Source organism: Citrobacter sp. KTE151 (assembly GCF_000398845.1).
Classification (GTDB): domain Bacteria; phylum Pseudomonadota; class Gammaproteobacteria; order Enterobacterales; family Enterobacteriaceae; genus Citrobacter; species Citrobacter braakii.
In genome coordinates this window covers 400,089-860,210 of record NZ_KB976064.1, presented here as the reverse complement: position 1 = coordinate 860,210, position 460,122 = coordinate 400,089, and the positions used below count along the sequence as shown (strand labels likewise).

Genomic DNA, 460,122 nt, shown 5'->3' with positions numbered 1-460,122 from the left:
TGTTCAGTGCTTTGCTCATAGTTGAAACCCTTGACGAGACTGATTCATCATACAATTAAACTTCAAAACGTGCTACCGATCACATCATGAATTCTAAGCATAGAAGAAATAGATATCTGGAACATCGGGCGATGGCCCTAACTGTTCACGTTAAACCTGTGCCAGGTAATACAGAAAACGATTCAGGGCGGTCGTGGGTGTTTCATTGTTGCGCCAGAACACGCCTACGCTGCCTTTTTGTTCAATCTTCGGCAGATTCAGGATAGCCAGCTGTCCCTGGGCGGCATAACGCTGCGCCAGGCGTAGAGAAAGAATAGAGATCATGTCGCTACTTTGCAGCAGGTTGGTGCTGACGTTTATCGATGCCGACTCAATGATGTTTTCCGGTAGCATGACGCCGTTATCTACCAGCGCGTTGTCAATGCTTATCCGGATGGGCGTTCCCGTCGGCCAGACAATCCAGCGCCAGTTAGCCAGATCATGCCAGGTGAGCAGGGGATATTTTGCCAGCGGATGGTCGGGGCGCGCGACGAAACAGACCGGCTCGGTATACAGCACCTGGTAATTGAGCGGCAACTGAAGCGCCCGGCCACCGACGCGTCCGACCACCACATCCACCGAACCCGCGAGCAGATCGTGCAGCAGCGGGGTCATCACCTTCTCTTCAATATTAAGATGCAAGGTCGGCAGCTCTGTGAGCAAACCCAGTATCGCCTGTGAAACGCAGTCCGTCGCCACCGGCGAGCAGCCAATCTTCAGACTCCCTACCAGGCCTCCCTGCTTAAAACGGGCGATTTCATACTGTGAACGTTCCATATCATTGATCAGGCGTTGGGCATGCTGCAGTAGCAGCTTGCCGCCTTCTGAAGGGCGTAAGCCTTTGCTATGACGTTCAAAGAGTGTGATACCCATCTCATCTTCGAGCTGTGATAACCATTTTGACAACGCTGGCTGGGTGATATTCATCATTCGGGCGACGTGAGTCAAATTCCCCTGTTCGCCCAGCGCAATAAGCGTTTGCAGGTGGTGTAACTTAAGTTTCTGCGCCCAGTTAGCCATTTGCTATAACCTCCAGGTTATGCCTCTGCATGAAAAGCCATTGTACATTTCATCTCCAAACATACAAAGTCGCAACATACCTAAAACAAAACAGACATCTACTCTACCAGCACTGAGGCATTCACTATGACTCAACAACGTGATCTACAAGCACTGATCGATTCCGCCCCCGTCGGTAAGACCCAGTGGCGCGTTATCATTTGCTGTTTTTTGGTCGTCATGCTCGACGGTTTTGATACCGCAGCTATTGGTTTTATCGCGCCCGACATTCGCACCCACTGGCAACTGACGGCCGGAGATCTGGCGCCGCTGTTTGGCGCAGGCCTGCTGGGTCTGACCGCTGGCGCACTGCTCTGCGGTCCGCTATCGGATCGTTTTGGCCGCAAACGGGTGATTGAACTCTGCGTGGCGCTGTTCGGCGCACTGAGCCTGATCTCGGCTTTTTCCCCCGATCTACAAACGCTGGTTTTTTTGCGCTTCCTTACCGGGTTAGGCCTGGGCGGCGCGATGCCAAATACTATCACTATGACCTCAGAATACCTGCCAGCGCGTCGGCGTGGCGCACTGGTCACCATGATGTTCTGCGGTTTTACCCTGGGCTCGGCGATGGGTGGGATTGTCAGCGCACAGCTGGTGCCGGTTATTGGCTGGCACGGCATCCTGGTGCTGGGAGGCGTGCTACCGCTGATGCTGTTTGTGGCTCTGCTGTTTGCGTTGCCGGAATCCCCGCGCTGGCAGGTTCGTCGTCAGTTGCCGCAAAACGTGATTGCCAGAACCGTCAGCGCCATCACCCGGGAACGTTATGACAATACCCAATTTTATCTCAACGAGGGCGCCGCGATTGCCAAAGGCAGCATTCGCCAGCTGTTCGTCGGGCAACAGTTGCCCATTACCCTGATGTTATGGGTGGTGTTCTTTATGAGCCTGCTGATTATTTATCTGCTCTCAAGCTGGATGCCAACGCTGCTTAACCATCGCGGAATTGACCTGCAGCATGCCTCATGGGTAACCGCCGCCTTTCAGATTGGCGGTACGCTCGGTGCGCTGGTGCTGGGAGTGCTGATGGATAAATACAACCCTTTCCGCGTGCTGGCAGTGAGCTATGCGCTGGGCGCGGTATGTATTGTCATGATTGGCCTGAGCGAGAACGGCCTGTGGCTAATGGCGCTGGCCATTTTTGGCACCGGCATTGGCATCAGCGGTTCGCAGGTGGGCCTGAATGCCTTAACCGCCACGCTTTATCCGACGCAGAGCCGGGCCACGGGCGTCAGCTGGTCTAATGCGATTGGCCGCTGCGGCGCGATTGTCGGCTCGCTCTCCGGCGGCGTGATGATGGCGATGAATTTCTCATTCGATAACCTGTTTTTCATTATTGCCGTTCCGGCGGCCATCAGCGCGGTGATGCTTATGCTGCTGACGGTTGTTATCCGCCAGTCGGCCTCTGTCCCTGACGCGTTGTCACGCGTAGGCATCGTGAACAAATAAGGAGAATCTCTATGTCAGAACTTAATCAGGATGTTAAGAACAGCCGTCAGCAGTTTTACCAGCATATTTCCGGGCAGAATCTGACCCCGCTGTGGGAGTCGCTGCACCGCCTGGTACCGCCAACGCCGAACGCACATTGTGCTCCTGCGTACTGGAACTATCAGGAGATCCGCCCGCTGCTGCTGGAAAGCGGCGATCTGATTGGCGCGAAAGAGGCGATTCGTCGCGTACTGGTGCTGGAAAACCCCATGCTGCGCGGACAGTCTTCAATCACCCCAACGCTGTACGCCGGATTGCAGTTAATCATGCCGGGCGAGGTTGCGCCGAGTCACCGGCATAATCAGTCTGCGCTGCGCTTTATTGTCGAAGGGAAAGGGGCATTTACTGCGGTGGATGGCGAGCGCACCCAAATGCATGAAGGCGATTTTATTCTGACGCCACAGTGGCGCTGGCACGACCACGGCAACCCAGGCAGTGAACCGGTGGTGTGGCTGGACGGTCTGGATCTGCCACTGGTGAATCTGCTGGGTTGCGGCTTTGCGGAAGATTACCCGGAGGATCAGCAACCAGTCACGCGCAAGGAAGGGGATTACTTACCACGCTACGCGGCCAATATGTTGCCGCTGCGTCATCAGAAGGGTAACTCATCGCCAATTTTCAACTATCGCTACGATCGCAGCCGTGAAGCGCTGCATGACCTGACCCGCATGGGTGACGCCGATGAGTGGGACGGTTACAAGATGCGTTACGTCAACCCGGTAACCGGTGGTTATCCCATGCCTTCAATGGGGACCTTTTTACAACTGTTGCCGAAGGGCTTTTCCTCGCGGATGGCGCGTACCACCGACAGCACTATCTATCACGTGGTGGAAGGAAGCGGGCAGGTCACCATCGACACCGAGATCTTCAATTTTTCGCCAAAAGATATCTTCGTGGTGCCAACCTGGCACGGCGTGTCATTCCAGGCCCACGAAGATGCCGTCTTATTTAGTTTTTCGGACAGACCGGTTCAGGAAGCGCTGGGGTTGTTCCGTGAAGCACGTTATTAATTTGGGAGAGAAAAAATGACGCAATACGTATTCGAACCACAAGCGCCTGTTACCGTTCCGGTCGTTGGCAGTAATGAACAGTTTCCCGTGCGTCGCGTTTACTGCGTGGGCCGCAACTATGCCGCTCATGCGCGTGAAATGGGTTTTGATCCGGATCGCGAACCGCCGTTCTTCTTCTGTAAACCTGCCGATGCGGTGGTTCCGGTGGCGGCCGGTCAAACCCTCGAGCTGCCATACCCGTCGCAGACCGATAACTATCACTATGAGATAGAGCTGGTGGTGGCGATCGGTAAAAAGGGCAGCGATATACCGCTGGAAAAAGCGCACGAATATATCTGGGGCTATGCCACTGGTCTGGATATGACCCGCCGCGACAGGCAGATGGAGATGCGCCAGATGGGGCGTCCGTGGGAAATCGGCAAAGCATTTGATCTCTCAGCCCCCATCGCGCCGCTGCATAAAGCCAGCGAAAGTGCGGATGTTAACAACGCGCCTATCTGGTTGCAGGTCAACGGCGACGATCATCAGCGTAGCGATATTCGCCACCTCATCTGGTCCGTTAATGAAACCATTAGCTATCTGTCCGGCTTTTTCGAACTACAGCCGGGTGATTTGATCTACACAGGCACGCCAGAGGGCGTGGGCGCAGTGGTGAAAGGAGATGTGATCACCGGCAATGTAGACGGTTTAACCCCCATCGCTGTGAAGATTGTCTGAGGTGGATGATGAAGCTGTACAGTTTCTTTAACAGCTCCGCGTCATATCGCGTACGCATTGCGCTGGCGCTGAAGGGGCTTGATTACCAGACGGTGGGTGTCAACATTCGCATCGGTCAGCAGAACGAGCTGACCTACCGGCGGATGAACCCGGTAGGGCTTGTACCGACGCTGGTCACTGATGAGGGAGAATCACTCGGGCAGTCGCTGGCGATAACCGACTGGCTGGATGGTCACTTTCCGCAGTCGCCGCTGCTGCCAGCCGACTTCCCGACGCGCAGCCGGGTGCTGGAAATTGTTTATGCCATCGCTTGTGATATCCATCCCGTGAATAACATGCGGGTACTGCGCTACCTGAGCGAAGAGCTAAAGGTCAGTGAAGAGGATAAAAAACGCTGGTATGCGCACTGGATCCAGCAAGGGTTAAACGCGGTTGAACAGATGCTGCGCCAGAGTCACTCGGGGACGTTCTGCGTGGGGGATGCGCCGACGCTGGCGGATTGCTGTCTGATCCCGCAGTGGGCGAACGCGTTACGTATGGGCTGCGATCTGAGCGGGTATCCGCGCTGTAAGGCGGTATATGATGCCTGTACCCAGCTTCCGGCGTTTATCGCCGCCGCGCCCGAGAATCAACAAGACAAAATTCCAGCCTGATAAGGAGAACGACAATGGCTAAAGTGACTCGCGCAATTATCGTGGGTGGCGGGATTGGCGGCGCGGCGACCGCGCTATCGCTGGCCCGTCAAGGCATTAAAGTGATGTTGCTGGAGAAAGCGCACGAGATTGGTGAGATTGGTGCGGGTATTCAGCTCGGGCCGAACGCGTTTTCTGCTCTCGACAGCCTTGGTGTGGGTGACGTCGCTCGTCAGCGCGCCGTTTTTACCGATCACATCACCATGATGGATGCGGTAAACGCGAAAGAGGTTGTACATATTGAAACCGGGCAGGCGTTCCGCGATCACTTTGGCGGTCCTTATGCGGTTATCCATCGGGTTGATATTCATGCTTCTGTCTGGGAAGCGGCACTGGTTCATCCCAACGTTGAGTATCGCACTTCAACTAACGTGGTTGATATTCGCCAGACAGAAGATGATGTGACGGTCTTTGATGAGCACGGTAACAGCTGGACAGCGGATATTTTGGTGGGCTGTGACGGTGTGAAGTCGGTTGTGCGTCAGTCTCTGATTGGCGATGCGCCACGCGTGACCGGGCACGTGGTCTATCGCGCGGTGATTGATTGCGATGATATGCCGGAAGATTTGCGCATTAACGCGCCGGTGCTGTGGGCCGGACCGCACTGCCACCTGGTGCACTATCCATTGCGTGGCGGCAAGCAGTATAACCTGGTGGTGACTTTCCACAGCCGTCAGCAGGAGGAGTGGGGGGTGAAGGATGGCAGTAAAGAGGAAGTGCTCTCCTATTTTGCCGGTATTCATGCGCGTCCGCGCCAGATGCTGGATAAGCCGACGTCATGGCGTCGCTGGTCCACCGCTGACCGCGAACCGGTAGAGAAATGGGGGACCGACCGCATTACGCTGGTGGGTGATGCTGCGCATCCGGTGGCACAATATATGGCGCAGGGCGCCTGTATGGCGCTTGAAGATGCCGTTACTCTCGGTAAGGCGTTACAGCAGTGTGACGGCGATGCGGCTGATGCCTTTGCCTTGTATGAGTCGGTGCGTATTCCGCGTACTGCGCGCATCGTCTGGTCGACGCGCGAAATGGGACGTGTGTACCACGCCGCAGGCGTCGAGCGCCAGGTGCGTAATCTGCTGTGGAAAGGCAAATCTCAGGCGGAATTTTATCGTGGTATGGAATGGCTGTACGGCTGGAAAGAAGATAACTGCCTGTTGCCGCGCTGAGCCTCTTTAATCTCCCGAACGGAGGCGCTACCATAGCGCCTCTTTTTTTGCGGGTGACGATATGCGTGTTTTACTGGCGCCGATGGAAGGCGTGCTCGACTCACTGGTGCGCGAGCTGCTGACTGAAGTGAATGATTACGATCTGTGCATCACCGAGTTTGTGCGCGTGGTGGATCAGCTCCTGCCGGCAAAAGTATTCCATCGGCTCTGCCCGGAACTGCATAACAATAGCCGGACGCCATCCGGCACGCGGGTGCGCATACAGTTGCTGGGGCAGTATCCGCAGTGGCTGGCGGAGAACGCGGCGCGCGCGGTAGAACTGGGCTCGTTTGGTGTCGATCTGAACTGTGGCTGCCCGTCGAAGCTGGTCAACGGCAGCGGCGGTGGCGCAACGTTATTAAAAGATCCTGAACTCATCTACCGGGGCGCAAAAGCCATGCGCGAGGCGGTTCCGGATCATCTCCCCGTGACGGTGAAAGTGCGTCTGGGCTGGGACAACAGCGACAGGCAGTTTGAAATTGCTGATGCCGTTCAGCAGGCGGGCGCCAGCGAGCTGGCGGTGCATGGCCGAACCAAGGAACAGGGCTATAAGGCCGAACATATCAACTGGCAGGCGATCGGTGAGATCCGCCAGCGGCTTACCATTCCGGTTATCGCAAATGGCGAAATCTGGGACTGGCAAAGCGCCCAGGATTGTATGGCTATCAGCGGATGCGATGCGGTGATGATTGGCCGTGGGGCATTAAATATTCCGAACCTGAGTCGTGTGGTGAAGTACAACGAGCCACGTATGCCGTGGCCTGATGTCGTGATGCTGTTGCAAAAATATACTCGTCTTGAAAAGCAGGGTGATACCGGGCTGTATCACGTAGCGCGAATTAAACAATGGTTAGGGTATTTGCGTAAAGAATACTCAGAGGCAACCGCGCTGTTTCAGGAAATCCGCGCATTAAACAATTCACCGGATATCGCGCGCGCGATTCAGGCCATTGATATCGCTAAATTGCATTAACACATTAATCGGCCACCGGAGTGGCCTTTTTTTCAAAAAATCATCTTAAACACGCCAGTTACCACCAATAACCCAATCAGAAAAATAACTAAAATAATCCACAGTAAGATTTTCATCAGCGTTCCTTTTTTGGTGAGTTCAGGTTAAGTATAGGAAAGCCTCTGAAAATCTTCCTGTAATGACCTTACTCCGGTTTACGTGCGCTGAGCAGAAACACCATTGGCCGCTCTTTTTCTTCATCCAGCGCCGGGTTTTCAGCAATCTGTTCAGCGGACGGTCCCCATTCATCGACACAAACGATTTCGAATCCGGCGGCTATCAGCGCATTAATCCAGGTCGCCAGCTTACGGTGCTGTTTTTTGACACCCTCCGCGAACCAGTTACTGATGCGTGTGCCTTCCTGCTGATAATGATTGACCGGCCAGGACTGTTGCCCGGTTTTATCTTTTATCCAACCCTGGTTAAGCGGTGCAGTATAAATGGGATGTTCGGCAGAGAATACCAACATGCCTCCCGGTGTTAACGACTGGTAAATCGTTACGAATAATCGCGCGATATCGCGCAAATAGTGCAGGGCAAGTGAGCTGTAAACCAGGTCAAAGGAATTTGGCGACAGGGAAAGCGTCTCGAGATCTTCACGTCGATAAACGATGCCATTACCCTGCGTCATGCTGTGCGCCTGAGTTAACATCTTTTGTGAAATATCCAGTCCCACTACGCTGGCCGCCTGGTTATCGCGCGCGTAGCGGCAAAACCAGCCATATCCGCAACCCAAATCGAGGATATTTTTTCCCTGTAGAGCGGGGAGCATCGCTTGTATTGTCGGCCATTCTGGCGCACCGTCGAGCCCTTTTACTGAACGGTCCAGTGTGGCATATCCGGCAAAGAACTCGGGATCGTCATAGATATTCTGTGACATAATGTCTCCATCCATCAATTATTAAAATTAATTAATCTAAATTATTTGTTGAGTGTATATTTTTCCGATTATATATTTTTATTGCCAAAGGTGTATTGCCACGCGTAACTAAAAAAGGAAACGCGACAAGTCGTAATCTCAGCACATCTTTTCTTACCTGTGTCTCTCCATGAATCGTAATTCTGCTTTTGTCACGACGGCATTGCTGCCGCTTTTTATTTTGATGTCAGGTTGCGCGCCGATGCATGATGACCGCCAGTCTCTGTCACAGCAGACCCCCGCTGCGAATGTCGATACCACATTGCCTGCGGCGTTAAAAAATGGCTGGCCGGACAGCCAATGGTGGAAGGCATACCATGACCCCCAGCTTAATGTGCTGATTGACAGCACGTTACGAAACTCCCCTGATATGCAGGTCGCGGAACAGCGCATTCAACTGGCGGAGGCGCAGGCTAAGGCTGTGGAGGCGCAGGATGGCCCGGAGATCGATTTCTCAGCAGATGTGGAGCGTCAGAGAATGTCAGCCGAAGGGCTGATGGGTCCGTTTGCCATTACCGATCCGGCCGCCGGGACGACCGGGCCGTGGTACACCAACGGCACCTTGGGTTTAACTGCTGGCTGGAATCTGGATCTGTGGGGTAAAAATCGGGCCGAAGTGACGGCACGTATTGGGGCCGTTAAGGCGCGTGAAGCCGAGCGCGAGCAAACGCGACAGGTGCTGGCGAGTGGTGTGGCTCGTCTTTACTGGGAATGGCAAACGCAGGCCGGGCTGAAAACCGTGTTGACGCAAATCGAAACCGAGCAGCAGAACGTCATTAACGTTGATCGTCAACTGTATCAAAATGGTCTTACTTCTTCGGTGGAAGGCGTTGAAACCGATATCGATTCCAGCAAAACAGAGCAGCAGCTGAACGATGTCAGCGGTAAAATGAAGGTAATTGAAGCGCGGTTGAGCGCGCTGACCAACTCGCAGTCCACAGCCCTGAAACTCCATTCGACCCCGCTGCCCGCGGTGGAAAGCCAGCTCCCGTCCCAGCTAGGTTATTCGCTGCTGGCCCGCCGACCGGATTTGCAGGCGGCGCACTGGTACATAGAGTCATCGCTGAGCAGCATTGATGCGGCGAAAGCGGCGTTTTATCCCGATGTAAATCTGATGGCATTTTTACAACAGGATGCGTTACATCTGAGCGACTTGTTTCGCCATTCCGCGCAGCAAATGGGCGTAACGGCCGGGCTGACGCTACCTATCTTTGATAGCGGCAGGCTGAACGCGAATCTCGACATTACTCAAGCGCAAAGCAACCTGACGGTGGCGAATTACAACAAAGCCGTGGTGGATGCGGTGAATGACGTGGCGCGTGCAGCATCGCAGGTAGAAACACTGGCGCAGAAGAATCAGCATCAGCAGCAGATTGAGCATGATGCACTGCGCGTAGTGGGTCTGGCGCAGGCGCGCTTCAATGCCGGAATTATTGCGGGCTCCCGGGTCAGTGAGGCAAAGATCCCGGCATTACGTGAACAGTGCAACGCTCTGCTTTTACAAGGGCAATGGCTGGATGCCTCAATCCAGTTGAACCGTGCGCTGGGGGGCGGCTACCACGCTTCGTAACGCACCCACCCGGTAGACATCGCGCTACCGGGCTGTACTTTTGCTGCTGCGTTTTTTTAACCACCACCGAACGCCAGGCACCAGCACAATCACCAGAGCCAGCCATATCCAGTGCTTAATATGCTGGTCGAGATTGTGTAGCCACGGCGCAATGACTTCTCCCCCCACGTAACCCAGAGTGGTAAATATCAGCGCCCACGCCAGCGCCCCCAGGATATTCAACGGCAGGAAAATTTTAGGTGGCAAATGGCTTGCGCCAATCAGCAACGGGCCGATCACGCGAAAACCATACATAAAACGGGTGCCAATCACGAACAGATAAGGACGGCGCTGTATCATTTTCTGCGCCCGGCGGATTTTGTCGCGATGTTTTGAGAAACGACGCAAAATTTTTCCACCGTAACGACGCCCAAGCAGATACAGCAATTGATCGCCAATCATCCCGCCCAGGGCCACAGAGATAACCACCAGAGGAAATTTAAGTAATCCCTGATGTGCCGCCACGCCGCCCAGCAGGGTAATGGTTTCACCTTCGGCCAAACTGCCAATGACCAATGCGGCGTAACCGTAATGTGCAATAAGACTGTTTATATCCATATGTCTGGATGACCTCCCGACGTTAAGCATACACCCTGTGAATCATCGTGGGGTTTAAAAGCGCTGAATTAGCGGTTCGTCATTTTTGTTGTTGTACAAAAATTAATCCAAAGCTGAATTATACTTGAACTGTTGAGGTCCGGAGCTGACAAGAAGGGGGCGGTATGAACCATGTCTGGGGGCTGTTTTCCCATCCCGATCGTGAAATGCATGTGATCAACAGCGAAAACGAAAGCGTTTCGCATCACTACACCCACCATGTACTGCTGATGGCGGCAATCCCGGTTGTTTGTGCGTTCATCGGTACCACACAAATCGGCTGGGATTTTGGCGATGGCAATATCCTGAAATTATCCCTGTTGACTGGATTTGCAATGGCGATTCTGTTTTACGGGGTGATGCTGGCGGGCGTTGCCGTTATGGGCCGGGTTATCTGGTGGATGGCGCGTAACTACCCGCAGCGTCCGTCGCTGGCGCATTGTATGGTGTTTGCCGGATATGTCGCGACGCCGCTGTTTTTAAGCGGGCTGGTCGCACTTTATCCGCTGGTCTGGCTGTGCGCATTAGTCGGGACTCTCGCGCTGTTTTACACCGGTTATTTACTTTATCTCGGTATTCCGACGTTCCTGAATATCACTCGTGAGGAAGGGTTGAGTTTTTCCAGTTCCACGCTGGCGATCGGTGTGCTGGTACTGGAAGTTCTGCTGGCTATTACGGTAATCCTGTGGGGTTACGGCTATCGGTTATTCTGACGGATAAACCTGTCTACGCTGCGTTGTTGACGTAAAAGTCAGCAACGCAGCATTTCGAGACGATTCTCCTGTGGCAGCAAACCTGCCGGATCGCTATGATGCCTGAGCTAGCTTGAGATAATACTTAATCTCTGGCGGTGTGCGTTGTGACGTGCGTGAACCATTATCAGAAATCTCATCATGCTGAAATTCCGAGTTTCATTATTAAGCCTTGCCCTGGTGCTGGCCGTTCCTTTTGCACCCCAAGCCGTGGCGAAAACGGCAACTACCGCAGCGGCTTCTCAACCTGAGATAGCGTCCGGTAGCGCGATGATCGTTGATCTGAATACCAACAAAGTTATCTATTCGAACCACCCGGACCTTGTGCGTCCGATTGCGTCGATTACCAAATTAATGACGGCGATGGTGGTGCTTGATGCACGACTGCCGCTGAATGAAAAGCTGAAAGTCGATATTAGCCAGACGCCGGAGATGAAAGGCATTTACTCTCGCGTACGACTGAACAGCGAAATCAGCCGTAAAGACATGTTACTGTTGGCGCTGATGTCATCAGAAAACCGTGCGGCGGCGAGTCTGGCGCATCATTACCCGGGCGGATACAACGCGTTTATCAAAGCCATGAATGCCAAAGCGAAAGCGCTCGGCATGACTCAGACACGCTTTGTGGAACCCACTGGCTTGTCGATTCATAACGTCTCGACCGCCCGTGACTTAACCAAGCTGCTGATCGCCAGCAAACAGTATCCGCTGATCGGCCAGCTAAGTACCACGCGTGAAGATATGGCGACGTTTGCCAACCCTGCGTATACGCTGCCGTTTCGTAACACCAACCATCTGGTATACCGCGATAACTGGAATATTCAGTTAACGAAAACCGGGTTTACCAATGCGGCAGGCCACTGTCTGGTGATGCGCACGGTGATTAACAACAAACCGGTGGCGCTGGTGGTGATGGATGCCTTTGGTAAATATACTCACTTTGCCGATGCCAGCCGTTTACGTACCTGGATTGAAACGGGCAAGGTGATGCCGGTTCCGGCGGCGGCGCTGAGCTATAAAAAGCAAAAAGCTGCGCAGATGGCGGCGGCAGGTTCGGCGAAGGGCGAGCAAACCGCACAGAACGATTAAATAAGATGTCTTATCCGGCCTACGCATAGCGAATGTAGCAGTAGGCCGGGCAAGCGAAGCGCCCCGGCAACATGCCCGGTAGCGCTTATCTTTTTCAGGATTACGATTCTTTCCAGAACTTCTGCTTACTCGTTTTCCCGATACCCGGATTCATACTGTTGGTGGGGTCATTCTCACGGTAAAAACGGGTCAAGGTTTCCGGCGCCTGATACAGATGCCCGACGTTATGCTCTGCCGGATACTGCGCCCCACGCTCGCGCAGGAGTTCCAGCATCTGCTCTTTGAGCGCATGCGCATCCACGCCTTTTTTCACGATGTAATCCTGATGGAAGACGTAACACATAAAGTGACCGTAATAGAGTTTGTGCACCAGTTGACTGTCGATCTCTGGGGGCAGATGCTCGTACCATTCGGTGTCGTTACGACGCAGCGCGATATCCAGCGCCAGAATATCTTCCACCTCATCCGCATGCACGGCCTGATAACGAATAGCCGCGCCAGCCGCCGCGAAGCGGTGCAAGAACGCCTTGCTGCCTTCTTCCGCCGTACAGGCAAAGAAGTCGCCTTCAGCGGTTTTGAAATACTCGCTTAGCCAGTTTTGGGCTTCAGCCACGCCGCCACCGGCCATTTTTAACAGCAGGTGATGCTCGTACTTATCGCGCCAGCTTTTCATGCGCGCCGGTAAGTGGCTGGGGAACAAATGACCAAATTTCTGCATTGCCCGGTCGGTGAAGTGAGGACGGAAAATTTTCACTTTTTCCAGCATCGCATCGGTGCGGCCTTTCAGGGTGAAGAAGAACGGCATTTTGTCGGTGCCGAGCTTGTCGATCATCAGAAACGTATCTTTGCCGTATTGCTCAGCGATGTCGTAAATATCGCGGTGCATATATTCACCGGCGACCGGCAGATGCTCGAATTTTGCCAGAATATGACGGCGGATCTCCGTCAGCACCTCTGGCTGGTTGGTGCCGATGTAAAAGACCTGTTGGTTTTTTTCGGCTTCGAAGGTGTCCAGACGCACGGCAAAGACCGCGAGCTTGCCTGCACAACCGGACGATTCAAACAAGCGATCCGGGTCGGCGTTATAGCGTGCGGGCGTGTCTGCGTCGATATCTCTGACGCGGGTAACGTAGTCGTGATCGTGCGCGTGACGCCCGTCGTGGCGAACATCGTCATCTCTAATACGCTCGTCATCCAGTTTGCTCAGGATCTGCTCCGGGGTCTGGCCCAGCTCAATACCCAGATGGTTAACCAGCTGTAATTTTCCCTGTTCGTCAATACGCGCAAACAGCGACATCTCCGTGTATGCCGGGCCGCGCTGTACCAGCGAACCGCCGGAGTTGTTGCAAATACCACCGATAACCGAAGCGCCGATACAAGAAGATCCGATTACTGAATGCGGCTCACGGCCAAACGGTTTGAGCGCTTTTTCCAGCGAATAGAGCGTGGTTCCTGGATAGGCCAGCACCTGTTCACCTTTGCCGATGACGTGCAGCTTATCAAGACGCAGGGTGCTGATAATGACAATCTCGCGGTCGTAATCATTACCGCTCGGCGTAGACCCTTCGGTCAGGCCGGTGTTAGCGGCCTGCATCAGGATAATTTTATCCGCGGCGACGCAGGCGCTCAAAACGCGCCACAGTTCTAAAAGCGACCCGGGGAACACGACGGCAAGCGCATCGCCCTGGCCGGAGCGGAATCCCTTGCGATAGCGGGCGGTTTTAGCAGGTTCTGTCAGCAGGTGTGAATGACCCACCAGACGGGTCAGTTCATTCAGGAAAGCTTTATTATCTGTTGTAATGGAAGACATTCTCCACTCCTTGTGGTGGGACTCAATATCAGGAACAAGCATAGCGCTTTGTATGACAATACGCTTTCTCATTCATATTGTCTCTGGTTCGTCTTTTACTGATTCGCGCTGGTTTCGAAAATTAGGAGAATAACCTTAGCTTTCTTTATCGCTCCCGTTTAGTCTTACGGCAAACTGCGGTTTTTGTTATATTTTCGCTGCCTCGTCGGGAAAAAATAAAGAGAGAATCAACATGAAATGGCTATGTTCTGTAGGTGTCGCGGTGAGTCTGGCATTGCAACCAGCGTTGGCGGACACTCTGTTTGGTAACCATCCACTGACGCCAGAGGCGCGGGATGCCTTCGTTACCGATTTACTCAAGCAGATGACCGTGGATGAGAAGATTGGGCAACTGCGTTTGATAAGCGTCGGGCCTGATAACCCGAAAGAAGCCATCCGCGAGATGATCAAAGACGGGCAGGTTGGGGCAATTTTTAACACCGTCACGCGCCAGGATATCCGCAAAATGCAGGATCAGGTGATGGATCTCAGCCGCCTGAAAATCCCTCTCTTTTTTGCCTACGACGTATTGCACGGTCAGCGTACCGTATTCCCGATAAGCCTCGGTCTGGCATCCTCCTTTAATCTCGATGCGGTCAGAACCGTTGGTCGAGTGTCTGCGTATGAAGCCGCCGATGATGGTCTGAATATGACCTGGGCGCCGATGGTCGATGTCTCGCGCGATCCGCGCTGGGGTCGCGCCTCGGAAGGGTTTGGCGAAGATACGTATTTGACCGCCACGATGGGCAAAACCATGGTGGAAGCGATGCAGGGTAAAAGCCCTGCCGATCGCTATTCGGTGATGACCAGCGTCAAGCACTATGCCGCCTATGGCGCGGTTGAAGGCGGCAAGGAATACAACACTGTCGATATGAGCCCGCAGCGTTTGTTCAACGACTATATGCCACCGTACAAAGCCGGACTGGACGCCGGTAGCGGTGCGGTGATGGTGGGGCTTAATTCGCTGAACGGTACGCCGGCGACTTCGGATGCATGGCTGTTAAAAGACGTCCTGCGCGATGAGTGGGGCTTTAAGGGCATTACTGTTTCCGATCACGGCGCGATTAAGGAACTGATTAAGCACGGCACTGCCGCCGATCCTGAAGATGCGGTGCGTGTGGCGATCAAGTCCGGCATCAACATGAGCATGAGCGATGAGTATTACAGCAAATACCTGCCGGGGTTGATTAAGTCAGGTAAGGTGACGATGGCGGAGCTGGACGACGCTGCGCGTCATGTGCTGAACGTGAAATATGATATGGGGCTGTTTAACGATCCGTACAGCCATCTGGGGGCCAAAGAATCTGACCCGCAGGACACCAACGCGGAAAGCCGTTTGCACCGTAAAGAGGCGCGTGAAGTGGCGCGTGAAAGCCTGGTGCTGCTGAAAAACCGTCTGGAAACATTGCCGCTGAAAAAATCCGCTACCGTAGCGGTTGTCGGCCCGCTGGCCGACAGCAAGCGTGATGTGATGGGGAGTTGGTCTGCTGCCGGGGTTGCCGATCAGTCAGTAACGGTGCTGACGGGGATTAAAAATGCCATCGGCGAGCAGGGCAAAGTGGTATACGCCAAAGGGGCGAACATCACCAACGACAAAGGCATTGTCGACTTCCTCAACCAGTATGAAGAGGCGGTGAAGGTTGACCCGCGTTCGCCGCAGGCGATGATTGATGAAGCGGTTAACGCCGCGAAGCAGTCTGACGTGGTGGTCGCGGTAGTTGGTGAAGCGCAGGGAATGGCGCATGAAGCCTCCAGCCGCACCGATATCACCATTCCGCAGAGTCAGCGTGACCTGATTACCGCGCTGAAAGCCACGGGTAAACCGCTGGTTCTGGTACTGATGAACGGTCGTCCGCTGGCGCTGGTTAAGGAAGATCAACAGGCCGATGCGATCCTCGAAACCTGGTTTGCCGGGACGGAAGGCGGTAACGCCATCGCCGATGTGCTGTTTGGCGATTACAACCCGTCAGGCAAGTTGCCGATGTCTTTCCCGCGCTCTGTCGGACAGATCCCGGTCTATTACAGCCATCTCAATACCGGTCGCCCGTATAATGCCGATAAGCCGAATAAGTACACGTCGCGCTACTTTGACGAAGCGAACGGTCCGTTGTATCCCTTTGGCTATGGCCTGAGCTACACCACATTCACGGTTTCTGATGTGAAACTCTCTTCTCCGACGATGAAGCGTGACGGGACCGTGACGGCCAGTGTGCAGGTGACCAACACCGGCAAACGCGAAGGTGCGACGGTGATTCAGATGTATTTGCAGGATGTTACCGCTTCAATGAGTCGTCCGGTAAAACAGCTGAAAGGTTTTGAGAAGGTGAATCTTAAGCCGGGTGAAACCCAAACCGTTAGCTTCCCAATTGATGTTGAAGCGCTGAAATTCTGGAACCAGCGTATGCAATACGATGCCGAACCGGGCAAGTTCAACGTCTTTATCGGCGTGGATTCTGCCAGAGTGAAGCAGGGCGAATTTGAACTGCTGTAATTGATATCATGCCTGATAGCGTGACGCTTATCAGGCCTGCGAAATCGTACCATCCGGTAAACTCACTTTGGGTTTGCCGGATTTTTTTTATTGTATTATCGCCTTACCGCGAGTTACTCGCAGTGTTACTACCCAATTGCCAGGTTAAGGCTTGATTTTTCGACTATGCTTTTTCCTCAAGTCTCTGAAAAGGGCCGTAAAAGAATGAGGAGTGCAGCATGATAATTTCAAAAGTTTGGGTGGGTTCGCTGGCGTTATTAGCCGCGATCAGCTTGCCCTTACAGGCCGCGTCACCCGTCACGGTCGGTTCAAAAATAGATACCGAAGGGGCGCTGCTCGGCAACATTATTTTGCAGGTGCTCGAAAGTCACGGCGTGAAAACCGTTAATAAAGTACAGCTGGGTACCACTCCGGTGGTGCGTGGGGCAATCACCTCTGGTGAACTGGATATTTATCCGGAATATACCGGCAATGGCGCATTCTTTTTTAAAGATGAGAATGATCCTGCATGGAAAAATGCGCAGGCTGGTTATGACAAAGTGAAAAAGCTGGACGCAGAGCAAAATAAGCTGATCTGGCTAACGCCTGCGCCCGCCAACAACACCTGGACCATTGCGGTTCGCCAGGATGTCGCGCAAAAGAATAAGCTTGAGTCCCTTGCCGATTTAGGCCGTTATCTGAAAGACGGGGGGACGTTCAAACTTGCCGCCTCTGCGGAATTTATCGAACGGGCTGACGCGCTGCCTGCCTTTGAAAAAGCCTATGATTTCAAACTGAATCAGAATCAGCTGTTGTCGCTGGCGGGGGGGGATACCGCGGTGACGATTAAAGCAGCGGCGCAGCAGACCTCTGGGGTCAATGCGGCGATGGCCTACGGTACCGATGGTCCGGTTGCGGCGCTCGGTCTGCAAACATTAAGCGATCCGCAAGGGGTCCAGCCCATTTATGCGCCAGCGCCCGTTGTGCGTGAATCGGTGCTGCAGGACTACCCGCAAATGGCAGAATGGCTACAACCGGTATTTGCCAGCCTGGATGAAAAAACGCTGCAACGGCTGAATGCCAGTATCGCCGTGGAGGGGCTGGATGCGAAAAAAGTCGCAGCAGACTACCTGAAGCAAAAAGGATGGGTGAAGTAACGGAGTTTGCAGCAGGTGGGTGTTTTGTCGAATATTTCAGTAAATCGGGTGCTGTTGCTGCTGGTGTTTCTTACCATCGCGGCGGCAGCGCTTCCTTTCATCAGCTATGCTCCCAATCGCCTGGTTTCCGGTGAAGGGCGTCAACTCTGGGATATCCAACCCGACATGGCATGGGGATTAGCGGCGGCCTGTGTGCTGCTGTTTCTTCTGTGCTTTGTACCGGGAAAATCCGGCAATATATTGACGCTTATCGTTAGCCAACTGTTGGTGATTGCGGCGCTGGTCATCGCCGGCACAACGGCAACGTATCTGGCTCAGACGGGTAGCCCGCTGGCCAGAACCAGCCTGGGCAGCGGGTTCTGGTTAGGGCTGGGATTGATGCTGCTGGCAGCCAGTGACGCCATTCGTCGCATCACCGAACGGGCGTCGTGGCGTTGGTTATTGCACGCACAAATATTCATTTTGCCGCTGGTGTTACTGCTCTCCGGTACGTTTAACGATCTTTCTCTGCTTAAAGAATATGCCAATCGCCAGGATGTCTTTAACGACGCTCTGGCGCAGCATCTGACGATTCTGTTCGCTACCGTGGTGCCCGCGCTGCTCATTGGCGTGCCGCTGGGTGTCTGGTGTACTTTTTCTGTCTCCCGTCAGGGGCCGGTATTCGCGGTACTGAACATCATCCAGACTATTCCCTCCGTCGCGCTGTTTGGCCTGTTAATTGCGCCGCTTGCCGGACTGGTGAAGCACTTTCCCTTGCTGGGTTCGCTTGGCGTAGCGGGAACCGGTCTGACGCCTGCGCTTATTGCGTTGGTGCTGTATGCGCTCTTACCGCTTGTTCGCGGCGTTGTGGCTGGATTGAATCAGGTTCCACGCGATGTACTTGAAAGCGCCCGGGCGATGGGGATGAGCGCGCGTCAGCGGTTTATCTCGGTGCAGTTTCCACTGGCGCTGCCGGTCTTCTTGCGCAGTTTGCGAGTGGTGATGGTCCAGACGGTGGGAATGGCGGTGATAGCCGCGCTGATTGGTGCAGGGGGATTTGGCGCGCTGGTCTTTCAGGGACTGCTCAGTAGCGCCGTTGATTTAGTGCTGTTGGGCGTGATCCCGGTCGTTGTGCTGGCTGTGTTGATTGATGCGCTGTTTGATTTAGGGATCGCGCTGCTAAAGGTATCGAATAATGATTGAATTTCGCCATGTCAGTAAAACCTATGGCCAGCAAAAAGCCGTCGATGACCTGAACCTCCAGTTAGGAGAGGGCAGCTTTTCGGTATTAATTGGCACGTCAGGTTCGGGCAAGTCTACCACGCTAAAGATGATCAACCGGCTGGTTGAACATGACAGCGGGCAGATCCGTTTCGCCGGGGAGGAGATCCGCAGCCTGCCGGTGCTGGAGTTACGACGGCGCATGGGGTACGCGATTCAGTCTATTGGTTTGTTTCCCCACTGGACCGTCGCGCAGAATATTGCCACCGTACCGCAGCTGCAAAAGTGGTCACGTTCACGTATTGATGACCGAACAGATGAACTAATGGCGCTGCTGGGCCTCGAGGCGAGTTTGCGTCACCGTTATCCGCATCAGCTCTCCGGTGGACAACAGCAGCGGGTTGGGGTTGCGCGTGCGTTGGCGGCAGATCCGCAGGTGCTACTGATGGATGAGCCTTTTGGCGCGCTGGACCCGGTCACCCGCGGCGCGCTGCAGCAGGAGATGACGCGTATCCACCGTTTGTTGGGACGTACCATTGTGCTGGTGACGCATGATATCGACGAGGCGCTGAGACTGGCGGAGCATCTGATTTTGATGGATGCGGGAAAAGTTGTGAAGCAAGGCACGCCGTTGTCGATGCTCACTGCGCCAGCGAATGATTTCGTGCAAACTTTTTTTGGCCGCAGTGAACTGGGCGTAAGGCTGTTGTCGCTGCGTACGGTAGGGGATTTTATCCGTCGCGGTGAACACTCAGACGGCGAGCCGCTGGTGGATGAGATGACGCTACGTGATGCATTGTCGGTGTTCGTGGCGCGTGGCTGCGATGTTTTGCCGGTCGTGACGCCGCAGGGGTTGCCCTGCGGGACGCTTCATTTTCGCGATTTGCTTTCGGAGACGCCGACCCGTGAAACGTCTTGCTGATCCATTGCTATGGCTTGTTGCGCTGTTTCTGATCCTGTTGGTTGGGTTGCCTCACAGTCAGGCCCTGTTTAGTTCGCTATTTCCGGCGCTGCCGCGTCCCGTGTATCAGCAGGAAAGTTTTACGGCGCTGGCGTTGAGTCATTTTGCGTTGGTTGGGATTTCAAGCCTTATTGCCGTCATCATTGGCACTGGAGCGGGAATAGCGGTAACCCGGCCCTGGGGCGCGGAATTCAGGCCGATGGTGGAAACGATTGCCGCCGTGGGGCAGACATTTCCTCCGGTCGCCGTGCTGGCGATCGCCGTACCGGTGATGGGGTTTGGGCTTGAACCCGCGATTATCGCACTGATTTTGTATGGCGTGTTACCAATCTTGCAGGCAACTCTGGCGGGACTCGGCGGAATTTCTTCCAGCGTGATGGATATTGCCACCGGAATGGGCATGAGTCAGGGCCAGCGGCTGCGTAAAGTGGAGTTGCCGCTGGCGGCACCGGTTATTCTGGCGGGAATTCGCACGTCGGTGATTATTAATATCGGCACCGCTACGATAGCGTCAACCGTCGGGGCGAACACGTTGGGCACGCCGATTATCATCGGCCTGAGCGGGTTCAATACCGCCTATGTGATTCAGGGGGCGCTGCTGGTCGCGCTGGCTGCGGTGATCGTTGACCGCGGGTTTGAGCGATTAGCGAGCCACCTTACCCGGCACGTAAAATGAATGTGTAGCCTGCCAGCATGACGCCGCCGATACCGCCGATGGCCATCAGCAGGAAGAGGGTAATGACACCGATTTTAGCTGCGCTCATTATGCACTCCTTATGTGAATCTAAGGATTGTACACGTTTGTTAACAGAATATTAAGAGCCGATCCTGGTTGGCTTTAAATACCGAGCGGATAAATATCGTGACCTAACGCGCGCCATTCGTTCAGTTGTTGCTGCTGAGCAGGCGTTTGGCTTTCGCCGCACCAGACCAGTAAGGTTCGCCCTTCAAACAGTTCCGGTCGCAATTGGTTTAGCGAGTGGGCGAGGACGTCAACGCGCCATCCCTGCTGGCTGGCTACCCAACCCTCCAGCCATAAGCGAGTGGTATCATGAATGTTCCAGCCGACAACCAGGGCATCTTTACCCTGTTTCTTGCGCGCCGAGGCCAGACAAATCGCGATGTAGTTGATGAGGACACCGTCGAGTATCCCCAGTAACGCCTGCAGGATCGGCTGCTGACATTGCAGGCGGCGGCGTAACGGAATGAACAAATGGGTGTTAAGCGTTTGTGCGGGATAATCCTGACCGCGCTCTTTGATCCACATCCTGAGGCTATGCAGATTATTACTTTGCAAATAGCTCAACAGCGTCTCTTGCTGTTCGCGCCAGCCGTTATGCACATCAATGTTCTCATTACTGAGCAACATTTTTACCTTACTGACCTGAACGCCGTTATTTATCCAGCGTTTTATCTCACGGATCCGGTCGATATCCGCGTCGTTAAACAGGCGATGCCCGCCGTCTGTTCGCTGCGGTTTCAGTAATCCGTAACGCCTCTGCCACGCGCGTAAAGTGACAGGGTTGATATCACAAAGCAAAGCCACTTCACCTATTGTGTAAAGCGCCATCGTCGTCTCACTTATGCTCGCGAGGTCCCAGTTTTACTTTAGACGCTCTTTTGCGAACCAGGTAGTTTTGTCTGTTTTTTGATCAACAAATGGGTGAATTTGTAGTCATGCTCGCGCTTTCGAGTGATCGTTCTCACAAATTCCTTTTTTTTTGCAACACTTCAAAGAAAGTTACGCGCAGCCCATGTATGTTACGCGCTTTTAAGTGATGTGTGGTTGGCAGGTATGTACGAGTTTAATCTGGTGTTGCTGCTGCTTCAGCAGATGTGTGTGTTTCTCGTTATCGCGTGGCTCATGAGCAAAACGCGTTTGTTTATCCCGCTGATGCAGGTCACGATCCGGCTCCCGCACAAGCTGCTTTGCTACGTTACCTTTTCCATTTTCTGTATTTTGGGCACCTATTTCGGGCTGCACATTGATGATTCTATTGCTAATACCCGTGCTATCGGCGCGGTGATGGGTGGGCTGCTTGGCGGCCCAGTGGTCGGCGGTTTGGTCGGTCTAACCGGTGGCTTACATCGTTATTCAATGGGCGGAATGACGGCGCTCAGTTGCATGATTTCGACCATTGTCGAAGGTTTGCTCGGCGGGCTGGTGCACAGCGTGCTCACCCGTCGTGGCCGTACCGATAAAGTCTTTAGTCCACTGACCGCGGGTGCCATTACTTTTGTCGCCGAACTGGTGCAGATGCTGATCATCTTGTTAATCGCCCGGCCGTTTGACGATGCGTTTCGGCTGGTCAGTAATATCGCCGCGCCGATGATGGTGACGAATACCGTGGGCGCAGCCTTATTTATGCGTATTTTGCTCGATAAACGGGCGATGTTTGAAAAATATACCTCTGCTTTTTCCGCCACTGCGCTCAAAGTTGCCGCCTCAACGGAGGGTATTTTGCGCCAGGGGTTTAACGAGGTTAACAGCATGAAGGTCGCTCAGGTGCTGTATGAAGAGCTGGATATCGGTGCTGTGGCAATTACCGACCGCGAGAAGCTGCTGGCATTTACCGGCATTGGTGACGATCACCATCTACCCGGAAAACCTATTTCGTCGTCGTACACCCAACGGGCGATAGAAACCGGAGAGGTGGTGTATGCCGATGGGAATGAAGTCCCTTACCGCTGCTCTTTGCACCCGCAATGCAAATTAGGCTCGACGCTGGTGATCCCTTTGCGGGGGGAAAACCAGCGGGTGATGGGGACCATCAAACTGTATGAAGCCAAAAACCGCCTCTTTAGCTCGATCAACCGCACGCTGGGGGAAGGGATCGCCCAACTGCTTTCGGCGCAGATTCTGGCCGGGCAGTATGAGCGGCAAAAAGCGATGCTCACGCAGTCGGAAATCAAACTCCTGCATGCACAGGTGAACCCCCATTTTTTGTTTAATGCGCTCAACACCATCAAAGCCGTGATCCGACGCGATAGCGAGCAGGCCAGCCAACTGGTGCAGTACCTGTCGACGTTCTTTCGCAAAAACTTAAAACGTCCGTCGGAGATTGTGACGCTGGCTGATGAAATTGAGCACGTTAATGCCTATCTGCAAATTGAAAAGGCGCGATTTCAGTCGCGCCTGCAGGTGACTTTGACGGTGCCAGATGCGCTTTCGTATCAGCAATTACCTGCCTTTACCCTACAACCGATTGTGGAGAATGCCATTAAACACGGTACCTCTCAGCTACTGGATACCGGCGAAGTGTCGATTACCGCCCGCCGCGAAGGGCAGTATCTGATGCTGGATATTGAAGATAACGCCGGGTTGTATCAGCCAACGTCTGAGGCCAGCGGATTGGGTATGAATCTGGTTGATAAACGACTGCGCGAGCGGTTTGGCGACGATTTTGGCATCAGCGTAGCGTGTGAACCTGACCGCTTTACCCGAATCACTTTACGACTTCCTCTGGAGGAACTGGCATGATCAAAGTGCTGATTGTCGATGACGAACCGTTAGCGCGGGAGAATCTGCGGATCCTGTTGCAGGCGCAAAGCGACATCGAGATCGTCGGCGAATGTTCGAATGCGGTGGAAGCCATCGGCGCGGTACATAAACTGCGTCCGGATGTCCTGTTCCTTGATATTCAGATGCCGCGTATCAGCGGTCTGGAAATGGTTGGCATGCTTGATCCTGAGCATCGTCCGTATATTGTTTTCCTTACTGCGTTTGATGAATATGCGGTGAAAGCTTTTGAAGAACACGCGTTTGATTATCTTCTCAAACCGATTGAAGAGGCGCGACTGGAAAAAACGCTGAGCCGTTTGCGTCAGGAGCGCACGAAGCAGGATGTATCGCTACTGCCGGAGAATCAGCAGGCGCTGAAGTTTATTCCGTGCAGCGGCCACAGCCGAATCTATCTGCTGCAAATGGATGACGTGGCGTTTATCAGCAGCCGCATGAGCGGCGTGTATGTGACCAGCAGCGATGGTAAAGAAGGTTTCACCGAACTGACGCTCAGAACGCTGGAAAGCCGTACACCTTTGCTGCGCTGCCATCGGCAGTATCTGGTGAATATGGCGCAATTGCGGGAGATCCGTCTGGAAGAAAACGGTCAGGCCGAACTGATTTTACGCAACGGGCTGACAGTTCCGGTAAGTCGCCGTTATCTTAAAAGTCTAAAAGAGGCGATTGGACTGTAAAACTGATACACTGCGCGCCATTGCATCACCGACAGTTGAAGGCTCTATGCTAAGTAACGATATTCTTCGTAGCCTGCGCTACACCCTGAAAGCGAACAATAACGACATGGTGCGTATTCTTGCGCTTGCTGACATGGAATCCACCTCCGCAGGTTTTGATACCTGGATGACAAAAGAAGATGAAGCCGGGTTTATTCGCTGCCCGGATATCATTCTCTCCGGATTTTTAAACGGTCTGATTTATCATCTGCGTGGAAAAGACGATTCTGCGCCGGAACTGGCGCTTGAGCGTCGTGTTAACAACAATACGGTGCTGAAAAAGCTGCGTATCGCCTTTTCGCTGAAAACCGATGATATTTTGGCCATTATGACCGAGCAGAAGTTTCGTGTGTCGATGCCGGAAATAACCGCCATGATGCGCGCGCCGGATCATAAGAACTATCGCGAATGCGGCGATCAGTTTTTGCGTTATTTCCTGCGGGGTTTGACGTCGCGAGTGCACAAAACGAAAGCGTAAAACGACGCTGGCGACCACGATGAATATCGGGTCGCCAGGATGTTATTTCACTTCTTTAAAACCCGCCGATTCCATTACCGTTTGCATTTGCTTCATGCTGATATTTTTATCGGCTTTCTCAGAAAGCTTCATCCCGGAAATTGCCTGTAACGCTTTTATATCGACTTTTTCCATATCGATAGTGACATTTTCCTGCGCGTAGGTCTCTGTATAGGTGAGCTTTTCTTCTACGCCTGCAATATTTTGATATTTGGCGCTTAACGCGTCGAATACTTTTGCGGCTTCCTCTTTATTGCTGGCGCCGACAGACGCATAGCTGATTTTACTTTCGGAGCTTTGTTTCAGAACTTTGTCACCTTTATAGGTGTAAGAGACGGTGATATCCGAACCGTTAAGATTGGCATTGAATGTTTTCGTCTCTTCTTTATCACCACAACCCGCCAGAGAAAAAACCACAACCGATGCCACGGCGAGAGAAACTAATTTTTGTAACGCTGTCATGTAAAACTCCATTTTATGAATATCGAAAGCTAAATAATAATTCTAATGAATATTATGGGGCCGGGCGGCCTTAATAGCAGAGCAGTATAGAATAAATTTAATAGCGATGGCTAAGCAGTCCGAAAATGGAGTGGGGGAGTGTGTTTAAGATTAAAGGTAAATCCTTCAGCAAAAAAAAAGCGCTGCAGTTGCAGCGCTCGAGATGTCTGATTTATTTCACCTGTTGGCCAGGTTTTGCGCCTTCGTCCGGGCTTAACAGGAAGATATCTTTCCCGCCAGGACCTGCCGCCATGACCATCCCTTCAGAAATGCCGAAGCGCATCTTACGAGGAGCCAGGTTAGCAACCATAATGGTCTGACGTCCAACCAGGGTCTGCGGATCCGGATAGGCAGAACGAATACCTGAGAAGACGTTACGCTTCTCGCCGCCGAGATCCAGCGTCAGACGCAGCAGTTTGTCAGAACCTTCCACAAACTCGGCGTTTTCAATCAATGCCACGCGCAGGTCAACTTTGGCGAAATCGTCAAAGGTAATGGTTTCCTGAATTGGGTCATCCGCCAGCGGGCCGGTTACCGGTGCGGCAGCGGCCTTCACTTCTTCTTTCGACGCTTCCACCAGCGCTTCAACTTGTTTCATGTCGATGCGATTGTAGAGCGCCTTAAAGGTGTTGACCTTGTGACCGAGCAGCGGTTGATTAATGGCATCCCAGCTCAGCTCGCTGTTCAGGAAAGCTTCTACACGTTCAGCAAGCGTTGGCAGAACCGGTTTCAGGTAAGTCATCAGGACGCGGAACAGGTTGATACCCATGGAGCAGATCGCCTGCAGGTCGGCATCGCGGCCTTCCTGTTTAGCAACGACCCACGGAGCCTGTTCGTCAACGTAGCGGTTTGCCACATCGGCCAGCGCCATGATTTCACGGATAGCTTTACCAAATTCACGGCTTTCCCATGCTTCGCCAATCACCGCAGCAGCGTCAGTGAAGGTTTTATACAACGCCGGGTCGGCCAGTTCAGCCGCCAGTACGCCGTCAAAACGCTTGCTGATAAAGCCTGCGTTACGTGATGCCAGGTTGACTACTTTGTTGACGATATCGGCGTTTACACGCTGAACGAAGTCTTCCAGGTTCAGGTCGATATCATCAATGCGTGAAGAAAGCTTCGCCGTGTAGTAGTAGCGCAGGCTGTCGGCGTCAAAGTGCTTCAGCCAGGTGCTGGCCTTAATGAAGGTACCGCGAGATTTGGACATCTTCGCACCGTTTACCGTCACATAACCGTGTACGAACAGGTTGGTCGGCTTACGGAAGTTGCTGCCTTCCAGCATCGCCGGCCAGAACAGGCTATGGAAGTAGACGATGTCTTTACCGATGAAGTGATACAGCTCTGCGTCGGAATCTTTCTTCCAATACTCATCAAAACTGGTCGTGTCGCCGCGCTTATCGCACAGGTTTTTGAACGAACCCATATAGCCAATTGGTGCATCAAGCCAGACATAGAAGTACTTGCCTGGCGCATCCGGGATTTCAAAACCAAAGTATGGGGCATCGCGGGAAATATCCCACTGCTGCAGGCCGGATTCGAACCATTCCTGCATTTTGTTGGCGACCTGCTCCTGCAACGCGCCGCTGCGTGTCCAGGCCTGCAGCATCTCGCTGAATGATGGCAGGTCAAAGAAGAAGTGTTCAGAGTCGCGCATTACCGGCGTCGCGCCAGAAACGACGGATTTCGGCTCGATAAGTTCGGTCGGGCTGTAGGTTGCGCCGCAAACTTCACAGTTATCGCCATACTGATCCGGAGATTTACATTTCGGGCAGGTGCCTTTAACGAAACGGTCCGGCAGGAACATGCCTTTTTCCGGATCGTAAAGCTGGGAGATAGTACGGTTCTTAATAAAACCGTTCTCCTTCAGGCGCGTGTAAATCAGCTCAGACAGCTCACGGTTCTCTTCGCTGTGCGTAGAGTGGTAGTTGTCATAGCTGATGTCAAAACCCGCAAAATCAGTCTGATGCTCCTGACTCATTTCACCGATCATCTGCTCTGGCGTGATCCCAAGCTGCTGTGCTTTCAGCATGATTGGCGTACCGTGTGCGTCGTCCGCGCAGATGAAGTTAACCTGGTGGCCGCGCATTCGCTGGTAACGGACCCAGACATCAGCCTGGATGTGCTCCAGCATATGGCCGAGGTGGATAGAGCCGTTGGCGTACGGCAGCGCGCACGTTACCAGAATTTTCTTCGCGACTTGAGTCATAGTGGGCAATTACTTCTTTTGTAGTGAAAAGGGCTTTGATAGTACCAAAATGGTAATTACTGCGCCAAGCGATAAGGGCATTTATCCGTAAATGAATAATTGTTGCGGTTGGAGTAAACTACCTGGTGACTATTGTATTTTCAGAACAACAAAAAGGAGTCGGGATGAACGCACAATCCCAGGCCAAATCACCAGAGACCCTGCGCGCGATGGTTGCCGGGACGCTGGCGAATTTTCAGCATTCAACCCTGAAGCATAATCTGACGACGCTTAAAGCGTTGCACCACGTCGCCTGGATGGATGACACGTTGCACGTTGAGCTGGTCATGCCGTTTGTCTGGCAGAGCGCGTTTGAGGACTTAAAAGAGCAATGTAGCGCCGATCTGCTGCGTATTACTGGTGCGAAAGCGATCGACTGGAAACTGTCGCATAACATTGCGACGCTGAAACGCGTGAAAAACCAGCCGGGCATTAATGGTGTAAAAAACATCATCGCCGTCAGTTCGGGAAAAGGTGGTGTGGGTAAATCCTCAACTGCCGTGAACCTGGCGCTGGCGCTGGCTGCAGAAGGGGCGAAGGTAGGGATACTGGACGCCGATATTTATGGCCCGTCAATCCCGACGATGCTCGGTGCGGAGAACCAACGTCCAACCTCACCAGACGGTACCCACATGGCGCCGATCATGTCTCACGGCCTGGCGACAAACTCTATTGGTTATCTGGTTACTGACGATAATGCGATGGTGTGGCGTGGCCCGATGGCCAGCAAAGCCCTGCTGCAGATGCTGCAAGAAACCTTATGGCCGGATCTTGATTACCTGGTACTGGATATGCCGCCAGGTACGGGTGATATCCAGTTGACGCTGGCGCAAAACATTCCGGTCACGGGTGCGGTTGTGGTGACCACTCCGCAGGACATCGCGCTGATCGATGCGAAAAAAGGCATCGTGATGTTCGAAAAAGTCGAAGTGCCAGTGCTGGGTATTGTTGAGAATATGAGTATGCATATTTGCAGCAACTGCGGTCATCACGAGCCAATCTTCGGCACCGGTGGCGCGCAGAAACTGGCTGAGCAGTATCACACCCAACTGCTGGGACAGATGCCGCTGCATATTTCTCTGCGTGAAGACCTGGATCGTGGTACGCCGACGGTCATCAGCCGTCCTGACAGCGAATTTACCGCCATTTACCGTGACCTGGCAGGACGTGTCGCTGCCCAGCTCTACTGGCAAGGGGAAGTGATCCCGGGTGAAATTGCTTTCCGCGCGGTGTAATTAATAGCGTTAAAAAGATTCACCGTATCAATAATGCATTGATGCGGTGAATATATTGGTTGAAAAATCTCACTCAATTATTTATCCGGACTGTATAATTCATGTCTTTTTCTGAATAAACACCCTCAATGCATCATTTAAATTGATCAAATTGGTCGAATTAATCTACAATCTCAATTAGTCTTAGCGAGGCAGTTAATCCATAATCTACTGGAAAGACGGCTTGTGTGCTGTTTCCCAACCGATACAGGAATAATGAACGTAATGAAAAAAAATTTATTCTTGGGAGTTATTACTTTGGCTTATGGAATGAGCGCTTCTGCTTTCGCCACAGATACTGCCACCCTGAATATCAATGGTCGGGTAACTGAACCCACCTGTAGCGCTGATGTTGTAAATAACGAAGTGCAGCAACGCTGTGGCAATGCCATTTCCTTTTCAAACGTCAGAGCGGGAGTTTCCAATCCAACAAAAGGTGCGGTAACTGAAATTGTTACTATCACCGGTGACGCTACGCGACAAATTGTGATGACGCGTTACGATTAAACGTCTTTTATCAGTCATGTATTATTATTGTGAATGATGCGTGGCTGAACATTTCTCTGAAGAATTCCATTCCGACAGTTAATCTCGTAAATTTATTAATTTAAAAGAATAAAAAAATCGACTGATTTGTTTCTATTATATTGCGCTTTGCAATTTGTTTTAAATCAATAAAACAACGCATTTACATTGCGGTAACGTTTCTGGTGTGCGAATTTAATTTCACGGGTTAAGTCCTCTTAACCAATAGAAGTTAATTCATTAAGGAATATACGATGAAACGTTCAATTATTTCCGCTGCTGTTCTGTCCGCTGTAGTTATGAGCGCTGGGGCTTTTGCTGCTGATTCTGATCAGGGTGAACTGATTATTACTGGTAAGGTAGTAGGGACCACCTGTAAATTTACAGGGGATACCACTGCGACCATTGGTATGAACCAAATTGGTGCTGACAGATTAAATGCCTTAAGTGCTGGTGGTGTTTATGAAGGATACTCAAATAAAACCACCGTGCCATTGACTGTTGAATGTACAGGAAGTAAAGCGCCAAAAATTACTTTCTCCAGTTCCCAATTTGACAGCAAAAATAAATATATTACACGAAATACCGCAGCAAATAATGGCGCTGGCTTCACCGTTTACTATGGTGATGATTTTACTAAACAGGTTAACCCCGATACAGGTATTGAGTTAACTAAAACTGCGGACAATAAATATACTCTGAACTTTAGCGCACGCTACGCGAAAATTGGTTCTGCCGATGTCTCCGCTGGTGATGTGGCCTCTTCGCTGACGATGACTGTTGTTACTGATTAAGATGACTATCCTGTTTGTCGGCGGCTCCGGCCGCCGATTATTTCCGCAGTAAGGATAATTATAATGAAAAAAATACTCGTGTTTTTACTGGCCGGTACAGTAATGCCTGCGTGGGGCGGCATATACATTTACGGCACCCGTGTCATTTATCCGGCACAGAAACAAGAAATCACCGTGCAGTTAATGAATGAAGGCAGTCGCAGCTCGCTGGTTCAATCCTGGATAGATGACGGAGATACCAGTCTGCCACCCGAAAAAATCCACGTGCCATTTGTAATGAGCCCTCCGGTGGCAAAGGTCAGCGGAGGCTCTGGTCAACAACTGAAAATTAAGCAATTGGCAAATACGCTACCGGAAGATCGTGAAAGTCTTTTTTTTCTGAATGTGTTAGATATTCCTCCTAATTCTGCGGAATCAGAAGGTAAGAACATGATTAAATTTGCTATGCAGAATCGCATCAAATTTATATATCGCCCGCAGGGTATCGCCGGTGTAGATGAAAAAAGCTTTTCTCGCTTAAGCGTCAGAGATGTCAGCGGTGGCATTAATATCAAAAATAATTCTGCCAACTGGATTACTATTCCTGAACTAGTGGGTAATTCAAAAATAAACAGCGAGACAGTGTTACTTGCTCCGTGGTCAGATAAAAAGGTCGTCACCACTGCTGTCGTTAATCATTACAAGGTTACTCTTATTGATGATCACGGAAACTACTTAAGTGAAAAAATAAAAACGGAAAGATAGTCAAGGATTGATTATGTCAACGATAAATTCTATTACACTGTCAATCCTGTCGGTTTTGGCTGCTTCATCCGTATGGGCTGAAGAAGACACGTTTGATACCCACTTTATGATCGGCGGTTTGAATGGTGAGAAAATCTCTCGCTATCAAATTGATGGCGATAAGCCAATGCCCGGTATATATGAAATGGATGTTTATCTTAATAATAAGTGGCGTGGTCGGTACGATATTGATATTAAAGACGATCCCGAACTGACATGTCTGTCCTGGGCACAATTGCAGCAAATTGGTATTCGCACCGGGAACATTAAAACGGATAAACAAGAAGGCTGCGTGCCGCTGCGTGCAGCAGTGCAGGGCGGCAGTGTTAGTTATGACATTGGGGAGTTTATTCTAAATTTAAGCGTACCTCAGGCGTATGTGATTGAATATGAACCAGGATATATGCCGCCTGAAACCTGGGATCGCGGGGTAAACGCTTTTTATACCTCTTATTACGCCAGCCAGTATTACAGTAATTATAAACACGGTGGTGATGATAAAAGCAGCTATGTGAACCTGAATAGCGGGTTGAACCTGCTGGGGTGGCAGTTGCATTCAAGTGACAACTATACGAAAGGTAACGAGGGCAACGGCAAATGGAAGAGCAACACGTTATATGTGGAACGTGGTGTGCCGTCGATTCTTGGTACATTGCGCGCCGGTGACATGTATACCGGGGCAGATATTTTTGATGCCGTACGTTTTCGTGGTGTGCGTATCTGGCGCGATATGCAAATGTTACCAAACTCAAAACAGAATTTTACCCCTGTAGTTCGTGGGATTGCCCAGAGCAACGCCCTGGTAACCATCGAACAAAATGGTTTTGTTATTTACCAGAAAGAAGTACCACCAGGCCCATTTGCTATTGATGATCTACAACTCGCTGGCGGTGGTTCGGATTTAGATGTCAGTGTGAAAGAGGCTAACGGTTCGATATCTCATTATCTGGTGCCTTTTTCATCTGTGCCAAATATGCTGCAGTCGGGCGTATCGAAATATGATTTCGCTGCAGGGCGAAGCCATATTGAAGGGGCTGGCAATCAGTATGATTTCCTGCAAGGGAGTTATCAGTATGGTCTGAACAATCTGCTAACGGTCTATGGCGGTACAATGCTGTCGCAAAACTATTCTTCATTTGTGCTTGGGACTGGCTGGAATACCCCCATTGGCGCAGTATCGGTAGACGCCACGCGATCGCATAGCGAGCAGGATAATGGTGATGTTTTTGATGGTCAGAGCTATCAGGTTGCATGGAACAAATATGTCACGCAGACCGGTACGCAGTTTGCACTTGCAGCTTATCGTTATTCCTCGCGGGATTATCGTACCTTTAATGACTACGTGTGGGCGAATAATAAAAATAACTATAATCGCGATAAAAACGATGTTTATGACATTGCGGACTACTATCAAAACGACTTTGGCCGCAAGAACAGTTTTTCACTGAATATAAATCAAGCGTTACCCGAAAACTGGGGATCCCTGGCGGTCAGTGGCCTGTGGCGCGACTATTGGCAACGCAGTGGAAACGGCAAAGATTATCAGCTTAGCTACTCTAACGCCTGGCAGCGAGTTAGCTATACCGTTGCCGTGAGCCAAACGTACGATGAGGATAACCACGAGGATAAGCGTTTTAACCTGTATATCTCCATCCCGTTCTCGTGGGGGGACGGTATTTCCACTCCTCGACGCGATCTGTTCGTCTCTAATTCCACGACGTTTGATAATGACGGCTTTCAGTCGAATAACACCAGCTTAAGCGGGGTGACGGGTCATCGCGATCAATTCAGCTATGGTGCCAACCTCAGTCAGCAACGACAGGGGAACGAGACAACGGTGGGCGTTAGCATGGTCTGGCGCGCGCCAGTGGCGACTGTAGGCAGTAGTTACAGCCAATCGAATAAGTATCAACAGGCCAGCGGCAATATTCAGGGGGGGATCGTGGTGTGGTCTGAGGGCGTGGCTTTGACTCCCCGGCTTTCAGATACATTCGCCATTGTTAAAGCGCCTGGGTTACAGGGGGCGGCTGTGCAAGGGCATCGTTACCTAACGACCAACAGTAAAGGTTACGCGGTTTACGACAGTCTGACGCCGTACCGTGAAAATATGCTGATGCTGGATCTTTCCGACACTAATAGCGATGTGGCATTACTGGGCAATCGAAAAGGTACAGTACCCTATCGCGGTGCGGTCGTGATGACGGAGTTTGAAACCGATCGGCGCAAACCCTGGTACTTTCTTGCCGAGCGTCCGGACGGCTCTCCGTTATCTTTCGGTTATGAAGTGGAAGATGATATCGGTAATAATGTGGGTCTGGTGGGGCAGGGTAGTCGGTTATTTATTCGCACCAACGACATTCCCGCGTCGGTACGTGTTGCAGTTAATAAACAGCAGGGACAGTTCTGTACAATTACCTTCGATAGGGTGATTGATGAGAATAAAGTCTATATTTGCCGATAAGGATGCAAGATATGAAAGGATACGTATTTTTGATATTTTTGCTGCTGTCATCCTTTGGTGCTGATGCCGGGTGTACATTTCAGACAAAAAATGGCGGGTTAACGACAATTAATCTGGATATGGCATCTGGAACAGCAACAAATCAAATTAATCTCAGTTCCAGTGGCAACATAGTGTGTACAGCTAACAGTGATAGCTTATATTATACAACACCGCTCAAGGATTACATTGTTGCAATTCAGGGGAGCAGCGGCAAGAAGGTTTTAATTAATATCAATCTGACCAGCAATGATTTTCCAGTAAGTATTGGTAAGAAAATGGTTAGTGCCGGCGAAGTACTGGATACCAAAAGTTTCACCATCTCAGCAAGATATGTAAATTCAGGGACTATTAAGCAGACAGTATCCGGTGATGCGTTTAGTCTGAGCGACCCGGCAGTAAGTATTACCTCTGATAATTCTTGTACTTCAAACTGGTTAGCTTATCTTTATTGCTGGGTTACCGGACGTTTATCGAGTAACTCAGCTTTTACACAGTATTTAAGCTTTACAGTAACGCATAAACCCACCACGTGTCAGTTTTCATTACCCCGCTACGAAATTAAAATGCCAGATACCACATTAAATGAGATGCTCACGGTTAATAATACCAAATCGGGTTCCACAAATCTGGTATTGAATTGCGAAAGTATATATAACGTTACCACCAATCCCGTCACTTTTAAAGTGGTGCGTGGTGACTGGGATGAAAGCGGGAAAATACTAAAAAACACGATAGCGAATGGCGCCAAAGGGGTGGGGTTCCAGATATATAATGGCACCGCGACTTCTCCCCTAAAACAGGGGGATAATCTGATGAACAGAATGACCAAACTGGAAGCAATCAGTAATCAGTACACTTTCCCTATTGCTGCGAAATATGTTCGCGTGACAGGGGAATCATTACTGCCTGGTGAAGTACAAAGTAAAGTGATATTTGCAGTATCTTATGACTAATTGATTTGCGGGTATTTCACGTACTTTCTTGCTGAAAGTACGTGTTTTTTCTATTAACGATGATAAAAAATCTCGCCGTCGTAGGCTTTAATGATCTTACCGTCAGCATCATTGATTAGGACGTACGCACCACCCATGTAGGTCCAGTGGGTACCGGCGGTAGGGGCTGGCAGGTTGCGTTGGTTCCATTGCTTAATCGCATATTCGTCAGTACGGTACAGCGGTGGGACCGTGTCACCAGGTTTAAAATGGGTAAAGTCGGCGATGAAACCGCTCAACTCATACTTATCAATTCCGGTGGGAGCAGCTGTTGCGGCCGGCGCGGCCCAGACGACGCTGCTTGCAAGCAGGAGTGCACCCAGCAACATTTTATTCTTCATACCCATCCTCTTTACCTGTTCGGGTCATCAACATCAGTCGTGTATCATTCCTGGCTTATAGGGCATCTGACAAGAACTTTTTTGTGTTCACGCCAGTCATTTCGTAAAAAGTGTAAATGAATGTACAGAATAGCTGCAACCTTACCCCGTAATTTCGTGGAGGGCCATGGTGCTGCGCTAATTTACATCATCAAGCGTAGGCAGTATTCTGTTACCGAAACTTGTGTTTCAACGACTCGGGGTGCCCTTCCTGGTGAAGGCTGAGAAATACCCGTACCACCTGATCTGGATAATGCCAGCGTAGGGAAGTCTGACACTGCTCGTGTCCCTTCTTCGCGCGGGCAGGAGCTGAACCATGCAGCCTGACCTGCACAGCCGCACACTCGCGGCTCACACCTTACACCAATTTAGAACGCTTTCCCCTCTCACACACTGCATGACCAACGAGGTCGTGCAAAGCTTTACGGCCAATACACTGCTGGCGCTGGGCGCATCACCTGCAATGGTAATCGAGCCCGAGGAAGCCAGTCAGTTCGCGTCTATTGCCAGTGCATTACTGGTTAACGTCGGCACCTTAACCCGGGAACGGGCTACGGCGATGCGCGCCGCAGTTGAGCGGGCACAACTTGCTAAAACCCCGTGGACGCTCGATCCCGTTGCCGTGGGGGCGCTGGAGTTTCGTCGTCGCTTCTGTCTGGATTTGTTGGCGCTACAGCCTGCAGCTATCCGCGGCAACGCTTCGGAAATACTGGCTCTGGCGGGTATGAACGGCGGGGGACGCGGCGTGGATACGACCGATACAGCAGCCGCTGCGCTTCCCGCAGCGCAGGCACTGGCTCGTCAGGTTAGGACCATTGTCGTGGTTACCGGCGAAATTGACTATGTCACCGATGGTCAGCGTACCGTCTGCGTGAACGGGGGTGACCCGTTGATGACGCGCGTGGTGGGCACCGGATGCGCGCTGTCGGCGGTCGTTGCGGCCAGTTGCGCCCTGCACGGTGAGCGGCTTGATAACGTCGCCTCCGCCTGTAGCTGGATGAAACAGGCCGGACAAATAGCCACTCAACAATCAACCGGACCGGGCAGTTTTGTCCCGGCATTTATCGACGCCCTCTATAACCTGAACGCGCAGGAGCAACTATGAAACGGATTAACGCATTAACGATTGCCGGAACCGATCCAAGCGGTGGTGCGGGTATTCAGGCCGATTTAAAAACGTTCTCGGCGCTTGGCGCTTACGGCTGCTCGGTTATCACGGCGTTGGTGGCGCAAAATACGCGCGGGGTGCAGTCGGTGTATCGCATTGAACCTGACTTTGTCGCCGCACAACTGGATTCGGTGTTCAGTGATGTGCGTATCGACACCACTAAAATCGGTATGCTGGCGGAAACGGATATTGTTGAAGCGGTCGCCGAACGTTTGCGTCGCCATCGGGTGCAAAATGTCGTGCTGGATACCGTGATGCTGGCGAAAAGCGGCGATCCGTTGCTGTCTCCTTCGGCGGTTGAAACGCTGCGTACCCATTTGCTACCGCAGGTTTCGATTATCACCCCAAATTTACCCGAAGCTGCGGCGCTGCTCGGGGCTCCCCATGCGCAGACTGAGCAGGAGATGTTAGAGCAGGGAAGGGCGCTGCGGGCGCTGGGTTGTGAGGCGGTGTTGATGAAAGGCGGTCATCTGGAGGATGCGCAAAGCCCCGACTGGCTCTTTACCCGTGATGGCGAGCAGCGTTTTACCGCGCCAAGGGTGATGACCAAAAATACCCACGGTACTGGCTGTACGCTATCGGCGGCACTGGCGGCGCTGCGTCCGCGCCATAACAACTGGGCACAGACAGTGCAGGAAGCTAAGTTGTGGCTTTCAGCGGCATTGGCGCAGGCCGACACCCTGGAAGTTGGTGAGGGAATTGGTCCGGTGCATCATTTCCACGCGTGGTGGTAATGAGTATACTGGCTGCAGAAACGGCTGCAGGAAAAAGATAAATGGAACAAGCGCATACCCAGCTTATCGCGCAACTGAATGAACGTATTTCCGCGGCAGATAACACGCCGCTGTATATGAAATTTGCGCAAACGGTGAAAAACGCTGTGCGCAGCGGGATTCTGGAGCATGGAAACATCCTGCCCGGCGAGCGAGATCTCAGCCAGTTGACCGGCGTTTCGCGAATTACGGTTCGTAAGGCGATGCAGGCCCTGGAAGAAGAAGGCGTCGTGACGCGCGCCCGCGGTTACGGGACGCAGATCAACAACATCTTCGAGTATTCGCTAAAAGAAGCGCGTGGTTTTTCACAGCAGGTGGTGTTGCGCGGTAAAAAACCAGATACGCTGTGGGTGAACAAGCGGATTGTGCCTTGCCCGGAAGAGGTAGCGCAGCAACTGGCTGTTGCCACGGGGAGTGACGTCTTCTTGCTCAAGCGCATTCGCTACGTAGATGAAGATGCGGTTTCTATTGAAGAGTCATGGGTTCCTGCCCATCTAATTCATGACGTGGATGCCATCGGCGTTTCACTGTATGACTATTTTCGCAGCCAGCATATTTTCCCGCAGCGCACCCGCTCACGTGTCAGTGCCCGAATGCCTGACGCAGAGTTCCAGGCGCACATTCAAATGGACAGCAAAGTGCCGGTGCTGGTGATCAAGCAGGTAGCGCTTGACCAGCAGCAACGGCCCATTGAATACAGCATCAGCTATTGTCGAAGCGATCTATACGTGTTTGTGTGCGAGGAGTAACGCCTCGCGCGTAGGGGCGCAATCGCCCCCGCGATGCCCTACCACCCAGGACGCCACGGCGTTTCCAAGCAGTACAGCGTCAGCCAGCGACCAGCCAGACGCCAGTCCTGCCAGCATGCCGCCAGCGTGGCTGTCACCTGCGCCAATAGTATCAACGACCGCTGTCGCAAATGCCGGTACGCAACCGGAAGTTTGGGTGCTGAAATACCACGCACCGTCTTTATCGTGGCGTACCACCACCGGTGTGGCAAAACGTTGCACCCATTGTGCGCCAAAACCTTCTATATCCTGGCTTAATGCAAACCGCTCGGCGGCAATTTCCGCCTCCTGCCGATTGAGCGATACCAGTGGACGGCAGGCCATAATTCTTGCCAGTAAGGGCTCGGGAATGTCGCCGATGCGTGGGCCAAAATCGATAAACGGCGTCACGTCCTCCAGCCCTTCCAGCCAATGCACCAGCAACTCACCACACGGTGAGGCTAACTGATAGCCCGAGAGATAAACCAGGCTGTGACGTGGGATCTCCAGCTGTGCCAGCCAGTCAGCGTTCCACTGATTTTCGACGCCACTAAAGGACATAAAGGTACGTTCGCCATCCGGCTCGACCAGAGCCAGACACCAGCCGTTATCGCCTGCGGCGTTATCGATCAGGCTGTGCAGTCCCTCTTTTGCCATCCGGTTGCGGATAATATCGGCCCACACCCCCTGACCCAGCGGTAAAGCATTACTGGCGTCGATATCTAACCGCTTGAGTGCTACGGCGATATTGAGCGCGCAGCCGCCAACGTTCACCCCTTGCTGTTTGAGTTCAATGTCACATCCGCGCCAGGGAAGGGCATACGCATCGGCAATGACATCAATCACCGCCGCACCCACCACCGTAACGGGTCGCTGTGTGCGTAACTGCGGGAGAAGTTGTTGCAGACGCGTGGTGCTCATAGTGCCTCCCGCTGCTCGCGCAGTCGCATCAATCCACTGGCGTAGCGGATAAAGTCCAGCTGATTTACTGCATCGAGCTCATGTTTCAATGCCGGATTAATCGCACTTACGCCGTGGAGCGCGCCACAAATGGCAGTTGCCATCGCCCCGATGGTGTCGGTATCGCCCCCGAGGTTCGCGCACAGAATGGCGCAGCGGTTAGGATCGGTCTGCGCCAGCTCAACCATAGCGATGGCGCAAGGCACGGATTCAATGGTGCTGGTTCCGGCCCCTACAACCTGATACAACTGCTCGCAGGCAGACTCAATGCCGTCAGCGTTACGGACAATTTTCAGCGCCAGTTCAAGGCGTGCAGAGAGCGATGCGCTAAAGGTAGTGATCCTTTTTTGCTGCGCATGCCGGGCAATGGCTGGCAGCGCGTCGACAATCTCTGACCATTTTCCGCCGTCGATAGCGCGTGATACCGCCCATGCGACCACCACTGCGCCAGCGATAGCCAAATCCGATTTATGCGTCGGGCTGGAGGCTAATGCCACATCATCGATAAAGACATCGAGATCGCGCGCGGGGAGCAGGCATCCCAGCGGTGAAACGCGCATTGCCGCTCCGTTGGTAACGCCGTTATTTTCCAGTTCGGCGACAGGTTTGCCGTCGCGAATGGCTTTTAGCGCAATTTTTGAGGTCGGGCCGAGCACGTTTTTATTAAAAGCATCAAAACGTTCGGCCCAGGCCAGAATATTGCGGCCAATAACGTCGGGTACAATCTCTCCGTCGCACTCAAGCAGGGCATCAGCCAGACACAGCGCCATGGAGGTGTCATCAGTGAACTCCGCCTGGTTAAAATAGCAGGCGGCATTATTCTCCGCAGGGCCGGGTAAAAAACGGTCGATCCAACCGAAATGGGCTTTAACCCGGGTTCTTGGCCACAGTTCCGACGGCATACCCATCGCATCCCCTAACGCCTGCCCATAAAGAGCACCGAGAATACGTTCTGCTTTCATTTTACTTCCCCTTGTTTCAACGCTACATCGCGATCGTCCACCTTAATGGCGGTGATTTCTTTATCTGACTCGCGAAAGAAAATCATAAACATTACGGCAATGACGGCGATCATGACCGCGCCAAATCCCCACATGCCAGCCCAGTTAAAGGTAAGACCATTCACCGGTTCCTGATAAGCAAACATTTTTTCCATCATCACGCCGCCCAGACGATAACCGAGCAGGCTACCGAATCCCTGACAGCAGAGGGTGATAAGCCCTTGCGCCGCGGTGCGCATATGTACGGGCGCTTTTTTATCGACATAAATGTAGGCTGTGACGTAGTAGAAGTCGTAACTGACGCCGTGCAGCAGAATGCCGAGAAACAGCAGAGCGTAAGTGAAATATTCTTCCGCGCCGCCGTAAACGAAAAATCCGTAGCGGATAGCCGCAGTAATAAGACCAAGCAGCAATACCTTTTTAATGCCAAAGCGTTTGGTGAAAAACGGTAGCGCCAGCATAAAGAAGATTTCAGAGAACTGGCCCAGCGTCATCCAGCCGGTGGCGTTTTTCATCCCGACTTCTGTCAGATAACCGTTGGCGAAGATGTAATAGAACGCCAGCGGCATCGCGAACAGAAAAGAGCAAAAGAAAAATACGAGGAAGTTCTTATCCCGCAGCAGGATCAGCGCATCCAGACCCAGCATGACCTTGAAATCCATTTTGCCGGTACTTTTCGGCGGTGTATCCGGTAAAAAGAACGCAAAGACGCCTAACAGAGCGGAGCTTCCGGCAGTGATAAGCAGAGGAATATTGGTAGGGGAGATGTCACTATAGCCAAGCATTTGCGGTAAGAAACCGCAGGCCAACCCAGAGGCGATCCAGCCAATGGTCCCCATCACACGGATGCGCGGGAAATCACGCTCAACGTCACTGACGTTGGCAAAAGCGATACTGTTGGTCAGCGCAATCGTCGGCATATAGGTCAACGAATAGGCCAGTAACAGCGGGAAAAATCCGCTGAAGGTGGTTTGCTGGGCGGCGAAGTACATCAAAATAGCGCCGACGAACATCAGCACCGCCAGCACTTTTTGCGCGGAGAAAAAACGGTCAGTGACAGAACCGACCAGGATGGGCGACAGGATCGCAGCAATCGCGGTACAGGCATAGGACCAGCCGATCTCCCCGGCGCTAAAGCCACTTTTACTCAGCCACAGCCACAGCGGTACAAACCAGGCGCCCCAGATAAACCACTCTACAAACATCATGAACGACAGCTTAACTGTAGTTTTCATCTTTAAATCCTTCATGACAGGTAAGGTACGCACTGATAGTACCATTCGATAATACCTTTAAAATACCTTTGAGGTCTAAATTTGACCGCCTTAACATTATTTCTTCCTGAATCGAGCCAACAGAAGTTGCTGAAAAGTGCGCTAAAGATGGAAAAAAAACGCAGTCGGTACCAGGCTTATTGCTGCCCGCAACAAAGCGGGTCAGGACAATCCACATTCCGGTTTCAAATCGGAACTTACGGGAGCATAGCTATGACTGATATTGCGCAGTTGCTTGGCAAAGATGCCGACAACCTTTTACAGCATCGTTGTATGACCATTCCTTCTGACCAACTTTACCTGCCTGGACATGATTACGTCGATCGCGTGATGGTGGATAACAACCGTCCGCCAGCGGTGCTGCGTAATATGCAAACGCTGTATAATACGGGCCGACTGGCCGGGACAGGTTATCTGTCGATTCTACCGGTGGATCAGGGCGTGGAACACTCCGCGGGGGCATCGTTCGCGGCTAACCCGCTGTACTTTGATCCGAAGAATATTGTGGAACTGGCTATCGAAGCAGGGTGTAACTGCGTGGCATCGACCTATGGCGTGCTGGCTTCCGTCTCCCGTCGCTACGCGCACCGCATTCCGTTTCTTGTAAAAATTAACCACAACGAAACGCTGAGCTACCCCAATACGTTTGATCAGACGCTGTATGCCAGCGTAGAACAGGCATTCAATATGGGGGCGGTTGCGGTAGGGGCAACCATTTATTTCGGTTCAGAGGAGTCCCGTCGCCAGATTGAAGAGATTTCTGCGGCGTTCGAGCGTGCTCATGAACTGGGGATGGTCACCGTGCTATGGGCGTATCTGCGTAACTCCGCGTTTAAAAAAGATGGCGTGGATTACCATGTTTCCGCCGATCTCACCGGGCAGGCTAACCATCTGGCAGCCACTATCGGGGCGGATATCGTTAAGCAGAAAATGGCGGAAAATAACGGCGGGTATAAAGCAGTCAACTTTGGCTACACTGACGATCGCGTTTACAGCAAGCTGACCAGCGACAACCCAATTGACCTGGTGCGTTATCAGCTGGCGAACTGCTATATGGGGCGCGCCGGATTAATTAACTCTGGCGGTGCGGCTGGCGGCGAAACCGATCTGAGCGATGCGGTACGTACGGCGGTGATTAACAAACGTGCTGGCGGCATGGGGCTGATTCTTGGACGAAAAGCATTTAAGAAAACCATGGCTGACGGCGTTAAGCTGATTAACGCCGTGCAGGATGTTTATCTGGACAGCAAAGTCACCATTGCCTGATTCCAGTTGGGGTGTCGTCGTGTTAACGCAGTAGCAGACAACCCGGCGGCAGTCTGCAACGTAGCGCTGCGGGCAGGATTTCAATATGAAATTCTTGTCCGCTAAGCGGTTCGCCATCGAGATTAAACGTAATTTCGTGCGGGGCGCGGATATCAAACCACGATGATGCGCCTTCGATGATGTTAGGGTTGTCTTCGGATTGCGTTAACGCCGAAAGCAGCCCTGGCAGCAGCTCTTCGCCGGTAAAAATACGCAGTTGCAGCAGACCATCGTTGATCAGCGCTGTCGGGCAAAGCTGTTGCCCACCACCGGCCTGACGACCATTACCGATACCAATGACCAGCGCCTTACCCTGCCAGTGAAAATCTTCCCCACGAATGTCGCAGATGTCGGGTTTGAGCGTATCCATGCGCATTAATCCGTGAATAAAGTACGATACGCCACCTAATGCAGCCTTGAGTTTTTCTGGCGTCTCAGTGGTGATGCGTGTGCCGAAGCCGCCGGTCGCCATATTGATAAAACAGGTTTTATCATTGACCTGAACCATATCGATATCAGTCGCATTTCCGGCGATAGCCAGTTTTAACGCCTTATCAAGGGCGTCGGGTATGCCTACGCTGGTTGCAAAATCATTCGCCGTTCCCAACGGTAAAATACCGAGTGCTGGGATATTGCCGCCCTGCGACTGGATCAGCGCCGTCGAGACTTCGTTAATTGTGCCGTCGCCGCCGCCGGCAATCACCGTTGCAACGCCTAACTGGCAAGCTTCATCAACGTAGCGTTGGGCGTCGCCTTTTTCCCAGGTAACGCGAACATGGATTTCCACGCCTTCATCGCGTAGCTCTGCAATGACATCACGCAGGGGGAGATTATCAGCACTTTTTCCGTTGAGGATCAGTAAACTGGCAGGGAACGCTATCATCCGTTTGCCTCACTTTTTTTTGTTTTAACAAGTGTACGCCAGGAATGGGTTTATGGCGTAAGAACTGACTGAAAGCGAAGGCGAAGAGATAAAAAAAGCCGCAGGATGCGCAATACTGTTCAGTTAAGCATTATGGGGAACATGTGATTCTTGCTCAGGGTTCCGTTCACCTCGGCGGTAGCAATTCTCTGAAGCGCAGATACCCGTGAACGTGCAAGGGAGGCTCACCGCCGCCTCCCTTGCAACCCAGGCTCCCGGCGGGAAAATCGTCGCTACGCGATTCATTCGTCTTATGCCGTCTGCCTGTCGGGTCGGGGCCGGGCCTGCGTCCCTGCAGGCCGTCCCCTCTGCCCGCATCCCTGCGGGCAGACCCGGTCAGCCGTCAACGCCTCATCGATTTTCAGCCGGACCGGGGTCATCGCTGCAACGCACTGACTTCCAGTTAACTCTGTTTTGCTATTCAGATAAAAAACGCAGGTGGTCAGGTGTGGGCTGGTCCGGCTGAAAATTGCCGACGTGTTTCCGTAAGGCCGGGAGAACCCGCAGGGATGCGGGTTCAGGGCGCGTTTTGCAGGGACGCTGCCTCGCGTCCGGCCCGGTAGCCTGGAGGAATAAACGGAGGGGACCACGAAGTGGCAATTTTCCCGCCGGGAGCCGGGATTGTAAAGGGCGTGGCGGAGAACGCCCTTTACACGTTCACAGGAATCGGTGTTTCAGAGAAACGATGCACATGAGGTGAACGGAACCCTTACCGTGAGATAGCATATCCATAACTTCTACCAACACAGGTGATGCTTTCTGAAACTGAGGCGTTAACTGAACCGCATTACGCAGAATGCGGCTTTTCAGATTGGGCAGACGTTACTGTGGGAACCACTGATCGCTGATTTTTTGGTACGTGCCGTCAGCTTTGATTGCGGCGAGCGCGCTATTCAGTTTTTCCAGCAGGGCTTTGTTATCCGGGCGAACCGCAATGCCAAGACCAGTACCGAAGTATTGTGGGTCGGTCACTTTGTCAGTGGCTACACCTAACTGCGGGTTGGTTTTCAGCCACTCGTTAACCACGGCGGTATCGCCAAATACGCCATCAATACGACCATTTTTCAGGTCGATAATCGCATTCTGATAGCTGTCGTAGGCCACGGTTTTCACTTCAGGGTGTTTGTCCTGCAGGTATTTCTGGTGCGTGGTGCCGTTTTCCATGCCAATGCGTTTCCCTTTCAGGTCGGCAAAGGTTTTATAGGTGTCTTTTTTCGCAATCACCAGCGCGGAGTTTGCATAGTAAGGCTGAGTAAATGCCACCTGCTTGCTACGCTCAGGCGTGATGTCCATTCCGGAAATCACCGCATCATATTTTTTGAATTTCAGTGCGGGAATCAAGCTATCAAAAGCATGATTGGTGAAAGTACAGTCAGCCTGCATTTGTTTGCACAGTGCCGTTGCCAGGTCGATGTCAAAACCGACAATTTTATTGCTTGCATCCAGTGACTCAAATGGCGGATAAGTTGCTGATACACCGAAACTAATTTTATCAGCAGCTGAGGCGCCAGCGGCGAAAGTAGCAAGTAATGCGGCCAGTACTAACTTTTTCATGGTGGAACTCCCGTCTGTCAATCTTATGATTATTTACCGTGTCTGCGGCGTGAATTAACAATGCCACTTAATGAATTTATATGCAATAAAAATGATTAACTATTTTTATGGATATAAAAAAAGACGGACAATTTAGGTTGTTGTCCGTCTTTTTTATTTTGGCTTTATGCATATTCACCGGAGAGTGTACAACGGAATATGAATCGTAGCCTGATAAGCGTAGCGCCACCAGACATAAAAACCGATTTAATTCCGGTGTTCAAACGCCAGAGCTTTACGTTCGATCAAGCGCATCATCAGCGTCAGCAAACCGTTGACGATCAGGTAAATCACACCCGCCGCGCCGAAAACCATGACGTCATAAGTGCGACCGTACAGCAGCTGACTATAGCCCATGACTTCCATCAGCGTGATGGTGTATGCCAGTGAGGTACTTTTAAACACCAGCACCACTTCGTTGGAATATGAGGAGAGGGCGCGTTTAAAGGCGTACGGCAACAGAATCGCCAGCGTATCCTTCTTACTCATCCCCAACGCTCCACAGGACTGCCACTGGCCTTCCGGGATTGCGCGGATAGCACCGTAGAACAGTTGAGTGGTATAAGCCGCACTATTTAACGATAGCGCAATTAAGGCGCACAGCCACGGTTCAGAGAGCAGGTGCCACAGTACCGGATACTCCTGTAGCGTCGGGAACTGCCCTGGCCCGTAGTAGATCAGGAAGATTTGCACCAGCAGCGGAGTACCGGTAAACAACGTGATATAGGCGCGAACCAACCAGACCACAATCGGCGTTTTTAGCGTCAGGATGACGGTGAAAACCAGCGCCAGCACCAGAGCAACCACGATGGAGGCGACCGTCAGCGTCAGGCTGGTATGCAGCCCTTTTAACAATTCAGGTAAATACTCAAGCATCAGCCTGGTCTCCGCTCAAATCGTGTCGCGCGCAGGTCAATGCGTTTGAGAATGTACTGACTCACCAGCGTAATCACCAGGTAAATAGCCGCCGCCACAATGTACCAGGTAAACGGCTCCTGGGTACGGGTGGCAATGCTCTTGGTTTGCAGCATCAGATCGTTCACGCTGATAAGGCTGACCAGCGCGGTATCTTTCAGCAATACCAGCCACTGGTTACCCAGTCCCGGCAGAGCGTGACGCCACATCTGCGGCATCACCAGGCGAAAGAAGATCGCGGCTTTAGACAAACCCAACGCCTGACCTGATTCCCATTGTCCGAGTGGTACGGCCTTCAGCGCGCCACGCAGCGTTTGCGACGCGTAAGCCGCATACAGCAATGACAGCGCAATTACACCGCACAGGAACGGGCTGACGTCGAAGTTTTCGATCTGCATCTGAACCGGGATTTGTACAAACCCGAGATTGATCGTAAAGCCATCGGCCAGCGTCAGCAGCAGCTGTGAAGAGCCGAAATAGATGAACAGAACCACCAGGATTTCCGGCAGACCACGCAGGATGGTGACCAGAGCTGAACCCGTCCATGCCACTGGACGCCATTTTACTGACTCCCAGACGGCAAAAAACATGGCGAGCGCGAGGCCAATAATCAGCGCACAAACGGCAAGGCCGACGGTCATCCCGGCGGCGCTTGCTAAAGGAAAAAATTCATTCATCAAGTATTACTTCTGGAACCATTTGTTGTAGATGGTCTCGTAAGTCCCATCTTTCTTCACTTTTTCCAGCGCAGCGTTAAATTTCTGCTGCAGCTCGGTATTGCCCTGGCGCACAGCGATGCCCAGACCCGTACCGAAGTAATCTTTATCCGTCACTTTGTCGCCAACTGCGGCCAGCTTTGGATTATCTTTCAGCCATTCGGTCACCACTGCGGTATCACCAAATACGCCGTCAATACGACCATTTTGCAGATCGAGTTTGGCATTCTGGTAGCTGTCATACGGTACGGTAGTCACTTCCGGATGTTTATCCATGATGAATTTCTGGTGCGTAGTACCGTTTTGTACACCGACTTTTTTGCCTTTCAGCTGGTCAATGCTGGTGTATTTACCCTGTTGGCCAACAAACAGGGCAGAGTTGTCGTAATACGGGGTGGTGAACAGAACCTGTTTTTCACGCTCTGGCGTGATGTCCATACCGGCCATCACCGCGTCAAAACGACGGAATTTCAGGCTCGGGATCAGGCTGTCGAAGGCCTGATTGGTGAAGGTACAGGTCGCGTCAATCTCTTTACACAGCGCATTCGCCAGATCAACGTCAAACCCTACGATTTTGTTATTCGCATCAATAGATTCAAACGGAGGATAAGACGCTTCGGTGGCGAAACGAATGGTTTGGGCTGCGGTAGCGGAAAGGCTAAAACCTGCGATTAGCGCGGCAATCAGAACTTTTTTCATTGTATTGTCCCGAATCTTAGTGAGAGAGATAGTTTTTAAACGCTTCGGTTTGCGGGTTGGCAAAGCAGCTCGCATCCCCAAACTCGACGATATGACCGTTTTCCATATACACCACACGGCTGGCCGTTTTACGTGCAACTTCCACTTCGTGGGTGACGATCACCTGAGTAATGTTGGTTTCCGCCAGTTCACGAATGATGCTGACGATTTGGGCAGTAATTTCCGGATCAAGCGCTGCGGTAGGTTCATCAAACAGCAGCACCTGCGGCTCCATCATCAACGCGCGGGCAATGGCCACACGCTGTTGCTGGCCACCGGAGAGATGCAGTGGGTAGCGATCGCTGTACGGCTTCAGGCGCAGACGTTCCAGTAATTTTTCGGCACGCGCCAGCGCTTGATCTTTTGTCAGACCCAGTACGCGGCAGGGCGCTTCAATCAGATTCTGCACAACCGTGAGATGCGGCCAAAGGTTGTATTGCTGGAAGACCATGCCCACGTTCTGACGCAGCTCCCGAATGGCTTTGTCTGACGGGGTCTTCGTGAAGTCGAAATGGTTACCCGCAATAGAGAGCGTGCCCGAGCGCGGCATCTCAAGCAGGTTGAGTACGCGCAGCAGCGAGCTTTTCCCGGCTCCACTTGGGCCAAGTAACACCAGTGTTTCACCCTGAGGGAAATCCAGCGTGATATCGAACAGCGCCTGATGTGCGCCGTAGAAGCAGTTAATGCCGTTTAATTGAATACTCATTGACACTCGATACTGGCAGTCTGATAGCTATTGAAGCCGCAGATACTACCTTTGACAGAATAGTTATGCAATATTTATGCGTTAAAAGTTAAATGCAAACCGCATTCTTATCTAAACATAGCACAAAATAGCGGGGCCACCAGTGGGCAAGAATAATTGTCGGCATTCTATGCAGAATGCCAGACAATTTATGGGGGTTATGATTCAGGCGGGTGAATGGGGCGGTTAGCGGTTTTCGACAGACTGGCGCAGCGTCCCGGCTGGCGCGTGTACGCTGCCGCCCAGATAGCGGACATCGTCAACTACCCAGCACTGGCCTTCGCGGATCATCAGCACTTCATCACGCCAGCTTTGGTCACCCTGTTTAAGCTCTACGCGCAGCGGAATGTTGCGTGCATCACTATTCGGAATGGTCGATGCGCTGGCGACGCTGGCACTGTCCGGTAACGTAGCGCGACTAGAGAACGGATCGCTGTTAAACAGATCGCGATGCGCGTTATCACGGCTGGCATCGTTCAGCAGTTTCGCCAGGTTGTCGCTGAGGTACGGACGAAGGGGAGTAATGTCATTGTTTCGGTGCTGAATACGGTAATCATAGAATTGTTGAGCCACGCTGTCTGGCCCGCCTTCTACGCAAGAGCCGCTACGCGTGCCGTTATCTTTGTAGGCCGGCGTTACGGTAGTACAGGCGCTGAGAAGTAGTGCACATGGAACCAGCAGAGAGAGTTTCGAGTAGCGCATAATGATTTCCTTATTAGCTTTCTACTATTAGTGTTCTACGTTGATTTACATGTCATACTTCAAGTTGCTTGTGCGTTGGCTACGTGCGTTCACCCCGGTCACATAGTTATCTATGCTCCTGGGGATTCACTCTCTTGCCGCCTTCCTGCAACTCGAATTATTTTGTGTAAAGAATATATCCTTTCAATGATAGTGGATCGGTTCGATAATGCTTTTGAGATCGTGCTCTTAGCGCAAAAAGGAGATTAACCATGCAGTTTTCGACTACCCCTACGCTGGAAGGGCAGAGCATCGTGGAATACTGCGGTGTTGTGACTGGCGAAGCCATTTTAGGCGCGAATATCTTCCGCGATTTCTTCGCTGGCATTCGCGATATCGTCGGCGGTCGCTCCGGCGCGTATGAAAAAGAGCTGCGTAAAGCGCGTGAAATTGCTTTTCAGGAGCTTGGTGAACAGGCAAAAGCGCTCGGTGCTGATGCGGTAGTCGGTATCGATATCGATTACGAAACCGTAGGCAAAGACGGTAGCATGTTGATGGTGAGCGTCAGCGGCACTGCGGTGAAAACTCGCCGATGAAGCGTCTGCTGTCTCTGCTGGCATTAACGCTGCTGCTGGTAGGATGTGCTGGCGAAAAAGGGATTGTCGACAAAGACGGGTATCAGTTAGATACCCGTCGTCAGGCGCAGGCTGCTTACCCGCGCATTAAAGTGCTGGTTATCCATTACACAGCCGATGATTTCGACTCTTCTCTGGCTACGCTGACCGATAAAAACGTCAGCTCGCACTATCTGATCCCGGCAGTGCCGCCGCTCTACCATGGCAAACCGCGTATCTGGCAACTGGTAGCGGAAAAAGATCTGGCCTGGCATGCGGGGATTAGCTTCTGGCGCGGCGCTACGCGAATTAACGATACCTCGATCGGCATTGAGCTGGAAAACCGCGGCTGGCAAAAATCGGCGGGCAGCAAGTATTTTGCGCCGTTTGAACCCGCGCAAATTCAGGCGCTAATCCCTTTGGCGAAAGATATTATTGCCCGCTATGACATAAAACCGCAGAACGTGGTGGCCCATGCGGATGTCGCACCGCAGCGTAAGGACGATCCAGGTCCGCTGTTTCCATGGGAAGAACTGGCTGCTCAGGGAATTGGCGCGTGGCCGGATGCTCAGCGGGTGGCGTTTTATCTTGCCGGACGAGCGCCCGATACACCGGTAGAAACCTCATCATTGCTCGATCTGCTGTCGCGCTATGGTTATGAGGTAAAACCTGAAATGACGCCGCGTGAACAGCGGCGGGTGATTATGGCCTTCCAGATGCACTTCCGCCCGACCTTGTGGAACGGCGTGGCGGATGCAGAAACTCAGGCGATTGCCGAAGCGTTACTGGAGAAATACGGGCAGGGTTAACGCGGCAGCTTGCCGTGGTCACGCAGCCAGGCCGCGGTACGCTCAATCCCTTCATCGAGCGTCACAACGGGCTGATAACCTAATTCTTCCTGAGCGCGGGTGGTATCCAGCGTAAAGTCAAAATTCAGCTTCGAGACGCCGTAATGCGTAAGCTTTGGCTCTTTCGCGGATTTATTGCCTAACCGCTCCATGCTGCGGGCAATCATATCCAGCATCGGGTAGGGCACGGATCGGATACGACAATCAATATTTAGCTCGTCGATGAGTTTCTGCACAATACTGCGCAGGGTGCGATGCTCGCCGTTGGTAATGTTGTACGCACGACCCGACGGCAGATTATCGCAGGCTTGCTGACTTGCCAGCCACATCGCGTGCACCGCATTCTCGTAGTAGGTCATATCCACCAGCGCACTTCCGCCGTGCGGCAACAGGATGCTGCCGTAGTGGTACATCATATGGGCCAGGCGCGGGATAAAGACTTTATCGTGTGGTCCGAACAAGCTTTGCGGACGCAATACCGTAAAACGGGTCTGCGGGTTGGCCTGTGTCAGCAACGCAATCACATCTTCGCCAGCCGCTTTACTGCGGGCGAATTCATTGGCAAAGCGTTGGGGGCGGAAGTCCTCTTTGATATCGCGATGGTGGTGATAATCAAAATAGAGCGACGGTGATGAGATATGAATGAAGTTACGAACGCCCCAGGCCACGGCCCACTCGCCCAGACGGCGGGTTGCGCGAACGTTGGCCAGATCGAAGGCTTCCTGAGTTCCCCATGGTGAGGTAAAACTGGAGCAGTGCCACAGCGTATCGATACCGGCGAGCATCACTTTTGCCTGCGAAGAGACCAGCTCGGTCAAATCGGCATGCACAAACTCTGCGCCCATTTTCTCCAGCAGCTTGCCCATCGCTTCGTTGCGACCGGTAGCTCTGACGCTGACGCCTTTGCTGCATAAAAACTCAACCGCGTTTCGGCCTAAGCCGCTGGTGGCTCCGGTAACCAGTACCTTCATATCAATCCACTGTGTTTAAAAAACGTCGTGCGCATTCTTCCGTGAATTTCGTCTGTATGCAATGGGAAACATGAAAGAATACAGGCTCTTTTTATCATGAGTCTGTGATTTGTTCTGCAAGTTTAGCAATACGCTTCGCCATCCCTCTGAAAATGAACAGATGCGCCGGGATCATCAGCAGCCAATAGAAGAGGCCTGGCATGCCGTGCGGATGCCACCAGGCGCGGACATCAATGCGTCGCTGGTCGCCTTTATCTTCCAGCGTGAAGCTCAGACGACCCAATCCTGGTGCTTTCATCCCAAACAGCAGCGTCAGCTGTTTTTCTGGCTCAACGATGATCACTTTCCAGCTATCAACGGTATCGCCAACCTGCAACAGAGAGTGTTGCGGTCTGCCTTTCGCCAGCTTATGGCCGACCAGCAGGTCCAACGCCGCGCGCGTTTTCCATAAAATATTGCCAAAGAAATAGCCTTCTTTGCCGCCGAGGCGATTCACCACCTGCCACAGCGCCTGCCGACTGGCGGAGGTTTCAACGCTAAAGCCAGCTTGTTTAGCGAAATAGCCATATTCGGGACGCCAGCGGGCAAATGCTTGCGCGTCGTAACCCCAGTCGCTGGAATTGACCAGCTTCTCTTCTTCTTTCAACGTGCTGCGCACCGCGTCATCAAAGGCAATCAGCTTTTGCGGGATCAGGGTGCGTAATTCGGTGTCATCGGCCAGCAGGTCGTGTTTTAACCCCTGTATCAGCGCTTTTGCCGTGGTCGGCGGCACTGACGTTATGACGTTCAAAAACCAGACCGAAATCCAGCGGGTAGGAAAGGGGACCGGGATGAGCAGGCGATGTTTACCGCTGACCGCCATAAAATGCTCGAACTGCTCCTGATAGCTCAATACCTGCGGCCCGGCGGCTTCGAGTACGCGGTGTTGGCGTGTAGGATGATCCAACAACGCCACCAGGTAGTACATTAAATTCTCCAGCGCGATAGGCGTGGTACGCGAGCGCACCCAGCGCGGAGGGGTGAGTACCGGCAGGTTGTAGACCATGTCGCGCATCACTTCAAAGGCGGCAGAACCTGCCCCTACGATAATACCAGCGCGTAATTCGGTCATTGGCACGCCTGATTCGCGCAGGGTGTCCGCGGTTATCTGTCGCGCACGCAGATGATCGGATTGTTCATGCCGGGGAGCCTGTAATGAGCTCAGGAAAATAAGCTGTTTGACTGGCGTATCACGTAGCGCATCGCGCACGTTCATTGCTACCTGGCGCTCATGGGCGATAAAATCACCGCCTTCTCCCATGCCATGGACCAGGTAATAGACCGTATCAACGCCGGTCAGCAGCGGCGTTAGGTTATCTGGCCAATTCAAATCGACCTTATGGCAACTGACGTTGGCCAACTGCTGCTTTTCCAGTCGCTCGATGCGGCGTGCCGCAGCCAGCACCTGATGCCCTTGCTGACTGAGCGCCTGTACCAGATGCTGACCAATGTAGCCACTGGCGCCAAGAACCAAAATCCGTTGCGGCACGCCTATCTCCTTAGCGGGTTAAAAAAGCGCGCCAGTGGGCGACGACTTCAGCAAGCTGTTCACGCGATACGTCCAGATGCATCACCAGACGCACAATCGGCGAGGCGTTAATCAGCACGCCTTGCGCTTTCATGTACTCGCCCAGTGCCGCAGCGTGTTCTTCGCCAACGCGGACAAACAGCATGTTGGTGTCGTGGCGCATGACGTCCGCTCCTGCTTCGCGCAGTTGTTCCGCCATCCAGGCGGCGTTGTCATGGTCTTCTTGTAAGCGCGACACGTTATTTTTCAGCGCATACAGTCCCGCCGCCGCCAGAATACCGGCCTGACGCATTCCGCCACCGGTCATTTTACGCCAGCGAATGGCGCGCTTGATGTACTCGTGGCTGCCGACCAGCAGTGAGCCTACCGGCGTTCCTAAACCTTTGGAGAGACAAATGGTGAACGAATCGCAGTATTGCGTGACATCTTTTAACTCACAGCCATAGGCGACGATGGCGTTAAAAATACGCGCGCCGTCGACATGCAGCGCAAGATTGCGCTCACGGGTAAATTCCCAGGCCTCTTTCAGATACTCGCGTGGTAGCACTTTGCCGTTGTGGGTGTTTTCCAGGCTGAGCAGACGCGTGCGGGCAAAATGGATATCGTCCGCTTTGATTTTTGCCGCCACTTTGTCCAGCGGCAAAGAGCCATCCGGCATGGCGTCGATAGGTTGCGGTTGAATGCTGCCGAGCACCGCTGCGCCACCCGCTTCGTAGAGATAGTTATGCGCGCCCTGACCGGCGATATACTCTTCCCCGCGCTGACAATGGCTGAGGAGAGCCACCAGGTTCGCCTGAGTGCCTGTGGGTAAGAAAATTGCGGCTTCTTTGCCAGCAAGCTCGGCTGCGTATTGCTGGAGGGCATTAACGGTAGGGTCATCACCGTAGACGTCGTCCCCGACCGGGGCGGCCATCATCTCTTCGAGCATGGCGCGACTTGGTCGGGTAACGGTATCACTGCGTAAATCAATCACGGGCATTCCTTTTTAAGTGAGGTAATGCCCTCTGTTTTACCTGAGCCAGTTAGTTTTCGCCAGTTCGATCACTTCATCACCGCGCCCGCTGATGATTGCGCGCAGCATATACAGGCTAAAACCTTTAGCTTGTTCGAGTTTGATCTGCGGCGGGATCGCCAGTTCTTCTTTCGCGACGACCACATCGACCAGCACCGGACCGTCAATCGACATCGCCCTTTGCAGCGCTTCATCAACCTCTGAGGATTTCTCCACGCGAATGCCCGTGATGCCGCAAGCCTCGGCAATCCGAGCGAAATTTGTATCGTGCAGTTCGGTGCCGTCGGTCAGATAACCGCCAGCTTTCATCTCCATCGCCACAAACCCCAACACGCTGTTGTTGAAGACAATAATCTTCACCGGCAGCTTCATTTGCACAACCGACAGAAAGTCGCCCATCAGCATGCTAAAACCGCCGTCACCGCACATTGCGACAACCTGACGTCCCGGTTCGGTCGCTTGCGCGCCGAGCGCCTGGGGCATGGCATTGGCCATCGACCCGTGGTTAAACGAACCGATCAGACGGCGTTTACCGTTCATTTTCAGATAACGTGCTGCCCACACCGTTGGCGTGCCAACGTCGCAGGTGAAGATGGCGTCGTCAGCGGCAAAGTGGCTGATCTGCTGCGCCAGATACTGCGGATGAATGGCTTTATCGCTGGGTTTGGCTAAATCATCCAGCCCTTTACGCGCCTCACGATAGTGTTCCAGCGCTTTATCCAGGAACTGCCGATCGGTTTTTTCTTCCATCAGCGGCAGCAGGGTGCGGAGTGTGGATTTAATATCGCCTACCAGCGCCATATCAACTTTACTGTGCGCGCCAATGCTTGCCGGATTGATATCGATCTGAATAATCTTGGCGTCGGTGGGGTAGAACGGGCGATAGGGGAACTGGGTACCGAGCAGGATCAGCGTGTCGGCATTCATCATGGTATGGAAGCCGGATGAAAAGCCGATCAGCCCGGTCATGCCCACGTCGTAAGGGTTGTCGTACTCAACATGCTCTTTACCACGCAGGGCGTGCACAATCGGCGCTTTTATTTTAGCAGCAAACTCAACCAGTTCTTTATGCGCACCGGCGCAGCCACTGCCGCACATCAGGGCGATATTACTGGAGTAGCGTAGCAGTTGCGCTAGTTTTCTGAGCTCTTCTTCTTCCGGAGTGACCACCGGGAGCGGCGCATGATACCAGTGAGTGCTGGCGCTTTCTGGTGCTGGCTTCAGCGCAACGTCGCCGGGTAATACCACCACGGAGACGCCGCGGTTGAGTACCGCTTTACGCATGGCAATTGCCAGCACCTGTGGGATCTGCTCAGGGCTGGAAACCAGCTCGCAATAGTGGCTACATTCGCGAAACAACTCTTGCGGGTGGGTCTCCTGAAAATAACCGCTGCCTATCTCACTGGATGGAATGTGTGCAGCAATTGCCAGCACTGGGACGTGGTTGCGGTGGCAATCAAACAGGCCGTTAATCAGGTGCAGGTTGCCTGGTCCACACGAGCCTGCGCAGACGGCCAGTTCTCCCGTCAACTGCGCTTCAGCTCCCGCGGCGAAGGCCGCAACCTCTTCATGACGGGTTGGCATCCAGTCAATCGTTCCCATACGATTCAGACTGTCACTAAGGCCATTTAGCGAGTCACCCGTCACACCCCAAATGCGTTTAACGCCAGCTTGTTCGAGTGTTTTAGCAATAAAAGCGGCAACCGTTTGTTTCATGGTTTTCCTTCTCCTTTAATGTGATACCGGTTACAAGTTTAGATGAAGATAATAGTTATGCTTATCATTACCTCTTATTTCCGGCAGGTTTCATTAAGCCTGTATTAAGCGTAGTTTGTTATTGGATATGGTGAAACAAGGAATAAATTCAAATGGTTATAAAAATATTAAATACAGTTAACCGGGTACTGACTCATGAAGATTTTGGCAAGTTTTTGTTACGTATTGCCGTGGGGGGATTAATGCTGTTTCATGGGCTGCATAAACTGTTCGCGGGTATTGATGGCATCAGTGGCATGCTGATAGCGAAAGGTTTCCCTGGCTTTATTGCGTATGGCGTTCTGCTGGGAGAGGTTGTGGCACCGTGTCTGATTATTCTTGGGATCCTGACGCGTCCGGCGGCGTTGGGGTTGGCGTTTACGATGGTGGTGGCATGGCTGATGGTCGGGATGGGTGAAACCTGGTCACTGGATAAAACCGGCGCATGGGCAATTGAAAGTCTGGTGTATTTCTTCATCGGCTCTCTGGCCGTGGCATTTTTGGGTGCGGGGCGTTTCTCCGTTGCCGGAAACTCGGCCTGGCGATAGTTTGCCATCCGAGAATCAAGACAGAGGCGGGAATGCGTTAACCTATCTCCGCCTCGCCATTAAATCTGGCCGCTAATCCATCTCGTCACTGCTCCACAGTTTGTGCCGACGTCTCAGTGCACGTTGCGTCAATGCCTTTGCCATCGCGGCGCCTATTTCAGCGCTAACCACCAGCCCCTGAATAAAGGGACGGTCGTGCATCAACCACGGCAGTCCGCCAAAGGCGATGCGGTTGCGGGCGTTTTCCGGCGCTTGCAGCGTGTAATCTTCGCCGATATCCGGGATCTCATCGCCACAGGCCAGCAGTTGATCGCGTAGCGTTGGGAACGGAATATCTTTGCTCTGCAATGCCCGTTGTCCTCGGGCGTCAATAAATACATCAAATTCACTGCGTTGACCGTGGTGGTAAATGACCGTCCTTTCCTGCTCATTCGTACGCTCATAATCTTTGCCGAGTGCGAGGATCTCAATCAGCCCGGCATCGTGCAGAGCCAGCAATCGGCGGATAGATTCAGACGGGATTGCCGCATAGTTATCAATAAAGACGCGCGCCAGTCCGTGCCTGAAACGTTTTTCGTCGCGAGCATCAAGATGAGGAACGATCTCTTCAATAACCTCATGGAGGCGCAATAAGGTATAGCGCCAGGCGACGGTATGTTGTTCCTGCTTGTTGCGCTCAACCTCCACCAGGTTACGCCTCGCCCAGTCAAAAGGGTCATGCTTGAGCCTGTCGGCAAAATAGACCTCGGGGAATGTGTCGGCGTTAAGCGTTGCAAGTGCAACCTGTTGGCACCACCCTGGGGCCGCGTCTTGCAGTTGTTGCACAATAAGCCGGAAGATGCGGTCCAGTAATCCGTTTTGGCCCTCGGCAATGGCGTTTTCAATCGCTTCTTTCGTCACGATATTCAGCGGTTCATAGGGAAGAGGGCAGTAAAAATCCGCTTCAGGCAGCACACCGCTGCGCGACATCAGGGTCAGCTTCAGGTTTTGGCTGTCGGGTTTACGCGTGAACTGCAGTGAATGGTCGGTATTGGTGGTGAAGTTACCATGCTGACTGACCACGGCCATCGCCGCGTCGATAGCGCTTAGCGAGGTGCCCAGAATACCCACCCTGCAAGCGCTAATCTGCGCCTCCATCAGGCCGGTCCACGGACTGGGGAAAAACTTGCGTGCCTGAGCATCAGTTTCTGGCCACAGATGACCGCTGGCGATAGCGGCGAAATCCACTTCGACGGGCTGTGACGCGTGATTGATCCACAGGGAGACCCCAGTCGGGTTTGCTTGCAGGTCGGTGACTTTACTTGATTCATATACGCGAATTGTGAACCCGGATCTTTGCGCTTTATCGACGATGGCTAAAAAACGATCGCGATAATAGTCGCCGAGGATCACCCGGGGCAAAAATTGCCGCTCATGCAAAGATGTACGTTCAAGCCGAAACTGCGCCAGGTATTCATCGCTTTGATTCTGTAGCCACGTCAGATAACTGATATAAATCGGCGGGATCTCAATGCTGGCTATATTGGCCAGCATGTGGTCTGCGTTGTTGTCGCTGTTATAAGGCATGCCTACGCCAGCTTCCTCAGCTTGCTCATAAAGCTGTATCTCCAGCGGTTCACCGCGCTCAACGAGGGCATGAAACGTATAAATTCCGGTGGGACCTACGCCGACGATGGCCACTTTTTTCATGGGGATCCTTTGTAGAAAGTTCGACGTGGTAGTCGGGGTTTTGCTTAACCTGTGCCAGGTAAGTGTGGTCGATAATTCGCGAGAGGAAGACGGTATTTTGCCTGGGAGGGGGAAAAAATAGGAATTTTGCAGCGTCTGACAGCATAAAAAAAGGCCACCCGATATAACCGGGTAGCCTTTTGTACATCAGATATCGGCCAATTACGCCAGCACTAAATCACCCTGCGGATGACAGGAGCAAGCCAGCACATAACCTTCAGCAATTTCTGCGTCGGTCAGCGTCATGGTGCTGCTGACCGTGTAGTTACCGTCAACCACTTTGGTTTTGCAGCAGCCGCAAACGCCCGCACGGCATGCGGCGACAACCGGCACTTTATTGCTTTCCAGCGCTTCCAGCAGCGTACTGCCTACCGGCGCATAAAACTCTTTTGCCGGCTGCAGTTTGGTGAACTTCAGACCGCTGGTGGCGGCTTCAGCTACCGGGGTGAAGAACTGCTCTTTAAAGAAGCGTGTCACGCCCAGCGCGTTGACTTCTTTCTCGACCAGATCCATATACGGAGCCGGGCCGCAGGTCATCACGGTGCGCGAAGCCAGGTCCGGTACGCTTTGCAGCAGTTCGGTGGTCAGTCGGCCGGAAACAAAACCGTCAGTGGCATTGTTTTCAGCAACTAAGGTCACCGGATACTCGCGCCATTCGTCGGCAAAAATGACATCTTGCGGTGAACGGACGTTAAAGATCACCTGCACATCTGCCTGTGGGCGGTATTTTGCCAACCAGCGACGCATTGACATGATTGGCGTGACGCCACAGCCAGCGGCCAGCATCAGGAACCTGTCTTCCGCTTTATCTTCACAGGTGAATTCACCCATTGCATCGGACAGCCAGATATAGTCGCCGCGCTTCACGTCGCGGGTTAACCACTGTGAGCCTGCGCCATCGTCAATGCGGCGGATGGTCAGCGTGATGTATTCGCTAACGCCCGGCGTTGAAGAGAGGGTGTAAGCACGCAGCGTGTCCGCTGAATTACGTACGCTGACCAGTGCATACTGCCCGGCGCGGTACGGATAATAGTCGTGGCACAGCAACGAAATTGTCCATACATCCGGCGTTTCCTGATGGATGTGATGAACCTGCATCCGCCATGGGCACTGATGAGTTGGCATTGTCATTCTTTACTCCTTACGCGCTCAGCAGTTGCTTCATGTCTTCTTCAACGGTGGTCACGGAACGAAGACCGAACTTCTCGTTGAGAACTGCCAGCAGGTCCGGCGTGAAGAAGCCAGGCGCAGTCGGGCCAGTGACGATGTTTTTCACGCCCAGAGACAGCAGGGTCAGCAGAATGACAATCGCTTTCTGTTCGAACCAGGAGAGCACCAGAGACAGCGGCAGATCGTTCACGCCACAGCCCAGTTTCTCAGCCAGGGTTACCGCCAGGATGATGGCAGAGTATGCATCGTTACACTGTCCTGCATCGACCAGACGCGGCAGACCTTCGATATCGCCGAACTCCAGTTTGTTGAAACGGTATTTACCGCACGCCAGGGTCAGGATCAGGCAGTCGTCCGGCACGCTGGTGGCGAAGTCGGTGAAGTAGTTACGTTCGCCACGCGCGCCATCACAACCGCCAACCAGGAAGATGTGACGCAGTTTTTCGCGGCTTACCAGGTCGATCAGGGTATCAGCCGCGCCCAGCAGAGTCTGACGACCGAAACCAACGGTGATCAGGTGCGGAATTTCGCTGTACGGGAAGCCCGCCATCTGCTGAGCCTGAGCAATTACCGGAGCGAAGTTGTCGCCTTCGAGGTGGCTTACACCCGGCCAACCGACGATGCTACGAGTCCAGATACGGTCATCGTAGGCGCCAACGGTTGGGTCGATGATGCAGTTAGAGGTCATTACGATTGGGCCCGGGAAGCGGGCAAATTCAACCTGCTGATTCTGCCAGCCGCTGCCGTAGTTACCGATCAGGTGTTTGAACTTACGCAGTTCCGGGTAGCCGTGCGCCGGCAGCATTTCACCGTGGGTATAGACGTTAACGCCGGTACCTTCGGTCTGCTCCAGCAGGTTGTACAGATCTTTCAGGTCGTGACCGGAGATCAGGATGCACTTACCTTCGGTTGCTTTGACGTTGACCTGAGTTGGCGTCGGGTGGCCGTATTTAGTGGTTTCGCCAGCATCCAGAATGCTCATCACTTTGAAGTTCATCTGGCCGATTTCCATTGAGCACTCCAGCAGAGCGTTCATATCGGAAGGCCAGGTTCCCAGCCATGCCATGATTTTGTGGTACTGAGCGTAGATGTCGTTGTCGTACTGACCGAGAACGTGCGCGTGCTCCATGTAAGCTGCCGCACCTTTCAGGCCGTACAGGCACAGCAGACGCAGGCCGAGAATGTTCTCGCCGATGGCTGCTTTGTCTTTGTTCGGGGTAAATTCAGCGGCCTGACGTTGCAGGTCGCCCAGATCGTCGCTGACCAGTTGCAGATCGGCCATCGGGTTAGCGACCGCTGCGTTCGCGTCGATGTTCAGGCATTGCGCTTTCAGGGCGTCGCGCATGGCGATAGCTTCACGGGCATAGCCAACAATACGCGGAGAATCGAAGTTAACGTTGGTCAGCGTGGAGAAGAATGCACGCGGCGCAAAGTTATCAACCTCATGGTCGATGATGCCGTATTCACGTGCCTTAACAGCCCATGCAGACAGACCTTGTAGGGAAGCAATCAGCAGATCCTGCAAATCGGAGGTTTCAGCCGTTTTACCGCACATACCCTGCGCGTAAGAGCAGCCGTTTCCTGCCGGAGTACGGATGGTTTGTTCACATTGCACACAAAACATGGTCACACCTTTTAAAGTTATATTTAATATACATGTTTAAGGTTATGCCTGTGCGCGAAGGGATAAAAGGGATTTCTGCTACAACTTGCAGGGAGATTGATTTAGCGCAATTTTGGCGGTAGATGACTACCGCCAGAGAGGTATTTGTCCTGACTTCAGGCGGAGAAAAACGCCATCAGCAAAGGCACTAACAGACTCAGAATAAAGCCGTGGACGATGGCTGCCGGAACCATCTCCAGACCGCCGCTGCGTTGGAGCACCGGTAAGGTGAAATCCATTGATGTCGCGCCACATAGCCCCAGCGCGGTTGAGCGACTGCGGCCCACCATTCCAGGAATCAACATAATGGCAATCAGTTCGCGGGCCAGGTCATTAAAGAAGGCGGCGCTACCAATCACCGGCCCGAACGATTCGGTTAACAGAATACCGGACAGGGAATACCAGCCAAAACCTGATGCCATCGCCAGCGCGGTTTTCAGCGGCAGGCCGAGGATCAACGCATTGATAACCCCCGCCAGCATCGAACTGGCGACGACGACCACCGCAACAATCATCCCCCGGCGATTCAGCACAATTTGCTTTAAGGTCATACCGCTGTTGCGCAGTTGAATCCCGACCAGGAACAGTAAAAAGATTAACGTATATTCGCTGGCTTCGGTGGCGTGCTGCAGAATAGGAAGACCGGTGAGGCCGAGCAGAAAACCCACGACGACGACGCCACAAAGCTGGAGCGACTCAAGCGCCATCGCAATTCGCGAGGGTAGCTTTTCTTGCTTGTGGTTATGTCGCCAGGGCAGTGAACGCTCCAGCCAGAACAGCGCCGCGATATTACACAGCAAAATGACCGTCACGCTGACCGCAGAATAATGAAGAATGGCTAACAGGTTGCTGGCGAGATTATCCAGAAACGCCAGGCTGATACCCATAAAAAAGAGAATAAGGTAGACGATCCAGCTCAACAGGCGATTGATGAGTTTTAATGCAGCCCTGTGCCGAAGTGGAATAAGGTAGCCCACAATAAGGGGAACCAGAATGATTAACAGCCCTGAAAACATGAAAACCAGATCCTTGCTGAGAGTAAGACGAAATGCGCCAGCACACACTACTCAATGCAAAGAAGGGAGTAAAGTTGCAAATAAAAGGAAATATAGCGGGGAAAAAAAGACCTGACTTGCGCCAGGCCTTTTTTGTTATCGATTAATCGCGTTTTTCCAGCAGAGTGCGGTAAATAAGACCGCCGAGGACCCCACCGATAATCGGCATAACCCAGAAGAACCACAATTGCTGCAATGCCCAGCCGCCCTGGAAGATGGCTACAGCAGTACTACGTGCCGGGTTAACGGAGGTGTTGGTAACCGGAATACTGATCAAGTGGATCAAGGTTAACGCCAGACCAATCGCAATGGGTGCAAAACCAGCCGGAGCATGTTTATCGGTCGCGCCGTGGATCACTAATAAGAAACCAGCGGTCAAAATAATTTCAATTACGACGGCAGAAAGCATTGAATAGCCGCCAGGAGAATGTTCACCAAAGCCGTTCGAGGCAAAACCACTGGCAGTTGCGTCAAAACCAGCTTTACCGCTGGCAATAAGATACAGTGCCGCTGCTGCAACAATACCGCCCACAACCTGAGCGATAACATAACCGATAACGTCTTTTGCCGGGAAGCGACCGCCCGCCCATAAACCGAAGGTCACCGCCGGGTTAAAGTGTCCGCCGGAAATATGACCTACGGCGAATGCCATGGTTAATACGGTCAAACCAAATGCCAGCGCGACACCGGCAAATCCAATACCCAACTCCGGGAATGCTGCGGCCAGAACTGCGCTACCGCACCCACCAAAGACGAGCCAAAACGTACCGAAGAATTCGGCTGCTAATTTCCTGAACATAACCACCTCAATTAAAAGTTCCGGGTTCGTGTTCCTTACCCGGTAATTCATCGCTAAAAGGGACGATGATGAAAGAGCCGGTATTTTAGAAAAAAACATCATCCCTTCGCCAGTTAAATTGATGAAAAAATTTGATTTAAGGCAATATGTTGTGATTCCTTTTTGAATATTGGATGAATGAAGCATAGTTCAATTAGCAAAACGGCGATGATTGAGTTCTGAAATAATATTCCGGGGAAAACATAAGAAGAATATTCTTATATTTTTTGATTTCTGCGACTAACCTCCTGATCATATCGGGTGTCTTGAGCGCCCGCTTGCCGTTATACTCCTGATAACTTGAAGGAAAAAGTTAGCATTTCCGGAGGCTATATGATTCTCGAACGCGTTGAGATTGTTGGATTTCGTGGTATTAACCGTCTGTCGTTGATGCTGGAGCAAAGCAACGTGCTGATTGGGGAGAACGCGTGGGGTAAGTCCAGTCTGCTGGATGCTTTAACCCTGTTGCTGTCGCCGGAAACTGATTTGTACCACTTTGACCGCGAAGATTTCTGGTTCCCGCCGGGCGATATTCAAGGCCGGGAACATCATCTGCATATCATCCTGACGTTTCGTGAGTCTCAACCGGGTCGCCACCGCGTGCGCAGGTATCGTCCTCTGGAAGCCAGCTGGACGCTGTGTCAGGATGGCTATCACCGTATTTTCTATCGGCTGGAAGGTGAATGTGCGGACGACGGTAGCGTTCTGACGTTACGCAGTTTTCTGGATGGCGAGGGCCATCAGCTTCCCCTCGACGACATTAACGATCAGGCGCGGCACCTCGTGCGTTTGATGCCAGTACTGCGCCTGCGCGACGCGCGTTTTATGCGACGGATCCGTAACGGTACGGTGCCGGATTCGGCGGATGTCGAAGTGACCGCGCGGCAACTGGATTTTCTGGCACGTGAACTGGCTACCCGACCGCAAAACCTGACAGATGGGCAGATACGTCAGGGGTTATCGGCCATGGTACAGCTATTGGAACACTATTTTTCTGAGCAGGGTTCCAGTCAGTCCCGCTATCGTCTGATGCGTCGACGTTCCAATAATGAACAACGTAGCTGGCGCTATCTGGATATTATCAACCGTATGATTGATAGACCGGGCGGACGCACGCACCGCGTGATCCTGTTGGGACTGTTTTCGACGCTGTTACAGGCCAAAGGTACGCTGAGGCTGGATAAAGACGCCCGGCCGTTACTGTTGGTAGAAGATCCTGAAACGCGTTTACATCCGATTATGCTGTCGGTTGCCTGGCACCTGCTGAATTTGCTTCCACTGCAACGGGTGGCGACCACCAACTCAGGTGAGTTACTGTCCCTCACCCCCGTGGAACATGTTGTCCGCCTGGTGCGTGAGTCCTCCCGCGTCGCCGCCTGGCGGCTTGGGCCAGGTGGGATCAGCGCAGAAGATGGTCGGCGTATTGCCTTTCATATTCGTTTTAACCGTGCATCGTCGTTGTTTGCCCGCTGTTGGCTGCTGGTGGAAGGCGAAACGGAAACCTGGGTCATTAACGAACTGGCCCGCCAGTGTGGGCACCACTTTGATGCGGAAGGTATCAAAGTCATTGAGTTTGCCCAGTCCGGCCTTAAGCCGCTGGTTAAGTTCGCCCGCCGGATGGGTATCGAGTGGCATGTTCTGGTTGATGGTGATGAAGCCGGGAAAAAGTATGCCGCTACGGTGCGGAGTTTGTTGAATAACGACAGAGAAGAAGAGCGCGATCATTTAACCATGCTTCCCGCGCTGGACATGGAACACTTTATGTATCGCCAGGGGTTCGCTGACGTATTCCACAGGGTGGCGCAAATCCCCGAAAACGTGCCCATGAATATGCGCAAAATTATCTCGAAGGCGATTCACCGGTCGTCAAAACCAGATTTAGCCATTGAGGTGGCGATGGAAGCCGGGCGGCGCGGCGTTGACGCGGTGCCAACGCTGCTGCGAAAAATGTTTTCCCGCGTGCTGTGGTTGGCACGCGGCAGAGCGGATTAGTTGCGAAACATCGACGACAGCTGCGAGTGGATGCTGTCCAGTAACTGGTAGCGACGGCGGTATTCCGCGCGTTTTTTGCTGGCAATGTCCGCTTCGCTTTTTCGCGCCATTGTGCGTGGGATATGGTAATAGCCGTGACTGTCGCACTCACCGCCAACCGACTCCCAAAATGCGTTGTAGTCGGAAAGTATCACCTTGTTTTTATCGTGGTAACGCGGGCTGCGAAAGATATGCTGTTCATTGCTGACAGCCAGAATTTGTTTGATATTCAATTGTTCTGCAAAACAGCAAATGACTTCCATCACAATACGTTTAGGGAAAATCCCATAGCATGATTTGGTCGCTTTTTGAATTTCTTCATGTGGCAGTAATCGACTGCCTCCCTGTAATCCGCCAATAAACAGTGTGCTGCTTCCTTGATAATTGCACAGCGTAAACGTCATTTCCGCTAAAGTCTCGCCAGCGCTATTGCGTACCAGAATGGTACTTTCACCTTCTTTATCCAGTGAGATAAATGAGCCCAGTATTACGCTAAATATTTCGCTATTTTTGCCTTCAATTTGTGCCAGTTGTAATCCATCCGCACTTAAATAAGCTTTATATTCCGTGGCTGAAAAAGAGCTGCGGATAGCATTGTAATGAAAACGCACAGCATCCAGTTTCATTTTCCGATCAAGGTTTTGTGCGAGATAGGCGCGATGTAGGCGAACCGGCAGACGAGGCTGGCGTGCCAGTACGCTATCGAGATCAGGCCATTGCGCCAGTTCAGTCATCCATTCATGCATTAATCGTGGCATAAGCGCTGAGCGCAACAAAAACTTACGACGGAAGCTACGCTGATGCCAAAATTTTCCAGGGCGCCAATGTCCGGTCATCAGGCTACAAAAGAGGCTAAAACTTGTGGCGGGTTTTGAAGAATGAAAAGTGCTGTCAGTTAGCTGGCTCATAATAACAATCCGATGGATACTCTGGTACTAATTTCAACACAGCGGATCTTAACCATTCATCAATAACTCTGTTATTCTTGCGTTTTTCAACGGCTATTTATTTAACGTTGATGTTTACCACTCCACTCTGGTGGACGTATTGGGGGAAATTGGGACATTTATGAAGCTCAAGGGAAAAATCAAAAAGCGCTATTTTCTCTTCGCCATCATCATTATTGTGGCGATAATTGCACTTTGGCGAACGCTTAATGCGCCTTTACCTCAGTATCAAACGTTAATTGTTCGTCCGGGCGATCTGCAGCAAAGCGTACTGGCAACCGGCAAACTGGATGCGTTGCGTAAAGTTGACGTCGGGGCGCAGGTAAGCGGGCAATTAAAAACGCTGTCGGTCGCGATTGGCGACAAAGTAAAAAAAGATCAACTGCTTGGCGTTATCGATCCTGAACAGGCGCAAAACCAGATTAAAGAGGTTGAAGCGACGCTGATGGAATTACGCGCTCAGCGTTTACAGGCTGAAGCAGAGTGGAAGCTGGCGCGGGTAACGCTTTCCCGTCAGCAACAGCTGGCGAAAACCCTGGCTGTCTCGCAGCAGGATCTCGACACGGCGGCTACTCAGATGGCGGTCAAACAGGCGCAAATCGGCACAATTGATGCGCAAATTAAGCGTAATCAGGCCTCTCTCGATACGGCAAAAACCAACCTTGATTACACCCGCATCGTCGCGCCAATGGCAGGCGAAGTCACGCAAATTACTACCCTTCAGGGGCAAACCGTTATTGCTGCCCAGCAGGCGCCTAACATTCTGACATTGGCAGATATGAGCACCATGCTGGTGAAAGCGCAGGTTTCCGAGGCGGATGTGATTCACCTGCATCCCGGGCAAAAGGCCTGGTTTACCGTACTGGGCGATCCTCAGACGCGCTACGAAGGTAAGCTCAAAGATGTTCTTCCGACGCCAGAGAAAGTGAATGATGCGATTTTCTACTATGCTCGCTTCGAAGTTCCCAACCCGAAAGGGATCCTGCGTCTGGATATGACCGCGCAGGTCCATATCCAGCTCACGGATGTGAAAAATGTCCTGACGATCCCGCTGTCGGCGCTGGGCGATCCTATTGGCAACAATCGTTATAACGTCAGGCTGCTGCGTAACGGCGAAACCCGTGAACGCGAAGTGGTTATCGGCGCGCGTAATGACACCGATGTGGAGATCGTGAAAGGGCTGGAAGAGGGGGATGAAGTCATCACCGGTGAGGGCAACGCTGGAGCGCCAAAATGACGGCATTGCTTGAACTGAGCAATATCCGCCGCAGCTATCCGTCAGGCGAAGGTCAGGTCGAGGTATTGAAGGACGTATCCTTGAGCATTCAGGCCGGGGAAATGGTAGCGATTGTCGGGGCGTCTGGCTCGGGTAAATCGACGCTCATGAATATTCTCGGCTGTCTGGATAAACCCACCAGCGGTACATATCGGGTTGCCGGGCGCGATGTCTCCACGCTGGATAGCGATGCGTTAGCCCAGCTGCGTCGCGAACATTTCGGTTTTATCTTCCAGCGTTATCATTTGTTGTCGCATTTAACCGCCGCGCAAAACGTTGAGGTGCCTGCGGTCTACGCTGGCACCGAACGTAAGCAGCGCCTGGCCCGTGCGCAAGAACTCCTGCAGCGACTGGGTCTGGGCGACAGAGTTGACTATCAGCCTTCCCAGCTTTCCGGTGGTCAGCAGCAGCGGGTCAGTATTGCGCGTGCGCTGATGAACGGGGGACAGGTTATCCTCGCCGACGAACCCACCGGCGCGCTGGACAGCCATTCAGGCGAAGAGGTGATGGCGATTTTGCATCAGCTGCGCGATCGCGGGCATACGGTGATTATCGTCACTCACGACAGCCAGGTTGCCGCACAGGCCGAACGTGTCATTGAAATTCGTGACGGCGAGATTGTGCGAAATCCGCCGTCGCACAAACCCTCTACCGGGCGCGATATCGCGGAGCCGACGGTGAAAACGGCGTCCGGCTGGGGGCAGTTTGTCAGCGGTTTTCGCGAAGCGCTCACTATGGCCTGGCTAGCAATGGCTGCGAATAAAATGCGAACGCTTCTGACCATGCTTGGGATCATCATCGGTATTGCTTCGGTGGTGTCGATTGTGGTGGTAGGCGATGCGGCTAAACAGCTGGTGCTGGCAGATATTCGCGCTATTGGCACCAATACCATCGATATCTATCCTGGCAAAGATTTCGGCGACGACGACCCACAATATCAACAGGCGCTGAAGTATGACGATTTAACGGCGTTACAGAAGCAGCCCTGGGTCAGTTCGGTGACGCCTGCGGTGTCGAAAAACCTGCGGCTACGCTATGGCAATATCGACGTGGCAGCCAGTGCTAATGGCGTTAGCGGCGACTATTTCAACGTCTATGGCATGACGTTTAGCGAAGGGACCACTTTTAACGCTGAACAACTGGCGGGTCGCGCTCAGGTGGTGGTGCTCGACAGCAATACCCGTCGTCAATTGTTCCCCAACAAAGCGAAAGTTGTCGGCGAAGTCGTGCTGGTGGGGAATATGCCTGCCACGGTAATTGGTGTTGCAGAAGAGAAACAGTCGATGTTTGGCAGTAGCAAGATCCTGCGGGTCTGGCTGCCTTACAGCACCATGTCCGGGCGAATTATGGGGCAGTCGTGGCTGAACTCGATCACCGTGCGGGTGAAAGACGGTTTTGATAGTGCCCAGGCCGAGCAGCAGCTCACCCGACTACTGACGTTACGCCACGGTAAGAAGGATTTCTTCACCTGGAATATGGACGGTGTCTTGAAAACCGCCGAAAAGACCACACGTACATTACAACTCTTCCTGACGCTGGTGGCCGTGATTTCGCTGGTGGTCGGTGGAATTGGTGTGATGAATATTATGCTGGTTTCGGTAACCGAACGAACGCGCGAGATTGGTATTCGTATGGCGGTTGGCGCCCGCGCCAGTGACGTACTGCAGCAGTTCTTAATCGAAGCGGTGCTGGTGTGTCTGGTTGGCGGCGCGTTGGGCATTAGCTTGTCGATGCTGATCGCCTTTACGCTTCAGCTATTCCTGCCTGGCTGGGAAATAGGTTTCTCACCCGTAGCCTTATTGACGGCGTTTCTGTGTTCGACTGCGACCGGGATTTTGTTTGGCTGGCTACCGGCGCGAAATGCGGCGCGGCTGGATCCGGTAGATGCTCTGGCGCGGGAATAATACTATCGAGATAAAAATGCCAGCCGCAAAGGCTGGCATTTTGACTGCGGGATGTACACAATGAAACAGAAGAGCTATGCGACAGCTTCTGCTTCAATGACAGGCACGATGACACTGGCATGATTGCCTTTTGGCCCCTGGTGGACATCAAACTGGACAGACTGTCCGGCTTTTAGCGTTCTGTAACCATCCATCTGAATGGTGGAGTAATGGGCGAAAATATCTTCGCCGCCGCCTTCGGGGCAGATGAAACCAAACCCTTTGGCGTTGTTGAACCACTTAACAGTACCCGTTTCCATGCTTCGACATCCTTCGTAAATCTTATATAAGTAAGATGGAATGAACCGGTGGCGGAGTGGGGGCTGTTCAAAACCTCGCCAACTCTCGAAACTACAATTTAGAGAAATCAGGCGAGGCGTCAAGCGCCAGGCTGACGGAATAGGGTAAAAATGCATCAAAATTTGAAGCAGTTAACGCTATTGTCGGTTATGTGACAGATGTCGCGGATGGCACTAATAGATGATAGTTATCTAATACTTGAGGTAGATTGATTGTGCGCATAGGCTGCTTGTCAGCGGCAAGATTTTCTGCCGGAAACCGTAACTGAAGATGACGACTGACAATGGGTAAGACTAACGACTGGCTGGATTTCGATCTGCTGGCGGAAGATAAATTGCGCGACGCGCTAAAACCGCCATCTATGTATAAAGTGATATTAGTCAATGATGATTACACTCCGATGGAGTTTGTTATTGACGTGTTACAAAAATTCTTTTCTTATGATGTAGAACGTGCAACGCAACTGATGCTTGCCGTTCACTATCAAGGTAAAGCGATTTGCGGCGTATTCACTGCCGAAGTGGCTGAAACCAAAGTTGCGATGGTGAACAAGTATGCGAGGGAGAACGAGCATCCGTTGCTGTGTACGCTAGAAAAAGCCTAAATGCAGGCATAAATATTGGGGGAGGTGCCTATGCTCAATCAAGAACTGGAGCTCAGTTTAAACATGGCTTTCGCCAGAGCGCGCGAGCACCGACATGAGTTTATGACCGTCGAGCACTTGCTACTGGCATTGCTCAGTAACCCATCGGCCCGCGAAGCGCTGGAAGCGTGTTCTGTGGATCTGGTGGCGCTGCGTCAGGAACTCGAAGCCTTCATTGAACAAACCACACCCGTATTGCCTGCCAGTGAAGAAGAGCGCGACACGCAGCCAACGTTGAGTTTTCAGCGTGTGTTGCAACGCGCGGTCTTTCATGTTCAGTCCTCCGGGCGCAATGAAGTTACCGGTGCTAATGTGCTGGTCGCCATCTTCAGCGAGCAGGAATCTCAGGCGGCTTATCTGCTGCGTAAGCATGAAGTGAGCCGCCTTGATGTGGTGAATTTTATTTCTCATGGCACGCGCAAAGACGAACCAAGTCAGTCCTCTGACTCTGGTAATCAGCCGAATAACGAAGAGCAAGCTGGCGGGGAGGACCGTATGGAGAACTTCACGACTAACCTTAACCAGCTTGCCCGTGTGGGCGGAATTGATCCGCTCATTGGCCGGGACAAAGAGCTGGAACGCGCCATTCAGGTACTGTGCCGTCGTCGAAAAAACAACCCGCTGCTGGTGGGTGAGTCTGGCGTCGGTAAAACAGCTATTGCGGAAGGCCTCGCCTGGCGTATTGTCCAGGGCGACGTGCCGGAAGTGATGGCTGATTGTACCCTTTACTCTCTGGATATCGGCTCGCTGCTGGCGGGTACCAAATACCGTGGCGATTTTGAAAAACGCTTTAAGGCGCTGCTGAAACAACTGGAACAGGATACTAACAGCATTCTGTTTATCGATGAGATCCACACCATTATCGGCGCGGGTGCGGCATCGGGCGGCCAGGTAGATGCGGCTAACCTGATCAAACCGTTGCTCTCCAGCGGTAAAATCCGTGTGATAGGCTCCACAACCTATCAGGAATTCAGCAATATCTTTGAAAAGGACCGCGCGCTAGCACGCCGTTTCCAGAAAATCGATATCACTGAGCCGTCGGTTGAAGAGACCGTGCAGATCATCAATGGTCTGAAGCCGAAATACGAAGCGCACCATGACGTTCGCTACACCGCCAAAGCGGTGCGTGCAGCGGTCGAACTGGCGGTGAAATACATTAACGATCGTCATCTGCCGGACAAAGCGATTGACGTGATCGATGAGGCGGGCGCGCGGGCACGTCTGATGCCGGTCAGCAAGCGCAAGAAAACCGTCAACGTGGCGGATATCGAGTCCGTCGTGGCCCGCATTGCGCGGATCCCGGAGAAGAGCGTTTCGCAGAGCGATCGCGATACGCTGAAAAACCTGGGCAACCGTCTGAAAATGCTGGTATTCGGACAGGATAAAGCCATTGAGGCGCTGACTGAAGCGATCAAAATGAGCCGTGCTGGTCTGGGACACGAGCATAAACCTGTCGGTTCGTTCCTGTTTGCCGGACCGACTGGCGTTGGTAAGACCGAAGTCACGGTGCAGTTGTCCAAAGCGCTGGGTATTGAGCTGCTGCGGTTTGATATGTCCGAGTATATGGAACGTCACACCGTCAGCCGCCTGATTGGTGCACCTCCGGGATATGTCGGTTTCGACCAGGGCGGTTTGCTGACGGATGCTGTCATTAAGCATCCGCATGCGGTACTGCTGCTGGATGAAATCGAAAAAGCGCATCCGGATGTCTTTAACCTGCTGCTGCAGGTGATGGATAACGGTACGCTGACCGACAATAACGGGCGTAAAGCGGATTTCCGCAACGTGGTGCTGGTCATGACCACCAACGCCGGCGTGCGTGAAACCGAGCGTAAATCGATTGGGCTGATTCATCAGGACAACAGTACTGATGCGATGGGCGAAATCAAAAAAGTGTTTACGCCGGAATTCCGTAACCGTCTCGACAACATTATCTGGTTCGATCATCTCTCTACTGAGGTGATTCATCAGGTTGTTGATAAGTTTATCGTCGAACTTCAGGTTCAGTTGGATCAAAAAGGTGTCTCTCTGGAAGTGAGTCAGGAAGCCCGTGACTGGCTGGCTGAGAAGGGCTATGACCGCGCAATGGGCGCACGCCCGATGACGCGCGTTGTCCAGGATAACCTGAAAAAACCATTGGCTAACGAACTGCTGTTCGGCTCGCTTGTGGATGGCGGTCAGGTGACCGTTGCGCTGGATAAAGAGAAAAATGAGCTGACCTATGGTTTCCAGAGTGCGCAAAAGCACAAGCCAGAAGCAGCACATTAATATCTAACCACCTAATGAACCGGGCGTAATGCCCGGTTTTTTTTCGCCTGAAAGTCGTGATTTGAATAGGGGGGTAAACGGCAGGCAAAAAATAAGCCTGCGTAAGGGCGTTTTTCAGGGTAGGTAGCATGGGCTTTCAGCGGTGCAATGCGGGTTTGCGCGGCACGCAAGACCACTGAAAGCCATAATAAACTACCCTACTGTGGACACAGTGTGGACACTCTGGGTGTCAACACCACCACGTAGCGGATTGAGTGAAACAGCATCCTGAAGGTACTCTGGGGCAAAGTGCGCATAGACCATTGTCTGCTCTATCCGTGAATGTCCCAGTATTCTCTGCAAGGTGATGATACTCCCGCCGTTAATCATAAAGTGGGTAGCAAAACTGTGACGCAATGCGTGAGTTGCTTGCCCGTCCGGTAGATCCGGTTTTACATCTTTCATTGTTCGCCTGAATTTCGGGTATGAGGCATCAGGGAACAGATAACCCTTACCCGCAATCATTACAGCTACTTCCTCAGAGATGGGGACAGTGCGCGGTTTGTTCGTCTTTGTTTTAACGAACGTCACCCGATTCTGTATTACGTTCTCAGCTTTCAGTTTCGCAGCTTCACCCCATCGAGCGCCGGTACTTAAACAGAGAATCGCGATTTTCTTGTTGTCCCCGTCAAGATTGGCAAGCAACAATGTTATTTCTTCCTGCGTCAGATATCCGGTTTCTGGTTTCTGCTCCTTGAGCTTTTTCATCCCTCTGAAAGGGTGTTCGCCAAAAAACAACTCAGCATCAATTAGCGCAGTAAACATACCACTCAGACAGGTAAGGTCGCGGTTAATACTGGCTGGTTTTATGCCTTGTCCTCTGCGAGTCATACTGTACTGGCTAATAAGCGCTTTGGTTATCTGGAACGCGCAAGGGTCATCAGTAATCCGAGTAAAGATTTCAATCTTACCCAAATTGGATTTTCCGTGTTCTTCATGCTTACCTTTCAGATCCCACCAGACTTTTGTTAATTCAGACAGATGCCGCTTATCTGTCGGTTTAGCCAACCAATCTTTGTTGTGATGGTTGTATAGCGTATGTTTTTCAAAAGCGATAGCTTCACTTTTCTTATCGAACTTCCTGCGGATGCGCTTTCCGTTGCGCCCTGCAGGTCTGACGTCCACTTCATATCGACCATCATCGAGCTTTTTAACAGACATAAAGCCTCCCGATGATGTTACTGCGTACTTCAATTTCCTGATTTAAATAACAAAAACTCACTGCGCATTTACTGCACAAAAAAGCGCCGTAAATTGTTAGCCAGTTTTCTGGTCTGAGTGGGGTGACGTTGTTGTCGGCTGCCCAAAGTGCGCGAGAGCCGGTGCAACTTGCCCAGCTTCAGGTGCTATTTGGTCAGTCATAAACCACATCGTGTACTTCGTGAAACGAGGGTGTTGGAGAATTTTCATGATGGATTCTACACCTGCATTTTTTGAACGGCTCTCATAGCTTGAAAGTGAGCTGTAAGGTACGCCAGTTAACTCGCTGACTTCTTTACGGTTTAGTCTTTCTGACTCCCGCATAAGCTTTAGCTTCTCTGAAACGTCTATTGACATAATTACTCCTATTGCGTAATTTTGCGTGTATCGTAGTTTGTGTTTCACATTCGTAGTCTCATTAAAGGCAATTATAAGCCATTAAGAGCAATTAAAACGCTAACGGAGAAGTGTACCAGATGAAGAAGTCATTAGAGAGCGCCACTGACGCAGTTCCTTATCAAGAGTTTGCACGCCTGATAGGTAAAAGCCCTGCAGCTGTTAAGGGGATGATTGAGAAGGGCAAATTACCCATCGTTGAGATGACCGATCCACAGTCTGCAACTGGTAGAGCTGGAGAATATTGGGTTTATCTTCCTGCATGGAACAACGGCATGAAAATGGCGTATGAGAGCCGCCCGAAAGAAATTCGTGAAGGTTGGCTCATGTGGCTTGGTTTGGGTGGGCGGGCATAAAGGAGGAAAGTTAAATGAAAGAGCCTCGCTGTATCGCTCAATTACTGCGTAATGAAAGCCCACGCCCTATGACGTTCAAGATTACTCATGGTAAAGGGCGTAAAGGCATCATCATCTGCACCCGTAAGCCGGGATTTTTTGCCATGGCTAAACGCTTCATAAAATCCAGAGGGGTATCGTTATGACGGTTATGACCCTTGCCATTGTGGACAAACAGCCAGAAGGATTGCGTAGTCTGATTGGTAAATATCTTGCAGCGCCCCGCTGGCAGGATAGCTGTGATTTTTACAATCAAATGATGGAACGTGAACGGCTGACTGTTTGCTTCCACGCACAGTTAAAACAGCGTCACGCAACGATGCGTCTCGAAGAAATGAATGACGTAGACCGGGAGCGTCTGGTATGTGCTATCGATGAATTGCGTGCTGCATTTTCTAAACGTCGTCAGGTTGGCTCAAGTGAGTCTGCATATATTAGTTTTCTAACGGTTAGCCAACGGCGGTCTTTGTTTTTACATGCAGGATTGAGTGAGGTCGAGTTTAATCAACCTTACTGGCGTGTTAATGAAGAGTCTTGTTATTGGCGTGAAAAGTTATTTCGTGCTTTACGTGAATTATTTGGCCTGTTTGAGTATGCGCCGACGATATTAACATCGGTAAAGCCTGAGCAATATTTGCATTAATTAAATAATCTAAATTTTAAACGCACTTGATTGTGCGGGACTTCTTTTTGTCTGGAGAAAGGCATGCTTACAGGAACGGAAAAACAAAGCAGCAATTTTTCTTTATTGCTTCAGCAGGCTAGAGCAGAAGCGCAGGCCGACGCGGCGGCTATATTCTCATCTCATCTGGATAAACTGATTCAACATATCGTTACGCAGGAGTTGGGGCGTGTTGAGATTGTCGAGTTACTCAGCCAGGAATCAACGGTACTTCATAACGCAGGTCTCGCCCGTGGGGAGGCTGTTTAATGTCTGTGCTGAAATCTGTGATTCTCAATGGCTGGTTAAAAGTTGCCGTTCTCAAAAATGGTGATTTATCTCTGTCTGACCTCAAAAGTGATAAAGAGTCTGGCTTGATGGTTGGGTCAGTTATCGCTATTTATTCGAATGAGTTAAATCTGTTTTCTGATGTTGTCGACCTAATTGTCAAACGTGCTATTTATCGCAAGAAAATAACCACGGCGGATGAATTAATAAAATTCATGGCTGAACAATCTACATATTGCGCGTGTGAGCTAAAAAAATTAAATCGGAAAGGTGGTAAATAATGCCAATTTATATTGAGGTGGGCGACCGTTTCGTCGTCACTAGTGACAAGTTTCAATTTATTTTGCAGGAAAAGAAAACCGCAAAATCAGGAAAGAGCGCCGGTAAAGAGTGGCTCGGTGTTATTGGTTATTATCCAACAATTTCCAAGCTCGTATCTGGTCTGTTATTACACGGCATCCTGACAGGTGACGCGCGCTGCTTTGCAGATTTAAACGTGCAAGTTGAGCAATTGGGTCAGCAGTGTCTCGATGCTTTCATGGCTGGCGGTGCAAACCAGTGACAGCTTATTACAACGAATATGACCCTTTTGCTGTGCAATGGCTTCGCAATCTTATCGATGCGGGGTTAATTGCGCATGGAATCGTTGATGACAGGAGTATTACCGATGTTACCCCATCAGACCTTAAAGGATTTAAGCAGTGCCATTTCTTCGCCGGAATCGGCGGATGGTCATACGCTTTGCGCCTCGCTGGTGTGCCAGACACTTTCCATTGCTGGACCGGAAGCCCACCTTGTCAGCCATTCAGCACAGCCGGAAAACAACTCGCTCAAAACGACCCCCGACACCTCTCGCCGACTTTCGCCCGGCTCATCATTGAGTGTCGTCCTCCAGTCTTGTTTGGAGAGCAAGTTAGAGCGGCAATTAACAAATTCTGGCTCGATGATTTATTCGTTGAGCTGGAAAAAGAAAACTACGCCTGCGCAGCGGCAGTTTTGCCTGCTGCAATCGACGGCGCGTACCACAAAAGAGAGCGAATTTGCTTTGGTGCGACCCTGGGCGACTGTAACAGCACGAGCTGGCAAGGATACAGGGAATCTGAGCAAGTCTTTTTACAGAAAGGATGGAAGGATGAGAAACGACACTCTTTATCGCCAGATGTGGCTTCACACTTTTGGTCTGAATGGAGACCCGACGAAGGAGCAGATGGTCAAGTTAGAATGCTACCTGCCGGTTATGGCGAGACTCTTGATGGGTTATCCGCAAGGGTGGAGCGACTGCGCGGTTTTGGTAACGCAATAGTCCCGCAAGCTGCAGCTAAATTTGTAGAAGCGTTTCTTGATGCTGCTTCAGAGTGTTGTTTAATTAATACGGGGTGCGAGTCATGACGATTATGACTCGTGGCCGCGTAGCTCCTTCACCACCCCCGCCAATTTCTAAGAGCACCGGTGATAGTTTTGTCGGTGCTTATCCGTGGAATAAATCCCGCGAGGCTGTTGGCCGCGACAGACCCCTTACACGTGCCGAACTCCGTCAGGTGCAAGGTGTTTTAAACCGGATTGATCGCCTGCCGTTTTTCCTGCAAACGCTGTTTACCTCGCGTTATAACTTCATCCGCCGCACAAAGAGCCCTTTGGGTGGGCTGTATTTCCTCAAAAACACGTTTGAGCGCAAGCTGCTGCCGCGTCTTGAGCGTGTTAATGAAATGTGCGGGATGAATGAATCCGCCTCAGTTGGTTTTTTGTCCGAGCGTGACGAGTATGCACGCCTGCCGGATATGAATGACAAAGAGCTAAGAAAATTTGCGGCCAGAATTGCTTCCCAACTCTGGAGCAAATACGAAGAGTTAAGCGACGCATGGGAGGAGGCGCACGGCGGGAAAGAAACTTTATTCACCGATGAGGCGCAGGCGCATTTATACGGTCAGGTGGCCGGTATTGCTCGCGCTTTTAACTTCACCCCGATGTACTGGAAAAAATACTGTAAGGGTCAGATGACGATCCGCATGGCATTTTCTGCTATTTCCCGTCTGATAAAAGATGAGTGGTGGGTCAGCCAGCTCAAGGCGCAGCGGATGCGCTGGCGCGAGGCGCTGCTCATCGCGGCTGGTGAGGTCAACAAAGACCGCTCACCTTACGCAAGCAAAATGGCGATCCGCGATGTGCACGCGCGTCGCCAGGCTAATCTCGAATACCTAAAATCCTGCGAGTTGGAAAACAAAGTCACCGGCGAACGTATCGACCTCATCAGTAAGGTCATGGGGAGTATTTCTAACCCTGAAATACGGCGTATGGAACTGATGAACACTATCGCTGGGATTGAGCGCTACGCGGCCAGCGTTGGTGACGTGGGGATGTTTATCACGCTGACCACGCCATCGAAGTATCACCCGACCCGACAGGTCGGCAAAGGTGAAAACAAAACTGTGCAGCTCAATCACGGCTGGAATGAAACCGCATTTACCCCCAAAGACGGCCAGCGCTATCTCTGCCGAATCTGGAGCCTGATCCGCACCGCTTTCAAAGATAACGATTTAGAGGTTTACGGGATGCGTGTCGTCGAACCGCACCACGACGGGACGCCACACTGGCACATGATGCTGTTTTGCAAACCCAGTCAACGTAAAGCCATTAACGAAATTATGCGTCGTTATGCCCTCAAAGAGGACGGGCACGAAAAGGGCGCGGCAAAGCAGCGCTTTGAGTCACGTCATCTTAATCAGGGCGGTGCGGCGGGTTATATTGCTAAATACATTGCCAAAAATATCGACGGCTACGCACTCGACGGCCAGCTTGACCACGACACCGGCAAGCCTCTGAAAGATACGGCTGCAGCTGTGACTGCATGGGCGTCTACATGGCGCATCCCGCAGTTTAAACCAATTGGCCTGCCGACAATGGGCGCTTACCGTGAACTGCGCAAGCTGCCACGCGGCGTGAGTATCGCCAGTGAATTTGACGACCGGGTCGAGGCTGTCCGGGCTGCTGCTGATGAAGGCGAATTTGACCTGTATATCATCGCGCAGGGTGGGGCAAACATGCCGCGTGATGCGCAGGCCGTCAGGGTCGCCCGTAAGGTGACTGATGAAGTCAACGAATATGAGGAAGATATCGAGAGAGTGGTCGGCATTTATGCCCCTCACCTCGGCACTGGTCATATCCGTGTAACGCGATCCGAAGAGTGGCGCATTGTTCCAAAGGTTTTGGCCGTTGAGCCTTTGACCTTAAAAAGCGGCTCTGCCGCGCCTCGGAGTCCTGTCAATAACTGTGGAAAGCTTACAGAAGGCGGTGAACCAGTTATGGCATCTACACCGTCTGAGCAAGCCGCAGCGGTGTTAAATCTGATTGATGAAGGTGTTATTGCATGGAATGACCCCGAAGTTGTGACGGTGCTTAGGAAAGCGTTAAAGGTGGGGGCTAAACCGCAGAGCTGGCAACAAAGAAATGGGATATCGCTAAAACAGGATGAATTAGCACCATCAGGACGCCTGACCAAATCACAACGGGACCAAATGCAACGCATCAGGTTTGACCTCGCACACCATGGTATTGCGCCGGAACGATGGGAGATCGAGGTATTAGCCCGTGGGGCAACAATAAACTATGGAGGACTGATATATTCTTACCATACTCATGAGTCTTGGCCCGATTTTTTAGGAGAATATCAAAAATGATATAGTCATAATGTGGTAATGTTATTCTGTAAACATTAAACATCTTTATCATAAATGTGGTGAATCTCAACCGTAAAAATTTTTCTGTATTTGATTTTTGTTTGCGGTTTGGTATTGTTTAATGTAATTGTTGTTCATTGAGTGTTTTAAGGATGAAGGATGAGCGAGTTTGAGGTTTTTTCAATTTCAGCAGATGATTTTGAGAAAAGTGAATACAATAGTATTTTGACTCCTCCTAGGAGTCATTCTCATTTTGAAATGGAGTCTTATTTTATTCAATTGTTGCCGGTTTATAAGTCGGTGAATGATATAAGTTCTTGGAGGCTTTGTTATTTTTTGCGGTCATTGTTCAATTTTAGCTTTTCAAGAACGGGTGATATTATTGGTTTTGAGCCCAAAATAATCCTCTATCCTAAGCGAGGTTATAGACCTTCTGATTATAAGGAGGAGTTTTCAACCATATTGGCTTGTATTAAAGAGTATACTGACAACTATTACGTTATATCAAGGGTGTGTGATGTTTTATGGATGAATAACCGTAAGGATATAGACTCCGCTAATAAAGCAGTTGAGGCATATTCTCAAATGGTCAATGATGCCTGTGATGTATTTTTGGAAAAAAAAGAATCAGAAGCTATCCATATTTTTGATGTTATCGACAACTTGGAAAGAGGCATGTCAATAGCGCGCATGCTCATTAGCAGGAAAAAACAACTTCAAGGAATGATAGTTGAATCTGCACTTAGGTTATATAATGCACTGATAGACTCTGGTATTTTCACCGGTGTGTTAAGGATTTCTGAGATTCTTTATAAAAATAAGTTGTTAAGTGATTTGCAATTGGCTGAGAATGCAGAACATATAGCAGATGAGCATTGTGATGCTTCTTACTTTGATGCTGTTAAAAAATTGTTTTATTTTGCGGCTGAGTTATATATTAAAAATGATGTGGCAGAGCAAGGAAGAATATGTAAAATTAAAGCATCAGAAGTAACGTTGACTCAATTTAAACAGGCTTCATCTTCCATGTTGAAGGCGCATTGGTTAAGAGTTGCTCTTGGTGAGTTTAGGGCAATCGGTGGAATGAGTGAAAAGGTTAAAGAAATTAGAATGGAATTAGATTCCATTCGAGACCTAATTAATGATGAAATGCATGCCTTTACAGCGCCAATGGATCTCAGTGATGTTGTCGCGGAGGTAGAACATATTTATAGAAAATCAAATCTCTCTGCAACAATTAGAATTTTAATCGCTAGATTTAAGATTGTTAGTGCAAGTGAAATTATAGAGAGAGCTCGTTCTGATGCTAAAAGATATGTTTCTTTTAGTTTGGCTGGAACAAGTATTTATGATGAAAGGGGACGTGTTGTAGCAAGGCGCCCTCCTTTAGATCCAGTAGGAGATATAACTTTAGATGATGCCTGTGCACATTATTTGAGAACTAGTCATATTGAGCATCAGGTGTATGTTCATGGTGAGTTTGAAGTTGTTAGGAGAAGTGTATTATCTAGATACTCATTAAATGAAAATACATTTGACCCAATATCACATCAGAGTTGCTTTATTCCGCCTGGATATGCGGAAATATTTTCTTTGGGTTTTTATAAACTTTGGCAGGGTGATTATATGTCTGCCTGTTATTTATTATTGCCTCAGTTGGAAAACTCAGTGAGGTGGGTTTTAGAATCAAGGAATAAAGAAACAACGAAAATAGATCCGATGCTTCTTGAGGAAGCTACGAGTCTTTCTCAAATGCTTACAAATTCTAGAAAAGAAATGGAAGATGTTTTTGGAGCGGATCGTGTTTTGGTTATGGACTTATTGTTTAATATGAAAGGTGGAGTTTCAATTAGGCACCTGATGGCTCACGGTAGGTATACTATAAACCATTGCTACCTACCAACATCAATTTTTGCCTGCCTATTTATCTTTCATTTAACTTGTTTGCCTTTATTTAGTGTGTGGGAGGATAAAGTTGAACCTTATCTAACTGATTAATGAAAGCTAATTAAGGTATTTTGACTTTTATCTTTTCACATGCAGTGGTCGCCTTATTTTGCATGTGTCGGATATACTTTTTTTATCCTAACGCCGCCAGTGATGGCGCGGATTCGTAGTGACCATGCAACTGCATTAAAAGCGATATGTTAAGCGGGCAGGCGAGGCGGGGATAGCACTGCGCGCCAGACATGGTGACAGCATTTAATTTTATGCGTCCGTGGGCGTCGTGACGGCACAACCGGCTTGCTTGTCGGTTAGTTGGTGCTAAGTTGTGAGCATGGGGTTACAACGCATCAGGTGCGTCATGGTGGTGGATACGAATAAGCCGCCCGGATGGCGGCTTGATTGACGGATTATCCTTTAAAGTCAACAAATTGTTCGCAGCTTAAACCATCCCATTGTTGCTTTAGTACTGCAACCCAAGCATAGTCTTCCTCCAGATTGCTGCTTTTAACTTCTTGTTGCATTCCTGCAGCGTGATCCTGCGTCGACTCTTGGAAAAAGTACGCATAGTCTTCAGCGAGTATTTCAGGAGTGTATTGGTAGCCATCATAATCATGTGAGTTGCGGTATTTGATGTAAGCCGTAACATTGTTTTTTGCAATGACATCAAATTTTTTTGGATCGCCATTTACTCCTAAGCGATTCAGAACACTTGCGCAAATCGCCTGAGTACGTACTGGCGCCAGATTGTATTCTGCATGAGCCTCAGAAACAGAAGCACAAAAAATTAAACACAGCATGGGAAATTTCAATTTGTCAGCCTTAATCACTTTGTATGTTTAGCCTGTAGAATCCACTGATAGTAATTGGTTATCAGTTATCAAGAATAGACGATCATGATAAACAAGCCGCCAAGGTGGCGACTTGATTGTAATCATTCAGGGGTGTCGAGAGCGTACTCTTTGAATTTGATCACCTCCATCCCGAGCCAGTCGTTAATCTCTTTAAAGCGCTCCTGCAGTGGGGTCAGCTCATTACGTACAAACACCCGTGCCACCTTCTCAACATCTCCCATTGAACCAATATTTTCCGGCTTGCCGCCCATGAGCTGGAACGGTACGCGGTGCGCATCGAGCAGGTCAGCGGCGCTCACCTTTTTGATATTGAAAAAGTCATCTTTCGTGGCGACCTCACTCAGCGGCACTATCTTGATGCCATCCGGTTTCCCGTTGGGCGCATAGAAAAACAGGTTTTTAAAATTCCCGAGTCCCTTTGAATCGCGCATTGCAGAACGCAGCGACTCGACGTCGGTGCTGCTTTGTGCCGCGTCGGTGACGTACATGATGTAACCCGCGTGCGCGCCATTCTGGTAATACTTGCGACGAAATAGGGTGGCGGATTCATTCAGCCAGGCGGAATTGAGTGCGCTCAGGTATTCCGGCATGCCGTACAGCTCCTGATTGATGTCAGGCTCCAGCAGGTGAAATACCGAGCCGGGCGCGAACGGGTGAGGGTTGTTAAAGCTCGATATGTACCAGTAAACACCTTCCTCGACACCCCGGCGGGTGTATTTTGCCGGTGATGTTTCCAGTTTTAAAAGCTGGCCGGTAACGCTCATGCGCTTCTCAAGATAGCCGTTGGCAAAGACCAGATAATCCAGCACGAGGCGGCTGAAATCCTGACGCGACAGGAGCGGGTGTGGGATGTAGGTGCTCGTCAGAATATTTCGTTTCACGTAAATCGGCGAGCTGTGATGCACGGCGGCGCGCAGGCTTTTTGCCAGACCTGAGAAGTTGACCGGCGGCTCGTACCACTTCCCGTTATTGATGCACTCGACATAATCGAGGATATCGCGGCGATCCAGTACGGCGGAAGGTTCACCAAAGGTGAACGCCTCCATTTTTTGCGGTGCGCTGGCGGTCGTTGTGGCGGGTTTCTTCTGATGTTTTTTCATGTCAGTTAATATCCAGAATTGACGTTGAATGCATGCCGCTACCGGCGGAAAGTGGCTCGTTTAACAGGGCGTGCATGGTGGCCCATGCGATATCCGCGTGGCTGGCCTCTTCGCTGCGGCTGGCCTCATAGGTGGAGCTGCGCCCGCTGCTGGTCATGGTTTTACGGATAGCCATAAATGACTGTGTGATGTCAGTTGCCCCGGCGTCGTATTCCAGACACCCGCGTCTGATGGTGTCTTTCGCTTTCAGTACCATCGCGGTTTTCATTTCCGGCGTGTAGCGAATGGCGCGCGCCGCCGGGAAGAACGAGCGCACGAGCTGGTAAACGCCCTGGCCGATGCCGGTCGCATCGATGCCGATATACTCGACGCAGTATTTTTCGGTCAGCTCGCGGATGGCCTCGGCCTGTGTCGCAAAATCCATGCCTTTCCACTGGTGACGCTCAAGGATGCGGAACTTGCCACCGGCAACCAGTGGTGGAGCCAGTACTGCACAGCCTGCGCTGTCGCCGGTGTGTGACGGGTCATAGCCAATCCACACCGGACGCCAGTTAAACGGACGGTCAGAAAACGGCTCAAAGTCCTCCCATTCTTCCATCGCATCGACCATGCAGCGCTGCAGCTCCTCGAACGGGAATACCGATGCCTTGTCGTCGACAAACTCACACATGAAGAGGTTGCGGAAATCGTCGGCGCTGTTTTCCTGTTTCAGTTGATCCAGATTAAACAGCGTGCATCCCCCGGCGAGCGCGTCCTCGATGGTAACAATCTGCCGCCACTGGCCGTCCGGGCACAGCACGCCCCCGGCCAGCGCCTTATGACTGATATCGATGTCGACACGCTCGGCGGCGCTGCCGCGTCCCCGGTTAAACAGCTCACCTGACCAGAATGGATATGCGCCATGTGCCAGCGTCGAGGGCGTTGAAAAGTAGGTGGTGCGCAGGTGGGACTGTGACGCCATCCCTGAGGCGACTTTACGCAGTCTCTGAAAGTTGGGGATCCAGAAGATTTCATCGACATACAGGTCGCCGTTATGACTCTGCGCCGTGTTGGAATTGGTCCCGAGAAAAATCAGCTCTGCGCCGTTGTTGCCGATGACAATCGGGTCGCCTGACAGGTCGACCTCGACCATGCGCGCAAAGGCGATGATGTACTTTCGGAACACGTAAGCCTGCGTCTTACTGGCCGACAAAAATATCTGGTTTTGCCCGGTTTTCAGGGCGCGCAGCAATGACTCGCGGGCAAAGTAAAACGTGGCGCCAATCTGGCGCGATTTGAGGATGTGGCGAATACGGTGCTCGATACCGGCTTTGTGCCAGTGGCGCTGATAGTCGAATGACTGCCTGAAGAAAATCTCTTCGAGTTTTTCGATAGCCTCATCGCTGAAAAAATTCCGTTTTGGCTTGCGGCGTTCACCCTTGTTGCGGCTGGCAATGTTGGGATTTAAATCTGCCTCGTTTCCGGTCTGGCCGTAGCGGCTGACGCGCGCGAGCCGTTCCATCTGGCGTGACAGAAAGTCAGCGACTTTGAAGTCATGCGGCGTGAGGTCAGGCTTTGCATAAAGCTGAATCAGGCGCGCTTCAAGCGTGGATTCCACGCGGTTAAGCGGGGCGGTTTCCTCCCACCCGTCACGCTGTTTCCAGCTCTGCACGGTCGGGCGCTTGACCTGCAGCGTGTCGGCGATTTGTGGCACGGAAAACCCCTGCCAGAACAGCAGGCGCGCCTGTCGTCGTGGGTCGTGCAAAAGGGAGAGGTCAGTCGAAATGGTCATGGTTGCCTCGTGTCAGTGAATACGGGGCAAGGCTAAGGAAATAGCGGGGCATTATCGCTAACCCCCTGTTGTATCAGGGATCTCACGTCTGCAAGCGGTGGCTGATGCGGGGCGGAGTCGGGAAACTACACCCGAACCGAAAACCCAACATCAGGACACCTGAACAATGGCAAAGAAAGTTTCTAAATGGTTTCGCATCGGCGTCGAGGGTGACACCTGCGATGGCCGTGTCATTAACGGCGATGACATTCAGGACATGGCGGATACCTTTGACCCGCGCGTCTACGGTTGCCGTATTAACCTCGAACACATCAAAAGCCTCTGGCCTGACAGTCCGTTTAAACGCTATGGCGACGTGACCGAAGTGAAAGCGGAAATCATCAGTGATGACTCTGCGCTGAACGGCAAAAAAGCGCTGTTTGGCAAGATTGCACCGCTTGATGAACTGATGAGCATGGTGCGTGCCGGTCAGAAGGTTTACACCTCGATGGAAATTCGCCCGAATTTCTCCAACACCGGTAAATGTTATCTCGTTGGCCTTGCTGTAACCGATGACCCGGCAAGCCTCGGTACGGAATATCTCGAATTCTGCAGCCGTGCTGCGCAGAACCCGCTCGCCGGTAAAAAAGACCAGCCGGGCGACCTCTTCTCGGTGGCCTCCCTTGCTGAGCTGGAATTCGAGGATGTTCCCGACTCCATGCTCAACAGCCTGACCGATAAGGTCAAATCGATTTTCAGCCGCAAACAGGTCAGCGATGACGCCCGTCTTGCTGATGTGCATGAAGCGGTGACCGCCGTCTCTGAGCAGGTACAGACCAACCTGACCGCCACCGAAACGCGCGTCACTGAGCTGGAAACCGCCTTTGCACAGCTAAAGCAGGACGTGACCAGCCAGACCACGCAAAGCGCGCAGGCGCTTAACGCCCTGAAAAGCTCCCTCGATAACACCGAAAGCTATCGCCAGCCGCGCCGCGAGAAATCGAAAGGCGGGGCGGGTGACGAGCTGCTGACCAACTGCTGACAGACCTGCCGGGTGCGTGTCGCTCGGCCTGATGCCCCTTTTTAGAAAAACAGGAATAACAATGCGTAAAGATACCCGCTTTAAATTCAATGCTTACCTGTCCCGCGTGGCGGAGCTGAACGGCGTCGACACCGACGACGTGGCAAAAAAATTCACCGTTGAGCCGTCCGTGACGCAGACCCTGATGACCACCTTGCAGGCGTCATCCGCGTTTCTGACCAAAATTAATATCGTGCCGGTCGACGAGCTGAAAGGCGAAAAGGTAGGGGTTGGCGTCAACGGCACGATTGCGAGCACCACGGACACCGCCGCCGATGACGAGCGTAAGACTGCTGATTTCACTGCGCTCGAATCCAACAAATACGAATGCGCGCAAATCAACTTTGATTTCCATATTCGTTACAAACAGCTCGACCTGTGGGCGCGTTTCCAGGACTTTCAGACCCGTATCCGTGACGCGATTATCAAGCGTCAGTCGCTCGATTTCATCATGGCCGGTTTCAACGGTATCACCCGCGCGGAGACCTCCAACCGCAAAACGAACCCGATGCTGCAGGATGTCGCGGTGGGCTGGCTGCAGAAATACCGCAATGAAGCTGCAGCGCGTGTGATGTCGAAAGTCACTGATGATGAGGGTAATGTTATTTCCGATGTGATCCGCGTGGGTAAAAACGGTGACTATGAAAACCTCGATGCGCTGGTGATGGATTCGACCACCAACCTGATTGATGAGATTTATCAGGATGACCCGGAGCTCGTCGTTATCACTGGCCGTAAGCTGATGGCGGATAAATATTTCCCGCTGGTTAACAAGGCGCAGGAAAACAGCGAAACGCTGGCCGCTGACATCATCATCAGCCAGAAGCGTATCGGCAACTTGCCTGCTGTGCGCGTGCCGTACTTCCCGGCGAATGCCCTGATGGTGACTCGCCTCGATAACCTGTCGATTTACTTCATGGATGATGCACACCGCCGCGCCATCATCGAGGAGCCGAAAAAGGACCGTGTCGAAAACTACGAGTCAATGAATATTGACTATGTGGTCGAGGCTTACGCCGCCGGTTGCCTGATTGAAAACATCAACCTCGGTGACTTCACTGCACCTGCCGCACCGGAAAGCGGGGAATAAGCCATGACGAGTCCCGCAGCGCGTCACATGATGCGGGTCTCGGCCTCTGAGACTGCGCGGCGGGCTGCTGCTCCGCTGCGCAATGCAACTGCCTATGAGCAGATGCTCGTCAAGTTGGCCGCAGACTGTCGCACGTTAAAACAAATCCGCTCCAATGAACGCAAGGCAGACAAAAAGCGTGAACTGCTGCCGTTCTATATGCCGTGGGTGTCGGGTGTCCTCAGCGCCGGAAAAGGGGCGCAGGATGACATTGTCATGACCGTCATGCTGTGGCGCCTCGATGCGGATGATATCGCCGGTGCGCTGGAGATTGCCCGCTATGCGATGACCTATGGCCTGACCATGCCGACCGGCGGCCACCGGCGCACCACGCCGTATTTACTGGCCGAAGAGGTCGCCCTGTCAGCGCAGCGCCTGCTCGATGCGAAACAGCCTGTCGGGCTGTCGCTCCTGCTCGACACCATCGCACTGACCGAACGTGCAGACATGCCGGATATCGTGCGCGCGAAGCTGCACAAAATTACCGGCTACGTGCTGCGTGAGGCTGGCCGTCTGACTGACGCGCTGGCGCACCTGCAGCGTGCGATCCAGTTAGAGCGAACTGTCGGTGTGAAAAAGGATATTGAACAGCTCGAGCGCGCGCTGAAACCCAAAGCAGAACCCGCACCAAAACAGAATAAACCGCGCACGTGCAAACCTGCCGCCAAACCGGCGGCAGGGCGCGGGCGTCCTCCGAAAGCGGCAAAAACCGCAGGTTAAAAGAGCGCTCCCCGAGCCGGGCGGCACGCTGGTCAATGCGGGTATTGATTGCCCTTACTGCGACCGGCGTCCACCGCCCACCCATTACCCGAGGTTGTCATGACGACAGTGATTATTGAGCCAAAAAAAGAGCCGCAGGATGTGCCGGGCGTGGTGATACCACCACCGGACGTGAGCGAGTCGGTAATAAAAAACACTTTCTTTTTCCCTGATGTGGATCCGAAGCGTGTGCGCGAGCTGATGCGTCTGGAGCAGACCGTTTCCGCGCTGCGCCTGAATGATGCGATTAAAGCCGGTATGGCTGAAACCAATGCGGAGCTTGCTCTGTGGCGGGTTGAGCAGATGGCCGCAGGGCATGAAACGCTGGCTGATGTGCCTGCCGATGATATCGATGGCGAAAGCGTGCGCTGTTTCCACTATTTCCGCGCCGTCTGCGCCATGACCTGCGCCACGCTGTTTGAGCGTTATCGCGGCATCGATGCGACGGCGAAAGGCGACCGCAAAGCGGAAAGCACCGAGGCGGTTATCGATGAGCTGTGGCGGGATATGCGCTGGTCTGTGGCGCGTATTCAGGACAAGCCGCGCTGTATTGTCGGCCAAATCTGATGAAGGTCAGGGCGATGCAGGGTGACACCCTCGATGCGATTTGCGCCAGGTATTACGGGCGCACTGAGGGCGTCGTTGAAACGGTGCTGCAGGCGAATCCGGGTCTGTCAGAGCTGGGCGTTATTCTGCCGCACGGCATGGCAATCGAACTGCCCGAAACCGACAGCGCCCCGAAAACCGAAACGGTGAATTTATGGGACTGAGTGTGGAAAAAATCACGACGTTTATCGCTTACTGGCTGGCCGTGGGGCTGGCGTATTTCGGGGCAATGTCCCCTGAAAAGCTGGCGCTCTATGTGGGGAGTGCCTGCGCCATTTTTACCGCGCTGACGAATTACTGGTTTAAGCGTAAAACCTACCGCTACCTGACCTCACTCGGACTCGATAAGGAGGCTGCCCGTGAGCTCAATCATTAAACGCTGCAGTGTGGCCGCCGTGCTGGTGCTGGCGGCACTGGTGCCTGATTTTCGTCTGCTTAACACCTCGCCCGAGGGGCTGGCACTGATTGCCGACCTCGAAGGATGTCGCCTGACACCTTACCAGTGCAGCGCGGGAGTGTGGACGTCGGGCATCGGCCACACTGCCGGTGTGGTCCCGAAAGGGGATCTCACAGAGCGACAGGCGGCGGAGAATCTCGTTGCAGATGTGCTCAACGTCGAGCAACGGCTCGCGGTCTGTGTGCCGGTGGATATGCCACCGCGCGTCTATGACTCGCTGGTCAGTTTTGCGTTTAACGTCGGAACCGGTGCGGCCTGTCGGTCGACGCTGGTCTCGTTTATCAAACGTTACCAGTGGTGGCAGGCGTGCAACCAGCTCACCCGCTGGGTGTATGTCAACGGCACAAAAAATAAAGGGCTGGAGAACCGCCGCGCGCGGGAGCTGGCGTATTGCATGAAAGGAGTTACTCAATGAAACAGCACATTACCTCACTGATTTTTGATTTCCTGCTGACGCTGATGCTGTTTATGGGGCTGACGAACCCGCAGAGCGTGGCGGTCAATTTCGTTGCCGTATGGGCGCTGTTTGGCTGTGTGGTCTGCATTGCTGCCAGCCTCGCCGGTGTGGTTGCCTATGAGCACTGGCAGGGAAACCGGCAAAAGGGTATCCCGCTGAATGATGCGTTAATGAAGATTTTCCGTTTTGTGTTTTGTCGTAAACCTTCCCCGCTGCGCCGCTTCTGGTCGCTGCTTATTTTTGCTGGCGTTTTTTCCTGTCTGGTCGGCGCGCGATGGGTGTTTACAGCGCTGCTGTATCTGATTTGTGTTCTGGTGCTTAACGCTGTGCGCACTGCTTACCGTCAGCGCATCGAGGGGGAGGGGATGTGTCCAGATTCATTGTGATCCTTCTGGTTGCTGCGCTGGCCGGGTTGCTGTGGCAGCGACATGAAAATGAAAACTTATCCCGGTCATTTGAGAAAGCGAATCGCGTCGCCAGTGCGCAAAAGACGACGATTGGCATGCTGAAAAATCAGCTTGCCGTATCGCAGCGAATCGCCAGGGCGAATGAGGATGCGCAGGTCAGACTCGGAGATGAGCTGGCCGTTGCCGGTGAGCAGGCGGCAAGACGGGAAGAAACCATAACGAGGCTGATGAATGAAAACGAGACGTTACGCCGCTGGTACAGCGATAAGCTGCCTGATGCTGTGCGCCGGTTGCACATCCGAACAGGCTGCGCCTCGGCCGCCCGTTGTTTACAACGCCTGCCCGAAGGTGAGCTTCTGCCCGATGCCGGGAAGCGACCCCGTCAATAACGGTGATCTGAGTGCCGATATTCGCAGGCTGGAGCACGCGCTCACCGCCTGTGCGATTAAGGTCGAAACCATCAAAGACTGTCAGGATAAAATCGATGCAGAAAATGAAAAGCCTGCGCAAAGCGCTGAATGACGCCGTCCCGCAGCTCCTGAATAACCCCGAGATGATGCGTATCTTTGCCGATGAGGGGAATATCGATGCGCGTCTCGCGGCTTCGCTGTCCCATGAAAAGAAATACACGCTAAATGTGATCGTGTGTGACTTTGTCGGCGACCCAGACTTGATTTTTGTGCCGGTGGCGGCGTGGCTGCGAGAAAACCAGCCGGATATCTGCACGCTCGATGAGGGGCGCAAAAAGGGCTATCGATTCCAGATGGATTTAAACGACGGGGATAATGTCGATATCAGTATCAGCCTGCAACTGACTGAGCGCACCCTTGTCCGGGAGGAAAACGGCGCATTACACGTCAGCTATGCCCCGGAGCCACCCCTGCCGGAGCCTGTCCCCCGTCCGACCGAGCTCTATATCAATGGTGAGCTGGTGAGTAAGTGGAATGAGTGAATTAACGCCTTTTGATAACCAAGTGGCAGGGCTTATCGGAGCATTAGCACCGGTGTCTCGTCGTAAGCTGGCCGCTGAAATTGCGAAGGAGCTGCGCAGATCGCAACAGCAACGTATCAAACAACAAAAAGCACCTGATGGCACGCCGTATCAGGCGCGAAAGCGTCAGCCGCTCAGGGCAAAAAAAGGGCGAATAAAACGGGCGATGTTTCAGAAGCTGCGAACGAGTCGCTACATGAAAGCCAGTGGCCGCAATGATGCTGCTGTGGTGGAGTTTACAGGCAAGGTGCAACGTATTGCGCAGATTCATCAGCTCGGACTCAAAGATCGGCCTAACCTTCATGTTCAGGACGTGCAATACCCGGAACGTCAGTTACTTGGGTTTAGTCAGGACGATAAACAGTTCGTTGAGGAACTGGTCATTAAGCATTTAAATGGAGTCTCTATGGATTGATATGAGTTACAAGTAATTATTTATTTTTAAATGTCTAATTTTAAAAGACTAGGTAAACTTAGATGTGTTTACCTAGTCTTTTGCTGATTGTATTTTCTATTTTAATCTTCTTCCCCAAATGTCTTTTATTAATAAAATGTGTTCACGCGCTGCCTCTTTTAAATTTTTACCACGAAGCCCCTCTTTTTTTAGTTTTTTTATTACCATTTTTTCAAAAATCTCATCCCATTTTTCGAAAGTGGTCTTTGCAGGGATTTCAACTAGAATTTTAGGTGCATTAATATCATCGCTAACTCTGTCTCCGGGTTTGCCAGGTTGTATATAAACAGCTTTAGATATACGTATCCCTTCAATGATGGGGGAGTGTTTCAATGATTGAAGTGAAATGGCTACTTTGAACTCCATAGGGGTTTTGAAAAACAAAACTAAGTTCACTTGTTCATGATTAAAACGTGTTATAGACCAGATGGAACTGACATCGCCGGTATCTATTTGTTCGTGCATTTTAACTAAATATTCAAGTTGTTTTTTCTCTCTTGTATCTAATATTATAACGGGTATTAGTCTTCCATCGGCTGTCTTGGCGTTTGCGATGGCACCATCTCCAACAAGGTTCAAGTAATCATCTCTTCTTATTGCGATTTTGTTTTTCATTCTAAACCTCATTGATGATGTGCGTTTCGATGGATATCGTTTTTTTATCAATCGATTCCGCTATAACTCGATATAAATCTATCGTCAGCTCATTTGTTATTAATTCTGGTAGCTTAAATGTGATCCATCCGGATTTAGCAGATTTCTCGGAAAGATTTAGTGGTTGCTTGATAATGTCGGTGTGATTTTTTAAATTAATTGGAGTCACTAATGTGTTGGGTTCGATCTTCACTTTCCCAGTTGCATTCTTCTTATCCCGGAATTCAATATGCAACTCTATCTTTGAAATGGTATCATTTAGAGTGCTCAGGTTAGTAAACCTCAAAGCGAAGGAAATGTAAGTCTCTCTGTCTTTTTTCCATTTGTAAGCATCGATGTAATATAAATTTATACCTAAGCTTCTTTGGTCGTGTTGAATCGCTGCTATGTTTAGTGACTTTTTGGCCACAAAGAAACTTTTAAGTGAAATAATCAATGCAAAGAAAGAAACTATTGCACCAATGCTTGCAATAATGTCGCTATCCTTCATGTTGTCCCTCGTTTTAAATGGGGCTTGCTTTTATGAAAGACGTTATATTTATTTCTTGCTGATAAATCAAGGGGTTCATTGGATCTTTTTGTTGACTATGCACTTATAGGCGCCGCATGAAAGTATCATGAATGGTACTGGTGGCGCTTATTTTTCAAAATGTCATAGTCAAACACGACCACTGTTAAACTCATCTAATGTTCAGACTAACTGTTAACGTTTGTTGTTTCACCCACGACAAAACCCAGCCTGATTGCCGCTGGCCTTGCCCGGCGGCATCCTTTCCCCATGAATACTTTAAATTCCATTCAGGATATCGCCCGCGCTATCCGAAACCTTATCCGCACCGGCATTGTGACTGCAGTCAATCCCGATGAGGGGCTCTGCCGTGTCCAGACCGGTGGGATGCAAACCACCTGGTTAAACTGGCTGAGCTGCCGCGCCGGTCGCTCGCGCGTCTGGTGGGCTCCCTCGGTTGGCGAGCAGGTGCTGATTCTTGCCATTGGCGGCGAGCTCGACACCGCCTTTGTGCTGCCCGGCATTTTCTCTGATGACCATCCCGCGCCGTCGGCCTCGCCTGATGCTTTTCACGTTTCCTTTCCTGACGGAGCGGTTATTGAGTATGAGCCTGAAAGTGGGTCACTCACGGTGAGTGGTATCAAAACCGCTGACGTCACCGCGTCGGACGCCATTACCGCAACTGTGCCGCTGGTACTGGTCAAAGCGTCCACCCGCATCACGCTCGATACCCCCGAGGTGGTCTGTACCAACAAACTGACCACGGCCACGCTTGAGGTGCAAAAGGGCGGGAAGATGAGCGGCGACATCGAGCACGACGGCGGTACGTTTAAATCAAACGGCGTGCAGGTGGATGACCATGACCACGGCGGCGTGAAACGGGGCGATGACAGAACGGTGGGGACAAAATGACGACGAGCTATCTGGGAATGAACCGTCATACCGGGCTCAGTATTTCTGAGGTTGAGCATATCAGGCAGAGCGTGCGCGACATTCTGGTCACGCCGGTTGGCTCGCGTGTGATGCGTCGTGAATACGGCTCGCTGCTGTCGGCGCTTATTGACCAGCCGCAGACCCCGGCGCTACGCCTGCAGATTATGGCCGCGTGCTATTCCGCGATCCAGAAGTGGGAGCCGCGTGTCAGCCTGACGACCATCACCTTTGAACGCGGGGAGAATGACGGCGCGATGTATGTCGATATCACCGGCACGCGGTCGGTGTCAGGCCAGCCTTTTTCTATCACCATTCCACTGAGTTAAACACTATGGCTATTGTTGACCTGAGCCTGCTCGCTGCGCCTGATGTGGTGGATGAGTTGGACTATGAAACCATTCTGGCAGAACGAAAAGCGACGCTTGTCTCACTGTACCCGGAGGAACAGCAGGAGGCGGTTGCGCGCACGCTGACGCTTGAATCGGAGCCGATTGTTAAGTTACTGCAGGAGAACGCTTACCGGGAGGTTATCTGGCGTCAGCGCGTGAATGAATCGGCGCGCGCGGTCATGCTGGCGTATGCCGCCGGTAATGACCTCGATAATATCGGCGCAAATTTCAGCGTCGGGCGTCTTGTTATCACGCCTGCCGATGAGACCACGCTGCCGCCCACACCTGCCGTTATGGAGTCGGACACCGATTACCGCCTGCGCGTTCAGCAGGCATTTGAAGGAATGAGCGTGGCCGGGTCTGTCGGCGCTTATCAGTTCCATGGTCGCAGTGCTGACGGGCGGGTCGCAGATATCTCAGTAACCAGCCCGTCACCCGCCTGTGTGACGATTTCTGTGCTGTCGCGTGAAAACAACGGCGTCGCCTCTGATGAGCTGCTCGCCGTGGTACGTAACGCACTTAACGCCGAAGATGTCAGGCCGGTCGCAGACCGTGTGACGGTGCAGTCAGCCGACATTGTTGACTACCAGATAACCGCCTCGCTTTATCTCTATCCCGGTCCGGAAAGCGAACCCATTCGCGCCGCTGCCGTGAAAAAGCTGGAGGGCTATATCAGTGCGCAGCACCGTCTCGGGCGTGACATTCGCCTGTCTGCCATTTATGCCGCGCTGCATGTCGAGGGTGTCCAGCGCGTCGAGCTGGCCGCGCCGGTGGCTGACCTTGTGCTCAGTAGTGCGCAGGCGTCATTTTGCACTGATTACAGCATTGTGATCGGGGGCTCAGATGAGTGATACCCGTCTGCTGCCGGTGGGCTCGTCACCGCTTGAGGTGGCGGCGGCGCGTGCCTGCGCGGATATCGAAAACACCCCCGTCCCGTTGCGTCGTCTGTGGAGTCCTGACACCTGCCCGGCTAATTTGCTGCCGTGGCTGGCGTGGGCGTTTTCTGTCGACCGCTGGGATGAGAACTGGCCGGAGGAAACGAAGCGCGCCGTCATCCGTGATGCGTACTTTATTCACTGCCACAAAGGCACTATCGGTGCTGTTCGTCGGGTGGTGGAGCCGCTCGGCTATGTCATCAACGTTACGGAGTGGTGGGAGACCCGCGACCCGCCCGGCACATTCCGGCTTGATATCGGTGTGCTGGAAAGCGGTATTTCTGAGGAAATGTATTTTGAAATGGAGCGCCTGATTGCGGATGCGAAACCTGCCAGCCGTCACCTGATTGGCCTGAATATTATCCAGGACATTCCCGGTCATATGTATGTCGGTGGTGTGGTGTATGACGGCGACATTATTACGGTTTATCCCGGATGAGTGAGGAATAATGAGCACGAAATTTAAAACAATTATTACCACCGCCGGAGCTACAAAACTGGCGGCGGCCACGGTGCCGGGTGGTAAAAAGGTGAACTTTACCGCGATGGCCGTCGGGGATGGCGGTGGCGTACTGCCGGAGCCGAACGTCGGGCAGGTAAAGCTCATCAATGAAGTCTGGCGTCATGCGCTGAATAAAATCAGCCAGGACAACAAAAATAAAAACTATATCGTGGCTGAGCTGGTCATTCCTCCCGAGGTGGGCGGCTTCTGGATGCGTGAGCTGGGTCTGTATGATGATGCGGGCACGCTGATAGCCGTTGCCAATATGGCGGAGAGCTACAAGCCTGAACTGGCGGAGGGCTCGGGGCGTGCTCAGACCTGTCGCATGGTGATTATTGTCAACAATATCGCCTCGGTGGAGCTGTCCATTGACGCGACAACGGTGATGGCGACACAGGATTATGTCGACGATAAACTGGCAGAGCATGCGTTGTCCCGCAATCATCCTGACGCCACGCTGAAAGAAAAAGGCTTTGTGCAACTCAGTAGCGCGACCGACAGCACGTCTGAGGCACTCGCCGCGACGCCGAAAGCGGTTAAGGCGGCTCATGACCTTGCCAGTGGTAAATATACGGCTCAGGACGCGAGCACGGCGCAGAAAGGTCTGGTGAAACTCAGCAACGCCACCGACAGCGTGTCTGAGACCCTATCCGCGACCCCGAAAGCGGTTAAGGTGGCGTATGACCTTGCCAGTGAGAAATATACGGCTCAGGACGCGAGTACAACGCGAAAAGGTCTTGTGAAGCTGAGTAATGAGGCTGACAGCGTCAACGAAGAACTGGCCGCCACGCCGAAAGCGGTCAAAATCGCAATGGATAATGCCAGTGCACGACTTTCCAGAGACCGTAATGGTTCAGATATTCCGAATCCATCGTTGTTTGTCCAGAATATTGGTTTAAAGCCCACGGTTGATAAAGCCACTAATTCGGTCGATAAAAATGGTGACATGATGACGGGAACACTGACGTTGTCTGAGTCTGGTGTAACCATTAAAACGACAAATGGCGACAGTCCACAATATTCTATTCAGAACATTGCATCGGGTGCTGAGTTTAACACAGACCTCCTGGGCGCAGAGGTCCGTATCTTTGGCAAAGGTTCCGGCGCCGGGCAAACGCGTATTGCGTCATTCAATCTCAATAACGGTGACTGGTCTGTACCTGGTTATCTGAGGGCCGGTACAGCCGCATTTACTCCTGATGGTAGTATTTATGGTACCCGGTGGAGTGGCTGGTTACATGACTGGCTTAGTACGAATTTTTCTTCACGAGATAACAACATTAATACCCGTGCAACGTGGGACTGGGTTAACCAGAACTTTGTGTCGAATGTCAGATTCGGTGCTGTTGAAACTGCGTTGGTTCAGACTGTTCCGTTTGGTGGATTTAATGATCAGGCAGGGTATGTGCTGACAGGGTTAACCCAGAACGATGGGGATCGTGTCCCTGATAATGTTTACCGTCGCACATTACAGATTTGTTTCCCGTCGCGGGGCTGGTTTGTCGTTGGGCAATAGCAGGAGGAATAACGCATGCAGCAAAATATTAAAAATTTCAGCCGTGGTGAACCCGTCACCGTTGAACAAATTGAACTCGCAAAGCATAACGTCTTATTTTTATTTTCTGAAGATGGTCAGGATTGGTATGAGAGCCAAAAGCTATTTTCAGCAGATTCGATTAAATTTACATACGATAATGATCGCGTCATCCGTAGTATCAGCAAAGACGTATCGATGTTGTGGCCTGAAAATCTCAGTGTTGCCGAAGTTCCTGATACCACAGCTAATCGCCGGGCGGATATTCGTGGAGAGTGGATATTTGATGGGAATAAGATAACGCCCCGAATTTACACTGTCGAAGAGTTAAAAAAACAAACAGAGGCAAAAAAACAAACGTTGCTTGCTGACGCCGAAACCGTAATTGCCCCGCTTGAACGTGCGGTCAGGTTAGAGATGGCCACTGAAGAAGAAATCAGACGACTCGACGCGTGGGAACGATACAGCGTACTGTTAAACCGTACGGATGAGTCCACACGAGAGTGGCCACCCAGACCGGAATAACTCAGGCGGGCGGTTGCCCGCGCTTTCCTGCTCCCCGGTTGTGTCAGACCTTATCCAACCCTGACAAATAGCCCGCCATCACCACACAACAGAAAATACACGCACCCTTAACCACGGAGTTAAACGGATGAGTGATTTTCATCATGGCGTAGAGGTCATCGAGATTAACGATGGCGTGCGCACCATTTCCACCGTCTCAACGGCCATCATCGGCATGGTCTGCACGGCCAGCGATGCTGACGAAAAGACATTTCCCCTCAATGAGCCGGTGCTCATTACCAACGTGCAAAGTGCTATCGGCAAGGCGGGAAAAAAGGGGACGCTGTCGACGTCCCTGCAGGCCATCGCTGACCAGTGCAAACCGGTCATTGTGGCCGTGCGCGTGGCCGAAGGTGTCGAAGACCCGGATGACCCGGAGGCCGGGAAGAAACAAACTATTTCCAACATCATCGGCACGACCGACGAAAACGGCAAATACACCGGCCTGAAAGCGCTGCTGGCGGCGCAGACCGTCACCGGCGTGAAGCCGCGCATTCTCGGTGTGCCGGGTCTTGACCCGCAGGAAGTGGCGACGGCGCTCGCGTCCACCTGCCAGAGCCTGCGCGCGTTTGGCTATGTCAGTGCGTGGGGCTGCAAAACCATTTCTGATGCCATCAACTACCGCGAGAATTTCAGCCAGCGTGAGCTGATGGTTATCTTCCCGGATTTTCTGGGATGGGACACCACGGCGAATGAGACTGCGACAGCCTGGGCAACGGCGCGCGCGCTCGGTCTGCGTGCCAAAATTGACCAGACCGTCGGCTGGCATAAAACCCTGTCAAACGTCGGTGTGAATGGCGTCACCGGCGTCAGCGCCTCGGTGTCGTGGGATTTGCAGGAGCCCGCGACCGACGCCAGCCTGCTTAACAAAGCCGGTGTTACGACGCTTATCCGCAATGACGGTTTCAAGTTTTGGGGAAACCGCACCTGCTCAGATGACCCGCTTTTCCTGTATGAGAACTACACCCGCACCGCGCAGGTACTGGCCGACACGATGGCGGAGGCGCACGCGTGGGCGATGGATAAGCCCATCACCCCGACCCTCATTCGTGACATCGTTTCGGGCATCAATGCCAAATTCCGCGAGCTGAAAAATAACGGGTATATCGTTGACGGCTCCTGCTGGTATGACCCGGAGTCAAACGAGACTGCGACCCTGAAAGTCGGGAAGCTGTATATCGATTACGACTACACCCCCGTCCCGCCGCTGGAGAACCTGACCCTGCGCCAGCGCATCACCGACACCTATCTGGCGAATCTGTCGGATGCGGTCAATAGCTAAGGAGCTTCGAGCATGGCGTTACCCCGCAAACTTAAATATCTGAATATGTTCAACGATGGCCTCAGCTACATGGGCGTCGTTGAGTCTGTCACCCTGCCAAAGCTGACCCGCAAGCTGGAGAAATATCGCGGCGGCGGGATGCCGGGCGCGGTGTCGATTGACCTCGGCCTTGATGACGATGCGCTGTCGCTGGAGTGGACGCTCGGCGGTCTGCCTGACATTGAATTGTGGGCGCAGTACGCCTCACCGGGGGCTGACAGTGTGCCGCTGCGTTTTACTGGCTCTTATCAGCGTGATGACACCGGCGCGATTTCTGCCGTTGAGGTGGTGATGCGTGGCCGTCACAAAGAGTATGACGGCGGTGAGAACAAGCAGGGCGAAAGCGGCACGACCAAAATGTCGACTGAGTGTGCCTATTACCAGCTCACGATTGATGGCCGCGAAGTCATCGAGATTGACGTCGTTAACATGGTGCTGAAAGTCGACGGCGTCGACCGTCTGGCGGAGCACCGCAGGGCGATTGGCCTGTGATCCCTTACCCGGTCAGTGAGGCTGGCCGGTCACTTTTCCTGATGAGAATACCCATGAAAAATATCAATGAAACTGCCGTTGCTGACACTGAAACCGTCAATCCGAATGTGGTGATTTTTGATACCCCGCTGATGCGCGGTGAGCAGAAAATTGAACAGGTCACGCTAACCAAACCGAATGCCGGAACCCTGCGCGGGGTGTCGCTGGCCTCGCTGGCGAATTCTGACGTTGATGCGCTGATTAAAGTGTTGCCACGCATGACGTATCCCGCCCTGACCGAGCACGAGGTCACGCGTCTCGATGCGTCTGATCTGATTTCGCTGGCCGGGAAGGTGGTCGGTTTTTTGTCGCATGCTTCGGGTCGCTGACCTTTCCGAAAAACCTGTCGGTCGATGACCTGATGGCGGATATCGCGGTGATTTTCCACTGGCCGCCATCAGAGTTACATTCCCTGAGCGTGACCGAGCTCCTGACATGGCGCGACAAGGCGCTGCAACGAAGCGGAAACCATCATGAGCAATAACGTCAGAATCGAGGTGTTGCTGAATGCCGTCGACCGGGCAAGCCGACCGCTCAAAGCGATTCAGAACGCCAGCAAATCCCTGTCCGGTGATATCCGCACGTCACAGAAAAGCCTGCGCGAGCTGAATGCGCAGGCATCCCGTATCGACGGATTCCGAAAAGCCAGCGCACAGCTTGCCGTGACCGGTCACGCGCTTGATAAAGCGAAACAGGAAGCCGAAGCACTCGCCACGCAGTTTAAAAACACGGAGCGCCCGACGCGTGCGCAGGCGCAGGTGCTTGAATCCGCGAAGCGTGCCGCCGAAGGGCTGCAGACGAAATACAACAGCCTCACGGAGTCAGTAAAGCGCCAGCAGCGCGAGCTCGGTGCGGCGGGAATTAATACCCGTAATCTGGCAAATGATGAGCGGGGGCTTAAATCCCGCATCAGTGAAACCACCGCCCAGCTTAACCGTCAGCGCGAGGCACTGGCGAAAGTCAGTGCACAGCAGGCGAAGTTAAGCCGGGTGAAAGAACGGTATCAGGCCGGTAAATCACTGGCCGGTAACGCGGCGGCGGCGGGCGCTGCCGGTGTCGGCATTGCGACGGCGGGAACGATGGCCGGGGTTAAACTGCTGACGCCGGGCTATGAATTTGCGCAGAAGAACTCAGAGCTGCAGGCGGTGCTCGGTGTCGACAAACAGTCACCCGAAATGCAGGCGCTGCGCAAACAGGCGCGCCAGCTCGGGGACAATACGGCGGCCTCTGCCGATGATGCGGCGGGGGCGCAGATTATTATCGCCAAAAGTGGCGGGGATGCGGCGGCCATTCAGGCGGCGACGCCGGTCACGCTGAATATGGCGCTGTCCAACAAGCGCACGATGGAAAAGAACGCCGCGCTGCTGACCGGGATGAAATCAGCGTTTCAGCTCTCAAATGACAAGGTCGCGCATATTGGTGATGTTCTCTCGATGACGATGAACAAAACCGCCGCCGATTTTGACGGGATGAGCGATGCGCTGACCTATGCCGCGCCGGTGGCGAAAAATGCCGGGGTGAGTATCGAGGAAACCGCCGCGATGGTGGGGGCGCTGCACGATTCAAAAATCACCGGCTCGATGGCGGGAACGGGAAGCCGTGCGGTCATGAGTCGCCTGCAGGCACCGACCGGCAAAGCCTATGACGCCATCAAAGAACTCGGGGTGAAAACCTCCGACAGCAAGGGCAACACGCGTCCGATATTTTCCATCCTGAAAGAAATGCAGCGCAGTTTTGAGAAAAACAATCTCGGGACGGGTCAGCGCGCCGAATACATGAAAACCATTTTCGGGGAGGAGGCCAGCTCGGCGGCCGCCGTGCTGATGACGGCGGCCTCAACCGGCAAGCTCGATAAGCTCACTGCCGCATTTAAAGCCTCGGACGGCAAGACTGAGGAGCTGGTTAAGGTTATGCAGGATAACCTCGGCGGCGACTTCAAAGAATTTCAGTCAGCCTATGAGGCGGTCGGGACCGACCTGTTTGACCAGCAGGAGGGCTCTCTGCGTAAGCTGACGCAGACGGCCACGCAGTATGTGCTCAGGCTTGACAGCTGGATCCAGAAAAATAAGGGGCTGGCGACCACCCTCGGCGTGGTGGTCGGGGGCGCGCTGGCGCTAATCGGGGTGATGGGCGGGATTGGCCTTATTGCCTGGCCGGTGGTAATGGGGATAAATGCCATCATTGCGGCTGCTGGCGTGCTTGGTGTGGTTTTCAGTACGGTCGGCGGCGCGATTGTCACGGCCATTGGCGCAATCACCCTGCCGGTGCTGGCGGTCGCCGGGGCGGTGGTGGCCGGTGCGCTGCTCATCCGTAAATACTGGGAGCCGATTGGTGCATTCTTCTCGGGGGTGGTGGAGGGGATGAAAGCTGCCTTTGCCCCGGTGGGGACGATGTTCACTCCGCTCGCGCCGGTGTTTGATGCTATTGCGAAAAAGCTGGGCGTTGTCTGCCAGTGGTTTAAAGACCTGCTTGCGCCGGTGAAAGCCACGCAGGACACGCTCGACAGTTGCAAAAATGTCGGCGTCGCGTTTGGTCAGGCGCTGGCTGATGCGCTGATGACGCCGCTCAACCTGTTTAACAGCCTGAGCGGCAAGGTTGGCTGGCTGCTGGAGAAACTCGGCGTTCTCAAAAAAGAATCGACCGACCTCGACCAGACTGCAGCGAAAGCGGATAAGGCTTCACCGGGTGGCGGGTATATCCCTGCGACAGCGAGTTATGGCGGGTATCAGGCGTATCAGCCGGTCACTGCGCCTGCAGGTCGCTCTTATATAGACCAGAGCAAAAGCGAATACAACATCACCCTGCAGGGTGGCGTTGCGCCAGGTGGTGACCTTGACCGCCAGCTCCGTGACGCCGTCGACAAACTTGACCGTGAAAAGCGTGCGCGTCAGCGATCCAACATGAGACTCGACTGAGAGAGGGGGCAAAATGTTAATGGTGCTGGGATTTTTTGTGTTTGAACGGCGCACCCTGCCGCATCAGTCAATGCAGTATTCGAAGGACTACCGGTGGGTGTCCAATGACCGTATCGGCAAACGACCGGCTTATCAGTTTCTCGGGGAGGGGGAAACCTCACGCACCCTGTCGGGGACGCTGTACCCTGAAATCACCGGCGGGCGTCTGTCGCTGCTGGCGATTGAGCTGATGGCCGACGAGGGGCGTGCATGGCCGCTGATTGACGGAACCGGCATGATCCACGGGATGTACGTTATCGATAAAGTGACCCACAACCACACCGAGCTTTTCAGCGACGGCGCAGCGAGAAAAATCGAGTTCACTCTGTCCCTGAAACGCGTCGACGAGTCGCTCGCGGCCATGTATGGCGACCTGAAAACGCAGGCGGATAATCTGGTCACGTCTGCCGGTGAATGGGCGGGAGGGCTGGCAGGATGATAACAGGAATGAATATTCAGGCCGGGGCGCGTGTTGCCCCTGCGTATATGCTCACGCTGGACGGGGCGGATATCACGCAGAATTTCAGCGACCGGCTTATCGGTCTGACCATGACCGACAATCGCGGGTTCGAGGCTGACCAGCTCGATATCGCGCTTGATGATACTGACGGGCTGGTCGAGCTGCCGCCGCGCGGGGCATCACTGACGCTGTGGCTGGGCTGGCAGGGCTCCGCGCTGGTCAACAAGGGGAGTTTCACGGTTGATGAAATCGAGCACCGGGGCGCGCCTGATACGCTGACCATCCGGGGACGTAGTGCAGATTTTCGCGGCTCGTTAAACTCGCGGCGCGAGCAGTCATGGCACGACACCACGCTCGGGGTGATTGTTGAGACCATCGCGCAGCGTAATAAGCTGACGGCCAGTGTTGCTGACTCCCTGAAAGCTATCGCCATTCCTCATATCGACCAGACGCAGGAATCCGACGCGGCGTTTTTGTCCCGCCTTGCTGAGCGTAACGGTGCATCCGTGTCGGTGAAAGCCGGGAAATTATTGTTCCTGAAAGCCGGTAGTGCGATGACGGCCAGTGGTAAGCCGATCCCACAAATGACCGTCGAGCGTGGCGACGGCGACCGCCATCAGTTCGCCATTGCAGACCGGGAGGCTTACACCGGCGTGACGGCGAAATGGCTACACACCAGAGACCCGAAACCACAAAAGCAAAAGGTAAAGCTCAAACGTAAACCCAAAGAGCAGCACCTGCGCGCGCTGCAGCACCCGAAAGCCGCTAAAACATCGACAAAGGCTAAGAATAAAAAGGCGCAGGAAGCGCGGGAAGGTGAGTACATGGCCGGAGAGTCGGACAACGTTCTTGAGCTCACGACCATCTATGCCACAAAGGCGCAGGCCATGCGCGCGGCTCAGGCAAAGTGGGACAAGATACAGCGGGGCGTGGCGGAGTTTTCCATTACGCTTGCCACTGGCCGGGCTGATTTATTTCCTGAAATGCCGGTGTCCGTGAAAGGCTTTAAGCGCGTGATAGACGAGCGGGCGTGGATAATCAGCCGTGCGGTGCACAGTCTTAACGGGAGCGGCTTCACGACGGGCTTAGAGCTTGAGGTTAAGGTTTCTGATGTGGAGTATGAGAGCGAAGAAATAGCGCAGTAATATAATATATGTATTTGTTTTATAAGGTTAAAATGAGTAAAATCACTGTATTGAAAACGCTCAGAGGTGCTCATCATGTTTCATTGCCCGAAATGCCATTACGCCGCTCACGCCCGCACGAGTCGCTATTTTTCTGATACCACAAAAGAGCGGTATCATCAGTGCACAAACATCAACTGCAGTTGTACTTTTGTCACGACTGAAACCGTTGAGCGTTTCATTGTTTCACCGGGGGAAGTCGTACCAGCTCCACCGCACCCGACGATAACCGGTCAGCATCAAATGCCCTGGCTGTGAGCCAAAAGGAAACCCCGCAAATGCGGGGGTTTTTTATCGATGTGGTCAATGTGTGGACATTGGAAGAAATAAATCCATTTATTTCAGTATATTACGTGCAAAAAATAAGCCTGCGTAAGGGAGATTACGCAGGCTAAGGAGGTGGTTCCTGGTACAGCTAGCATTTATGGGTTATGTTTTTCAGCGGATGGGATAATACCCTTAATGAACGAAGCGGTATGTGATCGATTTCTAAGAATCTTCCGAACGCTGAAAAATAACCGTAATTAACTACTTAGCATGTGGGTTGCGCGTGGACTCACCGGTAAAATTACGCATCAACAATGCATAATTCAGATCGATATCCTCCGGTACAGGCATCCACACGGTGTAACCATCGCCCGGCGCAACCGGCATCGCTTCGCCTTTCGCGTTTTCCATCTGTTCGAGGGTAAAGTTGATGTTGCCCTGTGGGGTCATCAGCTCCAGGCTGTCGCCGACGGTGAATTTATTTTTCACCAGCACAGCCGCCAGTTCACCTTTACGTTCGCCAGTGAATTCGCCGACAAACTGCTGACGCTCGGAAATAGAGAAGCCGTATTCGTAGTTCTGATAGTCGTCATGCGTATGGCGGCGCAGGAACCCCTCGGTGTAACCGCGATGCGCCAGACCTTCCAGCGTTTCCAGCAGTTGCGGGTCGAACGGTTTCCCGGCAGCGGCATCATCAATGGCCTTGCGATAAACCTGCGCGGTACGTGCACAGTAATAGTATGATTTAGTACGGCCTTCAATTTTCAGCGAATGCACGCCCATCTGAGTCAGGCGCTCAACGTGGGCAATGGCACGCAAATCCTTCGAGTTCATGATGTAAGTGCCGTGTTCGTCTTCAAACGCGGTCATGTACTCACCCGGACGCTGGGCTTCTTCGATCATAAAGACTTTGTCAGTCGGCGCGCCAATACCCAGCGTTGGCTCAACATTTTGTACCGGGATAGGCTCGTACTTATGCACGATATTGCCCACCACGTCTTCTTTGCCTTCCTGCACGTTGTATTCCCAGCGGCAGGCATTGGTACAGGTACCCTGATTTGGGTCACGCTTGTTGATGTAGCCAGAGAGCAGGCAGCGGCCGGAGTAAGCCATGCACAGCGCGCCGTGAACAAAGATCTCAATTTCCATATCCGGCACCTGGGTGCGGATCTCTTCAATTTCTTCCAACGACAGTTCGCGGGACAGGATCACACGGGTCAATCCCATCTGCTTCCAGAATTTCACCGTCGCCCAGTTTACGGCGTTAGCCTGTACTGAAAGGTGAATGTCCATGTCAGGGAAGTTTTCGCGCACCAGCATAATCAGACCGGGGTCGGACATGATCAGTGCATCCGGTCCCATTTCCACCACCGGTTTCAGGTCACGAATGAAGGTCTTCAGCTTGGCGTTATGCGGGGCAATATTAACCACCACATAGAATTTTTTACCCAGTTCATGGGCTTCATTAATGCCTAGCTGCAGGTTTTCGTGATTGAATTCGTTGTTGCGTACGCGCAGTGAGTAACGCGGTTGGCCCGCATATACAGCGTCTGCGCCATAGGCGAAAGCGTAACGCATGTTTTTCAGCGTTCCCGCCGGGGAAAGGAGTTCCGGTTTAAACATAATTTTCTCGTTCTGATGACAGGTCAGACTCGCCTCACTCAACGAGGCGGTTAGGGGAGTGCCCCCATATTAAGGGCGGGCATTGTAGCGCTGTGGGGAAGACAGGTAAAGAAAAACGCCGGGCGACAGCGTGGCGTTACCCGGCTGAGCGAGTCATTATCAGGTTTTATCTTTTATCGTCTGACTTACACCATTGGTCTTAACTGAAGCAATACCGGTCTCGCGCGACTGTTCATTCGCATACAGTTGACTGCTACCAATAATCTGGTGGTTTGCTGCTTTCAGATTGAAATGCAATTTGCCATTAGCTGCCGTTTTTTTCTCATAACGCTCGGCCAGAGGGCTGTTAGCCTGGACAGATGCGATCCCTTTTTCTGCCGCGCCTTTTGTCGTGTAAAGCTCACTGGTAAGGATAGTTTCCCCGTTTCCAGCCTTAAGAACAAAGCGGTACTGATCATCGCTACTCTTGCTTAATTCAAACCAACCAGCCATATGAACTCCTTGATTAAAGTTTTATATCAAACAGTTATTGACGACAGTGTTGCCACAAAGAGTATGAGCGATATTTGGAGAGTTGCTAGTCAACAGGACTCCACGAAGCCGCGGAGTCCTGACGGGAGTGTTTACGCAATCCGACAGGCGTCGGCTTCCCAGCGATACCCTACGCCATAGACCGCGCGGATAAACGACTGCTCCGCATCCAGCGATTCCAGCTTGCGTCGCAGGTTCTTAATATGGCTGTCGATGGTTCGGTCGGTAACGACACGGTAATCGTCATAGAGATGATTGAGCAACTGTTCACGGGAGAACACTTTTCCCGGTTCATGCGACAGCGTTTTGAGTAAGCGAAATTCAGCAGGCGTTAAGTCGAGCATTTTCCCACGCCAGGACGCCTGAAAACGACCTTCATCGACGATCAACGGGCTGTCAGCATCCATCTGTTGCAGTTCGCGCTGCGGCTTGCAACGGCGCAGAATCGTCTTCACGCGAGCAACAACTTCACGCGGGCTGTAGGGTTTGCAAATATAATCATCCGCACCGATCTCCAGCCCCAGCAGGCGATCAATTTCTTCTATCTTGGCGGTTACCATCATGATGGGGACTTCAGAGAATCGGCGGATTTCCCGGCACAGAGTCAGGCCGTCGGTACCAGGCAGCATCAGATCCAACAAGATCAGGTCGGGCAGCGTCTGACGCACGTAAGGAAGAACCAGATCGCCGTGGCTGATGAGCGTAGGAGCGTAGCTTGCCGCGCGCAGATAGTCGATAAGCAGTTGCCCCAGCTTGGGCTCGTCTTCCACGATCAGAATACGCGGCGTGTTTTTATCAATGGGTAACTCAGTCATACATCTCTCTGTAAATCGCGTTCCAGCGGTAATGTTACTGTAATGCTAACCCCGCCAAAAGGCGAATGGGCGGCGCGAATCAGACCATTATGCGCCTGTACGATATTGACGCAAATTGCCAGCCCCAGCCCGGAACCACCGCTGGCACGGTTACGCGAGCCTTCGGTGCGATAAAAGCGTTCAAACAGCTTCTGTAACTGGTCGTCACTCACGCCGGGAGCGGAATCAGCGAAGGTTAATAAAACCATACGCTCGCGTTGTTCGGCGCTGATGTGCAGCCCGCCGCCGCTGTCGGTGTAGCGCAGACTGTTTTCCAGCAGATTGTTGAACAACTGCATCAAACGATCCCTGTCGCCAAATACCGTCATGCTGTCCGGGAGTGAAAGCTGTATCGTCAGTCCACGGCTGGCAAAGCGTTCACGAAATGCGCCACTTGCCACTTCCAACAGGGGGATGAGATCCAGCGATGTTTTCTGGTAGGCCAGCGCGCCTTCATCGGACATGGAGAGCTGATGCAGATCGTCCACCAGCTTGGTGAGCGTACCGACTTCAGCTTGCAAAGAGGCAACGGAGTCAGGGGTGAACTGGCGTACGCCATCCTGAATGGCCTCCAGTTCACCGCGCAACACCGCTAACGGCGTACGCAGTTCGTGAGAAATATCGGCCATAAAGTCACGACGCATCTGCTGGTTTTTTTCCAGCGTACTGGCAAGCTGGTTGAAGTCCTGCGCCAGCTTGCCCAGCTCATCCGTACTGGTCGGCGCAACGCGAGTGGTGAAATCGCCAGCCGCCAGTTTGTGCGTGCCTTCCACTAACCGCTTGACCGGGGCCAGCAGGCTGCGCGCCAGCGTAAACGTTGCCAGCGCCGCCAGGATCGTGGAAAGCGCGACGATGAGCCAACTGGAACGCCTTTGCTGCATGTCGAAATTGATATCCGTATTGCGCGTTAAGCGTTCCACGGGAGAGGCAATCACGGCACCGACTTCGCTACCGTTGACGCGGATCGGATGGCGCATACCGTCACGGGGGACCGGAGCACGCGGACCGACCAGCACGCGGGCATTTTGGTCGACAACCCAAAACTGCGTACGCCAGCCGTGCGGCGGCATGCCGGGGCCGGGTTTATCATCGTCGTTGTCGTGTTCAAAAGAGCGCAGGATCTGAAAAACAAACCGATCGTTATTGCGTAAGAATCGCCAGTTGCCGTGCTGTTCATACTGCTCGCTTAATGCGTCGCTGAGCATTTGCAGCCGCTGTTCGTTACCGTGCTTGATATAGTCAATAAAACCGCGTTCGAAGCTTATGCGTACGGCCCAGTGCATGCTGATCAGCAACACGATGCAGGTGGCGAAAATCGCCAGAAACAGTTTGCCGGTGATACCGGGCCGCCAGAACTTCATCAAGTGCTCCTTTTGCGCCGTGAAATCACCGCGTTGGTTTGCGTGTCGTTCGGCACGCGGGCAAAAATAATGGCAGGCAGCGCGATAATGAATGCGATGCACAGCCAGGTATACATAAAGACGGTATGCGTACTTCCGCTGTCGATGACGCTATGCTGCTGACCGAACATACCTAGCAGCAGTCCCGCGATGGTCACCCCGATACTCATCGACAGCTGCATGATCATTGACAGCAGGCTGTTACCACTGCTGGCGAGATCGTCAGGCAGGTCTTTTAACGTCAGGGTGTTCATGGATGAAAAGCGCGTTGAGTTGACCATTCCCTGTAAGAACAGTACGAAGGGCAGGGCGTAATACCAGCCGAGCAGCGCGGTGGTCATCAGCAGCAGACTGACCAGCGACAGGCCAAGCGTTGTAGCGACCAGTACGCGACGGTAGCCAAAGCGGTTAACGACCTGCACCACAATGCGCTTCATGCCCATACTGCCGAGCACCATCGGGATCATCATCAGCCCGGCATGAAAGGGAGAAAAACCGAGGCCTATTTGTAAAAACACCGGCGTCATAAACGGCAGCATACCGCTACCGATGCGTCCGGCAAAACTGCCGAAAAGACCCAGCGAGAAGGTCGGTGTGCGAAACAGATTCAGGCTGAACAGCGCGCGTGGATTACGATGGGCGTGTTTCAGATACAGCGCAATAGCCAGCACTCCGCAGATAACCAACGCTGCCAGCGAGATACTGGAGATGCCGGTTCCTTTACTGCCATCAAGTGCCAGCGTCAGTACCGCCATGCCGACTGCCAGCATCGCAAATCCGGAGAGATCGAAGCGTCGGGTTTGCATGGTGTAGTTGGGCATCAGCATTAACGTCGCTATCGCGCCGACAATACCAACCGGAATGTTAATCAAAAATATCCAGTGCCAGGAGGCGTACTCAACCAGAATACCGCCTAATGCCGGTCCCAGTAGCGGGCCAATCTGACCGGGCAATGTGACAAACGTCATCGCCGCCATATATTGCTCACGCGGGACGATTTTCATCACCGTTAGCCTGCCGACCGGCACCATCATCGCACCGCCAACGCCTTGTAAGACGCGCGCCATCACCAGCTCGTTGAGTGTGCTGGACCCGGCGCAAAACAGCGAGCCAAGCGTAAACAGGATGATGGCGGTGAAGAAGATATTACGCACGCCAACTTTGTCCGCCAGCCATCCGCTGGCGGGCAGCATCACGGCAACGGTTAAAACATATGACACAATGACCATATGCATGTGTAACGGGCTTTCCCCGAGGCTTGCCGCCATCGAGGGAAGCGCAGTATTCACGATGGTGGTATCCAGCGACTGCATAAAAAAGCCGAATGCCACAATCCAAAGCTGCCAGCGGGTGCTGTCGGGAAGTTCTGTCATAACTCTGCTACCGGTTTGCTGTTTTTACGCGAAAAACGCAGACGCAGACGGTCGAAAAAGAGATAGACCACGGGCGTGGTGTACAGCGTCAGGAGTTGACTCACGACCAGCCCGCCGACAATGGTTATCCCCAAAGGTTGACGTAGTTCGGAGCCGTCCCCGGCGGATAACACCAGCGGCAGCGCGCCAAATAACGCCGCCAGCGTGGTCATCATGATTGGGCGAAAGCGCAGCAGGCAGGCCTGGAAAATGGCTTCTTCTGGCTGCAGCTTGCCGTTTCTCTGCGCTTCCAGCGCAAAATCGACCATCATGATGGCATTTTTCTTCACAATGCCAATTAATAGCATTATCCCTATCAGGGCGATTAGGCTGAACGGGGCATTGAACAGCTCCAGCGCCAGCAAAGCCCCGACGCCAGCTGAAGGTAGCGTGGAGAGAATGGTCAGGGGATGAACATAGCTTTCATACAGCATCCCCAGAACGATGTAGACCGTGGCAATGGCGGCGATAATCAGGATCACCTGTGAGTTCATGGTGTCCTGAAATACCTGTGCCGTGCCGGCAAAGCTACCGCGAACTGTGGAGGGGACGCCGAGCTGGGTCATGGTTCTGTTGATAGCCTCTGTCGCCTCAGACAGTGAAGAACCTGTTGGCAGGTTAAACGACACGGTTGAGGCAGCGGACAAGCCCTGATGGTTTACCGACAGCGGGGCATTCGCCGGTTGCCATTTGGCAAAGTACGATAGCGGGATTGCCTTACCGTCATTGTTGATGACGAACATTTTATCCAGCGCGCTGATGTCCTGGGTGTAACGTCGATCGACCTCCATCACCACTTTGTACTGGTTCATCGGTTGATAAATAGTTGAAATTTGCCGTTGTCCAAAAGCGTTGTTCAACAGGCTGTTAGCGGCTGCAACGTCGATCCCCAGACGAGACATGGTGTCGCGATCGTAGACCAGGTTCATTTCCGCGCCATTGTCCTGCTGATCTGAGTTGACATCCGCCAGTTGGGGCAGGGCGGCAAGCGCCTTACGGATCTTCGGTTCCCACTCGCGCAACGCCGCCAGATCGTCGGAAAGCAATGTGTATTGATAGCTGGCATTGGCCTGGCGACCGCCGACGCGAATATCCTGCACCGCCATCAGAAACAGATTCGCGCCAGGCTCTTTTGCAAGCGCGACGCGCAGGCGGTCGATCACCTGCTGAGCGGTTTCACCGCGCTCATCGCGTGGCTTGAGGGTGATAAACATCATCCCGCTGTTAACCCGGGAACCGCCGGTAAAACCGGTGACGTTATTCACCGCCGGGTCGTCGCGGATGATCTTCATAAAGTCCTGCAGTTTGCCGCGCATCGCCTGGAAAGAGATGCTTTGGTCGGCCTGAATCCCCCCCATCAACACACCCGTATCTTGCTCCGGGAAGAAGGTTTTGGGGATGGAAATATAAAGCCAGATATTCAGCGCAATGGTGCCAAGTAACACCACGCCCACCAGTCGCGTATGGCGCAGCACCCATTTAAGCGAAGTGCCGTAACTCTGTTGCAGTGCCACCAGCACACGACCAAAACCTCGTTTACGAGACTGTTCACGCGGGGCGCTGGATTTGAGCATCCAGCCACACATCATTGGCGTCAATGTCAGCGACACCAGCAGCGAGATACCGATAGCAACTGACAGCGTGACGGCAAATTCGCGCAGCAAGCGCCCAGGCAATCCGCCCATTAACAGCAGCGGGAGGAACACCGCCACCAGCGACAGGCTCATTGAGAGCACCGTGAATCCCACTTCGCGCGTACCCTGTAGCGCCGCCTGCAGTGGCTTCATTCCCGCTTCCAGGTGGCGGGCAATATTTTCCAGCACCACGATCGCGTCATCAACGACAAATCCCGTGGCAATGGTCAACGCCATTAATGACAGGTTGTTCAGGCTGAATCCGCACAGATACATGGCGGCAAAGGTACCGATCAGCGAGACCGGAACCGCTACCGCAGGGATCAGGGTCGCGCGCCCGGAGCGCAGGAAAACAAAGACCACCAGAATAACCAGCGCAACGGAGATAATCAGCGTTTGTTCGACTTCCTCCAGCGAGGCGCGAATGGTCGGTGAACGGTCCTGGGCAATTTGCAGATCGATGGCGGCCGGGACCAGCGTTTGTAACTCCGGTAATTTGGCCCGAATGCTGTCTACCGTCTGAATAATATTGGCTTCTGGCAGCTTGCGGATCATCAGCAGGATAGCCGGTTTTGCGTTGGTCATCCCCGCGTTACGTACGTCCTGCACCGAGTCGCTCACAGACGCAACATCGCCCAGCCGCACCGCAGCGCCGTTATTGTAGTGGATGATAATCGGCTGGTACTCGGCGGCGGTTTTCAGCTCATCGTTGGTTTGTACCTGCCAGCGGTGGGTATCATTCTCGATAGCTCCCTGCGGCTTACGCACATTGGCGTTAGCAATCGCGCTACGCACGTCGTCCAGCGACACGCCCTGATTAAACAGCGCTTGCGGATTAAGCCCTACGCGCACGGCAGGCAGAGAGCTGCCCCCAACGTCGACGTCACCCACGCCGTCGATTTGCGCGATGGTCTGTGCTAATTGGGTTGATGCGAAATCGTACAGTTCACCCTGCGAGTAGGTGTCCGACGTGAGCGTCAGGATCATGATTGGCGCATCGGAAGGGTTGGCTTTGCGGTACGTGGGGCGGCTTGGCATGCCGCTGGGTAGCAGGCTTTGCGCTGCGTTAATCGCGGCCTGAACATCCCGCGCCGCGCCATTGATGTCACGGTCGAATTTGAATTCAAGAATAATGCGCGTACTGCCAAGGGAACTGCTCGAGGTCATTTCGTTCACCCCTGCGATGCGCCCCAGTGAGCGCTCCAGCGGGGTGGCTACCGAAGACGCCATCGTTTCAGGGGAAGCGCCGGGTAATGATGCGCTGACCATGATCACCGGGAAATCCACCTGCGGCAGCGGAGCTACCGGCAGCAGACGAAAGCCCAGTATCCCGCACAGGGTGATGGCCACCGAAATGAGAATGGTCGCCACCGGACGATGAATGAAAAGCGCGAAAAATTTCATTTACGCTTCCTCTTCCTGGCGCGGGAAGCGGCTTTTCACGTACAGCGACAGACGGTCAAACAGCAGATAAATCACCGGGGTGGTAAACAGGGTTAATACCTGGCTTACCAGCAGACCGCCGACCATACCAATTCCTAATGGACGACGTAATTCGGCCCCCACGCCGGTACTTAACATCAGCGGCAACGCGCCGAGCAGTGCCGCCAGCGTAGTCATCAGAATCGGGCGAAAACGCAGCAGACAGGCCTGGAAAATAGCGTCGCGTGGGGTCATGCCCTGTTCGCGCTCCGCGGCAAGGGCGAAGTCGATCATCATGATGGCGTTTTTCTTGACGATACCGATGAGCAAAATAATGCCGATAATCGCGATGACGTCCAGTTCACTGCCGGCAATCATTAACGCCAGGAGGGCGCCGACGCCCGCCGTGGGTAGCGTGGAGAGAATGGTAATCGGGTGAATAAAGCTCTCATACAGCACGCCGAGGACGATATACATCGCGACAACCGCAGCCACAATCAACCAGATGGTATTACCCAGCGCGGCCTGGAAAGCGAGCGTACTGCCCTGGAACTGGGTGGTAATATTTGCTGGCAGATTGAGCGTTTTTTCAGCATCCAGAATTGCCTGCACCGCATCGCCCAGCGAATGACCGTCCGGTACGTTGAACGAGATGGTGGTGACCGGGAACTGATCGAGGTGGTTAATCGACAGCGGAGCGAAACGCTGTTCAATGCTGGCGATTGCGCTGAGCGGAACCACGCCGCCGTCGCTGCTGGTCAGACGGATAGTGTCCAGTGCAGCAAGCCCCGGCGTACTATTGGTGTCATGTTCCAACACGACGCGATACTGGTTGGCCTGGGTGTAGATGGTTGAAATCAGTCGCTGGCCGAAGGCGTTGTACAGGGCGTTATCGACATCCGCCATGCTGATGCCTAAACGGCTGGCGCTGTCGCGATTGACGTTCACATACGCCACCAGCCCTTTGTCCTGCCAGTCGCTACTGACATCGGACAGTTGCGGTAGCTGGTGTAGTTTTTCTAACAGCTGTGGAACCCAGGTGCTGAGGGCATCAAGGGACGTTGCTTGCAGCGTAAACTGATATTGCGTCCGGCTGACCTGGGTATCAATCGTCAGGTCCTGGGTGGGCTGAAGATAGAGATCAACGCCGGGTACTCTGTCAACCGCGTCCTGTAGGCGTGCGATCACTTTCTGCACGCGATCGTCGCGATCGTCCAGCGGCTTAAGGTTGATTTGCAGACGCGCGCTGTTCAATGCCGGATTAGTACCATCCACGCCGACAAAAGCGGTCAGGCTCTCTACCGCCGGATCTTGAAGGATGACATCGGAAACCTGGCGCTGGCGCTGGGCCATGCTGGCAAATGAACTGGACTGCGGCGCCTGCAGCGTACCCTGGATGATGCCGTTGTCCTGGATCGGGAAGAACCCTTTGGGGATAAAGACCCATAACATAACGCTCAGTGCCAGCGTGCCGAGCGCCACGCCCAACGTGAGCCACGGATGGTTCAGCACTTTTGCCAGCCAGTGACCGTACCCGGCAATGACGCGATCGAACATACGCTCCGAGGCACGGGAGAAGCGGTTTTGCTTGCGCAACGAGGCCTGATTAAGCATGCGCGCGCACATCATCGGCGTGAGGGTGAGCGAGACGACGGCGGAAATCAGAATTGCCACGGCCAGCGTAACGGCAAACTCGCGGAATAATCGGCCAACGATATCACCCATAAACAACAGCGGGATCAGCACGGCAATTAGCGAAAATGTCAGAGAGATGATGGTAAAACCAATCTCACCAGCCCCCTTCAGGGCGGCAGTCAGCGGTTTTTCGCCTTTTTCGATATAGCGAGAAATATTCTCGATAACCACGATAGCGTCATCCACTACGAATCCTGTCGCGATGGTTAGCGCCATTAGGGTCAGGTTATTGATGGAGAAATCAAGAAATACCATCACCGCGAAAGTACCGATGAGCGACAATGGAACGGCGACCGCAGGAATAATCGTCGCCGGAATATTGCGCAGGAACAGGTAGATGATCATCACCACCAGCGCAATCGCCAGCATTAGCTCAAACTGGGTGTCTGCAACGGAGGCACGAATATTGGTCGTACGATCCGAAAGCACGCTGACCTTAACTGATTTGGGCAGGCTTTCGGTGAGCTGCGGCAGCATTTGACGGATACTGTCTGCCGTGGAGATGATGTTCGCCCCAGGCTGGCGCTGAACATTCATCACAATGGCTTGTTGCTTATTGGCCCATGCGCCCAGCCAGCTATTTTCTGCCCCTTGTTCGACGGTGGCGACATCGCCCAGACGAACCGGCGCACCGTTTTTATAGGCCACGATGAGCTGGCGATATTCGTCTGCGGACTGCATCTGGTCGTTGGCGGAAAGGGTGACAGCACGCGTTGGGCCATCAAGACTCCCTTTTGCCGAATTGACGTTAGCCCCGGTAATGGCTGTACGGATGGTTTCGCTGGTCAGACCGAGTGCGGCAATAGCCTGTGCGTTAAGCTTCACGCGGACCGCCGGTCGTTGCCCGCCGGAAAGTGTTACCAGACCGACACCGGAAACCTGAGAGATTTTCTGCGCGACGCGGGTTTCGACCATATCTTCCACCTGCGTCATCGGCATGGCGCTGGACGTGACCGCCAGCGTCATGATCGGTGGATCTGCCGGGTTTACCTTGCTGTAGACCGGCGGATTGGGCAGATCGCCCGGTAATAAATTGGTGGCGGCGTTAATCGCCGCCTGAACTTCCTGCTCGGCAACATCCAGCGGCAGCGTCAGTTGAAACTGCAACGTGACGACCGATGCGCCGCCGGAACTTTGCGAGGACATCTGTTTTAAGCCGGACATCTGTCCGAACTGACGCTCAAGCGGCGCGGTTACCGCCGAGGTCATGACGTCCGGGCTGGCGCCCGGGTACAGCGTAACGACCTGAATCGTGGGGTAATCGACTTCCGGTAAGGCGGCGATCGGCAGGAAACGATAACCGATAATACCGGCAAGCAAAATCGCGACCATCAGCAGCGTGGTGGCGACAGGTCGCAGAATAAACAGGCGTGATGGCCCGCCTGTGTTGTGCGGAGGTAACACCTGCATCAGGAGTTAGCTCCTTTTTTGCCGTATCCGCGGGGCGCAGTTTTCTCATCCTGAGCAGAGGCGTCATGCGCCTCTACGACTTCTACTTTTGCGCCTTCCGTCAGGCGGTCAATACCGTCGGTTATGACCCGATCGCCTGCGGACAACCCGGCGGCGATCACTACTTTTTGGCTATCCTGAATACCTGGTTTAACCAGATGTTTGCTCACTTTATTCTCGCTGTTCAGCACCCAGACAAAATGGCCCTCATTGCCCATCTGCAGGGCGGCCGTTGGGATCACCACGGCGTTTTGTTCCGTGTCGACCAGCATGCGGGCGTTAACGAACTGGTTAGGGAATAAAGCATCATCCTGATTGTTAAAACGGGCTTTAACTTTGATGGTTCCGGTCGTGGCATCAATCTGATTGTCGAGACTGAGCAGGACGCCTTCGCTCAGTTTTTGCGAATTGGTTCGGTCCCAGGCTTCGACCTTTAACGGAGTCCCCGATTTTTGCGCCCGCAACACGGTGGCAATGTCGTTTTCAGGCAAGGTGAATATCAGGTCGATAGGATGGGTTTGCGTAATGACGACGATTCCGGTGGTATCGCCGCTGGAAATTTGGTTACCGACGTCGACCTGCTTCAGACCGACACGCCCCTCTACAGGCGCGGTTATCCGACTCCAGTCAAGCTGCAATTGGGCGCTGGCGACGCTGGCTTCATCGGCTTTGATTGTCCCTAATGTTTCATTTACCAGCGCCTGCTGGGCATCCAGCTCCTGGCGGGAGACCAGATTAGTTTTCACCAGCTGTTGATAGCGGGCAAGATCGCGACGGGCATTTGCCAGCGTGGCTTTATCTTTTGCCAGTTGGCCCTGCGCCTGAGCCAGAGCAACTTTGAACTGGCTGGGATCTATCTCTGCCAGCAGGTCGCCGGCTTTTACCTGCTGTCCTTCCTCGAAGTGTAAGGCAATGAGCTGACCATCCACCCGGCTACGTACCGTGGCGGTATTTGCGGCAGTAATGGTACCCAGTCCTGTCAGGTAACGCGGAACGGCTTCCATGGCGGCGGTGGCAGCCTGAACGGGAGCCAACGGCCCGGAGCGCATTCCACGCCGTCCCGAACCTGGCGTGTGCTGCGCTGGTTTGGTCGCGCCCGGTGCGTTTTCCTGGGCGTCGTTACGGCTTTGCCAGAACCAGATGGCGGCGACGGTGGCCACAACGATCGCGATTGCTATCACCCAGCGGGATTTTTTACTGCCTTTCATTGTTATAAGTTTCTCATCCTGAAACGATTCGCGGAATGATACTAGTTTAGCCAGCGAACAAGGGAGAAAAATGGAGGAATTATGAAACACTGTCGGGATTCGTCTGAATGCTGATGCGGCTTTGCGAAGCGTTACGCAACAATCGGTGGTGAAGATAGCGAATACGTGATTGTGCGTTAGAGTGCTGACAAGGCAAAAAGGAGGAAAGCCAAAGATTTCAGCGGGACGCTGGAACGGAAAAGCCCCTCCCGAGGAAGGGGCCAAAATAGGGAAAGGGTTATGATGAAGCAGGTCATCATCCTGGTGATACTCTTAGTGATTAGCTTACCGGCTTACTAAGACACCAGGGGGAGGAGAAGCCCTCCCTAACCCTCATTCCTGTAAATAAGCCACAGCAATGGTGATGTCAATACGCGTACTTTTCAGCATGCGAGCCGCTTAGCGGAAAACAACGTCAGCCCAGCGGGCCAGTCCGGCAGTAACGGAACCGAAATCATCGCCCCCCGCGATCGGAATCCCGGGAAGTTGCTGGGTGAGGGCTTTTTTAATCAGCGGCGAACGCGCGCTACCGCCGGTCAGGTAAATCACGTCCGGTTTTTCCTGCGCGTTTTCAAGCGCCAGTTGAACCTGCTCCAGAATGCGCGCCAGGGGCTGATTGAGCGCAGCTTCCAGCCCGTGTTGACTGATATCGGTTGCCAGCGTGTTGCTGATAAACGGTATCGCCGCCGTCACAATGGTCTGATCGGAAAGCGCGATTTTGCTCTCTTCTGCGCTGCGCACCAGGCGATAGCTCAGACGCTCGCGCCAGACTTTAAGCAGTAGGGCGACTTTATCGGCTTCTTTCGCGTCACGGACAAGATCGTTGAGCAAGCGACCGTTGGCGCTACTGTAGAAGTCACTTTGCGCGGGAACATCGTTGATCGCGACCGCGTTCCACCAGGGCAGAATAGGTAAGGCGATCCCTTTTTCCGTTTCTCCCCCCATACCGAGCAGCGGCATCAGATGTTTAAACGCCAGCGCAATATCCAGATCGTTCCCGCCAACGCGGCAGCCGCTATGCCCCAGCAGGCTGTTTTCGCGATCGGAGCGCTGATGCCATTGCGGCCCCATCAGCAGCAGTGAACAGTCGGTTGTACCCCCGCCAATATCCACCACCAGCACGCGTTTTTCTTCCTGCAGCGTGGCTTCGTAATCCAGACCCGCCGCTACCGGCTCGTACTGGAAGACGACATCCTGAAAACCGGCGCGTTTGGCCGCACGTTCAAGAATACCCTGCGCCTGGGCGTTGGCATCATCGCCCCCTAACCCCTGGAAGTTGATGGGACGACCAATAACGGCCTGGGTGATGGCTTCCGGCAACTGATTTTGTGCCTGGTTGCGGATGTGCAACATCATCGCGCAGACCAGATCTTCAAACAGCGCAACCTGCTGCGGCTTCAGACCGCTGGCACCCAAAAATGATTTTGGCGATTTAACGAAGTACACCTCTTCCGGGTCTTCAATATATTGACCCAGCGATGCCAGACCGAACTGCACGCTGTTGGCGTTAACGTCAATGTCTTCTTCGCGGTTATAGCGCATCGCGCGGCGAAGCAGCGCCTGCGTTTCGTCGTCCGTGGTTGGGATGTCGTGATGGCGATACAGCCACTCGCTGACCGCTTCGCGCGTTGGCGCGCACAGCATTGAAGGCAGAAGCGTGCTGTTATTTTCCATTTTGAGCAGGTGAGGCTGCCCGTCACGCATAACGGCCACTGAACAGTTTGCCGTACCGTAGTCAAAACCAATAAACACCGTAAAAATCCCCATGCCAGTGAAGAAGGGGCGTGACTTTAACGAAATGTTGACGCTCCGACAACTGGAATATGAAAGCAAGGCGCATCGATTGAATACCGTTTATGCTGTAGGTTTGCATAAAAAGGAAAACTGAATGTTCACGCTGAGCTGGCAACCGCCTTATGACTGGCCCTGGATGCTGGGATTTCTTGCCGCCCGTGCGGTTGACGGTGTCGAAACGGTGGAGGAACTGAGTTATACCAGAAGCCTGTCCGTAGGGGAGCATCGGGGTCTGGTGCGCGTCGTACCGGATTTGCACGCCAATGTGCTACACGTGACGTTAAGTTCGGGATTACAACCCGCCGGCCCCGAGTGCCTGGCGAAAATAACCCGTTTGTTTGATCTTACTTGTTGCCCGCAGCAAATTGTCAGCGCGCTGGGATGCCTTGGTGCGGCGCGTCCGGGACTGCGCCTGCCGGGATGTGTCGATGCTTTTGAGCAAGGGGTACGGGCGATTTTAGGGCAGTTAGTCAGCGTGGCTATGGCGGCAAAACTGACGGCGAAAGTCGCCCATGCTTATGGCGACACGCTGGAGGATGCGCCAGGGTATGTTTCTTTTCCCACGCCTGAAGCGCTTGCTGACGCCGAACCGTTGCACCTGAAAGCGTTAGGGATGCCGCTCAAACGCGCTGAAGCGTTGATTCACCTGGCGCGTGCAACGCTTGAAGGAACGCTTGCGACAGTAGCGCCTGACGATATTGAGCAAGGCGTTAAGCAACTACAAACGTTTCCCGGAATAGGGCGCTGGACCGCCAACTATTTTGCGCTGCGTGGTTGGCAGGCGAAGGATGTTTTTCTGCCGGATGATTATCTGATTAAACAGCGTTTTCCCGGCATGACGCCAGCCCAGATCCGGCGCTATGCAGAGCGTTGGAAACCCTGGCGCTCCTATGCACTCTTGCATATCTGGTACACGGATGGCTGGCTTCCGTCAGTTGATGGCGAAATTACTGGTATTCAGTAGCAGATCCAGCGGTTGGGCGTTGGCAATAATGTCGCCATAAATCATGTCAATACCGATGCCAGAAAGCGCATCCATGATAAGCGGCAACTGCACCGGACCGGCGATGCTTTTAATGTCCAGACGCTGGGCATGGCCCTGGATAATGGACACCCACATCTCGTCAATCAGGTCTCCGTGAGCGCTGGCGCTTAGCTCGCTGTCAAGCAACAGGTAATCGACAATGTGGTATTTCAGATTGTCAAAAAGCTCTAAATCACGACCGACCTGACTTAACACAATTCGACAACCGAACTGACGTAGCCGATGCAGGGCGGATATCGCCTGCGTTGGATTCGTTTTGATGACGCTGGCCGGAACGGTCAGATGCAGCAGGCGTGGCGGTAACGGGCTATGTTGCAATTGTTCCAGCAGCTCATCAACAAGTTCTGAATTGAGCAGCCCGGCGGCGGAAAGGGGGAGCGCAACACTGAGGCCCTTGCTGGCGACTGCCGGGGCCGCATTCTGGAAGAATTCGCTGAATACCCGACGGTCGAGCGCTTGATTCAATGTGGGATCGACCAGCCCGGTACGGAATGTTTGCTCTTCAATCACTTCGCCTTCAGCAGTCCCTAAGCGTAGCGATATAAGCCAGAAGCTAAACGTCTCAGGTATACGTGGAGAAGCCACGCCTCTGGCGATCATCAGCATGGGGCTGTGCATAATGGTATGCTTTTGTTCGTCCAATGACAGTTGGCTACGCGCGGCATGCGCCTGGCTTTGCTGGGGTTCATAGACGCAGACACGCCCACGTCCGCTGTTTTTCGCCGCGTAGCAGGCGATATCCGCCTGAGACATGACGTCAGTCGCGATATGGTTTTTGTCATCAATCAGCGTAATTCCCGCACTGGCGCCAATGCGGTGCAAGCGGCCATCCCACATGAAGTGGTAATCGTTAATAGCACTGATGATGCGACCTGAGATGAAGCGGGCGCTTTCGATATTACAATCCGGCAGCAACAGACCAAACTCGTCGCCGCCAAGGCGCGCCAGCATATCGCTGGACCGCAGCATGCTTAGCATCAGTGAAGAGAGTTCGCGCAGCAGGGCATCGCCTGCAGCATGACCTGCGCTATCGTTCACCGCTTTAAAACGATCAAGATCGATAAAAACCAGCACATGACTCTGGTGCGCGTCGTGCACCGTATGCAGCAACTGTTTGAGATGGTTTTCAAAGCTGACCCGATTGGCCAACTGCGTCAGGTCGTCATGCGAAGCGCTGTAGCTAAGCTGGCGCAGCATCTTACGTGACTCGGTGACATCCTGAATGACCAGCACCGAGCCAATGCTGCCGCCATCAAGGGTGCTGAGGGGCGTGATGCTGTACTGAATGTCATAACTGTTGCCGTTGCGACAATGCAGGACGACTTCTTGTTCCATTGCCTTACGCGACATGTCGGCACTGTAGATATTTTCCATCAGCGGACCGTTATCGCCGAAAGTAATACGCAGTACCGTCAGGAGCGGAATGCCAATTGCGTTTTCCTGCTGCCAGCCGCTCATTTTCTCAGCGACCGGATTCATAAAGGTCACATTCATGTCGACATCAATACAAATCACCGCCTCGCCGATGGAGTCCAGCGTAATATGCAAACGCTCTTTTTCTTGAAACAGCGCTTCGTTGAGCTGCTTCACCTCGGTCATATCCATATTGATGCCAAGTAAGCGTTCAACTTCACCGTCTTTATTCAGTACCCGGTTGGCCAATGAGCGGATATGCCGTATGCCACCTTTTACCGCGATACGAAACTCAAGCTTAAACGGGGCTCGTGCAGCCAGCGAATCGCGAATCACATTTTCTGCGTGTTCGCGATCTTCAGGCACAACGCATTCATACCAGACTTGCCAGCTGGGCTTGATATGTGCAGGGACTTCGTAGAGATCGAACATACGCTTATCCCAACTGATCACATCAGGCTGCAGTTCCCATTCCCAAATGCCGATCCCCCCGGCTTCATTAGCGAGCGTAATGCGCTCCATCAGCCGTTTGTTCATCCACTCGGTGTGCTTCAGATCGTTAATATCCTCAATCTGCGCAATAAAGTAGAGTGGGGTGGTGTCGCTATGGCGCACCAGCGAAACGGCCAGCAAGGCCCATACCACCTCGCCTGCGCGCGTGTAATAGCGCTTCTCCATGGAATAGCTGTTAATTTCCCCGCGCGCCAGCATGTTCAACTGTTCGAGGTCATTGTTCAAATCTTCCGGCCAGGTTAATTGCTGGAAGGTGAGCGAACGTAGCTCCTCCTGGCTATAGCCCAGAAACTGGCACAAGGCTTTATTGGCCTGTAGCCATTGCCCCTCGGTCCCGACCAGCGCCATGCCAATTGCGGAATATTCCATAGCATTGCGAAAGCGCGCTTCGCTTTCTGAGATGTGCTTGCGTTCTGCCCGAAACGCGTACATCACCATGGTCATCATATTGGCTGGCAACAGGATCATCAAAAACGGCAGCCACGGTATGCTGGTCATCATGTTCTGTTTGGGGGTGTAGAGCAGCGAAGGGTCAGCGGCCAACATCAGCGAAACCATCATCACGGTGCTGAGAAAAATTAAAAACGCCTCCATACGCGGCAGACGGACAGCGCTCCACATCAACAGGACAATAACGCAGGTAAACGGCCATGGAATGAACATCATCGACAGCCAACTGAACGTTAACGTCACCAGAAGCGTAATCAGAGTTTCAAGCAGTAATCGCGGATTGCGGTGGCGCAGCAGATAATGTGGCTTAAACAGTAAACCTAATGGTACCAGCGCCAGCGCGCCGATGGATTCTGACAGCACCCAAATGAGGAAGGTATTTAACGACGTTTCTTGCGGTAATAATAACCAGAGTAATACGCCGCCCAGCAGCGGAGGGACCACTGCGCTGCCGAATGCCAGGCGCGCCCAGTCGTTGAGATTTTGTAAAGGATTGTACCAGGGCAGCAGTTTGCGCAATAACATTGCCCCCACGACAGCCTCAATAATGTTGATGGCCGTGTAGGTAAAGCTAAGCGACTCGCCGGGGAAGAAGAGCAAAGAACCCGCGATGTTACCCAATGAGCACGCCAGTGCGATCCCCGGCCACATTTTTCCCGCATGGCGGTAAAAAGCCACCATCATGATTGAGGTCGGAAACCACAGCGGCGCCAGCTGCGCCCCGAAACGAGACAGTTCCAGCGAGAACAGCGTAAAGATGAAAGCCACCAGACCTAAACTGGCCAGGCGCAGTAGAGGATGAGGTAAGGTAACTAAAACATGTTGGGATTGTTTACTCATTACCACTCTACCCAAATAGCCGTTGTCGCCCAGTAGAGATGCCGGACGCATCACATTTAATCTGGGTTTATGCTAGTACAAATAATTTACAATTTATACGCCAGCTGCTCATAAATTAACACTCTCAAGCTATTAATTACTAAGGCTGGCGAATAAATGTAGCGCATGCTTTAAATATGACCGTTTTAATTTGCGACAGGGAAGGCATTGGTGCAGCCTGGGCTGGCGTCGCGCCGCTGAAATCCCTATAATTGCCGCGTTTGGCGTTTCGGCGCCGCCCTTCCTAACATCCAGGTTAATCAGGTCGCTAAATTTATGACTGATCAGTCCCATCAGTGCGTCATTATCGGCATTGCCGGCGCATCGGCTTCCGGCAAGAGTCTTATTGCCAGTACTCTTTATCGCGAATTGCGTGAACAAGTCGGTGACGAACATATTGGCGTTATTCCCGAAGACAGCTATTACAAAGATCAAAGCCATCTATCGATGGAAGAGCGTGTAAAAACCAACTACGACCATCCGAACGCGATGGATCACAGCCTGCTGTTCCAACATCTGCAAACGCTGAAACGCGGTAGTGCCATTGAGCTGCCAGTGTACAGCTACGTTGAGCACACGCGCACGCAAGACACTATTCATATCGAACCCAAGAAAGTCATCATCCTGGAAGGCATTTTGCTGCTGACGGATGCGCGTTTGCGTGATGAGATGAACTTCTCTATTTTTGTTGATACCCCGCTGGATATTTGCCTGATGCGCCGTATCAAGCGCGATGTGAACGAACGTGGTCGTTCAATGGATTCAGTGATGGCGCAATATCAGAAAACCGTCCGTCCAATGTTCCTGCAATTTATTGAGCCTTCAAAACAGTACGCCGACATCATTGTGCCGCGCGGGGGTAAAAACCGCATCGCCATCGATATTCTGAAGGCTAAAATCAGTCAGTTCTTTGAATAAGTTCAGCGAATTGTGTACCGTTCAGTGATAACCTGGTTCACCCTTAATGCACCTGGCATTAAGGGGTTGAAGCACGAAAGGAGAAAGTGCCATGCGTTTATGTGACCGAGATATTGAAGCCTGGTTGGATCAAGGTCGTCTGTCGATCAATCCACGCCCTCCTGTCGAGCGAATCAACGGTGCCACGGTAGATGTGCGCCTTGGCAACAAATTCCGTACGTTCCGCGGGCATACGGCGGCGTATATCGATCTGAGCGGACCGAAAGATGAAGTCAGCGCCGCGCTGGATCGCGTGATGAGTGATGAAATCGTCCTCAAAGACGGCGAGGCATTTTTCCTGCATCCGGGCGAACTGGCGCTGGCAGTGACGTTCGAATCCGTGACGCTGCCTTCCGATCTTGTGGGTTGGTTAGATGGCCGTTCTTCGCTGGCGCGTCTGGGACTGATGGTACACGTCACCGCACACCGTATCGATCCGGGTTGGTCTGGCTGTATCGTACTGGAGTTTTACAACTCCGGAAAACTACCGCTGGCCCTGCGTCCTGGCATGCCGATTGGCGCATTAAGCTTCGAACCGCTTTCCGGTCCGGCGGCGCGACCTTACAACCGTCGTCAGGATGCAAAGTATCGCGATCAGCAGGGCGCCGTTGCCAGCCGGATCGATAAAGACTGAGTATTTTCAGTCCATTGGGGATAGCATGAGACGATTTCTGACGACGCTGATGATTCTACTGGTCGTGCTGGTGGCCGGTTTTTCTGCGTTAGTACTGTTGGTTAATCCGAATGATTTCCGCGCATATATGGTCAAGCAGGTTGCTGCGCGTAGCGGATATCAGCTGCAGTTGGATGGCCCTCTGCGTTGGCACGTATGGCCACAGCTGAGTATCCTCTCGGGGCGCATGGTGTTAACGGCTGAAGGCGCCAGCGAACCCCTGATTCGTGCCGACAATATGCGTCTTGACGTCGCGTTGTGGCCGCTGTTGAGTCACCAGCTCAGCGTGAAGCAGGTGATGCTCAAAGGCGCGGTGATTCAACTGACCCCGCAAACTGAAGCGGTGCGCGGCGAAGATGCGCCCGTTGCCCCAAAAGACAATACCTTGCCCGACCTGGCTGAAGACAGAGGATGGTCGTTTGATATTGCCCGCCTGCGTGTTGCCGATAGCGTTCTGGTATTCCAGCATGAAGACGATGAACAGGTCACGGTTCGCGATATTCGTCTGGACATGGAACAGGATAACCAGCACCGCGGCACGTTTGATTTCTCCGGGCGCGTTAACCGCGATCAGCGTGACCTCGCATTATCCTTCAACGGCAGCGTTGATGCCTCCGACTATCCGCATAACTTATCCGCGAATATTGAGCAGCTAAGCTGGCAACTGCAGGGGGCCGATCTACCGGCGCAGGGGATCAAAGGTCAGGGACAGTTTCAGGCGCAGTGGCTGGAAGAGAAAAAACAGCTCGCGTTTAGCCAGATTCATTTGACCGCTAACGACAGCTCTCTCGCCGGGCAAGCTCATGTGACATTGTTGGATAAACCAGAATGGGCCGTCGACCTGAAGTTTGGTCAGCTCAATCTGGACAATCTGCTCGTACAGCGTGAGGCTGTGACGACGAACGGTGAGATTCAGCAAGGTCAGAGTCAGTCAACGCTGGCGCGCCCCGTTATTGCTTCTCAAGTTGATGCCGTTTCGTATCAGGGACTGAAGGGATTTTCGGCAGACATCGCTTTGCAAGCTGACAAAGTGCTGTGGCGGAAAATGGTGTTTGACAATGTCTCGGCAAAAATTGACAACCAGTTCGGCTTATTGAACGTTACGCAGTTGCAGGGGAAAAGTGACGGTGGGCTGGTGTCGCTTCCTGGTATGCTGGATGCCAGAAAAGGACAACCGCGAGCGGTCTTCCATCCGCGCCTGGAAGGCGTAGAAATTGGTACTATTCTGAAAGCCTTCAACTACCCCATCGCCCTCACTGGTAAGCTGTCACTGGCAGGGGATTTCTCTGGCTCAGATATTGATGCCCAGGCGTTTCGTCATAGCTGGCAAGGGCAGGCCCATGTCGAAATGAGCGATACGCGAATGGAAGGAATGAACTTCCAGCAGATGATACAACAGGCCGTCGAGCGTAACGGTGGGGATGTTAAAGCTCAGCAAAACCTGGATAACGTGACCCGGTTGGATCATTTTGTAACCGATATGACGCTGGATAACGGCGAGGTTACGCTGGATAACATGGCGGGTGAGTCGGCGATGCTGGCGCTGACCGGCAAGGGAACGCTGGATCTGGTGAAGCTGAATTGCGACACGCTGTTTAACATTCGCGTGCTGGGCGGCTGGGATGGCGAAAGTAAGCTGATTAACTTCCTGAAGGCTACCCCGGTTCCTCTCAGAGTCTACGGTCAGTGGCAGGCGCTAAACTACAGTCTGCAGGTCGACCAGATTTTGCGTAAGCATTTGCAGGATGAAGCGAAACGTCGCCTTAACGACTGGGCCGATCGCAATAAAGACTCCCGCAACGGTAAAGATGTTAAAAAATTGCTGGATAAACTCTGATTCATATTGCCGGATGGCGGTTGATGCCGCCTCCGGCTCGTGATTTACACCTCGTAATCCATCTCTTCTTCATTGTGCAGCGGTATCAGTTGGACTTTTTGCACGCGATGATTTTCCACCTGCAGGGTTTTTAGTCGATAGTCGCCAACCTGAACTTCCTCCCCGGTTTTCGGGATGCGCTGCAAATACTCCATTAACAGTCCGGCAATGGTGTGATATTCACGCTTATCATCTAACGGGATAGGCACGTACTGCACCAGATCTTCCAGCGGCATGTGTCCGTTAGCGGTCCATGAACCATCCGCGTTTTTCTGAATGTCATGGCGGGCGTCAATCTCCTCTACCTCATTTGGCAGGTTACCGGCGATGGTTTCCATCACGTCACTGAGCGTTACAATCCCTTCAACTGACCCAAATTCATCGGCCACAAAAGCGAAGTGCGTCCGGGCGTTACGGAACTGCTCCAGCGCCGGAAGCAGCGGCAGAGTTTCCGGGAACACCAACGGCTGGCGAATCAAGACGCGTAAGTCGAGCGGCTCGCCGCGAAGAGATTGCTGCAGCAGGTCGATGACATGCACCACGCCCAGCAAGTCTTCCTGCTCATCTTCGCCGGTGACCACCAGACGCGTATGCTGGTTTTTTTCCAGCAAAGCGCGGATTTCTGTTTCCGGCGCATTGAGGTCGATGTGTTCAATATCATGGCGCGAGGTCATGATACTGCTGACAGTACGCTGATTAAGGTTCAGCACACGTTCAATCATCCGCCGTTCCTGAGGGGCAAAAATTTGGCCTTCATGATGGTCTGCCAGCATGGCCGCGGTTTCGGCATCCAGTTCGGCGTCTTCTTTTTGCCCGCTCAGCAGTCGCATTACCGCCTCGGCGGTGCGCTGGCGCAGGGTATGGTTGGCTGACAGGAAGCGACGGCGGTTAAAGATAGCTAACTGGTTCAATGCTTCTATCATGACCGAGAAGCCGATGGCGGCGTACAGGTAACCTTTCGGAATATGGAAACCAAACCCATCGGCGACCAGACTGAAACCAATCATCAGCAAGAAGCTCAGGCACAGAATGACGATAGTGGGATGGCTGTTGACAAAGCGCGTCAGCGACTTGCTGGCAAGCACCATCAGGCTGATGGCAATAATCACCGCAGCCATCATTACCGCCAGGTGATCGACCATACCCACGGCGGTAATGACGGAATCCAGGGAGAAGATAGCGTCCAGCACGACTATTTGCGCGACGACGCCCCAGAACTTAGCGCCTTTACGCTGGGTCGGGTTCTCGCTGTCTTTGCCTTCCAGCCGTTCGTTTAGCTCCATGGTGGCTTTAAACAGCAGGAAGAAACCGCCGAACAGCATGATCAGATCGCGCGCGCTGAAGCTCAGGCCGCGAATGCTGAACAGCGGCGTGGTCAGCGTTACCAGCCATGATATTGATGCCAACAGCAGCAGGCGCATGACCATCGCCAGCAGTAGCCCGGTAATACGCGCCTTATCCCGCTGGGCAGGAGGCAGTTTCTCCGCGAGGATGGCAATAAAAACAAGATTATCAATGCCAAGAACAAGTTTGATCCTACCCACGTAATGTGGACACGGCCCTAAGCGAGGTTCTGGTTTTCAAACTGTTCCGGGCTGAGACCGCCACACGCACTGTGACGACGCCACCGATTGTAATCACACTCGATATAATTAAACACCGTCGTCCGCATGATTTCCCGGCTGATAAAGCGTTCCCCGTGGATACATTCCACCTTCAGCGAGTGGAAGAAGCTTTCCGCGCAGGCATTGTCGTAACAACATCCTTTGGCACTCATGCTACCGTGCAGATTATGCCGCTTCAGCAGCGCCTGATAGTCCGCCGAACAGTATTGCCCGCCGCGATCTGTATGGACAATGACATTTCCCGGTCGCTTACGTCGCCAGAGTGCCATCTGTAGCGCATCGCAGGCCAGCTGCGCTGTCATCCGCGACGACATCGACCAACCGATGACAGCCCGCGACCACAGGTCAATCACCACCGCGAGGTACAGCCAGCCCTCGTCGGTGCGAAGATACGTGATGTCTCCTGCCCACTTCTGATTCGGGCCACTCGCGTAAAAATCCTGTTTCAGCAGATTTTCAGACACTGGAAGGCCATGTTCTCTGTAGCTGACCGGGCTGAACTTCCGGGCAGCCTTTGCTCGAAGTCCCTGACGTCGCAGGCTGGCGGCAATGGTTTTGACGTTGTACTCAGGCAGTTCGTCAGCGAGACGAGGTGCACCATAACGCTGTTTTGCCTCAGTGAATGCCTTACGGACAGCAGTATCACAGACGAGTCGGAACTGCTGACGTGGTGTTATCTGCTGACGACGCAGACGCCACGCATACCAGCCGCTGCGGGCGACCCGCAGTACCCGGCACATGGCTTTGACGCTGAACTCAGCCCGATGATTTTCGATGAAGACATACTTCATTTCAGGCGCTTCGCGAAGTATGTCGCGGCCTTTTGGAGGATAGCCAGCTCCTCGTCCCGTTCAGCCAGTTGGCGTTTGAGGCGGGCAATTTCAACGGACATTTCCTGCTCACGTTCGGAAGAGCTGCGGGCATTGTTAATCTTACTGCGCCATGCGTAGAGCTGGGATTCGTACAGGCTGAGTTCCCGGGCAGCGGCAGCAACACCGATACGTTCCGCAAGCTTCAGGGCTTCGTTACGGAATTCAGGCGTGTGCTGTTTGCGGGGCTTCTTATTGGTTGATGCTGATTTTGTCATGAGTCACCTCTGGTTGAGAGTTTACTCACTTAGTCGTGTGTCCACTATTCGTGGGTAGGATCAGTTCGATCACGATTAGCGTGACGAGTCCGGCCCAGATTGACGGATCGGCAATCCATTCCATAGTAAATGCTATACCCATAGTTGTATGACAATTGTCACAATTCGATCATGGGTAAAACTGGCGAAAAATGCAATGGCGAGGAGGGATTTCTCTGTAGCCTATTACAACCAGGTACGGGATATTAGCCTTAATGTAACTACAGGAAATTATATTATTAATCCAAAGCTCTTTAAGAAATATCGCAGGTGGGATATTTCTATATTAATATTGTCAATATCAATAAAATCCTAAAAATATACAAATTCAACGCTTAATATTAATCTTAAAAGCAAGTTGTCGGTAACTTGTTACCTTGCCTGATATTCGCTTAGCTGCAACAATTCCTCCGGTAATAATCAAAAGATAAATATTTCCTTATCAACCAGCGGCGCTATTCCTGATGCGTTCCCGCTATGAATATGATGAAAATAAAGGGGAAGATAAAATTTATATTAATCAGTGCATTGGTAGCTAATAAGCCAGGGGCGGTAGCGTGTCTGGTCGCCTGAGACGAGCCTAAATTATTCTGTCAAGAGACCGCAGATGAATTCATTTTTTTTAGGACAGATGCCAGTTAAATTCCTTTTCAATTAACGGCAAGGTAAATGCGTACAGGCGAAGTCGCTATTTAGATCGCACGTGATAATTACTCTGCCAAAGTGATAAATAATCAATGATGAAATCCAAACTTAAATTGATGCCTGTATTGGTATCGGTAATCTTGATAAACGGTTGTACCGTGCTTCCGGGCAGCAATATGTCTACGATGGGCAAAGATGTGATTAAACAGCAGGACGCTGATTTTGATATCGATCGTATGGTGAATGTTTATCCACTCACCCCACGACTGGTCGAACAATTACGTCCCCGACCAAATGTTGCGCAGCCTAATATGTCTCTCGACCAGGAGATTGCCGGGTATCAGTACCGGGTCGGCCCGGGCGACGTCCTGAATGTCACCGTCTGGGATCATCCTGAACTCACCACGCCGGCCGGACAGTATCGTAGCTCAAGTGATGCCGGCAACTGGGTGCAGCCTGATGGCACCATGTTTTACCCCTACATCGGCAAAGTTAGCGTGTCAGGGAAAACGTTGGCCGAAATTCGTAGTGATATTACCGGGCGCTTAGCGAAGTACATTGCTGACCCGCAGGTGGACGTTAATATCGCCGCTTTCCGTTCGCAGAAGGCCTATGTCTCCGGGCAGGTGAACAAATCCGGCCAGCAGGCCATCACCAACGTGCCGCTTACCATTCTCGATGCCATTAACGCCGCAGGCGGTCTCACCGAGGCGGCAGACTGGCGCAACGTTGTACTGACTCATAAAGGGCAGGAGCAACGTATTTCACTGCAAGCGCTAATGCAAAATGGCGACCTGAGCCAGAACCGTCTGCTCTATCCTGGCGACATCCTGTTTGTTCCGCGTAATGACGATTTGAAAGTCTTCGTAATGGGGGAAGTGAAAAAACAGAGCACCCTCAAAATGGACTTCAGCGGCATGACGCTCACCGAAGCGCTCGGCAACGCGGAAGGTATCGACCTGACCACCTCCAACGCCAGCGGCATTTTCGTTATTCGTCCATTGAAAGGCGAGGGCGGGAACAACGGCAAGATTGCCAATATCTATCAGCTTGATATGTCCGATGCGACATCGCTGGTGATGGCGACGTCATTCCGACTCCAGCCATACGATGTGGTGTACGTCACTACCGCGCCGGTTGCTCGATGGAACCGTTTGATCAATCAGTTGCTGCCGACTATTAGCGGTGTTCGCTATATGACGGACACGGCCAGCGACCTTCACAACTGGTAATCGTCATGTTTAACAAAATCTTAGTTGTCTGTGTGGGGAACATTTGCCGCTCTCCGACGGCAGAGCGCTTGTTAAGGCAATTTCACCCGGCGCTGACGGTCTCTTCTGCCGGCCTCGGGGCGTTGGTAGGCAAAGGCGCGGACCCATGCGCCATCAGCGTGGCGCAGGCGCACAACCTGTCACTGGAGAATCATTGTGCCCGGCAGATCTCGGGACGAATGTGCCGGGAGTATGACCTGATCCTGACCATGGAAAAACGCCATATCTCTGCCCTGTATGAAATGGTGCCGGAGATGCGCGGCAAAGTGATGTTGTTTGGTCACTGGGACAGCGAGCGCGAAATTCCCGATCCGTATCGTAAAAGCCGTGATGCGTTTGACGCGGTGTACGCATTACTTGAACGGTCTGCACGCCAATGGGCTCAGGCACTGAACGCAGAGCAGGGAAAACAATGACAGAAAAAGTAAAACAGTCTGCTGCGCCGGTAACGGGCAATGATGAAATCGATATTGGTCGTCTGGTGGCAACGGTGGTGGAAGCCCGCTGGTGGGTGCTTGGTATTACTGCGGCATTTGCATTATGCGCAGCGGTTTACACGCTATTTGCCACTCCCATCTACAGTGCGGACGCGCTGGTGCAAATTGAGCAAAATACCGGAAATTCACTGGTGCAGGATATTGGCTCGGCGTTGTCGAACAAACCTCCGGCCTCTGAAGCGGAAATTCAGCTCATCCAGTCACGGCTGGTATTGGGGAAAACGGTAGACGATCTCAACCTGGATATCGCGGTTACCAAAGATACGTTCCCCATTTTTGGCGCGGGTTGGGATCGGTTGATGGGTCGCCAGAACGAAACGGTTAACGTGACGACTTTCACGCTGCCAAAGGCAATGAATGAACAGACCTTAACGCTAAGCGTGCTGAATGACAAACGTTATCAGCTGGTGAGTGACGGGGGTTTTAGCGCCCAGGGGCAGGTTGGGCAGGTGCTGAAACATGACGGCGTGACGATGCTGGTCGAGGCGATCCATGCCAGCCCTGAGAGCCAATTTACCGTCAGCAAATTCTCCACGCTGGGCATGATCAACACCTTGCAAAATAATCTGATGGTGACGGAAACCGGCAAAGACACTGGCGTACTGAGCCTAACCTTTACCGGCGAAGACCGCGAGCAAATCCGCCAGATCCTTGACAGTATTACCCGCAACTACCTGCAACAAAACGTGGAGCGTAAATCTGAAGAGGCCGCCAAAAGTCTGGCGTTTCTGGCAAAGCAACTGCCCGAGGTACGTAACCGGCTGGACGTTGCCGAAAACAAGCTGAATGCCTTTCGTCAGGACAAAGACTCCGTGGATTTGCCGCTGGAAGCCAAAGCGGTGCTGGATTCCATGGTGAATATTGATGCGCAGCTTAATGAGCTGACCTTCAAAGAAGCGGAGATTTCCAAGCTGTTCACCAAAGCGCACCCTGCGTACCGCACCTTGTTGGAAAAACGCCAGGCGCTGGAAGATGAGAAAAGCAAGCTGAACGGGCGCGTAACGGCGATGCCGAAAACGCAGCAGGAAATTGTCCGTCTGACGCGTGACGTGGAGTCCGGCCAGCAGGTCTATATGCAGTTGCTGAATAAGCAGCAGGAGCTGAAGATTACCGAGGCCAGTACGGTCGGAGATGTACGCATCGTCGATCCCGCGATTGCCCAGCCAGGCGTACTGAAGCCGAAAACGACGCTGATTATTCTCGGTAGCATCATTCTTGGTTTGATGCTTTCAGTGGTGGGCGTACTGCTGCGTTCCCTGTTTAATCGCGGCATTGAAAGCCCACAGGCGCTGGAAGAGCATGGTATCAGCGTGTATGCCAGCATTCCGCTATCAGAATGGCAAAAAGCACGCGATAACGTGCAGACCATTAAAGGCGTGAAACGCTACAAGCAAAGCCAGTTGCTGGCAGTGGGGAATCCGACGGATCTTGCGATAGAAGCGGTCCGCAGCCTGCGTACCAGCCTGCACTTTGCCATGATGCAGGCGCGCAACAACGTCTTGATGCTGACCGGCGTCAGCCCGTCAATTGGTAAAACGTTTGTCTGCGCCAACCTGGCGGCGGTCGTTAGTCAGACCAACAAACGCGTGCTGTTGATCGACTGCGACATGCGCAAAGGCTATACCCACGAGCTGCTGGGGACCAATAACGTTAACGGTCTGTCTGAGATCCTCATCGGCAAGGGGGATATCTCATCCAGCGCGAAACCGACATCGATTCCACATTTCGATCTGATCCCTCGCGGACAAATTCCCCCCAACCCCTCCGAGCTGCTGATGAGTGAACGCTTTGGCGAACTGATTGCATGGGCCAGCTCGCACTATGACCTGGTGCTGATCGATACCCCGCCAATACTGGCGGTGACCGACGCGGCTATCGTGGGGCATCACGTTGGAACCACGCTGATGGTGGCGCGTTACGCGGTCAACACGCTGAAAGAGGTGGAAACCAGCCTGAGTCGCTTCGAGCAAAACGGCATTCAGGTGAAAGGGGTGATCCTGAACTCGATCTTCCGCCGCGCCAGCGGGTATCAGGATTACGGTTACTACGAATACGAGTACACCTCGGATACGAAATAGATTACGAACATTGCCGGATAGCGGCCCACAAAAACATATTTATACCCTAAATAATTCGGGTTGCAGGAAAGCCAACGCAGATGCAACTTGAAGTATGACGGGGATATCTGGGAAACGAAAATGACGACAGACAACCCGCTAATTTCAATTTATATGCCCACCTGGAACCGTCAGCAACTGGCCATCCGGGCGATTAAATCGGTACTGCGCCAGGACTATCCTCACTGGGAGATGATCATTGTGGATGATTGCTCTTCCTCGTATGAGCAACTGCAGCAATTTGTTGAAGAGCTCAACGATCCGCGTGTGTCGTATACGCGTAATCCCACTAACTCCGGAGCCTGTGCGGTGCGTAATCAGGCCATCATGCAGGCCAGTGGGCAATATATTACGGGTATTGATGATGATGATGAATGGACGCCGAACCGCCTGAGCGTATTTCTCAATTATCGCCATCATCTGGTGACGCGGGCGTTTCTGTATGCCAATGACTATGTCTGTGAAGGCGAAGTATATTCGCAGCCGACCAGTTTGCCGCTCTATCCGAAGGCCGTTTATTCACGCCGTAAATTTTATAAGCGCAATATTATTGGTAATCAGGTGTTTACCTGGGCCTGGCGGTTTAAAGCATGCCTGTTCGATACCACGCTGAAAGCGGCGCAGGATTATGACATTTTCCTGCGTATGGTGGTGGCGTATGGCAAACCGTGGAAGGTAAAAGAGGCAACGCAGATCCTGCATGTGAATCACGGTGAAATGCGTATTACCTCATCCCCGCATAAATTCTCCGGCTACTTTCAGTTCTACCGTAAGCACAAAGGCAAATTTGACCGGGCCAGCAAGAAATACCAGCTGTTTACCCTCTACCAGATCCGCAATAAACGGATGAACTGGCGCACGTTGCTGACGCTGCTTTCTGTTCGCAATAGTAAGCGCCTGGCCGACGGACTGCGAGGACGCTAAGTATGCTGGAAGATTTACGCGCGAACGGCTGGAGTCTGCGACCCTGCTGCATGGTGGCGGCCTATCGGATTGCCCATTTTTGCTCCGTCTGGCGTAAAAAAAATGTCTTGAACAACCTGTGGGCGGCGCCGGTGCTGGTGATGTATCGCCTTATCACTGAATGCGTGTTTGGCTATGAAATCCAGGCCGCTGCATCTATTGGTCGTCGTTTCACCATCCATCATGGCTATGGGGTGGTGATCAATAAACACGTGGTGGCGGGGGATGATTTCACCCTGCGCCACGGCGTCACCATCGGCAATCTTGGCGGCAACGATCTGTCCTGTCCGGTCATCGGTAACGGCGTTGAGCTGGGAGCCAATGTCACTCTGCTTGGCGGCGTTGCCATTGGCGATAACGTGACGATTGGCGCCGGGAGCGTCGTAGTGGATAGCATCCCGGACAATACGTTAGTCGTGGGCGAGAAGGCACGGGTGAAGGTAATAAAATGAAGATATTACAGTTTAATGTGCGACTCGCAGAAGGCGGGGCGGCAGGCGTGGCGTTAGATTTGCATCTGAGGGCGCTGGAGAAAGGGCTGTCATCGCGTTTTGTCTACGGCTATGGCAAAGGCGGTAAGAAAAGCGTCAGCCATGCGAATTACCCGCAGGTTATCAAACATACGCCGCGTCTGACGTCGGCGGCGAACATTGCGCTGTTTCGTTTCGCGAACCGCGACATGTTTGGCAATCTCGACAAGTTGTACCGTACGGTTACCCGCACTTCCGGCCCGCTGGTACTGCATTTTCATGTGTTGCACAGCTACTGGTTGAATCTGGAAGAGGTGGTCGCCTTTTGCCAAAAAGTAAAGGCGCATAAACCGGATATCACCTTCGTCTGGACGCTGCACGATCACTGGAGTGTGACCGGGCGCTGTGCCTTTACCGATGGCTGCGAAAGCTGGAAAACGGGCTGTCAGAAATGTCCAACACTCAGTAACTATCCGCCGGTAAAAATCGATAAAGCCCATCAACAGTTGCCTGGTAAACGGCAGATGTTTCGCGCCATGCTGGCGCTGGGCTGCCAGTTCATCTCGCCCAGTCAGCATGTGGCCGACGCATTCAACAGTCTGTATGGCGCCGGTCGTTGCCGCATTATTAACAACGGCATCGATGTGGCAACGGAAGCCATTCTTGCCGAACTTCCCGCTAAGCATGAGGAAAGCGGCAGACCGAAAATCGCCGTAGTGGCCCATGACCTGCGCTATGACGGTAAAACCAGTCAGCAACTGGTGCGAGCGATGATTGCGCTCGGAGACAAAATTGAGCTGCATACCTTCGGCAAATTTTCTCCGTTTGTCGGGGATAACGTCATCAATCACGGGTTTGAGAGCGATAAGCGCACGTTGATGAGCGCGCTTAACGAGATGGATGGGCTGGTGTTCAGCTCGCGCGTTGATAACTACCCGCTGATTCTGTGCGAAGCGCTTTCCATCGGCGTACCGGTGATTGCTACGCACAGCGATGCCGCGCAGGAAGTACTGGCGAAATCGGGCGGCAAAACGTTCAGCGAAGCGGATGTTTTGCACCTGGTGCAACTGAAAAGATCAGACATTGCGCAGGCGGTATTTGACACGTCGCTTGCCGCGTTCAGCCAGCGCAGCCGGGTGGCATACAGTGGGCAACAGATGCTGGAGGAGTATGTCTCGTTCTATCAGAATCTGTAGCTACCTGGTGCTACCGCTGCTTTATCTGCTGGTTAACGTCAAACTCGCCCAGCTTGGCGAGAGCTTCCCGATAACTATCGTCACGTTCTTGCCCGTTCTGCTGTTGCTGTTTGTCGAGCGCATCAATATTAAAAAATTAATGATTGCGCTGGGCGTGGGGGGCGGACTGACGGCGTTTAACTATCTGTTCGGACAATCACTGGATGCCAGCAAGTACGTGACGTCCGCAATGCTGTTTGTCTATACCGTGGTGATTATCGGTATGGTGTGGAGTATTCGCTTCAAAACCATTTCGCCGCATAACTACATTAAGATCTTGCGTTTTTTCTGGCTGGTTGTGGGCCTGGTGGTGGGGTTAGCTGCGGTGGAAATGGCGCAGATAATTCTTAGTGGTGGCAGCAGTTTAATGGAAGTTATTTCGAAATATCTTATTTACAGTAATAGCTATGTTCTGAACTTTATTAAGTTTGGCGGGAAGCGTACCACTGCACTCTATTTCGAACCGGCATTCTTCGCTCTGGCGTTAATCTCAATTTGGCTCAGTATCAAACAGTTTGGTATCAAAACGCCTAAGTCCGATGCTATGATTCTGGCAGGGATAATATTATCAGGATCGTTTTCAGGGGTAATGACATTTATTTTGTTTTACCTCCTGGAGTGGGCGTTCCAGTATCTGAATAAAGATGCGATAAAAAAGAAGTTGCCGCTGGCGATAATCTCATTAAGCGTGTTTGTTGTTGGTGTGATATTTGCGTTTCCGTACATCGCGACACGGCTTGGAGATTTAGGAACTGAAGGCTCATCATCGTATTATCGTATCGTGGGACCATTAGTAATGGTCGGTTATTCATTACTTAACGTTGATGGGGTAGTGAGATTCGGCTCACTTTATGAATATGTTGCGTCATTCGGAATTTTTAACGGTGCAGATGTTGGTAAAACGATAGACAATGGCTTGTATCTGCTGATTATTTATTTCTCATGGTTCGCGGTGATATTAGCCCTGTGGTACATGGGGAAAGTCATGAAGATGATGATCAATGCGTTTGGTGATAATCAGAATTATCGGGTGCAGCTTTATCTTTTTACGCCGCTGTCGCTGTTTTTTACAGGTTCAGTATTTAGTCCGGAATACGCATTTTTAATTGTATGTCCGTTTATTTTGCGCAAGGCGCTGAATATAGCGAGGTAGAACGCATGCTGCTCAGTATTATTACCGTCGCCTTTCGTAATCTGGAAGGGATCGTCAAAACTCACGCGTCGTTAGCTCATCTGGCGCAGGCGGGTGATATCAGTTTTGAGTGGATTGTTGTTGATGGCGGCTCCTCTGACGGTACCTCGGCCTTTCTTGAAGGGCTCAGTGGAGAGCACCGGTTACGGTTTGTCAGCGAGCCGGATAAGGGCATTTATGAAGCAATGAACAAAGGTATCGCTATGGCGCGCGGGCGGTTTGCGCTGTTCCTCAACTCCGGGGATATTCTGCATGCAGATGCGGCTCATTTTATCCGCCAGCTAAAAACGCAGAGCGATAAAGCGATGGTCATTGGCGATGCGTTGCTGGATTTCGGTAATGGGAACAAAATTAAGCGGCGGGCCAAGCCGGGTTGGTATATTTATCACAGCCTTCCCGCCAGCCATCAGGCAATCTTCTTTCCTCTCTCTGGACTGAATGTCTGGCGCTATGATTTGCAATATAAGATATCGTCTGATTACGCGCTGGCAGCCAAATTATACAAGTCAGGTTACGCGTTTAAAAAGCTGAGCGGGCTGGTGTCAGAGTTTTCCATGGGTGGGGTGTCAACGACGAATAATCTGGAATTGTGCCGGGATGCAAAAAAGGTACAGCGCCAGATATTACACATGCCAGGTTTTTGGACCGGGTTGTCAGAATATTTACGTCTGCGCACAACTGGTAAAACAAAAACCTTATATGGAAAAGCGTAAGGGTACATTATGCAGGATTTAAGCGGCTTCAACGTGCCGGGAGGTTTTCGCGGCGGCGGTGCCATTAAAGTGCAATTATGGTGGGCAGTGCAAGCCACATTATTTCGCTGGTCCCCACAGGTAATGTATCGCTGGCGTGCGTTTTTATTGCGAATGTTTGGCGCAAAAATAGGAAAAAACGTAGTTATTCGACCTTCAGTAAAAATTACTTATCCGTGGAAATTAACCCTGGGAGATTATTCCTGGGTGGGTGATGACGCGGTTTTATATACGCTGGGTGATATTACGATTGGTGCGCACGCGGTTATTTCGCAAAAAAGTTATTTATGCACCGGGAGTCATGATTATGCCAGTCAACATTTTGATATTAACGCCACACCAATTGTAGTTGGTGATAAATGCTGGCTGGCGACAGATGTCTTTGTCGCGCCTGGCGTGACGATTGGCGATGGCACCGTCGTCGGAGCACGCAGCAGTGTATTTAAATCGCTGCCAGCCAATGTCGTTTGTCGGGGAAATCCCGCAATAGTCACACGCGAACGCGTCGAGAAAGTTACTCCCTGAGGGGATCATTTAAGAGGTAATAACATGTCAAAAGTCGCTCTCATCACTGGCGTAACCGGGCAGGATGGTTCTTACCTGGCAGAGTTCCTGCTGGAAAAAGGGTATGAAGTACACGGTATTAAGCGCCGCGCTTCATCATTCAACACCGAACGAGTGGACCACATCTATCAGGATCCGCATTCGGGCAATCCCAAATTCCATCTGCACTATGGCGATTTGACGGACTCCTCCAACCTGACCCGTATTTTACAGGAAGTGCAACCGGATGAGGTCTATAACCTCGGCGCCATGAGTCATGTCGCGGTGTCGTTTGATTCACCGGAATACACCGCGGATGTCGATGCTATCGGCACCTTGCGTTTGCTGGAAGCTATCCGCTTCCTCGGGCTGGAAAAGAAGACCCGTTTTTATCAGGCTTCCACCTCTGAACTGTACGGCCTGGTACAGGAAATTCCGCAGAAAGAGAGCACGCCGTTCTACCCGCGCTCGCCGTATGCCGTTGCCAAGCTGTACGCCTACTGGATAACCGTCAACTACCGCGAATCTTACGGTATGTATGCCTGTAACGGCATTCTGTTTAACCACGAATCTCCGCGCCGCGGCGAAACCTTTGTCACGCGCAAAATTACGCGTGCGATCGCCAACATCGCGCAGGGGCTGGAGTCTTGCCTGTACCTGGGCAATATGGATTCGCTGCGTGACTGGGGGCATGCCAAAGATTACGTCAGGATGCAGTGGATGATGCTGCAGCAGGACAAGCCGGAAGATTTCGTGATTGCCACCGGCGTGCAGTATTCCGTGCGCCAGTTTGTGGAAATGGCCGCCGCTCAGTTGGGGATTAAATTGCGCTTTGAAGGCGAGGGCGTGAATGAGAAAGGCATTGTGGTTTCCGTAACCGGACACGACGCGCCGGGTGTGAAACCTGGGGATGTCATGATTGCCGTCGATCCGCGCTATTTCCGTCCGGCAGAGGTGGAAACGCTGCTGGGCGATCCGGCCAAAGCACATGAAAAACTGGGCTGGAAGCCGGAAATCACGTTGCGCCAGATGATCTCGGAAATGGTTGCCAACGATCTTGAAGCAGCGAAGAAGCATTCCCTGCTGAAGTCGCACGGTTACGATGTTTTTATTGCACAGGAGAGCTAATAATGATGAAAAAACGTGTTTATATTGCGGGGCATCGTGGAATGGTGGGGTCTGCTATTTATCGACAACTCGCGCAGCGTGACGATATAGAGTTGATCACCCGTAATCGTGAGCAGTTAAATTTATTAGACACAAAATCGGTTAATGATTTCTTTACCAGTGAACATATTGATCAGGTTTATCTTGCTGCAGCAAAGGTGGGTGGGATTATGGCTAATAACAATTATCCATCTGATTTTATTTATGAAAATATGATGATGGAAAGTAATATTTTGCATGCCGCCCACAACTCTAATGTTGGGAAGTTATTGTTTTTGGGGTCGTCATGCATTTATCCTAAATTTTCGCAACAGCCAATTAAAGAGAGTGAATTGCTTCAAGGTTCACTTGAGCCAACCAATGAACCTTATGCCATAGCTAAAATTGCGGGGATAAAACTATGTGAGTCATATAATCGCCAGTATCGTCGGGATTACCGCTCGGTAATGCCTACTAATCTTTATGGACCAAATGATAATTTTCATAGAGAAAACTCCCACGTTATACCCGCTTTATTACGCCGTTTTCATGAAGCCACGCTGAGAGATGAAAAATATGTTGAGGTTTGGGGGAGTGGCAGACCAATGCGAGAGTTCTTGCATGTAGATGATATGGCGGCTGCCAGTATCCATGTCATGGAGCTGGATAATGAAGTATGGCAAGAAAATACCGAACCAATGCTTTCTCATGTCAATGTAGGAACGGGTGAGGATTGTACTATTCGCGAACTCTCTCATGCAATTGCTAAGGTAGTGGGTTTTCGTGGTGATATTATTTTCGATTCCTCTAAACCAGATGGTACTCCACGTAAACTGCTTGATATTAGTCGTCTGAGAAGACTAGGGTGGCATCATGAAATTGGATTGGAACAAGGGTTAGTTAATACTTATCACTGGTTTCTTGAAAATCAGCAGTGTTATCGGGGGGAATAATGTTCCTTAGTAAAGGAGAATTCGCTAATGTGGTGCGTTCAACACCACTTATCTCACTCGACTTTATCATTGAGAATGAGTTTGGAGAGTTTTTAGTCGGAAAAAGGACTCATCGACCAGCTAAGGGGTATTGGTTTGTTCCTGGTGGTAGAGTATTAAAAGATGAAACCCTGGAACTAGCTTTTATGCGTTTAACAGAAGAGGAATTAGGACGGAAATTTTCAATTACCGATGGGCGATTTTTTGGGGTCTGGCAACATTTCTATGATGATAATTTCTCTGGTTCATCTTTTTCTACCCATTATATAGTATTGGGTTATCGACTGAGTATTAATGCCAGTACATTAGTTTTACCTTCAAAGCAGCATGATACGTGGCGATGGGAAAAACCAGATGAATTGAATGCAGATAGCAATGTACATACAAATTCTCAAGCATATTTCAATCCGTTCAGAGAAGAACAGGTGCAGGGTATATGAAAATTCTGGTGTATGGTATCAATTACTCGCCTGAATTGACCGGGATTGGGAAGTATACTGGTGAGATGGTGGAGTGGATGGTTCGTCAGGGACATGATGTCCGCGTTGTTACTGCTCCACCATATTACCCGAACTGGAAAGTGAATAAGCCTTATTCTTCTTGGCGCTATTGTCGGGAAATTGGGGAGATTACTGTCTGGCGTTGTCCATTGTATGTCCCTAAGCAACCGTCAACACTCAAACGTTTATTGCACTTATGCAGTTTCGCCTTGAGCAGCTTTTTTCCGTTGTTGGCGCAGTATCGATGGAAGCCTGAGTACATAATTGGTGTGGTACCCACATTGTTTTGTACCCCAGCGATGCGCCTACTAGCAAAACTGTCTGGTTCCCGAACAATCTTGCATATCCAGGACTTTGAAGTCGATGCTATGTTAGGGCTGGGACTCGCTTCTGAACCGCATTTAGGAATGCTGGCCCGGTTGGCAAAGGTGTTTGAGCGCGACGCTTTGTTAAATGTCGATAGTGTTTCAACCATCTCTCAATCCATGATGAAAAGAGCACAGGATAAAGGCGTTTCCTCAAAAAAACTGATCTTTTTTCCCAATTGGTCTGAAGTGGAAAGATTTAGCCAAGTGGATAGTACTGTTGTAGAGAAAATACGGCAGAAGCTCGGTTTACCCAGAGAGAAAAAAATTATCCTGTATTCAGGTAATATTGGCGAAAAACAGGGAGTGGAAAATATCGTTGAGGCTGCCGCATCGACCCAACATAAACCATGGTTATACGTTATTGTTGGTCAAGGGGGCGAGAAATTCAAGATGGAACAAATGGTTCTGCAACGTTCCTTGATGAATGTTAAATTCTATCCATTGCAATCTTATGAATTATTGCCAGCCTTATTAAGATTAGCTGATTGCCATTTAGTTATTCAAAGGCGTGGTGCTGCAGATGCAGTCCTTCCTTCGAAATTGACAAATATTTTAGCAGCGGGGGGGAATGCCGTTATTACCGCTGAGATACATACTGAACTTGGTCAATTTTGCATGAATTATCCCGGTATTGCGGTCCGGATTGAACCAGAGTCTGTTGGACTACTTGTCGATGGCATTGCTGTGGCATTAGCTATGCCTAAAAAAAATACAATAGCTCAAGCATATGCACAATCTGCGCTTGAGAAAAATAACGTCTTAAATCAGTTTATTAATAATCTTAAGGGGGTGACATATGAGTCAGAATAACATTCATCCGGTAATTATCGCAGGTGGTTCAGGAAGCCGTTTGTGGCCATTATCCAGAACATTATATCCAAAACAGTTTTTACGCCTGGATGGGGAAAGTTCGATGCTGCAATCGACTATTTGTCGATTGAATGGACTCAACTGTTTTCCACCATTAGTTATATGCAATGAAAAGCACAGATTTATTGTTGCGGAGCAGTTGCAAGATATAGGGCAGTTAACCGGTAATATCATTCTGGAACCTCTGGCACGTAATACGGCACCGGCAATTGCGCTAGCGGCAATTGCCGCGTGTAATAATAACCCAGATCAAAATCCATTGTTATTGATTTTGGCTGCAGACCATATTATTGAAGAAAATAAACATTTCCACGATGCAGTAATATCAGCGATTCCATTAGCCGAAAAAGGTAAGCTTGTTACATTTGGGATTGTTCCAGATGCTCCAGAAACAGGATATGGCTATATTCGTCGCGGGGGAGTCAGCAGTACACAGACTAAAGTTGATTCGGTTGCTTTCAACGTTGATGCCTTTGTTGAAAAACCTGATCTTGAAACTGCTGAAAGATATATCTCCGCCGGTGAGTATTACTGGAATAGCGGTATGTTTTTATTCCAGGCCCGGCGCTATCTTGAAGAGCTTGAAAAATATCGCCCGGATATTCTGCAGGCTTGCTTGTTGGCTATGGATAACGCTGAGTTAGACAATGATTTTATCCGTGTCGGCCGGGAAGATTTCCATGCTTGTCCGGAGGAGTCGATCGACTATGCCGTTATGGAGAAAACTACCGATGCTGTGGTTCTGCCTATGAACGTTGGCTGGAGCGATGTGGGTTCATGGTCATCACTTTGGGAAATTAGCAATCGTAATGAAGAAGGCAATGTTTATCATGGTGATGTCATTGACCATAATACAGAGAACAGCTATGTCTATGCAGAGTCAGGCTTGGTAGCAACCGTTGGTGTAAAAGATTTGATTGTCGTCCAAACTAAAGATGCAGTATTAATCGCAAATAAAACAGATGTACAAGATGTCAAAAAAATCGTTACACAAATTCAGGCAGATGGTCGCTCGGAACATCATATTCATCGGGAGGTTTTTAGACCTTGGGGGAAATATGACTCTATCGATGAAGGCGATCGTTATCAGGTTAAAAGAATAACCGTGAAACCCGGCCAGGGCTTTGCATTACGTATGCACCATCATCGTGCAGAACACTGGATTATTGTTGCGGGAACCGCAAAAGTTACGATCCGTGATGAAGTACAGTTATTAAGTGAAAATCAATCAATATATATTCCTCAGGGAACCTTTCATTGCCTTGAAAACCCAGGAAAAGTACCACTTGAGATGATCGAGGTTCGTTCTGGTGTCTATCTTGAGGAGGATGATATTGTGAGGTTTTCTACACATCATGAGCATATATAGAAATGAATTATTCATTTCTTTTTACTGACTTCATGTGAACTTATTATGAAATAAAAAAACAGTGTTTAGCCTTTGTCGCTAATTTATTTAGATAATCAGTTCGGGGCTAACTGCTACCTGAAGAAGGAGAGCACATGAGCCAAATAACCCGTGTTACCACTTGTGATACTCGTTACAGGGCGGTTGGTGGTGCATACCTGAACGCGCGAACGCGCACTCTTCTGGCGTTACTAAATCAGTAACGCCGGTGCTTCCTTTGCCCGCTTATGGGCAAAGGGTGACTAACAGGAACCACGATGACACATCTAAAAAAGCGCGAACGCGCCAAAACCAATGCGTCGTTAATTTCGATGGTGCAACGCTTTTCAGATATCACCATCATGTTTGGCGGGTTGTGGGTGATCTGCGAATTAAGCAGTTTGCCTTTCCTGTATATGCACCTGCTGGTGGCGCTGATCACGCTGGTCGTTTTTCAGATGCTCGGTGGCATAACGGATTTTTATCGCTCCTGGCGCGGCGTCAAAATTTCCACTGAGCTGGTGCTGTTACTACAAAACTGGACGCTGAGTCTGATTTTTAGCGCAGGTCTGATCGCCTTTAATAACGATTTCGATAACCGTCTCGCCGTCTGGCTGGCATGGTATCTGCTTTCAAGCGTCGGCCTGGTGTTGAGTCGTTCGTTTATTCGCTACGGTGCGGGGTGGCTGCGTAATCGTGGTTATAACACCCGCCGGGTGGCGGTGGCTGGCGACCTGCCCGCCGGACAAATGCTGCTGGACAGTTTTCGCCATGAACCGTGGCTGGGATTTGAAGTGGCGGGGGTCTATCACGACCCAATCCCTGGAAAAAACTCCCGCGACTGGGCCGGTAATCTGCAACAACTGGTGGACGACGCCAAAGCTTCACGCATTCATAACGTTTATATCGCCATGTCGATGAGCGATGGCGCCAGCGTAAAAAAACTGGTGCGTGAGTTGGCCGACACCACCTGCTCGGTGATCCTCATTCCTGATGTCTTTACCTTCAATATTCTGCATTCACGGATTGAAGAGATGAACGGCGTTCCGGTAGTGCCGCTGTATGACACGCCGCTTTCGGGGATTAATCGCCTGTTAAAGCGCGCGGAAGATATCGTGCTGGCTTCACTGATCCTGCTGCTTATTTCCCCGGTGCTGTGTGGTATTGCGCTGCTGGTAAAACTGACCTCCAAAGGTCCGGTGATTTTCCGCCAGACCCGCTATGGCATGGACGGGAAGCCGATCAAAGTCTGGAAATTTCGCTCGATGAAAGTGATGGAGAACGACGCGGTGGTGACGCAGGCGACGCAAAACGATCCGCGCGTTACCCCTGTGGGAAATTTCCTGCGCCGGACGTCGCTCGATGAACTGCCGCAGTTTATTAACGTCCTGACCGGAGGGATGTCTATCGTCGGCCCACGTCCGCATGCGGTGGCGCATAACGAACAGTACCGCCAACTGATCGAGGGGTACATGTTACGCCATAAGGTGAAACCGGGCATTACCGGCTGGGCGCAAATCAACGGCTGGCGCGGTGAAACCGATACGCTGGAAAAAATGGAAAAACGTGTGGAGTTTGACCTCGAATACATTCGCGAGTGGAGCGTGTGGTTCGATATCAAAATTGTTTTTCTGACGGTATTCAAAGGCTTTGTGAACAAAGCGGCGTATTAACATGAGCTTACGAGAAAAAACGCTTAATGGCGCAAAGTGGTCGGCGATTGCTACGGTGATTATTATTGGTCTGGGACTTATCCAGATGACCGTCCTGGCGCGGATTATTGATAACCACCAGTTTGGGTTGTTAACCGTGTCGCTGGTGATCATTGCGCTGGCCGATACGCTGTCGGATTTCGGTATCGCCAATTCAATTATTCAGCGCAAAGACATCGGTTATCTTGAGCTGACTACGCTGTACTGGCTCAACGTTGGGCTGGGTATGGTGGTATGTGTGGTGATGTTTCTGCTTAGCGGGACGATTGCCAGCGTGCTCAATAATCCCGAACTGGCGCCACTCATCAAAACCTTATCGCTGGCGTTTGTGGTGATACCGCACGGGCAGCAGTTTCGCGCGCTGATGCAAAAAGAGCTGGCCTTCAACAAAATTGGCATGATTGAAACCAGTTCGGTGTTGGCCGGTTTTACCTTTACCGTGGTCAGCGCCCATTTCTGGCCGCTCGCGCTGACGGCCATTCTCGGGTATCTGGTGAACAGTACGTTACGAACGCTGCTGTTCGGCTATTTTGGTCGCCGGATTTACCGTCCGGGACTGCATTTTTCGCTGGCATCCGTTTCGTCGAACCTGCGTTTTGGTGCGTGGCTGACGGCAGACAGCATTATCAATTACCTCAATACCAACCTTTCCACGCTGGTTTTAGCCAGAACGTTGGGCGCTGGCGTGGCGGGCGGATTCAATCTCGCCTGGAACGTGGCGGTTGTTCCCCCGATCAAACTGAACCCGATTATTACCCGTGTCCTGTTTCCGGCGTTTGCCAAAATTAAGGACGATAGTGAAAAGCTACGGGTGAATTTTTACAAGCTGCTGTCGGTGGTCGGGATCATCAACTTCCCGGTACTACTGGGATTGATGGTGGTGTCGAACAATGTGGTGCCGCTGGTATTTGGCGAGAAGTGGAACGGTATTATTCCCGTCTTGCAACTGCTGTGCATTGTTGGACTGCTGCGCTCTGTGGGGAATCCGATCGGTTCACTGCTGATGGCGAAAGCACGGGTCGATATCAGCTTCAAATTCAATGTGTTCAAAACCTTTCTGTTTATTCCCGCCATTTTCATCGGTGGTCATCAGGCTGGGGCGATTGGCGTGACGCTGGGCTTTTTGCTGGTCCAGGTGATTAACACGATCCTCAGTTACTTCGTGATGATCAAACCTGTTCTTGGCTCCAGCTACCGCCAGTACATGCTCAGTCTGTGGCTGCCGTTATATCTCTCTTTACCTACCCTTGTGGTGAGCTATGCGCTGGACGTAATGCTGCGCAGCCAACTGTCGCCAGGTGCGTTGCTGGGGATCCAGGTAGCGGCAGGAGCGCTGGCGTTTGCGGCGATGATTGTGGTGTCGCGCCATCCGTTAGTGGTGGAAATAAAACGCCAGCTCTGCCGCAGTGAAAAAATGAAAACCTTGCTTCGTGCAGGATAAGAACAACGCTTTAAGAGGTCATAATGAAACTATTAATTTTAGGCAACCATACCTGTGGGAACCGTGGGGATAGCGCGATTCTGCGCGGTTTGCTGGATGCCATTAACGCGTTGCGTCCTGAGACTGAAGTGGATGTTATGAGCCGTTATCCGGTGAGTTCTTCATGGTTGCTGAACCGCCCGGTGATGGGCGATCCGCTGTATTCGCAGATGAAGCAACACAATAATGCTGCGGGCGTTATGGGACGCGTGAAGAAAGTGCTGCGTCGTCGCTATCAGCATCAGGTGCTGCTCTCGCGTGTCACCGATTCCGGTAATCTGCGCAATATCGCGATCGCCCAGGGGTTTACCGATTTTGTTCGTCTGCTGTCGCGCTACGACGCCATTATCCAGGTCGGCGGATCGTTTTTTGTCGATCTGTATGGCGTACCGCAGTTTGAACATGCCCTGTGTACGTTTATGGCGAAAAAACCGCTGTACATGATTGGCCACAGTGTGGGGCCATTCCAGGATGAACAGTTTAATCAACTGGCGAACTACGTTTTTGGACACTGTAATGCATTGATTTTGCGTGAATCCGTCAGTCTGGATCTGATGAAGCGCAGTGCAATAAACACGGATAAAGTCGAAACCGGGGTAGATACCGCTTGGCTGGTAAACAACCATGATGAGGATTATGAGCCTGGTTATGCCGTGCAGCACTGGTTACACATGGCGGCAAAACAGAAGACCGTTGCCATTACTCTGCGTGAGCTGGCTCCTTTTGATAAGCGTCTGGGGACAACGCAGCAGGCCTATGAGCAAGCCTTTGCCGGGGTAGTAAACCGCATCCTTGATGAAGGTTACCAGGTGATAGCGCTGTCAACCTGTACCGGTATTGATAGTTACAACAAAGATGACCGCATGGTGGCGTTGAACCTGCGCCAGTATATTAACGACCCGGGCCGTTATCACGTGGTGATGGATGAACTCAACGACCTGGAGATGGGGAAAATTTTGGCTACATGCGATCTGACGGTGGGGACTCGTTTACACTCGGCCATCATCTCGATGAATTTTATGACGCCAGCCATCGCCATTAATTATGAGCATAAATCGGCAGGTATCATGCAACAACTGGGGTTAGCAGAGATGGCCGTCGATATTCGCCATCTGCTCGAGGGCAGCCTGGAAGGAAAGGTCGCCGATGCTCTCGGACAGCTACCTGAGCTGAACATACGTCTCGGCGATGCGGTTAGGCGTGAGCGTGAACGTGGGGTGAACATGGTGCAATCGGTTTTAACGCGTATTGAGGGGGAAAAATGAAGGTTGGCTTTTTCCTGCTTAAATTTCCGCTCTCATCCGAGACCTTTGTACTCAATCAGATTACCGCATTTATCGACATGGGCTACGACGTGGAAATTATCGCGTTGCACAAGGGCGATCTTGAAAATACCCATGCTTCATTTAATACCTACCGTCTGGGTGAAAAAACGCGCTGGTTACTGAATGAGCCGAACAGCAAACTGGCGAAGCTTAAGTATAGGGCAGTGGCGGCCCTGCGCGGTATTACCCGCTCAGCCACCTGGAAAGCGCTGAATGTTTCACGCTATGGCGATGAGGCGCGCAATCTGATTTTGGCGGCCATTTGTGGCGCGAACCCGCGGGCGTTTGAAGCGGATGTGTTTATCGCTCATTTTGGACCCGCAGGCGTAACGGCCGCCAAGCTGCGTGAGCTAGGGATGATCCGCGGCAAAATCGCCACGGTATTTCACGGCATTGATGTTTCGCATCGGGATGTGCTTGCCCACTACACCCCTGAATATCAGCAGCTGTTTGAACGTGGGGATTTGATGTTACCTATCAGCAACCTCTGGGCCGGACGTTTAAAAAACATGGGATGCCCGCCGCAAAAAATCGCGGTCTCGCGCATGGGAATCGATATGACGCGCTTTACGCCCCGCCAGTTGAAATCGCCAGCCGCACCGCTGGAGATTATCTCTGTCGCCCGGTTAACTGAGAAAAAAGGACTGCACGTCGCCATCGAAGCTTGTCGTCAGTTGAAAGAGCAGGGCGTTGCATTCCGTTATCGCATCCTTGGCATTGGCCCCTGGGAGCGTCGTCTGCGTACGCTAATTGAGCAATATCAACTTGATGATGTGATTGAGATGCCAGGCTTTAAACCCAGTCATCAGGTGAAGGAAATGCTTGAGCAGGCCGATGTTTTTGTGCTGCCCTCAATTACCGGAAGGGATGGCGATATGGAGGGGATCCCGGTGGCGCTGATGGAGGCGATGGCGGTGGGCATCCCGGTGATTTCCACCGTCCATAGTGGGATCCCTGAACTGGTCGAGTCGGGCAAGTCTGGCTGGCTGGTACCGGAAAACGATGCGCAGGCGCTGGCCGAGCGATTAGCGGCATTTAGCCTGCTCGACAGTGAGCAGGTGCAGCCGATTGTGCAGTGCGCGCGAGAAAAAATTGCAGCTGAATTTAATCAGTTAGCGATCAATAAACAGTTAGCCAGTCTGCTGCAAACGATGTAAATCGAGGTTGTATGTCAGAGAAAAAACTCTCACGCCGTACTTTTCTGGCGGCAGGTTCTGCGCTTGTCGTGCTGCATTCTCCCGTTGTTCAGGCGCTAGAATCACCGGGCAGCGTCAACATTCAGGATTACAACCCACAGGATTGGGTGGCCTCTTTCAGGCAGGCGTTCAAAGAAGGACAAACGGTCGTCGTACCAACAGGGCTGGAATGTAAGGATCTCAATACCGCCATCGTTATCCCACCAGGCAAAACGCTACTCCTGCAAGGGCGAATAAGTGGCAATGGCCGTGGGCGTTTTGTTCTGCAGGATGGATGCAAGGTGATGGGCGAGCAGGGCGGGAGCCTGAGGAACGTTACCCTCGATGTGCGGGGGTCGGACTGTGTGATAAAAGGGATTGCCATGAGCGGTTTCGGTCCGGTGACGCAAATCTATATCGGCGGTAAAACCTCGAGGCTGATGCGTAATCTGATTATCGATGATATTACCGTCACGCGTGCTAACTATGGCATTTTGCGTCAGGGTTTTCATAATCGAATGGACGGCGTAAAGATCACGAACAGCCGTTTTAGCGATTTACAGGGTGATGCTATCGAGTGGAATGTTGCGATAAACGACAGCAACATCCTCATTTCTGACCATGTCATTGAACGTATCAACTGTACTAACGGCAACGTGAACTGGGGCATTGGCATAGGTCTGGCGGGGAGTACCTATGACAATAGCTATCCCGATGAACTGGCGGTAAAAAACTTTGTGGTAGCGAACATCACCGGCACCGACTGCCGACAGTTAGTCCATGTGGAGAACGGCAAACACTTTATTATTCGTAATATTACCGCGCGAAATATCACCCCGGATTTGAGTAAGAAAGCGGGCATTGATAATGCGACGGTCGCTATTTACGGATGTGATAATTTCGTAATTGATAATATCAATATGGAGAATAGCGCAGGTATGCTCATTGGTTACGGCGTAATCAAAGGGCGTTATTTATCCATTCCACAAAACTTTAAGTTAAATAATATCCATCTGGATAACACGAAACGTGAATACAAATTGCGCGGTATTCAGATCTCCTCTGGTAATGCGACTTCATTTGTGGCGATTACCAATGTGGAGATGAAACGTGCCACGCTTGAGTTGCATAACCAACCACAGCACCTTTTTTTACGTAACATCAGGGTTATGCAGCAATCCGCGACGGGACCCGCACTTAAGATGCACTTCGATCTCCGTCAGGATGTGCGCGGCAAGTTTATGGCAAAACAGGACACATTACTCTCGCTGGCGAATGTCCATGCGGTAAACGAAACCGGGCAAAGCTCAGTTGACATCGACCGGGTAAACCATCAGGTGGTGAATGTCGAAGCGGTGAATTTTCGACTCCCGGGACGGGAGCGGTAACTTTGCGACCATTCCTGGCTAAAGTGACACTCCCTGGGATTAAGATTACTGCATTGCGAAGTTAAGCGGCGTAACATACGCTGCATCGGAGTAATGTAATTCATACTGGCTAAAACAAGCTAAAAAGCTATAATTCAGCAACAATTGAATAGGTGAATGACTTAATGATTAATTTGAAAGCAGTTATTCCGGTAGCAGGTCTGGGGATGCACATGTTGCCTGCCACGAAGGCAATCCCTAAAGAGATGCTACCGATCGTAGACAAGCCGATGATTCAATACATTGTCGACGAAATTGTAGCTGCAGGTATCAAAGAAATCGTGCTGGTGACTCATGCGTCTAAGAACGCGGTTGAGAACCACTTCGACACCTCTTACGAACTCGAATCGTTGCTTGAGCAGCGTGTTAAGCGCCAGCTATTAGCCGAGGTGCAGTCTATCTGTCCTCCTGGCGTGACTATTATGAACGTTCGTCAGGCTCAGTTACTGGGCCTGGGTCATTCAATTCTTTGTGCTCGTCCAATTGTTGGGGATAACCCTTTCGTCGTCGTATTACCTGATGTGGTTCTTGATACAGCGAGCGCGGATCCGCTGCGCTACAACCTGGCTGCCATGGTTGCTCGTTTTAATGAAACCGGGCGTTGTCAGGTGCTGGCTAAGCGTATGGAAGGCGATCTGTCTGAGTACTCTGTTATTCAGACCAAAGAGCCTTTAGATAATGAAGGCAAAGTCAGCCGTATTGTTGAATTCATTGAAAAACCAGACCAGCCGCAGACTCTGGATTCCGATCTGATGGCAGTAGGGCGCTACGTGCTTTCTGCTGATATCTGGGCAGAACTGGAGCATACCCAGCCAGGTGCCTGGGGGCGTATTCAGTTGACGGATGCTATTGCTGAGCTGGCGAAAAAACAGTCTGTTGATGCGATGCTGATGACTGGCGACAGCTACGATTGCGGTAAAAAAATGGGATATATGCAGGCGTTTGTAAAGTACGGACTGCGCAACCTGAAAGAGGGCCCGAAGTTCAGGGATCAAATTTTAAAACTGCTGAGCTAATGCCACTGCTACTTTCATTGCCTACGATTTGAACCGGGTATCGCAGTAGTATATGTAAAGAGTAATGATTTGTCTGATACCCGCAGCATGCTGCTACAACTGTTTTTTTATAAATTTCAAATACTAAAAAAGGTAGATCGGTAAGAAATTACAGGTCCGCCGTAGGACATTTTTCTTGTCTACACAGTGAATAAATAAGAGAATATTCGGTCGAGATATTCCTTAATTCGTTGAGGGTTATCAGCAATTTGTTTGCCCAACATAAAATGAGCAGTGCCCTGGTAGCTGTAGAGCCAGTGCGGTAGCGTGCCCATTTGTCATTGAGCTACGATGAAACTCTTTCGTTGGTTTAGTATAACGCATTGATATTTAAGGACCTAAGATGTTACTTCCTGTGATAATGGCCGGTGGTACCGGTAGTCGTTTATGGCCGATGTCGCGCGAGCTCTACCCAAAACAGTTTCTTCGCTTGTATGGACAGCGTTCAATGCTGCAAGAAACAGTGCTCCGCCTGGATGATGTCGATGCACGGGAACCGGTAGTCATTTGCAATCAGGAACACAGATTTCTAGTTGCCGAGCAACTAAGACAAATTAATAAGCTCTCGCATAATATCATTCTTGAACCCGTTGGCCGCAATACTGCGCCAGCAATAGCGCTGGCAGCATTAAGTGCAATAGAGAATGGTGATGATCCAATTCTTCTGGTATTAGCCGCAGATCACATAATTAACAATAAGCCGGCATTCCACCAGGCTGTAAAGTCAGCATTTAAATTTGCCATGCAGGGGCGCCTTGTCACATTTGGGATTGTACCAACTGGTGCAGAAACAGGTTATGGCTATATTCATCGCGGCCAGGAAGAAGTCCTTGGCGAGAATATCGCTTACCAGGTCAGCCGTTTCGTAGAAAAACCGAACAAAGAAACTGCGGAAAGTTATTTAGCCTCTGGAGAATATTACTGGAATAGCGGAATGTTCATGTTCCGTGCGAAGAAATATCTTGAAGAGCTGGAAAAATTCAGACCTGATATACTTGAGTCCTGCAAGGCGGCTATCCGTGGTTGCAAAGATAGCGATGAGTTTATCAAGATTGACCGTGATCTGTTTATCGCTTGTCCGGATGAGTCAGTGGATTACGCGGTCATGGAAAAAACAACAGATGCTGTCGTAGTCGGACTTGATGCTGACTGGAGTGATGTGGGTTCCTGGTCAGCATTATGGGAAGTAAGTCCTAAAGATAAAAAAGGTAATGTGCTGACGGGCGATACCTTCATGCATAATGCAAACAATTGCTATATCAACACGGATGAAAAATTGGTTGCAGCTATTGGCGTTGATAATCTGGTAATCATTAATACAAAAGATGCCGTACTGGTCGTCGATAAGGATCAGGTACAGGATGTCAAGAAAGTTGTTGAATATCTCAAAGCCAATCATCGCAGTGAGTATAAACGTCATCGAGAAATATATCGCCCATGGGGACGATGCGATGTTGTTGTACAGACCGAACGCTTCAATGTAAACCGTATTACCGTTAAACCTGGCGCGGCATTCTCAATGCAGATGCATCATCACCGGACCGAACACTGGGTTGTGCTTTCTGGCACCGGTGAAGTGACAATTAAAGATCAGAAATTCCTGTTGACTGAAAACCAATCAACCTTTATTCCCATCGGAGCACAACATCGACTGGAAAATCCGGGCAAGATTCCATTGGAACTGCTTGAGATCCAATCCGGCTCCTATTTAGGGGATGACGACATTATTCGTATTAAAGACCAGTATGGTCGTTGCTAATTTTTGAAGGTATAAAGATTTATGTCCAAGCTGACTTGTTTTAAAGCCTATGATATTCGTGGAAAATTAGGTGAAGAATTAAATGAAGACATTGCATATCGTATTGGTCGAGCCTATGGTGAATTCCTGAAACCTAAAACAATCGTGGTAGGTGGCGACGTTCGATTAACCAGTGAGAGCCTGAAACTGGCATTGGCTGATGGTCTGATGGATGCGGGTACAGATGTCCTCGATATTGGTTTAAGCGGGACGGAAGAGATCTATTTTGCAACTTTCCACCTTGGTGTAGATGGCGGCATCGAAGTTACCGCCAGCCACAATCCGATGGATTATAACGGGATGAAACTGGTTCGCGAAAATGCGAAACCTATTAGTGGCGACTCAGGATTACGCGATGTTCAGCGTTTAGCCGAAGAAAATAATTTCGCGCCTGTTGATGTCCAACTGCGCGGAAGCTACAAGAAGATTTCTATCCTTGACGCTTATGTCGATCACTTAATGGGCTACATTGATTTCGCGAACTTCACTCGTCCAATGAAGCTTGTGGTTAACTCTGGCAATGGTGCTGCAGGCCATGTCATTGACGCAATTGAAGAACGTTTTGTTGCTGCTAATGTTCCCGTTACATTTATTAAAGTTCATCACCAGCCGGATGGCACTTTCCCTAACGGGATCCCTAATCCTCTGTTACCAGAATGCCGCAAAGACACTGCCGATGCTGTTAAAGAACATGGCGCAGATTTAGGAATCGCATTTGACGGCGATTTTGACCGTTGCTTCTTGTTTGATGGGGAAGGGCAGTTTATCGAAGGCTATTATATCGTCGGTCTGTTAGCCGAAGCATTCTTACAAAAAGAACCCGGCGCGAAAATCATCCATGACCCGCGATTGACCTGGAATACTATCGATATTGTGACTAAAGCTGGCGGCACTCCGGTGATGTCTAAAACGGGGCACGCCTTCATCAAAGAGCGTATGCGTAAGGAAGATGCGATCTACGGTGGCGAGATGAGCGCACATCACTACTTCCGCGATTTTGCATATTGCGATAGTGGGATGATTCCGTGGCTACTTGTAATAGAAATGCTCTCTATAGGACAGACTAGTTTAGTGTCTGTAGTACGGGAAAGAATTAAAACATATCCTTGTAGTGGTGAGATAAATTTCAAGCTAAATAACGCTAATGACATCATAGAGATAATTAGGAATAAATACTCAGAATGTAGTGAATTTGAGCATGACATTGATGGTCTAACCCTTGAGTTTATCGATTGGCGCCTTAACATCAGAACATCAAATACAGAGCCTGTACTACGAGTAAATATAGAAAGTCGTAATTCGGATGATGTGATGAAAAAGAGAACTGCGGAGATTTTGAATTTAATTCGAGGTTTGAATTGATGTTAGGTATAATATTTTCTGCATACAGATATAAAGACTTCATTGTTAATAGCATAAAACGTGACTTTAAAAGTAGATACCAAACTAGTATGTTGGGGGCTGCATGGTTGGTCTTACAACCATTATCAATGATAATTGTATATACTGTAATATTTTCTGAAGTAATGAAAGCTAGAATGCCTAATAACTCTGGGGCTTTTGCATATAGTATTTATTTATGTGCCGGACTTCTGACATGGGGGTTGTTCTCGGAGCTGTTGAGTCGGCTAATAAATATTTTTGTAGACAATGGTAATTATTTAAAGAAAATAAACTTTCCGCGTATTTGCTTGCCAATCATTAGTATTGGAGTGGCATTTTTAAATTTCTTAATAATATTCTCATTATATATTATATTTTTAATTGTTACTGGGAATTTTCCTGGGTTTGTTATATTTTATGTAATACCATTGCTGGCATTGCAAATTGTATTTGCCTTTGGTCTGGGTCTGACTCTAGGTGTGTTAAATGTATTTTTCCGTGATGTGGGGCAGTTCATGGGAATATTGTTGCAGTTTTGGTTTTGGTTTACGCCTGTAATCTATTTGATTTCAATTATACCAGAGTGGGCGCGAAAATGGCTATATTTGAATCCAATGACAGGTTTAATAACAGGATATCAAAATATTTTTGTTTATCATACAGTTCCTGATTGGTCGGGGTTGATAATAGTAACGATATTAGCAGTAGGATTTAGTATTATTGGCTATTATCTTTATCATAAACATTCAGGTGAAATGGTTGATGAGCTCTAAAACTATTATTACTGTTGATCATATCAGCAAAACATATAAAAGTTATACAAATAAGAAACACCGTTTGCTAGAGTGGCTTGCTTTGGGTAAGCGAAAATATCACCGTGAAATAAATATTCTATCAGATATCTCATTTGATGTTAGCGAAGGAGAATCAGTTGGTATCCTTGGCATGAACGGTGCTGGGAAAAGTACGCTTTTAAAGATTATAACTGGTACAACAAAACCAACTCACGGCCACGTGAATGTAAGTGGTAGGGTGGCAGCTTTACTTGAACTTGGGATGGGCTTTCACCCTGATTTCACGGGTAAAGATAATGTTTATATGTCAGGACAGTTAATGGGTCTAAGCACCGTCCAGATTGAAGAAATGATGCCAGAAATTGAAGCGTTTGCTGAAATAGGTGATTATATTGATCAACCAGTAAGAACTTATTCATCTGGTATGCAGATCAGATTAGCATTCGCTGTTGCAACAGCAGTTCGTCCCGAGTTGCTTATTGTCGATGAGGCTCTATCGGTAGGGGACGCATATTTTCAGGCAAAATGTTTCAATCGAATTAGGAATTTCAAGAAAAAAGGTACGACTTTGCTAATCGTATCTCATGATCAGGCTGCAATTGCTAATATTTGTTCTCGGGCAATATTGTTAGATAAAGGTTGCATTGTTGCTGATGGTAAACCAGCTGATATAATGAACTTATATAATGCAAAATTATCTAAGACAGCTGAGAAAAATGAGATAAAAGTAAAAGATGGTAAATCTGAGTCAGGAAATAAAAAAGCAATAATTGATGGGTTTTACATTGAAAAAGAAGATGGCACTAAAACTGATCTGGTTGAGGTTTCAGAATCATGTTCGCTATGTTTTGCAATAACAAATTTTTCTGTATCAAAAGGTTTGACTTTGGGATTTCATATTAGAGATCGTCTAGGCAATATAATATTTGGAACAAATACATTAGCTCATGATATAGATCTGACTAATATTGGACCAAAATTAGTTAGATTCAAATTGGATATGAATATAGGCATCGGAGAATATAGCATCTCAGCAGCTCTTCACAAAGAAAGAGACCATTATGAAGAGTGTTTCCATTGGTTGGATGGGCTAGGTACCTTCAATGTGATCGCACCAGGCAAGATATTTGTGGGTAGTGCATGGCTGAAAAATGAATGTTCAGTCGATACTAAGTGAGGCCAAAATGTTTAATTTTATTAGAGAAGTAAAAAACCGATTAAATAGCGTTGCTGAATCTATATTTAACTTAGAACGTTCTGTTCTGGGCAAAATGAGTGATAGTGAAGCTAAAATTGAAGAGATAAAGGTCTTACATGAATCGCTTAACTCAAAAATCGAGAAGACCGATGATATTGTTAGAGCAGTTCAAGGGCGTATTGAATTTGTCCGTGAAGAATTATTGTTTGAAATGCGAGCAAAAGACAATTCATTCAAGGATAGAGCTGAACGAAAGATAGAAACAAAGGTTTTATCTGATAAAAAATTCACCGAAGATGGCATACGTAAGATAAATATTGGTTGTGGGCATATTCAACCGGTAGGGTATATTAATGTTGATGCTAGAGAACTTCCAGGTATAGATGTAATTTGTGATGCAAGTGAATTGCCTTTTGAGGATGGTTGCTTGGATGAAATTTTTTCGTCGCATCTTATCGAGCATTTTACTGAATTTGAGTTAATGAGGAAAATTCTGCCACACTGGAAATCGAAATTAAAAGTAGGTGGAAATATTAGAGTTGTGATGCCAGATGCCGTCAGTATGATAAATGATTATGTACATGGGAATATGTCTTTTGATGATCTGAAAAAGGTGACTTTTGGTGCTCAAGATTACGAAGGTGATTTTCACTATAATATGTTTTCGATAGAGTCATTGACAGAACTTCTAATTAAATCTGGTTTTCATGATGTTGATATAGTTGAGAGTAACAGGAAGAATGGTCTTTGCCGTGAAATGGAAGCTTTAGCAAGAAAATAGAGAAATAAAATGAATGATACCAAAATTAATGATATTAATGATAAGCTTATTACTTCCATTTATACCGCAAGAAGCGATAGGGTGTTGTTCGAAAAAGATATTGTAAATAAATTACCTGATGATTATAAATTTCTGTTCAAATATAAAAATTTTGATATTAACCAATTGATTAGTTTAAGTGAGGGTAATTATAAGCAAGTATTAACGATTCTAATTACAAAACAAACGGCAGAATCTGTTAAAGGAGGATGGTTTATTAATCGGTTTATTGATAGGCCATACTTTTATATATTAATATTATCAGTTCATCCTGAGTCAAAAGTTAAAGTTAATGGTATCGCAAAATATACCGCAGTCAAAATACTTCGGAAGAATAGATATTTATTTGATATTGCTAGAAAAATCTATAACAGAATGAGAGGCTGAGGTGTATAGTCATTTTAAAGGGCGGTTTATTCAAGTTATTGAATCTCTGGATATGTATGATGCTTGCTCTAATCATGTCGTTCACATAGATGAATATGTGAGAAAAAAAATTGGAATACAAGCAGAGATTTATGTCAAACACGTTCATCCTGATCGCAAGCATCTGGTTAAATATATTGACCATTTAGACTCATCAGATGAAGATATTGTTTTTTTTCACTTTTCTGCATTTTCTGAATATTGTGCAGAAAAGGTTATTACAGCATCTGGGTTGAAAGTTCTTCATTATCATAATATAACGCCTCACTATTTCTTTGAGAAAAATACTTTCCTTTATAATTTGTGTAAGAAAGGACGTAATCAGTTAAAGGATATAGTCAATCATTTTAGTTTTATTACGGGTGACAGTAATTACAACCTAGAAGAAATCATTACATTAGGGTTTGAAAAAAGTAAGACACAAAAACTGCCAATAATAATAAATGAGATATCTAATATAGGCACAGGCAACATTGCTAACATTGCTAACATTGATTCAGATAACATTATCTTCGTTGGGCGTATTTGTGAAAATAAATGTCAACATAAGTTGATTGAATTCTACAATGATTATATCAAAAATAATGAAATTGGAAGGTTATATCTTGTTGGTAAGTATGATACCTCTTCATCGTATTATAAAAAAATTATTAACCTTATTCGTGAATTAAAGATTGAAGATAAGGTTATTCTTACTGGCCCTGTGTCAGAAATACAGTTGTATGAGTATTATAGCAAATCAAAATGTTTTATTTCATTTAGTGAACATGAAGGTTTTGGTGTGCCACTACTTGAGGCTGCACAACATGGTATTCCAGTGCTGGCATTCAATGAGGCCGCAGTATCAGAAACATTAGAATGTTCTCCGGGAGTTTTCAGTTCAGTAGACGAATTATATAAGATGGTTGATAAAGTGTTTACTGAAAATGATTTCAGGAAAAAAATTATTAACCATCAAGAGAATGTACTAAAAAATAATAGTCTTCAGGCTTGGGGTGAAAGTGCTGATTCATTTTTTAAAAAAATTATTCCTGAAAAAGAATTATTTAAAAAAATATCAGTTGTTATTTGCACATTTAATCGATGTGATTATCTTGATAGATGTTTAGATTATTTAACTAAAAGCTACAGCAATGTCTTCGAAGTAATTGTAGTTAATGGACCATCTACAGATGAAACAGAGTTTGTTCTTAATAAATGGAAAGATAGAATTAAAATAAGGACGAACTCAGAAAGGAATTTGTCACGCTCAAGAAATATTGGTATTGAAGCGTCGTCGGGAGAACTTGTGGCATTTATTGACGATGACGCAATACCTTTTCTCGATTGGTTTGATATTATACTGAACTATTTCAACAGTACCCATAATTTTGTCGCTGGTGTCGGTGGGCCAACATATTATGCAGGCTCTCTAAAGTTTCAGGCTGAAGATATTTTTGTTGATACATTCGGCAGTAGTATTATAAATCCTGGCAAGGACGTGAAGAGCAATCCCGAGTATAGGCGTAGTTTGTTAGGGACGAATTCAGTATTTAGACGCGATTATCTTGTCGAAGTCGGTGGGTTTGACGAGGAATATGATTATTATCTTGACGAAACGGATGTCTGTTTCAGGCTAATTAGAAATGGTTACTTGATTAATCATTGTGAAGAAGCATATCTTAGACATGAGTTTGCACAAAGTGAAAATAGGGTTAACAAGTATAGCTATAACTGGCGTTCAATAGTTAAGAATATAGTTTATTTTTCACTTACGTATTCTAGTGGTGAAAAATATGAAGTTCTCAAGGAGCTTAAAGCCATTATAGAAAGAGATAGGATTGGTTATTTAAGAGATGGGCTAAGTAAGTCTGAAATATCACAATTAGAATTCAATGCTTATGTGGATGCTATATGGGACGGCTTTAATGCTGGCGTGAAAGCATTTGATGTTGAACCTAAATTATTGAGTTCCACTTTTATTGATAATTCATTCAAACAATTTAAAAACGATAAATTTAATCATACTAAGAAACACATAGTCGTTGTCAGTAAGGAATTTCCTCCCTTTACAAAATCAGGTGGAATCGGTACTTTATATTATAATTTAGTCAGTGAATTTATTTTGGCTGGACATTATGTCACGGTAATCATTCAGAGTGAAACATCTTCGACATATGAAGCTGGTCGATTTAAGTTAATTTCACTATGTCAAAACACCCACTGTGACTTTTTTGTTGCAGATTCTGCAATAGCGAACGAGATTTTAGATTGGTCTAAAAGAGTTGCAATAGAAATTGATGCACTCAATGAGATCCATCCTGTTTCTGTAGTTGATTCTTGTTTATGGGATTCTGAGGTTTATGCATTTAGCCTGATTAGTAAAGAACTAAATATCCCTCTTGTTGTCCGTTTAGTTACGCCGTTGCTTGTTGCAAATGAAATGAATAAATGGAATATGAGTTCTATTGATTTGGATTATCTAAGCTCTTTTGAAAGAACAGTGGTCGAAAGAGCCGATGCGGTTATTCCAATTAGTGATTCTATAAAGGAAACCTTCAAAGCCAAATATAAACCATCAGAAGATATTAGATACTCAAAAATAAATGCTGGTTTAGCTTATTGGCCTATGTACGATATATCTAGTGGTTATCAAAATTTTGGCGAAAAATTATCGTCTTTAAATCATAGGCTTAAAGGGAAAAAGGTTTTTCTCTTTATGGGCCGTATTGAGTTGAGAAAAGGTATCGATATATTTTTGGATGCCATAGAAAAGGTTAATAGCATTGAGGACGTCCGCAATTGTTGCTTCGTCATTGCTGGTAGTGCTGTTATTGATGTGAATAAAATGATCATAGAACGTTTTGCTGGTAACTATAATGTTGTCTACATAGGTGCCGTTAGTGATGCGGAACGAGAAAAGTTATATGCTGCTAGCGATGTTGTTGTATTCCCATCAAGATATGAATCGTTTGGGCTTGTACCTTTAGAAGCATTTGTGCATGGGAAACCTGTTATCGCAAGTAATGCCGGCGCAATCCCTGAGGTTGTGATCGATAATGAATCAGGGCTGATTTTCGACGATGGTTCGGCAGACAGTTTAGCCTCAAAAATCGAACAGCTAATTAATGATGATAAATTATATCATACATTGAGTATCGGAGCGTTGAAGCGGGTTCGCGAACTTTCCTCGTATAACTCTGCTGAGCAATCTATCCAGCTTTATAATTCCTTATGTAAATGAAGGTGTTTTACTTATGAAATCTGCAATTATTACTGGTATTACAGGACAAGACGGAGCCTATTTGGCTGAGCTGCTATTGGGCAAAGGTTATACTGTTTATGGCACCTATCGTCGCACAAGTTCGGTCAACTTTTGGCGTATTGAAGAACTAGATATCAGGAATAATCCGAATTTGCAACTTGTTGAATATGATCTGACGGATCTATCTGCAAGCATCCGCCTGTTGCAGAATACTGGCGCAACTGAAGTCTATAATCTTGCGGCACAAAGTTTCGTAGGCGTATCGTTCGAACAGCCAGTTACTACTGCAGAAATTACCGGTATTGGTCCAGTCAATCTACTTGAAGCTATCCGTATTGTTAATCCTAAGATCCGTTTCTATCAGGCCTCGACTTCCGAAATGTTTGGTCTGGTCCAGGCCGTTCCGCAGAAAGAAGATACACCGTTCTATCCCCGCAGCCCATATGGCGTAGCTAAACTGTATGCTCACTGGATGACCGTGAACTACCGTGAGAGCTATAATATTTTTGCATCAAGCGGAATCCTGTTTAACCACGAATCACCATTACGTGGTCAGGAATTTGTAACGCGAAAAATCACTGATTCTGTTGCAAAAATTAAGCTTGGTAAACTTGACGTTCTTGAACTCGGAAATATGGACGCTAAGCGTGACTGGGGTTATGCCAAAGAGTATGTAGAAGGAATGTGGCGTATTCTGCAGGCAGAAAAACCAGATACTTTCGTGCTGGCAACTAACCGTACAGAGACTGTGCGCGACTTCGTCAGTATGGCTTTCAAAGCTGCTGGATATACGCTGCGTTTTGAGGGTAAAAATGAACAAGAAGTGGGTATTGACACCGCAACTGGAAAAACGTTGGTTCGTGTAAATCCAAAATTCTTCCGTCCTGCTGAAGTCGATCTACTAATCGGCAATCCAGCTCGTGCAAAAGAAATTCTGGGGTGGGAGCCAAAAACTTCGCTGGAGCTGTTGTGCCAGTTGATGGTTGAGGCTGATTTACGTCGTAACCAGCAAGGATTTTCTTTCTGATGTTCGGCGCCGGCAAACATGCCTTGGTAACAGGGATTAATGGATTTACCGGCCGCTATGTGGCAGCGGAATTATCCGCTGCCGGATATCGGGTATTTGGTATTGGCGCAATGCCTTTTGATGGACCAGATTATTATCAGGTTGATCTAATGGACACTGCGAAGTTGCAGGATATTGTTGAGCTTATACAACCAAACGTTGTTATTCATTTGGCCGCTATCGCTTACGTCGGGCATGGTGATGCCGATGCTTTCTACAATGTTAATTTGCTTGGTACGCGCAATTTATTGCAAGCTTTGAGTGCTTGCAGCACCATCCTGGATGGTGTGCTTCTCGCCAGTAGTGCTAACATTTATGGAAATGGTACAGCAGGGCAACTGAATGAATCCGCGGCAGCAAATCCAGCGAACGATTATGCCGTCAGCAAGTTGGCCATGGAGTATATGTCTCGATTGTGGATGGATAAACTACCCGTATTCATTACGAGGCCATTTAACTATACAGGTGTTGGTCAGGCGGAAAACTTCCTTCTGCCAAAGATAGTTAAACACTTTAAATCAAAATCACCGACGATCGAGTTAGGTAACATTGATGTTTGGCGAGATTTTACGGATGTTCGTGCGCTAAGCCATGCTTATGTCAAATTATTACAGGCGAAACCAGTTGGCGAAGTTATTAACATCTGCTCTGGCCGCACGTATTCACTGAGAAAAGTTATTGAACTTTGTGAAAAAATAACCAGACATCATCTGACCATCCAAATTAATCCAGAATTTGTCCGAGCAAATGAAGTTAAGACACTTAGTGGGGATCCATCTAAACTACAATCATTTATTCCAGATTGGAATGTCCCACCACTCGAAGATACCCTGCGCTGGATGTTGGAAAACGAGTAATGAAAGTCATATTTGGAACTGATGCAATAAAATACCCATTAACAGGTATCGGTCGCTATGCATTTGAGTTGGCTAAATGTTTATCTGATGCTCCAGAAATATCTGAATTGCTTTTTTTAAATGGACATCGGCTTACTCAGCAAATGCCCGTGGCTAAAGAAAATAGCTCTTCAACGGAAGGGCTTAAAAGTTTAATAAAAAAGAGTCGATTGGCTTCGGAGGTATATCGCCTCACTGCACCATGGTTGAAGACAAATGTCTTGAGAAGTCATAAAGATGCGATTTATCATGGACCGAATTTTTATCTGCCGCCGAAGGTAGAGCGCTGCGTTGTCACGTTTCATGATCTTTCTGTTTTTACTTTACCGCAATGCCATCCTCCTGAGAGAGTTAGGTATATGCGTAAAGAGCTTTTACAAACGGTAAAGCGAGCATCAGTATTTATTACAGACTCTGATTTTACTAGGTTGGAACTGATTAATTATTTTAATATTTCTGAAAGTAGAGTATTTACTGCAAAGTTAGCATGTAGTGGTGAATTTAGGCCCCGCCGTGAAGAAGAGATAACGCCTGTTCTCGGAAAATACAAACTTGCTTTTAACAAATATTCCCTTTTTACTGGCTCGATTGAACCGAGAAAGAATATAGCGACATTGCTTGATGCCTACGAACGTCTGCCACTGTCACTGAGAAAGCAGACTCCTCTCGTTATTAGCGGATTCAAAGGGTGGAACAGTGATACTTTGCATCGTCGATTCGAACAAGGTGAACGAGAAGGATGGCTGCGCTACCTGGGTTTTACACCTTCAAGTGATTTGCCTGCACTATATGCCGGTGCTGTTAGCTTTTTGTATCCATCTCTTTATGAAGGTTTTGGGTTACCTGTCTTGGAGGCAATGGCTTCTGGGACTCCAGTTGTCTGCTCTGATAGTTCATCACTTCCAGAAGTTGCTGGTACATGTGCACTAATGAGTAATGCTATGGATACTGAAAAGCTCACTACGCATATATTAACAAGTATTCACGATAATGCATGGAGGGAGAATGCTATCCAATTAGGTTTAGAGCATGTTAAAAATTTTTCATGGTCACGCTGTGCTGATGAAACGATAACTGCCTATAAGCAAATTGAGTTGAACTAATGTTGAAAGTTCTACATATATATAAGACCTACTATCCTGATACATTCGGTGGGATAGAACAAGTTATTTATCAGCTTAGTGAAGCAGGTTATAAGAATGGAATTAAATCTACGGTTTTTTCCTTAAGTAAGCAACGCAATGTAGACAGCATGATACTGGGAAATCATGTTGTATATTATGCCAGAACGAGCTTTGAAATTGCTTCGACTCCTTTTTCTCTTTATGCGATCGATAGATTTAAGGAGCTAGCTAAGTCTGCTGATATCATTCATTATCATTTCCCATACCCATATATGGACCTTTTACATTTTATTTGTGGAGTCAAAAAACCTACTGTAGTTAGTTATCATTCTGATATAGTAAAACAAAAAACAGCATTGAAAATATACCAACCCCTCATGCATCGTTTTTTGAATTCAGTTGATCGTATAATTGCATCTTCACCAAACTATGTTAAGACGAGTTCAATCTTACAAAGATACATAGATAAAGTTACTGTGATTCCTTACGGTTTAGATCGGTCATCGTATCCTGTGCCAAGTGAAGAGAAGTTACGGTATTGGAAAGCTTTATTTAAAGATGAATTTTTCCTTTTTGTTGGTGCATTTAGGTATTACAAAGGACTGCATATATTATTGGACGCAGCGAAGAATAATGACTTTAATGTTGTCATTGTTGGTTCAGGTGATGCAGAGAATGAATTAAAATCTCTGGCTCAGAAGCTTGAATTAAAGAATGTACATTTTGTTGGTGCAGTTTCAGATGAAGATAAATCGGCACTTCTCACTCTATGTTATTGTGTGGTTTTCCCTTCTCATTTACGTTCGGAGGCATTTGGAATATCTCTTGCGGAAGGTGCCATGTATGGGAAACCACTTATTTCTGCAGAGATAGGAACTGGCACTAGCTTTATTAACATCCATAATGAAACTGGGATTGTAGTTGAAAGGAACAATCCTCAAGCATTACAAGATGCAATGTTTAAACTAATTTCCGAACCTGAGTTGGCAAAACACTATGGTAGTAATGCTTATCAAAGATATTTGGATTTTTTTACTGCCGAGCATATGATAGAAAAATACTCAGCAGTGTATCATGAGCTAATATCTGAGGCTGAATTGTGAGTCGCAGAATATATAGCAGGACCCCAGAATTTGTTAAATACTGTATTGTGGGTGGTGGAAATACATTATTAACAGCAGTGGTGATAATAACATTAACGTTTTTAGGGTTGAGTTTATTTTTATCGAATGCCATAGGATATGCGGTAGGGATAATATTTAGCTTTGTCATGAATTCAATTTTTACTTTTAAAAAGAAAGTTTGCCCTCGTAATCTACTAAGGTTTATGCTGGTTTGTTTTATATGTTACATTGTCAATGTTGTTGTGATGAAAATAGCTTTAGCCTCGGGAGTTGAAAATTATTATGTCGTGCAGTCTTTAGGTATGATCTTTTATACAATCTTAAGCTTCTTTATAAATAAAAAATGGAGTATGAAATAATGGCTGGTGTGTTATCTATAGTTGTACCGTGTTTCAATGAAGAGGCTGTTTTAAATCAATGCTTAAATGAACTGGATGAAATATTAAAATCTTTGATTTCTGAAAACGTAATCTCGTCAGAAAGTCATATTTTGTTTGTTGATGATGGTAGCTCAGATAAAACATGGGAATTAATTGATCTCTTTTCAAAATCTTCTGCAAGAGTAAGAGGTATAAAATTATCAAGAAACAAGGGCCATCAAACAGCTCTTTGGGCTGGATTAAGCGAATGTAAACAGTCTGATTTGGTAATTAGTATCGATGCAGATCTACAAGATGACACTTCAGTTATCAAATCGATGGTATATGAATATAATTCCGGTATTGATATAGTATATGGTGTTAGAAAAGATCGTGGTACAGATACTTTCTTTAAAAGAGCTACTGCTAATTTATTCTACAAATTAATGTCATCTCTCGGCGTCCATCAGGTAGAGAATCACGCTGATTTCAGACTTTTAAGCCAAAGAGCATTATTATCGTTGCTTAGCCATCAAGAAAAAAATATCTATATTCGCGGTCTAATTCCATTGTTAGGATATTCATCTGCGGAAGTATATTATTCAAGGAAAGAACGGATTGCAGGGGAGTCTAAATATCCACTTGGTAAAATGTTAGCACTGGCTCTTGAAGGTATTACATCGCTTTCTGTGGTTCCATTGAGAGTATTGACTATATTAGGTTTTTCTATTTCTGTTTTGAGCTTTTTTCTTATTTTATATTCATTTTCTCAATATGTTATTGGGCATGCTGTGCATGGTTGGACATCTGTAATACTCGTTGTGTTATTTATTGGCGGAGTGCAGATGCTTTGTATTGGTGTGCTGGGTGAATATATTGGCAAAATATATATCGAAGTAAAAAATAGACCAAGATTTTTTCTCGATAAAACGACGAAAAACTAAGATTAAAATAAAACATTTCCTTGGATTTTTAGATGAAAGTACAAAGCAAAATTTTTGTTTTTTTATTTGTGATATTAACCTCATTTTTGCTTGGGGTTGTTCATGTTAAATGGATCTATTCTATTACATTCCATGCTGACGCTGCAGCAATGCAAGTACTAGCTCAAGCAATATACGAATCACGTTCGATACTGCCCCATGATTTCTACTATGGAAACCAACTAATTCTCCTTCGGTCTGAAGTTCCAATAGCTTTAGCAATGGCGATGGGGTTTAAAGGGTATGCCGCATTTGTTATCGGCTCAGCTCTTGGCATTTCTATATGGACTGTCATTTTATTTACTTCCCTTTACTGTGTTTTTAAGAAATTTTTAGCTGCTGCATTTTATACATTTTGTCTTTTATTTCCTGTTAGCATCGGTTTTGATAATGATCTAATTTTAGGGCAGCAGTCGCATCTTGCAAATGTTGTTCTCTCATTATCTATACTAATATTCTTTACATTAAGCGTTAAAGAAAAGAATATAAAATATATCATTCCTGCTATATTTTTTATTTTTATAATGGTTGTTGAAGAGCCAATTAGAGCTGCATTTGTACTTGCAACTATAATTGTAGTTTGTTTCTTTTTTTGGGATTGTAAAAAATATAAAACCCAGCTTTTTTTTGTTTTTGTCTTTGTCTTTTTTGCATTCATGCTTAACAAGCACATCTTACATTATTATAGCCTAGGTAGAGACATTTCATCAGAAGTAAAGCTTGTTAGTTTTAGTTCTTTTTTAGATAATTTGTCAAATATTTTTAATGATTATTTATCAAATATTACTTCGCTAAATTATTTAGTGGATGTGCCTTTTTTAAACTTGGGTGTCATTAGCTATGTTTTTAATTTTGCATATGTTGTAATTTTTAGTGGCTATATTTTTGTGTCATTGATTGATGTAGTAAAAAATATCTTTATGAGACGAATTGGGAACGATGTTCTTTTTTGGCATGTTCTGAAAGCGTCTGCTTTTATTGGATTGTGTATTACTACTCTTGCAATTTGTCTTCTTAATCCTGATTCATCCAGACATGCTCTTTGGGCTTTATTTGTAATAAAATTATGTTTTTTAATGGATTTGGTAAGGTTTGTCAGAAATAGATTTTTACTAGGCAGTAATTTAAGTTTTCTCGTTGTTTTGACGTTTGTATGTCTATCCTCAACGTGGTTTTGTGTTGCTACTTTATCGTCATCACCTATAAATAATAACGTATATAAAAAACATAATTCTGATTTGCGTATATCTTTAAATGATTTATCAAAAAGATACAATGTTAAGAATGTTTTTGGAAATGATTTTTGGCATATTCTGCCGTTAAATGTCATCATTCCTGAGCTTAGTTACGGTGAGTTGCGAATGAGTAATATGGGGTATTTTTTACCTATGCAATGGCTTTCTCGTCCCTCATATTTTAATATATCCCCAACTCAAAATGTTTTTTATCTTGTTAATCGCGACGATGATAAGGATGGACAGTTAGTCGACCATATTAAATGGAATAACGGTGTGCTTCTGGACCATGTTGATGGTACTGACATTTGGATGGCAAAACCAATTTGGCCAATTTTTAATGCTGAATTTGGCAATTATACCTGGAATGGATGTCAACTACCCACACAAATCGGCACTCGTAGTAGCGACTGTACCATTACTAAGAATGTTAAGAATTCAGAGGGCTACCTCTCATTTGGTCCATATCAGATTTTACCAAATGGCAATTATAAATTTGAGGTGAGGATTTTTAGTGACTCAGCAGACACTCAGAAAATTGGTAATTTTGATGTTGTTTTGAACAACGGGGTTGTATTATTATCAGAAACGATAGTTGGTTCAAATGGTAAATATACTACATTGTCAGGGGACTTTACCATTAAAGGGGGTTCTGACAAAAATCGTTCTGTAGAGATTAGGGTTTTTGTAACGAAAAATCATAATGCGTCATTACAGGCAGTTAAGATTGAGAAAATTAAAAATATATAGTATATAATCGTCAGTAGACACGGTTTAGAATTTACTCGTTTGAATTGTAGTCAAGTTTTCGATTAGCAAACTTCGAGAGTATGATCGTCAATTAAAATGATAATGCTCTTAACACCCAGGAGTACATAATGTCTAAGCAACAAATCGGCGTCGTTGGTATGGCTGTGATGGGGCGCAACCTGGCGCTCAACATCGAAAGCCGTGGTTACACCGTGTCCGTTTTCAACCGCTCGCGTGAAAAAACGGAAGAGGTTATCGCCGAGAATCCGGGGAAAAAACTGGTTCCTTACTATACGGTAAAAGAGTTTGTTGAATCCCTTGAAACGCCTCGTCGTATCCTGTTAATGGTGAAAGCAGGCGCTGGCACTGATGCTGCTATCGACTCCCTGAAGCCATATCTGGATAAAGGTGACATCATTATTGATGGCGGTAATACGTTCTTCCAGGACACTATCCGTCGTAACCGTGAGCTCTCAGCTGAAGGATTTAACTTCATCGGTACCGGCGTCTCCGGTGGCGAAGAAGGCGCGCTGAAGGGACCATCTATTATGCCTGGTGGCCAGAAAGAAGCTTACGAGCTGGTTGCCCCAATCCTGACCAAAATCGCCGCTGTTGCAGAAGATGGTGAACCGTGTGTGACGTATATCGGTGCCGACGGTGCTGGTCACTATGTGAAGATGGTACACAACGGTATTGAGTACGGTGATATGCAACTGATTGCTGAAGCCTACTCATTATTGAAAGGTGGTTTGAACCTAAGCAACGAAGAACTGGCTAGCACCTTCACCGAGTGGAATAACGGCGAACTGAGTAGCTACCTGATCGATATCACCAAAGATATCTTCACTAAAAAAGATGAAGATGGTAAATATTTGGTGGATTTCATCCTGGATGAAGCGGCGAATAAAGGGACGGGTAAATGGACCAGCCAGAGCTCTCTGGATCTCGGTGAACCACTGTCTCTGATTACTGAGTCTGTGTTTGCACGTTACATCTCTTCACTGAAAGATCAGCGTGTTGCTGCCTCTAAAGTCCTGTCCGGTCCTAAAACTCAGCTTGCGGGTGATAAGGCAGAATTTATTGAGAAAGTGCGTCGTGCGCTGTACCTCGGTAAGATTGTGTCTTATGCTCAGGGCTTCTCACAGCTGCGTGCCGCATCTGACGAGCATAATTGGGATCTGAACTACGGCGAGATTGCAAAAATCTTCCGTGCGGGCTGCATCATCCGCGCGCAGTTCCTGCAGAAAATCACCGATGCCTATGCTAAAAACCCTGGTATCGCAAACCTGCTGCTCGACCCGTACTTCAAGAACATTGCCGATGAATACCAACAGGCGCTACGTGATGTTGTTGCGTATGCTGTGCAGAATGGTATCCCGGTACCGACATTCTCTGCTGCTGTCGCTTATTACGACAGCTACCGTGCAGAAGTGCTCCCTGCAAATCTGATTCAGGCCCAGCGTGACTACTTCGGTGCGCATACTTATAAACGTACTGATAAAGAAGGTGTTTTCCATACTGAATGGATGGAATAAGTCTTCTGACGTGCACTGGCCCGGTTTTTTGACCGGGCTTTTTTTTATCCCAAATCTTATTGATTTAAGTTGATTGCTTAATCTTTACTTAATATTTCTAGCGTACTCTGATAAAGAAAATCTGAATTGTTTTAACCTTCGTTGACACAATATTCAACAAAACGTTAAAACATTATTCTCTTATCAGGATGTACGACATCATGATTAATTATTAAGATAATACTGAGAGCATGAAATGAAAATCACCATTTCTGGTACCGGATATGTTGGCCTGTCAAATGGTCTTCTTATCGCGCAACATCATCAGGTCATTGCTCTGGACATAGTTCCTTCCCGTGTCGAGATGCTAAATAATCGGATATCTCCGATAGTTGATCATGAAATAGAACAGTATCTGCAATCAAAAGATATAACATTCAAAGCTACACTGGATAAGAACGAAGCTTATCAGAGCGCAGAATTTGTCATTATTGCTACCCCAACAGATTACGATCCCAAAACTAATTATTTCGATACTAGCAGCGTCGAGTCAGTTATACAGGATGTTATTAAAATAAATCTAGATGCAGTAATGGTAATAAAATCGACGGTTCCTGTCGGTTTTACTCAATCGATGCGTCAAAAGTATAGCTCAGACAATATCATCTTTTCCCCAGAATTCCTGCGAGAGGGTAAAGCGCTATATGACAATTTGTACCCTTCACGCATTGTAATTGGTGAACGATCTTCCCGTGCTGAAACGTTTGCTGCACTGCTACAGGAAGGGGCTCTGAAGAAAGATATTCCGACCCTATTTACAGATTCAACTGAAGCCGAAGCTATCAAGCTCTTTGCAAATACCTATCTGGCGATGCGTGTTGCCTATTTTAACGAACTTGATAGCTATGCAGAAAGCCTGGGGCTTAATGCTCGACAGATCATCGAAGGGGTTTGTCTGGACCCGCGTATTGGTAACCATTACAACAATCCCTCATTCGGTTACGGTGGATACTGTCTGCCAAAAGACACTAAGCAATTACTCGCCAACTATAAATCTGTACCAAATAATATTATTTCAGCAATCGTTGATGCTAACCGGACGCGAAAAGACTTTATTGCTGATGCAATTATTTCACGAAAGCCAAAGGTCGTCGGTATTTACCGATTGATTATGAAAAGTGGCTCAGATAATTTCCGGGCATCGTCTATCCAGGGTATTATGAAGCGTATTAAAGCGAAAGGTATCCCGGTCATAATCTATGAACCTGTATTGCCAGATGATAGTTTTTTCAATTCGCGGGTTGAGCGTGATCTGACTAAATTTAAAAGCGAGTCCGATGTTATAATCTCTAACCGGATGGCCGAAGAACTGTTGGATGTAGCCGATAAAGTCTATACCAGAGATTTATTCGGAAATGATTAAACGCTCAGTTAAATAAAGATACCGGCATAGTGCCGGTATCTGTCTATTACTGATGTCTTTTGCGTAAATTATCAATCACCGTCGTCAGGTCGAGGTCCTGATCCTGCAGCAGAACCAGCAGGTGATACATCAGATCAGAGGCTTCATTGGTCAGTTCGAAACGATCGTTCACGGTTGCGGCCAGCGCGGTCTCTACGCCTTCTTCGCCTACCTTCTGGGCAATACGTTTAGTGCCGCTGGCATACAGCTTCGCGGTGTAGGAGCTTGCCGGGTCAGCGGTTTTACGTTCGGCCAGCAGTTGCTCAAGCTGATACAGGAACAGCCACTGGTGGCTGGCATCACCAAAGCAGCTTGAGGTGCCTTTATGGCAGGTCGGGCCAATCGGGTTAACCAGCACCAGCAGGGTGTCGTTGTCGCAGTCGGGCGCGATGCTCACCACGTTCAGGAAGTGACCGGAGGTTTCACCCTTGGTCCACAGGCGCTGTTTGGTCCGCGAGAAAAAGGTCACTTTGCCGCTTTCAAGCGTTTTATCCAGTGCTTCCGGGTTCATATAACCCAGCATTAGTACCTCACCGGAAACCGCATGCTGCACGATGACTGGCATCAGTCCGTCGGTTTTTTCCCAGTCCAGCTCGCGGCATTGTTGCTTCGTTAACATATCCTGATCTCCACGCCCTGTGTTGCCAGGTACGCTTTTAATTCGCCAATATTAATAATTTGCTTGTGAAAGACGGAAGCGGCAAGCGCGCCGTCAACGTCGGCGTCCCGGAATGCTTCAAGGAAGTGTTCCATGGTGCCCGCGCCGCCGGAGGCAATCAGCGGTACGTGGCAAACGTCGCGCACTTTTTTCAGTTGCTCCAGATCGTAGCCGTTGCGTACGCCGTCCTGGTTCATCATGTTCAGGACGATTTCGCCAGCGCCGCGTTTTTGTACTTCCTGCACCCAGTCCAGCGTTTCCCACTGCGTGATGCGGGTACGGCTTTCATCCCCGGTATATTGGTTAACATGATATTTGCCGGTTTCGGCGTCATACCAGGTATCAATGCCTACCACGATACACTGCACGCCGAAGCGGTCCGCCAGGCGGGTGATAAGCTCCGGTTCGGCCAGCGCCGGGGAGTTGATAGAGATTTTATCCGCCCCGAAGGAGAGGATGCGCGCCGCATCGTCGATGGATTTAATACCACCGGCAACGCAGAACGGAATATCGATCACTTCCGCCACGCGAGATACCCAGCTTTTATCCACTACTCGGCCATCGCTGGAGGCGGTGATATCGTAGAACACCAGTTCATCTGCGCCTTCATCGGCATAGCGTTTTGCCAGCGGGACAATGTCACCAATAATCTCGTGATTGCGAAACTGGACGCCTTTTACCACCTGTCCATCACGAACGTCCAGACAAGGAATTATGCGTTTTGCCAGCATTGAATGGCCTCCTCAACGGTGAACTTACCTTCCAGCAGGGCGCGTCCGACGATCACGCCGCGTACGCCGGTTCCACGCAGGGCTGCTACGTCCTCGATCCCGCCAATGCCGCCAGATGACTGGAATGCTACCTGCGGATATTTGGCGCACACTTCTTCATAAAGCGCGACGTTTGAGCCAGCCAGCGTGCCGTCGCGGGAGATATCGGTGCACAGCACGTGTTTCAGGCCGACGGGTAAATAGGTCTCAACCAGTTCTTCCAGAGAAACCCCGGAGTCTTCCTGCCAGCCGCTAACCGCTACCTGTTTATTACCGCGCTCGTCAATACGAACGTCCAGCGCCAGTACCAGCGCGTCGGCGCCAAAACGGGCAAACCAGCTCTTGACTACCTCGGGGGATTTTACTGCCGTCGAACCTACCACCACGCGCGCCACGCCTGCGTCAAGCAGCGCCGCAACGTCCGCTTCAGTACGCACGCCACCGCCAACCTGTACCGGAACATTGACACCTGCGACCAGCGTTTTAATCAGCGGGATCTGCCGCTGCGCCGGGTCTTTCGCGCCAGTTAAATCAACCAGGTGCAGTACTTCGGCACCCTGAGCTGCGTAATCCTGTAAACGGGGGAGAGGATCGTTGCCATAATCACGTTGCGTTGCGTAATCGCCCTGATGAAGACGCACCACCGTGCCGTCGATTAAATCTAATGCCGGAATAATCATTACATCTCCAGAAAGTTTTTCAGCAACTGCGCCCCAGCCGCGCCCGAGCGTTCAGGGTGAAACTGCACGCCAAAGAAATTGTCCTTTTGTACTGCCGCGGTAAATGGTTCGCCGTAATGGCACTGGGCGATGGTCCACGGGTTCACCGGCATAGCATAGCTGTGTACAAAGTAGAAATATGCGCCATCTTCAATGCCCTGGAACAGACGATTTCCCGCCTGCGGATAGACGCGATTCCAGCCCATATGCGGCAGCGGCAGACCGAAATCGGTCATCTTCGGAACGTCCTGCTCAATAATGCCCAGCAGAGAGACACCGTTACTCTCTTCGCTGCGGCGGCCAAGTAGTTGCATGCCTAAGCAGATCCCCAGTACCGGTTGCGTACAGGCTTTAATCAGTTCAATCAGTTCACGCTCGTGCAACTGGTCCATAGCCGCCTGAGCGGTACCGACGCCCGGCAGAAACAGTTTATCGGCACGCAGCACCACGTCCGGGTCACGGCTGACAACCGGGTCGTATCCATGGCGTGCGACGGCGGATTTCACCGAGTGCAGGTTGGCGCAGCCGGTATCAAGGATCACCACGTTCATTACAGCACTCCTTTCGAGGAGGGCAGCGTATCGCCTTCTACGCGAATAGCCTGACGCAGCGTACGACCAAAGGCTTTAAACAGGCTCTCCACACGGTGGTGGTCATTTTTCCCTTTGGTTTTCAGGTGCAAGGTGACACCCATGGTGTAAGAAAGTGAACGGAAGAAGTGTTCAATCATCTCTGTGCTTAGATCGCCAACGCGTTGGTAGGTAAACTCCGCGCGGTATTCCAGGTGCGGACGCCCCGAGATATCCAGCGCGCAACGTGCCAGGCACTCGTCCATCGGCAGCACAAAACCAAAACGGTTGATACCGCGTTTATCGCCTAATGCCAGCTTTAAGGCTTCACCCAGCGCCAGACCGGTATCTTCAACGGTGTGGTGATCGTCAATATACAGATCGCCTTTGACGGCTATTTCCATGCGAAAACCGCCGTGGGTGGCGATTTGATCCAGCATGTGGTCAAAGAAGCCAACGCCGGTATTGATTTTGCTACGGCCTTCGCGGTCCAGCCAGACTTTGACGTCAATCTGCGTCTCTTTGGTATTACGCTCAACGTGCGCGTAACGGTCTCGTTTGGTCAACTGCTCGCCGATCATCGCCCAGTTCAGGGTGTCGCGATGATAGCGTAATCCGCTAATGCCCATGTTTTCTGCGAGCTGAATATCGGTCGCCCGATCACCAATGACGTAGCTGTTTGCCACATCCATGGCCTGTTCAACCAGATACTGCTCAACCAGTTTCACTTTTGGCTTACGGCAATCACACGCGTCCGCTGGCAGGTGCGGGCAGATCAGCACCTCATCAAACGCGACGCCCTGAGAGGTGAATATTTGCATCATCAGGTTATGCGGACCGTCAAAATCGGCCTGCGGGAAGCTCTGCGTACCGAGTCCATCCTGGTTAGTAATCATCACCAGCTTAAAGCCGGCTTTTTGCAGCTTCAGCAAAACGGGAACGACGTCCGGCTCGAAGGCGAGTTTGTCAAAGCGATCGACCTGAAAGTCACTTGGCGGTTCTGAAATCAGGGTTCCATCACGGTCAATAAAAAGATACTTCTGGCTCATAATTGCTCCGCACGTAAGGCGTCAATGACGCGCTGGCTCTCTTCGCGGGTTCCGACAGTAATTCGCAGGCAGCCGCTTAATGAAGGTTGTTTATTCTGATCTCGTAAGATAATGCCCTGATCCCACAAAGATTTAAATACGCTGCTTGATGCGGTGAAGCGCGCCAGAACATAGTTGGTTTCAGAGTCAAAAACCTGCTCTACACAGTGAATGGTTTTCAGGTTCTCCACCAGATACTGACGCTCTTGCAGGATCTGCTCTACGCGTTGGCGCATGGCGGAAATCCCTTGTGGCGTCAGCGCCTGGGCGGCGATATCCGCTACCGGGGTAGAAAGCGGGTAGGGGGCAATCACCTTTAACAGCAGATTGATAACCTCTTCATTCGCCAGCGTAAATCCGCAGCGTAAACCGGCGAGAGCAAATGCTTTAGACAGCGTACGTAATACTGCCAGATGCGGATACTCAGACAGCCAGCCTGCCAGCGTAGCCTGCGGACAAAACTCAATATAGGCCTCATCAGCGACCACGATGGCTTTACCCTGCGTCATTTCGAGCAGTGAACGTAGGTCCTGCGGATTTATCAACTGGCCGGTTGGGTTATTGGGGCTGCATACGTAGACCACTTTCACGCCATCAAGCTTGTCCGCGATGCCTTGTAAATCCAGCTGCCAGTTATCCAGGGTCGGGACGGTGCGGCATTCAACGCCAATCGTTTCGGCGCTGACGCTGTACATGCCGTAAGTCGGCGGACAGTAGAGAATGGCATCTTTACCGGGTTCGCAAAAAGCGCGCACCAGCAGTTCGATCCCTTCATCTGCGCCGCGGCTGACCAGCACCTGCTCTGGTTTGACGCCAGCATACTGCGCGTAATTCTCAATTACGGCTTTCGGCTGACACTCTGGATAGCGGTTCAGCGTCTGCTGGCGTAGCTGGAACTCAACGGCGGTTGGGTACTCATTCGCGTTGAGCCACACGTCCCCGTTACCGCCAAGACGACGGGCAGACTGATAGGGCGTTAACTCGCGAACATTATTACGGGCTAAATCAGTGACGCTGAGAAAGTTGTCAGTGCTCATGCTTGCTCCTTCAGGGCGTTAACGCGCAGGGTGACGGCATTTTTGTGGGCAGTCAGTCGTTCAGCAGCGGCCAGTGTTTCAATGGTGGAGGCCAGGGCAGAGAAACCTTGGGGAGTTAATTCCTGTACCGTCATCCGTTTCTGGAAATCAGCCAGCCCAAGGCTTGAGCAGGTTGCGGTATAGCCGTAGGTCGGAAGAACGTGGTTGGTGCCGGAAGCATAGTCGCCAGCCGACTCAGGAGACCAGTCACCCAGGAATACCGAACCAGCGCTGGTGATATCGTCAACCAGTTCACGCGCGTTACGGGTCTGAATAATCAGGTGCTCAGGGCCGTAGGCGTTAGAGATGGCCACGCATTGCTCAAGATCTCTGGCGACGATCAGTCGGCTGGCGGCGAGCGCCTGACGTGCGGTGTCGGCGCGGGAAAGCTCGGCGAGCTGGCGTTCAACGGCTTTGGCCACGCCTTCGGCAAGCGTAGCGTCTGGCGTCAGCAGGATAACCTGCGAGTCGGGGCCGTGTTCGGCCTGAGAAAGCAGGTCGGAAGCAACAAAGTCAGGCGTCGCGCCGCTGTCGGCGATAACCAGCACTTCAGACGGGCCCGCAGGCATGTCGATAGCCGCGCCGTCAAGACGTTGGCTGACCTGACGTTTGGCTTCGGTCACATACGCATTGCCTGGCCCGAAGATTTTATCGACCTTAGGAATAGATTCGGTACCCAGCGCCAGCGCGGCAATGGCCTGCGCGCCGCCCACGTTGAACACCTCTTTTACGCCACACAGTTGCGCGGCGTAGAGGATTTCATCGGCAATCGGCGGCGGTGAGCAGAGCACCACTTTTTTGCAGCCGGCGATACGCGCCGGGGTCGCCAGCATTAATACGGTCGAAAAGAGCGGTGCCGATCCCCCTGGAATATACAGGCCTACGGAGGCGATAGGGCGAGTAATCTGCTGGCAGCGCACGCCAGGCTGAGTTTCAATATCCACCGGCGGCAGAATTTGCGCGGTGTGGAACGCATCAATATTACGCACCGCCGCCTGCATGGCTTGTTTCAGCTCTTCGCTCAGGCGGCTACTGGCTTGCTGAATTTCTTCTTCGGTGACGCGCAGCGCGCCGACCTCGGTTTTGTCAAACTTAGCACTGTATTCACGCAGCGCCCGGTCGCCGTTATTTTTGACGTTCTCAAGAATCTCGGCCACCGTGCGGCTGATGCTTTCAGAGGCGGATATCGCCGGGCGCATCAGCAGTTCGCGCTGCTGCTCGGGGCTACGGCTATTCCAGTCGATCAGGGTATTGAAGCTCATGGCTATCACTCCATCATCTTCTCAATCGGCAGCACCAGAATGGAGCTGGCGCCGAGCGCTTTCAGTTTTTCCATCGTTTCCCAGAACAGGGTTTCGCTGCTGACCATGTGCATGGCTACGCGCTGTTGGTCACCTGCCAGTGGCAGAATGGTAGGGCGCTCAGCGCCTGGCAGCAGGGCGATGACTTCGTCCAGACGTTCGCTCGGCGCGTGCATCATGATGTATTTTGATTCACGTGCCTGAATAACCCCCTGAATACGGGTCAGCAGTTTGTCGATCAGTTGTTGCTTGGCTTCGGCCATTTCGCCGTCGCGCTGAATCAGGCAGGCTTTAGAGCGGTAAATCACTTCCACTTCACGTAGACCGTTGGCTTCAAGCGTGGCTCCGGTTGACACCAGATCGCAAATCGCATCAGCCAGACCTGCGCGGGGAGCGACTTCTACAGAGCCGTTTAACAGACAGGATTTAAACGACACTCCTTTTTGATCAAGATAACGTTTAAGCAGGTGTGGGTAAGAGGTAGCGATACGCTTACCGTTCAGCGCTGCCGGGCCATCCCAGGCTTCATCAACCGGGGTAGCCAGCGAAAGACGGCAACCGCCGAAGTCCAGACGACGCAGGGTAAAATAGCGCGGATCTTCACCCTGTGCCCGGCGGTTGAGCAGTTCCTCTTCGAGAACGTTTTCCCCGATGATGCCGAGATCAACGACGCCGTCCATCACCAGACCCGGGATATCGTCATCACGCACGCGCAGAATATCGATCGGCATATTCTCAGCCATCGCGATCAGGCGCTGGGTGTGAAGATTAATTTTAATGCCGCAACGGGCCAGCAATTCGCGTGAATCATCGCTTAAACGACCTGATTTCTGCATAGCTATGCGTAAACGGGTGTTATCTAACATTCTTTATTCCTCGTTATCCTGTCTGAATCAGTTTGGGTCACGCACAAAAAAAAGCCCCCGGAAGAAATCTTCCGGGGGCTTTCTCATACGCTCATGCACCGCTGGAAGATTTAAATGTCTCCCAGCACACATCGCCTGAAAGACTAGTCAGGATGATGGTGATGATGGTGTTTGAATTGAGCGCGTGTCATAAATTTTCTCGATGAATGTTTATTCATTTGATGTCTTTTAACCTAAACCACTTTAGCTACGGAAAGCAAGGGCTTTTTTTGATCATTAATTCATTTCATATTGATACTATGAATTGTCAGCCACTGTGGGCTAGCGTAGCCTTGCGTTATAGGCCAAAAGTCAGGAGAGAAGGCATGAAAAAGGTCGCAATTGTCGGTTTAGGTTGGTTAGGCATGCCGTTAGCTATGTCGCTGGCGGCGAGAGGCTGGCAGGTTACCGGCAGCAAAACCACATTGGATGGGGTGGAAGCGGCCCGCATGAGTGGTATAGAGAGCTACTCTCTGCGCCTGGAGCCTGAACTGGTCTGTGAGACAGACGATCTCGACGCACTGATGGGCGCCGACGCGCTGGTTATTACGCTACCTGCGCGCCGTAGCGGTCCGGGGGAGACATTTTACCTGCAGGCTATGCAGGAGCTGGTCGACAGTGCGCTGGCGTACCGTATCCCGCGGATTATTTTTACCAGTTCGACGTCGGTCTATGGCGATGCACAAGGCATCGTGAAAGAAGGGACTCCGCGTAACCCGGTCACGGCAAGTGGTCGTGTTTTGAAAGAACTTGAAGACTGGTTGCACAATTTACCCGGCACTTCGGTGGATATTTTGCGCCTGGCCGGACTTGTCGGCCCGGGAAGACATCCCGGTCGTTTTTTCGCTGGCAAGACGGCGCCAGATGGACACCATGGCGTCAATCTGGTGCATCTGGATGATGTGGTTGCCGCCATCTCTTTGCTGCTGCAAGCGCCAAAAGGGGGACACATCTATAATATATGTGCGCCTATGCATCCGGCGCGCAATGTGTTCTATCCACAGATGGCCCGCCAGTTGGGGATGGAGCCGCCGGAATTTCGTGGCAATGAGGATAACGGTAAAGGTAAAGTCATTGATGGCAACCGTATTTGTAACGAGCTTGGGTTTGAGTACCAGTATCCTGACCCGCTGGTGATGCCGATGGAGTGACAGACCAGCAGAGTGCCGCTGATACCGCCAGGGGGCGAGTATGAAACCACTGCTGGACGTTCTTATCATCCTCGATGCGTTGGAAAAAGAGGGCAGTTTCGCAGCGGCGTCGGCAAAATTGTTTAAGACGCCGTCTGCGCTTAGCTACACCGTCCATAAGCTGGAAAGCGATCTTAATATTCAGCTACTCGATCGCAGCGGACATCGGGCTAAGTTTACCCGTACCGGGCAGATGCTGCTGGAAAAGGGGCGGGAGGTGTTGCACACCGTCCGCGAACTTGAAAAGCAGGCGATTAAACTTCACGAAGGCTGGGAGAATGAACTGGTTATTGGCGTAGATGATACGTTTCCCTTTTCGCTGCTGGCCCCACTCATCGAATCTTTCTATCAACACCACAGTGTGACGCGCCTGAAATTTATCAATGGCGTGCTGGGCGGCTCCTGGGATGCCCTCACTCAGGGGCGGGCGGATATTATTGTCGGCGCCACGCATGAGCCGCCTGCCGCGAGCGAATTTGGCTTTGCGCAGCTAGGGGTTCTGGAGCAGGTGTTTGTGGTTGCGTCGCATCATCCGCTGGCGCAGGAACAGGAGCCGTTGAATCGTCGCACTATTCGGCGTTTTCGCGCGATTGTGGTGGGCGACAATGCACAGCATGCCAACGTCTCCGGCTCCCAGGTGCTTGACGATCAGGAAGCCATCACCGTTTTTGACTTCAAAACCAAGCTGGAACTGCAAATCAGTGGTCTGGGATGCGGCTATATTCCGCGCTACCTGGCACAGCGATTTCTGGAGAGTGGCGCTCTGATTGAGAAAAAGGTGGTCGCACAAATTATCTTTGAACCCGTGTGGATAGGTTGGAATGAACAGACTGCCGGGTTGGCCAGTGCCTGGTGGCGGGATGAGATTTTAGCAAATAGTGCTATTGCGGGGGTGTACGTTAAAACGGCTGCTGATAAATCAATCAGTTAAGAAAAAATATTCTTTTGTAGTAGCTTCAATCTCTTGTTATTTCTCTCCAAATTAGTGCAAAATACGCCGCTTGCAAAAAATGACATTAACCGACGTTTTAATACGCGTCGGTTATTTTTTTGCATCAAACCAATCATTCATAAAAGAGGCCGGGCTTCGTACCGGATAGATACTTACTTAAAAATCGACAGTTGTTGTCGCTGAGGATTAACAAAAAATGGGGCAATTTTTTGCTTACGCGACGGTTTTCGCCGTAATGGGGGATAACCATGTCGCATAATGCTACTCCAAACACCTCTCGCGTGGAATTACGTAAAACGCTTACGCTGGTTCCGGTTGTCATGATGGGCCTTGCCTATATGCAGCCGATGACGCTGTTCGATACATTCGGTATCGTATCAGGAATGACCGATGGTCACGTCCCGACAGCTTACGCCTTTGCACTGATCGCCATCCTCTTTACCGCACTGAGCTACGGTAAACTGGTGCGTCGCTATCCGTCTGCAGGCTCTGCCTACACTTATGCCCAGAAATCCATTAGCCCGACCGTTGGCTTTATGGTGGGTTGGTCATCACTGCTGGACTACCTGTTCGCACCGATGATCAACATTCTGTTGGCGAAAATTTATTTTGAAGCTCTGGTGCCGTCGATACCGTCATGGATATTCGTGGTGGCGCTGGTGGCCTTTATGACCGCCTTTAACCTGCGCAGCCTGAAATCTGTTGCGAATTTCAACACCGTTATCGTGTTGTTGCAGGTGGTGCTGATTGCAGTGATCCTCGGCATGGTCGTTTATGGCGTGTTCGAAGGGGAAGGTGCCGGTACGCTGGCGAGCAGCCGTCCGTTCTGGTCAGGTGATGCGCATGTGATCCCGATGATCACGGGAGCGACTATCCTGTGCTTCTCGTTCACCGGTTTTGACGGTATCAGCAACCTGTCTGAAGAAACCAAAGACGCTGAACGTGTGATCCCGCGAGCGATTTTCCTGACCGCGCTGATTGGTGGCCTGATCTTTATCGTCTCCACCTATCTGTTGCAGCTGTACTTCCCGGATATCTCACGCTTCAAGGATCCGGACGCTTCGCAGCCGGAAATCATGCTGTATGTCGCTGGTAAGTTCTTCCAGGTCGGCGCGCTGATTTTCTCTACCATTACCGTACTGGCGTCAGGTATGGCGGCGCATGCAGGCGTAGCGCGTCTGATGTATGTGATGGGGCGTGACGGTGTGTTCCCGAAAAGTTTCTTCGGTTATGTCCACCCGAAATGGCGTACTCCGTCCATGAACATCATTCTGGTTGGTGCGATTGCTCTGCTGGCAATTAACTTCGACCTGGTGATGGCGACGGCGCTGATTAACTTCGGTGCGCTGGTGGCGTTTACCTTCGTTAACCTGTCGGTGATTTCCCAGTTCTGGATCCGTGAGAAGCGTAACAAGACGCTGAAAGACCACTTCCAGTATCTGTTCCTGCCAATGTGCGGTGCGCTGACCGTTGGTGCGCTGTGGGTGAACCTGGAAGAGAGCTCAATGGTTCTGGGTCTGATCTGGGCCGCTATTGGTCTGATTTACCTGGCTTGCGTAACCAAAAGCTTCCGTAACCCGGTGCCACAGTACGACGAAGATATCGCGTAATAGCTGTATTTAGATAAAAAAACCGGAGACATGTTCTCCGGTTTTTTTATACGTGGGAGTTATACAATCTCTTGCGCATACTGCCAGAGTGACTTCAGCAGCATCAGTTTCTCTTTGTTATCTGCATATTGCTGGCTCAGCATCTGCAATTCATTGGCGTAATTTTGCAAAAACTCCGGCGTGAATATTTGACGACGATGGTCCAGCCAGCGCTGCTGTTCGGCTTCATCCAGCGTTCCGGGGAAGTTACGTGCGCGGTAGTTAAACAGCAGCTTTTCAATGCGCTTATCGACAAAGGAGATATCCAGCGCCGGTAAATTGCGCGGCTCAGTTTCCAGGACGATTTTCATTGCGGCACGGTCGGCATCGCTAAAAAAACCATTGTACAACTGTGCGTCTACGTTATCTGATGGCGTAAAGGGTTCCGCATCGGCGAAGATGGCCACCACTTTGTCGCGAACCTGCGGGTTTTCGCGCAGTATTTTGAGATTATCCAGACAATGCTGGCGGTTAATGCCAAGGCGATCGGCATCTTCCGGGCGCAAGGTATTCGCCTGTGCCAGTACCGGGCATTTGTTGATGTGCACCAGTTTAACCGGCACGGCTGGGTTATCTCCCAGATCAGCCTTAGCAGTGTAGAGCCGCTCACGCAGCGCGTCGCTGTCCAGTTCCAGCAGCGGTGAAATATCACCGGCTAAGTCGACCATAATCACCGCGTTGCGATTCTCAGGATGCCAGGCTAATGGCGCCACCCAACTGGTGTTGCCGCGCCATGCGCCGAACATCCCCGAAACATGGACCAGCGGCTTCATTTGCGGGACATCAATCAGTGCGGCCAGCTTGTGCTTATTGCGATGGCTGTAGAGATAATCAAACAGGCGCGGCTGGCGCGACTTCACTAATTGCGCCATGGCAATTGTGGCGTATACATCGGCCATCGCATCGTGGGCATTGGCATGTTCAATACCGTTGGCTTTGGTCAAATGCTCCAGGCGAAAGCTGGGTAAGCCGTCGTCGTTTTCCGGCCAGTTAATTCCTTCGGGACGCAGGGCATAACAGGCGCGCATCACATCCAGCAGATCCCAGCGTGAATTATCGTTCTGCCAGCTCCAGGCGTAGGGATCGTAGAAATTGCGATACAGGATGTTGCGCGTCACTTCATCATCGAAGCGCACGTTGTTATAGCCCAGGATACAGGTTTTCGGCACGGTGAACAGGGCGTGGATGCGCGCAGCAAAGGCGGCTTCATTTTCTCCTTTTTCACGCGCTTCCTGCGGTGTGATACCGGTTATCAGCACCGCCTCAGGCTGCGGCAGATAGTCGTCTGCGGGTTTGCAATAAAAGACTTCAGGTTCACCGATAATGTTGAAATCGCTATCCGTGCGGATAGCCGCAAATTGCGCGGGTCTGTCCAGCGCCGGATGGGTACCAAAGGTCTCGTAATCGTGAAAGAGAAAACCAGGTTGCTGCTTGCCGTCATTCATTGTTCAGTTATGTCCGGGATCAATTTAGCGCTCGTCCAAGAATACCAAAAAATAGCGAGGTAATCAGCAAAGCGATTATCAATGCTGAATGATGTACGCAATAAAATTGAGATGAACAGGCTTTAATAGAATTGATTAATAAATTTTGCACTGTTAAGGGAAATTACTGGAATAAATTTTCTGAAATCTATGAGCTGATAAATAATATAAATGAGAACCATTATTGTTATTTAGTGCTGATTTGTTGTGTTCTGGAAATTTTAAAATTCTTTTATAAACAATGGGTTTTTATTTTTGTGGTTAGCTGCTCTATATTCTAATGAAATGTGAGTGAGGTTAAAAATTAATAATTTAAACACCATATAATAATTGGATATATCTAATAACAGGAGGTTATATGAGCATTAGTCGGCGTAATTTTTTGCGAGGAGTGGGTATCGGTTGCTCGGCCTGCGCGATAGGCAGTTTTCCGCCTGGCGCACTGGCGCGAAATTCTCCAGAGAGCATTAAGGGGAAAACATCCCTGACGCCAAGCTTGTGCGAAATGTGTTCTTATCGTTGCCCAATACAGGCACAGGTAATTAATAACAAGACGGTTTTTATTCAGGGGAACCCTAATGCGACTCAACAGGGCACGCGTGTCTGCGCACGCGGAGGCAGTGGTGTTAGCCTGGTCAACGACCCGCACCGTATTGTTAAACCCATGAAACGCACAGGGCCTCGTGGCAGCGGAGAATGGCAGGTTATTAGTTGGGAACAGGCTTACAAAGAAATTGCCGAAAAAATGACGGCAATAAAAGCGCAGCATGGTCCTCAGGGGGTCGTATTCTCTTCCAAATCCGGTTCGCTTTCGGGTCATTTATTTCAGCTGGCAACGGCGTTTGGATCGCCAAACACCTTTACGCATGCGTCGACATGCCCTGCCGGAAAATCGATTGCCGCCAAAGTGATGATGGGCGGCGATTTGGCTATGGATATCGCCAATACCCGTTATATGGTCTCTTTTGGCCACAATCTCTATGAAGGTATTGAGGTTGCCGAAACGCATGAACTGATGACCGCGCAGGAAAAGGGCGCAAAAATGGTCAGCTTCGATCCCCGTTTGTCAGTCTTCTCCAGCAAGGCGGATGAATGGCATGCGCTCAAGCCGGGCGGCGACTTGCCGGTGTTAATGGCCATGTGTCACGTCATGATTAATGAACATCTGTATGACGCGGACTTCGTAGCGCGCTACACCACAGGGTTTGACCAACTGGCCGAAGCGGTACAAGAGACCACGCCGGAATGGGCGCAAAATCAAGCTGACGTGCCTGCTGATGTTATTGTTCGGGTCACCCGCGAAATGGCCGCCTGTGCGCCTCATGCTATCGTCAGCCCTGGCCATCGCGCGACGTTTTCGCAAGAAGAAATTGATATGCGGCGTATGATTTTCACCCTCAATGCGCTGCTGGGAAATATTGAGCGTGAAGGCGGCTTGTACCAGAAAAAAGCCGCGGCAACCTACAATAAGCTGGCCGGAGAGAAGGTCGCTCCGGTGCTGGCAAAACCTGATGCCAAATTGCCCAAGCCAACGGCGCAGCGCATCGATTTGGTTGCCCCACAATTCAAGTACATCGCGGCGGGCGGCGGCGTGGTGCAAAGCATCATCGATGCCGTGTTAAACCAGACGCCGTATCCGGTGAAGGGATGGATTATGTCCCGCCACAATCCTTTCCAAACCGTGACCTGTCGGCCTGATCTGGTCAAAACCGTCGAACAACTCGATCTGGTGGTCAGTTGCGATGTCTATTTAAGCGAAAGCGCGGCATATGCCGATTATCTGTTACCCGAATGCACCTACCTTGAACGCGATGAAGAAGTCTCTGACATGTCGGGCCTGAATCCGGCCTATGCCCTGCGCCAGCAGGTTGTAGAGCCGATTGGGGATGCGCGTCCGAGCTGGCAAATCTGGAAAGAGCTGGCCGTGCAGTTAGGCCTTGGGCAGTTCTACCCCTGGCAGGATATGCAGACGCGGCAGCTGTACCAGCTTAATGGCGATCATGCGCTTTCCGCTGAACTGCGTCAGAAAGGATATCGGGAGTGGGGTGTTCCGCTGCTGCTGCGGGAACCTGAAGCAGTGCGTCAGTTTGTGGCGCGTTATCCGGGCGCGGTGGCGGTTGACGGCGACGGTACCTATGGCGAGCAACTGCGCTTTAAATCCCCGTCTGGAAAAATTGAACTCTACTCTGAAGAGCTGGAAGCACTTTTGCCTGGCTACGGTATTCCGCGCGCCCGCAATTTTGCCCTCAAAGGCGACAATGAACTCTATTTTATTCAGGGAAAAGTTGCGGTGCATACCAACGGCGCGACGCAATATGTACCACTGCTGAGTGAGCTGATGTGGGATAACGCGGTGTGGATCCACCCGCAAACGGCCCGTGAAAAAGGCATCAAAAACGGCGATGAGATTTGGCTGGAAAATGCGACAGGTAAGGAAAAAGGCAAAGCGCTGGTTACTGCCGGAATACGACCCGATACGCTGTTCGTTTATATGGGATTTGGCGCCAAGGCTGGAGCCAAAACAGCGGCGACGACGCACGGTATTCACTGCGGTAATTTGCTTCCGCATGTTACCAGTCCGGTTTCCGGTACGGTGGTGCACACCGCTGGCGTCACGCTTCGTCGGGCATGAGAAAGGAGAACATCATGAATCAATCAACAAACCCTTATGTCATGCTGCATGACGAGAAACGCTGTATTGGCTGTCAGGCGTGTACGGTTGCCTGCAAGGTATTGAATGACGTGCCGGAGGGATTTAGTCGCCTACAAGTGCAGATCCGTTCACCCGAACATGAACCCGAGGTGCTGTCCCACTTCCAGTTTGTTCGCGTTTCCTGTCAGCATTGTGAAGATGCGCCGTGCGTCAGCGTCTGTCCTACCGGCGCTTCATTTCGTGACGAAAATGGCATTGTGCAAGTGGATAAGTCTCGCTGTATTGGCTGTGACTACTGCGTTGCCGCTTGCCCGTTCCATGTCCGCTACCTCAACCCACAAACGGGGATTGCCGACAAATGTAACTTCTGCGCCGATACTCGCCTGGAGGTCGGACAATCGCCAGCCTGCGTTTCCGTTTGTCCGACGGATGCGCTGAAATTTGGTCGTCGCGATGACCCGGAAATTCAGCACTGGATTAATCAAAAAGAGGTTTATCGCCAGCAAGATACGCGTAGCGGCCCGGTAAGTGTCTATCGGCGTAAAGAGATCCATCAGGAGGGTAATGTATGAATTCTATCTGGGGAGCAGAGCTTCACTATGCGCCGGACTACTGGCCACTGTGGCTCATTTATGCAGGCGTCGTTATTGTGCTGATGATTGCGGGTCTGGTCACGCACGCGCTGTTACGTCGGATGCTGGCGCCCAAAACGGCAACCGGCGAAGAGCATCGGGACTACCTTTATTCGCTGGCGGTCCGCCGCTGGCACTGGGGTAATGCGCTGCTCTTTATCCTGCTTCTGCTGAGCGGCCTGTTTGGCCACTTTTCTGTCGGACCGGTGGCCTTAATGGTGCAGGTACATACCTGGTGTGGCTTCGCATTGCTGGCCTTCTGGATTGGCTTTGTGTTAATAAACGCAACCAGCGGCAACGGCTGCCATTATCGCGTGAAATTTAGCGGGTTGATATCACGCTGCCTGCTGCAAACACGCTTTTATCTGTATGGCATTATGAAAGGTGAGCCGCACCCGTTTGCCGCAACGGCAGAGGACAAATTTAACCCGCTGCAACAGCTGGCCTACCTGGCCATCATGTACGCACTGGTTCCACTACTGATCATCACCGGGTTGCTATGTCTCTACCCGCAGGTGGTAGGAGCGGGGCCGGTGATGCTGGTGCTGCATATGGCATTAGCGATTGTGGGCTTACTGTTCATCTGCGCGCATATTTACCTGTGCACGCTGGGTGACACACCGGGGCAAATTTTTCGCAGTATGATCGATGGTTATCACCGCCATCGCAGTCATCACGCAGAGACCGCGCCGCGTAAAGGGTAGTTCCGGCGAGATTTGTCTCTGAACCCCTTTCCTGATAGCAAGAAAATGTGCCTTATGTCACATTTTCTTGCAATTTATCCATGTTTGTTCGACAGAACTTCCGTAAAAAGAACGGCTATTTCTCCCTTTCCTGAGGACATGCTGTTGAAACGCCGTTTGTTTATTGCCGCTTCACTATTAACGATGAGTTTTTCGCCCGCCTACGCGAGCGATGCCGTGAGCTTCGCCCCACAACCTCCTTCGATTACTGCCGGGGCATGGGTGTTAATGGATTACACCACGGGTCAAATCCTGACAGCCGGTAATGAACACCAGCAGCGCAATCCTGCCAGCCTGACGAAACTGATGACTGGCTATGTTGTCGATCGCGCAATTGACAGCAAGCGTATTAGTCCGACAGATATTGTGACCGTCGGGCGCGATGCATGGGCAAAAGATAATCCGGTATTTGTCGGTTCATCCTTGATGTTCCTGAAAGAAGGGGATCGCGTTTCGGTACGCGACCTCAGCCGTGGGTTAATTGTTGATTCCGGTAATGATGCCTGCGTGGCACTGGCGGATTACATCGCCGGAGGGCAGCCGCAGTTTGTCGCGATGATGAACAACTATGCGCAAAAACTGAACCTGCAGGACACCCATTTTGAAACGGTACATGGTCTGGATGCGCCGGGTCAGCATAGCTCCGCGTACGACCTGGCCGTGCTGTCCCGCGCTATCATCCACGGAGAACCGGATTTCTACCATATGTACAGTGAGAAAAGCCTTACCTGGAACGGCATCACACAGCAAAACCGTAACGGTTTGTTGTGGGATAAAACCATGAACGTAGATGGCCTGAAGACAGGACATACGTCTGGTGCCGGATTTAACCTGATTGCTTCCGCCGTCGATGGTCAGCGCCGCCTGATTGCGGTGGTGATGGGCGCGGAGAGTGCGAAAGGGCGCGAAGATCAGGCGCGTAAACTGCTGCAATGGGGGCAACACAACTTCGATACAGTGCAGGTTTTGCGTAGCGGTAAGCAGGTTGGCACTGAACGGATCTGGTATGGCGATAAAGAAAAAATCAGCCTCGGAACCGAGCAGGATTTCTGGATGGCCCTGCCTAAAGCAGAAGTCCCTAACATCAAAGCAAAATATGTCCTTGATAAGAAAGAGCTGGTTGCTCCCATCGCTGCGCATCAACGTGTGGGGGAAATTGAACTCTACGATCGGGATAAGCTGGTGGCGCATTGGCCTCTGGTTACGCTGGAATCCGTCGGCGAAGGCGGCGTTTTTTCGCGCCTGAGCGATTATTTCCACCACAAGGCGTAGTTTTTCCTGATGTGTCTGACTGGCAAGAGTGCGAATCTGCTCACATAATAATCACTATTTCCTTGTGGCCGACATAGCCAGAAATTACACTGTATATAAATACAGTGTAACAGTGGAGGTTGTATGGAGTACGAGATAAAGCTGGTCGAAAAACGCATGATTGCCGGTTTCCATATGGTTGGACCGTGGGAACAAACGGTGAAGCAGGGGTTTGAGCAATTAATGAAGTGGGTCGACGGTAAACAGATTGTGCCGTTGGAATGGATTGCTGTTTATTACGACAACCCTGATGTTGTTCCTGCGGAAAAATTGCGCTGTGATACCGTGGTTTCTGTGCCTGAAGGTTTTGAAATCCCGGAAAACAGCGAAGGGGTGATCCTCACCGAACTGGCGGGTGGCGACTATGCTGTCGCCGTTGCGCGCGTTGAGAATCACGATTTTGCGACGCCTTGGTATCAGTTCTTCGAGCGCCTGTTGCAGGATACGACTTATGCGATAGCCGCTAAACCCTGCTTTGAAGTTTATATGAACAATGGCATGGAGGACGGTTACTGGGACATTGAAATGTACGTGCCAGTGCAGACGAAGTAACTGTTTGGGGTGTAAATCAGGATGATGTTTTCACGCTAAAAACAGGTACAATTCGCTTCTTTGCTATTCCCTGACGGAGTGCATGAGTGCGTGCAGACAAATCGCTGAGTCCTTTTGAAATTCGTTTGTATCGTCATTATCGTGTGGTGCATGGTATTCGCATTGCGCTGGCGTTTCTCCTTACTTTTCTGTTGGTACGCCTGTTAAACATTCCCGAAGGTACATGGCCTCTGATCACGCTGGTGGTGATTATGGGGCCAATATCTTTTTGGGGTAACGTTGTTCCCAGGGCCTTTGAACGTATAGGCGGCACGATCCTGGGCTCGGTCCTGGGACTGGTTGCCCTGCGTCTGGAACTCTTCTCGCTGCCGTTAATGATGATATGGTGCGCGGTAGCGATGTTTCTCTGCGGCTGGCTGGCGCTGGGGAAAAGGCCGTACCAGGCGCTGCTGATTGGCATAACGCTTGCCGTGGTCGTGGGTGCGCCTGCCGGAGATATGAATACCGCGTTATGGCGCGGTGGTGATGTTATTCTGGGGTCGTTACTGGCGATGCTGTTTACCGGCATCTGGCCGCAGCGGGCATTTATACACTGGCGTATCCAACTGGCGCATTGCGTCACGGGGTACAATCGGGTGTATCAGGCCGCGCTATCCCCCAATCTGCTCGAGCAACCGCGGCTGGAAAAGCATTTACAACAACTGTTGAGCGACGTTGTCAAAATGCGTGGGCTCATCGCTCCTGCCAGCAAGGAAACCCGCATTCAAAAGTCGATCTTTGAGGCTATTCAGACGGTGAATCGCAATCTGGTCTGCATGCTCGAGCTGCAAATTAATGCGCTGTGGGCCAGCCGTACCAGCCACTTTGTCATGTTGAATGCGCATACTCTGCGTGAAACTCAGCTCAGGACCCAGCAGGCACTACTGACAATAACCCACGCCTTGTATGAAGGTAATCCGCAGCCGGTGCTTGCCAATACGGAAAAGCTCAATGACACCGTGGCAGAGCTGCGTCAGCTTATTGCTGAGCATAAAGGCGATAATGTCGCAGAAACGCCCATTCACGGCTACGTTTGGTTGAACATGGAGATGGCTCGACAACTGGAGTTACTCTCACATTTAATCTGTCGCGCACTGCGCAAATAAAGAGCAGATGAGGGGATTGGTTCTACTGCTGCTTCGATTCAGCAAAGATTAGAGGTATGATACTGAAAAAGGCTAAAACCATTGGTAACTGCAATGGCTTTACCCTCGATAACTCAGGTTTCAACCATGCATTGTCGATGCAGATGCAACTTGAAGTATGGCGGGCATGAAAGTAATGTTGACCCACTTTAGCCGTTGTTTTAACGAATCCGAATCTCACATTATCAGGGGTGTAAAAATGGAAACTACCAAGCCTTCTTTCCAGGACGTGCTGGAATTTGTTCGTCTGTTCCGTCGTAAAAACAAACTGCAACGTGAAATCCAGGACGTTGAGAAAAAGATCCGTGACAACCAGAAACGCGTTCTGCTGTTGGACAACCTGAGCGACTACATCAAGCCTGGTATGAGCGTGGAGGCGATTCAGGGCATCATTGCCAGCATGAAAAGCGATTATGAAGATCGTGTTGATGACTACATCATCAAAAACGCCGAGATCTCTAAAGAACGCCGCGATATCTCTAAAAAGCTGAAAGCCATGGGCGAAGTGAAAAACGGCGAAGCGAAAGCCGAGTAACGATTTTATGCTTGTCCGGGTCGCTGCCGTGCGGCGACCCTTATTGTAGTTCGACCCCGCCCGTCACCATGCGTAACAAATGCTGTTCTGGCCAGTGAATCGTAAGTTTTTTCTGCGTCAGCATCCATTTAATGTAATCCACATCATGACGATTTCTGTCCAGCATCAGTCCGACTACGCTGCCGCTGTGCGCGACGTTGACGCCGTATAAATCACATTCTTCCACCAGTGCTAATAGTGAATCAAAATCCGGCTTTGGTAACAGCAATTGGCTGGCGATTGCGCTAAGCGTAGCCGCTTCTCCCAACCGGTAAGGATTTTGACTAATACAGGCTTCCTGTACTTTTTCCCATGCCCGTTTGAGGGCCGCAGCTCCCGCCTGCAAGCCGGAATGACGTGGAATACGGTGATAATCCGCGGTACGCAATGTTTCAGGGCTTTCGAGAACCAGCAGGTCGAGTTGAGGCTGAGCTTCACAACCAATTTGCGTGGAGGCGTTGTTATGATCGAAAAGAGTAAGCTTACGAAAAACGGTGCTGTCGGTTGGCTCCAGAGAAACGCAAAGCTGTGCCAGTGTTGGCTCGTCCAGTTGATGACCCAGATAATGCGCTGCGGCGATGGCCGTGGCGGCAATATCCGCAGTGCTGCTGGCCATTCCTTTCGCGATGGGAATGGTTGACTGAACATCTATCCGGATATCCTGACTGAGATGCGCCGGGTACTGCCAGTGCTGTAATAACCTGTCAACCATTGCCCGAGAAAGTGGACGTTCATCTGTCAGCGGTGAACCTGAAGTGACCTCAACGGTGCTATACCATTCGACCGGGCAGGAGACCAGTTTCTCACTGCCCAGAATCCAGCCCTGGATAAGTTCTCCGCACGATGCGGGACATTGCGCAACAGCCACGTCTTCACCTTTGTGTTCAGCAATCCTCGGCGCATAGTGTCATGGCGATCGCGCTATTACCATGATTTGCCGCAATTTGCGGTGCGGCAATATCAGGCGGGAATGCCCAATGTCACAGTTTCTGATATCGCTAAACGCATAACGTCCTGGGCTATCATCAGCTCTTCATTGGTATTAATCACCGCCACTTTAACTACCGCATTTTCCGTCTGAATAAAGGTGGCGTTACGCTGATTTTTTTCTTCATCAACGGCCAGACCTAAGAAATTCAGGTTGTGGCAAATCGCGGCGCGAGCACGCGCTGAATTTTCACCAATTCCCCCGGTAAACACCAGCGCATCCAGACCACCCATCTGCATAATATAACTGCCAATAGTGGCGCGAATCCGCTCGGCAAAAAGCGTCAATGCCAGTGCAGCCTGGTGATTGCCCGTATCTGCGGCATGTTCAACATCCCGGTAGTCGGGTGAAACACCAGAAACTCCGAGTAATCCGGACTCATTGTTGAGCAATTGGTTGAGCTGCTGCGGGGTTTTGCCTTCACGCAGGGCAATCCACGGTAGAATGGATGGATCAATATCGCCACTTCGCGTGCCCATCATTACGCCAGACTGCGGCGTAAAACCCATGGAGGTATTCACCGAGTGTCCGCCTTTGATAGCGCAGATGCTGCTGCCGTTGCCCAGATGACAACAAACAACCCGCAGGGCGCTGAGCGGCACGCCCAGCTTTTCAGCAAGCTGAGCGCTGACATATTTGTGGCTGGTACCATGAAAACCATAACGACGAATACCGAGCTCTGAGTAGTAGCGCCAGGGCAGGGGATAGATGAAAGAAGGCTCATCAAGGGTCTGATGAAAAGCCGTGTCAAAAACCGCAACGGCTGGCGTTTTCGGCATTAGCTGGCGAAATATCGCAATCCCCAAGGCATTAACCGGGTTATGAAGCGGTGCCAGTTCCGCAAGGCGTTCGATTTCCGCCAGTGTATCATCGGTTACCCGTGCGGAATCTTTGAAGGATTCTCCACCGTGTGCGACGCGATGGCCTACGCCGTCGATCTCTTCCAGACTGCTGATAATATTGTGGCTGAGCAGTTTTTCCAGTAGCAGCGTTACTGCTTCACGGTGATCGGCTACGGGCAAAGTCTCCTGCCATTTTTGCGCTGGTGCTTTTAGGGTGACCTGCGCATCAGACATACCGATACGCTCGATCAGTCCCTGGCAAATCATTTCACCCTGCGGCATCGCCAGAAGCTGAAACTTAAGCGAGGAACTGCCTGCATTAATGGCCATTATTTTGTGAGACATGAAGGTTCCTTTGCATTCAGAAAAATGAACATCTCATCGACCCCGGTATTCTCCAGCGCGCTGGTGACAAATACTTTTTGCGCGCCAGCCTGAACTAACCAACTCTCCACGAGAGAAATACGCTGCGGGCTGGCTAAATCGGCTTTGGTGACGAGGCCGATAACGGGTCGGTTCATCGGGCCAGTAAAACCTGGAGAAAAAGGTGACCACAGCGCGTCAGCATTGAGAACCAGCGCGATGATGTCTGCTTCACAGGCGCTGGCCAGCAGCGCGCTGTACAGGCAGCGGTTTTCGAGATATTCACCCGGTGTGTCTATCGTTGTGGGAGACCAGACAATGGCCTGGGTCTTCTGATAGTGAAGCGCCTCTCCCCGCATGCACTGCGTGAGTGACGTTTTACCGCACTGGCTGGGGCCAATTAGCATTATGCGTTTCATGAGATTATGTCCGGGTGATAGGACAGGCGGTAAAACGCATCATTTCGCCCAGCGTCCGGGTTACCTGTTTCAGCGCGTACTCAACGGCGGAAACATCGCCCGTCAGTACCACGGCGCCGGTAAAACGGTCGAGAAAACCAATCTCTACCGCCCCGGATTTCGTGGCGATATCACAGGCGATGATTGAGGCTTCGCTGGGGGTAATCGTCAGAATACCGATTGCGGAAACCGACTCTGGTAATCCCAGTTTCTTGAACAAATCCTTACCCGGATTAGCGATAAGATGCGCCAGCGTAACCTGCTTGCCAGGAACATATTCCTGAACCATACGATCCGTGGTGGGTTGTCTTTCCATTATCCCTCCACCATCTGTCGCCACATGCTTTCATGCGGACGAGGGATGACCGAACGGTAAACCAACAGGCCTTTTTCACCCGCACTTTCACTGGCAACTGTCACTGCGTTATTCACATCAGACACATCGCCAGCGACAACCATGTAGCACTTGCCACCGATACCAAATGCCATATGGACGCGTACCAGCGTGACATTGGAGGCTTTAACCGCACGGTCGGCGGCACAGATGCAGGCCGCAACGCTCCATGTTTCAACAATGCCCACGGCCTGACGCTTATCCACGCTGTTAAGTCCACTGATCGCAGGAAGTACGCTGGCGTGAATGTTGGGTAGTATCAGACTATCAACGAGCATATCGCCAGCAAGAGAAGTTCCGGTGGCGATCGCCTGTTGTACTGCGCCTACGTCACCACCGAGCATAAGCAGAAATTTGCCCGGGCAGATGGTCTTGCTGACCAGTAAATTCACATTCGCGCTTTTTAACATGGCATCGCCAGCTTCCATTCCTTTGGCAATGCTGGTGAGTTCTAAAATCCCTATAGCCTGAGACATGATTAACCTCTTATTACCGTGATGGATTGCTCAGTAATTTCGCTGACAATACCGTCAATACTGGCGTGGACAGGTGCGCCTAATGCACCGGACGGCACATCGGCAACGCATTGACCGCGAACAACGTGTTCGCCCTGCAGTACACATGGGATGGCGCTGGCACCAATATGCTGGCGTAGCAACAGCGTCGTTTTATCCGTGGGATAATCAGTCTCAGTCAGTGGCGCATCGTGATACCAGTCGCTAAGGCCCAGTTTGGTAATAAGGCGCTTCACCGGAATAAGCCGATACTTCGCCATTTCATCCTCAGGATTTAACGGCCCTTCATAACGATGGTTGAGCGCCCGTAGCTCGCGTTTAAGCATGCGGTTGATTCGCATCGGTGAAATCCCAACCGGACAGGCTACGCTTTCACATACATTGCATTCTGAACAGGTCAGGGCTGTGAGCAGTAACTGCGGTGTGGCCGTCTGCTGATAATTAACCGCGCGAACCAGCAGGTGCGGCGATAATTCATGGCCGATCAAATGTCTTGGGCACAAATCCGTACACAGACGACACTGCTCGCAAACGGTTTTTGCGACGGAAAGCACGGTGCGTTCATCCTGCATCCGCCGCTGAATCAACGCATGAGACTTTGGTAAAACCAGCAGTCCCCCGGTGGTCTTGCTGACAGGGGTATCCAGTGAGGTAATCAGGCCGCCCATCATCGGACCACCGTTAATAAAACCGGGATCGTCAACGGTAGCACCACCTGCCAACGCCAGAACCTCACGTAAAGACATTCCGATAGGGACGGTCATAGTGATTGGTCTGGCGACCGCGCCGTTAACGGTCAGGGTACGACGCGTAACCGGGTATTGCTGCTCAACGGCTCTGGCGATGTTGAGTACAGTCTGGACGTTATTGACCACCACGCCGACGCTGACCGGCAGCGCGGCAGGCGGAACTCTCCGGCCCGTTGCCATCCAGATGGTCAAAACCTCGTCACCAGCCGGGTAGACATCAGGCAAAATATGTAAGCGGATCCCGGCAGGCAGAAGGGGCGTTAACGCATTGATAGCCTTTTGATATTTCTCTTTGAGCGCAATAATACCGGCCCTGGCCCCGGTAGCCGTCATGGCATATTGAACGCCACGGATAAGTCGCTCAGCCTGAACGGCCATCAATTGCTGGTCAACTTTCAGCATCGGTTCACATTCAGCCGCATTGACCAGAAACGTATCGACCTGCGCCTGTAATTTTACGTGAGCAGGAAAGCCTGCGCCTCCGGCCCCGACAACACCCGCTGCGCGAACGCGTTCGCGAATTGTCTGCGCATCATAAAGCGTGGACTCTGCCGTCATGGCTGTCTTCATAATAATTCCTCAAGCAGTTCCTGCATGGCGCTGGCGTCGGCAACACGAGGATTGGTTTGCAGCGTGACATCAGCCAGCGCGGCCTGAACCATCGACGGTATACGTTGTGACCAGGCTTGCTTTCCGTCTTTAAGCGCGTCAGCAAAAGAAGGTAACGCACACTGTTTTTTGAGTAGCTCTGTATGACGAATTAGCGCATTCAGTGCCGCCGTATCGTTCGCGTTATCCGGGCATAGGTGGCAGGCTTTAGCGAAACGGGCATAGCGCTTCGCAGCCCGCGGATCGCGGGCATTAAAATGAATGACATGGGTCAGCAGCAGCGCATTGGCAAGTCCGTGGGGCAGATGAAACTGGCCGCCCAACTGATGGGCAATCGCATGATTGATACCCAGACCAGCCTGACTGAATGCCATTCCCGCGAGTGTTGACGCGTTGTGCATTTTTCCTCTGGTTGCCAGGCAGTCGCCTTTGCTGACGGCGACAGGCAGGTACTGGAAGACGATTTGTGCCGCTTTTTCAGCCAGCGCATCGGTGAAGTCGCTGGCCTTCGTGGATACGTAAGCCTCCAGCGCATGCGTTAATACGTCCATGCCGGTATTCGCGGTTATGGCTGGTGGAACGCTGACGACCAGCGTCGGATCAAGGATGGCCATGTCCGGATAAAGCGCATTATTAAATAATGGATACTTAATGCCTTTATCCGGATCGCTAATCACGCAGGCGCTGGTCACCTCCGATCCCGTGCCGCTGGTGGTGGGAATTGCAACGCAGGTTTCAATCTCAATACCGAACTGTCGGCTGAACCAGACGATGGCTTTTGCGGCGTCCAGTGCAGATCCACCGCCAAAACCAATGACGACGTCCGGTCGTAGGGACTGCATTTGCGCAATCCCTTGTACTACCGTGCTAATGGTGGGATCGGGGGTGATATCGCTGAAAATGCTGATGCGGTTATCCGCTGGCAGCGCGTCGCGCAGCTTTTCAATCAGGGGAGAACGCGCGAGAAAACCATCGCAGATAATCCAGATATGCTTATTCGTGAAGCGCTTAAGCACATCCAGGCTTCCCTGGCCGCTGTACAATCGAGTTTGCAGTGAAAAGCTTTTCATAACGGCCCCATTAGCGAATAGAAAAACCGTTTGTCAGCACGCAACGACGAGAGCGTGCGAAAGTGCGTGCAGATGTCGTTCCTTCACCGGTCGGCGTTGCGATGGTGAAGGTGGTAAAGCCTTCACCACTAACGCCAATCCCAGCATAAGAGGGGCCATTTTTCACAAAAATGGAGGTCTGAAGCGTGCGCGCGGCAAGGTTCAGACGTGACACATTTTGCGAATGCATAATGGCGGTGTGATGCAATCCCTCTTCAACCTTCAGGGCCAACGTTAACGCGCTGTCAAAATCGCTCACCGTTACGATGGGGAGCATTGGCATCAGTTGCTCGCTGGTAACCCATGGGTCGTCAGCCTTGACGATACCTATCAGTAATCGAGGTGCTTTTGCCGGAACCGGTATTCCCGCGGCTTCCAGTAAGGTTGCCGGGCTTTTCCCTACCAGTTGTTTATTGGCTATTCCTTCTGGCAGACAAACTGCGCGCAGTTTGTCTATCTCTTCGCTATTGAGTCGCATCGCGCCAAAAGACTGCATTTGTTGAACCAGTCGTTCGGCAACGGCATCAACAACAATCAGACTCTTCTCAGCAATGCAGGGGAGGTTGTAATCAAAGGATGCGCCATTGATGATATCTTCCGCCGCCTTAACCAGGTCGGCTGTTTCATCAACAATGCAGGGAGGATTGCCTGCGCCTGCGCCAATGACTTTTTTCCCGCTTTTCATGCCCATAGCAACAATGCCTGGACCACCGGTAATCGCCAGAACTGCGATTTTAGGGTGCGCCATCATCTGCTGGGTAGCCTCAAAAGTGGGTTCTGTGACCGTGACGACAAGATTCCGAATCCCGCAGCAGCGAAAAGCAATATCTTCAATCATGGTAATCAGCTTCAGTGAGACCGCTTTTGCACCTGGATGTGGGCTAAAATAAACGCTATTTCCCGCAGCCAGCATACTGATGCTGTTGTTAATAATGGTTTCCGTCGGGTTGGTGCTGGGGGCGACGGAACCAATCACGCCAAAGGGTGAATACTCGAATAACACCATGCCGCCGTCGCCGGTAAGCGCCGTGGTGGTGAGATCTTCGATACCCGGGGTATTGTCCAACGCAGCTTTATTTTTAAGGAACTTATCCTCTTTGTTGCCCATTCCCGTTTCGGCAGCGCTTTCAGCAGCCAATGAAGCAAGGTGAGGCGTCAGCTCTTCTCGCAGGGCGTTAATGATGGCGCTGCGGGTTTTCAATGGACATTGCTGATAACGCAGAAAAGCCTGATGAGCGGCATCGATCGCTTCGCTAACGGACGGAAAAATTCCATTACCCTTAACTTCTGCTTTTGCCGGGGCAAGTTGCTCACTCAAAATGTTACGAATAAGGGTTTCAAGTTCTGAAGTGTTCATTGATGTGTTCTCACGTTAATTGCCGCAATGGCCGTTTCTGCAATGTCCATATCCTGCTCAACGCTTCCCCCGCTGATGCCAAGACCCCCAAGGAGTAACCCCTCACGCCATAATGCGTACCCGCCACCGAAGGTGACGACTTTTCCCTGCATATGGCTTTCCAGACCGTAAAGCGCGGCGCCTGGCTGCACTGCCGATGTCAGCTCATGCGTGGCGGTTTTCATTGCCACGGCGGTCCAGGCTTTTTTCGGTGCCAGTTCGCTACTGACGAGTAATGCGTCAGGCATGCGCCAGGTCACCGTTTGGGTCCCATTCGCATCAACAATGCTGATGACGACCGGAACCTGAAGTTCTTCTGCTCTCGTTACCGCAGCGCGAGTGAGTTGGTGGAGTTCCTGAAAAGACAGAGACATAGCCGGCTCCCTGGTGGCTGATGTACGGATGGCTGCGAGATAACGCTCCGCCACTTTCTGAATAATGTTGTTTTGATGGGCGTCATGATCTTCTGCTCGTGCAAGCGCATATAAGCAGTCGGAGAGGCGATTGATATAACGCATCAGCACGTGTCTGACGGAAATCTCGGTGGAGAGTTCGACCAGTCGCCTCTCTGCGCGGCGGGCCAGCGTGCGGGCAAAGTGCAGACGGCTGGCGGCTTCGCTGCGGCCAGGTAAAATAAAGCTGCGTAGGGGGGGCACTCTCCCCATCGCGGTATCAATGGCGGCCTCCAGCGCGGCAATTTCTTCTGAGCTGATGTAGCGCTGCTCTGGCGCTGGCTGTTCGCTTTCGCTTGCCAGCTCGGCGCTGAACCAAAAAAGCTGCAGTTGAATGTTTTCGAGTAACTGGCGGTGCTGCGGGTTTTTCGCTGCGCAAACACACAGGCTAAGCGCCGCATTAAGTTCGTCCAGCGTACCGTAAGCCTCGACGCGCGGGTGCGTTTTGCTCACGCGTTGCCCGGTAAAGAGGGCCGTTGTGCCGGCATCGCCAGTGCGGGTATAAATCGCCATAGTTCCTCCTAACGAGAAAGCGTGTCGACAATGCCGACGATAGCCAGATCGATGGCCTCATTAGGGCCGGAAAAAACGTGTCTGGCGCTAGAGCCACTGCTGAGTAATACCAGTTCTCCAGTTCCAGCGCCGACAGAATCAACCGCGACTTCATCTCCACTCACAGGGGACGCGGGAAGTTCTCCGTCCGCACTCACCCGACGTACCAGCAACAGTTTCTTCCCCACCAGTGATGGGGATTTTTGCGTGGAAACCACAACGCCTGTAACCCGTGCCAGATGCATAGCTCACTCCTGCATAATTAATTGGACATTTCGCGTACCGACGGCGTCCTGAGCCAGAGCCGTCACGACACATCGACGACGTAGCACCAGAACGCCCCCCTTCAGTTGGGCGACGTCGGCATAGCTGAGAAGTTTGTCAGGATGCAAAACGATGATTCGCCCCAGCTCGTCACTGAACTCCAGAGGCAGACGCGCAAGTTTTCTAACGGGGATTGCGGGTAACAATCGGTGTTGTAGTGAAATTTTCACGCGGACTCCGCATGCCAGCGCTTCGTGGATCGTTACCACCGACATGTTGTCCGCGCAGCCCTCGGCAATTTGCTCCAGCAATGGCAGGTCCGCCTGCAGGAGGTGGAGCGACGAGTACTGGCAGCACAATGTCCGTGGTTCGATTTCCCGTAACTGCGCGACGCTAAGCGAGAGCGTGCTTTCCGCGCGTTTTTTTAATCGGGAAACAACCTCCTCGATAATGCGTTGCAGCAGTTCGTTGTTCATCGTGGGCTCACCAGTGTGGCAAATGCCTGCGGATTATCAGCGCCCGCAGCATTGGCTTCGTCGGTATCGATATGCATCTCAAGGCGCATATCCGGCGAAACGCGTACGGCGACGTTATCGAAAATCAGTCGACGTTCATCGCCATTAATGGCAACAGAGACTTTATCGCCATGGGAAACGCGCAGGATTAGGGCATCGAGCGGCGACATATGGATATGGCGTTGGGCGACGATTACCCCGGATGCTAAGTCCAGTTCAGCAAATGGACTGATAAGGCGAACGCCTGGCGTGCCCTCGATACTGCCTGACATCCGTAGTGGAGCAGCAATTCCCAACGTACGAGCGTCGGTACGAGAAATTTCGACCTGACTGGTGCTACGCAGTGGGCCGAGTAAGCGCACATTTTTTAACTGACCTTTTGGTCCCACCAGTGTGACGGTCTGGTCTGCTGCATATTGTCCGGGCTGCAGCAGCTCTTTTTTCTCACTAATAGGGTGATTGGGAAACAAGCGGTCGTAATCTTCAGCGCATAGATGAATATGACGATTAGAGATCCCTAGCGGAATAGGGCGCTCACGCATTTCATCCAAAACTTTGGTGACCGTTGTCTCCAGTTGCTGTTTATCCATCACGCTTCACCTCGTTTGCCTGAGTGCAGACAAAGAGAGCGCGGCTCGCCCTTTTGACGGGGGCAGGCAGGGTCAAGACACAGATTGCAGCTAATCAACTCTGCATCTTGTGGCGCTTCGGGCGCTGCATGGTCCTCAGTCATCTCTTCATGTGGTACGACCGGTGTCGGGGCGGGCGTTGGCTCAGACTCCGGGGTGACGCTATGTGACAGAATGCCATCCCCTGGTCTGGATATGACTTTGTGAGCCACCAGTCCATCTCGCTGGTCAGCGAAACTGACACCGGTGGAAATGGCCGCCTGGACGGAGGCCACATCCCCGATTATCTTGATCACCATCCAGCCTGAACCGTTGGTTTTTTCGAGGCCCACCAGCGTGATGGAGGCGGCTTTCGCCATGACGTCCGCGCAACTGATGGCTAATGCCAGACCACTAACTTCAAGTAATCCCAGTGATTGCTTCACGCTGTGCTCCTTGGTTGCAACGACTTATGCGGATTTAGGTAAAATGGCTTCAACGTCGCTGTGCGGACGCGGGATAACGTGGCAGGATTTCACCTCGCCAACGGCGCTTGCTGCAGCGCTTCCTGCATCTACGGCAGCTTTCACTGCGCCGACATCGCCGCGAACCATAACGGTGATAAGGCCTGAGCCGATTTTTTCGTAACCAACCAACTGCACGTTTGCGGATTTCACCATGGCATCAGCGGCTTCAATAGCGCCGACGAGCCCTTTTGTTTCAACCAGTCCCAGTGCGTTATTCATACTGCTTTTCTCCTGTGGGTTATGAGTGGCATTCCCGAAATGGAATGCCTTTAACCAGCCGCGCAGCGTTATTACCAATGCTGCGTCGGGCGTGGTTATCTTGTTGATACGTCAGCGTAAATAGTGGCGCTGATGTGGGTAAGTTTTTATAGTGCACGACCAGTTTTTCGCGATTGCAGCCAATGCCAACCATCAGCGGCGATTGGCAAGCCGCCAGCCATGCGTTGTGGATAACGTCAGTTGACGGGCTCTCCTGAATCAGAAAGGGGATCCCTTCTTCTTCAATACCCAGCAGCACATCACTCCAGACGTCAGTGCATCCAGCAGTGGCGAAGATAACGATGGCTGGTGTGGTGAGATTACTTTCCATGAGCGAATGCCTTGTACCAGGAGAGAATCAGCCCTGTCGCGACCGCGTTGCGCGGACCTTCGGTGCCTCGAATGTTGCCGCGCCCGGCAACCAGGCGATAGTGTGCCAGCGCATCGGTGACCAGTTGCGGAACTTCAAAGTCCAGGGATGAGCCGCCAACCAGAACCACAAAGGGAATATCCCGAATGTTCCCGGTCGGACTCACCTGACGTAGCGCTCTGAGTGCGTTGGTGACGAAAACGCGTTCCTTAGCGCTGCGGCGAATGGCCCGGACTTTCTCCAGCGCCAGTTCGCCTGGCAGTGGCACCAGTTCATCGGGTTTTACTACGCATACGCGGGCAAAAACCGTTGGTGGGAGAGGTGTAGGGAAGAACTGGACGCTGCCATCTTCGTGGCGAAGATGGAACAAGCTCTCGACTTTAGCCAGCGGGTACTTTTTGATCTCTTCAGCGAGATAACGGTCTTCCAGACCCAGTTCACGGGCAATAATCATCGTGACCATATCGCCCGCACCCGCCAGGTGCGTGGCGATAATTTCGCCTTTCGGGTTGATGATGGAGGCGTCGGTCGATCCTGCACCGAGATCCAGAATAGCCAGTGGCCGCGTCGTGCCGGGGGTGGTTAAGGCCCCCAGAATGGCAGCTTCGGCTTCGGCGCCGCCAACCTGGACGTCAATGTTGAGCTTTTGCGTGATTTCCTGAGCAATCATCGCCATTTGCAGGCGGTCTGATTTCACCATGGAAGCAATACCGACAGCCTGTTCCAGCGAGAACTCACCGGCTAGCCCGCCGGTCACGCTGACGGGAACCGAGGTATCGACTGCCAGCAGGTCCTGAATAAAAATTTCGTGGCTGGGTTTGTTGGTTAATTCAGCCATTGTCTGGCGCACATGCTCCAGCATGCCGCCAATATTGGTGCCAGCCTCTCCGGTGACGTTATCCAGTTTCGGGCATTCACCAACCGCTTTCATAATCGCTTCAGCGCCAGCTGCAACGTCGACCCGTACGGTACGACCCTGTGACTGTAGCTCCAGATTTCCGGCAGGAATGGCTCGTGCTTTCACATCACCTGACGGTGTTTTCACAACCACGGCAGAACGGTTGCCAATCAGCGCCCGCGCCATCGGGACAATGTTTTTAGTCTCGTCGGCGTTGAGGCCAAAAACGGTCGCAATCCCGTAAGGGTTAGAAAGCGTTTCAATGACTTTTCCTGGAATTGCGACCTCAATGGCAGCCAGCATACCTAACGGGATGCGGTCGATATGAAGGACTTCATCGACGATAGGCAAGGGATGAGTCAGACGATTACTGACCAATACGCCATCGTCCTGCTGCAAAATAACGCCAGTTAACTTGTATCCGGCGCGGACGGAGGCATTAATCATCGTGGCGACATCGGCGAAATCAAATGCCGATGACACCACCAGAATATAGGGCGTATCCGCCGGACGGCTGAGCAGGTCTTCCGGCGTAATAGTGACGCCAACGCCTAATCCGACGCCGCCCGGCGTTTTAGGGTTATGGCCGATCATGGTGGATTCAGTGATGATGGTTTCGGTTATCGTTTCCATCGCGACGTCACCAATGACCGGGGTGGCTTCATTGATACGGATGAGCGAAATATCGCTGACATTGATACCGGCGTTTTTTGCTGCCAGCGAAAGTGCCTCCTGAATACCAAACACATTACGTAATGTGCCTTTAATTCCGGTGGTTTCTGCCAGCGCGCTGCCGGTGATGCTCAGTGCGCCAGACTCATCGAGGGTAGCCAGAGCGACTTCCGTTGATGAGTTGCCTATGTCAATGCCAGCTATATATCGCATGATCCTGTCCCTGAGTTAGTCGTCGCCTTTGAGTTTTTTACGCTCAACGTACAGCGCTGCCGCTTCACGAACGAAAGCTGCACAGATCTTTGCCTGATAACGATTTTCGAGATCGTCAGCGATAGCCATCAGCTCGTCTTTCGTTGAGCGGTATGGGCGCAGCGCGTTGTAGATCTCAAGAATGCGATCGTCAGGTACAGCGGTTAGCTCAGCTGCACGCTCGAAGTTCATCGCCAGTCTGTCACGTCCGGCATCTTTGGCGATTTCCGCCTGAAGGCGCAGCGTTTCAGGGGTGATGCGCATGTCCTGCGCCGTCACTTTGTTGCTCAGAACATTTTCGAGCGTGAAGTCATCCAGAGTTTTGTTGGTTGCGGTTTTTACCCACTCAGGATGTTTATTCGCGAGAGGGTAATCCGTGACTTTCGCGGTATGTGCTGATGAACTCGCCGCGACCGGCGTCGCGGACTCGCCTTGCAGGCTGTTCATCCGGCTTAGCACATCCCGAACCATCGATTCAATTGCGTCGGTATTCATGGAGTTATCCTTTATCAAAGCGCCACGCGCAGTTCCTGCGGGTTTTTGCCCGTCACGACGTATTTGGTCTCTTTAATGTGCAGAATGGCCGATTTCGCCTGGTACTTAGGACGAGCCATCTGGTCATTCAGAGTAGGGACCGGTTGCGGAGATTCACGCTTGGCATAACGCGCGGCGTTTTTACCGATCTGACGATAGGTTTCCAGCGTCAGAAGTGGTGCCTGAGGGAACAGCTCCAGGTTAGAAAGCGGCGGTAACCCCTGCTGGTGGATTACCGTGGTGCCTTTTGACTGGATGCCGATAGAGATCCCGGAACCGCTCAGACGGTTACCTTCCACGGCGACAAATGCCACATCGGAGGATTTAAAGCAGCGGATAACGCGCGCTTTAATGCCTTCTTCTTCAATACCCGCAATCACTTCGCGCAAGATGTTCTTATGCGGGATCCCTACGATATTGACGGTTTGCGACAGTCCAAACGCGGGACCTACGGCAATAATCACTTCGTCCTGCTGCTGGCCTTGTTTGGCTTCGCCAATCTCGGTCAGAAAGCTGTCGCCCTGCGCCGCTGCAGCCTGTGGCGCGCTAGCCGCTGTCGATGCGCGGAATGAGACGGGTTTGTCGCTGGTTTGCATTTCAGACAGTACGTCTTCAATTATCTGGCGCAGCAGCTTTTCATTGATTTCCATTTTTCACCCCTTAGCCAAGTTCGTTGGGATCAAGTGCGCCAGGGATGTTTTTGATCTCTTCCCAGCGTTCGCCTTGTAGGCGATAACCTGTTGCCGGACCGGCATAGTCATTGACGTCATTTACTGCGGATAGCACCTGTCCGTCGCCAACGATAATGGCGGAGGTATGCAGATAATCCCCGGTTAACTTGGCTTTCTGGATGTTGAGCATGTCCTGAGCGACATCGGTAAACCCGCCCTGAGCAAGGGCTTTCACCACTTCCAGACCGTTACGGTTTTTATTGATGATCTCTTGCGCAAACTTGATATCTTCAACGATGTTTCGCTCCGGCATATCTTTCGAACCGTGGGCGTAAGTCGCCGCTTCCACTTCTTCATCAGTGATTGGCGGTAATCCCATCCCGGCAAAGACGGCCTGCAGTGCACGTGCCGCTTTATTACGAATGGCGATAACGTCTTCTTCACGAACCGGACGCAGACCCCCATCTACCTTGAGGTCTCGCTGGAGGACGTTGTAGTCGTCAAAATCTTCGGCATCCTCGTTCGAACCCGCAAACATGTTGTCGTAGTTCGGCACAGCGGAATAACCGGAAGAAATGAAGTCAGTACCCGGCAGGAACTGCATCAGCAGGCGGGCAGTACGACGCATATCCGAGTGAGTAAAGGTTTGGTCGTTGCTGGAGGCACACTCCAGATCCAGGGAGGAACAGATCAGGTTTTCAGCTAACACCGCACGAATGCCTGACGGCACAGCGGAAGGCACGCCGATGCAGCTTACTGAGCCATTTTGTAAACCCTGTACGCCAGCGGCTTTGGTGATGTAAATACAGCGGGCTTCGAGGTAAAGCATCGATTTACCTTCGGCGTAACCCATCTGAACTTCTGAGCCAGAACCGGAGGTAAAGCGCATTTTCAGACCGCGTGAGGCGTAGGAAGAGGCGAGGAAGCCTTTCGACCATGGCGTGTCATCGCCGTCGGTAAAGACGGGTTCAGTACCATAGACGGAGATAGTTTCCGCGTAACAGGTGTGGCCTAACATACCGAGTTTAAGTTCGGTCGCCTCTTCCAGCGAGCACTGGGTTAATACGCCAGGGCGCCCAACCTGTGAGCCGACTAACAGCGCAATGGCGTTAAAGGGTGCATAACGCGCAACGGCAACCGTCGTTTCCTGTTCGTCAAATCCGCGCCAGGCGCCTTCAGCCGCATCAGCGGCAATCTGCACCGGATTATCTTTAACGTTAGTGACGTGCGCCTGCTGAGACGGTGTACGACGAGCACGCATTTTCTGCATGGCCATCATCATCTCAACGACGTTCATATGGGACACCACTTCGACAATTTTTGCAGGGGTCATTGCGGTGGTCAGCGGCACAATGTCTTTGCGCTTCACGTTAGGATCGCAAAGCATATTGGCAAGTTTTACTGAGTCCATCGCCATGACTTCTTCAGCGCGCGCCAGGTTAATGCCATAGCGGGCAATGAAATGGTCAATTAAGTCAAATTCACTGGCGGATTTTCCGTCCAGTTCAGTGACTGTACCGTTGACGATTTTAATCGACGGTTTAGGGTCGTTCGGGCTTTCCATCGCAATGAAGCCTTCTTCGATCCACTCCTTAACGAAGCCATCCTGATTCACAGGGCGCTTCGCCAGTGCTTCAAATCTTTTCGATCTCATGAATCAGCCTCACTGATATCAGATGTAGGACGGACGATCGTTTTTCGGTTCTGAGCCGAGGGTCCCGAGTACGGTTTTACCGATTTCGCGGGCGGAGATAACGGCCTGACGTACAGCGCCGGAATCGCCTGAAATGACCAGAATGGCTTCGTTACTGAAGCTGGTGCCATGGGCAGGGGAGCTGTAGGCCACAACTTCCACGTTGGCGGATTTCAGCGCAGTATCAGCCATCAGGACACCAACGGATGCCGGGGCGCCGACGATCACGCCACAGGCACGGCCAATCGGTGCACCAAAGGCTTTTTCCAGCGCGTAGCTGGCGCGTGCGGTGTATTGCATTTCGATGTGACCGGCTTCGTTGGCATAAACATCGCCAAAGGTGCGATCTAGTTCTTTCAGCGCAACCTCAATTCCGCGTTTCACGTCAGAAACATCGTTGCCGCCGAGAATAATCAGCGAACCGTGACCCGCGCCGCCTTTGGTATCACGTGGCAACTCAATACTGACGACTTCAGTATTGGTGGCTTTTACCGCTTCATCTGCGGCCATGATGTGCGGGCCTGCACCAGTACGCGCGCCAAGGATGCCAATGGAGCGATACCGTTTTTCAAGTTTCATTGCGTCCAGTAGGGCGCTGTCCACGTTGGCGATTACCAGACCGACGGTGTCGCCAATCGCAGTACCGACAAACTCCGTTAAACTGCAGCTTTTCTCTGCCATAGCCGTTTCTCGTGTTGGAGGATTATTTTCAGGGATAGCCTGCTGTTCCGGCGTTGCCACGCGAGCAATCACCTGCGCCATGATCTGATCAACCAGCTCATTGCTGCTCATTAGCTAATTCCCTTCGGTAAGATTTTTTCTACATCGGTGTGAGGGCGTGGGATGACGTGTACGGCTTTCACTTCTCCCACATTACGTGCTGCGGCGGCACCTGCATCTGTTGCTGCTTTGACTGCGCCAACATCGCCGCGGACAATGACTGTTACCAGCCCCGAACCAATTTTTTCGTAGCCGACCAGCATTACATTGGCTGACTTCACCATTGCATCTGCGGCCTCTATGGCTGCAGTCAAGCCTTTGGTTTCTACCATTCCTAACGCTTCTTGTTGCATAAAGACCTCGCCTGGGTTGTCCCGATGTTCATGACTATAAAAAGAAGCGAGGAAAAAGAATGGCTGACTTGAAATTGAGAGTGAAAAAATAATAGAGGTAAGGTGATATAAAATTGCTATTAATTATTTTAACTTGTTGTTTTTAATGGTTATATTTAATCTCATTGATATGATTATTTAGTTATGTCAGTTCCACATTTACACTTTTTCTGGTGACATTATAAATATCATTTGCTATGCGAAAAAAAAGAAATTGTGATGGTGGTTTGAAAACGGATTTCTGCTAATAGCAATATTTTATTGTTTTGAAAATGTCCGTGTAATACGCGTAATCCCGATTGTCTCTAATGTTTTAATAAAGTGCGTAGCAAGAATTTGCTATTGCACCACGATTTTAAAGGGCAAGCTATCCGCAGAATGCCAACAATTTGCTGATACGGCCTTTTATAGTAAGCCTCGAAGTATTCTACTTGCCAGTAAGGAGTCCGCTGGTAAAGACACGAACTCTGCTTAGAAGGTGTCACAATGAACGATTCACTAAAAGCGCAATGCATTGCTGAGTTTTTGGGTACCGGGCTATTTTTGTTTTTTGGTATTGGCTGCCTGAGCGCTCTGAAAGTCGCAGGTGCCAGCCTGGGATTGTGGGAAATCTGCATCATTTGGGGTCTGGGGATCTCGCTTGCAGTCTACCTGACAGCCGGGATCTCTGGCGCGCATCTCAACCCTGCTATCACCATCGCACTGTGGCTGTTTGCCTGTTTTCCGGGGCGCAAAGTTTTACCTTACACTGTGGCGCAGGTCGCGGGGGCCTTTGGTGGCGCTTTGCTGGCTTATTTGCTCTACGGCAGTCTGTTTACCGAGTATGAGTCGGCCCACCAGATGGTGCGCGGCAGTCTGGAAAGCCTGCACCTTGCCAGTATTTTTAGTACTTATCCTGCGGCGGCGCTCAGCGTCTGGCAGGCAGCGTTGGTCGAAGTGGTGATTACCTCCATTCTTATGGGGATGATCATGGCGCTGACTGACGACGGTAACGGCGTTCCTAAAGGTCCGTTGGCGCCATTGCTGATTGGTATTCTGGTTGCTGTTATCGGCGCATCCACCGGTCCGCTCACCGGATTTGCGATGAATCCGGCGCGTGATTTTGGTCCTAAATTGTTTGCCTGGATGGCCGGGTGGGGAGATGTTGCAATGACCGGCGGGCGTGATATCCCTTATTTCATTGTACCGATTGTGGCCCCTATCATCGGCGCGTGCGCGGGTGCAGCAATTTATCGTTATTTGATTGGCAAAAATTTACCCTGTAATACGTGTAAGCTGGACGAAAATGAGAGCTAGCTTCACAGAAGAAGTTTATTTTTGAAAAGTAAAAACTGTTTTCGTGATCCGGTATCCTGAACTGCCCAAAAAGTCTCCCAAGAATGGGAGACTTTTGTTATGTTCAATTACGACTTTCATCAATGCTCAGGATGGCAGGGTGAAAATGAATGTGAATAATATGTTTTATTTATAACAATAAATTAACTGAGAGGTTTTATCATGATTTCTGCGAGTGCCCTGAACTCAGAACTCATTAATAAAATCGCACAGGATTTTGCGCAGGCCACCAGTCTGGCCGTTGTGGTTGTCAATATTCACGGTGATGAAATTTCTGAGCTTTTTAATTTCACCCCTTTTTGCCAGTTGATGCGTCAGCATCCTCAGCACAGTACCCGTTGTCGTATGAGCGATCGCTGTGGAGGGCTGGAAGCCTCTAAATCCGATCAACCCTGCATCTATCGCTGTCACGCCGGACTTACCGATTTCTCAATTCCGCTGGTCATTGCGGGGCACCTGGTAGGGTTTGTGCTTTGTGGCCAGGTACGCTTAAGTAACGATGTCGGTTTGGTTGATATTCTGAATGTAGATGACCGCTGGCAAGCCGATCCCGAACTGGTCAACGAGTTTCGTAATGTACCGGAAATGGACTATTCGCGAGTCATCGCCTCAGCGGATCTGCTGAAGCTCATCGTAGAAAATTGCCTTAAGAAACAACTTAATTTTGTGGTTATCAAAGATAACCCGCAGCAGTCAGAGCCGGTACGCGCTAACCGCAGCACCAATCCTCATGACAGCAAAATGAAAAAAGCACTGCGCTATATTGATGCGCATTTATCAGACGAATTGCGTCTGGAGGATGTCGCCTCTCATGTTTACCTTAGCCCTTACTATTTCAGCAAATTGTTCAAAAAATATCATGGTATCGGTTTTAACGCATGGGTAAACCAGCAGCGAATGGCCAGTGCAAAAGAGCTGCTTTGCCACAGTGACTGGAGCATAGCCAGCATTGCGCGTAATTTAGGATTTTCGCAAACCAGTTATTTTTGCAAAGTTTTTCGTCAAACGTATCAGGTCACGCCGCAGGCATTTCGCCAGCAAATAAATGTCATTTCACGTGGCGAGTCCGCTTAAATAGCAATATTTTGCTATTGCCGATTTTTGATATAGGGCGCTATGCCAGTCATTATAAAATGAAAAGTAGCGACAGCAGTCAATAAATTGTCATAGCGCAACAAAATAATAGTATTAGAGGGATAAACTGCACCAGTTTTTATTTTTGTGATGAGATACAGTGTCTCTGTGAATGACTTTCTTTATTCTTTGTTGGCGCTTTCATTCAGAATGCGAGCATATGAATAAGTGAGTTTAGGCCAGGTAATTGGTTGAATGAACCCGGCAAGATATTAAATTGAATTATTGTCATGAGGTCGTGAATTTACCTCATAACAGAGAGCATAATTAATCAGGCTCTTGAACTGACAGGTTTGCCACATTTGTGGTAGGGAAGGGGGTGAGAATCCCCCGCAGCCCCCGCTGCTGTGATGCTGACGACCCCGTATTGACCACTGATCGCAAGATTGGGAAGGACGGGTGAGGATGACGCTAAGCCAGAAGACCTGCCTGTCAGTGACTACCAACAACTTCGGTGGGAAGTGGGTGGTTCAGATGCATACAGTCGAGAGACTGGGTATCTTTACACCCCTACCACCCTGAACAGGATCAGGGTATGGCGGCCAATTTTCACGCTTTTGTTCTTGCAGGTACCGGAAGCGGCTGTGGTAAAACCACGGTGACGCTGGGCTTGTTGAGCTTGTTGAAAAAACGCGGTTTACGCGTCCAGCCTTGCAAAGTAGGCCCCGATTACCTTGATACCGGCTGGCATACCGCGGTATGCGGCACTGCTTCCCGCAATCTTGATAGCTTCATGCTTCCCGTCCCCACCCTGAATGCTTTATTTCGCGAGCACATGCAACATGCGGATATCGCCGTTATTGAAGGCGTTATGGGGTTGTATGACGGATACGGCACCGACCCAAACTACTGCAGCACCGCCGCGATGGCCAAACAGTTAGGCTGTCCGGTTATCCTACTGGTTGATGGCAAAGCCGTTTCCACCTCGATCGCCGCGACGGTAATGGGGTTTCAGCATTTTGATCCAACCCTGAATATTGCCGGCGTTATTGTTAACCGGGTTAACAGCGAAACGCATTACCAGCTCCTGAAAGTGGCGATTGAGCGTTACTGCGCTGTACCCGTCTTAGGCTACGTTCCCCGTATGGAAGGCGTTGCGCTTCCCGAGCGTCATCTGGGTTTGGTTACCGCGCGTGAGTCGGTTATCAACCCGCAGCCGTGGCAGGCGTTTGCCGCGACGCTGGAGCAAACCCTTGATATCGACGCGCTGCTGAGATTAAGCCAGTTAGATACGCTTCCTGCTGGTGAATGGCCAGCGCTGCCCGCCGCAGACGCCGGGGCAGGGCTAACGCTTGCCATCGCCGATGACGAAGCGTTCAATTTCTACTACCCGGACAACATTACGCTTCTGGAGCGCACGGGGCTTAAGATTGTCCGTTTTAGCCCGTTGCACGACACCTGTTTACCCGACTGTCAGATGATCTGGCTGGGGGGTGGCTATCCTGAGTTACATGCTGCGGCGTTGGCCCGTAATATTGCAATGCTTAACCAACTGCGGGCGGCGCACCAGCAGGGTGTCGCGATTTATGCCGAGTGCGGGGGGCTGATGTATCTCGGCAGTTCGCTGGAAGACAGCCAGGGTGATACCTGGTTGATGGCGGATATCATTCCCGGTCACAGCAAAATGGGAAAACGTCTGACCCGATTTGGCTACTGCGAAGCGCAGGCCGCGCAGCAGACGTTGTTAGCTGCAGAAGGCGAAGTGCTGCGCGGACATGAATTCCACTACTCCGATTTTACCCCTGAAACCCCCGCGGTGATGAACTGTCGCAAAGTGCGCGATGGCAAAACGCTGCAAGCCTGGTCCGGCGGCTGGCAGGTGGGAAATACCTTTGCCAGCTATCTACACGTTCATTTTGCTCAACGTCCGCAGATGCTTAACCACTGGCTGGCAGCCGCGAGGAGCGCACTATGACCATCCTCGCGTGGTGTGTTGCCTGGCTGCTTGATTTTATCATCGGCGATCCGCAGAACTGGCCGCATCCGGTGCGCTGGATTGGCAATCTGATTTCTGCAGTGCAGCGAGTTGTTCGGCGTTACTGCCATAGCGACCGTGCGCTACGCATCGGTGGCGCGGTGATGTGGATTGTGGTGGTTGGGCTGACCTGGGCTGTGTCCTGGGGAGTACTGGCGCTGGCGCACTCTATTCATCCCTGGCTTGGTTGGGGGGTTGAGGTCTGGATGATCTTTACCGTGCTGGCCGGGCGCTGCCTGGCAAATGCCGCGCAGGATGTCGAGCGTCCGCTACGTGCCGGTAACCTTGCTGCAAGTAGGGAAAAGCTGTCATGGATTGTGGGACGCGATACCTCGCAATTACAGCCACAGCAGATCAATCGCGGCGTAGTGGAAACCGTGGCTGAGAACACCGTTGATGGCATTATCGCGCCGCTGTTCTTCTTGCTCCTCGGCGGTGCGCCTCTGGCGATGGCCTACAAAGCGGTAAACACCCTTGACTCCATGGTGGGCTACAAACATGAAAAATACCGCGCTATCGGTATGGTCAGCGCTCGTCTGGACGATGTCGCAAATTATATTCCCGCGAGACTAAGTTGGCTGCTGCTGGGCGCAGCGGCATTTTTATGTCGCCAGGACGGCGCGCGTGCTTTGCAGATTGGCTGGCGCGATCGCTACAACCACAGCAGCCCCAACTGCGCGTGGTCAGAAGCGTCCGTTGCCGGGGCATTAGGAATTCGTCTGGGTGGTCCTAATGACTACTTTGGCGAGCGCGTTGAGAAACCGTGGATCGGTGATGCACAACGCGACATTTCGGTAGACGACATTTCCCATACGATTCGATTGATGTGGGTGGCATCGATGCTGGCACTGGCGCTGTTTATTGCGCTGCGGTGGCTGCTGGTCGGTGTAGCCTGAGGACAACACAATGCAATATATCCAGCAACCCCAGGCGATTGAGGCCAAAAGTTTCGACATTATTGGCGAGATCATCCGTGAAACCCGCCCTGACTATCAGTTTGCCAGCCCGTTACATGAAGCCATTATCAAGCGGGTCATTCACACGACAGCGGATTTCGACTGGCTGGACATTCTGTGGTTTTCCAGTGATGTGCTGGAGCAGTTCTGTGCGGCGCTTAGCCGTTCGAGCGTGATTTATACCGATACCACTATGGCCCTTTCCGGGATTAATAAAACGCTGCTGGCAAAATTCGGTGGCGAATGCCGCTGCTACATCAGCGACCCGCGGGTCGTGCGGACGGCAAAAGAGCAGGGCATTACCCGGTCAATGGCGGCCGTTGACATTGCGGTGAAGGAAGAGGGTGAAAAGCTGTTTGTGTTTGGCAACGCGCCGACAGCGCTGTTCCGCCTGCTTGAGCATGATGTGGCCGTCAGTGGTGTCGTTGGCGTACCGGTTGGGTTCGTCGGTGCCGAAGAGTCGAAAGATGCACTGACCCAAAGCAATCTGCCCGCCATTGCTGCGTTAGGTCGTAAAGGGGGAAGTAACGTCGCCGCCGCGATCGTCAACGCCATGCTTTATCACATGCAGGGGGCGCGATGAGCGAGTCCTTCGATACGCCTGTGTGGCACAACGGTAAAGCGCTGCGTAAAGGATATACCACGGGATCGTGCGCGACGGCGGCGGCAAAAGTGGCGGCGCTGATGGTATTGCGCCAGCACCTGATCCATCAGGTTTCTATCGTGACGCCATCAGGTGTGACGCTGTGTCTGAACGTAGAGTCACCGCATATCGAAGGACAGCAGGCGATAGCCGCCATCCGCAAAGACGGTGGCGATGATGTGGATGCCACCCACGGCATGCTGATTTTTGCCCGCGTGACGTTAAACGATAGCAAAGAGATAACCCTTCAGGGCGGGGAAGGCGTCGGCACGGTAACCCGCAAAGGGATCGGCCTGCCGGTGGGCAGTTCGGCGATTAATCGCACACCTCGCCAGACCATTGAGTCTGCGGTTCGTGAGGCGATTGGTCCGAATCGTGGGGCGCAAATTGAAATTTTCGCGCCGGAAGGCGAAGAGCGGGCACAAAAAACCTACAACTCCCGCCTTGGCATTCTGGGCGGCATTTCGATCATTGGTACGACTGGGATCGTCACGCCGATGTCAGAAGAAAGCTGGAAACGTTCACTGTCGCTGGAGCTGGAAATTAAGCGAGCGGCGGGGCTGGAGCGTGTCGTACTGGTACCAGGAAACCACGGCGAACGTTTTGTGCGTGAGCAGATGGGGATCGACACCCAGGTTGTGGTCACTATGAGCAATTTTGTCGGCTACATGATTGAAGAAGCCGTACGTCTGGGGTTCCGACAAATTGTGCTGGTGGGACACCCTGGTAAGCTCGTCAAAATTGCGGCGGGGATCTTTCATACCCACAGCCATATTGCCGATGCTCGCATGGAAACGCTGGTGGCCCACCTCGCGTTACTGGGTGCGCCGCTGGAACTGCTCACGCTGGTCAGCGACTGCGATACCACCGAGGCGGCGATGGAACACATAGAAGCATACGGTTTTCAGCACATTTACAACCATCTGGCTAAGCGCATCTGTATGCGCGTCCTGCAAACGTTGCGCTTTACCAAAAATCCCCCGACCTGTGACGCCATCATGTTCTCTTTTGATAATCAGGTGCTTGGAAGTAATCGCCCGGTCGCAGAGATTGCTGAGGAGATGCAATGTTAACCGTTGTAGGGATGGGACCAGCCGGTTTGCATTTGATGACGCCTGCGGCACGTGAAGCGGTCGCAACGGCTGATGTTCTGGTAGGTGGAAAGCGACATTTGCAGCAATTCCCGGATTTTACCGGTGAACAGTTTGTTCTCGGCGCCAATATTCTCGAACTCTTGAACTGGATTTGCGCGCACCAGGAACAACGCGTTGTGGTGCTGGCATCTGGCGATCCGCTGTTTTACGGCATCGGGACGCGCATGGTGGCGCATTTCGGTATTGAAAATGTGTGCATTATTCCCGGTATAAGCGCGGTGCAGTACCTGTGTGCGCAGTCCGGTATTGATATGAACGATATGTGGCTGACCAGTAGCCATGGTCGCAGCGTCTGTTTCGATGAACTGGCGCGACATAACAAGGTGGCGATGGTGACAGATGCGCAGTGCGGCCCGCGTGAAATTGCGCAGCAGCTCATTGCACGAGGCAAGGGACATCGCTGGATGGTGATTGGCGAAAACCTGGCAATGGAAAACGAACGGATCCATTTCCTGCCTGTGAACGAAGTTAACGCCGACTATGACATGAATGCAGTGGTGATCCTTGATGAAAGATGAGCTGTTTTTACGTGGAGAGAAAGTGCCGATGACCAAAGAAGCGGTACGTGCACTTGCCCTCTCAAAACTTGAATTACACCGCGCCAGTCACCTGATTGATATTGGCGCGGGAACCGGCAGCGTGTCGATAGAAGCCGCGCTGCAATACCCTGGATTGCGCGTGACGGCAATCGAGCGTAACCCGGCGGCGCTCAGGTTATTGGATGAAAACCGCCAGCATTTTGCCTGTGCAAACATCGACATTTTTCCCGGTGTTGCGCCGATGACCATCGCTGAAAAAGCCGATGCTATTTTCATGGGCGGCAGCGGTGGCCATTTGACTGAACTGATTGACTGGTCAATGCGTCAATTGCATCCCGCAGGGCGGCTGGTGATGACATTCATCCTCCAGGAAAACCTCAACACCGCGCTGGCACATCTGGACCATCTTGGCGTACCGGGAGTGGATTGCCTGCAGCTACAGGTTTCCTCGCTTACCACGCTTGGCAGTGGTCACTATTTCAAACCGAATAACCCCGTATTTGTTATCGCCTGTCAGAAGGAAGGAAACCATGTCTGAGATTTTTGATCCCCGTAGCGTGTGGTTTGTTGGCGCAGGTCCTGGCGATCGCGAGCTGATTACCCTCAAAGGTTACCGGTTGCTACAGCAGGCGCAGGTTGTTATCTACGCCGGATCGCTGATTAACACCGAACTGCTGGAATATTGTCCTGCTGGTGCTGAATGCCACGACAGCGCTGAACTGCATCTGGAGCAGATCCTTGATCTGATGGAAGCCGGAGTGAAAGCGGGTAAGACCGTGGTGCGTCTGCAAACCGGCGATGTTTCGCTGTACGGTTCCGTGCGCGAGCAGGGCGAGGAACTGACCAAACGCGGGATTGACTGGCAGGTGGTGCCCGGCGTCAGCGCATTCCTTGGCGCGGCGGCGGAGTTGGGCGTTGAGTATACCGTGCCTGAGGTCTCACAGAGCCTGATCATTACCCGCCTGGAAGGACGCACGCCGGTGCCGGAGCGCGAACAGCTGGAGTCATTTGCCAGTCACCAGACATCTATGGCGATTTATCTGTCCGTTCAGCGTATTCATCGTGTGGCCGAGCGTTTGATTGAAGGCGGTTATCCGGCGACCACGCCCGTGGCGGTGATCTACAAGGCAACCTGGCCGGAAAGCCAGACTGTGCGCGGTACCCTGGCGGATATTGGCGACAAGGTTCGTGATGCGGGCATCCGTAAAACGGCCCTTATTCTGGTCGGTAATTTCCTGGGCTCGGAGTATCACTACTCCAAACTCTATGCGGCGGACTTTAGCCATGAATACCGTAAAGCCTGAGTCAATTGCGCTTTTTTGCCTGACCCCGGGAGGCGTTACGCTGGCAAAACGTCTGGCGGCCATGCTGCCGGTCACCTGTTTTACCAGTGAAAAGCTGCTGGAGGAGGGATTCATTCCTTTCGAAAACGGCTTTGCGAATACCGCCCGCGAAGCGTTTGCGAATTACTCGGCGCTGATTTTTATCGGTGCGACCGGCATTGCGGTGCGCGTGCTGGCCCCGCTGGTCAACGACAAATTTTGCGATCCGGCGGTGGTGGTCATTGATGAACGCGCCCAGCATGTCATTAGCCTGCTCTCCGGTCACGCGGGCGGTGCCAATGCGCTGGCGCGGTATCTGGCGGGCATGTTGGGCGCCGATCCGGTGATCACCACTGCGACGGATGTCAACGATATGGCGGCACTGGATACGCTGGCATTTCAACTGAATGCCCGGATGAGTGATTTCCGTTCGGCGGTGAAGATCGTTAATCAGATGCTGGTCAGTAATAAGCGGGTGGGGCTGTGGTGGGATGATGAACTGACGCAGGATGTCAGTCATTGCGACCGGCGCGGTTTTATCACGGTAACCGATCTCAATCAGCTTCCTGAACTGGATGCGCTGGTGTGTATCACCTTACGCACCAACTTACCCGATCTGCCTGTTCCGCACTGGAAGCTGGTGCCACAACGTGTTGTGGCCGGAATTGGTTGTCGTCGTGACACGCCGTTCCCGTTGCTGGCCGCGCTGCTTGCCAGGCAACTCGAAGCCCAGCAGCTCGATCCGCTGGCGCTTAAAGCGATTGGCAGTATCACGCTGAAAAAAGATGAACAGGGACTTATCCAACTGGCTTCGTGCTGTCGCGTTCCTTTCGAAACCTTTACTGCTGACGCGCTGCGTGAGCATGAACACCGTTTTCCGGCCTCATCGTTTGTTCGCAAAACGGTGGGTACAGGAAGCGTTTCCGGTCCTGCAGCCTGGCTGCTGAGCCACGGAAAACTGTTAGGCGAGACCCTGCGAGAACAGGGCGTCACTATCACTTTGGGAGTTTCACACTGATGTTAAGCGTAATTGGAATTGGCCCTGGCTCGCAGGCAATGATGACCATGGAAGCCGTTGAAGCATTGCAGGCAGCGGAAATCATCGTTGGCTATAAAACCTACACCCACCTGGTAAAAGCGTTCACTGGCGACAAGCAGGTGATCAAAACCGGGATGTGCAAAGAGATTGAACGCTGCCAGGCGGCGATCGAACTGGCGCAGGCAGGTCACAATGTGGCGCTGATCAGCAGCGGTGATGCAGGGATTTACGGTATGGCTGGGCTGGTGCTTGAGCTGGTCAGCAAGCAAAAGCTGGACGTTGAGGTCAGGCTGATCCCAGGAATGACGGCCAGCATTGCCGCCGCCTCTTTGCTGGGCGCGCCGTTGATGCACGACTTCTGCCACATCAGCTTAAGCGATCTGTTAACACCGTGGCCAGTTATCGAAAAACGCATAGTGGCTGCCGGCGAAGCAGACTTTGTAATCTGTTTCTACAACCCGCGCAGTCGGGGTCGCGAAGGTCATCTGGCGCGCGCATTTGAGCTGCTTTCTGCCAGTAAGAGCGCGCAAACGCCGGTGGGTATTGTGAAGTCAGCCGGACGTAAAAAACAGGAAAAATGGTTGACCACCCTGGGTGAAATGGACTTTGAACCGGTTGATATGACCAGCCTTGTGATCGTTGGCAACAAAACAACCTATGTTCAGGACGGCCTGATGATCACGCCACGAGGTTATGTGCTGTGAATTACGGTGATGTGTTGGTCATGGGCGGTACCAGCGATGCGCGCATGCTGTGCCAGCAACTGGACGCAGCCAATGTGGCCTACACCCTGTCAGTTGCGACCCCAACGGGGAAGCAGCTGGCGGGAGATATCAAAGGTCAGGTGCGCTGCGGGCGTCTGGAGCGCGAACAAATGATTGCCTGGCTACAGGAAAATCGGACGCGCTGGGTGATAGACGCCTCGCATCCGTATGCCGAGGTGGTGAGCCGCAACATCATGAGCGCCTGCGAAGCGGCGGGGGTACTGCTGAGCCGCTATCAACGTCCTGAGCAGTTGAGCGGTTTAGCCCACCCGCAGCTTTATACCGTACAGAGTATTCAGCAAGCCTGCGAGGTTGCGCGCCGCTTCGGTGACCGTGTGCTGCTGACGACCGGCAGTAAAGATCTGGCTATCTGGCGCGAAGGGTTGCCTGAAAAAACGCTGCTGGCGCGCGTCCTGCCTGTACCCGAGGTTATTCAGCAATGCGCGGACCTGGGATTTGGCGTCGGTGAGATTTTTGCATTGTGCGGGCCGTTTAGCGCCGAGTTCAACGCTGCGTTTTATCGCCAATGTCAGGCTGATGTGGTGATCACTAAGGCATCCGGTGCGGAAGGTGGTTATCAGGAAAAAGTTCAACCCTGTCTGGATGCTGGTATCCCCTGCATCGTGATTACACGTCCGGCACCGTTGGTGACGGGAGAAGAGTTACTGGAAAGTCAGGCCGCCTTTGGGGCGCGTTTAACGCGCTGGCTGGCCGCTGCTTAAGGAGTTAGAGATGAAAAAGGCGCTTCTGGTGGTCAGCTTTGGCACCAGCTATCACGACACCTGTGAGAAAAATATTGTGGCTTGTGAGCGCGATCTCGCAGCCAGTTGCCCTGACCGCGACCTGTTTCGGGCGTTTACCTCCGGGATGATTATCCGCAAGCTCAAGCAGCGCGACGGCATTGAGATCGACACGCCGCTGCAGGCGCTGCAAAAGCTGGCGGATCAGGGGTATCAGGACGTGGCTATTCAGTCGTTGCACATTATCAACGGTGATGAATACGAAAAAATTGTCCGCGAAGTGCAAAGCATGCGCCCGCTTTTTTCTCGCCTGACGCTGGGTGTTCCGCTGCTGAGCAGCCATGACGATTACGCCCAGCTGATGCTGGCGCTGCAACAGCAAATGCCGGTGCTTGGCGAAAATGAAAAAGTGGTGTTTATGGGACACGGTGCCAGCCATCATGCCTTTGCCGCCTATGCCTGCCTCGACCATATGATGACGGCACAGCGCTACCCGGCGCGGGTTGGAGCGGTGGAAAGCTACCCGGAAGTCGATGTGCTGATTGAAAGTTTGTCTCAGGAAGGGGTGACGGCGGTGCATCTGATGCCGCTGATGTTAGTTGCTGGCGATCATGCCATCAACGATATGGCCTCTGACGAAGAGGATTCGTGGAAAACATTGTTCAATGCGGCCGGGATACCGGCTACGCCATGGCTCAGTGGCCTGGGTGAGAATCCTGCGGTTCGCGCTATGTTCGTGGCGCATTTACAACAGGCGCTTAATGTGGCGCTGGAGGAAGCGGCATGAGCGGAAAACTGTACGCATTAAGCACCGGGCCTGGCGCTTCCGATCTTATCACCGTGCGGGCCGCACGCACGCTGGGTACGCTGGATATTCTCTATGCGCCCGCCGGACGTAAAGGTGGCGACAGTCTGGCGCTGTCGATCGTACGTGAATATATCGGCGAGCAGACCGAAGTTCGCTGCTGCCATTTTCCTATGAGTGCTGACAGCGCCGAAAAAGAGGCGGTATGGGATGACGTTGCGGCCGCGCTGGTTCAGGAAGTCGAAGCGGGTAAGCAGGTGGGCTTTATTACACTCGGCGACGCCATGCTGTTCAGCACCTGGGTTTTTTTACTCCAGCGTATTGGCTGTCCTGACTGGTTAGAAATCGTCCCGGGCGTGACCTCTTTCGCTGCGATTGCCGCGCGGTCAAAAACGCCGCTCGCCATGGAGCAACAGTCACTGGCCGTGGTCTCCTGTACCGCGCCGCAAGCGGAAATCCAGCAGGCGTTAAAGCAGCATGACAGTCTGGTGCTGATGAAGGTATACGGTCGTTTTGCGCGCATCAAAGCGCTGCTGCAACAAGAGGGTTTGTTGGGCTGTGCATTGATGATGTCTGAAGCCACGCTGCCGGGTGAACAGTGCTGGCGTCATCTCGATGAGGTGAGCGACGATCAGCCGCTGCCTTATTTCTCGACCATTCTGGTCAATAAACAGTGGGAGTATGCACAATGAAGCTTGAACAACAGCTAAAACAGCTGTCTTTCAGCGGGTTGGCTGCGGCGCTATTACTGATGGTTGTTCCTGAACAAGCGTTCGCCATGCACATAATGGAAGGTTTCTTGCCGCCGATGTGGGCGCTGGCCTGGTGGCTGCTGTTTTTGCCGTGCCTGTGGTACGGGCTGGTGCGGCTGCGCCAAATCGTGCAGGAAGATAGTCACCAAAAAGTGTTACTGGCTCTGTGCGGCGCGTTTATTTTTGTGCTGTCGGCGCTGAAAATTCCTTCTGTTACCGGAAGTTGCTCGCACCCTACCGGGGTAGGCCTGGCGGTTATCCTGTTTGGACCGGGCGTGGTGGCAATCCTCGGGGCAATCGTCCTGCTGTTCCAGGCGCTGTTATTGGCGCACGGTGGTTTGACAACGCTTGGCGCTAACGGCATGTCGATGGCGGTGATTGGCCCGGTGGTGGGTTACATGGTGTGGAAAATGGCCTGCCGTGCGGGGTTGCGTCGTGATGTTTGCGTCTTCCTGTGCGCGATGCTGGCGGATCTCGTCACCTATTTCGTGACCTCGGTGCAACTGGGCGTGGCGTTCCCGGACCCATCCGCCGGTGCTACGGGTTCAATCATCAAGTTCATGGGGATTTTCTGCCTGACGCAGATCCCAATTGCGATAGCGGAAGGTCTGCTCACCGTAATGATTTATGACCAGTTAACCAAACGGCAGTTGATTACCGCTCAAGGACATTAACGATGAAAAAGACGCTGATTTTGTTAGGGATGGTAGTGGCGCTGGTGATTCTGCCGTTCTTTATCAACCATGGTGGAGAGTACGGTGGCTCAGACGGTGAGGCGGAGAGTCAGATTCAGGCAATTGCCCCACATTATGAGCCGTGGTTCCAGCCGTTGTATGAACCGGCAAGCGGTGAGATTGAAAGCCTGCTGTTTACGCTCCAGGGATCGCTGGGCGCAGCCGTGATTTTCTACATTCTGGGTTACACCAAGGGCAGGCAGCGCCGTGATGACCGGGCTTGACAGGCTTAGCTATCAAAGCCGCTGGTTTCATGTCTCACCCGTGCGGAAATTTCTGCTCTGGCTGATGATGATGATTCTGGCGTTTACTCTGCCCCCGTTGGGGCAGGGTATTGAGCTGTTACTGATTGCCGCGCTGAGCTGCTGGCTGCTGCGTATTTCCTTCTGGCGCTGGTGTCGCTGGATGGCATTACCGTTTGGTTTTCTGACGGTCGGCGTCGTGACCATTCTGTTTAGTTTTAGCCGCGATCCGCAGACGCTGCTGGCCAGCATCCCCGTTGGAAGCTATTGGTTAGGCGTTAGCGAGCCAGGGCTTGTCACCGCCAATGAAACCTTCTGGCGCAGCCTGGCTGCGCTGGCGGCGACGTTCTGGCTGGTCCTGAATCTGCCGTTTCCGCAATTGATTATCTTACTCAAACGCGCGCACGTTCCTCGCCTGCTCACTGAGCAGATCCTGCTAACCTGGCGCTTTATTTTTATCCTGTTAGACGAGGCGCTGGCTATTCATCGCGCACAAACGCTACGTTTTGGTTATCGTAGCTTGCCGTTGGGCTATCGCTCGCTGGCGATGCTGGTGGGATTGCTGTTTACCCGCGTGTTGATCCGCTACCAGCAAATGACCACCACACTGGATATCAAACTGTATCAGGGTGATTTTCACCTGTAAGGAAAAGTATGCTTGCCACTTCAGCGCTTTGGTTTCGCTATCAGGATGACCCGATCCTCAAAGGGCTAACGCTGGACTTTTCAACGCATGCCGTCACCGGGCTGGTCGGTGCTAATGGCTGCGGGAAATCCACGCTGTTTATGAACCTGAGTGGTTTACTGCGCCCGCAGGAAGGCGCGGTGATGTGGCAAGGCAAACCGCTGGATTACAGCAAGCGCGGCCTGCTGGCGCTGCGTCAGCAGGTGGCAACCGTATTTCAGGATCCCGATCAGCAAATTTTTTATACCGATATCGACAGCGATATTGCCTTCAGCCTGCGCAACCTTGGGGTAGATGAGACTGAAATCTCCCGCCGGGTGGATGATGCGCTCACGCTGGTAGATGCCCAGCATTTTCGCCATCAACCAATTCAGTGTTTAAGTCACGGGCAGAAAAAACGTGTGGCGATTGCCGGGGCGTTGGTGTTGCAAGCGCAGTATTTGCTACTGGATGAACCTACTGCGGGCCTTGACCCATCAGGTCGCACGCAGATGATTGAGATAATCAAACGCATCGTAGCGCAAGGAAACCACGTGGTTATCTCCAGCCATGATATCGATCTTATCTATGAAGTCAGCGATGCAGTGTACGTTTTACGCCGGGGTGAAGTGCTAACGCACGGCTCGCCGGGTGATGTGTTTGCCCGGACGGATCTTATTGAACAAGCGGGATTAACTCAGCCCTGGCTGGTGAAGCTGCATACCGAGCTGGGCTTCCCGCTGTGTAAAACAGAGGCTGAATTTTTTAGCTGTATGCGAGAGAACGCACTGAAGGAGGCGTCATGACGCAGGCAATAATGTTGCAGGGAACGGCATCTGATGTAGGTAAAAGCGTGTTGGTCGCCGGTCTGTGTCGAATTTTTTATCAGGATGGACTGCGTACCGCACCGTTCAAATCGCAGAACATGGCGCTGAACTCTGGCATTACGCCAGAGGGCAAAGAGATGGGCCGCGCGCAAATTTTTCAGGCTGAGGCCGCCGGTATTACGCCAGATGTGCGTATGAATCCGGTGCTGCTTAAGCCGACCAGCGATCGTAAAGCGCAGGTTGTGCTGATGGGCAAAGTGGCTACCGATATGGATGCGGTGAGCTACCACGAGTACAAACCGAAACTACGGGATCAAATCCTGTCTGTTTATAACAGTCTGGCGCAGGAGTTCGATGTGCTGGTACTGGAAGGGGCGGGAAGCCCGGCTGAGATTAACCTGCGCGATCGCGATATCGTCAATATGGGTATGGCTGAAATGGCGCAGTGCCCTGTCGTTCTGGTGGCGGATATCGACCGCGGCGGGGTGTTTGCCTCCATTTACGGCACGCTGGCGCTACTGCACGACCATGAACGCGCCAGGGTAAAAGGGGTGATCATCAATAAGTTTCGCGGTGATGTGGCGTTGCTGTATTCCGGGATTGAGCAAATTGAAGCGCTGACCGGCGTTCCGGTCCTGGGCGTCATGCCATGGCTGGACGTTGATCTGGAAGATGAAGATGGCGTTGCGCTGCAAAAGGGCAAATATTTGCGCACAGACAAACGCGACATCGATATCGCCGTTGTTCAGATACCACACATTTCTAACTTTACTGATTTCAATGCGCTTGCCGCACAGCCGGATGTGCGCGTGCGCTATGTTCGCCAGCCTGAAGAGTTGGCGGGGGCCGATCTGGTGATTCTGCCCGGCAGCAAAAACACCCTGGGCGATCTGGTGTGGCTGCGTGAAAGCGGGATGGCGCATGGCGTGGTGCAATTACATCGTAATCACGTACCCGTGGTGGGGATTTGCGGTGGCTATCAAATGCTCGGCGAAACCATCATTGATGAAGTTGAGTCAGGACTCGGTACGTTGCCGGGTCTGGGCTTGCTCAATACCGTAACGCATTTTGCCCAGCACAAAACCACGACCCTGGTTGAGGGACAAATGTCCTCCTCGCTGCCGGACTGGCTGGCGGGTACCGCGGGATTATCCGTTCGCGGTTATGAAATTCATATGGGCGAAACGGCATTAACCGAGGAATGCCGGTCGGTGATGACGCTGCGTAAAGACGGTGGCAACGTGGCTGATGGCGCGGTCACTGCCGATGGCCTGGCGTTCGGCACCTATCTTCACGGTCTGTTCGACAGCGATGAATTTACCCGTGCGCTGGTTAATGGCCTGCGAGAACGTAAAGGGTTAGCGCCGCTGGATTCCACCTTCCATTACGCGCAATATAAATCGCAGCAGTTTGATCTGCTGGCGGATGCGATGCGGCAACACATCGATATTGAGAAAATTTATACCATCATGCAGCAACACCGGGAGCCAGTATGATGATTCTGGTGACTGGCGGCGCGCGAAGCGGCAAGAGTCGGCATGCGGAAGCGCTGATCGCAGACTCTCCAAACGTTTTGTATATCGCGACTTCGCAGATTTTTGATGAGGAGATGGCTGCGCGAATTCAGCATCATCGTGACGGACGTCCTGCGCACTGGCGGACAGCCGAACGCTGGCAACATCTCGATGAACTGATTACGGCAGCAAACGATCCACAAGAAGCCATTCTGCTGGAGTGCATCACCACGATGGTGACTAACCTGCTGTTTGCGCTGGGCGGTGACAGCGACCCGGATAGCTGGGATTACGCGGCGATGGAGCAATCTATTGAGGATGAAATTCGTTCGCTGATTGCGGCCTGTCAGCGCTGTCCGGCCAGGGTTGTGCTGGTCACTAACGAAGTCGGAATGGGGATTGTTCCGGAGAACCGTCTGGCACGGCATTTTCGCGATATTGCAGGACGTGTGAACCAGCGACTGGCGGCGGCTGCTGATGAGGTCTGGCTGGTGGTATCAGGAATTGGAGTCAAAATTAAATGAGTAAGTTGTTCTGGGCAATGCTCTCTTTTATTAGTCGCTTGCCCGTTCCTGCTCGCTGGTCGCAAGGACTGGATTTCGAGCACTATTCACGTGGCATTGTGATGTTCCCGCTAATTGGCGTGGTGCTGGGAGGGCTGACGGGGCTGGTCTTTATGGCGCTGCAGCCCTGGTGTGGGGTGCCGTTGGCGGCCCTGTTTGCAGTCCTCACGCTGGCGTTATTGACCGGGGGATTTCATCTCGACGGTCTGGCGGATACCTGTGACGGTATTTTTTCGGCCCGTCGACGCGAGCGGATGCTGGAAATCATGCGTGACAGCCGCCTGGGGACTCACGGTGGACTGGCGTTAATTTTCGTGTTGCTGGCAAAAGTGCTGGTGGTGAGCGAACTGGCTTTGCGGGGCACGCCGATGCTGGCGGCGCTTGCAGCCGCTTGTGTCGCCGGGCGGGGTACCGCGGTTTTGCTGATGTATCGACATCGCTACGCCCGCGAAGAAGGGCTGGGCAACGTCTTTATCGGTAAAGTCACCGGGCGTCAAACCTGCGTCACGTTGGGATTCGCGGCGATCCTGGCTGCCGTGCTTCTTCCTGGCATGCGCGGCGTGGCGGCGCTGGTTGTTACGATGGTGGCGATTTTTATTCTTGGGCAGTTATTAAAACGCACGTTGGGTGGTCAGACCGGCGATACGCTGGGCGCAGCCATTGAACTTGGCGAGTTGATTTTCCTGCTGGCTCTGCTCTGAGTCAGCCAACATACTGGAACCCTTATGCAGACTTTAACCTCTTTACTCCACGCAATCCCTTCACCTGATAGTGCTGCGATGCTGCGTGCACAGCAGCATGTCGATGGCTTGCTTAAACCGCCGGGAAGTCTTGGTCGGCTTGAGTCGCTCGCCGTGCAACTGGCCGGAATGCCGGGTCTGAAGGGCGTACCGCATGTGAGTGGCAAAGCGATGCTGGTGATGTGCGCCGATCACGGTGTATGGGATGAAGGGGTTGCTGTTTCGCCTAAAATCGTCACGGCTATTCAGGCTGCTAATATGACGCGTGGGACGACAGGCGTTTGTGTGCTGGCCGCTCAGGCGGGGGCAAAGGTACATGTGATTGATGTCGGCATCGATGCTGAGCTTATCCCTGGCGTGGTGAATATGCGCGTGGCGCGCGGCTGCGGCAATATTGCACAAGGCCCGGCAATGCGTCGTTCGCAGGCCGAGGAGCTGCTGCTGGAGGTTATCCGCTATACCCATGAGCTGGCCAAAGATGGCGTAACGCTGTTTGGCGTCGGTGAACTTGGTATGGCAAATACGACACCAGCGGCGGCAATCGTCAGCGTGCTGACCGGCAGCGATGCCGAGGATGTGGTGGGTATCGGCGCTAACTTGCCGCTTTCAAGAGTAGGCAATAAAGTCGATGTTGTGCGGCGAGCAATTGCCGTCAATCAACCGGATCGCAATGACGGTATTGATGTGCTGGCTAAGGTAGGCGGGTTTGATCTGGTCGGCATGGCGGGGGTGATGTTGGGGGCGGCCTCCTGCGGCCTGCCGGTCGTGCTGGACGGTTTTCTCTCTTATTCCGCTGCGCTGGCTGCCTGCCAGATTGCGCCGCAGATTAAACCTTACCTGATCCCGTCACATTTCTCCGCCGAGAAGGGGGCTCGCACCGCGCTGGCGCATCTTGAACTGGAGCCGTATCTCAATATGGGGATGCGTTTGGGCGAAGGCAGCGGGGCCGCGCTGGCGATGCCGATTGTTGAAGCCGCCTGTGCAATGTACAACAACATGGGGCAGCTTGCCGCCAGTAACATTGTGCTTCCGGATGGTAAGGAAGCATAGTTACGTGAGTTCCTGATCCCGCCTTATGGCGGGTTTTTTTATGCGGATTTTAGGCGTAACCCACTAAAACAGATAATAAAAGCTATAATTAACGGATATCTGCTGCGGCGAAGGAAAGGAAAAAGATGCGTCGTGTAAAACTGCTTTGTTCACTCATTATGCTGCTCGTGAGTCAGAGCGCGCAGGCGGTGAGTTATCCGCTCCCGCCTGAAGGCAGTCGCCTGGTGGGGAGTCCTTTGACCATTACGGTACCTTCAGGAAACACTCAGCCGTTGGAAGCTTTTGCCGCGCAGTACGGACAGGGGTTGAGCAATATGCTGGAGGCCAATCCCGGCGTGGATGTTTTTCTGCCTAAGTCTGGCTCTACGCTGGTTGTGCCACAGCAACTGATATTACCGGATACTGTACGCGAGGGGATCGTAATCAACGTCGCAGAAATGCGCCTTTACTATTATCCCGCTGGCAGCAATACGGTTGAGGTTTTACCCATTGGCATTGGCCAGGCGGGCAGAGAAACGCCGCGTAACTGGGTGACGGCGGTAGAACGTAAGCAGGAAGCACCAAGCTGGACGCCTACGCCGAATACCCGGCGCGAATACGCAGCACGTGGGGAAAGCCTGCCGGCGTTTGTTCCTGCCGGGCCTGATAACCCGATGGGACTGTATGCGATTTATATCGGCAGGCTTTATGCCATTCATGGCACAAATGCGAATTTCGGTATTGGTCTGCGGGTAAGTCAGGGGTGCATCCGTTTACGTAATGACGACATTAAATATCTGTTTGATACCGTACCGGTAGGGACGCGTGTGCAACTGATAGACCGACCGGTGAAATACAGCGTAGAGCCGGACGGTAGTCGCTGGGTGGAAGTGCATGAACCACTGTCACGAAACCGGTCGGAATACGAGTCTGACAGAAAAGTTCCCTTGCCAGTCACCCCCGCGCTGCGCACTTTCATCAGCGGGAATGACGTGGATATGAGTCGCGGAAATCAGGCACTGGAAAGACGCTCCGGCATGCCGGTGAATATCAGTCTGATTCAGACCCATTACTAATTTTCAAGGCGACCCTGTAACCTTTAGTCTGGGTGGGTCGCTTTTTTAATTTGATATTGTCCCTTTTTTACCACGCCAATATGGTCTGCCATTAGCTGCGCCTCGTGTTCGCTGTGTGTAACCAGCAGTGCCGTTTGCCCGGCGGCACGCAAAATATCCCGCACCTCGTTGCCAAGACGCTCACGCGTGCGCTTATCAAGGCTGGAGAAAGGCTCATCGAGCAGCAGGATTTCCGGATGCGGCGCCAGCGCGCGCGCAAGAGCGATACGCTGCTGTTGACCGCCGGACAGTTCATGCGGATAACGGCTGGCATGACTGTGCAACTCCACCATTTTTAACAGCTCCGCCACCCGGACCTGCTGCTGCTCACGCGGCATACGTCGTAACCCAAAGGCCACGTTTTGTTGCGCGGTCAGGTGAGGGAATAACGCATATTCCTGAAAGACCATGCCGACATGCCGTTTTTCCGGCGGTAGATGAACACCGGAACCGGCAACGCGGCGCTGCGACACATAGATCTCTCCGCTTCGCAGCCGTTCAAATCCGGCAACTGCGCGTAACACGGTGGTTTTTCCGCAACCTGAAGCGCCCAGTAGACAGGCGATCTCTCCTTTACGTACCGACATTGAAAACCCGCTCAGCACCGATTGCTGGCTGTTGCCGTAGGCAACGTGCACATCCTGGAGTCGTAATGCAATTTCTGACATTGTTACTCTCTTAACCACGGCGAGTCATCTGGTGACGCACCAACAAAATAACCGGTAGCGTGCCAGCTAAAACAATCATTAGCGCGGCGATAGCACCTTCTTCATAGGTTCCACGGGCGGCTTCTGCATACAGCAACGTTGCCAGCGTTTCGAAGTTTACCGGGCGCAACAGCAACGTTGTTGGCAGTTCTTTCATGGCATCGGCAAAAACCAGCAGGGCGCTACTCACTAACGCCGGGCGCAGCAATGGGAAATGAACCCGTGCAAATGTGCCCGCACCATTCTCACCCAACAGACGAGAAGCCTGCTCCAGCGAAGGCGGAATGCGGCCCAGGCCGGAATCCAGTGCGCCGATAGCAATCGCCTGGAAACGCATGGCACAACAAATTACCAGCAGGATCCCCGCAGACATCAGCGGCAGGCCGCGAACATCCAGTAAATCTGCCAGCCAGCGGTCGACTGCCATGGCGGGGGTTAAAAAACCAATCGCCAGAATTGTACCGGGAACCGCGTAGCCTAAAGAAGCCAGACGCATTACACCACGGCGAAATCCTGGCATCGCGTTGTCTGCGGCGCTATGCCGCGCGCTCCAGGCTACCAACATACTGACGCAAACCACCACCAACGTGGTTCCCGCGGCCAGTGATAACGTATTTTGTAATGCAGACAGTAACGAGGAGGATATAGGGCTCTCGTCACCTATACGTTTGGCGCTTTCCCAGATTAAAAACAGCACCGGGGCCAGAAAGCCCAGCACAACTGGCAGCGAAATAACGACACCGAGTAGCCAGCCACGCCAGCCTTGCACGTGGGTGGGTTGAATTTCCCGCAGGCTACGACTGCTGAATCCCTGTTTTCTGCGGCCATAAAATTCCAGCGTCAGAATAAAGAATATAAACATCAGCATCATGCAGGCGATTTGCGCTGCGGCAGATAAATCAGAGCGAGAGATCCATGTAGTGTATACGGTAACGGTTAACGTTTGTACCCCGAGAAATTCCGACGCGCCAATATCGTTAAGCGTCTCCAGCAGCGCCAGACTGATCCCGACGGCCAGTGCCGGGCGTGCCATGGGGAGTGCAACACGAAAAAAGGTCCCGGTTACGCTGCATCCCAGCGTACGCGCTGCTTCCAACAGATGGGCCGGCTGGCTGATAAACATGGCGCGGGTTGTCAGGTACACGTAAGGATAAAGTACTAATCCGAGCAGGATTATTGCGCCGGAAAGGGAACGTAAATCGGGCAGGCGGAACTGTCGCGGGCTGTCAAAGCCCAGTATGAAACGGATAAAGGTTTGCAGGGGGCCAATCGGATGCAGCAGATCGAGCCATGCAAAGGCAACGATGTAGGTCGGCATTGCCAGCGGCAACAGCAGCGCCCAACTGAGAATTTTTCGCCCAGGGAAATCCCATGCCGTTACCGCCCATGCGCTGCCTACGCCAATGACGCCAACCATTATCGCGACACCCGCTAGTAACAGCACGGTGTTTTTTAGCGCTGAAGGCAGTACATATGTCATAAGATTATCCCAGTGGGATAAATCAGCCTGGGTGGCCTGCCAGATCAGCGCAACGATGGGGGTCAGGACGCCAAGCGCGACGCACAACGCGCCAAGATGCAACGGCGTTAATAATGACTGCGGCCCGGAAACCAGGCCGCGTAACGTCGGAAACTGCAGCGGTTTATTGATCGAATCCAACTTTATCTACCAGCAAACTAGCTTGTTTACGATACTTCACGATCTCGGTGAGCGGCGTTTTATCGACGTCGATTTCACCGATTGTGGCGCTAATGACCGGGTCAAGCGTTACGCCTTTCAGTACCGGATATTCGAAGTTCGCTTTCGCATACTGCTGCTGGGCAGGCGCGGAAACCAGATATTCCATCAGCTTAACGGCATCGGCTTTATTTGGTGCATAGCGGGCAACGGCAGCACCGCTGATGTTGACGTGCGTACCGCCATTTTCAAAGGTTGGTTTAACGACTTTAATGGCATCGCCCCACTGACGAGCATCGCTGCCTTCTTTGGCGTTTTTCATATGGCCGACATAATAGGAGTTGGCCAGACCAATATCACAAATTCCACCGAGGATATCGCGGGCAACATCGCGATCGCCGCCGGTGGCTTTACGCGCCAGGTTAGCCTTCACGCCGCGCAGCCATTCTTCGGTTTTGGCTTCACCATGGTGGGCAATCATCGCGGCGATCAGCGCCGTGTTGTAGGGGTGCTGACCGGAACGAATACAAACTTTACCTTTGTATTCTGGGCTGGCGAGCTGTTCGTAATGCCAGTTATCGATTGGCAGCGACTTCTCGGCATACAGTACGCGGGCGCGCATAGAAAGCGCAAACCACTGATTATCCGCGCCGCGCAGATTCGCCGGAATGGCGGCTTTCAGCGCTTCTGACTCTACCGGCTGGGTGACGCCAGCTTCAACCAAATCGATGAGATTTCCGGCATCGACGGTCATCAGCAGGTCGGCAGGGGAGTTTTTGCCTTCAGCCTTAACACGCTCAAGCATACCGTCTTTGATATAGACCGTACTTACTTTGATACCGCTGGTTTTAGTCCAGCTATCAAGTAAAGGCTGGATCAGGCCCGGTTCACGGGTGGTGTAAAGCGTTAACGTTTCCTGAGCGAAAGCCGGCAGGCTGACAGAGAAGAAGAGGGCAGAGGCAAGCGTGATACGGCGCAATCCGGTGCGAGTTAGAGCATTCATCGTTTTTATCCCAGAGTAATTGGAACATACAGTGAACCGAGTCAGGGCTCGTTTTTTTGGTTCGCGTACAATAAATGATAATCACTAGCACTTACAATAATTGCAAAGTTTAAACGATTTACATTTACACAACTTTAATCAACGATGTGATGCGGCATGGAATGGGGAGTTATGGCAGACTGAGCGCTTATAGAGGCAGCTTTTACACAGACGTGAAAAGCAAAAAGCTCGCTTAAGTTTCCTTAAGCGAGCTTCTTAAATTTGGCTCCTCTGACTGGACTCGAACCAGTGACATACGGATTAACAGTCCGCCGTTCTACCGACTGAACTACAGAGGAATCGTGTGAACGAGGCGCATATTACTGACCTCATCATGAGGTGTCAACAGTAAAATTAGCGCGTCATTTCAATTGGTTAATTAATCTTCAAATTCAGTGTTAATGCGTGTTTGGTGAGCGATAATCGTCGTCTCCCCTAACCGCTCCATGGGGTTCTGGCGATAAAACTGGATGAAACGCTGCCATAAGGCAGGAAAACGCGGAGCAAATAATTCAGGAGCACTGAAAAAATACTCGGATAGCACGGCAAAGCATTCAGCAGGATCGGTCGCTGCGTAGGCATCTATACTGCACGCAGTTTCTCCAACCAGATCGATCTCATCCTGAATATTGTTCATTGCAGCATGCAGGTCGTGTTCCCAACCGGCGATATCGCGCAGGGGAATCGCCGGAATACCGCTGGCACGATCGCCATTACGCATATCAAGCTTGTGCGCCACTTCATGGATGATCAGATTAAAGCCGGAGGCATCAAAGGAATCCTGAATATCAAGCCAGTTGAGGATTATCGGGCCTTGTTGCCAACTCTGCCCGGACTGTACCACGCGTTGATTATGCACCAGCCCAATATCGTCTTCCCATTCATCGTCTACGACAAATGGGGCAGGGTAGATGAGAACTTCATGAAACCCGTCGAGCCACTCAATCCCCATTTCCAGAACAGGTAAACAGAATAGCAGAGCAATGCGCGCACTTTTTAGCGGGTCCAGCTCAAACCCCTGAAGAGCGACTAATCTTTTTTGTTGTAAAAAGCGCTCGGCCAGAGCAATAAGTCTGGCTTGTTCTTGTTCGGTGAGATTCACCAAAAGGGGAATAGCCAGGGCGTCGTCCCACGGCCAATCGTCACTCCGGGTTGCTTCTTGTTCTTTCCAGGGCCACTTAATCATCGTTTTGCTCGCAAACTCGTCACTTGAACGAAATTGACGGAACTGGGTCTGTTAAAATGCCAAATTACCTGGCATCATGGCAACCGCCAAAACGGAGAGATGCCAGAGCGGCTGAATGGACCGGTCTCGAAAACCGGAGTAGGGGTAACTCTACCGGGGGTTCAAATCCCCCTCTCTCCGCCACTATTCAAGCACTTGCACGCCTTGCTTTCAACGACAGTTCTCATGGATGTCTTTTTCTTTGAGTATCCTCACAAGTTTATCGTTGTAATACCCGTGTGATAAAAAATACGCTTCGTATAAAGAAAAAGCCCGCTTTATAAAAAGCGGGCTTGCCTGTTTGGGCATCAATTAGAACTGATAGACTAAACCAACGGCAACGATGTCATCTGTCGCAATACCATTGCTTTCATAGAAGTTGTCGTCTTCGTCCAGCAGGTTGATTTTATAATCAACATAGGTGGACATGTTTTTATTGAAGTAGTAAGTCATCCCCACATCAACATATTTAACCAGATCTTTGTCGGTGTAGCGTGGATTGCCATTGCCGTCGTATTCCCAGCCACCTAAATCAACGCCTTTAGACATCAGGAAAGAAACTGCTGGGCGCAGACCAAAATCAAACTGATATTGAGCAGTCGCTTCAAAGTTTTGCGTTTTGTTAGCGATACCGCCAGCAAGTCCATCACCTGAACCGTAATAGGTCATATTACGAGTTTCAGAATACATGGCTGCCAGGTAAACGTTGTAGGCATCATATTTAGCGCCAACGGTCCAGGCATCTGCTGTTTCACCGCCAGCGTAGCTATTGACATGAGTACTATCGCCACGGCCACGGGAAACCTGGTCATTGGTACGGTCAGAGCTGGAGTATGCGGCACCCAAGCTCAAACCGAAGTCGAAGTCATAGGAGGTAGACATACCGAAACCGTCGCCATTTTCTTTCGCCAGTTTTCTACCTTTACTATTACCAGAACCTTCTTGATTTGCGCTGCTACCTTCGTTGTTACCCTGGTACTGCAAGGCAAAGTTCAGACCATCAACCTGACCAAAGAAGCCTTTATTACGGTAGGTAGCAACACCGTTGGTACGACCGGTCATATACACGTCGGTCTGGGCATAAGTATCACCCCCAAATTCCGGCAGCATATCGGTCCAGGCTTCTACGTCATAGACGACGCCATAGTTACGACCGTAATCAAAGGTACCGTTCTCACCAAATCCAAAGCCCGCGAAAGCCAGACGAGTCCATGAATCGCCTTTGTCACCATCGGTGCCGTTGGCTTGAATGTTATATTCCCACTGACCATAGCCAGTTAGGATATCGTTGATTTGCGTTTCGCCTTTGAAACCCAGACGTGCATAGGTCTGATCGCCGTCGCTGCCTGCGTCGTCAGAGAAATAACGCAGAGCAGCAACTTTACCGTACAGATCCAGTTTATTGCCGTTCTTATTATAAATTTCAGCCGCATCTGCTGCGCTTGCAGCTAATAAGGCAGGGAGAAGCAGTGCCAGTACTTTTCTTTTCATTATGTATTCCCTTTATATAATAATTAAAATGAATATGTAACGCTATCTGAAAGACTACATTTGAATACTATCTATGAAGTTCATTTAATTTTAAATATAACATGTAACAAATGTATTTAAGATATTTCAAAATGTTTCATTGCTGCTTTTGTATAATTAAAATCGCATGACATTTGAATTAATATTATCCATATAAATGTATTTTTATCATATAGTTATGATTTCTATTATTCTATCTTGTTGAATGTATATTATTGATATTTGTTATTTATTTTGCATGCGGGATTATAATTGATCTGCTTGTTTTGAATAATGGATTTATATATCCATTATAGTGATACTTATTGAGTGAATAATATGTATTGATGATAAAAAGCGTCGACGGTAGTCTGACATAAGAATTGTTGCTAAGGTGGTTTTCTTTCTGCGAAGAGCGAGAGTATGGAACTACAGTACTGGCAGTCGAAATTTGAAGCCTGGTTACGTGACAATCATTCCGGGCACGACGCTGCCCATGACATCTTTCATTTTCGTCGCGTCTGGATGACGTCACAAAAGTTGAGCATGGATGTGACCGTAGACTGGCTGGTGGTGCTGACGGCGTGCTACTTTCACGATCTCGTCAGTTTGCCGAAGAACCATCCCGATCGTCATCGTTCGTCGGTACTGGCAGCCCAGGAAACGCGTCGCGTTTTGATGCGCGATTTCCCTGATTTTCCACAACAACGATTACCTGCCGTGTGCCATGCTATTGAGGCGCACAGTTTCAGCGCCAAAATCGTACCAGAAACCCTTGAAGCCAAAATCGTGCAGGATGCTGACCGGCTTGAGGCGTTGGGGGCAATTGGTTTAGCACGGGTATTTGCCGTGTCCGGCGCGTTAGGCGTGGCGCTGTTTGATGCGGAAGATCCGTTTGCCCGACAGCGTAGCCTTGATGATAAACAGTACGCACTCGATCACTTCCAGACCAAATTATTGACGCTGCCGCTGACGATGCAAACTGAACACGGTCGGCATTTGGCGCAACATAATGCTGACTTCTTACTGACGTACATGGCGAAGCTGAGTGCGGAGTTAAAAGGAGAATATGAAATGCTGGATCTTGACGCGATTCAACCCTTTAAGCTGCGTTAGTCGCCAGTACAGCTGCAACGTCAACCGCACTAATTTATGTTAACCTGTCAGCTATCCATTTCGGCCGGTTAAATGTATGCAGGATAATTTTTCAGTAGCAGGTTCCATGAACCCGATGACAGATGATAACGAGGCCGCCGCACAGGTGATTTTGGCTAAGTTGCTTGAAATATATGACGTGAAAACGCTGGTTGCTCATCTGAATGGTGTTGGCGAGAACTGCTGGAGTCCGGCCATCTTCAAACGTGTGGTTGCCAATGAAACGTGGCATCGCCTCAGCGACGGTGAGTTGGCTCATCTGAACGACTTGCTGCCGAGGCCGCCTGCGCATCATCCACATTATGCTTTTCGCTTTATCGATCTTTTTGCCGGTATTGGCGGCATTCGTCGCGGCTTTGAGGCGATTGGCGGGCAGTGCGTGTTTACCAGTGAGTGGAACAAGCATGCGGTGCGCACCTACAAAGCGAATTACTACTGCGATCCTCACCAGCACCATTTTAATGAAGATATTCGCGATATCACCCTCAGTCATCATGATGGGGTGAGTGACCAGCAGGCGGCGGAACATATCCGCCAGCATGTTCCGCAGCATGACGTGCTGCTGGCGGGATTTCCTTGTCAGCCATTCTCTCTGGCCGGTGTATCAAAGAAAAACGCGTTAGGGCGGGCTCATGGCTTCGCCTGCGATACGCAAGGCACACTTTTTTTTGACGTGGTGCGCATCATCGATGCGCGTCGGCCGGCAATATTTGTGCTCGAAAACGTCAAAAACCTGAAGAGTCACGATCAGGGGAAAACGTTCCGCATCATTATGCAAACGCTGGATGAGCTGGGTTATGACGTGGCTGATGCACACGATAACGGGCCGGACGATCCGAAGATTATCGATGGGCAACATTTTTTGCCCCAGCATCGCGAACGTATTGTGCTCGTCGGCTTTCGCCGCGATCTGAATCTGAAATCAGACTTCACGCTGCGCGATATTGTCTCCCGCTATCCTCAGCGGCGTACGACGCTGGCGGAGCTACTTGAGCCGACCGTCGACGCAAAATATGTGCTCACGCCGGTGCTGTGGAAATATCTGTATCGTTATGCGAAAAAGCATCAGGCGCGGGGCAATGGATTTGGCTATGGCATGGTGTATCCCGGCAATCCCGATTGCGTAACGCGCACATTATCGGCGCGTTACTATAAAGATGGGGCGGAGATCTTGATCGACCGCGGTTGGGATATGGCGCTGGGTGAAAAGGATTTTGATGATCCGCACAATCAGCGATACCGTCCGCGCAGGCTGACGCCCAGAGAGTGCGCGCGCCTGATGGGATTTGAATCACCTCAGGGCTATCAGTTCAGGATCCCGGTGTCAGACACACAGGCTTATCGTCAGTTTGGTAATTCGGTGGTCGTCCCGGCATTTGCGGCGGTAGCCAGACTGCTGGAGCCAAAAATCAAACAGGCGGTTGCTATTCGCGAGAAAGAGAAACTGCATGGCAGACGTTCACGATAAAGCGACGCGCAGTAAAAATATGCGGGCGATAGCAACCCGCGATACCGCAATTGAAAAACGCCTTGCCAGCGTACTGGCAGAGCAGGGGGTAACGTTTCGTGTGCAGGATGCGACGTTACCCGGTCGTCCCGATTTCGTGGTGGATGATTATCGTTGTGTGATTTTTACCCACGGCTGTTTCTGGCATCATCACAACTGCTATCTATTCAAAGTCCCCGCCACACGAACAGCGTTCTGGCTGGAAAAAATAGGCAAAAATGTCCAGCGTGACGCGCGGGATTGTGAAAAATTGCAGGCTTTGGGCTGGCGCGTACTGATTGTCTGGGAGTGCGCCCTGCGTGGGCGCGAAAAGCTGGGGGATGACGCGTTGTCCGAACGCGTCATCGAGTGGATCTGCGGCGGTGGCGATAGCGCACAGATCGACACCCTCGGTATCCATTTACTGTAACGTCTTTTCCGACGGGGTCACAACGGCGTCCGCTTTAACGGGAAATAGGTATTTACCGAGTGTGACCAGTACCACCGCAAATACAATCACGCCAAGCGCCAGCCATTCGATGGGCGCCAGACTTTCTCCTCCCAGGCCGGTACCTAACAGTACGGCGACAACCGGATTAACGTAGGCATAGCTGGTGGCTAATGCCGGGCTGACGTTGCGGATCAAGTACATGTACGCGTTGATGGCAATAATAGAACCAAACACGGCCAGATAGGCGACCGCCATAAAGCCTGAAAACGTCGGCATAGTGGTCAACTTTTCCCCGGAAATCAGCGAGGCGCACATCAGCACTATACCGGCGGCTAACATTTCAATGGCTCCGGCCATCATGCCAACGGGTAACGTTATGCGCGAGCCGTACACTGAGCCAAACGCCCAGCTTATCGAACCTATCAGGATTAAAATTGCTCCCCATGGATTACCACTCAAATTACCACCGCTGTTCAGCATGATGATCCCCGCGAGTCCAATTGCGATCCCCATCCATTCAAGTTTGCGCGTTTTGATGCCAAAAAAGTGGCTAAAACACAGCGTAAACAGCGGAACGGTGGCGACCACCACGGCGGCAATACCGGAAGGCACGTTTTGATGTTCTGCGACGGTGACCAGTCCGTTACCGACAGCCAGCAGCAGGATACCGATTAACGCGGCGTTCAGGAGCACGCGCAGAGGCGGCAGCTTATGTCCGCGGATAAGTAAGAATGCTGTTAATAAAACCCCCGCAGAGAGAAAACGAACACCAGCCATCATCAACGGCGGCCAGCTTTCAACGCCAATGCGAATAACGAAGTACGTGGAACCCCAAATGATGTACAGCGCGAAAAGCGCACTGAAAAGCGGTAGCAATTGCCTGAAACGCATAATCCCTCACGGTGGAAATAAAAAGGTGCAACATAGTAAACGTCAAAACTATCTTGCTGGCGAGATTTATAATTACGTGCCGATGTTAAAAATTTGTTGACCAGAAAGGTCAGTTTCAGCATTGCGTGTTTTACTTCATACTTATGACTGCAAAAAAATAATATTGAGGGTAAAAATTTTGGCAGGAAGTAGCTTATTGACCTTACTCGATGATATCGCCACTTTGCTGGATGATATCTCTGTCATGGGAAAACTGGCCGCGAAAAAAACCGCGGGTGTGCTGGGCGATGATCTGTCGCTTAACGCGCAGCAGGTGTCGGGTGTGCGGGCGAATCGCGAACTCCCGGTGGTCTGGAGCGTCACGAAAGGATCGTTTGTTAACAAAGTTATCCTTGTGCCGTTGGCGCTATTGATAAGCGCCTTCATTCCCTGGGCGATCACCCCCTTATTAATGGTAGGCGGGGCGTTCCTCTGTTTTGAAGGTGTAGAAAAAGTTCTCCATACCCTGGAAGCGCGTAAGCACAAAGAAACCCCGCAAGAGCGCCAGCAGCGTCTGACATCTTTGGCAGCACAGGATCCGCTCACCTTTGAGAAAGATAAAATCAAAGGGGCGATACGTACCGACTTTATTTTATCTGCTGAGATTGTCGCGATTACGCTGGGGATCGTAGCGGATGCGCCATTGTTGAATCAGGTGTTGGTGTTATCTGGCATCGCGTTAGTGGTGACTGTGGGCGTCTACGGCCTGGTCGGGATTATCGTTAAGCTCGATGATATCGGATACTGGTTGGCAGAAAAGCGCAGTACGCTGGCCCAGTCGCTGGGTAAAGGATTGCTGGTCGTTGCCCCCTGGCTTATGAAAACACTTTCCGTGGTCGGCACGCTGGCGATGTTTTTGGTTGGCGGCGGAATTGTGGTGCACGGAATAACACCGCTGCATCATGCGATTGAACATTTTGCCCAACAGCAAAGTGCATTGATTGCGCTGATGCTTCCGACCCTGCTGAATCTGGTGCTCGGTTTTATCATTGGCGCAATAGTGGTGCTGCTGGTGAAAGGTGTCGCCAGAGTGCGCGGAGTTTCGCACTAATTGTCGCAGGGTTGATTACGCAAAACCCTTCTTTGTCGTCTAAGGTGTAAAGGTTTCTCTTGATACAGGAGGCAGGTATGGTCTTTTCTGTCAGTGAGGAAGTCACCTCCAAAGAGGGTGGCCCACGTATGATCGTTACCGGGTATGCCAGCGGAATGGTGGAGTGTCGCTGGTACGACGGCTTTGGCGTCAAACGGGAAGCATTCCGTGAAGATGAACTGGTGCCGGGCGAGCGAAGAAAACTCTGCCAGGATGCCTGAACACCTGGGGTGCGCGTAACCGGGTGATCTTTCAATCATTAGTTATATTTATCATTTTAGTGAGAATTATTTACTTGTCAGGCAAAAAAATTGCAGATAAGGTTTGTTTCACATCAGATTTCCTGGTGTAACGAATTTTCAAGTGCTTCTTGCATAAGCAAGCTTGATCCCGACCCGATAAGGGCCGGGATTTTTTTCGCCCTCAGTCAGCGATTGATCTCCGACACGCTAAAATCATGGATATCCAGCTCGAACGCGTCGGCCAGTTCATGCCACGTGTGGTAATCACGTCCGTCGACGCTGACGCGTTCCGGGTCATCCTGACTGCGATGAATTTCACTCTCGCAGATTTCGTTGATTGCCTTCAGTAGCGCGTCCACATCGACGCTGACTTCACGTTTGGCCGTATCGCTGTACTCTTTCGCGGTTTTCATCCTCATACCTCTCAACCGTTAAGGATACCGGGGGAGCGCATCCAAACATCAGATACGCACAACTTAAGTATAGACCGTCGATAAAACCCGCAATCGCGCGAGGCGGGCGCTGCCAGAAAAAGGAAATTGTTCTACACTGGCACAAAGCCACAGGAGGAAAACTATGAAGGTGAATGATCGGGTCACAGTCAAAACGGACGGCGGTCCTCGTCGACCGGGTGTGGTACTGGCTATCGAAGAGTTTAGTGAAGGCACCATGTACCTGGTTTCGCTGGAAGACTACCCGCTCGGTATCTGGTTCTTTAATGAGTCAGGTCATCAGGATGGTATCTTCGTGGAAAAAGTAGAATAAGGTGAGTTTTGCTGCATGATCCTGACTGGTGGATTCGCCACCAGTCAGAACGTGTTAGCGCGTATTCACAAAGATACCATTGGTAACGTTATCGGTGAGTCTCACAACGTGATAGATAACTTGCTTATTATGCGTCTTTATCTTTCGTTTTATATTCCCCTTATGGGATGACACGGTCTTGGCCTTGATATTCATTTGGTCGGATATCTGTATTGTTCCCTGACCCTCCATCCACATGCGTAGCATGCTGGACTCGGTACGGCTCAATGATAATGTCGGCAGATTCACATCAATGACAAAATCTACTTCTTTTTTCAGAATATCGCCAAGGAGTTCATCCAGTGAATCTGGTTTAATCGACTTAGAACTAATCAATAAATTTTTTCTGACTAATAGATACTCATCAAAATGCACGTTGGCAATTGCCATAAACACAATAAATAATGTGCCGGGATGCTGATTAATGATTTGCTTTATTTGCTGGCTATTAGCAGGATCGTGGATAAAGCAGTCCTCATTAATAAACACCACAGCGGGCTGTTGAGAGACACAGGCGAGACTGAGCTCCTCAACGTTGGAAATGTTGTTGATTTCCCTTTTCTTCACCCCCCGACTTACCAGATATCCGGTCAACCCTAGCCGGGTGTAACTGCACAAATCCATAATAATCGTTGACATGGCATACCCTCACTCAATGCGTAACGATAATTCCCCTTACCTGATTATTTTCATCACAACTAAACGGAATAATAACGACCCAAGATGACGCTTTCGCTGTTTTTCAGGCGAAATTACTATCCCGTAAAGTTGCGTATAATTTGCCAGGAAACATCTTAAAGTAAAGTAAATGTTGCGTTATGTGAGTGAGTCAATAATAAATAAACCGCGACAGAGATATCCTGGTGGATGTTGTCACTTTTTAAATTTAGGACAATCCTTAGTAAAACAGGATAAAAATTAAGGGTTATTATTTTCCTGGCATTTCGCTGACAATATCAGCCAACAAATTAAAAATTTCGCTGAATAATCGCTCGCAGAATGGCGCAATTAATGGCATCAGGGCTGCCATTAATGAAATACCCACGGCGAGGGTGAGTGGAAAACCGATGACGAAAATCGACAGTTGAGGAGCCATGCGATTCAACAGACCGAGTGCGAGGTTTAGGGTGAGTAGCAGCGTCATTATCGGCAGGGCCAACATTAGCCCGTTGAGGAAAATCAGGCTACCCGCCCGCGCCAGCGCGAGAAACGCATTGCTGTTCACCGGATTGCCGCCGATTGGCAAGGTATGAAATGTATCCACCAACAGCGAAATAAGCCACAAATGGCCGTTAAAAGTCAGGAATAACAGCATGGCGAGCATGTCGATCAGTCTCGCCAGTACCGGCATATTCAGACGGCTGCCGGGATCAAAGAAGGTTGCGAAGGAGAGACCCATTTGCAGACCAATTAATTCCCCGGCGGTACGTACTGCCGCGAAGGCAAACTGCATAGTGAAGCCCAGAGCGATGCCGATCAGGATTTGTTGCATTGCCTGCCATAGCGCCACGATAGAAAAGATAGGGACGTCTACCGGGGGAATCGACGGAGCGATAACGACGGTTATCATTAACCCCAGCCCCAGTTTTACTCGTTTGGGGATCGCGCGCTCGCTGAGAATTGGAGCCGTTGAGATGAGCGCCAGGATGCGCAGCAAAGGCCAGAAGTAAAGATTCAGCCAGTGGAGCCACTCAACGCTGGTCACCTGCAGCATAATGTCATCTACCCGATGATGTAGGGGATATTGCTGAACAGCGTACGTACGTAGTCGAGCAGCAGGTTAAGCATCCACGGGCCGGCAACAATGATGGCAATAAAAACCGCGACAATTTTGGGAATGAAGGACAGCGTCATTTCGTTTATCTGGGTCGCCGCCTGCAAAATACTGATGATAAGACCTGTGACGAGGGCGACCAACAGCAAAGGCGCGGCAAGGGCCAGGGCGACTTTCATCGCCTCTGTGCCCATCATCATGACCGATTCAGGTGTCATTTCGCGCCTCTAACTGTAAAAGCTTTGAGCTAGCGAGCCGACAAGCAACTGCCAACCGTCTACCAACACAAACAGCATCAGCTTGAACGGTAGCGCGATCGTGGCCGGGGGGACCATCATCATCCCGAGCGCCATCAGCACGCTGGCGATGACCAGGTCGATAATCAGAAACGGAATAAAAATGGTAAAGCCTATCTGGAATGCCGTCTTCAGCTCGCTGGTGACATAGGCTGGAAGCAAAATCCGCATCGGTACGGCTTCTGGTCCCTGTAGGGGACCGCTGTTTGCTAAGCGCGCGAAGAGTGCCAGATCGGCTTCACGGGTCTGGCGCAACATAAACTCGCGCAGCGGCTGTGCGCCTTTCTCCATGGCTTCCTGCATAGAGATTTTCTCTTCGCTGAACGGCTGATATGCGTCGACGTAGATTTTGTCGATTACCGGCGACATGATGAAAAAGGTCAAAAATAGCGCCAGGCCCAGTAGCACCTGGTTCGGGGGGGCCGAAGGGGTTCCCAGCGCATTTCGTAACAGACCGAAAACGATGATGATGCGGGTGAAGCTGGTCATCATCAATAAAATGGCGGGCAGGAACGTCAGCGAGGTGATAAACACCAGCGTTTGCACGGGTAAAGACCAGCTATGTCCGCCGCCAGGCAGCGGCTGGCTAACCAGACCCGGGAGCTGAGCGAGGGCTACTGGGCTGAAAAGCCATAAGCCTGCCAGCGTGATGGATAACAAACGGCGCATCAGGATCTCCCGGGACGCTTAAGCAAACTCTTCATCATGGCCTGGAAATCCGCGGGGGAGGCCGGTTTTTCTTCTGCATCAGCAGGCGCCGGGGGCAGGGTGTGCAGCACGTTAATTTGCGAGGCCGTGACGCCCAGTACCAGGCGCGCATCTTCAACCTCAACAATCACCACGCGCTCACGTGGACCCAGTGAGGTACTTGCCGCAACTTTCAGTCCGCGCGTACCGGCGCTTTTGGGGGCAAACCCCATACGCTTAATCACCCAGGCTGCAGCCAGGATCAATACGATGATCCCAAGCAGCGCGCCGCTTACCTGAACCAGCGGTGAGCTGGGTACGGCGGCTGGCTGAGAAACTGTAGCCTGGGTATTCATGATTAACGGCTCAGACGGCGCATGCGTTCAGATGGGGTAATAATGTCGGTGATACGTACGCCGTATTTGTCTGCGACAACCACCACTTCACCCTGGGCAATCAGGTAACCGTTGATCAGGATATCCAGCGGCTCGCCCGCCAGCCCATCCAACGCGACGACCGAACCCTGCGTCAGACGCAGCAGTTCTTTGATGGTCATGCGGGTTCGGCCCAATTCGACGGTCAGTTTGACCGGAATGTCCATGATCAGGTCGATGTCCTGCAAGGCACCGCTGACGTCGCCGCCACCTAACTGCTGGAATACCGCATCGGCCGCACTTTTGGTGGGCGTGGTTTTTTGCTCGTTTAACGCGTCAGCCCACAGATCGTCCAATGCACCAGTGTTCTCATCGGACGGATTATTCATATCACTCATTTGGGCTGTTCCTCATTCAGCGAATTCAAAATCGGGTTTATCAGATGTTCTACGCGTAACGCATACTGACCGTTCACCGTGCCATACTGGCTGGTCAGTACAGGCACGCCGTCCACATGAGCAATAATGCGGTCGGGTTTTTCAATCGGCAGTACATCGCCGGGTTTCAGTTTTAAAATCTGGGATAGCCGCAGCGGAATGTCAGCAAAGTTTGCCACCAGCTCCAGCTCAGAATGCTGAACCTGACGCACCAGATTATTGCGCCAGTTCTGATCTTCATTACGCGAGTTTTCCAGCGGCGGGTTCACCAGCAGCTCACGCAACGGTTCAATCATGCTGAATGGCAGACAGATGTTAAATTCACCGGTCAGGTTGCCAATTTCAACGTGGAATGGGGTATTGACCACGATGTCGTTAGGAGACGTGGTGATATTGGTAAATTTCACCTGCATCTCGGAACGAACGTATTCCACTTCCAGCGGATTGATGGCCTTCCACGCGTCGCTGTAGCTTTCCAGCGCCAGCTTCAGCATGCGGTTGATAACGCGCTGTTCGGTATGGGTAAATTCACGGCCTTCCACTTTCGTCGGGAAGCGGCCATCACCGCCGAAGAGGTTATCGACGGCGATAAATACCAGACTCGGTGAGAACACCACCAGACCCGTACCGCGCAGCGGCTTCAGGTGGATTAAGTTCAGGTTGGTCGGAACCGGTAAGTTGCGTGCAAACTCGTGGTATGGCTGGATACGGATCGCACCCACGGTAATATCCGGGCTACGGCGCAACAGGTTAAATAACCCCATACGGAACTGGCGCGCGAAGCGTTCGTTAATGATCTCCAGCGCCTGTAAACGCTCACGTACCACGCGGCGCTGGGTGTTGGGATCGTAAGGACGAATATCGCTTTCTTTTGCGATACCGGAAATGGGTTCGTCTTTAGTTTCGCTATCGCCATTAAGCAATGCGTCGATTTCAGCCTGAGAAAGAATACTGTCGCCCATGTCTTTACCGCAGAATAAAAGCTGTATAAAGAACGTCGGTGACAACCTGTTTGGGTTGCCCAACAACGAGCGGAGTCGCGAGCGTCTCTTTGATGGCGGCAATGAGCTGTTGCTTACCTTCTTCGGTGGCGAGCGTAGCCGCGTTCTGACGAGAGAACAGCAGCAGCAAGCGGCTGCGCACTTCCGGCAGATATTCGTTAAGACGTGAACGCGTTGCCTCGTCTTTCATGCGCAGCGTGATACCGATATACAGTACACGGTCCGCATCACCCAGATTGACGGTAAAGGTATCCAGCGCAAAGAATACCGGGGCTGGCGGTGGAGCCGGTTCCGCTTTGACGCTGGCGGACGGCTGCTGCTGCATACGCCAGTAGCTATAACCCGCAGTTGCGCAGGCGGCGAGGGTAATCAATACCAGCAGAGGGATCCAAATAGCGCGTTTACTTTTTTTGTTAATCGCGGAGTCAGTCATCAGATACGGGCTTCCTGTTTCGGTACAGCTTATGGGCTGATTATCCCGTGTCCTGTCCACGACAAAGCGTGGAAAAGACGCGGATAATCATGCTACCTCTGGCGTTAGGCGAAGATGTCTACTGCTCCATCACCGCGTGCTGCGGCTTGCAGTGAGGCGGGCGCTGCCAGTACGGCGTCATCTTCAGCGGCAAAAATGTCTTGTCCCTGGGCGCGACCCGCCTGCTGTTGCTGCCCGGAAGACTGCTGATTACCGGCAAAGCTTTCACTACTGATACTGCTTTGCCCAAGCTGGATCCCGCTTTCAGCCAACTGCGTACGCAGCATCGGTAACGCAGCTTCCAGCGCAGCGCGCACGTGACTGTGTGGCGATACCATTTGCAACTGCGCGAGATTGTCATCCAGCTTGAGGGAAATGTGCACCTGGCCCAGATCCTGTGGATGCAGACGCAGTTCTGCGCTTTGCTGGCCCTGGCGAGTAAACAGAGTGACGTGCTGGCTTAGTGATTGCTGCCATTCCTGGCTACCCAATGGTGCGCTTAGCACAGGTGCGGCGGTCGGTAACGGCTGAGCGTGGGACTGCGGGCCACTTAACGGCGCTGTCGTCATGCCAATGCTGGTCGGCGAAGGGGAGCTTTCAATTTCCGCTCTGGTCGTCGCCGCTGCCGTCAACGGGGTTAATGTCGGATTGTTTGTCTGATCTACGCTGCTGGCAGGCGTTGCAATATCCGCTTTGCCTTTTTTGGCATCACCTGGCAGCAATTCGCCAGCATTATCGGCGATAGCGCTGTGTACCGAGCCTCGTGACAACGCCGAAAGCGTTGCATCAACGGGGGCTGGCGCGCTGTCGACGGCAGGCGTGGTCTGCGGTTGTCCTGGCAGCATGGCGAACAACGCGCTCAGGTTGGCGAGATCCTCATCGCTCAGTGCGGTGTTTTTTTCATCCTGCTGAGCGACTTTGCCCAGAGTCGTCAGGGCATTAACTTTCAGTGAGGGCGTGAGGGCAGACAACAGTTGCTGGGCGTCTGTCATGTCGACAAGAGAAGCATCAGTGTGCATCTCTTTTTGCGCCAGTAGTTCGGTCAACTTGAGCGACGGTGCTGAATCGCCATTTTTTTGCAATAACCCTTTTTGTAGTTTGCTACCGGCCGCCTGTAAGTCGGCAAACGACAGCGGGGCGTCTTTACCCTGCGCGTTGTCCGCACCTAATGCACCCGCCAGCAGCGCTAAAAAATCCTCGGGTGAATCAACCGCTTTGCCTGACTGAAGACCTGCGGCTACGTCGGTGTCGGTGGTAATCAGTTGGGGTAAAGTAATCATTCGGGTTTCCTCATAGCTGCACGCTGAGCAAATTCATCCATTTTTTTCTGATCCAGGCGGTTTTCGGCCAGTAACGCCGCCGAGGTTTGTCTGTCCTGCAGAGTCTGCCACGCCTGTAAACGTTGTTTTTTGTCGCGCCAACTGTTCAATGCCTGGTCTACTTTCTGCGTCCACTGATTGAGCTGTTGGCGGTGTTGCTCAATCGCTTTTTCCAGCGTCTGAATAAATTGTTGGTAATTGATCCAGCGATTACTGGTAATACCCTGACCCATGTCACTGTTCAGATTGTTGCGGTACTCATGCTGATAATCGATCAGCATTTTCAACTGCTCTTCCGCCTGCTGACAGCCACGACGCATCTCTCCCAATAAGACAGCGGCGTCATCTACCTCTTTTTCAGCCAGGTCTTTCAGTGTGGCTAATGCACCATGTTGTGCCATGACCTATGCTCTCCTGCTTACTCACACACCAGGGAAAATCAGTTCTAACGCGTGCAGAGAATCTTCCCAGTCCGCCCGTTCAAAAATGCCTTGCTGTAAGAATGCTTCCAGTTGTGGCCATAGGGCGATGGCTTTATCCAGCATGGGATCGCTGCCTTTGGCATACGCCCCCACGCTGACCAGATCGCGGTTGCGCTGGAAGCTGGATAGCAGCTGTTTAAAGTTACGTACCCGCGCATAGTGTTGTTCACTAATAAGCGCGGTCATGGCGCGGCTGATCGAGGCTTCAATATCGATGGCCGGATAGTGACCCGCTTCGGCCAGATGACGGGACAGCACAATGTGGCCGTCCAGAATCGCGCGCGCGGAATCCGCAATGGGGTCCTGCTGGTCGTCACCTTCGGTCAGTACCGTGTAAAACGCGGTAACGGAACCGCCGCCGTGAATACCGTTCCCGGCACGTTCGACCAGTGCCGGTAATTTGGCGAATACTGAGGGGGGATAACCTTTCGTTGCCGGCGGCTCTCCGATCGCCAGCGCGATCTCACGTTGCGCCATCGCATAGCGGGTGAGGGAATCCATAATCAGCAATACGTGCTGTCCACGATCGCGAAAATCTTCGGCGATACGCGTGGCATAGGCCGCGCCTTGCATACGTAACAGCGGCGAGACATCTGCGGGAGCGGCAATCACCACCGAGCGCGCACGACCGTCGGTACCGAGAATATTTTCAATAAAATCTTTAACTTCGCGACCACGTTCGCCAATCAGACCGACGACGATAACATCGGCCTGGGTATAGCGCGCCATCATGCCGAGCAGAACGCTTTTACCGACACCGGAACCCGCGAAAAGTCCCATACGCTGACCGCGACCGACGGTTAACAACGCGTTGATGGGGCGTACGCCGGTATCCAGGACGTGTTCAATCGCGGTGCGTTGTAGCGGGTTAAACGGCGGCGTAATCAGCGCCCCGGTTTCGGTGGTATCCGGGGCGGGCAGACCGTCGAGCGGTTTGCCGCTCCCGTCCAGCACCCGACCCAGCAATGCAGGGCCAAGCGGTAATTGCTTCCCGCTTTGCAGGCCTTCTCCGGCAATGTTTTTTGCGTACACGCGTGCGCCGGGCAGAACGCCTTCAACCTCTTCGAGGGGCATCAGAAACAGACGCTGACCGTTAAAGCCCACGACTTCACTTTCGACCTCCTGGGTTTCGTTGCCGTCCTGGCGTTCAATAACGCAGGTGGCGCCCAGCGGCAACTGTAATCCAGTGGCCTCCAGCACCAGCCCAGTGGCGCGGGTCAGGCGACCGTAACGGCGCACCGCAGGCAGTAGCGACATTTTCTCTTCGAAGCTGTCCAGCGTGTTGAGCCAGCGAGTCAGGCGAGTGGTCATTACACGACTCCCGGCGCTGCCAGACGGCAGAGTTCTTGCCAGCGCGTGGCGACGCTGGCATCCAGATCGCCTTCATCGGCTGAGACTTTACAGCCGCCGTGATGCAGCGTCGGATCGCCGCGCAGCCGCCAGCCGTGCAGGCTGAGGGTCGCACCGAGCATTTCTTCTACACGCTGGAGATCGTCCGGATGTACGCGTAGCTGCGGTTTACCGCTAAACAGCGGTTCTTGCTGCAACAGCTGTTGGATTTGTTTAATCAGCGCAGCGTTATCCACAATAGGCGTCTGACCTATAACCTGACGCGCAGCTTCCAGCGCCATTTGCATCAGACGCGAGGCAATGACGCTGTCCAGTGCGTCCAGCGTATTCTGAAACTCGCTCACCAGTTGCTGCATGCGGGCATGGATCGGCGCATGCTGAGCGCGCGCCTGGTTCTGGCCTTGCTCCAGCCCCTGACTCAGGCCTTCCTGATAACCTTGTTCGTGGCCTTTTTGTCGACCTTCCGCCAGACCCGCGTTATAACCTTGCTCATGGGCCTGCAGTTGCAGCTGTGCGAGCTGCTGTTCAAGCTGTTGCTCTGCGGAAAGCTCTGGTTCTGCTGTTTCTTCTGACAGCGGGGTTTCGCTGTGGTCAGCCAGTACGAACTCCGCCATCGGTGGGGCGAGGTCGTCCGGGGTCCAGACTTTCCACGGCAGTTCGTTAGACATAGGTATCCTCGCCGCTGCCTATCACCATCTCGCCGGTTTCCGCCAGACGACGCACAATAAGCAGAATGGCTTTCTGTTCGTTTTCCACCTGCGACAAACGCACCGGACCGCGGTTGGCGAGGTCGTCGCGCAGAATATCGGCAGCACGTTGCGACATGTTGCGCAGGAACTTCTCGCGCAGCGGCTGTTCGGCACCTTTCAGGGCAATCAGCAACGATTCGGAATCTACTTCCTGCAGCAGGCGCTGGATACTGCGATCGTCGACATCCACCAGGTTCTCGAACAGGAACATCTCGTCGATAATTTTCTGCGCCAGCTCGCCGTCGAATTCGCGTACGGCGGTAATAACCGCTTCTTCCTGCTGGGTTTTCATCAGGTTGATAATTTCTGCCGCCGTTCTCACGCCGCCCATTTTGCTGCGCTTGAGGTTCTGGCCATCGAGCAGGCCGTTGAGAACCTCGGTCAGTTCTGCCAGTGCGGCAGGCTGTACGCCGCCAAAAGTGGCGATACGCAGCATCACGTCGTGACGTAAACGCTCGTCGAACAGCGCCAGTATATCGGCAGCCTGGCCCCGCTTGAGGTGCACCAGAATGGTGGCGATAATCTGCGGATGCTCGTCGCGGATAAGGTCGGCGGCGCTTTGCGGCTCCATAAAGTTAAGCGTTTCAATGCCGCTGGTGGTATCGCGGGTTTCCAGAATATCTTCCAGCAGACTGGAGGCACGTTCTTCGCCCAGCGCTTTCACCAGCACGGAGCGCAGATATTCGTTGGCGTTGATATTCAGCGCGGCAAACTGTTCGGCTTCTTGTTCAAATTCGGCCAGCACTTCCGTCAACTGCTTGTTGGAAATCTGGCGTACATTCGCCATCGCCGTACTGAGCGCCTGAACTTCGCGCGTGGAAAGGTGCTTAAACACCTCCGCCGCGCGATCTTCGCCAATGGTCATCAGCAGGATGACGCTTTTATCGGTACCGGTAAGATTACTCATGATCGTTGCTCATCCACTGGCGAATGACCAGCGCCACGACGCGCGGATCGTTATCTGACATTTCACGAATACGCTGACTCATGACTTCTGCTCCCAGACGCTGATTAGTACGACGCTGCTGGGTTTGTTCGTCTTTGCTGAGGCGAACTTCTACCGCTTCTTCGGTTTCCTGACGGACACGCGTTTGTTCTTGTACGGCTTTCGCTTCTTCGCTGCGACGGACCAACTGCGGACGAACGGCTTTCCGCCACAGGATCCACGCCACCAGCAGAACCAGCAACCAACGACCTGCGGACATTAACTGGTCAATAAAGAACGGCTGTTTCCAGAACGGTAGCTCGCCCATGGAATCGTCGGTCGCCGTGAAGGGAGAGTTCACCACGTTCAGGGTATCGCCACGTTTGTCGGAGAATCCCATCGCTTCGCGGGTCAGATCCTCAATCTGTTTCATCTGCTCGGCGGTTAACGGCAACGGTTTGCCGTCTGGTAACGTTTTGTAGTTGACCACGACAGCCACCGAGAGACGCTGCACATCGCCAACGTTCATTTTGGTATGGCGAATGGTGCGGTCAACTTCATAGTTGCTGGTTTCATTGCGCTGAGTATTGCGCGGGGCGGCATTATTACTGTTATTCGCCGTCTGTGCGTTTTGCGTATTTTGCGCGTTTTGCTGATTAGCGGGTGGGTTGGCGATTGGCGCAGTATTTGCCGGAGCGGGCTGATTTGACAACGCGCCCGGGACGCCGCCTGGTGCTCCGCTACCGACCTGCTCACTGACGTTCAACTGACGAGAACGCAGCACGGCCTGGGACTCATCACCGTTTGGACGGTACTGTTCTTCGGTTTGCTCTTTGTTGGCAAAATCCAGCTGCGCGGTGACCTGCGCATGTACGTTACCGTTGCCGACAATTGGCGACAGAATCGATTCGATACGACGCTGAACGCGGCCTTCGACGTCGCTGGCGTATTTCAGCTGCGCATCGTTAAGATCGCGGCTACTGGTATTTGACTGGGTTAACAGATGACCCGCCTGGTCGACCAGCGTAACGTTGCCCGGCGGCAAGCCTGCAACAGCGCTGGAAACCAGATGCGTGACCGCACTGATCTGACCTTCATCCAGCGCGCGACCCGGCTCCAGGTTGACGGTGACGGAGGCTGAAGGCGCTTTTTGCTCACGCACAAACAGCGACGGTTTCGGCATAGCCAGATGCACGCGGGCGCGTTTTACCGGTCCCAACGTTTCAATCGTACGGGCTAATTCACCTTCCAGCGCGCGCTGGTAGTTGACCTGCTCGCTAAACTGGCTGATACCAAACTTTTCCTGATCCAGCAGTTCAAAACCCACCGCGCCGCCTTTGGGCAGACCTTGCTGCGCCAGACGTAAACGCAGTTCGTGGACTTTATCGGCAGGAACTTCAATGGCGCCGCTTCCCTCAGTAAAACGATAGGGAACGTTCATCTGCGTCAGTTGGGTGACGATCGCGCCACCATCCTGATCGGAAAGATTGCTGAACAGCGTGCGGTAGTCAGGCGCTTTGGCCCACAGGACCATCGCCACGATGATCGCGACGGCAGCGGCTCCCGCCACAATCAGAGGAATTCTGGGATTCGCGCGCAGGCGGTTTAACCACTCGAGAGGTTTAAGCTGGGTTGCAGTCGATGCTGTCGCACTCATCTCGCACCTCGTGGCTTATCGTGGACGGCGTTTTTTGCAAAGTGGAACAAGACTCACTCCCGGGTCAGCAAACTCGAAAAATTGACGGTCTCATTATTTGCGGTTTCGAATTTTTCTATGCGTTAAAAACCGTGGTTTTTTATCGTTATTTAACGCCTTTATCTTATTGACTAACTGGTAATCTCAACTACGTAAAAAATTATCCAGGGGATCAGAATGTCGGCAATACAGGGGATTGAAGGGGTCATCAGCCAGCTACAGACCACGGCGATGTCAGCAAAAATGCAGGATATGCAGCCACAACCGACCGTGAGCTTTGCCGGTCAACTGCATGCGGCGTTAGACAGGATCAGCGATGTACAAACCGCGTCCCGTGTGCAGGCTGAGAAATTTACCCTCGGTGAACCGGGTATTGCGCTGAACGATGTGATGACCGATATGCAAAAAGCGTCGGTATCGATGCAGATGGGGATCCAGGTGCGCAACAAACTGGTGTCGGCGTATCAGGAAGTGATGTCGATGCAGGTGTAGCAAGCCGAACATTCTCCCGCTGCGTCGGGCAACGGGAGAATCGCATTACTTCTGAATTAAATAACGAATCGTTGGACCATCCTGCTGAATATCCAGCACCGTGTAGCCGTGATTACGCGCATCCAGTGGAATATTGTTGATTGACTGCGGGCAATCGCTCACCACTTCCAGAATCTCACCTTTCTTCAATTGCGGCATCGCTTCCAGTGTGGCGACAGCCGGATACGGGCACGGCTCGCCGACCATATCGAGGCGATAATCAGGCACGATATTTTTCATACAGACTCCTTGGCAGGCGTCAGCCCAGCGCGACGGAAGAAGCGTTTTTCCCAGCCGATGATGAGCATCAGCGCGGTAAATAACAGCAGATAGGTTACCAGCAGGCCACCGAGCGGGCCGAAGGTGTTGAGCAGATTCACTTTGTCCCAACTGGTGGCAAGCGCGGGAGCAAAAGCATCCCAGTAGTAGGCCAGAATGGTCGAGCCAATAACGTTGCCCAGACCCACCCACCAGTAATGCACCTGGCCTTCAACGGCGCGGTACATCCAGCCCGTTTCACACCCGCCCGCCAGAACAATGCCGAAGCCGAACAGCAAGCCGCCGATCACCGCATTCGGACCTGCCCACATGATTTTAGGCTCGACGCCCAGTTGTACGTAGCTAAAGATACCGATGGCGCTGACCGCCATCCCGAAGATGATCGCTTTCGCCATATGGGTGCGACCGGAAATCCACAGGTCGCGGAAGGCGGAGGTGAAGCAGATTTGCGCCCGCTCAATCAGCAGCCCGAACCCGACGCCGAACAGCATGGCCAAACCAAGTTTGGGCTTATCCATCGCAGTGAGTAGCGCCCAGCCGATCATGGCGATAAACACCAGCATGCCGAGGCGGAAACGGCGACGGGCCTGATCTGGCTTTTGCGTTAACGGAGAAGCGGCGGAGACTTTCTGCATTTTGACCGGAATACGAAACATTGGCAGCAGGGTAAAGCGTGCGCCAAACCATGAGCCAATAGCCGTTGCCAGGGCGAAAAACCAGGCGTGTAGCGAGAACTGTGGAATACCGGTGAAGAATGCGGCCAGGTTACAGCCCATTGCCAGCCGGGCGCCGAATCCGGCAATCATTCCGCCGACTATCGCCTGCATAATGCGCACCCGACTGCGCGGCATGCGTAATTTGACGTTGTTTGCCCACAATGCGGCAGCAAAACATCCACCGAACATACCGAGGATCATCATGCCGTCAATGCGGGTCAGGGGTGAGCCTTCGAGATGGATCAGCTTGTAGTATCCCCATTCTTCGGCGTGAACGCCAAACAGTTGCAGGATTTGACCACCCCAGCGAGTGAATTCGCCGGTAACGGCCCAGAAGGTTCCCGTAATGCCGAAATAATAAGTAGAGAGAATACCCGCTGCGATGACCGCAGGGGCGGGGGCCCAAAATTTAATTAACCAGGCCTGTTTGAAGTGTTGCCATGACATGCGTTGTGCCTCTGAACTCAGAAGGTATGTAACAAGAAGTGTGGATACTACACCGATCAGAATTTTTGACTATGAGTAATAAGAGGTAACACCGTCTGGATCAATCTTTCTCGACGCTGCCGAAAGGCTGGCGACATCAGGCCTTTAATGCCACAATCCCATTTTCTTCGCATGCAGGATGAATGATGAAAAAATTAGCAATCGTTGCTGTATTTCTGGCGCTTACCGGATGCGCCGAAGTAGAAAATTATAACGACGTGGTGAAAACGCCAGCGCCAGCCGGTCTGGAAGGATACTGGCAGTCAAAAGGTCCGCAACGCAGTCTGGTGAGCCCGGAAGCGATTGCCAGCCTGGTGGTAACAAAAGAGGGCGACACGCTGGATTGTCGCCAGTGGCAGCGAGTGATCGCGCTGCCGGGGAAACTGACGATGATCTCTGGCGATCTCACCAACGTGACGGTGAAACGCGAGCTGTATGAGATTGAGCGTGAAGGCAATACGCTGGAATATGACGGTATGACGCTGCAGCGGGTTGACCGTCCGACACAGGAATGTGCTGATGCGCTAAAGAAAACGCCGCTGGCAACGCCATTGCCATAAGCTATACGCCCCGGTAGCCAACGGCCACCGGGGTTGAGCTTTATAACACGTCTTCAATCACCCACACGCTGACGCTCCCGCCGTTACAATAAAACGTCGCTTCACCGTTTTCATCGGTGACCACGCTTTCTTCGCGATTTCCCAGATAGTCGCGCCAGGTTTTATTCCCGTAATTCGCACCGAGATTGATGGTCTTTTCCCCGTCATCGCCGTTAGACAGAACAACCACACAGCCGGGATCCTCGTCCGTTCCGCTGCGGCTAAAAGCGATACAGTTAGGGTGATCGAAAAAGAGCGTCTGTACGCCGTGCGCGAAGCGCTGGCGCGCGAGGATCAGTTCATCAAGCTGTTCAATGATCGGCATGTCGATAGGATAGGTTTCGCCATCTCCGCCAGTATCTTCGTAATGTGCCCCGTAGAGGTCAGGATAAAACACCGACGGTACGCCGTTTTCGCGCAACAGGATCAGCGCATAGGCCAGCGGCTTAAACCACGGTTCGACAGGGGCTTCCAGCGCCTGCAAGGGCTGAGTGTCGTGATTAGCCACCAGCGTGACGGCATGAAACGGGTCGGCTTCCACCAGGGTGTCGGTGAAAATCTGACTCATGTCGTAATCGCGTCCCTGACGGGAGGCTTCGTGGAATTTCATCTGTAAAGGGGCGTCGAATAGCATAGTTTTCCCCTCCACCTGATTAATGTAGGTTTGCAGCTTGTCGACTTCATGCGACCAGTATTCCGCGACGATAAACAGCGGCTTGGGGGCGACTTCCTGCACATGCTCAATCCACTCTTTATAAAACCATGCCGGAATATGTTTCACGGCATCTAAACGAAAGCCGTCACACTGGGTTTGCTCCATCACCCAACGCGCCCAGTATTTGATCTCCTCAGTTACGGCGTGATTGCGAAAATCGATGTTTTCGCCCATCAGATAATCAAAATTACCCAACTCATCATCAACCTGATCGTTCCAGCCTTCGCCGGTGTAGTCGTTCACGATTTTAAAAATGCCGTCTTCGGTTGGGTTTTCGATATGGTCAATACCGCTGAAGCATTTAAAGTCCCAAATGAATTGCGAGTACTTGCCTGCGCGGGCAGGGAAGGTGTAGCGCGTCCAGCCTTCGCATTCGACGATCTCATCGTCTATTTGCGTGCGATCCTCGGCGTTAACCCGCTGGACACGAATATTCTCTTTTTCATCTGCGCCCATTTTGTGGTTAACCACCACGTCGAGCAGTACGGCAATATCATTGTGTTTTAGCGCGTCTATCGCCGCCAGCAGCTGGTTTTTATCGCCATATTTGGTAGCGATGGTTCCCTTTTGGTCGAATTCGCCCAGATCAAACAGATCGTAGGAGTCGTAGCCAACGGAATAGCCGCCGGATGCGCCTTTATAAGAGGGAGGTAACCACACCATATTGATGCCGATGTCATTGAGTCCACCTGCGCGTTCGGCAAGTTCGGGCCAGAGTTGACCGCCCTCGGGGTAATACCAGTGAAAATACTGCAATAACGTGGGATTTTTCATCTTCCGTGCTCCAGAAGTCGTTTGGCCGACCTCTGGAGTATGGAAGATTATTCAGACGAGACGGGAAATTATTGTGGGGCAGTGGGGGCGTCGGGAACTAACAGCATGCCGGAAAGACGGCCATAAGCGTTATTTAGCGTCTTTTGGCGCGTCGACTGACCGATGAGATTGCTGAGTTCATCCAGACGCTGCTGCAACAATGTTTTGAGCAGTTGTTCGTTATCCAGCGTCTGTTTAATGTACCCGGCCACTAAATCCTGAATACTTCGCGTAATGCCTGGTGGAGTTTGCTCTTCCATGACCACTTCAATACTTTGCAGATAGGTAACTTCCTGTTCCAGTAAAAGGTCCCATTCACCGCGCTGCGCCAGTTCCAGCAGTGAGTGACTGAGCAGCGCGATGCGCTGCCAACGGTTGATAAACTCCACGGCTGAGGTCATTAACGAGACTCCTGGGAAGATGCTTTCGGTGAGATCTGTTTCCAGGCATCTGCAATGTTGCCGAGTAACCCTTCGACTTCTTCAATGGCCTGACAATCATTACGCAAGTTAGCTTGCAGTAAACGGCGAATCATATAGTCGTACAGTGAAGACAGACTGGTGGCGATTTCGCCGCCATTCTCTTGATCAAGTCCTGCCTTCAGGCCATTGTCGATAATATTAATGGCTTTACTTAACGCTTCACCTTTGGCGACGATATCACCCTGTTGCATAAACAGGCGAGCGCGCACCAGGGCGCTGTTCGCGCCATCAAACAACATTTCAATCAGCTGATGCGGATTTGCGCTCATCACGCCACTCTCTATGCTGACCTGTGCATAAGCTTTGGTACCGCTCGCGGTATACATACTTACCTCGTGTTATCAGGAATTACTCATCGCCGTAAATTGTTGGCTCAGATAGGTACTGGTGTTATTCAGTTTGCTCATCATGGTATCAAGTTGGGTAAACTGAGCCGTATAACGTGCAACCGTGTCTTCAATACTGGCACTTACTGATAAATACTGCTTAGTCAGTTTTTTCAGCGTGGCGTTAATATTATCTTGTGCGCTGTCGATAACGCCGTCATCGGCCAGATATCCTTTCACTTCAGTAGCAATTTTAGTGGTAATACCGGTTTCTTTACCGTCGCCAACCAATAGCTCACGTACTGAGGCGGTGTTTTCGTCCAGAGCTTTTTTTAGTTTAGTATCATCAATCTTGAGCTTGCCTGTCGTACCGTCTGAAGTAATACCGATTTCATTCAGGGTTTTAAAAACGCCTTCACTATTTGTGTTGGCAAACTGCGCACGGATACCTGTTTGAATCGTACGAACAACGCTATCGCCGACCAGTGCGCCGTTATTTTTATCTTGTGCCTCTGCGCCAGGATCGACTTCAGTATATTTGGTTAGGGTGTTAAAGGTATCAATGAGGGAGTTATAGGCGTCTACCCAACCTTTAATCGCTTCGGTAGCTTTTTCATCGCTTTTGGTGACCGTTACCCGTGCGTCGGTGACTTCTTTGGTCAGTTCAAGCGTCACCCCCTGTGGCGCATCGGTAATTTTATTGCTCTGACGCTCAATTTTGATGCCATTCATTGTTAATTGAGCGTTCTCTGCACCAACTAATTGCTCCAACTTGCCATTGCCTGTCTTGCTGTCATATGCCAGCAGGTCATTCAGCTTGCTATCACCGTCAACGGAAATGGACATTTTACTTTCCGTACCTTCAGCAGCAGTCAGAACTAAGCGATATTCATCGTCTTTTACCTTCACGACACTGGCTGAGATTCCGCTGTCCGCATCGTTAATCGCTTTACTGATATCGTCGAGGGAGGTTTGGTTGCTTTTAAGCTTAATCTCCAGCGGTTCTTTACGACCTGGTTGCTCAATTTTAATAGTGCGTGTTTCCGCGGAGGTATCACCCAGGGCATCTTTGGTCGATTTTATATCTGCGGTGGTACTCAATGATTGCGCTTTCGCCAGTTGCGTTACGCTAATAGTGTAAATTCCTGGTGCAGCGCCCGCTTCTGTCGATACTTTTAGGTCTTCTGTACTGCTGGTAACGTTTGTACTTCTAAATAGTTCTGGTTTATTTAATGCAGTGTTAGCTGTCTGAAATTTTTCCAGCGCACTTTTTAAGGTGCCGTAGGCGGTCAGACGTGCCGTATTAGCGCTTTGCTGTTGAGTAATTGGGTTTAAGCGCTTTTTTTCAGCGGTCGTCAGGTTTGTCAGCAATGTATCCAGCGGTAAGTTTGAGCCAACGCCCAGTGATGTAAATGAAGGCATGCCTAATTCCTTGTGATTGCAAACAGTAGTTAAGCGGGTTATCGGCAATCTGCGCGCAAAGTTTAATAATAGTTTTGCAAAAATAATGCGCAGAATAGTGGGGCATATTGCGGGTATTTCTGGGGCTAAGAAAAAAGAGGGCGGAAAGTAAAAATTTTCTAAAGTTCGAAATTAAGGTGCCGATACATGGGTTACGGTGAGAAACCGTGGGCAACAGCCCAATAACATCAAGTTGTAATTGATAAGGAAAAGATCATGGCACAAGTCATCAATACAAACAGCCTGTCGCTGTTGACCCAGAACAACCTGAACAAATCTCAGTCTTCTCTGAGTTCCGCTATCGAACGTCTGTCCTCTGGTCTGCGCATCAACAGCGCGAAAGACGATGCCGCTGGTCAGGCGATTGCTAACCGTTTCACCTCTAACATCAAAGGTCTGACTCAGGCTTCCCGTAACGCCAACGACGGTATTTCTGTTGCACAGACTACAGAAGGAGCGTTGAACGAAATCAACAACAACCTGCAGCGTGTACGTGAACTGTCCGTTCAGGCAACTAACGGTACCAACTCTGACAGCGATCTGTCTTCGATTCAGGCTGAAATTACTCAACGTCTGGAAGAAATTGATCGTGTTTCAGATCAGACTCAGTTCAACGGCGTGAAAGTGCTGGCTGAGAATAACGAGATGAAAATCCAGGTAGGCGCTAACGATGGTGAAACTATCACGATTAATTTGGCAAAAATTGATGCTAAAACACTTGGATTAGATGGTTTCAATATTAATGGAGCTACAAAAGCAACCGCTAGTGATTTAGTTTCTAAATTCAAAGCTACCGGTACTGACAACTATGATGTTGCTGGTGACACTTATACAGTTAACATTGAAAGTGGTGCTGTTCAGGATAACACCGGTAATTCGATGTACATTAGCGCAGTAGATGGGTCACTGACTACTTCAAGCGATACTAAAGTCTCGGGTCCAGGCGTTGATGCTACAGCATTAGCCGCTGCTGGTCAGGGTAAAGCTCAGAACGCAACTTTCACCCTCAAAGGTATTGAATATAAGGTAACAAGTGCTACTACCACGAACGGTAATGGTACATATGAAGCTACAATCAATAATGAAAAAGTAGAATTTACTATCTCAGGTAGTACGGCTGCTGCAGGGACAGCCGCAAGTTTGGCTACAGATAAACCTATCTATAAAACAGCGGCTGGAACGCTTACTACGGAACAAGTAAGTAATAAAGCTGCAACGGTTTCTGACCTTGACATCAAAAATGGCAAGAAAACCGGTAGTTCTTTAGTCGTTGATGGACAAGACTACAACGTAAGCAAGGACGGAGTGGTAACAAATGCTGTTGATAATAAAGTTATGTATGTAGGTAAGTCGCAAGGTGGTAGCCCAATTCTTGTCAATGCCGATGCAGCTAAAACGATGCAATCAACTGAAAAACCGCTGGAAACCATCGATAAAGCATTAGCAAAAGTTGATGCCCTGCGTTCTGACCTCGGTGCGGTACAGAACCGTTTCGATTCTGCTATCACCAACCTGGGTAACACCGTCAACAACCTGTCTTCTGCACGTAGCCGTATCGAAGATGCTGACTACGCGACCGAAGTGTCCAACATGTCACGTGCGCAGATCCTGCAACAGGCAGGTACCTCTGTACTGGCACAGGCCAACCAGGTTCCGCAGAACGTTCTGTCTCTGCTGCGTTAATTTACACTTATCGCGCAAACCCCGCTCTGGCGGGGTTTTTACATTCAGCTTTACCCGTAACCCCCAAATAACCCCTCATTTCACCCACTATTCACCCGATTAAAACCCCTGCAGAAACGGATAATCATGCCGATAACTCATTTAACGCAGGGCTGTTTATCGTGAATTCACTGTATACCGCTGAAGGTGTAATGGATAAACACTCGCTGTGGCAGCGTTATGTACCGTTGGTGCGTCACGAAGCATTGCGCCTTCAGGTGCGTTTGCCGGCGAGCGTAGAACTGGATGACCTGCTACAAGCGGGCGGCATCGGGTTATTGAATGCAGTCGACCGATATGACGCTTTGCAAGGAACGGCATTTACCACTTACGCAGTGCAGCGTATTCGTGGAGCGATGCTGGACGAACTACGTAGCCGGGATTGGGTGCCGCGTAGCGTTCGGCGCAATGCTCGCGAAGTGGCACAGGCGATGGGGCAACTGGAGCAGGAATTAGGGCGTAACGCGACGGAAACCGAAGTGGCGGAGCGTCTGGCTATTCCTGTGCAAGAATATCGTCAGATGTTGCTTGATACCAATAATAGCCAACTCTTCTCCTACGACGAGTGGCGGGAAGAGCATGGCGATAGTATTGAGCTGGTGACGGAAGAGCATCAGCAGGAAAACCCGTTACAGCAGCTACTTGAGGGTAACCTCCGCCAGCGCGTGATGGACGCGATCGAAGCGTTGCCGGAACGCGAAAAGCTGGTGTTAACGCTGTACTACCAGGAAGAGCTGAATCTGAAAGAGATTGGCGCGGTACTGGAAGTGGGGGAGTCACGGGTTAGCCAGTTGCACAGTCAGGCCATCAAACGTCTACGCACCAAGCTGGGTAAGCTATAGGGGTACATCATTACCCCTGAACAATGCCGCATTACGAATTGACTACCAGGAGTTCTCATGACGGTGCAGCAATCAAAAAGACGGCCTCTAAGCCGCTACCTCAAAGATTTCAAACACAGCCAGACGCATTGCGCCCATTGCTTTAAGTTGCTCGACAGGATCACGCTGGTTCGCCGCGGGCAAATTGTGAATAAAATCGCCATCGCCCGACTGGACACGTTGCTGAATGAAGCAGAGTGGGAACAGGAGAAAAAAGAGTGGGTGGCGCTGTGTCGTTTTTGTGGTGATTTGCACTGCAAAGAGCAGAGCGACTTTTTTGACATTATCGGCTTCAAGCAATTTTTATTCGAGCAGACCGAAATGAGTCACGGCACGGTACGCGAATACGTTGTGCGCCTGCGTCGCCTCGGGAATCATCTGACCGAACAAAATATCTCTCACGATCTGCTGCAGGAAGGGTTTCTCGACGAAAACCTTGCCCCGTGGCTACCGGAAACCAGCACCAACAATTACCGCATCGCCTTGCGTAAGTATGAGCAGTTTAAAGCCCATACGCATATGGGACATATGCAGAAATCCTCCTGGACAGCCAGTTCTGATATATATTAAAAACGAATAAGGTGTAACAGAGTCGTGTTTGTGGATCACGGCAAACGCTTTACACTGTAGTCATAAATGATAGTCACTAATGACAATATTCGGGGTAACTATGAAATTAGCACTTCTGGGACGTCAGGCTCTGATGGGTGTAATGGCTGTTGCACTAGTCGCCGGAATGAGCGTGAAGACTTATGCAGATGAAGGTCTGTTAAATAAAGTTAAAGAGCGCGGCACGCTGCTGGTGGGCCTGGAAGGGACCTATCCCCCGTTTAGTTTTCAGGGCGATGACGGCAAGCTGACCGGTTTCGAAGTGGAGTTTGCCGAGGAACTGGCCAAGCATCTCGGAGTGAAAGCCACTCTGAAGCCGACCAAATGGGACGGTATGCTGGCTTCTCTTGATTCCAAACGCATTGACGTGGTCATCAACCAGGTGACTATCTCTGAAGATCGTAAGAAAAAATACGATTTCTCTACCCCGTATACGGTCTCTGGTATCCAGGCGCTGGTGAAGAAAGGCAATGAAGGCGTTATTAAGACTGCTGCCGACCTGAAAGGTAAAAAAGTTGGCGTGGGTCTGGGAACCAACTATGAAGAGTGGCTGCGCCAGAACGTGCAGGGCGTGGATATTCGTACCTATGATGATGACCCGACCAAATATCAGGATCTGCGCGTAGGTCGTATCGACGCCATCCTGGTTGACCGTCTGGCCGCGCTGGATCTGGTGAAAAAAACCAAGGATACGCTGGCCGTTACCGGTGAAGCATTCTCCCGCCAGGAGTCCGGCGTGGCGCTGCGTAAAGGCAATGAAGATCTGCTGAAAGCGGTGGATGCAGCCATTGCTGAAATGCAGAAAGACGGTTCACTGAAAGCTCTGTCTGAAAAATGGTTTGGAGCAGATGTGACGAAATAATCGTCATCTGATGAAAAAAGGCGCCTTTAACAGCGCCTTTTTTTATTTCATTGCGCCTGAACGTGCATAATAAAAGAACATCACAACAACGAATACCGGAGGCTGTATGCCGCTGCATAATTTAACGCGCTTTCCACGTCTGGAATTTATTGGCGCGCCAACGCCACTCGAATATCTTCCGCGCCTCTCAGATTATCTCGGGCGCGATATTTTCATTAAACGCGATGACGTCACGCCGATGGCTATGGGCGGCAATAAGCTGCGTAAGCTGGAGTTTCTGGCCGCAGACGCGCTGCGTGAAGGCGCGGATACGCTGATAACCGCGGGTGCGATTCAGTCTAACCACGTTCGCCAGACGGCGGCGGTCGCCGCTAAGCTTGGCCTGCACTGCGTGGCGCTGTTGGAAAATCCGATAGGCACCACTGCCGAAAACTATCTCACCAATGGCAACCGTCTGCTGCTGGACTTGTTTAATACGCAAATTGAAATGTGCGATGCGCTGACCGACCCGAATGCACAGCTGCAGGCGCTGGCGACGCGGATTGAAGCGCAAGGGTTCCGCCCGTATGTGATCCCGGTTGGGGGCTCCAATGCACTGGGTGCGCTGGGCTATGTGGAAAGTGCGCTGGAAATTGCCCAACAGTGTGAAGGGGCCGTTTCGCTCTCTTCCGTAGTGGTGGCCTCGGGCAGTGCGGGAACGCATGCCGGACTGGCCGTGGGCCTGGAGCAATTGATGCCAGACGTCGAACTCATCGGCGTGACCGTCTCACGCAGCGTGGCGGATCAAAAGCCCAAAGTTGTTGCACTGCAGCAGGATATTGCCCGGGAGCTGGAACTGACGGCCTCAGCGGAAATCCTGTTATGGGACGATTATTATGCGCCGGGCTACGGTACGCCAAACGAAGAGGGCATGGAGGCGGTAAAACTGCTGGCGCGTCTGGAAGGCATTTTGTTGGATCCGGTGTATACCGGCAAGGCGATGGCGGGTCTGATTGATGGCATCAGCCAGAAACGCTTCAAGGATGAAGGGCCAATTCTCTTTATTCATACTGGTGGGGCGCCTGCGCTGTTTGCCTACCATCCTCACGTGTAACGACCAGGTAGAAAAACGCTAATGCATGAAAGTATCCAACTGGTGATTGATTCTCTGCCGTATCTGCTCAAGGGTGCAGTGTTTACGCTGCAACTGAGTATCGGTGGGATGTTCTTTGGCCTCGTGCTGGGTTTTATCCTGGCGCTGATGCGTCTGTCGCCGCTGCTGCCTGTGCGCTGGCTGGCGCGCTTTTATATCTCTATCTTTCGCGGAACGCCGTTGATTGCTCAGCTGTTCATGATCTATTACGGTCTGCCGCAGTTTGGTATTGAGCTTGATCCTATTCCGGCGGCGATGATTGGCTTATCGCTTAATACGGCGGCCTACGCTGCGGAAACGCTGCGTGCGGCAATCTCCTCCATCGACAAAGGGCAGTGGGAAGCGGGTGCCAGTATTGGTATGACGCGGTGGCAAACCATGCGCCGGGCAATACTGCCGCAGGCTGCGCGGGTTGCGCTCCCACCGCTGAGTAACAGCTTTATCAGTCTGGTGAAAGACACCTCTCTGGCCGCGACTATTCAGGTACCGGAACTGTTCCGTCAGGCGCAGTTGATTACCTCGCGTACGCTGGAGGTATTCACGATGTATCTGGCAGCCTCGTTGATTTATTGGGTGATGGCGACGGTGCTTTCTGCACTGCAAAACTATTTTGAAGAGCAACTGAATCGCCAGGAGAGAGAGCCGAAATGAGTGCTATCGAAGTCAGAAACCTGGTCAAAAAATTCCATGGGCAAACGGTGCTGCATGGGATCGATCTTGACGTCAAACCCGGTGAAGTTGTGGCGATTATCGGGCCGAGCGGTTCGGGCAAAACGACGCTGCTGCGCAGCATTAATTTGCTGGAGCAACCGGAGGCGGGCACCATTAAGGTGGGTGAGATTACCATTGATACCGCGCGTTCGTTAACTCAGCAGAAAGGTCTGATTCGTCAGTTGCGCCAGCACGTGGGCTTTGTGTTCCAGAACTTTAATTTGTTCCCGCACCGCACGGTGCTGGAAAACATTATTGAAGGTCCGGTGATTGTTAAAGGCGAACCGAAAGCCGAAGCGACAGCCCGTGCGCGCGAACTGCTGGCGAAAGTCGGGTTAGCTGGTAAAGAAACCAGCTATCCGCGGCGTTTGTCCGGCGGGCAGCAGCAGCGCGTGGCTATTGCCCGGGCGTTGGCGATGCGCCCCGAGGTGATTCTGTTTGATGAACCGACCTCCGCGCTTGATCCTGAACTGGTTGGTGAGGTACTTAATACCATCCGCCAGCTGGCGCAGGAAAAACGCACCATGGTGATAGTGACGCATGAAATGAGCTTTGCGCGCGACGTTGCCGATCGGGCGATATTTATGGATCAAGGAAGGATAGTGGAGCAGGGGCCCGCTAAATCCTTATTCACGCATCCGCAGCAACCGCGAACCCGTCAGTTTCTTGAAAAGTTTCTGATGCAATAAATAGTGCATGCAGCACTCGTCGAAATTGTTTTTTGGCGAGTGCTGTTCGCATAACTATTTATAATTATTGCTTTATTATTAACTCCCAATACTTTTACTTCCTGCTGTTGTTGAGTAATGCTCAAGTAATTGACCATTTGTCCGATAATTTGCATATATAAAATACATTTATGTGTTAGCTTGTTTCATATGTTTGGATGATTATCAATCTCAGGGGTATTACCACTTAGTATGCAGGGTCATGATTTCTTCACCTGGCGACGGAGTATGCTGTTACGCTTTCAGGAAATGGCGACGGCAGAGGATGTCTATAATGAATTACAACAACAGACGCAGCATTTAGAGTTCGATTTTTACGCGCTCTGTGTTCGTCATCCCGTACCTTTTACCCGACCTAAAACGTCGCTTCACACGACCTATCCCAAAGCATGGGTGGCGCATTATCAGTCCGAGAATTATTTCGCTATTGATCCGGTGCTGAAGCCTGAAAACTTCAGTCAGGGGCATTTACCCTGGAACGATACCTTATTTCGCGATGCACAGCCCCTGTGGGATGCCGCGCGCAATCACGGTTTACGTAAAGGGATGACGCAATGCTTAATGTTGCCTAATCGGGCGTTGGGTTTTTTATCGGTATCGCGTGCGAGTGTCCGTAATAGTCGCTTTGCAAACGATGAGGTAGAGCTCAGGATGCAACTACTTGTGCGGGAAAGCTTGTCGGTACTGACGCGGCTGCAAGATGACATGGTCATGGCGCCAGAGATGCGCTTTAGCAAGCGGGAAAAAGAGATATTGAAATGGACGGCAGAGGGGAAAACCTCTTCAGAGATAGCGATAATTCTGTCGATTTCTGAAAATACCGTTAACTTTCACCAGAAAAATATGCAAAAGAAATTTAATGCACCAAACAAAACGCAGATCGCCTGTTATGCCGCGGCAACCGGGCTGATCTGAGTAAATCATCGTTCTGAGTGTCAGACGCAAACCCGGCTGAGAGCATCGCTGTCAGCCGGGTTCTTATTACTGGCGGTAGGCCTGTTTAATTTGCTTAACAGTGCTGGAAAATACCGCAGCCTGTGATTGATCTTCAATCAGCGCGATCTGTTTTTCCATTTTAAGAATCACGCGCCCTGCATCGGCTTGGCCCATTGCCTGCAGCATCAGCGTTAACATGGCTTTCAGGCAGGTGACTTCGTTGGCCAGTTCCTGGTTATTCTCAGCAGTGGAAAAGTCAGGCGTACTCATTTATTTTCCTCGTTATGTTTCAATGAAAAAGTGCGATGTCAAATCTTAAGGCGCCGGAGTATACCATAAGCGAGGCTAAAAATATCAGCGGTTGTTTTCTGCGCAAACATAAGCCGCGGACATTAAAATAAACAACATGTTGCACTGCATATATTTTCTCCATCTGTTGTTTATTTCGAGTATTTTACTCGTTAATTATTGTTACAACTTTAGCTGCCTATTTTGCATTCAACGGACGAATATGAATTTTTTGTCACTATTCTGAAACAGCTATGCAGATATAACCGTGGCAAAAGGTTGCCATAACAGAAAGTTTCCACTCGTCGTACCTTCTAATTTCCAAAAACGAGAGCAAAATCGAAAGACGGCGATTTTTACATTTCAAAGTTGAGATAAAACCCGTTAACATAGGACCGATTAACTATCGGTAGCGTTATCCCTATTCTGGAGATATTCCTTTGATCAACGTTTTTCTTGTTGATGACCACGAACTGGTGCGCGCAGGGATACGACGCATTCTTGAAGATATAAAAGGCATTAAAGTTGTCGGCGAGGCGTGCTGCGGTGAAGATGCGGTAAAATGGTGCCGCTCAAATTCCGTTGACGTTGTGCTGATGGACATGAATATGCCCGGTATTGGTGGCCTTGAGGCAACGCGTAAAATTGCGCGTTCAACGGCTGACATTAAAGTGATCATGCTGACTGTCCATACCGAAAACCCGTTACCTGCAAAAGTCATGCAGGCGGGAGCCGCGGGCTATCTCAGTAAGGGGGCTGCGCCCCAGGAGGTCGTGAGTGCGATTCGTTCGGTTTATTCTGGCCAACGTTATATTGCCTCCGATATCGCTCAGCAGATGGCGCTTAGCCAGATTGAGCCTGAGAAAACGGAAACCCCGTTTGCCAGTTTGTCTGAACGTGAGTTGCAGATTATGCTGATGATCACCAAAGGTCAGAAGGTCAATGAGATCTCAGAGCAACTGAATCTTAGTCCTAAAACGGTGAACAGCTATCGCTATCGAATGTTCAGTAAATTAAACATTCACGGCGATGTTGAGCTGACTCACCTGGCAATTCGCCATGGCCTGTGTAATGCGGAGACATTAACAAGCCAGTGACCGATCAGTTTGATGCCAAAGCGTTCCTGAAAACCGTGACCAGTCAGCCCGGCGTTTATCGTATGTATGATGACGCCGGGACGGTCATCTACGTCGGGAAAGCGAAAGACCTGAAAAAAAGGCTTTCCAGCTACTTCCGTAGCAACCTCGCATCGCGTAAGACCGAAGCACTGGTCGCGCAAATACAGCAGATTGATGTCACGGTAACGCACACCGAAACCGAGGCGTTATTGCTTGAGCACAACTACATCAAGCTGTATCAGCCGCGTTATAACGTTTTGCTGCGCGACGATAAATCCTATCCTTTTATTTTCCTCAGCGGCGATACCCATCCTCGCCTGGCAATGCATCGCGGGGCCAAGCATGCCAAAGGCGAGTACTTTGGACCGTTTCCTAACGGCTACGCTGTACGCGAAACGCTGGCGTTGCTGCAGAAAATCTTCCCTATTCGTCAGTGCGAAAATAGTGTTTATCGCAATCGCTCGCGGCCCTGTCTGCAATATCAGATTGGCCGCTGCCTCGGTCCGTGTGTGGCGGGCCTGGTGAGTGAGGAAGAGTATGCGCAGCAGGTTGATTACGTTCGTCTGTTCCTGTCCGGGAAAGACGATCAGGTATTAACGCAGCTGATCGCCCGGATGGAAAAGGCCAGCCAGAATCTCGAGTTTGAAGAGGCTGCCCGCATTCGTGACCAAATTCAGGCCGTACGCCGCGTGACCGAAAAACAGTTTGTCTCTAATACCGGAGACGATCTGGACGTCATCGGCGTGGCGTTTGACGCCGGCATGGCCTGTGTGCACGTGCTGTTTATTCGCCAGGGTAAAGTGTTAGGTAGTCGTAGCTATTTCCCGAAAGTACCAGGTGGAACAGAACTCGGCGAGGTCGTTGAAACCTTTGTCGGACAGTTTTATCTGCAGGGAAGTCAGATGCGCACCTTACCCGGTGAGATCCTGCTCGATTTTAATCTTAGCGATAAAACCCTGCTGGCAGACTCTTTGTCTGAGCTGGCCGGGCGGAAGATCAACGTTCAGACGAAACCGCGAGGCGATCGCGCGCGGTATCTGAAGCTGGCGCGTACCAACGCGGCGGTGGCGTTAACCACAAAACTTTCCCAGCAGTCGACCATTACCCAACGCCTGACGGCGCTGGCATCAGTACTCAAGTTACCCGCAGTGAAACGCATGGAGTGCTTTGATATCAGCCACACGATGGGCGAGCAGACGGTAGCCTCCTGCGTGGTATTCGATGCCAATGGACCACTGCGCGCCGAGTATCGCCGCTATAACATCACGGGTATTACGCCGGGTGATGATTATGCGGCAATGAATCAGGTTCTCCGTCGGCGCTACGGTAAGGCGATTGAAGAAAGTAAGATTCCGGACGTCATATTGATCGACGGCGGGAAAGGTCAATTGGGGCAGGCGAAAGCCGTTTTTGCTGAGCTGGACGTTCCCTGGGACAAGCAGCACCCGCTTTTGTTGGGCGTGGCAAAAGGGGCCGATCGTAAAGCCGGCCTGGAAACGCTGTTCTTTGAGCCGGAAGGTGAGGGCTTTAGCCTACCGCCGGATTCGCCTGCATTGCACGTTATCCAGCATATCCGCGATGAATCTCACGATCATGCAATTAGCGGGCACCGTAAAAAACGGGCGAAGGTGAAAAGTACCAGCACGCTGGAGACTATTGAAGGTGTCGGGCCGAAGCGTCGGCAGATGTTGTTGAAATATATGGGCGGTTTGCAAGGGCTTCGTAACGCGAGTATTGAAGAAATTGCAAAAGTGCCGGGTATTTCGCAAGCTCTGGCAGAAAAGATCTTCTACTCGTTGAAACATTAGGCCCTCTGTAGCAACATAGGGGTAATTTTACTGACAACAGATAGTTATCCGTCATATGCAATTTAATATCCCTACGTTGCTCACGCTGTTTCGCGTCATCCTGATCCCATTCTTTGTATTGGCTTTTTATCTGCCATTCACCTGGGCTCCCTTCGTTTGTGCGCTGATCTTCTGTATTGCGGCGGTCACCGACTGGTTTGACGGCTATCTGGCGCGTCGCTGGAACCAAAGCACGCGTTTTGGCGCCTTCCTCGATCCGGTGGCTGATAAGGTACTGGTGGCTATCGCGATGGTGCTGGTGACCGAGCACTATCACAGCTGGTGGGTAACGCTTCCTGCCGCCACGATGATCGCGCGTGAAATTATTATCTCTGCGCTGCGTGAGTGGATGGCTGAACTGGGTAAACGTAGCAGTGTGGCGGTGTCCTGGATCGGCAAAGTGAAAACTACTTCGCAAATGGCCGCGCTCGCATGGCTGCTGTGGCGTCCAAATATTTGGGTAGAGTACGCCGGGATCGCACTTTTCTTCGTCGCCGCGATACTGACGTTGTGGTCAATGTTCCAGTATTTGAGCGCTGCGTGGGGAGATTTGCTTGAACAGTGATCGTTTCGGCGCAAATTTCAGCAAACGATCGTCAGTGGTGAAAAATATCGTTGACTCATTGCGTCAGGTAAGTAGAATGCAACGCATCGAACGGCAGCACTGATTGCCAGACGATAACAAAATCAAGTGATTAACAAAGTTACTTGGTGATGCGGGAATAGCTCAGTTGGTAGAGCACGACCTTGCCAAGGTCGGGGTCGCGAGTTCGAGTCTCGTTTCCCGCTCCAAATTAAAGACATCGGCAATAGCGGATGTCGGCTGAAAAGCCAGAAGATTTCGGCGCGTTAGCAAAGCGGTTATGTAGCGGATTGCAAATCCGTCTAGTCCGGTTCGACTCCGGAACGCGCCTCCAATTTCTTCCCGAGCCCGGATGGTGGAATCGGTAGACACAAGGGATTTAAAATCCCTCGGCGTTCGCGCTGTGTGGGTTCAAGTCCCACTCCGGGTACCATGGGAAAGAAAAGAATAATCAAAGCAATAAGCAGTGTCGTGAAACCACCTACGGGTGGTTTTTTTGTGCCTGAAATTTCCCGCTTCTCGCTCAGCGAACCTTCAGGATCAGAAATCCCCTGGCTTTCATCCTATGTGCATCACAGGCTTTTGGGGTGTAACGCAAGCATATCACCCTGACGGGCTCAACACAGATACGCCAACGCTATTGCAACTCTTACCGGTCTTGAACTAACAGGTTAGATGAAAACAAGCAGAGTTACTATCAGCGTGCAGCATGAGCTCTTAAGGCCCGTCAGCCAGTCGTTGAGATAGATTTTCTGATACATATGAAACTCTCCCTGTTTTGAAATTCTCTTTTATGATTCCAGAAGTCAGCAGGGGCGGCTACAGGTCATGAGAGATAAACGTTCGCAGCCGAGGGGCCTCGAAGACCATTTATTCGACAAAACTCAACGCGTAATCCGGGGATGAGTACTTCTGAGTCACGGAGACTTAAGGCTGAAATGTGAAGCTGTACATCTTTGCGACCATCGGAGGGGGAGATAAGGCCTTTACCGCTCTTGCAGTCAAAGGCTTTGACAATTCCTGTCATTTTACGAGACAAAAAAATTCCTTAAAGCTAATAACGTGTTGCACTATACACATACCCCTGGATAATGCCAGAAATATTTTTCAGCAATCGTGAGATCTGGATAGCTAAAATAAACATTGATTATTATATACGCCCGTGCGTTAATGGTCGCGTCGGTTTGAAGAACAGACAAAATACAAAGTAGTTTACTAAAGCAGTTCTCATTTCAGGTGTTTTATATTTATCCCTTCTTTGAGTCTCCCCACTAAGCACTAAGTAGTTTCTGTAATAAAACCATGTTCGCCGGAAGGCCAAATTAAGGAATACAAAATGTCAAAAAAGATGAATGGTTTAGTAAAATGGTTTAATGCCGATAAGGGATTCGGTTTTATTTCTCCTGTTGACGGTAGTAAAGATTTATTTGTACATTTTTCTGCTATCCAGAGCGATAATTTCCGCACCTTGTTTGAAGGGCAAAAAGTCTCTTACTCCATTGAGAATGGTACTAAAGGTCCGGTTGCTGGCAATGTAGTTATTACAGAGTAAATCCTTTTTTGTCTGTATGCGATAACGAAGAAGGCTAAAGCCTGAGTAGACATACTGACAGAAGCAATGGATGTATTGTTGGGTCAGTAGAGATGAAATGTTACTGATCCGGCATTCAGGGCAACGGTCAGCATATTTCATCTCTCTTTTGCATGAGAAAGTATGCTGACCATTGTGAGTACGTGTAGGTTCGCTGCACGAAAAGTCTAACCGCTTGCTTTGCACGGCAACGTACGCAAGGGGATAGCTTTTCCCAGATATCACCATATTTTTTATTTTTAAATATGAAAATACTAAACCCGCAGCCAGCGGGTTTTCTATTATCTGTAGCTTGATAAATCTTAAAATACAGATGTGGTGATTCTGTTCCAGAAATAGAGTCTAAAACGGATTCAGGCTGCTTCTTTTTGGTTTGTCTGGAATACTTTATTGCAATGAGGACAGATTAAAAGAGAACCTTTTTGTACTCTTGAAAAACTGTGTTCAGATTGTTGGGTACAGTTTGGGCAGGTGCATTTGACAAGATAGTTGCGGCGTGATTTAGAGTCTTTACGTTCTGACATAGGCTTTTCCTTGAGTGGATGAACTTCAACCATACCCTAATTTGTCCAAAAAATCTTAACTTTATGATGTTTTGGATATGTAAATATAAAGAAAAGGTATCGCAAAGAGCCTGATGATAAGGGCGGCTTCCCAAATTTATTTCTGTAATCCTCAATCTCCCTGGCTGCGTGGTTCTAATGAAAATACGAACAGATTGCTCAGACAGTATTTCCCAAAAGGATCTGGCTTATCGTTTCGCAGCCAGCAAAGAATTAACATTGTTGCATCCAGCGGCTGAACGCCCAGCAAAAAGCGGACGTTTTTGAGCTCAGTAAAAAAGGACGTTATATTTTCGCCTGATTGACGCGGGATGAAAGCTCCTGATGGCTCTCTTTTCGTTCGCTGTAGCGATCGGCAAGGTAATCGGTTTGCCCCTTGAGCAGCAGCGTGATTTTAAACAACTCCTCGGCGACATCGACGATACGATCATACCAGGACGAAGGTTTCATTCGCCCGTTCTCATCGAATTCTTGCCAGGCTTTGGCTACTGAGGACTGGTTAGGGATCGTGAACATCCTCATCCAGCGCCCAAGGATACGCATCTGGTTCACGGCGTTAAAAGACTGCGACCCGCCGCAGACCTGCATCACCGCCAGTGTTTTTCCCTGTGAAGGGCGAACGGCCCCTTCGCTTAAGGGTATCCAGTCGATCTGTGCCTTCATCACCGCACTCATTGCCCCATGCCGCTCCGGGGAACTCCACACCATCCCATCACACCATCTGACCAGCTCGCGCAGCTCGGTGACTTTTGGGTGCGTATCTGGGGCATCATCCGGCAGGGGTAAACCTGAGGGGTTAAACAGTCTTACTTCCGCTCCCATCGCCGTCAGCAGGCGTCCCGCTTCTTCTGCGGCAAAGCGACTGTAAGAACGCTCTCTTACCGAGCCATACAGGATCAGTATGCGTGGCGGCTCCTGGAGCTGCAGGCGTTCAGCAATCTGCTGATCGAAGCAATCAGCATTCAGTGCAGGAAAGTGTTCCATTTTTTACTCCTCCGGGAGGTTCTGTGATTTCAAATTCAACACATATGATTTATCATATATGTATTTTAAAGGGAACGGAGTAAAAAATGCTACAGCCTGTTCAGCTTTTTAAAATCCTGTCGGATGAAACCCGTCTCGCCATTGTTATGCTTCTCCGGGAATCCGGCGAACTGTGCGTGTGCGATATATGCGCGGCGACCTCTGAATCACAGCCTAAAATTTCTCGCCACATGGCTATTCTGCGAGAAGCGGAGCTGGTGCTTGACCGCCGGGAAGGCAAATGGATTCACTACCGTCTGTCTCCCCACATGCCAGCGTGGGCCGCTGAGACGATCACGACGTCCTGGCAGTGTCTGAGGAAAGATGTGGGTGAATGGCTGAAAAAATCAGCCTGCACATCCTGTTGAGATAGTTTCTCACATACGCATAATCATATGTAAAGGAATCTAAAATGCTTTTGGCAGGGAGTATTTTTATACTGACGCTGGTCCTGGTCATCTGGCAGCCCAGAGGTCTCAGCATTGGCTGGAGCGCAAGTATCGGAGCCTTACTGGCACTGGGGACGGGGGTCATCCACATTGATGATATTCCCGTAGTCTGGAATATCGTCTGGAACGCAACAGCGGCATTCATCGCGGTGATTATCATCAGCCTGCTGCTTGATGAGTCCGGTTTCTTTGAATGGGCCGCGCTGCATGTCTCCCGCTGGGGTAACGGGCGTGGTCGCCTGCTGTTTACCTGGATAATACTGCTTGGCGCTGCTGTTGCTGCGCTGTTTGCTAACGACGGTGCTGCACTGATACTGACGCCGATTGTGATTGCGATGCTGCTCGCCCTGGGGTTCAGCCAGGCGACGACGCTGGCCTTTGTCATGGCTGCAGGGTTTATCGCAGATACTGCCAGCCTGCCGCTGATTGTCTCTAACCTGGTCAATATTGTCTCGGCGGATTTCTTCGGCCTGGGCTTTACACAGTATGCCTCCGTGATGGTCCCTGTGAACCTGGCGGCCATAGCTGCCACGCTGGTCATGCTCCATCTCTTCTTCCGCCGCGATATCCCGGCCAGTTATGACGTTTCACTGCTCAAGATGCCTGCCAGTGCGATTAAAGATCCGGCGACGTTCAGGGCGGGCTGGATTGTTCTGCTGTTCCTGCTGGTCGGTTTCTTTCTTCTGGAGCCGCTGGGGATCCCTGTAAGCGCGATAGCAGCAGTTGGGGCTGCGGTGCTGTTCGTGGTAGCCAAGCGTGGCCACGCCATTAATACCGGGAAAGTGCTGCGCGGGGCGCCCTGGCAGATCGTGATTTTCTCGCTGGGTATGTATATGGTCGTCTACGGCCTGCGTAATGCAGGACTCACCGAGTATCTTTCTGCTGTACTCAATATGCTGGCAGACAAAGGTTTATGGGCTGCCACGTTCGGTACCGGCTTCCTGACTGCCTTCTTGTCGTCTGTGATGAACAATATGCCGACGGTGCTGATTGGTGCATTGTCCATTGACGGGAGTGCTGCGACCGGCGTCGTCAAAGAGGCGATGATTTATGCCAATGTGATTGGCTGCGATTTAGGGCCTAAAATCACCCCGATAGGCAGTCTGGCAACTCTGCTGTGGCTTCATGTGTTGGCACAGAAAAATATGACCATCACCTGGGGATATTACTTCCGCACCGGCATTATCATGACTCTGCCCGTGCTGTTCGTCACTCTGGCCGCGCTGGCGTGGCGGCTCTCTGTCACTTTGTAATGAGATACTGATATGAGCAACATTACCATCTATCACAACCCGGCCTGTGGCACCTCACGTAACACGCTGGAGATGATCCGTAACAGCGGTAACGAACCAACTATTATTTATTATCTCGATACGCCCCCGACTCGTGATGAACTGACCAAACTGATTTCAGATATGGGCATTTCAGTACGCGCATTGCTGCGGAAGAACGTTGAACCTTATGAGCAGCTGGGTCTTGATGAAGATAAGTTTTCTGATGAGCAGTTGATCGATTTTATGATTCAGCATCCGATCCTGATTAATCGGCCGATTGTAGTGACGCCGCTTGGCACGCGTCTTTGTCGTCCCTCAGAAATTGTGTTGGATATTTTACCTGAAGCTCAGAAAGGCTCTTTTACCAAAGAGGATGGCGAAAAGGTCATTGACGAAACGGGGAAACGGGTTAAGTAATCTTTCCGCTTAATATTATCGGGAGTCTGTTTACTTCATAGCGGGGGCTGCTCTTGGCTGATAATCCTCGTTTACGACTGGAGAAGCTTATTTGCGGGGGTATCAAAACAGGTTCATTAGCCAGCCCACTTGCCAGAAGAGGCATTTGCCTCACTCCGAATGCGTTTCGTTTATCAATTATTGAAATAAATATATACATAATAGTTTTTGATTAGCAGAACTTACCGATGCAGGTCAGTTGAGGCAATTTCATTTCCCTTAGGGTAAGAGTCAAAAACTATCATGAAACAAGAGCTTGTATTGACAGATGAAGACTTACTTGCCAGAGGTAACGATCGTTACGTCTTTCAGCATCCACAGGATAGTAACCTGCTGATCAAAATCGTTATTTCAGATATTGCGAACTATAAAAGCAAGTTACGGGAAGTCTTCCGGGACCTCAAAGAATGCAAGCCTGGTCATCAAACAGACTCTCTTTATATGCAAAAGATCGAAGGTCTTGTTGAAACAAATAAAGGTCTAGGGCAGATCACTGTGAAGGAGTGCGATGAGCATGGCAACATTGCTCAAACTCTTTATCAGCTTGCTCTGAAAAAAGAACTCGATGACAGCAAAATGCAGAAGTTGAATGCTTTTTTAGCATGGTTTGTCAGCACCAAAGTCATTATTAACTCCTTGCATTGTAAAAACATTGTTTATGCCTGGGATAGCGAGCGTCAGGATTATCGCTTCAAAGTCATTGATGGTTTTGGTGACAAAACGTTTTTTCAACTCAGTAAGCTTTCGCAATCAGTTCGCGATAAGAATAAAATCAAATGTCTCAAGCGGATGCTTAACGATTTGAACGGTCTGCAACAAGCTTAACCACGCAGGTTAAAAATAATCGAATCACCAGTTTTCTGTTGCCGGACTTCCGATCCCGCATACCTGATTAACAAAGGTGTTTACACAGAAGCGAGTTACATATTAACTTCTTGAAAATATCCTGAACTGCTCGGCGTTCGTGCTGTGTGGGGTCAAATCCTACACCGGGTACCATGGGAAAGAATAGAACAATCAAAGCAATAAGCAGTGTCGCGAAACCACCTACCGGTGGTTTTTTTGTGCCGGCTTTTGACGAACCATAGATATTTTGCGTCAAGTAAGCCTGCCAGATACGTTAAGCCGCCCGCTACACACTCCCCATTGCCAATCATTCTATCGACGAATCGGTGCATTAAACATAAACCTTCCACGGGCTGGGTTGTTGATAAAGCCATCCCGGGCGGGATTATAGTTGTGGTCCTGAAAACCATTCATCATGATGGGATCGCCTATGCCATCCTGAATCGCCAAATGTCTGTGGATTCGGTTACGTGTCCTGAATGTGAAAGCGAAATCATCCGTCCCGCCAATGATGATGACGCCATTTCCTGCAAGAAGTGCCGCGCTTAACTCTTGCTCTCTTGCGGCCTGGTTTTGTAACGCGCTGGCTGCGGCAGACGATGACGCCAGCAGCAATACGAGGACGGCGCATGAAAATACCGATGGCAGTTTCATGATTAATACCCATTAAAAGTATGGTTATTAAAGTATAGTCTTATGTTGTCATCTCATCTGAATAGAAAATGAACAATTTAAGCCTGTTGCCTGTACGGAGTCTGAGGGGGCGGGAGAAGAGTGGCGCACAATAAGAACTATAATAAAAACAGTCGACAGCTGATGACTCCAGTTTACAGATAGTACCGATACAGGGGGCGGTTATGCGCGTCTCATTTTCTCCGCGAATTGCGTTCACCGCTACGACATCTGGCTGGATAATAATCACGGACTCCCTGCCAAAGTGATCAGCTATGCGCCAGATGGGCAGCGATTAGAAACTGTTCTTCTGGATGCTATGGTTATCAACACCCGTTTCCCCGTCAATTTTTTCACGCCTTGAGGGAGCCTGCACTATGGCTGACTATCAGTTTTCCACAGTCTGGCGGGTTGAGGCTTCAATTCAGGAGGTATGGGATGTTTTTTCCCATCCGGATAGCTGGCCTGAATGGTGGGGAAGTCTGGAACGTATCGTTGAGATAAGGAAAGGGGATTTACGGGGTATTGGGGCGTTGCATCGTTATACCTGGAAAGGGGCGCTTCCTTATCGCTTAACCTTTGATATCAATGTGTTGAAAATACGGCCTTACACATTGCTTGAAGGACAAGCCAGCGGCGCGGTGGAAGGGCGAGGGGTATGGTCTTTTACTGCCAATGGTACAGCGACTATTGTCAGATATGACTGGAATGTGCGTACCACGATCCGCTGGATGAATTATCTCGCCCCGCTGGCAGCACCTGTATTTCGCTGGAATCACAATACGGTCATGTGCGAGGGGGCAAGAGGGTTAGCCCGCAAACTGGCAACGACTGTGTATATAGTCTGAACGTATCTCCGCTGCTGTACTTTTTTGGCTGTAAATGGCTTAATAGCGACCTTGCAGTTTCTCACTTCATTCACAGTTAACAGGTCTGTTATTGATGAATAATCTCCATCGACTCGCCTTTTTATGCCAGCCTCTGTCTGCTGTGATGATCGCTTACGGTTTCCCCTTTAGCCGTAGCTCAACTCTTACAACCTGGACAGACAGCAATGCAACGTCGTCAGTTTCTCAAAAATAGCGTTCTCCTTTCCGCCGCCGGATTAGTCGGCCCTGCAGTCATTAGCCAGACGGTACGTGCCGCTGAGCCATCCGTTGCGCCAATAGCTCGTCGACGCTTTGTCTTATCTCAAACGTATAAACTTAATCCTCCTAAGGGATCGAGCGGCGTGGTGAAACTGTGGATCCCGCTACCGGTGGATACCGCGTTTCAACAAATGACGGCGCTTGCCTTTAGCGGAAACTATAAGCTGGCGTACGTCACCACCAATAATACCTATGGCGCGAAAACGCTGTTTGCCACCTGGGCTGACTCGCAGGGTGAATTGTTGGTTAACGTTGATATCGACATTGAAACCGCCGACTGGGAACCGCTGAAGCAGGACGCGCTGAAAAACTGGCAGGCACCTGAGCAGATTATTTATCCGCTGGATGTAAAACCGTATCTGTTGCCGACGGCACATACCCCAGTTGATGGACTGGTCCTGGAAACCGCGCGTAAAATCACCGGTAATGAGCAGGATCCGCTAAAAAAAGCGCGCCTGATTTACGAATGGGTCAGCAGCCATATGGAGCGTGACAACGACGTTATTGGCTGCGGCACGGGGGATGTGGCGGAGATATTAAAAAGCGGTAAGCTCAAAGGAAAATGCACCGACATGAGCTCCGTTTTTGTTGCTCTGGCGCGGGCCAGCGGTATTCCGGCGCGCGAACTGTTTGGCATCCGTCTGGGCAAGGCCAATAAGCTCGAACGTTACTCGAAAAGTGCTTTTGGCACAGCCGACAGTGCAGGCGTTGCCAATGTGAGCGGCGGACAACACTGCCGCGCTGAGTTCTATCTGGCAGGTTACGGTTGGTTACCGTGCGATCCTGCTGACGTGACCAAAATGCGTCTGGCAGAGAAAAAAACGCATCAGGATGCCGATGTCCAGGCGGTTAACGCTTACCTGTTTGGTAACTGGGAAATGAACTGGGTTGGATTCAACTACGGACGTGATTTCGAGTTGTATCCGGCAACGGAGCAGGGGGCCATGAATAACTTTGGTTATCCTTACGCTGAAGTCGATGGTGACCCGATCAATTTTTATGATCCTAAAGCGTTCTCCTACAGCTATGTCGCCACAGAACAACGCTAAAGGTGCGGGGCTTACCCTGTTGACGGCTGCTGCGGCCGCCGTCACCGCTGGCTTATGCTGTGTTGGACCGCTACTTTACCTGCTGTTTGGTATTTCGGCGGCGAGCTTCGCCGTTTTCACCCGGTTTGAGTTTTTGCGAACTCCTCTGGTACTGCTGTCCCTGGGATTATTACTGCGTGTCTTCTGGCGGCTCTATTTTTCCAAACGGTTGTGGTGCTCCGGGTGGTTAACTCTGAAGCAAGCGCGCGTTCTCTACTGGTGCGCGCTGGCATTGATTTTGCCGGTGCTATTTTACCCAACGCTTGTTGCCTGGTTTTATGAGGTGTTTGAATGAAGATCTTCGCGTTAGTTGCATGCTTGCTGTTGCCGCTGTGGGCTCAGGCGGCCAATCAAAAAGTGGTGCTGGATATACAAAATATGACCTGCTCGTTATGCGTTATTTCGGTCAATCAGGCGCTACGTGAAACTGACGGCGTGATTAAAGCAAAATCCTCTCTCAAAACCCGGCAGGCAGAAGCCATCGTGCCAGAAGGTTTCCCAACCGATACTCTACTTAACGCAGTAGCGAAAACGGGCTATACCGCAACGCTCAACCGTATTGAACAACAGTAAACCACCTGCGGGTGGTTTTATTGTGTTTTCCCGGTATGATGCCCGGCGGCTTAGTGTTCTCTTTTGTGCGTTAACTACCGGAATTCCCCTCTTTTCCTGTTAACCTGAACAGGCGGCTGCTGTAAGCCGCAAATGCCCATTTATATCTGTTATCCCTCCAGCCATGTAGGATGATCACAGGCAAGATTTTTTGACTAAGGAAAAGCGTTATGAAAACGGGACCATTAAACGAGAGCGAACTGGAATGGCTGGATGATGTACTGACTAAGTACAATACAGATAAGGCTATTCTGGATGTGTCAGAACTGGATGGTTTACTGACGGCGGTACTGAGTTCACCGTATGAAATTGAACCGGAGCAGTGGCTGGTCGCTATTTGGGGCGGCGCGCAGTATGTTCCTCGCTGGTCCTCCGAAAAAGAAATGACGCGTTTCATGAACCTGGCGTTTCAACATATGGCGGATACGGCCGATCGCCTGGATGAATATCCTGAGCAGTTTGAGCCGCTGTTTGGTTTGCGTGAAATTGACGAGCATGAACTGACCATCGTTGAAGAGTGGTGTTTTGGTTATATGCGCGGCGTCGCGCTGTCGGACTGGTCCGCGTTACCAGACTCGTTAAAACCGGCGCTCGAGGCTATTGCGCTGCACGGTACGGAAGAAAACTTTGCGGTCGTTGAGAAAATGACGCCAGAAGCGTTCGAAGAGAGCGTGGATGCCATCCGCCTGGCGGCGCTGGATCTGCATGCTTACTGGATGGCGCATCCTCAGGAAACGCCGATTAAAGTACCGGTCAAAGTGGATGCCAAGGTAGGGCGCAATGACCCTTGTCCGTGCGGTAGCGGTAAAAAATATAAGCAGTGTTGTTTGCATTAAGAAAAAGGGGCGTTAAGCCCCTTTTGTTTTAACCCACTTCCGGTAGTAATCCTGCTGCAATAGAAAACTGTACGGCTATCACCACAATGCCGCACAAAAATACCAGCGCCAGCGCCGGAGCACCCCCCGCCACGCGGTAGTTAGCCTGTGGATTCTGTTTTCTGCTCTGCCATGCCAGCATCGAGGGAATGAGCAACGCCAGCACCGCCAGGGCAACGCCCGCATACCCCAGGGCCATGACGAAACCTCGCGGATAGAACAGCGCGAATGCCAGCGGCGGCAGGAAGGTCACCACGCCGGTTTGCATTCTTCCTGCTACGGTATTGCGGCGCTGGAAGAGGTCGGCCAGGTAGTCAAATAATCCCAATGCGACGCCGAGGAAAGAGGTTGCCAGCGCAAGGTCGGCAAACAGATGCACCGCCAGTTCGACGTGCGGCGAAGCCACGACTTCACGTAATGCTTGTAATAAACCGTTTAAACCAGCGTGGTTGGCTAACAGCCCCATGAACGTTGAGGAGTTAATACTGCCAAGCGTGGCCAGTTGCCAGAAGATATAGGCGACCAGCGGAATGGCGCTACCGGTGATAAACACCCAACGCAGTTTACGGATGTTACCGTTCATATAGCTGACGATACTGGGGACGCTGCCGTGAAAACCGAACGAAGTGAAGATAACCGGGATTGCAGAAAGTGCCAGCCCCTGCTGAAGTGGCAACGTAAGCAGGTTTACTTTATGGATATGCGGCATTAACAGGGCCAGCATCACCACCAGGAAGATTATCTTGGCACTGAACAACAGACGGTTGAACAGATCGACCAAAGATGTGCCAACGCAAACCACGCCACCGGCAACAAAGGTGAACAGCAGTACGCCTGTTGTCGGAGAGAGCGTTGTCCCGGTCCAGTCGCTGATGCTGGAAGCCAGCAACTCACCAGCGCCACTGATATACGCCGCCGTCAGCGCGTACATTAAAAACATCATACTAAAGCCCGTTACCCATTGTCCGTAACGACCAAGATAACGTTTTGCCAGCGTACCCAACCCTGTGTCTGCCGGTACGTGTTGATACACTTCAAGCAGCAACAGCGCGGTGTAGCACATTAGCGCCCAAAGACTCACTAACAATACCAGCGTGACGCTAAACCCCACGCCTGCCGCGGCCAGCGGCATTGCCAACATACCGGCACCAATCGTGGTTCCCGCCACGATAAAAATACTACCCAGGGTTCTGTTTTTCACGCTTTCCTCTGTCCCAGAGATAATCAACGGTTATATCTGCGGCGCAGGTTAAGGCAAAACGCTATTTTCGTCAAATCACCGTTACAATGAATGTACATTAATCTTTACGATGTTTGGCGCGTTAAGATGTATCACAAATGATATTTATCTGCGGGTAAACCTGCGTTAGCGCAAAGCAAGGTCGTGCCGTTCACATTAGGCTACGGACTTTATTGAGGAGGTAGTATGGAATCTATTCACGGTCACGAAGTGCTCAACATGATGATTGAATCTGGCGAGCAGTATTCAAATGCCAGCCTTGAAGCGGCGATTACGGCACGGTTTGGCGAGCAGGCTCGTTTTCACACCTGTTCTGCGGCGGATATGTCGGCAGCCGAGCTGGTGGCGTTTTTAGCGGCGAAGGGAAAGTTTATTGCAAAAGAAGACGGCTTCTCTACGCACGAAAGCAAGATCTGCCGTCACTGATTTTAGCGGGTAATGATGGCGGGTTGCCTTCATTACCCCACAACATTAATTCTGTGTATCAAGCGTAGCCAGTTCTTTATCGATGAAATAAAGACCTTCGCCACTTTTCCCTGCCAGCGATAACTTATCAATGACAGATTTAAATAATTTCTCTTCTTCATGCTGCTCGGCAACATACCATTGCAGGAAATTAAACGTCGGATAATCCTGGTGGGTCATTGCCGCGTGTGCCAGCTCATTAATTTTCTGGGTGATCAACTGCTCGTGTTCGTAAGTAACACGGAACAGTTCGTCCAGAGACGCATATTCAGCAAAGGGGGAAGGGACGGTGTTAATACACGGCAAGCTGCCGGTATCGGTCAGGTAGTCAAACAGACGCTGCATATGCGTCATCTCTTCCTGGGCGTGACGGCGCAGGAACGCGGCGGCGCCTTCAAAGCTGTGATAGCTGCACCACGCGCTCATTTGTTGGTAGAGCAGAGATGAATATAATTCAAGGTTCATTTGCTCATTCAGTTGGTCGATCATTTCTGTTTTCAGCATGGCTGTGCTCCACAAACGTTATTATATATTAGCGTGGCGTCACTATAATTTGTTATTTAATTATTTGCAAAAGGTAAAATAATAAATTTATTTATTAAAAATGCGAATGGGAATAAAACGCATTAACGCTATTAAGCGGAGAATATAAATAATGAAAAGGCAGAAGACCAGCAATAATGTGCTGGTCGAAAATATTAATAATTGAAGGCAGGCGACTGGGATACCGCAACGCCGTGACACTGCCAGGCGAGCGTGATTTTGGTATTTAAGCACAGAGAACCGGCATATACGCTACAGGTTGATACCGGCTGACCAAACGCCATTGCGTTGGCATAACCCAGGCGCTGACACTCTTTGGTGGCTGTACCTTGGGTCACGTAATCATCGGTACGCGCCGTTTGTAGCATGGCCTGGTTGTAGGTCAGGCGAACGACGCCGGTGATGGCACTGGCTTCGCTGACCTGCGCCTGTTTAGTAATAGTGCATCCTGTCAGCACGAGCGGCAAAAGGGCAAGGATAAAGGTCTTCATATGATCGCTCTGAAAGTTCGGAGATAGGCTATCATGGCATATGTGGTGGCGCATCAATGGCTTGAATAGCCTGAAGATCACCTGCGATTAATCGCAACGACGTCATTTTATTGAGGCTATTCTGAGCTGTCTCAGGAAAAATGTGAGCACCTCATTATTTTATAAAACAAAATTTCATTAAATTTGAAAGTGAGTTTGCAAAATAGTAATGTGGCCTGAATGTTATGACTTTCAGCGGGCCTCCGCAGCGCATTCAGGAGATTACAGAATGAAAATTGCATTGATGATGGAAAACAGCCAGGCAAGCAAAAATGCCATCATTCATAACGAGCTTAAAGCCGTTGCGGATGAGAAAGGTTTTCCAGTGTATAACGTCGGGATGAGCGACGAAAATGACCATCATCTGACCTACATCCATTTAGGGATTATGGCCAGCATCCTGCTCAATTCCAAAGCCGTGGATTTTGTGGTTACGGGTTGCGGTACGGGTCAGGGGGCAATGATGTCACTGAATATACATCCGGGCGTGGTGTGCGGTTACTGTCTCGATCCGGCAGACGCATTCTTGTTCTCTCAGATCAACAACGGGAATGCGCTTTCTCTGGCATTCGCCAAAGGTTTTGGCTGGGGTGCTGAGCTGAATGTGCGCTATATGTTTGAAAAAGCATTCACTGGTCGTAACGGCGAAGGGTATCCACCAGAGCGTAAAGAGCCGCAGGTGCGTAACGCGGGGATCCTGAACCAGGTGAAAGCGGCGGTGGTAAAAGAAAACTATCTGGACACTCTGCGCGCTATCGATCCTGAACTGGTAAAAACCGCCGTATCTGGTCCGCGCTTCCAGCAGTGCTTCTTTGAAAACTGCCAGGACAAAGCGATCGAAGCGTTTGTACGCGAGATAGTTGGCTAAATCCTGTTGGCCCGGCGGTGTTCGCCTGCCGGGCTATTTGTTCTTGTTAGAAACCGCGCTTCCAGCATCATGGGCAAGCCGCAGCGTATCAACCATACCTACCAGACAAATAATCGCAATAGCGACAAAGGCCAGCCGGAAACTGATCCCCGGAATATTGCCTAGCGCCAGCCATTCACTCACCTCATCACCGATACGGATCCCGATAGCGGCCAACGAAATGCCCAGGCCTACCGCTAATTGTGTTGCCGTACTGAACAGCGTATTGGCGTAGCTCATTTGTGGTCCGGGGACGTCCGCAAAGGCAAGCGTGCTGATACCGGTAAACTGAATTGAGCGGAACACGCCGCCCAGATACAACACCAACAAAATAACCCACACCGGGGTCTGCGGCGTAATTAATGCACAGGCCAACAGCGCCAGGACGTTTAACGCACCGTTGATTAACAGCAGTTTCTTAAAGCCCAGCCAGCGTATCAACGGCGTGGTGGCAGGTTTTATCGTCAGATTGCCCACAAACACCGCCAGAACCAGCGAACCCGCGTGAAAAGCGTTCATGCCAAAACCTACCTGGAACATTAGCGGCAGCAGAAATGGCACAGCGCTGATAGAGGCTCGAAATAGCGACCCGCCGTACAGGGTGACGCGAAAAGTAGGGACGCTCATGGCATCAAGACGAATCATCGGCCAGGTAGTGCGACGAAAATGATGCAGGGCAAACAGAAAGGTCGCGGTTCCTAGCGCCAGCAGCCCGGCGGTTAGCCAGCCCTGCGGCTGCTGGGTTCCCAGTAACTCCATGGCATACACCAGGCTAACCATCGCAACAGAGGTCGCGATAAAACCCGCTATATCAAATGGACGGCGCTCGTCGTCATGAATATCCGGGATGAAACGTAGCGCCAGCGCGATCGCCAAAACTCCCAGCGGTACGTTAATAAAGAAGATCCAACGCCAGTTAGCATAGCTGGTAATGAATCCTCCAAGCGGTGGTCCGATGATAGGCGCGACTAACGCGGGCCAGGTCAGGGTCGCTATGGCGGTGATCAACTGATGTTTAGGCGTGGTGCGCAGTACCGCGAGACGGCCAACAGGAACCATTAGCGCGCCACCCACACCCTGTAAAATTCGCATTGCTACAAAGCTCTCAAGGCTTTCGGACAAACCGCATAAAACCGAAGCGAGAGTAAAAATCGCCAGCGCCAGGGTAAACACTTTTCGGGCGCCGAAGCGATCCGCAATCCAGCCGCTGGCGGGGATAAGCACCGCGAGGGTGATCAAGTAGGCGCTGATACCAATGTTCAGGTCTACCGCCTGTACGCCAAAGCTTTTGGCCATGTCGGGTAGGGCTGTGGCAATCACCGTGCCGTCAATAAATTCCATAAAGAAAGCCCCGGCAACAAGTAATGCTGCCGGGGAAAGACCGCGTTGGTTCTCAACCGCTAACTGTTCACTCATGTTGTGCTTGCCATCTCAAAAGAAACTGACTGGACCTTTTTTATTTTCAGCGCATTTGTAATGTGTGCGCGGCTATCGTTTCGATCGCTGAATAGGTACTATGACGACCTTTCTATAAGGAGCTCACTATGTCCCAAACATTGAATGCCGATCAGGAACTGCTCTCGGACGTTGTTGCCTGTCAGCTGGTTATCAAGCAAATTCTGGATGTTCTTGATGTTATTGCCCCGGTAGAAGTTCGGGAAAAAATGTCCAGCCAACTGAAAAACATCGATTTTTCCAGCCATCCTGCAGGGGCCGATCCGGTCACTATGCGCGCAATACAAAAAGCGGTTGCCTTGATCGAGTTGAAATTCACGCCGCAGAACGAATCCCACTAAAATAAACCGTTGTTTCAGGTTTTAGAAAGGTTTTTTTGCGCCTCGCAGAATGGGAGGCGCGTGCCAGGGAAAATCAGAGGTTGACCGGATAAGGTGCGCAGCATCGCTATCCGGCATTAACGCGATGAAAACTGAAGATTAGTGATGCTGGTAGTTAACGACGTTGAGCAAGTGCTTATCGGTTTGCGCCATGCACAACCCCGCGCGTTTGGCGCTGCGGACTTCATCAAGAATCGTCTGTAACAGCACGCCATCCTGCTGCTGCTCTTTTTCCAGATCGTGAAGAAAATCAATGGTTGGCGCATCGTTTAATGCTTCAGCTTCATTGGTTAAACGCGAGAGCTTGCTCGAGCGCTGTTGATATTCATCCAACGTTTTCTGAAACAATTCTTCAAGGGAACTCAGTTCATCACCCGGCACATCCATGGCCTTGACGATGGGATTAGCCCCGGCACTTTTCATAAAATTGAACATACGCATCATTTGAGTCACGTTACCTTGCGCCTGCGTGCGTAGAAACGTGGCTGTACCTGTCAGGCTATGCTCGTAGCACCATTCGCTGAGATGCAGGTAAAGATTCGAGGCGTAGAACTCGAGATTCATTTGTGTATTGAGTTTATGAACAATTCCAACTGCAGCCATATCAATATCCTTATTTCCAGAAAGGGGGATGTACGTTACTCACGCCAGTACAGCGGGCTGCCGCTGCACTTCACCTCTACGTACAATTAAAACTGTTAGCAGAATAAATCCGTTCCGCCGGTCCTTTAGTGATCACGAATTATATTCGCTCCGATCGAGATTCAGCATAACGCTTGCCCTGGTATAAGAAAATCCTTAAATCTGCGTATTTATGTTTTTTTACATATTGTCATAACAATATTCATGCTACTGCTGTTTTGGCATATAGATGACATGAATGTAAGGGGTTGAAATTTCTGTCATTAAATGGTTTTCATGATAATGAAATGGTGTTTCATATCACAAAATTAAATTCCACAATAAGGTATTGTCTGGCATCTGATGATTATCTGTCCAAGTAGAATGGCAATTTCACGATTGGGATGGATTAGTACAAATTATCTGATGGCTAATTTTTTGCGCCAGATCAGTTTTAATCAAATTGAGAAATTTAACAGTCTGCACTGGTCGTCATTAATTGTTTCGTTTATGTGGATTAAGCAAGGAGTTACATATGAAGAAGGTTGCGGTGCTGCTGGCACCCGCTTTTGAAGAGGCGGAGGCGATTGTTACCCTTGATATTCTGCGTCGCCTGAATATCGAAGTCGAAACCCTGGCCTGCGCAGAGTCACGTGCGGTGGTGAGTTATCATGACGTACCGATGGTGATGGATAGCACGCTGGCCGCGCGCCAGACATATCTCTACGATGCCGTCGTATTGCCAGGCGGGCCGCAGGGCAGCGTTAATCTTGCCGCCAGTGATGCGGTCATCCAGTTTGTATCTCGTCATGATCAGGCAGGAAAGCTCATTTGCCCGGTATGTTCTGCGGCCGCGCGCGTGTTGGGCGGCAACGGTCTGCTGAAGGGGCGTCGCTATGTTTGCTCAGGAGATCTGTGGCAAAACGTCACGGACGGGGAATATATCGATGCGCCGGTTGTTGAAGATGGCAATCTGATTAGCGGCAAAGGATTAGGGCATATTTTCGATTTTGCGTTGACGCTTGCGGCGCGCCTGCTGGGAGATGACATTCCGGTTCGCGATCACGCTGACCACATTTATTACCGATGGTAATCATGTTCCCGAATGCTTCGGTATTCGGGAACAAGGATTCGTTGGCTGATGTTATGGATTAATCTGCTATCCCTCTTTTTTCCCGTCGACAAAACCGCGTTTTTTTATGTCATTTCCCGCTGAATTTATGTACGCAATTACTGTAATTCTGTGGTGTGATGCCGCTCTCTTATGGAGAATCAATTTCCCGCTAAAACTACTCTCAGCACTGGCATTGATCTTATCACTAAAAGGTAATGCCTTGTTTTACGTCCGAATTACAAAAAATCGTCTGATTTTACCCTACATAAAAGAACGTTAAAGCTGGAGTTAACCATGCACAAATTCACTAAAGCGCTGGCTGCCATCGGTCTGGCTGCCATTATGTCACAATCCGCTATCGCTGAATCCATGAAGCTCGGTTTCCTGGTCAAACAACCGGAAGAACCGTGGTTCCAGACTGAATGGAAATTTGCCGATAAAGCCGGTAAAGACCTTGGCTTTGAGGTGATTAAAATTGCCGTCCCGGATGGTGAGAAGACCCTTAACGCCATCGACAGCCTGGCTGCAAGTGGCGCAAAAGGGTTTGTGATTTGTACGCCGGATCCCAAACTCGGGCCTGCCATTATGGCCAAGGCGCGTGGCTACGATATGAAAGTCATTGCCGTCGACGACCAGTTTGCTAACGCCAAAGGTAAGCCGATGGATACCGTGCCGCTGGTGATGATGGCTGCAACCAAAATTGGTGAGCGCCAGGGCCAGGAGCTGTATAAGGAGATGCAAAAGCGCGGTTGGGATGTGAAATCCACAGCCGTAATGGCCATTACCGCGAATGAACTCGATACCGCGCGTCGCCGTACATCGGGTTCAATGGAAGCGCTTAAAGCCGCAGGCTTCCCGGAAAAACAGATCTACCAGGTCCCCACAAAATCGAATGACATCCCCGGGGCATTCGATGCCGCTAACTCCATGCTGGTTCAGCACCCTGAAGTCAAACACTGGCTGATTGTCGGCATGAACGACAACACCGTGCTGGGCGGCGTACGTGCGACCGAAGGGCAAGGCTTCAAAGCGCCGAATGTGATTGGTATCGGCATCAACGGCGTTGATGCCGTGAGCGAACTCTCCAAAGGCGAAGCGACCGGGTTCTACGGTTCACTCCTGCCAAGCCCGGACGTTCACGGCTACAAATCAAGTGAGATGCTCTACAACTGGGTAACGAAAGGTGCAGAGCCACCGGCGTTTACTGAAGTGACGGATGTGGTGCTGATTACCCGCGATAACTTTAAAGAAGAACTGGCGAAGAAAGGCTTAGGCGGTAAATAACACAAATGCCGGATGCGACGCCAACGCGTCTTATCCGGCCTACGAATTGCGTACTCAGTAGGCCGGATAAGGCAAAGCCGCTATCCGGCATAAAGATCTGACTCACGGAGACGTTATGCAACAGTCTACCCCGTATCTCTCATTTCGCGGCATTAGCAAAACGTTCCCCGGCGTTAAAGCGCTCACGGATATCAGTTTCGACTGCTATGCCGGTCAGGTGCATGCGCTGATGGGCGAAAATGGCGCCGGGAAATCAACACTATTAAAAATTCTCAGCGGCAACTATGCGCCAACGACGGGATCTTTGGCGATCCGTGGACAAGAGGTTTCGTTTGCGGACACCAATGCCGCGCTGAACGCCGGTGTTGCCATTATTTACCAGGAGCTGCATCTCGTCCCGGAAATGACCGTTGCCGAGAATATTTATTTAGGGCAGATGCCGCACAAAGGCGGGATTGTGAACCGCTCGCTGCTGAACTATGAAGCGGGGCTTCAGCTCAAGCATCTGGGCATGGATATCGATCCCGATACGCCGTTGAAATACCTCTCCATTGGTCAATGGCAGATGGTGGAGATTGCGAAAGCGCTGGCGCGCAACGCCAAAATTATCGCGTTTGATGAACCCACCAGCTCCCTTTCAGCGCGCGAGATTGAGAATCTGTTTCGCGTCATCCGTGAGCTACGCAACGAAGGGCGCATCATCCTGTACGTTTCGCACCGTATGGAGGAGATCTTTGCCCTTAGCGATGCCATCACCGTGTTTAAAGATGGTCATTACGTCAAAACGTTCACGGATATGCAGCAGGTCGATCACGACGCGCTGGTGCAGGCGATGGTCGGGCGCGACCTCGGTGATATTTATGGCTGGAAATCCAGACCTTATGGTGCAGAGCGCCTGCGTTTGCATGAAGTCAAAGCCCCAGGCGTGCGTACCCCGATCAGTTTATCAGTGCGCAGTGGTGAAATTGTCGGATTGTTTGGACTGGTGGGCGCCGGACGTAGCGAATTAATGAAAGGTCTGTTTGGCGGCACGCGTATCACGGCAGGCCAGGTGTTTATCGATGAACAGCCTATTGATATCCGTAAACCGAGCCACGCCATTGAAGCGGGGATGATGCTGTGCCCAGAAGATCGCAAGGCTGAAGGGATCATTCCGGTCCATTCGGTGCGTAACAACATCAACATCAGTGCCCGTCGTAAACATGTTCTGGGCGGATGCGTGATCAACAACGGCTGGGAAGAGACCAATGCTGATCACCATATTCGCTCACTCAATATTAAAACGCCGGGCGCGGAGCAACTGATTATGAACCTCTCCGGCGGTAATCAACAGAAGGCTATTCTCGGCCGTTGGTTATCGGAAGAGATGAAAGTGATTTTGCTGGACGAACCTACACGCGGTATTGATGTGGGCGCCAAGCATGAAATTTATAACGTGATTTATGCCCTCGCGGCGCGCGGCGTGGCCGTGCTGTTTGCTTCCAGCGATCTGCCAGAAGTGCTCGGTGTCGCCGACCGTATCGTGGTGATGAGAGAAGGCGAAATTGCCGGTGAGTTACTTCATGAACAGGCGGATGAGCGCCAGGCGTTAAGCCTTGCTATGCCAAAAGTTAGCCAGGCTGTAGCCTGAATAAGGAGAGAATGATGTCTTCCGTTTCAACATCGGGTTCAGGTGCTGCAAAGTCGGCGCTAAATCTTGGGCGCATTTGGGATCAATACGGGATGCTGGTCGTGTTCGCCGCGCTGTTCCTGGTTTGTTCCCTCTTTGTGCCTAACTTTGCCACTTTCATCAACATGAAGGGGCTGGGGCTGGCGGTATCGATGTCGGGTATGGTCGCGTGTGGGATGCTGTTTTGCCTGGCATCCGGTGACTTCGACCTGTCTGTTGCCTCCGTGATTGCCTGCGCCGGGGTCACTACAGCCGTGGTCATTAATATGACCGAAAGCCTGTGGATTGGCGTGGCTGCCGGGCTACTGCTCGGTATTCTATGTGGTCTGGTGAATGGGTTCGTGATTGCGCGGCTGAAAATTAACGCCCTAATCACGACCCTTGCGACGATGCAGATTGTGCGTGGTCTGGCCTACATTATTTCCGACGGTAAGGCGGTAGGGATTGAAGACGAGCGCTTCTTCACTCTCGGCTACGCCAACTGGTTTGGTCTGCCGGCACCTATCTGGATCACGGTCGTCTGTTTCATCGTTTTTGGCTTACTGCTCAATAAAACCACGTTTGGTCGTAACACGCTGGCCATTGGGGGGAATGAAGAGGCGGCACGTCTGGCTGGGGTTCCGGTCGTTCGTACCAAAATTATTATCTTTATTCTGTCCGGGCTGGTATCCGCCATCGCCGGGATTATCCTCGCATCTCGTATGACCAGCGGCCAGCCAATGACCTCAATCGGCTATGAGCTGATCGTGATTTCCGCGTGCGTGTTAGGGGGCGTTTCGCTTAAAGGCGGCATCGGAAAAATCTCATATGTGGTAGCCGGGGTGTTGATTCTGGGAACGGTTGAGAATGCAATGAACCTGCTGAACATCTCTCCGTTCGCACAGTATGTCGTACGTGGTCTGATCCTGCTGGCGGCGGTGATCTTCGACCGTTACAAGCAAAAAGCGAAGCGTACTGTTTGATGATTTTAACCCCAACTTTTTAGTCTAGCTTTAGCTCATCGCCAGCCGCTACCCGGCTGGCGATTGTTTTTCCAAATGGCGAGCATGGTCACACTGTCTATACTTATATCCGTCATACATCATATATACGGCGCGATCCGCGCGGCGTACAGACCATGATGAGGAGGATAACCGGGTGACAGCATCACTGATCATACCCCCTGAACAATCTGCAAGCTGTGCTTATTTTTTTGATCTCGATGGGACACTGGCTGAGATCAAACCTTATCCAGACCAGGTCGTTGTCCCTCAGACAATCCTGCAGTTATTACATCAGTTGGCGACGCATAATGCGGGTGCGCTGGCATTGATTTCAGGGCGCTCGATGGTTGAGCTTGACGCGCTTACCACTCCCTTTCGTTTTCCGCTCGCCGGAGTGCATGGGGCAGAGCGCCGTGACATCAATGGTCAAACTCATATAGTGCGCCTGGCTGCGGCAATAGAGCGCGAAGCAGGAGAGCTATTAAGTACCGCCTTGGCGACGATGCCGGGTACAACGCTTGAAGCAAAAGGGATGGCGTTCGCACTGCACTATCGCCAGGCCCCGGAACATGAAGCGGCGCTAATTAATCTGGCTGAGCGCATCACGCACAGATGGCCGCAGTTGGCTTTACAGCACGGAAAATGCGTTGTGGAGATAAAACCAAAGGGTACGAACAAAGGTGACGCAATTGCCGCATTTATGCAGGAAGCACCTTTTGCCGGACGGATCCCCGTTTTTTTTGGTGACGATTTGACGGACGAAACAGGATTTGGCGTGGTTAATCGCGCTGGGGGCATTTCCGTGAAGGTGGGGAATGGAGCGACGCAGGCGACATGGCGTCTGGATGGCGTGAGTGATGTCTGGCACTGGCTGGAACAAATTAACTCTTCGCAGCAAGAATCGAAAGCAACGAATAACAGAAGAGGTGGCTATGAGTCGTTTAGTCGTAGTATCTAATCGTATCGCCTCACCCGATGACAAAGGGAGCGCAGGTGGGCTTGCCGTCGGTGTGCTGGGCGCGTTGAAGGCTGCTGGTGGCCTATGGTTTGGCTGGAGTGGGGACACGGGTAATGAGGACAAACCATTAAAAAAAGTCACGCGTGGCAACATTACCTGGGCTTCGTTTAATTTGAGTGAACAGGATTACGAAGAGTATTACTGCCAGTTTTCCAATGCGGTTTTATGGCCTGCATTTCATTATCGCCTAGATTTGGTGCAGTTTCAGCGTCCTGCATGGGAGGGCTATCAGCGGGTGAATGCCTTGCTGGTAGATAAACTGCTGCCGCTGCTCAACGATGACGACATAATCTGGGTTCATGATTACCATCTGTTGCCGTTTGCCAGCGAACTGCGTAAACGCGGCGTGAATAACCGTATCGGTTTTTTCCTGCACATCCCTTTTCCGACACCGGAAATCTTTAATGCCTTACCCCCACATCAGACGCTACTTGAGCAGATGTGTGATTTTGATTTACTCGGTTTCCAGACCGAGAACGATCGTCAGGCTTTTCTGGATTGCCTGGCAGCCCAGACTCAGGTATCCACTCAGAGCGAGCAGCACCACCGCGCATGGGGAAAAGCGTTTCGTACCCAGGTCTATCCCATCGGTATTGAGCCGGATGAGATCGCCCGCCAGGCTTCCGGACCTTTGCCGCCGAAGCTGGCGCAACTGAAAGCAGAACTCAAAAATGTGCAGAATATCTTCTCCGTTGAGCGTCTGGATTATTCTAAAGGTTTGCCGGAGCGCTTTCAGGCCTATGAGGCTCTGCTGGAACACTATCCGCAGCACCACGGTAAAATTCGCTACACCCAGATAGCGCCAACTTCGCGTGAAGAGGTGCAGGCCTACCAGGATATTCGGCACCAACTGGAGACTGAAGCGGGGAGGATTAACGGTAAATATGGGCAGTTGGGCTGGACGCCGCTCTATTATTTGAACCAGTACTTTGATCGTAAATTGCTGATGAAAATCTTCCGCTACTCTGATGTAGGGCTGGTGACGCCGCTGCGAGATGGTATGAACCTGGTCGCGAAAGAATTCGTGGCCGCGCAGGATCCTGCCAACCCCGGCGTGCTGGTGTTATCACAATTTGCCGGGGCCGCGAATGAGCTAACTGCCGCGCTTATTGTTAATCCTTATGACCGCGACGAAGTGGCTGGCGCATTAAACCAGGCTCTGACGATGCCGCTTGCTGAGCGTATCTCCCGCCACGCTGAGATGCTCGAAACTATCATTAAAAACGATATCGATAACTGGCAGGCGAGGTTCATTTGCGATCTGGAAAAAGTTATCCAACGTCAGAGTAAACAGCCATTGCCAGACAACGTTTCTCCCTGCACTAAACTGGCGTAACGCTCAGAAAACGCAGGTCAATCTCCAGCCAGTGGAACCAGCAGAACATCCACGTGGCTGGCACCGATTACGCTTTTTGCTGAGCAGGAAGCGCGCGAAAAGAAGCTGTGGTTATGGTTGCCATAAATGACCAGATCGACCGCGTGTTTACGGCATACATCCAGAATATGTTCATTCAGTGCCCCATAGGTAATAAAGGTATGCTCAATGGGGTACTGTGCCTCTTTGCTGAGCTTGTCGATAAAATCCTGAGTCTCCTCTTGCATCACTTCACGCAGGTCCTCCAGCATAGGTGCTGCAAACTGATTATACAGTTCAGGGTCTGAGACCAGGGTTATCAGGCTAATACGAGCGTTGACAGGGCGAGCGATTGAAACCGCCTTGGCTAACAACTGCTGGCTTTCAGGGGTGGCGGCAACGGCCACAAGAATGTGTGTATAGCTCATAACTCGCTCCTTTTTTCAAGAATTATGAGAGGGTTTCTCAGCATTGCTCAGCTTACTCCATACTGCAACGTTTCCTTCCTGGATAGTGTGAATGTCATCATGGTTATTCATTAATTATTCTTATAAATAGAATAATTGCGTCATATAAGTTGTAAATACGTTCAGCTTACTTAAGTAAAACTCACCGCTAATGAAAACAATGTGTTAATTAAAAATTAACATAAGTTAACATTTAACGGGTTATCACTACCCGGTATTAATTAATCACCCTTAATATTTAAGTAATTGTTTATAAAGGATTTAATTAAAATAGTGTTTTACATTAAATATGTGATCAAGCTCGCTATTTCACAAGGTGATATTAACGTTTGTGAACAAAATACTATTCGCTTTTATTGCAAGAATATTCGTATGTCAGGAATTGAAATGGCGAACTTGAGATTAAAAAATAAGCAAAGTAAAAGCTGTGCTGATGGATTTATGTTAAGTGTTTAGCTGGTTTATGTGATCTATGTCACATATTCTTCAAATTCGCAGCATAGCTACGTTGTATGTGTAACGGGCGGCGGGTAGAGTTGCGTCGAATTAGGAAAAATCTTAGACATTTGTAAGAATTGATGTGAGCTTGTAAGGGGCGCGGCTTTCTGAAAAGGGAATGTTTAGACAACGCGTAAGTGCCGTCACGCTGCTATGTATTTGACCTTTTGCTTTTTTTTACCGGGCCTTCCCGGCGACATCACGGGGTGCGGTTTCACCGCATGAAAACAATGTTGGTTATTATGGATGCAAATAATGCATACATCCGAGTTGCTGAAACACATCTATGACATCAATTTGTCATATTTATTGCTTGCACAGCGTTTGATCGTTCAGGACAAAGCATCTGCGATGTTTCGCCTTGGTATCAGCGAAGAAATGGCGGACACGTTGGCAACATTAACACTTCCACAAATGGTCAAACTGGCTGAAACAAACCAACTGGTCTGTCATTTCCGTTTCGACGATCACCAGACCGTTACTCGCCTGACGCAAGACTCCCGCGTTGACGATCTTCAGCAAATTCATACCGGTATCATGCTTTCAACGCGACTGTTAAGTGACATCGATGAAGCAGCGCGCAAGAAAAGGGCTTGATGATGAGCGAAAAAAGCATTGTTCAGGAAGCGCGTGATATCCAGCTAGCAATGGAATTAATCACATTGGGCGCCCGTTTGCAAATGCTGGAAAGCGAAACGCAATTAAGCCGTGGCCGACTTATCAAGCTGTATAAAGAATTACGCGGCAGCCCTCCGCCAAAAGGGATGCTGCCTTTCTCCACCGACTGGTTTATGACGTGGGAACAAAACATTCATGCTTCGATGTTTTGCAACGCATGGCAATTCCTGCTCAAAACTGGTTTGTGCAGCGGCGTGGATGCCGTGATCAAAGCGTATCGTTTATACCTTGAGCAGTGCCCGCAGCCAGAAGAAGGGCCACTGCTGGCGTTAACTCGCGCATGGACGTTGGTGCGTTTTGTCGACAGCGGATTGCTGGAGTTGTCCCGATGCAATTGCTGCGGTGGGAATTTTATTACCCACGCTCACCAACCCGCAGGCAGCTTTGCCTGCAGTTTATGCCAACCGCCATCACGCGCCGTAAAAAGACGTAAACTTTCCCAGAATGCTGCCGATATTATTCCACAACTGCTGGATGAACAGATCGAACAGGCTGTTTAACTGATACGGTGTGGACAAACACTCCAGCAGCGGTAAGCGATTACCGCTGCTTTTTTTTGTCCTGACCTCGAGTTAACTGCCCGACTGCGCATCCTGTCATAGTCAATTGCGAAAGGATGATGTCGTGCTTATCTTATTAGGTTACCTGGTTGTTATTGGTACAGTTTTCGGCGGTTACATGATGACCGGCGGACACCTTGGGGCACTCTATCAACCGGCTGAGCTGGTGATTATCGGTGGCGCGGGTATTGGGGCATTCATCGTCGGCAATAACGGGAAAGCCATTAAGGGGACGATGAAAGCCATCCCGATGCTTTTTCGTCGATCAAAATACACCAAAGCGATGTATATGGATCTGCTGGCGCTGTTGTATCGCCTGATGGCCAAGTCACGTCAGCAGGGCATGTTCTCGCTTGAACGCGATATCGAAAACCCCAAAGAGAGTGAAATTTTCGCCAGCTATCCGCGCATTCTTGCTGATGCCGTGATGCTTGATTTCATTGTCGATTATCTGCGTCTGATCATCAGCGGCAACATGAACACGTTTGAAATTGAAGCGCTGATGGATGAAGAGATTGAGACTCACGAAAGTGAGGCCGAAGTCCCGGCCAACAGTCTGGCGATGGTGGGGGATTCATTACCGGCGTTCGGGATCGTGGCGGCGGTCATGGGGGTTGTCCATGCGCTGGCTTCTGCCGATCGTCCGGCGGCTGAACTGGGTTCGCTGATTGCACATGCCATGGTAGGGACATTCCTCGGTATTTTACTGGCCTATGGATTTATTTCTCCGCTTGCCAGCGTTCTGCGCCAGAAAAGCGCTGAAACCACCAAAATGATGCAGTGTGTGAAGATAACTCTGCTCTCCAATCTGAATGGTTACGCGCCGCCAATTGCCGTCGAATTTGGTCGTAAGACTCTGTATTCCAGCGAACGTCCATCGTTTATCGAACTGGAAGAGCATGTTCGTGCGGTGAGAAATCCAACTGCGCAGCAGACGACCGAGGACGCATGAAAAATCAGGCCCATCCCATTATCGTTGTAAAGCGACGCAAGCATAAAGGTCACGGTGGTGGGGCGCATGGTTCGTGGAAAATCGCCTACGCCGATTTTATGACCGCGATGATGGCCTTCTTTCTGGTGATGTGGCTCATTTCCATCTCTAGCCCTAAAGAATTGATCCAGATTGCCGAATATTTCCGTACGCCGCTGGCTACTGCGGTAACCGGGGGAAATCGTATTTCGAATAGCCAAAGTCCCATTCCAGGCGGCGGGGATGATTACACCCAGCAGCAGGGAGAGGTGAACAAGCAGCCGAATATCGATGATCTGAGAAAACGCATGGAACAAAGCCGCTTGAGCAAACTTCGCGGCGATCTCGATCAGTTGATTGAATCTGACCCCAAACTGCGTGCGCTGCGCCCGCATTTGAAAATTGATTTAGTTCAGGAAGGGCTGCGGATACAGATTATCGACAGTCAGAATCGCCCGATGTTTAAAACCGGTAGCGCTGAGGTGGAACCGTATATGCGCGATATCCTGCGAGCCATAGCGCCAGTGCTTAACGGCATTCCTAATCGAATCAGCCTTTCCGGCCATACGGATGATTACCCTTACGCCAATGGTGAAAAAGGGTATAGCAACTGGGAGTTGTCCGCCGATCGCGCTAACGCGTCGCGTCGCGAACTGGTTAGCGGCGGTCTGGATGATGGAAAAGTATTACGTGTGGTAGGTATGGCCGCCACGATGCGTCTGAGCGATCGCGGTCCTGAAGACGCTATCAACCGCCGTATTAGCCTGCTGGTTCTCAATAAGCAGGCGGAAGAGGCCATTTTGCATGAAAACGCTGAAAGCCAGAATGAGCCGGTAAGTGTCTTACAACAGCCAGCGGAACTCCCGCCGGCAAGCGTTCCCACATCGCCACCAGCCAATCCGAGGTGATAGCGTGAGCATGGATATAAGCGATTTTTATCAAACATTTTTTGATGAAGCTGACGAACTGTTGGCTGACATGGAGCAACACCTGCTTGATTTGGTTCCTGAAGCCCCGGATTCCGAACAGCTGAATGCAATTTTTCGTGCTGCGCACTCGATAAAAGGCGGGGCGGGCACCTTCGGCTTTACCATTTTGCAGGAAACGACCCATCTGATGGAAAACCTGCTGGATGAAGCGCGGCGTGGCGAGATGCAGCTCAATGCCGACATTATCAACCTGTTTTTGGAAACGAAAGATATTATGCAGGAACAGCTCGACGCCTATAAAAACTCAGAGGAGCCGGATGCCGCCAGCTTTGAGTACATTTGTAATGCGTTACGACAGCTAGCGCTCGAAGCGAAAGGTGAAACCGCACCGGCAGTCGTCAACACCGCAAAACTGAGCGTTGTTGACAGCGCTGCAATGCAGGAAGAGGCGGTTGCACAGCCTGAGTCTGCAAGTGAAGAGAGCAAGAAACGCATTATTCTCACGCGCCTGAAAGCCAATGAAGTGGATTTACTGGAAGAGGAGCTGGGGAACCTGGCGACCTTAACCGATGTGGTGAAAGGGAGCGACACGTTGTCAGCAACGCTTGATGGCAACCTCGCAGAAGATGACATCATCGCAGTGCTGTGCTTTGTGATTGAAGCTGATCAGATTGAATTCGAAACCGTCAGCGCAGCGCCCGTAGCCGTTGAAACTGAAGCTGAAGCAGAAACGGTAGCCGTTGTCGCGAAGCCGCAGCCGGTTGCCGTTGCGCCAGCGGCGAAAGCCGCCGCCAGCGAAGCGCCAAACGGACGCGCGGAACGCGACAAACCCGCCCGTGCCAGCGAGTCAACCAGCATCCGCGTAGCGGTTGAGAAGGTCGATCAGCTCATTAACCTGGTCGGTGAGTTGGTCATCACCCAGTCTATGCTGGCACAACGTTCTAACGAACTGGATCCCGTCAATCATGGCGATCTCATCACCAGTATGGGTCAGTTACAACGTAACGCCCGCGACTTGCAAGAGTCGGTGATGTCGATTCGTATGATGCCCATGGAGTATGTGTTCAGCCGTTTTCCGCGTCTGGTGCGTGACCTGGCCGGTAAGCTGGGTAAACAGGTCGAACTGACACAGGTGGGAAGCTCAACCGAACTCGACAAGAGCCTGATTGAACGCATCATCGATCCGTTGACGCACCTGGTGCGTAACAGCCTCGATCACGGAATTGAACTGCCAGAAAAACGCCTTGAAGCCGGGAAAAGCCCAATCGGTAATCTGACGCTTTCCGCGGAGCACCAGGGCGGGAATATCTGTATTGAAGTCACCGATGATGGCGCCGGTCTGAACCGTGAACGAATCCTCGCCAAAGCTATCTCCCAGGGGATGCCGATCCACGAAAACATGAGCGATGACGAAGTCGGTATGCTGATCTTCGCTCCGGGCTTCTCGACTGCTGAACAGGTGACGGATGTCTCTGGCCGCGGCGTGGGTATGGATGTGGTGAAGCGAAATATCCAGGAAATGGGGGGCCATGTTGAGATCCAGTCCAAACAGGGACAGGGGACGACTATCCGAATTCTGCTGCCGCTGACGCTGGCGATCCTCGACGGCATGTCCGTGCGCGTGGCCGACGAAGTCTTTATTCTGCCGCTGAATGCCGTTATGGAATCACTGCAACCGCGCGAAGAAGATCTCCATCCGCTGGCCGGAGGAGAGCGCGTGCTGGAAGTGCGTGGCGAATATTTACCGCTGGTTGAGCTGTGGAAAGTCTTTGAGGTTGAAGGCGCAAAAACCGAAGCGACTCAAGGCATTGTGGTGATTTTGCAAAGTGCAGGGCGTCGCTACGCGCTGCTGGTCGATCAGTTAATTGGTCAACACCAGGTGGTCGTCAAAAACCTGGAAAGCAACTACCGCAAAGTGCCAGGTATTTCTGCAGCAACGATCCTCGGCGACGGCAGCGTCGCGCTGATTGTCGATGTCTCTGCATTGCAGGGATTAAACCGCGAACAACGTGTGGCGATCACAGCCGCCTGATTGAGTGAGAAGGGAATAATATGACCGGTATGAGTAATGTAACTAAACTGGCCGGCGAACCGTCAGGTCAGGAATTCCTCGTGTTTACGCTGGGGGATGAAGAGTACGGTATCGATATCCTGAAAGTGCAGGAAATCCGAGGGTACGATCAGGTGACGCGTATTGCTAACACGCCTGCGTTTATCAAAGGTGTCACCAATCTGCGCGGTGTGATTGTGCCGATTGTTGACCTGCGCGTGAAGTTTAGCCAGAGCGATGTGGATTACAACGAAAACACCGTGGTGATTGTGCTGAATCTGGGCCAGCGGGTGGTCGGAATTGTGGTCGATGGCGTCTCGGATGTGCTGTCGCTGACAACGGATCAAATCCGTCCGGCACCGGAATTTGCCGTAACGCTGTCGACGGAATACTTGACGGGACTGGGGGCGCTGGGTGACCGGATGCTGATTCTGGTTAACATTGAGAAGCTGCTCAATAGCGAAGAAATGGCGCTGCTGGATATTGCCGCCAGCCACGTCGCGTAACCGCTATACCATATCCGGCCTACAATCATTGCTGTTGTAGGCCGGATACGCGTAGCGCATCCGGCAGATTTCCCTTTACGCTTCCCGCTCAACCAGCTCCGGTTCTTCTTCCAGTAAACCTTCATCTTGTGCCAGCATCGCCGTTGCAATCCCGTTACCTAATACGTTGATTGCTGAACGTCCCATATCCAGGAAGTGGTCAATACCCATCAGTAACAGAATCCCGGCAACCGGAATATTAAAGCTCGGAATGGTTGCTGCCAGCACCACCAGCGCAGAACGCGGCACGCCGGCAATCCCTTTTGACGCCAGCATCAGCGTCAGCATCAGGACGGTGATTTCTGCAAAGGAGAGGTGAATGTTATAGGCCTGCGCGATAAACATCGAGGCAAATGAACAGTAAACCATCGAGCCGACCAGGTTAAATGAATAACCGATAGGCAATACAAATGACACGATGTTGGGCGAGCAACCAAATTTGGTTAATTGCTCCAGCGTTTTCGGATAGGCGGCTTCCGAGCTGCTGGTAGTAAATGCGACCAGAACCGGATCTTTCAGCATGCTTACCAGACGAAAAACCTCTTTTTTCAGCATGACATAACCGACCGCCAGCAGAACCAGGCAGGTCAGCAAAATAGCCACATAGTAGCCGCCGATGAACGACGCATAGTTAAGCAGGATCCCCAGACCCTGGGTGGAGATAACGGAGGAAATGGCGGCGAAAATGGCCAGCGGCGCAACGTACATCACGTAGCCAGTCACCTTAAGCATAATGTGGGAGACCACATCCAGCGCGGCAACCAGCGGGGCATTGAACTTCTCACCAAGGGATGCGCCACCAATACCGAAGAACATCGAGAACACCACAATTTGCAGGATCTCATTGTTGGCCATCGCCTCGGCTATGCTGGTTGGGATGGTGTGAGTCAGGAAACCTTTCAGGCTCATGCCGCTCACGGCCAGGCCGGTATCAGTGGCTTCCAGCGGGATCGCCAGGTTCAGCCCGCTGCCGGGTTGCTCAAGAGAAACCACAAACAGACCGACCAGAATAGACAATATGGAAGAGCTGATAAACCAGATCATCGCTTTGCCGCCTACGCGCCCGATGGTGGACGTTTCCCCCAGGCGCATAATACCGACGGTCAGGGTGCTGAATACTAAAGGTGCGATCACCATTTTAATCAGGCGCAAAAAGATGTCGGTGAGAAGCGTAATATTATCGGCCCAGGCGGTCACTACGCCGGGGGCGGCATAAGAGTGGATCACCGCCCCTGACAGGATCCCCGCCAACATGAAGATCACGATAAACAACGTGAGTTTGTTTGCATTTGCCACTAAAAAGCCCTCAGTAAGGATTTAACATTTATTGTTCGGTTACTCATTTTTTATATTTATTAATTGGTAACTAAGTATTCATCATATAAATTGAATTAAAGCGCCAGCTGATACAACTTTTTTTAATTTTTTATCCATTTTGTTGTGGTGCAGAGGATATGTATTTGTGATCCTGGTCACGAAATAATGACTATTTCATCCAATATGACCGCGCCCACAGATAAATTTGAATGTTATTCACATGATAATTGTGACGTTTTTATGTGAATGATTTGTGGTTGCCGTACACCCGTCTTCCCCTCCTTCCGCGAGGCTTCACGTCCCTTCAGGATTTCCTTTTCGCAAACGTAAAGTTATCTCAGCGACTGCCGATAACGTTGATAACTCGTTTTCAGGAAGGTGCCTTATGTTTAACCGTATCCGCGTTGTCACAATGCTGATGATGGTGCTGGGGGTTTTCGCACTGCTACAGCTTGTTTCCGGTGGTCTGTTGTTTTCTTCATTGCAGCAGAATCAGCAAAGTTTTGTTATTTCTAACGATCTTCGACAGCAGCAAAGTGAACTCACTTCAACATGGGATCTGATGCTGCAAACACGTATCAATTTAAGCCGTTCTTCTGCACGCATGATGATGGACGCGTCCAACCAGCAAAGCAGCGCGAAAAACGATCTGCTGAAGAATGCGAAAGCATCGTTGGCGCAGGCCGAAAAACATTACGCAAAATTTAAAAACATCACACCGTTACCGGAGATGGCAGAAGCCAGCGGTAACGTTGAGGAGAAATATCAGCAGTACCATGCGGCCTTAACAGAACTGGTTCAGTTTCTGGAGAACGGCAATATGGATGCCTATTTCGCGCAACCGACTCAGGGAATGCAAAACGCGCTTGGTGAGGCGCTGGGCAAGTACGCCAGCGTTAGCGAAAAGCTTTACGCTCAGGCATTCGATAAAAGCGCGCGGGATTACCATTTCGCCCAATGGCAGCTTGGCGTGCTGGCCGTAGTGCTGGTGCTGATTCTGGTGGTGGTGTGGTACGGCATCCGCCATACCCTGCTTAATCCTCTGTCTCGCGTCATTGCCCATATTCGGGAAATCGCCAGCGGTAACCTGACCGCGACCCTGGCCGTCAGCGGTCGTAATGAAATCGGCGAGCTGGCCAGTACGGTTGATCATATGCAGCGCTCGCTGACGGAAACCGTCACCCTGGTGCGTGAAGGTTCTGATGCGATTTATTCCGGGACCAGCGAAATTGCCAGCGGGAACACCGACCTTTCATCTCGTACTGAACAGCAGGCCTCTGCGCTGGAAGAGACCGCAGCCAGCATGGAACAGTTGACCGCAACCGTGAAGCAAAATGCGGACAACGCGCGTCAGGCCTCGCAACTGGCGAAAAGCGCCTCCGATACCGCACAGCATGGCGGCAAAGTGGTTGATAGCGTGGTGAACACCATGCACGAAATCGCCGATAGCTCGAAGAAAATCGCCGACATCATCAGCGTTATTGATGGTATTGCTTTCCAGACCAACATTCTCGCGCTGAACGCGGCGGTTGAAGCGGCGCGTGCCGGTGAACAAGGCCGTGGCTTTGCTGTGGTTGCGGGCGAAGTGCGTAATCTGGCAAGTCGCAGTGCGCAGGCGGCGAAAGAGATCAAAGCGTTGATTGAGGATTCGGTTTCCCGAGTGGATACCGGGTCCGTATTGGTAGAAAGCGCAGGCGAAACGATGAACGACATCGTAAATGCCGTAACGCGGGTGACCGACATTATGGGCGAGATTGCCTCGGCCTCCGACGAGCAAAGCCGGGGGATTGATCAGGTGGCGCTCGCGGTATCCGAGATGGATCGCGTTACGCAGCAGAACGCCTCATTGGTACAGGAATCGGCTGCCGCTGCCGCTGCTCTTGAAGAACAGGCCAGCCGCCTGACGCAGTCGGTGTCGACTTTCCGCCTTGCGTCACGTCCGGCGTCGGCTAAGCCGCGCGATACACGATTACCTGCAACGGCGGCCGCATCCTATCCGCGCCAGAACAATGAACAAGATACGAATTGGGAAACATTTTGACTGATAGTTAAACCGCGGCCAGTGCCGCCCAATGGGAGCGTTGATGTTTAATCGTATTCGAATTTCGACCACGCTGTTTTTGATTTTAATCCTCTGCGGTGTTTTGCAGATTGGCAGTAATGGCTTGTCCTTCTGGGCATTTCGGGACGGTTTTCAGAACCTGAATCAGGTCGAACGAAGTAATCAGCAACGCGCTGCGCTGGCCCAAACCCGCGCTGTGTTATTACAGGCCAGTACGGCCCTTAATAAGGCAGGGACGCTGACCGCCCTGAGCTATCCGCCAGAGGATATCAACACGCTGATGACCCTCGCACGTGATAGCTTGGCGCAGTCTGAATTGATGTTTAAACGCTTTATGGCGACATCGGATACGACGGCACAAGGGAAGGCGCTGTTTGGCGCAACGGAGAAAAGCTTCAGCCAATGGCACAGCGCTCTTGCGCATCAGGCCACCTGGCTTGAAAACAATCAGTTGTCAGATTTTCTGACCGCGCCGGTGCAGGCTGCTCAGGATGCTTTTGATGCAAATGTGAATGCGTGGCAGAGCAACATCGATCGCGTGCTGCAAACGGCAGGAGAGCAGAGCCAGCGAAATTACCATATGTCGGGGGTGATTTTCGCCACCATGGTGGTACTGGCGGCACTGCTCACCAGCGGTGCGCTGTACTGGTCGCGCAAGATGATTGTCCAGCCGCTGGCGATCGTGGGCAGTCATTTCGACAGCATTGCCGCGGGTAATCTGGCCCGGCCGGTAGCGGTTTATGGGCGCAATGAGATCTCAGCCATTTTTGCCAGTCTGAAGAAAATGCAGCAGGCACTGCGTGAAACGGTAAGCGAAGTACGCCAGGGCAGCTCAGCCATGCATAGCGGCATTTCAGAAATCGCGATGGGTAATAACGATTTGTCTTCGCGCACTGAACAGCAGGCGGCCGCGCTGGCGCAAACGGCAGCCAGCATGGAACAACTGACCGCCACCGTAGGACAGAATGCGGATAACGCGCGCCAGGCGTCAGGAATTGCCAAAGGTGCGGCAGATACAGCGCATAAAGGCGGCGAACAGACGTCCCGGGTCGCCAGCACCATGCATGAGATTTCCGCGAGCTCGCAGAAAATTGGCGACATCATCGGCGTGATTGACAGCATTGCCTTTCAGACCAATATCCTCGCGCTGAATGCTGCGGTTGAGGCCGCTCGCGCGGGTGAGCAGGGGCGTGGTTTTGCCGTGGTTGCGGGCGAAGTGCGCAATCTGGCAAGCCGTAGCGCACAGGCGGCGAAAGAAATTAAGGGGCTCATTGAGGAGTCTGTCACCCGAGTGCATCAGGGCTCGCAGTTGGTTGATATGGCAGCGCGCACCATGACGGAAATTGTCAGCTCGGTTACCCGGGTTAACGACATCATGGGCGAGATTGCCTCTGCGTCTGATGAACAGCGCAAAGGCATCGAGCAGGTGGCGCAGGCCGTCAGCCAGATGGACTCCGTGACGCAGCAAAACGCCGGGCTGGTGGAAGAAGCCGCATCCGCCACCGGACAACTTGCCATGCAGGCCGATAATCTTTCTGCCTGTGTCGCATTTTTTAAGCTTGAAGAGCAAACCGTAGCAAAACAAGAATTGGCGCAGCCGCAGGTTGTGCCCGTTGTATCCTGAATGTGATTGAGAAGGCGCTATGACATCATCTCTGCCCCCTGGGCAAACGTCATTATTGTTACAGATGACACAGCGCCTCGCGCTGTCTGACGCGCATTTTCGTCGGATATGTCAATTAATCTACCAGCGTGCGGGGATCGTACTGGCCGACCATAAGCGGGACATGGTTTATAACCGCCTGGTCCGCCGTCTGCGAACCCTGGGACTGGATGACTTTGGTCGCTATCTCAGCATGCTGGAAGCTAACCAGAACAGTGCTGAGTGGCAGGCTTTTATTAACTCCCTGACTACCAATCTGACCGCGTTTTTTCGCGAAGGGCATCATTTTCCAGTGCTGTCAGATCATGCTCGTCGGCGCAGCGGTGAATACCGTGTCTGGAGCGCGGCGGCGTCAACCGGAGAAGAGCCGTACAGCATTGCGATTACGCTCGCTGATACCTTAGGTATGGCTCCGGGCCGCTGGCGTGTTTTTGCCAGCGACATTGATACCGAAGTGCTGGAAAAAGCCAGAAGTGGCATCTACCGCCTTGATGAGCTAAAGACGCTGTCACCGCAGCAGCTACAGCGTTATTTCATGCGTGGCACCGGACCGCATGAAGGACTGGTACGCGTTCGGCAGGAACTGGCGGGGCATGTTGAATTTTCCAGCGTGAATTTACTGGATAAGCAGTACAACGTGCCAGGCCCCTTCGATGCCATATTTTGCCGTAACGTGATGATCTATTTTGATAAAACGACGCAGCAGGACATTTTGCACCGTTTTGTTCCACTTCTTAAACCAGATGGGCTGCTGTTTGCAGGTCATTCAGAAAACTTTAGCAACCTCGTGCGCGAGTTTAGCTTGCGTGGACAGACGGTGTATGCGCATGCGCCAGGTAAGGATAAAGCATGAGTAAAATCAGGGTTTTATCGGTTGATGATTCTGCACTGATGCGTCAAATCATGACCGAAATTATTAACAGCCACAGTGATATGGAAATGGTGGCGACGGCGCCGGATCCGTTGGTTGCCCGGGATTTAATCAAAAAATTCAATCCCGACGTCCTGACGCTGGATGTGGAAATGCCGCGCATGGACGGCCTCGACTTTCTTGAGAAACTGATGCGTCTGCGTCCGATGCCAGTGGTTATGGTCTCTTCGCTGACCGGTAAAGGTTCTGAGGTCACGCTGCGGGCGCTGGAGTTGGGAGCGATTGATTTTGTCACCAAACCACAGTTGGGGATCCGTGAAGGGATGTTGGCCTACAGCGAAATGATCGCTGAGAAGATCCGCACCGCGTCGCGGGCAAAACTGGCGGCCCACAAACCCATGACGGCACAGGTGACCTTGAAAGCGGGGCCGTTACTCAGTTCTGAAAAACTGCTGGCGATTGGCGCCTCAACCGGAGGAACAGAGGCAATTCGCCATGTACTCCAGCCATTGCCGCTTTCAAGTCCCGGTATTCTTATTACCCAGCATATGCCGCCAGGATTTACCCGCTCATTTGCCGAGCGTCTGAACAAACTGTGTCAGATCACCGTGAAAGAGGCTGAGGACGGGGAGCGCGTGCTTCCAGGGCATGCGTATATCGCCCCTGGTGACAAGCATATGGAACTGGCGCGCAGCGGGGCGAACTACCAGATCAAAATTCATGATGGTCCACCGGTTAACCGGCATCGACCTTCAGTGGATGTGCTGTTCCATTCGGTGGCAAAACATGCGGGGCGTAATGCTGTGGGAGTGATCCTGACGGGTATGGGCAACGATGGCGCCGCCGGAATGTTAGCGATGAACCAGGCGGGTGCCTGGACCATTGCGCAAAACGAAGCAAGTTGTGTGGTGTTCGGCATGCCGCGCGAGGCCATCAATATGGGTGGCGTCAGCGAAGTGGTCGATCTTAGCCAGGTAAGCCAGCAAATGCTGGCGAAAATCAGTGCCGGACAGGCAATACGTATTTGAATCAGGAGTTTATTTTTTATGGCGGATAAAGAGCTTAAGTTTTTGGTTGTGGATGACTTTTCCACCATGCGTCGCATCGTGCGTAACCTTCTCAAAGAACTGGGTTTCAACAATGTTGAAGAGGCCGAAGACGGCGTGGACGCGCTGAATAAGCTGCAGGCTGGGGGATTTGGTTTTGTCATTTCCGACTGGAATATGCCGAACATGGATGGCCTGGAACTGCTGAAAACCATTCGTGCTGATGGCGGAATGTCCGCCCTGCCGGTGCTGATGGTTACGGCGGAAGCGAAGAAAGAGAATATCATTGCGGCGGCACAGGCTGGCGCCAGTGGTTATGTCGTGAAACCGTTCACGGCGGCGACGCTAGAAGAGAAACTCAATAAAATCTTTGAGAAACTGGGCATGTGAGGGTGTGATAATGATGATGCAACCACAAATTAAACCTGCTGACGAACATTCAGCCGGGGACATCATCGCGCGCATCGGCAGTTTGACCCGAATGCTGCGCGACAGCCTGCGTGAACTGGGGCTGGATCAGGCCATTGCCGAAGCGGCAGAAGCGATTCCCGATGCCCGCGATCGTCTCGATTACGTTGTGCAGATGACCGCACAGGCGGCAGAGCGTGCGCTGAACAGTGTGGAAGCTTCGCAGCCGCACCAGGACGCGATGGAAAAAGGGGCCAAAGACCTGACCAAACGCTGGGATGAATGGTTCGAAAATCCGATCGAGCTGTCTGACGCCCGTGAACTGGTCACCGATACCCGCCAGTTCCTGGGTGATGTGCCAGGGCATACCAGCTTTACTAACGCTCAACTGCTGGACATCATGATGGCGCAGGATTTCCAGGACCTCACCGGTCAGGTCATCAAGCGCATGATGGATGTTATCCAGGAGATTGAGCGTCAGCTGCTGATGGTTCTGCTGGAAAACATTCCAGAGCAGGGCGCTCGTCCAAAACGTGAAAACGAAAGCTTGCTTAACGGCCCGCAGGTTGACACCTCAAAAGCCGGCGTGGTGGCAAGTCAGGATCAGGTTGACGACCTGCTGGATAGCCTCGGGTTCTGATCCGTAGCGTTTTTATTTGCTGGCCCGGCAGGCGCTCGCCGCCGGGCATTCTAACCGATAACGGCTTGCGCGTTATCCGGCCTACAGATACCTATCGTTCTCTTTATTTACTATCCATTTTACGGTGACGTTGCCAGAACGGGTTCGAACGCTGCATACCGAGCGCGGCGCTTCTGTGGATCCCGCAGGGTTATTGGGCCGCCAGTCGGCACAATGTGCCCTGCACTATGATTCGTACACGGTTGAATGCCTGGATGACGTGGGTTCATCTGCACGGCGTATATCCTCTTTTTTATGCCATAACTTGGCGGTTATTTGCCGAAATGATGCTGAGGTCACAGCAGGTTACGCCTGAGTGACAGTGCGATATATAGACTTGTCATAATAATTGCAGTTAAATGGTTATCGGTGCAAGGCAATATATTATGTCAGTAGGTTATTTATCGATATCCCGAGTGTTTTTACTCGAATAGCGGCGGGGGAGATATGCGAATTTTACGTGAGAATGATTTTTTTCATTCAGAGCAACATGCGTTTTGTCTTTTTTCGATGAATAACCAATTAATGGAAGGTGTGCACGGGCATGATTTTGATGAACTGGTGATTGTCCGTAGCGGTAGCGGGTTTCATATTATTAATGACCTGGTTCGTTTTATCTGCCAGGGTGACTTTTTTTTAGTGACCGCTAACGATACCCATAGTTATGTTTCAACTAATAATCTGTCGGTTATTAATATATTGATTCGTCGCCCGCGCAGTTTTCATTTTTTACAGCACATTGATAATTTGCTCGATTGTATAAAAGAAAAACTTCTACAGCCTACCGCGCTGGCGCTAACTCAGGGAGCGCTGGCGCGTATTGAGGTATTGAGCCAGGAGATAATCTCACGTAACGAGAGTAACTATGACGTGCTCTATTTTTCATTGTGTGAAGTCGCTTTGCTGAACATCATCAACACGCTTTGCCAGTGCGACCGCCAAACTGAGGCGCTTAGCCCTGATGAGCGAGGGCGAGCCAACCTGATCCGTATGCTCAAGACCAGTAGCTTGCGTCATTTGGACTGGAATGTGTTGAGTGATGATAACGGTGTCGCCAGGCGTACGATGTATCGCTTAATTAAGCGAGTGACCGGTTATACTCCGGTTAAATTCCAGATGTTGTATCGTGTATTAAAAGCTCAAGAATTACTGCGCACTACGGATAAAACCATCAGTGAAATTGCGGCACGTTGTGGTTTTATGAATGCGATCAGGTTGACTGAATCGTACCGACGGTATTTTCATTATCCTCCAAGCCATGAACGTGAACTTCATTCACGAGTTTTAATAGCGATTTAATTGTTAGGTTAATAACAATAAAAAATTATTACTACCATCCATCGTGACGGGGGTAGGCCATACGCTTATTTCTCGCCTTACTATCTGTAAATTTAAGGGAATCGTTATGTCAAAAAATAAAACACCTAACCCCTGGTATATTGGGGTGGTGTCTGGAATGGCATCATATATTGATTCGGCGGCTATTGTTTCCAGTGGTACAGCCTTAGTCATTTATCAAAAAACAATGGGTATTACTGCACTACAAATTGGCATTTTATCTGGATTATTAACGCTGAGTATTGCCGCTGGGGCTTTTGGTGGCGGTCGTCTTGGAGACCGTATTGGTCGTCGTAATGTTTTTATTATTACGATGGCGATGATTTTTATCGGCACGCTGGCGCTGGCCTTTGGTTTGAACTTCCCGTTCCTGGTGCTGGGCACACTCTTGGTGGGGCTGGCGACAGGGGCTGATTTACCCGTCTCTCTGGCGACTATCTCCGAAGCGGCGAACGATGAAAACCGCGGCAAGATTATCGGCTTGTCCAATTTACTCTGGCTGGTGGGAATTGGCGCCACGATGGGGATCTCCGCTATCGTCGGCGACTGGGGGCTGATTGGCGCGCAAATCATGTATATGCACGTTGGGCTGGTGGCGGTTGTGCTGATGATCCTGCGTTGGTCTATCCCTGAGTCGCCGCTGTGGTTGGCGGCAAAGGATGAACTGCGTCGTGGCATCGCCACCGTGCGGGCGCAGAAAACCGGCTGGCGCGATCTGCTCGAAGGCAAATACCTGTGGCCGTTTATCTCGCTGTGCATCTTTTATACCTTCACCAATCTGGCGGCCAATACCGGCGGGCAGTTTGGGGCTTATGTAGCGGTAAATGTGGTGGGCATTTCGGTCAGCACGCACTCGCTGTGGGGGCTGTTGATTCTGCCAGTGAGCGTGGCGTCTGGGTTGATGTTTATGCGCGTCGTTGATACCTCAAAACGGGTTCCATTCTTTATTTTTGGCGCGGTGATGATGTCCGGTGGTTATTTCGTGCCGGTACTGTTTAATTTCTCGCCGCTCTCCTGGTTCTGCTGCCTGCTGTTTACCAATATCGGCACAGGATTTGCCTTCGAAGGCATCATGAAAGTGTGGGCGCAAGAGTCATTCCCCACCATGCTACGCGCCACCGCGCAAGGAGTGATTGTCGGTGTCGCCCGTCTGACCTGCGGCTTGTTGGCGTTCGTCACTCCTGTGCTGTTGAGCGCGGGGCCAGTGGTTCTTTATTGCCTGCTGACGGCGATTGTGGCGATAGGCATGGTTATCGGATGGCTGTGCTTCCACGGCAAGCAACGTAATGAATTTAATGCAGAAACAGAAATGGTGGTGACGCCTGATAACGGACAGGCGTCGCACGATACTTTGCGGGCCAAAGCCTGAATATGAGCCACTGAGGGAAAAATTATGTTGGCAGTAGAAAAGATTACGCTCAACTATGAAACCACGCTGACGGGCTGCGAAACGCTGCCGGTTTTCGGCTGGATAATCACCAGTACCTTGCGCGATGTACAGCAGCGTAGCTGGCGTTTGCAGCTGTCGGCGCAAGAAGATTTTGCCCAATGCCTGTTTGACAGCGGCGAAATGCACGATGACCGCTCCAGTAATATCGAATTGCCCGACGTCGCCTGCCAGCACTCGACGCGCTATTTTGTGCGGGTGCATATTACCGACAACCACGGTGAAGAGAGCGGCTGGAGCCCGGCGGCAACGTTTATTACCGGCCTGCCAGCGCAAGCGTGGCAAGGGGTGTTTATCTCGGCTGAAACGCCGCAGGATAAAGACAACTCAAAAGGCACGTTGTTGCGCCATGCGTTCAGTTTGCCCGACGGTGATGACATTGTTTCGGCGGTGGTACATGCCAGCGCGCTGGGGCTGTATCAACTGTGGATCAACGGCGAAAAAGTCGGGCGTGATGAGTTATCGCCCGGCTGGACGAGCTACCACCACCATCTGTTGTATCAAACCTGGGATGTGACCGAGCACCTGCGAGAAGGCGAAAACGTGATTGGCGCGATGGTGGGAGCGGGTTGGTATAAAGGGGATATGAGCTTCAACCGCTATCGCAACTATTACGGCCAGCAGACGGGGTTTATTTGCCATATGGTGGTGACGCTCCGCGATGGTAGCCAGCGGATAATCGCCACGGATGCACACTGGCAGGGCTGCGATGACGCTATTTTGTTTGCTGAAATTTATGATGGCGAAGTGTATGACGCACGTCGGGAGCAGCGCGGCTGGAGCGAGCCTGCGTTTAGCGCCGGGCATTGGCGCGCGGTGACGACGCTTGCGGCAGAGACGTCGGTGCTGCAACCGCAAACGGCCTGCCCGGTACAAGAAATAGAACGGCTTGCGCCGTGCTCAATCATCACGACGCCAAAAGGCGAGACGGTGCTTGATTTTGGCCAGAACCTCAGCGGCTGGGTGGAGTTTCGGGTGCGCGGTGCGGCAGGTGAGCGCGTGGTGCTGCGCCATTTTGAAGTGCTGGATGCCGAAGGCAATGTTTATCTGGCGAACCTGCGCACCGCCAAACAGTGCATTGATTACACCTTACGCGGCGAGGGTGAAGAATGTTTTCACCCGCATTTTACCTTTCAGGGTTTCCGTTATGTGCTGATTGAACGTTGGCCTGGCACGCCGACGCGGGATGATTTTGTCGCGGTCGTGCTGCATTCCGCGATGACGCCGACGGGTCACATTGAAACCTCAAACGCGGATCTCAACCAACTACATCACAACATCATGTGGGGGCTTAAGGGCAATTTCGTCGATATCCCAACCGACTGCCCGCAGCGCGATGAACGTCTGGGATGGACGGGCGATGCGCAAATTTTCTGCCGCACCGCGAGTTATCTGATGCAGACGCGCACTTTTTTTGCCAAATGGCTGACCGATCTTCAGCATGACCAAACGCCGGAGGGCGGTGTGCCGCACGTCATCCCCGATATCCTCACCGGCAAATGCGACAACGACCGCTTTTTATCCCACGGGCGCACCCATTCCGCCGCCGCCTGGGCCGATGCGGCGGTGATTAACCCATGGACGCTGTACCTGATGTACGGCGATAAACAGACGCTGGCCCGCCAGTACGACAGCATGAAAGCCTGGGTGGAGTTTATGCATGACAACGCTGTTGAGAACCAGTGGTCGTGGAAACTGCAGTTTGGCGATTGGGTTGCGCTGGATGCCAAAGAGGGCAGCTATTTTGGCGCAACGCCGAATGAACTGACCTGCATGGCCTACTATGCGTTGTCCACGCTGCTGCTGGCGAAATCAGCCAAAGCACTGGGAAATGACGTTGATCACACCCATTATCAGGCGCTGCATACCGCGATTGTCGAAAGCTTCCGCAATGAGTTTTTTACCGCCACCGGGCGGCTGGCGGCGCGCACGCAAACGGCGCATATTCTGGCGCTTTACTTCCAGTTAGTGCCGGACGCGCACCGCGAGCGCACCGTGCAAACGCTGCTGGAACTGCTGGCGGAAAATGACGGTCATCTGGTGACGGGGTTTGTCGGCACACCCTATTTCTGTCACGCATTGAGCGAAAACGGGCAGGCCGACGCGGCGTGGCAATTGCTGATGAAAGAGGACTTCCCAAGCTGGTTGTATCAGGTAAAGGCCGGGGCGACGACGATTTGGGAACACTGGGATGGCGTGAAACCGGACGGCACAATGTGGAGCCCGGACATGAACTCCTTCAACCATTATGCCTACGGGGCGATCGGTGAATGGCTGTATCGCGTGGCGGCGGGAATAAATACCGAAGAACACGCGCCGGGCTTTAAATCTTCGGTACTGCGGCCTATTCCGGGCGGTGGCCTGACATGGCTGAAAGCGCGATACGGCTCGGTATATGGTGATATTGCCGTCCACTGGACGCAGGAACCGGCGCGCGATGGCTTACAGTCCATCACCCTTGAGGTAGATATTCCGCCGAATACTCACTCAATGGTGATCCTTGATGGCGCACAAACGCTGCTCGATACCGATGGCCTCGACTTCGCGCCAGTAGACGGCGGCTATAGCGCGCAGGTGGGATCGGGCCATTATCGCGTTATCTGGCAGCGCTAACCGCGTGGTTGTCACGGCAGCGTTCGCGCTGTCGTGGCAAACGAACGCTCGAATTCCTCTGTTTTCGTTTCGCTATTCGACGCATTGGCAATGGTTGCGGTCGCGATAATACTCGTGACCGTGACGACGAGAGTAATGCCGTGGCAGAAGAAAGCGACGACGACAAAACAGAAGCCCCCACACCCCACCGACTTGAAAAAGCACGGGAAGAAGGGCAAGTCCCCCGATCCAAAGAACTGACCTCACTGCTTATTTTGCTGGTGGGCGTGTGCATTATCTGGATTGGCGGGGAGTCGCTTGCCCGCAGACTGGCCGGTATGCTGTCGGCCGGATTACGTTTTGACCACAGTATGGTCAATGACCCTAACCTGATCCTCAGCCAAATCATCCTGCTGATTAAAGACGCGATGATTGCGCTGTTACCGTTGATTACCGGCGTCGTTCTGGTGGCATTAATCTCCCCGGTGATGCTTGGCGGCTTGATTTTCAGCGGTAAATCTCTGCAGCCCAAGTTCTCTAAGCTGAATCCGTTGCCGGGCATTAAACGCATGTTTTCAGCGCAAACCGGAGCGGAACTGCTCAAAGCGATACTGAAGTCCACGCTGGTGGGGAGCGTGGCCGGATTTTATCTCTGGCATAACTGGCCGGCGATGATGCGTTTGATGGCGGAATCGCCGATTACGGCGATGGGCAACGCTCTGGATTTAGTTGGCATGTGCGCGCTGTTGGTGGTGCTTGGCGTTATTCCGATGGTGGGGTTCGACGTTTTTTTCCAGATTTACAGCCATCTGAAAAAGCTGCGCATGTCGCGTCAGGATATTCGTGACGAATTTAAGCAAAGCGAAGGCGACCCGCACGTTAAGGGCAAAATACGCCAAATGCAGCGCGCGGCCGCGCAGCGTCGCATGATGGCGGATGTGCCGAAAGCGGACGTGATTGTTACCAACCCCACGCACTATTCGGTGGCGTTGAAGTATGACGAGAACAAAATGAGCGCGCCGAAAGTTGTTGCCAAAGGCGCGGGGCTGGTGGCGCTGCGCATTCGTGAGATTGGAGCTGAACATCGAGTCCCTACGTTAGAAGCGCCGCCGCTGGCGCGTGCGCTATACCGTCATGCTGAGATTGGTCAACAAATACCGGGTCAATTATATGCCGCCGTTGCCGAAGTGCTGGCATGGGTATGGCAGCTAAAACGCTGGCGTCTCGCCGGCGGCAAGCGTCCACCACAACCTGAAAACCTTCCGGTGCCTGAAGCACTGGATTTCATGAACGAGAAGAATACTGATGGCTAATCTGGTCGCGATGTTGCGTTTGCCCAGCAACCTGAAATCCACGCAACTGCAAATCCTTGCCGGACCGATCCTTATCCTGCTGATCCTGTCGATGATGGTGTTGCCGTTGCCGGCTTTCGTCCTCGATTTGCTGTTCACGTTTAACATTGCACTGTCAATCATGGTGCTGCTGGTGGCGATGTTCACCCAGCGTACGCTGGAGTTTGCCGCATTCCCGACGATTTTGCTGTTTACCACATTATTACGCCTCGCCCTGAACGTTGCGTCGACGCGTATCATTTTAATGGAAGGGCATACCGGCGCGGCGGCGGCGGGAAAGGTGGTTGAAGCTTTTGGTCACTTCCTGGTGGGCGGTAACTTTGCGATCGGTATCGTGGTCTTCGTTATTCTCGTCATTATCAACTTTATGGTTATCACCAAAGGTGCCGGACGTATCGCCGAGGTTGGCGCGCGCTTTGTGCTGGATGGTATGCCCGGCAAGCAGATGGCGATTGATGCGGATTTGAATGCGGGTCTGATTGGCGAAGATGAAGCCAAAAAACGACGCTCGGAGGTGACGCAGGAAGCGGATTTCTACGGCTCTATGGACGGTGCGAGTAAATTCGTACGTGGAGATGCCATCGCCGGTATTTTGATCATGGTGATCAACGTGGTCGGCGGTCTGTTAGTCGGGGTGTTGCAGCATGGTATGAGCATGGGTAGCGCAGCGGAAAGTTATACCCTGCTGACCATCGGTGACGGGCTGGTGGCGCAAATTCCTGCGCTGGTAATCTCCACCGCGGCGGGGGTTATCGTGACCCGCGTGAGTACCGACCAGGATGTAGGCGAACAGATGGTGACCCAACTGTTCAGTAATCCTAGTGTCATGCTGCTTAGTGCGGCGGTGCTTGGTCTTTTGGGTCTGGTTCCGGGCATGCCGAACCTGGTGTTTTTGATGTTTACCGCCGCGTTACTGGGTCTGGCCTGGTGGATGCGTGGTCGTGAGCAAAAAGCTCCCGATGAGCCGCAGCCGGTGAAAATGCCGGAAAACAACTCCGTGGTGGAAGCAACATGGAATGATGTACAGCTGGAGGATTCACTGGGGATGGAGGTAGGCTACCGCCTGATCCCAATGGTGGACTTTCAGCAAGATGGCGAGTTGCTGGGACGAATCCGCAGTATTCGTAAGAAATTTGCCCAGGATATGGGTTTTCTGCCGCCAGTGGTACATATTCGCGACAATATGGATCTGCAGCCGGCCCGCTATCGTATTTTGATGAAAGGGGTGGAAATTGGCAGCGGTGACGCCTATCCGGGACGCTGGCTGGCCATTAACCCTGGTACTGCCGCCGGGTCACTGCCGGGCGAGAAAACGGTCGATCCGGCTTTCGGTCTGGACGCTATCTGGATTGAAAGCGCATTGAAGGAACAGGCGCAGATTCAGGGCTTTACGGTTGTTGAAGCCAGTACCGTTGTCGCCACGCACCTTAATCACCTGATTGGGCAGTTCGCTGCTGAGCTGTTTGGCCGTCAGGAGGCGCAACAGCTACTGGACCGCGTCTCGCAGGAGATGCCAAAACTGACAGAAGACCTGGTTCCGGGCGTCGTGACGCTCACTACGCTGCATAAAGTGCTGCAGAACTTACTGGATGAGAAAGTACCGATTCGCGATATGCGCACCATTCTCGAAACGCTGGCTGAACATGCACCGCTGCAAAACGATCCACATGAGCTTACCGCGGTGGTACGTGTTGCGTTGGGGCGCGCCATCACTCAGCAGTGGTTCCCGGGTAATGAAGAGGTTCAGGTTATCGGCCTTGATACCCCGCTCGAACGTTTGCTTCTGCAGGCGCTGCAGGGCGGCGGCGGTCTGGAGCCAGGTCTTGCAGACCGACTGCTGGCCCAGACTCAGGAAGCGCTGTCCCGTCAGGAAATGTTGGGTGCGCCGCCGGTCTTGCTGGTCAACCACGCGTTGCGTCCGTTACTGGCACGCTTTTTACGTCGCAGCATTCCGCAACTGGTGGTGTTATCGAACATGGAGCTGTCTGACAACCGCCATATCCGTATGACGGCGACTATTGGAGGTAAGTAATGCGTAAATTACTGTGGTTGTTGTTTTTTCCTCTGGTAGCGCAGGCTGCCGGAGAAGGCGCCTGGCAGGCCAGCGGCATGGGGATTACTTTAAATCACCGCGGCCAGTCAGCCTCGTCTTCACCTCTGACGCCCAGCCAGCCGGTCTCGGGGTTGATGACGCTGGTGGCCTGGCGCTATGAGCTCAATGGCCCAACGCCTGCGGGTTTACGGGTGCGTTTATGTTCTCAGTCCCGCTGTGTTGAGCTGGACGGGCAAAGCGGGACCACCAACGGATTCAATAATGTTCCCGCCATCGAACCGATGCATTTTGTCTGGGAAGTACCCGGTGGCGGTCGCCTGATCCCCGCCTTGCAAGTTCAGAGCAATCAGGTGATTGTGAACTATCGTTAACGCCTCCCTTCATTCCGGCCAGCAGCAGAAACTGCTGGCTGCTTCGCAATTCTAGTCCGCCTCTTTGATTAAATAGAAACGCTGTTTTATAAAATAGGTGACATACGTTGCCGGACTCTTTGTGCTGTTGCCATTTCACGAATACCCCTGGCAAAAATAGAAAGGTTTCACTTGCTGTTAGCTTTTACTGTGGCCCTGTAAGGAGGCCCAATGTCAAAGCGAGGATTGCGGGGCCTCCCAATAATGTGCAGGGGTAACGGCAATGAATACACGTAAAATTGGGTTGGTTAACTATTTTGCCTACGGTTCGGGGGATTTTTTAGGCGCAGGCACCACGGCGTTAACCGCGGCCTGGCTACTCTATTTTTACACGACGTTCTGTGGCCTGACGCCAATCGAAGCAACCTTTATCTTCGCTACCGCCAGGGTGTTGGATGCCGTTGTTAGCCCATTAATGGGTTTTTTAACCGATAACTTTGGCTCCACCTGGCTCGGCAAACGCTTTGGGCGACGCAAGTTTTTTATTCTGTTGGGGATACCCTGTGTCTTTAGCTACTCACTAATGTGGGTGGGTGATATGGGGTTCTGGTACTACCTGCTCACCTATCTGATTTTTGACGTGGTCTACACCATGATTCTGGTGCCATACGAAACGTTGGTACCCGAAATGACCGATGACTTTAAACAGAAAACCAAATTCTCCGGCGCGCGCATTTCGATGGCGCAAATGTCTGCCATTCTGGCCTCATTCTTACCTGGCGTTCTGCTGACGCTGTTTGGCAAGGACAACCCCGTCTCTTTTTTCTACGCCAGCCTGGTGTTTTCTGTGCTGTGTGCACTGATGCTGACCTTCGTCTGGTTCTTTACCTGGGAACGCCCACGGGAAGAGTGGACTGAGGCGGCGCTGCGAGCCGAAGAAGAGAAGAAAAGCCTGACCTTGAGTCAGAGTATGAACCGTTTATTTGTGGAACTGAGTTCAACACTGCGCATCCGTATCTTTCGCCAGCATTTAGGAATGTATCTTGGCGGCTATATTGCCCAGGACGTCTTTAACGCCGTCTTTACTTACTATGTGGTGTTTGTGCTGATGCAGGAAGCATCGATGGCGTCAAACCTGCTGGGTACGATGGCTATCTTCCAGTTTATTGCCGTTATCGCCATGATCCCATTGTGCATCCGTTTCGGGCCTGCGCCGTCTTATCGCATGGTGGTCGTCCTGTTTGGCCTCAGTTCACTCTCCTATGCGGGGCTGTATTACGCCGGATTAAGCGATGTTTATTCTCTGTTGCTATTGGTTTCCGCCGTTGCGGGCTTGGGACGCGGTGGTATCAACTACGTTCCCTGGAATATCTACACCTATATTGCCGACGTTGACGAAGTGATCACCGGTCAGCGTCGGGAAGGGATCTTCGCCGGCATTATGACGTTAACGCGTAAAGCGTCGCAGGCGGGAGCGGTGATGCTGGTGGGGATTGTGATGCAGTTGTCTGGTTTTGTCTCCGGTCAGAGCGCACAACCCGCGGCGGTCAGCCATACCATCCTGTTAATTCTGAGCTGCGGAACGCTGATTGTTCTGGCGCTGGGTTTCCTGGTTTCCTTGCGCTTCAAACTGAACCTGCAAACGCACAGCACCCTGCGCGAAGAGACAGCAAAAATGCGTGAGTCCGGGCAACCCGTGTTGGAAGGACTTTCTGCTAAAGGACGCGCGACCGTAGAGATGCTATCGGGCATGCCTTATGAATCACTTTGGGGTAACAACAATATTGGTTACCTGAATCGTAATAAACCAGCGGCACCAAAACTGGAAAAGGGTGCTGTATTGAATTCGACATTGACAGAGGTTAAGTAAATGATTGTTTATCCGGTTAAAAACAGTCCATTGTTGCGCCAGCCAGAACATTTTATTGCCAGGGATGAATTAAAAGCGTTGATCAAAAAGGTGACGCATAACCTGGTCAATATTCATGACGAGACCGGCGAGTTCTTGCTACGTCTGGATGACGGACGCGTTATTGATACCAAAGGCTGGGCGGGATGGGAGTGGACGCACGGCATCGGCTTGTACGGGATGTATCAGTATTATCAGCAAACCGGCGATGCCACGATGCGCGATATTATCGACAACTGGTTTGCCGATCGCTTTGCGGAAGGTGCAACGACCAAAAACGTTAACACCATGGCGCCGTTTTTAACGCTGGCATATCGCTATGAAGAGACGCGTAATCCCGCGTATCTGCCGTGGCTCGACAGCTGGGCTGAGTGGGCAATGCATGATATGCCGCGTACCCAATTCGGCGGTATGCAGCACATTACGCTGGCGGAAGAAAATCACCAGCAGATGTGGGATGACACGTTGATGATGACGGTCTTACCGCTGGCGAAGATTGGCAAGTTGCTCAACCTCCCCGAGTATATTGAAGAGGCAACCTATCAGTTCCTGCTGCACGTGCAAAACCTGATGGATAAAGAAACGGGGCTGTGGTTCCACGGCTGGAGCTATGAAGGACAGCATAACTTCGCCAACGCTCGCTGGGCGCGTGGCAACAGCTGGTTAACTATAGTCATCCCGGATTTCCTCGAATTACTTGATTTGCCGGAAAACAATGCAGTGCACCGCTATCTGGTGCAGGTTTTGAACGCGCAAATCGCGGCGCTGGCGAAGTGCCAGGATGAAAGCGGACTGTGGCACACCTTGCTGGACGACCCGCAGTCGTATCTGGAAGCTTCGGCAACCGCCGGATTTGCCTATGGGATCCTCAAAGCGGTACGTAAACGCTATGTCGGACAAGACTATGCGGCTGTAGCCGAAAAAGCCATCAGAGGCATTGTGCAACATATTTCGCCGGAAGGTGAATTGCTGCATACCTCGTTTGGTACCGGGATGGGCCACAATCTCGATTTCTACCGCAACATCCCTCGGACCTCCATGCCTTACGGTCAGGCGATGGCGATGCTGTGCCTTACCGAATACTTGCGTAAGTATTTTTGATATCGGTGTCCGATGGCGTTGCGGCTATCGGACCCGCTTGTGCGTCGTCGTCCTGCGCAGCAAACAGATGATCCATGATTTGACGCATGACTGGTGCGGCGGTGACGCCATCGCTGCCGCCGTTTTCCAGAATTAACGCTATGGCGACTTTTGGGTTCTTATATGGCGCAAATGCGGTATAGAACACGTGGTCGCGCAGACGCACGGGGATCATTTTCGCATCGTAGGTCTGATTTTCTTTCAGGCTAAAGACTTGTGATGTGCCACTTTTCGCTGCAATGCCGTAAGGCGCGGTGTGAAAGAACTTATAACCGGTACCGTTTGGCTCATTCGCCATGCCGAACATCGCTTGACGCACCAGCCCCCAGTAGGGGGACGAAGCAGAGGCAATTTGTGACGGTGCTTCGGGAGCCTGATACGGCGTGATGACTTTTCCGCTCTCTTCATCACGTAGCAGGTGAGGGGCGATAACCTTGCCGTTGTTAATCAGCGCGACCATGGCTTTAACCATCTGGATCGGCGTGGCAATCCAGTAGCCCTGGCCGATGCCAACCGAAATGGTATCTCCCTGATACCAGGCTTTTTTATGCACTTTCTGCTTCCATTCGCGGCTCGGGAGCAGGCCGTTATACTCCTCACCAAGATCGATGCCGGTCGGCTTGCCATAGCCAAACTGGCTGAGCATGTTGTTAATACGGTCGATCCCCATCATATATGCCACCTGATAAAAGAACGTGTCGGCGGATTCTTCAATTGCTTTGGTGACATCCAGCATACCGTGGCCCGTTTTTTTCCAGTCACGGTAATGTCGCTCCGTGCCGGGGAGCGTCCAGGTGGGGGCGCCGAAGAAACGGGTCTGCGGCGTGATCACGCCGTCCAGTAACGCTGACATCGCCATATACGGTTTGACCGTGGAGGCGGGAGGATACAACCCCTGCGTGACGCGGTTGATTAACGGCAGGTCCTTATCCTGAAGCAGCTTGTTATAGTCCTGATAGCTGATACCTTTGACAAACGGGTTGGGGTCATAGCTGGGGTTCGAAACCATTGCCAGCACGGAACCGTCATGCGGATCCTCAACCAAAACGGCGGCCCGCTGGCCCACCAACAGACTCTCAATATATTGCTGTAAATGGAGGTCCAGCGTCAGGTGGATATCTTTTCCGGCAACGGGCGGCACATCTTTGATCAGGCGAACGATGCGTCCGTGGTTATCAACTTCGACCTCCTGATAACCGGTTTTCCCATGCAGTTCATTTTCATAGTAGTGCTCAATACCCTGCTTACCGATGTTGTGATCGGCGGCGTAGTTCTCTGTCAGGCCTTTTTGATCCAGCGCTTTCAGGTCGTTGTCATTGATTTTTGACACATAGCCAAGGACATGTGCCAGCGCTGCGCCATAAGGGTACTGGCGGTCTTCATAGCTATTGATATTGACGCCGCTGAAATGAAACTGGTTAACCGAGAAGCGGGCGATTTCCACATCGGTCAGCGCATTTTTTAGCACGACCGGGCGATAGCGGCTGCTGGCTTTCAGCGCATGGCGAAACTGGTCAATGTCATCAGGAGTGAGGTCAATGATAGGCGTGAGCTGCCTGATCAGGGCATTCATATCACTGATTTTATAAGGCGTAACGGAAATGTCGTACCAGGTTACGTTGCGCACCAGCGGGATGCCGTTGCGATCGTAAATCATGCCGCGCGTCGGGGCCACGGGCAGCATTTTGATGTCGTTTGCATTCGAGCGGGTGGTGTAATACTGGTGCTGACAGATTTGTAAGTTGTAGAGATTGTAAATCAGGATGCCAAAGCAGATGACCACCAGGCCAAAGGCCACCAATACACGCCGCTGGAAGAGTTTTTCCTCCGCCTCAAAATCTCTGAATGTCATTGACCCGTACCCGATTAATTCGCCGCCTCATGATACGGAGGCTTAAACGGGATGACAGGCAAAAAATGTTCCATATCTCTACGGAAATGTGTCATTCCTTGTGAGTTGTTACAGATGGCCTGTTACAGAAATAAAAAAGGCCTGAGTCCGAATTTCGGAGTCAGGCCCGATAGGTGAGCTGATTTACATACGTTCTACGGTTTCGATACCCAGCGTATCCAGACCCAGCTTCAGGGTTTTCGCCGTCAACTGTGCCAGTTTCAGGCGGCTGTTACGAATCTCTTCGTTTTCAGCGCTAAGGATTGGGCAGTGCTCGTAGAAGCCGGAGAACAGACCGGCAACGTCGTACAGGTAAGCACACATCACGTGCGGCGTACCTTCACGTGCAACAACGGTCAACGTTTCTTCAAACTGCAGCAGACGCGCAGCCAGCTGAGCCTCGCGATCTTCACTGATAATCACCTGCGCATTTGCCAGCGCGCTTTCGTCGATATCCGCTTTACGGAACACGGACAGTACGCGGGTGTAAGCGTACTGCATATACGGCGCAGTGTTCCCTTCGAACGCCAGCATATTGTCCCAGTCGAAGATGTAGTCGGTGGTACGGTTTTTGGACAGATCGGCATATTTCACCGCGCCGATACCGACCGCATTCGCCAGTTTTTCCAGCTCGTCGGCAGGCATGTCCGGGTTCTTCTCCGCTACCAGACGGCGTGCGCGTTCCAGCGCTTCATCCAGCAGATCGGCCAGTTTAACCGTGCCGCCTGCGCGGGTTTTGAACGGCTTGCCGTCTTTACCCAGCATCATACCGAACATGTGGTGTTCCAGCGGCACAGAGTCCGGCACATAACCGGCTTTACGCACGATGGTCCAGGCCTGCATTAAGTGCTGATGCTGACGGGAGTCGATGTAATAAAGTACGCGGTCGGCATGCAGCGTTTCATAACGGTACTTGGCGCAGGCGATGTCGGTCGTGGTGTAGAGATAGCCGCCATCTTTCTTCTGAATGATTACGCCCATCGGTTCACCTTCCTTGTTCTTATACTCATCAAGGAATACGACGGTAGCGCCTTCGCTTTCAACAGCCAGGCCTTTAGCTTTGAGATCGGCCACGATGCCAGGCAGCATCGGGTTGTACAGGCTTTCACCCATGACGTCGTCACGGGTCAGGGTGACGTTCAGGCGATCGTAGGTTAACTGGTTTTGCGACATGGTGATGTCGACCAGTTTGCGCCACATCTCACGGAAGTACTCGTCGCCGCCTTGCAGCTTCACGACATAACTCCGGGCACGTTCCGCGAAGGCTTCATCTTCGTCGTAATGTTTTTTCGCATCACGGTAGAAACCTTCAAGGTCAGCCAGCGCCATCTCGCCAGCATTTTCCTGCTGCTGTTTTTCCAGCCATGCGATGAGCATACCGAACTGAGTACCCCAGTCGCCGACGTGGTTGGCGCGGATAACATTGTGACCGAGGAACTCCAGCGTACGCACCGCAGCGTCACCGATGATGGTGGAACGCAGGTGACCAACGTGCATCTCTTTCGCTACGTTAGGTGCGGAGTAATCAACCACAACGGTTTGTTTAGCCGGTTGGGTGACGCCCAGACGATCGGAAGCCAGTGCCTGCTGAACGTGCTGCGCCAGAAATGCCGGATCGAGAAAAATATTAATAAAGCCCGGGCCTGCAATTTCAACTTTGCTGGCGATCCCGTTGAGATCCAAATGAGTCAGCACCTGCTCAGCCAGTTGTCGCGGCGCCATACCCAGTTTTTTAGCGACAGCCATCATGCCGTTAGCCTGATAGTCGCCGAACTGTACTTTTGCTGACTGACGAACCTGCGGTTCGCAATCTGCAGGCGCGCCTGCAGCAATCATGGCCTGACTGACTTTTTCTGAGAGAAGAGCCTGAATATTCACCGGAATACCTTACATTTATGAAGCGGCTTAAAATGCACCGCACCAGTTTAAGAATTAAGGGCGGGAGTATACTGCAAATGCCCGTTGCCGTCAGCATTGCTGAGTATCGCCAGCAGCCTGAAATATAAACATTGTCATTACGTATAATTATTCATATTGCGCTTAAGAAAATCAGCAGTTGGTTGGGGCTGCGCAACAGGGTAAATTAGCGGCTTTGAATATGGATATGAGCTTTCATTATGGCGAACTGGCAAACAGTTGCAGAACTGCATGATATTTCCGCAGATTTACCGCATTTCATTCAGGCGTTAACGGATCTTTCCACTCGCCTTGGGCTGGATATCTCATCGCTTGAAGCCGATCACATTTCTCTGCGTTGTCATCAAAATACCACCGCAGAGCGCTGGCGTCGTGGGTTTGAACAGTGCGGCGAATTGCTGTCAGAAAATATCATCAATGGCCGACCGATTTGCTTGTTCAAACTCGATGAGCCAGTTTGTGTGCAACACTGGCAATTTACTATCGTAGAACTGCCGTGGCCGGGCGAAAAGCGTTATCCGCATGAAGGTTGGGAGCATGTTGAAATTGTTCTGCCGGGTGAGGTGGAGACGCTGAATGCACGAGCGCTGGCACTGCTTTCAGATCACGGGCTGAGCCAGCCGGGCATATTTGTAAAAACCAGTTCGCCAAAAGGCGAGCGCGAACGTTTACCGAATCCAACGCTGGCGGTCAGCGATGGCAGTGTGACGATAAAATTCCATCCGTGGTCGATTGAAGCCATTGTGGCAAGCGAACGTCAGGAGTGAGTATGGCATTACTGGAAATCTGCTGTTACAGCATGGAGTGCGCGCGCACGGCGCAGCAAAACGGCGCGGATCGCATTGAGCTTTGCTCGGCGCCCAAAGAGGGGGGCTTAACGCCGTCCCTGGGCGTCTTGCGTTCGGTTCGCCAGCATATCTCGATTCCGGTCAATCCCATTATTCGCCCGCGCGGGGGTGACTTTTGTTACACCGACGGTGAATTCGCTGCAATGCTGGATGATATTGCGATGGTAAGAGATCTGGGGTTCTCAGGGTTGGTAACCGGCATTTTAGATGCAGATGGTGATGTCGATATGCCGCGCATGGAGAAAATAATGATCGCGGCGGGACCCCTGCACGTCACTTTTCATCGGGCCTTTGACATGTGCGCTAACCCACTCAATGCGCTAAAAAAATTAGCTGATTTGGGCATCGCCAGAGTGCTGACTTCCGGGCAAAAATCAGATGCGGCGCAAGGTTTAACAAAAATTATGGAACTTATTGCGCAGGTGAATGCTCCAATCATTATGGCCGGAGCGGGGGTTCGCGCCTCGAATTTGTCCCTGTTCCTTGATGCTGGAGTGCAGGAAGTCCACAGTTCTGCCGGAGTATGGCTGGCTTCCCCCATGCGTTATCGCAATTCGGGGTTGTCGATGTCTTCGGATGCACAGGCGGATGAGTATTCACGCTATGCGGTAGACGGGGCGGCGGTTGCGGAAATGAAAGCAATCATTGCACACCACCAGGCCAGCTGATTTTACCGTTGCATCATGTCGCCCAATATGATGCTTGCTCGTACCAGGCCCCTGCAATTTCAACAGGGGCCTTTTTTTATCCTGCATATTTCAAGCCGCAGCGGAGTTGTCTGCCTTGCTGCAAGTTGAACTATTTTGCAGAAAGAGTGCTATCTGGCAAAAATGATTACGGCTTACGTGCAATCAATACCGCGCGTAATGGGGCCGGGTAGCCTTCCACCGTTTTGCTGTGATCGTTCGGGTCGAGGAAGTCGGCCAGGGATTCGGTTATCATCCACTCGGTGCGGCGCTGCTCTTCGGTGGTGGTGACGCAGACATCAGCGATGCGCACATCAACAAACCCACATTTTTCCAGCCAGTTTTTTAACGCCAACGCAGAAGGAATAAAGTAAACGTTACGCATCTGCGCGTAGCGATCGCCCGGTACCAGTACGGTATTTTCATCACCTTCGACGACCAGCGTTTCCAGTACCAGTTCGCCATCTTTCACCAACTGATCCTTCAACTGCCACAGGTGTTCCAGCGGTGAACGGCGGTGATAAAGCACTCCCATGGAGAATACGGTATCAAAGGCGTTGAGCGCCGGAAGCTGCTCAATACCCAGCGGCAGCAGGTGAGCGCGCTGGTCATTGCCCAGCAGTTTACGTACTGCCTCAAACTGGCACAGAAACAGCTGGGTAGGATCGATGCCAACCGCCAGATGCGCCCCCGCGCCAATCATGCGCCACATGTGATATCCACTCCCGCAGCCGACATCAAGAATGGTGCGCCCAGTGAGGTCAGACAAGTGCGGCAGAACGCGATCCCATTTCCAGTCCGAGCGCCACTCGGTATCTATATTGACGCCGTACAACGAGTACGGCCCTTTACGCCATGGCATCAGGTTACGCATCAGGGTGTCGATACGTTTGAGCTGACCGTCGCTGAGCGGCTCATCGCTTTCGGCGGTAACGCTATGCAGTAAGTCCAGGCGATGCGGCGTCAGCTCGGGCAGAAACTCGACCGCATTTGACCATTGCTTAAACAAGCCGTGCTGATCGCGCTGCCAGGTCGCGATTTGTGCCGGGAGCGTTTCCAGCCAATGGGAAAGGTGATTTTTGGCAATCAGTTGATAAAAGTTACCAAAGTCGATCATGCGCTAACCTCAGCTTTCAGTGCCACCAGAGAACCAAAGTTAAAGCACTGGAACCACAATTCGCTGTGTTCAAAGCCCGCCTGATGCAGTCTCGCTTTGTGCGTTTCGACCGAGTCGGTCAGCATCACGTTCTCCAGCATGCTGCGCTTTTGGCTGATTTCCAGCTCGCTATAGCCATTTGCCCGTTTGAAATCGTGGTGCATGTTGAACAGCAGCTCGCCAACGTTAGCGTCTTCGAAACTGAATTTTTCAGACAGTACCAGCGCGCCGCCGGGGTTCAGCCCCTGATAAATCTTATCCAACAATGCCTGGCGCTCAGGTGGCTCAAGGAATTGCAGGGTAAAATTCAGCACCACCATCGAGGCGTTTTCGATAGTAATGTTGCGAATATCGCCTTCGACAACGTCAACCGGTGTCGGCGCTTTATAGGCGTCAATATGACGGCGGCAGCGCTCAACCATAGCCGGGGAGTTATCAACGGCAATAATTTTGCAATTCTCGTGATGAATATTGCGACGCACCGAGAGCGTCGCCGCGCCCAGAGAACAGCCCAGATCGTAGACCTGTGTGTTGGGTTGTACGAAACGTTCGGCCAACATCCCAATCATAGAAATGATATTGGAATAGCCAGGAACGGATCGCTGGATCATATCCGGGAAGACTTCAGCTACCCGTTCATCAAAGGTCCAGTCACCCAGACTGGCGATAGGCGCAGAAAAAAGCGTGTCGCGGTGAGACATAACGTAAAAATCCGGGAAAAATAAAGTGGCGTATTGTGCGCTAATGCAGGGAGAAAACCAACTCCCAGGGCATATACCAAAGATTCGCCAGCACCATTAGCAACAGCGAACACCAGGTCGCGCTCATGCCTGAACGGCGCCAGCGGAAAAGCCGGTGGTGGAATCCGTAATAATGCATCAGTCGTCCGGCAATCAAAATCAGCCCGCAAATATGCACCATCCACGTTTCAGCGCCGTTCATTTCCATAAATAACAGCAGCACCAATGCGACGGGAATATATTCCACCGCATTACCGTGAATGCGGATAGCGCTTTGTAGTTCGCTAAAACCTCCGTCACCATATGCAACGCGGTATTGCATGCGCAGGCGAACGACGTCAAAGGAGAACTTAATTAACAATAACGCACCCAATACGGCATAAAGCGCGCTTACCATACAAACTCCCTTTTAAAATGGCTGATGGCATTGACTATGATAGGTGGCATTTTCAGAAAAGAGAAGATTGCTGTGGAATAGACGGCGCTGATCCGATCTCTGGCAGGGCGCTGCGTAAATTTGCCCATAGCGTATCGACAAGCTCCGGGGCCTGCGCGATATCCGGGGTATGTAAAAACAGATACGGCGTTGTGGTTTGTTGCCATTGCGACAGCTTGGTCAGCCAGACGGCAAAAAGCGCGCTGTTTTGTGCCATATTATCGCTGCCGATAAAGCGTACCATCGGATGGTTTGCCGTCACCACTGCATGCACCGGAACCTTTGGCTTCTTGCGCTGGGCGTCACGTATCGCTTCAGTATGTGGTATTGCGGCATGTACCGGTCGACTGTCCAGAATCACCCGATTTACCCCGCGCTCATGTAGGCCACGATTGAATAGCTGCTCTGTTTCGCCTTTGGCAAAGAAGTCCGGATGGCGAACTTCCACACCGTAGGTAAAGGATTTGGGGAGCGCATCAAGAAACTGCCACAAGGCAGGCAGGTCGTGCGGGCCAAAAGTTGCGGGTAATTGCAGCCAGTATTGCCCAATGCGTGATTCAAGTGGCGACATGCGCGTGAAAAACTCATGCACCAGGTCATCGCAATTACGCAGCGCGGCCTGATGCGAAATGGTGGCCGGAAACTTAAAACAAAATCGAAACGCATCGGTAGTCTGCGCATGCCAGCGGGCCACAATGTCGGCTTTTGGCAGCGCGTACAGCGTGGTATTACCCTCCACACAGTTAAAATGGCGGGCATACTCTTCAAGGCTGGTGATCCCCAGACGCACCCATTTGGGATGCGCCCACTGGGGTAAACCGATATAAATCATAGCGCTTGCAGGATCTCGTCCACGCTGCGTACGCGTGCGATACGCGGGAAAATATGCGTCATGCTGCCCTGATGTTGCTCAGCGCTGGCGGCGCTACAGGCGTTTTCTGCAACGATCAGATTAAAACCCAGCTCCCACGCATTTCGCGCCGTTGACTCCACGCCAATATTTGTGGAAATGCCGCACAGGACGATGGTCTCGATGCCCCGACGACGCAGTTGTAATTCCAGATCGGTGCCGTAGAAAGCTCCCCACTGGCGTTTGGTCACTTCGAGGTCGCTGGCGCATTTACCCAGAGCGCCCGGGTAATTCCACCAGTTTTCGGGTAACGCTTTGGCCGGAGCGTGAGCATCAACTGGCTGTTTCAGCGCTTCGGCATAATCGTCAGACCAGCCGACGCGCACCATTACCACCGGGGAACCGTGGGCACGGAATTTTTCCGCCAACTGCGCGGCGCGGGCAACCACGTCGTTTGCCGAGTATGGGCCGCCAGCGAAAGGCAGGATACCTTCCTGTAGATCAATAACAACAAGAGCGGTTGTTTTTGCGTTCAGTTCCAGCATGATCACTCCAGTAAAAAAAGAATTCCGTTACACCTTAATCGCGAATCAGTGTGAAAGGGACGACAATTTTTGTTATTTTTTGTGAGATTACGCAATGCCCGTCCAGGAAACAGGCGTACAGTCAGTACCGGACTTATCGTGCGGCAGAATTTCCAGTATAATAGCCGCCTTTTTTCATTCAGTTGTGACATTCAGCTAAAGCTGCGACTTCGTCACCTGCGAGACAGGTGACAATCCGCCTGCGGCAAAGTTAAGGGATATCTCATGCGTACAGAATATTGCGGACAGCTACGTCTGTCCCACGAGGGGCAGCAGGTGACTCTGTGTGGTTGGGTCAACCGTCGTCGTGATCTTGGTAGCCTGATCTTTATCGATATGCGCGACCGCGAAGGTATCGTGCAGGTATTTTTCGATCCGGACCGTGCGGATGCGTTAAAGCTGGCCTCCGAACTGCGTAATGAGTTCTGTATCCAGGTTACGGGCACCGTGCGTGCGCGTGACGCGAAAAACGTCAACGCCGATATGGCGACTGGCGAAATTGAAGTGCTGGCCTCCGATCTGACCATCATCAACCGTTCAGACTCGCTGCCGCTGGACTCTAACCACGTAAACACCGAAGAAGCGCGACTGAAGTATCGCTACCTGGATCTGCGTCGCCCTGAAATGGCGCAGCGCCTGAAAACGCGCGCCAAAATTACCAGCCTGGTGCGTCGTTTTATGGACGATCACGGCTTCCTCGACATCGAAACTCCGATGCTGACCAAAGCTACGCCGGAAGGCGCGCGCGATTACTTGGTTCCTTCTCGTGTTCATAAAGGTAAGTTCTACGCGCTGCCGCAGTCTCCTCAGCTGTTTAAACAGCTGCTGATGATGTCCGGTTTTGACCGCTACTATCAGATCGTAAAATGCTTCCGTGATGAAGACTTACGTGCTGACCGTCAGCCTGAATTTACTCAGATCGACGTTGAGACTTCCTTCATGACCGCGCCGCAGGTGCGTGAAGTGATGGAAGCGCTGGTGCGTAACCTGTGGCTGGAAGTTAAAGGTGTGGATCTGGGTGATTTCCCGATCATGACCTTTGCCGAAGCCGAGCGTCGTTACGGTTCTGATAAACCAGACCTGCGTAACCCGATGGAACTGGTTGACGTTGCCGATCTGGTGAAAGGCGTTGAGTTCGCCGTGTTCTCTGGTCCGGCGAACGACGCGAAAGGCCGCGTAGCTGCCCTGCGTGTACCGGGCGGTGCGAGCTTAAGCCGTAAGCAGATCGACGATTACGGTAACTTTATTAAGATTTACGGCGCGAAAGGTCTGGCTTACATCAAAGTCACCGAGCGTGCGAAAGGCCTGGAAGGCATCACCAGCCCGGTTGCTAAGTTCCTGAACGCAGAAATCGTAGACGCGATTCTAGAGCGTACTGGTGCGCAAGACGGCGACATGATTTTCTTCGGTGCCGACAACAAGAAAGTGGTTGCCGACGCGATGGGCGCGCTGCGTCTGAAACTGGGCAAAGACCTGAACATTACCGACGAAGCCAAATGGGCGCCGCTGTGGGTTATCGACTTCCCGATGTTTGAAGACGATGGTGAAGGCGGGCTGACCGCGATGCACCACCCGTTCACCGCGCCAAAAGACATGACTGCCGCTGAGCTGAAAGCTGCGCCGGAAGACGCGGTTGCCAACGCGTACGATATGGTCATCAACGGCTATGAAGTGGGCGGTGGTTCCGTGCGTATTCACAACGGTGATATGCAGCAGACCGTATTCGGCATTCTGGGCATTAACGAGCAAGAACAGCGCGAGAAGTTCGGCTTCCTGCTGGATGCGCTAAAATACGGTACACCGCCGCATGCGGGCCTGGCGTTTGGTCTGGATCGCTTGACTATGCTGCTGACCGGTACTGACAACATTCGTGACGTTATTGCCTTCCCGAAAACCACCGCTGCAGCGTGTCTGATGACTGAAGCGCCAAGCTTTGCCAACGAAGCTGCGCTGGCGGAACTGAGCATTCAGGTTGTTAAGAAGGCCGAGAATAACTGATATGAGATACAAACAGCCTGTCTCGGTGTTAGTCGTGATTTATGCAAAGGACACCGGGAGAGTGCTGATGTTACAGCGACGCGACGATCCTGATTTCTGGCAGTCGGTCACCGGCAGCCTTGAAGAGGGTGAAACCGCGTCGCAAGCCGCGATGCGCGAAGTAAAGGAAGAGGTCGCCATTGATGTTGCGACTGAGCAACTGACCTTAATTGACTGTCAGCGCACGGTGGAATTTGAGATTTTTAGCCATTTACGTCATCGCTATGCGCCGGGAATTGAGCGTAATACTGAATCCTGGTTTTGCCTGGCACTTCCCTCTGAACGAGAGATCGTGTTCACCGAACATCTGACCTACCGTTGGGTTAATGCGCACGAAGCCGCGCAGTTAACCAAGTCGTGGAGTAACCGGCAGGCGATTGAAGAGTTTGTAATTAACGTCGCCTGAAAAGGCGCGCTTTTTGGAGAGATTATTTATGGCAGGTCATAGTAAATGGGCCAACACCAGACATCGTAAAGCAGCGCAGGATGCTAAACGCGGTAAAATTTTCACCAAAATCATTCGTGAGCTGGTGACGGCAGCCAAACTGGGCGGCGGCGATCCGGATGCTAACCCACGTCTGCGCGCCGCGGTTGATAAAGCGCTGGCAAATAACATGACCCGTGACACCCTGAACCGTGCAATCGCGCGTGGTGTTGGTGGCGACGATGATGCGAACATGGAAACCATCATCTATGAAGGTTACGGTCCTGGCGGAACAGCCGTTATGATTGAGTGTCTGTCTGACAACCGTAACCGTACCGTTGCGGAAGTGCGTCACGCATTCACTAAAACGGGCGGCAACCTAGGTACCGACGGTTCCGTAGCTTACCTGTTCAGCAAAAAAGGCGTGATCTCTTTTGAACAAGGCGACGAAGACGCCATTATGGAAGCGGCACTGGAAGCGGGCGCTGAAGACGTTGTGACCTTCGACGACGGCGCGATTGACGTTTACACCGCGTGGGAAGAGATGGGCAAAGTGCGTGATGCGCTGGAAGCGGCTGGTCTGAAAGCGGACGCGGCTGAAGTGTCTATGATCCCCTCCACCAAAGCGGATATGGATGCAGAAACGGCACCGAAGCTGATGCGTCTGATCGATATGCTGGAAGACTGCGACGACGTGCAGGAAGTTTACCACAACGGCGAAATCTCCGATGAGGTTGCTGCAACGCTCGAATGATGTGGTTAAGCCATAAACTAACAGGAGATGCGTGATGTCTATCATTCTCGGCATTGACCCGGGGTCGCGCATCACCGGTTATGGCGTAATCCGTCAGGTCGGCAGACAGCTGACCTACCTCGGTAGCGGCTGCATTCGCACCAAAGTCGACGATCTTCCATCACGTCTGAAGTTGATTTATGCGGGCGTGACGGAAATCATCACCCAGTTCCAGCCCGACTATTTTGCCATTGAGCAGGTCTTTATGGCGAAGAATGCCGACTCGGCGCTAAAGCTGGGGCAGGCGCGCGGCGTGGCAATCGTTGCGGCTACCAATCAGGATCTTCCGGTCTTTGAATACGCGGCCCGCCAGGTAAAACAGACCGTGGTGGGTATCGGTAGCGCGGAAAAAAGCCAGGTTCAGCATATGGTACGCACGCTGCTAAAACTCCCGGCAAATCCGCAGGCGGATGCCGCGGATGCGCTGGCGATTGCTATTACCCATTGCCACGTCAGCCAGAACGCCATGCAAATGAGCGAGTCGCGGCTGAATCTGGCGCGAGGTCGGTTACGTTAGTGACAAATGAGGCTGGATATCTATCCAGCCTTTTTTTATGATAGCGCATTACCTTTTAGCCCTTAACGCAGGAGCGTCACGTGATAGGCAGACTCAGAGGCATCATTCTTGAAAAACAACCCCCGCTGGTCCTTCTGGAAACCGGCGGAGTAGGCTATGAAGTCCATATGCCGATGACCTGTTTCTACGAGTTGCCGGAAGCTGGGCAGGAAGCGATTATCTTCACCCATTTTGTGGTGCGTGAAGACGCTCAACTGCTATATGGTTTTAACAACAAACAAGAACGCACGCTGTTTAAAGAGTTAATCAAAACCAATGGCGTCGGGCCGAAGCTGGCGCTGGCGATCCTCTCCGGTATGTCTGCACAGCAGTTCGTTAATGCCGTTGAGCGCGAAGAGCTTGGCGCGCTGGTGAAATTACCGGGCATAGGTAAGAAAACCGCAGAGCGTTTGATTGTGGAAATGAAAGACCGCTTTAAAGGCCTGCATGGCGATCTCTTCACGCCGGCGGCGGATCTGGTCCTGACCTCTCCGGCCAGTCCTGCAACGGATGACGCCGAGCAGGAAGCGGTTGCTGCGCTGGTGGCGTTAGGCTATAAACCACAGGAAGCCAGCCGCATGGTGAGCAAAATTGCTCGCCCTGATGCCAGCAGTGAAACCCTGATTCGTGAAGCGCTTCGCGCGGCATTGTGAGGTAAAGGATGATTGAAGCAGATCGCCTGATTTCGGCTGTCAGCACGACCCCTGAAGATCTGGTGGATCGCGCGATCCGCCCCAAATTGCTGGAAGAGTATATTGGCCAGCCTCAGGTGCGTTCGCAAATGGAGATTTTTATCCAGGCGGCGAAGCTGCGCGGTGAAGCCCTCGATCACCTGCTGATTTTCGGTCCTCCAGGTCTCGGTAAAACCACGCTTGCCAATATTGTTGCCAATGAAATGGGCGTTAATTTGCGCACCACTTCCGGTCCGGTACTGGAAAAAGCGGGCGATCTGGCGGCAATGCTCACCAACCTTGAACCGCACGATGTGCTGTTTATCGATGAAATCCATCGCCTGTCACCGGTGGTGGAAGAGGTGCTGTATCCGGCGATGGAAGATTATCAGCTGGATATCATGATTGGCGAAGGACCAGCCGCACGTTCGATTAAGATCGATCTGCCGCCGTTTACCCTGATCGGGGCGACGACGCGCGCCGGTTCGTTAACGTCTCCGCTGCGTGACCGCTTCGGTATTGTACAGCGCCTGGAATTCTATCAGGTGGCAGACCTGCAGCACATTGTTGGACGCAGCGCCCGCTTTATGGGACTGGAAATGAGCGATGAAGGCGCATTGGAAGTGGCACGCCGCGCCCGTGGTACGCCGCGTATCGCCAACCGTTTATTACGCCGGGTACGCGACTTCTCCGAAGTGAAGCATGACGGCACAATTTCAGCAGATATTGCCGCTCAGGCACTGGATATGCTCAATGTGGATGCGGAAGGATTCGATTATATGGACCGTAAGCTGCTGCTGGCGGTTATCGATAAGTTCTTCGGTGGACCGGTAGGACTGGATAACCTGGCGGCGGCGATTGGGGAAGAGCGTGAAACCATTGAGGACGTGCTGGAGCCGTATCTGATTCAGCAAGGTTTTCTGCAGCGAACTCCGCGCGGACGTATGGCAACGGTGCGGGCGTGGAACCACTTTGGCATTACACCGCCGGAAATGCCATAAGACTCAATAATCCCTGATGGCGCTACGCCTGGCAGGCCTACGATATGATGCAGGTCTGACAGGCGTAAAACAGATTACTTCAGTTCATCAACCATGGTGACGGCGCGACCAATGTAATTGGCCGGCGTCATTGCTTTCAGGCGTGTTTTCTCGTCTTCAGGCAGCGCCAGACCGTCGATAAACTGCTTCATACCTTCGGCGTCAACGCGTTTGCCGCGGGTCAGCTCCTTCAGCTTCTCGTATGGTTTTTCAATGCCATAGCGACGCATCACGGTCTGGATCGGCTCTGCCAGCACTTCCCAGTTATGATCCAGTTCATCCAGCAGATGATCGCGGTTCACTTCCAGTTTGCTCACACCTTTCAGCGTGGACTGATAAGCGATCAGTGCATAGCCAATCCCCACGCCCAGGTTACGCAGAACGGTAGAGTCCGTCAGATCGCGCTGCCAGCGGGAGACCGGCAGTTTGCTCGCCAGATGCTGCAGAACCGCGTTAGACAGGCCCAGGTTACCCTCGGAGTTCTCGAAATCGATTGGGTTCACCTTGTGCGGCATGGTGGAGGAACCAATTTCACCCGCGATGGTTTTCTGTTTGAAATGGTTCAGCGCCACGTAACCCCAGACATCGCGGTCGAAGTCGATCAGGATAGTGTTGAAACGGGCGATGCAATCAAACAGCTCGGCAATGTAGTCGTGCGGCTCAATCTGCGTGGTGTACGGGTTCCACTGGATGCCCAGCGAGGTGACAAATTCTTCGCTGAACTGATGCCAGTCCACTTCCGGATAAGCGGCGATGTGGGCGTTATAGTTACCGACTGCACCGTTGATTTTGCCGAGAATTTCGACCTGATTGAGCTGGCGGTACTGACGCTCCATACGGTAAGCCACGTTTGCCATTTCTTTGCCCAGCGTAGACGGGGTGGCTGGCTGACCGTGGGTACGGGAGAGCAGAGGAATATCGCGATACTGTACGGACAAATCTTTAACCGCGTCGATAAGTTTGCGCCAGTACGGCAGAACCACTTCGTCACGGGCGGTTTTCAGCATCAGCGCGTGAGACAGGTTGTTGATGTCTTCTGAGGTACACGCGAAGTGGATGAACTCGGAAACAGCGTGCAGTTCCGGGATATCCGCCACTTTCTCTTTCAGGAAATACTCAACTGCCTTCACGTCATGGTTGGTCGTACGCTCAATGGTTTTGATACGCGCAGCATCTTCTTCATTGAAGTTAGCGACAATCGCATCAAGGAAACCGATTGCGTCGGCAGCAAAAGCAGGAACTTCCTTGATCGCTGCGTGCGCGGCCAGTTTTTGCAGCCAGCGTACTTCAACTTGTACACGGAATTTCAGCAAACCGTATTCGCTGAAAATCCCGCGCAGCGCGCTGACTTTATCGCCGTAGCGTCCATCGACAGGGGAAACGGCGGTCAGTGAGGATAATTCCATAGATCACAACTCCGGGGTTAAATGAGCAAGAATTTGTTTAGCCTGAGTCGTCAGGCGATTACGAGAAAACATGAGTTGCAGACGGCCTCCACCAACCTGATGCCAGAGCACGGCAGCGCGAATGCCAGCCAGCAGGGAAGCGCGTACTTTAGCCTGAACCTGTGGGCTCTGAAGGATGGCCGGGGAGCCCGTAACCTGAATACGTGGGCCGAGTGGGCTGATGACATCAACATAAATGCCTGCCATCGCACTCATCAACGTTTCTGACTGCAAATCAAAATGGTCCAGTTGGCGCTGCAAGCCGTTGATGCGGTCTCCCAGCGTGTCCATAGCGCCTTTAGCGGCTGACAGCTTACGCTCCAGCACCATCAGGCTTAACGTGTAGCGGGTGAGTTCCGCGTTCAGCCCCTGACGACTGCTGGCGTTGAGCACGCCGAGCATCGTTTCCAGACCTAAACGCAGGTTGGCCTCGCTACCGCCAAACACACCCAGCGTAGAGCTGGGATTCATGTCGATGACACTGTTCAGTGAAACGTGTAATGCATCGGCATCACAATGCCCCTGGTGCGCCAGTTCCTGCACCAGGCGTGCCGACTGACAAATGCCTGCCAGAGCGAGGGTGATGTCATAATAATTCTTTGCCACGTTCACTGCTTCCTTGTATTAGATGTGTAAGTAATTATACCGGCAGAGGCAATCGTTGTTCGATAATGCCGCCGCCGAGGCACACTTCGCCATTGTAAAAGACAGCCGACTGACCCGGCGTTACCGCCGCGACTGGCTCGTCGAAAATGACTTCAATACGTTCAGCATCCAGCGCCTTAACGGTGCACGGAATGTCGGTCTGACGATAGCGGGTTTTCACCGTGCAGCGCATTGTGCCGGTGAACGGTTCGCGATCGACCCAGTGCAGCTGTTGCGCCACCAGGCCAACGGACATCAGACGCGGGTGTTCATGACCCTGAGCAACAACCAGAATGTTGTTCTCGACATCTTTATCCACCACGTACCACGGATCTTCCGTGCCTTCTTTCGTCCCGCCAATGCCCAGACCTTTACGCTGACCCAGCGTGTGGTACATCAGCCCCTGATGCTGGCCAATCTCTTCGTCATCAACGGTGATGATTTTGCCTGGCTGAGCCGGCAGGTAACGACCGAGAAACTCGCGGAACTTACGTTCGCCGATGAAGCAGATACCGGTTGAGTCTTTTTTCTTGGCCGTAATCAGACCGAGATCTTCGGCAATTTTACGCACCTGCGGTTTTTCCAGTTCGCCTACCGGGAACAGGCTTTGCGCGATTTGTTCATGACCGAGCGTGTAGAGGAAATAGCTCTGGTCTTTATTGCCATCAAGTCCACGCAGCAGGCGGCTTTTGCCGTCGACGTCGGCGCGGCGCACGTAGTGACCGGTGGCGATATAATCGGCACCTAAATCTTCGGCGGCAAACTCGAGGAAGGCTTTAAACTTGATTTCTTTATTGCACAGAATATCGGGGTTTGGCGTACGGCCCGCTTTGTACTCTTCAAGGAACAGTTCAAAGACGTTGTCCCAGTATTCTGCAGCAAAGTTGACGGTATGCAGTTCAATGCCGAGTTTGTCACAGACAGCCTGCGCATCTGCAAGATCGGCGGCCGCTGTGCAATATTCCTCGCCATCGTCCTCTTCCCAGTTCTTCATGAACAGGCCTTCTACCTGATAACCCTGTTGTTGCAACAGCCAGGCAGAAACGGAGGAATCGACACCGCCGGACATGCCGACGATCACTTTTTTTGGGCTTTCAGACATAGGAATACTCACGACATTGAACTTCAAGGCGGCATATTCTAGCACGCAGCCCCTTACTTGACACCCTCTGTAAACGGCCAGTTAAATTCGCCGATCATCGCCAGCGGGTAGCGCTGTCCGCTCTGATAGCAACGAATACTCTCCGCAACCAACGGCGAACGCAGATTTGGCGCTGAGAGAACCTCTTCTGCGCTGACCCAGCGACAGCAATCTATATCGCTGTCATGAGGTTCAGTAGCGCACATATTGGCAAGCTCGATAGAAAACAGAAAACGTAAAAATGGCGTTTTGTCCGGCGCAATCCATTGATGCATCCGGATGAAGTGTTGCGGCTGCGCTTTGATGCCCGTCTCTTCCCACAGTTCGCGAGCGGCGGCTTGCACCAGGGTTTCATCCGCTTCCAGATGTCCTGCAGGTTGATTCCACAGGGCTTTGCCATTGATTGTTTCCTCAACGACTAAGAACTTATCTTCTGCATGCACAATGCAGGCGACCGTGACGTGCGGTTTGAACATACCTGTTCCTTATTCAGTTAGTTGCATCCCGCCATTGACCGTTGGCGAGATTTTCCAGCGTGTAATCTCCCATGGCATAGCGGATGAGGCGCAGCGTCGGGAATCCAACATGCGCTGTCATACGACGAACCTGGCGGTTACGGCCTTCATATAAAGTAACTTTCAGCCAACTGGTGGGGATATTTTTCCGTTCCCGAATAGGCGGGTTTCTCGGCCACAGCCAGGTGGGTTCCTCTACTATTTCAATACCTGCGGGCAGCGTGGGACCATCATTGAGCGTCACCCCGGTACGCAGCGCATCCAGCGCTTCTGCTGTCGGCTCGCCTTCGACCTGGACGTAATAGATTTTCCCCGTGCGCTTGCCAGGTTGCGTTAACCGCGCCTGCAGCGCGCCGTCATTGGTCAGCACCAAAAGTCCTTCGCTATCCCGGTCGAGTCGGCCCGCAGCATAGATTCCCGGCACGGGAATAAAATCTTTTAACGTGCTTCTGCCCGCCTCGTCAGTAAATTGTGGCAAAACATCGTAGGGTTTATTGAACAAAACCACGCGTTTTGGCTGGTTTTCTTTACGCTGTTTGGTGACTTGTCGTGAGCTGAATCGCTCAACCCGGTGATTTCTAAAAGAAGTTTTTTGCATGGTATTTTCAGATTATATCAATTGCCGCATTATAGCCTAAGAACGAGTGTCTTTCATGGCGACGAACATTAGGGTAGTATTGACATGCTCATTACAAAACATTAACAAAAAATTGCTCTAACGCATTCGTGCAGCAGGACGCAAACGCACATGCAGCGCGATGACAGACGAGCAGAACCAGAAGCGCTCGAAGGAGAGGTGAATGGAAAGCAAAGTAGTTGTTCCGGCGGAAGGTAAGAAGATCACCCTGCAAAACGGCAAACTCAACGTTCCTGAAAATCCGATTATCCCGTTCATTGAAGGCGACGGTATCGGCGTTGATGTAACCCCACCGATGATCAAAGTTGTCGATGCTGCTGTCGAGAAAGCCTATAAAGGCGAGCGTAAAATCTCCTGGATGGAAATCTACACCGGCGAGAAATCCACTCAGGTTTATGGCCAGGACGTCTGGCTGCCTGCTGAAACCCTTGATCTGATTCGTGAATATCGTGTTGCCATCAAAGGCCCACTGACCACCCCAGTTGGCGGCGGTATTCGCTCTCTGAACGTTGCCCTGCGTCAGGAACTTGACCTGTATGTCTGCCTGCGCCCGGTGCGTTATTACCAGGGCACGCCTAGCCCGGTTAAGCACCCTGAACTGACCGACATGGTCATCTTCCGTGAAAACTCCGAAGATATCTACGCAGGTATCGAATGGAAAGCGGACTCTGCAGATGCCGAGAAAGTGATTAAATTCCTGCGCGAAGAGATGGGCGTGAAGAAAATCCGCTTCCCGGAGCATTGCGGTATTGGTATCAAACCGTGTTCTGAAGAAGGGACTAAACGTCTGGTTCGTGCGGCGATCGAATACGCCATCGCTAACGATCGTGATTCTGTTACCCTGGTACACAAAGGTAACATCATGAAATTCACCGAAGGCGCGTTCAAAGACTGGGGTTACCAGTTAGCGCGTGAAGAATTCGGTGGTGAACTGATCGACGGCGGTCCGTGGGTGAAAATCAAGAACCCGAAAACCGGCAAAGAGATCGTGGTTAAGGATGTTATCGCCGATGCGTTCCTGCAACAGATCCTGCTGCGTCCGGCTGAATATGATGTGATTGCCTGTATGAACCTTAACGGCGACTACATCTCCGATGCGCTGGCCGCACAGGTTGGTGGTATTGGTATCGCGCCGGGCGCGAACATCGGTGACGAATGTGCGCTGTTCGAAGCAACCCACGGTACTGCACCGAAGTATGCAGGTCAGGATAAAGTGAACCCAGGTTCCATTATTCTGTCCGCTGAAATGATGCTGCGCCACATGGGTTGGGTCGAAGCGGCTGACCTGATCGTTAAAGGTATGGAAGGCGCGATCAACGCGAAAACCGTAACCTATGACTTCGAACGTCTGATGGACGGCGCTAAGCTGCTGAAATGTTCAGAGTTTGGTGACGCGATCATCGAAAACATGTAATCCAGATACTGGGTTGTGTGAAAACGGGAACCGAGAGGTTCCCGTTTTTTTATGCCTGAACTCGCGGTTGCGTAATACGTAAACCACTAACAATTGCTGCCAGCGAGGCCAGAATGCCTGCGGCTATCAGCGAGACGTGCGTTCCACTGTCGCCAAACTGGTTTAGCATCAGCGCGACCAGCGCGGCCCCGGTACTCTGACCCAGCAAGCGCGCCGTCCCCAGCATACCGCTCGCCCCACCGCTGCGTTCACGCGGCGCGGAGGTGATGATGGTGTGATTATTTGGGGACTGGAACAAGCCAAAGCCTGCGCCGCACAGAATCATCGGCCAGATGATATTAAAATCGGAGGGGGAAACGGGCAGCAGCACCAGCGAAAACAACCCGCTGGCCATCAACGCCATGCCCAGTGCGCCCAACAGCCCGGCGTGAACGCGTTCAATCAGATATCCCGCCAGCGGCGCCATCACCATGGTTGCCAGCGGCCATGGCGTCAACAGCAGGCCTGTTTCGACCTCGCTGCGTCCGAGCACCGTTTGCATAAAGAAGGGCAGGGAAACCAATGCCAGCATTTGTGCGCAGAATGAACATATCGAGGTACAAATCGAGAGTGAAAACAGTGGAATGCGTAACAGGTCAACCGGCAGTAACGGCACCTCCAGCGCGAGCTGGCGTCGGATAAAGAAAAAACCCACCACCATAAGCGCCACAAGCTCGGCACCAATCAGTTTTAGCGACTGTCCTTGTGCAAAGCCGCTGAGCGCCGTAATTAACAAGCCAAACGTTAAGGCATTCATTACCGCACTGGGCAGGTCAAAGCGTGGTTTAGTGCCGCGAGACGCATTGGCTGGCAAAAAACGCATCGCCAGCAACAGGGCAACTATTCCCAGCGGGACGTTAATCAGAAACAGCCATTTCCAGGAGGCAATAGAAAGAATTGCTGCGGCAATGGTCGGACCCGCAGCCGAGGAGACTGCGACGATAAAAGAGTTAATCCCCATCCCCCGCCCAAGCTGACGCTGGGGATAAATAAGTCGGATCAATGCCGTATTCACGCTCATTAGCGCCGCACCGCCAAAACCCTGGGCGACGCGAGCCAGCGTCAGCATGTGCAACGAATCTGACAAGGCACAAAATAGCGATGCAAGCAGGAACACGACCAGGCCACACTTATAAATGCGCCGGTAACCGAACATATCGCCTAAAAAAGAGAGGGACAGGAGCGAAACGACGATCGCGATTTGATAGGCGTTCACAATCCAGATTGAGCTGGCAGGTGAGGCCTGAAGATCGGCGGCGATAGTTGGCAGGGCCACGTTCGCTATTGCACCGTCGAGTACTGCCATAGAAATGCCAATAACAATGGTTAAAATTGCGCCATATCGCTGGGGCAATGGCAGACCATCGGCCTGAATTTTTTCCATAGAAAGTCGATATTTGTGGAATTTATGATGAGAGTAATAATTTTAGCATTGATATTCAGGTGTTAGGTCGCAGATTTGTAACTAAGTGAGCAAAGAGCGATTGCGAGGGTTGGTACGTGAAATTATAATAAAAACCGGTTCTGATTTTTATAAAACACTCGAAAGGGGTGATAAATGGCAATCGCAGATCTGGATAAGCAACCCGATTCTGTATCTTCCGTGCTGAAAGTTTTTGGCATTCTGCAGGCGCTGGGTGAAGAGCGCGAAATTGGTATTACCGAGTTGTCGCAACGCGTCATGATGTCGAAAAGCACCGTTTATCGCTTTTTGCAGACCATGAAAACGCTGGGTTATGTGGCACAGGAAGGGGAGTCTGAGAAATACTCACTGACCCTGAAATTATTCGAGCTGGGCGCGCGCGCGTTGCAAAACGTCGATCTTATCCGTAGCGCTGACATTCAGATGCGCGAACTTTCGCGCCTGACTAAAGAGACTGTACACCTCGGTGCGTTGGATGAAGACAGCATTGTCTACATTCACAAAATCGACTCTATGTACAATCTGCGCATGTATTCCCGCGTTGGTCGTCGTAATCCGCTGTACAGTACGGCTATCGGTAAAGTTCTGCTGGCATGGCGTGACCGCGATGAAGTGAAGCAGATTCTGGATGGCATTGAGTACAAACGCAGCACCGATCGTACCATTACGGATACTGATGAATTACTGCTACTGCTGGATAAAGTACGTGAGCAGGGTTACGGCGAAGATAACGAAGAACAGGAAGAAGGCCTGCGCTGCATCGGCGTACCGGTGTTTGACCGTTTCGGCGTGGTTATTGCGGGGTTGAGTATTTCATTCCCAACGCTGCGTTTCTCAGAAGAGCGTTTACACGAGTATGTGGCAATGCTGCATACGGCAGCGCGCAAGATTTCAGAACAAATGGGCTATAACGACTATCCGTTCTAATCTGACGTAATCGCGAATGTTAAAAACCCCAGGTATTTTGTACCTGGGGTTTTTATGAACAGTCATAACGTTACCTGGCGTAAATAACGTATCGAATGTAATGTTGCATTATTAGCCGTTATCGATAATGACCGTGCTTTTCCTTAACAGGGGACAATCCGACAGGCCAATGATACCGCTACTGGTGTGGACGTACTGTGCCGTGCTGGTTCCACGGGCAGTCAGATATTGGCATTGCAGACCCAGACCGGCAGCATTCTCCTTACTTCCAATCAAAATTCCATAGCCGCTCAATAATAAACCGATCCAAACCAGAGCTAACAACACAATAGCGCGGATAATCAGACGCATTACAACCTCTTATCTTTTCTCATTGTTATTAGATTAGCCTGTACACGGTATGAAACAAGTCAATCATTCCTAAAAAGATTGAATGCCTATACAGTTAACGCTGGGTTTAGGTAACGCATGATAATTTATAGACATAAGATGTGGAGTTGAAGAGTGGAGCTGGAGTGAAAAAAATTCGCTGGGTAGTGCTGATTGTTGTTGTACTGGTATGCATACTGATGTGGGCGCAGGTGTTCAACATCATGTGCGATCAGGACGTACAATTTTTCAGCGGTATTTGTGCCTTCAATAAATTTATTCCCTGGTAAGCGCATTTTCGCAACAGTTGATTACCTTCTTGTGCGGCAGTGGTAAACTACACTGTCTACATTGAGGTGGTAAAATGAACGAAGTTTTGAATTCTGGCGCGTTGAGTTTTGCGTCTTTAGCGGTATCGGTGGTGGTTCTGATTGTCGGGCTTGTTCTTTGGTTTTTTATCAATCGGGCAAGTTCGCGTACTAACGAGCAGATTGAGCTGCTTGAGGCATTGTTAGATCAGCAAAAAAGACAGAACGCTTTGTTACGTCGCCTTTGCGAAGCTAACGAACCCGAGAAAGCAGCAGAGCCTACTGCACCGCCCATTGAGGATGAAGACGATGACATCATCCGCCTGGTAGCTGAGCGGTAAAAAAGGTATGGCAGGATGAGGAAAGGCTGTTGTTGTTCTCAGTTGCTTCATCCTGTCGTCAGCGCGTCAGATTATTTTCTTCTGTCCCCGTCGTGTAATTGGCGGCCGGGCAGTCATCTATTCTCAGTATTTTCAGATGCTCCGCCTAATTAATATCTTATCCCCAGTCTGATATAAATATAATCTTCCATACGTAAAAAATATGATTATGTCATTTTTGTGATAACGATCGTTTTATTAACAGCGAAACGTTTCTCTTACTTTTTTTGTACCTTGTCATCATTCTTTCATTATTTTGGTGCAAAACCAGAAGGCGGATCTCATTTTTACGCTTGTGACATTTTATGCATTACTAAGCATAAAAAATGATATCTGGCAGAACCCGTAACAGATAACCTGGAACAACTGAAGCTATTGAGCTATGGTAGAAATATCCCGGCTATGGCGCAAGTCAGGCGGGGATAGGGGAGAGAGGCGAGAATATAATTCTACTCGACCTGGCGCATAACTGTGCAGTTGCTGTTTGATGGACGACGGGATTTGTGCGACCGATCGAGACACGTTTAAAAATGGCTTGCCATTATTAACGTTGTATGTGATAACACGTTTTGGGTTAAACGAGGTACAGTTCTGTTTATGTGTGGCATTTTCAGTAAAGAAGTCCTGAGTAAACACGTTGACGTTGAATACCGCTTCTCTGCCGAACCTTATATTAGTGCCTCAAGCAGTAATGTCTCAGTTTTATCTATGTTATGCCCGCGGGCGAAGAAAATACTCTAAGGAATTTTGCAAATGGCAAAGATTAAAGGTCAAGTTAAGTGGTTCAACGAGTCTAAAGGTTTTGGTTTCATTACTCCGGCTGATGGCAGTAAAGACGTGTTCGTACACTTCTCCGCTATCCAGGGTAACGGCTTCAAAACTCTGGCTGAAGGCCAGAACGTTGAGTTCGAAATTCAGGACGGCCAGAAAGGTCCGGCTGCTGTTAACGTAACAGCTATCTGATCGACACCACTGATTTGAAGCGCTTTTGCGCATCCATCTCAGATATAAAGCCTCGCTTATGCGGGGCTTTTTAATTCAAATTACGTCAAAATATTACTGAATGCCCATCCATTAGCGCTTTGTTGCAAAGGCGTGATGTTCGTAGCATAGTTTTCCCCGCTTTCTTGCGACATTTCCCGTTAAATCAGACACCTGAAAAACTATCTTGTTGGAGATCGGGTGAAAAAGAAAAACGACGGCGATGCGCGCAATTTTACTCCCGTACGTTTTGCCCTGCTTTGCGTGGCAATATTATTGAGCCTTGGATTGCTGCTGGGGCGGGTTGCGTGGTTGCAAATTGTCACGCCGACGAATCTGGTAAAACAGGAAGACATGCGTTCCTTACGCGAGGTGTCCATCGCTTCGCCACGCGGAATGATAACCGACAGAGAAGGGCGACCGCTGGCGGTAAGCGTTCCGGTTAACGCCGTCTGGGCCGATCCGAAGACGATTATCAGCAAGGGTGGCGTTGGCTATAACGAACGTTGGCAGGCGTTAGCGAAGACGCTGCATATTTCTCTCAGCACGCTGGCTGAACGCGTTAACAGCAATCCAGCCGGGCGGTTTATCTATCTGGCGCGCCAGATCTCTCCTCAGCAGGCAGAATGGGTCGACAAACTGGATCTGCCGGGAATCAACCTGCGTGAAGAGTCCCGCCGCTTTTATCCCGCCGGACATGTTGCGGCCAATCTGATTGGTTTCACCAACATTGACGGTCAGGGGATTGAAGGGCTGGAGAAAAGCTTCAATAGCCAGTTGATGGGCAAACCCGGCTCCCGCCTGGTACGGAAAGACAAATTTGGCCATGTCATCGAAAATATCACGGAAGTGATGCCGGTGCCGGCGCATGAATTACAGCTCAGCATTGATGAGCGCTTGCAGACGGTTACTGAAGACGCGCTGGACAATGCCGTGACATGGAATAAAGCGGAATCAGGGGCCGCAGTGCTGGTCAACATTGCCACCGGCGAAATACTCTCCATGGCAAGCTTTCCCGATTTCAATCCCAATAACCGTGATGGCGCGGTACTGGATGATTTTCGTAATCGTGCAATTAGCGATACCTTTGAACCCGGTTCAACCGTAAAACCACTGGTGATTATGACCGCTCTGCAGCAGGGGATAGTACAGCCTGACAGCGTGATTGATACTCATCCTTTTATTGTTGATGGGCATCGCATCCGCGACGTCGGATTTTACCCGGAGCTATCGCTGACCGGGATTTTGCAGAAATCGAGCGATACCGGCGTGTCACACCTTTCGCTGGCGATGCCGGTACAGAAATTACTGAATACCTATAAAAGCTTTGGTTTTGGCGATCCAACCGGACTGGGTTTAACCGGGGAAAGTCGCGGATTAATGCCTCAACGCCGCTACTGGAGCGATCTGGACCGGGCAACCTTCGCATTTGGTTATGGATTAATGGTGACGCCGCTCCAGCTGGCGCATGTATATGCCACCATCGGCAGTTTTGGTATCTATCGACCCCTTTCTATTACGCGTATCGATCCGCCGGTAATAGGTACGCGAGTGATGCCGGAGGCGTTGGTTCACCAGGTTGAACATATGATGGAAAGCGTCGCGCTACCCGGCGGCGGGGGAACCAAGGCCGCGGTCAGAGATTATCGCGTCGCGGTTAAGACTGGAACGGCAAAGAAAATTGGCGATGACGGCAAATATGTCGATAAATATGTGGCCTATACGGCGGGCGTTGCGCCAGCAAGCGACCCAAAGTTCGCGCTGGTTGTGGTTATAAATAACCCGCAAAACGGTGCTTATTATGGGGGGGCAGTCTCCGCGCCGGTATTCAGCCAGATAATGGGCGATGTCCTGCGTCTGGAAAACGTAAAGCCGGACGGTATGCCTCCCGGCTCCGATCATCTGCTGGTAATGCACGGCAGCAACGTATCCTCGCCGTCGCTGTAAGTTATTTTCCCAGGGCGCAATTCGCGTTACACTTGCGCCCTTAAGTCACCTGCCGGAGTTGTCATGTCGTTTTCCTGTCCTCTTTGCCACCAGCCTCTTACTCAAGCGAATAACAGTTTTGTCTGCCCTGGGCGGCACCAGTTTGACGTGGCGAAAGAAGGGTATGTCAACTTACTGCCGGTTCAGCACAAACGCTCGCGCGATCCGGGTGATAGCGCGGAGATGATGCAGGCGCGCCGGGCATTTCTCGATGCCGGACACTATCAGCCGCTGCGCGATGCAATTGTGGATGCGCTCACCCAGAGGTTGAGTTCAGAAGATGCGGCGATCCTGGATATTGGCTGTGGGGAAGGGTATTACACCCATGCGTTTGCCGATGCGCTGACGGGCTGTACAACCTTTGGTCTTGACGTTTCTAAAGTGGCGATTAAGGCCGCAGCCCGACGTTATCCGCAGGTGACCTTTTGCGTTGCCTCCAGCCATCGCCTGCCGTTTGCCGACGAGTCAATGGATGCCATCATCCGGATCTATGCTCCCTGTAAAGCGCCGGAGCTGGCTCGCGTGGTCAAACCGGGTGGCTGGGTTATTACCGCCACGCCGGGTCCGCGTCATTTAATGGAGCTGAAAGGGCTGATTTATGATGAGGTGCGTTTGCATGCGCCACACACTGAGCAACTGGACGGTTTTGTTCTGCAAGAGAGTCTTGCGCTGGGGTATCAGATGCAGCTCAAAGGTAGCGAGGCCGTTGCGTTACTGCAAATGACGCCGTTCGCCTGGCGGGCAAAGTCGGAAGTGTGGGAAACGTTAGCCGGAAAAACGACGTTTGGCTGCCAGACAGACTTTAGTATTCATATCTGGCAGCGCCTGAATTAACCGTGGAAGTGTGCCCAGAGGATCTGGGCGCCAATACCTATCAGTACCACCCCGCCCAAAATTTCAGCTCGCTTGCCCAGCATCGGGCCAATGAAACGACCGATCATCATGCCGAGCGTAGACATAATCAACGTGGCGCAGCCGATGGCCAGCGCTGTGGCAATAATGTTGACCTGCAGGAAAGCCAGACCCACCCCGACGGCCATTGCGTCGAGACTGGTTGCAATGGCGGTGGTGACCAGCAGCCAGAAGCCATGGCGGCGCTGTGGCTCTTCATCTTCATCCCCGTCGTCGCGAAAGCCTTCTATTATCATTCGTCCGCCTAAAAAGATCAGCAGAATGAAGGCGATCCAATGGTTCCACTCCAGTACAAATTTGCTGGCGAGCATACCCATGCCCCAGCCAATGAGCGGCGTAAGCGTTTCAACGGCGCCGAAAATAAGGCCGGTGCGCAGTGCTTCAGAAAATTTGGGTTTATGCAGGGTGGCGCCTTTGCCAATTGATGCAGCGAAAGCATCCATCGACATGCCGAAAGCAAGAAGAACAGTAGCGGTGAGATTCATAACAGCGTCCTGACCGGGGTATCCATAACACACATCACTGCCCCCAGTAACCATGCATACAGGCTGGAATCACTGTAAATACAGCGCCATTCAGGTATGCATTGCAGTTGATGTGCCTATGGTCTCGCCTGACTGAACCTGTAAGATCAGTCCGTACGCGCCACGTTTTTCAACGAGTATGTTGACACGTACATTTCCGGAGTCTGGAAATCGGCTACTCCCCAACGACGAGCGCAACCTTAACATATTTTGAGAATATAAAACAAGAAACGCAGAAATAATACTTGGCCTCTAATTGAAAACGATTTTCATTTAGATTTATTTATAAATAAAACGTTAAAATAAATAACATTATGAGCAGTGGGATATAGCCTTAGCTATGTTTATTCTTGAATGGATATATAAAAAACATAGTTCAGGCTATATTTGTAACTTACTGATTTGAAATTAAAAGTTTATATATGTTTTCGAGATCGTCTATATTACGTACGCGAATCAGTAATCTTCGATGTTCTAATTGCATCACCAGGACACCGTCTTCAGATAAATTCATCTCTTTAATCCGGTTATATTCAATCCAGACATTGGCGAAAAAAAAGCCTTTCTGTTTGAAGATGATTTTTGGCGTACGGATCCAGAACAGATACAGTCCCATCAATACCAGTGCACATAATAACCATGTAGTAAATTGCGCGCCGTGGCTGGTGATGTTGTTGTAGATAAGAATAGCAATCAAGCCAAGGAAGATAACGCTGTCGACTCTGCTACGAGGAAGCAGGGCGACAGACAGCAGAGTAGGGCCATTACGGCGGGGCATGATGAACTGATCGTAAATGGCATACGCCAGCAGCGAAAAGATAAAAAGAACCAGCACCAGGTCCGTGATAGTCATGAATCCTCAACCCTCTAAATAGAAAAACCGGGGGCAAGCCCCCGGCGGTGTACAACAGTCTTACAGGCCGAGCAGTCCGACAGCGTAGCCCGCGATACCGATGACGAAGAAGCCAACGATGATCCACAGCGGGTTCACTTTTTTACGCAGCAGCCACATACAGGCGAAAGTCAACAGCAGAGGAACCAGACCCGGCATCAGCTGGTCAAGGATAGTCTGCACGGTGGTGACGCGAGTCTGACCATCCTGACCGGTGATGGTGGAAACCACCAGCGGGATGTTTACGTGCGTCCACTTGTTAACCAATGCCCCCATGACAAACAGGCCGAGGATTGACGCCCCCTCAGTCAGTTTCTGCAGGAAGCCGCCGCCCATATCTTTAACGATATCGATACCTTTACGGTAGCCGTATGCCACACCGTAGTAACGGGTTGCCAGACGAACCAGGTTAAACAGGATGAAGAACAGCAGTGGTCCAAGCAGACTGCCGCTCATCGCGATACCTGCGCCAAGTGCGGCGAATACCGGACGTACGGTACCCCAGAAGATCGGGTCGCCCACGCCTGCAAGCGGTCCCATCAGACCAACTTTGATACCGTTGATGGCACCATCGTCAATCTCTGCGCCGTTTGCACGCTGCTCTTCCATCGCCAGCGTAACGCCCAATACGGGGGCCGCTACGTACGGATGGGTATTAAAGAATTCCAGGTGACGCTTAATAGCCTGCTTACGAGCGTCGTTGTTTTCCGGGTACAAGCGGCGGATAGCCGGCACCATGGAGAAACAGAAACCCAGCGCCTGCATACGTTCGAAGTTCCAGGAACCCTGAAACAGGTTAGAACGAAGGAACACGCCACGAATGTCACTCGGAGTGAGTTTTTTCTCGGTGGTAGTTTTAGTCATATCAACCATTTCGCTCACCTGCTAGTCCAGTTCGTTATCGAGATCGTTATTGCCAGCCGCAGCAGCAGGTGCGCCGGCTACGCGGTTATATTTCGGGCTCAGCTGAATGTAGAGGATAGCCATTACTGCGCCAATCACACCCAGAGCAACCAGGTTGAAGTTAGTAAATGCCGCGGTGACGAAGCCGAGGTAGAAGAATGGCATCAGGTAGCCTGCGCGCATCATGTTGATGACCATCGCATAACCAACCACTACGATCATACCCCCTGCGATGTTCAGACCGCCGGTCACTACTTCCGGAATGGCATTAAGCATGCTCTGAACTTCACTGGTACCAACAGAAATCGCCACGATTACCGCCGGGATAGCGATACGCATAGCCTGCAGGAACAGGGAGGATACGTGCAGCCAGGAGATCGCCGTCAGGTTACCGTTTTCTGCCGCCTTATCCGCTGCGTGCTGGAATGCTACGGTAATAGTACGAACGATGATGGTCAGTACCTGGCCTGCTGCTGCCAGTGGGATAGCCAGCGCGATACCTGCACCAATGCTTTGGTGACCCGCGATAACCAGAACGGTAGAGATAATTGAGGCCAGTGCAGCATCAGGTGCAACCGCAGCACCGATGTTCATCCAGCCCAGGGCGATCATTTCCAGGGTACCACCGATGATGATACCGGTTTTCATATCACCGAGAACGGCACCAATCAGCGTACAGGCCACCAACGGACGGTGGAACTGAAATTCATCGAGTACCGACTCCATACCCGCGATACATGCGACGATGAACACCAGCACAATCTGAAGAGTGGTAATCTCCATTGTACTTCTCCTATTGCTATACAGACTTAAGTGTGAAAACTAAGTAAATGCCAGGGCGTTATTTCACCTTGGCAATCAAATCCATCATTTTCAGTTTCTGATCGGTAGAAACCTTACGAGCCTCGAGCTCAATACCGCGTTCGTTGAGTTTCTTGAAGGCTTCGATGTCTTTTTCATCGACAGAAATTGCGTTGTTTACCTGCGTTTTACCCTGACGGAAAGCCATACCGCCAATGTTTACAGAGGTAATTTTCACACCACCTTCAACGATACGTTCTACGTCGGTCGGGTTGGTAAACAACAGCATCACACGCTCACCTGCATATTTCGGGTTGTTGTAGACGCGGATCATTTTCGCGACATCAACCACATGCGCCGTCACACCCGGAGGTGCAACCTGGGTCAGCAGCGTTTTACGCACGGTATCGGCGGCAACTTCATCACTGACGACGATAATGCGTGTTACGTTGGTTTCTTTGGTCCAGCGAGTTGCCACCTGACCATGGATTAAGCGGTCATCAATACGCGCCAGGCCGATCTGCATATAATCGTTCGGACCCATCGGTTTGGCGGGAGCTGCTGCTTTTGGTGCCGCGACTGGGGCTGGAGCGGCTTTCTCCACCGGTTTTGCTTTCAGCGCTTTCACGCCTTCGCTACCGGTTTCAACGGCCAGTGCTACTAATTCATCGAAGCTGGGGTTGTCATCACGCGCCATGAAGGTTTCAACCAGCATGGGAATGTTCACACCGGCGATGACTTCGTAATGCTCTTTATCGACGACAATGCGGCTCGCAGCGTTAAACGGGCTGCCTCCCCATGTGTCAACGAGAAACAGCACGCCTTTACTGGTATCGAGTTTTGCCAACTGAGCGTTGTACTTTTCAATCAGCGTTTCGGCATTTTCGCCTGGAACGAAATCGATCCAGCCGACGTTTTCCTGCTCGCCTAACAGCATTTCTGCTGTCTTAAGTAACTGCTCTGCAGCCCAACCATGTGTGCCTATTACAATAGCAATGGTCACTTGCTACCTCCTTTATTATCGTTAACACATCAACGTGAAGATGTATTTGAATCGTCGTCCGCAATCGAATCGATTCAGATAAGGGTTACAAAGAAAAACCTATGATTTTCGTGAATTATTTTAGATATCGAAAAAAATATTTTATGTGATGAAGATCCGTAATTTAACTTCCGATAAAAAGAAATTTCGAAGGGTAAAATATCTCCGAAACAACTTATTGCAAAGGAAGGTAAATCTTTGCTAAAAAACGGTTGTCTCTGTTATGTTTAGCATCGGTTTAATTACTCAGGAGTATAGGGCAGTAGCTCACCATATGGATCGTCACCGACGTCATTTCACTATCAGGCCGTATCAAGCCTGTCAGATTGGCACTTTTTGCCACAAATTTTCTCTGCATATCGCTTCAACGCCTGAGATCCTCAGCGCGCAGTTTGGTCATTCCTTAAGCAGGAGCTTGTCATGGAATTATTAATGGACCCGCAGATTTGGGTGGGTTTGCTCACGCTTGTCGTTCTCGAAATTGTTCTGGGTATTGATAACCTGGTCTTCATTGCGATCCTGGCTGATAAGCTGCCGCCAAAACAGCGAGATAAAGCGCGTTTAATCGGTTTGTCACTGGCACTGGTTATGCGCCTGGGCTTGTTGTCCGTGATTTCGTGGATGGTGACGCTAACTAAGCCGCTATTTACGGTAATGGACTACTCGTTCTCGGGGCGCGATCTGATCATGCTGCTGGGGGGGATTTTCCTCTTGTTCAAGGCCACGACAGAGCTGCATGAGCGGCTGGAAAACCGTGAACATGATACCGGCCAGGCAAAAGGGTATGCGAGTTTTTGGGTTGTTGTGACGCAGATTGTCATCCTCGATGCGGTGTTCTCGCTGGATGCCGTTATTACGGCGGTCGGTATGGTCAACCATCTGCCGGTGATGATGGCGGCGGTCGTGATTGCTATGGCCGTGATGCTGCTGGCTTCTAAGCCGCTGACACGATTTGTGAACCAACATCCGACGGTGGTGGTGCTGTGTCTGAGCTTCCTGTTAATGATCGGTCTGAGCCTGGTTGCCGAAGGATTTGGCTTCCATATTCCGAAAGGCTATCTGTATGCGGCGATTGGCTTCTCAATCATCATTGAGTTGTTTAACCAGATTGCCCGTCGGAACTTTATTCGCCACCAGTCGACGCTGCCGCTGCGTGCGCGCACTGCCGATGCAATCCTGCGTCTGATGGGGGGTAAAAGTCAGGCCAGCGCGCAGATGGAATCCGACAACCCGGTGCCGGTTCCCGTCCCGGAAGGCGCATTTGTGGAAGAAGAACGCTATATGATCAACGGCGTCCTTTCTCTGGCATCGCGTTCATTACGCGGCATTATGACGCCTCGTGGCGAAATTAGCTGGGTTGATGCAGACCTGAGCGTGGAGGAAATTCGCGAGCAATTGCTCTCGTCACCACACAGCCTGTTCCCGGTGTGTCGTGGCGAACTGGATGAAATCATCGGTATTGTGCGTGCTAAAGAGCTGCTGGTCGCGCTGGAAGACGGTGTGGATGTGGCAGCCATTGCCTCCGCGTCTCCGGCTATTATTGTCCCGGAAACGCTGGATCCTATCAATCTGTTAGGTGTTCTGCGACGCGCCCGCGGCAGCTTTGTTATCGTCACTAACGAGTTTGGTGTAGTCCAGGGTCTGGTCACGCCGCTGGACGTATTAGAAGCTATTGCCGGTGAATTCCCGGATGCTGATGAAACGCCTGAAATTATTGCTGATGCAGGCGGTTGGTTGGTGAAAGGTGGTACCGATCTGCATGCGTTGCAACAGGCGCTGGACGTGGATACGTTAGTGAATGAAGATGAAGACATCGCCACGGTGGCAGGTTTAGTCATTGCCGCTAACGGCCATATTCCACGCGTAGGTGATGTTATCGATGTTGCACCGTTGAGCATTACGATTGTCGAAGCCAATGACTATCGTGTGGATTTAGTTCGCATTGTTAAAGAACAACCCGCTCACGACGAAGACGAGTAAGCGGGGTTAGCGAAACGGCATAACGTGCATACTGTGTCGCCCGTTATGCCGGGCGGGCGGCGGCGTGCTGCCCGCCAGCCATTTGGGAAAATCGCGCAGCGGCATCGGCTTTGCATACAAAAAGCCTTGCAATAAATGTACGCCGTGTCGACGCAAATGCTGTGCCTGCGCCTGTGTTTCAACGCCTTCCGCCACCAGTTCTATATTCAGTTTTTTCCCCAGAGCGATAATGATGTCTGTGACGGTTGAGTTCACGGCGTCTGTCCCGATTGCTGAGGTAAATGATTTATCTATCTTCAGCACATCCGGGCGAAGCTTTTCCAGCCAGGAGAGCGAGCTGTTGCCGGTGCCGAAATCGTCAATTGCCAGCTTTACGCCAAGCCGATTTAACTCGCGCACGACCCGATAATCCACATCCAGTAACGCATCGCGCTCGGTGAGTTCGATAACCAACTGCTGAATAGGGTGCTGGCTGAACCAGTACTGGTTGAGATCTTTTAGCAGCGTACCGTTACGAAAATGGCTGGCGGCAACATTAATCCCAATATGAAACTGGCTGCTCATCGGGAATACGTGCCGTTGCTGAATGGTTTCTGCGATGACATGACGGGTAAGCGGCACAATCAGGTTGTGCTCCTCTGCGATGGGAATAAACACTTCGGGAGAGATCCAACCCTGGCGCGGGTTATTCCAGCGTAAAAGGATTTCCACTCCCATACATTGCTGGGTTTGCGCATTAAGTAGCGGCTGGCAAAACAGCTCGAATTCCCGTGCAGCAAGGGCCAGATTTATCTCCCAGGAGAAGCTCATTCTGCTGGCGGTCGCCAGCCATGCCAGGTAGCCCACTAAAAAACTTAGGATCACCGCCAGCGGCAGTTGTGTTGGCAAATGTTTTATAGCCAGTTCGCTGGCACCCGGACCGGTGACGCTGATAGTAAAGGGGAAATGTTGCGATGAGAGCTGGTAGCGTTTTTCATTATTCAGTTCAGGTAGCGTATCGACAACACCCTGTCCATATAGCAAATGGCGATTACCGACGGTTAAGCTGGCATGGGTAATTTGCGGTGGTTGGGGTTCAAGCAACATGGACGATAATAAATCAATATTCACGATTTCCAGCACGCCATCTGAGCCATCGGCAGATGCTGGATACCATTGCGTCAGAATCGGACTGCCCTTAATCAACGAGTGGTCGGTAGACAGCAGCAATTGCGGCTCCCGACTGGGTAATTCAGGCTCCAGTTGGCGAATAGGCACATTGCGATAGCCAAAAATGCTGGAACAATAAAGGATCCCGCTCTGAATCAGGCTGATGGAACGTACCGTTTGCAGTCTGGCTGCATGCTTACTCAGAGGTAAACGCGCAACTGAGCAGGGAAGCCCAATCAGCGGTAGCAGTACATCGCGTCCGGTCTGTAGGGGCAAAAGCACGTCATCCAACTCTTCAACGGCGTGGTTGGCAAAGGTAACGGTATTGCGATGATTTAAATTACGCTCCGAAATAAATCGGACAGTTAATGTGAGAATGAGCGTCAGTAGTGCACATAGTGTGCAGACGATTAAGCGATTCCGGCGATAGTTCTTGATGATCCTTTGCGCTGTTTGCATGCGGGCCGCCCGATAAGCCGTTGGTCACAGTAGCCAACAGCAACAGAGCAAGTGTAGTGGGGAAAATTACGCCAGACGAGGGAGAGGGGGCAAATTCGCCCATCCGTCGCAGATGGGCGAAAAATTAGTATTAGTCACATTGAACTTTGATTGCCAGACCACCGCGTGACGTTTCACGGTATTTGGCATTCATGTCTTTACCTGTTTCGTACATGGTCTCAATGACTTTATCCAGCGAGACGCGCGGAGCGCTGGTACGGCGCATTGCCATACGCGCAGCGTTGATCGCCTTCACTGACGCAATGGCATTACGTTCGATGCACGGAACCTGTACCTGTCCCGCCACCGGATCGCAGGTTAAGCCGAGGTTATGTTCCATGCCGATTTCAGCAGCAACACACACCTGCTCAGGGCTCGCGCCTAACAGTTCAGCCAGACCCGCGGCAGCCATGGAACAGGCTACGCCCACTTCACCCTGACAACCCACTTCTGCACCAGAGATAGACGCGTTCATTTTATACAACGCGCCAATCGCGCCGGCCGCCAGGAAATAACGAGTATAGATATCCGGGCTGACGGACTCGATGAAATGATCGTAATAGGCCAGTACCGCAGGCACGATACCGCAGGCACCGTTGGTTGGCGCAGTGACTACGCGACCACCCGCGGCGTTTTCTTCATTAACGGCCAGCGCGAACATGTTCACCCAGTCGATCACGTTCATCGGATCGTTGGACAGTTTATCGCTGGAAACCAGCATACGACGCAGGGCTGAAGCACGACGAGGAACGCGCAGCGGACCCGGCAGCACGCCTTCGGTGTTCATACCACGATCGATACAAGCCTGCATGGTTTGCCAGACGTTACCAAAGTACTCTTCAATCTCTTTTTTACTGTGCAGAGCAAGTTCGTTCTGCATCGCCATGCCAGAGAGAGACAGGCCGGTGCTGTTGCAGTATTCCAGCATTTCGGTGGCGGATTTGAACGGATAAGGCACACTGACCTCGCCCGCGGCATCCTGACCAAAATGTTCTTCATCAACGATGAATCCACCGCCGATAGAGTAGTAGGTTTTGCTGTAAATGACGGTTTCGCCACTGTACGCGTGGATCTGCATTCCGTTTTCATGCAGCGGCAGGTTGCCGTTGTGAAAACGCATTCCGTCATTCTGCGGGAAATCCACTTCGTGCTGACCCTGCGCAAGCAGCAGGCGTCCACGCGTTTCCACGTCGCGGATAAATCCGGGGATGCTGTCAATATCTACGGTAGCAGGCTCATTGCCCGCCAGACCCATAATAATGGCGATATCGGTATGGTGACCTTTACCCGTGAGCGACAGTGAACCATACACGTCGACGGCGACACGAGTAACGCTGTCCAGTAATCCTTTTTCGACCAGGTCATCGACGAACTGTTTACCCGCCTTCATAGGCCCTACGGTATGGGATGATGAGGGACCAATCCCCACCTTAAACATGTCGAATAGACTAATCACGATAATACTCCTACAGGGCGACTGGGGTTTCCAGTAACGATGTTATAACTGCGCATAGTGTAAGAGGGAACGCGGCGATCGGCTTAACTATTCACATGAATTAAACTAATAGATAACCGCGGTTTTACTAATGTTGTGACCTGAGTTTCAAGTTGTCTATGGTGTGCGTAAAGATAAGTATAGTCAGGGCTTGACGCCAATTTGCAGCGCCAGCTCACGAATTATTCCGGCGGTCATTCCCCAGACGAAATATTGCTCATACCAGGAAAGCCATACACGATGTGAATCGCCGCGACGGTAGATATCCAGCGGGTGATAACGACCTAAATGCAGGGCTTGTGCCAGCGGCATTTCAAACACGGCGGAAACTTCATCAACACTTGCGCGATACGGCAAATTTGGCGGGATAATGCCTACCACCGGCGTGACCTGGAAACCGGTCACACTGTCGACCGGCGGCAGAACGCCAATCACCTCCACGCAGGATGGTGGGATCGCCACTTCTTCCTGCGCTTCGCGAAGGGCGGCGGCAATTAACGAGGCATCGCTGCTATCCACCGCGCCGCCGGGAAAGGCGACCTGTCCGGCGTGCTTGCGCAGATGAACGGAACGCTGAGTTAACAGTAACCCCGGCTGTGCACGACGCACGACGGGGATCAGTACGGCGGCCTGACGCTGGTTTAACGCAGTATGATTAACCTGCGGGCGCAGGAGTTGAAAGCGCGATAAAAAATCATCAAGCGTCAGGCTGCTGTATTCCACGTGTCAGTTCTCCAGTTGGTGCAAAATACGATTCACTTTATCAAACGTTTCCTGATACTCCGCATCTTCCTGGCTGTCCGCCACAATGCCACCGCCAGCGGAACAATAAATGCGTCCGTTGGTGGCTGTGAGCGTGCGAATGGTGATGCTGGTATCCATATTGCCGCAAAAGCTCAGATAGCCAATGCTACCGCACCAGGCGTTGCGTCTTTGCGGTTCCAGTTCGTCAATAATTTCCATTGCCCGCACTTTTGGCGCACCGGTAATAGAGCCGCCGGGGAAGGCGGCGCGCAGCAGGTCAGTGGCGTGCAATGACTCTGGCAGACGCGCGGTAATGGTGCTGACCAAATGATGAACGGCAGGGAACGGTTCGACAACGAACAGTTCCGGAACCTGTACCGAACCGGGTTCGGCAACGCGGCCGATATCATTACGCATTAAATCGACGATCATCAGGTTTTCCGCCTGATCCTTTGGGGAGTTCGCCAGTGATTGAGCCTGTAGACGATCGGCATCGGCATCTTCAAGTCTGGGCAGCGTGCCTTTAATCGGGCGCGTCTGGATGTGCTGGTTTTCCAGCAGAATAAAACGCTCAGGTGAAAGGCTGAGAATCGCCCCTTCATCAAGACGTATAAACGCACTGAACGGGGCGCGGTTCGCATGGTTGAGACGTACAAACGCCAACCACTCATCTCCTTGATAATGCGCCTGAAAGCGCTGGGCAAGATTGACCTGATAGCAATCGCCGCTGTGCAGATAACGCTGCACCTGACGGAACTTTTCACCATACTGCGCACGTGTCATGTTGGACTGCCACGAGGATGTTAACGAAAACGGTTCGCGCACGGGTATCTGTTGATTTTCCAGCCAACGGCGTCGTGCCTGTACATCGGAGTGGCTAAGTAGCGACACCCTTTGCAACTGATGATCGACAATCAGCGCCCAATCGTAAATGCCAACCGCCATGTCCGGTAGCGTGATATCCTGTTCGGCTTCCGTTGGCAGAGATTCAAAACGACGGCCTAAGTCATAACCGAACAGACCCAATGCGCCTCCCTGGAAGGGAAAATCGGGATTATAATCGGGCTGAATAGTCAGCGATGTCAGCGCCGAACGTAAAACCGTCATCGGATCATCAACCGTTTGCATAGTGCCGTGATGGTCATGCACAACGGTCTCTTCTGCATGTGTGACCAGCGTGGTAATAGGGTCGGCGACCAGAATATCAAAGCGATTATGCGGATGGTCGGCATGGCCCGAATGCAAAAGCATTGCCCAGGGCTGGTGGCTTAATGTGGCAAAATAGTGCTCAGCGGCGTCCAGACGCCAGGGGAGTGTGATTACAGCGGGAGATAACGTCTTCATCAGTCCTGACTCGTTGCTACTTCACTGGCTATGTGCCGGGTAGCATGAAATAATTAGCGCTAATAATTTAGCAGGAGTTCACCATGATTGCAGGTTTACCTTCACTCACGCACGATCAGCAGCAACAGGCGGTTGAACGCATTCATGAACTGATATCCCAGGGGATGAGCAGTGGCGAGGCGATTACGAAAGTGGCTGCTGAATTACGCGCCAGCCATACCGGCGAGCGGATCGTGGCGCGTTTTGAAGATGAAGACGAATAACGCCGCTTATACCGCAGCGATAATCTTAATTTCAACTTTGTATTTCGGGTTCATTAACCCGGCCTGAACAGTACAACGTACCGGCGCGTGACCAGCAACAACCCATGCGTCCCAGGCTTTGTTCATGGCGGCAAAATCATTTTTGTCCGCCAGGAACAGGGTGGCATCAAGAATACGTGACTTGCTGCTGCCCTGTTTTTCCAGCACCGCATCAATTTGCGCCAGCGTATTTGCCGTTTGCTCAAAGGCGTCGGCATCCAGATTTTCCGGTACGCCGGTGTAATACAACGTGTTGTTGTGGATAACCACGTCGGACCAACGCGCTTCGGCATCAATGCGCACAATCGTCATAAATCATTCCTCATTTACGTTTTTTCATAATGGATTCGGGTTGCGCCAAGACTGCCATAATGTTGTGTCCACGTCACCTCTTCAACTGGCGAAAGAGCCGCTGGCCTGACATAATCCCTGTTCAAATGAACAGGGGGCAGTGTGACGGACGATTTTGCAGCAGACGGTCAGTTGGCTAAAGCGATACCCGGTTTTAAACCGCGTGAACCACAGCGGCAGATGGCCTTCGCCGTCAGTCATGCTATCGAAAAATCACAGCCGCTTGTTGTCGAAGCCGGAACAGGAACAGGTAAAACCTACGCTTATCTTGCCCCTGCGCTGCGTGCCGGAAAGAAAGTAATTGTCTCCACGGGCTCGAAGGCGTTGCAGGATCAGCTATACAGCCGCGATTTACCCACAGTAGCGAAGGCTCTGGAATTCACGGGTAAACTGGCGCTGCTGAAAGGGCGTTCAAACTATCTGTGTCTTGAGCGTCTCGAACAACAGGCGCTGGCGGGCGGTGACCTGCCGGTACAAACTTTAAGTGACGTCATTCTGCTACGCTCCTGGTCAAATCAAACCCTTGATGGTGACATCAGCACCTGCGTCAGCGTGGCGGAAGACTCTCAGGCCTGGCCGCTGGTGACGAGCACAAACGATAATTGCCTTGGGAGCGACTGCCCGCTGTACAAAGAGTGCTTTGTCGTTAAAGCGCGCAAGAAGGCGATGGATGCAGATGTCGTCGTGGTAAACCACCATCTGTTTCTCGCTGATATGGTGGTGAAAGAGAGTGGGTTTGGCGAGCTGATCCCGGAAGCTGAAGTGATGATCTTCGATGAAGCGCATCAGTTACCGGATATCGCCAGCCAGTATTTTGGTCAATCGCTCTCCAGTCGCCAACTGCTGGATCTGGCGAAAGACATCACCATTGCCTATCGCACCGAGCTGAAAGACACTCAGCAGCTTCAAAAATGCGCCGACCGACTGGCGCAAAGCGCGCAGGACTTCCGCCTGCAACTGGGCGAGCCGGGCTATCGAGGAAACTTGCGGGAACTGCTGGCCGACCCGCGCGTACAGCGCGCGTTTTTGTTGCTCGATGACACGCTGGAGCTGTGTTACGACGTGGCGAAACTGTCTCTCGGACGTTCCGCCTTGCTGGATGCCGCGTTTGAACGTGCCACGCTTTACCGTGCTCGTCTCAAGCGCCTGAAAGAGATCAACCAGCCAGGTTTCAGCTACTGGTATGAATGCACTTCGCGCCATTTCACCCTTGCGCTGACGCCGCTCACGGTGGCGGATAAATTCAAAGAAGTGATGGAACAGAAGCCGGGCTGCTGGATTTTTACCTCCGCGACGCTGTCGGTAAACGATGACCTTCATCATTTCACCGCGCGGCTGGGTATTGAAGATGCCGAGTCGATGCTGCTGCCAAGTCCATTTGATTACACCCGCCAGGCGCTGCTGTGCGTGCCGCGTAATCTCCCGCAAACAAACCAACCGGGAGCGGCGCGTCAGTTGGCATCCATGCTGCGTCCCATTATCGAAGCGAACAACGGACGCTGTTTTATGCTGTGTACCTCGCACGCGATGATGCGCGATCTGGCGGAACAATTCCGCGCCACCATGACCCTTCCCGTGCTGCTGCAGGGCGAAACCAGTAAAGGGCAACTGTTACAGCAGTTTGTCAGCGCAGGTAATGCGTTACTGGTTGCCACCAGCAGCTTCTGGGAAGGGGTGGACGTGCGTGGCGATACGTTGTCGCTGGTGATTATTGATAAACTGCCGTTCACCTCGCCGGACGATCCGCTGTTAAAAGCGAGGATGGAGGACTGCCGTTTGCGCGGCGGCGATCCGTTTGAAGACGTTCAGTTGCCGGATGCGGTAATCACTCTGAAACAGGGCGTGGGGCGTTTGATTCGTGACGCTGACGACCGCGGGGTGCTGGTGATTTGCGACAACCGTCTGGTGATGCGACCTTACGGTGCTACTTTCCTGGCGAGTCTTCCGCCTGCACCGCGGACGCGTGATATTGCTCGCGCTGTTCGTTTTCTTGCCATACCAACGACTGAGTAATTTGTTACGGAGTGTGGTAAGATGCGCGCCAAATTTATTGACCTGATCACAAACACCCATGCGAATTCTGGCTATCGATACCGCCACAGAGGCGTGCTCTGTTGCCCTGTGGAATGACGGTACTACCAAGGCTCATTTCGAGCTTTGCCCACGAGAACACACCCAACGAATTTTACCAATGGTCGAGGAAATCCTGGCCGCTGGCGGTCTCACGTTAACCGATATCGATGCTCTGGCGTTTGGTCGCGGTCCTGGCAGTTTCACCGGTGTGCGTATTGGGATTGGCATTGCTCAGGGGCTGGCGCTAGGCGCGAATTTACCGATGATCGGCGTCTCCACCCTGGCAACAATGGCGCAGGGAGCCTGGCGTAAGTCGGGCGCGACCCGCGTACTGGCCGCGATCGACGCGCGAATGGGCGAAGTCTATTGGGCCGAATACCTGCGTGATGAGAACGGCAACTGGCACGGTGAAGACACCGAAGCGGTGCTAACCCCCGAGCAGGTGCATGCGCGTTTACTGCAACTGTCTGGCGAGTGGGTAACGGTCGGAACGGGCTGGCCTGCCTGGCCTGAGCTCGGTAAAGACAGCGGTCTGGCGCTGAGCGATGGCGACGTTTTGCTTCCGGCGGCTGAAGATATGCTGCCTGTCGCCACGCAAATGCTGGCTGCCGGTAAGACCGTGGCGGTTGAACATGCGGAACCGGTTTATTTACGTAACACCGTGGCATGGAAGAAACTTCCCGGTAAAGAATGAATCTTAGTAGTACATCCCTGGTCAATTCGCACAGCCGTCAGTGCGCAGCATTGTGAATTGGTCGGGGCAGAAGCTAAGAAAAGGGAGTCGCAATATGGCGGTGCAAAAGCAGTTATTGAAAGGTGTGTTGGCGGGCGCATTCGCGTTAATGCTTAGCGGTTGTGTCACCATCCCGGACGCGATTAAAGGTTCGAGCCCTACGCCGCAGCAGGATCTGGTGCGGGTGATGAATGCGCCACAGCTGTATGTCGGACAGGAAGCGCGTTTCGGCGGTAAAGTGGTGGATATTCAGAACCAGCAGGGGAAATCCCGTCTGGAAATTGCCACTGTTCCTCTTGATAGCGGGGCGAGACCGGTGCTGGGCGAAGCCTCCCGCGGGCGAATTTATGCTGATGTAAATGGCTTCCTCGACCCGGTGGACTTCCGCGGTCAACTGGTTACCGTCGTCGGTCCGATTAGCGGTACTGTGGATGGAAAAATCGGTAATACGCCGTATAAATTCATGCTGATGCAGGTAACTGGCTATAAACGCTGGCATATTACTCAGCAAATTGTTATGCCGCCGCAGCCGATCGACCCCTGGTTCTACGGTGCGCGTGGCTGGCCTTACGGTGGCTACGGCGGATGGGGATGGTACAATCCCGGCCCGGCACAGGTTCAGACCATAGTAACTGAGTAACTCTTTGTTTTATGAGTAAAAGAAACAGCGGCTCGTCCGCTGTTTCTGCATTAACGTGGATATAAGAAAAATAAATAGTGACGTGCTTCGCAACCTTGTCGTTGTGTAATAAACAAACTGGTACGCTGAGTTAATATTATGTTAACAGTTTGTTTATTGCCTGGGGTTGTGATGACGACGAATACGCATTTTAGAGGTGATGTATTGAAAAAGGTTTGGCTTAACCGTTATCCCGCTGGTGTTCCTGCGGAGATCAATCCTGACCGTTATCAATCCCTGGTGGAACTCTTTGAACACTCAGTAAGACGGTATGCCGATCAGCCCGCGTTTGTAAACATGGGGGAGGTGATGACCTTCCGCAAGCTTGAAGAGCGTAGCCGGGCATTTGCGGCCTATTTGCAACAGGGACTCGGGCTGAAGAAGGGCGATCGCGTCGCATTGATGATGCCGAACCTGCTGCAATATCCGGTCGCACTGTTTGGGATTTTACGTGCCGGCATGATCGTCGTGAACGTGAACCCGCTGTACACGCCCCGCGAGCTGGAACATCAGCTCAACGACAGCGGCGCGTCGGCGATTGTCATCGTGTCTAACTTTGCCCACACGCTGGAAAAAGTCGTCGACAAAACGTCGGTGCAACACGTGATCCTGACGCGTATGGGCGATCAGCTGTCGACCGCCAAAGGGACGTTGGTTAACTTTGTCGTCAAGTATATCAAGCGTCTGGTGCCGAAATATCACCTGCCGGATGCCATCTCATTTCGTAGTGCGCTGCAAAACGGTTATCGCATGCAGTATGTGAAACCCGAAGTGGTGTCGGAAGATCTGGCGTTCCTGCAATATACCGGGGGGACTACCGGTGTCGCGAAGGGCGCGATGCTTACGCACCGTAACATGCTGGCTAACCTTGAGCAGGTTAACGCCACTTATGGTCCGTTGCTGCATCCGGGTAAAGAACTGGTGGTGACGGCCCTACCGCTGTATCACATTTTTGCGCTGACGATGAACTGCCTGCTGTTTATTGAGCTGGGCGGTCAAAACCTGCTGATTACCAACCCGCGTGATATTCCGGGACTGGTAAAAGAGCTGGCGAAGTATCCGTTCACCGCTATGACCGGCGTCAACACGCTGTTTAACGCGCTGCTGAATAACAAAGAGTTCCAACAACTGGACTTCTCGTCACTGCACCTTTCGGCAGGCGGCGGGATGCCGGTTCAACAGGCGGTAGCTGAACGATGGGTGAAGCTGACGGGTCAGTATCTGCTGGAAGGCTATGGCCTGACGGAGTGTGCCCCTCTGGTGAGCGTCAACCCTCATGATATCGACTACCACAGCGGCAGTATCGGGTTACCGGTTCCTTCCACCGAGGTCAAACTGGTGGATGACGACGATAACGAAGTGCCGCCGGGAGAACCGGGCGAACTGTGCGTGAAAGGTCCGCAAGTGATGCTGGGCTACTGGCAGCGACCAGACGCCACCGACGAAATCGTCAAAGACGGCTGGCTGCACACCGGCGATATTGCGGTGATGGATAATGAAGGCTTCCTACGTATTGTCGATCGTAAGAAAGATATGATCCTGGTGTCCGGCTTTAACGTCTATCCAAATGAAATTGAAGACGTGGTTATGCAACATCCTGGCGTACAGGAAGTGGCTGCGGTCGGCGTTCCATCGGGCAGCAGCGGTGAAGCGGTGAAAATTTTCGTGGTGAAGAAAGATGCCTCGTTAACTGATGAGGCGCTTATCACTTTCTGCCGTCGTCACCTGACGGGCTATAAAGTACCGAAGCTAGTGGAGTTTCGCGACGAGTTGCCGAAATCTAACGTCGGTAAAATTTTGCGACGAGAATTACGTGACGAAGCGCGCGCCAAAGTGGACAATAAAGGCTGAGCGTTAAGTCAGCCAGTAGAAAACGCCGGGTAATCCGGCGTTTTTTTTGGCGCAAACCTAAGAGAGCACGATTTGAATTATCAAATGATCACCACGGACGACGCGTTAGCCACGCTGTGCGAAGCCGTCCGTGAATTTCCGGCGATAGCCCTGGATACCGAATTTGTTCGCACACGTACCTATTATCCGCAGTTGGGGCTGATCCAGCTGTTTGATGGCAAACACGTTGCTCTGATTGATCCACTAGGGATCACCGACTGGTCGCCCCTGCGCGATATTCTGCGTGATACCGCCATCACCAAATTCCTGCATGCGGGAAGTGAAGACCTGGAAGTGTTTCTCAACGCTTTTGGCGAACTTCCGCAGCCGTTAATTGACACACAAATCCTGGCCGCGTTTTGCGGTCGTCCGCTGTCGTGGGGCTTCGCCTCGATGGTGGAAGAGTTTACGGGTGTGGCGCTCGACAAAAGTGAATCGCGTACCGACTGGCTGGCCAGACCGCTGACCGAGCGTCAGTGCGAATACGCGGCGGCTGACGTCTGGTATCTGTTACCGATCACCACAAAACTGATGGCTGAAACCGAAGCCAGCGGCTGGCTGCCAGCCGCGCTGGACGAATGCCGCTTAATGCAGCAGCGTCGCCAGGAGATTCTGGCGCCGGAAGACGCCTGGCGTGACATCACCAACGCATGGCAACTGCGCACCCGTCAGCTAGCCTGCCTGCAATTGCTTGCCGACTGGCGACTGCGTAAAGCACGCGAGCGCGATCTGGCGGTAAACTTCGTGGTGCGTGAAGAGCACCTGTGGGCGGTGGCGCGTTATATGCCGGGCAGCCTGGGTGAACTGGATAGCCTGGGTCTTTCCGGGAGTGAAATTCGTTTCCACGGTAAAACGCTGATCACCCTGGTAGAAAAGGCCCAGGCTTTACCGGAAGAGTCGCTGCCGCAGTCGCTGCTGAATTTGATGGATATGCCAGGGTATCGCAAGGCGTTCAAAGCCATCAAAGCGCTGGTTGCCGAGGTGAGTGCGGAACATAATCTCAGCGTCGAACTTCTTGCTTCGCGTCGCCAGATCAACCAGTTGCTCAACTGGCACTGGAAATTAAAGCCGCAGCAATCCCTGCCAGAGCTGGTTTCCGGCTGGCGTGGCGAATTGATGTCCGATCGCATCAACGCGCTGCTGCAGGAATACCCGCAGTAAGTCACCAGGCTCGCCGGGTCGCGCGTTTGCTGACCCGGCCTGCGCAACGCTACAGATCGAGCACCAGGCGCTTACCTTTGGCGCGCGAGCAGCAGATGAGCATGCTTTGCTGGCTGGCTTTTTCGTCGTCGCTGAAATACTGATCGCGGTGATCCGCTTCCCCTTCGAGAATCGTCGTTTCGCAGGTGCCGCAAACACCTTCCCGGCACAGGCACTCAACCCGGGCGGCTTTGTTATTTTCGATAACCTGCAAAATGGTCATCTCTTCCGGGACCACAAACTCGCGCCCGGTACGCGCCAGCACCAGGGTGAAGGCGTCGCCGCCTTTCTCTTCCACGGCAAATTGTTCGAAATGTAGCGTATTGCTGTCCAGCCCAAGGCGGGAAGCCGCTTCTCTGACAGCATCGTTGAGCACCGCAGGGCCACAGGTGTAGATATGCGTGCCGGGTTCAACATCTGCCAGCAGACGGGCTAAATCGAGGCGGGTGCCTGCGTTCGACAGGTGCAGATGAATGCGATCGGCGCTGGGGTGTTGCATGAGTTCGTCATGAAACGCGCAGGTCTCCTGGCTGGGAGAGCAATAGTGCAGTTGCCATTGCGTCTGAGATTGTTCCAGCTCCGGGAGTTGCGATAAAAACGGTGTGATGCCGATACCTCCGGCAATCAACAGATGTTTTTGTGCCTGAGGGGCGAGGGCGAAGAGATTATTTGGTGTGGAGATCGTGAGCGTGTCGCCGGGCTTCACGTTTTGATGCAGGTATCGTGAGCCGCCTTTGGACGCTTCCTCCAGGCGTACGGCGATTTTATAGGCGCGCGTATCGTGTGGTGAACTCATCAGCGAGTACGCATTGCTGTACAGGTTCTCGCCATCGCGCATCTGCACGATAATATGGCTGCCACCCTGAAACGCAGGCAACGGCTGGCCTGAGGTCGCCGTTAAGGTGAAGCATTTTACCTGCGCGGTAATCGTCTCAATCCGGCTGACCCGGACTTCTTGCATTTGATAATCAGACATTGCGGCCTCCCTAAAAAATCTGTCCGACGCGGCTCAGCGACGCGCCGGAACCTGTCGTAAAAGCCCCGGGTTATTCCTGAAAAACCTGGGCGACCAGATTATGGAAATGGGCAATGCCATGCTCGGAGATGCCGCTGCCGCTGGTGTCCGCCATAATGCGTCCCTGGCCGCGATACCCGCGCGATTTCAGCCCTTTTTGTACGCTTTCAACCAGACGTAAATCTTCAGGACGAAAGACGTTGCGATACCATTCGATCAGTTGTTTCTGCTCTTCGGTCAGCTCTTCGTTGGTGAAATAGATGTCATAGTTTTGCAGCGTGGTTTCCGCATCTACCGGGAATTCGTAGATAACGGTCATCATGCCTTTGATTGGCGTCACGTTGAGCATGGTGCACGGCCACAGCCAGAAACCGTGGAAAGCGGCATCAACCCCTTCTTCGAACTTAAATGACTGCTCTGAAGGTTTGGCGAAACCGTATTGCAGCGTCCAGTTGCCGTGCATGGTATGCCAGTAACGGTCAACCTGGACCGAGTCGGAAAAACCTGGATGGGCCGGACCGCAGTGGTAGCACTCCAGATAGTTATCGACAATATTCTTCCAGTTGGCTGGGGTACGAGTCGTAAAGCGCGCAGCAAGTTTCAGGTCATGCACGTCTGGGCAGGCTTCGATAACTTTGTCTGCAAGACCAGGGAGTTGTTCTTCCACGCTGCCCGCGTTCGGATCCATGTTAATAAACACGAATCCGGCATATTCTTCCAGGCGTACTGGTGTAAGGTGCGCTTTTTCGCTGTCGAAGTTGGCGACGTTTTCGCAGTTACGCGCATGCGCCAGATTGCCGTCAAGTTTGAACGCCCATGCGTGGTAAGGGCAGGTAATCACATTTTTCGCTTTCCCCTCGCCGCTCAACAACTGATGACCGCGATGCGGGCAGACGTTGTAGAAGGCCCGCAGCACGTTATCGCGCCCACGTACCAGCACGATATTCTCGCCAATCACTTCTCGGGTAACATAATCATTGGGTTTCGCCAGTTCGCTACTGTGGGCGACGCAAATCCAGCTTTTAGCGAACACCTTTTCTTGTTCGTGTTCGAAAGCCTGATGGTCGGTATAAAACCGGGCCGGGATAGTCCAGGCATCCTGCGGGTTGGCACAGAAATTTTGCGGCAGAATAAACTCAGGGCTCAGATTGCTCATTGGAATACCTTTAATTTGTGAGTAAGAGGATTTTTGTACTGGCGCTTAATTGTCGCCTTTGAGTAGTGTCCCGGCCGGTGGCGCGACCGGGACGTCAACTGGCGCTTCGGGAATATGACTTTCAATTTGATGCGCAGGAACGTGGGCATAGTCCTGCCGTACCCAGCGCAGAAAACCGCCAACCTTCACCAACAGGATGGCGAGGAATGGAAGAGCGGTCAGAACCACCGTGGTCTTCATGGTTTCCAGTGACGCGCCGGTGAACAAAATCGATAATGGGATCAGGGTGATAACCACGCACCAGAACAGACGAAGACTGCGCTGCGGATCTTCCCCTTCCTGCAGGTTGCGCGTGCTGGTGGCCGCCATGGTGTAGGCCACAGCATCCATGTGTGAGGCGAGGAATATAATCATGATCGCCAGATACGCCACCAGAAACAGTTTCCCGGCAGGCAACGACATCAACACTTGCTGTACGGCTGTCTCACCACCCAGCGTCGCCATAACCTGCGGTACGTCGATCACGCCGTTCACAAACTGGTGAATGGAGTAGCTTTCCATCACGCCAAAGAAGAACCAGCAACCAACAGTGCTACCGAGGATTAATGCCCAGATAACCTCTTTGATTTTGCGACCACGGGATACGCGAGTGACAAACATTGCCACGCCCGGCGTGTAGGAGATCCACCACAGCCAGTAGAACACCGTCCAGTTACGGGTGAACTCACCGTTGCCAAGCGGGTCGGTGAAGAGGCTCATTTGCAAAAAGTTTTGTGTCGTCAGGCCGATGGCGTTAATGATGTTGTTGGTGATGAACTCGGTCGGGCCGACGATCAGCACCAGCAGCGGCAGTAAAAACGCCCCCCAGCCGACCATTTTGCTCAGACGTTGCAAACCGTTATTGATGCCAATCCAGGAGCTCAGGCAGAAAATGCCGCCAGAGAACAGGATCACAAACGCCTGCACCGTGAAGTTATCCGGTAACCCCGTTAGGGCAGACAAACCGCGGGTAAAGGTGGCGGCGGTGACGACCAGAGAGATGGTTAACGCGCCAACTGTCGCGATCAGGAACATCAGGTCAACCAGGCGCCCCCAGACACCCTGCGGATGCACGCCGGTAATGGCGGCGATAATCCCGGACAGGCTCAGTCCTTTGTTTTTACGCACATGGAAGTGGTAGGCCATGGTTAATGAGGCCAACGTGTAGGTCGCCCATGCGCTGATCCCCCAATGGAAAAAGGAGTAAGGCAGGCTGTATTCCAGCGCTTTTTGCGAGTGCGGCGCGATATTCAGACCCGGGGTCTGGTAATAATAGGCCCACTCAGCAACGCCCCAGTAGAGCGTGGAGGAGCCTAATCCGGCGCATATAAACATAAACAGCCAGGAGAGCGTGCTGTATTCCGCTTTACCTTCTCCCAGACGGATGTTGCCGTATTTACTGGTAGCCAGCCAGACGACCAGACCCATAGCCATCAGAACGAGGATCTGCACGGCGGAACCCAGCATCCGGGTAACGCCGTTAAAAAGGGTATTTGCGACTTGTGCAGACTGCTGAGGGAAGAGACTAAGTGTGGCGGCGATGAAAAGAATAGCCACCAGGCTGATGGCTATCAGCGGCATGTCTTTTTTCTTGACGTTGCTCAACATGGGATCTCCTGGGCACAGTTGCCCGCGTATGGCATTAGCCTGTCGTTGTTATCATGCTGTAGGGGTAGAATGAGTTACTTTGTGTTTAACAATTTTATTATTTGTTCTTTACATGAATTAAACAATTGCCCGATGCGTGAAGCAATAAAACACGGAACGGAAATAATAAAAGGTGAATTAGCGCAGGTTATTGGCTCCACAAAACGCATAAAAAAGCCGCGTCAGTGACGCGGCTCATATTTCGTGGTTTGACCTCTAACGTAGTGCCTGACAGATGGCCTCACCCACCTGTTGCGTGGTGGCGCTGCCTTTCATATCCGGCGTTTTTGGGCCGCTGGCAATAACGTGCTCAATTGCCGCCAGAATACCGTCGTGGGCAGCCTTATAGTTGGCATCACCCTTGCCAAGGAAGTCCAGCATCATGGCGCCAGCCCAGATAGTGGCAATCGGGTTGGCGATGTTTTTTCCGTAAATATCGGGGGCCGAACCATGCACCGGCTCGAACAGGGATGGGAAGGTGCGTTCCGGGTTTAAGTTGGCAGAAGGCGCGATGCCAATCGTCCCGGTACAGGCCGGACCCAGATCGGAGAGGATGTCGCCGAACAGGTTGGAAGCAACCACAACGTCAAAGCGCTCCGGCTGCATCACAAAGCGGGCACACAATATATCGATATGCTGTTTATCCCAACGGATCTCAGGATAGTTAGCCGCCATTGCTTCAACACGCTCGTCCCAGTAAGGCATGCTGATGGCCAGACCATTGGATTTGGTCGCCGAGGTCAGGGTTTTGCGCGGGCGGTTTTGCGCCAGCTCGAAAGCGTAACGCAATATACGATCCACGCCGCGACGGGTGAAGACCGACTCCTGGATAACCACCTCGTGTTCCGTCCCTTCACTCACGCGTCCGCCGAGAGAAGAGTATTCTCCCTCGGTGTTCTCGCGTACGACGTAGAAATCAATGTCGCCTGGCTGCTTGCCCGCCAGTGGGCAAGGGACTCCCGGGAACAGGCGTACCGGACGTAGGTTGACGTACTGGTCGAATTCGCGGCGAAACTTAAGCAGCGAGCCCCATAAAGAGATGTGGTCCGGTACGGTATCCGGCCAGCCAACGGCGCCAAAATAGATAGCATCAAAGGATTGCAACTGCTCATGCCAGTCATCCGGCATCATTTTACCGTGATGGGTGTAGTACTCGCAGCTGGCCCATTCCATTTGCTCAAAGCTGAGCGACAACCCCCAACGCTCGGCGGCTGCCTGTAACACATGAATGCCTTCAGGCAGCACTTCTTTACCAATGCCATCTCCGGGGATAGCGGCAATACGACAGGTTTTCTTCATAGCAGCTCTCACTTGTACGCCATCAAAATTGACTTTCCCCTTATCCTATAATTGACTGATTAATAGTTAATCCCCCTAACTGGTGAAACATAAAACACAGATCATGAATAATCTGCCGCTGCTAAATGATTTACGCGTCTTTATGCTGGTTGCCCGTCGGGCAGGATTTGCCGCCGTTGCCGAGGAACTGGGTGTATCACCGGCTTTTATCAGTAAGCGAGTAGCCCTGCTGGAGCAGACGCTGAACGTGGTGCTGCTGCACCGGACAACGCGGCGTGTAACCATCACGGAAGAGGGGGAGCGGATCTACGAATGGGCGCAGCGGATCCTGCAGGATGTCGATCAGATGATGGACGAGTTGTCTGATGCCAGGCAGATCCCGCAGGGGATGCTACGCATTATTAGTAGCTTTGGCTTTGGCCGTCGGGTGGTGGCTCCGGCGCTGTCTGCGCTGGCAAAAGCGTACCCGCAGTTAGAACTGAGGTTCGATGTTGAAGACCGCCTGGTGGATATGGTGAATGAGGGCGTCGATCTTGATATTCGTATCGGGGATGATATCGCGCCAAACCTGATTGCCCGCAAGCTGGCGACTAACTACCGTATTCTGTGCGCCTCGCCGGAATTTGTGGCGCAGCACGGGACGCCGAAGCAACTCAACGATCTCTCCACTTTTCCTTGTCTGGTTATCAAAGAGCGCGACCATCCGTTTGGCATCTGGCAAATGCGTAATAAAGAGGGCGCTCACTCAATTAAAGTTACGGGGCCTCTGTCGTCTAATCATGGCGAAGTGGTACATCAGTGGTGTCTTGATGGGCAGGGAATTGCCCTGCGTTCGTGGTGGGACGTTTGCGACAACATTGCCGGTGGACATCTGGTACACGTATTACCCGAGTATTATCAACCAGCAAATATATGGGCGGTTTATGTTTCTCGGCTGGCGACGTCGGCAAAAATCCGTATTACGGTTGAGTATTTGCGCCGCTATTTTGCCGAAAACTATCCAAAGTTTACTTTGGAATAAATCCGCAACAGTTGGCAAGAAACTGAAAATAAAAAAGGCAGAATAATCTGCCTTTTTTGCAACTATAACTCACTGAGCAAAGCCGTTATTTAGACTCTTCAGCTTCAGGTAATGTCACGTTAAGTTCGAGGATAGAAATATCGCCGTCTTTTTGTTCAAGCTGTACGGTGACCATTTCGGGATCAATTTGTACATACTTGCAGATAACCTCGAGAATATCTTTCCTCAGTTGCGGTAAATAATGTGGCTCGGCGTCACTACGACGACGTTCCGCAACAATAATCTGCAGTCGCTCTTTAGCGATGTTCGCTGTGCTCTTTTTCCGCGAGAGAAAAAAATCCAGTAATGCCATAACTTATCCTCCGAACAGGCGTTTGAGGAAACCTTTCTTCTCTTCTTCAATGAAGCGGAAAGGACGTTCTTCTCCCAACAGACGGTCTACGGTATCAGCATAGGCTTTACCGGCATCAGCATTGATGTCGAGAATAACCGGCTCACCCTGGTTAGACGCGCGCAGGACTGACTGATCTTCAGGAATCACGCCAACCAGCTTGATTCGCAGAATTTCCAGTACGTCTTCCATGCTAAGCATGTCACCTTTATTTACGCGGCCAGGGTTGTAGCGCGTCAGCAACAAATGCTCTTTAATCGGATCTTCACCGTTTTCCGCACGACGAGATTTCGACGCCAGAATACCCAGAATACGGTCAGAGTCACGTACAGAGGAGACTTCCGGGTTAGTGGTGATAATCGCTTCATCGGCAAAATACAGGGCCATCAGCGCGCCGGTTTCAATACCCGCCGGGGAGTCGCAGACGATGAAATCGAATTCCATCGTTTTCAGGTCGTCCAGAACTTTCGCGACGCCTTCACGCGTCAGCGCGTCTTTATCGCGAGTCTGTGAGGCCGGAAGAATAAAGAGATTTTCGGTACGCTTATCTTTGATTAACGCCTGATTTAACGACGCATCGCCCTGAATAACGTTGACGAAGTCGTAAACGACGCGGCGTTCACAACCCATAATCAGATCGAGGTTACGCAGGCCGATATCAAAATCAATAACGACAGTTTTCTTTCCCTTCTGGGCCAAACCTGTAGCGATGGCCGCGCTGGAGGTGGTTTTGCCAACGCCCCCTTTACCCGAAGTAACAACAATAATGCGTGCCATAGAAATTCCTTGTTAAAAAGGGATCAATTCAACGGTTGAACTGTCAAAGCGTTCTCTGCTAATTGCAAACGGGCCGCTTTGCCATAAAATTCTGCTGGGATTTTATCACTCAGCCAATAAACACCTGCGATAGACACCAGTTCTGCCGTCAGATGGGTACAAAAAATTTGCGCTTCACGATCGCCGCTTGCACCTGCCAGCGCACGGCCTCTCATCATTCCATAAACATGAATATTGCCATCAGCGATAAGCTCTGCGCCCGCACTGACGTGGCTTGTAACAATCAGATCACATTGTGGAGCATAAATGCGCTGACCGGAACGAACCGGCACATTTATTAATCGTGTTTTTGTGATGGGAGTAACGTTTTGCGGCGGAGCGACGGGAGCCGGGACCTCAACAGGCGCAGGACGAATAGCTTTTTCTTTACCTTCAGTCAGTAAAGGAAGACCCATTTCGTCGATTTCTGCCTTTAGTCTGGCGTCTTTGCATCCGCTAACGCCAATAATGCGCAATCCGGTAGACGCGACCACTTTCTGCAGCGCTGACCAGTTTACCGGGCTTTCAAGACCACTCACGTTAACCACCACGGGAGCATGTTTTAAAAAAGCCGGTGCCTGCGCGATTTTGTCTTCCAACGCCTGACGAATAACCTCGGGTTCTGCTTCATGTAAATGAACCACTGATAAGGTGAAGCTACTGCCTTTAAGCTCGATTGGCGTGTTTGACATCCTGGCCTTACTCAATTTGCTATTTATCATCCCCAGCGCGGGGTGATATTCCGAAGACTATAAGGCATGTTATAGTCAGTATTATATTGAGGCAAGCCACCATTCCGTGAATTCAGAGTAAAAGATATGTTTTGTGTGATCTACCGAAGCAGCAAACGTGACCAGACCTATTTATATGTCGAAAAAAAAGACGATTTCTCGCGCGTTCCTGAAGAACTGATGAGAGGATTTGGTCAGCCGACGCTGGCAATGATGTTACCGCTTGATGGGCGTAAAAAATTAGTTAATGCCGATCTTGAAAAAGTAAAACAGGCCCTGACCGAGCAGGGCTATTATTTACAAATACCCCCGCCGCCAGAAGATTTACTTAAACAGCATCTGGCAGCGGCAAAACAAAATACACCAGACGCTAAACGTTAAACTGCATCCAGCAGCAGCACGTTCCATCGATGCAGTACCTGAAATCTATGACTACGTTAGGGGAAAGTAATGTATCAACATCACAACTGGCATGGTGCTCTGCTGGATTATCCGGTGAGTAAGGTGGTTTGCGTAGGGAGTAACTATGCCAACCATATTAAAGAGATGGGCGGAACCCCCCCGGAAGAACCGGTTCTGTTTATTAAACCGGAAACCGCGCTGTGCGATTTGCGCCAGCCGCTGGTGATCCCATCTGATATGGGGTCTGTCCACCATGAAGTTGAGCTGGCTGTGCTAATTGGCGCGACCCTGCGGCAAGCGACAGAAGATCATGTGCACAAAGCCATCGCCGGTTATGGTGTCGCGCTGGATCTGACCCTGCGCGATATTCAGGGCAAAATGAAGAAGGCGGGGCAGCCATGGGAAAAAGCGAAGGGTTTTGATAACTCTTGCCCGCTGTCTGGATTTATTCCGGTGGCGGAATTTAATGGCGACCCGCAGGATACGATGCTTGGATTAACGGTCAACGGTGAAACACGTCAGCACGGCTCCACGGCGGACATGATCCATCACATCGTTCCCTTGATTGCTTATATGAGCCGTTTCTTTACCCTCAAAGCGGGCGATGTGGTGCTAACGGGAACGCCAGCAGGCGTGGGACCTTTAAGCAGCGGCGACGAACTGGCCATCAGTTTTCACGGTCAAACGCTAACAACCCGCGTGCTGTAATCTCTGCTTGCCGCCTTTTCGGGCGGCAAAACTTGCATCAGCGTGCCAGACTGGTTATAAGGTGCAGCTTTATTGCAATAGCGGAAACCCTGATGAGCGACATACCTTTCTGGCAAAGTAAAACCCTTGATGAAATGACCGATGCCGAGTGGGAGTCATTATGTGACGGGTGCGGTCAATGCTGCCTGCATAAGCTGATGGATGAAGACACTGACGAAATCTACTTTACCAACGTCGCCTGTCGTCAGCTCAACATTAAAACCTGCCAGTGTCGTAATTACGAACGTCGATTCGAGTACGAGCCTGACTGCATCAAACTGACGCGTGATAATCTGCCGACTTTTGAATGGTTGCCGATGACCTGCGCCTATCGTCTGCTCGCAGAAGGAAAAGGGCTGCCGGAGTGGCACCCGTTGCTGACAGGATCAAAAGCGGCGATGCACGGTGAACGTATCTCAGTTCGTCATATTGCGGTGAAAGAGTCGGAAGTGCGTGACTGGCAGGATCATATCCTGAACAAACCTTCATGGGCGGACTGACCCGCCCATCGATTAGCAGGCGTTAAGGGTTAAGACTTTTTCGCCTGATACATCTCATCGGAGTGGTTGTCATCTTCCACCCAGAAGTTAATGTTGAATTGCGCATCGTCGCTTAATTCAACGCGATGCCAGTACTGCGGTGGGCTGGTCGCGAACTGACCGGCATTAATCACCACTTTCACTTCAGGTTCTTTTGCGTCTTCATTGGCAAAGCCATAATACGTTACCGTACCTTCCATTACGCAGAGCTGTCCAAACACGCCTGCTGCGGTGTTATGGTGAGAAAGAAGTGCTGCCGGGACGTTGTCTTTGGTAAAGAAGGGAGTAGAGCGTTTTACTTTCCAGTTTGCCGGGATGCGTAAATGGGACATCAGACATCTCCTTGGTGTGGCATCTATAAGATGTATTTAATATACATCTTATAGATGCCAGCAGGCAATGAATTTAAGGCAAAAAAAACGCTCCCGAAGGAGCGTCTCTGTTAGCGACCGAAGAGGTCACGTTTTTTCGGTTTAAACGGCTGTGCTATGACTACCAGCACGGCGACCACCAGGTAAGCGGCGAAGATCCCCAACAGCCACTGTGGCATTTCCAGGGTTAAAAAAGACCACTGTCGTTCAGCACAGTCACCGGATGCTAAAAACACCTGCGGCAGCCATTTGTCCAGCGGCAGCCAGCTCGGGAAGCGTGCGGCAAAATCACAGGTCATAAACGGTGATGGGTGCAACTGAATCATGGTGTGCTCATACGCTAACTGCAGTCCGCGCCAGGCACTGTAAATCCAGATAATCATCGCCACATAGCGCAGCGGCGTTTTTGGTGCGATAGCCCCCACCAGCCCCGCGCCCATCACGCCAAATAATGCGCTACGTTCGTAAATACACAACACGCAAGGTTTTAGCAGCATGACGTGCTGGAACCACAGCGCGACAAGCTCCAGCGCAAAGGCGGTTAACGCCAACAATAACCATGCACCACGACCTCGGGAGCACTGGTTTAAAAATCGCAACATAATAATTTCCCTGCAACATGCGTAGAGAGCGCAGTTTAAACCAATTCAATTTATGCGCCACTAGCAGGAATTGAAAATTTGAGTAATCGGATAATTATCATGCAAAAAGTCAAACCGGGCAGTGATTTACCCGGTAAATTGTTATGAAAGTGTAGCTAACCAGCCCGCCTGGGTCATCCACTCAGTCACCGGAACAAGCGTGAACTCGACGCATATCAGACCAACCAGCGTCAGGACGAGAGTATAAGGCAGAGCCATCCACACCATGCGGCCATAAGAGAGTCGAATTAATGGCGCCAGCGCAGAGGTCAGCAGGAACAGGAATGCCGCCTGGCCGTTTGGTGTAGCAACGGAAGGCAGGTTAGTCCCGGTATTGATCGCCACCGCTAACAGCTCAAATTGGTTAAGGCTGATGGTCCCATGTTCCAACGCGGCTTTGGCTTCGTTAATGTAGATGGTGCCGACAAACACGTTATCAGAGATAGAAGACAGCAGGCCGTTAAAGAGATAGAACAGCGTCAGTTGAGCATGTTCAGAAGACTGCAAAACAAACTGAATAATCGGTGAAAAGAGCTGTTGATCGATAATCACCGCAACGATAGAGAAGAACACGGTCAGCAGGGCGGTGAAAGGCAGCGACTCGGTAAACGCTTTACCAATCGCGTGTTCGTCAGTAACGCCGGTCAACGACGTGGCCAGGATAATGACGGACAGACCGATTAATCCGACTTCCGCCAGATGCAGGGCCAGGGCAACCACCAGCCAGATACCGATAATCGCCTGGACAATCAGTTTGATTTTTTCCTGACGAGTACGCAACTGACGGCTTTGATCGTCAAACTGTTGCAGGACATCGCGGACGGTCTCCGGCAGCGTTTCGCCATAGCCAAACCAGCGCAATTTCTCAACCAGCATGCAGGTTAACAGGCCGCAAATCAGCACCGGGACGGTAACCGGCGACATGCGCAGGAAAAAGTCACCAAAATGCCAACCAGCCGCTTTGGCGATAATCAGGTTTTGCGGTTCGCCGACCATAGTCATTACGCCGCCTAACGCCGTACCGACACCCGCATGCATCATCAGGCTGCGCAGAAAACCACGGAACTGCTCCAGTACGACCTTATTGTGCTGATCGATATGGCTATCATCGAGCATATTGTTGTCTTCCGTGCGGGAAGAGGCGAAGCGATGGTAAATACCATAAAAACCAACCGCTACGCTGATTACCACGGCAACAACGGTCAGCGCATCCAGGAATGCAGAAAGGAAGGCAGCGGCAACGCAAAATGCCAGCGACAGCAGCATCTTGGAGCGAATCGTAAGCAGTAGGCGGGTGAAAATAAACAGCAGCAACTGCTTCATAAAGTAGATGCCAGCTACCATAAACATCAGCAGCAATAGCACCTCAAGGTTAGCGGCAACCTCTTCACGCACATGTGTGGCGCTGGTCATGCCGATGATGACCGCCTCGATGGCTAGTAGCCCGCCTGGTAGCAGCGGGTAACATTTTAACGCCATCGCCAGCGTAAAAATGAACTCGGCCACCAACAGCCAGCCCGCAATAAAGGGATTGATGAAAAATATAACCGGGTTAACGACTAAGAATACGAGTAGTGCAAGTTTGTACCAGTCAGGTGATTGACCTAAAAAATTGCGCCACATAGCGCGGCCCCATGATAGCTCCATGGTGATTTCCCTACCTTTAAAAATGAAATCATGTTTTTATGTTTGACCGCAAAGCTTAGCGGGAGGAGGGAGTACAGGCAAGCTATTCACGCGACGGACAAGGCTGGCTGTGCTTCAGCGTAATCTGGAAAATGAAGCCTTGATCCACTTTTTCTTCATTGCGTCAGCTATCAGCCATGTAGCCCGTCTGGTATGATAACTGTAACTATGTTTTGCTGTGTAATGGAATTATCACTATGGTCATTAAGGCGCAAAGCCCGGCTGGGTTCGCGGAAGAGTACATCATTGAAAGTATCTGGAATAACCGCTTCCCACCTGGCACTATTTTGCCTGCTGAACGTGAACTCTCTGAACTGATTGGAGTGACACGTACCACGTTACGCGAGGTATTACAGCGTCTGGCGCGGGACGGCTGGTTGACCATTCAACACGGCAAGCCGACGAAGGTGAATAACTTCTGGGAAACCTCCGGGCTAAATATCCTTGAAACGCTGGCGCGTCTCGATCACGAGAGCGTGCCGCAGCTTATTGATAATCTGCTGTCCGTGCGTACTAACATCTCGACGATCTTTGTTCGTACCGCGTTTCGCCAGCATCCTGATAAAGCGCAGGAGGTTCTGGCAACGGCAAATCAGGTGGCCGACCATGCTGATGCGTTCGCCGATCTGGACTATAACATTTTCCGCGGTCTGGCATTTGCCTCTGGCAATCCGATTTACGGTTTGATCCTCAATGGAATGAAGGGATTATATACCCGTATTGGCCGCCATTATTTCGCCAATCCGGAAGCCCGCGCGCTGGCGCTGAGCTTTTACCGTAAGCTGTCAGAACTTTGTGATCAGGGTGCTCATGAGCAGGTATATGAAACGGTGCGTCGCTATGGTCACGACAGCGGCGAGATTTGGCATCGTATGCAGAAAAACCTGCCGGGCGATTTAGCTATTCAGGGGCGCTAATCGCACCTTATCCGGCCTACGAAATGCATTGTAGGCCGGATAAGACGTTTTCGCGTCGCCATCCGGCAATAAGATTTACAGACCGTTCATCCTCGGCGGGCAACGCTCCAGCAGTTCCACACTGCCGTCTTCATTCTGCTGCTCCAGCATCACGTCAAAACCCCAGAGCCGGTGCACATGCTTGAGCACCTCTTTGCGTCCTTTATCCAGCGGAGCGCGGTTATGCGGAATATAGCGCAAGGTGAGCGAGCGGTCGCCGCGCAGATCGACATTCCAGATTTGAATATTCGGCTCAAGGTTGCTCAGGTTATATTGCGACGACAGCCTGTTGCGGATCTCACGATATCCTTCCTCGTTGTGAATCGCGGAAATCTCCAGATAATTATGACGATCGTCATCAAGCACGGTGAACAGGCGAAAATCACGCATAACCTTCGGTGACAGAAACTGGCTGATGAAGCTCTCATCTTTGAAATCGCGCATCGCGAAATGCAGGGTTTCCAGCCAGTCAGAACCCGCTATATCCGGGAACCAGTATTTGTCCTCTTCGGTAGGCGACTGACAAATTCGTTTAATATCCTGGAACATGGCAAAACCCAGGGCATAGGGGTTTATGCCGCTATACCACGGGCTGTTGTACGGCGGCTGGAATACCACGTTGGTATGGCTATGTAAAAACTCCAGCATAAACCGTTCGGTGACTTTACCTTCGTCATAAAGGTGATTAAGGATGGTGTAATGCCAGAAAGTGGCCCACCCTTCGTTCATCACCTGCGTCTGTTTCTGCGGATAAAAATACTGGCTGACCTTGCGCACAATGCGCAGCACTTCGCGTTGCCAGGATTCCAGCAGCGGGGCGTTCTTCTCCATGAAATACAGCAGATTCTCCTGCGGTTCAGAAGGATAACGTCGGGCTTCCGCAACGGTTTTCTCTTCCTCTTTCTTCGGCAGCGTACGCCACAACATATTTACCTGGCTTTGCAGATACTCTTCACGGCTTTTCTGTCGGGCTTTCTCTTCCTGTAGGGAGATTTTTTGCGGGCGTTTGTAACGATCCACGCCGTAGTTCATCAGCGCGTGACAGGAGTCGAGGAGCTTTTCGACTTCATCCACGCCGTAACGCTCTTCACACTGGGTAATATAGTTTCGCGCGAAGATCAGGTAATCAACGATGGAGCTGGCATCCGTCCAGCTACGGAACAAATAGTTGTTTTTAAAGAAGGAGTTATGTCCGTAGCAGGCATGCGCCATCACCAACGCCTGCATGGTGATGGTGTTCTCCTCCATCAGATACGCGATACACGGATTGGAGTTGATAACAATCTCATAGGCCAGCCCCTGCTGACCATGTTTATACAAACGCTCGGTTTCAATAAATTTTTTACCAAACGACCAGTGAGGATAGTTGATTGGCATCCCGACGCTGGAGTAAGCGTCCATCATTTGTTCGGAGGTGATCACCTCGATTTGGTGCGGGTAGGTATCCAGTCTGTAGAGTTTCGCCACGCGGTCTATTTCCGCCAGATAGACATCCAGCAGATCAAACGTCCAGTCGGGTCCATCGCTTAACCGTGTGCTGTCCTTGTTCATGGAATCAATCGTAGCCATTCGCGCACCCTCATTGTTGGCGGCACTCTCTGTCTGGAGTACCTCATTTCAAGCATAGATCATGGTGTTAAAAAACGTGCTGCGGCTGAATTTTTTTCTTTGCGATTTCTTGTTAGCGAGGCGTCGAAAAACGGTATAGCCGCAAAATTTTATGCTGGATAAAAATAACGCACAGCAGGAGATACCAAAGCAGGGAGTTCCCCGCCATCACCGCCATATGTGAGATAAGTCACCATAAAAAAGCCATATGTTGAATAATATTTTCAACTGAGTTATCAAGATGTAATTAGATGATTGTTCTTTTACTGTTAACGGAGTGGCTATGCGAGTTGTCATACTGGGAAGTGGTGTCGTTGGCGTGACCAGCGCCTGGTACTTAAGTCAGGCTGGACACGATGTCACCGTCATTGATCGTGAGCCCGGTCCGGCACTGGAAACCAGTGCGGCGAACGCGGGGCAAATCTCTCCAGGTTATGCAGCACCCTGGGCGGCGCCAGGCGTACCGCTTAAAGCAATTAAATGGATGTTTCAGCGCCATGCGCCGCTGGCCGTTCGACTCGACGGGACGCAGTTCCAGTTGAAATGGATGTGGCAGATGCTACGCAACTGCGACACCAGCCATTACATGGAAAACAAGGGCCGGATGGTGCGACTGGCGGAATACAGCCGTGATTGCCTGAAAGCGCTACGCGCCTCTACCGGTATCGAGTACGAAGGACGCCAGGGTGGAACGTTGCAACTGTTCCGTACCGCTCAACAGTATGAGAACGCGACCCGCGACATCGCCGTCCTCGAAGACGCCGGCGTGCCGTATCAGCTCCTGGAAGCAAGCCGTCTGGCGGAAGTTGAACCGGCGCTGGCGGAAGTGGCACACAAGCTGACCGGCGGTCTGCGTTTACCGAATGACGAAACGGGTGACTGCCAGCTGTTTACCCAGCGTCTGGCGCTGATGGCGGAGCAGGCGGGTGTGAAATTTCGCTTTAATACTCCGGTCGATAAGCTGTTGAGCGATGGTGAGCAGATTTATGGCGTTCAGTGTGGCGAGGAGATAATCAAAGCCGATGCCTATGTGATGGCATTCGGCTCGTATTCTACGGCGATGCTGAAGGGGATCGTTGATATTCCGGTCTATCCGCTCAAAGGCTATTCATTGACCATTCCGGTGGCGCAAGATGACGGCGCGCCGGTTTCAACGATCCTTGATGAAACCTACAAAATCGCCATTACCCGCTTTGATAACCGTATTCGCGTTGGCGGCATGGCGGAGATTGTCGGCTTCAATACGGAATTGCTGCAACCCCGCCGTGAAACGCTGGAGATGGTCGTTCGCGATCTCTTCCCACGCGGTGGGCATGTGGAGCAGGCAACCTTCTGGACCGGGCTGCGTCCGATGACGCCGGACGGTACGCCAGTGATCGGGCGAACGCGCTTTAAGAATCTACTGCTTAATACCGGCCACGGCACGCTGGGCTGGACCATGGCTTGCGGTTCGGGTCAGTTGCTGAGCGACATTCTGTCTGGCCGCACACCAGCCATTCCTTACGACGATCTGAGCGTGGCGCGTTACAGCCCGGGGTTTACCCCATCTCGTCCACGGCATTTACATGGCGCACATAACTGATAAGGACGTGAGATGACTCGCCCGATACTGGCCAGCATTGACCTGCAGGCGTTGAAACAAAACCTGACCATTACCCGCCAGGCCGCGCCGGACGCCCGCGTCTGGTCGGTGGTGAAAGCCAATGCATACGGACACGGCATTGAACGTGTCTGGAATGCGCTGGGCACAACCGACGGTTTTGCCATGCTCAATCTTGAAGAAGCGATAACCCTGCGTGAGCGCGGATGGAAAGGCCCGATACTCATGCTGGAGGGATTTTTCCACGCCGAAGACCTGGTGGTGTATGACAAATATCGTTTGACCACCTGTGTACACAGTAACTGGCAATTAAAAGCGTTGCAGAATGCGCGCCTCAACGCGCCGCTGGATGTTTACCTGAAGGTGAACAGCGGTATGAACCGACTGGGTTTTTTACCGGAAAGAGTATCAACGGTCTGGCAACAGCTGCGGGCAATGCCCAACGTCGGTGAAATGACGCTGATGTCCCACTTTGCAGATGCGGAGCACCCGGAAGGTATTCAGGAAGCTATGGCGCGGATTGCACAGGCGACAGAAGGGCTGGAGTGCAGACGGTCGCTGTCCAATTCGGCCGCCACGCTGTGGCACCCTGAAGCACATTATGATTGGGTGCGCCCGGGCATTATTTTGTATGGCGCATCACCTTCGGGACAGTGGCGGGACATCGCCAATACCGGCCTGAAACCGGTCATGACCCTGAGCAGCGAGATAATCGGCATACAGACGCTGAAAGCTGGAGATCGGGTGGGCTACGGGGGACGCTATACCGCCAGCGGCGAGCAGCGTATTGGCATTGTGGCGACCGGGTATGCAGACGGTTATCCGCGCCATGCGCCAAGCGGAACGCCGGTGCTGGTGGACGGCGTACGCACTACAACGGTAGGGACGGTCTCAATGGATATGCTGGCGGTAGATCTGACACCGTGTCCGCAGGCGGGGATCGGGACGCCGGTAGAGCTGTGGGGCAAAGAGATTAAAATTGACGATGTGGCCAGCGCAGCGGGTACGGTGGGCTACGAGTTGATGTGTTCTCTGGCGCTGCGCGTGCCGATTGTGACGGTGTAACGTATATGAAGCCGGATGTCGACGCTGATGTGTTTCATCCGGCTACACCGTTTATGCGACGCAGAGCGCAGACCGGGCAAGGCGCTGCCGCCGCCCGGCAAAAAGCATCAACGCGCCTCATCCTCATCTTCAGCAACGCGAACACCGACTTTCAGCACCGCATTATCTTCTTTCTCAGCAACCGTCCAGATCATGCCAGCAAATTCAACCTGGTCACCGACGACCGGCGCGGCGCCAAGCAGATGCTGGACAATTTCACCCAGCGTTTGCTGTTTATCACGATACTCTGTGCCATCTTCCAGGCCATATATCAGTGCCACATCGGCATATTTTGCGCTGGCCTCGAGAATGAAATCACCGAAGAAGCGCTGGTCTAACGACACCGGCGGCGACTGGCTGAACAGCTTGCCGAGAGCAGGGAGATCGCGCTCGCGGCCAATGACGCACAGAACATCGCCTTCACGCAGCCGCGTACTGCCGGATGGGTGAAACAGCACGTTGTCCCGAAACAGGGCGGCAATTCGCGTCTCTTCCGGCATATGCAGGTCACGCAGCGCGGCTCCTACACACCACTTATCCGCGCTGAGCTGATAAACAAACTGCTCCCAGGGGTTTTCCGGGTGAATATCCAGACCAATGCGCGAAACGGGCCAGCCGACGGGAGGAACCACCACTTTGGCTTTTTTGGCGGCCCAGGAAAGCGACGTTCCCTGAAACAGCAGCGAGATCAGAACCACGAAGAACGCGACGTTAAAGAACAGGCGCGCATTCTCCAGACCCGCCATCATTGGGAACACGGCGAGGATGATGGGGACTGCACCGCGCAGGCCCACCCAACTGATGAAAATGCGCTCGCGCAGATTGAAGCCACGAAACGGCAGCAGTCCGGCGAAGACCGACAGCGGACGGGCAATGAATATCATCCATGCAGACAAAATCAGCGCAGGGATCGCGATAGGCAGCAGGTCGGACGGCGTAACCAGCAGTCCCAGCACCAGGAACATGGCGATTTGCGCCAGCCATGCCAGACCGTCGAAGTTTTGCAGAATGCCAAATCGGTTGCGGATGGGGCGATTACCCAGCAGGAAACCACACAGATAGACCGCCAGAATACCGCTGCCTTCCAGTGCAGTGGTCAGGGCAAAAATCAGGATCCCACCGCTTAAGGCCAATAGCGGATAAAGCCCGGCAGGCAGTGAAATGCGGTTAATCATTTGCTGAAGCAGGTAGCCCCCACCGAGACCCAGTATGATCCCTAAGCCGAACTGCTGGATAATATGCACCGCAAACATCCAGCTTAATCCAGTCTCGTGATTTTGAATCATGGCGATAAGCGTGATGGTTAAAAACACCGCCATCGGGTCATTACTCCCGGATTCAATTTCCAGCGTAGAGCCAACACGTTCGTTAAGCCCCTTGCCGCCGAGCAGGGAAAAAACCGCCGCGGCATCGGTTGAACCGACAATCGCGCCAATCAGGAGTCCTTCGATAAGATCCAGATGAAACAGCCACGCGGCCATCATGCCAGTGAGTCCGGAGGTAATCAGCACCCCGACGGTCGCCAGCGACAGCGCCGGGCCTAACGCGACACGAAATGAGCTGGCCTGGGTGCGCATCCCGCCGTCGAGCAGGATAACCGCCAGCGCCAGGTTACTCACCATATAGGCGAAAGGGTAGTTATCGAAAGGAATACCGCCCACGCCGTCGACTCCCGCTAACATACCGATAGCGAGAAATATCACCAGAATAGGGATACCAAGACGTGATGAGAATGAACTGAGTAAGATACTGCAGGTGACGAGTACGGAACCCAAAATAAAAAGGCTAATTATTGCTGCGGCATCCAACGTTCGGTTACTCCTGAATTACGCTGTTTCGTATTTATAAACCCTAACATAATAACGACAGAAACAGCGTTTTACTTAGCCCTGTTAACCGCTTTTTTTACGATTTAAGTACCGGATGCCCACTTAAGGTGAGCTGAGCGCCGTTTTTATCATTTTTCAGTACCGCTCTTGCCCCCAACGGCAAGGTGACGGTGCGTTGTTCATGACCAAAATCGAGGCCGTCGATCAACGGAACCGATAACCTGGCGCGTAGAAAATCACAAACTGAGTCAAGACTGTAACCCGCGTCGTAATCATTAGGTGCGCTGCCGCTAAAACTGCCGAGGATAATGGCGTTTTGTCGGGCCAGTATTCCTGCGTGATACAGTTGCAGCAGCATGCGTTCAATGCGAAAAGGATGCTCGTTAATGTCTTCCAGCACCAAAATGCCGTTTTCGATAGCGGGCATCCACGGCGTGCCCATCAGAGAAATGAGCATCGCCAGATTTCCGCCCCATAGCGTACCTTCGGTCGCACATGCCGGACCGTGACCTTGCCACTCGAGGGTAAATTGGGCATTGCGAACAGCCTGCCAAAAATGGTGCTCGGTAAATGCGTTCATCTCCTCGGCGCCAAAGTTAGCCGCCAGCATCGGGCCGCTGAAGCTAATCACATTCCCCTGCGCCAGTAGACCACACTGGATCGCGGTAAAATCGCTGTGTCCGCACAGCAGTAGCGGGTTGTGTTGCTGACGGACCGCCAGCGCCTGCCAGTCAATATCTGCCAGTAAACGGCTCGCGCCATAGCCGCCGCGTACTGCCATCACAATGGTATCGGGCGTGTTCAGATTTACGAGCGCGTTCACATCAGCAAGCCGTTCTGCTTCTGTACCCGCAAAACGCTGGCAGCGGCGCGCAATGACCGCTGAATTGTCGACCTGATGACCGGCCTCAGTAAGACGCGCCAGCCCGCGTAAGGCAGCCTGCTGGTTGATACAGTAGCCCGACGGGGCAATTAAGTGAAACCGGGACATGGCATTTCCTTGCTACAACTAAAACCAAATGTATATCATGCCGCGTAGGTATGTCGTTGTCACCTCAGCGACAGGTTCCGGCTATAAGGATAGATGACGTGAAATTGAGATGGTTTGCTTTTTTGGTTGTATTACTTGCGGGCTGTAGTTCAAAACAGGATTACAAAAATCCGCCGTGGAATGCTGAAGTTCCGGTTAAACGCGCAATGCAATGGATGCCGATCAGCGAAAAAGCCGGTGCGGCCTGGGGTGTCAGTCCACAATTGATTACCGCGATCATCGCCATTGAATCAGGTGGAAACCCGAATGCGGTCAGTAAGTCTAATGCGATTGGCCTGATGCAGTTAAAAGCCTCGACGTCAGGGCGTGATGTTTATCGTCGCATGGGGTGGAGTGGCGAGCCGTCGACCAGCGAGCTGAAAAATCCTGAGCGCAATATCTCGATGGGGGCCGCATACCTGAGCATTCTTGAGACCGGGCCGCTGGCCGGGATCGAAGATCCGCAGGTGATGCAATATGCGCTGGTGGTATCGTACGCCAACGGTGCGGGCGCGCTGCTGCGAACGTTCTCCTCCGACAGGAAAAAAGCCATTAATAAGATAAACGATCTCAGCCCGGATGAATTTATTGAACATGTTGCTGATAATCATCCGGCGCCGCAGGCTCCGCGCTATATCTGGAAGCTTCAACAAGCGCTGGATGTGATGTAATTCAGTTGATGCTAATCGCGAACCTTATTCGACTTTTCCCGGGCCTCGCGCTCGAGGGAAAAAATAATCCGCTGTAGGTTACGCTCCACCGCCGGGCCGACGTTGAGAAAACGAAAGCTCAGGCGGGGAGTGGTAATTGTTTCGTTTTTCCCGTCGATAACTTTGCGTTCGCTAATGGAAATTAGCTGGGCGTCAACCTGATACACTCCCCATTGCTCCATGTTCAGTTCAACCTGTGAAAAGCGCATGCCTTCTACCAGTCCCTCTGGTTTTGCCGTTTCTAACAGCCCGCCCATACCGCCAAGAGACAAATCGAATAGGCGAAAACACAGCGTGCTGTTATCCGGCATTTTTACCGTGCAGCGATAGGGGGGATGCAGTGGAGCACCGATACGAAAATATTCCCGACGCTGGACGAACCACAGAGATGGCGGCAATGATGAGATAAATGCGGGTAGCCGCTGGTATTCGCCTTTTTTCAGCTGTGGCAGGGTGAACTCCACTTTGGCTCCCTGCGTTTCGGCGATAATCGTAATTTGATTGGCCCGCTGCACGGCCTGGTTTTCATATTCCTGACTACCAAAATCCATGATCAGTTCGTCCGGGCTGACCGCCAGTATTTTGCTGATGAACTGGCCACCTGACCAGGAGATACGCAGCGGAACCTGCTGCGAATTTAAGTCCCGGAGTACGCCTAACACCGCTAACGGATTTTGCTTCAGGAACTGCTCATTGTAGTTACTCACACCTAATGACTCCTGGATGCCTGGTTTATCGTTGGATTATCGGCATCAATCAACGGAACTTAATACAAATGGATGAAATTTTTTACCAAACCCAATGAATTAAGTCTGAGGGAAAAAGCACGTAGCGATGGCTTGCCTATACTTAACGTGCTGGCGCAAGAATGTCTTGCGCGTGCGTTCACTGGAAAGAGGGCCTGGAAATGGGAATTATTACCTGGATTATTTTTGGTCTGATTGCGGGGGTTATCGCCAAACTGATTATGCCGGGGCGCGATGGCGGTGGATTTATCCTGACCTGCATTCTCGGTATTATCGGTGCTGTGGTCGGTGGATGGCTGGCTACAATGTTCGGTATCGGCGGCGATATCAGCGGGTTTAATCTCCACAGCTTCCTGGTGGCCGTGGTCGGCGCGATTGTTGTGCTGGGTGTCTTTCGGCTTGTACGACGAGATTAATAGAACGGCCCCTGACGGGGTAATGCTTGTCAGGTAACGATGAGTGGCCGTAGCGACAACGGAGAGTGGCACATTCGGAGGTAACGAATCTGTTGCCTCCGGTGTATTGCTACGTTCACCTCAGTGGCATCACTTCTCTGAGGCAATACGATCTGTGAACGTGTTAAGGGTACAATCGCCGTACCCTTAACAATCCCGGCTCCCGGCGGGAAAATTGCCGCTCCGCGGTTCCCTCCGTTTATTCCTCCAGGCTACCGGGCCGGGCGCGAGGTAGCGTCCCTGCAAAACGCGCCCTGAACCCGCATCCCTGCGGGTTCTCCCGGCCTTACGGAAACACGTCGGCAATTTTCAGCCGGACCAGCCCACACCTGACCACCTGCGTTTTTTATCTGAACAGCAAAACAGAGTTAACTGGAAGTCAGTGCACCGTGCACGTTCACGGGTATCAGCGCTTCAGAAAAGTGATACTACTGAGGTGAACGGAACCCTGAGCCGAAATCACATGTTCTCCATAATGCTTAACTGACTGGTATTTCCGAATTGGGGCCGTTTTTCTGCATTGTTAAGTCAGAACTGATACTCAATGCCCGCCCAGTAATTACGCCCCTCTTCAATAAACCCTTCACTGTAAACGTACTGCGTATCGAACAGGTTATTGACCGAAGCGTTAACGCTAAACCCGTGGCCAATGGCGTAATCAGCGCGCAAATGGGTAATGGCGAAACCAGCGGCTTTCTGCGAGCCGTCGGTATTGCTATAGCTCGACGAACGGGCCTCTTCGGACAGCGTAATGCTGAGTGGCTTCCACGGTTTCAGCGTCATCCAGGCAGTCAGGGTTTGCGTCGGCAGATCGGTAATCTTACCGATATCGCTGCGTTTGGCGTCCGCATGAATAAGGCCGTAGCTCAGCCCGACGTCCAGCATATCAAAAACTTTACCTTTAACGCCTGCATCCAGGCCGGTGTAATCCACCCGACCACTGTTCTGATTCTGGATGGTGTCGGCATCAATATTGTGCGAAAGAATCGCGTCGCTGATGCGGTTGTAATACACGCTGGCTTCGAATCCCCAGTTCTGGCTAAGTGAACCATTCCATGTCAGGTCCACGCTGCGGGCGCGCTCCGGTTTAAGCTGTGGATTGACCAGGGCCACCTGGTTATAGGCCGGTTTCGAGGTCGTGTAGCGTTCTTTTAACGTTGGGAAACGCGTTCTGTCAGAGTAAGACAGCGCTAATGTGTCTGAATTTTCAAAGTGGTATTTGGTCATCACCTGCCAGTTAAAGGCCGACTGGTTGTTGTCATCGTAGTGCGTGACGCTGCCGTTTTTCTCGTGCTTCATACCTTCCAGACTGTCTCGCCAGTCATAACTTATTCCCGCCACCACATCGACATTATCCGCCGCAGCCCACTGGTATTCACTGGCTACGGACCAGGTGCGGTCTTCGTAGCGGTCGTAAGCCGCATTCGGTGCGCCTTTCTCGCGGTGAACATCGTCCTTCCAGTTCACGGCGAAAGAGAGCAGATCGTTTTCTCGCATATCCGCAGCGAGCTGCAGGCCAGCCCCATCGCTATAGTCCGAATAATGGCTGTAGCTGCCTTTCTTATTTTTCAGATCGGCCAGCGAGTTGTACATCATTAACGTATTTTCAAAGGTGTCGCGATACAGACGGCTTTTCAGGGTAAAACGGTCTCCCAGATGCGTGGTTCCCTGATAGTAATAGCTCTCTTTATCGTATTGTGGCCATTGCCAATAGCGTGATTTCTGGCTGCTGGTTCCGGCGTACGGTGGATTATCTTTTTCGCCATCCTGATTTATATAGGTCAGCACATATTCATCATCTCCACGAGGGGTAAAGCCCAGCTTCACGATGCCACGCTTGTCATCAGCGGAAGAGTTGATCATCTTGCCGTGACTGTCCGCAACCGGGTTGTCCACGCCATGCGGTAACCCAAGAAAATCCTGCTTCAGCTGACTGCCGCTGAGCTGGATATAGCCGAGATCGTTACTGGCGCCAAATGAAGCGTGCATATCGTGGGCGTTGTCTTTGCTGCGACTCCAGCCCTGGCGATAGCCAATGCTGCCTTCAAGCGGTTTGGTCGGTTTTTTTGTAGTGATATTGATGGCACCGCCCATCTGGTTTGGCCCCTGCAACAGAGACGAGTAGCCTTTGGAGACTTCAACCGAAGCGATATCGGATGTCAGAAAACGGCCTAAATCGAGGTTGCCGTCATAGGGGATGTACACCGGCACGCCGTCAAAAAAGACGGGAACCTGACGGCTGTCAAACCCGCGCACTTTTACCTGTTGCTCGTTGCGGTTGCCTGACTTTTGCAGCACGACGCCGGGGACGACGCTCAGCGCCTGCGCCACGTTCTGTTTATCCAGCTGTTGTATCGTTTCCTGGCCGAGAACCGTGGTGGTTGCCGCGGAGACCGGACTAGACCAGACGGTCATGGTTTCGCTTTCCTGCCCAGCAAAAGCACTGTGCGCGAAAGCAAACGACAGGGCTGTGTAAAGACAACTTTTGTTGAAATTCATTATTTTTAGTCCATTTTTTGATGTTATAGGCCACGTGCGTCCGGGCTCAGGCTCACTTTGATATCCGCAGGTGGAGCGTAGTAAGGCGCGGAAGTGATAAAGAGTCTGATACCGCAGTCGAGATAACCCGCCAGCGAGGCGAGGGTAATGCCGCCGGTCAGCGCCAGCGTGCAATGGGGGGCCAGAGCAGGGGCCTGACGGGCAATTTCTGCCGCCTGCTCGGGGGTAAATTTGTCGAGTTGTAAGACATCAGGGGCGGCGCGTAGGGCGGCCAATGCCTCATCTGGCGTATCCGCTTCGACCACGATCTTTTTTTCTGGCGCATGGCTGCGTAAGCGAGCAATCGCGCCTGTCCAGTCGTTTGGGTTGGTAAGAAAACGGCGGTGATTAGCAAACAGCAGTACCGTTTCGGCGCATCCTCCCCGATGGATAATGCCCCCGGCGGCAAGTATTGCCTGAGTCGCCAGTAAACGCGTACCGGGAATGGCTTTGCGGGTGCAGGCAATCTGCCCATCGGGATAGCGTTGATGCAGCATGCTCAGCATCTCGACGAGATAACCCGATACGCCGCAGCTCCACTCCAGAACATTTTGTACCGCTTTCCAGCCCTGGTGCAGCGCCGCCGCTGGTCCGTGTGCGCGAATCAGTCGCTGTCCGGCGTTCGCCCGTTCGCCATCAGACAAAATATCGGTGACGGTTAATCCCAATGACGTCAGCATTTGTCTGGCAACAGCGGTACCGCTAACGCATCCGCCCTGGCGATGGCTAAACTCGATGACGCCTGGCTGGGCGCCGATACCCAGCGCGCGGGTGGTCAGATCGCCGCCCTGAATATCTTCCAGCAGCAGCGCGTCAGTTTGCGCCTGCGAAAAGTAGATCATCGCAGCGCCTCCCGCGGGATGCTGTCCCACCAGATAAGCGCCCAGTCACGGCTGGCGGGGGCAATAGCGTGTGGATCCTGCTGTTGATACCAGTTTTCCAGACGTTCGACCTCGTCGGTGCTCAGTTCACCCATACTCCAGCGCACGTTTTCCAGAAAACGCGTCCAGGTGCTGTTGTCCTGCTGACAGTTGGGACCGCGGATAAAATCAACGTGTGCGTGGATCCCCATCTGATACAGAACATTAAGCGCATAGATATAGTTGGGCAGTTCAATCACTTCGCGGCCCAGTGCGCGCTGAATGGTGGGAGAAACGAAAGATGAACTGACGAGGTGGGTGGTATAAACCCGCAGTCGGGCCTGATTATTCAGCTTGCTCATTGCCTGGCGCATATCGGCAACCAGCGTGGAGCGCGAGGCGACGGCGATATCGCACTGGGGTAAATCATCCCAGTGCTCTTCCCAGGCTCGTTGCACCCATTGTACGTGACGGGCGTTCATTTGTGCGGCGCGGCGGGCAGCTACGCTCAGCATTCCCTGGCTGTAATCTACGCCGTAAATTATTGGCATTTTTTTAGCCAGCGCCAGCGAGACTGTACCGGGGCCGCAACCCATATCAAACAGCGACTCTGCACCTTGCAGGTCGATTTTACCCAGCAGTTGCAGCAGATAGCTGTCGGTTAATGAAGCGCAACTCTCCGCCATTTTTTCCGCACGTTTGTCCCAGTGCTCCGGCTTTTTCTCGGTTCTGTTCGCCAGCTGTAATTGCTTACGGTAAAGATCGGCAAAATCAATGTCGTCAATGAGCATGAATATTCCTTAATTGAGTGAACCATAAAGATGGTGGGTAATTTGTGACGGTGTAACGCGATATAGCGCGGCCAGGCGGTCGGCGGCGAGCTGATGTTCAGGCAGCCCCTGCGACACCTCGCCGTTTGGTTCAACCCGTACCACGCTGTCGGCGATTGCCCGGGCGTGCAACGGATGATGGGTCGACATCAGCAGGGCCATACCGGAATTTTTCAGCGTCACCAGCGTGTCGAGCAGACGGATTTGATGCCCAAAATCAAGGCTGGATGCGGGTTCATCAAGCAATAAAAGACGCGGGTGTTGCGCCAGCGCGCGAGCGATCAACACCAGTTGCCGTTCGCCGCCGCTCAGGGTGTTCCAGCGTCGAAGTGCCAGGTGAGAAATCTCCAGCATTGCCAGTTGCTGATGCGCAATTTCACGCTCTTTAGCGCCGGGAACCGCAAATGCCGCCAGTTGCGGGGCCAGTCCCATCATCACCATGTCCAGCGCAGTGAAGGCAAACGCGCCGTCGTGCGCCTGAGGAACCCAGGCGATGGCTGCGGCGCGTTCCCGATCGCTGAGATGATTCACCGCGACGCCATCAAGCAGAATGTCACCGTGAAGCGGCGGAAGAACGCCGAGAATGGTGCGCATCAGGGTGGTTTTACCGCTGCCGTTAGCACCAATCAGACAACAGACAGAACCGGGCGAAACCTGAAAGGAGATATCACGTAACACGGGTTGTTTACTGTTGTATCCCAGCGACGCGTGGCGCACGAGTAATAGCGTCATGGGCGGTTTCCCCGCAGCAAAAGCAGCAAAAAGAACGGTGCGCCAATAAATGCAGTCAGGATCCCCAGCGGGATTTCCGTGCGGCTCAGCGTGCGGGCGAGGGTGTCGGTTAGCAGGAGTAGAATGGCGCCGATCCCCATGGACACCGGCAGTAACTGCTGGTGATTATTCCCGCTGAGGAGTCTGCCGATGTGCGGCACCACCAGTCCAATCCAGCCGATAATGCCGGCAATGGCGACGGTACAGGCGGTGACTAACGTTGCGCAGACGATCAGTCCCAGCCGAAGTCGGGAGACGTTGATCCCAAGCGATCGGGCTTCATCATCCGACAGGGTGAGCAGGTTCATGCGCCAGCGCAGCAGCAATAACGGGACCAGTCCAGCAAGGATCAGCGGTGCTGAGAACCACAGATCGTGCAGAGTAATTGTCGATAAACCGCCGAGCAGCCAGAAGGTGATCGACGGGAGTTGGGTATACGGGTCGGCCAGCGTTTTGATGAGCGAGATTCCCGCGCCGCAGACCGTACCCAGCGCAATCCCGACCAGCACCAGCGTTAACACCGGATCGTGACGCTTGACTCGCCGGGTAATCAGCCAGACACCGGCGACCACTAACAAACCGCCAGTGAACGCATACAGCTGAATAAACAGGATTGGTAGCCCCAGCAGGATTGCCGTACAGGCGCCCAAACCGGCACCGGCCGCCACGCCGAGGATATCCGGCGAAACCAGTGGGTTACGGAACATTCCCTGATAGGTGGTTCCTGCACCAGCCAGCGCTGCGCCGAGTAACAATGCAGCCAGAATGCGTGGCAGTCGGATTTGCCAGAAGACGATTTTGTCCTGCATCGGGACACCATCCCTGCCTGCAATAAGATCAATGACCTGTTGTGCATCGAGGCGATAAGCACCCGACACCGCGGCGATGCTCGCGCAAAGCACCACCGTCGTAATCATCAGAAAACCGAGGGTAGATGTTTTCATCAGACGCTCACCAGTTGTTGATACTGTGCGTCGCTTAACGTGGTGTGCCAGAACAGTTCACTGTAGCGCTGCATATCGGTTTTAAAGCCCGCTTCAACCTGTGGATCAAGCCAGGCATGCAGACGGCGTAACCCCAGCAAGCGATTGATGCCGGGAGGCGCGTCCAGCCAGCCAAACGGCAGGCCGCTGAGAAACAGAATGCGCCGATCGGCAACCGCTTTGACTCCTTGCCAGACGGGATCTTCCCGCAGGTACTGTGCCGTAATGGCATCCTGTACCAGAATAATATCGGGCTGCCAGCTCAACAGGTTTTCCATTGAAACCTGCGCCAGCCCGTGCCGCCCAGGAATTTGCGCCACATTGTGTAATCCCAGTAGCTCTGCCGCTTCGGTATGCAATGAACCTTGTAATCCTGTTTCAAGTCCGCGGGCGCCGCGCGCGGCATAAAAACGCAGCTTTGCTGCGGGAGAGTGTGAAAACGCGAGGGCTTCATCAATAAAACGCTGGGCCAGTTTGGCCTGAGTCCTGGCCCGCGTTGCGACTCCCAGCGCTTCACCTGTCGCGAGTAGCTGTTGCGGGCTGAGCCGCAGTTCGCCATTAATCAGCAGCCAGGGAATTTGCGTTTGCGCATTCACTTGTCTGGCCTGAGAAAGCCAGGTTTCATCGGCATTGCCGCAGTCAATCACCAGGTCGGGTTTAAGCGCCAGTAGCGCTTCAAGCGAGAGTGTGCTGGCGCGCCCCGCCAGCTTGCCCAGTTTCGGTAAAGCCCGAATGTCTTCGTGAAACGGGATGGCGGTCTGACGAGAAAAATCAAAGGATGAAAAACCAACCAGTTTTTCCGGCGCGACGGCTAGCAGCAGCATGTCGGCGGGTGCGCCTGCGCTGACCACGCGTTGGGTCGCCTCTGGCGCTGGGTGGCCTCCAACGGCAACGGTTAGCGGCGTTTGAGCCAAGGCGGGAAGATGGCGTAGCAGCAGTGCAGATGCCACAAGCTGGGCAAACATCCGTCTTGTCAGTGGCATAATTGTTATCCTGAAGGTGATAAAATCGCTATATATTTACATATACAGCGAATAAAAACATGTTCAGAATCAATTTCTCACGGATGAAAACCCGGAATACCCCATAAGGGCTAGATGGCGTAGAGACAACAGGAATGGCGAAATATAAGCCAGGAAAAATCCGCGACGCAGCGCGGATTCGGGGAGTAAAACGCTTCAGGTAACGGCATTAAGACGTCGGCTGAGCCTGTTTTTTAGGCTCGACTGGCGTGGTACTTGCCGGGGCCGGGCGCGATGCGGGCACGCTGTCACAGGGCTTTTCTTTGGCGCAGATCAGGTCGAGCATTTTTAGCGTTACGCCGTTGGTCCAGCCAAAACCATCCTGCAACGGATATTCGCCGCCGCCTCCGCCAGTGCCTGTGCTACTCACGTCATACTTTTCAACCAGCTTTTTCTCACGATCGTAGGTGTGCTGCACGTTGGTGAGGAATCGCCAGGTCACGTCCATGGCGACGTTATCCTGACCGTAATTCTGTAATCCGGATGCGGCGACCCACTGGAGCGGGGCCCAGCCGTTGGGAGCATCCCACTGCTGGCCGCTTTTCACCGACGTGGTGGCCAGGCCGCCGGGTTGCAGCAAATGCGCCTGGGTTGCCGCGGCCACTTTACTGGCGCGATCTTTTGCCGCTGCATTGACATACAACGGGAACAAGGCGGCGGCCGTGAGTTGGTTACGTACTTTGTGGCTCTTCAGATCGTAATCGGCATACCAGCCTTCTTTGTCGTTCCACAGGTGCTTTTCGATCCCTTTTTGTCGGGCATTAGCGAAGCCTTCATATTGTGCAGCTTTAGCATTATCCCCGGCGGCCTTGCTGGCGAGGGCGATCATCTTTTCCATTTTGTACATCAACGCATTGAGATCGACTGGAACAATGCTGGTGGTGCGTAGGGTGCCTAGTTGATTGGGGTTATCCATCCAGCGGGAACTAAAGTCCCAACCCGACGCGGCGGCAGAACGCAGGTCGCGGTAGATTTCTGTGGCTGGTCGGTTCGGATTGCTTTTCGCTGTGGCGATATCCTCCACCCAGGACTCTGGCCGCGGCGTATCGCGGTCATCCCAGTAGCGATTCAAAATGGTGCCGTCATCCAGCTTAACCACGCGCTTATTCTGCTGGCCGGGCTGGAGCGTTTCGACGCCTTCCATCCAGTAGGTGTATTCTTTGAGCATCTGCGGGAGGTATTTTTTCAGCGCGTCATCCCCGTCATGCTGCGCCAGCAGTTCCACCATAAAGGCAAAGAATGGCGGTTGAGAACGGCTCAGATAGTAGGTGCGGTTGCCGTTAGGAATGTGTCCCCAGGAATCAATCTCGTAAGCGAAGTTTGCCACCATGTCGGAGACCTTATCCCAGTGATTGCTCTCGGCAAGCCCCAGCATGGTGAAATAGCTGTCCCAATAATATATTTCGCGAAAACGCCCGCCAGGCACGACATACGGTTCCGGGAGCGGCAGCAGAGAGTCCCATTTTTCAGCGTCGGTTGTCGAACGGGTGAGTACCGGCCACAGTCCATCAATATGCTCGCGCAGCGATTGCCCGGCTGGGGGGACGTATTTCTCGCCAGCTTTCGGCAAGGTGAAATTCACTTCCACAAAATGACGTAAGTCGAATCCGGACTGATTTTTCTGCATCCGGTAATCGGCAAGGATCATTAATGGATCGCTGTTAGGAACGGCGTCAGCAAAGGTTTTCTGGTCAGGAAACAGTTTGGCCGTTTGTACATCGTTAAACAGTGGGCCAAGCAAAATATCAGGCGGCTGAGGCGTTGCGGTTGGCGCGTCCTCGGCGTTGACGGCAAAAGAGGAAAGGGCAAAAAAGGTGCTTGCGAGCGTTAGTTTTATTGCAACAGAGAGCAGGCCTGGATGGCGAGTTGCAGGCGTTATCATCGGTTAATCTCCTTAGGGTGTGCCGAAGCAGCGGCATTTACCATGAGAAAACCTTAGTTCAGGATCGACCGTTGCGCGTGATCGACGCCCCATTTTGCGAATAAACAGACATTTCCCGACGCGAATCGAAAAGATGCACACCCTTTGTCGGGAAAGGGCGTGCAACCAACATCAGCCCGCGCGGGTTATCCGCTGGGCCACGCTGTCAAGGGTCAGGGTATCACCCATCGTGATACTCTCGATGGCCTCGCCTTGCTGACATAACCAACATAACCCCATTGCACGGGCGATAATCGCCGGGTGAGACGCTTCGCTCCCGTCTCGCAGGCAGATGCCTTTGATGGTCTTCGGATCGAGTTGCAGCACCGTAGATGGATAGATGACCTCCGCGACCAAAATAGTGGGGCGGATGAACGCGGGAATTTGTGCAGTCTCTCCCGTCAAATACTGCAGTGAACGAGACAACAAATCTTCAATATCGATGTATCGCGCCTGCAGGTAAGGATCGTCGAGCTGTAAATACTGCTGGCTGAGATCGCTCAGCACCTGATGCCAGGCCCAGGCCGCGCTGCACTGCGTTTCACGCATTAGATCACAGGCCATATCGAACAGATCCGGATCGTCCAACAGCGTGTGGTGACCGGAGAAAATAGCGGCGATATCTGCGGAATATCTCTCTTCTGCAAGCGCGGTTAGCCCGCTTAAGTCGTTCAGCGTGCTTTGGATAGCGACCCGTAACCGTTGCTGCTCAATCTGGAGTGAGGCTACAGGCTGCTGGCTTACCTGTGGTGAGAACGGTGTGTAACAGAATGCCGTCCCCGTGACCTGTGAGGGAACCTTCGTCACTACGGTATCAGCATGCGCGGGCTCGAGTGATTCACCAAAATTCTCAGCCGCCAGCTGTTTGAATGCGGCCAGCGCATCCTCTGCCTGTTCGCCCTTGGCAATCAGGCGCAGCGTGTCGTTACAGCGTACCTGCAGCAGGGCAATCTGATTCAGGCTATCAGGGACGACGCATTTGCCATTTTTCTCCAGCCACATATCGGCGTTAAAGCCAGACAGCGCGGAAACCAGCCGTGAAGCCGGACGCACATGAATGCCGTTTGGGTTTTTCACCACAATGGCCACTGAATGAGCATCTGCATCGGGCGCGAATTCGGCGGATGTCGGCTTTGCTGCAGATGGCGAAGGTAAACCCAGTTGCTCACATTTGGCGTCGAGGGCGTTCATGGCATCACAGATGACCCGCTCAATGTCAGCACCTGCGGCAGCGCTAACCGTTGCGGCGAGCGTGCCTTCGACCAGCGGCGCGGCGCACAAACGTACTTTGGCGGCAATGGCCGGATCGAGCAGTTCCAGCGCGGTTTCCGCACTCAGTAGCGCACTACCGATATCCATCATCACCAGCACGTGATCCGTATCGGCCACGGACTCAATGGCTTCCATCACCTTGATAGGATCGGTGCCAATCGGATTCTCAGGATCGTCAATGCCTGCGGCAATAGCGATTTTGCAACCATCACCCATTAACATCTGCCGGGCTAGCGCGCCGACGCCTTCGCCCAACTGGGCGCTGTGAGAAACAATAACCAGGTTTACCATCGCTTTATCCTTACTCTCTGGACGCCTGAGCCAGCATTTGCATCATAAACATTACGGACGTTGCGCCGGGATCCTGATGCCCAATGCTGCGCTCACCGAGATAGCTGGCGCGGCCTTTGCGGGCCTGCATGGTGATGGTGCTTTGCGCTGCTGCTTCCGCTTGTTGGCTTGCCGCTTCCAGCGCCGCCTGCACGCTCAGCTTTTGCTCGCAGGATTGACGTAAAGATTCCACTACCGGCAGCCAGACATCGCACATGGTTTTGTCGCCAGGTTCAGCTTTACCGCGGCTAATCACACCTTCTGCGCCATCACGAATCATTTGATACAACTCCTCAAGCGTCAGGCTTTGATGAGCCTGGGTCACCTGGGCGGCACGGATAAAAAAGGTACCAAACAGTGGACCGCTGGCCCCCCCGACGCTTGAGAGCAGCACCATGCCGGTGTTTTTCAAAATAAAACCAATGTCTTTATCGGCGATGGACGGCAGCTTTTCGACGACTTTGCTAAAGCCACGGTGCATGTTCAGACCGTGGTCGGCATCACCAATTTCACGATCAAGACCGGTGAGAAAATCACTTTCGGTGGTGAAGATCTCACCGCAGCGATAGAGCCAGTTAACAATTTGTGTTCTGTTGAGGGACATCATGTATCTCCTTATTTACCCCAGTTGAGAGCAGGGGTGTGAACCGGTGCATCCCATAAGCTCAGCGTGTCGTCATCCACCTGTAACAGGGTGATTGAGAAGCCGGTCATATCCAGAGAGGTACAGTAAGAACCGATCAGGTTGCGCTCAATGACGATGCCGGCGTCCTGGCAACGGCTTTCGAGGCGGTTATACACGCCGAAGAGTTCTGACAGCGGCGTCGCACCGAGATTATTGACCAGCGCAATGACGCGATCGCCGCTTTGCAACGCGCGCTTGCTTTCTTTGCCTTCCTGCCACGCGCCCTGAACGTTGTCCCAGTGGCGGAGCGTACGGCTGTAGTTGCCGTTTTCCAGCAGGGTATCGAACATTTCATCAACGGTCTGATCGAGGGAAGTGAAGGTGCGGCGGTCAATGCCCGGTTCCCCGTGGATACCCACGCCAAACTCCATTTCGTTATCCTGCAACGTGAACGACGGTTGTCCGGCGGCCGGAACGGTACAGGCGCCAATGGCTATCCCAATGGAGTGGCCCTGGTTATTCAGTTTACGACCCAGCGCCGCACAGACTTCCAGTGAGTCACCGCGTTCGGCGGCCGCGCCGACCAGTTTTTCGATCAATACGGTATTCGCCACACCACGACGACCGGCGGTATACAGACTGTCTTTCACCGCCACGTCGTCATCCACTACCATGGTGGTGACTTTGACGCCGCTTTCATGCAACAGCTCGGTGGCGGTTTCGAAATTAAGAATATCGCCGGTGTAATTTTTGATGATCAGCAGTACGCCTTCGCCGCCATCAATTTGCATGGCGCATTCGAACATTTTATCCGGCGTGGGTGAGGTAAAAATTTCACCCGGGCAGGCACCAGAGAGCATGCCCTGACCAATATAGCCGCAGTGCATAGGCTCGTGTCCGCTGCCGCCGCCGGAAAGCAGCGCCACTTTGCCCATCACCGGCGCATCTGCGCGGGTGACATATACCGGATCCTGATGCAGGGCCAGGGAAGGATACGCTTTCGCCAGTCCGGCGAGTTGTTCAGTCAGTACGTCTTCAACACGGTTAATCAATTTTTTCATTATTTATGCTCCGCAGACAGTCCTGGATGGCTGCCAGATTCGGGCAGGCATCTGATGTAGGGTATCGGGTTATACAACGCCACGGCGACTGCTCGCTGCCGATAAGGTAATTTTGCACACGGGTTGGCAAAAGAAAATTGCTGTAATGGGCGTTTCAATACGAAACGTAGCAACATAATAATGTTCCGTATTGGAACGTCATGGTGCATAAAACAGCGAAAATGAGAGGTTGGGCCGTATTTGGCCGGGAAGCTGATTCACGGGTGTTTATGGAAAACAAACCACCTGCAGAGCAGGTGGTTTGTAGGCATGGTCGATTTCGGCGTTAGCCCGGATAAATTCCGCGATCTTTACGTGCCAGCAGAATGCGTTCGCAGGCAACAATGTAGGCTGCCGTACGCAGTGAGCAGGATTTCTCTGCCGCTTTTTCCCACACGTGTACCATCGCATCGGTCATGATTTTGTCCATGCGATTGTTTATCTCTTCTTCGCTCCAGAAGAAGCTAGCCATGTCCTGAACCCATTCGAAATAGCTGACGGTTACGCCGCCGGCGTTACAAACAACGTCTGGGACAACCACGATACCGCGGCTTGCCAGAACGTCGTCGGCGTCCGGATAGGTTGGGCCGTTAGCGCCTTCGAGTACCAGTTTACAGGTCAGCGTTTCCGCGCGGTGACGGGTGATCTGGCCTTCGAGCGCGGCCGGGATCAGAATATCCATCTCCAGGCTCCAGAAGGCTTCGCTGGCAATGGTTTCAGCGCCCGGGAAACCGGCAATCTGTTTGTGCTCCAGTTGCCAGGCAGACAACGCGGCCATGTCGATACCCGTTGAGTTAAACAGCGTTGCGGTGTGATCCTGAATCGCGACCACGCGTGCTCCTGCTGCCGCGAACAGGCGGGCGGCTTCGCTGCCGACGTTACCAAAACCTTGCACCGCTACGCGAGCGCCTTCAACGTCGATGTTGGCACGACGCGCCACTTCCAGACCGCTGACGAAAACACCACGACCGGTGGCTTTATCACGGCCTAACGAGCCGCCGAGGTGAATAGGTTTACCGGTGACCACGCTGGTCACGGTGGTGCCGTGGTTCATGGAGTAGGTATCCATCATCCAGGCCATTACCTTTCCGTTAGTCCCCACATCCGGCGCAGGAATGTCTTTCTGCGGCCCGATGATAATGCCGATTTCGCTGGTATAACGGCGGGTTAAACGCTCCAGTTCACCTTCGGAAAGCGAGAACGGATCGACGCGCACGCCACCTTTCGCACCGCCGTACGGCAGGTTCAACGCTGCGCATTTGATGGTCATCCATGCGGACAGGGCCATCACTTCATTAAGATCAACATCAGGATGATAACGCACACCGCCTTTGCCCGGCCCGCGGGAGAGGTTATGTTGCACGCGATACCCTTCAAAATGACGGATAGTACCGTCATCCATCTGCACCGGGATATCGACAATCAGCGCGCGTTTTGGGTGGCGCAGGGTATCCACCCAATGGGAAAGTTCGCCCAGGTAAGGGGCCACACGCTCGATTTGTTGCAGGTAGGTATTCCAGGCAGATGTGCTGCTATCTGAAGCGTAAGATAACTTATCCATGATAAACCTTAGTTATAAAAGTAATATGTTCTTAATTTGGCCGTGGTATACAGTGAATCACACCATATGAACCTAAATTTAACATTTATTTCATAGAATGGCCTGTCCGGCTAACACGGTTTATCGGTATGAAGCGTGTGGGCTTTAGCTGAGAAGTGAATGGTTATTCTTTGATTGTGCTTATATTTCGGTAATTTTGCTGGCTGGGTAATTTAATATGCATGATTTATAAAAATCGCAATTTGTCAGATTTATGACGCACCTCTAAAAGTAAATAATATGATAATAAAATGTATTTGCTTTATTGCGATTAAGCTGGGGTCAGTAGGTCACGGCGATGGTAACGGTATCAGCATAGTTGTCAGGCGTGTAGTTCGCGCTGGGAACGGTGGCGTAAACCGGGTAGGTGGTGGTGGTTCCCGTACCGTTGCCCGCGACAGTATTGAGCGATGAATTGCCCCAAACCGTTCCGGACGGCCCCGGCGTCGAGCTAAGCTGGTAGGGGACCTTGTCCGTATTTGACCCCGTGCCGGCCATCACGCCGCTGCCTGCCGTATTGCCGTTAGAGGGCTGAAGTCCGATGGTGTAAGGCGTGTTATTGGAACATGCTACGCCCACGGTATTTGAAGCCGTTAGGTTACGCCCGGTCGCCCCGGCGGGCGCAAAGCTAATATTGGTTGCAGAGGTGATATTGCACTGTTTGCTGACCGTCGCCGATACGGTGAAGGGAAGCCTGGCGGCAACGGTATCGCCACAGGTGGTCGGCGGGAAAAGCAATCCAGGATTGAGGGTGACAAGGGCTGTCGCCGCCGTATAGCTATCCTGATAGCTTCCGGGGACCGCTGAGGTTTGTGGCGTGACAATCTGTGCTGATACCGTGAGTGAGCCCGTCACTGGCGTCAGATTCAGCAGGTTAAGCTGTACCATTGGAAAAGTTGTTCCCGACTGATACTGACTCCCCCAGACTTTGGTGTGTCCGGCATCCTGGTAAAGCTGGTATGCCAGCGTTCTGGCAGGTGTTCCGTTTAATGACATATTTCGGGGTGTCACCTGGCCACTGACGGCTGAGGCGCCAATATTAAAACAGAGGTTGATCCCTGCCAGCGCGTCGCCAAGCTCTTTGGTGCAGGTGTAGTTGAACGTCATTGATGACGTTGCGCCTGTTGCAGACAGCGGATTGACTGAGCCCAAATTTATGGGTTGTACATTGCTCACCGAACAGGTTACGGCATGGCTAATCGCCGGACAAAAGAGTACGGCTGCGATGAGTAACAGATGCCTTAACCTCATGAGCGCACTCCTGTTAGTGTGGCCGGCAAACCAGTGGACCTATTTGCACAATCCCCTTTGCGGAAATGGGATAGTCAAATTGCACGCGACAACTGCCGGTGTCTGTCTCAACGCGTAGCGCGTTGTGCTGTTCCAGCGTGTCGAACCAGGTCATCCCATCAAAACCAACGACAGACGATTGTCCTGCTCCGCTGATGGCGTATGCCATGCTGCCTTCGGGAATGGGTTTACCCTGATTGTCGACGAGGATGACCTGCGCAGCGCGTACCGGGGTGATGCCAAAGCTAACCAATGTACCGGAACGATCGGCAGGCGTTGCATTCGTCTCAACGCGTGCGATCCGCATATTGGCGGGGAGATCCATTGGGTCAATACTGATCAGGTTTTTTTGATAACTGTTCAGCGGCGTGACCAGCAATAGCCCCTGGTCGTCGCTGCGACCAATCAGGTTATTTTGTAATTTAATCGGGACGTCAGGAACGCCGTCAGTTGATACGACGGCAAAGCCATTGTTGATTTCTCGTGCTGCAAACAGGCCGCCTCCCACGGTAACAAGCGATCCGGTGGCGCCTGCGTAGCCGTAGTGGTTATCCGGTAAACGGCTGAATCCCGCGTAAGCTTTACCATAACGCCCCAGATATCCCACTTCTCCCTGACCGCTTTGCCGGGAAGCCTGCTGACTGGCGGCCAGATTCCAGCCCCAACCGCCGTCGGCAGGAGGCGTCAGGCTGGCGTTGAGCTGGTAGCCGGTCTCATCATTGATACGTTGTAGGGTGCTGCTGGCACTGAGATTGTTATCAGTGGTCATTGTCACCATCAGATAGAGACTGCGATCGCGGTTATCGTCGATGTTTTGGTTGAATCCGGCATTCAGTGAAATGTTGTCGGTAATCGATTTGAACCAGCTGGCGTTGGCGTAGCGCACCGCATTTTCGTGCGGATAACGAAACTGCAGGTAACTCAGACTGACATTACCGGCAGCTTCCAGCGAATAGCCAATGACCGTATTGCTGTTAAGCGTCGGTGGCGGCTCGCCATAATGGGTGGCGACATCACGATAATCGCCGGAAGTGGCCGTCGTACTGGTACTGAAATTAAACCGTTCGCCGGACCAACGGTAACCAAAACTGTACAGAAAACCGTTCTTTCCTGCGTCGGTACTTGCGGCAACTGAGGTCGAAAAGGTGCCGCTGCGGGGGCCTGGGATCCAGTCGTTACTGAAGCCTGCGTTAATCAGTCCATCGCTGGTTTCGGCGTGAGTCCCGGCGGTGAACGTATTGCTAAACCCACGACGCCATGTACCGCTCAGTACCGGTGCGCTGGCATAATCAAAAGAGGAGTAACCATAGTTTTCGCGTACCGTACCCAGTTCTGCAGACCAGGCAGTTAATCCTTCCCGCAGCAGTTGCTGATCGTTGTAGAACGAGAAGTTTTGTACGCTCGTTCTGCCCAGCGCATCCGTCATCATTACCTGACCCGTTCCCGCGCCGCTGATGTTCGGCATTGTGTTGATCTGAAAGCTACCCGCGGGGACTTCTCCGTTGTAGTACCTGACGCCGTCGACGTACAGCTCAACGTTTGACGGCAACGTCGCGGAGCCAAGATATGCAGGGAGCGGGGTGGTTGGCATATAGGGCCGCAAACCAAAATCGGTTCCTATCTGAATGCCGCCGATACGCGTCGGTCGGGACCAGATAAGTGAACTGGTCAGGGTATCGCCAACGGTTACCGCCAACATCGTTTCGGGAAATGACGTACGCCAGCTGGTATCGAGTCGCTCAACGCTGTTATCCGCATTTTCCTCGGTGGAGTACTGCGTCAACTGGGTGGTGCTGAGCACGCCTGCAGCATTGAAAGCGCGGAGTTCGCTGAAGGTATTTATTGCGCTTTCATCCCCCTGTTGGGTATAGATATCGTAATTGAGCAGCGCTCCGCGTGATGTTGTCGCCGTCGGCGCGGTCTCTACGGGGGAGTTAAGCTGCGTGGTCGCAAGATCGAGTGAACTGAGTGGCGCAGTAAGCGAAAGCGTTTGCAACTGAACGTTATAGTCAATGGTTAGCTCGGGGATATCGTTCAGGCAGACGGCGTGAGTGGCGTCAGGCGCAAAGCGAAAGCCCATTTTTCGCAGGGTATCTGCCCCTGCATAGAGCTTTCCATTATCGTAACCCAAATGCACCAGCCCAACGGGATTCCCATTTAAGGTGACGTCGAGATACAAATTGACCCCCACGAGCTGCGCTGCGCCATTAATAACACCATCGTCGTTCAGGTTATTATTCAGCGTTTGTGCGCAAACCATTCCCGATATTAATACTCCATTGAGAAAGCAATATTTCACCAGAAGCCAGGATCTGTTACAGATCTTGTACTGTTTTTTGGCCATTAATTGTGACTTCAACTTTCCCGCCATCATGAGTATTACTGGCCGACGGAGAGACTATCCAGCGCATCGTTGAGCCGGGTAAAACGTAGCCTAACAGTCCGGGCGTAATAACTTTTTTAGCACCGTCAGGGCTTATAAATGTTGCAGCAGATAATTGTGCATGCCCATTTCCCTGGTTACTCACTTCAATAAATTTTTTGCCATCAAGCTGTTGTAATTTCCATTGCAATTTTGCCTGCGTTTGCGCCGCTGATGTTGGTTGAATGAAAACGGGGACGGAATAATGCAGCACAAACTGAAGCTTATTTTTTTCTACTTTTGCAGGCGGTAACTCATCTATCGATAACCGATAAGCGTCTTCAGCATGTGCCGAAGGTGGGCCGGTCCGAATAACGCGAATCAACTGACGCTCTCCGGGGGCTAATGCCAGCATCGGCGGGCTAATGACCAGCCCCTGGGAGGGGGAAAGTTTGTCGCCGTAAGCGCTCTGGCTCCAGCGAAAAACCCGAACCTGGGCATTGAGCACATTTTCACCCGCATTACTAAGCCAGATACCATCGGCATTTTGCGTCGCGAGCAAAGTTAACGTGACCGGGGCGATTTGCAGCCCGCTGGCGGCGGCAGGGTTGAGGCTCGCAACCATCCCTAACAGGCATGCGCAGGCACACTGCTGAACAGGCAGTTTTACTCTCATGTGGCTTCCTGAAGTTAGTAGTTAACGTTAACCGTTACCGTGTCGGCATAGTCGTCAGGAGTGAAGTTGGCGCTCGGTGCGGTGGCATAAACAGTAAACGTTTGCACCAGCCCGGTCCCCGTCGCCGCTACGCCGTTTCCAGGCGCGGTGTCGGTGGCGGTGTTCCCCCACACCGGGCCTGTTGCTGATGTTCGATTTAGCTGGTAGGGCACTTTATCGGTATTGGTGGCTGCGTTAGCCACGGAGGACATGGCGCCTGAGCCCGTCGTCGTCCCCCCATTGGCGGCCGACGGCGCCAGACCGATAAAATAGGGCGTGGTTTTTGAGCAATTAATCGAAATCGTGTTGCTTGCATTGGTATTTGTTGCCGTGGTATTCACCGGCCCAAGCGTGATATTTGAAGCCGAACCGGCAGTCACGGTACAGGCCTTTTGAATCGTCATCAGTACCTGAAATGTTCCGTTAACGGTTGCTGCATTTGCCACGGGAATAATGGAAAAGGCGCAGCAACAAAGAATTAAGCGTTTGTCTAAGACTAGAGCCATATCCTTTACCTTTTTCAAATAACCACATTTATTACTTTAGAAAAACAATAATGTGGTACAAGAAGACATGGTTTAACCCTAGAATAAGTATTAGGCGTGCGCCAGTTGATCTAATGAATTTTACTTAGGAAAAAGGTGATGTCGTTTGCAAAAAAATAATATCCACGGGTGAGTATATTGTTTTGTTTTTATGCTACTGCGGGTATTAAGTCAGGCGGGTAGGGAACACAGATTCATTGGATGGCATTCAAAATAACCACCCAAAAAATGAGAATTAGTAAGATTTATCTTACTCAGCTCATTACTGCGATACATGTTGGTTACGGGCTGTGAAAAATGACTTTATAACCTTGTTCGTTCCAGTGTTGTAGAAGTTCATTTTGTCTGCGGGTTGGCGTAATACCAGTCCAGACAAAAAGCGTTTGCCCGGGGAAGAGTTCAGGTCTTGGCGATTCAATGGGTTCAGCAAGCACGGCAATATGCCAGCCCGATTGCGATAAACGCCAGGCTTCGAGCCATAAACGGGTTCGGTCTTCAACATCCCAGGCCATCAGGATGGCATCTTTCCCTGATTTGCGGCGCGTTTCAGACAGCAGGGTGGCTACATATTCAATCAATGCGCCATCAAGCATACTGTTCATGATACGGGATGTATTATGGTCAAGTATCAACCGCTGACGCACAGGAAGATAAACGCGATCAATCAACGCATCTACGGGGTAGGCGCGACCGAGTGCGATAATTTTGGCTCGCAGCTTCGGGGGATACGCCATACGAAGAATGCCCATCATCTCTTCTTGCAATTGATTCCAGTCGTCGTCAGTTTCACGGGTACTGGTTTCCAGCAATGCTTTAACTTTGCCAACGGGTGTGCCACTGCTAATCCAACGTTTTATTTCTTCAATACGTTGAATATCCTCTTCATCAAAGAGTCGGTGGCCACCTTCGCTGCGTTGAGGTTTGAGTAAACCGTAACGTCGTTGCCATGCCCGAAGGGTGACAGGATTTATCCCGCAACGTTCTGCGACATCCCCAATGCTGTAATAAGCCATAATTCCCCCAGACACTCCTGATTCTCCGTCACCGATATGCGGTTCCTGCTACTTTGTACAACATGCATCAAATTGTACAAAACATACATAGGATTCTAGCAAAATTAAGATTTACTTTACTATCACGTAGGGAGTAAATGCTGAATTTTTATGTTCAGCATAAAAGAGGTGGCGGGATTATTGTGTAATAACAATACGTTAATTATTATAACGCTGAGAAATCATTTTTTCTCTGGCCACGCGACAGACGGAGTACCATTCAGACAGGCTTTTGCAAAAAGGTTACCCTGGAAGATCTCAATACCCGCGGATTCAAGCCACATCCACTCTTCGGGTTTTTCGACGCCGACCGCAGAAATCATAATCTCCAGTGAAGCGCAGCATTTGATTATGGCCTGAATGATGGCCTGCCGTGGTCCACTTTTATGCACATCAGTGATGAGTTCGCGGCTTATCTTAATTCGGTCCGGTTGAAAGCGAGACAAAAGCTGAAGCCCGGCAAAACCTGCCCCGAAATGATCTATCGCCACACATATACCCGCTGCCTTGAGTGACTTCACGGCCTGCGCGAACGTATCAAAACGCGAAATAACTTCACTTTCGGTAAACTCTACAATGATTTGTTCAGGCACCAGTCCATGCGCCGCGATTTCGTTTATAAGAAAGCTGACTGCATCGGGTCTGTTTACCAGGGTCATGGGTAACAGATTAACCGACAGCATTTTGTGATTAAGTCCCAGTGCGCTTGCCATTGCAAATGCAGTCTTTTTGCTCTGCAGATCAGCGGTATACACATCTTCAGGTTTGAATTTGTCAAAATACGTTGCGGGCGTTTCACCGTCTTTACCGCGAATAAGGGCTTCCAGCGCAATGACGCGCTGTGACATAGGATCGATAATTGGTTGAAAAGCAAAGCTGAAATCTGTATCTGACGGGAGTGTGCTTTCATCCAGGATGGTACAGGTATTGTCGGTTATAAAACTCCAGTAATCAGGCGCAGGTATTTCAAAATAGCTCGATTTTTCCGTGGCGAGGACAAATGTGCGGAAAAACAGTAATGCTCTGTCATCATACGTGAGCTGAAATTTGGACGTACCCTTATTGAGTACAGCTTGCAGGACGTCATTCCGTTCATGTTTTTGTAAATCAAATAACTCCATCCCTACATTTCCGAATCTTCTCGCAGGCGCGTAATCACACATCAGTTCAACGATATTGTGGTGCCGAGGGTCGTTACAAATACAACGATAGATCTCTTTTACCTGCTCCTCTGGGCCTTCAAGCAGTTGGAAAAAGTGATAGCCGTTAAAGAGTAAGATCCCCGTAACATCTGATCGCCTGTTTTTGATATTTGCGGCTGTCACCATATCCTCAAGCGCTTTGAGAGGGGCGTCTTCACGTAGATGGCTACGGTAAATAATGGTCGTGAGCATGGACAGTCCGGGATCAAGGAAGGAGAAGAGGTCTGGTCAGTATCAGACAAACCAGGTTACGCCCTGATTTTAATACATAATTCTAACTTTGTCTTTACAAGTAAGCGGGCTAATACAGATCAATTTCATTGATAACACAAAGTGATTTGTACAAAGAAATTGGATTTCATATAGATCTGAACTATCGTAACTACATGATTTAATTAATTTAGCATTTTTTGCTAAAAATTAGCGTGCTATGTTGTACACATTTTCGGTACAGCTTTGCTACTGTTATAAAACTTAATATTCACCAGCATTTTGTTACAGGAGCACTCCATGCAGCAGCATACCGTTCGCACTGATTCTGCAAGCGCGATTTCTCGTTACTTTGCTAAAGCGCATCTGCCAACCCAACAGGAAACGTTGGGCGAAATCGTGACTGAGATACTAAAAGATGGGCGCAATCTCAGTCGCAAATCACTGTGTACCAAACTTCTGCACCGTCTTGAAAATGCATCAGGTGAGAATGAACAGAAACATTACAATGCGTTAATCGGCCTGCTTTTCGAATAAAATAAAGCCCTACTATGATTATGGGTAAGTAGTGAAGGAGTTATGAAGAAACCTGACAGTGAACGCTTGAAACATGAAATTACAGGTTTGGCTGTGCTAGAAATTTTGCGAATGCATAAAGACGTTTCGTTAGCTGCACTGATTAAGCAATTGCGGCTTATGCATGCCAGTGAAATGGATGGTACACGTAAACAATTAATTGACAGCGTTATCAATGATTTCACAAATGTTAATCCGGGGAAGATAAGCAGAAAACCGGAAAAAACGAGAGATGAGAGTGCTTTCAGTGCCAGCAAAAACCCTAAATTACATTAAAGATAATTCTCCAGACTATACAAGCGAGGTTACCATGCTTCATGAAATTAATGTCCACAGTGTAATGACGGATAAAGCTTTATCAAGTTACTTCCATAATGCAGGTGAACTATTAGCAGATGAGTCAGTGGTATTGGGGCAGGCGGTAACAAATGTAATTCTGGCAGGTGATAATGTTAATAATAAAAACATCATTTTAAGCCTGATTAGTTCTCTGGAGTCAACAACTGACGTTGTCAAGGCAGACATTATCAGAAAAACCCTGGAAATAGTGTTACGTTATACGGCTGATGACGTCTAATGAGATAGCACATTAATATAAATACACAGCACAATTATTGTATGATGTAAGTTCTGTCGCTTCGCTGTTTGGATTAAGACTATACATAGCATCCTCTTATTTTTATGACTGCATATTATGGAGTTGATATGGCTAATTCAATTCCGGAAGATTTTATTTTCCGCTGCGCTTTGTATAAGGATATAGAGCGTAATGTCATGTTAAAACAGGGTTGTATCAGTAATGATGTTCTTGTTCAGGCATTCAGCACGCAGTTGAAGAATGAGAAGAATGTGATACTGACCGATCTCTATTCACAGATTCTGGCACATCTTCAACTCGATAAAACTTCGCAGCCCGGTGAGGTCAATGGTGATTTTTCGTTGAGGTCATAATGATGAACATCGTGCAGGAACATGCTGGAAACGCAGTTTTATGGATTGATGATATCTTTATCAGGCAAGGGTTAAGGAATATCCTTACAGATATCGTTTTTGAAGATGACAAGGCGCGACTTGTTTTCTTCACCGCTAATCACTTTGACGCGGTAAAAAAGCAAAATTACGATCTGAGTACGTATCGTCTGGTGCTGCTGATTGATGGTCATCTGTATCAGTATCTCAATGATATCTCACTTTACAGACTGCCAGTAGATAGCGATGTTGCCTCAATCAAGCAATTTATTATTGATATTACTCGTGCTGGTGGTAAGCACGAGCATCAATCGGAACTCAATATCTCCTTGACTGCGCGAGATAAATATATTTTAACGCAGCTAGGGGAGGGGCGAACTGTTTTTGAGATATCTGCCATGTTAAATCTACACTTAAAAACCATTTACCAGGCCAGGCAGAATCTGATCAAGAAACTTGGTTGCTCAGGGCTGATTGATTTTCAGGGAATACTGCAAGCGCAAATATTCCGGAACTGGCTGAAGCATGCCTGATCATCGATACGCTAAACTTACCTTCAGCGATTTGTGTACGTTTAAATCAATCGCTCGGGTTATCTCATCGATGATGTCTTCTGTTCTGAAAATAAATTAATGCGCATTATAAGAGGGCGATGATACAGCCTTATCGGGATGCTTATGATTTATTTATAGATTTCAGCAACCCCGTGCGGTTCAGCTCGTTAATAATGCACTCAGGTTCTTCACACAGAGGCATATTGTCTATATCTAAAACGCCATCATTTTTTTGTGGATCATCAGCCTGCAGGTCTGCAAACAGTGGAGTAAGATCCGGCTGTGCTTCGCCTCGTTCGGCCACCAGCTCAAACGTTTTATTTTTTGCCGCCTCGTTAGTCAGGGCACTGACCAGAACCTGGGCGATTTGCTGCCTTGATATCACACCATCTTCTGGTGTTCCTGCATGGCGACGATCCCCCTGGAGCAAAACGATTCTGTGTTCATCATCATTGTTGTAATCAAACCAGCCGGGTCTGACGATGGTATAGGGGTGACCACTCGCTCTGACCAGACGTTCGGCACGTCTTTTCCAGTCATGAACCTCAGTGCGTTGATTCCAGGTACTGAGTAGTTCAGTCACGCCAATCGTGGTCATTAAACCGATGCGTACAGGTGTATCCCTGAAGAGTCGTAAAGTGTTACGCACACCGCCGTAATCTATCGCTCTGGCGCCAATACGCCCCTGGCCATCGGAACCGAGCGTGAAGATGATGGCATCAATATCTTTCGGCAAATCGGTAAGTGTTTCAGGCATTGAAACATCGCCGTAAAAAACATCCGTTCCACGCGGAAGTAATTTTACTTTCCGTTTATTTCTGACCAGCGCCACGGGCTGATGACCCATTTCGATAGCGGTATTCACGACATGAAGACCAATACTTCCGGTCGCGCCTGCAATGAGTATTTTCATGATAAACCTTCTGATAATTCAGACTTATTTTCTCTACAGCCAGAATATCAATTATCATTATTGTCAGTAATAGGGCTAAAATGATTGTGTCTATGAACACCCTTCATGAGTGCGCGATGAAGGGAATGCCACCATAAGGAAATCGCCGATGCTCAAAGAAAACTTCAACGAACTGCAAATCTTTCTGGTGGTGGCAAGGGAGCGAAGTTTTACCAAAGCAGCGGGCAAACTGGGTGTATCTCAGTCTGCACTCAGCCATGCGATGAAGGCGCTGGAGGAAAGGCTCAATATCCGCCTTCTGACCCGTACGACCCGAAGCGTTGCCCCTACAGAGGCCGGTGAGAGAATTATTGCCTGCCTTGAACCGCGTATTGCCGATCTTGAACAGGAGCTGGAATCGCTGGTTCAACTGAACGGCACTGCCTCCGGCAATATCCGCTTATCTGCTGGGGAGCATGCCGCGCGAAGTCTGGTATGGCCAAAGTTAAAACCTTTCCTCAGGGAATATCCGGAAATTAATCTCGAACTGGTGGTTGATAACGGCTTTGTCGATATTGTTGAGGGCCGTTTTGATGCCGGGATCCGCCTGGGCGAAAGCGTGGATAAGGATATGGTTGCTGTAAGAATTGGCCCGGACATGCGCATGGCCGTGGTGGGAGCACCGTCTTACTTCGCGGCAAACCCTGCACCTGAAACGCCGCACGAGCTACAAAATCATCGGTGCATCAATATGCGCCTGCCGACTGCCGGTGGGCTTTATCACTGGGAGTTTGAGAAGGAAGGGAAACCGTTACGGGTCAGAGTGGAAGGGCAGGTAACGTTTAATCAGCAGGCAGAAAGGATTGATGCTGCTTTATCCGGTTTTGGCATTGCCTGTATGCCTGAAGACAGGGTGCAGGATTATATCAAGTCAGGAGAGCTTATTCAGGTTCTGCAGGACTGGTGTCCATCTTTTCCCGGCTATTATCTCTACTACCCGAGCCGTAAGCAGCACCCGCCCGCATTTGCGCTGATGATCGATGCACTTCGCTACGCCTAATAACGGGTCCGTAGACCCGTTCGGATATTAACGGCCTACGCGGGCCTGGTGCTCAGGAGAGTAACGTTCACCGACGATGTTAATCGTTTCCAGTGCCTGGGTTATCTGCTGCGTATCCTTCTGCGAAAGAATGATGTCGGCAGCCCCCAGGTTTTCCTCCAGCCGGTGTAGTTTGGTGGTACCAGGGATAGGAACAATCCACGGCTTTTGTGCCAGCAGCCATGCCAGCGCGATTTGCGCAGACGTCACACCTTTCTCTGCCGCCAGTTCACCCAGCAAGGTGACCAGCTTTTCATTGGCTTCAATCGCCTGCTCGGCGAAACGCGGCACGGTGCTACGATAATCATCCTTGCCAAAAGTGGTTCCTGGCTTAATCGATCCCGTCAGGAAGCCTTTGCCTAATGGGCTGAAGGGAATGAAACCAATACCCAGTTCCTCCAGTAACGGCAGGATTTCCTGCTCAGGTTCGCGCCACCACAGAGAGTATTCGCTTTGCAGCGCAGTGACCGGTTGTACGGCATGTGCACGACGAATGGTTTGTGCGCCCGCTTCGGACAGACCGAAATGTTTGACTTTGCCTTCCGCTATCAGGTCTTTCACCGTTCCCGCAACATCTTCAATCGGGACACCCGGGTCGACACGGTGTTGATACAGCAGATCAATGACATCAGTCTTAAGGCGGCGTAATGATCCTTCCACAGCTTCACGGATATGCTCTGGACGGCTGTTTAAAATCTGCTGCTTGTTGTCCGTGCCGAAGGTAAAACCAAACTTGGTGGCAATAACCACACGGTCACGAAACGGTTTTAAGGCTTCGCCTACAACCTCTTCATTAAGAAAGGGGCCATACACTTCAGCGGTATCGAAGAAGGTGACGCCACGTTCAACCGCAGCGCGAATAAGCTCGATAGCCTGACGGGTATCGGTCGCCGGACCGTAGCCGTGGCTTAAGCCCATGCAGCCGAGCCCAAGCGCGGATACTTCGAGTCGGGATTTACCCAGATAACGTTTTTGCATTGAATGAATACCTCTTTTATCGCGACTTAAACATCAAGTTTGCGGCCGGTCAGCCATTCCACCATCGCCGGGTCGCGGTGAGAGAAGAAGGCGCTGGTTGCAGTGTCGAGGGCAGCAATCTGCAGCATATCTTCAGAACTGAGTTCAAAATCGAGAATGTTAATGTTCTCTGCCATGCGTTCTTTGCGCACCGATTTCGCCAGTGAAATGATGCCTCGCTGGAAGATCCAACGCAGAACAACCTGGCCCACGCTTTTGCCGTACTTCTGACCAATTGCCGTTAACACGGGATGCTGGAACAAACCATTTTTCCCTTCAGCAAACGGAGCCCAGGCTTCCGGCTGAATGCCACGGCTTTGATTCCAGGGAACGGCATGCAGCTGCTGGTTGAAGGGGTTAACTTCAATCTGGTTTACCGCAGGGGCAACGTTGTTGAAGGCGATAAGGTCGGCCAGTCTGTCAGGATGGAAGTTGCTGACGCCAATAGCGCGAATTTTTCCTGCCTGTTGCAATTCTTCCATGGCACGCCATGCCCCATGAACATCACCGTAAGGCTGGTGAATCAGATACAGGTCAACATAATCAAGTTGCAGACGATTCAGGGAGCGTTCGAACTGGGCTTTAGCGCCTTCGTAATGAGTATCCTGCAGCCACAACTTGGTCGTAACAAAGAGTTCGTTACGGGCGATACCACTTTGTTTCAGAGCGTTCCCGACCTGGGTTTCATTCTGGTAAGACGCGGCGGTATCGATCAGGCGGTATCCCGTATCGATGGCATCAATAACGGCTCTTTCGCATTCAGCGGCATCAGACATTTGAAACACACCAAAGCCCAGCAGGGGCATTTCAATACCGTTGTTCAGTTTTACAGTTTGCATGACGTTATCCTTTGGCTGTTGTCGAGGAAAAGCATAACGCAAAGTTATTTATTCGATTAGATGGGGTAATTAGCTAGGGTTTATTAGATGTGTTCATTAATTTTGTGGCGTGCTGACGGTCAACTTTTTGTCAGAAGCGGCTGTTGCTAACTCCCCACGATAATAATCGTTGGGGTTCTTCTCAAGCACAGAGCGTTGAACTTTTTTGTTAATGCCTGAGCGATAGTGCTTTTCCCACTTCCTGGCAGGAAGCTGAGGATGATTAGCATAGTTTGGCTGTGAAATGATGAAATCCAAAAGTATTAAAACACACTACACCCTGACTTGGGGGAATTTGCGGCTCTATTACTACAAGTGATATGACAAGCGTCGAAAAGTGTTACTGCCAGCGTTACTCGTGGCGACCTCTGGGTCTGCCCGCTTAGCCGTTCTATGCCAAAATCGGATGTAGTTGGTATTGTTAATAAGTTAACAAGTTATTAATTCATCAAAAAATATACATTACCGTAACAAGGAATATATTTTTAACTGCTCAACACTCCCCTATAAATATTAAACACATGCTTGTTTGCATCTATATTTGGTTGAAAGTCATGTTGTCGTATGTTTATTTAACTCGTTACAGCTGGAGTTAGGAATATTGATTAGAAGAAAATACTGGAGGTGATAGCAAAACGGTTAATAATTGTTCTGTGAAAAGTATAAATCAGTGATAAAAATCACAAAACAATCTTAAATTCGGCTAATTGTCCTGTAATCTATATTATCTCCACTAAATGAATCGCACAAAACCTGAGCGTTTTTTAAAAAATATGACAAAGAATTGTAAACTGCCTCTATCCGAGACCATAGCTCTTGGGGGGATGACGCTGGCTCTTTTTCTTGGTGCTGGCAATATTATATTCCCGCCGCTGGTCGGCATGCAGGCGGGCGCAAACGCCTTTAATGCAGGCTTTGGCTTTATCATCACAGCGGTTCTGTTCCCGGCACTGGCGATTATTTCCCTTGCCATTAATGGCGGTGATATCGCGGAATTAACGAAACCCTTAGGCAAATGGCCGAGCCTGATTTTTATTGGCATTTGCTTTTTAACGCTGGGGGTTTTATTTGGTACGCCACGCACCGCGACGATTAGCTACGAAGTCATCACCGATGGCGCAGCTAGTTCCCTGATGCATAAGATTATATTTTCCGCCGCGTTCTTTGGCCTTGCTGGCGCGACGCTGGCTAAGCCGGGGAAAATGCTGGAAATCGTCGGTTTCTTCCTTTCGCCCATTAAAATTAGTGCCCTGATTTTTATCGGCATATGTGCCTGGTTACATCCGATTGGTGACCTCACGACCGCCACAACCGCATATCAAACTCGCGCGTTCGATACAGGGTTCGTCAACGGTTATCAGACCCTGGATGTGATCAGTGCGCTGTGCTTTGGCGCCATTATCACCCACACGCTTAAACAGCGCGGGATCCACCATCCGCGGGGCATCTTTACCCATTCCATCGCCGCAGCCTTTATCGCCGCGGCAGGTCTGGCCGTGATTTATATCTGCTATCTGTCGATGGGGTCCCACAGCCCGGTGCGGGGCGCAACGAACGGTATGCAGGTGATGAGCGCCTATGTCGAGACTGTTTTTGGCGTTTATGGCCGGGTGTTGTTGGCGGCGATCATTACCCTCGCCTGTCTGGTCACGGCCATTGGTCTGACGACCGGAACGGCGCGCTATTTCAACCAGACGACCGGTGCGTCTTATGGGCTGCTGGTGACGCTCTCCCTGATGGCGTCAGCAGCACTTGCCGTGCTGGGACTGAATTCCCTCACCGCAATGGCGGTTCCCGTGCTGTGCGCCATTTACCCGGCTGCGCTGGTCGTGGTCGCGCTGGGCATCGTTAGAAAATGGACAGACGTGCCGACGAATCTGTATCAGTTGCTTTTCTATAGCGCCCTGGCAGTGGGAATAATGAGCTTGTTTGTAAAATCCTGAATGAACGCTGCGAGTTCGGAAGTTGTCTTTTCAGTTAGCAATTGAACTTCAACTTCCGCTTTTAGCTCGCAGCGAACATACAGCCCAGTTTGATTGTCCGCTAAGTTCTGTGAGTTCAACCGATGGACGCATCACACTTATTGAACCTCTCTGCGGGTGATTCATAGTTTAGTGTTTTTCTCAACCTTTCGTTGAGCTGTCTGGCAACACTATTAAGCCTTTACTGGCTGTGAACCGATAAGTCAGTTCCTTTTGGTAAATATTGTCTGAGCAATCTATTCGTATTTTCATTTTAGCCACATTGCAGGGAGATTGAGGATCACAGAAATAAATCTGAATGTCTGTGGCTACAGTAAATCGGGTGTGGCTGGTCATTTCAGCGCCACGACCCCATGTTAATGTTTTATAAGGCTCAACAGGTAATTCACGAGCTTGTTTGATGAGTGCAGATATAACCGTTATGGTCTTGTTGTTCCTGATTTTGCTCAGCAATTGAGCCTCTTGTCCTGGATAAACAATTACTACGAGATCGCGAATATTTTTCCCTAGGCCTTGAAGTTAAGGATGAAAAATAGAAAGGCCTAACAGGCCGAAATATAACATGCCTGACATTTTGAATGCCATTTATAAAGAAAGTAAGTTTCAGTGGTAGGCGTATTATTTTAAATTCAGCATGTAAAATATAAATAAACTGATGGATATGACATCCCTGGATGATAGTTTGAATATATATTTGGCACGTTTTATGTAGGAGTGGTTAAAACGGCATCGCCAAAAACTCTTTCGCTGAATACTCTGACACTAAAACACCCAGATAACTTTGAGAAGTACTCTTAGCAGTCCTATCAAGATACGAGATCCCGCTCAGAGAGGCTCTTCATTAAATCCAGGTGTTTTATTTTAGATATCTAAAGTGAACTGTAAGCATCCTAGTAAAAAATATTCACTTTTTGACGCTAGTTCTGTTTTTCGCTGTATCTTTTAATTAGAAACATCATCTAACTTTCCCGTCACGGCGCATCGCGCATACTCGCCACGTGAACGTGCGTTATCACTACAATATTTTTGTATTTCTGGTGTAGTTTCTGGTGCTTCTTGCAAATAGCCAAAGATAGTAACCAGTCCCGCGCTTTGACACGCTTCTGCATATGCATAAGTTGCTTTTTCTTCAAAGGTTTTGCGCTGATTTGGATTTTTGAGACCATTAGAGTTGAAATCTTCCAAACGCTTTATAGCATAATTGCAGTCTGCTTGATTAATATCTGCCGCATAAACACTGCTAATCAGCGTCAGAAATAGTAAGCCCAATACACTAATATTTAATTTAAACATCATATATCCTGTTCAGCATTCTTAGTATTTATAATGACGAAAGGTTGCGGCAACTCAGTTATAAAACCTGTATTGAGAAGTATCTCGCAACGCTCCACGATTCTGTTCAGTCACTAACAAAGGGTTTAATATGTCTGGATAGCCAAAATTTATCTGTGGATGAGTTAAAAAATCCGCAACAGTTGTTGCGCTTACAACAGTGCTCACAGGCGGGGTTCCAACTATTTTTAAAGTCACTGATGCTTTGTTTACAATAAATATGAGTATCAGTATTCACAACACACAAAGGTAGATTAAAAACCCGAACATCGATACCATAAAGCTGAAATATTTCAATAGTTTCAGAAAGAATATCTTTATACTCCCATGGATCGATAAACACTGTATCACGATTAAGTTTTGCATATCCCATGTTCTCCATCCCCATCAGAGCGACGTGTTTCACGAAGAACAGGTTACGGGAAATAAATTCAGCCAGCGCAGTCAGATGTTTCACTGTGAGTTTATTCAACACGACACGCAATTCGATACTGATGCCGTGCCTGTAGCAATTTAGTAAGCCGGCCATCGTTTGCTCAAAAGCACCTTCACATTGAACCACATAATCATGTATCTCTGAGGCATGCCCAAAAAGTGGAACTCCAGCGAGTAGTTGATGATTACCCACCAAGGCCAGGCGAGCCGTATAGTGCTCATTACTCAAAAAACGACCGTTGGTTAGCAAATGAATTAACGTCTGCTGGTTTCTGCTTGAGATACCTTCAATAATGCGCAGTAATCCATCGTTAAGCATCGTGGGTTCACCGCCAGTAATACACAGTGATGCAGGGAACAGTTCATCATCAATCAGGCTCAGAGTTTGCAGAATTCTGTGCTCAATAGATCTATGGTTGACCTCTGATTCTGGTTTTGGCGGCTGAGGGCACATAATGCAAAGGTTATTGCAGACTTCAGTTACAAGGAATGCATTGTTCTGCGAGCTGGCACGGAAAAGACGATGAATGCGCCCACGTTCACTTACAGTAATGACGTCGCCATGACTGAATACTTTGTCCTTATCGACAATAATTATCGGTATCTCTTTTTGCGATTTAATAAACTCCAGGCGCGGGTCATCAAAGGTACAAATGATAGCGTAGACATTATGCAAAGGTGGTAAGGGGGCTTGCATGTGTGGTGACAAGTAAAGAATGGCATCGTCCACACTTTCATTCGAATCTGCGACAACTTTACCAAACAGTGGCGTATTCAAGTGCAATGTGCTATATGCCTGTGTAGAAAGAAAAAGCGTATCTTCTGCGTAATGTGTATTCACTTCATACCCCACTGCATCAACAAGCGGCGAGTTTCATTATCACCCTCCGTGAATCTTTTAATGACCATGTTAATAATGCCCCTGTTTTTTACACAGAATTCATCTTTTCCTGGCTGCCCAAAAGTTGACCCTGTCACCTGATATCTGCGAATAGGATCTGCACCGCAATAAGGCGCGAATGCGCAGTCAGAACATACCGGTAGGCAGTCATTTACTCCCGCAGCTGCCAGGTCTTGCATAACAGGACCAAAGAACAGTTCTTCGGGACTATTCTCAAAGATGTTCCCCATTTTGAAATGCTGATCGCCCATTTCTGCCATCATACGGCTTTCATCACTCGGGTAAATATTGCCATCATAGTTGTAGAGTGTTACGCCAAAACCTGAGCCACAAGGAGACTGAAGGTCTACAAATCCCGCAGCCCACGGGGTCATGAGCTTTTTCATGATCAGGCTGGCATAGGATTCACGGAACGTAATACCATTGCGGTTTAGGCAAATAATGTAATCGAGGCATTTCTCATAAAATGCCAGAAACTGAGCAGTGCTATAGCCGACTTTATGAAAATATTTTTGGGCAAATCCATAGGGGTTAAGTTCGCGGATGAAGATACTGCGAAACCCCTGAGCAACATATTCATCGATTATTTCATGTGGCATTTCAAGACTTTGCCTGGTAGTAGTCATCAGTGCGCTTACCCTGTCAAACCCCTTCCTCCGTTTGATTTTATCTAGAGTCGCGACTAATGCGTTCCAGGCACCATTGTTGCCATACCTGCGGTTAGCATCATGTAATTCCTGTGGGCCATCCAGTGAAGTACTAATTGAAAACTGATGTTCAAGCAGAAATTCCAGGTCGTCATCATTCAGTTCGCACAGATTGGTACAAACTACGAACTGAATATCCTTTTTCGTGCCCTTTGACTTAACCAGTGAAACTGCTTGCCGGATCAACGTCATATTTAACGTTGACTCTCCCCCTTGAAACTCCAGGGTTAACTTATCAGATGGCATAGACAGAAATAATTCAATGCTCTTTTCGAGAACGGCCGGACTCATATCATAGCGAGATTGATCAGACTGGCAGGTTTTACGTGATGCCTGACAATATACACAAGAATTATTGCACCTTACTGTTAGGACAAAGATATGCAATTGAGAGAAGTTCTCGAGAAACGCTTTTTTCGTTCTATATCGCGAAGCGAGTAGCGCTATTTGGTTATTATCAATATTCTGACAAACTATATGTTTGGCTTTCAGTTCATACCAAAGCATTGCATCTTCGATTTTTTCTTTTTTTATCAATGTAGAAAGTTGTGGCGGGTTGAGGCAAATCCACTCCCCGTAATCTGTCGAAAGGAAATAGTTTCCACTTTCAAGCAAACTAAATCGGAACGGAAGAAGTTGATATGCCTGGCGGACAAATGTTGAAGGTGCTTGGAATTTAACGCTCATTACTCATCATGTCCTGTATGCTTAACTCAAGGATATTATTGAGGAATGTGTTAATAATGAGCACGCTTTCTGGCTGGTGCTCTGCCTTTACGCTCATTTTCAGGCAAATTTCCTCGTTAGCATCAAACTCTACGCTCATATAGTCCGAAAATTGTCGGGCCATATTACAGATAGATTCTGGAGTGTAAAAATCGGGATCTAGTTTTATTAACATAAGATTACACTGCTGATACAAGAATAGTTAAATCGTCACTCTTATTCTGTACATTGATGAGTGAAGCAGCAGGAGAAAATGCTTTTTTAATGATTTCCTCATGTAAGGAAGATGTTTCCTGCAGAACAATTTGGCGCATCTGATTATCATTAAGTAATTGCAGAAAATGTTTTACAGTATTGCCAATATCATAGGTATTTTCAATTTTGTTATAAAAATAGATTCCCGTGGAATCATTTGTTAATTTTACTGCGTGAATGAAGTAATCATCTGTTAGCGCATAGCAGCTCTTCATTATTGCTTCTGGGCAGTAAAAATCTTTATTCAACGATAGCATAAAGAACTCACCCAACGCATTTCTTCCTTGCACAACATTATCCATCATCATCACCTTCTGAAAGGGCCAGCTTTTAGGCTGGCCTTGTTTATTAGCACGTTGAACCTGGTGTGCATGAGTAGTGGCTGGAATGGCTGGCATGACTGGAGTGGCTGTAATGCGCAGCGAATGCCTGTCCATCTAAAGACGGTTTAGACAGGATTATTGCCGTATTGGTTTGCTGTACGGTGTGATTAATGGTTGCTTGTGACTGAATAGTAGAAATAGGGGGTTCGCTGCCGTTGGATGCCATTGCAGGAGCACTTACTCCGGCAATCACTCCGGCAACTATCCCTGCCACAATTGGCGTAATACTTTTATTCGAAAGTTCGTTTACGGAACCTTTTGCAACTTTTGGCAATGCTTTCATCATTAATCCTTACCAAAGGTGAGAAGACAACAGAATTGTTATCATGAATATAATAAATCACGAATATATTTAATCGACGTGATATTTGTATTTGATATTTGATTTAAATCATATGGAGAGCGATCTGCAATATTTGAGTAAAACTTTTTTATTTTTAATAACATTCGTATACATCCTCTATACAAGTGCTTTTAGATGGGGGATTACTTATGTTATTCATGGTGTTATGATTAAAGATGACCCTTCGATTGGTCTTTAGAGATACACTTACGATTAATTGAATAAGAATAATTATCATGAGCGGGCTTTGTAGAATTAATCGAACTTTGATCCTATCCAAGTAATGTGAACACAGCACTATACGAGGTTCTGGTTTTCAAATTTGTTCCGGGCTAAGGCTGCCGCAGGCATTGTCGTCGCAGCCTTCTTTACACTCATGCTGCCACGCAGAATATGCCGCTTCAGCAGGGCCTGATATTCCGTTGAACAGTACTGACCTCCCCTGTTGATATGGAAAGTGAAATTTTCCGAGCGTTTTTACCGCTACTGCGCCATTTGTAGTGCATCGCAGGCAAGCTGATCCGTCATTTGTGATGACAGTGAGGAACTGATAACCGCGCGGGCTCACAGCTCAATGACCACCGACAGATAAAGCCAGTCTCCATCGATACATAAGTATGTGGTAGCACCAGCCCATTTCTGATTCGGTTCGCTGGAGTAAACATCCTGTTTCAGCAGATTTTCCGATACCCGTAGAGGATACATACAGGCGGAGTTCGTGAGCTGCGGCAGCAACACCGATGCGTTCGGCAAGCTTCAGAGCATCACGGCGAAATTCAGGCGTGTGCTGTTTGCGAGGCTTTTGGTTGTTTATACAGGTTTTGTCATAAGTCACCTCTGGTGGAGAGTTTACTCGCTTGCGGATAGCTAAATTTGTTCACTTTAACAGATATATTAATTTCCGCTCCTCGCTCAAAACAGACCGTCACGCCCCATTTTATTTTTTTGATAAAACTGATGCTTGTATTGAGCCTTCATTAATGAAGGCTCAATACTATCTCTTCCTATTGCAGATCTTTCTCCTTCAGGAATTGACTCACCAAATCAGCAATCTGCACGTTATTCAGATCCGAGAACGGGAAGTGGGTATTGCCTTTGATTCCTTCCTCGGGCAGATGTGTCACAGTGACATCCCCGCCATGCTTATTCACCACGTCACGCCACTCGCGAGCCATTGCCAGACGTACGCGCCAGCTGTCCTGCGCGGGCATGGCGACAGGTTTATCCGGGATGTTATCGCCGTAAATAATCATAATCGGAATTTTAGTCAGTGCCATAAACTGCTCCATCGGCACCGGTTCACCCTTCAGCGTGTCGAACGCGCTTGGCATTGGGGCAGGGAGCTCTTTCTCCGGGAAGACAAAGCTGCTACCAGGCTCGAAGGCGACAATGGCTTTGACCTTGTCATTTTTCATCGCCGTGTACCAGCCTGGTCCGCCACCCTGAGAGTGGGTGAAGAGGATAGCCGGGCCAGATTTATCCACGACGGCGGACATCGCATCAGAGATAACATTGATATCAAACGGCCCGGTATTCGGGGTCATCTGACGGAAATACTGATTCAGGGCTTCTTTGTCGTGAGAAAACTGAACGCCCTGAAAATACTCTGGCCACACGCCAACGCGGAACTGGTTAAACCACATCTGTTCATCCGGTTTAGGCGTAACCGTACCTTCTACCGTCGTGCGCCCGGCGCTGCCCCGACGCGGCTGATCGACCAGATAAGTTGAGAATCCACGACGCAGGAATATGTTCTGGAACCCTTCGCGACCATCCGGCGTGGTTTCCCAGGTGCGGGAGAACTGACCTGCGCCGTGCAGCATGACGATAGGGTATTTATGCGGATTTTCCGGAATTTGGTAGAACACAGATGCATGATCGCCATGCCAGGTTTGACCCGCAGAGTCCAGCGGTGTTTTCGCGTCAAATTTCCCTGGTGCGGTGATGATAGTGCCACCAGCAGAAAAGCTTCCCTGTTCCTGAATGACCAGCGGCTCGGCGTATACCGACTGAGCCACCATGCCACCCGCCATCGCGCAGATGGCCAGCGTTTTTAAGACAGTTTTCAAGATTACATCCTCTGTTATGTTTGCCGTTCAATCATATCTGAGTTGTCAGCGTGAATTATTTAGCACCTTTGATTGCCCTTATTTGGCAGACTCATGAATGCGGAGGATTAGCACCGTATCGTCTCAAACCAACGCCTAACTGTTTGCTAACGCCCGTTGCAGCGCCTGTTCCGCCCGCATAGCCGCATCTTCTTCGCCATTTTCACGAAGAACTTGTGCCAGTTGGCGCAGTTGCGCTGCCGTCAGGCCGACTCGCATGCTGGCTCGCGTATGCGATAACAGCTGAGCTTCAACGCCCGGCGTGGCGGCTAATGCGCCAACCGTTGCCAGCTCGCGGCTTTGCCAGTCGAGGTTATCGCGGGCGAAAATGTCGCCGAACAGATGCGTTTGTAGGAATTGATTAATGACCGGGGCAAAATCAAACAGAGGTCCCTGGACGGGGGCGCCGGAGATTTTAGTCTGGTTTGCGGTACCGACACGGCGAAGCTCATCTCCGACAGGGATGGCGGCGACCGGCTCTTTACCTTCAACGTCTTCAACGCCACGTTGTTTACGTGCTTCGACGACTTTCATCAGTTCATTCAGCGCGTTCAGGCTACGGGGAAATCCCGTATAGGCATAGAGCTGGACGAGAATCTCTTTGGTCTCGTTTATCGTGAGTCCTGCATCAAGCCCCTGATTCAGTGCCGCATTCAGCTTATCCATCTGACTGCTGGCCATTGATGCCGCAATCAACGGGATGGCTTGCTGGCGAGCTGACAGCGTATCTGAAACCGTTTGTTCGTGGTTCATTTCTGAGGCTCCTTTATTGACGGGCGCAGCATGTGCCGTGAGACCCAAACCAAAGGTCAGCAGTACCGCTGCCGTTAATGCCTTAATGGGCGTGGTATTGTTCATCTGTCACTTTCTCCATCCAGTTAACGCTTTTGCCATCCACAATCCCGGTTATCGCCAGGTGCGTCATTGCGCTGCCGGGTGCCGCCCCGTGCCAGTGTTTGACGCCCGCCGGGCAAGAGACAACGTCGCCAGCGCGGATGACCTGCACCGGCTGGCCTTCTTGTTGGGTAAGCCCAACTCCCGAGGTCACAATCAGCCGCTGGCCTGCCGGATGCGTATGCCAGGCGGAACGAGCACCTGGCTCAAAGGTGACATAAGCCCCGGAAACGCTAATTTCGTTATCTGGTTTGAAGAGAGGATCAACCCGGACGCGACCGGTAAAGTTCTCTGCTGCCCCGTACACCGCATTCTGGCTTCCGGCGGTGGCGATATGGACAGCGGGATTTTGCTCCGCCGCCCAGGATGAAAACGTAAAGAGGGGCAGTAACAGCCCGAGGTAACGTAAATGTCTGATCATGCAAAGCGTCCTTATCTACAATGATGGAGAGGGTCTGCAATGATTCTAGGCTGTGTCCCTTAATTGCATAATCTTTTGTAAAACAGTCTGATACAGCCCAGTTTAACCATCGCCAGATAATTCCTCGCCGTTTTGTCATAACGTGTGGCTATGCGACGATATTCTTTCAGGCGACCAAAGCAACGTTCAACAACATTGCGATTACGGTAAGCATCACGATCGAGTTGTGAACGACCATCTGAGGCCATTTTTTCATTGGATTTGCGAGGAATGACGGCTTTTATACCCTTGTTTTTCAGTTCGTTCCGTAACGCATGTCCGGAGTAGGCTTTATCTGCCAGTACGGCATGACCACGTCGCTTCATGCTGCCATTCTGGCGCTGAACACCAATACCGTCCAGCAGACGTTGTGCGAACTGGCTTTCATGGGCTTGTCCGGGGCTCAGCACAATATTTAACGGCAGACCGCTTCCGTCTGTCGCCAGATGGATTTTGGTGCCAAAACCGCCGCGAGAGCGACCCAGCCCATTATCTCCGGCGATATCGGGATGTTTTTTTGAGCCCCGGCTGCACATTTGAGTGCACGGATATTACTGCCATCCAATGCTGTCGCTGACCAGTCAATAAGACTGTTTGTATCAAGTAACGTAAGTAACTTGTTGAAAATCATGTTAATCACTCCTGACTTTGACCACCGGTTAAAACGGTTGTAAACGGTCTTCCATGGACCATATCGTTCAGGCAAATCGCGCCATGGTGCGCCTGAACACAGCACCCAGAACATACCATTGATGACCATACGGTGTTCTGCCCATGGGCGTCCGGCCCGTGGTGTTGCTGGTTCAGCAGGTAATAAGGGCTGGATGAGAGCCCATGCATCATCGGGAAGGTCGTAACGAGCCATAGTTCAATGTGTTGTGGAAACAGGCAGTTACTATAGCTCAGGTGATTAAGGGACACAGCCTAATCAGGGGGAGATGTCGTCAGACTGACGCCAGCCTGACAATTCTGTCAGTTAACCCTTATTATGGTGACGCTGCTTTGTCTTTTCTAAAAATAAGGCACCAAAGCGAAAACCGTGTCATTAATGAAAATAAAACAATGATGGCCAGGTAGCGTAGATAAAAAAGTAGGGCAGATTCATCGTAATCGAAAAAGGAGAAATCGACCTTTATCAACAAATAATCGAGATAGTCCTGGTTCAGTAATTCGTACAATCCCAGTAGTGCGATTAGCGAAAAAACTCCTGGCATCATGACATTTGCAAAGAATGAATTGCTGGAGATGTTCAGGACCCGGCAGAAAAAAGTCGCCAGCATTTTCCAGTGCAACCCGATATGCAGCGCCAGAATGAGCATTCCCCAGTGGACCGACGTCATGTGTACTTTCCTGATCCAGCTCGCCGGGTTGTGGAACGCCAGGTCCAGAAGGATATGTCGGGACAGCATCATGCCCGATACAATCGCGGTCAGAATGACAACGAATGTCACTGCATTAATGATTCTGTTAACTACCAGCATGGTTAACGGAATATTGGGCGACAGTGACCACAAGCGATGCCGGTTAAGATATAAATGCAGCATGATGAGCAGCGTAAAAATAATACCCGCCCATTCATGCACGATTTCACCGTGAAGGTGAAATCCCATCAATACCAACAGAAGTAACGTCATCAGCGCATCCTGCATGACCTGGAAAATATAAATTTTCTTCATGTCGAGGGATTAACGCTGTGGCTGGACTTGTTTTACCCATTGCTCAACCTGCGCGGGTACGTCAGGAGCTGAAATATCGTTGCGCGAGATCGCGAGCGCACGAGTGACTAATTTGGCCTGTGGCTGCATGCGAGCAATTTCTCGCAGGGAGTCGGCTAACCTGCTGCCACCATGGGTGGTAAAGGGAACGACCGTTTTGCCTGCAAAGTCATTTTGCTCAAAGAGGCTGTATATCACCATTGGCATGGTATACCACCAGATGGGGTAGCCGACGTAAATGGTGTCGTAATCGCTCAGGTCAGGGAGCGGCGTTTTTAGCGAGGGTCTGGCTTTCGTTTGCTGTTCCTTTTCGGCAACGCGCAAAAGTGCATCATGCTGGCGAGGGTAGGGAGTGGCGGTTTCAATGCGAAACAGGTCGCCGTGAGTCTGCTTCTGAATCAGTTGCGCAATAAACTGCGTGCTGCCGGTCTCTGGCGTATTTTTTTGTAATACGCTGGCCCCGGAAAAACCATCCACGGCACCAGCTTTCATCTCCTCTGGTTGTGAAAAGTAGATAATCAGCGTGCGGGCGTGTGCGGATGAATCCTCTGATGCGAACGCGGGCTGCCCCAGAAGCCCCATGACCATCATCGCCAGAAACCCGCTAAATACCTTTTTCATTCTCACTGTTTCATTCCTTCAATCAGCCGTGGTGAGTATCAGCAGTGATTCTGGCGCAGATAGCCTGACATCAGACTGACGACTCTCTGACAATTTTGTCAGAAGGCTTTGCGCGCGGAGATCCCGATTTTGTCTCTGAAATAAGTCTCCCGGTTCGGATAGCGTCAGGCTGTTTAGCAAACGTCAGGCCAAAGGTATTGATACCGTTCTCGCTACGGGCAAAGACATCTCCCCGGTGCATAATGGCGACGGCACGGACAATCGACAGGCCCAGCCCATGATGGGTATCACTCCTGGCTCGGGAGGTGTCAACACGATAGAACCGTTCGAAAAGCCGGTGTAAGTGCTCTGGCGCTATCGGATCGCCAGGGTTAGAAACGTCTACACAAGCTTGATTGCCTTTTTCGCTTAAGCGCACCGTAACCGTGCTATTGGAGGGGGAATGCCTGGCGCTATTTTCCAGCAAATTAGCCAGTGAACGGTGAAACAGCCGCCTGTCGATATGCGCCGTGACGTCGCCCTGAACCTCCAGCGAAAGCTGTTTTTCAGCAAAAGAGGGTTCAACATATTCCGCTGTTTTCAGGGTTTCTTCGCGCAGGGAGACTTGCGTAAGCTGGGAAGCATGTTCACCCGCGTGCGCATGAGACAGGAACAGCATGTCGTTAACTATCGACGTCATGCGTTCAAGCTCCTCCAGGTTTGAACCCAATAACTCTTCCAGTTCATCATGTGAACGTCGGCGTGATAGCCCGAGTTGCGTCTGGCCGATCAGGTTAGTCAGCGGGGTACGAAGTTCATGCGCAACATCGGCATTAAAGCTCTCGAGCTGTCGCCAGGCGATTTCCTGACGCTCTAACACACCGTTAAATGATGATGCCAGTTGCTGCAGTTCTTCGGGCAACGCGCAGGTATTCAGGCGCTGGCCATGGTCACCTGGTGCAAGGTGTTGTGCCTGCTGACTGAGCATGCCCACCGGACGCAGGCCAATCCGTGAAACAACGTATCCCAGTAAGGCGACAATCAATACGCCCAGCGCGACAATAATCAGCAGCGTTCGTGTGAACGCATCGAGTGTGCCCATATACGGCGTAGAGTCGATGGCAACCACATAGCGCAGCTCAGGCCTTTCACCGTTGGCGGGGATGGTTTTCACTAACAGGAACAGTGAGCATGCACCTTCCGATGCGCCGGGCACTTTATTAAATCCCTCCTGCAAAGAAGACCACTGAACGCCCACCGGTGGTATTCCCCCCATGCTAAAGCGCGGGTTATCGCTCACTATCCAGTAACGAACGCGCTCACCTTCAGAATTGGTTAGCAGAGTAAATTTATTAGCCAACGTCGACCAGCCGTCAGCCGAGGTTCGTGCGGCGATCCACGGACTCATTAATGATTCCCGGAACAGCAGCTCGTTGTGCATCTGCTTTTGCAAAGAGTCATGTAAGGAGCTTCTGAGCAGGATACCGATAATAGACACAATCAGCAGCGCGGATAAGGCAAACATCAGCGCCAGGTGAACGGAGATGGAACGTTTAGGCATGCTGAGCCTCTTCATTTATTCCGACCGGACTTCGAGGACATACCCCATGCCACGAACGGTATGTAACAGTTTGACGTCGAACGGGGCATCCACTTTGGCTCGCAGACGTTTAATGGCGACTTCAACCACATTGGCATCGCTGTCAAAATTCATGTCCCATATCTGCTCGGCAATCATCATCTTTGACAGAATCTCCCCCTGATGGCGGGCCAGAAGACTCAACAGGGAAAACTCTTTTGCGGTCAACTCCAGTCGCGTTCCGGCGCGAAATACGCGGCGGGCCAGCAGGTCGAGATGCAGATCGTGAATTTGCAGTTGGGTGATGTCTGCGCCATCCGTAGCTCGGCGACGCACCAGTGCCTGAATACGCGCCACTAGTTCGATAAGAGAGAAGGGCTTGGGGAGATAATCATCCGCGCCAAGCCGAAGACCTTTGACGCGCTCGTCGACCGAACCGCGGGCCGAGAGCATCAGTACCGGCGTTTGTTTGACGGCTCGCAGCCCCTCGAGTACCCGGTAGCCATCCATCCCCGGCAGCATCACATCAAGGATTATCGCGTCGTAGTCAAGCTCCAGTGCGTAATGAAGACCTTCAGCGCCATCTGCAGAGACATCTACCGTAAATCCCGATTCACTCAACGCACGGTTGAGATAGGTTGACGTTTTTTCTTCATCTTCGACTAGCAACAGGCGCATAACGGGATTTCCTCTTAACTGTTCAATCGGGCTTATTCTGCCTCTTGATTGCCAACATAAAGCTGACGCTTACCTGACAGCATTGTCAGAAACATGAAGCCATCTCAGCCTGCTTGCTGACAAAAATGTTATTTTCCTGTCACGATGCTGACAGGCCTCTCTCTCTAACCTGAGTCTGCACATTTAAATCCGCAAGCCTGAAACTCATCGGGAGAGACCATGAAATTCAATCTGTTAACTGCAATACTGCTCACGGCAATAACCGGGGCCACCTCAGTCAATGCGGCTGATTACAAAAAAAATCCATTCACCCTGGCCTATGACGGCGCCATTACTGAGAACGTCAAAGGCAAGGTCAACATTCATCCGGTGAAGTACGATCTGCATGGCATACAGATAGCTGCGAATGTCTATACCCCTGCTAACTACGATCCCGCCAAAAAATACCCTGCCGTGGTGGTTGCACATCCGAATGGCGGCGTAAAAGAGCAGGTCGCAGGTTTGTATGCCCAGCGTCTCGCCGAGCAGGGCTACATCACGATTACTGCCGACGCGGCTTATCAGGGCGCGAGCGGTGGGATGCCTCGCAGCGTGGATAAACCCGCTAATCGCATCGAGGATATCCACGGCATGGCTGACTACATCAGCCAGTATCCGGGAGTGGATACTTCCCGCCTCGGTCTGCTGGGTATTTGCGGAGGTGGCGGTTATTCACTTGTTGCGGCCGAAACGGATCAACGGTTTAAATCGATCGCAACCATCAGCATGTTTAATTCAGGCCTGGTGCGCCGCAACGGTTTTCAGGACTCACAGCTGGATACTATTCAGCAGCGTCTTCAGCAGGCTTCTGACGCACGTGCTCAGGAAGCTTCCGGAGGCGAAGTCCTGTACTCCGGTGATGCCAATCTGACTGATGAACAGATCGCTAAGTTGCCTTTTGCCTTATATCGACAGGGCTATGAGTACTACTGGAAAACTCACGCGCACCCGAACTCTACGTTTAAATACACGACAAGTAGCCTGTTAGATTTGATGAGTTTTGACGTTACGGACCATATCAATCTCATCAATAAACCGCTGCTGATGATTGCTGGTACAAAAGCCGACACGCTCTATATGACGGAAGATGCGTTTGCGAAAGCCACCGGTACAAAAGACAAAGAACTCTTCCTGATCGATGGCGCTACCCATATCGAGACGTATTGGGTTCCTGAGTACGTCGACAAGGCTTTGCAAAAGCTGGACGTCTTCTTCGATAAGAGTATTTAACCCCTATCAGACGATACCTTTGGCCAGCCACTCAGGCTGGTCATATCAGGACATAAAGAGTGTGTCCGCATGTGACCAAGACTAACGAAGTCGGGAGGAAAGATAATTACGCACATTAAATAGCCGCTATGAATGAAATTCATAAAACGGCAGGGACATCTGAGGATTATTTTTTGCCTGTAAGGTCTTACTTCGTGGTCCAGGCCAACTTTAGGTTTAGCATTACGGCATTGAGTGCCTCCTTATCCAGCATGGCTTCGGCATGCAGCTTCTTGAGGCGGGCGTTCTCCTCTTCAAGCGACTTGTTCGTCGGAAAAAACTTTAAAATAATACTTAAGGCGTTAAGTGCTAATACCCGACGCCTTTCAGGTTACTTGCAGGACGGTCACAGCGGGAAAATGCAAACACGGTTGTGCTATTAGTCAGATACACACCTTTTAACTTGCTAAGAAAAGCTATAATCTGATGTCGTCAACGCAAACAATAAGCTCAATGAGAGAATATACAGGAACAGAACTGGAATAATCGCACTTTCAGGAATACAAAGGAGCACCAGGATGATATATCTGAATTTTGACAGAGCTTATCTCTGATAAGCCAAATTAATAGTCACGCTCAGATGTTCAAACTTGCGTTTTGTGGTTTATGTAATATATAAGGGAAAATATATGAAATTCAACAATGTAAGACTGTTAGTCAAAGATTACCGCAAATGTTTCAATTTCTACACCCAGAAGCTTGGTTTGGAAGCTGTCTGGGATATTGAAGATTGCTATGCCAGCTTCAAAGTCGCCGAAGGTATAGAAGGTCTTGCTATCTTTACTTCTGATCTGATGGCCCCAATTATTGGAAATGCTGACAGAGAAAAATCGATAATATATCGCGAAAAATCAATGGTTTGTTTCGAGGTTGATAATGTAGATGAAAGCTTTGAGGCCTATTCGTTAAAAGGGATTAAATTCATTAACGAGCCAATAGATATGCCAGAATGGGGTGTGAGAGTGGTTCATCTGTACGATCCGGAGGAAAACTTGATTGAGTTATTTACGCCGCTTGGAGGCTAACAGGGGTGTCATTACTTGAGGCATAACACCCGACTGTTGATACACGGTTATCCGGACCAACACTAAACTCGTTGGGGACTGCAGACGTTTTGGCTATCGCCATATATGACACCTCTGTATAGCTGAGGTCAGCATGCCTGCAACTGCTCCGTCATGCGCCCCCTAACTTCTCGTTCGTGCTTCCTATTTCAAGCAGATTCCCCTCTGGATCGGAAATATAAAAATTTCGGATGCCAAAAGAAAGCGTCATTGGTCTACCTGCAGAAAATTGCAATTTCGACTTTAACTCTTTACTTGCAAATAATGGTTATTATCACCTGGTAATATAACTGAGCTAATTCACTTATTACTTAACCACCTTTAGTTAAATTCGCAAAATCCCTTTTATTTCTACTGTAGTGGTTTATTGAATTTGGCCACCTGAGCAGAGGTGATATGCTCATCTCAGAACAATACAGGTGTCCCAATGAAAAAAAGAAATTTCAGCGCAGAGTTTAAACGCGAATCCGCTCAACTGGTCCTTGGCCAGAACTACACCGTTGCAGCTGCGGGATGAACGACAGTGTAAAATGCCAAAAGCCTCCCCTATAACCCCGGAACAGGTACGTATAACAATGGTAACGCCCTGTTTGCGTGGATGCGCTTCGGCTTTTAGAGACAGCGAGGCATTATCACCTTTTCTCATGCGGTTTCCGGAATACGTCATCCAGTAAAACGAACGGATGCTCCCCTGCTTTTTCTGTGTTAATTCGGTATATTCATATTCAGAATCGTTAAACGCACCTCTAACCGCTGGTACCTAAATATGGATATTGACCATTTTAAGACGTTCAACCAGGTTGTTATCAGCGGCAGTTTTACTAAGGCCGCACAGGCACTCTTTTTATCTCAGCCCGCCATCAGCATGCAGATCCAGGCACTGGAAAGCTATCTGAAGGTGTCATTATTCGATCGTTCCCGTCGGCAAATTAGTTTAACCAAAGAAGGCGAAGTCCTGTTTGAATACACACAGCGTATTTTTCATCTTTTTGATGAAGTACAGAGCGTGTTTCAGGACATCAGTACACTACAGGTAGGCCGTCTGACCATCGGGGCGACGGGCGTGATGGGCACTTACTATCTCACGCGTTTTATTCAGCGTTTCCACGAACGCTTTCCGGGAATTGAACTGGAAATTCTGACTGGTAACTCGCACCACATTGCGGAACTGGTCGCCAGCGGCGAGGTTGAGATCGGTTTTGCCGGACGTTCCGTAATTCGCTCTCCGTTACAACAGGTATTTCTGCATCGGGAAAACTACAAAGTAGTGGTGGGCAAGCACTCCCCCCTGGCGACATGTGCCGGGCAGGATATGAGTCCGGATGAATTACTACAATCACCTTTCATTATGCGTGAGAAAGGAACACGGATAAGAGCCAAAATAAATTCGTGGTTTAAACGTCACTCAGCGAACACCGCTCCGCAAAACCGTGTGACGCTCTCTAATCTGGAGGCGACTAAACGGCTTATCGGCAGCGGTTATGGCGTAACCGTGATTCCTCATCTGGCGATATCCGATGAGTTGAACAGCGGTGAGCTGGTTGAACTTCATGTCAAAGGTTTTAATCTCGCGGTAGATTACTACCTTGTTTACCAGGGGGAGCACTCACTGTCCCGCGCCGCCCTCGGCTTTATTTCACTGCTTTATGATGACACTCCAGATAATGAGTGGGGGAGTTTTCCTGAGCTGCTGGAAAATATATTCCATAATCATCGCTAAGTGGCATTGTTCATTATCCTTGATACAACAAGGACTCATACGCTTATGTCTGAAAAAACAGCCTATAAGCCGAACACATTCCTTACGCCCCTATCAAATTTAACTCTCTAAAATTAATGAGAAAATAATAAATGTGATCGGCATCAACCTATAAACTGAGCTTATAGGTCTGATACTGATTTACAATTTTTAATCCTGTCAGAAGCCTGCCTAATATGGAGTCAATTAAGAGAGATAGTGAATAACTATCGACAGATGTTCCGACAATGAGAGGCTTAAGATGGCTAAAGAAATTGAAAGGAAATTCCTGGTGTGCTCAGAGCAGTGGCGCGCACTTGCAGAGGGAACCGTTTATCGTCAGGGATATCTCAGCAGTATAAAAGAGAGAACCGTTCGTATCCGGACGATAAACGATAAGGCGTTCCTGACCATCAAGGGAGTTACCGTTTCTGCAACGCGAACTGAATATGAATACGAAATTCCGTATGCCGATTGCTGTGCCATGCTGGATGAGCTGGCAGAGCGCCCCATTATCGAAAAGAAACGCTACAAAATCCCGGTGGGTGATGTGGTGTGGGAAATCGACGAATTCATGGGGGTTAACGCCGGACTGATCGTCGCAGAAGTGGAATTGAAAAGTGAAGATCAGCAGTTCGATAAACCCGAGTGGATTGGTGAAGAGGTGAGCGGCGATCCGCGCTACTTCAACTCCAATCTGGTCGCCCATCCTTTTACCGAATGGGATAAATAGCGGCATTCACCATTCTTAATGGAACAGGAGAATCACAATGGCTACGCATATGGATAAGAATACCGCCACGTCGTCGAGCGACGCTGAAAAAATCATTCCTCGCGCGGAGTTCCGCGTATTCGGCCACGGCATTATCGAACGGGTAAAAGAAAAAATGTGGGATGCCAAAGCCACATTATTTAAGGCTCGTAAGATGCCGGAAGAGACCTACTTTCTGTCGCTACATACCGATACGGTTAACGTTAAAGTCCGCGACGGTCTGCTGGATATCAAAACGAAAACCGGCGAAACCCCGGAAGGCTATGAGATCTTCCAGCCGCGCGGCAAGTTTCAATTCCCGGTGCAGCGTGAGGAGTTAGCCACCATTTTGCAGCATCTCCAGGTCAACATGGCGCTGGATAAAGAGTGCTATACCCTGGAAGAATTTACCAATATGGCGCGGGCCAGTAGCGATTTAGTACCGGTTAAAGTAGAGAAAATGCGCTACGGTTTTTCCGTTAACGGCATCATCAGCGAATACGCGCAGGTATGGTTTAACGGTGCGATGGTCGAAACCGCCTGTTGCGAAAGTGAAGATTATGCCGGAATTAAGGCAGCGGTTGCGGCGCTGGGGCTCGACGAACTGCCTAACACGAATTATCTGAAAGCCGCCAGACAGGTTGTTGGCATGTGAAATTCACGCCTCCATGGGTAGCTTGCTGCCCCGGAGGCGCATAAGGAGACATGGCCATGTCAGACAAAGGCGCTAAGAAAGTTTTCGATCCGCTGGATATGAGCAATTACTCTCTGGAGAAATTCAAGGAGATTAAAGCCGGTATCTGGATGGAGCGGATCAAATTCATCGGTATGCCGCTGGCTATCCTGCTGTTCCTGTTCTTTCATTTGCAGTGGGTCGGGCCTATCGAAATGTTCGATACCCAAACCAAAGTTCCTCCGGCCAACTGTTACAGCGCAACGGGAATTTTTCTTGCCTCGCTGGTGCTGTGGTTGACGGAGGCGATTCCGAACTATCTCACCTCGCTTATCGTGGTCGTCACGGTGATCCTGACCGGCACAATGAAGATGCGTCCTGCGTTTGCCATGCTGGGTGAGCCAGTAATGATCCTGAACATTGCCAGCTTCATCATGGCCAGCGCCCTGGTGGTGACAGGGTTGGCGAAGCGTATGTCGCTCTGGCTGTTGGTACGTATGGGGAATAATATCTCGCTGTTGTTCTGGTGCTTTATATTACTCAACCTGATTCTCGGGGCGTTCATCAGTGCGACCTCTGCGAAAACGGCGCTGCTGTTACCGCTGTTTATGGTTATCGCCGCCATCTACGGTGCGACCGGCGGGGAAAAACGCAATAACGTCGGGCGCAACATGGTGCTGCTGAACCTGCTGGCGAATAACGTGTCGGCCAGCGCCTTTATTACCGGTTCCGCAGCTAACCTGCTGGCGGTCGCGATGATGGAGCAGGCGGGATTCAAAGTCTATTACGGCGACTGGTTCATTGCCCTGTGTCCACTGGCGCTGATTCAGTGTGCCATTGCCTGGTACACCGGAACTCGCTGGATTTTCCCCATTAAGAAAGAAGATGCTAAGCCGAAAATTGAAGGCGGCATGGATCGCCTGAAAGGGGAACTGGCGCAGCTCGGTAAGATTAGCGCGGGTGAAGTTCGCGCGGCGCTGACCTTTATTATCGTCTTGTTGCTGTGGGCGACCGACCGGGTGCACGGTATGCGTGCCGAAGTTATCGCCGTGGCGGGTGCCTGCGTTGTTCTGATGCCTTCGGTGTGCAAACTTCCGGCTCTGGGCGTGATGAAGTGGAACGACGCGGACATTCCATGGCATATGCTGATGTTCAGCTTTGGTGCTTACGTCCTTGGCGGAATGGTCGATCAGACGGATATCGTCGGCCTCTATATTCACAGCCTGTTTGATAAATGGCAGATCGACCCTTCAGGTGGCGGCAAACTGTTGGTCTTTGCCGTACTGAGCGGCGTGTTCGCCATCACCACGCTGGTGAGCGAAAGTAAAACGGCACGTACCATCATTATGTTCCCGATCATTATCAGTATCGCTAAAAAGTTCGGCTGGGACGTGGTGGGATTCTGTCTGCCGATGGCATTCCTGATTAACCAGGTTTACGTGCTCTACTTTAACTCTAAACCCGCAAACATCAGTTACCTGCTCGATCACTACTCGACCGGCGAGTCTTTCAAATATGGTATTATCCAGATGGCTATTATTTGGGTGTTACTGATTTTATGGACTCAATATGTCATGCCGCTGATGGGGTTCAATAGCGCCCTCTGGTAGCATTGATGTGAAGGCGGTAATTCAAATTACCGCCTGATTTGCAGGAGGCAAAGATGCCAGGCGATACGATAAAAGCATCAGGAAAACGCTGTATCGAAATTAAGCAGCGGATTTTTTTCCCGCAGAAAGTCGGAACCAAACCTCTACGAAGCGAAAACTACCATATTGAAACCTGGCTATTCTTTCCTTCCAGTTTGCAGATCAATCGTTGGACATTTCCGCCGCAGGCCTTTCAGCAAAACCTGAAGAACTATATTCGCCTGCGTCCTCCCACCCTGTCGCTGCGTAAATTGTCCGTCAGCGTGCCGAAGACGCTGGGGACAATTGAACGGTTAATTACCGAACAGAGCAAAGATACCTCTGCGCAGGGTTTTGAATACCGACTCAAAATGTTTTGCCTGACCTTCAAACGGGCGCTTCACGTAGAGGTACGTTATATCGGCAAGTTGAGCGAAGACAAACAGGAGCAGGCGCTGCTGAGCTTCGCCGCCACCGCAGAGGATATTCTCAATAACTATCGTCGGATGCGGATAAAAATGTCAAAGGTGGCTGAGGTCAATGCGTTACGCATCATTGACTATGGTGACGAATTCCTCTCACTGATGCTGACGCACTATGGGCGTAAATTGCTCAATGATCTTTCGCCTTCACCGGGATACGATACTCTGCGTATTTTCTGGCGCGAGCAGATGCTGTATCGCAAAGCCAATCATCCGGGGACTTTCCCGTCACCTAATTCGGATAACGAACTGGTGATTTATCACGTTAATACCCTGAAAAAATATATCAGCAGTCCAATGTATCTGGATATCCGGCGTAAAAAAGGCGAGACCTTTCTGGCGCATACCATTGCCGGAATCGCCGCGGCAATTGCGATGATTTTCGCGACGGCGGTGGCGTTTATTTGGCAGGGGAAATATGGAGCGCTGAGCTTTCAACTATTTCTCGCAATGGTGATTGGCTATATCTTTAAAGACAGAATGAAAGAGGGATTTCGGGCGCGATTGTTTTCGACATTTCGCCGTTGGCTACCTGACCGACAGCAGATAATTTATAAGAACCTGCGCTCTCCGGTCGGTAAGTGCAACGAATCTTTCGTCTTTGTGGGGGAGCGTCAGCTACCCGATGACGTCAGGACGATGCGCCGTAAGGTGCACATTCTGGATATTCAAAACTATTATCTGAGCGAAGACATTTTGCACTACTCCAAACACGTTCATCTGCGCGGCGGGGACCAGATGTTTTCCGCCGTGAATCGTTCTGTGATGGATATTACGCGCCTGGATATCACCCCTTTTTTGAAATACACCGATGAGTTGCTGAATGAATTACCGACTCTGGATGATGAGCAGGTGCTGTACGGGGAAAAGGTCTATCACATCAACCTTATTCATCGGGTGACGGATGGCAAAGAGAGTTTTCTGGAGCGGGCACGCATCATTATTAACAGCGCGGGTATCAAGCGCATTGAACCAGTTTTTACTGCCGGGGAATCAGAAAGCGAAGAGGGCTGACGACAGAGATAAAATGCCTGATGGCGCCGCGCTATCAGGCCTGCGGGTTCCACATCTGTAGGCCTGATAAGGTGTTTACGCCGACATCCGGCAATAAAAGCTGAGCAACCGTTCAGCCTGTTTTACGCACAGGGCGATAGTGGGTGGATTCGTCAAGAAAACGGCGGATGTGGATTTCTTTTTCCAGCCGCTGTTGAAGCTGACGTTCGAGCGCTTCAGGAGAGTGCAGATCGGCCAGCCGCTCGTTGATTCTGCTCACGGCTTCGCTGCGCAGCTGTATATGTTCCTGGATATTCTTCTGTGCCCGTGCTGTCCGGGTATCGCCGAAGAGCATAAAGGTCATTAATTCACGCTGCTGCTCAGAGTTAAGGGCGTTCAGATATTTGGTGCACAATGTTTGGTAGGTGATGATGCGACGATCGAGTTCGTCAACCCAGGCGGTCAGCTCGTCACGCTGCGCGGGTGAAAGCTCAGCCATTTCCTGCTGACCGAAAAGTGTTGTTCTCAGCGCCTGAAGCCCGGCGAGATACTGCTGCTCCAGAGGAATCACACGCTGAGCAAAGCATTCATCCAGGGAGGTTTTCGTTTCCTGCGCGATATTCTGATAAACAGGTTGACTCATTTTTTCCTCCCGCACGCGTGGTGCTATCAGATAAGACCAGAATTGCAGCCAGGATGAGTGCGATCCCGCATCTTAATTTAAGCTAACATAATAAATTATAAACAAAAAATCTATTCTGCTTATCTGAATGATAACCTGCTCTTATAGTTCACCTTAGTTTCTTTGCGTCAAAAATAGATTGACCGCCAGGCCTTGCAGGCTGCTACACACACCGTTTTCCACGTTGCCGCTGTGTCTGGTCCTTCTTTTTCGATTAGTTTTCCACGTCCGACGATAAAGCATTTGCTTGTTCATAATCGATTCTGTCGATCGTGCCGATCGGTTTTATTCATTATTCCTGTCCGCTATTGGCGTTTACCCCGATGTTTCTCTGGCTGAAGCCAGAAGTCAGCGTCAGGAGGCTAAAAGGACATTCGCGGCTGGCAACGATCCTTCTCTTGCACGAAAAAGAGTGTGTTTTCGAACCTGCATGTTGGAGAACCCGGCAGTGGAGCACTCTACTCGCGGGACAGCAACAGACGACATAGCTGCAATCGATATGTCGCCCGTTAACACTCAAGGATGTTGACATTAAGCGGTGGGATTACGGGGTAAAAGAAGGGGCGCGCCAGCCCAGTTCCTGCGATATTTTTTTAGCGCACTCTTTGACGTGAGGGACGAGTTCTTGCATGCGCGCGTCCGGCATATAGATGACCGTGCTGGCGACGGAGATGGCCGCGACCACATGGTTTCCGGCATCGTAAACCGGAGCCGCCACGCAGCGAATCGTCGGCTCATTTTCTTCAAGATCGAACGCGAAGCCTGCGTCGGCGTAGCCGCGCATTCGGCCGAGGAAGTCCGGGAGATGACATAATTCGCCATGGGCTAAAAAAAGCTGACGCCATTCGGATTCATCCGCGTCGAGTAACAGCGCTTTGCCAATGCCGGTCAGCACCAGCGGCATGCGATGCCCAATACGCGAGCGCATTTCCAGTCCCTGTTGGCCAGGAATTTTATCGATATACAGGACTTCCGCGCCTTCCCGTTGCCCCAGATGAACCGTGTCGCGGGTAAAATCCGCCAGCTGTTGCAGGAAGGGGCGCGCCAGAGGATAAAGCGGCGTATTTTCCAGTGAACGGGTGCCGAGCTCAATTAAGCGTGGGCCGAGCGCATAGCCATCGTGGTGAGTGAAGCGAAGAAAACGCTGTTGTACCAGCGCGCTGAGCAGCCGATGGGTCGTGCTTTTACTGGTTCCGGTAAACTCGCCGACGCTGCGTAAATCCCGACATCCTGACGCGACGGCATCAATAACAGCAAGACCGCGCAGTAGGGTTTGTACTCCCGTAATTTCGGTAGGTTGAGCATCCATAATTCACCCTGATACAGTGGTCATATTCATGTTTAAGATCAGTACGATAACAATAACCGATTCTGTGCGATAAAAATGTAACCGCGCCGTGATTTCGCCACAGCGGGCAGAAATTCCGTGTAACAGTGACGGATTTTCTGCCCGTTTCTGCTCATTCAGGAGAGCAACTGATTTTTACGTGCGCGTCTTGCGGCTATGGCCTTGCGTACCATTGGGCCAAACAGAGTCAGCATCGCCAATAGCAGGAGCGTGGCGGTGATGGGACGGGTATAAATGAAATCAAAACTCCCGTTGGACAGCGACATCGCGCGACGGAAGTTACTTTCCGCCATCGGCCCCATGATGAGTGCCAGCACGACAGGAGATGCAGGGAAACCGCCTTTTTGCATGAAATAGCCGATCACGCCCGCGACCAGCATAATGCCGACGTCAAACATGCTGTTGTTCAGAGCATAGGTGCCGACGATACACAGTGCAAGGATCAGCGGAGTCAGGACGCTCTTGGGAATGTTGATCATTTTGGCGATGAAACGAACGGAAACCAGGCCAAGAATAAGCAGCATCAGATAGCAAAACAGCATTCCGACAAACAGCATATAGACCGTATCGCTGTGTTCGGTAAATAGTCGAGGCCCGGGCTGCATTCCCTGTAGCGTCAGCGCGCCCAGCATTACCGCCGTCGTGGCGTCACCAGGAATTCCCAGCGTCAGCATAGGTAACAGCGCGCCGCCCGTGCAGCCATTAGCGCCTGCTTCACAGGCCGAAACCGCTTTGAGTTCACCCTTGCCAAACTGATCTTCCGGCCTGGCAAAGCGCTTCGCTTCATTGTAAGAAACGAAAGCGGCAATATCCGCCCCCGCGCCGGGAATCATGCCAATAAACACCCCCAGACCGGAGGAGCGCAGCAGTGTGACAATAAGACGTTTGAACGTAGACCACGGCGGAATGATTCGACCAATAGCGTACTGCACCGTCTTGCTCACTACCTCGTCTTTTTCCAGCGACTTAAGCACTTCTGCAGTGGCGAACAGGCCAATCATCACCGGGATAAAAGGCACATTCATCAGCTCGACAAAACCGCCGGTGAAACGCGGAAATCCGCCCATCGGATCGAGGCCAATGGTCGCGACCAGCAAACCACCAACGCCAGCGATCAGCCCCTTAATCAGCGATTCACCGGAAATACTGGCAATAATACTTAAGCCGAAAACGGCCAGCGCAAACGTCTCTGCGGCGCTGAATTTTAGCGCCACCTCGGCCAGAATCGGCGAGAGGAACATCAGCACGATTATGCTGAGGGTGCCGCCGAAAAAAGAGGAGAAAGTCGCCGTGCCCAGCGCCACACCGGCCTGACCTTTTTTCGTCAGTTCATAGCCGTCAATCGCCGTTGCCGCGGCGGCTGGCGTGCCGGGGATCCGGAGCAGAATGGCAATAATCGAACCACCATAAACGCCACCAAAAAAGACGCCGGAGATAATCAGTAAGCCAGAAATCGGATCCATGCCGTAGGTAAAAGGCAGCATTACGGCAACGCTCATGGTGACAGTCAGGCCCGGTAACGCGCCCACCAGGATGCCAAGCCAGACGCCAATCATTGAAAATAAAATGGCTTCCGGGTGGGCCAGCAAGCTATTTACGCCGCCGAGTATAAGATCAAATTGGGACATAATTACTCCAGAGTCAGCGATTCCAGGAGGCTGCTTTCCGGCAGCGGAACGTTAAGCGCCAGCGAAAAGAGGATATACAGCGTAATGGAGAGCACGATGGCCAGCAGCCCATTAACCCACCAGCGTTGGATACCGGAGATTTTCATAATCAGCATCATAAAAAGTACCGTTGCGACCAGGTAGCCAAAAAGCTGCATGGCGTAGAGGTATGCCACGCAGGTGACGACGGTACAAAACGGCCCCGTCCAGCGTCCAAACCCCTGAGTGGGGCGAGTGGGTAGAACCATCAGCTGGCGTAGCGTGGTACCAGAGAACTGACCAGCAATTAAGATCAACGAGAGAATAATCAGCAACCAGCTATAAACCGAAGGAAATGCGCCCGCACCGATATCCGTAGAAATGGACGTTGCAGGAAAGCTTTTGGCAATCGTCAGCACCACTACGGCGATCAGACAGAGCAGCAGAGCGACCAAAATGTAGCATTGTCGTTCTGCCGTAGACGCTGGTGGCGGCGTTGTCGGAGTTAACGGATTTTCAACCATAAACGACTCCCATTAGGACTATCCGGCCAGAAGGGGCTGGCCGGACGTCACCGTTATTTTTGACCGAGGCCCAGTTTTTCGATGGTGACGGAGAAATCGCGCTGCTGCTCTTCAAGCAATGCCTGGAATTCAGCACGATCGAGCCAGACATAGTTGAGGCGCATTTTGGCTAACGCTTCCTTGAAAGAGGGTTCATCGGCAGTGGCGGCGATAGCGGTGGTCAGAAAATCGATCACGTTTTGCGGGGTTTTGCTGGAGATAACCAGCCCACGCCATGCGCCGATCGACAGATCGATGTTTTTTTCCTGAAGCGTGGGGACGTCAGGCATGTTGGCGTCACGTTGAGTGCTCATTACGGCCAGTGTTTTCAGCTTGCCATCCTCAACCTGGTTGAGGACTTCCGCAGTGCTCACCGTAACGGCTTCAATGTGCCCGCCTAAAAGCGCGGTGACGGCTGGCGTCGCGCCATCGAAAGGAACGTGGTTGAAGGTCACGCCGGTTTTATCTTCCAGCGACGCGGCTGCCAGATGCCAGATTGCGCCCGTTCCTGAGTTGCCTACCCTGACCTGGCCCGGATTCTCTTTCGCCCAGGCGAGGAACTCTTCCAGCGTATTCCATGGTGCGTCGATTTTAACGGTCACGGCGCTGGGTTCCATATTGAACAGACCCAGTGGAGTAAAGTCCTCCGTTTTGAACTTCACCATTCCCAGAGAGGGCAGGATAGTCAGTTCGGCGGTGCCCATCGCCAGCTTGTAGCCGTTAGGGCGCGATGCAGCAAGCTCGCTAAAACCAATTGCGCCGCCTCCGCCAGGCTTATTAATGACGCCAACGCCGACCGGAAAGTGCGGTTTAGAGGCTTCAGCAAATGCGCGCGCCACCAGATCGGTGCCGCCGCCAGCGGCGAAGGGGACGATCAGCTCTATCTGGCGCGTAGGATAATCCGCCGCCTGAGTCGGGCTTGCCAGCAGTAATGAACTGGCGGCTAACAGCGAGGTTAATAATCCAGAGGTAAATTTTTGAATTTTCATAGTCAACTCCGTTTGGTTCTTTTTATGTATTAAGGGGCGAGGACGTTCTCCAGGCGGTCACGAAGTCAGCGGCGCGACTGGCCACTTGCTCTGCTGTCATACCTGGTTGGTAAAGCGCGCCGCCAAGGCCGAATCCACTGGCTCCGGCAGCGCGATAGTCGGATATTGCCTGCGGCGTGATTCCACCAACGGGCAGCAGCGGGATCGCCGCGGGGATCACGGCGCGCCACGCTTTCACCACGACGGGAGGGATCGCCTCAGCGGGAAACTGTTTCACCGCATCCGCTCCCTTCGCCAGCGCGCTGAAAGCCTCGCCTGGCGTCGCCGCCCCGGGGAGGCTTATCAATCCCGCGCGCTTTGTCTCTTCAATTAATACCGGATCGGTATGGGGAGAGATAATCAGCTGGCCGCCACTTTGCGCCACGTCATGCAGTTGAGTCACGGTCATCACCGTTCCAGCGCCCACCCAACAGTCCGAAGGTAAAATACGACACAGGCGTGAAATACTCAGCAAGGGTTCAGGCGAATTAAGCGGGACTTCGATGATGCGGAATCCCTGTTCATACAGGGCGGCTCCGACGGCTTCAACCTGTTCGGGCGGTATACCGCGCAGAATGGCAATCAGACCGGTTTGACATAGCGTGGTGATAAAATCCATAGTCAGTTCCTGGTGTTGGTCGAGAAAAAGGTCAACGGGAAATCAGGCCACAAGACTGGCGTAACGCGCTACCTGCCACATTCCCTGTTCCGCCGCTCCGGGAGCGATATACACCGGATTGCGGCATTCAAAAATCGCCATGGCGCGCTGGTAGCGCTGACACAACGGCTGCGAACCAATTAAGGTGATGTCGGTATCGGCGGAGATCCCATCCAGCGCGATGGCAAGCTCATTGCCCAGCAGGAGACCCGAGAGATAGTCCGGCTGTTGTTGCGGCGATAGCTGCTGACAAAGGAGCCGGGTGCGCACCGAAAAGAGAGAGCCGAGCAAATTGCCTGGCTGCTGGCGGGCGACGCGGATGCCTTCAGCAAAAGCCTGCCAGTCAGGAGTTTCAGGGGGCTGCATCGTCAGCCCCAGTATCGAATGGTGGCGCAGCACATCGTAAAGTTCCCCCGACATAAACGTACGCAGGCGGTCAATTTTCTCCTGCGTGACGCTCACCCATTTTGAATGCGTACCGGGCAGGGCAATCAGCGATTCTCTGCCGCTGGCCTGAACATCACGCAGGCGTTCATCACCCGCGATTGCGCCGAACACCTGGGTTTCTTCTCCACGCATCACTTCCGGCAAAAGGTTCGTTTGCTGAACGCCTGGAATGATATAGAAGCAGCGCTGGTCATCGACATCGACGCGGGTTAACTGCTCCGCCAACTGACGAGCATCGCAGGGCGCAGGCAAATAGGGCGCGGGCTGCCAGCCCTGGGCGCTGCCAATCATGCCGCTGGCAATAACCGGACAGGCGGGATCGGCTGCCAGCCAGTCTGCGCAGGCCAGGTCGAAGGCCAGACGGAAGCTCATCAGCCGATTGGGCGCGTCGGGTAATTTCATGATGCCGTGGGGAAGTTCCCGCCGTGCAGTCACGGTACCGTTTGCGGCTAAGCGGTAGGCGCGTAGCGCGCTGGTTCCCCAATCCAGGGCGATCAATGCAGTCATATCAGGATCCTTTTGCATGCGTAGAGACGAAGGGATAAATCAGAGAGGTTCGATGTGCCACCCAGCCCAGCTCTGCGGAAATGTCCTCAGCGTAACGTTTTACGATGCCGCTGAGCTCCTGCATGCGTTCATCCGGCATGTAGGGGGCGATGCTGGCGACGGAAATAGCGGCGACAACATGATTTCCGGCATCCCGAATCGGTGCCGCCACGCAGCGGATGGCGAGTTCGTTTTCTTCCAGATCCAGGGTGTAACCGCGCTCAGCGTAATGGTGCATGCTGCGAATAAAGGAACCGGCGTCCGCGCCGGGATTATGCAGTCGATAAAAGTGCTGCCATTCCGCCATCGTCGCGCCGAGCATCAGCGCTTTGCCAATGCCAGTCGAAAACAGCGGCATACGGTGCCCAACGCGCGAGCGCATCTCCAGCCCGCGGGTACCGGGAATTTTATCGATATACAACACGTCGCCTTGCTCGCGAATGCCGAGATGGACGGTGTCCTGAGTGAGCTGAGCCAGCGCTTCGAGCAGCGGGCGGGCAGCGATGCGTAGCGGATAACCAGCAAGCGATGCGCCGCCCAGCTCAATCAGCCTTGGCCCGAGAAAATAGCCCCGGCTGGAAATTTGTCGCAAATATCGTTGAGCGACCAGGGCGCTGATCAGACGATGTGTTGTACTGCGCGGTGCGGAAATGTGCTGACTGATTGCGCGTAAATCATGATGTCCTGCGGCAACCGCTTCGATGGCAGCCAGTCCGCGCAGTAACGTTTGTACACCGTTCACAGTCGAAGGAGAGGAGGTCATGATAATTTCCGCCAGGTCGCTTATTTGATGGCGGTATATTTCCATAGTCAATTAACTGGAAATATGAATTCGCTCACACAATACCACATTATAAACTCGTGTTTCATATATAGGGATTATTAGGGTGAATAAAGCGATATTAATCACAATTGAGGTTCAGGGTGAAATATATATTTTGGACTGTCGGTGATGCGTATTGAGTAGCTTCTCGTTCAGGCGAATGGCTGATTATTAATGGGCATCGCGCGCCGCATTAACTTCATCGTGAATTCACACCATAAGGGAAAAATTATGTCAGGATTTAATTTCGTTAATCCGGTTAATTTCTATTTTGGCCAGGGGAAACTGGCACAGGCGGGAACAATTACCGCGCAATACGGCAAAAAGGCGCTGATTATTGCTTCAGATAGTGCGAAGCCCACGGGGCAGTTGGCGGCGTTGGTTGAGGCATTGACGCAGGCGGGCGTGACGTCCGTCTGTTTTGACCGTTTCATGCAGAACCCGCTTTCAACCCTTGTCGATGAAGGGGCTGCGTTCGCCCGTGAACAGCAATGTGATGTGATTGTCGGCATCGGCGGGGGAAGCGCGATGGATATGGCAAAAGGCATTGCCTTTATGGCCTGTAATAGCGGAGGAATTTGGGACTATGTATTTGGACAAACTCCGGCTGATTCGGCGCTACCGGTAGTGTTAATTCCGACTACCGCAGGCACGGGCAGTGAAGCGAATAAAACGGCGGTATTTACGAATCCACAAACCAATGACAAAAAAGGGCTGGTGAACCCGCTGATTTATCCGAAGGCGGCAATTATTGATCCTTTATTAATGCTGACGTTACCCCGGCGCGTTATTGCCGGTCCGGGAGCAGATGTCCTGTTTCATTCGTTGGAGTCATTTATTTCGAAAAATGCCCATCCGATGAGTGAAATGCTTTCATTACAGGCGCTTGAGCTGATTGGCAAATATTTACCGCAGGTTTATGACGATGCCGCCAATATTGAGGCGTGGGAAAAAGTCTCTTTTGCCAGTTCGCTAGCGGGTATGGCGATTGATTGTGCCGGGACGACATTGCCCCATGCGTTGCAGCACCCGATGGGCGGGTTGCTTGATGTCGTACATGCTGAAGGCATTGCCGCCATTTACATGGCCTTTATGGAATTCACCTGGCAAAGCGCGCCGCAAAAATTCGCCGCTATCGCCAAAGCGCTTGGCGTGAATACCCTCAATATGACCGAAGAAGAAGCGGCGAGAAGCAGTATTGATGCGGTGCGTTCGCTGCTGGGCTACGTCAATATGCTGCCGTCGCTCAGCTCTCTGGGCGTTAAAGAGGAACATTTCGACTGGTTTATTGGCAATGCCACTACCACGATGCGCGTCGTGCTTGCGAATAATCCCCGCGTGCCTGATGCCGATGAGATTCGCGCCATTTATCAGCAAAGCCTCTAAACCCACGCCACCGCCTCAGGAGCAAGCTTATGATTATTATCATCGACAGCGGTTCAACCCAGACCAGGTTCTATTTGTTACGCGATGAGGAGATCGTTGCTGAACATCTCCTCGCTGTTGGCGTTAACTCCGGGAAGGCCCGTTCTCAGGGGGATTTCAGAGACGCCATTGCCGCAGGGATAAGTGAACTGCTGCACGCTAACCAATTGACGACTGGTGATGTGCGTTTTGCGATTGCCTCGGGAATGATCACCTCTAACCTCGGGCTGCTGGAGATACCGCATATCACCGCTCCGGTGAGCCTTGAGCAGCTTGTCTCCCGGGTGGTGAAGGTAAAAGATCCCGCAATACTGCCTCTGGATTTGGAGATCCGTTTTGTCCCTGGTATCAAAAATGCGCAGGCGGATCGTAGCTGGTCCAGCCTGCGGGATATCGACCTGATGCGGGGGGAAGAGACTCAGGCCGTGGGGTTGATGACGTCGCTTTACAGGAACCTGCCGCTGACGATGATCGAACTGGGTTCAACAACCAAGCTTATCCACATTGACGCGCAGGGAAGAATCGCCGGCAGTATTACCAGTCTGAGCGGGCAGGTTTATGCGGCGGTGAAAAAAGAGACGTTTATTGGCGCCAGTATGCTGGAAGAAGAGGATGACGATTTTTTCTCGGCGGACATCCTGCAATATGCCTGTGATAGCGTGCATCATGCGGGCCTTCTGCGCACGCTGCTGTTTACGCGTTTTATCGAGTTCTCGTTGCCGTGCACCGCAGTCGAAAGAACATTTTTTTGTCAGGCGGCGCTGGCGGCGGATGACATGAAACTTTTTGATGAGGCCGAGCGTTTAGGCTTTTCTCTGCAAGGCGACATTGTGCTGACAGGCAAGCGGCAGCGCTGCGAAATGTATCGTTCTTTATGGCGCAGCCGATATGGACTTGAGAACCCGGTCCATTTTATCTGTGATAAAGACGAGATCGCCCAACTGGCGATCAAAGGGGCAGGGTATATTGCCCGTCAGATGACGTAACGCACCAGATAACAAAGCCTCGCAGGCTACGCGGGGCTTTGTGGTTTTTCACTGTTTCGCATACAGCACATAAGGACCGGATGTGTAAGAGATAACAATGATTTTATTGGGCAATTTCCTCAAGCCTGTAGGCACATCCAGGTCATCCTCAGGCCGCAGGCCATGCAGGCGCTTCGCGAGTATGTCGCGGCCTTCTGGAGGATGGTCAGTTCATCAGCCTGCTCAGCGAGTTGAAATCATTGAGACAATGGAGTTTTTCTTTCAGCTTGGCAGTGCGGCATTCGTATCAGTGAACCTAACGGGGCCTTGTTTGTTTATTATACCGTTATCGTACCCACTAAAAATGAAGATGGCAGAATGTTGTGCTCATTCATGTACTCATTTTTGACAGCGTTGTTACGAGATGAATTGAGACATTGTGAAATGAAAAATCCACGCAATTGCGTGGATTTTATAGGATTTTGCCGTTGTTATGAGATTCAGTGAAACCTCATGAGACAGCAAATTTTATTTAGACGTTGAACAGGAAGTTCATCACATCGCCATCTTTAACGATGTAATCTTTACCTTCTGCACGCATCTTACCGGCTTCTTTCGCGCCTTGTTCACCTTTATAGGTGATGAAATCTTCAAACGCGATGGTTTGTGCGCGGATAAAGCCTTTCTCGAAGTCAGTATGAATTTTACCCGCCGCCTGCGGAGCCGTTGCGCCAACAGGAATGGTCCATGCACGAACTTCTTTCACGCCAGCGGTGAAGTAGGTCTGCAGGTTCAGCAGTTCGTAACCAGCGCGGATTACGCGGTTCAGACCAGGTTCTTCCAGACCCATTTCAGCCATGAATTCTTCACGGTCAGCATCATCGAGTTCTGCGATGTCAGCTTCAACGGCAGCGCAAACTGCAACAACCACGGAGCCTTCAGCTGCGGCGATTTCACGCACTTTATCGAGGTATGGGTTGTTTTCAAAACCGTCTTCGTTGACGTTGGCGATATACATCGTTGGCTTCAACGTCAGGAAGCTCAGGTATTTGATAGCCGCTTTGTCTTCATCGGTCAGTGTTTTCAACGCACGCAGCATGCCAGCGTTTTCCAGCTGTGGCAGGCATTTTTCCAGTGCAGCCAGTTCCGCTTTAGCGTCTTTATCGCCGCCTTTAGCCTTCTTCTGTACGCGATGGATAGCGCGCTCACAGGTATCCAGGTCAGACAGCGCCAGTTCGGTATTGATAACCTCAATGTCGTCAGCCGGATCCACTTTGTTATTAACGTGGATGATGTTGTCGTTTTCAAAGCAGCGAACCACGTGGCCGATAGCTTCGGTTTCACGGATGTTCGTCAGGAACTGGTTACCCAGACCTTCGCCTTTGGACGCGCCTTTTACCAGACCGGCAATGTCGACGAATTCCATCGTTGTTGGCAGGATACGCTGCGGTTTGACGATTTCGGCCAACTGATCCAGACGCGGATCGGGCATCGGGACAACACCTGTGTTCGGCTCGATAGTACAGAACGGGAAGTTTGCCGCTTCAATACCCGCTTTTGTGAGCGCGTTGAACAGGGTGGATTTGCCTACGTTTGGCAAACCGACGATACCGCATTTGAATCCCATGTTTAAATCACCTTAATCTTTTGATATTCAACCTGTTATGGAAAACAGATTGTAGAAAAGTAAATAACTCTGCCTATTATACACAGCACGCGAGAAAAATGCCGCACATCGCTGCTTATTGCGCTTTAAAGGTGTGTAACCGGCTCGTTGCCTTGGTCAGGCCATCTTTGAATAAAATCTCGGTACAACGTGCCGCTTCGTCAATTGCTTCATCAATTAACTTCTGTTCTGAAACAGGCGGTTTGCCTAAAACAAATCCGACAACTTTGTTTTTATCACCCGGATGACCAATTCCCACGCGTAAACGATGAAAGTTGGGGTTATTGCCCAACTTGCTGATGATGTCTTTCAGGCCATTATGTCCGCCATGACCGCCACCGAGCTTAAATTTTGCCACGCCAGGCGGCAGGTCTAATTCGTCATGCGCGACCAAAATTTCATCGGGGTTGATACGATAAAAACTGGCCATCGCACCCACGGCCTTGCCGCTGAGATTCATAAATGTGGTCGGTACCAGCAAACGGACATCTTCCCCTTCGAGCGTTACTCTGGAGGTGTAGCCGAAGAATTTCGGCTCATCACGCAAAGGGGCGCGTAATCTCTCTGCCAGTAAATCGACATACCATGCGCCTGCGTTGTGTCGCGTTGCCGCATACTCTGCGCCGGGGTTCGCCAGGCCGACAATCAATTTAATCGTCACGTGTTTTGTCCTGAGTGTTTCCATAAACGACGTGTAGTTTACTGTCTGACGCTGCTCTTGACAAAAAACTGCGTACTAATCGCCAAAAGCTGAATAATTGCACAAATGGACTATTAGAAATTGAGTATGTTCAGTAGCTTATTTGTAAAGTTTTGTTGCGCGAGTGTTTGTAATTGTGATCGCTCCCGCACTTGCGAACGGCAGTGTTGTCTATACTTTACACATAAGGATTAGGGGTATTCCCTGTAGCAACCCAAAGTTCCGGAGGTGACACATGAAACGCAAAAACGCTTCGTTACTCGGTAACGTGCTCATGGCTTTAGGGTTGGTGGTGATGGTGGGGGGGGTTGGTTACTCTATTTTAAACCAATTGCCGCAATTTAATCTGCCACAGTTTTTCGCACATGGTGCCGTGCTCAGTATTTTTGTAGGTGGTGTTCTGTGGTTGGCGGGAGCCAGAGTGGGCGGGCACGAGCAAATCAGTGACCGTTACTGGTGGGTACGCCATTATGACAAACGCTGTCGTCGCGGTGATACCACTCATCGTCATAACTAAATCGTTTCCCGGCAGAGAGGGCTGCGGTTTGAATACAAAGTCCTGGTTGAAAAACCAGGACTCTGCTTGTTCATTATCCTTGCATAGAACGCACTTTTATATTCGCTACGGAATATAAGAAACGTTATTCGAATAACCGATAATGTAACGTTTTAACCGCGCTATCCGCGTCTTCAGCGGGCAACAGGAAACACAGGTTGTCATTTGACGCGCCGTGGCAAATCATTCGCACAGTTTGCCCTTCAAGCCAGGCAAAAACGTCTTTGCAAACTCCCGCCGCCTGAGTCAGTCGATTCCCCACCAAAGTGACTAATGCCAGTCCGGTTTCCACTTCCACACGACAGTGGGAGGACAATGCGGTAAACAATGCGCTGGTCAGTATATGATCTTCACCTGAGGTAGCGTGAGTCGCGTCCAGCGCCAGCGCAATACTGTTTTCTGAGGTTGTAACCAAATCCACCGTGACCGCGTGGCGAGCTAAAATGGCGAAGGACTGCGCCAGGAAAGAACCGGACGGTTGTGTCTCCAGACTATGTAATCGCAACAGCGTCTGTTTACGGCGCACGGCAAGCGCACGATAGCGAGGTGGGTTGTCGGTGGTGTTATGCACCAGCGTACCACCGGCAGCCGTATCCTTACTTGAGCCAACAAAGACCGGAATACTTTTGCGCATTGCCGGAAGCAGCGTAGCCGGGTGGAGGACCTTCGCACCGAAGGCGGCCATATCGCTGGCCTCGGAAAATGAGATGTGGTCAATCCGTTTGGCCCGCGGCGCAATGCGCGGATCGGTGGTGTAGATCCCTGCGACATCGGTCCAGATGTCCACGCGTGCGGCGTGAAGCGCCTCACCGAGAAGCGTCGCCGTGTAATCACTACCACCGCGTCCCAGCGTAGTGGTATGCCCTGCGGCATCCCGGCCGATAAACCCCTGGGTCACCATAATCGCTTGCTCAAGACGAGGGCGCAGGTGAGTCTCCACCAGGTGGTGCAGGGTACTGAGTTCGGGTTCGGCGCAGCCGAAACTCGAGTTGGTACGCATCACGCTGCGGGCGTCAAACCACCCGGCCTCGGCATACCGTTCACGTAAGACTTCAGTAAACAGTAAAGAGGACATCAGCTCGCCGTGACTGACCAATTCATCGCTTAGCGCATCAGACCGTGAAACGGTCGCCGTTTGTGCAAGATGGCGGATGTTGTTGAGAAGATTATCGATTTCCGTGCTGATAACGGACGGCTGCTTCAGGCGGGAAATAATGTTGTATTGGATGGCGCGTAAGGTCTCAAGCTTATCTAATTGTTGATGCGTTTCCAGACCTTCAGAAAGCTCGACCAGTAAGTTTGTAACGCCTGCTGAAGCAGACAGCACGACTAAACGGACATCTTGATCAGCAAGGACAATGCTGGAGCTTCGGTTCATCGCATCAAAATCAGCGACGCTGGTGCCGCCAAATTTGGCAACGACGGATGGTGGATAAATGCGAGTCATAACAATCTCATATCAGGGCGCCATAAAAGTATGGCTAGAAAATTTTCATTCTCGGCATAAGGGGAAACGGTGTTCGCCTTACGAAATGTCCGCCCGCGAACATTTCTGCTGACAACCCAGGGAATTCCTGTTGTCGAAAACGCGTGTCGCCTGTACGCGTTACCGGGTGCTGCGCATTAATTTTATTTACATAGCCTGCAAATAAGCGCGCCATACTAAGTGATTTATATTTAGGGATCGACTTTTTTATTCGATTTATCGACAAATAAGTGAAAAATCATGTCGTAACAAGAAAACGCGTACATTATTAATGGTAAAAACGTGTAAAAAAATAATAAAAACATGAAAATTCCATGGTTTTTATAACATCGTATGCGTTGCAATTGGCTACGGTAATTGTTAATTAAATAGATATATTTCTTTAGGATTTCGTAATGAAGGGTGGCTGTTACACTTTGAATTATAAAGAAAAAACACCTGCTAAATGTGTTGAAAAATAAATGATTGAGTCCAGGGCTAAAACAACATATATTAGCCGCGCTTTTTTACAGGTAACCCTTATAACCATTTATTCAATCAGGCGTTAATCTACACCTGGTTGTAGGAGTGATATGATGACGGATAAAGTCCGTATTGATACTTTAAGTGCTAATTCATTACCACAGAGCAATGATACCTTTTTAGCAAGACAGGCTGAGTTTGAATCTAATGTCCGCAGCTATCCACGTAAACTGCCATTAGCGATTGCTAAAGCGCAGGGCGTCTGGATTACTGACGTAGAAAATAATCAATATCTTGATTGCCTGGCAGGTGCCGGAACCCTGGCGCTTGGTCATAATCATCCTGAAGTGCTGCAGAGCATTCAAAGTGTCATCACAAGCGGCTTACCGTTACATACGCTTGACCTTACCACACCGTTAAAAGATGAATTCTCATCGTATTTACTTTCTTTATTACCGGGCCAGGGCAAAGAGTATTGCCTGCAGTTCACCGGGCCGTCCGGTGCCGATGCCGTTGAAGCGGCGCTGAAGCTGGCGAAGAAAGTTACCGGCCGTTCCAGCATCATCAGCTTCTCCGGTGGCTACCATGGGATGACCCACGGCGCGCTGTCCGTGACCGGCAACCTGTCGCCGAAAGAAGCCGTCAGCAACATGATGGCGGAAGTGCAGTTTATGCCGTATCCGCATCAGTACCGTTGCCCGCTGGGTATCGGCGGCGACGCTGGCGTCAAAGCATTGACCTACTACTTCGAAAACCTGATCAACGACGTTGAGAGCGGCGTGCGTAAACCGGCTGCCGTGATCCTCGAAGCGGTGCAGGGCGAAGGCGGGGTAAACCCGGCTCCGATCGAGTGGCTGCAGCGTATTCGTAAAGTGACCCAGGAACATGGCATTCTGCTGATTATCGATGAAGTTCAGGCTGGCTTCGCGCGCACGGGTAAACTGTTCGCCTTCGAACACGCCGGTATTGAGCCGGATATCATCGTGATGTCCAAAGCGGTTGGCGGCGGTCTGCCACTGGCGGTACTGGGCATTAAAAAGCAGTTCGATGCGTGGGCTCCGGGCCATCACACTGGCACCTTCCGCGGCAACCAACTGGCGATGGCGACCGGTCTGACAACGCTGAAAATCCTCAAAGACGACAAGATTGCCGATAAAGTTGCTGCCCAGGGCGAGTGGCTGAAAGGCAAACTGACTGACCTGCAGAAACGTTACCCGGTTATCGGCCAGGTACGTGGTCTGGGCCTGATGATTGGTCTGGAAATCGTTAAGCCGAACGAAGCGCAGGATCACATGGGCTGCTACCCGGCCGATGGCGAGCTTTCCGCGCTGCTGCAGAAAAAATGTTTCGAAAACGGCCTGATTCTTGAGCGTGGCGGCCGTAACGGTTGTGTACTGCGTCTGCTGCCGTCTCTGTTGATCACCAACGCAGAGCTGGAGATTTTCCTCGATAAATTCGAAAATGCCCTGCTGGGCGCTGGCGTGAAGCCGGTTTAAACGGAGTTGGATCGAATGTCAGACGTAAATCCGATTCTGTCCGGCTCGGCACAAAGCATTGCTGCCTACCAGGACGCTATCGAGCAGAGTACGCAAGCGGTCGTTGAATGGTTGAAGCAGCCTGAGATGTATCAGGGCAAAACCGTTGAGCAACTGCGCGAACGTATCAACCTGAATTTTACGTCTCAGGGCCTGGGCAACCAGGCCGCTATTGAGCGTGCGGTTGAATACTTTCTGAAAGACAGCTTGTTGGTTCACCATGCGCAGTGCGTGGCGCACCTGCACTGCCCGAGCCTGGTGATTAGCCAGGCGGCAGAAGTGTTGATCAACGCCACCAACCAGAGTATGGACTCCTGGGATCAGAGCCCGTCGGCGACCATCATTGAGATCAAACTGATCGAATGGTTGCGTGAGCAGGTGGGCTATGCGGCAGGCGACGCGGGCGTGTTCACTAGCGGCGGCACCCAAAGCAACCTGATGGGCCTGATGCTGGCGCGCGACGCCTTCTTTGCCCGCCAGGGGCATTCCATTCAGCAGAATGGTCTGACCGGCGACCTGAGCAAAATCAAAGTATTTTGCTCTGAAAGCGCGCACTTCTCTGTGCAGAAGAACATGGCGCTGATGGGGCTGGGTTACCGTTCCGTCACCCAGGTGAAGACTGATGCGTTCTCACGCATGGATCTGGCTGACCTGAAAGACAAGCTGGCCCAGGCGAAAGCCAACGGCGAACAGGTGATGGCGATTGTCGCCACTGCTGGTACTACCGATGCGGGTGCGATCGACCCGTTAGCGGACATTGCGGCGCTGGCGGCAGAACACCAGATCTGGATGCATGTGGATGCAGCATGGGGCGGGGCGTTACTGCTTTCTGAGCAGTATCGTCACTTCCTGAACGGCCTTGAACTGGCGGATTCCGTGACGCTGGACTTCCACAAACAGTTCTTCCAGACCATCAGCTGCGGCGCGTTCCTGCTGAAAGACGCGCGTCATTACGAGCTGATGCGTTACCAGGCGGCGTACCTGAACTCTGATTTTGATGAAGAGGCGGGCGTACCGAATCTGGTGTCGAAATCGCTGCAGACCACGCGCCGTTTTGACGCGCTGAAGCTGTGGATGGGTCTCGAAGCGCTGGGCAAAAAGCAGTATGCCGAAATCATTGATAACGGCGTAACGCTGGCGCGTGATGTGGCTGCGTTTGTGAAAACTCAGCCACACCTGGAACTGGTGATGGCGCCGCAGCTGGCAAGCGTGCTGTTCCGTTTCCGTCCGCACAGTGACGACATGACGTTCGTTGCGCTGTTGAACCAGCGTATTGGCGACGTTCTGCTGGCTTCTGGTAGCGCCAACGTTGGCGTGACCGAAGCGGATGGCGTAACCTGCCTGAAGCTGACGCTGCTGAACCCAACGGTGTGTCTGGAGGATGTCAAAGTCCTGCTGGCAAGCGTGAAAGCGACAGCTGAGCAACTGCTGAACGCGTAAGCAATAAGCTGATTATAAAAATGGCTCCCACACACGGGAGCCATTTTTTTGCCTGTCATTTGTAGTCCGGCGGCGCTTCGCCTGGCTGGGCTACACGTCAGCTGATATCTGCCAGCGCGGCGTCTTTATTCGGGAAGAACGTCAGGCGTCCGGCAATCGGCTGAATGCCCGCGCGCGCCATGGTACGTAACGGCTGGAATTCCAGATTACTGATCCGCAGTTCACACCCTTCCGGGAGGCGTTTTACAAAACGCTGGAAAGCGTCCAGACCACCGGCATCCAGTACCGGGACCGCGTCCCACTTCAAGACCACGATACGTTTACCTGCGATACGCGATTCGAGATCGGTAAATAATCCCTCCGCAGCGGCAAAGAAAAGTGGGCCAATAACGCGCAGCACCAGCACATCGTCAGGTACGTCTACGTTGACCGGCGCCAGACGCGTCATGCGCGCGATACGACGCATAAACAGCAGGGAGGCGAGAACGATACCGACGCTGATGGCGATCACCATGTC

General features: G+C 51.4%; 455 protein-coding genes, 5 tRNA genes, 8 pseudogenes, 2 riboswitches and 1 other annotated feature (2 of these 471 running past the window's edge). Of the genes and pseudogenes, 261 read left to right on the top strand and 207 right to left on the bottom strand.

Annotated features, from left to right (window positions below; translation table 11 throughout):
• Together WC7_RS10575 and WC7_RS10580 are read right to left on the bottom strand one after the other, a co-directional pair.
• Positions 1–19 carry the beginning of a CidA/LrgA family protein gene (locus WC7_RS10575; protein ID WP_016153711.1) on the bottom strand. It extends 380 nt beyond the left edge of the window, so the window shows 19 of its 399 coding nt (coding positions 1–19); its start codon is at positions 17–19; the stop codon falls past the left edge of the window.
• Positions 20–150: 131 nt separating this feature from the next.
• Entirely contained in the window at positions 151–1,059 is a 909-nt protein-coding gene (locus WC7_RS10580; RefSeq protein ID WP_016153710.1) for a LysR substrate-binding domain-containing protein, read from the bottom strand.
• A 126-nt stretch (positions 1,060–1,185) separates the two neighbouring features.
• Here WC7_RS10580 and WC7_RS10585 point away from each other — a divergent pair, with 126 nt between their 5' ends.
• The 6 genes from WC7_RS10585 (at position 1,186) to dusC (ending at position 7,183) form a co-directional block, all read left to right on the top strand.
• Positions 1,186–2,544: a 3-hydroxybenzoate transporter MhbT gene (locus tag WC7_RS10585; RefSeq protein WP_016153709.1), complete on the top strand. Its 1,359-nt coding sequence runs from the start codon at positions 1,186–1,188 to the stop codon at positions 2,542–2,544.
• 11 nt (positions 2,545–2,555) lie between these two features.
• Positions 2,556–3,593, top strand: coding sequence for a gentisate 1,2-dioxygenase (gene gtdA, locus WC7_RS10590; RefSeq protein ID WP_016153708.1), 1,038 nt, complete (start codon positions 2,556–2,558; stop codon positions 3,591–3,593).
• A 15-nt stretch (positions 3,594–3,608) separates the two neighbouring features.
• Complete coding sequence (locus tag WC7_RS10595; RefSeq protein ID WP_016153707.1) at positions 3,609–4,310, top strand: fumarylacetoacetate hydrolase family protein; 702 nt, start codon at positions 3,609–3,611, stop codon at positions 4,308–4,310.
• 8 nt (positions 4,311–4,318) lie between these two features.
• A complete protein-coding gene (gene maiA / locus WC7_RS10600) occupies positions 4,319–4,963 on the top strand; it encodes a maleylacetoacetate isomerase (protein WP_016153706.1) in 645 nt (214 codons plus the stop codon).
• A 14-nt stretch (positions 4,964–4,977) separates the two neighbouring features.
• Positions 4,978–6,171, top strand: a complete 1,194-nt coding sequence (locus WC7_RS10605) for a 3-hydroxybenzoate 6-monooxygenase (protein ID WP_016153705.1) — start codon at positions 4,978–4,980, stop codon at positions 6,169–6,171.
• Positions 6,172–6,232: 61 nt separating this feature from the next.
• Positions 6,233–7,183, top strand: coding sequence for a tRNA dihydrouridine(16) synthase DusC (gene dusC, locus WC7_RS10610; RefSeq protein WP_016153704.1), 951 nt, complete (start codon positions 6,233–6,235; stop codon positions 7,181–7,183).
• Positions 7,184–7,367: 184 nt separating this feature from the next.
• Here the strand turns inward: dusC and WC7_RS10615 are convergent, their stop codons facing one another.
• Entirely contained in the window at positions 7,368–8,102 is a 735-nt protein-coding gene (locus tag WC7_RS10615) for a class I SAM-dependent methyltransferase (RefSeq protein WP_016153703.1), read from the bottom strand.
• A 169-nt stretch (positions 8,103–8,271) separates the two neighbouring features.
• On the opposite strand from WC7_RS10615, the gene mdtQ reads away from it, so the two are divergent.
• Positions 8,272–9,711 (top strand): multidrug resistance outer membrane protein MdtQ, encoded by a 1,440-nt coding sequence (gene mdtQ, locus WC7_RS10620; protein ID WP_032947114.1) that lies wholly within the window; start codon positions 8,272–8,274, stop codon positions 9,709–9,711.
• Positions 9,712–9,735: 24 nt separating this feature from the next.
• Here the strand turns inward: mdtQ and WC7_RS10625 are convergent, their stop codons facing one another.
• Entirely contained in the window at positions 9,736–10,308 is a 573-nt protein-coding gene (locus WC7_RS10625) for a DedA family protein (RefSeq protein WP_016153701.1), read from the bottom strand.
• A 164-nt stretch (positions 10,309–10,472) separates the two neighbouring features.
• On the opposite strand from WC7_RS10625, the gene WC7_RS10630 reads away from it, so the two are divergent.
• Together WC7_RS10630 and pbpG are read left to right on the top strand one after the other, a co-directional pair.
• Entirely contained in the window at positions 10,473–11,060 is a 588-nt protein-coding gene (locus WC7_RS10630) for a Yip1 family protein (protein WP_016153700.1), read from the top strand.
• 180 nt (positions 11,061–11,240) lie between these two features.
• Complete coding sequence (gene pbpG / locus WC7_RS10635; protein ID WP_016153699.1) at positions 11,241–12,188, top strand: D-alanyl-D-alanine endopeptidase; 948 nt, start codon at positions 11,241–11,243, stop codon at positions 12,186–12,188.
• Between the two features lie 100 nt (positions 12,189–12,288).
• Here the strand turns inward: pbpG and dld are convergent, their stop codons facing one another.
• Positions 12,289–13,998 (bottom strand): D-lactate dehydrogenase, encoded by a 1,710-nt coding sequence (gene dld, locus WC7_RS10640; RefSeq protein ID WP_016153698.1) that lies wholly within the window; start codon positions 13,996–13,998, stop codon positions 12,289–12,291.
• Between the two features lie 232 nt (positions 13,999–14,230).
• On the opposite strand from dld, the gene bglX reads away from it, so the two are divergent.
• From bglX to WC7_RS10665, 5 genes are all read left to right on the top strand, one after another.
• Positions 14,231–16,528: a beta-glucosidase BglX gene (gene bglX, locus WC7_RS10645; RefSeq protein ID WP_016153697.1), complete on the top strand. Its 2,298-nt coding sequence runs from the start codon at positions 14,231–14,233 to the stop codon at positions 16,526–16,528.
• A 218-nt stretch (positions 16,529–16,746) separates the two neighbouring features.
• On the top strand, positions 16,747–17,664 hold the full coding sequence (locus tag WC7_RS10650) for a glycine betaine ABC transporter substrate-binding protein OsmF (RefSeq protein ID WP_016153696.1): 918 nt from the start codon (positions 16,747–16,749) through the stop codon (positions 17,662–17,664).
• Between the two features lie 15 nt (positions 17,665–17,679).
• On the top strand, positions 17,680–18,846 hold the full coding sequence (locus WC7_RS10655) for an ABC transporter permease (RefSeq protein WP_016153695.1): 1,167 nt from the start codon (positions 17,680–17,682) through the stop codon (positions 18,844–18,846).
• Positions 18,839–19,786, top strand: coding sequence for an ABC transporter ATP-binding protein (locus WC7_RS10660; protein WP_016153694.1), 948 nt, complete (start codon positions 18,839–18,841; stop codon positions 19,784–19,786). Before WC7_RS10655 ends, WC7_RS10660 begins: the two co-directional genes overlap by 8 nt.
• Positions 19,770–20,501, top strand: coding sequence for an ABC transporter permease (locus tag WC7_RS10665; RefSeq protein WP_016153693.1), 732 nt, complete (start codon positions 19,770–19,772; stop codon positions 20,499–20,501). Before WC7_RS10660 ends, WC7_RS10665 begins: the two co-directional genes overlap by 17 nt.
• Here the strand turns inward: WC7_RS10665 and WC7_RS25680 are convergent.
• Together WC7_RS25680 and mlrA are read right to left on the bottom strand one after the other, a co-directional pair.
• Positions 20,482–20,589, bottom strand: a complete 108-nt coding sequence (locus WC7_RS25680; RefSeq protein WP_003027354.1) for a protein YohO — start codon at positions 20,587–20,589, stop codon at positions 20,482–20,484. The genes WC7_RS10665 and WC7_RS25680 overlap by 20 nt on opposite strands.
• Before the next feature lie 74 nt (positions 20,590–20,663).
• On the bottom strand, positions 20,664–21,395 hold the full coding sequence (gene mlrA, locus WC7_RS10670) for an HTH-type transcriptional regulator MlrA (protein ID WP_016153692.1): 732 nt from the start codon (positions 21,393–21,395) through the stop codon (positions 20,664–20,666).
• Positions 21,396–21,620: 225 nt separating this feature from the next.
• Here mlrA and WC7_RS10675 point away from each other — a divergent pair, with 225 nt between their 5' ends.
• The 3 genes from WC7_RS10675 to WC7_RS10685 are packed head-to-tail and all read left to right on the top strand — an operon-like array spanning position 21,621 to position 24,539.
• Positions 21,621–23,306 (top strand): sensor histidine kinase, encoded by a 1,686-nt coding sequence (locus WC7_RS10675; protein WP_016153691.1) that lies wholly within the window; start codon positions 21,621–21,623, stop codon positions 23,304–23,306.
• Complete coding sequence (gene btsR, locus WC7_RS10680) at positions 23,303–24,022, top strand: two-component system response regulator BtsR (protein ID WP_016153690.1); 720 nt, start codon at positions 23,303–23,305, stop codon at positions 24,020–24,022. Before WC7_RS10675 ends, btsR begins: the two co-directional genes overlap by 4 nt.
• Positions 24,023–24,068: 46 nt before the next feature.
• Entirely contained in the window at positions 24,069–24,539 is a 471-nt protein-coding gene (locus WC7_RS10685) for a YehS family protein (protein ID WP_016153689.1), read from the top strand.
• A 42-nt stretch (positions 24,540–24,581) separates the two neighbouring features.
• Here the strand turns inward: WC7_RS10685 and WC7_RS10690 are convergent, their stop codons facing one another.
• Both WC7_RS10690 and metG read right to left on the bottom strand, forming a co-directional pair.
• The gene (locus WC7_RS10690) at positions 24,582–25,040 is read right to left on the bottom strand and encodes a YehR family lipoprotein (protein ID WP_016153688.1); all 459 of its coding nucleotides are present in this window, start codon (positions 25,038–25,040) and stop codon (positions 24,582–24,584) included.
• Between the two features lie 211 nt (positions 25,041–25,251).
• A complete protein-coding gene (metG, locus tag WC7_RS10695) occupies positions 25,252–27,285 on the bottom strand; it encodes a methionine--tRNA ligase (RefSeq protein WP_016153687.1) in 2,034 nt (677 codons plus the stop codon).
• Positions 27,286–27,449: 164 nt separating this feature from the next.
• Here metG and apbC point away from each other — a divergent pair, with 164 nt between their 5' ends.
• From apbC to WC7_RS10725, 6 genes are all read left to right on the top strand, one after another.
• A complete protein-coding gene (gene apbC, locus WC7_RS10700) occupies positions 27,450–28,559 on the top strand; it encodes an iron-sulfur cluster carrier protein ApbC (RefSeq protein WP_016153686.1) in 1,110 nt (369 codons plus the stop codon).
• Between the two features lie 264 nt (positions 28,560–28,823).
• Complete coding sequence (locus WC7_RS10705; RefSeq protein WP_016153685.1) at positions 28,824–29,105, top strand: DUF2574 family protein; 282 nt, start codon at positions 28,824–28,826, stop codon at positions 29,103–29,105.
• Positions 29,106–29,377: 272 nt separating this feature from the next.
• Positions 29,378–29,917 carry a fimbrial protein YehD gene (gene yehD, locus WC7_RS10710; protein WP_016153684.1) on the top strand — a complete coding sequence of 180 codons (540 nt, stop codon included), beginning with the start codon at positions 29,378–29,380 and terminating at the stop codon, positions 29,915–29,917.
• A 63-nt stretch (positions 29,918–29,980) separates the two neighbouring features.
• The gene (locus tag WC7_RS10715) at positions 29,981–30,661 is read left to right on the top strand and encodes a fimbrial assembly chaperone (protein WP_016153683.1); all 681 of its coding nucleotides are present in this window, start codon (positions 29,981–29,983) and stop codon (positions 30,659–30,661) included.
• A gap of 13 nt (positions 30,662–30,674) precedes the next feature.
• Complete coding sequence (locus tag WC7_RS10720; protein WP_016153682.1) at positions 30,675–33,161, top strand: fimbrial biogenesis outer membrane usher protein; 2,487 nt, start codon at positions 30,675–30,677, stop codon at positions 33,159–33,161.
• Between the two features lie 11 nt (positions 33,162–33,172).
• Positions 33,173–34,156 (top strand): fimbrial protein, encoded by a 984-nt coding sequence (locus WC7_RS10725; RefSeq protein WP_016153681.1) that lies wholly within the window; start codon positions 33,173–33,175, stop codon positions 34,154–34,156.
• Between the two features lie 53 nt (positions 34,157–34,209).
• Here WC7_RS10725 and WC7_RS10730 read toward each other — a convergent pair whose 3' ends face one another.
• A complete protein-coding gene (locus tag WC7_RS10730; protein WP_019077205.1) occupies positions 34,210–34,542 on the bottom strand; it encodes an RcnB family protein in 333 nt (110 codons plus the stop codon).
• Positions 34,543–34,763: 221 nt separating this feature from the next.
• A riboswitch (TPP riboswitch) is annotated at positions 34,764–34,860 on the top strand.
• Positions 34,861–34,891: 31 nt separating this feature from the next.
• On the opposite strand from WC7_RS10730, the gene thiM reads away from it, so the two are divergent.
• From thiM to WC7_RS10745, 3 genes are read left to right on the top strand one after another with little or no spacing between them, the layout of a single operon-like run.
• Entirely contained in the window at positions 34,892–35,680 is a 789-nt protein-coding gene (gene thiM, locus WC7_RS10735; RefSeq protein WP_016153679.1) for a hydroxyethylthiazole kinase, read from the top strand.
• Positions 35,677–36,477 carry a bifunctional hydroxymethylpyrimidine kinase/phosphomethylpyrimidine kinase gene (thiD, locus tag WC7_RS10740; protein ID WP_016153678.1) on the top strand — a complete coding sequence of 267 codons (801 nt, stop codon included), beginning with the start codon at positions 35,677–35,679 and terminating at the stop codon, positions 36,475–36,477. Before thiM ends, thiD begins: the two co-directional genes overlap by 4 nt.
• Before the next feature lie 41 nt (positions 36,478–36,518).
• Complete coding sequence (locus WC7_RS10745) at positions 36,519–37,265, top strand: GntR family transcriptional regulator (RefSeq protein WP_016153677.1); 747 nt, start codon at positions 36,519–36,521, stop codon at positions 37,263–37,265.
• Here the strand turns inward: WC7_RS10745 and WC7_RS10750 are convergent.
• The 3 genes from WC7_RS10750 to WC7_RS10760 are packed head-to-tail and all read right to left on the bottom strand — an operon-like array spanning position 37,239 to position 40,479.
• Positions 37,239–38,204: a PfkB family carbohydrate kinase gene (locus tag WC7_RS10750; RefSeq protein ID WP_016153676.1), complete on the bottom strand. Its 966-nt coding sequence runs from the start codon at positions 38,202–38,204 to the stop codon at positions 37,239–37,241. The genes WC7_RS10745 and WC7_RS10750 overlap by 27 nt on opposite strands.
• A complete protein-coding gene (locus WC7_RS10755; RefSeq protein ID WP_016153675.1) occupies positions 38,201–39,205 on the bottom strand; it encodes an ADP-ribosylglycohydrolase family protein in 1,005 nt (334 codons plus the stop codon). The genes WC7_RS10750 and WC7_RS10755 overlap by 4 nt, the downstream gene beginning before the upstream one ends.
• The gene (locus WC7_RS10760) at positions 39,202–40,479 is read right to left on the bottom strand and encodes a nucleoside permease (RefSeq protein ID WP_016153674.1); all 1,278 of its coding nucleotides are present in this window, start codon (positions 40,477–40,479) and stop codon (positions 39,202–39,204) included. The genes WC7_RS10755 and WC7_RS10760 overlap by 4 nt, the downstream gene beginning before the upstream one ends.
• Before the next feature lie 252 nt (positions 40,480–40,731).
• On the opposite strand from WC7_RS10760, the gene fbaB reads away from it, so the two are divergent.
• A complete protein-coding gene (gene fbaB / locus WC7_RS10765; protein WP_016153672.1) occupies positions 40,732–41,784 on the top strand; it encodes a class I fructose-bisphosphate aldolase in 1,053 nt (350 codons plus the stop codon).
• Between the two features lie 22 nt (positions 41,785–41,806).
• Here fbaB and yegS read toward each other — a convergent pair whose 3' ends face one another.
• The 7 genes from yegS to WC7_RS10800 all read right to left on the bottom strand — a co-directional run bounded on the left by yegS (position 41,807) and on the right by WC7_RS10800 (position 48,154).
• Positions 41,807–42,706, bottom strand: a complete 900-nt coding sequence (gene yegS, locus WC7_RS10770) for a lipid kinase YegS (protein WP_016153671.1) — start codon at positions 42,704–42,706, stop codon at positions 41,807–41,809.
• 861 nt (positions 42,707–43,567) lie between these two features.
• Positions 43,568–44,299, bottom strand: a complete 732-nt coding sequence (gene artJ / locus WC7_RS10775) for an arginine ABC transporter substrate-binding protein ArtJ (RefSeq protein ID WP_016153670.1) — start codon at positions 44,297–44,299, stop codon at positions 43,568–43,570.
• Positions 44,300–44,545: 246 nt separating this feature from the next.
• Entirely contained in the window at positions 44,546–45,214 is a 669-nt protein-coding gene (gene artM, locus WC7_RS10780) for an arginine ABC transporter permease ArtM (RefSeq protein WP_016153669.1), read from the bottom strand.
• Positions 45,214–45,930, bottom strand: coding sequence for an arginine ABC transporter permease ArtQ (artQ, locus tag WC7_RS10785; RefSeq protein ID WP_016153668.1), 717 nt, complete (start codon positions 45,928–45,930; stop codon positions 45,214–45,216). Before artQ ends, artM begins: the two co-directional genes overlap by 1 nt.
• 6 nt (positions 45,931–45,936) lie before the next feature.
• Positions 45,937–46,668 carry an arginine ABC transporter substrate-binding protein ArtI gene (gene artI / locus WC7_RS10790; RefSeq protein ID WP_003027298.1) on the bottom strand — a complete coding sequence of 244 codons (732 nt, stop codon included), beginning with the start codon at positions 46,666–46,668 and terminating at the stop codon, positions 45,937–45,939.
• Positions 46,669–46,684: 16 nt separating this feature from the next.
• Positions 46,685–47,413: an arginine ABC transporter ATP-binding protein ArtP gene (gene artP, locus WC7_RS10795; protein WP_016153667.1), complete on the bottom strand. Its 729-nt coding sequence runs from the start codon at positions 47,411–47,413 to the stop codon at positions 46,685–46,687.
• A gap of 225 nt (positions 47,414–47,638) precedes the next feature.
• The gene (locus WC7_RS10800) at positions 47,639–48,154 is read right to left on the bottom strand and encodes a lipoprotein (protein WP_016153666.1); all 516 of its coding nucleotides are present in this window, start codon (positions 48,152–48,154) and stop codon (positions 47,639–47,641) included.
• Positions 48,155–48,405: 251 nt separating this feature from the next.
• Here WC7_RS10800 and WC7_RS10805 point away from each other — a divergent pair, with 251 nt between their 5' ends.
• Together WC7_RS10805 and WC7_RS10810 are read left to right on the top strand one after the other, a co-directional pair.
• Positions 48,406–48,729 (top strand): heavy metal-binding domain-containing protein, encoded by a 324-nt coding sequence (locus WC7_RS10805; protein ID WP_001160725.1) that lies wholly within the window; start codon positions 48,406–48,408, stop codon positions 48,727–48,729.
• Positions 48,726–49,556: an N-acetylmuramoyl-L-alanine amidase gene (locus WC7_RS10810; protein WP_016153665.1), complete on the top strand. Its 831-nt coding sequence runs from the start codon at positions 48,726–48,728 to the stop codon at positions 49,554–49,556. The genes WC7_RS10805 and WC7_RS10810 overlap by 4 nt, the downstream gene beginning before the upstream one ends.
• Here WC7_RS10810 and WC7_RS10815 read toward each other — a convergent pair.
• From WC7_RS10815 to poxB, 4 genes are all read right to left on the bottom strand, one after another.
• Positions 49,553–50,566: an NAD-dependent epimerase/dehydratase family protein gene (locus WC7_RS10815; RefSeq protein WP_016153664.1), complete on the bottom strand. Its 1,014-nt coding sequence runs from the start codon at positions 50,564–50,566 to the stop codon at positions 49,553–49,555. The genes WC7_RS10810 and WC7_RS10815 overlap by 4 nt on opposite strands.
• A gap of 94 nt (positions 50,567–50,660) precedes the next feature.
• Positions 50,661–52,094 carry an SDR family oxidoreductase gene (locus tag WC7_RS10820; protein ID WP_016153663.1) on the bottom strand — a complete coding sequence of 478 codons (1,434 nt, stop codon included), beginning with the start codon at positions 52,092–52,094 and terminating at the stop codon, positions 50,661–50,663.
• 10 nt (positions 52,095–52,104) lie between these two features.
• Positions 52,105–53,106, bottom strand: coding sequence for a low-specificity L-threonine aldolase (gene ltaE / locus WC7_RS10825; RefSeq protein ID WP_016153662.1), 1,002 nt, complete (start codon positions 53,104–53,106; stop codon positions 52,105–52,107).
• Between the two features lie 36 nt (positions 53,107–53,142).
• A complete protein-coding gene (gene poxB / locus WC7_RS10830; RefSeq protein ID WP_016153661.1) occupies positions 53,143–54,861 on the bottom strand; it encodes a ubiquinone-dependent pyruvate dehydrogenase in 1,719 nt (572 codons plus the stop codon).
• 152 nt (positions 54,862–55,013) lie between these two features.
• Here poxB and WC7_RS10835 point away from each other — a divergent pair, with 152 nt between their 5' ends.
• On the top strand, positions 55,014–55,448 hold the full coding sequence (locus tag WC7_RS10835) for a DoxX family protein (RefSeq protein WP_016153660.1): 435 nt from the start codon (positions 55,014–55,016) through the stop codon (positions 55,446–55,448).
• Positions 55,449–55,520: 72 nt separating this feature from the next.
• On the opposite strand, the gene WC7_RS10840 is transcribed toward WC7_RS10835, so the two are convergent.
• From WC7_RS10840 to aqpZ, 5 genes are all read right to left on the bottom strand, one after another.
• On the bottom strand, positions 55,521–57,137 hold the full coding sequence (locus WC7_RS10840) for an FAD-NAD(P)-binding protein (protein WP_016153659.1): 1,617 nt from the start codon (positions 57,135–57,137) through the stop codon (positions 55,521–55,523).
• A 201-nt stretch (positions 57,138–57,338) separates the two neighbouring features.
• Entirely contained in the window at positions 57,339–58,307 is a 969-nt protein-coding gene (gene hcr / locus WC7_RS10845; RefSeq protein ID WP_016153658.1) for an NADH oxidoreductase, read from the bottom strand.
• Between the two features lie 10 nt (positions 58,308–58,317).
• Positions 58,318–59,970: a hydroxylamine reductase gene (hcp, locus tag WC7_RS10850; RefSeq protein ID WP_016153657.1), complete on the bottom strand. Its 1,653-nt coding sequence runs from the start codon at positions 59,968–59,970 to the stop codon at positions 58,318–58,320.
• Between the two features lie 155 nt (positions 59,971–60,125).
• Positions 60,126–61,025: a LysO family transporter gene (locus tag WC7_RS10855; protein ID WP_016153656.1), complete on the bottom strand. Its 900-nt coding sequence runs from the start codon at positions 61,023–61,025 to the stop codon at positions 60,126–60,128.
• A gap of 142 nt (positions 61,026–61,167) precedes the next feature.
• Positions 61,168–61,863: an aquaporin Z gene (aqpZ, locus tag WC7_RS10860; RefSeq protein ID WP_003840208.1), complete on the bottom strand. Its 696-nt coding sequence runs from the start codon at positions 61,861–61,863 to the stop codon at positions 61,168–61,170.
• A gap of 372 nt (positions 61,864–62,235) precedes the next feature.
• On the opposite strand from aqpZ, the gene WC7_RS10865 reads away from it, so the two are divergent.
• A complete protein-coding gene (locus tag WC7_RS10865; RefSeq protein WP_016153655.1) occupies positions 62,236–63,894 on the top strand; it encodes an ATP-dependent endonuclease in 1,659 nt (552 codons plus the stop codon).
• Here WC7_RS10865 and WC7_RS10870 read toward each other — a convergent pair.
• Positions 63,891–64,841, bottom strand: a complete 951-nt coding sequence (locus tag WC7_RS10870; protein WP_016153654.1) for a VirK/YbjX family protein — start codon at positions 64,839–64,841, stop codon at positions 63,891–63,893. The two genes, WC7_RS10865 and WC7_RS10870, sit on opposite strands and share 4 nt — an antisense overlap.
• A gap of 160 nt (positions 64,842–65,001) precedes the next feature.
• On the opposite strand from WC7_RS10870, the gene macA reads away from it, so the two are divergent.
• Positions 65,002–66,117, top strand: a complete 1,116-nt coding sequence (gene macA, locus WC7_RS10875; protein WP_016153653.1) for a macrolide transporter subunit MacA — start codon at positions 65,002–65,004, stop codon at positions 66,115–66,117.
• The gene (gene macB / locus WC7_RS10880; protein ID WP_016153652.1) at positions 66,114–68,060 is read left to right on the top strand and encodes a macrolide ABC transporter ATP-binding protein/permease MacB; all 1,947 of its coding nucleotides are present in this window, start codon (positions 66,114–66,116) and stop codon (positions 68,058–68,060) included. Before macA ends, macB begins: the two co-directional genes overlap by 4 nt.
• Before the next feature lie 74 nt (positions 68,061–68,134).
• Here the strand turns inward: macB and cspD are convergent, their stop codons facing one another.
• A complete protein-coding gene (gene cspD / locus WC7_RS10885; protein ID WP_003036813.1) occupies positions 68,135–68,359 on the bottom strand; it encodes a cold shock-like protein CspD in 225 nt (74 codons plus the stop codon).
• A gap of 323 nt (positions 68,360–68,682) precedes the next feature.
• Between cspD and clpS the strand changes: the two genes are divergently transcribed.
• Both clpS and clpA read left to right on the top strand, forming a co-directional pair.
• Entirely contained in the window at positions 68,683–69,003 is a 321-nt protein-coding gene (gene clpS, locus WC7_RS10890) for an ATP-dependent Clp protease adapter ClpS (protein WP_003036810.1), read from the top strand.
• Between the two features lie 30 nt (positions 69,004–69,033).
• Positions 69,034–71,310 carry an ATP-dependent Clp protease ATP-binding subunit ClpA gene (gene clpA / locus WC7_RS10895; protein ID WP_016153651.1) on the top strand — a complete coding sequence of 759 codons (2,277 nt, stop codon included), beginning with the start codon at positions 69,034–69,036 and terminating at the stop codon, positions 71,308–71,310.
• A gap of 192 nt (positions 71,311–71,502) precedes the next feature.
• Here clpA and WC7_RS10900 read toward each other — a convergent pair whose 3' ends face one another.
• Both WC7_RS10900 and WC7_RS10905 read right to left on the bottom strand, forming a co-directional pair.
• Entirely contained in the window at positions 71,503–72,510 is a 1,008-nt protein-coding gene (locus WC7_RS10900; RefSeq protein ID WP_016153650.1) for a phage integrase, read from the bottom strand.
• 96 nt (positions 72,511–72,606) lie between these two features.
• Positions 72,607–72,906 carry a helix-turn-helix domain-containing protein gene (locus WC7_RS10905; RefSeq protein ID WP_016153649.1) on the bottom strand — a complete coding sequence of 100 codons (300 nt, stop codon included), beginning with the start codon at positions 72,904–72,906 and terminating at the stop codon, positions 72,607–72,609.
• A 119-nt stretch (positions 72,907–73,025) separates the two neighbouring features.
• Between WC7_RS10905 and WC7_RS10910 the strand changes: the two genes are divergently transcribed.
• From WC7_RS10910 to WC7_RS10940, 9 genes are all read left to right on the top strand, one after another.
• The gene (locus WC7_RS10910; RefSeq protein WP_016153648.1) at positions 73,026–73,301 is read left to right on the top strand and encodes a regulatory phage cox family protein; all 276 of its coding nucleotides are present in this window, start codon (positions 73,026–73,028) and stop codon (positions 73,299–73,301) included.
• 14 nt (positions 73,302–73,315) lie between these two features.
• Positions 73,316–73,486, top strand: a complete 171-nt coding sequence (locus tag WC7_RS26980; RefSeq protein WP_016153647.1) for a hypothetical protein — start codon at positions 73,316–73,318, stop codon at positions 73,484–73,486.
• The gene (locus WC7_RS10915; protein ID WP_016153646.1) at positions 73,483–73,983 is read left to right on the top strand and encodes a hypothetical protein; all 501 of its coding nucleotides are present in this window, start codon (positions 73,483–73,485) and stop codon (positions 73,981–73,983) included. Before WC7_RS26980 ends, WC7_RS10915 begins: the two co-directional genes overlap by 4 nt.
• Positions 73,984–74,046: 63 nt before the next feature.
• Complete coding sequence (locus WC7_RS10920; RefSeq protein WP_016153645.1) at positions 74,047–74,271, top strand: DUF2732 family protein; 225 nt, start codon at positions 74,047–74,049, stop codon at positions 74,269–74,271.
• The gene (locus tag WC7_RS10925) at positions 74,271–74,570 is read left to right on the top strand and encodes a DUF5405 family protein (protein WP_016153644.1); all 300 of its coding nucleotides are present in this window, start codon (positions 74,271–74,273) and stop codon (positions 74,568–74,570) included. The genes WC7_RS10920 and WC7_RS10925 overlap by 1 nt, the downstream gene beginning before the upstream one ends.
• Positions 74,570–74,851: a DUF5405 family protein gene (locus WC7_RS10930; protein ID WP_016153643.1), complete on the top strand. Its 282-nt coding sequence runs from the start codon at positions 74,570–74,572 to the stop codon at positions 74,849–74,851. Before WC7_RS10925 ends, WC7_RS10930 begins: the two co-directional genes overlap by 1 nt.
• On the top strand, positions 74,848–75,678 hold the full coding sequence (locus tag WC7_RS0124565) for a DNA cytosine methyltransferase (protein WP_050566841.1): 831 nt from the start codon (positions 74,848–74,850) through the stop codon (positions 75,676–75,678). Before WC7_RS10930 ends, WC7_RS0124565 begins: the two co-directional genes overlap by 4 nt.
• On the top strand, positions 75,675–77,963 hold the full coding sequence (locus WC7_RS10935) for a replication endonuclease (protein WP_032947113.1): 2,289 nt from the start codon (positions 75,675–75,677) through the stop codon (positions 77,961–77,963). Before WC7_RS0124565 ends, WC7_RS10935 begins: the two co-directional genes overlap by 4 nt.
• A gap of 159 nt (positions 77,964–78,122) precedes the next feature.
• Positions 78,123–79,961, top strand: a complete 1,839-nt coding sequence (locus WC7_RS10940) for a DUF7380 domain-containing protein (RefSeq protein ID WP_016153640.1) — start codon at positions 78,123–78,125, stop codon at positions 79,959–79,961.
• A 356-nt stretch (positions 79,962–80,317) separates the two neighbouring features.
• Here the strand turns inward: WC7_RS10940 and WC7_RS10945 are convergent, their stop codons facing one another.
• The 3 genes from WC7_RS10945 to WC7_RS10955 all read right to left on the bottom strand — a co-directional run bounded on the left by WC7_RS10945 (position 80,318) and on the right by WC7_RS10955 (position 83,632).
• On the bottom strand, positions 80,318–80,737 hold the full coding sequence (locus WC7_RS10945; RefSeq protein ID WP_016153639.1) for a hypothetical protein: 420 nt from the start codon (positions 80,735–80,737) through the stop codon (positions 80,318–80,320).
• 104 nt (positions 80,738–80,841) lie between these two features.
• A complete protein-coding gene (locus tag WC7_RS10950; protein WP_016153638.1) occupies positions 80,842–81,861 on the bottom strand; it encodes a phage portal protein in 1,020 nt (339 codons plus the stop codon).
• Between the two features lies 1 nt (position 81,862).
• Entirely contained in the window at positions 81,863–83,632 is a 1,770-nt protein-coding gene (locus tag WC7_RS10955; RefSeq protein ID WP_016153637.1) for a terminase ATPase subunit family protein, read from the bottom strand.
• Positions 83,633–83,798: 166 nt separating this feature from the next.
• Between WC7_RS10955 and WC7_RS10960 the strand changes: the two genes are divergently transcribed.
• The 12 genes from WC7_RS10960 to WC7_RS11015 all read left to right on the top strand — a co-directional run bounded on the left by WC7_RS10960 (position 83,799) and on the right by WC7_RS11015 (position 89,913).
• Complete coding sequence (locus tag WC7_RS10960) at positions 83,799–84,653, top strand: GPO family capsid scaffolding protein (protein WP_016153636.1); 855 nt, start codon at positions 83,799–83,801, stop codon at positions 84,651–84,653.
• 61 nt (positions 84,654–84,714) lie between these two features.
• Entirely contained in the window at positions 84,715–85,782 is a 1,068-nt protein-coding gene (locus WC7_RS10965) for a phage major capsid protein, P2 family (protein WP_016153635.1), read from the top strand.
• A gap of 3 nt (positions 85,783–85,785) precedes the next feature.
• Complete coding sequence (locus tag WC7_RS10970; protein WP_016153634.1) at positions 85,786–86,541, top strand: phage terminase small subunit; 756 nt, start codon at positions 85,786–85,788, stop codon at positions 86,539–86,541.
• Between the two features lie 99 nt (positions 86,542–86,640).
• The gene (locus WC7_RS10975; RefSeq protein ID WP_016153633.1) at positions 86,641–87,147 is read left to right on the top strand and encodes a head completion/stabilization protein; all 507 of its coding nucleotides are present in this window, start codon (positions 86,641–86,643) and stop codon (positions 87,145–87,147) included.
• Positions 87,147–87,350 carry a tail protein X gene (locus WC7_RS10980; RefSeq protein WP_032947112.1) on the top strand — a complete coding sequence of 68 codons (204 nt, stop codon included), beginning with the start codon at positions 87,147–87,149 and terminating at the stop codon, positions 87,348–87,350. The genes WC7_RS10975 and WC7_RS10980 overlap by 1 nt, the downstream gene beginning before the upstream one ends.
• Positions 87,341–87,562 carry a phage holin family protein gene (locus tag WC7_RS10985; RefSeq protein WP_016153631.1) on the top strand — a complete coding sequence of 74 codons (222 nt, stop codon included), beginning with the start codon at positions 87,341–87,343 and terminating at the stop codon, positions 87,560–87,562. Before WC7_RS10980 ends, WC7_RS10985 begins: the two co-directional genes overlap by 10 nt.
• Positions 87,546–88,058, top strand: a complete 513-nt coding sequence (locus tag WC7_RS10990; RefSeq protein WP_016153630.1) for a lysozyme — start codon at positions 87,546–87,548, stop codon at positions 88,056–88,058. Before WC7_RS10985 ends, WC7_RS10990 begins: the two co-directional genes overlap by 17 nt.
• Positions 88,055–88,486 (top strand): DNZ54_00345 family protein, encoded by a 432-nt coding sequence (locus WC7_RS10995; protein WP_016153629.1) that lies wholly within the window; start codon positions 88,055–88,057, stop codon positions 88,484–88,486. Before WC7_RS10990 ends, WC7_RS10995 begins: the two co-directional genes overlap by 4 nt.
• Complete coding sequence (gene lysB, locus WC7_RS11000; protein ID WP_016153628.1) at positions 88,468–88,896, top strand: Rz-like lysis system protein LysB; 429 nt, start codon at positions 88,468–88,470, stop codon at positions 88,894–88,896. The genes WC7_RS10995 and lysB overlap by 19 nt, the downstream gene beginning before the upstream one ends.
• On the top strand, positions 88,784–89,029 hold the full coding sequence (gene lysC / locus WC7_RS27150; protein WP_231390980.1) for an Rz1-like lysis system protein LysC: 246 nt from the start codon (positions 88,784–88,786) through the stop codon (positions 89,027–89,029). The genes lysB and lysC (WC7_RS27150) overlap by 113 nt, the downstream gene beginning before the upstream one ends.
• Positions 88,992–89,459: a phage tail protein gene (locus WC7_RS11010; RefSeq protein WP_016153627.1), complete on the top strand. Its 468-nt coding sequence runs from the start codon at positions 88,992–88,994 to the stop codon at positions 89,457–89,459. Before lysC (WC7_RS27150) ends, WC7_RS11010 begins: the two co-directional genes overlap by 38 nt.
• Entirely contained in the window at positions 89,452–89,913 is a 462-nt protein-coding gene (locus WC7_RS11015) for a phage virion morphogenesis protein (RefSeq protein WP_016153626.1), read from the top strand. The genes WC7_RS11010 and WC7_RS11015 overlap by 8 nt, the downstream gene beginning before the upstream one ends.
• 96 nt (positions 89,914–90,009) lie before the next feature.
• Here the strand turns inward: WC7_RS11015 and WC7_RS11020 are convergent, their stop codons facing one another.
• Both WC7_RS11020 and WC7_RS11025 read right to left on the bottom strand, forming a co-directional pair.
• Positions 90,010–90,567, bottom strand: a complete 558-nt coding sequence (locus tag WC7_RS11020) for a hypothetical protein (protein ID WP_016153625.1) — start codon at positions 90,565–90,567, stop codon at positions 90,010–90,012.
• A 1-nt stretch (position 90,568) separates the two neighbouring features.
• Positions 90,569–91,096: a hypothetical protein gene (locus WC7_RS11025; RefSeq protein WP_016153624.1), complete on the bottom strand. Its 528-nt coding sequence runs from the start codon at positions 91,094–91,096 to the stop codon at positions 90,569–90,571.
• A gap of 288 nt (positions 91,097–91,384) precedes the next feature.
• On the opposite strand from WC7_RS11025, the gene WC7_RS11030 reads away from it, so the two are divergent.
• The 14 genes from WC7_RS11030 (at position 91,385) to WC7_RS25665 (ending at position 102,679) form a co-directional block, all read left to right on the top strand.
• Positions 91,385–92,026, top strand: coding sequence for a phage baseplate assembly protein V (locus tag WC7_RS11030; protein ID WP_016153623.1), 642 nt, complete (start codon positions 91,385–91,387; stop codon positions 92,024–92,026).
• A complete protein-coding gene (locus WC7_RS11035) occupies positions 92,023–92,373 on the top strand; it encodes a GPW/gp25 family protein (RefSeq protein ID WP_016153622.1) in 351 nt (116 codons plus the stop codon). The genes WC7_RS11030 and WC7_RS11035 overlap by 4 nt, the downstream gene beginning before the upstream one ends.
• Before the next feature lie 5 nt (positions 92,374–92,378).
• The gene (locus WC7_RS11040; protein WP_016153621.1) at positions 92,379–93,287 is read left to right on the top strand and encodes a baseplate assembly protein; all 909 of its coding nucleotides are present in this window, start codon (positions 92,379–92,381) and stop codon (positions 93,285–93,287) included.
• The gene (locus WC7_RS11045; RefSeq protein ID WP_016153620.1) at positions 93,280–93,810 is read left to right on the top strand and encodes a phage tail protein I; all 531 of its coding nucleotides are present in this window, start codon (positions 93,280–93,282) and stop codon (positions 93,808–93,810) included. Before WC7_RS11040 ends, WC7_RS11045 begins: the two co-directional genes overlap by 8 nt.
• A 10-nt stretch (positions 93,811–93,820) precedes the next feature.
• The gene (locus WC7_RS26375) at positions 93,821–95,389 is read left to right on the top strand and encodes a phage tail-collar fiber domain-containing protein (RefSeq protein ID WP_016153619.1); all 1,569 of its coding nucleotides are present in this window, start codon (positions 93,821–93,823) and stop codon (positions 95,387–95,389) included.
• Positions 95,390–95,404: 15 nt separating this feature from the next.
• Positions 95,405–95,932 (top strand): tail fiber assembly protein, encoded by a 528-nt coding sequence (locus tag WC7_RS11050; RefSeq protein ID WP_016153618.1) that lies wholly within the window; start codon positions 95,405–95,407, stop codon positions 95,930–95,932.
• Positions 95,933–96,059: 127 nt separating this feature from the next.
• Positions 96,060–97,253, top strand: a complete 1,194-nt coding sequence (locus WC7_RS11055) for a phage tail sheath protein (protein ID WP_016153617.1) — start codon at positions 96,060–96,062, stop codon at positions 97,251–97,253.
• Positions 97,254–97,265: 12 nt separating this feature from the next.
• Positions 97,266–97,784: a phage major tail tube protein gene (locus WC7_RS11060; protein WP_016153616.1), complete on the top strand. Its 519-nt coding sequence runs from the start codon at positions 97,266–97,268 to the stop codon at positions 97,782–97,784.
• 53 nt (positions 97,785–97,837) lie between these two features.
• Positions 97,838–98,152: a phage tail assembly protein gene (locus WC7_RS11065; RefSeq protein WP_016153615.1), complete on the top strand. Its 315-nt coding sequence runs from the start codon at positions 97,838–97,840 to the stop codon at positions 98,150–98,152.
• Positions 98,149–98,307: a GpE family phage tail protein gene (locus WC7_RS25670; RefSeq protein WP_306308100.1), complete on the top strand. Its 159-nt coding sequence runs from the start codon at positions 98,149–98,151 to the stop codon at positions 98,305–98,307. The genes WC7_RS11065 and WC7_RS25670 overlap by 4 nt, the downstream gene beginning before the upstream one ends.
• Positions 98,297–100,738 (top strand): phage tail tape measure protein, encoded by a 2,442-nt coding sequence (locus tag WC7_RS11070; RefSeq protein ID WP_016153614.1) that lies wholly within the window; start codon positions 98,297–98,299, stop codon positions 100,736–100,738. The genes WC7_RS25670 and WC7_RS11070 overlap by 11 nt, the downstream gene beginning before the upstream one ends.
• 13 nt (positions 100,739–100,751) lie before the next feature.
• On the top strand, positions 100,752–101,216 hold the full coding sequence (locus WC7_RS11075) for a phage tail protein (RefSeq protein ID WP_016153613.1): 465 nt from the start codon (positions 100,752–100,754) through the stop codon (positions 101,214–101,216).
• Positions 101,213–102,382 (top strand): phage late control D family protein, encoded by a 1,170-nt coding sequence (locus WC7_RS11080; RefSeq protein ID WP_016153612.1) that lies wholly within the window; start codon positions 101,213–101,215, stop codon positions 102,380–102,382. The genes WC7_RS11075 and WC7_RS11080 overlap by 4 nt, the downstream gene beginning before the upstream one ends.
• A gap of 75 nt (positions 102,383–102,457) precedes the next feature.
• Positions 102,458–102,679: a DNA-binding transcriptional regulator gene (locus WC7_RS25665; RefSeq protein ID WP_016153611.1), complete on the top strand. Its 222-nt coding sequence runs from the start codon at positions 102,458–102,460 to the stop codon at positions 102,677–102,679.
• Between the two features lie 270 nt (positions 102,680–102,949).
• Here the strand turns inward: WC7_RS25665 and yegQ are convergent, their stop codons facing one another.
• The 8 genes from yegQ to WC7_RS11120 all read right to left on the bottom strand — a co-directional run bounded on the left by yegQ (position 102,950) and on the right by WC7_RS11120 (position 115,916).
• Positions 102,950–104,311: a prephenate-dependent tRNA uridine(34) hydroxylase TrhP gene (gene yegQ, locus WC7_RS11085; protein WP_016153609.1), complete on the bottom strand. Its 1,362-nt coding sequence runs from the start codon at positions 104,309–104,311 to the stop codon at positions 102,950–102,952.
• 159 nt (positions 104,312–104,470) lie between these two features.
• On the bottom strand, positions 104,471–104,803 hold the full coding sequence (locus WC7_RS11090; protein WP_016153608.1) for a YegP family protein: 333 nt from the start codon (positions 104,801–104,803) through the stop codon (positions 104,471–104,473).
• Positions 104,804–104,934: 131 nt separating this feature from the next.
• Positions 104,935–105,657: an envelope stress response regulator BaeR gene (baeR, locus tag WC7_RS11095; protein WP_016153607.1), complete on the bottom strand. Its 723-nt coding sequence runs from the start codon at positions 105,655–105,657 to the stop codon at positions 104,935–104,937.
• Positions 105,654–107,057, bottom strand: coding sequence for an envelope stress sensor histidine kinase BaeS (baeS, locus tag WC7_RS11100; RefSeq protein ID WP_016153606.1), 1,404 nt, complete (start codon positions 107,055–107,057; stop codon positions 105,654–105,656). Before baeS ends, baeR begins: the two co-directional genes overlap by 4 nt.
• Entirely contained in the window at positions 107,057–108,469 is a 1,413-nt protein-coding gene (locus WC7_RS11105; protein WP_016153605.1) for an MFS transporter, read from the bottom strand. The genes baeS and WC7_RS11105 overlap by 1 nt, the downstream gene beginning before the upstream one ends.
• Positions 108,466–111,546 (bottom strand): multidrug efflux RND transporter permease subunit MdtC, encoded by a 3,081-nt coding sequence (gene mdtC / locus WC7_RS11110; RefSeq protein ID WP_016153604.1) that lies wholly within the window; start codon positions 111,544–111,546, stop codon positions 108,466–108,468. The genes WC7_RS11105 and mdtC overlap by 4 nt, the downstream gene beginning before the upstream one ends.
• Positions 111,547–114,669 carry an MdtB/MuxB family multidrug efflux RND transporter permease subunit gene (locus WC7_RS11115; protein ID WP_016153603.1) on the bottom strand — a complete coding sequence of 1,041 codons (3,123 nt, stop codon included), beginning with the start codon at positions 114,667–114,669 and terminating at the stop codon, positions 111,547–111,549.
• Entirely contained in the window at positions 114,669–115,916 is a 1,248-nt protein-coding gene (locus WC7_RS11120; RefSeq protein ID WP_016153602.1) for an MdtA/MuxA family multidrug efflux RND transporter periplasmic adaptor subunit, read from the bottom strand. Before WC7_RS11120 ends, WC7_RS11115 begins: the two co-directional genes overlap by 1 nt.
• 279 nt (positions 115,917–116,195) lie before the next feature.
• Between WC7_RS11120 and WC7_RS26730 the strand changes: the two genes are divergently transcribed.
• The gene (locus WC7_RS26730; protein ID WP_109017525.1) at positions 116,196–116,255 is read left to right on the top strand and encodes a type I toxin-antitoxin system Ibs family toxin; all 60 of its coding nucleotides are present in this window, start codon (positions 116,196–116,198) and stop codon (positions 116,253–116,255) included.
• Positions 116,256–116,354: 99 nt separating this feature from the next.
• Here WC7_RS26730 and yegD read toward each other — a convergent pair whose 3' ends face one another.
• Positions 116,355–117,707: a molecular chaperone gene (gene yegD / locus WC7_RS11125; RefSeq protein ID WP_016153601.1), complete on the bottom strand. Its 1,353-nt coding sequence runs from the start codon at positions 117,705–117,707 to the stop codon at positions 116,355–116,357.
• Positions 117,708–117,843: 136 nt separating this feature from the next.
• Here yegD and alkA point away from each other — a divergent pair, with 136 nt between their 5' ends.
• Positions 117,844–118,713 carry a DNA-3-methyladenine glycosylase 2 gene (alkA, locus tag WC7_RS11130; RefSeq protein ID WP_016153600.1) on the top strand — a complete coding sequence of 290 codons (870 nt, stop codon included), beginning with the start codon at positions 117,844–117,846 and terminating at the stop codon, positions 118,711–118,713.
• Here alkA and WC7_RS11135 read toward each other — a convergent pair.
• A complete protein-coding gene (locus WC7_RS11135; RefSeq protein WP_019077140.1) occupies positions 118,681–122,010 on the bottom strand; it encodes a diguanylate cyclase in 3,330 nt (1,109 codons plus the stop codon). The two genes, alkA and WC7_RS11135, sit on opposite strands and share 33 nt — an antisense overlap.
• 315 nt (positions 122,011–122,325) lie before the next feature.
• Here WC7_RS11135 and udk point away from each other — a divergent pair, with 315 nt between their 5' ends.
• The 3 genes from udk to asmA all read left to right on the top strand — a co-directional run bounded on the left by udk (position 122,326) and on the right by asmA (position 125,516).
• Positions 122,326–122,967, top strand: coding sequence for a uridine kinase (gene udk, locus WC7_RS11140; RefSeq protein ID WP_003036776.1), 642 nt, complete (start codon positions 122,326–122,328; stop codon positions 122,965–122,967).
• A gap of 91 nt (positions 122,968–123,058) precedes the next feature.
• Entirely contained in the window at positions 123,059–123,640 is a 582-nt protein-coding gene (dcd, locus tag WC7_RS11145) for a dCTP deaminase (RefSeq protein ID WP_016153598.1), read from the top strand.
• A gap of 25 nt (positions 123,641–123,665) precedes the next feature.
• Positions 123,666–125,516, top strand: a complete 1,851-nt coding sequence (asmA, locus tag WC7_RS11150) for an outer membrane assembly protein AsmA (protein ID WP_016153597.1) — start codon at positions 123,666–123,668, stop codon at positions 125,514–125,516.
• Positions 125,517–125,560: 44 nt separating this feature from the next.
• On the opposite strand, the gene WC7_RS11155 is transcribed toward asmA, so the two are convergent.
• The 3 genes and pseudogenes from WC7_RS11155 to WC7_RS27340 form a co-directional block, all read right to left on the bottom strand.
• On the bottom strand, positions 125,561–127,099 hold the full coding sequence (locus tag WC7_RS11155; protein WP_016153596.1) for a TerC family protein: 1,539 nt from the start codon (positions 127,097–127,099) through the stop codon (positions 125,561–125,563).
• A gap of 17 nt (positions 127,100–127,116) precedes the next feature.
• A protein-coding gene (locus tag WC7_RS11160; protein WP_112150150.1) for an IS3 family transposase occupies positions 127,117–128,267 on the bottom strand; the annotation gives its coding sequence in 2 pieces (ribosomal slippage) (positions 127,117–128,009 and positions 128,009–128,267; 1,152 coding nt in all).
• Between the two features lie 55 nt (positions 128,268–128,322).
• Positions 128,323–128,391 (bottom strand): annotated as a pseudogene (locus WC7_RS27340) (hypothetical protein); the annotation flags it as partial.
• A gap of 652 nt (positions 128,392–129,043) precedes the next feature.
• Here WC7_RS27340 and WC7_RS11170 point away from each other — a divergent pair.
• The 36 genes from WC7_RS11170 to ugd all read left to right on the top strand — a co-directional run bounded on the left by WC7_RS11170 (position 129,044) and on the right by ugd (position 171,565).
• Positions 129,044–130,183, top strand: coding sequence for a polysaccharide export protein (locus WC7_RS11170; protein WP_016153595.1), 1,140 nt, complete (start codon positions 129,044–129,046; stop codon positions 130,181–130,183).
• A 5-nt stretch (positions 130,184–130,188) separates the two neighbouring features.
• Entirely contained in the window at positions 130,189–130,638 is a 450-nt protein-coding gene (wzb, locus tag WC7_RS11175) for a low molecular weight protein-tyrosine-phosphatase Wzb (RefSeq protein WP_016153594.1), read from the top strand.
• Positions 130,635–132,797, top strand: coding sequence for a tyrosine-protein kinase Wzc (wzc, locus tag WC7_RS11180; protein ID WP_016153593.1), 2,163 nt, complete (start codon positions 130,635–130,637; stop codon positions 132,795–132,797). The genes wzb and wzc overlap by 4 nt, the downstream gene beginning before the upstream one ends.
• 120 nt (positions 132,798–132,917) lie before the next feature.
• Positions 132,918–133,760, top strand: coding sequence for a colanic acid biosynthesis glycosyltransferase WcaA (gene wcaA / locus WC7_RS11185; RefSeq protein WP_016153592.1), 843 nt, complete (start codon positions 132,918–132,920; stop codon positions 133,758–133,760).
• 2 nt (positions 133,761–133,762) lie between these two features.
• The gene (gene wcaB, locus WC7_RS11190; RefSeq protein ID WP_016153591.1) at positions 133,763–134,251 is read left to right on the top strand and encodes a colanic acid biosynthesis acetyltransferase WcaB; all 489 of its coding nucleotides are present in this window, start codon (positions 133,763–133,765) and stop codon (positions 134,249–134,251) included.
• Positions 134,248–135,465 carry a colanic acid biosynthesis glycosyltransferase WcaC gene (gene wcaC / locus WC7_RS11195; RefSeq protein ID WP_016153590.1) on the top strand — a complete coding sequence of 406 codons (1,218 nt, stop codon included), beginning with the start codon at positions 134,248–134,250 and terminating at the stop codon, positions 135,463–135,465. The genes wcaB and wcaC overlap by 4 nt, the downstream gene beginning before the upstream one ends.
• Complete coding sequence (wcaD, locus tag WC7_RS11200; RefSeq protein ID WP_016153589.1) at positions 135,440–136,657, top strand: colanic acid polymerase WcaD; 1,218 nt, start codon at positions 135,440–135,442, stop codon at positions 136,655–136,657. Before wcaC ends, wcaD begins: the two co-directional genes overlap by 26 nt.
• Positions 136,658–136,662: 5 nt before the next feature.
• Positions 136,663–137,409 carry a colanic acid biosynthesis glycosyltransferase WcaE gene (gene wcaE / locus WC7_RS11205; protein WP_016153588.1) on the top strand — a complete coding sequence of 249 codons (747 nt, stop codon included), beginning with the start codon at positions 136,663–136,665 and terminating at the stop codon, positions 137,407–137,409.
• A 9-nt stretch (positions 137,410–137,418) separates the two neighbouring features.
• Complete coding sequence (wcaF, locus tag WC7_RS11210) at positions 137,419–137,973, top strand: colanic acid biosynthesis acetyltransferase WcaF (RefSeq protein ID WP_016153587.1); 555 nt, start codon at positions 137,419–137,421, stop codon at positions 137,971–137,973.
• 24 nt (positions 137,974–137,997) lie between these two features.
• Positions 137,998–139,119 carry a GDP-mannose 4,6-dehydratase gene (gene gmd / locus WC7_RS11215; RefSeq protein WP_016153586.1) on the top strand — a complete coding sequence of 374 codons (1,122 nt, stop codon included), beginning with the start codon at positions 137,998–138,000 and terminating at the stop codon, positions 139,117–139,119.
• A 2-nt stretch (positions 139,120–139,121) separates the two neighbouring features.
• On the top strand, positions 139,122–140,090 hold the full coding sequence (locus WC7_RS11220) for a GDP-L-fucose synthase (protein ID WP_016153585.1): 969 nt from the start codon (positions 139,122–139,124) through the stop codon (positions 140,088–140,090).
• Positions 140,090–140,569, top strand: a complete 480-nt coding sequence (locus WC7_RS11225; protein WP_016153584.1) for a GDP-mannose mannosyl hydrolase — start codon at positions 140,090–140,092, stop codon at positions 140,567–140,569. Before WC7_RS11220 ends, WC7_RS11225 begins: the two co-directional genes overlap by 1 nt.
• Positions 140,566–141,807 carry a WcaI family glycosyltransferase gene (locus WC7_RS11230; protein WP_016153583.1) on the top strand — a complete coding sequence of 414 codons (1,242 nt, stop codon included), beginning with the start codon at positions 140,566–140,568 and terminating at the stop codon, positions 141,805–141,807. Before WC7_RS11225 ends, WC7_RS11230 begins: the two co-directional genes overlap by 4 nt.
• Positions 141,794–143,236 (top strand): mannose-1-phosphate guanyltransferase, encoded by a 1,443-nt coding sequence (gene cpsB / locus WC7_RS11235; protein ID WP_016153582.1) that lies wholly within the window; start codon positions 141,794–141,796, stop codon positions 143,234–143,236. The genes WC7_RS11230 and cpsB overlap by 14 nt, the downstream gene beginning before the upstream one ends.
• Before the next feature lie 296 nt (positions 143,237–143,532).
• Complete coding sequence (wcaJ, locus tag WC7_RS11240) at positions 143,533–144,927, top strand: undecaprenyl-phosphate glucose phosphotransferase (protein WP_016153581.1); 1,395 nt, start codon at positions 143,533–143,535, stop codon at positions 144,925–144,927.
• A 1-nt stretch (position 144,928) separates the two neighbouring features.
• Positions 144,929–146,407 (top strand): colanic acid undecaprenyl disphosphate flippase WzxC, encoded by a 1,479-nt coding sequence (gene wzxC / locus WC7_RS11245; RefSeq protein WP_016153580.1) that lies wholly within the window; start codon positions 144,929–144,931, stop codon positions 146,405–146,407.
• 23 nt (positions 146,408–146,430) lie between these two features.
• Complete coding sequence (gene wcaK, locus WC7_RS11250) at positions 146,431–147,711, top strand: colanic acid biosynthesis pyruvyl transferase WcaK (protein ID WP_016153579.1); 1,281 nt, start codon at positions 146,431–146,433, stop codon at positions 147,709–147,711.
• Positions 147,708–148,928 carry a colanic acid biosynthesis glycosyltransferase WcaL gene (wcaL, locus tag WC7_RS11255; protein WP_016153578.1) on the top strand — a complete coding sequence of 407 codons (1,221 nt, stop codon included), beginning with the start codon at positions 147,708–147,710 and terminating at the stop codon, positions 148,926–148,928. Before wcaK ends, wcaL begins: the two co-directional genes overlap by 4 nt.
• Before the next feature lie 11 nt (positions 148,929–148,939).
• Positions 148,940–150,334, top strand: coding sequence for a colanic acid biosynthesis protein WcaM (gene wcaM / locus WC7_RS11260; protein ID WP_016153577.1), 1,395 nt, complete (start codon positions 148,940–148,942; stop codon positions 150,332–150,334).
• A gap of 164 nt (positions 150,335–150,498) precedes the next feature.
• Positions 150,499–151,389 (top strand): GalU regulator GalF, encoded by an 891-nt coding sequence (galF, locus tag WC7_RS11265; protein ID WP_016153576.1) that lies wholly within the window; start codon positions 150,499–150,501, stop codon positions 151,387–151,389.
• Positions 151,390–151,771: 382 nt separating this feature from the next.
• The gene (locus WC7_RS11270; protein ID WP_016153575.1) at positions 151,772–153,187 is read left to right on the top strand and encodes a mannose-1-phosphate guanylyltransferase/mannose-6-phosphate isomerase; all 1,416 of its coding nucleotides are present in this window, start codon (positions 151,772–151,774) and stop codon (positions 153,185–153,187) included.
• A 21-nt stretch (positions 153,188–153,208) separates the two neighbouring features.
• On the top strand, positions 153,209–154,588 hold the full coding sequence (cpsG, locus tag WC7_RS11275; RefSeq protein ID WP_016153574.1) for a phosphomannomutase CpsG: 1,380 nt from the start codon (positions 153,209–153,211) through the stop codon (positions 154,586–154,588).
• Positions 154,588–155,382 (top strand): ABC transporter permease, encoded by a 795-nt coding sequence (locus WC7_RS11280; RefSeq protein WP_016153573.1) that lies wholly within the window; start codon positions 154,588–154,590, stop codon positions 155,380–155,382. The genes cpsG and WC7_RS11280 overlap by 1 nt, the downstream gene beginning before the upstream one ends.
• A complete protein-coding gene (locus WC7_RS11285; RefSeq protein WP_032947111.1) occupies positions 155,372–156,580 on the top strand; it encodes an ABC transporter ATP-binding protein in 1,209 nt (402 codons plus the stop codon). Before WC7_RS11280 ends, WC7_RS11285 begins: the two co-directional genes overlap by 11 nt.
• Positions 156,581–156,587: 7 nt before the next feature.
• Positions 156,588–157,382, top strand: a complete 795-nt coding sequence (locus WC7_RS24875; protein ID WP_016153571.1) for a hypothetical protein — start codon at positions 156,588–156,590, stop codon at positions 157,380–157,382.
• A gap of 9 nt (positions 157,383–157,391) precedes the next feature.
• A complete protein-coding gene (locus tag WC7_RS11290; protein WP_016153570.1) occupies positions 157,392–157,808 on the top strand; it encodes a hypothetical protein in 417 nt (138 codons plus the stop codon).
• A gap of 1 nt (position 157,809) precedes the next feature.
• Positions 157,810–161,070: a glycosyltransferase gene (locus WC7_RS11295; RefSeq protein ID WP_016153569.1), complete on the top strand. Its 3,261-nt coding sequence runs from the start codon at positions 157,810–157,812 to the stop codon at positions 161,068–161,070.
• A gap of 13 nt (positions 161,071–161,083) precedes the next feature.
• Positions 161,084–162,118: a GDP-mannose 4,6-dehydratase gene (gene gmd, locus WC7_RS11300; RefSeq protein WP_016153568.1), complete on the top strand. Its 1,035-nt coding sequence runs from the start codon at positions 161,084–161,086 to the stop codon at positions 162,116–162,118.
• Positions 162,118–163,014 carry a GDP-mannose 4,6-dehydratase gene (locus tag WC7_RS11305; RefSeq protein ID WP_016153567.1) on the top strand — a complete coding sequence of 299 codons (897 nt, stop codon included), beginning with the start codon at positions 162,118–162,120 and terminating at the stop codon, positions 163,012–163,014. Before gmd (WC7_RS11300) ends, WC7_RS11305 begins: the two co-directional genes overlap by 1 nt.
• Positions 163,014–164,156 carry a glycosyltransferase family 4 protein gene (locus tag WC7_RS11310; protein WP_016153566.1) on the top strand — a complete coding sequence of 381 codons (1,143 nt, stop codon included), beginning with the start codon at positions 163,014–163,016 and terminating at the stop codon, positions 164,154–164,156. The genes WC7_RS11305 and WC7_RS11310 overlap by 1 nt, the downstream gene beginning before the upstream one ends.
• Positions 164,156–165,280, top strand: a complete 1,125-nt coding sequence (locus tag WC7_RS11315) for a glycosyltransferase family 4 protein (protein WP_016153565.1) — start codon at positions 164,156–164,158, stop codon at positions 165,278–165,280. Before WC7_RS11310 ends, WC7_RS11315 begins: the two co-directional genes overlap by 1 nt.
• Entirely contained in the window at positions 165,277–165,660 is a 384-nt protein-coding gene (locus tag WC7_RS25645; protein ID WP_016153564.1) for a GtrA family protein, read from the top strand. The genes WC7_RS11315 and WC7_RS25645 overlap by 4 nt, the downstream gene beginning before the upstream one ends.
• On the top strand, positions 165,660–166,604 hold the full coding sequence (locus WC7_RS11320; RefSeq protein WP_016153563.1) for a glycosyltransferase family 2 protein: 945 nt from the start codon (positions 165,660–165,662) through the stop codon (positions 166,602–166,604). The genes WC7_RS25645 and WC7_RS11320 overlap by 1 nt, the downstream gene beginning before the upstream one ends.
• Positions 166,605–166,636: 32 nt before the next feature.
• The gene (locus WC7_RS11325; protein WP_016153562.1) at positions 166,637–168,628 is read left to right on the top strand and encodes a hypothetical protein; all 1,992 of its coding nucleotides are present in this window, start codon (positions 166,637–166,639) and stop codon (positions 168,626–168,628) included.
• A gap of 128 nt (positions 168,629–168,756) precedes the next feature.
• Entirely contained in the window at positions 168,757–170,163 is a 1,407-nt protein-coding gene (gene gndA, locus WC7_RS11330; RefSeq protein ID WP_016153561.1) for an NADP-dependent phosphogluconate dehydrogenase, read from the top strand.
• Between the two features lie 235 nt (positions 170,164–170,398).
• Complete coding sequence (gene ugd, locus WC7_RS11335) at positions 170,399–171,565, top strand: UDP-glucose 6-dehydrogenase (protein ID WP_016153560.1); 1,167 nt, start codon at positions 170,399–170,401, stop codon at positions 171,563–171,565.
• Positions 171,566–171,611: 46 nt separating this feature from the next.
• Here ugd and hisIE read toward each other — a convergent pair whose 3' ends face one another.
• From hisIE to hisL, 9 genes are all read right to left on the bottom strand, one after another.
• On the bottom strand, positions 171,612–172,223 hold the full coding sequence (hisIE, locus tag WC7_RS11340) for a bifunctional phosphoribosyl-AMP cyclohydrolase/phosphoribosyl-ATP diphosphatase HisIE (RefSeq protein WP_016153559.1): 612 nt from the start codon (positions 172,221–172,223) through the stop codon (positions 171,612–171,614).
• Positions 172,217–172,993 (bottom strand): imidazole glycerol phosphate synthase subunit HisF, encoded by a 777-nt coding sequence (gene hisF / locus WC7_RS11345; protein WP_016153558.1) that lies wholly within the window; start codon positions 172,991–172,993, stop codon positions 172,217–172,219. The genes hisIE and hisF overlap by 7 nt, the downstream gene beginning before the upstream one ends.
• Positions 172,975–173,712, bottom strand: a complete 738-nt coding sequence (gene hisA, locus WC7_RS11350) for a 1-(5-phosphoribosyl)-5-[(5-phosphoribosylamino)methylideneamino]imidazole-4-carboxamide isomerase (protein WP_016153557.1) — start codon at positions 173,710–173,712, stop codon at positions 172,975–172,977. The genes hisF and hisA overlap by 19 nt, the downstream gene beginning before the upstream one ends.
• Positions 173,712–174,302 (bottom strand): imidazole glycerol phosphate synthase subunit HisH, encoded by a 591-nt coding sequence (hisH, locus tag WC7_RS11355; protein WP_003030129.1) that lies wholly within the window; start codon positions 174,300–174,302, stop codon positions 173,712–173,714. The genes hisA and hisH overlap by 1 nt, the downstream gene beginning before the upstream one ends.
• A complete protein-coding gene (gene hisB / locus WC7_RS11360; RefSeq protein WP_016153556.1) occupies positions 174,302–175,369 on the bottom strand; it encodes a bifunctional histidinol-phosphatase/imidazoleglycerol-phosphate dehydratase HisB in 1,068 nt (355 codons plus the stop codon). Before hisB ends, hisH begins: the two co-directional genes overlap by 1 nt.
• Positions 175,366–176,445 (bottom strand): histidinol-phosphate transaminase, encoded by a 1,080-nt coding sequence (gene hisC, locus WC7_RS11365; protein ID WP_016153555.1) that lies wholly within the window; start codon positions 176,443–176,445, stop codon positions 175,366–175,368. The genes hisB and hisC overlap by 4 nt, the downstream gene beginning before the upstream one ends.
• Positions 176,442–177,746, bottom strand: a complete 1,305-nt coding sequence (gene hisD, locus WC7_RS11370; RefSeq protein ID WP_016153554.1) for a histidinol dehydrogenase — start codon at positions 177,744–177,746, stop codon at positions 176,442–176,444. The genes hisC and hisD overlap by 4 nt, the downstream gene beginning before the upstream one ends.
• Before the next feature lie 5 nt (positions 177,747–177,751).
• Positions 177,752–178,651 carry an ATP phosphoribosyltransferase gene (hisG, locus tag WC7_RS11375; protein ID WP_003834191.1) on the bottom strand — a complete coding sequence of 300 codons (900 nt, stop codon included), beginning with the start codon at positions 178,649–178,651 and terminating at the stop codon, positions 177,752–177,754.
• Between the two features lie 45 nt (positions 178,652–178,696).
• Positions 178,697–178,819, bottom strand: a sequence feature (His leader region).
• Positions 178,795–178,842: a his operon leader peptide gene (gene hisL, locus WC7_RS26725; RefSeq protein WP_100250077.1), complete on the bottom strand. Its 48-nt coding sequence runs from the start codon at positions 178,840–178,842 to the stop codon at positions 178,795–178,797. Its footprint overlaps the feature before it by 25 nt.
• 174 nt (positions 178,843–179,016) lie before the next feature.
• Here hisL and WC7_RS11380 point away from each other — a divergent pair, with 174 nt between their 5' ends.
• From WC7_RS11380 to plaP, 4 genes and pseudogenes are all read left to right on the top strand, one after another.
• Positions 179,017–179,841, top strand: a complete 825-nt coding sequence (locus WC7_RS11380) for an SDR family oxidoreductase (RefSeq protein ID WP_016153553.1) — start codon at positions 179,017–179,019, stop codon at positions 179,839–179,841.
• Between the two features lie 40 nt (positions 179,842–179,881).
• Positions 179,882–180,866 (top strand): annotated as a pseudogene (locus tag WC7_RS11385) (LysR substrate-binding domain-containing protein).
• A gap of 162 nt (positions 180,867–181,028) precedes the next feature.
• Positions 181,029–181,091 carry a membrane protein YoeI gene (gene yoeI, locus WC7_RS27335; RefSeq protein WP_099045591.1) on the top strand — a complete coding sequence of 21 codons (63 nt, stop codon included), beginning with the start codon at positions 181,029–181,031 and terminating at the stop codon, positions 181,089–181,091.
• Positions 181,081–182,442, top strand: coding sequence for a putrescine/proton symporter PlaP (plaP, locus tag WC7_RS11390; RefSeq protein ID WP_016153551.1), 1,362 nt, complete (start codon positions 181,081–181,083; stop codon positions 182,440–182,442). The genes yoeI and plaP overlap by 11 nt, the downstream gene beginning before the upstream one ends.
• Positions 182,443–182,501: 59 nt before the next feature.
• Here the strand turns inward: plaP and sbcB are convergent, their stop codons facing one another.
• Positions 182,502–183,926, bottom strand: a complete 1,425-nt coding sequence (gene sbcB, locus WC7_RS11395) for an exodeoxyribonuclease I (protein WP_016153550.1) — start codon at positions 183,924–183,926, stop codon at positions 182,502–182,504.
• Positions 183,927–184,323: 397 nt separating this feature from the next.
• Here sbcB and phsA point away from each other — a divergent pair, with 397 nt between their 5' ends.
• The 7 genes from phsA (at position 184,324) to WC7_RS11430 (ending at position 191,575) form a co-directional block, all read left to right on the top strand.
• Positions 184,324–186,597 carry a thiosulfate reductase PhsA gene (phsA, locus tag WC7_RS11400; protein ID WP_016153549.1) on the top strand — a complete coding sequence of 758 codons (2,274 nt, stop codon included), beginning with the start codon at positions 184,324–184,326 and terminating at the stop codon, positions 186,595–186,597.
• A gap of 14 nt (positions 186,598–186,611) precedes the next feature.
• Complete coding sequence (gene phsB / locus WC7_RS11405; protein ID WP_016153548.1) at positions 186,612–187,190, top strand: thiosulfate reductase electron transport protein PhsB; 579 nt, start codon at positions 186,612–186,614, stop codon at positions 187,188–187,190.
• Positions 187,187–187,954, top strand: coding sequence for a thiosulfate reductase cytochrome B subunit (gene phsC / locus WC7_RS11410; RefSeq protein ID WP_016153547.1), 768 nt, complete (start codon positions 187,187–187,189; stop codon positions 187,952–187,954). Before phsB ends, phsC begins: the two co-directional genes overlap by 4 nt.
• 138 nt (positions 187,955–188,092) lie before the next feature.
• Positions 188,093–189,265 carry a serine-type D-Ala-D-Ala carboxypeptidase DacD gene (gene dacD, locus WC7_RS11415; protein ID WP_032947109.1) on the top strand — a complete coding sequence of 391 codons (1,173 nt, stop codon included), beginning with the start codon at positions 188,093–188,095 and terminating at the stop codon, positions 189,263–189,265.
• A 123-nt stretch (positions 189,266–189,388) separates the two neighbouring features.
• Positions 189,389–189,856: a DNA gyrase inhibitor SbmC gene (gene sbmC, locus WC7_RS11420; RefSeq protein ID WP_016153545.1), complete on the top strand. Its 468-nt coding sequence runs from the start codon at positions 189,389–189,391 to the stop codon at positions 189,854–189,856.
• An 86-nt stretch (positions 189,857–189,942) separates the two neighbouring features.
• Positions 189,943–191,001 carry an FUSC family protein gene (locus WC7_RS11425; RefSeq protein WP_016153544.1) on the top strand — a complete coding sequence of 353 codons (1,059 nt, stop codon included), beginning with the start codon at positions 189,943–189,945 and terminating at the stop codon, positions 190,999–191,001.
• A gap of 238 nt (positions 191,002–191,239) precedes the next feature.
• Positions 191,240–191,575 (top strand): DUF496 family protein, encoded by a 336-nt coding sequence (locus tag WC7_RS11430; RefSeq protein ID WP_003834176.1) that lies wholly within the window; start codon positions 191,240–191,242, stop codon positions 191,573–191,575.
• A 40-nt stretch (positions 191,576–191,615) separates the two neighbouring features.
• Here WC7_RS11430 and WC7_RS11435 read toward each other — a convergent pair whose 3' ends face one another.
• The 21 genes from WC7_RS11435 to pduA form a co-directional block, all read right to left on the bottom strand.
• Positions 191,616–192,482, bottom strand: a complete 867-nt coding sequence (locus tag WC7_RS11435; protein ID WP_016153543.1) for a GHMP family kinase ATP-binding protein — start codon at positions 192,480–192,482, stop codon at positions 191,616–191,618.
• Between the two features lie 92 nt (positions 192,483–192,574).
• A complete protein-coding gene (locus tag WC7_RS11440) occupies positions 192,575–193,789 on the bottom strand; it encodes an acetate/propionate family kinase (RefSeq protein ID WP_016153542.1) in 1,215 nt (404 codons plus the stop codon).
• Positions 193,774–194,226, bottom strand: a complete 453-nt coding sequence (pduV, locus tag WC7_RS11445) for a propanediol utilization protein PduV (protein ID WP_016153541.1) — start codon at positions 194,224–194,226, stop codon at positions 193,774–193,776. The genes WC7_RS11440 and pduV overlap by 16 nt, the downstream gene beginning before the upstream one ends.
• A gap of 4 nt (positions 194,227–194,230) precedes the next feature.
• Positions 194,231–194,581, bottom strand: coding sequence for a propanediol utilization microcompartment protein PduU (pduU, locus tag WC7_RS11450; protein WP_016153540.1), 351 nt, complete (start codon positions 194,579–194,581; stop codon positions 194,231–194,233).
• Complete coding sequence (pduT, locus tag WC7_RS11455) at positions 194,581–195,135, bottom strand: propanediol utilization microcompartment protein PduT (protein WP_016153539.1); 555 nt, start codon at positions 195,133–195,135, stop codon at positions 194,581–194,583. The genes pduU and pduT overlap by 1 nt, the downstream gene beginning before the upstream one ends.
• Before the next feature lie 2 nt (positions 195,136–195,137).
• Positions 195,138–196,493: a cobalamin reductase PduS gene (pduS, locus tag WC7_RS11460; RefSeq protein ID WP_016153538.1), complete on the bottom strand. Its 1,356-nt coding sequence runs from the start codon at positions 196,491–196,493 to the stop codon at positions 195,138–195,140.
• Positions 196,490–197,602 carry a 1-propanol dehydrogenase PduQ gene (locus WC7_RS11465; protein WP_016153537.1) on the bottom strand — a complete coding sequence of 371 codons (1,113 nt, stop codon included), beginning with the start codon at positions 197,600–197,602 and terminating at the stop codon, positions 196,490–196,492. The genes pduS and WC7_RS11465 overlap by 4 nt, the downstream gene beginning before the upstream one ends.
• Positions 197,603–197,612: 10 nt before the next feature.
• A complete protein-coding gene (gene pduP / locus WC7_RS11470) occupies positions 197,613–198,998 on the bottom strand; it encodes a CoA-acylating propionaldehyde dehydrogenase PduP (protein WP_016153536.1) in 1,386 nt (461 codons plus the stop codon).
• Positions 198,995–200,002 carry a two-domain cob(I)yrinic acid a,c-diamide adenosyltransferase PduO gene (gene pduO / locus WC7_RS11475; protein WP_016153535.1) on the bottom strand — a complete coding sequence of 336 codons (1,008 nt, stop codon included), beginning with the start codon at positions 200,000–200,002 and terminating at the stop codon, positions 198,995–198,997. Before pduO ends, pduP begins: the two co-directional genes overlap by 4 nt.
• A gap of 8 nt (positions 200,003–200,010) precedes the next feature.
• The gene (locus WC7_RS11480) at positions 200,011–200,286 is read right to left on the bottom strand and encodes a EutN/CcmL family microcompartment protein (protein WP_003030211.1); all 276 of its coding nucleotides are present in this window, start codon (positions 200,284–200,286) and stop codon (positions 200,011–200,013) included.
• Between the two features lie 3 nt (positions 200,287–200,289).
• Entirely contained in the window at positions 200,290–200,781 is a 492-nt protein-coding gene (pduM, locus tag WC7_RS11485; protein ID WP_016153534.1) for a microcompartment protein PduM, read from the bottom strand.
• Complete coding sequence (locus WC7_RS11490) at positions 200,778–201,410, bottom strand: phosphate propanoyltransferase (RefSeq protein ID WP_016153533.1); 633 nt, start codon at positions 201,408–201,410, stop codon at positions 200,778–200,780. The genes pduM and WC7_RS11490 overlap by 4 nt, the downstream gene beginning before the upstream one ends.
• Complete coding sequence (locus WC7_RS11495) at positions 201,410–201,874, bottom strand: BMC domain-containing protein (RefSeq protein ID WP_016153532.1); 465 nt, start codon at positions 201,872–201,874, stop codon at positions 201,410–201,412. The genes WC7_RS11490 and WC7_RS11495 overlap by 1 nt, the downstream gene beginning before the upstream one ends.
• 24 nt (positions 201,875–201,898) lie before the next feature.
• Positions 201,899–202,174 (bottom strand): propanediol utilization microcompartment protein PduJ, encoded by a 276-nt coding sequence (pduJ, locus tag WC7_RS11500; protein WP_001057752.1) that lies wholly within the window; start codon positions 202,172–202,174, stop codon positions 201,899–201,901.
• Positions 202,175–202,193: 19 nt separating this feature from the next.
• The gene (locus WC7_RS11505) at positions 202,194–202,544 is read right to left on the bottom strand and encodes a glycerol dehydratase reactivase beta/small subunit family protein (RefSeq protein ID WP_016153531.1); all 351 of its coding nucleotides are present in this window, start codon (positions 202,542–202,544) and stop codon (positions 202,194–202,196) included.
• Complete coding sequence (locus WC7_RS11510) at positions 202,534–204,366, bottom strand: diol dehydratase reactivase subunit alpha (RefSeq protein ID WP_016153530.1); 1,833 nt, start codon at positions 204,364–204,366, stop codon at positions 202,534–202,536. Before WC7_RS11510 ends, WC7_RS11505 begins: the two co-directional genes overlap by 11 nt.
• Positions 204,367–204,381: 15 nt before the next feature.
• Positions 204,382–204,900, bottom strand: a complete 519-nt coding sequence (gene pduE / locus WC7_RS11515) for a propanediol dehydratase small subunit PduE (RefSeq protein ID WP_016153529.1) — start codon at positions 204,898–204,900, stop codon at positions 204,382–204,384.
• A 14-nt stretch (positions 204,901–204,914) separates the two neighbouring features.
• Positions 204,915–205,589 carry a propanediol dehydratase medium subunit PduD gene (gene pduD, locus WC7_RS11520; protein ID WP_003844241.1) on the bottom strand — a complete coding sequence of 225 codons (675 nt, stop codon included), beginning with the start codon at positions 205,587–205,589 and terminating at the stop codon, positions 204,915–204,917.
• 10 nt (positions 205,590–205,599) lie between these two features.
• Entirely contained in the window at positions 205,600–207,264 is a 1,665-nt protein-coding gene (gene pduC / locus WC7_RS11525) for a propanediol dehydratase large subunit PduC (protein WP_003030249.1), read from the bottom strand.
• Positions 207,265–207,282: 18 nt separating this feature from the next.
• Positions 207,283–208,095, bottom strand: a complete 813-nt coding sequence (pduB, locus tag WC7_RS11530; RefSeq protein ID WP_016153528.1) for a propanediol utilization microcompartment protein PduB — start codon at positions 208,093–208,095, stop codon at positions 207,283–207,285.
• The gene (gene pduA, locus WC7_RS11535; protein ID WP_003030255.1) at positions 208,095–208,376 is read right to left on the bottom strand and encodes a propanediol utilization microcompartment protein PduA; all 282 of its coding nucleotides are present in this window, start codon (positions 208,374–208,376) and stop codon (positions 208,095–208,097) included. Before pduA ends, pduB begins: the two co-directional genes overlap by 1 nt.
• A gap of 525 nt (positions 208,377–208,901) precedes the next feature.
• Here pduA and pduF point away from each other — a divergent pair.
• From pduF to ldtA, 23 genes are all read left to right on the top strand, one after another.
• Positions 208,902–209,711 (top strand): propanediol diffusion facilitator PduF, encoded by an 810-nt coding sequence (gene pduF, locus WC7_RS11540; protein ID WP_016153527.1) that lies wholly within the window; start codon positions 208,902–208,904, stop codon positions 209,709–209,711.
• Between the two features lie 201 nt (positions 209,712–209,912).
• Positions 209,913–210,824, top strand: a complete 912-nt coding sequence (pocR, locus tag WC7_RS11545) for a transcriptional regulator PocR (protein ID WP_016153526.1) — start codon at positions 209,913–209,915, stop codon at positions 210,822–210,824.
• Positions 210,825–211,156: 332 nt separating this feature from the next.
• A riboswitch (cobalamin riboswitch) is annotated at positions 211,157–211,332 on the top strand.
• Positions 211,333–211,419: 87 nt separating this feature from the next.
• Positions 211,420–212,799 (top strand): cobyrinic acid a,c-diamide synthase CobB, encoded by a 1,380-nt coding sequence (locus WC7_RS11550; protein WP_016153525.1) that lies wholly within the window; start codon positions 211,420–211,422, stop codon positions 212,797–212,799.
• Entirely contained in the window at positions 212,796–213,755 is a 960-nt protein-coding gene (gene cbiB / locus WC7_RS11555; protein ID WP_016153524.1) for an adenosylcobinamide-phosphate synthase CbiB, read from the top strand. The genes WC7_RS11550 and cbiB overlap by 4 nt, the downstream gene beginning before the upstream one ends.
• A 10-nt stretch (positions 213,756–213,765) precedes the next feature.
• Positions 213,766–214,398, top strand: coding sequence for a cobalt-precorrin-8 methylmutase (locus WC7_RS11560; RefSeq protein ID WP_008785140.1), 633 nt, complete (start codon positions 213,766–213,768; stop codon positions 214,396–214,398).
• Positions 214,395–215,531: a cobalt-precorrin-5B (C(1))-methyltransferase CbiD gene (gene cbiD / locus WC7_RS11565; protein WP_016153523.1), complete on the top strand. Its 1,137-nt coding sequence runs from the start codon at positions 214,395–214,397 to the stop codon at positions 215,529–215,531. Before WC7_RS11560 ends, cbiD begins: the two co-directional genes overlap by 4 nt.
• Entirely contained in the window at positions 215,525–216,130 is a 606-nt protein-coding gene (locus WC7_RS11570; protein ID WP_016153522.1) for a cobalt-precorrin-7 (C(5))-methyltransferase, read from the top strand. The genes cbiD and WC7_RS11570 overlap by 7 nt, the downstream gene beginning before the upstream one ends.
• A complete protein-coding gene (locus WC7_RS11575; RefSeq protein WP_016153521.1) occupies positions 216,120–216,689 on the top strand; it encodes a decarboxylating cobalt-precorrin-6B (C(15))-methyltransferase in 570 nt (189 codons plus the stop codon). The genes WC7_RS11570 and WC7_RS11575 overlap by 11 nt, the downstream gene beginning before the upstream one ends.
• Positions 216,682–217,455, top strand: a complete 774-nt coding sequence (locus tag WC7_RS11580; RefSeq protein WP_003030275.1) for a cobalt-precorrin-4 methyltransferase — start codon at positions 216,682–216,684, stop codon at positions 217,453–217,455. The genes WC7_RS11575 and WC7_RS11580 overlap by 8 nt, the downstream gene beginning before the upstream one ends.
• Positions 217,436–218,491, top strand: coding sequence for a cobalt-precorrin 5A hydrolase (gene cbiG / locus WC7_RS11585; RefSeq protein WP_016153520.1), 1,056 nt, complete (start codon positions 217,436–217,438; stop codon positions 218,489–218,491). Before WC7_RS11580 ends, cbiG begins: the two co-directional genes overlap by 20 nt.
• Positions 218,491–219,216 (top strand): precorrin-3B C(17)-methyltransferase, encoded by a 726-nt coding sequence (locus WC7_RS11590; RefSeq protein ID WP_003030278.1) that lies wholly within the window; start codon positions 218,491–218,493, stop codon positions 219,214–219,216. Before cbiG ends, WC7_RS11590 begins: the two co-directional genes overlap by 1 nt.
• On the top strand, positions 219,213–219,998 hold the full coding sequence (locus tag WC7_RS11595; protein WP_016153519.1) for a cobalt-precorrin-6A reductase: 786 nt from the start codon (positions 219,213–219,215) through the stop codon (positions 219,996–219,998). The genes WC7_RS11590 and WC7_RS11595 overlap by 4 nt, the downstream gene beginning before the upstream one ends.
• A gap of 10 nt (positions 219,999–220,008) precedes the next feature.
• Positions 220,009–220,803, top strand: a complete 795-nt coding sequence (locus WC7_RS11600; protein WP_016153518.1) for a sirohydrochlorin cobaltochelatase — start codon at positions 220,009–220,011, stop codon at positions 220,801–220,803.
• Entirely contained in the window at positions 220,800–221,513 is a 714-nt protein-coding gene (locus tag WC7_RS11605; RefSeq protein WP_016153517.1) for a cobalt-factor II C(20)-methyltransferase, read from the top strand. The genes WC7_RS11600 and WC7_RS11605 overlap by 4 nt, the downstream gene beginning before the upstream one ends.
• Positions 221,510–222,247 carry a cobalt ECF transporter S component CbiM gene (cbiM, locus tag WC7_RS11610; RefSeq protein ID WP_016153516.1) on the top strand — a complete coding sequence of 246 codons (738 nt, stop codon included), beginning with the start codon at positions 221,510–221,512 and terminating at the stop codon, positions 222,245–222,247. The genes WC7_RS11605 and cbiM overlap by 4 nt, the downstream gene beginning before the upstream one ends.
• A 2-nt stretch (positions 222,248–222,249) precedes the next feature.
• Positions 222,250–222,531: an energy-coupling factor ABC transporter substrate-binding protein gene (locus WC7_RS11615; RefSeq protein ID WP_006683999.1), complete on the top strand. Its 282-nt coding sequence runs from the start codon at positions 222,250–222,252 to the stop codon at positions 222,529–222,531.
• The gene (locus tag WC7_RS11620; RefSeq protein ID WP_016153515.1) at positions 222,518–223,195 is read left to right on the top strand and encodes an energy-coupling factor ABC transporter transmembrane protein; all 678 of its coding nucleotides are present in this window, start codon (positions 222,518–222,520) and stop codon (positions 223,193–223,195) included. The genes WC7_RS11615 and WC7_RS11620 overlap by 14 nt, the downstream gene beginning before the upstream one ends.
• Before the next feature lie 8 nt (positions 223,196–223,203).
• A complete protein-coding gene (locus WC7_RS11625) occupies positions 223,204–224,019 on the top strand; it encodes an energy-coupling factor ABC transporter ATP-binding protein (protein ID WP_016153514.1) in 816 nt (271 codons plus the stop codon).
• Positions 224,016–225,536 carry a cobyric acid synthase gene (locus WC7_RS11630; RefSeq protein WP_016153513.1) on the top strand — a complete coding sequence of 507 codons (1,521 nt, stop codon included), beginning with the start codon at positions 224,016–224,018 and terminating at the stop codon, positions 225,534–225,536. Before WC7_RS11625 ends, WC7_RS11630 begins: the two co-directional genes overlap by 4 nt.
• Positions 225,533–226,078: a bifunctional adenosylcobinamide kinase/adenosylcobinamide-phosphate guanylyltransferase gene (cobU, locus tag WC7_RS11635; RefSeq protein ID WP_016153512.1), complete on the top strand. Its 546-nt coding sequence runs from the start codon at positions 225,533–225,535 to the stop codon at positions 226,076–226,078. Before WC7_RS11630 ends, cobU begins: the two co-directional genes overlap by 4 nt.
• Complete coding sequence (gene cobS / locus WC7_RS11640) at positions 226,075–226,818, top strand: adenosylcobinamide-GDP ribazoletransferase (protein WP_016153511.1); 744 nt, start codon at positions 226,075–226,077, stop codon at positions 226,816–226,818. Before cobU ends, cobS begins: the two co-directional genes overlap by 4 nt.
• Before the next feature lie 24 nt (positions 226,819–226,842).
• Positions 226,843–227,907: a nicotinate-nucleotide--dimethylbenzimidazole phosphoribosyltransferase gene (gene cobT, locus WC7_RS11645; RefSeq protein WP_016153510.1), complete on the top strand. Its 1,065-nt coding sequence runs from the start codon at positions 226,843–226,845 to the stop codon at positions 227,905–227,907.
• A gap of 125 nt (positions 227,908–228,032) precedes the next feature.
• Positions 228,033–228,962: a L,D-transpeptidase gene (gene ldtA, locus WC7_RS11650; RefSeq protein ID WP_016153509.1), complete on the top strand. Its 930-nt coding sequence runs from the start codon at positions 228,033–228,035 to the stop codon at positions 228,960–228,962.
• A 23-nt stretch (positions 228,963–228,985) separates the two neighbouring features.
• Here the strand turns inward: ldtA and WC7_RS11655 are convergent, their stop codons facing one another.
• The 5 genes from WC7_RS11655 to mtfA all read right to left on the bottom strand — a co-directional run bounded on the left by WC7_RS11655 (position 228,986) and on the right by mtfA (position 233,614).
• On the bottom strand, positions 228,986–229,669 hold the full coding sequence (locus tag WC7_RS11655; RefSeq protein ID WP_016153508.1) for an ABC transporter ATP-binding protein: 684 nt from the start codon (positions 229,667–229,669) through the stop codon (positions 228,986–228,988).
• A gap of 10 nt (positions 229,670–229,679) precedes the next feature.
• The gene (locus WC7_RS11660) at positions 229,680–231,368 is read right to left on the bottom strand and encodes an ABC transporter permease (RefSeq protein ID WP_016153507.1); all 1,689 of its coding nucleotides are present in this window, start codon (positions 231,366–231,368) and stop codon (positions 229,680–229,682) included.
• On the bottom strand, positions 231,352–232,389 hold the full coding sequence (locus WC7_RS11665; RefSeq protein ID WP_016153506.1) for an extracellular solute-binding protein: 1,038 nt from the start codon (positions 232,387–232,389) through the stop codon (positions 231,352–231,354). The genes WC7_RS11660 and WC7_RS11665 overlap by 17 nt, the downstream gene beginning before the upstream one ends.
• A 262-nt stretch (positions 232,390–232,651) precedes the next feature.
• Positions 232,652–232,727 (bottom strand) — tRNA-Asn (locus WC7_RS11670).
• Positions 232,728–232,807: 80 nt separating this feature from the next.
• Positions 232,808–233,614, bottom strand: coding sequence for a DgsA anti-repressor MtfA (gene mtfA / locus WC7_RS11675; protein WP_016153505.1), 807 nt, complete (start codon positions 233,612–233,614; stop codon positions 232,808–232,810).
• 93 nt (positions 233,615–233,707) lie between these two features.
• Here mtfA and WC7_RS11680 point away from each other — a divergent pair.
• Positions 233,708–233,797: transfer RNA gene (locus tag WC7_RS11680), tRNA-Ser, on the top strand.
• Between the two features lie 168 nt (positions 233,798–233,965).
• On the opposite strand, the gene ompC is transcribed toward WC7_RS11680, so the two are convergent.
• Entirely contained in the window at positions 233,966–235,144 is a 1,179-nt protein-coding gene (ompC, locus tag WC7_RS11685; protein ID WP_016153504.1) for a porin OmpC, read from the bottom strand.
• Positions 235,145–235,585: 441 nt separating this feature from the next.
• Here ompC and WC7_RS11690 point away from each other — a divergent pair, with 441 nt between their 5' ends.
• From WC7_RS11690 to WC7_RS11700, 3 genes are all read left to right on the top strand, one after another.
• On the top strand, positions 235,586–236,278 hold the full coding sequence (locus tag WC7_RS11690) for a phosphohydrolase (RefSeq protein ID WP_016153503.1): 693 nt from the start codon (positions 235,586–235,588) through the stop codon (positions 236,276–236,278).
• 76 nt (positions 236,279–236,354) lie between these two features.
• Complete coding sequence (locus WC7_RS11695) at positions 236,355–237,785, top strand: DNA cytosine methyltransferase (RefSeq protein ID WP_032947108.1); 1,431 nt, start codon at positions 236,355–236,357, stop codon at positions 237,783–237,785.
• On the top strand, positions 237,766–238,233 hold the full coding sequence (locus tag WC7_RS11700; RefSeq protein ID WP_016153501.1) for a very short patch repair endonuclease: 468 nt from the start codon (positions 237,766–237,768) through the stop codon (positions 238,231–238,233). The genes WC7_RS11695 and WC7_RS11700 overlap by 20 nt, the downstream gene beginning before the upstream one ends.
• Here WC7_RS11700 and yedA read toward each other — a convergent pair.
• Positions 238,225–239,145: a drug/metabolite exporter YedA gene (yedA, locus tag WC7_RS11705; protein WP_016153500.1), complete on the bottom strand. Its 921-nt coding sequence runs from the start codon at positions 239,143–239,145 to the stop codon at positions 238,225–238,227. The two genes, WC7_RS11700 and yedA, sit on opposite strands and share 9 nt — an antisense overlap.
• A gap of 178 nt (positions 239,146–239,323) precedes the next feature.
• Here yedA and WC7_RS11710 point away from each other — a divergent pair, with 178 nt between their 5' ends.
• Together WC7_RS11710 and WC7_RS11715 are read left to right on the top strand one after the other, a co-directional pair.
• On the top strand, positions 239,324–240,235 hold the full coding sequence (locus tag WC7_RS11710; RefSeq protein ID WP_016153499.1) for a DUF808 domain-containing protein: 912 nt from the start codon (positions 239,324–239,326) through the stop codon (positions 240,233–240,235).
• Positions 240,236–240,312: 77 nt separating this feature from the next.
• The gene (locus WC7_RS11715; protein WP_016153498.1) at positions 240,313–240,495 is read left to right on the top strand and encodes a YodC family protein; all 183 of its coding nucleotides are present in this window, start codon (positions 240,313–240,315) and stop codon (positions 240,493–240,495) included.
• A 206-nt stretch (positions 240,496–240,701) separates the two neighbouring features.
• Here WC7_RS11715 and yodD read toward each other — a convergent pair whose 3' ends face one another.
• Positions 240,702–240,929: a YodD family peroxide/acid resistance protein gene (gene yodD / locus WC7_RS11720; protein WP_003030417.1), complete on the bottom strand. Its 228-nt coding sequence runs from the start codon at positions 240,927–240,929 to the stop codon at positions 240,702–240,704.
• Positions 240,930–241,092: 163 nt separating this feature from the next.
• Between yodD and dsrB the strand changes: the two genes are divergently transcribed.
• A complete protein-coding gene (dsrB, locus tag WC7_RS11725) occupies positions 241,093–241,281 on the top strand; it encodes a protein DsrB (protein ID WP_003030419.1) in 189 nt (62 codons plus the stop codon).
• Between the two features lie 54 nt (positions 241,282–241,335).
• Here the strand turns inward: dsrB and rcsA are convergent, their stop codons facing one another.
• From rcsA to fliF, 14 genes and pseudogenes are all read right to left on the bottom strand, one after another.
• On the bottom strand, positions 241,336–241,959 hold the full coding sequence (gene rcsA, locus WC7_RS11730) for a transcriptional regulator RcsA (RefSeq protein WP_016153497.1): 624 nt from the start codon (positions 241,957–241,959) through the stop codon (positions 241,336–241,338).
• A 279-nt stretch (positions 241,960–242,238) separates the two neighbouring features.
• A pseudogene (gene fliR / locus WC7_RS11735) lies at positions 242,239–243,034 on the bottom strand (flagellar biosynthetic protein FliR).
• An 8-nt stretch (positions 243,035–243,042) separates the two neighbouring features.
• A complete protein-coding gene (gene fliQ / locus WC7_RS11740) occupies positions 243,043–243,312 on the bottom strand; it encodes a flagellar biosynthesis protein FliQ (RefSeq protein ID WP_003030425.1) in 270 nt (89 codons plus the stop codon).
• Positions 243,313–243,321: 9 nt separating this feature from the next.
• Positions 243,322–244,059 (bottom strand): flagellar type III secretion system pore protein FliP, encoded by a 738-nt coding sequence (fliP, locus tag WC7_RS11745; protein WP_016153495.1) that lies wholly within the window; start codon positions 244,057–244,059, stop codon positions 243,322–243,324.
• Positions 244,059–244,436 carry a flagellar biosynthetic protein FliO gene (fliO, locus tag WC7_RS11750; RefSeq protein ID WP_155849791.1) on the bottom strand — a complete coding sequence of 126 codons (378 nt, stop codon included), beginning with the start codon at positions 244,434–244,436 and terminating at the stop codon, positions 244,059–244,061. Before fliO ends, fliP begins: the two co-directional genes overlap by 1 nt.
• Positions 244,436–244,849 carry a flagellar motor switch protein FliN gene (gene fliN / locus WC7_RS11755; protein ID WP_003030433.1) on the bottom strand — a complete coding sequence of 138 codons (414 nt, stop codon included), beginning with the start codon at positions 244,847–244,849 and terminating at the stop codon, positions 244,436–244,438. Before fliN ends, fliO begins: the two co-directional genes overlap by 1 nt.
• The gene (gene fliM / locus WC7_RS11760) at positions 244,846–245,850 is read right to left on the bottom strand and encodes a flagellar motor switch protein FliM (protein ID WP_003030434.1); all 1,005 of its coding nucleotides are present in this window, start codon (positions 245,848–245,850) and stop codon (positions 244,846–244,848) included. The genes fliN and fliM overlap by 4 nt, the downstream gene beginning before the upstream one ends.
• Positions 245,851–245,854: 4 nt before the next feature.
• Positions 245,855–246,322, bottom strand: a complete 468-nt coding sequence (gene fliL / locus WC7_RS11765; RefSeq protein WP_016153493.1) for a flagellar basal body-associated protein FliL — start codon at positions 246,320–246,322, stop codon at positions 245,855–245,857.
• Positions 246,323–246,426: 104 nt separating this feature from the next.
• Complete coding sequence (gene fliK, locus WC7_RS11770) at positions 246,427–247,641, bottom strand: flagellar hook length control protein FliK (protein ID WP_016153492.1); 1,215 nt, start codon at positions 247,639–247,641, stop codon at positions 246,427–246,429.
• On the bottom strand, positions 247,638–248,081 hold the full coding sequence (fliJ, locus tag WC7_RS11775) for a flagellar export protein FliJ (RefSeq protein WP_016153491.1): 444 nt from the start codon (positions 248,079–248,081) through the stop codon (positions 247,638–247,640). The genes fliK and fliJ overlap by 4 nt, the downstream gene beginning before the upstream one ends.
• Positions 248,082–248,102: 21 nt before the next feature.
• Positions 248,103–249,473 carry a flagellar protein export ATPase FliI gene (fliI, locus tag WC7_RS11780; protein ID WP_016153490.1) on the bottom strand — a complete coding sequence of 457 codons (1,371 nt, stop codon included), beginning with the start codon at positions 249,471–249,473 and terminating at the stop codon, positions 248,103–248,105.
• Positions 249,473–250,180 (bottom strand): flagellar assembly protein FliH, encoded by a 708-nt coding sequence (gene fliH / locus WC7_RS11785; RefSeq protein WP_016153489.1) that lies wholly within the window; start codon positions 250,178–250,180, stop codon positions 249,473–249,475. Before fliH ends, fliI begins: the two co-directional genes overlap by 1 nt.
• Entirely contained in the window at positions 250,173–251,168 is a 996-nt protein-coding gene (gene fliG, locus WC7_RS11790; RefSeq protein ID WP_016153488.1) for a flagellar motor switch protein FliG, read from the bottom strand. The genes fliH and fliG overlap by 8 nt, the downstream gene beginning before the upstream one ends.
• On the bottom strand, positions 251,161–252,843 hold the full coding sequence (gene fliF / locus WC7_RS11795) for a flagellar basal-body MS-ring/collar protein FliF (protein ID WP_016153487.1): 1,683 nt from the start codon (positions 252,841–252,843) through the stop codon (positions 251,161–251,163). The genes fliG and fliF overlap by 8 nt, the downstream gene beginning before the upstream one ends.
• A gap of 216 nt (positions 252,844–253,059) precedes the next feature.
• On the opposite strand from fliF, the gene fliE reads away from it, so the two are divergent.
• The gene (gene fliE / locus WC7_RS11800) at positions 253,060–253,374 is read left to right on the top strand and encodes a flagellar hook-basal body complex protein FliE (protein ID WP_016153486.1); all 315 of its coding nucleotides are present in this window, start codon (positions 253,060–253,062) and stop codon (positions 253,372–253,374) included.
• A 45-nt stretch (positions 253,375–253,419) separates the two neighbouring features.
• Here fliE and yedF read toward each other — a convergent pair whose 3' ends face one another.
• Both yedF and yedE read right to left on the bottom strand, forming a co-directional pair.
• Complete coding sequence (yedF, locus tag WC7_RS11805) at positions 253,420–253,653, bottom strand: sulfurtransferase-like selenium metabolism protein YedF (RefSeq protein WP_000790504.1); 234 nt, start codon at positions 253,651–253,653, stop codon at positions 253,420–253,422.
• A complete protein-coding gene (gene yedE, locus WC7_RS11810) occupies positions 253,650–254,912 on the bottom strand; it encodes a selenium metabolism membrane protein YedE/FdhT (protein ID WP_369707973.1) in 1,263 nt (420 codons plus the stop codon). Before yedE ends, yedF begins: the two co-directional genes overlap by 4 nt.
• Before the next feature lie 128 nt (positions 254,913–255,040).
• On the opposite strand from yedE, the gene yedD reads away from it, so the two are divergent.
• A complete protein-coding gene (yedD, locus tag WC7_RS11815; protein ID WP_016153484.1) occupies positions 255,041–255,454 on the top strand; it encodes a lipoprotein YedD in 414 nt (137 codons plus the stop codon).
• Between the two features lie 40 nt (positions 255,455–255,494).
• Here the strand turns inward: yedD and amyA are convergent, their stop codons facing one another.
• From amyA to fliD, 4 genes are all read right to left on the bottom strand, one after another.
• Entirely contained in the window at positions 255,495–256,982 is a 1,488-nt protein-coding gene (gene amyA, locus WC7_RS11820) for an alpha-amylase (RefSeq protein ID WP_016153483.1), read from the bottom strand.
• Positions 256,983–257,050: 68 nt separating this feature from the next.
• Entirely contained in the window at positions 257,051–257,422 is a 372-nt protein-coding gene (gene fliT / locus WC7_RS11825; RefSeq protein WP_003030458.1) for a flagella biosynthesis regulatory protein FliT, read from the bottom strand.
• Positions 257,422–257,829 carry a flagellar export chaperone FliS gene (gene fliS / locus WC7_RS11830; protein WP_016153482.1) on the bottom strand — a complete coding sequence of 136 codons (408 nt, stop codon included), beginning with the start codon at positions 257,827–257,829 and terminating at the stop codon, positions 257,422–257,424. The genes fliT and fliS overlap by 1 nt, the downstream gene beginning before the upstream one ends.
• 15 nt (positions 257,830–257,844) lie before the next feature.
• Positions 257,845–259,251, bottom strand: coding sequence for a flagellar filament capping protein FliD (gene fliD / locus WC7_RS11835; protein WP_016153481.1), 1,407 nt, complete (start codon positions 259,249–259,251; stop codon positions 257,845–257,847).
• A 255-nt stretch (positions 259,252–259,506) separates the two neighbouring features.
• Between fliD and WC7_RS11840 the strand changes: the two genes are divergently transcribed.
• The 8 genes from WC7_RS11840 (at position 259,507) to sdiA (ending at position 266,850) form a co-directional block, all read left to right on the top strand.
• On the top strand, positions 259,507–260,973 hold the full coding sequence (locus WC7_RS11840) for a flagellin N-terminal helical domain-containing protein (RefSeq protein ID WP_016153480.1): 1,467 nt from the start codon (positions 259,507–259,509) through the stop codon (positions 260,971–260,973).
• 161 nt (positions 260,974–261,134) lie between these two features.
• A complete protein-coding gene (fliA, locus tag WC7_RS11845) occupies positions 261,135–261,854 on the top strand; it encodes an RNA polymerase sigma factor FliA (protein ID WP_016153479.1) in 720 nt (239 codons plus the stop codon).
• A gap of 57 nt (positions 261,855–261,911) precedes the next feature.
• A complete protein-coding gene (gene fliZ / locus WC7_RS11850) occupies positions 261,912–262,463 on the top strand; it encodes a flagella biosynthesis regulatory protein FliZ (protein WP_016153478.1) in 552 nt (183 codons plus the stop codon).
• A 100-nt stretch (positions 262,464–262,563) separates the two neighbouring features.
• Positions 262,564–263,364, top strand: a complete 801-nt coding sequence (gene tcyJ / locus WC7_RS11855; RefSeq protein WP_016153477.1) for a cystine ABC transporter substrate-binding protein — start codon at positions 262,564–262,566, stop codon at positions 263,362–263,364.
• 106 nt (positions 263,365–263,470) lie between these two features.
• Entirely contained in the window at positions 263,471–264,457 is a 987-nt protein-coding gene (gene dcyD / locus WC7_RS11860) for a D-cysteine desulfhydrase (RefSeq protein ID WP_016153476.1), read from the top strand.
• Between the two features lie 21 nt (positions 264,458–264,478).
• Entirely contained in the window at positions 264,479–265,147 is a 669-nt protein-coding gene (gene tcyL / locus WC7_RS11865; RefSeq protein ID WP_003030474.1) for a cystine ABC transporter permease, read from the top strand.
• On the top strand, positions 265,144–265,896 hold the full coding sequence (gene tcyN / locus WC7_RS11870; protein ID WP_003030477.1) for an L-cystine ABC transporter ATP-binding protein TcyN: 753 nt from the start codon (positions 265,144–265,146) through the stop codon (positions 265,894–265,896). The genes tcyL and tcyN overlap by 4 nt, the downstream gene beginning before the upstream one ends.
• Positions 265,897–266,127: 231 nt before the next feature.
• Positions 266,128–266,850, top strand: coding sequence for a quorum-sensing transcriptional regulator SdiA (sdiA, locus tag WC7_RS11875; RefSeq protein ID WP_016156833.1), 723 nt, complete (start codon positions 266,128–266,130; stop codon positions 266,848–266,850).
• 66 nt (positions 266,851–266,916) lie between these two features.
• Here the strand turns inward: sdiA and WC7_RS11880 are convergent, their stop codons facing one another.
• Positions 266,917–267,141 (bottom strand): DUF2594 family protein, encoded by a 225-nt coding sequence (locus WC7_RS11880; protein WP_016153474.1) that lies wholly within the window; start codon positions 267,139–267,141, stop codon positions 266,917–266,919.
• Between the two features lie 458 nt (positions 267,142–267,599).
• On the opposite strand from WC7_RS11880, the gene uvrY reads away from it, so the two are divergent.
• From uvrY to WC7_RS11910, 6 genes are all read left to right on the top strand, one after another.
• On the top strand, positions 267,600–268,256 hold the full coding sequence (uvrY, locus tag WC7_RS11885) for a UvrY/SirA/GacA family response regulator transcription factor (RefSeq protein ID WP_006684079.1): 657 nt from the start codon (positions 267,600–267,602) through the stop codon (positions 268,254–268,256).
• A complete protein-coding gene (uvrC, locus tag WC7_RS11890) occupies positions 268,253–270,085 on the top strand; it encodes an excinuclease ABC subunit UvrC (RefSeq protein ID WP_016153473.1) in 1,833 nt (610 codons plus the stop codon). The genes uvrY and uvrC overlap by 4 nt, the downstream gene beginning before the upstream one ends.
• Before the next feature lie 55 nt (positions 270,086–270,140).
• Entirely contained in the window at positions 270,141–270,689 is a 549-nt protein-coding gene (pgsA, locus tag WC7_RS11895; RefSeq protein ID WP_016153472.1) for a CDP-diacylglycerol--glycerol-3-phosphate 3-phosphatidyltransferase, read from the top strand.
• Between the two features lie 151 nt (positions 270,690–270,840).
• Positions 270,841–270,916 (top strand) — tRNA-Gly (locus tag WC7_RS11900).
• A 51-nt stretch (positions 270,917–270,967) separates the two neighbouring features.
• Positions 270,968–271,041 (top strand) — tRNA-Cys (locus tag WC7_RS11905).
• A gap of 12 nt (positions 271,042–271,053) precedes the next feature.
• Positions 271,054–271,140, top strand: a tRNA-Leu gene (locus WC7_RS11910).
• A gap of 393 nt (positions 271,141–271,533) precedes the next feature.
• Here WC7_RS11910 and cspH read toward each other — a convergent pair.
• Positions 271,534–271,746, bottom strand: coding sequence for a cold shock-like protein CspH (cspH, locus tag WC7_RS25635; RefSeq protein ID WP_049040548.1), 213 nt, complete (start codon positions 271,744–271,746; stop codon positions 271,534–271,536).
• A gap of 297 nt (positions 271,747–272,043) precedes the next feature.
• On the opposite strand from cspH, the gene cspA reads away from it, so the two are divergent.
• Positions 272,044–272,259 carry an RNA chaperone/antiterminator CspA gene (gene cspA, locus WC7_RS11915; RefSeq protein ID WP_016153470.1) on the top strand — a complete coding sequence of 72 codons (216 nt, stop codon included), beginning with the start codon at positions 272,044–272,046 and terminating at the stop codon, positions 272,257–272,259.
• A 392-nt stretch (positions 272,260–272,651) separates the two neighbouring features.
• Here cspA and WC7_RS27145 read toward each other — a convergent pair whose 3' ends face one another.
• Positions 272,652–272,822, bottom strand: coding sequence for a YnfU family zinc-binding protein (locus tag WC7_RS27145; RefSeq protein ID WP_162835200.1), 171 nt, complete (start codon positions 272,820–272,822; stop codon positions 272,652–272,654).
• 131 nt (positions 272,823–272,953) lie between these two features.
• On the opposite strand from WC7_RS27145, the pseudogene WC7_RS27140 reads away from it, so the two are divergent.
• A pseudogene (locus WC7_RS27140) lies at positions 272,954–273,088 on the top strand (IS30 family transposase); the annotation flags it as partial.
• 58 nt (positions 273,089–273,146) lie between these two features.
• On the opposite strand, the gene arsH reads toward WC7_RS27140, so the two are convergent.
• A complete protein-coding gene (gene arsH / locus WC7_RS11920; RefSeq protein ID WP_016153469.1) occupies positions 273,147–273,845 on the bottom strand; it encodes an arsenical resistance protein ArsH in 699 nt (232 codons plus the stop codon).
• An 86-nt stretch (positions 273,846–273,931) separates the two neighbouring features.
• Here arsH and WC7_RS11925 point away from each other — a divergent pair, with 86 nt between their 5' ends.
• The 4 genes from WC7_RS11925 (at position 273,932) to WC7_RS11940 (ending at position 276,888) form a co-directional block, all read left to right on the top strand.
• Positions 273,932–274,252, top strand: coding sequence for a transcriptional regulator (locus WC7_RS11925; protein WP_016153468.1), 321 nt, complete (start codon positions 273,932–273,934; stop codon positions 274,250–274,252).
• Positions 274,253–274,296: 44 nt separating this feature from the next.
• On the top strand, positions 274,297–275,586 hold the full coding sequence (locus WC7_RS11930) for an arsenic transporter (RefSeq protein WP_016153467.1): 1,290 nt from the start codon (positions 274,297–274,299) through the stop codon (positions 275,584–275,586).
• A gap of 12 nt (positions 275,587–275,598) precedes the next feature.
• Entirely contained in the window at positions 275,599–276,024 is a 426-nt protein-coding gene (arsC, locus tag WC7_RS11935; protein ID WP_016153466.1) for a glutaredoxin-dependent arsenate reductase, read from the top strand.
• Between the two features lie 282 nt (positions 276,025–276,306).
• The gene (locus tag WC7_RS11940) at positions 276,307–276,888 is read left to right on the top strand and encodes a YrbL family protein (protein ID WP_016153465.1); all 582 of its coding nucleotides are present in this window, start codon (positions 276,307–276,309) and stop codon (positions 276,886–276,888) included.
• Positions 276,889–277,221: 333 nt separating this feature from the next.
• On the opposite strand, the gene WC7_RS11945 is transcribed toward WC7_RS11940, so the two are convergent.
• Positions 277,222–277,563 (bottom strand): hypothetical protein, encoded by a 342-nt coding sequence (locus tag WC7_RS11945; RefSeq protein ID WP_016153464.1) that lies wholly within the window; start codon positions 277,561–277,563, stop codon positions 277,222–277,224.
• A 395-nt stretch (positions 277,564–277,958) separates the two neighbouring features.
• Here WC7_RS11945 and WC7_RS11950 point away from each other — a divergent pair, with 395 nt between their 5' ends.
• The 5 genes from WC7_RS11950 (at position 277,959) to WC7_RS11970 (ending at position 281,265) form a co-directional block, all read left to right on the top strand.
• Positions 277,959–278,429, top strand: coding sequence for an SRPBCC family protein (locus WC7_RS11950; protein ID WP_016153463.1), 471 nt, complete (start codon positions 277,959–277,961; stop codon positions 278,427–278,429).
• Positions 278,430–278,635: 206 nt separating this feature from the next.
• Positions 278,636–279,778: a transglutaminase-like domain-containing protein gene (locus tag WC7_RS11955; protein WP_016153462.1), complete on the top strand. Its 1,143-nt coding sequence runs from the start codon at positions 278,636–278,638 to the stop codon at positions 279,776–279,778.
• A complete protein-coding gene (locus tag WC7_RS11960) occupies positions 279,756–280,112 on the top strand; it encodes a mercuric transporter MerT family protein (protein ID WP_016153461.1) in 357 nt (118 codons plus the stop codon). The genes WC7_RS11955 and WC7_RS11960 overlap by 23 nt, the downstream gene beginning before the upstream one ends.
• Positions 280,109–280,390 (top strand): heavy-metal-associated domain-containing protein, encoded by a 282-nt coding sequence (locus WC7_RS11965; protein WP_016153460.1) that lies wholly within the window; start codon positions 280,109–280,111, stop codon positions 280,388–280,390. The genes WC7_RS11960 and WC7_RS11965 overlap by 4 nt, the downstream gene beginning before the upstream one ends.
• A 209-nt stretch (positions 280,391–280,599) precedes the next feature.
• Positions 280,600–281,265 carry a YecA/YgfB family protein gene (locus WC7_RS11970; RefSeq protein WP_016153459.1) on the top strand — a complete coding sequence of 222 codons (666 nt, stop codon included), beginning with the start codon at positions 280,600–280,602 and terminating at the stop codon, positions 281,263–281,265.
• A gap of 28 nt (positions 281,266–281,293) precedes the next feature.
• On the opposite strand, the gene tyrP is transcribed toward WC7_RS11970, so the two are convergent.
• Positions 281,294–282,505 carry a tyrosine transporter TyrP gene (tyrP, locus tag WC7_RS11975; RefSeq protein ID WP_016153458.1) on the bottom strand — a complete coding sequence of 404 codons (1,212 nt, stop codon included), beginning with the start codon at positions 282,503–282,505 and terminating at the stop codon, positions 281,294–281,296.
• Positions 282,506–282,730: 225 nt separating this feature from the next.
• Here tyrP and WC7_RS11980 point away from each other — a divergent pair, with 225 nt between their 5' ends.
• Complete coding sequence (locus tag WC7_RS11980) at positions 282,731–282,970, top strand: YecH family metal-binding protein (protein ID WP_016153457.1); 240 nt, start codon at positions 282,731–282,733, stop codon at positions 282,968–282,970.
• A 45-nt stretch (positions 282,971–283,015) separates the two neighbouring features.
• On the opposite strand, the gene ftnA is transcribed toward WC7_RS11980, so the two are convergent.
• Together ftnA and WC7_RS11990 are read right to left on the bottom strand one after the other, a co-directional pair.
• The gene (ftnA, locus tag WC7_RS11985; RefSeq protein WP_016153456.1) at positions 283,016–283,513 is read right to left on the bottom strand and encodes a non-heme ferritin; all 498 of its coding nucleotides are present in this window, start codon (positions 283,511–283,513) and stop codon (positions 283,016–283,018) included.
• 194 nt (positions 283,514–283,707) lie between these two features.
• The gene (locus WC7_RS11990) at positions 283,708–284,043 is read right to left on the bottom strand and encodes a YecR-like family lipoprotein (RefSeq protein ID WP_016153455.1); all 336 of its coding nucleotides are present in this window, start codon (positions 284,041–284,043) and stop codon (positions 283,708–283,710) included.
• Positions 284,044–284,311: 268 nt separating this feature from the next.
• Here WC7_RS11990 and WC7_RS11995 point away from each other — a divergent pair, with 268 nt between their 5' ends.
• The gene (locus WC7_RS11995) at positions 284,312–284,950 is read left to right on the top strand and encodes an RpiB/LacA/LacB family sugar-phosphate isomerase (RefSeq protein ID WP_016153454.1); all 639 of its coding nucleotides are present in this window, start codon (positions 284,312–284,314) and stop codon (positions 284,948–284,950) included.
• A gap of 33 nt (positions 284,951–284,983) precedes the next feature.
• On the opposite strand, the gene WC7_RS12000 is transcribed toward WC7_RS11995, so the two are convergent.
• Complete coding sequence (locus tag WC7_RS12000) at positions 284,984–286,405, bottom strand: MFS transporter (protein ID WP_016153453.1); 1,422 nt, start codon at positions 286,403–286,405, stop codon at positions 284,984–284,986.
• Positions 286,406–286,533: 128 nt separating this feature from the next.
• Between WC7_RS12000 and WC7_RS12005 the strand changes: the two genes are divergently transcribed.
• Positions 286,534–286,785 carry a DUF2766 family protein gene (locus WC7_RS12005; RefSeq protein WP_016153452.1) on the top strand — a complete coding sequence of 84 codons (252 nt, stop codon included), beginning with the start codon at positions 286,534–286,536 and terminating at the stop codon, positions 286,783–286,785.
• A 138-nt stretch (positions 286,786–286,923) separates the two neighbouring features.
• On the opposite strand, the gene WC7_RS12010 is transcribed toward WC7_RS12005, so the two are convergent.
• The gene (locus WC7_RS12010; protein WP_016153451.1) at positions 286,924–287,427 is read right to left on the bottom strand and encodes a non-heme ferritin-like protein; all 504 of its coding nucleotides are present in this window, start codon (positions 287,425–287,427) and stop codon (positions 286,924–286,926) included.
• A gap of 553 nt (positions 287,428–287,980) precedes the next feature.
• Between WC7_RS12010 and WC7_RS12015 the strand changes: the two genes are divergently transcribed.
• The 6 genes from WC7_RS12015 to otsA all read left to right on the top strand — a co-directional run bounded on the left by WC7_RS12015 (position 287,981) and on the right by otsA (position 294,849).
• Positions 287,981–288,538, top strand: coding sequence for a DJ-1/PfpI family protein (locus WC7_RS12015; protein ID WP_016153450.1), 558 nt, complete (start codon positions 287,981–287,983; stop codon positions 288,536–288,538).
• Between the two features lie 315 nt (positions 288,539–288,853).
• Positions 288,854–289,843 carry an arabinose ABC transporter substrate-binding protein gene (locus WC7_RS12020; protein WP_003034602.1) on the top strand — a complete coding sequence of 330 codons (990 nt, stop codon included), beginning with the start codon at positions 288,854–288,856 and terminating at the stop codon, positions 289,841–289,843.
• A gap of 115 nt (positions 289,844–289,958) precedes the next feature.
• The gene (gene araG / locus WC7_RS12025) at positions 289,959–291,473 is read left to right on the top strand and encodes an arabinose ABC transporter ATP-binding protein AraG (protein ID WP_016153449.1); all 1,515 of its coding nucleotides are present in this window, start codon (positions 289,959–289,961) and stop codon (positions 291,471–291,473) included.
• Between the two features lie 14 nt (positions 291,474–291,487).
• Positions 291,488–292,474, top strand: a complete 987-nt coding sequence (araH, locus tag WC7_RS12030; protein ID WP_016153448.1) for an L-arabinose ABC transporter permease AraH — start codon at positions 291,488–291,490, stop codon at positions 292,472–292,474.
• Positions 292,475–292,649: 175 nt separating this feature from the next.
• Complete coding sequence (gene otsB / locus WC7_RS12035; protein WP_016153447.1) at positions 292,650–293,453, top strand: trehalose-phosphatase; 804 nt, start codon at positions 292,650–292,652, stop codon at positions 293,451–293,453.
• Positions 293,428–294,849 carry an alpha,alpha-trehalose-phosphate synthase gene (otsA, locus tag WC7_RS12040; RefSeq protein ID WP_016153446.1) on the top strand — a complete coding sequence of 474 codons (1,422 nt, stop codon included), beginning with the start codon at positions 293,428–293,430 and terminating at the stop codon, positions 294,847–294,849. The genes otsB and otsA overlap by 26 nt, the downstream gene beginning before the upstream one ends.
• 17 nt (positions 294,850–294,866) lie before the next feature.
• Here otsA and uspC read toward each other — a convergent pair whose 3' ends face one another.
• Positions 294,867–295,295 carry a universal stress protein UspC gene (gene uspC / locus WC7_RS12045; RefSeq protein WP_016153445.1) on the bottom strand — a complete coding sequence of 143 codons (429 nt, stop codon included), beginning with the start codon at positions 295,293–295,295 and terminating at the stop codon, positions 294,867–294,869.
• Positions 295,296–296,087: 792 nt separating this feature from the next.
• On the opposite strand from uspC, the gene flhD reads away from it, so the two are divergent.
• From flhD to cheW, 6 genes are all read left to right on the top strand, one after another.
• Positions 296,088–296,429 carry a flagellar transcriptional regulator FlhD gene (gene flhD, locus WC7_RS12050; RefSeq protein WP_016153444.1) on the top strand — a complete coding sequence of 114 codons (342 nt, stop codon included), beginning with the start codon at positions 296,088–296,090 and terminating at the stop codon, positions 296,427–296,429.
• Positions 296,426–297,010 carry a flagellar transcriptional regulator FlhC gene (gene flhC / locus WC7_RS12055; RefSeq protein ID WP_085951062.1) on the top strand — a complete coding sequence of 195 codons (585 nt, stop codon included), beginning with the start codon at positions 296,426–296,428 and terminating at the stop codon, positions 297,008–297,010. The genes flhD and flhC overlap by 4 nt, the downstream gene beginning before the upstream one ends.
• Positions 297,011–297,134: 124 nt before the next feature.
• Complete coding sequence (gene motA, locus WC7_RS12060) at positions 297,135–298,022, top strand: flagellar motor stator protein MotA (protein ID WP_016153442.1); 888 nt, start codon at positions 297,135–297,137, stop codon at positions 298,020–298,022.
• Positions 298,019–298,948, top strand: a complete 930-nt coding sequence (gene motB, locus WC7_RS12065) for a flagellar motor protein MotB (protein ID WP_016153441.1) — start codon at positions 298,019–298,021, stop codon at positions 298,946–298,948. Before motA ends, motB begins: the two co-directional genes overlap by 4 nt.
• A gap of 4 nt (positions 298,949–298,952) precedes the next feature.
• Entirely contained in the window at positions 298,953–301,001 is a 2,049-nt protein-coding gene (cheA, locus tag WC7_RS12070) for a chemotaxis protein CheA (protein WP_016153440.1), read from the top strand.
• A gap of 20 nt (positions 301,002–301,021) precedes the next feature.
• Complete coding sequence (cheW, locus tag WC7_RS12075) at positions 301,022–301,525, top strand: chemotaxis protein CheW (RefSeq protein WP_003034638.1); 504 nt, start codon at positions 301,022–301,024, stop codon at positions 301,523–301,525.
• A 75-nt stretch (positions 301,526–301,600) separates the two neighbouring features.
• On the opposite strand, the gene WC7_RS12080 is transcribed toward cheW, so the two are convergent.
• Positions 301,601–302,860 carry a dicarboxylate/amino acid:cation symporter gene (locus tag WC7_RS12080; RefSeq protein ID WP_016153439.1) on the bottom strand — a complete coding sequence of 420 codons (1,260 nt, stop codon included), beginning with the start codon at positions 302,858–302,860 and terminating at the stop codon, positions 301,601–301,603.
• A gap of 406 nt (positions 302,861–303,266) precedes the next feature.
• Between WC7_RS12080 and tar the strand changes: the two genes are divergently transcribed.
• The 14 genes from tar to WC7_RS12150 all read left to right on the top strand — a co-directional run bounded on the left by tar (position 303,267) and on the right by WC7_RS12150 (position 321,752).
• Positions 303,267–304,922 carry a methyl-accepting chemotaxis protein II gene (gene tar / locus WC7_RS12085; RefSeq protein ID WP_016153438.1) on the top strand — a complete coding sequence of 552 codons (1,656 nt, stop codon included), beginning with the start codon at positions 303,267–303,269 and terminating at the stop codon, positions 304,920–304,922.
• A 43-nt stretch (positions 304,923–304,965) separates the two neighbouring features.
• Positions 304,966–306,567 (top strand): methyl-accepting chemotaxis protein IV, encoded by a 1,602-nt coding sequence (gene tap / locus WC7_RS12090; RefSeq protein ID WP_016153437.1) that lies wholly within the window; start codon positions 304,966–304,968, stop codon positions 306,565–306,567.
• 19 nt (positions 306,568–306,586) lie between these two features.
• Complete coding sequence (gene cheR, locus WC7_RS12095) at positions 306,587–307,459, top strand: protein-glutamate O-methyltransferase CheR (RefSeq protein WP_016153436.1); 873 nt, start codon at positions 306,587–306,589, stop codon at positions 307,457–307,459.
• Complete coding sequence (locus WC7_RS12100) at positions 307,456–308,505, top strand: protein-glutamate methylesterase/protein-glutamine glutaminase (RefSeq protein ID WP_016153435.1); 1,050 nt, start codon at positions 307,456–307,458, stop codon at positions 308,503–308,505. The genes cheR and WC7_RS12100 overlap by 4 nt, the downstream gene beginning before the upstream one ends.
• Before the next feature lie 18 nt (positions 308,506–308,523).
• Positions 308,524–308,913 carry a chemotaxis response regulator CheY gene (gene cheY, locus WC7_RS12105; RefSeq protein ID WP_016153434.1) on the top strand — a complete coding sequence of 130 codons (390 nt, stop codon included), beginning with the start codon at positions 308,524–308,526 and terminating at the stop codon, positions 308,911–308,913.
• 13 nt (positions 308,914–308,926) lie between these two features.
• On the top strand, positions 308,927–309,571 hold the full coding sequence (gene cheZ / locus WC7_RS12110; protein ID WP_029139578.1) for a protein phosphatase CheZ: 645 nt from the start codon (positions 308,927–308,929) through the stop codon (positions 309,569–309,571).
• A gap of 486 nt (positions 309,572–310,057) precedes the next feature.
• Positions 310,058–310,909: a helix-turn-helix domain-containing protein gene (locus WC7_RS12115; RefSeq protein ID WP_016153432.1), complete on the top strand. Its 852-nt coding sequence runs from the start codon at positions 310,058–310,060 to the stop codon at positions 310,907–310,909.
• 106 nt (positions 310,910–311,015) lie between these two features.
• Complete coding sequence (locus WC7_RS12120; RefSeq protein ID WP_016153431.1) at positions 311,016–312,317, top strand: MFS transporter; 1,302 nt, start codon at positions 311,016–311,018, stop codon at positions 312,315–312,317.
• A 24-nt stretch (positions 312,318–312,341) separates the two neighbouring features.
• A complete protein-coding gene (locus WC7_RS12125) occupies positions 312,342–315,008 on the top strand; it encodes an alpha-L-rhamnosidase (RefSeq protein WP_016153430.1) in 2,667 nt (888 codons plus the stop codon).
• A gap of 140 nt (positions 315,009–315,148) precedes the next feature.
• Entirely contained in the window at positions 315,149–316,300 is a 1,152-nt protein-coding gene (gene flhB / locus WC7_RS12130; protein WP_016153429.1) for a flagellar biosynthesis protein FlhB, read from the top strand.
• On the top strand, positions 316,293–318,371 hold the full coding sequence (gene flhA, locus WC7_RS12135; RefSeq protein WP_016153428.1) for a flagellar biosynthesis protein FlhA: 2,079 nt from the start codon (positions 316,293–316,295) through the stop codon (positions 318,369–318,371). The genes flhB and flhA overlap by 8 nt, the downstream gene beginning before the upstream one ends.
• Complete coding sequence (gene flhe / locus WC7_RS12140) at positions 318,371–318,763, top strand: flagellar protein FlhE (RefSeq protein ID WP_016153427.1); 393 nt, start codon at positions 318,371–318,373, stop codon at positions 318,761–318,763. The genes flhA and flhe overlap by 1 nt, the downstream gene beginning before the upstream one ends.
• Before the next feature lie 262 nt (positions 318,764–319,025).
• Positions 319,026–320,612 (top strand): MFS transporter, encoded by a 1,587-nt coding sequence (locus WC7_RS12145; protein ID WP_016153426.1) that lies wholly within the window; start codon positions 319,026–319,028, stop codon positions 320,610–320,612.
• Entirely contained in the window at positions 320,613–321,752 is a 1,140-nt protein-coding gene (locus tag WC7_RS12150) for a beta-galactosidase BglB (RefSeq protein ID WP_016153425.1), read from the top strand.
• On the opposite strand, the gene mrdA is transcribed toward WC7_RS12150, so the two are convergent.
• Positions 321,724–323,643 (bottom strand): penicillin-binding protein 2, encoded by a 1,920-nt coding sequence (mrdA, locus tag WC7_RS12155; protein ID WP_016153424.1) that lies wholly within the window; start codon positions 323,641–323,643, stop codon positions 321,724–321,726. The two genes, WC7_RS12150 and mrdA, sit on opposite strands and share 29 nt — an antisense overlap.
• Positions 323,644–323,826: 183 nt before the next feature.
• Positions 323,827–325,560: an arginine--tRNA ligase gene (gene argS / locus WC7_RS12160; RefSeq protein WP_016153423.1), complete on the bottom strand. Its 1,734-nt coding sequence runs from the start codon at positions 325,558–325,560 to the stop codon at positions 323,827–323,829.
• Positions 325,561–325,799: 239 nt separating this feature from the next.
• Between argS and WC7_RS12165 the strand changes: the two genes are divergently transcribed.
• The gene (locus WC7_RS12165; protein WP_016153422.1) at positions 325,800–326,366 is read left to right on the top strand and encodes a VOC family protein; all 567 of its coding nucleotides are present in this window, start codon (positions 325,800–325,802) and stop codon (positions 326,364–326,366) included.
• A 2-nt stretch (positions 326,367–326,368) separates the two neighbouring features.
• Positions 326,369–327,115, top strand: a complete 747-nt coding sequence (cutC, locus tag WC7_RS12170) for a copper homeostasis protein CutC (protein WP_016153421.1) — start codon at positions 326,369–326,371, stop codon at positions 327,113–327,115.
• A 166-nt stretch (positions 327,116–327,281) separates the two neighbouring features.
• Here the strand turns inward: cutC and cmoB are convergent, their stop codons facing one another.
• The 5 genes from cmoB to WC7_RS12195 are packed head-to-tail and all read right to left on the bottom strand — an operon-like array spanning position 327,282 to position 330,860.
• The gene (gene cmoB, locus WC7_RS12175) at positions 327,282–328,250 is read right to left on the bottom strand and encodes a tRNA 5-methoxyuridine(34)/uridine 5-oxyacetic acid(34) synthase CmoB (protein ID WP_016153420.1); all 969 of its coding nucleotides are present in this window, start codon (positions 328,248–328,250) and stop codon (positions 327,282–327,284) included.
• Entirely contained in the window at positions 328,247–328,990 is a 744-nt protein-coding gene (cmoA, locus tag WC7_RS12180; protein WP_016153419.1) for a carboxy-S-adenosyl-L-methionine synthase CmoA, read from the bottom strand. The genes cmoB and cmoA overlap by 4 nt, the downstream gene beginning before the upstream one ends.
• 40 nt (positions 328,991–329,030) lie before the next feature.
• Positions 329,031–329,426, bottom strand: a complete 396-nt coding sequence (locus tag WC7_RS12185; RefSeq protein ID WP_016153418.1) for an MAPEG family protein — start codon at positions 329,424–329,426, stop codon at positions 329,031–329,033.
• Positions 329,427–329,478: 52 nt separating this feature from the next.
• Entirely contained in the window at positions 329,479–330,297 is an 819-nt protein-coding gene (locus tag WC7_RS12190; protein WP_016153417.1) for a DUF72 domain-containing protein, read from the bottom strand.
• On the bottom strand, positions 330,294–330,860 hold the full coding sequence (locus tag WC7_RS12195) for a hydrolase (RefSeq protein ID WP_016153416.1): 567 nt from the start codon (positions 330,858–330,860) through the stop codon (positions 330,294–330,296). The genes WC7_RS12190 and WC7_RS12195 overlap by 4 nt, the downstream gene beginning before the upstream one ends.
• 264 nt (positions 330,861–331,124) lie before the next feature.
• On the opposite strand from WC7_RS12195, the gene aspS reads away from it, so the two are divergent.
• From aspS to ruvB, 6 genes are all read left to right on the top strand, one after another.
• Complete coding sequence (aspS, locus tag WC7_RS12200) at positions 331,125–332,897, top strand: aspartate--tRNA ligase (protein WP_016153415.1); 1,773 nt, start codon at positions 331,125–331,127, stop codon at positions 332,895–332,897.
• 1 nt (position 332,898) lies between these two features.
• Positions 332,899–333,342: a dihydroneopterin triphosphate diphosphatase gene (gene nudB, locus WC7_RS12205; protein ID WP_016153414.1), complete on the top strand. Its 444-nt coding sequence runs from the start codon at positions 332,899–332,901 to the stop codon at positions 333,340–333,342.
• A gap of 28 nt (positions 333,343–333,370) precedes the next feature.
• A complete protein-coding gene (locus WC7_RS12210; RefSeq protein ID WP_016153413.1) occupies positions 333,371–334,114 on the top strand; it encodes a YebC/PmpR family DNA-binding transcriptional regulator in 744 nt (247 codons plus the stop codon).
• A gap of 34 nt (positions 334,115–334,148) precedes the next feature.
• The gene (gene ruvC, locus WC7_RS12215; protein ID WP_003034867.1) at positions 334,149–334,670 is read left to right on the top strand and encodes a crossover junction endodeoxyribonuclease RuvC; all 522 of its coding nucleotides are present in this window, start codon (positions 334,149–334,151) and stop codon (positions 334,668–334,670) included.
• 80 nt (positions 334,671–334,750) lie between these two features.
• Positions 334,751–335,362 (top strand): Holliday junction branch migration protein RuvA, encoded by a 612-nt coding sequence (gene ruvA, locus WC7_RS12220; protein WP_016153412.1) that lies wholly within the window; start codon positions 334,751–334,753, stop codon positions 335,360–335,362.
• Between the two features lie 8 nt (positions 335,363–335,370).
• Positions 335,371–336,381: a Holliday junction branch migration DNA helicase RuvB gene (gene ruvB / locus WC7_RS12225; protein ID WP_016153411.1), complete on the top strand. Its 1,011-nt coding sequence runs from the start codon at positions 335,371–335,373 to the stop codon at positions 336,379–336,381.
• Between the two features lie 74 nt (positions 336,382–336,455).
• On the opposite strand, the gene purB is transcribed toward ruvB, so the two are convergent.
• The 5 genes from purB to rluE are packed head-to-tail and all read right to left on the bottom strand — an operon-like array spanning position 336,456 to position 340,764.
• The gene (gene purB, locus WC7_RS12230) at positions 336,456–337,826 is read right to left on the bottom strand and encodes an adenylosuccinate lyase (protein ID WP_016153410.1); all 1,371 of its coding nucleotides are present in this window, start codon (positions 337,824–337,826) and stop codon (positions 336,456–336,458) included.
• A gap of 3 nt (positions 337,827–337,829) precedes the next feature.
• A complete protein-coding gene (gene hflD / locus WC7_RS12235; protein ID WP_016153409.1) occupies positions 337,830–338,471 on the bottom strand; it encodes a high frequency lysogenization protein HflD in 642 nt (213 codons plus the stop codon).
• A gap of 34 nt (positions 338,472–338,505) precedes the next feature.
• Positions 338,506–339,612: a tRNA 2-thiouridine(34) synthase MnmA gene (gene mnmA, locus WC7_RS12240; RefSeq protein ID WP_016153408.1), complete on the bottom strand. Its 1,107-nt coding sequence runs from the start codon at positions 339,610–339,612 to the stop codon at positions 338,506–338,508.
• A gap of 53 nt (positions 339,613–339,665) precedes the next feature.
• Entirely contained in the window at positions 339,666–340,127 is a 462-nt protein-coding gene (locus WC7_RS12245; protein ID WP_016153407.1) for an NUDIX hydrolase, read from the bottom strand.
• A 13-nt stretch (positions 340,128–340,140) separates the two neighbouring features.
• Positions 340,141–340,764, bottom strand: a complete 624-nt coding sequence (rluE, locus tag WC7_RS12250) for a 23S rRNA pseudouridine(2457) synthase RluE (RefSeq protein ID WP_016153406.1) — start codon at positions 340,762–340,764, stop codon at positions 340,141–340,143.
• Between the two features lie 202 nt (positions 340,765–340,966).
• Here rluE and icd point away from each other — a divergent pair, with 202 nt between their 5' ends.
• Complete coding sequence (gene icd, locus WC7_RS12255; RefSeq protein ID WP_003030769.1) at positions 340,967–342,217, top strand: NADP-dependent isocitrate dehydrogenase; 1,251 nt, start codon at positions 340,967–340,969, stop codon at positions 342,215–342,217.
• Between the two features lie 49 nt (positions 342,218–342,266).
• On the opposite strand, the gene WC7_RS12260 is transcribed toward icd, so the two are convergent.
• A complete protein-coding gene (locus WC7_RS12260; protein ID WP_016153405.1) occupies positions 342,267–343,640 on the bottom strand; it encodes an MFS transporter in 1,374 nt (457 codons plus the stop codon).
• 174 nt (positions 343,641–343,814) lie between these two features.
• Here WC7_RS12260 and kdgR point away from each other — a divergent pair, with 174 nt between their 5' ends.
• On the top strand, positions 343,815–344,606 hold the full coding sequence (gene kdgR, locus WC7_RS12265) for a DNA-binding transcriptional regulator KdgR (protein ID WP_016153404.1): 792 nt from the start codon (positions 343,815–343,817) through the stop codon (positions 344,604–344,606).
• Between the two features lie 111 nt (positions 344,607–344,717).
• On the opposite strand, the gene WC7_RS12270 is transcribed toward kdgR, so the two are convergent.
• Positions 344,718–344,957, bottom strand: coding sequence for a YobH family protein (locus tag WC7_RS12270; RefSeq protein WP_016153403.1), 240 nt, complete (start codon positions 344,955–344,957; stop codon positions 344,718–344,720).
• 164 nt (positions 344,958–345,121) lie between these two features.
• On the opposite strand from WC7_RS12270, the gene mgrB reads away from it, so the two are divergent.
• The 6 genes from mgrB to rlmA all read left to right on the top strand — a co-directional run bounded on the left by mgrB (position 345,122) and on the right by rlmA (position 349,464).
• A complete protein-coding gene (gene mgrB / locus WC7_RS12275) occupies positions 345,122–345,265 on the top strand; it encodes a PhoP/PhoQ regulatory lipoprotein MgrB (RefSeq protein WP_016153402.1) in 144 nt (47 codons plus the stop codon).
• A gap of 74 nt (positions 345,266–345,339) precedes the next feature.
• Complete coding sequence (locus WC7_RS12280; RefSeq protein ID WP_016153401.1) at positions 345,340–345,624, top strand: YebO family protein; 285 nt, start codon at positions 345,340–345,342, stop codon at positions 345,622–345,624.
• 636 nt (positions 345,625–346,260) lie between these two features.
• Positions 346,261–346,404, top strand: coding sequence for a DUF2627 domain-containing protein (locus tag WC7_RS25605; RefSeq protein WP_006684179.1), 144 nt, complete (start codon positions 346,261–346,263; stop codon positions 346,402–346,404).
• Positions 346,405–346,416: 12 nt separating this feature from the next.
• A complete protein-coding gene (gene cspE, locus WC7_RS12285) occupies positions 346,417–346,626 on the top strand; it encodes a transcription antiterminator/RNA stability regulator CspE (protein WP_001062678.1) in 210 nt (69 codons plus the stop codon).
• A gap of 219 nt (positions 346,627–346,845) precedes the next feature.
• Positions 346,846–348,591, top strand: coding sequence for a peptidoglycan glycosyltransferase FtsI (gene ftsI, locus WC7_RS12290; RefSeq protein ID WP_016153400.1), 1,746 nt, complete (start codon positions 346,846–346,848; stop codon positions 348,589–348,591).
• Positions 348,592–348,654: 63 nt separating this feature from the next.
• The gene (gene rlmA, locus WC7_RS12295; RefSeq protein ID WP_016153399.1) at positions 348,655–349,464 is read left to right on the top strand and encodes a 23S rRNA (guanine(745)-N(1))-methyltransferase; all 810 of its coding nucleotides are present in this window, start codon (positions 348,655–348,657) and stop codon (positions 349,462–349,464) included.
• Here rlmA and mntP read toward each other — a convergent pair.
• From mntP to manX, 5 genes are all read right to left on the bottom strand, one after another.
• Positions 349,461–350,027 (bottom strand): manganese efflux pump MntP, encoded by a 567-nt coding sequence (gene mntP, locus WC7_RS12300; RefSeq protein ID WP_016153398.1) that lies wholly within the window; start codon positions 350,025–350,027, stop codon positions 349,461–349,463. The genes rlmA and mntP overlap by 4 nt on opposite strands.
• Positions 350,028–350,460: 433 nt before the next feature.
• Positions 350,461–350,919: a DUF986 family protein gene (locus WC7_RS12305; RefSeq protein ID WP_016153397.1), complete on the bottom strand. Its 459-nt coding sequence runs from the start codon at positions 350,917–350,919 to the stop codon at positions 350,461–350,463.
• Between the two features lie 60 nt (positions 350,920–350,979).
• On the bottom strand, positions 350,980–351,831 hold the full coding sequence (locus WC7_RS12310; RefSeq protein ID WP_016153396.1) for a PTS mannose transporter subunit IID: 852 nt from the start codon (positions 351,829–351,831) through the stop codon (positions 350,980–350,982).
• 12 nt (positions 351,832–351,843) lie between these two features.
• Positions 351,844–352,644 (bottom strand): PTS mannose transporter subunit IIC, encoded by an 801-nt coding sequence (gene manY, locus WC7_RS12315; protein WP_016153395.1) that lies wholly within the window; start codon positions 352,642–352,644, stop codon positions 351,844–351,846.
• Between the two features lie 58 nt (positions 352,645–352,702).
• Positions 352,703–353,665: a PTS mannose transporter subunit IIAB gene (manX, locus tag WC7_RS12320; protein WP_016153394.1), complete on the bottom strand. Its 963-nt coding sequence runs from the start codon at positions 353,663–353,665 to the stop codon at positions 352,703–352,705.
• A 459-nt stretch (positions 353,666–354,124) separates the two neighbouring features.
• On the opposite strand from manX, the gene yoaE reads away from it, so the two are divergent.
• On the top strand, positions 354,125–355,684 hold the full coding sequence (yoaE, locus tag WC7_RS12325) for a CNNM family cation transport protein YoaE (RefSeq protein WP_016153393.1): 1,560 nt from the start codon (positions 354,125–354,127) through the stop codon (positions 355,682–355,684).
• A gap of 6 nt (positions 355,685–355,690) precedes the next feature.
• On the opposite strand, the gene WC7_RS12330 is transcribed toward yoaE, so the two are convergent.
• The 4 genes from WC7_RS12330 to pabB all read right to left on the bottom strand — a co-directional run bounded on the left by WC7_RS12330 (position 355,691) and on the right by pabB (position 360,914).
• Positions 355,691–357,292: an EAL domain-containing protein gene (locus tag WC7_RS12330; protein ID WP_016153392.1), complete on the bottom strand. Its 1,602-nt coding sequence runs from the start codon at positions 357,290–357,292 to the stop codon at positions 355,691–355,693.
• Between the two features lie 130 nt (positions 357,293–357,422).
• Entirely contained in the window at positions 357,423–358,787 is a 1,365-nt protein-coding gene (gene sdaA, locus WC7_RS12335; protein WP_016153391.1) for an L-serine ammonia-lyase, read from the bottom strand.
• Between the two features lie 183 nt (positions 358,788–358,970).
• Complete coding sequence (locus WC7_RS12340) at positions 358,971–359,549, bottom strand: CoA pyrophosphatase (protein WP_016153390.1); 579 nt, start codon at positions 359,547–359,549, stop codon at positions 358,971–358,973.
• A 3-nt stretch (positions 359,550–359,552) separates the two neighbouring features.
• Positions 359,553–360,914 carry an aminodeoxychorismate synthase component 1 gene (gene pabB, locus WC7_RS12345; protein WP_016153389.1) on the bottom strand — a complete coding sequence of 454 codons (1,362 nt, stop codon included), beginning with the start codon at positions 360,912–360,914 and terminating at the stop codon, positions 359,553–359,555.
• A gap of 83 nt (positions 360,915–360,997) precedes the next feature.
• On the opposite strand from pabB, the gene WC7_RS12350 reads away from it, so the two are divergent.
• Positions 360,998–361,177, top strand: a complete 180-nt coding sequence (locus WC7_RS12350) for a YoaH family protein (RefSeq protein WP_016153388.1) — start codon at positions 360,998–361,000, stop codon at positions 361,175–361,177.
• Positions 361,178–361,183: 6 nt separating this feature from the next.
• On the opposite strand, the gene WC7_RS12355 is transcribed toward WC7_RS12350, so the two are convergent.
• The gene (locus WC7_RS12355; protein ID WP_016153387.1) at positions 361,184–361,528 is read right to left on the bottom strand and encodes a RidA family protein; all 345 of its coding nucleotides are present in this window, start codon (positions 361,526–361,528) and stop codon (positions 361,184–361,186) included.
• 141 nt (positions 361,529–361,669) lie between these two features.
• Here WC7_RS12355 and WC7_RS12360 point away from each other — a divergent pair, with 141 nt between their 5' ends.
• The 5 genes from WC7_RS12360 (at position 361,670) to rnd (ending at position 368,103) form a co-directional block, all read left to right on the top strand.
• Positions 361,670–363,580 (top strand): DNA repair helicase YoaA, encoded by a 1,911-nt coding sequence (locus tag WC7_RS12360; RefSeq protein WP_016153386.1) that lies wholly within the window; start codon positions 361,670–361,672, stop codon positions 363,578–363,580.
• A gap of 58 nt (positions 363,581–363,638) precedes the next feature.
• Complete coding sequence (gene tsaB / locus WC7_RS12365; RefSeq protein WP_016153385.1) at positions 363,639–364,334, top strand: tRNA (adenosine(37)-N6)-threonylcarbamoyltransferase complex dimerization subunit type 1 TsaB; 696 nt, start codon at positions 363,639–363,641, stop codon at positions 364,332–364,334.
• 94 nt (positions 364,335–364,428) lie between these two features.
• On the top strand, positions 364,429–365,013 hold the full coding sequence (locus WC7_RS12370; RefSeq protein WP_016153384.1) for a Slp family lipoprotein: 585 nt from the start codon (positions 364,429–364,431) through the stop codon (positions 365,011–365,013).
• A 204-nt stretch (positions 365,014–365,217) separates the two neighbouring features.
• A complete protein-coding gene (fadD, locus tag WC7_RS12375) occupies positions 365,218–366,903 on the top strand; it encodes a long-chain-fatty-acid--CoA ligase FadD (protein WP_131346197.1) in 1,686 nt (561 codons plus the stop codon).
• An 84-nt stretch (positions 366,904–366,987) separates the two neighbouring features.
• A complete protein-coding gene (gene rnd, locus WC7_RS12380; RefSeq protein WP_016153382.1) occupies positions 366,988–368,103 on the top strand; it encodes a ribonuclease D in 1,116 nt (371 codons plus the stop codon).
• 49 nt (positions 368,104–368,152) lie between these two features.
• On the opposite strand, the gene WC7_RS12385 is transcribed toward rnd, so the two are convergent.
• From WC7_RS12385 to WC7_RS12400, 4 genes are all read right to left on the bottom strand, one after another.
• Positions 368,153–369,118, bottom strand: coding sequence for a PDR/VanB family oxidoreductase (locus tag WC7_RS12385; RefSeq protein ID WP_016153381.1), 966 nt, complete (start codon positions 369,116–369,118; stop codon positions 368,153–368,155).
• Between the two features lie 70 nt (positions 369,119–369,188).
• The gene (gene yeaW / locus WC7_RS12390) at positions 369,189–370,313 is read right to left on the bottom strand and encodes a carnitine monooxygenase, oxygenase subunit YeaW (RefSeq protein ID WP_003833746.1); all 1,125 of its coding nucleotides are present in this window, start codon (positions 370,311–370,313) and stop codon (positions 369,189–369,191) included.
• Between the two features lie 45 nt (positions 370,314–370,358).
• On the bottom strand, positions 370,359–371,960 hold the full coding sequence (locus WC7_RS12395) for a BCCT family transporter (protein WP_016153380.1): 1,602 nt from the start codon (positions 371,958–371,960) through the stop codon (positions 370,359–370,361).
• Between the two features lie 255 nt (positions 371,961–372,215).
• Positions 372,216–373,298 carry a tartrate dehydrogenase gene (locus WC7_RS12400; RefSeq protein WP_016153378.1) on the bottom strand — a complete coding sequence of 361 codons (1,083 nt, stop codon included), beginning with the start codon at positions 373,296–373,298 and terminating at the stop codon, positions 372,216–372,218.
• Positions 373,299–373,401: 103 nt separating this feature from the next.
• Between WC7_RS12400 and WC7_RS12405 the strand changes: the two genes are divergently transcribed.
• Complete coding sequence (locus WC7_RS12405; RefSeq protein WP_016153377.1) at positions 373,402–374,319, top strand: LysR family transcriptional regulator; 918 nt, start codon at positions 373,402–373,404, stop codon at positions 374,317–374,319.
• Between the two features lie 85 nt (positions 374,320–374,404).
• Here the strand turns inward: WC7_RS12405 and minE are convergent, their stop codons facing one another.
• From minE to minC, 3 genes are read right to left on the bottom strand one after another with little or no spacing between them, the layout of a single operon-like run.
• Positions 374,405–374,671, bottom strand: a complete 267-nt coding sequence (gene minE / locus WC7_RS12410) for a cell division topological specificity factor MinE (RefSeq protein ID WP_001185666.1) — start codon at positions 374,669–374,671, stop codon at positions 374,405–374,407.
• A gap of 3 nt (positions 374,672–374,674) precedes the next feature.
• On the bottom strand, positions 374,675–375,487 hold the full coding sequence (gene minD, locus WC7_RS12415) for a septum site-determining protein MinD (protein ID WP_003020956.1): 813 nt from the start codon (positions 375,485–375,487) through the stop codon (positions 374,675–374,677).
• Between the two features lie 23 nt (positions 375,488–375,510).
• Positions 375,511–376,218, bottom strand: a complete 708-nt coding sequence (gene minC, locus WC7_RS12420; protein ID WP_016153376.1) for a septum site-determining protein MinC — start codon at positions 376,216–376,218, stop codon at positions 375,511–375,513.
• 126 nt (positions 376,219–376,344) lie between these two features.
• Here minC and WC7_RS12425 point away from each other — a divergent pair, with 126 nt between their 5' ends.
• The 3 genes from WC7_RS12425 to WC7_RS12435 all read left to right on the top strand — a co-directional run bounded on the left by WC7_RS12425 (position 376,345) and on the right by WC7_RS12435 (position 377,906).
• Complete coding sequence (locus tag WC7_RS12425; protein ID WP_016153375.1) at positions 376,345–376,638, top strand: YcgL domain-containing protein; 294 nt, start codon at positions 376,345–376,347, stop codon at positions 376,636–376,638.
• A gap of 69 nt (positions 376,639–376,707) precedes the next feature.
• Positions 376,708–377,367 (top strand): fumarylacetoacetate hydrolase family protein, encoded by a 660-nt coding sequence (locus tag WC7_RS12430; RefSeq protein WP_016153374.1) that lies wholly within the window; start codon positions 376,708–376,710, stop codon positions 377,365–377,367.
• A gap of 92 nt (positions 377,368–377,459) precedes the next feature.
• Entirely contained in the window at positions 377,460–377,906 is a 447-nt protein-coding gene (locus WC7_RS12435) for a YcgN family cysteine cluster protein (protein ID WP_016153373.1), read from the top strand.
• Between the two features lie 29 nt (positions 377,907–377,935).
• On the opposite strand, the gene WC7_RS12440 is transcribed toward WC7_RS12435, so the two are convergent.
• The 3 genes from WC7_RS12440 to nhaB form a co-directional block, all read right to left on the bottom strand.
• Positions 377,936–378,277 (bottom strand): TehB family protein, encoded by a 342-nt coding sequence (locus WC7_RS12440; RefSeq protein ID WP_016153372.1) that lies wholly within the window; start codon positions 378,275–378,277, stop codon positions 377,936–377,938.
• 110 nt (positions 378,278–378,387) lie between these two features.
• Entirely contained in the window at positions 378,388–378,918 is a 531-nt protein-coding gene (dsbB, locus tag WC7_RS12445) for a disulfide bond formation protein DsbB (RefSeq protein ID WP_003844060.1), read from the bottom strand.
• Between the two features lie 141 nt (positions 378,919–379,059).
• On the bottom strand, positions 379,060–380,604 hold the full coding sequence (gene nhaB, locus WC7_RS12450; RefSeq protein ID WP_016153371.1) for a Na(+)/H(+) antiporter NhaB: 1,545 nt from the start codon (positions 380,602–380,604) through the stop codon (positions 379,060–379,062).
• A 236-nt stretch (positions 380,605–380,840) separates the two neighbouring features.
• Here nhaB and fadR point away from each other — a divergent pair, with 236 nt between their 5' ends.
• Positions 380,841–381,560: a fatty acid metabolism transcriptional regulator FadR gene (fadR, locus tag WC7_RS12455; RefSeq protein ID WP_016153370.1), complete on the top strand. Its 720-nt coding sequence runs from the start codon at positions 380,841–380,843 to the stop codon at positions 381,558–381,560.
• A 75-nt stretch (positions 381,561–381,635) separates the two neighbouring features.
• On the opposite strand, the gene WC7_RS12460 is transcribed toward fadR, so the two are convergent.
• Positions 381,636–383,168: a SpoVR family protein gene (locus WC7_RS12460; protein ID WP_003833557.1), complete on the bottom strand. Its 1,533-nt coding sequence runs from the start codon at positions 383,166–383,168 to the stop codon at positions 381,636–381,638.
• Positions 383,169–383,490: 322 nt separating this feature from the next.
• On the opposite strand from WC7_RS12460, the gene WC7_RS12465 reads away from it, so the two are divergent.
• Entirely contained in the window at positions 383,491–384,789 is a 1,299-nt protein-coding gene (locus WC7_RS12465; protein ID WP_016153369.1) for a D-amino acid dehydrogenase, read from the top strand.
• A gap of 12 nt (positions 384,790–384,801) precedes the next feature.
• Entirely contained in the window at positions 384,802–385,872 is a 1,071-nt protein-coding gene (gene dadX, locus WC7_RS12470; RefSeq protein ID WP_016153368.1) for a catabolic alanine racemase DadX, read from the top strand.
• Between the two features lie 107 nt (positions 385,873–385,979).
• Here the strand turns inward: dadX and WC7_RS12475 are convergent, their stop codons facing one another.
• Both WC7_RS12475 and ldcA read right to left on the bottom strand, forming a co-directional pair.
• Entirely contained in the window at positions 385,980–387,719 is a 1,740-nt protein-coding gene (locus WC7_RS12475; RefSeq protein WP_016153367.1) for a potassium/proton antiporter, read from the bottom strand.
• Positions 387,720–387,816: 97 nt separating this feature from the next.
• The gene (gene ldcA, locus WC7_RS12480; RefSeq protein WP_016153366.1) at positions 387,817–388,731 is read right to left on the bottom strand and encodes a muramoyltetrapeptide carboxypeptidase; all 915 of its coding nucleotides are present in this window, start codon (positions 388,729–388,731) and stop codon (positions 387,817–387,819) included.
• Between the two features lie 98 nt (positions 388,732–388,829).
• On the opposite strand from ldcA, the gene emtA reads away from it, so the two are divergent.
• Positions 388,830–389,441 carry a membrane-bound lytic murein transglycosylase EmtA gene (gene emtA / locus WC7_RS12485; protein WP_016153365.1) on the top strand — a complete coding sequence of 204 codons (612 nt, stop codon included), beginning with the start codon at positions 388,830–388,832 and terminating at the stop codon, positions 389,439–389,441.
• Between the two features lie 11 nt (positions 389,442–389,452).
• Here the strand turns inward: emtA and ycgR are convergent, their stop codons facing one another.
• Positions 389,453–390,187 (bottom strand): flagellar brake protein YcgR, encoded by a 735-nt coding sequence (ycgR, locus tag WC7_RS12490; RefSeq protein WP_016153364.1) that lies wholly within the window; start codon positions 390,185–390,187, stop codon positions 389,453–389,455.
• A 200-nt stretch (positions 390,188–390,387) separates the two neighbouring features.
• On the opposite strand from ycgR, the gene WC7_RS12495 reads away from it, so the two are divergent.
• The gene (locus WC7_RS12495) at positions 390,388–390,642 is read left to right on the top strand and encodes a GlsB/YeaQ/YmgE family stress response membrane protein (RefSeq protein WP_016153363.1); all 255 of its coding nucleotides are present in this window, start codon (positions 390,388–390,390) and stop codon (positions 390,640–390,642) included.
• A 567-nt stretch (positions 390,643–391,209) separates the two neighbouring features.
• Here WC7_RS12495 and WC7_RS12500 read toward each other — a convergent pair.
• The 17 genes from WC7_RS12500 to WC7_RS12580 all read right to left on the bottom strand — a co-directional run bounded on the left by WC7_RS12500 (position 391,210) and on the right by WC7_RS12580 (position 411,891).
• Positions 391,210–393,180, bottom strand: a complete 1,971-nt coding sequence (locus WC7_RS12500; RefSeq protein WP_016153362.1) for a TonB-dependent receptor plug domain-containing protein — start codon at positions 393,178–393,180, stop codon at positions 391,210–391,212.
• 23 nt (positions 393,181–393,203) lie between these two features.
• Positions 393,204–394,061 (bottom strand): ModD protein, encoded by an 858-nt coding sequence (gene modD / locus WC7_RS12505; RefSeq protein WP_016153361.1) that lies wholly within the window; start codon positions 394,059–394,061, stop codon positions 393,204–393,206.
• Positions 394,058–394,870: a class I SAM-dependent methyltransferase gene (locus WC7_RS12510; RefSeq protein ID WP_016153360.1), complete on the bottom strand. Its 813-nt coding sequence runs from the start codon at positions 394,868–394,870 to the stop codon at positions 394,058–394,060. The genes modD and WC7_RS12510 overlap by 4 nt, the downstream gene beginning before the upstream one ends.
• A gap of 9 nt (positions 394,871–394,879) precedes the next feature.
• On the bottom strand, positions 394,880–395,641 hold the full coding sequence (locus tag WC7_RS12515) for an ABC transporter ATP-binding protein (protein ID WP_016153359.1): 762 nt from the start codon (positions 395,639–395,641) through the stop codon (positions 394,880–394,882).
• On the bottom strand, positions 395,638–396,597 hold the full coding sequence (locus tag WC7_RS12520; protein ID WP_369707971.1) for a FecCD family ABC transporter permease: 960 nt from the start codon (positions 396,595–396,597) through the stop codon (positions 395,638–395,640). The genes WC7_RS12515 and WC7_RS12520 overlap by 4 nt, the downstream gene beginning before the upstream one ends.
• Positions 396,598–396,623: 26 nt before the next feature.
• Entirely contained in the window at positions 396,624–397,646 is a 1,023-nt protein-coding gene (locus WC7_RS12525) for an ABC transporter substrate-binding protein (protein ID WP_016153357.1), read from the bottom strand.
• Positions 397,647–397,854: 208 nt separating this feature from the next.
• A complete protein-coding gene (locus WC7_RS12530; RefSeq protein ID WP_016153356.1) occupies positions 397,855–399,567 on the bottom strand; it encodes an alpha,alpha-trehalase in 1,713 nt (570 codons plus the stop codon).
• Positions 399,568–399,738: 171 nt separating this feature from the next.
• On the bottom strand, positions 399,739–401,169 hold the full coding sequence (dhaM, locus tag WC7_RS12535) for a dihydroxyacetone kinase phosphoryl donor subunit DhaM (RefSeq protein ID WP_016153355.1): 1,431 nt from the start codon (positions 401,167–401,169) through the stop codon (positions 399,739–399,741).
• 10 nt (positions 401,170–401,179) lie between these two features.
• Positions 401,180–401,812 (bottom strand): dihydroxyacetone kinase subunit DhaL, encoded by a 633-nt coding sequence (gene dhaL / locus WC7_RS12540; RefSeq protein WP_016153354.1) that lies wholly within the window; start codon positions 401,810–401,812, stop codon positions 401,180–401,182.
• 11 nt (positions 401,813–401,823) lie between these two features.
• A complete protein-coding gene (dhaK, locus tag WC7_RS12545) occupies positions 401,824–402,894 on the bottom strand; it encodes a dihydroxyacetone kinase subunit DhaK (RefSeq protein WP_016153353.1) in 1,071 nt (356 codons plus the stop codon).
• 325 nt (positions 402,895–403,219) lie between these two features.
• Positions 403,220–404,494 carry a Glu/Leu/Phe/Val family dehydrogenase gene (locus tag WC7_RS12550; RefSeq protein ID WP_016153352.1) on the bottom strand — a complete coding sequence of 425 codons (1,275 nt, stop codon included), beginning with the start codon at positions 404,492–404,494 and terminating at the stop codon, positions 403,220–403,222.
• Between the two features lie 321 nt (positions 404,495–404,815).
• Positions 404,816–405,784 carry a Csu type fimbrial protein gene (locus tag WC7_RS12555; RefSeq protein WP_016153351.1) on the bottom strand — a complete coding sequence of 323 codons (969 nt, stop codon included), beginning with the start codon at positions 405,782–405,784 and terminating at the stop codon, positions 404,816–404,818.
• A gap of 13 nt (positions 405,785–405,797) precedes the next feature.
• Positions 405,798–408,083, bottom strand: a complete 2,286-nt coding sequence (locus WC7_RS12560; RefSeq protein ID WP_016153350.1) for a fimbria/pilus outer membrane usher protein — start codon at positions 408,081–408,083, stop codon at positions 405,798–405,800.
• Between the two features lie 55 nt (positions 408,084–408,138).
• The gene (locus tag WC7_RS12565; RefSeq protein ID WP_016153349.1) at positions 408,139–408,861 is read right to left on the bottom strand and encodes a fimbrial biogenesis chaperone; all 723 of its coding nucleotides are present in this window, start codon (positions 408,859–408,861) and stop codon (positions 408,139–408,141) included.
• A gap of 14 nt (positions 408,862–408,875) precedes the next feature.
• Positions 408,876–409,406: a Csu type fimbrial protein gene (locus tag WC7_RS12570; RefSeq protein WP_016153348.1), complete on the bottom strand. Its 531-nt coding sequence runs from the start codon at positions 409,404–409,406 to the stop codon at positions 408,876–408,878.
• Between the two features lie 320 nt (positions 409,407–409,726).
• Positions 409,727–410,458, bottom strand: a complete 732-nt coding sequence (locus WC7_RS12575; protein WP_032931597.1) for a MerR family transcriptional regulator — start codon at positions 410,456–410,458, stop codon at positions 409,727–409,729.
• A gap of 221 nt (positions 410,459–410,679) precedes the next feature.
• Positions 410,680–411,891 (bottom strand): diguanylate phosphodiesterase, encoded by a 1,212-nt coding sequence (locus tag WC7_RS12580; protein WP_016153346.1) that lies wholly within the window; start codon positions 411,889–411,891, stop codon positions 410,680–410,682.
• Positions 411,892–412,209: 318 nt separating this feature from the next.
• Between WC7_RS12580 and ycgZ the strand changes: the two genes are divergently transcribed.
• From ycgZ to WC7_RS12605, 5 genes are all read left to right on the top strand, one after another.
• Entirely contained in the window at positions 412,210–412,446 is a 237-nt protein-coding gene (ycgZ, locus tag WC7_RS12585; RefSeq protein ID WP_016153345.1) for a regulatory protein YcgZ, read from the top strand.
• A 42-nt stretch (positions 412,447–412,488) separates the two neighbouring features.
• The gene (locus tag WC7_RS12590) at positions 412,489–412,761 is read left to right on the top strand and encodes a hypothetical protein (protein ID WP_016153344.1); all 273 of its coding nucleotides are present in this window, start codon (positions 412,489–412,491) and stop codon (positions 412,759–412,761) included.
• 34 nt (positions 412,762–412,795) lie between these two features.
• A complete protein-coding gene (locus WC7_RS12595) occupies positions 412,796–413,062 on the top strand; it encodes a biofilm development regulator YmgB/AriR family protein (RefSeq protein WP_016153343.1) in 267 nt (88 codons plus the stop codon).
• Between the two features lie 128 nt (positions 413,063–413,190).
• Positions 413,191–413,436, top strand: coding sequence for a hypothetical protein (locus WC7_RS12600; RefSeq protein WP_016153342.1), 246 nt, complete (start codon positions 413,191–413,193; stop codon positions 413,434–413,436).
• The gene (locus WC7_RS12605) at positions 413,436–413,987 is read left to right on the top strand and encodes a LuxR C-terminal-related transcriptional regulator (protein ID WP_016153341.1); all 552 of its coding nucleotides are present in this window, start codon (positions 413,436–413,438) and stop codon (positions 413,985–413,987) included. The genes WC7_RS12600 and WC7_RS12605 overlap by 1 nt, the downstream gene beginning before the upstream one ends.
• A gap of 142 nt (positions 413,988–414,129) precedes the next feature.
• On the opposite strand, the gene WC7_RS12610 is transcribed toward WC7_RS12605, so the two are convergent.
• Positions 414,130–414,921: an SDR family oxidoreductase gene (locus WC7_RS12610; RefSeq protein WP_016153340.1), complete on the bottom strand. Its 792-nt coding sequence runs from the start codon at positions 414,919–414,921 to the stop codon at positions 414,130–414,132.
• 148 nt (positions 414,922–415,069) lie between these two features.
• Between WC7_RS12610 and WC7_RS12615 the strand changes: the two genes are divergently transcribed.
• Positions 415,070–415,960, top strand: coding sequence for a LysR family transcriptional regulator (locus WC7_RS12615; protein WP_016153339.1), 891 nt, complete (start codon positions 415,070–415,072; stop codon positions 415,958–415,960).
• Between the two features lie 27 nt (positions 415,961–415,987).
• On the opposite strand, the gene WC7_RS12620 is transcribed toward WC7_RS12615, so the two are convergent.
• Positions 415,988–416,977, bottom strand: coding sequence for an aldo/keto reductase (locus tag WC7_RS12620; RefSeq protein ID WP_016153338.1), 990 nt, complete (start codon positions 416,975–416,977; stop codon positions 415,988–415,990).
• Positions 416,978–417,003: 26 nt separating this feature from the next.
• Positions 417,004–417,855, bottom strand: coding sequence for an aldo/keto reductase (locus tag WC7_RS12625; RefSeq protein ID WP_016153337.1), 852 nt, complete (start codon positions 417,853–417,855; stop codon positions 417,004–417,006).
• Positions 417,856–418,631: 776 nt separating this feature from the next.
• On the opposite strand from WC7_RS12625, the gene brnQ reads away from it, so the two are divergent.
• Positions 418,632–419,837, top strand: coding sequence for a branched-chain amino acid transport system II carrier protein (brnQ, locus tag WC7_RS12630; RefSeq protein WP_016153336.1), 1,206 nt, complete (start codon positions 418,632–418,634; stop codon positions 419,835–419,837).
• Positions 419,838–419,952: 115 nt separating this feature from the next.
• Here the strand turns inward: brnQ and WC7_RS25585 are convergent.
• The 15 genes and pseudogenes from WC7_RS25585 to WC7_RS12695 form a co-directional block, all read right to left on the bottom strand.
• Positions 419,953–420,326: pseudogene (locus WC7_RS25585) on the bottom strand (IS30 family transposase); the annotation flags it as partial.
• 492 nt (positions 420,327–420,818) lie between these two features.
• Positions 420,819–421,172 (bottom strand): hypothetical protein, encoded by a 354-nt coding sequence (locus tag WC7_RS12635; RefSeq protein ID WP_131346163.1) that lies wholly within the window; start codon positions 421,170–421,172, stop codon positions 420,819–420,821.
• 103 nt (positions 421,173–421,275) lie between these two features.
• Positions 421,276–422,484, bottom strand: coding sequence for a His-Xaa-Ser system radical SAM maturase HxsC (hxsC, locus tag WC7_RS12640; RefSeq protein WP_016153334.1), 1,209 nt, complete (start codon positions 422,482–422,484; stop codon positions 421,276–421,278).
• Positions 422,481–423,938, bottom strand: coding sequence for a His-Xaa-Ser system radical SAM maturase HxsB (hxsB, locus tag WC7_RS12645; RefSeq protein WP_016153333.1), 1,458 nt, complete (start codon positions 423,936–423,938; stop codon positions 422,481–422,483). Before hxsB ends, hxsC begins: the two co-directional genes overlap by 4 nt.
• Before the next feature lie 218 nt (positions 423,939–424,156).
• Positions 424,157–424,630 carry a His-Xaa-Ser system protein HxsD gene (gene hxsD, locus WC7_RS12655; protein ID WP_032947106.1) on the bottom strand — a complete coding sequence of 158 codons (474 nt, stop codon included), beginning with the start codon at positions 424,628–424,630 and terminating at the stop codon, positions 424,157–424,159.
• Entirely contained in the window at positions 424,581–424,901 is a 321-nt protein-coding gene (locus WC7_RS26710; protein ID WP_131346154.1) for a hypothetical protein, read from the bottom strand. The genes hxsD and WC7_RS26710 overlap by 50 nt, the downstream gene beginning before the upstream one ends.
• A gap of 400 nt (positions 424,902–425,301) precedes the next feature.
• A pseudogene (locus tag WC7_RS27135) lies at positions 425,302–425,654 on the bottom strand (DDE-type integrase/transposase/recombinase); the annotation flags it as partial.
• 308 nt (positions 425,655–425,962) lie between these two features.
• Positions 425,963–427,027: an alpha/beta hydrolase gene (locus WC7_RS12660; RefSeq protein WP_016153329.1), complete on the bottom strand. Its 1,065-nt coding sequence runs from the start codon at positions 427,025–427,027 to the stop codon at positions 425,963–425,965.
• Between the two features lie 135 nt (positions 427,028–427,162).
• Positions 427,163–427,924 carry a carboxymuconolactone decarboxylase family protein gene (locus tag WC7_RS12665; RefSeq protein ID WP_016153328.1) on the bottom strand — a complete coding sequence of 254 codons (762 nt, stop codon included), beginning with the start codon at positions 427,922–427,924 and terminating at the stop codon, positions 427,163–427,165.
• A complete protein-coding gene (locus tag WC7_RS12670) occupies positions 427,902–428,381 on the bottom strand; it encodes a (R)-mandelonitrile lyase (protein WP_016153327.1) in 480 nt (159 codons plus the stop codon). Before WC7_RS12670 ends, WC7_RS12665 begins: the two co-directional genes overlap by 23 nt.
• 59 nt (positions 428,382–428,440) lie before the next feature.
• Positions 428,441–429,285, bottom strand: a protein-coding gene (locus WC7_RS26365; protein ID WP_100245687.1) for an IS5 family transposase whose coding sequence is annotated in 2 segments (ribosomal slippage) — positions 428,441–428,940 and positions 428,940–429,285 — 846 coding nt in all. Because the reading frame shifts where the segments join, the coding sequence is not laid out codon by codon here.
• Between the two features lie 121 nt (positions 429,286–429,406).
• Entirely contained in the window at positions 429,407–430,054 is a 648-nt protein-coding gene (locus tag WC7_RS12680; protein WP_016153326.1) for a DUF4405 domain-containing protein, read from the bottom strand.
• Positions 430,055–430,105: 51 nt separating this feature from the next.
• Entirely contained in the window at positions 430,106–430,756 is a 651-nt protein-coding gene (locus WC7_RS12685) for a flavodoxin (protein WP_032947104.1), read from the bottom strand.
• 70 nt (positions 430,757–430,826) lie between these two features.
• Positions 430,827–432,296, bottom strand: coding sequence for a heavy metal sensor histidine kinase (locus tag WC7_RS12690; protein ID WP_016153324.1), 1,470 nt, complete (start codon positions 432,294–432,296; stop codon positions 430,827–430,829).
• A gap of 15 nt (positions 432,297–432,311) precedes the next feature.
• Positions 432,312–432,992, bottom strand: a complete 681-nt coding sequence (locus WC7_RS12695; RefSeq protein WP_016153323.1) for a heavy metal response regulator transcription factor — start codon at positions 432,990–432,992, stop codon at positions 432,312–432,314.
• A gap of 219 nt (positions 432,993–433,211) precedes the next feature.
• Between WC7_RS12695 and WC7_RS12700 the strand changes: the two genes are divergently transcribed.
• The 8 genes and pseudogenes from WC7_RS12700 (at position 433,212) to WC7_RS12735 (ending at position 441,650) form a co-directional block, all read left to right on the top strand.
• On the top strand, positions 433,212–434,261 hold the full coding sequence (locus WC7_RS12700; protein ID WP_016153322.1) for an alpha/beta hydrolase: 1,050 nt from the start codon (positions 433,212–433,214) through the stop codon (positions 434,259–434,261).
• A gap of 668 nt (positions 434,262–434,929) precedes the next feature.
• Positions 434,930–435,325, top strand: a complete 396-nt coding sequence (locus tag WC7_RS12705) for a VOC family protein (protein ID WP_016153321.1) — start codon at positions 434,930–434,932, stop codon at positions 435,323–435,325.
• A gap of 466 nt (positions 435,326–435,791) precedes the next feature.
• Positions 435,792–435,936, top strand: a pseudogene (locus WC7_RS26705) (IS3 family transposase); the annotation flags it as partial.
• Between the two features lie 194 nt (positions 435,937–436,130).
• Positions 436,131–437,084, top strand: coding sequence for a LysR family transcriptional regulator (locus WC7_RS12715; RefSeq protein ID WP_016153318.1), 954 nt, complete (start codon positions 436,131–436,133; stop codon positions 437,082–437,084).
• Between the two features lie 280 nt (positions 437,085–437,364).
• A complete protein-coding gene (locus WC7_RS12720) occupies positions 437,365–437,835 on the top strand; it encodes a CYTH domain-containing protein (protein WP_016153317.1) in 471 nt (156 codons plus the stop codon).
• 37 nt (positions 437,836–437,872) lie between these two features.
• Positions 437,873–438,508: a hypothetical protein gene (locus WC7_RS12725; RefSeq protein WP_016153316.1), complete on the top strand. Its 636-nt coding sequence runs from the start codon at positions 437,873–437,875 to the stop codon at positions 438,506–438,508.
• A 56-nt stretch (positions 438,509–438,564) separates the two neighbouring features.
• Entirely contained in the window at positions 438,565–440,136 is a 1,572-nt protein-coding gene (locus WC7_RS12730) for an SLC13 family permease (protein ID WP_016153315.1), read from the top strand.
• Positions 440,137–440,189: 53 nt separating this feature from the next.
• Positions 440,190–441,650: a hypothetical protein gene (locus WC7_RS12735; protein WP_016153314.1), complete on the top strand. Its 1,461-nt coding sequence runs from the start codon at positions 440,190–440,192 to the stop codon at positions 441,648–441,650.
• 112 nt (positions 441,651–441,762) lie between these two features.
• Here WC7_RS12735 and WC7_RS12740 read toward each other — a convergent pair whose 3' ends face one another.
• Positions 441,763–442,272, bottom strand: coding sequence for a hypothetical protein (locus WC7_RS12740; protein WP_016153313.1), 510 nt, complete (start codon positions 442,270–442,272; stop codon positions 441,763–441,765).
• A gap of 337 nt (positions 442,273–442,609) precedes the next feature.
• On the opposite strand from WC7_RS12740, the pseudogene WC7_RS27130 reads away from it, so the two are divergent.
• A pseudogene (locus WC7_RS27130) lies at positions 442,610–442,720 on the top strand (Arm DNA-binding domain-containing protein); the annotation flags it as partial.
• A gap of 135 nt (positions 442,721–442,855) precedes the next feature.
• Here the strand turns inward: WC7_RS27130 and WC7_RS12745 are convergent.
• The 7 genes from WC7_RS12745 to WC7_RS12775 all read right to left on the bottom strand — a co-directional run bounded on the left by WC7_RS12745 (position 442,856) and on the right by WC7_RS12775 (position 449,310).
• A complete protein-coding gene (locus WC7_RS12745; protein WP_016153312.1) occupies positions 442,856–443,620 on the bottom strand; it encodes an IclR family transcriptional regulator in 765 nt (254 codons plus the stop codon).
• A gap of 155 nt (positions 443,621–443,775) precedes the next feature.
• Positions 443,776–445,287, bottom strand: a complete 1,512-nt coding sequence (locus WC7_RS12750; protein ID WP_016153311.1) for a tripartite tricarboxylate transporter permease — start codon at positions 445,285–445,287, stop codon at positions 443,776–443,778.
• Between the two features lie 2 nt (positions 445,288–445,289).
• Positions 445,290–445,829, bottom strand: a complete 540-nt coding sequence (locus WC7_RS12755) for a tripartite tricarboxylate transporter TctB family protein (protein ID WP_016153310.1) — start codon at positions 445,827–445,829, stop codon at positions 445,290–445,292.
• A gap of 53 nt (positions 445,830–445,882) precedes the next feature.
• On the bottom strand, positions 445,883–446,857 hold the full coding sequence (locus WC7_RS12760; RefSeq protein WP_016153309.1) for a Bug family tripartite tricarboxylate transporter substrate binding protein: 975 nt from the start codon (positions 446,855–446,857) through the stop codon (positions 445,883–445,885).
• Between the two features lie 22 nt (positions 446,858–446,879).
• Positions 446,880–447,515 (bottom strand): 2-dehydro-3-deoxy-6-phosphogalactonate aldolase, encoded by a 636-nt coding sequence (locus WC7_RS12765; RefSeq protein ID WP_016153308.1) that lies wholly within the window; start codon positions 447,513–447,515, stop codon positions 446,880–446,882.
• A 42-nt stretch (positions 447,516–447,557) separates the two neighbouring features.
• Positions 447,558–448,508 (bottom strand): 2-dehydro-3-deoxygalactonokinase, encoded by a 951-nt coding sequence (locus WC7_RS12770; RefSeq protein WP_016153307.1) that lies wholly within the window; start codon positions 448,506–448,508, stop codon positions 447,558–447,560.
• A 1-nt stretch (position 448,509) separates the two neighbouring features.
• Complete coding sequence (locus WC7_RS12775) at positions 448,510–449,310, bottom strand: IclR family transcriptional regulator (RefSeq protein WP_016153306.1); 801 nt, start codon at positions 449,308–449,310, stop codon at positions 448,510–448,512.
• Positions 449,311–449,601: 291 nt separating this feature from the next.
• Here WC7_RS12775 and WC7_RS12780 point away from each other — a divergent pair, with 291 nt between their 5' ends.
• Both WC7_RS12780 and WC7_RS12785 read left to right on the top strand, forming a co-directional pair.
• Complete coding sequence (locus tag WC7_RS12780; RefSeq protein WP_016153305.1) at positions 449,602–450,756, top strand: iron-containing alcohol dehydrogenase; 1,155 nt, start codon at positions 449,602–449,604, stop codon at positions 450,754–450,756.
• Positions 450,757–450,785: 29 nt separating this feature from the next.
• Positions 450,786–451,781, top strand: a complete 996-nt coding sequence (locus tag WC7_RS12785; protein ID WP_016153304.1) for a 2-dehydro-3-deoxygalactonokinase — start codon at positions 450,786–450,788, stop codon at positions 451,779–451,781.
• Positions 451,782–452,292: 511 nt separating this feature from the next.
• Here the strand turns inward: WC7_RS12785 and ychF are convergent.
• Together ychF and pth are read right to left on the bottom strand one after the other, a co-directional pair.
• Positions 452,293–453,387: a redox-regulated ATPase YchF gene (gene ychF, locus WC7_RS12790; RefSeq protein WP_016153303.1), complete on the bottom strand. Its 1,095-nt coding sequence runs from the start codon at positions 453,385–453,387 to the stop codon at positions 452,293–452,295.
• A 115-nt stretch (positions 453,388–453,502) separates the two neighbouring features.
• The gene (pth, locus tag WC7_RS12795) at positions 453,503–454,087 is read right to left on the bottom strand and encodes an aminoacyl-tRNA hydrolase (RefSeq protein ID WP_016153302.1); all 585 of its coding nucleotides are present in this window, start codon (positions 454,085–454,087) and stop codon (positions 453,503–453,505) included.
• A gap of 274 nt (positions 454,088–454,361) precedes the next feature.
• Here pth and ychH point away from each other — a divergent pair, with 274 nt between their 5' ends.
• Positions 454,362–454,643 (top strand): stress-induced protein YchH, encoded by a 282-nt coding sequence (gene ychH, locus WC7_RS12800; protein WP_016153301.1) that lies wholly within the window; start codon positions 454,362–454,364, stop codon positions 454,641–454,643.
• 124 nt (positions 454,644–454,767) lie between these two features.
• Here ychH and lysC (WC7_RS12805) read toward each other — a convergent pair whose 3' ends face one another.
• Positions 454,768–456,129, bottom strand: a complete 1,362-nt coding sequence (lysC, locus tag WC7_RS12805) for a lysine-sensitive aspartokinase 3 (RefSeq protein WP_016153300.1) — start codon at positions 456,127–456,129, stop codon at positions 454,768–454,770.
• Positions 456,130–456,740: 611 nt separating this feature from the next.
• Between lysC (WC7_RS12805) and WC7_RS12810 the strand changes: the two genes are divergently transcribed.
• A complete protein-coding gene (locus WC7_RS12810; protein WP_019076946.1) occupies positions 456,741–458,126 on the top strand; it encodes a diaminobutyrate--2-oxoglutarate transaminase in 1,386 nt (461 codons plus the stop codon).
• Positions 458,127–458,141: 15 nt separating this feature from the next.
• Positions 458,142–459,605 carry a pyridoxal phosphate-dependent decarboxylase family protein gene (locus WC7_RS12815; protein WP_016153298.1) on the top strand — a complete coding sequence of 488 codons (1,464 nt, stop codon included), beginning with the start codon at positions 458,142–458,144 and terminating at the stop codon, positions 459,603–459,605.
• Between the two features lie 97 nt (positions 459,606–459,702).
• Here WC7_RS12815 and dauA read toward each other — a convergent pair whose 3' ends face one another.
• A protein-coding gene (gene dauA, locus WC7_RS12820) for a C4-dicarboxylic acid transporter DauA (RefSeq protein WP_029139565.1) crosses the window boundary here: on the bottom strand, positions 459,703–460,122 show its 3' portion. The gene runs 1,263 nt beyond the window's last position; the window shows 420 of its 1,683 coding nt (coding positions 1,264–1,683); its start codon lies off the right edge, out of view; it ends in the stop codon at positions 459,703–459,705.

What these genes read in the sequence shown, in the direction of transcription:
- WC7_RS12465 (WP_016153369.1), top strand. Translation starts at nt 383,491, where the DNA reads ATGCGAGTTGTCATACTGGGAAGTGGTGTCGTTGGCGTGACCAGCGCC.
- pduB (WP_016153528.1), bottom strand. Translation starts at nt 208,095, where the DNA reads ATGAGCAGCAATGAGCTGGTTGATCAGATCATGGCGCAGGTGATTGCT.
- wcaE (WP_016153588.1), top strand. Translation starts at nt 136,663, where the DNA reads ATGCTGCTCAGTATTATTACCGTCGCCTTTCGTAATCTGGAAGGGATC.
- uspC (WP_016153445.1), bottom strand. Translation starts at nt 295,295, where the DNA reads ATGAGCTATACACACATTCTTGTGGCCGTTGCCGCCACCCCTGAAAGC.
- WC7_RS10805 (WP_001160725.1), top strand. Translation starts at nt 48,406, where the DNA reads ATGCAGTTTTCGACTACCCCTACGCTGGAAGGGCAGAGCATCGTGGAA.
- dhaM (WP_016153355.1), bottom strand. Translation starts at nt 401,169, where the DNA reads ATGGTAAACCTGGTTATTGTTTCTCACAGCGCCCAGTTGGGCGAAGGC.
- fliM (WP_003030434.1), bottom strand. Translation starts at nt 245,850, where the DNA reads ATGGGCGACAGTATTCTTTCTCAGGCTGAAATCGACGCATTGCTTAAT.
- WC7_RS11550 (WP_016153525.1), top strand. Translation starts at nt 211,420, where the DNA reads ATGGCGGCCAATTTTCACGCTTTTGTTCTTGCAGGTACCGGAAGCGGC.
- WC7_RS12190 (WP_016153417.1), bottom strand. Translation starts at nt 330,297, where the DNA reads ATGATTTATATCGGTTTACCCCAGTGGGCGCATCCCAAATGGGTGCGT.
- macA (WP_016153653.1), top strand. Translation starts at nt 65,002, where the DNA reads ATGAAGCTCAAGGGAAAAATCAAAAAGCGCTATTTTCTCTTCGCCATC.
- pduS (WP_016153538.1), bottom strand. Translation starts at nt 196,493, where the DNA reads ATGAAGACAGCCATGACGGCAGAGTCCACGCTTTATGATGCGCAGACA.
- otsA (WP_016153446.1), top strand. Translation starts at nt 293,428, where the DNA reads ATGAGTCGTTTAGTCGTAGTATCTAATCGTATCGCCTCACCCGATGAC.
- WC7_RS11055 (WP_016153617.1), top strand. Translation starts at nt 96,060, where the DNA reads ATGAGTGATTTTCATCATGGCGTAGAGGTCATCGAGATTAACGATGGC.
- pduA (WP_003030255.1), bottom strand. Translation starts at nt 208,376, where the DNA reads ATGCAACAAGAAGCGTTAGGAATGGTAGAAACCAAAGGCTTGACTGCA.
- icd (WP_003030769.1), top strand. Translation starts at nt 340,967, where the DNA reads ATGGAAAGCAAAGTAGTTGTTCCGGCGGAAGGTAAGAAGATCACCCTG.
- minD (WP_003020956.1), bottom strand. Translation starts at nt 375,487, where the DNA reads ATGGCACGCATTATTGTTGTTACTTCGGGTAAAGGGGGCGTTGGCAAA.
- minC (WP_016153376.1), bottom strand. Translation starts at nt 376,218, where the DNA reads ATGTCAAACACGCCAATCGAGCTTAAAGGCAGTAGCTTCACCTTATCA.
- WC7_RS11930 (WP_016153467.1), top strand. Translation starts at nt 274,297, where the DNA reads ATGCTTTTGGCAGGGAGTATTTTTATACTGACGCTGGTCCTGGTCATC.
- rnd (WP_016153382.1), top strand. Translation starts at nt 366,988, where the DNA reads ATGATCACCACGGACGACGCGTTAGCCACGCTGTGCGAAGCCGTCCGT.
- WC7_RS12510 (WP_016153360.1), bottom strand. Translation starts at nt 394,870, where the DNA reads ATGCTCATTGACGACATTGATTTTGCCGATCTTTACCGTAAGCAATTA.
- wcaK (WP_016153579.1), top strand. Translation starts at nt 146,431, where the DNA reads ATGAAACTATTAATTTTAGGCAACCATACCTGTGGGAACCGTGGGGAT.
- yodD (WP_003030417.1), bottom strand. Translation starts at nt 240,929, where the DNA reads ATGAAAACCGCGAAAGAGTACAGCGATACGGCCAAACGTGAAGTCAGC.
- WC7_RS10715 (WP_016153683.1), top strand. Translation starts at nt 29,981, where the DNA reads ATGAAAAAAATACTCGTGTTTTTACTGGCCGGTACAGTAATGCCTGCG.
- WC7_RS11045 (WP_016153620.1), top strand. Translation starts at nt 93,280, where the DNA reads ATGAGTGATACCCGTCTGCTGCCGGTGGGCTCGTCACCGCTTGAGGTG.
- wcaF (WP_016153587.1), top strand. Translation starts at nt 137,419, where the DNA reads ATGCAGGATTTAAGCGGCTTCAACGTGCCGGGAGGTTTTCGCGGCGGC.
- WC7_RS12770 (WP_016153307.1), bottom strand. Translation starts at nt 448,508, where the DNA reads ATGACTGCATTGATCGCCCTGGATTGGGGAACCAGCGCGCTACGCGCC.
- metG (WP_016153687.1), bottom strand. Translation starts at nt 27,285, where the DNA reads ATGACTCAAGTCGCGAAGAAAATTCTGGTAACGTGCGCGCTGCCGTAC.
- WC7_RS10935 (WP_032947113.1), top strand. Translation starts at nt 75,675, where the DNA reads ATGACGATTATGACTCGTGGCCGCGTAGCTCCTTCACCACCCCCGCCA.
- WC7_RS12385 (WP_016153381.1), bottom strand. Translation starts at nt 369,118, where the DNA reads ATGTCTGATTATCAAATGCAAGAAGTCCGGGTCAGCCGGATTGAGACG.
- pduU (WP_016153540.1), bottom strand. Translation starts at nt 194,581, where the DNA reads ATGGAAAGACAACCCACCACGGATCGTATGGTTCAGGAATATGTTCCT.
- flhA (WP_016153428.1), top strand. Translation starts at nt 316,293, where the DNA reads ATGGCTAATCTGGTCGCGATGTTGCGTTTGCCCAGCAACCTGAAATCC.
- fliD (WP_016153481.1), bottom strand. Translation starts at nt 259,251, where the DNA reads ATGCCTTCATTTACATCACTGGGCGTTGGCTCAAACTTACCGCTGGAT.
- cbiG (WP_016153520.1), top strand. Translation starts at nt 217,436, where the DNA reads ATGAATACCGTAAAGCCTGAGTCAATTGCGCTTTTTTGCCTGACCCCG.
- WC7_RS12725 (WP_016153316.1), top strand. Translation starts at nt 437,873, where the DNA reads ATGGCTACGCATATGGATAAGAATACCGCCACGTCGTCGAGCGACGCT.
- cheZ (WP_029139578.1), top strand. Translation starts at nt 308,927, where the DNA reads ATGATGCAACCACAAATTAAACCTGCTGACGAACATTCAGCCGGGGAC.
- WC7_RS12750 (WP_016153311.1), bottom strand. Translation starts at nt 445,287, where the DNA reads ATGTCCCAATTTGATCTTATACTCGGCGGCGTAAATAGCTTGCTGGCC.
- rlmA (WP_016153399.1), top strand. Translation starts at nt 348,655, where the DNA reads ATGTCGTTTTCCTGTCCTCTTTGCCACCAGCCTCTTACTCAAGCGAAT.
- WC7_RS10810 (WP_016153665.1), top strand. Translation starts at nt 48,726, where the DNA reads ATGAAGCGTCTGCTGTCTCTGCTGGCATTAACGCTGCTGCTGGTAGGA.
- WC7_RS12270 (WP_016153403.1), bottom strand. Translation starts at nt 344,957, where the DNA reads ATGCGTCTGATTATCCGCGCTATTGTGTTGTTAGCTCTGGTTTGGATC.
- dadX (WP_016153368.1), top strand. Translation starts at nt 384,802, where the DNA reads ATGACTCGCCCGATACTGGCCAGCATTGACCTGCAGGCGTTGAAACAA.
- WC7_RS11075 (WP_016153613.1), top strand. Translation starts at nt 100,752, where the DNA reads ATGTTAATGGTGCTGGGATTTTTTGTGTTTGAACGGCGCACCCTGCCG.
- dcd (WP_016153598.1), top strand. Translation starts at nt 123,059, where the DNA reads ATGCGTTTATGTGACCGAGATATTGAAGCCTGGTTGGATCAAGGTCGT.
- fliN (WP_003030433.1), bottom strand. Translation starts at nt 244,849, where the DNA reads ATGAGTGATATGAATAATCCGTCCGATGAGAACACTGGTGCATTGGAC.
- sbcB (WP_016153550.1), bottom strand. Translation starts at nt 183,926, where the DNA reads ATGAATGACGGCAAGCAGCAACCTGGTTTTCTCTTTCACGATTACGAG.
- WC7_RS11065 (WP_016153615.1), top strand. Translation starts at nt 97,838, where the DNA reads ATGAAAAATATCAATGAAACTGCCGTTGCTGACACTGAAACCGTCAAT.
- mntP (WP_016153398.1), bottom strand. Translation starts at nt 350,027, where the DNA reads ATGAATCTCACCGCTACTGTTCTTCTTGCTTTCGGCATGTCGATGGAT.
- aspS (WP_016153415.1), top strand. Translation starts at nt 331,125, where the DNA reads ATGCGTACAGAATATTGCGGACAGCTACGTCTGTCCCACGAGGGGCAG.
- pduV (WP_016153541.1), bottom strand. Translation starts at nt 194,226, where the DNA reads ATGAAACGCATAATGCTAATTGGCCCCAGCCAGTGCGGTAAAACGTCA.
- wzc (WP_016153593.1), top strand. Translation starts at nt 130,635, where the DNA reads ATGACAGAAAAAGTAAAACAGTCTGCTGCGCCGGTAACGGGCAATGAT.
- mdtC (WP_016153604.1), bottom strand. Translation starts at nt 111,546, where the DNA reads ATGAAATTTTTCGCGCTTTTCATTCATCGTCCGGTGGCGACCATTCTC.
- WC7_RS12810 (WP_019076946.1), top strand. Translation starts at nt 456,741, where the DNA reads ATGATGACGGATAAAGTCCGTATTGATACTTTAAGTGCTAATTCATTA.
- WC7_RS10840 (WP_016153659.1), bottom strand. Translation starts at nt 57,137, where the DNA reads ATGAAAAAAGTGGCCATCGTCGGCGTAGGTCCCACCGGAATTTATACG.
- motB (WP_016153441.1), top strand. Translation starts at nt 298,019, where the DNA reads ATGAAAAATCAGGCCCATCCCATTATCGTTGTAAAGCGACGCAAGCAT.
- artM (WP_016153669.1), bottom strand. Translation starts at nt 45,214, where the DNA reads ATGCTTGAGTATTTACCTGAATTGTTAAAAGGGCTGCATACCAGCCTG.
- WC7_RS11590 (WP_003030278.1), top strand. Translation starts at nt 218,491, where the DNA reads ATGTTAAGCGTAATTGGAATTGGCCCTGGCTCGCAGGCAATGATGACC.
- WC7_RS12695 (WP_016153323.1), bottom strand. Translation starts at nt 432,992, where the DNA reads ATGCGCCTGTTGCTAGTCGAAGATGAAGAAAAAACGTCAACCTATCTC.
- cheW (WP_003034638.1), top strand. Translation starts at nt 301,022, where the DNA reads ATGACCGGTATGAGTAATGTAACTAAACTGGCCGGCGAACCGTCAGGT.
- minE (WP_001185666.1), bottom strand. Translation starts at nt 374,671, where the DNA reads ATGGCATTACTGGATTTTTTTCTCTCGCGGAAAAAGAGCACAGCGAAC.
- WC7_RS12010 (WP_016153451.1), bottom strand. Translation starts at nt 287,427, where the DNA reads ATGGCTGCAGTTGGAATTGTTCATAAACTCAATACACAAATGAATCTC.
- WC7_RS12765 (WP_016153308.1), bottom strand. Translation starts at nt 447,515, where the DNA reads ATGGATTTTATCACCACGCTATGTCAAACCGGTCTGATTGCCATTCTG.
- WC7_RS12000 (WP_016153453.1), bottom strand. Translation starts at nt 286,405, where the DNA reads ATGAGTGAACAGTTAGCGGTTGAGAACCAACGCGGTCTTTCCCCGGCA.
- WC7_RS10730 (WP_019077205.1), bottom strand. Translation starts at nt 34,542, where the DNA reads ATGGGTATGAAGAATAAAATGTTGCTGGGTGCACTCCTGCTTGCAAGC.
- WC7_RS24875 (WP_016153571.1), top strand. Translation starts at nt 156,588, where the DNA reads ATGTTTAATTTTATTAGAGAAGTAAAAAACCGATTAAATAGCGTTGCT.
- WC7_RS10915 (WP_016153646.1), top strand. Translation starts at nt 73,483, where the DNA reads ATGACGGTTATGACCCTTGCCATTGTGGACAAACAGCCAGAAGGATTG.
- WC7_RS25605 (WP_006684179.1), top strand. Translation starts at nt 346,261, where the DNA reads ATGTGTGGCATTTTCAGTAAAGAAGTCCTGAGTAAACACGTTGACGTT.
- btsR (WP_016153690.1), top strand. Translation starts at nt 23,303, where the DNA reads ATGATCAAAGTGCTGATTGTCGATGACGAACCGTTAGCGCGGGAGAAT.
- WC7_RS12495 (WP_016153363.1), top strand. Translation starts at nt 390,388, where the DNA reads ATGGGAATTATTACCTGGATTATTTTTGGTCTGATTGCGGGGGTTATC.
- mlrA (WP_016153692.1), bottom strand. Translation starts at nt 21,395, where the DNA reads ATGGCGCTTTACACAATAGGTGAAGTGGCTTTGCTTTGTGATATCAAC.
- ycgZ (WP_016153345.1), top strand. Translation starts at nt 412,210, where the DNA reads ATGCAGCAGCATACCGTTCGCACTGATTCTGCAAGCGCGATTTCTCGT.
- hisC (WP_016153555.1), bottom strand. Translation starts at nt 176,445, where the DNA reads ATGAGCACTGACAACTTTCTCAGCGTCACTGATTTAGCCCGTAATAAT.
- WC7_RS11020 (WP_016153625.1), bottom strand. Translation starts at nt 90,567, where the DNA reads ATGAAAAACAAAATCGCAATAAGAAGAGATGATTACTTGAACCTTGTT.
- WC7_RS10675 (WP_016153691.1), top strand. Translation starts at nt 21,621, where the DNA reads ATGTACGAGTTTAATCTGGTGTTGCTGCTGCTTCAGCAGATGTGTGTG.
- WC7_RS11955 (WP_016153462.1), top strand. Translation starts at nt 278,636, where the DNA reads ATGCAACGTCGTCAGTTTCTCAAAAATAGCGTTCTCCTTTCCGCCGCC.
- pbpG (WP_016153699.1), top strand. Translation starts at nt 11,241, where the DNA reads ATGCTGAAATTCCGAGTTTCATTATTAAGCCTTGCCCTGGTGCTGGCC.
- WC7_RS12525 (WP_016153357.1), bottom strand. Translation starts at nt 397,646, where the DNA reads ATGCCACTGACAAGACGGATGTTTGCCCAGCTTGTGGCATCTGCACTG.
- hisA (WP_016153557.1), bottom strand. Translation starts at nt 173,712, where the DNA reads ATGATTATTCCGGCATTAGATTTAATCGACGGCACGGTGGTGCGTCTT.
- yeaW (WP_003833746.1), bottom strand. Translation starts at nt 370,313, where the DNA reads ATGAGCAATCTGAGCCCTGAGTTTATTCTGCCGCAAAATTTCTGTGCC.
- WC7_RS11840 (WP_016153480.1), top strand. Translation starts at nt 259,507, where the DNA reads ATGGCACAAGTCATCAATACAAACAGCCTGTCGCTGTTGACCCAGAAC.
- WC7_RS12305 (WP_016153397.1), bottom strand. Translation starts at nt 350,919, where the DNA reads ATGACTATCACGGACCTGGTGCTGGTTCTTTTTATCTTTTCGCTGCTG.
- WC7_RS11560 (WP_008785140.1), top strand. Translation starts at nt 213,766, where the DNA reads ATGCAATATATCCAGCAACCCCAGGCGATTGAGGCCAAAAGTTTCGAC.
- tcyL (WP_003030474.1), top strand. Translation starts at nt 264,479, where the DNA reads ATGCATGAAAGTATCCAACTGGTGATTGATTCTCTGCCGTATCTGCTC.
- WC7_RS11170 (WP_016153595.1), top strand. Translation starts at nt 129,044, where the DNA reads ATGATGAAATCCAAACTTAAATTGATGCCTGTATTGGTATCGGTAATC.
- WC7_RS12580 (WP_016153346.1), bottom strand. Translation starts at nt 411,891, where the DNA reads ATGCTCACGACCATTATTTACCGTAGCCATCTACGTGAAGACGCCCCT.
- aqpZ (WP_003840208.1), bottom strand. Translation starts at nt 61,863, where the DNA reads ATGTTCAGGAAATTAGCAGCCGAATTCTTCGGTACGTTTTGGCTCGTC.
- WC7_RS12605 (WP_016153341.1), top strand. Translation starts at nt 413,436, where the DNA reads ATGATGAACATCGTGCAGGAACATGCTGGAAACGCAGTTTTATGGATT.
- flhD (WP_016153444.1), top strand. Translation starts at nt 296,088, where the DNA reads ATGCATACATCCGAGTTGCTGAAACACATCTATGACATCAATTTGTCA.
- pduC (WP_003030249.1), bottom strand. Translation starts at nt 207,264, where the DNA reads ATGAGATCGAAAAGATTTGAAGCACTGGCGAAGCGCCCTGTGAATCAG.
- WC7_RS12370 (WP_016153384.1), top strand. Translation starts at nt 364,429, where the DNA reads ATGGCGGTGCAAAAGCAGTTATTGAAAGGTGTGTTGGCGGGCGCATTC.
- thiD (WP_016153678.1), top strand. Translation starts at nt 35,677, where the DNA reads ATGAAACGGATTAACGCATTAACGATTGCCGGAACCGATCCAAGCGGT.
- WC7_RS11690 (WP_016153503.1), top strand. Translation starts at nt 235,586, where the DNA reads ATGGAACTACAGTACTGGCAGTCGAAATTTGAAGCCTGGTTACGTGAC.
- WC7_RS10800 (WP_016153666.1), bottom strand. Translation starts at nt 48,154, where the DNA reads ATGCGCTACTCGAAACTCTCTCTGCTGGTTCCATGTGCACTACTTCTC.
- WC7_RS11665 (WP_016153506.1), bottom strand. Translation starts at nt 232,389, where the DNA reads ATGAATGCTCTAACTCGCACCGGATTGCGCCGTATCACGCTTGCCTCT.
- fliK (WP_016153492.1), bottom strand. Translation starts at nt 247,641, where the DNA reads ATGATTACTTTACCCCAACTGATTACCACCGACACCGACGTAGCCGCA.
- tar (WP_016153438.1), top strand. Translation starts at nt 303,267, where the DNA reads ATGTTTAACCGTATCCGCGTTGTCACAATGCTGATGATGGTGCTGGGG.
- WC7_RS10985 (WP_016153631.1), top strand. Translation starts at nt 87,341, where the DNA reads ATGGGACTGAGTGTGGAAAAAATCACGACGTTTATCGCTTACTGGCTG.
- WC7_RS26980 (WP_016153647.1), top strand. Translation starts at nt 73,316, where the DNA reads ATGAAAGAGCCTCGCTGTATCGCTCAATTACTGCGTAATGAAAGCCCA.
- WC7_RS12615 (WP_016153339.1), top strand. Translation starts at nt 415,070, where the DNA reads ATGCTCAAAGAAAACTTCAACGAACTGCAAATCTTTCTGGTGGTGGCA.
- WC7_RS12555 (WP_016153351.1), bottom strand. Translation starts at nt 405,784, where the DNA reads ATGAGGTTAAGGCATCTGTTACTCATCGCAGCCGTACTCTTTTGTCCG.
- WC7_RS11950 (WP_016153463.1), top strand. Translation starts at nt 277,959, where the DNA reads ATGGCTGACTATCAGTTTTCCACAGTCTGGCGGGTTGAGGCTTCAATT.
- WC7_RS10930 (WP_016153643.1), top strand. Translation starts at nt 74,570, where the DNA reads ATGCCAATTTATATTGAGGTGGGCGACCGTTTCGTCGTCACTAGTGAC.
- WC7_RS12185 (WP_016153418.1), bottom strand. Translation starts at nt 329,426, where the DNA reads ATGGTAAGCGCGCTTTATGCCGTATTGGGTGCGTTATTGTTAATTAAG.
- dusC (WP_016153704.1), top strand. Translation starts at nt 6,233, where the DNA reads ATGCGTGTTTTACTGGCGCCGATGGAAGGCGTGCTCGACTCACTGGTG.
- alkA (WP_016153600.1), top strand. Translation starts at nt 117,844, where the DNA reads ATGTTCACGCTGAGCTGGCAACCGCCTTATGACTGGCCCTGGATGCTG.
- WC7_RS26710 (WP_131346154.1), bottom strand. Translation starts at nt 424,901, where the DNA reads ATGATGAAAGCATTGCCAAAAGTTGCAAAAGGTTCCGTAAACGAACTT.
- hisD (WP_016153554.1), bottom strand. Translation starts at nt 177,746, where the DNA reads ATGAGCTTCAATACCCTGATCGACTGGAATAGCCGTAGCCCCGAGCAG.
- ruvB (WP_016153411.1), top strand. Translation starts at nt 335,371, where the DNA reads ATGATTGAAGCAGATCGCCTGATTTCGGCTGTCAGCACGACCCCTGAA.
- WC7_RS12020 (WP_003034602.1), top strand. Translation starts at nt 288,854, where the DNA reads ATGCACAAATTCACTAAAGCGCTGGCTGCCATCGGTCTGGCTGCCATT.
- wzb (WP_016153594.1), top strand. Translation starts at nt 130,189, where the DNA reads ATGTTTAACAAAATCTTAGTTGTCTGTGTGGGGAACATTTGCCGCTCT.
- WC7_RS11220 (WP_016153585.1), top strand. Translation starts at nt 139,122, where the DNA reads ATGATGAAAAAACGTGTTTATATTGCGGGGCATCGTGGAATGGTGGGG.
- WC7_RS12100 (WP_016153435.1), top strand. Translation starts at nt 307,456, where the DNA reads ATGAGTAAAATCAGGGTTTTATCGGTTGATGATTCTGCACTGATGCGT.
- hxsB (WP_016153333.1), bottom strand. Translation starts at nt 423,938, where the DNA reads ATGAGCGTTAAATTCCAAGCACCTTCAACATTTGTCCGCCAGGCATAT.
- WC7_RS11070 (WP_016153614.1), top strand. Translation starts at nt 98,297, where the DNA reads ATGAGCAATAACGTCAGAATCGAGGTGTTGCTGAATGCCGTCGACCGG.
- WC7_RS11440 (WP_016153542.1), bottom strand. Translation starts at nt 193,789, where the DNA reads ATGTCTCACAAAATAATGGCCATTAATGCAGGCAGTTCCTCGCTTAAG.
- pabB (WP_016153389.1), bottom strand. Translation starts at nt 360,914, where the DNA reads ATGAAGACGTTATCTCCCGCTGTAATCACACTCCCCTGGCGTCTGGAC.
- WC7_RS10750 (WP_016153676.1), bottom strand. Translation starts at nt 38,204, where the DNA reads ATGAGCACCACGCGTCTGCAACAACTTCTCCCGCAGTTACGCACACAG.
- WC7_RS12120 (WP_016153431.1), top strand. Translation starts at nt 311,016, where the DNA reads ATGTCAAAAAATAAAACACCTAACCCCTGGTATATTGGGGTGGTGTCT.
- WC7_RS11505 (WP_016153531.1), bottom strand. Translation starts at nt 202,544, where the DNA reads ATGGAAAGTAATCTCACCACACCAGCCATCGTTATCTTCGCCACTGCT.
- WC7_RS11965 (WP_016153460.1), top strand. Translation starts at nt 280,109, where the DNA reads ATGAAGATCTTCGCGTTAGTTGCATGCTTGCTGTTGCCGCTGTGGGCT.
- WC7_RS10955 (WP_016153637.1), bottom strand. Translation starts at nt 83,632, where the DNA reads ATGACCATTTCGACTGACCTCTCCCTTTTGCACGACCCACGACGACAG.
- WC7_RS12755 (WP_016153310.1), bottom strand. Translation starts at nt 445,829, where the DNA reads ATGGTTGAAAATCCGTTAACTCCGACAACGCCGCCACCAGCGTCTACG.
- WC7_RS11230 (WP_016153583.1), top strand. Translation starts at nt 140,566, where the DNA reads ATGAAAATTCTGGTGTATGGTATCAATTACTCGCCTGAATTGACCGGG.
- cspA (WP_016153470.1), top strand. Translation starts at nt 272,044, where the DNA reads ATGTCAAAAAAGATGAATGGTTTAGTAAAATGGTTTAATGCCGATAAG.
- wzxC (WP_016153580.1), top strand. Translation starts at nt 144,929, where the DNA reads ATGAGCTTACGAGAAAAAACGCTTAATGGCGCAAAGTGGTCGGCGATT.
- fliE (WP_016153486.1), top strand. Translation starts at nt 253,060, where the DNA reads ATGTCGGCAATACAGGGGATTGAAGGGGTCATCAGCCAGCTACAGACC.
- dhaL (WP_016153354.1), bottom strand. Translation starts at nt 401,812, where the DNA reads ATGTCCCTCAACAGAACACAAATTGTTAACTGGCTCTATCGCTGCGGT.
- bglX (WP_016153697.1), top strand. Translation starts at nt 14,231, where the DNA reads ATGAAATGGCTATGTTCTGTAGGTGTCGCGGTGAGTCTGGCATTGCAA.
- WC7_RS11970 (WP_016153459.1), top strand. Translation starts at nt 280,600, where the DNA reads ATGAAAACGGGACCATTAAACGAGAGCGAACTGGAATGGCTGGATGAT.
- WC7_RS11115 (WP_016153603.1), bottom strand. Translation starts at nt 114,669, where the DNA reads ATGCAGGTGTTACCTCCGCACAACACAGGCGGGCCATCACGCCTGTTT.
- WC7_RS11270 (WP_016153575.1), top strand. Translation starts at nt 151,772, where the DNA reads ATGTTACTTCCTGTGATAATGGCCGGTGGTACCGGTAGTCGTTTATGG.
- cspE (WP_001062678.1), top strand. Translation starts at nt 346,417, where the DNA reads ATGGCAAAGATTAAAGGTCAAGTTAAGTGGTTCAACGAGTCTAAAGGT.
- tsaB (WP_016153385.1), top strand. Translation starts at nt 363,639, where the DNA reads ATGCGAATTCTGGCTATCGATACCGCCACAGAGGCGTGCTCTGTTGCC.
- dcyD (WP_016153476.1), top strand. Translation starts at nt 263,471, where the DNA reads ATGCCGCTGCATAATTTAACGCGCTTTCCACGTCTGGAATTTATTGGC.
- WC7_RS12500 (WP_016153362.1), bottom strand. Translation starts at nt 393,180, where the DNA reads ATGAATTTCAACAAAAGTTGTCTTTACACAGCCCTGTCGTTTGCTTTC.
- WC7_RS10605 (WP_016153705.1), top strand. Translation starts at nt 4,978, where the DNA reads ATGGCTAAAGTGACTCGCGCAATTATCGTGGGTGGCGGGATTGGCGGC.
- WC7_RS12600 (WP_016153342.1), top strand. Translation starts at nt 413,191, where the DNA reads ATGGCTAATTCAATTCCGGAAGATTTTATTTTCCGCTGCGCTTTGTAT.
- ftnA (WP_016153456.1), bottom strand. Translation starts at nt 283,513, where the DNA reads ATGCTGAAAACAGAAATGATCGACCAACTGAATGAGCAAATGAACCTT.
- cheR (WP_016153436.1), top strand. Translation starts at nt 306,587, where the DNA reads ATGACATCATCTCTGCCCCCTGGGCAAACGTCATTATTGTTACAGATG.
- pduP (WP_016153536.1), bottom strand. Translation starts at nt 198,998, where the DNA reads ATGAACACTTCAGAACTTGAAACCCTTATTCGTAACATTTTGAGTGAG.
- WC7_RS12715 (WP_016153318.1), top strand. Translation starts at nt 436,131, where the DNA reads ATGGATATTGACCATTTTAAGACGTTCAACCAGGTTGTTATCAGCGGC.
- wcaC (WP_016153590.1), top strand. Translation starts at nt 134,248, where the DNA reads ATGAAGATATTACAGTTTAATGTGCGACTCGCAGAAGGCGGGGCGGCA.
- WC7_RS12210 (WP_016153413.1), top strand. Translation starts at nt 333,371, where the DNA reads ATGGCAGGTCATAGTAAATGGGCCAACACCAGACATCGTAAAGCAGCG.
- fliH (WP_016153489.1), bottom strand. Translation starts at nt 250,180, where the DNA reads ATGTCTAACGAACTGCCGTGGAAAGTCTGGACCCCGGACGACCTCGCC.
- WC7_RS12245 (WP_016153407.1), bottom strand. Translation starts at nt 340,127, where the DNA reads ATGTTCAAACCGCACGTCACGGTCGCCTGCATTGTGCATGCAGAAGAT.
- WC7_RS10900 (WP_016153650.1), bottom strand. Translation starts at nt 72,510, where the DNA reads ATGTCTGTTAAAAAGCTCGATGATGGTCGATATGAAGTGGACGTCAGA.
- yehD (WP_016153684.1), top strand. Translation starts at nt 29,378, where the DNA reads ATGAAACGTTCAATTATTTCCGCTGCTGTTCTGTCCGCTGTAGTTATG.
- WC7_RS12760 (WP_016153309.1), bottom strand. Translation starts at nt 446,857, where the DNA reads ATGAAAATTCAAAAATTTACCTCTGGATTATTAACCTCGCTGTTAGCC.
- artQ (WP_016153668.1), bottom strand. Translation starts at nt 45,930, where the DNA reads ATGAATGAATTTTTTCCTTTAGCAAGCGCCGCCGGGATGACCGTCGGC.
- WC7_RS12730 (WP_016153315.1), top strand. Translation starts at nt 438,565, where the DNA reads ATGTCAGACAAAGGCGCTAAGAAAGTTTTCGATCCGCTGGATATGAGC.
- gmd (WP_016153568.1), top strand. Translation starts at nt 161,084, where the DNA reads ATGAAATCTGCAATTATTACTGGTATTACAGGACAAGACGGAGCCTAT.
- WC7_RS10745 (WP_016153677.1), top strand. Translation starts at nt 36,519, where the DNA reads ATGGAACAAGCGCATACCCAGCTTATCGCGCAACTGAATGAACGTATT.
- WC7_RS10595 (WP_016153707.1), top strand. Translation starts at nt 3,609, where the DNA reads ATGACGCAATACGTATTCGAACCACAAGCGCCTGTTACCGTTCCGGTC.
- WC7_RS27145 (WP_162835200.1), bottom strand. Translation starts at nt 272,822, where the DNA reads ATGTCAGAACGTAAAGACTCTAAATCACGCCGCAACTATCTTGTCAAA.
- WC7_RS10855 (WP_016153656.1), bottom strand. Translation starts at nt 61,025, where the DNA reads ATGTTTTCAGGGCTGTTAATCATTCTGGTTCCCCTTATTGTGGGCTAC.
- WC7_RS11035 (WP_016153622.1), top strand. Translation starts at nt 92,023, where the DNA reads ATGACGACGAGCTATCTGGGAATGAACCGTCATACCGGGCTCAGTATT.
- WC7_RS11580 (WP_003030275.1), top strand. Translation starts at nt 216,682, where the DNA reads ATGTCTGAGATTTTTGATCCCCGTAGCGTGTGGTTTGTTGGCGCAGGT.
- maiA (WP_016153706.1), top strand. Translation starts at nt 4,319, where the DNA reads ATGAAGCTGTACAGTTTCTTTAACAGCTCCGCGTCATATCGCGTACGC.
- WC7_RS11225 (WP_016153584.1), top strand. Translation starts at nt 140,090, where the DNA reads ATGTTCCTTAGTAAAGGAGAATTCGCTAATGTGGTGCGTTCAACACCA.
- purB (WP_016153410.1), bottom strand. Translation starts at nt 337,826, where the DNA reads ATGGAATTATCCTCACTGACCGCCGTTTCCCCTGTCGATGGACGCTAC.
- WC7_RS12280 (WP_016153401.1), top strand. Translation starts at nt 345,340, where the DNA reads ATGAACGAAGTTTTGAATTCTGGCGCGTTGAGTTTTGCGTCTTTAGCG.
- WC7_RS10910 (WP_016153648.1), top strand. Translation starts at nt 73,026, where the DNA reads ATGAAGAAGTCATTAGAGAGCGCCACTGACGCAGTTCCTTATCAAGAG.
- hisB (WP_016153556.1), bottom strand. Translation starts at nt 175,369, where the DNA reads ATGAGCCAGAAGTATCTTTTTATTGACCGTGATGGAACCCTGATTTCA.
- WC7_RS12515 (WP_016153359.1), bottom strand. Translation starts at nt 395,641, where the DNA reads ATGACGCTATTACTCGTGCGCCACGCGTCGCTGGGATACAACAGTAAA.
- WC7_RS11960 (WP_016153461.1), top strand. Translation starts at nt 279,756, where the DNA reads ATGTCGCCACAGAACAACGCTAAAGGTGCGGGGCTTACCCTGTTGACG.
- WC7_RS11700 (WP_016153501.1), top strand. Translation starts at nt 237,766, where the DNA reads ATGGCAGACGTTCACGATAAAGCGACGCGCAGTAAAAATATGCGGGCG.
- WC7_RS10725 (WP_016153681.1), top strand. Translation starts at nt 33,173, where the DNA reads ATGAAAGGATACGTATTTTTGATATTTTTGCTGCTGTCATCCTTTGGT.
- tap (WP_016153437.1), top strand. Translation starts at nt 304,966, where the DNA reads ATGTTTAATCGTATTCGAATTTCGACCACGCTGTTTTTGATTTTAATC.
- WC7_RS12625 (WP_016153337.1), bottom strand. Translation starts at nt 417,855, where the DNA reads ATGCAAACTGTAAAACTGAACAACGGTATTGAAATGCCCCTGCTGGGC.
- brnQ (WP_016153336.1), top strand. Translation starts at nt 418,632, where the DNA reads ATGAATCGCACAAAACCTGAGCGTTTTTTAAAAAATATGACAAAGAAT.
- WC7_RS10755 (WP_016153675.1), bottom strand. Translation starts at nt 39,205, where the DNA reads ATGAAAGCAGAACGTATTCTCGGTGCTCTTTATGGGCAGGCGTTAGGG.
- nhaB (WP_016153371.1), bottom strand. Translation starts at nt 380,604, where the DNA reads ATGGAGCTATCATGGGGCCGCGCTATGTGGCGCAATTTTTTAGGTCAA.
- WC7_RS10905 (WP_016153649.1), bottom strand. Translation starts at nt 72,906, where the DNA reads ATGTCAATAGACGTTTCAGAGAAGCTAAAGCTTATGCGGGAGTCAGAA.
- wcaD (WP_016153589.1), top strand. Translation starts at nt 135,440, where the DNA reads ATGTCTCGTTCTATCAGAATCTGTAGCTACCTGGTGCTACCGCTGCTT.
- WC7_RS11945 (WP_016153464.1), bottom strand. Translation starts at nt 277,563, where the DNA reads ATGAAACTGCCATCGGTATTTTCATGCGCCGTCCTCGTATTGCTGCTG.
- cheY (WP_016153434.1), top strand. Translation starts at nt 308,524, where the DNA reads ATGGCGGATAAAGAGCTTAAGTTTTTGGTTGTGGATGACTTTTCCACC.
- WC7_RS10870 (WP_016153654.1), bottom strand. Translation starts at nt 64,841, where the DNA reads ATGAGCCAGCTAACTGACAGCACTTTTCATTCTTCAAAACCCGCCACA.
- yedD (WP_016153484.1), top strand. Translation starts at nt 255,041, where the DNA reads ATGAAAAAATTAGCAATCGTTGCTGTATTTCTGGCGCTTACCGGATGC.
- WC7_RS12775 (WP_016153306.1), bottom strand. Translation starts at nt 449,310, where the DNA reads ATGACCTCCTCTCCTTCGACTGTGAACGGTGTACAAACGTTACTGCGC.
- WC7_RS12740 (WP_016153313.1), bottom strand. Translation starts at nt 442,272, where the DNA reads ATGAGTCAACCTGTTTATCAGAATATCGCGCAGGAAACGAAAACCTCC.
- dsrB (WP_003030419.1), top strand. Translation starts at nt 241,093, where the DNA reads ATGAAGGTGAATGATCGGGTCACAGTCAAAACGGACGGCGGTCCTCGT.
- WC7_RS25665 (WP_016153611.1), top strand. Translation starts at nt 102,458, where the DNA reads ATGTTTCATTGCCCGAAATGCCATTACGCCGCTCACGCCCGCACGAGT.
- lysC (WP_016153300.1), bottom strand. Translation starts at nt 456,129, where the DNA reads ATGACTCGCATTTATCCACCATCCGTCGTTGCCAAATTTGGCGGCACC.
- WC7_RS11625 (WP_016153514.1), top strand. Translation starts at nt 223,204, where the DNA reads ATGCTTGCCACTTCAGCGCTTTGGTTTCGCTATCAGGATGACCCGATC.
- WC7_RS10965 (WP_016153635.1), top strand. Translation starts at nt 84,715, where the DNA reads ATGCGTAAAGATACCCGCTTTAAATTCAATGCTTACCTGTCCCGCGTG.
- kdgR (WP_016153404.1), top strand. Translation starts at nt 343,815, where the DNA reads ATGGCAATCGCAGATCTGGATAAGCAACCCGATTCTGTATCTTCCGTG.
- WC7_RS11940 (WP_016153465.1), top strand. Translation starts at nt 276,307, where the DNA reads ATGAAACAAGAGCTTGTATTGACAGATGAAGACTTACTTGCCAGAGGT.
- hxsD (WP_032947106.1), bottom strand. Translation starts at nt 424,630, where the DNA reads ATGCCAGCCATTCCAGCCACTACTCATGCACACCAGGTTCAACGTGCT.
- baeS (WP_016153606.1), bottom strand. Translation starts at nt 107,057, where the DNA reads ATGAAGTTCTGGCGGCCCGGTATCACCGGCAAACTGTTTCTGGCGATT.
- WC7_RS12005 (WP_016153452.1), top strand. Translation starts at nt 286,534, where the DNA reads ATGTCCCAAACATTGAATGCCGATCAGGAACTGCTCTCGGACGTTGTT.
- fliI (WP_016153490.1), bottom strand. Translation starts at nt 249,473, where the DNA reads ATGACCACTCGCCTGACTCGCTGGCTCAACACGCTGGACAGCTTCGAA.
- cutC (WP_016153421.1), top strand. Translation starts at nt 326,369, where the DNA reads ATGGCATTACTGGAAATCTGCTGTTACAGCATGGAGTGCGCGCGCACG.
- WC7_RS12145 (WP_016153426.1), top strand. Translation starts at nt 319,026, where the DNA reads ATGAATACACGTAAAATTGGGTTGGTTAACTATTTTGCCTACGGTTCG.
- gndA (WP_016153561.1), top strand. Translation starts at nt 168,757, where the DNA reads ATGTCTAAGCAACAAATCGGCGTCGTTGGTATGGCTGTGATGGGGCGC.
- WC7_RS11575 (WP_016153521.1), top strand. Translation starts at nt 216,120, where the DNA reads ATGAAAGATGAGCTGTTTTTACGTGGAGAGAAAGTGCCGATGACCAAA.
- mdtQ (WP_032947114.1), top strand. Translation starts at nt 8,272, where the DNA reads ATGAATCGTAATTCTGCTTTTGTCACGACGGCATTGCTGCCGCTTTTT.
- flhe (WP_016153427.1), top strand. Translation starts at nt 318,371, where the DNA reads ATGCGTAAATTACTGTGGTTGTTGTTTTTTCCTCTGGTAGCGCAGGCT.
- WC7_RS12550 (WP_016153352.1), bottom strand. Translation starts at nt 404,494, where the DNA reads ATGGATAAGTTATCTTACGCTTCAGATAGCAGCACATCTGCCTGGAAT.
- WC7_RS10705 (WP_016153685.1), top strand. Translation starts at nt 28,824, where the DNA reads ATGAAAAAAAATTTATTCTTGGGAGTTATTACTTTGGCTTATGGAATG.
- WC7_RS12635 (WP_131346163.1), bottom strand. Translation starts at nt 421,172, where the DNA reads ATGATGTTTAAATTAAATATTAGTGTATTGGGCTTACTATTTCTGACG.
- WC7_RS25680 (WP_003027354.1), bottom strand. Translation starts at nt 20,589, where the DNA reads ATGAGCGCAGCTAAAATCGGTGTCATTACCCTCTTCCTGCTGATGGCC.
- WC7_RS11570 (WP_016153522.1), top strand. Translation starts at nt 215,525, where the DNA reads ATGTTAACCGTTGTAGGGATGGGACCAGCCGGTTTGCATTTGATGACG.
- WC7_RS12815 (WP_016153298.1), top strand. Translation starts at nt 458,142, where the DNA reads ATGTCAGACGTAAATCCGATTCTGTCCGGCTCGGCACAAAGCATTGCT.
- cobS (WP_016153511.1), top strand. Translation starts at nt 226,075, where the DNA reads ATGAGTAAGTTGTTCTGGGCAATGCTCTCTTTTATTAGTCGCTTGCCC.
- modD (WP_016153361.1), bottom strand. Translation starts at nt 394,061, where the DNA reads ATGATCTACTTTTCGCAGGCGCAAACTGACGCGCTGCTGCTGGAAGAT.
- galF (WP_016153576.1), top strand. Translation starts at nt 150,499, where the DNA reads ATGATTAATTTGAAAGCAGTTATTCCGGTAGCAGGTCTGGGGATGCAC.
- wcaM (WP_016153577.1), top strand. Translation starts at nt 148,940, where the DNA reads ATGTCAGAGAAAAAACTCTCACGCCGTACTTTTCTGGCGGCAGGTTCT.
- hcr (WP_016153658.1), bottom strand. Translation starts at nt 58,307, where the DNA reads ATGACAATGCCAACTCATCAGTGCCCATGGCGGATGCAGGTTCATCAC.
- cobU (WP_016153512.1), top strand. Translation starts at nt 225,533, where the DNA reads ATGATGATTCTGGTGACTGGCGGCGCGCGAAGCGGCAAGAGTCGGCAT.
- gtdA (WP_016153708.1), top strand. Translation starts at nt 2,556, where the DNA reads ATGTCAGAACTTAATCAGGATGTTAAGAACAGCCGTCAGCAGTTTTAC.
- tcyN (WP_003030477.1), top strand. Translation starts at nt 265,144, where the DNA reads ATGAGTGCTATCGAAGTCAGAAACCTGGTCAAAAAATTCCATGGGCAA.
- ychH (WP_016153301.1), top strand. Translation starts at nt 454,362, where the DNA reads ATGAAACGCAAAAACGCTTCGTTACTCGGTAACGTGCTCATGGCTTTA.
- lysC (WP_231390980.1), top strand. Translation starts at nt 88,784, where the DNA reads ATGCTGTGCGCCGGTTGCACATCCGAACAGGCTGCGCCTCGGCCGCCC.
- WC7_RS11305 (WP_016153567.1), top strand. Translation starts at nt 162,118, where the DNA reads ATGTTCGGCGCCGGCAAACATGCCTTGGTAACAGGGATTAATGGATTT.
- WC7_RS11715 (WP_016153498.1), top strand. Translation starts at nt 240,313, where the DNA reads ATGGTCTTTTCTGTCAGTGAGGAAGTCACCTCCAAAGAGGGTGGCCCA.
- ldcA (WP_016153366.1), bottom strand. Translation starts at nt 388,731, where the DNA reads ATGTCCCGGTTTCACTTAATTGCCCCGTCGGGCTACTGTATCAACCAG.
- sbmC (WP_016153545.1), top strand. Translation starts at nt 189,389, where the DNA reads ATGGAGTACGAGATAAAGCTGGTCGAAAAACGCATGATTGCCGGTTTC.
- fliS (WP_016153482.1), bottom strand. Translation starts at nt 257,829, where the DNA reads ATGTATACCGCGAGCGGTACCAAAGCTTATGCACAGGTCAGCATAGAG.
- yoaE (WP_016153393.1), top strand. Translation starts at nt 354,125, where the DNA reads ATGGAATTATTAATGGACCCGCAGATTTGGGTGGGTTTGCTCACGCTT.
- clpS (WP_003036810.1), top strand. Translation starts at nt 68,683, where the DNA reads ATGGGTAAGACTAACGACTGGCTGGATTTCGATCTGCTGGCGGAAGAT.
- wcaB (WP_016153591.1), top strand. Translation starts at nt 133,763, where the DNA reads ATGCTGGAAGATTTACGCGCGAACGGCTGGAGTCTGCGACCCTGCTGC.
- WC7_RS11290 (WP_016153570.1), top strand. Translation starts at nt 157,392, where the DNA reads ATGAATGATACCAAAATTAATGATATTAATGATAAGCTTATTACTTCC.
- WC7_RS11990 (WP_016153455.1), bottom strand. Translation starts at nt 284,043, where the DNA reads ATGAAGACCTTTATCCTTGCCCTTTTGCCGCTCGTGCTGACAGGATGC.
- asmA (WP_016153597.1), top strand. Translation starts at nt 123,666, where the DNA reads ATGAGACGATTTCTGACGACGCTGATGATTCTACTGGTCGTGCTGGTG.
- WC7_RS10960 (WP_016153636.1), top strand. Translation starts at nt 83,799, where the DNA reads ATGGCAAAGAAAGTTTCTAAATGGTTTCGCATCGGCGTCGAGGGTGAC.
- WC7_RS12665 (WP_016153328.1), bottom strand. Translation starts at nt 427,924, where the DNA reads ATGAACAATACCACGCCCATTAAGGCATTAACGGCAGCGGTACTGCTG.
- WC7_RS11040 (WP_016153621.1), top strand. Translation starts at nt 92,379, where the DNA reads ATGGCTATTGTTGACCTGAGCCTGCTCGCTGCGCCTGATGTGGTGGAT.
- WC7_RS11695 (WP_032947108.1), top strand. Translation starts at nt 236,355, where the DNA reads ATGCAGGATAATTTTTCAGTAGCAGGTTCCATGAACCCGATGACAGAT.
- amyA (WP_016153483.1), bottom strand. Translation starts at nt 256,982, where the DNA reads ATGAAAAATCCCACGTTATTGCAGTATTTTCACTGGTATTACCCCGAG.
- WC7_RS11320 (WP_016153563.1), top strand. Translation starts at nt 165,660, where the DNA reads ATGGCTGGTGTGTTATCTATAGTTGTACCGTGTTTCAATGAAGAGGCT.
- artI (WP_003027298.1), bottom strand. Translation starts at nt 46,668, where the DNA reads ATGAAAAAAGTTCTGATTGCCGCGCTAATCGCAGGTTTTAGCCTTTCC.
- ldtA (WP_016153509.1), top strand. Translation starts at nt 228,033, where the DNA reads ATGCGTCGTGTAAAACTGCTTTGTTCACTCATTATGCTGCTCGTGAGT.
- WC7_RS12745 (WP_016153312.1), bottom strand. Translation starts at nt 443,620, where the DNA reads ATGGATGCTCAACCTACCGAAATTACGGGAGTACAAACCCTACTGCGC.
- WC7_RS11315 (WP_016153565.1), top strand. Translation starts at nt 164,156, where the DNA reads ATGTTGAAAGTTCTACATATATATAAGACCTACTATCCTGATACATTC.
- WC7_RS10585 (WP_016153709.1), top strand. Translation starts at nt 1,186, where the DNA reads ATGACTCAACAACGTGATCTACAAGCACTGATCGATTCCGCCCCCGTC.
- hisF (WP_016153558.1), bottom strand. Translation starts at nt 172,993, where the DNA reads ATGCTGGCAAAACGCATAATTCCTTGTCTGGACGTTCGTGATGGACAG.
- WC7_RS11980 (WP_016153457.1), top strand. Translation starts at nt 282,731, where the DNA reads ATGGAATCTATTCACGGTCACGAAGTGCTCAACATGATGATTGAATCT.
- dhaK (WP_016153353.1), bottom strand. Translation starts at nt 402,894, where the DNA reads ATGAAAAAATTGATTAACCGTGTTGAAGACGTACTGACTGAACAACTC.
- WC7_RS10940 (WP_016153640.1), top strand. Translation starts at nt 78,123, where the DNA reads ATGAGCGAGTTTGAGGTTTTTTCAATTTCAGCAGATGATTTTGAGAAA.
- fadR (WP_016153370.1), top strand. Translation starts at nt 380,841, where the DNA reads ATGGTCATTAAGGCGCAAAGCCCGGCTGGGTTCGCGGAAGAGTACATC.
- WC7_RS11025 (WP_016153624.1), bottom strand. Translation starts at nt 91,096, where the DNA reads ATGAAGGATAGCGACATTATTGCAAGCATTGGTGCAATAGTTTCTTTC.
- manY (WP_016153395.1), bottom strand. Translation starts at nt 352,644, where the DNA reads ATGGAGATTACCACTCTTCAGATTGTGCTGGTGTTCATCGTCGCATGT.
- hisIE (WP_016153559.1), bottom strand. Translation starts at nt 172,223, where the DNA reads ATGTTAACGAAGCAACAATGCCGCGAGCTGGACTGGGAAAAAACCGAC.
- WC7_RS12195 (WP_016153416.1), bottom strand. Translation starts at nt 330,860, where the DNA reads ATGCTGGAACTGAACGCAAAAACAACCGCTCTTGTTGTTATTGATCTA.
- pduO (WP_016153535.1), bottom strand. Translation starts at nt 200,002, where the DNA reads ATGGCGATTTATACCCGCACTGGCGATGCCGGCACAACGGCCCTCTTT.
- WC7_RS12150 (WP_016153425.1), top strand. Translation starts at nt 320,613, where the DNA reads ATGATTGTTTATCCGGTTAAAAACAGTCCATTGTTGCGCCAGCCAGAA.
- WC7_RS10980 (WP_032947112.1), top strand. Translation starts at nt 87,147, where the DNA reads ATGAAGGTCAGGGCGATGCAGGGTGACACCCTCGATGCGATTTGCGCC.
- plaP (WP_016153551.1), top strand. Translation starts at nt 181,081, where the DNA reads ATGTCGCATAATGCTACTCCAAACACCTCTCGCGTGGAATTACGTAAA.
- yegQ (WP_016153609.1), bottom strand. Translation starts at nt 104,311, where the DNA reads ATGTTTAAACCGGAACTCCTTTCCCCGGCGGGAACGCTGAAAAACATG.
- WC7_RS12460 (WP_003833557.1), bottom strand. Translation starts at nt 383,168, where the DNA reads ATGGCTACGATTGATTCCATGAACAAGGACAGCACACGGTTAAGCGAT.
- WC7_RS10720 (WP_016153682.1), top strand. Translation starts at nt 30,675, where the DNA reads ATGTCAACGATAAATTCTATTACACTGTCAATCCTGTCGGTTTTGGCT.
- rcsA (WP_016153497.1), bottom strand. Translation starts at nt 241,959, where the DNA reads ATGTCAACGATTATTATGGATTTGTGCAGTTACACCCGGCTAGGGTTG.
- WC7_RS10920 (WP_016153645.1), top strand. Translation starts at nt 74,047, where the DNA reads ATGCTTACAGGAACGGAAAAACAAAGCAGCAATTTTTCTTTATTGCTT.
- WC7_RS11605 (WP_016153517.1), top strand. Translation starts at nt 220,800, where the DNA reads ATGAGCGGAAAACTGTACGCATTAAGCACCGGGCCTGGCGCTTCCGAT.
- WC7_RS10975 (WP_016153633.1), top strand. Translation starts at nt 86,641, where the DNA reads ATGACGACAGTGATTATTGAGCCAAAAAAAGAGCCGCAGGATGTGCCG.
- WC7_RS10995 (WP_016153629.1), top strand. Translation starts at nt 88,055, where the DNA reads ATGAAACAGCACATTACCTCACTGATTTTTGATTTCCTGCTGACGCTG.
- pduJ (WP_001057752.1), bottom strand. Translation starts at nt 202,174, where the DNA reads ATGAATAACGCACTGGGACTGGTTGAAACAAAAGGGCTCGTCGGCGCT.
- WC7_RS11510 (WP_016153530.1), bottom strand. Translation starts at nt 204,366, where the DNA reads ATGCGATATATAGCTGGCATTGACATAGGCAACTCATCAACGGAAGTC.
- dacD (WP_032947109.1), top strand. Translation starts at nt 188,093, where the DNA reads ATGCTGTTGAAACGCCGTTTGTTTATTGCCGCTTCACTATTAACGATG.
- fbaB (WP_016153672.1), top strand. Translation starts at nt 40,732, where the DNA reads ATGACTGATATTGCGCAGTTGCTTGGCAAAGATGCCGACAACCTTTTA.
- pduM (WP_016153534.1), bottom strand. Translation starts at nt 200,781, where the DNA reads ATGAACAACGAACTGCTGCAACGCATTATCGAGGAGGTTGTTTCCCGA.
- WC7_RS10580 (WP_016153710.1), bottom strand. Translation starts at nt 1,059, where the DNA reads ATGGCTAACTGGGCGCAGAAACTTAAGTTACACCACCTGCAAACGCTT.
- sdiA (WP_016156833.1), top strand. Translation starts at nt 266,128, where the DNA reads ATGCAGGGTCATGATTTCTTCACCTGGCGACGGAGTATGCTGTTACGC.
- mrdA (WP_016153424.1), bottom strand. Translation starts at nt 323,643, where the DNA reads ATGACATTCAGAGATTTTGAGGCGGAGGAAAAACTCTTCCAGCGGCGT.
- cbiB (WP_016153524.1), top strand. Translation starts at nt 212,796, where the DNA reads ATGACCATCCTCGCGTGGTGTGTTGCCTGGCTGCTTGATTTTATCATC.
- hcp (WP_016153657.1), bottom strand. Translation starts at nt 59,970, where the DNA reads ATGTTTTGTGTGCAATGTGAACAAACCATCCGTACTCCGGCAGGAAAC.
- cobT (WP_016153510.1), top strand. Translation starts at nt 226,843, where the DNA reads ATGCAGACTTTAACCTCTTTACTCCACGCAATCCCTTCACCTGATAGT.
- WC7_RS10690 (WP_016153688.1), bottom strand. Translation starts at nt 25,040, where the DNA reads ATGACAGCGTTACAAAAATTAGTTTCTCTCGCCGTGGCATCGGTTGTG.
- WC7_RS11050 (WP_016153618.1), top strand. Translation starts at nt 95,405, where the DNA reads ATGCAGCAAAATATTAAAAATTTCAGCCGTGGTGAACCCGTCACCGTT.
- pgsA (WP_016153472.1), top strand. Translation starts at nt 270,141, where the DNA reads ATGCAATTTAATATCCCTACGTTGCTCACGCTGTTTCGCGTCATCCTG.
- WC7_RS12705 (WP_016153321.1), top strand. Translation starts at nt 434,930, where the DNA reads ATGAAATTCAACAATGTAAGACTGTTAGTCAAAGATTACCGCAAATGT.
- WC7_RS10950 (WP_016153638.1), bottom strand. Translation starts at nt 81,861, where the DNA reads ATGAAAAAACATCAGAAGAAACCCGCCACAACGACCGCCAGCGCACCG.
- hisH (WP_003030129.1), bottom strand. Translation starts at nt 174,302, where the DNA reads ATGAACGTGGTGATCCTTGATACCGGCTGCGCCAACCTGCACTCGGTG.
- dld (WP_016153698.1), bottom strand. Translation starts at nt 13,998, where the DNA reads ATGTCTTCCATTACAACAGATAATAAAGCTTTCCTGAATGAACTGACC.
- phsB (WP_016153548.1), top strand. Translation starts at nt 186,612, where the DNA reads ATGAATCAATCAACAAACCCTTATGTCATGCTGCATGACGAGAAACGC.
- WC7_RS11480 (WP_003030211.1), bottom strand. Translation starts at nt 200,286, where the DNA reads ATGCATCTGGCACGGGTTACAGGCGTTGTGGTTTCCACGCAAAAATCC.
- WC7_RS12565 (WP_016153349.1), bottom strand. Translation starts at nt 408,861, where the DNA reads ATGAGAGTAAAACTGCCTGTTCAGCAGTGTGCCTGCGCATGCCTGTTA.
- WC7_RS11060 (WP_016153616.1), top strand. Translation starts at nt 97,266, where the DNA reads ATGGCGTTACCCCGCAAACTTAAATATCTGAATATGTTCAACGATGGC.
- clpA (WP_016153651.1), top strand. Translation starts at nt 69,034, where the DNA reads ATGCTCAATCAAGAACTGGAGCTCAGTTTAAACATGGCTTTCGCCAGA.
- cpsG (WP_016153574.1), top strand. Translation starts at nt 153,209, where the DNA reads ATGTCCAAGCTGACTTGTTTTAAAGCCTATGATATTCGTGGAAAATTA.
- hisG (WP_003834191.1), bottom strand. Translation starts at nt 178,651, where the DNA reads ATGTTAGATAACACCCGTTTACGCATAGCTATGCAGAAATCAGGTCGT.
- pduD (WP_003844241.1), bottom strand. Translation starts at nt 205,589, where the DNA reads ATGGAAATCAATGAAAAGCTGCTGCGCCAGATAATTGAAGACGTACTG.
- WC7_RS12350 (WP_016153388.1), top strand. Translation starts at nt 360,998, where the DNA reads ATGATTGCAGGTTTACCTTCACTCACGCACGATCAGCAGCAACAGGCG.
- WC7_RS11490 (WP_016153533.1), bottom strand. Translation starts at nt 201,410, where the DNA reads ATGGATAAACAGCAACTGGAGACAACGGTCACCAAAGTTTTGGATGAA.
- WC7_RS12720 (WP_016153317.1), top strand. Translation starts at nt 437,365, where the DNA reads ATGGCTAAAGAAATTGAAAGGAAATTCCTGGTGTGCTCAGAGCAGTGG.
- dsbB (WP_003844060.1), bottom strand. Translation starts at nt 378,918, where the DNA reads ATGTTGCGATTTTTAAACCAGTGCTCCCGAGGTCGTGGTGCATGGTTA.
- WC7_RS12680 (WP_016153326.1), bottom strand. Translation starts at nt 430,054, where the DNA reads ATGACGTTACTTCTGTTGGTATTGATGGGATTTCACCTTCACGGTGAA.
- fliZ (WP_016153478.1), top strand. Translation starts at nt 261,912, where the DNA reads ATGACGGTGCAGCAATCAAAAAGACGGCCTCTAAGCCGCTACCTCAAA.
- phsA (WP_016153549.1), top strand. Translation starts at nt 184,324, where the DNA reads ATGAGCATTAGTCGGCGTAATTTTTTGCGAGGAGTGGGTATCGGTTGC.
- pocR (WP_016153526.1), top strand. Translation starts at nt 209,913, where the DNA reads ATGATTTCTGCGAGTGCCCTGAACTCAGAACTCATTAATAAAATCGCA.
- WC7_RS11030 (WP_016153623.1), top strand. Translation starts at nt 91,385, where the DNA reads ATGAATACTTTAAATTCCATTCAGGATATCGCCCGCGCTATCCGAAAC.
- WC7_RS11995 (WP_016153454.1), top strand. Translation starts at nt 284,312, where the DNA reads ATGAAAATTGCATTGATGATGGAAAACAGCCAGGCAAGCAAAAATGCC.
- WC7_RS10615 (WP_016153703.1), bottom strand. Translation starts at nt 8,102, where the DNA reads ATGTCACAGAATATCTATGACGATCCCGAGTTCTTTGCCGGATATGCC.
- WC7_RS11120 (WP_016153602.1), bottom strand. Translation starts at nt 115,916, where the DNA reads ATGAAAGGCAGTAAAAAATCCCGCTGGGTGATAGCAATCGCGATCGTT.
- WC7_RS12355 (WP_016153387.1), bottom strand. Translation starts at nt 361,528, where the DNA reads ATGACGATTGTGCGCATTGATGCCGAAGCGCGTTGGTCCGACGTGGTT.
- WC7_RS10630 (WP_016153700.1), top strand. Translation starts at nt 10,473, where the DNA reads ATGAACCATGTCTGGGGGCTGTTTTCCCATCCCGATCGTGAAATGCAT.
- WC7_RS10970 (WP_016153634.1), top strand. Translation starts at nt 85,786, where the DNA reads ATGACGAGTCCCGCAGCGCGTCACATGATGCGGGTCTCGGCCTCTGAG.
- baeR (WP_016153607.1), bottom strand. Translation starts at nt 105,657, where the DNA reads ATGACTGAGTTACCCATTGATAAAAACACGCCGCGTATTCTGATCGTG.
- WC7_RS11090 (WP_016153608.1), bottom strand. Translation starts at nt 104,803, where the DNA reads ATGGCTGGTTGGTTTGAATTAAGCAAGAGTAGCGATGATCAGTACCGC.
- gmd (WP_016153586.1), top strand. Translation starts at nt 137,998, where the DNA reads ATGTCAAAAGTCGCTCTCATCACTGGCGTAACCGGGCAGGATGGTTCT.
- WC7_RS10925 (WP_016153644.1), top strand. Translation starts at nt 74,271, where the DNA reads ATGTCTGTGCTGAAATCTGTGATTCTCAATGGCTGGTTAAAAGTTGCC.
- WC7_RS10685 (WP_016153689.1), top strand. Translation starts at nt 24,069, where the DNA reads ATGCTAAGTAACGATATTCTTCGTAGCCTGCGCTACACCCTGAAAGCG.
- WC7_RS12440 (WP_016153372.1), bottom strand. Translation starts at nt 378,277, where the DNA reads ATGTCCCATTTACGCATCCCGGCAAACTGGAAAGTAAAACGCTCTACT.
- WC7_RS12590 (WP_016153344.1), top strand. Translation starts at nt 412,489, where the DNA reads ATGAAGAAACCTGACAGTGAACGCTTGAAACATGAAATTACAGGTTTG.
- WC7_RS12425 (WP_016153375.1), top strand. Translation starts at nt 376,345, where the DNA reads ATGTTTTGTGTGATCTACCGAAGCAGCAAACGTGACCAGACCTATTTA.
- nudB (WP_016153414.1), top strand. Translation starts at nt 332,899, where the DNA reads ATGAGATACAAACAGCCTGTCTCGGTGTTAGTCGTGATTTATGCAAAG.
- wcaL (WP_016153578.1), top strand. Translation starts at nt 147,708, where the DNA reads ATGAAGGTTGGCTTTTTCCTGCTTAAATTTCCGCTCTCATCCGAGACC.
- WC7_RS12685 (WP_032947104.1), bottom strand. Translation starts at nt 430,756, where the DNA reads ATGAAAAAGGTATTTAGCGGGTTTCTGGCGATGATGGTCATGGGGCTT.
- WC7_RS12780 (WP_016153305.1), top strand. Translation starts at nt 449,602, where the DNA reads ATGTCAGGATTTAATTTCGTTAATCCGGTTAATTTCTATTTTGGCCAG.
- ychF (WP_016153303.1), bottom strand. Translation starts at nt 453,387, where the DNA reads ATGGGATTCAAATGCGGTATCGTCGGTTTGCCAAACGTAGGCAAATCC.
- fliL (WP_016153493.1), bottom strand. Translation starts at nt 246,322, where the DNA reads ATGACTGACTCCGCGATTAACAAAAAAAGTAAACGCGCTATTTGGATC.
- WC7_RS11430 (WP_003834176.1), top strand. Translation starts at nt 191,240, where the DNA reads ATGGAAACTACCAAGCCTTCTTTCCAGGACGTGCTGGAATTTGTTCGT.
- WC7_RS11280 (WP_016153573.1), top strand. Translation starts at nt 154,588, where the DNA reads ATGTTAGGTATAATATTTTCTGCATACAGATATAAAGACTTCATTGTT.
- WC7_RS11080 (WP_016153612.1), top strand. Translation starts at nt 101,213, where the DNA reads ATGATAACAGGAATGAATATTCAGGCCGGGGCGCGTGTTGCCCCTGCG.
- WC7_RS12310 (WP_016153396.1), bottom strand. Translation starts at nt 351,831, where the DNA reads ATGGTTGATATGACTAAAACTACCACCGAGAAAAAACTCACTCCGAGT.
- arsC (WP_016153466.1), top strand. Translation starts at nt 275,599, where the DNA reads ATGAGCAACATTACCATCTATCACAACCCGGCCTGTGGCACCTCACGT.
- WC7_RS12620 (WP_016153338.1), bottom strand. Translation starts at nt 416,977, where the DNA reads ATGCAAAAACGTTATCTGGGTAAATCCCGACTCGAAGTATCCGCGCTT.
- WC7_RS10760 (WP_016153674.1), bottom strand. Translation starts at nt 40,479, where the DNA reads ATGAAAACTACAGTTAAGCTGTCGTTCATGATGTTTGTAGAGTGGTTT.
- cbiD (WP_016153523.1), top strand. Translation starts at nt 214,395, where the DNA reads ATGAGCGAGTCCTTCGATACGCCTGTGTGGCACAACGGTAAAGCGCTG.
- WC7_RS11925 (WP_016153468.1), top strand. Translation starts at nt 273,932, where the DNA reads ATGCTACAGCCTGTTCAGCTTTTTAAAATCCTGTCGGATGAAACCCGT.
- phsC (WP_016153547.1), top strand. Translation starts at nt 187,187, where the DNA reads ATGAATTCTATCTGGGGAGCAGAGCTTCACTATGCGCCGGACTACTGG.
- pduE (WP_016153529.1), bottom strand. Translation starts at nt 204,900, where the DNA reads ATGAATACCGACGCAATTGAATCGATGGTTCGGGATGTGCTAAGCCGG.
- tcyJ (WP_016153477.1), top strand. Translation starts at nt 262,564, where the DNA reads ATGAAATTAGCACTTCTGGGACGTCAGGCTCTGATGGGTGTAATGGCT.
- WC7_RS12125 (WP_016153430.1), top strand. Translation starts at nt 312,342, where the DNA reads ATGTTGGCAGTAGAAAAGATTACGCTCAACTATGAAACCACGCTGACG.
- yegS (WP_016153671.1), bottom strand. Translation starts at nt 42,706, where the DNA reads ATGATAGCGTTCCCTGCCAGTTTACTGATCCTCAACGGAAAAAGTGCT.
- WC7_RS11015 (WP_016153626.1), top strand. Translation starts at nt 89,452, where the DNA reads ATGAGTGAATTAACGCCTTTTGATAACCAAGTGGCAGGGCTTATCGGA.
- WC7_RS12610 (WP_016153340.1), bottom strand. Translation starts at nt 414,921, where the DNA reads ATGAAAATACTCATTGCAGGCGCGACCGGAAGTATTGGTCTTCATGTC.
- cmoB (WP_016153420.1), bottom strand. Translation starts at nt 328,250, where the DNA reads ATGATCGACTTTGGTAACTTTTATCAACTGATTGCCAAAAATCACCTT.
- fliJ (WP_016153491.1), bottom strand. Translation starts at nt 248,081, where the DNA reads ATGGCACAACATGGTGCATTAGCCACACTGAAAGACCTGGCTGAAAAA.
- yedA (WP_016153500.1), bottom strand. Translation starts at nt 239,145, where the DNA reads ATGCGTTTCAGGCAATTGCTACCGCTTTTCAGTGCGCTTTTCGCGCTG.
- WC7_RS11465 (WP_016153537.1), bottom strand. Translation starts at nt 197,602, where the DNA reads ATGAAAAGCTTTTCACTGCAAACTCGATTGTACAGCGGCCAGGGAAGC.
- WC7_RS12570 (WP_016153348.1), bottom strand. Translation starts at nt 409,406, where the DNA reads ATGGCTCTAGTCTTAGACAAACGCTTAATTCTTTGTTGCTGCGCCTTT.
- WC7_RS11285 (WP_032947111.1), top strand. Translation starts at nt 155,372, where the DNA reads ATGAGCTCTAAAACTATTATTACTGTTGATCATATCAGCAAAACATAT.
- WC7_RS12165 (WP_016153422.1), top strand. Translation starts at nt 325,800, where the DNA reads ATGGCGAACTGGCAAACAGTTGCAGAACTGCATGATATTTCCGCAGAT.
- mtfA (WP_016153505.1), bottom strand. Translation starts at nt 233,614, where the DNA reads ATGATTAAGTGGCCCTGGAAAGAACAAGAAGCAACCCGGAGTGACGAT.
- WC7_RS12115 (WP_016153432.1), top strand. Translation starts at nt 310,058, where the DNA reads ATGCGAATTTTACGTGAGAATGATTTTTTTCATTCAGAGCAACATGCG.
- WC7_RS12430 (WP_016153374.1), top strand. Translation starts at nt 376,708, where the DNA reads ATGTATCAACATCACAACTGGCATGGTGCTCTGCTGGATTATCCGGTG.
- cspD (WP_003036813.1), bottom strand. Translation starts at nt 68,359, where the DNA reads ATGGAAACGGGTACTGTTAAGTGGTTCAACAACGCCAAAGGGTTTGGT.
- WC7_RS11310 (WP_016153566.1), top strand. Translation starts at nt 163,014, where the DNA reads ATGAAAGTCATATTTGGAACTGATGCAATAAAATACCCATTAACAGGT.
- WC7_RS10835 (WP_016153660.1), top strand. Translation starts at nt 55,014, where the DNA reads ATGGTTATAAAAATATTAAATACAGTTAACCGGGTACTGACTCATGAA.
- ompC (WP_016153504.1), bottom strand. Translation starts at nt 235,144, where the DNA reads ATGAAAAGAAAAGTACTGGCACTGCTTCTCCCTGCCTTATTAGCTGCA.
- ruvC (WP_003034867.1), top strand. Translation starts at nt 334,149, where the DNA reads ATGTCTATCATTCTCGGCATTGACCCGGGGTCGCGCATCACCGGTTAT.
- WC7_RS12575 (WP_032931597.1), bottom strand. Translation starts at nt 410,458, where the DNA reads ATGGCTTATTACAGCATTGGGGATGTCGCAGAACGTTGCGGGATAAAT.
- WC7_RS12520 (WP_369707971.1), bottom strand. Translation starts at nt 396,597, where the DNA reads ATGATTACGACGGTGGTGCTTTGCGCGAGCATCGCCGCGGTGTCGGGT.
- WC7_RS12330 (WP_016153392.1), bottom strand. Translation starts at nt 357,292, where the DNA reads ATGCAAACAGCGCAAAGGATCATCAAGAACTATCGCCGGAATCGCTTA.
- WC7_RS12700 (WP_016153322.1), top strand. Translation starts at nt 433,212, where the DNA reads ATGAAATTCAATCTGTTAACTGCAATACTGCTCACGGCAATAACCGGG.
- WC7_RS26375 (WP_016153619.1), top strand. Translation starts at nt 93,821, where the DNA reads ATGAGCACGAAATTTAAAACAATTATTACCACCGCCGGAGCTACAAAA.
- WC7_RS12670 (WP_016153327.1), bottom strand. Translation starts at nt 428,381, where the DNA reads ATGATCAGACATTTACGTTACCTCGGGCTGTTACTGCCCCTCTTTACG.
- WC7_RS11325 (WP_016153562.1), top strand. Translation starts at nt 166,637, where the DNA reads ATGAAAGTACAAAGCAAAATTTTTGTTTTTTTATTTGTGATATTAACC.
- mnmA (WP_016153408.1), bottom strand. Translation starts at nt 339,612, where the DNA reads ATGTCTGAAAGCCCAAAAAAAGTGATCGTCGGCATGTCCGGCGGTGTC.
- WC7_RS12395 (WP_016153380.1), bottom strand. Translation starts at nt 371,960, where the DNA reads ATGTTGAGCAACGTCAAGAAAAAAGACATGCCGCTGATAGCCATCAGC.
- WC7_RS12400 (WP_016153378.1), bottom strand. Translation starts at nt 373,298, where the DNA reads ATGAAGAAAACCTGTCGTATTGCCGCTATCCCCGGAGATGGCATTGGT.
- WC7_RS10625 (WP_016153701.1), bottom strand. Translation starts at nt 10,308, where the DNA reads ATGGATATAAACAGTCTTATTGCACATTACGGTTACGCCGCATTGGTC.
- fliF (WP_016153487.1), bottom strand. Translation starts at nt 252,843, where the DNA reads ATGAGTGCGACAGCATCGACTGCAACCCAGCTTAAACCTCTCGAGTGG.
- WC7_RS12530 (WP_016153356.1), bottom strand. Translation starts at nt 399,567, where the DNA reads ATGATAACGCCTGCAACTCGCCATCCAGGCCTGCTCTCTGTTGCAATA.
- WC7_RS11655 (WP_016153508.1), bottom strand. Translation starts at nt 229,669, where the DNA reads ATGTCAGAAATTGCATTACGACTCCAGGATGTGCACGTTGCCTACGGC.
- WC7_RS10865 (WP_016153655.1), top strand. Translation starts at nt 62,236, where the DNA reads ATGATTCTCGAACGCGTTGAGATTGTTGGATTTCGTGGTATTAACCGT.
- cpsB (WP_016153582.1), top strand. Translation starts at nt 141,794, where the DNA reads ATGAGTCAGAATAACATTCATCCGGTAATTATCGCAGGTGGTTCAGGA.
- WC7_RS11010 (WP_016153627.1), top strand. Translation starts at nt 88,992, where the DNA reads ATGCAGAAAATGAAAAGCCTGCGCAAAGCGCTGAATGACGCCGTCCCG.
- WC7_RS11135 (WP_019077140.1), bottom strand. Translation starts at nt 122,010, where the DNA reads ATGAGTAAACAATCCCAACATGTTTTAGTTACCTTACCTCATCCTCTA.
- wcaJ (WP_016153581.1), top strand. Translation starts at nt 143,533, where the DNA reads ATGACACATCTAAAAAAGCGCGAACGCGCCAAAACCAATGCGTCGTTA.
- poxB (WP_016153661.1), bottom strand. Translation starts at nt 54,861, where the DNA reads ATGAAACAAACGGTTGCCGCTTTTATTGCTAAAACACTCGAACAAGCT.
- WC7_RS11615 (WP_006683999.1), top strand. Translation starts at nt 222,250, where the DNA reads ATGAAAAAGACGCTGATTTTGTTAGGGATGGTAGTGGCGCTGGTGATT.
- pduF (WP_016153527.1), top strand. Translation starts at nt 208,902, where the DNA reads ATGAACGATTCACTAAAAGCGCAATGCATTGCTGAGTTTTTGGGTACC.
- macB (WP_016153652.1), top strand. Translation starts at nt 66,114, where the DNA reads ATGACGGCATTGCTTGAACTGAGCAATATCCGCCGCAGCTATCCGTCA.
- rluE (WP_016153406.1), bottom strand. Translation starts at nt 340,764, where the DNA reads ATGCAAAAAACTTCTTTTAGAAATCACCGGGTTGAGCGATTCAGCTCA.
- WC7_RS12595 (WP_016153343.1), top strand. Translation starts at nt 412,796, where the DNA reads ATGCTTCATGAAATTAATGTCCACAGTGTAATGACGGATAAAGCTTTA.
- WC7_RS12015 (WP_016153450.1), top strand. Translation starts at nt 287,981, where the DNA reads ATGAAGAAGGTTGCGGTGCTGCTGGCACCCGCTTTTGAAGAGGCGGAG.
- WC7_RS10650 (WP_016153696.1), top strand. Translation starts at nt 16,747, where the DNA reads ATGATAATTTCAAAAGTTTGGGTGGGTTCGCTGGCGTTATTAGCCGCG.
- arsH (WP_016153469.1), bottom strand. Translation starts at nt 273,845, where the DNA reads ATGGAACACTTTCCTGCACTGAATGCTGATTGCTTCGATCAGCAGATT.
- udk (WP_003036776.1), top strand. Translation starts at nt 122,326, where the DNA reads ATGACTGATCAGTCCCATCAGTGCGTCATTATCGGCATTGCCGGCGCA.
- WC7_RS12405 (WP_016153377.1), top strand. Translation starts at nt 373,402, where the DNA reads ATGAATAATCTGCCGCTGCTAAATGATTTACGCGTCTTTATGCTGGTT.
- araH (WP_016153448.1), top strand. Translation starts at nt 291,488, where the DNA reads ATGTCTTCCGTTTCAACATCGGGTTCAGGTGCTGCAAAGTCGGCGCTA.
- yedF (WP_000790504.1), bottom strand. Translation starts at nt 253,653, where the DNA reads ATGAAAAATATCGTGCCTGATTATCGCCTCGATATGGTCGGCGAGCCG.
- ugd (WP_016153560.1), top strand. Translation starts at nt 170,399, where the DNA reads ATGAAAATCACCATTTCTGGTACCGGATATGTTGGCCTGTCAAATGGT.
- WC7_RS11880 (WP_016153474.1), bottom strand. Translation starts at nt 267,141, where the DNA reads ATGAGTACGCCTGACTTTTCCACTGCTGAGAATAACCAGGAACTGGCC.
- WC7_RS12785 (WP_016153304.1), top strand. Translation starts at nt 450,786, where the DNA reads ATGATTATTATCATCGACAGCGGTTCAACCCAGACCAGGTTCTATTTG.
- WC7_RS10660 (WP_016153694.1), top strand. Translation starts at nt 18,839, where the DNA reads ATGATTGAATTTCGCCATGTCAGTAAAACCTATGGCCAGCAAAAAGCC.
- fliQ (WP_003030425.1), bottom strand. Translation starts at nt 243,312, where the DNA reads ATGACACCTGAATCGGTCATGATGATGGGCACAGAGGCGATGAAAGTC.
- WC7_RS12560 (WP_016153350.1), bottom strand. Translation starts at nt 408,083, where the DNA reads ATGGTTTGCGCACAAACGCTGAATAATAACCTGAACGACGATGGTGTT.
- araG (WP_016153449.1), top strand. Translation starts at nt 289,959, where the DNA reads ATGCAACAGTCTACCCCGTATCTCTCATTTCGCGGCATTAGCAAAACG.
- WC7_RS11620 (WP_016153515.1), top strand. Translation starts at nt 222,518, where the DNA reads ATGACCGGGCTTGACAGGCTTAGCTATCAAAGCCGCTGGTTTCATGTC.
- fliG (WP_016153488.1), bottom strand. Translation starts at nt 251,168, where the DNA reads ATGAGTAATCTTACCGGTACCGATAAAAGCGTCATCCTGCTGATGACC.
- WC7_RS12690 (WP_016153324.1), bottom strand. Translation starts at nt 432,296, where the DNA reads ATGCCTAAACGTTCCATCTCCGTTCACCTGGCGCTGATGTTTGCCTTA.
- WC7_RS10815 (WP_016153664.1), bottom strand. Translation starts at nt 50,566, where the DNA reads ATGAAGGTACTGGTTACCGGAGCCACCAGCGGCTTAGGCCGAAACGCG.
- fliT (WP_003030458.1), bottom strand. Translation starts at nt 257,422, where the DNA reads ATGACCTCAGCCGTGGAGTTTATCAACCGTTGGCAGCGCATCGCGCTG.
- WC7_RS12735 (WP_016153314.1), top strand. Translation starts at nt 440,190, where the DNA reads ATGCCAGGCGATACGATAAAAGCATCAGGAAAACGCTGTATCGAAATT.
- WC7_RS11380 (WP_016153553.1), top strand. Translation starts at nt 179,017, where the DNA reads ATGAAAAAGGTCGCAATTGTCGGTTTAGGTTGGTTAGGCATGCCGTTA.
- cbiM (WP_016153516.1), top strand. Translation starts at nt 221,510, where the DNA reads ATGAAGCTTGAACAACAGCTAAAACAGCTGTCTTTCAGCGGGTTGGCT.
- WC7_RS11105 (WP_016153605.1), bottom strand. Translation starts at nt 108,469, where the DNA reads ATGACAGAACTTCCCGACAGCACCCGCTGGCAGCTTTGGATTGTGGCA.
- fliP (WP_016153495.1), bottom strand. Translation starts at nt 244,059, where the DNA reads ATGCGCCGTTTGTTATCCATCACGCTGGCAGGCTTATGGCTTTTCAGC.
- artP (WP_016153667.1), bottom strand. Translation starts at nt 47,413, where the DNA reads ATGAGTATTCAATTAAACGGCATTAACTGCTTCTACGGCGCACATCAG.
- WC7_RS11630 (WP_016153513.1), top strand. Translation starts at nt 224,016, where the DNA reads ATGACGCAGGCAATAATGTTGCAGGGAACGGCATCTGATGTAGGTAAA.
- WC7_RS11600 (WP_016153518.1), top strand. Translation starts at nt 220,009, where the DNA reads ATGAAAAAGGCGCTTCTGGTGGTCAGCTTTGGCACCAGCTATCACGAC.
- thiM (WP_016153679.1), top strand. Translation starts at nt 34,892, where the DNA reads ATGCAGCCTGACCTGCACAGCCGCACACTCGCGGCTCACACCTTACAC.
- apbC (WP_016153686.1), top strand. Translation starts at nt 27,450, where the DNA reads ATGAACGCACAATCCCAGGCCAAATCACCAGAGACCCTGCGCGCGATG.
- WC7_RS12260 (WP_016153405.1), bottom strand. Translation starts at nt 343,640, where the DNA reads ATGGAAAAAATTCAGGCCGATGGTCTGCCATTGCCCCAGCGATATGGC.
- cmoA (WP_016153419.1), bottom strand. Translation starts at nt 328,990, where the DNA reads ATGTCTCACCGCGACACGCTTTTTTCTGCGCCTATCGCCAGTCTGGGT.
- pduT (WP_016153539.1), bottom strand. Translation starts at nt 195,135, where the DNA reads ATGTCTCAGGCTATAGGGATTTTAGAACTCACCAGCATTGCCAAAGGA.
- WC7_RS12435 (WP_016153373.1), top strand. Translation starts at nt 377,460, where the DNA reads ATGAGCGACATACCTTTCTGGCAAAGTAAAACCCTTGATGAAATGACC.
- artJ (WP_016153670.1), bottom strand. Translation starts at nt 44,299, where the DNA reads ATGAAAAAGTTAGTACTGGCCGCATTACTTGCTACTTTCGCCGCTGGC.
- wcaA (WP_016153592.1), top strand. Translation starts at nt 132,918, where the DNA reads ATGACGACAGACAACCCGCTAATTTCAATTTATATGCCCACCTGGAAC.